Annotated in this window: 384 protein-coding genes, 3 tRNA genes, 1 other RNA gene and 2 riboswitches; of the genes, 188 read left to right on the top strand and 200 right to left on the bottom strand. The window is 66.5% G+C overall.

Annotated elements, in window-relative coordinates:
- The 5 genes from SB751_RS06870 to SB751_RS06850 all read right to left on the bottom strand — a co-directional run.
- Nucleotides 1–185 (bottom strand): transposase (locus SB751_RS06870; RefSeq protein ID WP_410747878.1); only part of this gene is annotated, 185 nt, incomplete at its 3' end.
- A gap of 83 nt (nt 186–268) precedes the next feature.
- Nucleotides 269–1075 carry a GTP cyclohydrolase FolE2 gene (gene folE2, locus SB751_RS06865; RefSeq protein WP_410747877.1) on the bottom strand — a complete coding sequence of 269 codons (807 nt, stop codon included), beginning with the start codon at nt 1073–1075 and terminating at the stop codon, nt 269–271.
- 112 nt (nt 1076–1187) lie between these two features.
- On the bottom strand, nt 1188–3107 hold the full coding sequence (gene dxs, locus SB751_RS06860) for a 1-deoxy-D-xylulose-5-phosphate synthase (RefSeq protein ID WP_144198119.1): 1920 nt from the start codon (nt 3105–3107) through the stop codon (nt 1188–1190).
- A 44-nt stretch (nt 3108–3151) separates the two neighbouring features.
- Nucleotides 3152–4036 carry a polyprenyl synthetase family protein gene (locus SB751_RS06855; RefSeq protein ID WP_144198118.1) on the bottom strand — a complete coding sequence of 295 codons (885 nt, stop codon included), beginning with the start codon at nt 4034–4036 and terminating at the stop codon, nt 3152–3154.
- Entirely contained in the window at nt 4033–4335 is a 303-nt protein-coding gene (locus tag SB751_RS06850; protein WP_144198117.1) for an exodeoxyribonuclease VII small subunit, read from the bottom strand. The genes SB751_RS06855 and SB751_RS06850 overlap by 4 nt, the downstream gene beginning before the upstream one ends.
- Nucleotides 4336–4822: 487 nt before the next feature.
- Here SB751_RS06850 and SB751_RS06845 point away from each other — a divergent pair, with 487 nt between their 5' ends.
- The 7 genes from SB751_RS06845 to SB751_RS06815 all read left to right on the top strand — a co-directional run bounded on the left by SB751_RS06845 (nt 4823) and on the right by SB751_RS06815 (nt 9444).
- Nucleotides 4823–5926 carry an aromatic ring-hydroxylating oxygenase subunit alpha gene (locus tag SB751_RS06845; protein WP_144198116.1) on the top strand — a complete coding sequence of 368 codons (1104 nt, stop codon included), beginning with the start codon at nt 4823–4825 and terminating at the stop codon, nt 5924–5926.
- Nucleotides 5927–6122: 196 nt separating this feature from the next.
- Nucleotides 6123–7043 carry a DMT family transporter gene (locus SB751_RS06840; protein WP_144198115.1) on the top strand — a complete coding sequence of 307 codons (921 nt, stop codon included), beginning with the start codon at nt 6123–6125 and terminating at the stop codon, nt 7041–7043.
- Between the two features lie 97 nt (nt 7044–7140).
- A complete protein-coding gene (locus SB751_RS06835; RefSeq protein WP_211943755.1) occupies nt 7141–7599 on the top strand; it encodes a DUF2778 domain-containing protein in 459 nt (152 codons plus the stop codon).
- The gene (locus SB751_RS06830) at nt 7596–7874 is read left to right on the top strand and encodes a hypothetical protein (RefSeq protein ID WP_149135480.1); all 279 of its coding nucleotides are present in this window, start codon (nt 7596–7598) and stop codon (nt 7872–7874) included. The genes SB751_RS06835 and SB751_RS06830 overlap by 4 nt, the downstream gene beginning before the upstream one ends.
- 114 nt (nt 7875–7988) lie before the next feature.
- Nucleotides 7989–8240: a tlde1 domain-containing protein gene (locus tag SB751_RS06825; RefSeq protein ID WP_211943756.1), complete on the top strand. Its 252-nt coding sequence runs from the start codon at nt 7989–7991 to the stop codon at nt 8238–8240.
- A complete protein-coding gene (locus tag SB751_RS06820) occupies nt 8237–8515 on the top strand; it encodes a hypothetical protein (RefSeq protein ID WP_211943757.1) in 279 nt (92 codons plus the stop codon). The genes SB751_RS06825 and SB751_RS06820 overlap by 4 nt, the downstream gene beginning before the upstream one ends.
- Nucleotides 8516–8568: 53 nt before the next feature.
- The gene (locus SB751_RS06815) at nt 8569–9444 is read left to right on the top strand and encodes a sulfurtransferase (protein WP_144198112.1); all 876 of its coding nucleotides are present in this window, start codon (nt 8569–8571) and stop codon (nt 9442–9444) included.
- Between the two features lie 27 nt (nt 9445–9471).
- Here SB751_RS06815 and SB751_RS06810 read toward each other — a convergent pair whose 3' ends face one another.
- From SB751_RS06810 to polA, 4 genes are all read right to left on the bottom strand, one after another.
- Nucleotides 9472–10281: a ZIP family metal transporter gene (locus tag SB751_RS06810; protein WP_244844936.1), complete on the bottom strand. Its 810-nt coding sequence runs from the start codon at nt 10279–10281 to the stop codon at nt 9472–9474.
- A 182-nt stretch (nt 10282–10463) separates the two neighbouring features.
- On the bottom strand, nt 10464–11339 hold the full coding sequence (locus SB751_RS06805; protein WP_144198110.1) for a dienelactone hydrolase family protein: 876 nt from the start codon (nt 11337–11339) through the stop codon (nt 10464–10466).
- 117 nt (nt 11340–11456) lie between these two features.
- Entirely contained in the window at nt 11457–12905 is a 1449-nt protein-coding gene (locus tag SB751_RS06800; protein WP_410747876.1) for an NAD(P)/FAD-dependent oxidoreductase, read from the bottom strand.
- 204 nt (nt 12906–13109) lie between these two features.
- Nucleotides 13110–15932: a DNA polymerase I gene (polA, locus tag SB751_RS06795; protein ID WP_410747875.1), complete on the bottom strand. Its 2823-nt coding sequence runs from the start codon at nt 15930–15932 to the stop codon at nt 13110–13112.
- Nucleotides 15933–15936: 4 nt separating this feature from the next.
- Here polA and SB751_RS06790 point away from each other — a divergent pair, with 4 nt between their 5' ends.
- From SB751_RS06790 to SB751_RS06775, 4 genes are all read left to right on the top strand, one after another.
- Nucleotides 15937–16884, top strand: coding sequence for a TIGR00730 family Rossman fold protein (locus SB751_RS06790; protein WP_186296840.1), 948 nt, complete (start codon nt 15937–15939; stop codon nt 16882–16884).
- A 196-nt stretch (nt 16885–17080) separates the two neighbouring features.
- Entirely contained in the window at nt 17081–17452 is a 372-nt protein-coding gene (locus SB751_RS06785) for a DUF2782 domain-containing protein (RefSeq protein WP_144198108.1), read from the top strand.
- A 146-nt stretch (nt 17453–17598) separates the two neighbouring features.
- Entirely contained in the window at nt 17599–18585 is a 987-nt protein-coding gene (locus SB751_RS06780; protein WP_410747874.1) for a homoserine kinase, read from the top strand.
- Nucleotides 18586–18591: 6 nt separating this feature from the next.
- On the top strand, nt 18592–19392 hold the full coding sequence (locus tag SB751_RS06775) for a BPSS1780 family membrane protein (RefSeq protein ID WP_144198106.1): 801 nt from the start codon (nt 18592–18594) through the stop codon (nt 19390–19392).
- A 44-nt stretch (nt 19393–19436) separates the two neighbouring features.
- On the opposite strand, the gene SB751_RS06770 is transcribed toward SB751_RS06775, so the two are convergent.
- Nucleotides 19437–21839 (bottom strand): UvrD-helicase domain-containing protein, encoded by a 2403-nt coding sequence (locus SB751_RS06770; RefSeq protein WP_211943760.1) that lies wholly within the window; start codon nt 21837–21839, stop codon nt 19437–19439.
- A gap of 241 nt (nt 21840–22080) precedes the next feature.
- On the opposite strand from SB751_RS06770, the gene SB751_RS06765 reads away from it, so the two are divergent.
- Both SB751_RS06765 and galU read left to right on the top strand, forming a co-directional pair.
- On the top strand, nt 22081–24948 hold the full coding sequence (locus tag SB751_RS06765; RefSeq protein WP_250024700.1) for a valine--tRNA ligase: 2868 nt from the start codon (nt 22081–22083) through the stop codon (nt 24946–24948).
- A gap of 169 nt (nt 24949–25117) precedes the next feature.
- Entirely contained in the window at nt 25118–25987 is an 870-nt protein-coding gene (galU, locus tag SB751_RS06760) for a UTP--glucose-1-phosphate uridylyltransferase GalU (protein WP_144198103.1), read from the top strand.
- Between the two features lie 85 nt (nt 25988–26072).
- On the opposite strand, the gene SB751_RS06755 is transcribed toward galU, so the two are convergent.
- The 6 genes from SB751_RS06755 to SB751_RS06730 form a co-directional block, all read right to left on the bottom strand.
- Nucleotides 26073–26300, bottom strand: coding sequence for a sulfurtransferase TusA family protein (locus tag SB751_RS06755; protein ID WP_092134760.1), 228 nt, complete (start codon nt 26298–26300; stop codon nt 26073–26075).
- 14 nt (nt 26301–26314) lie between these two features.
- Entirely contained in the window at nt 26315–26911 is a 597-nt protein-coding gene (locus SB751_RS06750) for an NUDIX domain-containing protein (protein WP_144198102.1), read from the bottom strand.
- A 19-nt stretch (nt 26912–26930) separates the two neighbouring features.
- Nucleotides 26931–27962: a threonine aldolase family protein gene (locus SB751_RS06745; protein ID WP_144198101.1), complete on the bottom strand. Its 1032-nt coding sequence runs from the start codon at nt 27960–27962 to the stop codon at nt 26931–26933.
- 10 nt (nt 27963–27972) lie between these two features.
- Nucleotides 27973–28161 (bottom strand): 4-oxalocrotonate tautomerase, encoded by a 189-nt coding sequence (locus SB751_RS06740; RefSeq protein ID WP_144198100.1) that lies wholly within the window; start codon nt 28159–28161, stop codon nt 27973–27975.
- A 34-nt stretch (nt 28162–28195) separates the two neighbouring features.
- Nucleotides 28196–28969 (bottom strand): class II aldolase/adducin family protein, encoded by a 774-nt coding sequence (locus tag SB751_RS06735; protein ID WP_410747873.1) that lies wholly within the window; start codon nt 28967–28969, stop codon nt 28196–28198.
- A 101-nt stretch (nt 28970–29070) separates the two neighbouring features.
- Nucleotides 29071–30309 carry a YbfB/YjiJ family MFS transporter gene (locus SB751_RS06730; protein WP_144198098.1) on the bottom strand — a complete coding sequence of 413 codons (1239 nt, stop codon included), beginning with the start codon at nt 30307–30309 and terminating at the stop codon, nt 29071–29073.
- A gap of 125 nt (nt 30310–30434) precedes the next feature.
- Between SB751_RS06730 and SB751_RS06725 the strand changes: the two genes are divergently transcribed.
- From SB751_RS06725 to SB751_RS06715, 3 genes are all read left to right on the top strand, one after another.
- Nucleotides 30435–31313, top strand: coding sequence for a LysR family transcriptional regulator (locus tag SB751_RS06725; protein ID WP_144198097.1), 879 nt, complete (start codon nt 30435–30437; stop codon nt 31311–31313).
- 107 nt (nt 31314–31420) lie between these two features.
- Entirely contained in the window at nt 31421–32848 is a 1428-nt protein-coding gene (locus tag SB751_RS06720) for an NfeD family protein (protein WP_377732541.1), read from the top strand.
- A 1-nt stretch (nt 32849) separates the two neighbouring features.
- Entirely contained in the window at nt 32850–33593 is a 744-nt protein-coding gene (locus SB751_RS06715) for a slipin family protein (protein WP_144198095.1), read from the top strand.
- A 107-nt stretch (nt 33594–33700) separates the two neighbouring features.
- On the opposite strand, the gene alaS is transcribed toward SB751_RS06715, so the two are convergent.
- Nucleotides 33701–36325: an alanine--tRNA ligase gene (gene alaS, locus SB751_RS06710; protein ID WP_144198094.1), complete on the bottom strand. Its 2625-nt coding sequence runs from the start codon at nt 36323–36325 to the stop codon at nt 33701–33703.
- Between the two features lie 251 nt (nt 36326–36576).
- On the opposite strand from alaS, the gene SB751_RS06705 reads away from it, so the two are divergent.
- The 3 genes from SB751_RS06705 (at nt 36577) to SB751_RS06695 (ending at nt 39390) form a co-directional block, all read left to right on the top strand.
- On the top strand, nt 36577–37797 hold the full coding sequence (locus SB751_RS06705) for a CaiB/BaiF CoA transferase family protein (protein ID WP_144198093.1): 1221 nt from the start codon (nt 36577–36579) through the stop codon (nt 37795–37797).
- A 78-nt stretch (nt 37798–37875) separates the two neighbouring features.
- Nucleotides 37876–38331 (top strand): DUF2214 family protein, encoded by a 456-nt coding sequence (locus tag SB751_RS06700; protein WP_149135466.1) that lies wholly within the window; start codon nt 37876–37878, stop codon nt 38329–38331.
- Between the two features lie 30 nt (nt 38332–38361).
- On the top strand, nt 38362–39390 hold the full coding sequence (locus SB751_RS06695; protein ID WP_144198091.1) for a tripartite tricarboxylate transporter substrate binding protein: 1029 nt from the start codon (nt 38362–38364) through the stop codon (nt 39388–39390).
- Nucleotides 39391–39419: 29 nt separating this feature from the next.
- Here SB751_RS06695 and SB751_RS06690 read toward each other — a convergent pair whose 3' ends face one another.
- The 3 genes from SB751_RS06690 to SB751_RS06680 form a co-directional block, all read right to left on the bottom strand.
- Complete coding sequence (locus tag SB751_RS06690) at nt 39420–39680, bottom strand: Txe/YoeB family addiction module toxin (RefSeq protein ID WP_144198090.1); 261 nt, start codon at nt 39678–39680, stop codon at nt 39420–39422.
- Nucleotides 39677–39943 carry a type II toxin-antitoxin system Phd/YefM family antitoxin gene (locus SB751_RS06685; protein ID WP_144198136.1) on the bottom strand — a complete coding sequence of 89 codons (267 nt, stop codon included), beginning with the start codon at nt 39941–39943 and terminating at the stop codon, nt 39677–39679. Before SB751_RS06685 ends, SB751_RS06690 begins: the two co-directional genes overlap by 4 nt.
- 90 nt (nt 39944–40033) lie before the next feature.
- Nucleotides 40034–41806, bottom strand: coding sequence for a potassium/proton antiporter (locus SB751_RS06680; protein ID WP_410747872.1), 1773 nt, complete (start codon nt 41804–41806; stop codon nt 40034–40036).
- Nucleotides 41807–42191: 385 nt separating this feature from the next.
- Here SB751_RS06680 and SB751_RS06675 point away from each other — a divergent pair, with 385 nt between their 5' ends.
- From SB751_RS06675 to SB751_RS06665, 3 genes are all read left to right on the top strand, one after another.
- Complete coding sequence (locus SB751_RS06675) at nt 42192–42653, top strand: tripartite tricarboxylate transporter TctB family protein (RefSeq protein ID WP_144198088.1); 462 nt, start codon at nt 42192–42194, stop codon at nt 42651–42653.
- A 13-nt stretch (nt 42654–42666) separates the two neighbouring features.
- Nucleotides 42667–44169, top strand: a complete 1503-nt coding sequence (locus tag SB751_RS06670; protein WP_144198087.1) for a tripartite tricarboxylate transporter permease — start codon at nt 42667–42669, stop codon at nt 44167–44169.
- A gap of 234 nt (nt 44170–44403) precedes the next feature.
- Nucleotides 44404–46035 (top strand): glycosyltransferase family 39 protein, encoded by a 1632-nt coding sequence (locus SB751_RS06665; protein ID WP_144198086.1) that lies wholly within the window; start codon nt 44404–44406, stop codon nt 46033–46035.
- A gap of 11 nt (nt 46036–46046) precedes the next feature.
- On the opposite strand, the gene SB751_RS06660 is transcribed toward SB751_RS06665, so the two are convergent.
- A complete protein-coding gene (locus SB751_RS06660) occupies nt 46047–46931 on the bottom strand; it encodes a LysR substrate-binding domain-containing protein (protein ID WP_144198085.1) in 885 nt (294 codons plus the stop codon).
- 143 nt (nt 46932–47074) lie between these two features.
- On the opposite strand from SB751_RS06660, the gene SB751_RS06655 reads away from it, so the two are divergent.
- The 5 genes from SB751_RS06655 (at nt 47075) to SB751_RS06635 (ending at nt 52078) form a co-directional block, all read left to right on the top strand.
- On the top strand, nt 47075–48052 hold the full coding sequence (locus SB751_RS06655; protein ID WP_144198084.1) for a Bug family tripartite tricarboxylate transporter substrate binding protein: 978 nt from the start codon (nt 47075–47077) through the stop codon (nt 48050–48052).
- A 13-nt stretch (nt 48053–48065) separates the two neighbouring features.
- Nucleotides 48066–49691, top strand: a complete 1626-nt coding sequence (gene ggt, locus SB751_RS06650; RefSeq protein ID WP_144198083.1) for a gamma-glutamyltransferase — start codon at nt 48066–48068, stop codon at nt 49689–49691.
- A gap of 203 nt (nt 49692–49894) precedes the next feature.
- On the top strand, nt 49895–50755 hold the full coding sequence (locus SB751_RS06645; protein WP_144198082.1) for a PhzF family phenazine biosynthesis protein: 861 nt from the start codon (nt 49895–49897) through the stop codon (nt 50753–50755).
- A gap of 37 nt (nt 50756–50792) precedes the next feature.
- The gene (locus SB751_RS06640; RefSeq protein ID WP_410747871.1) at nt 50793–51410 is read left to right on the top strand and encodes a pyridoxamine 5'-phosphate oxidase family protein; all 618 of its coding nucleotides are present in this window, start codon (nt 50793–50795) and stop codon (nt 51408–51410) included.
- A 44-nt stretch (nt 51411–51454) separates the two neighbouring features.
- Nucleotides 51455–52078 carry an FMN-binding negative transcriptional regulator gene (locus tag SB751_RS06635; RefSeq protein ID WP_144198080.1) on the top strand — a complete coding sequence of 208 codons (624 nt, stop codon included), beginning with the start codon at nt 51455–51457 and terminating at the stop codon, nt 52076–52078.
- 27 nt (nt 52079–52105) lie between these two features.
- On the opposite strand, the gene SB751_RS06630 is transcribed toward SB751_RS06635, so the two are convergent.
- Nucleotides 52106–53584 carry a CoA transferase gene (locus SB751_RS06630; protein WP_250024703.1) on the bottom strand — a complete coding sequence of 493 codons (1479 nt, stop codon included), beginning with the start codon at nt 53582–53584 and terminating at the stop codon, nt 52106–52108.
- 242 nt (nt 53585–53826) lie between these two features.
- On the opposite strand from SB751_RS06630, the gene SB751_RS06625 reads away from it, so the two are divergent.
- From SB751_RS06625 to SB751_RS06595, 7 genes are all read left to right on the top strand, one after another.
- Complete coding sequence (locus SB751_RS06625) at nt 53827–55587, top strand: glutamine--tRNA ligase/YqeY domain fusion protein (protein ID WP_144198078.1); 1761 nt, start codon at nt 53827–53829, stop codon at nt 55585–55587.
- A gap of 2 nt (nt 55588–55589) precedes the next feature.
- Complete coding sequence (locus SB751_RS06620) at nt 55590–55814, top strand: RNA-binding S4 domain-containing protein (protein ID WP_144198077.1); 225 nt, start codon at nt 55590–55592, stop codon at nt 55812–55814.
- A 21-nt stretch (nt 55815–55835) separates the two neighbouring features.
- Entirely contained in the window at nt 55836–56222 is a 387-nt protein-coding gene (locus SB751_RS06615; RefSeq protein ID WP_144198076.1) for an MAPEG family protein, read from the top strand.
- Between the two features lie 26 nt (nt 56223–56248).
- A complete protein-coding gene (locus SB751_RS06610) occupies nt 56249–56824 on the top strand; it encodes a YceI family protein (protein WP_144198075.1) in 576 nt (191 codons plus the stop codon).
- A gap of 177 nt (nt 56825–57001) precedes the next feature.
- Complete coding sequence (locus tag SB751_RS06605) at nt 57002–57310, top strand: hypothetical protein (protein ID WP_144198074.1); 309 nt, start codon at nt 57002–57004, stop codon at nt 57308–57310.
- A 150-nt stretch (nt 57311–57460) separates the two neighbouring features.
- Complete coding sequence (locus SB751_RS06600) at nt 57461–58009, top strand: YaeQ family protein (protein ID WP_144198135.1); 549 nt, start codon at nt 57461–57463, stop codon at nt 58007–58009.
- 56 nt (nt 58010–58065) lie between these two features.
- A complete protein-coding gene (locus SB751_RS06595; protein WP_144198073.1) occupies nt 58066–58413 on the top strand; it encodes an FKBP-type peptidyl-prolyl cis-trans isomerase in 348 nt (115 codons plus the stop codon).
- 88 nt (nt 58414–58501) lie between these two features.
- On the opposite strand, the gene SB751_RS06590 is transcribed toward SB751_RS06595, so the two are convergent.
- Entirely contained in the window at nt 58502–58822 is a 321-nt protein-coding gene (locus tag SB751_RS06590; protein ID WP_092290450.1) for a hypothetical protein, read from the bottom strand.
- A gap of 148 nt (nt 58823–58970) precedes the next feature.
- Between SB751_RS06590 and SB751_RS06585 the strand changes: the two genes are divergently transcribed.
- Together SB751_RS06585 and SB751_RS06580 are read left to right on the top strand one after the other, a co-directional pair.
- Nucleotides 58971–59765 (top strand): gamma-glutamylcyclotransferase, encoded by a 795-nt coding sequence (locus SB751_RS06585; protein ID WP_144198072.1) that lies wholly within the window; start codon nt 58971–58973, stop codon nt 59763–59765.
- Between the two features lie 29 nt (nt 59766–59794).
- Complete coding sequence (locus SB751_RS06580) at nt 59795–60604, top strand: ankyrin repeat domain-containing protein (RefSeq protein WP_211944047.1); 810 nt, start codon at nt 59795–59797, stop codon at nt 60602–60604.
- A 12-nt stretch (nt 60605–60616) separates the two neighbouring features.
- Here the strand turns inward: SB751_RS06580 and SB751_RS06575 are convergent, their stop codons facing one another.
- Nucleotides 60617–62314: a long-chain fatty acid--CoA ligase gene (locus tag SB751_RS06575; RefSeq protein ID WP_144198070.1), complete on the bottom strand. Its 1698-nt coding sequence runs from the start codon at nt 62312–62314 to the stop codon at nt 60617–60619.
- 191 nt (nt 62315–62505) lie between these two features.
- Between SB751_RS06575 and trxA the strand changes: the two genes are divergently transcribed.
- A complete protein-coding gene (trxA, locus tag SB751_RS06570; RefSeq protein ID WP_410747870.1) occupies nt 62506–63351 on the top strand; it encodes a thioredoxin in 846 nt (281 codons plus the stop codon).
- Between the two features lie 24 nt (nt 63352–63375).
- Here the strand turns inward: trxA and SB751_RS06565 are convergent, their stop codons facing one another.
- On the bottom strand, nt 63376–63834 hold the full coding sequence (locus tag SB751_RS06565) for a bacteriohemerythrin (RefSeq protein WP_144198068.1): 459 nt from the start codon (nt 63832–63834) through the stop codon (nt 63376–63378).
- Between the two features lie 155 nt (nt 63835–63989).
- On the opposite strand from SB751_RS06565, the gene SB751_RS06560 reads away from it, so the two are divergent.
- Complete coding sequence (locus tag SB751_RS06560) at nt 63990–64568, top strand: AAA family ATPase (protein WP_144198067.1); 579 nt, start codon at nt 63990–63992, stop codon at nt 64566–64568.
- Between the two features lie 17 nt (nt 64569–64585).
- Here the strand turns inward: SB751_RS06560 and SB751_RS06555 are convergent, their stop codons facing one another.
- Nucleotides 64586–65482: a ThiF family adenylyltransferase gene (locus tag SB751_RS06555; protein ID WP_144198066.1), complete on the bottom strand. Its 897-nt coding sequence runs from the start codon at nt 65480–65482 to the stop codon at nt 64586–64588.
- Nucleotides 65483–65731: 249 nt separating this feature from the next.
- On the opposite strand from SB751_RS06555, the gene SB751_RS06550 reads away from it, so the two are divergent.
- From SB751_RS06550 to SB751_RS06525, 6 genes are all read left to right on the top strand, one after another.
- Nucleotides 65732–68053, top strand: a complete 2322-nt coding sequence (locus SB751_RS06550; protein ID WP_410747869.1) for an AsmA family protein — start codon at nt 65732–65734, stop codon at nt 68051–68053.
- Nucleotides 68054–68383: 330 nt separating this feature from the next.
- Nucleotides 68384–69580: an MFS transporter gene (locus tag SB751_RS06545; RefSeq protein WP_211944049.1), complete on the top strand. Its 1197-nt coding sequence runs from the start codon at nt 68384–68386 to the stop codon at nt 69578–69580.
- Nucleotides 69581–69673: 93 nt separating this feature from the next.
- Nucleotides 69674–70312, top strand: coding sequence for a pyridoxamine 5'-phosphate oxidase (gene pdxH / locus SB751_RS06540; protein WP_144198063.1), 639 nt, complete (start codon nt 69674–69676; stop codon nt 70310–70312).
- A gap of 161 nt (nt 70313–70473) precedes the next feature.
- Complete coding sequence (locus tag SB751_RS06535; RefSeq protein WP_144198062.1) at nt 70474–71715, top strand: SAM-dependent methyltransferase; 1242 nt, start codon at nt 70474–70476, stop codon at nt 71713–71715.
- Nucleotides 71716–71720: 5 nt separating this feature from the next.
- A complete protein-coding gene (locus SB751_RS06530; protein WP_410747868.1) occupies nt 71721–72824 on the top strand; it encodes a DUF72 domain-containing protein in 1104 nt (367 codons plus the stop codon).
- A 228-nt stretch (nt 72825–73052) separates the two neighbouring features.
- Complete coding sequence (locus tag SB751_RS06525) at nt 73053–73616, top strand: flavin reductase family protein (RefSeq protein ID WP_144198060.1); 564 nt, start codon at nt 73053–73055, stop codon at nt 73614–73616.
- An 18-nt stretch (nt 73617–73634) separates the two neighbouring features.
- Here SB751_RS06525 and SB751_RS06520 read toward each other — a convergent pair whose 3' ends face one another.
- A complete protein-coding gene (locus SB751_RS06520; RefSeq protein WP_092290478.1) occupies nt 73635–74123 on the bottom strand; it encodes an Lrp/AsnC family transcriptional regulator in 489 nt (162 codons plus the stop codon).
- Nucleotides 74124–74281: 158 nt separating this feature from the next.
- Between SB751_RS06520 and kynB the strand changes: the two genes are divergently transcribed.
- The 3 genes from kynB to kynA are packed head-to-tail and all read left to right on the top strand — an operon-like array spanning nt 74282 to nt 77119.
- The gene (kynB, locus tag SB751_RS06515; RefSeq protein WP_144198058.1) at nt 74282–74938 is read left to right on the top strand and encodes an arylformamidase; all 657 of its coding nucleotides are present in this window, start codon (nt 74282–74284) and stop codon (nt 74936–74938) included.
- Between the two features lie 30 nt (nt 74939–74968).
- Nucleotides 74969–76222 carry a kynureninase gene (kynU, locus tag SB751_RS06510; RefSeq protein WP_410747867.1) on the top strand — a complete coding sequence of 418 codons (1254 nt, stop codon included), beginning with the start codon at nt 74969–74971 and terminating at the stop codon, nt 76220–76222.
- Nucleotides 76223–76234: 12 nt separating this feature from the next.
- Entirely contained in the window at nt 76235–77119 is an 885-nt protein-coding gene (kynA, locus tag SB751_RS06505; RefSeq protein ID WP_144198056.1) for a tryptophan 2,3-dioxygenase, read from the top strand.
- A gap of 21 nt (nt 77120–77140) precedes the next feature.
- On the opposite strand, the gene SB751_RS06500 is transcribed toward kynA, so the two are convergent.
- Complete coding sequence (locus SB751_RS06500) at nt 77141–77962, bottom strand: IclR family transcriptional regulator (RefSeq protein WP_144198055.1); 822 nt, start codon at nt 77960–77962, stop codon at nt 77141–77143.
- 189 nt (nt 77963–78151) lie between these two features.
- Here SB751_RS06500 and SB751_RS06495 point away from each other — a divergent pair, with 189 nt between their 5' ends.
- Nucleotides 78152–79345: an acyl-CoA dehydrogenase gene (locus tag SB751_RS06495; protein WP_144198054.1), complete on the top strand. Its 1194-nt coding sequence runs from the start codon at nt 78152–78154 to the stop codon at nt 79343–79345.
- Between the two features lie 80 nt (nt 79346–79425).
- On the opposite strand, the gene SB751_RS06490 is transcribed toward SB751_RS06495, so the two are convergent.
- A complete protein-coding gene (locus tag SB751_RS06490) occupies nt 79426–80064 on the bottom strand; it encodes a peroxiredoxin (protein WP_149135436.1) in 639 nt (212 codons plus the stop codon).
- A gap of 199 nt (nt 80065–80263) precedes the next feature.
- Here SB751_RS06490 and SB751_RS06485 point away from each other — a divergent pair, with 199 nt between their 5' ends.
- From SB751_RS06485 to SB751_RS06475, 3 genes are all read left to right on the top strand, one after another.
- Nucleotides 80264–80581 (top strand): YqjD family protein, encoded by a 318-nt coding sequence (locus tag SB751_RS06485; RefSeq protein ID WP_313818631.1) that lies wholly within the window; start codon nt 80264–80266, stop codon nt 80579–80581.
- 145 nt (nt 80582–80726) lie between these two features.
- Entirely contained in the window at nt 80727–81104 is a 378-nt protein-coding gene (locus SB751_RS06480) for a phage holin family protein (RefSeq protein WP_144198052.1), read from the top strand.
- A complete protein-coding gene (locus tag SB751_RS06475) occupies nt 81101–81616 on the top strand; it encodes a DUF3318 domain-containing protein (RefSeq protein WP_144198051.1) in 516 nt (171 codons plus the stop codon). The genes SB751_RS06480 and SB751_RS06475 overlap by 4 nt, the downstream gene beginning before the upstream one ends.
- A 29-nt stretch (nt 81617–81645) precedes the next feature.
- Here SB751_RS06475 and SB751_RS06470 read toward each other — a convergent pair whose 3' ends face one another.
- The 12 genes from SB751_RS06470 to ybgC form a co-directional block, all read right to left on the bottom strand.
- Complete coding sequence (locus SB751_RS06470) at nt 81646–84498, bottom strand: EAL domain-containing protein (RefSeq protein WP_410747866.1); 2853 nt, start codon at nt 84496–84498, stop codon at nt 81646–81648.
- A 137-nt stretch (nt 84499–84635) separates the two neighbouring features.
- Nucleotides 84636–85544, bottom strand: coding sequence for a hypothetical protein (locus SB751_RS06465; RefSeq protein ID WP_144198049.1), 909 nt, complete (start codon nt 85542–85544; stop codon nt 84636–84638).
- Nucleotides 85545–85723: 179 nt separating this feature from the next.
- Nucleotides 85724–85799: transfer RNA gene (locus SB751_RS06460), tRNA-Lys, on the bottom strand.
- A 50-nt stretch (nt 85800–85849) separates the two neighbouring features.
- Nucleotides 85850–86965 (bottom strand): YeeE/YedE family protein, encoded by a 1116-nt coding sequence (locus SB751_RS06455; protein ID WP_144198048.1) that lies wholly within the window; start codon nt 86963–86965, stop codon nt 85850–85852.
- Between the two features lie 51 nt (nt 86966–87016).
- Entirely contained in the window at nt 87017–87700 is a 684-nt protein-coding gene (gene queC / locus SB751_RS06450) for a 7-cyano-7-deazaguanine synthase QueC (protein ID WP_144198047.1), read from the bottom strand.
- A gap of 194 nt (nt 87701–87894) precedes the next feature.
- A complete protein-coding gene (ybgF, locus tag SB751_RS06445; protein ID WP_144198046.1) occupies nt 87895–88650 on the bottom strand; it encodes a tol-pal system protein YbgF in 756 nt (251 codons plus the stop codon).
- A 17-nt stretch (nt 88651–88667) separates the two neighbouring features.
- Nucleotides 88668–89177: a peptidoglycan-associated lipoprotein Pal gene (pal, locus tag SB751_RS06440; RefSeq protein WP_186296839.1), complete on the bottom strand. Its 510-nt coding sequence runs from the start codon at nt 89175–89177 to the stop codon at nt 88668–88670.
- A 36-nt stretch (nt 89178–89213) separates the two neighbouring features.
- Entirely contained in the window at nt 89214–90581 is a 1368-nt protein-coding gene (gene tolB / locus SB751_RS06435) for a Tol-Pal system beta propeller repeat protein TolB (RefSeq protein ID WP_144198045.1), read from the bottom strand.
- A 205-nt stretch (nt 90582–90786) separates the two neighbouring features.
- On the bottom strand, nt 90787–91845 hold the full coding sequence (gene tolA / locus SB751_RS06430; protein ID WP_144198044.1) for a cell envelope integrity protein TolA: 1059 nt from the start codon (nt 91843–91845) through the stop codon (nt 90787–90789).
- 15 nt (nt 91846–91860) lie between these two features.
- Complete coding sequence (gene tolR / locus SB751_RS06425; RefSeq protein ID WP_092290512.1) at nt 91861–92298, bottom strand: protein TolR; 438 nt, start codon at nt 92296–92298, stop codon at nt 91861–91863.
- 33 nt (nt 92299–92331) lie between these two features.
- On the bottom strand, nt 92332–93015 hold the full coding sequence (tolQ, locus tag SB751_RS06420) for a protein TolQ (protein ID WP_186296838.1): 684 nt from the start codon (nt 93013–93015) through the stop codon (nt 92332–92334).
- Nucleotides 93012–93416 carry a tol-pal system-associated acyl-CoA thioesterase gene (gene ybgC, locus SB751_RS06415; protein WP_144198043.1) on the bottom strand — a complete coding sequence of 135 codons (405 nt, stop codon included), beginning with the start codon at nt 93414–93416 and terminating at the stop codon, nt 93012–93014. The genes tolQ and ybgC overlap by 4 nt, the downstream gene beginning before the upstream one ends.
- Nucleotides 93417–93625: 209 nt before the next feature.
- A riboswitch (ZMP/ZTP riboswitch) is annotated at nt 93626–93726 on the top strand.
- A gap of 185 nt (nt 93727–93911) precedes the next feature.
- Between ybgC and glyA the strand changes: the two genes are divergently transcribed.
- The 16 genes from glyA (at nt 93912) to SB751_RS06335 (ending at nt 110566) form a co-directional block, all read left to right on the top strand.
- Entirely contained in the window at nt 93912–95159 is a 1248-nt protein-coding gene (gene glyA / locus SB751_RS06410; protein WP_211943237.1) for a serine hydroxymethyltransferase, read from the top strand.
- Between the two features lie 132 nt (nt 95160–95291).
- Nucleotides 95292–95759 (top strand): transcriptional regulator NrdR, encoded by a 468-nt coding sequence (gene nrdR / locus SB751_RS06405; RefSeq protein WP_092290516.1) that lies wholly within the window; start codon nt 95292–95294, stop codon nt 95757–95759.
- Nucleotides 95760–95996: 237 nt separating this feature from the next.
- Nucleotides 95997–96596 carry a GspH/FimT family pseudopilin gene (locus SB751_RS06400; protein WP_211943236.1) on the top strand — a complete coding sequence of 200 codons (600 nt, stop codon included), beginning with the start codon at nt 95997–95999 and terminating at the stop codon, nt 96594–96596.
- Nucleotides 96597–96600: 4 nt separating this feature from the next.
- Nucleotides 96601–97152 (top strand): type IV pilus modification protein PilV, encoded by a 552-nt coding sequence (gene pilV / locus SB751_RS06395; RefSeq protein ID WP_211943235.1) that lies wholly within the window; start codon nt 96601–96603, stop codon nt 97150–97152.
- Nucleotides 97149–97988 carry a PilW family protein gene (locus SB751_RS06390; protein ID WP_211943246.1) on the top strand — a complete coding sequence of 280 codons (840 nt, stop codon included), beginning with the start codon at nt 97149–97151 and terminating at the stop codon, nt 97986–97988. Before pilV ends, SB751_RS06390 begins: the two co-directional genes overlap by 4 nt.
- Before the next feature lie 6 nt (nt 97989–97994).
- Entirely contained in the window at nt 97995–98579 is a 585-nt protein-coding gene (locus tag SB751_RS06385; protein ID WP_211943234.1) for a PilX N-terminal domain-containing pilus assembly protein, read from the top strand.
- Nucleotides 98580–98625: 46 nt separating this feature from the next.
- Nucleotides 98626–103347, top strand: coding sequence for a pilus assembly protein (locus tag SB751_RS06380; RefSeq protein WP_410747865.1), 4722 nt, complete (start codon nt 98626–98628; stop codon nt 103345–103347).
- 35 nt (nt 103348–103382) lie between these two features.
- On the top strand, nt 103383–103829 hold the full coding sequence (locus tag SB751_RS06375; RefSeq protein ID WP_410747864.1) for a type IV pilin protein: 447 nt from the start codon (nt 103383–103385) through the stop codon (nt 103827–103829).
- A 175-nt stretch (nt 103830–104004) separates the two neighbouring features.
- Nucleotides 104005–104406, top strand: a complete 402-nt coding sequence (locus SB751_RS06370) for a type II secretion system protein (RefSeq protein ID WP_211943231.1) — start codon at nt 104005–104007, stop codon at nt 104404–104406.
- Nucleotides 104403–105335 (top strand): PilW family protein, encoded by a 933-nt coding sequence (locus SB751_RS06365; RefSeq protein ID WP_410747863.1) that lies wholly within the window; start codon nt 104403–104405, stop codon nt 105333–105335. The genes SB751_RS06370 and SB751_RS06365 overlap by 4 nt, the downstream gene beginning before the upstream one ends.
- Nucleotides 105329–105895, top strand: coding sequence for a pilus assembly protein (locus SB751_RS06360; protein WP_211943230.1), 567 nt, complete (start codon nt 105329–105331; stop codon nt 105893–105895). The genes SB751_RS06365 and SB751_RS06360 overlap by 7 nt, the downstream gene beginning before the upstream one ends.
- A complete protein-coding gene (locus SB751_RS06355) occupies nt 105892–107718 on the top strand; it encodes a pilus assembly protein PilY (RefSeq protein ID WP_244844717.1) in 1827 nt (608 codons plus the stop codon). Before SB751_RS06360 ends, SB751_RS06355 begins: the two co-directional genes overlap by 4 nt.
- The gene (locus SB751_RS06350) at nt 107715–108188 is read left to right on the top strand and encodes a type IV pilin protein (RefSeq protein ID WP_410747862.1); all 474 of its coding nucleotides are present in this window, start codon (nt 107715–107717) and stop codon (nt 108186–108188) included. Before SB751_RS06355 ends, SB751_RS06350 begins: the two co-directional genes overlap by 4 nt.
- Before the next feature lies 1 nt (nt 108189).
- On the top strand, nt 108190–108729 hold the full coding sequence (locus SB751_RS06345; protein ID WP_144198033.1) for a GspH/FimT family pseudopilin: 540 nt from the start codon (nt 108190–108192) through the stop codon (nt 108727–108729).
- Nucleotides 108730–108769: 40 nt separating this feature from the next.
- Nucleotides 108770–109891 (top strand): bifunctional diaminohydroxyphosphoribosylaminopyrimidine deaminase/5-amino-6-(5-phosphoribosylamino)uracil reductase RibD, encoded by a 1122-nt coding sequence (gene ribD / locus SB751_RS06340; RefSeq protein WP_144198032.1) that lies wholly within the window; start codon nt 108770–108772, stop codon nt 109889–109891.
- A 42-nt stretch (nt 109892–109933) separates the two neighbouring features.
- Nucleotides 109934–110566, top strand: a complete 633-nt coding sequence (locus tag SB751_RS06335; RefSeq protein ID WP_144198031.1) for a riboflavin synthase — start codon at nt 109934–109936, stop codon at nt 110564–110566.
- Here SB751_RS06335 and SB751_RS06330 read toward each other — a convergent pair.
- Nucleotides 110555–111595, bottom strand: coding sequence for a CaiB/BaiF CoA transferase family protein (locus SB751_RS06330; RefSeq protein ID WP_144198030.1), 1041 nt, complete (start codon nt 111593–111595; stop codon nt 110555–110557). The genes SB751_RS06335 and SB751_RS06330 overlap by 12 nt on opposite strands.
- A gap of 244 nt (nt 111596–111839) precedes the next feature.
- On the opposite strand from SB751_RS06330, the gene ribBA reads away from it, so the two are divergent.
- The 4 genes from ribBA to SB751_RS06310 all read left to right on the top strand — a co-directional run bounded on the left by ribBA (nt 111840) and on the right by SB751_RS06310 (nt 115398).
- Complete coding sequence (ribBA, locus tag SB751_RS06325; RefSeq protein WP_313818627.1) at nt 111840–112955, top strand: bifunctional 3,4-dihydroxy-2-butanone-4-phosphate synthase/GTP cyclohydrolase II; 1116 nt, start codon at nt 111840–111842, stop codon at nt 112953–112955.
- A gap of 88 nt (nt 112956–113043) precedes the next feature.
- Complete coding sequence (ribH, locus tag SB751_RS06320; RefSeq protein WP_144198028.1) at nt 113044–113547, top strand: 6,7-dimethyl-8-ribityllumazine synthase; 504 nt, start codon at nt 113044–113046, stop codon at nt 113545–113547.
- A complete protein-coding gene (gene nusB, locus SB751_RS06315) occupies nt 113547–114053 on the top strand; it encodes a transcription antitermination factor NusB (protein WP_092290545.1) in 507 nt (168 codons plus the stop codon). Before ribH ends, nusB begins: the two co-directional genes overlap by 1 nt.
- 163 nt (nt 114054–114216) lie before the next feature.
- A complete protein-coding gene (locus tag SB751_RS06310; RefSeq protein ID WP_144198027.1) occupies nt 114217–115398 on the top strand; it encodes a pyridoxal phosphate-dependent aminotransferase in 1182 nt (393 codons plus the stop codon).
- Nucleotides 115399–115504: 106 nt separating this feature from the next.
- On the opposite strand, the gene SB751_RS06305 is transcribed toward SB751_RS06310, so the two are convergent.
- Nucleotides 115505–116548 carry a lytic transglycosylase domain-containing protein gene (locus tag SB751_RS06305; RefSeq protein WP_250024716.1) on the bottom strand — a complete coding sequence of 348 codons (1044 nt, stop codon included), beginning with the start codon at nt 116546–116548 and terminating at the stop codon, nt 115505–115507.
- A gap of 644 nt (nt 116549–117192) precedes the next feature.
- Between SB751_RS06305 and ubiD the strand changes: the two genes are divergently transcribed.
- Entirely contained in the window at nt 117193–118743 is a 1551-nt protein-coding gene (ubiD, locus tag SB751_RS06300; protein ID WP_144198025.1) for a 4-hydroxy-3-polyprenylbenzoate decarboxylase, read from the top strand.
- A 119-nt stretch (nt 118744–118862) separates the two neighbouring features.
- Complete coding sequence (locus SB751_RS06295; RefSeq protein WP_410747861.1) at nt 118863–120863, top strand: acetoacetate--CoA ligase; 2001 nt, start codon at nt 118863–118865, stop codon at nt 120861–120863.
- Nucleotides 120864–120887: 24 nt separating this feature from the next.
- On the opposite strand, the gene SB751_RS06290 is transcribed toward SB751_RS06295, so the two are convergent.
- Nucleotides 120888–121544, bottom strand: a complete 657-nt coding sequence (locus tag SB751_RS06290) for a glutathione S-transferase family protein (RefSeq protein ID WP_144198129.1) — start codon at nt 121542–121544, stop codon at nt 120888–120890.
- A gap of 298 nt (nt 121545–121842) precedes the next feature.
- On the opposite strand from SB751_RS06290, the gene SB751_RS06285 reads away from it, so the two are divergent.
- Nucleotides 121843–123057, top strand: coding sequence for a polyhydroxyalkanoate depolymerase (locus SB751_RS06285; protein WP_211943225.1), 1215 nt, complete (start codon nt 121843–121845; stop codon nt 123055–123057).
- Between the two features lie 31 nt (nt 123058–123088).
- On the opposite strand, the gene SB751_RS06280 is transcribed toward SB751_RS06285, so the two are convergent.
- Nucleotides 123089–123586 carry a cupin domain-containing protein gene (locus SB751_RS06280; protein ID WP_144198022.1) on the bottom strand — a complete coding sequence of 166 codons (498 nt, stop codon included), beginning with the start codon at nt 123584–123586 and terminating at the stop codon, nt 123089–123091.
- Nucleotides 123587–123823: 237 nt separating this feature from the next.
- On the opposite strand from SB751_RS06280, the gene SB751_RS06275 reads away from it, so the two are divergent.
- Nucleotides 123824–124717, top strand: a complete 894-nt coding sequence (locus SB751_RS06275; RefSeq protein WP_410747860.1) for an aldose epimerase — start codon at nt 123824–123826, stop codon at nt 124715–124717.
- A 12-nt stretch (nt 124718–124729) separates the two neighbouring features.
- Here the strand turns inward: SB751_RS06275 and SB751_RS06270 are convergent, their stop codons facing one another.
- Complete coding sequence (locus SB751_RS06270) at nt 124730–125119, bottom strand: DUF5594 family protein (RefSeq protein ID WP_144198020.1); 390 nt, start codon at nt 125117–125119, stop codon at nt 124730–124732.
- Nucleotides 125120–125470: 351 nt separating this feature from the next.
- On the opposite strand from SB751_RS06270, the gene SB751_RS06265 reads away from it, so the two are divergent.
- The 4 genes from SB751_RS06265 (at nt 125471) to trmB (ending at nt 128403) form a co-directional block, all read left to right on the top strand.
- Nucleotides 125471–125854: a hypothetical protein gene (locus SB751_RS06265; RefSeq protein ID WP_313818620.1), complete on the top strand. Its 384-nt coding sequence runs from the start codon at nt 125471–125473 to the stop codon at nt 125852–125854.
- A gap of 302 nt (nt 125855–126156) precedes the next feature.
- Nucleotides 126157–127299, top strand: a complete 1143-nt coding sequence (locus SB751_RS06260) for an acyltransferase family protein (RefSeq protein WP_410747859.1) — start codon at nt 126157–126159, stop codon at nt 127297–127299.
- Between the two features lie 186 nt (nt 127300–127485).
- Nucleotides 127486–127560 (top strand) — tRNA-Gly (locus SB751_RS06255).
- Between the two features lie 75 nt (nt 127561–127635).
- Nucleotides 127636–128403 (top strand): tRNA (guanosine(46)-N7)-methyltransferase TrmB, encoded by a 768-nt coding sequence (gene trmB, locus SB751_RS06250; protein ID WP_144198019.1) that lies wholly within the window; start codon nt 127636–127638, stop codon nt 128401–128403.
- Between the two features lie 83 nt (nt 128404–128486).
- On the opposite strand, the gene SB751_RS06245 is transcribed toward trmB, so the two are convergent.
- From SB751_RS06245 to SB751_RS06235, 3 genes are all read right to left on the bottom strand, one after another.
- A complete protein-coding gene (locus SB751_RS06245; RefSeq protein ID WP_250024722.1) occupies nt 128487–129368 on the bottom strand; it encodes an undecaprenyl-diphosphate phosphatase in 882 nt (293 codons plus the stop codon).
- 81 nt (nt 129369–129449) lie between these two features.
- Complete coding sequence (locus tag SB751_RS06240; RefSeq protein WP_144198017.1) at nt 129450–130019, bottom strand: DUF1439 domain-containing protein; 570 nt, start codon at nt 130017–130019, stop codon at nt 129450–129452.
- 39 nt (nt 130020–130058) lie between these two features.
- Nucleotides 130059–130346: a YkgJ family cysteine cluster protein gene (locus tag SB751_RS06235; protein WP_144198016.1), complete on the bottom strand. Its 288-nt coding sequence runs from the start codon at nt 130344–130346 to the stop codon at nt 130059–130061.
- Between the two features lie 245 nt (nt 130347–130591).
- On the opposite strand from SB751_RS06235, the gene SB751_RS06230 reads away from it, so the two are divergent.
- From SB751_RS06230 to SB751_RS06215, 4 genes are all read left to right on the top strand, one after another.
- Nucleotides 130592–131350, top strand: coding sequence for a TetR/AcrR family transcriptional regulator (locus SB751_RS06230; protein WP_244844715.1), 759 nt, complete (start codon nt 130592–130594; stop codon nt 131348–131350).
- 136 nt (nt 131351–131486) lie between these two features.
- Nucleotides 131487–132140 (top strand): protein-L-isoaspartate O-methyltransferase family protein, encoded by a 654-nt coding sequence (locus SB751_RS06225; protein WP_410747858.1) that lies wholly within the window; start codon nt 131487–131489, stop codon nt 132138–132140.
- Between the two features lie 16 nt (nt 132141–132156).
- Nucleotides 132157–132480 carry a rhodanese-like domain-containing protein gene (locus tag SB751_RS06220; protein ID WP_092290575.1) on the top strand — a complete coding sequence of 108 codons (324 nt, stop codon included), beginning with the start codon at nt 132157–132159 and terminating at the stop codon, nt 132478–132480.
- Nucleotides 132481–132610: 130 nt separating this feature from the next.
- Nucleotides 132611–134062 (top strand): TolC family outer membrane protein, encoded by a 1452-nt coding sequence (locus SB751_RS06215; RefSeq protein WP_313818617.1) that lies wholly within the window; start codon nt 132611–132613, stop codon nt 134060–134062.
- Nucleotides 134063–134075: 13 nt separating this feature from the next.
- Here the strand turns inward: SB751_RS06215 and SB751_RS06210 are convergent, their stop codons facing one another.
- The 5 genes from SB751_RS06210 to SB751_RS06190 all read right to left on the bottom strand — a co-directional run bounded on the left by SB751_RS06210 (nt 134076) and on the right by SB751_RS06190 (nt 140137).
- Nucleotides 134076–135383 (bottom strand): O-antigen ligase family protein, encoded by a 1308-nt coding sequence (locus SB751_RS06210; RefSeq protein WP_144198012.1) that lies wholly within the window; start codon nt 135381–135383, stop codon nt 134076–134078.
- Between the two features lie 87 nt (nt 135384–135470).
- Nucleotides 135471–136244, bottom strand: coding sequence for a DUF4377 domain-containing protein (locus SB751_RS06205; RefSeq protein ID WP_410747884.1), 774 nt, complete (start codon nt 136242–136244; stop codon nt 135471–135473).
- A 140-nt stretch (nt 136245–136384) separates the two neighbouring features.
- Nucleotides 136385–137659, bottom strand: coding sequence for a lipid IV(A) 3-deoxy-D-manno-octulosonic acid transferase (waaA, locus tag SB751_RS06200; protein WP_410747857.1), 1275 nt, complete (start codon nt 137657–137659; stop codon nt 136385–136387).
- Nucleotides 137659–138693 (bottom strand): lipopolysaccharide heptosyltransferase I, encoded by a 1035-nt coding sequence (gene waaC, locus SB751_RS06195; protein ID WP_410747883.1) that lies wholly within the window; start codon nt 138691–138693, stop codon nt 137659–137661. Before waaC ends, waaA begins: the two co-directional genes overlap by 1 nt.
- Nucleotides 138694–138751: 58 nt before the next feature.
- Entirely contained in the window at nt 138752–140137 is a 1386-nt protein-coding gene (locus SB751_RS06190; RefSeq protein ID WP_149135394.1) for a phosphomannomutase/phosphoglucomutase, read from the bottom strand.
- 434 nt (nt 140138–140571) lie between these two features.
- On the opposite strand from SB751_RS06190, the gene SB751_RS06185 reads away from it, so the two are divergent.
- The 4 genes from SB751_RS06185 to SB751_RS06170 are packed head-to-tail and all read left to right on the top strand — an operon-like array spanning nt 140572 to nt 145398.
- Nucleotides 140572–141888, top strand: a complete 1317-nt coding sequence (locus SB751_RS06185) for a sugar transferase (protein ID WP_144198007.1) — start codon at nt 140572–140574, stop codon at nt 141886–141888.
- A 38-nt stretch (nt 141889–141926) separates the two neighbouring features.
- Nucleotides 141927–143057, top strand: a complete 1131-nt coding sequence (locus SB751_RS06180) for a glycosyltransferase (protein ID WP_410747856.1) — start codon at nt 141927–141929, stop codon at nt 143055–143057.
- Entirely contained in the window at nt 143042–144280 is a 1239-nt protein-coding gene (locus SB751_RS06175; RefSeq protein ID WP_144198005.1) for a lipopolysaccharide biosynthesis protein, read from the top strand. Before SB751_RS06180 ends, SB751_RS06175 begins: the two co-directional genes overlap by 16 nt.
- Nucleotides 144262–145398, top strand: coding sequence for a glycosyltransferase family 4 protein (locus SB751_RS06170; RefSeq protein ID WP_144198004.1), 1137 nt, complete (start codon nt 144262–144264; stop codon nt 145396–145398). Before SB751_RS06175 ends, SB751_RS06170 begins: the two co-directional genes overlap by 19 nt.
- On the opposite strand, the gene SB751_RS06165 is transcribed toward SB751_RS06170, so the two are convergent.
- Nucleotides 145364–146371, bottom strand: a complete 1008-nt coding sequence (locus SB751_RS06165) for an MraY family glycosyltransferase (protein ID WP_410747855.1) — start codon at nt 146369–146371, stop codon at nt 145364–145366. The two genes, SB751_RS06170 and SB751_RS06165, sit on opposite strands and share 35 nt — an antisense overlap.
- Before the next feature lie 295 nt (nt 146372–146666).
- Here SB751_RS06165 and SB751_RS06160 point away from each other — a divergent pair, with 295 nt between their 5' ends.
- Genes SB751_RS06160 through SB751_RS06135 form a run of 6 tightly spaced genes read left to right on the top strand, consistent with a single transcriptional unit; the run spans nt 146667 to nt 153139 of the window.
- On the top strand, nt 146667–147716 hold the full coding sequence (locus SB751_RS06160) for a glycosyltransferase family 4 protein (RefSeq protein WP_144198002.1): 1050 nt from the start codon (nt 146667–146669) through the stop codon (nt 147714–147716).
- Nucleotides 147713–148867: a glycosyltransferase gene (locus SB751_RS06155; RefSeq protein WP_144198001.1), complete on the top strand. Its 1155-nt coding sequence runs from the start codon at nt 147713–147715 to the stop codon at nt 148865–148867. Before SB751_RS06160 ends, SB751_RS06155 begins: the two co-directional genes overlap by 4 nt.
- Entirely contained in the window at nt 148864–149688 is an 825-nt protein-coding gene (locus SB751_RS06150) for a glycosyltransferase family 2 protein (protein WP_144198000.1), read from the top strand. Before SB751_RS06155 ends, SB751_RS06150 begins: the two co-directional genes overlap by 4 nt.
- Entirely contained in the window at nt 149679–150914 is a 1236-nt protein-coding gene (locus SB751_RS06145; protein WP_313818612.1) for a hypothetical protein, read from the top strand. The genes SB751_RS06150 and SB751_RS06145 overlap by 10 nt, the downstream gene beginning before the upstream one ends.
- Complete coding sequence (gene wzy / locus SB751_RS06140; RefSeq protein ID WP_313818611.1) at nt 150907–152259, top strand: O-antigen polysaccharide polymerase Wzy; 1353 nt, start codon at nt 150907–150909, stop codon at nt 152257–152259. Before SB751_RS06145 ends, wzy begins: the two co-directional genes overlap by 8 nt.
- On the top strand, nt 152240–153139 hold the full coding sequence (locus tag SB751_RS06135) for a glycosyltransferase family 2 protein (RefSeq protein WP_313818610.1): 900 nt from the start codon (nt 152240–152242) through the stop codon (nt 153137–153139). Before wzy ends, SB751_RS06135 begins: the two co-directional genes overlap by 20 nt.
- Nucleotides 153140–153161: 22 nt before the next feature.
- On the opposite strand, the gene SB751_RS06130 is transcribed toward SB751_RS06135, so the two are convergent.
- The 17 genes from SB751_RS06130 to rfbB form a co-directional block, all read right to left on the bottom strand.
- Nucleotides 153162–154037 (bottom strand): glycosyltransferase family 2 protein, encoded by an 876-nt coding sequence (locus SB751_RS06130; RefSeq protein WP_313818609.1) that lies wholly within the window; start codon nt 154035–154037, stop codon nt 153162–153164.
- Between the two features lie 17 nt (nt 154038–154054).
- Nucleotides 154055–154993: an NAD-dependent epimerase/dehydratase family protein gene (locus tag SB751_RS06125; protein WP_313818608.1), complete on the bottom strand. Its 939-nt coding sequence runs from the start codon at nt 154991–154993 to the stop codon at nt 154055–154057.
- A gap of 40 nt (nt 154994–155033) precedes the next feature.
- Nucleotides 155034–156413, bottom strand: coding sequence for a glycosyltransferase family 4 protein (locus SB751_RS06120; protein WP_313818607.1), 1380 nt, complete (start codon nt 156411–156413; stop codon nt 155034–155036).
- Nucleotides 156414–156489: 76 nt separating this feature from the next.
- Complete coding sequence (locus SB751_RS06115; RefSeq protein ID WP_313818606.1) at nt 156490–157482, bottom strand: glycosyltransferase family 2 protein; 993 nt, start codon at nt 157480–157482, stop codon at nt 156490–156492.
- Nucleotides 157479–158363: an alpha-1,2-fucosyltransferase gene (locus SB751_RS06110; RefSeq protein ID WP_313818605.1), complete on the bottom strand. Its 885-nt coding sequence runs from the start codon at nt 158361–158363 to the stop codon at nt 157479–157481. The genes SB751_RS06115 and SB751_RS06110 overlap by 4 nt, the downstream gene beginning before the upstream one ends.
- 20 nt (nt 158364–158383) lie before the next feature.
- The gene (locus SB751_RS06105; RefSeq protein ID WP_410747854.1) at nt 158384–159334 is read right to left on the bottom strand and encodes a class I SAM-dependent methyltransferase; all 951 of its coding nucleotides are present in this window, start codon (nt 159332–159334) and stop codon (nt 158384–158386) included.
- A 43-nt stretch (nt 159335–159377) separates the two neighbouring features.
- Nucleotides 159378–160124: an FkbM family methyltransferase gene (locus SB751_RS06100; protein WP_313818603.1), complete on the bottom strand. Its 747-nt coding sequence runs from the start codon at nt 160122–160124 to the stop codon at nt 159378–159380.
- 44 nt (nt 160125–160168) lie between these two features.
- On the bottom strand, nt 160169–161491 hold the full coding sequence (locus SB751_RS06095) for an ABC transporter ATP-binding protein (RefSeq protein ID WP_410747853.1): 1323 nt from the start codon (nt 161489–161491) through the stop codon (nt 160169–160171).
- 3 nt (nt 161492–161494) lie between these two features.
- Nucleotides 161495–162325: an ABC transporter permease gene (locus SB751_RS06090; RefSeq protein WP_313818601.1), complete on the bottom strand. Its 831-nt coding sequence runs from the start codon at nt 162323–162325 to the stop codon at nt 161495–161497.
- A gap of 54 nt (nt 162326–162379) precedes the next feature.
- A complete protein-coding gene (locus SB751_RS06085) occupies nt 162380–163312 on the bottom strand; it encodes a GDP-L-fucose synthase (RefSeq protein ID WP_313818600.1) in 933 nt (310 codons plus the stop codon).
- Between the two features lie 8 nt (nt 163313–163320).
- Entirely contained in the window at nt 163321–164451 is a 1131-nt protein-coding gene (gene gmd / locus SB751_RS06080) for a GDP-mannose 4,6-dehydratase (protein ID WP_313818599.1), read from the bottom strand.
- Nucleotides 164452–164470: 19 nt separating this feature from the next.
- Entirely contained in the window at nt 164471–165886 is a 1416-nt protein-coding gene (locus tag SB751_RS06075) for a mannose-1-phosphate guanylyltransferase/mannose-6-phosphate isomerase (protein ID WP_313818598.1), read from the bottom strand.
- A 127-nt stretch (nt 165887–166013) separates the two neighbouring features.
- Nucleotides 166014–167159, bottom strand: a complete 1146-nt coding sequence (locus SB751_RS06070) for a glycosyltransferase family 4 protein (RefSeq protein WP_313818597.1) — start codon at nt 167157–167159, stop codon at nt 166014–166016.
- A gap of 57 nt (nt 167160–167216) precedes the next feature.
- Entirely contained in the window at nt 167217–167780 is a 564-nt protein-coding gene (gene rfbC / locus SB751_RS06065) for a dTDP-4-dehydrorhamnose 3,5-epimerase (protein WP_313818596.1), read from the bottom strand.
- The gene (rfbA, locus tag SB751_RS06060) at nt 167777–168655 is read right to left on the bottom strand and encodes a glucose-1-phosphate thymidylyltransferase RfbA (RefSeq protein ID WP_313818595.1); all 879 of its coding nucleotides are present in this window, start codon (nt 168653–168655) and stop codon (nt 167777–167779) included. The genes rfbC and rfbA overlap by 4 nt, the downstream gene beginning before the upstream one ends.
- A gap of 8 nt (nt 168656–168663) precedes the next feature.
- Nucleotides 168664–169581: a dTDP-4-dehydrorhamnose reductase gene (gene rfbD, locus SB751_RS06055; RefSeq protein WP_313818594.1), complete on the bottom strand. Its 918-nt coding sequence runs from the start codon at nt 169579–169581 to the stop codon at nt 168664–168666.
- Nucleotides 169571–170635: a dTDP-glucose 4,6-dehydratase gene (gene rfbB, locus SB751_RS06050; protein WP_313818593.1), complete on the bottom strand. Its 1065-nt coding sequence runs from the start codon at nt 170633–170635 to the stop codon at nt 169571–169573. The genes rfbD and rfbB overlap by 11 nt, the downstream gene beginning before the upstream one ends.
- A gap of 234 nt (nt 170636–170869) precedes the next feature.
- Between rfbB and SB751_RS06045 the strand changes: the two genes are divergently transcribed.
- Entirely contained in the window at nt 170870–171718 is an 849-nt protein-coding gene (locus tag SB751_RS06045) for a symmetrical bis(5'-nucleosyl)-tetraphosphatase (RefSeq protein ID WP_410747852.1), read from the top strand.
- A gap of 37 nt (nt 171719–171755) precedes the next feature.
- Here SB751_RS06045 and SB751_RS06040 read toward each other — a convergent pair whose 3' ends face one another.
- From SB751_RS06040 to SB751_RS06010, 7 genes are all read right to left on the bottom strand, one after another.
- Nucleotides 171756–172571, bottom strand: coding sequence for a lysophospholipid acyltransferase family protein (locus SB751_RS06040; protein ID WP_313818591.1), 816 nt, complete (start codon nt 172569–172571; stop codon nt 171756–171758).
- A 45-nt stretch (nt 172572–172616) separates the two neighbouring features.
- Nucleotides 172617–173891: a dihydroorotase gene (locus tag SB751_RS06035; protein ID WP_144197977.1), complete on the bottom strand. Its 1275-nt coding sequence runs from the start codon at nt 173889–173891 to the stop codon at nt 172617–172619.
- A 40-nt stretch (nt 173892–173931) separates the two neighbouring features.
- Entirely contained in the window at nt 173932–174903 is a 972-nt protein-coding gene (locus SB751_RS06030) for an aspartate carbamoyltransferase catalytic subunit (protein WP_092290639.1), read from the bottom strand.
- Between the two features lie 61 nt (nt 174904–174964).
- A complete protein-coding gene (gene pyrR / locus SB751_RS06025; protein WP_144197976.1) occupies nt 174965–175489 on the bottom strand; it encodes a bifunctional pyr operon transcriptional regulator/uracil phosphoribosyltransferase PyrR in 525 nt (174 codons plus the stop codon).
- Nucleotides 175486–175923, bottom strand: coding sequence for a Holliday junction resolvase RuvX (gene ruvX, locus SB751_RS06020; RefSeq protein ID WP_144197975.1), 438 nt, complete (start codon nt 175921–175923; stop codon nt 175486–175488). Before ruvX ends, pyrR begins: the two co-directional genes overlap by 4 nt.
- A complete protein-coding gene (locus SB751_RS06015; protein ID WP_092290645.1) occupies nt 175916–176488 on the bottom strand; it encodes a YqgE/AlgH family protein in 573 nt (190 codons plus the stop codon). The genes ruvX and SB751_RS06015 overlap by 8 nt, the downstream gene beginning before the upstream one ends.
- Before the next feature lie 91 nt (nt 176489–176579).
- Nucleotides 176580–177287 (bottom strand): pseudouridine synthase, encoded by a 708-nt coding sequence (locus SB751_RS06010; RefSeq protein WP_144197974.1) that lies wholly within the window; start codon nt 177285–177287, stop codon nt 176580–176582.
- A 63-nt stretch (nt 177288–177350) separates the two neighbouring features.
- Here SB751_RS06010 and SB751_RS06005 point away from each other — a divergent pair, with 63 nt between their 5' ends.
- Nucleotides 177351–178931, top strand: coding sequence for a cryptochrome/photolyase family protein (locus SB751_RS06005; RefSeq protein WP_144197973.1), 1581 nt, complete (start codon nt 177351–177353; stop codon nt 178929–178931).
- 46 nt (nt 178932–178977) lie between these two features.
- Here SB751_RS06005 and SB751_RS06000 read toward each other — a convergent pair whose 3' ends face one another.
- From SB751_RS06000 to hemC, 3 genes are read right to left on the bottom strand one after another with little or no spacing between them, the layout of a single operon-like run.
- Nucleotides 178978–180168, bottom strand: a complete 1191-nt coding sequence (locus SB751_RS06000; protein ID WP_144197972.1) for a heme biosynthesis protein HemY — start codon at nt 180166–180168, stop codon at nt 178978–178980.
- A 2-nt stretch (nt 180169–180170) separates the two neighbouring features.
- On the bottom strand, nt 180171–182294 hold the full coding sequence (gene hemDX, locus SB751_RS05995) for a fused uroporphyrinogen-III synthase HemD/membrane protein HemX (protein ID WP_144197971.1): 2124 nt from the start codon (nt 182292–182294) through the stop codon (nt 180171–180173).
- Between the two features lie 10 nt (nt 182295–182304).
- Nucleotides 182305–183300 carry a hydroxymethylbilane synthase gene (gene hemC, locus SB751_RS05990; RefSeq protein WP_144197970.1) on the bottom strand — a complete coding sequence of 332 codons (996 nt, stop codon included), beginning with the start codon at nt 183298–183300 and terminating at the stop codon, nt 182305–182307.
- 133 nt (nt 183301–183433) lie between these two features.
- Between hemC and ppc the strand changes: the two genes are divergently transcribed.
- The 6 genes from ppc (at nt 183434) to SB751_RS05960 (ending at nt 192596) form a co-directional block, all read left to right on the top strand.
- On the top strand, nt 183434–186463 hold the full coding sequence (ppc, locus tag SB751_RS05985) for a phosphoenolpyruvate carboxylase (protein WP_250024757.1): 3030 nt from the start codon (nt 183434–183436) through the stop codon (nt 186461–186463).
- 128 nt (nt 186464–186591) lie between these two features.
- The gene (argH, locus tag SB751_RS05980; RefSeq protein WP_149135361.1) at nt 186592–188007 is read left to right on the top strand and encodes an argininosuccinate lyase; all 1416 of its coding nucleotides are present in this window, start codon (nt 186592–186594) and stop codon (nt 188005–188007) included.
- Between the two features lie 266 nt (nt 188008–188273).
- A complete protein-coding gene (locus SB751_RS05975) occupies nt 188274–188873 on the top strand; it encodes a TRAP transporter small permease subunit (protein ID WP_144197967.1) in 600 nt (199 codons plus the stop codon).
- 12 nt (nt 188874–188885) lie between these two features.
- On the top strand, nt 188886–190613 hold the full coding sequence (locus SB751_RS05970; protein ID WP_410747851.1) for a TRAP transporter large permease: 1728 nt from the start codon (nt 188886–188888) through the stop codon (nt 190611–190613).
- Between the two features lie 182 nt (nt 190614–190795).
- A complete protein-coding gene (locus tag SB751_RS05965; protein ID WP_410747850.1) occupies nt 190796–192049 on the top strand; it encodes a PAAR domain-containing protein in 1254 nt (417 codons plus the stop codon).
- Entirely contained in the window at nt 192030–192596 is a 567-nt protein-coding gene (locus SB751_RS05960) for a hypothetical protein (protein ID WP_410747849.1), read from the top strand. The genes SB751_RS05965 and SB751_RS05960 overlap by 20 nt, the downstream gene beginning before the upstream one ends.
- Before the next feature lie 87 nt (nt 192597–192683).
- On the opposite strand, the gene SB751_RS05955 is transcribed toward SB751_RS05960, so the two are convergent.
- The 14 genes from SB751_RS05955 to apbC form a co-directional block, all read right to left on the bottom strand.
- Nucleotides 192684–194948 (bottom strand): arginine/lysine/ornithine decarboxylase, encoded by a 2265-nt coding sequence (locus SB751_RS05955; protein ID WP_149135359.1) that lies wholly within the window; start codon nt 194946–194948, stop codon nt 192684–192686.
- A 135-nt stretch (nt 194949–195083) separates the two neighbouring features.
- A complete protein-coding gene (gene dcd / locus SB751_RS05950) occupies nt 195084–195650 on the bottom strand; it encodes a dCTP deaminase (RefSeq protein WP_144197960.1) in 567 nt (188 codons plus the stop codon).
- 116 nt (nt 195651–195766) lie between these two features.
- Nucleotides 195767–196600 (bottom strand): formate dehydrogenase accessory sulfurtransferase FdhD, encoded by an 834-nt coding sequence (locus SB751_RS05945; RefSeq protein WP_144197959.1) that lies wholly within the window; start codon nt 196598–196600, stop codon nt 195767–195769.
- A gap of 119 nt (nt 196601–196719) precedes the next feature.
- Nucleotides 196720–197310: a superoxide dismutase family protein gene (locus tag SB751_RS05940; RefSeq protein WP_144197958.1), complete on the bottom strand. Its 591-nt coding sequence runs from the start codon at nt 197308–197310 to the stop codon at nt 196720–196722.
- A gap of 81 nt (nt 197311–197391) precedes the next feature.
- A complete protein-coding gene (locus SB751_RS05935; RefSeq protein ID WP_144197957.1) occupies nt 197392–198588 on the bottom strand; it encodes a formate dehydrogenase subunit gamma in 1197 nt (398 codons plus the stop codon).
- A 14-nt stretch (nt 198589–198602) separates the two neighbouring features.
- Entirely contained in the window at nt 198603–198839 is a 237-nt protein-coding gene (locus SB751_RS05930; protein WP_144197956.1) for a hypothetical protein, read from the bottom strand.
- Entirely contained in the window at nt 198836–199525 is a 690-nt protein-coding gene (fdh3B, locus tag SB751_RS05925) for a formate dehydrogenase FDH3 subunit beta (RefSeq protein WP_250024763.1), read from the bottom strand. Before fdh3B ends, SB751_RS05930 begins: the two co-directional genes overlap by 4 nt.
- A 21-nt stretch (nt 199526–199546) precedes the next feature.
- The gene (locus SB751_RS05920) at nt 199547–202597 is read right to left on the bottom strand and encodes a molybdopterin-dependent oxidoreductase (RefSeq protein ID WP_144197954.1); all 3051 of its coding nucleotides are present in this window, start codon (nt 202595–202597) and stop codon (nt 199547–199549) included.
- Nucleotides 202598–202664: 67 nt separating this feature from the next.
- Entirely contained in the window at nt 202665–202886 is a 222-nt protein-coding gene (locus SB751_RS05915) for a formate dehydrogenase (RefSeq protein ID WP_144197953.1), read from the bottom strand.
- Between the two features lie 174 nt (nt 202887–203060).
- Entirely contained in the window at nt 203061–203702 is a 642-nt protein-coding gene (locus SB751_RS05910; RefSeq protein WP_211944213.1) for a molecular chaperone, read from the bottom strand.
- A 45-nt stretch (nt 203703–203747) separates the two neighbouring features.
- Nucleotides 203748–205889: a 4Fe-4S dicluster domain-containing protein gene (locus tag SB751_RS05905; protein ID WP_410747848.1), complete on the bottom strand. Its 2142-nt coding sequence runs from the start codon at nt 205887–205889 to the stop codon at nt 203748–203750.
- Nucleotides 205890–205993: 104 nt separating this feature from the next.
- Nucleotides 205994–206593 carry a DUF3306 domain-containing protein gene (locus tag SB751_RS05900; RefSeq protein WP_250024765.1) on the bottom strand — a complete coding sequence of 200 codons (600 nt, stop codon included), beginning with the start codon at nt 206591–206593 and terminating at the stop codon, nt 205994–205996.
- An 18-nt stretch (nt 206594–206611) separates the two neighbouring features.
- On the bottom strand, nt 206612–207157 hold the full coding sequence (locus SB751_RS05895; protein ID WP_144197949.1) for a DUF3305 domain-containing protein: 546 nt from the start codon (nt 207155–207157) through the stop codon (nt 206612–206614).
- 14 nt (nt 207158–207171) lie between these two features.
- Complete coding sequence (gene apbC, locus SB751_RS05890) at nt 207172–208260, bottom strand: iron-sulfur cluster carrier protein ApbC (protein WP_250024766.1); 1089 nt, start codon at nt 208258–208260, stop codon at nt 207172–207174.
- Between the two features lie 371 nt (nt 208261–208631).
- On the opposite strand from apbC, the gene SB751_RS05885 reads away from it, so the two are divergent.
- Together SB751_RS05885 and metG are read left to right on the top strand one after the other, a co-directional pair.
- Nucleotides 208632–209267 (top strand): OmpA family protein, encoded by a 636-nt coding sequence (locus SB751_RS05885; protein ID WP_144197947.1) that lies wholly within the window; start codon nt 208632–208634, stop codon nt 209265–209267.
- Nucleotides 209268–209528: 261 nt separating this feature from the next.
- Entirely contained in the window at nt 209529–211610 is a 2082-nt protein-coding gene (gene metG, locus SB751_RS05880) for a methionine--tRNA ligase (RefSeq protein ID WP_144197946.1), read from the top strand.
- A 63-nt stretch (nt 211611–211673) separates the two neighbouring features.
- Here metG and bamE read toward each other — a convergent pair whose 3' ends face one another.
- From bamE to SB751_RS05865, 3 genes are read right to left on the bottom strand one after another with little or no spacing between them, the layout of a single operon-like run.
- The gene (gene bamE, locus SB751_RS05875; protein ID WP_144198128.1) at nt 211674–212222 is read right to left on the bottom strand and encodes an outer membrane protein assembly factor BamE; all 549 of its coding nucleotides are present in this window, start codon (nt 212220–212222) and stop codon (nt 211674–211676) included.
- Nucleotides 212223–212266: 44 nt separating this feature from the next.
- A complete protein-coding gene (locus SB751_RS05870; protein ID WP_410747882.1) occupies nt 212267–216406 on the bottom strand; it encodes a translocation/assembly module TamB domain-containing protein in 4140 nt (1379 codons plus the stop codon).
- A gap of 5 nt (nt 216407–216411) precedes the next feature.
- The gene (locus SB751_RS05865; RefSeq protein WP_377732369.1) at nt 216412–218301 is read right to left on the bottom strand and encodes an autotransporter assembly complex protein TamA; all 1890 of its coding nucleotides are present in this window, start codon (nt 218299–218301) and stop codon (nt 216412–216414) included.
- Between the two features lie 216 nt (nt 218302–218517).
- Between SB751_RS05865 and SB751_RS05860 the strand changes: the two genes are divergently transcribed.
- From SB751_RS05860 to SB751_RS05840, 5 genes are all read left to right on the top strand, one after another.
- Nucleotides 218518–218709 (top strand): DUF3460 family protein, encoded by a 192-nt coding sequence (locus SB751_RS05860; protein WP_144197944.1) that lies wholly within the window; start codon nt 218518–218520, stop codon nt 218707–218709.
- Between the two features lie 62 nt (nt 218710–218771).
- Nucleotides 218772–219665: a segregation and condensation protein A gene (locus SB751_RS05855; RefSeq protein WP_144197943.1), complete on the top strand. Its 894-nt coding sequence runs from the start codon at nt 218772–218774 to the stop codon at nt 219663–219665.
- A 156-nt stretch (nt 219666–219821) separates the two neighbouring features.
- Nucleotides 219822–220664, top strand: a complete 843-nt coding sequence (gene panC / locus SB751_RS05850; protein WP_144197942.1) for a pantoate--beta-alanine ligase — start codon at nt 219822–219824, stop codon at nt 220662–220664.
- Between the two features lie 142 nt (nt 220665–220806).
- On the top strand, nt 220807–221160 hold the full coding sequence (locus SB751_RS05845; RefSeq protein WP_410747847.1) for a type II toxin-antitoxin system PrlF family antitoxin: 354 nt from the start codon (nt 220807–220809) through the stop codon (nt 221158–221160).
- Nucleotides 221160–221678: a type II toxin-antitoxin system YhaV family toxin gene (locus tag SB751_RS05840; protein ID WP_144197940.1), complete on the top strand. Its 519-nt coding sequence runs from the start codon at nt 221160–221162 to the stop codon at nt 221676–221678. The genes SB751_RS05845 and SB751_RS05840 overlap by 1 nt, the downstream gene beginning before the upstream one ends.
- Nucleotides 221679–221688: 10 nt before the next feature.
- Here SB751_RS05840 and SB751_RS05835 read toward each other — a convergent pair whose 3' ends face one another.
- Nucleotides 221689–222885 (bottom strand): PepSY-associated TM helix domain-containing protein, encoded by a 1197-nt coding sequence (locus SB751_RS05835; RefSeq protein WP_144198126.1) that lies wholly within the window; start codon nt 222883–222885, stop codon nt 221689–221691.
- A 208-nt stretch (nt 222886–223093) separates the two neighbouring features.
- On the opposite strand from SB751_RS05835, the gene SB751_RS05830 reads away from it, so the two are divergent.
- A complete protein-coding gene (locus tag SB751_RS05830) occupies nt 223094–223663 on the top strand; it encodes a GNAT family N-acetyltransferase (RefSeq protein WP_144197939.1) in 570 nt (189 codons plus the stop codon).
- Here the strand turns inward: SB751_RS05830 and SB751_RS05825 are convergent.
- Nucleotides 223652–224320: a ParA family protein gene (locus SB751_RS05825; RefSeq protein ID WP_250024769.1), complete on the bottom strand. Its 669-nt coding sequence runs from the start codon at nt 224318–224320 to the stop codon at nt 223652–223654. The two genes, SB751_RS05830 and SB751_RS05825, sit on opposite strands and share 12 nt — an antisense overlap.
- A gap of 91 nt (nt 224321–224411) precedes the next feature.
- Nucleotides 224412–225902 (bottom strand): cobyric acid synthase, encoded by a 1491-nt coding sequence (locus SB751_RS05820; protein ID WP_410747881.1) that lies wholly within the window; start codon nt 225900–225902, stop codon nt 224412–224414.
- 169 nt (nt 225903–226071) lie between these two features.
- Between SB751_RS05820 and cobU the strand changes: the two genes are divergently transcribed.
- The 4 genes from cobU to SB751_RS05800 are packed head-to-tail and all read left to right on the top strand — an operon-like array spanning nt 226072 to nt 229696.
- Nucleotides 226072–226788 carry a bifunctional adenosylcobinamide kinase/adenosylcobinamide-phosphate guanylyltransferase gene (cobU, locus tag SB751_RS05815; RefSeq protein WP_092290717.1) on the top strand — a complete coding sequence of 239 codons (717 nt, stop codon included), beginning with the start codon at nt 226072–226074 and terminating at the stop codon, nt 226786–226788.
- Nucleotides 226789–226798: 10 nt separating this feature from the next.
- The gene (gene cbiB, locus SB751_RS05810; protein ID WP_313819195.1) at nt 226799–227767 is read left to right on the top strand and encodes an adenosylcobinamide-phosphate synthase CbiB; all 969 of its coding nucleotides are present in this window, start codon (nt 226799–226801) and stop codon (nt 227765–227767) included.
- A complete protein-coding gene (gene cobD, locus SB751_RS05805; RefSeq protein WP_313819196.1) occupies nt 227764–228792 on the top strand; it encodes a threonine-phosphate decarboxylase CobD in 1029 nt (342 codons plus the stop codon). Before cbiB ends, cobD begins: the two co-directional genes overlap by 4 nt.
- Before the next feature lies 1 nt (nt 228793).
- Nucleotides 228794–229696, top strand: a complete 903-nt coding sequence (locus SB751_RS05800) for a cobalamin-binding protein (protein WP_410747846.1) — start codon at nt 228794–228796, stop codon at nt 229694–229696.
- 16 nt (nt 229697–229712) lie between these two features.
- Here SB751_RS05800 and SB751_RS05795 read toward each other — a convergent pair whose 3' ends face one another.
- The 7 genes from SB751_RS05795 to SB751_RS05765 are packed head-to-tail and all read right to left on the bottom strand — an operon-like array spanning nt 229713 to nt 236621.
- Entirely contained in the window at nt 229713–230309 is a 597-nt protein-coding gene (locus tag SB751_RS05795) for a histidine phosphatase family protein (protein WP_410747845.1), read from the bottom strand.
- Nucleotides 230294–231070: an adenosylcobinamide-GDP ribazoletransferase gene (locus SB751_RS05790; protein WP_144197932.1), complete on the bottom strand. Its 777-nt coding sequence runs from the start codon at nt 231068–231070 to the stop codon at nt 230294–230296. The genes SB751_RS05795 and SB751_RS05790 overlap by 16 nt, the downstream gene beginning before the upstream one ends.
- A 22-nt stretch (nt 231071–231092) precedes the next feature.
- Nucleotides 231093–232157 (bottom strand): nicotinate-nucleotide--dimethylbenzimidazole phosphoribosyltransferase, encoded by a 1065-nt coding sequence (gene cobT, locus SB751_RS05785; RefSeq protein ID WP_144197931.1) that lies wholly within the window; start codon nt 232155–232157, stop codon nt 231093–231095.
- A 19-nt stretch (nt 232158–232176) separates the two neighbouring features.
- On the bottom strand, nt 232177–232818 hold the full coding sequence (gene cobO, locus SB751_RS05780; RefSeq protein WP_211943665.1) for a cob(I)yrinic acid a,c-diamide adenosyltransferase: 642 nt from the start codon (nt 232816–232818) through the stop codon (nt 232177–232179).
- Nucleotides 232819–233634, bottom strand: a complete 816-nt coding sequence (locus SB751_RS05775) for an ABC transporter ATP-binding protein (protein ID WP_144197929.1) — start codon at nt 233632–233634, stop codon at nt 232819–232821.
- Nucleotides 233631–234638, bottom strand: a complete 1008-nt coding sequence (locus tag SB751_RS05770; RefSeq protein ID WP_144197928.1) for a FecCD family ABC transporter permease — start codon at nt 234636–234638, stop codon at nt 233631–233633. Before SB751_RS05770 ends, SB751_RS05775 begins: the two co-directional genes overlap by 4 nt.
- Before the next feature lie 36 nt (nt 234639–234674).
- Entirely contained in the window at nt 234675–236621 is a 1947-nt protein-coding gene (locus SB751_RS05765; RefSeq protein WP_410747844.1) for a TonB-dependent receptor plug domain-containing protein, read from the bottom strand.
- Nucleotides 236622–236698: 77 nt separating this feature from the next.
- Nucleotides 236699–236962, bottom strand: a riboswitch (cobalamin riboswitch).
- A 202-nt stretch (nt 236963–237164) separates the two neighbouring features.
- Here SB751_RS05765 and SB751_RS05760 point away from each other — a divergent pair.
- From SB751_RS05760 to SB751_RS05735, 6 genes are all read left to right on the top strand, one after another.
- Nucleotides 237165–237500, top strand: a complete 336-nt coding sequence (locus SB751_RS05760; protein ID WP_144197926.1) for a hypothetical protein — start codon at nt 237165–237167, stop codon at nt 237498–237500.
- Complete coding sequence (locus SB751_RS05755; RefSeq protein ID WP_144197925.1) at nt 237497–237835, top strand: cell division protein ZapA; 339 nt, start codon at nt 237497–237499, stop codon at nt 237833–237835. Before SB751_RS05760 ends, SB751_RS05755 begins: the two co-directional genes overlap by 4 nt.
- 324 nt (nt 237836–238159) lie before the next feature.
- Nucleotides 238160–238375, top strand: a non-coding RNA gene (gene ssrS / locus SB751_RS05750) — 6S RNA.
- Between the two features lie 112 nt (nt 238376–238487).
- Nucleotides 238488–238928, top strand: coding sequence for an EVE domain-containing protein (locus SB751_RS05745; protein ID WP_144198124.1), 441 nt, complete (start codon nt 238488–238490; stop codon nt 238926–238928).
- Between the two features lie 10 nt (nt 238929–238938).
- Entirely contained in the window at nt 238939–239751 is an 813-nt protein-coding gene (locus SB751_RS05740) for a sulfite exporter TauE/SafE family protein (protein WP_144197924.1), read from the top strand.
- A 118-nt stretch (nt 239752–239869) separates the two neighbouring features.
- A complete protein-coding gene (locus tag SB751_RS05735) occupies nt 239870–240562 on the top strand; it encodes an SIMPL domain-containing protein (RefSeq protein ID WP_144197923.1) in 693 nt (230 codons plus the stop codon).
- Between the two features lie 54 nt (nt 240563–240616).
- Here the strand turns inward: SB751_RS05735 and SB751_RS05730 are convergent, their stop codons facing one another.
- The 5 genes from SB751_RS05730 to SB751_RS05710 form a co-directional block, all read right to left on the bottom strand.
- Nucleotides 240617–242170, bottom strand: coding sequence for a malonate--CoA ligase (locus SB751_RS05730; protein ID WP_144197922.1), 1554 nt, complete (start codon nt 242168–242170; stop codon nt 240617–240619).
- A 90-nt stretch (nt 242171–242260) separates the two neighbouring features.
- Nucleotides 242261–243043: an enoyl-CoA hydratase/isomerase family protein gene (locus tag SB751_RS05725; RefSeq protein WP_144197921.1), complete on the bottom strand. Its 783-nt coding sequence runs from the start codon at nt 243041–243043 to the stop codon at nt 242261–242263.
- Nucleotides 243043–244053, bottom strand: a complete 1011-nt coding sequence (locus tag SB751_RS05720) for a Bug family tripartite tricarboxylate transporter substrate binding protein (RefSeq protein ID WP_144197920.1) — start codon at nt 244051–244053, stop codon at nt 243043–243045. The genes SB751_RS05725 and SB751_RS05720 overlap by 1 nt, the downstream gene beginning before the upstream one ends.
- A gap of 96 nt (nt 244054–244149) precedes the next feature.
- Nucleotides 244150–245622, bottom strand: a complete 1473-nt coding sequence (locus SB751_RS05715) for a malonyl-CoA decarboxylase domain-containing protein (RefSeq protein ID WP_144197919.1) — start codon at nt 245620–245622, stop codon at nt 244150–244152.
- Complete coding sequence (locus tag SB751_RS05710; protein WP_144197918.1) at nt 245619–246347, bottom strand: GntR family transcriptional regulator; 729 nt, start codon at nt 246345–246347, stop codon at nt 245619–245621. Before SB751_RS05710 ends, SB751_RS05715 begins: the two co-directional genes overlap by 4 nt.
- 85 nt (nt 246348–246432) lie before the next feature.
- On the opposite strand from SB751_RS05710, the gene SB751_RS05705 reads away from it, so the two are divergent.
- From SB751_RS05705 to SB751_RS05695, 3 genes are all read left to right on the top strand, one after another.
- On the top strand, nt 246433–246597 hold the full coding sequence (locus SB751_RS05705; protein ID WP_186296835.1) for a hypothetical protein: 165 nt from the start codon (nt 246433–246435) through the stop codon (nt 246595–246597).
- A 530-nt stretch (nt 246598–247127) separates the two neighbouring features.
- Nucleotides 247128–248216 (top strand): YjgN family protein, encoded by a 1089-nt coding sequence (locus tag SB751_RS05700; protein WP_211943663.1) that lies wholly within the window; start codon nt 247128–247130, stop codon nt 248214–248216.
- Between the two features lie 20 nt (nt 248217–248236).
- Complete coding sequence (locus tag SB751_RS05695) at nt 248237–249256, top strand: M48 family metallopeptidase (protein ID WP_144197916.1); 1020 nt, start codon at nt 248237–248239, stop codon at nt 249254–249256.
- A 6-nt stretch (nt 249257–249262) separates the two neighbouring features.
- Here SB751_RS05695 and lgt read toward each other — a convergent pair whose 3' ends face one another.
- Together lgt and SB751_RS05685 are read right to left on the bottom strand one after the other, a co-directional pair.
- A complete protein-coding gene (lgt, locus tag SB751_RS05690; protein WP_144197915.1) occupies nt 249263–250081 on the bottom strand; it encodes a prolipoprotein diacylglyceryl transferase in 819 nt (272 codons plus the stop codon).
- Nucleotides 250082–250151: 70 nt separating this feature from the next.
- Nucleotides 250152–251129, bottom strand: coding sequence for a LysR family transcriptional regulator (locus SB751_RS05685; RefSeq protein WP_144197914.1), 978 nt, complete (start codon nt 251127–251129; stop codon nt 250152–250154).
- Between the two features lie 165 nt (nt 251130–251294).
- Between SB751_RS05685 and ilvD the strand changes: the two genes are divergently transcribed.
- On the top strand, nt 251295–252968 hold the full coding sequence (gene ilvD, locus SB751_RS05680; protein WP_144197913.1) for a dihydroxy-acid dehydratase: 1674 nt from the start codon (nt 251295–251297) through the stop codon (nt 252966–252968).
- Nucleotides 252969–253051: 83 nt separating this feature from the next.
- Here the strand turns inward: ilvD and SB751_RS05675 are convergent, their stop codons facing one another.
- From SB751_RS05675 to SB751_RS05665, 3 genes are read right to left on the bottom strand one after another with little or no spacing between them, the layout of a single operon-like run.
- A complete protein-coding gene (locus SB751_RS05675) occupies nt 253052–253546 on the bottom strand; it encodes a hypothetical protein (protein WP_144197912.1) in 495 nt (164 codons plus the stop codon).
- On the bottom strand, nt 253543–253980 hold the full coding sequence (locus SB751_RS05670) for a DNA polymerase III subunit chi (RefSeq protein WP_144197911.1): 438 nt from the start codon (nt 253978–253980) through the stop codon (nt 253543–253545). Before SB751_RS05670 ends, SB751_RS05675 begins: the two co-directional genes overlap by 4 nt.
- A 21-nt stretch (nt 253981–254001) precedes the next feature.
- A complete protein-coding gene (locus SB751_RS05665) occupies nt 254002–255531 on the bottom strand; it encodes a leucyl aminopeptidase (protein WP_144197910.1) in 1530 nt (509 codons plus the stop codon).
- A 163-nt stretch (nt 255532–255694) separates the two neighbouring features.
- Between SB751_RS05665 and lptF the strand changes: the two genes are divergently transcribed.
- From lptF to SB751_RS05650, 3 genes are read left to right on the top strand one after another with little or no spacing between them, the layout of a single operon-like run.
- On the top strand, nt 255695–256816 hold the full coding sequence (gene lptF / locus SB751_RS05660; RefSeq protein ID WP_144197909.1) for an LPS export ABC transporter permease LptF: 1122 nt from the start codon (nt 255695–255697) through the stop codon (nt 256814–256816).
- On the top strand, nt 256813–257976 hold the full coding sequence (gene lptG / locus SB751_RS05655) for an LPS export ABC transporter permease LptG (protein ID WP_144197908.1): 1164 nt from the start codon (nt 256813–256815) through the stop codon (nt 257974–257976). Before lptF ends, lptG begins: the two co-directional genes overlap by 4 nt.
- Nucleotides 257977–257981: 5 nt before the next feature.
- Complete coding sequence (locus tag SB751_RS05650) at nt 257982–258389, top strand: sirohydrochlorin chelatase (protein ID WP_144197907.1); 408 nt, start codon at nt 257982–257984, stop codon at nt 258387–258389.
- A gap of 52 nt (nt 258390–258441) precedes the next feature.
- Here the strand turns inward: SB751_RS05650 and cyoD are convergent, their stop codons facing one another.
- From cyoD to cyoA, 4 genes are read right to left on the bottom strand one after another with little or no spacing between them, the layout of a single operon-like run.
- Nucleotides 258442–258798: a cytochrome o ubiquinol oxidase subunit IV gene (gene cyoD / locus SB751_RS05645; RefSeq protein ID WP_144197906.1), complete on the bottom strand. Its 357-nt coding sequence runs from the start codon at nt 258796–258798 to the stop codon at nt 258442–258444.
- On the bottom strand, nt 258798–259463 hold the full coding sequence (cyoC, locus tag SB751_RS05640) for a cytochrome o ubiquinol oxidase subunit III (protein ID WP_144197905.1): 666 nt from the start codon (nt 259461–259463) through the stop codon (nt 258798–258800). The genes cyoD and cyoC overlap by 1 nt, the downstream gene beginning before the upstream one ends.
- A gap of 2 nt (nt 259464–259465) precedes the next feature.
- Nucleotides 259466–261442 carry a cytochrome o ubiquinol oxidase subunit I gene (cyoB, locus tag SB751_RS05635; RefSeq protein ID WP_144197904.1) on the bottom strand — a complete coding sequence of 659 codons (1977 nt, stop codon included), beginning with the start codon at nt 261440–261442 and terminating at the stop codon, nt 259466–259468.
- Between the two features lie 5 nt (nt 261443–261447).
- Nucleotides 261448–262440 carry a ubiquinol oxidase subunit II gene (gene cyoA / locus SB751_RS05630; RefSeq protein ID WP_144197903.1) on the bottom strand — a complete coding sequence of 331 codons (993 nt, stop codon included), beginning with the start codon at nt 262438–262440 and terminating at the stop codon, nt 261448–261450.
- 102 nt (nt 262441–262542) lie between these two features.
- Here cyoA and SB751_RS05625 point away from each other — a divergent pair, with 102 nt between their 5' ends.
- Nucleotides 262543–263943, top strand: coding sequence for a PLP-dependent aminotransferase family protein (locus tag SB751_RS05625; RefSeq protein WP_144197902.1), 1401 nt, complete (start codon nt 262543–262545; stop codon nt 263941–263943).
- Here the strand turns inward: SB751_RS05625 and SB751_RS05620 are convergent.
- From SB751_RS05620 to SB751_RS05585, 8 genes are all read right to left on the bottom strand, one after another.
- Nucleotides 263936–264253, bottom strand: coding sequence for a hypothetical protein (locus SB751_RS05620; protein ID WP_144197901.1), 318 nt, complete (start codon nt 264251–264253; stop codon nt 263936–263938). The two genes, SB751_RS05625 and SB751_RS05620, sit on opposite strands and share 8 nt — an antisense overlap.
- A gap of 187 nt (nt 264254–264440) precedes the next feature.
- Nucleotides 264441–265229, bottom strand: a complete 789-nt coding sequence (cobA, locus tag SB751_RS05615; protein ID WP_211943660.1) for a uroporphyrinogen-III C-methyltransferase — start codon at nt 265227–265229, stop codon at nt 264441–264443.
- A gap of 39 nt (nt 265230–265268) precedes the next feature.
- On the bottom strand, nt 265269–266573 hold the full coding sequence (locus SB751_RS05610) for a sulfate adenylyltransferase subunit 1 (protein ID WP_144197899.1): 1305 nt from the start codon (nt 266571–266573) through the stop codon (nt 265269–265271).
- Between the two features lie 32 nt (nt 266574–266605).
- A complete protein-coding gene (gene cysD / locus SB751_RS05605; RefSeq protein ID WP_144197898.1) occupies nt 266606–267565 on the bottom strand; it encodes a sulfate adenylyltransferase subunit CysD in 960 nt (319 codons plus the stop codon).
- Nucleotides 267566–267591: 26 nt separating this feature from the next.
- A complete protein-coding gene (locus tag SB751_RS05600) occupies nt 267592–268398 on the bottom strand; it encodes a phosphoadenylyl-sulfate reductase (protein ID WP_144197897.1) in 807 nt (268 codons plus the stop codon).
- Complete coding sequence (locus SB751_RS05595) at nt 268395–268970, bottom strand: DUF934 domain-containing protein (RefSeq protein WP_144197896.1); 576 nt, start codon at nt 268968–268970, stop codon at nt 268395–268397. Before SB751_RS05595 ends, SB751_RS05600 begins: the two co-directional genes overlap by 4 nt.
- A gap of 20 nt (nt 268971–268990) precedes the next feature.
- Complete coding sequence (locus SB751_RS05590; RefSeq protein WP_144197895.1) at nt 268991–270673, bottom strand: nitrite/sulfite reductase; 1683 nt, start codon at nt 270671–270673, stop codon at nt 268991–268993.
- A gap of 31 nt (nt 270674–270704) precedes the next feature.
- Nucleotides 270705–271478 (bottom strand): sulfite exporter TauE/SafE family protein, encoded by a 774-nt coding sequence (locus SB751_RS05585; protein ID WP_144197894.1) that lies wholly within the window; start codon nt 271476–271478, stop codon nt 270705–270707.
- 171 nt (nt 271479–271649) lie between these two features.
- Between SB751_RS05585 and SB751_RS05580 the strand changes: the two genes are divergently transcribed.
- From SB751_RS05580 to SB751_RS05565, 4 genes are all read left to right on the top strand, one after another.
- On the top strand, nt 271650–272591 hold the full coding sequence (locus SB751_RS05580; protein ID WP_144197893.1) for a CysB family HTH-type transcriptional regulator: 942 nt from the start codon (nt 271650–271652) through the stop codon (nt 272589–272591).
- 54 nt (nt 272592–272645) lie between these two features.
- Complete coding sequence (locus SB751_RS05575) at nt 272646–273794, top strand: methyltransferase (protein WP_144197892.1); 1149 nt, start codon at nt 272646–272648, stop codon at nt 273792–273794.
- A gap of 114 nt (nt 273795–273908) precedes the next feature.
- On the top strand, nt 273909–275342 hold the full coding sequence (locus tag SB751_RS05570; protein WP_144197891.1) for a DUF1996 domain-containing protein: 1434 nt from the start codon (nt 273909–273911) through the stop codon (nt 275340–275342).
- A gap of 115 nt (nt 275343–275457) precedes the next feature.
- Nucleotides 275458–276342 carry an NAD(P)-dependent oxidoreductase gene (locus SB751_RS05565; RefSeq protein WP_211943658.1) on the top strand — a complete coding sequence of 295 codons (885 nt, stop codon included), beginning with the start codon at nt 275458–275460 and terminating at the stop codon, nt 276340–276342.
- A gap of 11 nt (nt 276343–276353) precedes the next feature.
- On the opposite strand, the gene SB751_RS05560 is transcribed toward SB751_RS05565, so the two are convergent.
- Nucleotides 276354–277271 carry an alpha/beta hydrolase gene (locus SB751_RS05560; protein ID WP_211943657.1) on the bottom strand — a complete coding sequence of 306 codons (918 nt, stop codon included), beginning with the start codon at nt 277269–277271 and terminating at the stop codon, nt 276354–276356.
- Nucleotides 277272–277436: 165 nt separating this feature from the next.
- Here SB751_RS05560 and SB751_RS05555 point away from each other — a divergent pair.
- Nucleotides 277437–277521, top strand: a tRNA-Leu gene (locus SB751_RS05555).
- A gap of 255 nt (nt 277522–277776) precedes the next feature.
- Here SB751_RS05555 and SB751_RS05550 read toward each other — a convergent pair.
- From SB751_RS05550 to SB751_RS05535, 4 genes are all read right to left on the bottom strand, one after another.
- Nucleotides 277777–279477, bottom strand: coding sequence for a chloride channel protein (locus SB751_RS05550; RefSeq protein WP_186296834.1), 1701 nt, complete (start codon nt 279475–279477; stop codon nt 277777–277779).
- Between the two features lie 73 nt (nt 279478–279550).
- Nucleotides 279551–279982, bottom strand: a complete 432-nt coding sequence (locus SB751_RS05545; protein WP_144197887.1) for a YeeE/YedE family protein — start codon at nt 279980–279982, stop codon at nt 279551–279553.
- Nucleotide 279983: 1 nt separating this feature from the next.
- The gene (locus tag SB751_RS05540) at nt 279984–280418 is read right to left on the bottom strand and encodes a YeeE/YedE family protein (protein ID WP_144197886.1); all 435 of its coding nucleotides are present in this window, start codon (nt 280416–280418) and stop codon (nt 279984–279986) included.
- Nucleotides 280419–280425: 7 nt separating this feature from the next.
- Entirely contained in the window at nt 280426–280749 is a 324-nt protein-coding gene (locus tag SB751_RS05535; protein ID WP_144197885.1) for an ArsR/SmtB family transcription factor, read from the bottom strand.
- Nucleotides 280750–280834: 85 nt separating this feature from the next.
- Between SB751_RS05535 and SB751_RS05530 the strand changes: the two genes are divergently transcribed.
- Complete coding sequence (locus SB751_RS05530; protein ID WP_211943655.1) at nt 280835–281695, top strand: MBL fold metallo-hydrolase; 861 nt, start codon at nt 280835–280837, stop codon at nt 281693–281695.
- Nucleotides 281696–281714: 19 nt separating this feature from the next.
- On the opposite strand, the gene aspT (SB751_RS05525) is transcribed toward SB751_RS05530, so the two are convergent.
- The 13 genes from aspT (SB751_RS05525) to SB751_RS05465 form a co-directional block, all read right to left on the bottom strand.
- Complete coding sequence (gene aspT / locus SB751_RS05525) at nt 281715–283403, bottom strand: aspartate-alanine antiporter (protein WP_144197883.1); 1689 nt, start codon at nt 283401–283403, stop codon at nt 281715–281717.
- A 40-nt stretch (nt 283404–283443) separates the two neighbouring features.
- Nucleotides 283444–285099, bottom strand: coding sequence for a bifunctional aspartate transaminase/aspartate 4-decarboxylase (locus SB751_RS05520; protein WP_144197882.1), 1656 nt, complete (start codon nt 285097–285099; stop codon nt 283444–283446).
- A gap of 155 nt (nt 285100–285254) precedes the next feature.
- Nucleotides 285255–285647 carry a hypothetical protein gene (locus SB751_RS05515; RefSeq protein ID WP_144197881.1) on the bottom strand — a complete coding sequence of 131 codons (393 nt, stop codon included), beginning with the start codon at nt 285645–285647 and terminating at the stop codon, nt 285255–285257.
- Nucleotides 285648–285676: 29 nt separating this feature from the next.
- The gene (locus SB751_RS05510; protein WP_144197880.1) at nt 285677–286258 is read right to left on the bottom strand and encodes a DUF1344 domain-containing protein; all 582 of its coding nucleotides are present in this window, start codon (nt 286256–286258) and stop codon (nt 285677–285679) included.
- 4 nt (nt 286259–286262) lie between these two features.
- A complete protein-coding gene (locus tag SB751_RS05505; RefSeq protein WP_410747843.1) occupies nt 286263–287762 on the bottom strand; it encodes an efflux transporter outer membrane subunit in 1500 nt (499 codons plus the stop codon).
- Nucleotides 287759–290974: an efflux RND transporter permease subunit gene (locus SB751_RS05500; RefSeq protein WP_144197878.1), complete on the bottom strand. Its 3216-nt coding sequence runs from the start codon at nt 290972–290974 to the stop codon at nt 287759–287761. The genes SB751_RS05505 and SB751_RS05500 overlap by 4 nt, the downstream gene beginning before the upstream one ends.
- Nucleotides 290971–292161, bottom strand: a complete 1191-nt coding sequence (locus tag SB751_RS05495) for an efflux RND transporter periplasmic adaptor subunit (RefSeq protein ID WP_144197877.1) — start codon at nt 292159–292161, stop codon at nt 290971–290973. The genes SB751_RS05500 and SB751_RS05495 overlap by 4 nt, the downstream gene beginning before the upstream one ends.
- Nucleotides 292162–292270: 109 nt before the next feature.
- A complete protein-coding gene (locus SB751_RS05490) occupies nt 292271–292642 on the bottom strand; it encodes a response regulator transcription factor (protein ID WP_144197876.1) in 372 nt (123 codons plus the stop codon).
- A 240-nt stretch (nt 292643–292882) separates the two neighbouring features.
- A complete protein-coding gene (locus SB751_RS05485) occupies nt 292883–293542 on the bottom strand; it encodes a response regulator transcription factor (RefSeq protein ID WP_144197875.1) in 660 nt (219 codons plus the stop codon).
- Nucleotides 293543–293546: 4 nt separating this feature from the next.
- On the bottom strand, nt 293547–294518 hold the full coding sequence (locus SB751_RS05480) for a sensor histidine kinase (protein ID WP_211944010.1): 972 nt from the start codon (nt 294516–294518) through the stop codon (nt 293547–293549).
- Between the two features lie 22 nt (nt 294519–294540).
- A complete protein-coding gene (locus SB751_RS05475) occupies nt 294541–295113 on the bottom strand; it encodes a YSC84-related protein (protein WP_144197873.1) in 573 nt (190 codons plus the stop codon).
- Nucleotides 295114–295357: 244 nt separating this feature from the next.
- Nucleotides 295358–296239 (bottom strand): DUF2950 domain-containing protein, encoded by an 882-nt coding sequence (locus tag SB751_RS05470; RefSeq protein WP_246118958.1) that lies wholly within the window; start codon nt 296237–296239, stop codon nt 295358–295360.
- Nucleotides 296240–296306: 67 nt separating this feature from the next.
- On the bottom strand, nt 296307–297767 hold the full coding sequence (locus SB751_RS05465; RefSeq protein WP_211944012.1) for a DUF3300 domain-containing protein: 1461 nt from the start codon (nt 297765–297767) through the stop codon (nt 296307–296309).
- Nucleotides 297768–297961: 194 nt separating this feature from the next.
- Between SB751_RS05465 and SB751_RS05460 the strand changes: the two genes are divergently transcribed.
- Nucleotides 297962–299572 (top strand): phospholipase D family protein, encoded by a 1611-nt coding sequence (locus tag SB751_RS05460; protein WP_244845046.1) that lies wholly within the window; start codon nt 297962–297964, stop codon nt 299570–299572.
- 155 nt (nt 299573–299727) lie between these two features.
- Nucleotides 299728–300897 carry a porin gene (locus tag SB751_RS05455; protein ID WP_144197870.1) on the top strand — a complete coding sequence of 390 codons (1170 nt, stop codon included), beginning with the start codon at nt 299728–299730 and terminating at the stop codon, nt 300895–300897.
- A 40-nt stretch (nt 300898–300937) separates the two neighbouring features.
- On the opposite strand, the gene SB751_RS05450 is transcribed toward SB751_RS05455, so the two are convergent.
- Nucleotides 300938–301960 carry an AraC family transcriptional regulator gene (locus SB751_RS05450; protein ID WP_144197869.1) on the bottom strand — a complete coding sequence of 341 codons (1023 nt, stop codon included), beginning with the start codon at nt 301958–301960 and terminating at the stop codon, nt 300938–300940.
- Between the two features lie 160 nt (nt 301961–302120).
- Between SB751_RS05450 and SB751_RS05445 the strand changes: the two genes are divergently transcribed.
- The 3 genes from SB751_RS05445 to SB751_RS05435 are packed head-to-tail and all read left to right on the top strand — an operon-like array spanning nt 302121 to nt 304461.
- A complete protein-coding gene (locus SB751_RS05445; RefSeq protein WP_144197868.1) occupies nt 302121–303176 on the top strand; it encodes a 3-keto-5-aminohexanoate cleavage protein in 1056 nt (351 codons plus the stop codon).
- A gap of 18 nt (nt 303177–303194) precedes the next feature.
- Nucleotides 303195–303440 (top strand): DUF1289 domain-containing protein, encoded by a 246-nt coding sequence (locus tag SB751_RS05440; protein WP_144197867.1) that lies wholly within the window; start codon nt 303195–303197, stop codon nt 303438–303440.
- Between the two features lie 43 nt (nt 303441–303483).
- The gene (locus SB751_RS05435; RefSeq protein ID WP_144197866.1) at nt 303484–304461 is read left to right on the top strand and encodes a Bug family tripartite tricarboxylate transporter substrate binding protein; all 978 of its coding nucleotides are present in this window, start codon (nt 303484–303486) and stop codon (nt 304459–304461) included.
- Between the two features lie 103 nt (nt 304462–304564).
- On the opposite strand, the gene SB751_RS05430 is transcribed toward SB751_RS05435, so the two are convergent.
- From SB751_RS05430 to SB751_RS05420, 3 genes are read right to left on the bottom strand one after another with little or no spacing between them, the layout of a single operon-like run.
- Complete coding sequence (locus tag SB751_RS05430) at nt 304565–306238, bottom strand: fatty acid--CoA ligase (protein ID WP_144197865.1); 1674 nt, start codon at nt 306236–306238, stop codon at nt 304565–304567.
- Between the two features lie 20 nt (nt 306239–306258).
- Nucleotides 306259–307107, bottom strand: coding sequence for a TauD/TfdA dioxygenase family protein (locus SB751_RS05425; protein WP_144197864.1), 849 nt, complete (start codon nt 307105–307107; stop codon nt 306259–306261).
- 11 nt (nt 307108–307118) lie between these two features.
- Nucleotides 307119–308099: a quinone oxidoreductase family protein gene (locus SB751_RS05420; RefSeq protein ID WP_144197863.1), complete on the bottom strand. Its 981-nt coding sequence runs from the start codon at nt 308097–308099 to the stop codon at nt 307119–307121.
- A gap of 181 nt (nt 308100–308280) precedes the next feature.
- On the opposite strand from SB751_RS05420, the gene SB751_RS05415 reads away from it, so the two are divergent.
- Nucleotides 308281–309291 carry an AraC family transcriptional regulator gene (locus SB751_RS05415; RefSeq protein WP_211944015.1) on the top strand — a complete coding sequence of 337 codons (1011 nt, stop codon included), beginning with the start codon at nt 308281–308283 and terminating at the stop codon, nt 309289–309291.
- Nucleotides 309292–309303: 12 nt separating this feature from the next.
- Here SB751_RS05415 and ppk2 read toward each other — a convergent pair whose 3' ends face one another.
- Entirely contained in the window at nt 309304–310071 is a 768-nt protein-coding gene (gene ppk2, locus SB751_RS05410) for a polyphosphate kinase 2 (RefSeq protein WP_410747880.1), read from the bottom strand.
- Between the two features lie 296 nt (nt 310072–310367).
- Here ppk2 and SB751_RS05405 point away from each other — a divergent pair, with 296 nt between their 5' ends.
- From SB751_RS05405 to SB751_RS05390, 4 genes are all read left to right on the top strand, one after another.
- Nucleotides 310368–310622, top strand: a complete 255-nt coding sequence (locus tag SB751_RS05405; RefSeq protein WP_144197860.1) for an RNA-binding protein — start codon at nt 310368–310370, stop codon at nt 310620–310622.
- 134 nt (nt 310623–310756) lie between these two features.
- Nucleotides 310757–311518 carry a M48 family metallopeptidase gene (locus SB751_RS05400; protein WP_144197859.1) on the top strand — a complete coding sequence of 254 codons (762 nt, stop codon included), beginning with the start codon at nt 310757–310759 and terminating at the stop codon, nt 311516–311518.
- A gap of 271 nt (nt 311519–311789) precedes the next feature.
- Nucleotides 311790–313475: an aspartate-alanine antiporter gene (gene aspT / locus SB751_RS05395; RefSeq protein WP_144197858.1), complete on the top strand. Its 1686-nt coding sequence runs from the start codon at nt 311790–311792 to the stop codon at nt 313473–313475.
- 19 nt (nt 313476–313494) lie between these two features.
- Nucleotides 313495–315123, top strand: a complete 1629-nt coding sequence (locus SB751_RS05390; protein WP_211944017.1) for a bifunctional aspartate transaminase/aspartate 4-decarboxylase — start codon at nt 313495–313497, stop codon at nt 315121–315123.
- A 48-nt stretch (nt 315124–315171) separates the two neighbouring features.
- Here the strand turns inward: SB751_RS05390 and SB751_RS05385 are convergent, their stop codons facing one another.
- The 12 genes from SB751_RS05385 to SB751_RS05330 all read right to left on the bottom strand — a co-directional run bounded on the left by SB751_RS05385 (nt 315172) and on the right by SB751_RS05330 (nt 328416).
- Nucleotides 315172–315597 (bottom strand): hypothetical protein, encoded by a 426-nt coding sequence (locus tag SB751_RS05385; RefSeq protein ID WP_410747842.1) that lies wholly within the window; start codon nt 315595–315597, stop codon nt 315172–315174.
- A 531-nt stretch (nt 315598–316128) separates the two neighbouring features.
- Nucleotides 316129–316944, bottom strand: a complete 816-nt coding sequence (gene hutG, locus SB751_RS05380; protein ID WP_144197855.1) for an N-formylglutamate deformylase — start codon at nt 316942–316944, stop codon at nt 316129–316131.
- A gap of 28 nt (nt 316945–316972) precedes the next feature.
- A complete protein-coding gene (locus tag SB751_RS05375; RefSeq protein WP_313818933.1) occupies nt 316973–318379 on the bottom strand; it encodes a formimidoylglutamate deiminase in 1407 nt (468 codons plus the stop codon).
- Nucleotides 318376–319629, bottom strand: a complete 1254-nt coding sequence (hutI, locus tag SB751_RS05370; protein WP_410747841.1) for an imidazolonepropionase — start codon at nt 319627–319629, stop codon at nt 318376–318378. Before hutI ends, SB751_RS05375 begins: the two co-directional genes overlap by 4 nt.
- Nucleotides 319626–320249 (bottom strand): HutD family protein, encoded by a 624-nt coding sequence (locus SB751_RS05365; RefSeq protein ID WP_144197852.1) that lies wholly within the window; start codon nt 320247–320249, stop codon nt 319626–319628. The genes hutI and SB751_RS05365 overlap by 4 nt, the downstream gene beginning before the upstream one ends.
- Before the next feature lie 31 nt (nt 320250–320280).
- Entirely contained in the window at nt 320281–321984 is a 1704-nt protein-coding gene (gene hutU, locus SB751_RS05360) for a urocanate hydratase (protein WP_144197851.1), read from the bottom strand.
- Between the two features lie 58 nt (nt 321985–322042).
- Nucleotides 322043–323620, bottom strand: a complete 1578-nt coding sequence (gene hutH / locus SB751_RS05355) for a histidine ammonia-lyase (RefSeq protein WP_144197850.1) — start codon at nt 323618–323620, stop codon at nt 322043–322045.
- 135 nt (nt 323621–323755) lie between these two features.
- Complete coding sequence (gene hutC / locus SB751_RS05350) at nt 323756–324529, bottom strand: histidine utilization repressor (protein WP_211943639.1); 774 nt, start codon at nt 324527–324529, stop codon at nt 323756–323758.
- 5 nt (nt 324530–324534) lie between these two features.
- A complete protein-coding gene (locus SB751_RS05345; RefSeq protein ID WP_092300909.1) occupies nt 324535–325314 on the bottom strand; it encodes an ABC transporter ATP-binding protein in 780 nt (259 codons plus the stop codon).
- Complete coding sequence (locus SB751_RS05340) at nt 325311–326156, bottom strand: ABC transporter permease (RefSeq protein ID WP_244844888.1); 846 nt, start codon at nt 326154–326156, stop codon at nt 325311–325313. The genes SB751_RS05345 and SB751_RS05340 overlap by 4 nt, the downstream gene beginning before the upstream one ends.
- Nucleotides 326157–326208: 52 nt before the next feature.
- Nucleotides 326209–327171, bottom strand: a complete 963-nt coding sequence (locus tag SB751_RS05335) for an ABC transporter substrate-binding protein (protein ID WP_144197847.1) — start codon at nt 327169–327171, stop codon at nt 326209–326211.
- 216 nt (nt 327172–327387) lie between these two features.
- Nucleotides 327388–328416 carry an NAD-dependent epimerase/dehydratase family protein gene (locus SB751_RS05330; protein WP_144197846.1) on the bottom strand — a complete coding sequence of 343 codons (1029 nt, stop codon included), beginning with the start codon at nt 328414–328416 and terminating at the stop codon, nt 327388–327390.
- 10 nt (nt 328417–328426) lie between these two features.
- On the opposite strand from SB751_RS05330, the gene SB751_RS05325 reads away from it, so the two are divergent.
- On the top strand, nt 328427–329482 hold the full coding sequence (locus tag SB751_RS05325) for a CDP-6-deoxy-delta-3,4-glucoseen reductase (protein ID WP_410747840.1): 1056 nt from the start codon (nt 328427–328429) through the stop codon (nt 329480–329482).
- A 277-nt stretch (nt 329483–329759) separates the two neighbouring features.
- Nucleotides 329760–330947 (top strand): acetylornithine transaminase, encoded by a 1188-nt coding sequence (locus tag SB751_RS05320; RefSeq protein WP_144197844.1) that lies wholly within the window; start codon nt 329760–329762, stop codon nt 330945–330947.
- 80 nt (nt 330948–331027) lie between these two features.
- Here SB751_RS05320 and SB751_RS05315 read toward each other — a convergent pair whose 3' ends face one another.
- From SB751_RS05315 to SB751_RS05285, 7 genes are all read right to left on the bottom strand, one after another.
- A complete protein-coding gene (locus tag SB751_RS05315) occupies nt 331028–331744 on the bottom strand; it encodes an ABC transporter ATP-binding protein (protein WP_092300924.1) in 717 nt (238 codons plus the stop codon).
- A gap of 17 nt (nt 331745–331761) precedes the next feature.
- Nucleotides 331762–332538, bottom strand: coding sequence for an ABC transporter ATP-binding protein (locus SB751_RS05310; protein WP_144197843.1), 777 nt, complete (start codon nt 332536–332538; stop codon nt 331762–331764).
- Nucleotides 332539–332551: 13 nt separating this feature from the next.
- The gene (locus SB751_RS05305; RefSeq protein ID WP_144197842.1) at nt 332552–333706 is read right to left on the bottom strand and encodes an ABC transporter permease subunit; all 1155 of its coding nucleotides are present in this window, start codon (nt 333704–333706) and stop codon (nt 332552–332554) included.
- 13 nt (nt 333707–333719) lie between these two features.
- Nucleotides 333720–334655 carry a branched-chain amino acid ABC transporter permease gene (locus SB751_RS05300; protein ID WP_144197841.1) on the bottom strand — a complete coding sequence of 312 codons (936 nt, stop codon included), beginning with the start codon at nt 334653–334655 and terminating at the stop codon, nt 333720–333722.
- 218 nt (nt 334656–334873) lie between these two features.
- On the bottom strand, nt 334874–336076 hold the full coding sequence (locus tag SB751_RS05295) for a branched-chain amino acid ABC transporter substrate-binding protein (protein WP_410747839.1): 1203 nt from the start codon (nt 336074–336076) through the stop codon (nt 334874–334876).
- 667 nt (nt 336077–336743) lie between these two features.
- On the bottom strand, nt 336744–337709 hold the full coding sequence (ispH, locus tag SB751_RS05290; RefSeq protein ID WP_186296833.1) for a 4-hydroxy-3-methylbut-2-enyl diphosphate reductase: 966 nt from the start codon (nt 337707–337709) through the stop codon (nt 336744–336746).
- 26 nt (nt 337710–337735) lie between these two features.
- Nucleotides 337736–338227, bottom strand: coding sequence for a peptidylprolyl isomerase (locus SB751_RS05285; protein ID WP_144197838.1), 492 nt, complete (start codon nt 338225–338227; stop codon nt 337736–337738).
- A 118-nt stretch (nt 338228–338345) separates the two neighbouring features.
- Between SB751_RS05285 and radC the strand changes: the two genes are divergently transcribed.
- From radC to nadB, 4 genes are all read left to right on the top strand, one after another.
- A complete protein-coding gene (radC, locus tag SB751_RS05280) occupies nt 338346–339038 on the top strand; it encodes a RadC family protein (protein WP_144198122.1) in 693 nt (230 codons plus the stop codon).
- A 204-nt stretch (nt 339039–339242) separates the two neighbouring features.
- Nucleotides 339243–339476, top strand: a complete 234-nt coding sequence (gene rpmB / locus SB751_RS05275; protein WP_006575661.1) for a 50S ribosomal protein L28 — start codon at nt 339243–339245, stop codon at nt 339474–339476.
- 13 nt (nt 339477–339489) lie between these two features.
- Complete coding sequence (gene rpmG / locus SB751_RS05270) at nt 339490–339660, top strand: 50S ribosomal protein L33 (protein WP_008644909.1); 171 nt, start codon at nt 339490–339492, stop codon at nt 339658–339660.
- A 178-nt stretch (nt 339661–339838) separates the two neighbouring features.
- Complete coding sequence (nadB, locus tag SB751_RS05265; protein ID WP_144197837.1) at nt 339839–341458, top strand: L-aspartate oxidase; 1620 nt, start codon at nt 339839–339841, stop codon at nt 341456–341458.
- Nucleotides 341459–341534: 76 nt separating this feature from the next.
- Here nadB and nadC read toward each other — a convergent pair whose 3' ends face one another.
- The 6 genes from nadC to purN form a co-directional block, all read right to left on the bottom strand.
- A complete protein-coding gene (gene nadC, locus SB751_RS05260) occupies nt 341535–342398 on the bottom strand; it encodes a carboxylating nicotinate-nucleotide diphosphorylase (protein ID WP_144202374.1) in 864 nt (287 codons plus the stop codon).
- On the bottom strand, nt 342395–343549 hold the full coding sequence (nadA, locus tag SB751_RS05255; protein WP_144202376.1) for a quinolinate synthase NadA: 1155 nt from the start codon (nt 343547–343549) through the stop codon (nt 342395–342397). The genes nadC and nadA overlap by 4 nt, the downstream gene beginning before the upstream one ends.
- A gap of 139 nt (nt 343550–343688) precedes the next feature.
- Complete coding sequence (locus tag SB751_RS05250; protein ID WP_144202378.1) at nt 343689–344879, bottom strand: acyl-CoA desaturase; 1191 nt, start codon at nt 344877–344879, stop codon at nt 343689–343691.
- A gap of 302 nt (nt 344880–345181) precedes the next feature.
- The gene (locus SB751_RS05245) at nt 345182–346471 is read right to left on the bottom strand and encodes a mechanosensitive ion channel family protein (RefSeq protein ID WP_244844886.1); all 1290 of its coding nucleotides are present in this window, start codon (nt 346469–346471) and stop codon (nt 345182–345184) included.
- Between the two features lie 36 nt (nt 346472–346507).
- The gene (locus tag SB751_RS05240) at nt 346508–347911 is read right to left on the bottom strand and encodes an RsmB/NOP family class I SAM-dependent RNA methyltransferase (protein WP_144202383.1); all 1404 of its coding nucleotides are present in this window, start codon (nt 347909–347911) and stop codon (nt 346508–346510) included.
- Nucleotides 347908–348567 carry a phosphoribosylglycinamide formyltransferase gene (gene purN / locus SB751_RS05235; protein ID WP_144202385.1) on the bottom strand — a complete coding sequence of 220 codons (660 nt, stop codon included), beginning with the start codon at nt 348565–348567 and terminating at the stop codon, nt 347908–347910. The genes SB751_RS05240 and purN overlap by 4 nt, the downstream gene beginning before the upstream one ends.
- 234 nt (nt 348568–348801) lie before the next feature.
- On the opposite strand from purN, the gene SB751_RS05230 reads away from it, so the two are divergent.
- Nucleotides 348802–349461: a response regulator gene (locus SB751_RS05230; RefSeq protein WP_092300966.1), complete on the top strand. Its 660-nt coding sequence runs from the start codon at nt 348802–348804 to the stop codon at nt 349459–349461.
- Nucleotides 349462–349532: 71 nt separating this feature from the next.
- Here SB751_RS05230 and SB751_RS05225 read toward each other — a convergent pair whose 3' ends face one another.
- Entirely contained in the window at nt 349533–351338 is a 1806-nt protein-coding gene (locus tag SB751_RS05225; RefSeq protein ID WP_144202387.1) for a hybrid sensor histidine kinase/response regulator, read from the bottom strand.
- A gap of 201 nt (nt 351339–351539) precedes the next feature.
- Here SB751_RS05225 and SB751_RS05220 point away from each other — a divergent pair, with 201 nt between their 5' ends.
- The 6 genes from SB751_RS05220 (at nt 351540) to dut (ending at nt 358921) form a co-directional block, all read left to right on the top strand.
- Complete coding sequence (locus tag SB751_RS05220) at nt 351540–352538, top strand: bifunctional riboflavin kinase/FAD synthetase (RefSeq protein ID WP_144202389.1); 999 nt, start codon at nt 351540–351542, stop codon at nt 352536–352538.
- Between the two features lie 113 nt (nt 352539–352651).
- Nucleotides 352652–355531 carry an isoleucine--tRNA ligase gene (gene ileS / locus SB751_RS05215; protein WP_144202391.1) on the top strand — a complete coding sequence of 960 codons (2880 nt, stop codon included), beginning with the start codon at nt 352652–352654 and terminating at the stop codon, nt 355529–355531.
- Nucleotides 355531–356073: a signal peptidase II gene (gene lspA, locus SB751_RS05210; RefSeq protein ID WP_092300975.1), complete on the top strand. Its 543-nt coding sequence runs from the start codon at nt 355531–355533 to the stop codon at nt 356071–356073. The genes ileS and lspA overlap by 1 nt, the downstream gene beginning before the upstream one ends.
- A 22-nt stretch (nt 356074–356095) precedes the next feature.
- Nucleotides 356096–357295 carry a bifunctional phosphopantothenoylcysteine decarboxylase/phosphopantothenate--cysteine ligase CoaBC gene (coaBC, locus tag SB751_RS05205; RefSeq protein ID WP_144202393.1) on the top strand — a complete coding sequence of 400 codons (1200 nt, stop codon included), beginning with the start codon at nt 356096–356098 and terminating at the stop codon, nt 357293–357295.
- Between the two features lie 12 nt (nt 357296–357307).
- Nucleotides 357308–358342, top strand: coding sequence for an LLM class flavin-dependent oxidoreductase (locus SB751_RS05200; protein WP_144202395.1), 1035 nt, complete (start codon nt 357308–357310; stop codon nt 358340–358342).
- Between the two features lie 81 nt (nt 358343–358423).
- A complete protein-coding gene (gene dut, locus SB751_RS05195) occupies nt 358424–358921 on the top strand; it encodes a dUTP diphosphatase (RefSeq protein WP_144202397.1) in 498 nt (165 codons plus the stop codon).
- 19 nt (nt 358922–358940) lie between these two features.
- Here the strand turns inward: dut and SB751_RS05190 are convergent, their stop codons facing one another.
- The 4 genes from SB751_RS05190 to clpS all read right to left on the bottom strand — a co-directional run bounded on the left by SB751_RS05190 (nt 358941) and on the right by clpS (nt 363605).
- Nucleotides 358941–359786: a VOC family protein gene (locus SB751_RS05190; RefSeq protein ID WP_144202399.1), complete on the bottom strand. Its 846-nt coding sequence runs from the start codon at nt 359784–359786 to the stop codon at nt 358941–358943.
- A gap of 3 nt (nt 359787–359789) precedes the next feature.
- Nucleotides 359790–360797: a Bug family tripartite tricarboxylate transporter substrate binding protein gene (locus SB751_RS05185; protein ID WP_410747838.1), complete on the bottom strand. Its 1008-nt coding sequence runs from the start codon at nt 360795–360797 to the stop codon at nt 359790–359792.
- 187 nt (nt 360798–360984) lie between these two features.
- On the bottom strand, nt 360985–363282 hold the full coding sequence (clpA, locus tag SB751_RS05180) for an ATP-dependent Clp protease ATP-binding subunit ClpA (RefSeq protein WP_144202404.1): 2298 nt from the start codon (nt 363280–363282) through the stop codon (nt 360985–360987).
- Nucleotides 363279–363605 (bottom strand): ATP-dependent Clp protease adapter ClpS, encoded by a 327-nt coding sequence (gene clpS / locus SB751_RS05175; RefSeq protein ID WP_008644942.1) that lies wholly within the window; start codon nt 363603–363605, stop codon nt 363279–363281. Before clpS ends, clpA begins: the two co-directional genes overlap by 4 nt.
- A gap of 85 nt (nt 363606–363690) precedes the next feature.
- Here clpS and SB751_RS05170 point away from each other — a divergent pair, with 85 nt between their 5' ends.
- Both SB751_RS05170 and SB751_RS05165 read left to right on the top strand, forming a co-directional pair.
- The gene (locus SB751_RS05170; RefSeq protein WP_144202407.1) at nt 363691–364116 is read left to right on the top strand and encodes a hypothetical protein; all 426 of its coding nucleotides are present in this window, start codon (nt 363691–363693) and stop codon (nt 364114–364116) included.
- 27 nt (nt 364117–364143) lie between these two features.
- Entirely contained in the window at nt 364144–364350 is a 207-nt protein-coding gene (locus SB751_RS05165; RefSeq protein WP_144202409.1) for a cold-shock protein, read from the top strand.
- A gap of 206 nt (nt 364351–364556) precedes the next feature.
- Here the strand turns inward: SB751_RS05165 and SB751_RS05160 are convergent, their stop codons facing one another.
- Nucleotides 364557–365021: a VOC family protein gene (locus SB751_RS05160; protein WP_144202411.1), complete on the bottom strand. Its 465-nt coding sequence runs from the start codon at nt 365019–365021 to the stop codon at nt 364557–364559.
- A 214-nt stretch (nt 365022–365235) separates the two neighbouring features.
- A complete protein-coding gene (icd, locus tag SB751_RS05155) occupies nt 365236–366486 on the bottom strand; it encodes an NADP-dependent isocitrate dehydrogenase (protein WP_144202413.1) in 1251 nt (416 codons plus the stop codon).
- 237 nt (nt 366487–366723) lie between these two features.
- Here icd and SB751_RS05150 point away from each other — a divergent pair, with 237 nt between their 5' ends.
- The 3 genes from SB751_RS05150 (at nt 366724) to SB751_RS05140 (ending at nt 368291) form a co-directional block, all read left to right on the top strand.
- Nucleotides 366724–367362 (top strand): pseudouridine synthase, encoded by a 639-nt coding sequence (locus SB751_RS05150; protein ID WP_144202415.1) that lies wholly within the window; start codon nt 366724–366726, stop codon nt 367360–367362.
- Between the two features lie 110 nt (nt 367363–367472).
- Entirely contained in the window at nt 367473–367664 is a 192-nt protein-coding gene (locus tag SB751_RS05145; protein WP_410747837.1) for a hypothetical protein, read from the top strand.
- Between the two features lie 168 nt (nt 367665–367832).
- A complete protein-coding gene (locus SB751_RS05140) occupies nt 367833–368291 on the top strand; it encodes a DUF192 domain-containing protein (protein ID WP_144202419.1) in 459 nt (152 codons plus the stop codon).
- Between the two features lie 67 nt (nt 368292–368358).
- Here the strand turns inward: SB751_RS05140 and SB751_RS05135 are convergent, their stop codons facing one another.
- A complete protein-coding gene (locus tag SB751_RS05135) occupies nt 368359–368844 on the bottom strand; it encodes a YajQ family cyclic di-GMP-binding protein (protein WP_092301017.1) in 486 nt (161 codons plus the stop codon).
- A 78-nt stretch (nt 368845–368922) separates the two neighbouring features.
- Here SB751_RS05135 and murB point away from each other — a divergent pair, with 78 nt between their 5' ends.
- Nucleotides 368923–369933: a UDP-N-acetylmuramate dehydrogenase gene (gene murB, locus SB751_RS05130; RefSeq protein WP_144202421.1), complete on the top strand. Its 1011-nt coding sequence runs from the start codon at nt 368923–368925 to the stop codon at nt 369931–369933.
- 31 nt (nt 369934–369964) lie between these two features.
- On the opposite strand, the gene SB751_RS05125 is transcribed toward murB, so the two are convergent.
- Together SB751_RS05125 and argF are read right to left on the bottom strand one after the other, a co-directional pair.
- Nucleotides 369965–370276, bottom strand: a complete 312-nt coding sequence (locus SB751_RS05125; protein ID WP_144202423.1) for a pyrimidine/purine nucleoside phosphorylase — start codon at nt 370274–370276, stop codon at nt 369965–369967.
- A 122-nt stretch (nt 370277–370398) separates the two neighbouring features.
- Nucleotides 370399–371322, bottom strand: a complete 924-nt coding sequence (argF, locus tag SB751_RS05120) for an ornithine carbamoyltransferase (RefSeq protein ID WP_144202425.1) — start codon at nt 371320–371322, stop codon at nt 370399–370401.
- Nucleotides 371323–371746: 424 nt separating this feature from the next.
- Between argF and SB751_RS05115 the strand changes: the two genes are divergently transcribed.
- Nucleotides 371747–372052, top strand: a complete 306-nt coding sequence (locus SB751_RS05115) for a DUF3579 domain-containing protein (RefSeq protein WP_092301029.1) — start codon at nt 371747–371749, stop codon at nt 372050–372052.
- Between the two features lie 158 nt (nt 372053–372210).
- Here SB751_RS05115 and rpsT read toward each other — a convergent pair whose 3' ends face one another.
- Entirely contained in the window at nt 372211–372477 is a 267-nt protein-coding gene (rpsT, locus tag SB751_RS05110) for a 30S ribosomal protein S20 (RefSeq protein WP_144202427.1), read from the bottom strand.
- A gap of 285 nt (nt 372478–372762) precedes the next feature.
- Here rpsT and murJ point away from each other — a divergent pair, with 285 nt between their 5' ends.
- On the top strand, nt 372763–374313 hold the full coding sequence (gene murJ / locus SB751_RS05105; protein WP_313819246.1) for a murein biosynthesis integral membrane protein MurJ: 1551 nt from the start codon (nt 372763–372765) through the stop codon (nt 374311–374313).
- Between the two features lie 13 nt (nt 374314–374326).
- On the top strand, nt 374327–375175 hold the full coding sequence (locus SB751_RS05100; RefSeq protein ID WP_092301038.1) for a SirB1 family protein: 849 nt from the start codon (nt 374327–374329) through the stop codon (nt 375173–375175).
- Between the two features lie 9 nt (nt 375176–375184).
- On the opposite strand, the gene SB751_RS05095 is transcribed toward SB751_RS05100, so the two are convergent.
- A complete protein-coding gene (locus SB751_RS05095) occupies nt 375185–375850 on the bottom strand; it encodes a DedA family protein (protein WP_144202431.1) in 666 nt (221 codons plus the stop codon).
- A 110-nt stretch (nt 375851–375960) separates the two neighbouring features.
- Here SB751_RS05095 and mutL point away from each other — a divergent pair, with 110 nt between their 5' ends.
- The 3 genes from mutL to SB751_RS05080 are packed head-to-tail and all read left to right on the top strand — an operon-like array spanning nt 375961 to nt 379428.
- Nucleotides 375961–377916 carry a DNA mismatch repair endonuclease MutL gene (gene mutL / locus SB751_RS05090; protein WP_144202433.1) on the top strand — a complete coding sequence of 652 codons (1956 nt, stop codon included), beginning with the start codon at nt 375961–375963 and terminating at the stop codon, nt 377914–377916.
- A gap of 10 nt (nt 377917–377926) precedes the next feature.
- Nucleotides 377927–378886: a tRNA (adenosine(37)-N6)-dimethylallyltransferase MiaA gene (miaA, locus tag SB751_RS05085; RefSeq protein ID WP_144202435.1), complete on the top strand. Its 960-nt coding sequence runs from the start codon at nt 377927–377929 to the stop codon at nt 378884–378886.
- A 44-nt stretch (nt 378887–378930) separates the two neighbouring features.
- On the top strand, nt 378931–379428 hold the full coding sequence (locus SB751_RS05080; protein ID WP_144202437.1) for a GNAT family N-acetyltransferase: 498 nt from the start codon (nt 378931–378933) through the stop codon (nt 379426–379428).
- Between the two features lie 94 nt (nt 379429–379522).
- On the opposite strand, the gene purM is transcribed toward SB751_RS05080, so the two are convergent.
- Entirely contained in the window at nt 379523–380575 is a 1053-nt protein-coding gene (gene purM / locus SB751_RS05075) for a phosphoribosylformylglycinamidine cyclo-ligase (RefSeq protein WP_092298963.1), read from the bottom strand.
- A gap of 184 nt (nt 380576–380759) precedes the next feature.
- Between purM and SB751_RS05070 the strand changes: the two genes are divergently transcribed.
- From SB751_RS05070 to SB751_RS05030, 9 genes are all read left to right on the top strand, one after another.
- On the top strand, nt 380760–381830 hold the full coding sequence (locus SB751_RS05070; protein ID WP_144202439.1) for an AI-2E family transporter: 1071 nt from the start codon (nt 380760–380762) through the stop codon (nt 381828–381830).
- 51 nt (nt 381831–381881) lie between these two features.
- Complete coding sequence (gene hda / locus SB751_RS05065) at nt 381882–382589, top strand: DnaA regulatory inactivator Hda (protein ID WP_092298957.1); 708 nt, start codon at nt 381882–381884, stop codon at nt 382587–382589.
- Between the two features lie 104 nt (nt 382590–382693).
- Nucleotides 382694–383368: an HAD family hydrolase gene (locus SB751_RS05060; RefSeq protein ID WP_144202441.1), complete on the top strand. Its 675-nt coding sequence runs from the start codon at nt 382694–382696 to the stop codon at nt 383366–383368.
- A gap of 1 nt (nt 383369) precedes the next feature.
- Nucleotides 383370–384944 (top strand): polynucleotide adenylyltransferase PcnB, encoded by a 1575-nt coding sequence (gene pcnB / locus SB751_RS05055; protein WP_410747836.1) that lies wholly within the window; start codon nt 383370–383372, stop codon nt 384942–384944.
- Between the two features lies 1 nt (nt 384945).
- Entirely contained in the window at nt 384946–385464 is a 519-nt protein-coding gene (folK, locus tag SB751_RS05050; RefSeq protein ID WP_144202445.1) for a 2-amino-4-hydroxy-6-hydroxymethyldihydropteridine diphosphokinase, read from the top strand.
- 32 nt (nt 385465–385496) lie between these two features.
- Nucleotides 385497–386138 carry a deoxynucleoside kinase gene (locus SB751_RS05045; RefSeq protein WP_144202447.1) on the top strand — a complete coding sequence of 214 codons (642 nt, stop codon included), beginning with the start codon at nt 385497–385499 and terminating at the stop codon, nt 386136–386138.
- Nucleotides 386139–386190: 52 nt separating this feature from the next.
- On the top strand, nt 386191–387012 hold the full coding sequence (gene panB / locus SB751_RS05040; RefSeq protein ID WP_250024784.1) for a 3-methyl-2-oxobutanoate hydroxymethyltransferase: 822 nt from the start codon (nt 386191–386193) through the stop codon (nt 387010–387012).
- Nucleotides 387013–387022: 10 nt separating this feature from the next.
- The gene (locus SB751_RS05035) at nt 387023–387721 is read left to right on the top strand and encodes an ABC transporter permease (RefSeq protein ID WP_144202451.1); all 699 of its coding nucleotides are present in this window, start codon (nt 387023–387025) and stop codon (nt 387719–387721) included.
- Entirely contained in the window at nt 387718–388407 is a 690-nt protein-coding gene (locus tag SB751_RS05030; protein ID WP_144202453.1) for an energy-coupling factor ABC transporter ATP-binding protein, read from the top strand. The genes SB751_RS05035 and SB751_RS05030 overlap by 4 nt, the downstream gene beginning before the upstream one ends.
- A gap of 36 nt (nt 388408–388443) precedes the next feature.
- Here SB751_RS05030 and SB751_RS05025 read toward each other — a convergent pair whose 3' ends face one another.
- The 4 genes from SB751_RS05025 to SB751_RS05010 form a co-directional block, all read right to left on the bottom strand.
- Complete coding sequence (locus SB751_RS05025; protein ID WP_250024785.1) at nt 388444–390315, bottom strand: chorismate-binding protein; 1872 nt, start codon at nt 390313–390315, stop codon at nt 388444–388446.
- Between the two features lie 115 nt (nt 390316–390430).
- Entirely contained in the window at nt 390431–391564 is a 1134-nt protein-coding gene (gene dnaJ, locus SB751_RS05020) for a molecular chaperone DnaJ (protein WP_211943780.1), read from the bottom strand.
- Nucleotides 391565–391736: 172 nt separating this feature from the next.
- Nucleotides 391737–393689 (bottom strand): molecular chaperone DnaK, encoded by a 1953-nt coding sequence (gene dnaK / locus SB751_RS05015; protein WP_144202460.1) that lies wholly within the window; start codon nt 393687–393689, stop codon nt 391737–391739.
- Between the two features lie 192 nt (nt 393690–393881).
- The gene (locus tag SB751_RS05010) at nt 393882–394436 is read right to left on the bottom strand and encodes a cob(I)yrinic acid a,c-diamide adenosyltransferase (RefSeq protein WP_144202462.1); all 555 of its coding nucleotides are present in this window, start codon (nt 394434–394436) and stop codon (nt 393882–393884) included.
- Between the two features lie 152 nt (nt 394437–394588).
- On the opposite strand from SB751_RS05010, the gene SB751_RS05005 reads away from it, so the two are divergent.
- From SB751_RS05005 to SB751_RS04965, 9 genes are all read left to right on the top strand, one after another.
- Nucleotides 394589–396007, top strand: a complete 1419-nt coding sequence (locus SB751_RS05005; RefSeq protein ID WP_144202464.1) for an FAD-binding oxidoreductase — start codon at nt 394589–394591, stop codon at nt 396005–396007.
- A 16-nt stretch (nt 396008–396023) separates the two neighbouring features.
- Nucleotides 396024–396914, top strand: coding sequence for a LysR substrate-binding domain-containing protein (locus SB751_RS05000; protein ID WP_144202466.1), 891 nt, complete (start codon nt 396024–396026; stop codon nt 396912–396914).
- Between the two features lie 196 nt (nt 396915–397110).
- Nucleotides 397111–398619, top strand: coding sequence for an FAD-linked oxidase C-terminal domain-containing protein (locus SB751_RS04995; RefSeq protein ID WP_144202468.1), 1509 nt, complete (start codon nt 397111–397113; stop codon nt 398617–398619).
- A 62-nt stretch (nt 398620–398681) separates the two neighbouring features.
- Nucleotides 398682–399653: an ion transporter gene (locus tag SB751_RS04990; protein WP_144202470.1), complete on the top strand. Its 972-nt coding sequence runs from the start codon at nt 398682–398684 to the stop codon at nt 399651–399653.
- A 35-nt stretch (nt 399654–399688) separates the two neighbouring features.
- Nucleotides 399689–400795: a glycolate oxidase subunit GlcE gene (gene glcE / locus SB751_RS04985; protein WP_410747835.1), complete on the top strand. Its 1107-nt coding sequence runs from the start codon at nt 399689–399691 to the stop codon at nt 400793–400795.
- A 27-nt stretch (nt 400796–400822) separates the two neighbouring features.
- The gene (glcF, locus tag SB751_RS04980) at nt 400823–402073 is read left to right on the top strand and encodes a glycolate oxidase subunit GlcF (protein ID WP_144202474.1); all 1251 of its coding nucleotides are present in this window, start codon (nt 400823–400825) and stop codon (nt 402071–402073) included.
- A gap of 60 nt (nt 402074–402133) precedes the next feature.
- Complete coding sequence (locus tag SB751_RS04975) at nt 402134–402523, top strand: CidA/LrgA family protein (RefSeq protein ID WP_092298902.1); 390 nt, start codon at nt 402134–402136, stop codon at nt 402521–402523.
- Nucleotides 402520–403245 (top strand): LrgB family protein, encoded by a 726-nt coding sequence (locus SB751_RS04970; protein ID WP_144202476.1) that lies wholly within the window; start codon nt 402520–402522, stop codon nt 403243–403245. The genes SB751_RS04975 and SB751_RS04970 overlap by 4 nt, the downstream gene beginning before the upstream one ends.
- Nucleotides 403246–403395: 150 nt before the next feature.
- On the top strand, nt 403396–404088 hold the full coding sequence (locus SB751_RS04965; RefSeq protein ID WP_144202478.1) for a helix-turn-helix transcriptional regulator: 693 nt from the start codon (nt 403396–403398) through the stop codon (nt 404086–404088).
- Between the two features lie 33 nt (nt 404089–404121).
- Here SB751_RS04965 and SB751_RS04960 read toward each other — a convergent pair whose 3' ends face one another.
- From SB751_RS04960 to SB751_RS04950, 3 genes are all read right to left on the bottom strand, one after another.
- Nucleotides 404122–404616, bottom strand: a complete 495-nt coding sequence (locus SB751_RS04960; protein WP_144202480.1) for a glutathione peroxidase — start codon at nt 404614–404616, stop codon at nt 404122–404124.
- A gap of 61 nt (nt 404617–404677) precedes the next feature.
- On the bottom strand, nt 404678–405817 hold the full coding sequence (locus tag SB751_RS04955) for a PilT/PilU family type 4a pilus ATPase (RefSeq protein ID WP_144202482.1): 1140 nt from the start codon (nt 405815–405817) through the stop codon (nt 404678–404680).
- A 15-nt stretch (nt 405818–405832) separates the two neighbouring features.
- Nucleotides 405833–406876: a type IV pilus twitching motility protein PilT gene (locus SB751_RS04950; protein ID WP_144202484.1), complete on the bottom strand. Its 1044-nt coding sequence runs from the start codon at nt 406874–406876 to the stop codon at nt 405833–405835.
- Between the two features lie 65 nt (nt 406877–406941).
- On the opposite strand from SB751_RS04950, the gene SB751_RS04945 reads away from it, so the two are divergent.
- Nucleotides 406942–407631: a YggS family pyridoxal phosphate-dependent enzyme gene (locus tag SB751_RS04945; protein ID WP_144202486.1), complete on the top strand. Its 690-nt coding sequence runs from the start codon at nt 406942–406944 to the stop codon at nt 407629–407631.
- Between the two features lie 79 nt (nt 407632–407710).
- Entirely contained in the window at nt 407711–408541 is an 831-nt protein-coding gene (gene proC, locus SB751_RS04940) for a pyrroline-5-carboxylate reductase (protein WP_144202488.1), read from the top strand.
- Nucleotides 408542–408600: 59 nt separating this feature from the next.
- Here proC and ubiA read toward each other — a convergent pair whose 3' ends face one another.
- Nucleotides 408601–409494, bottom strand: a complete 894-nt coding sequence (gene ubiA / locus SB751_RS04935) for a 4-hydroxybenzoate octaprenyltransferase (protein ID WP_144202490.1) — start codon at nt 409492–409494, stop codon at nt 408601–408603.
- Nucleotides 409495–409559 lie beyond the last annotated feature (65 nt).

Raw genomic sequence — 409559 nt, 5'->3', positions numbered from 1 at the left:
TCAGTGCTGTAGGGATTGCGCTTCTTGCGCAGCCCGTCTTGGCCATGCTGGCGGTAGCTCGCCACCCAACGCTGCACCAGCTTGTGGCCCACTCCATACTGCGCCGCGATCGCCTTGAAGCCATCCGGCCCAGCCAGATACTGCCTTACCAGCTTGAGCTTGAACCGCTCATCGTACTTCGCCATGAAAAACACCCCAAAGGTTGGACGGGTGTCCAACTTTTGGGGTGCAGTTCACGAGGGTGGCTTTTTTCTTTGCGACGACGCGCTCAGGCGGGCTGCCGCTTGTCGTGCTCGATCACGGCGTAGGCGCTGTGATTGTGGATCGACTCGAAATTCTCCGCTTCCAGCGTGTAGGCAACGATCCGCGCATCGGCATTGAGCCGCATTGCGATGTCCCGCACGAGGTCCTCGACGAACTTCGGGTTCTCGTAGGCGCGCTCGGTCACGAACTTCTCGTCGGGGCGCTTGAGCAGGCCCCACAGCTCGCACGACGCCTCTTCCTCGGCCATGCGCACCAGCGCTTCCACGGGCAGGTCGCCGACCAGTTCCACGCGCATCGTGATATGCGAGCGCTGGTTGTGCGCGCCGTACTGCGAGATCTTCTTCGAGCACGGGCACAGGCTGGTCACCGGCACCAGCGCGGTCAGCCACAGGCGCGATTGGCCGTCGCGGACCTCGCCGGTCAGCGTGACCGCGTAGTCCATCAGCGATTCCACGCCGGACACCGGCGCGGTCTTCGAGATGAAGTACGGGAACGTGACCTCGATGCGGCCGGCGTCGGCTTCCAGGCGCACCAGCATGTCGTCCAGCAGCGTGCGGAATGCGGCCAGGTCGAGCGGGGCGCGGTAGTCCTCGAGCAGCGCCACGAAGCGCGACATATGCGTGCCCTTCTGGTCCGCCGGCAGGCGCACATCGAGATCGAAGGTGCCCACGGTGGCCACTACGCCGGCCGGGGTCTTCAGCGTGAGCGGATAGCGTACGCCCTTGACGCCCACGCGCTGGATCACGATCTGGCGGGTATCGACGCTCGACTGCACGTCGGGCATGACGAAGGCGGGATTGATGTCGTTCATCTACGGTTTCCTTTACGGTCGCGGCGGTCATCCCCCGCGCAACGAGTGTGAAAAAAGAAACCGGCGCGGGATGAGCCGCGCCGGCTTTTACTGCCTGGTAATGCCGTGCGGGTCAGGCCACGCGCGGCGTGGCGACCTTGACGGGCGCCTCGGCGATGGCGAAGCGCTCGCGCACAGAACGCTCGATGCCGGCGGCGTCGAGGCCGCACTGCGACAGCAGGAACGCCGGATCGCCATGATCGATGAACTTGTCGGGCAGGCCCAGCACCAGCACCGGAATGTCGATGCCGGCCTCGGCCAGCGCCTCAAGCACCGCGCTGCCGGCACCGCCCATCGTGCTGCCCTCTTCCACGGTCACGAGGTAGTCGTGGTTAGCGGCCAGCGACTTCACCAGCTCCACGTCCAGCGGCTTGACGAAGCGCATGTTGGCCACGGAGGCGTCCAGCGCCTCGGCCGCGCCCAGTGCCGGGTGCAGCATCGAGCCGAACGCCAGGAACGCCACGCGCTGGCCCGCGCGGGCATGGCCCTCGCGGCGCATCTCACCCTTGCCCACCGGCAGCGCGGTCAGTGCGGCCTCGGTGGCCACGCCGGCGCCGGCGCCGCGCGGATAGCGCACGGCGGTCGGGCAATCCTGCTGGAACGCCGTGGTCAGCAACTGGCGGCACTCGTTCTCGTCGGCCGGCGTCATCACCATCATATTGGGGATGCAGCGCAGGTAGGCGATGTCGTAGGCACCGGCGTGCGTGGCGCCATCGGCGCCCACCAGGCCGGCGCGGTCCAGCGCGAACACCACGGGCAGGTTCTGCAGCGCCACGTCGTGGATCAGCTGGTCATAACCGCGCTGCAGGAAGGTGGAGTAGATCGCCACGACGGGCTTCAGGCCCTCGCAGGCCAGGCCGCCGGCGAAGGTCACCGCGTGCTGCTCGGCGATGCCCACGTCGTAGTAGCGGTCCGGGAAGCGCTTCTCGAACTCGACCATGCCCGAGCCCTCGCGCATGGCCGGCGTCACGCCGATCAGGCGCTTGTCGGCGGCGGCCATGTCGCATAGCCATTCGCCGAAAACCTGCGTGTAGGTCTTGCGCGACGGCTTGGCCGACGGACGGATGCCCTCGGCCGGATTGAACTTGCCGGGGCCGTGGTACAGGATCGGGTCGGCTTCGGCCAGCTTGTAGCCCTGGCCCTTCTTGGTCACCACGTGCAGGAACTGCGGGCCGTGGCCTTCCAGCGCGCGCTGGCGGATGTTCTGGAGCGTCGGCACCAGCGAGTCGAGGTCGTGACCGTCGATCGGGCCGATGTAGTCGAAGCCGAACTCCTCGAACAGCGTGGCCGGCACGACCATGCCCTTGGCATGTTCTTCCAGCCGTTTTGCGAATTCCAGCACCGGCGGCGCCACCGACAGCACGCGCTCGATGCCCTTCTTGGTGGCCGCGTAGAACTGGCCGGAGAGCAGGCGCGCGAGGTGGCGGTTCAGCATGCCCACCGGCGGCGAGATCGACATGTCGTTGTCGTTCAGCACCACCAGCAGCGGCAGGTCCTTGTAGACGCCGGCGTTGTTCATGGCCTCGAAGGCCATGCCGGCGGTCATTGCGCCGTCGCCGATCACGGCGATGCCTACGCGCTTCTCGCCCTTGGTGCGGGCGCCCAGGGCCATGCCCAGTGCGGCCGAGATCGAGGTGGACGAGTGCGCGGTACCGAAGGTATCGAACTCGCTCTCCGCGCGGCGCGGGAAGCCCGAGATACCGCCGTACTGGCGCAGCGTGGACATGCGGTCGCGGCGGCCGGTCAGGATCTTGTGGGGGTAGCTCTGGTGGCCCACGTCCCAGACCACGCGGTCGGACGGGGTATCGAACACATAGTGGAGCGCAATGGTCAGCTCCACCGTGCCGAGGTTGGACGACAGGTGCCCGCCGGTCTGGGAGACCGATTCCAGCACATAGGCGCGCAGTTCGTCAGCCAGCGTGTTGAGCTGGCGGCGATCCAGCTTGCGCAGGTCTGCGGGGGCGTCGATTTTGTTGAGCAGCGTGTAGGTCATGATGTCCGTTCGGCCGCCGGATTCTCTATGTCCGGCTTGTCAGTTCAATTGGAGCGCAGCACGATCAGGTCGGCCAGTTCGGCCAGCCGGCCAGCCCGGGTGCCGAATCCCGCCAATGCCTCGTGGGCATCGGTGCGCAACTGGGCGGCCAGCTCGCGCGCGGCATCGAGGCCCATCAGCGACACATAGGTCGGCTTGTCATTGGCGGCGTCCTTGCCGGCGGTCTTGCCGAGGGTCGCCGTATCGGCCGTGACGTCGAGAATATCGTCAACTACCTGGAACGCCAATCCCACGGCGGCCGCATAGCGGTCCAGCGCGGCCAGGCCGGCCGGATCGATGTTTCCACACAACGCCCCCATGCGCACGCTCGCGCGCAGCAGGGCGCCGGTCTTCATCCGGTGCATGGCTTCCAGCGCGTCGCGCGACATCGCCAGGCCCACGTTCTGCAGGTCGATGGCCTGTCCGCCGGCCATGCCGACCGAGCCCGAGGCCACAGCCAGCTCATCCACCAGCTTCAGGCGCGCTTCGGGCGCCAGTGCCGGGGTGCGGGCCAGCAGGATGAACGCCTGGGTCTGCAATGCGTCACCCACCAGCAGCGCGGTAGCCTCGTCATAGGCCTTGTGCACCGTGGGGCGCCCGCGCCGCAGGTCGTCGTCGTCCATGCAGGGCATGTCGTCGTGGACCAGCGAGTAGGCGTGGATCATCTCCACCGCGCAGGCTGCCGCGTCACATGCCTCGGGTGTGGCACCGGCCACTTCGCCGGCCGCATGTACCAGCAGCGGGCGCACCCGCTTGCCACCGCCGAGGACAGCATAGCGCATGGCCTCGTGCAAGGTGTGTGGAATTGTGTCCGTGGACGGCAGTGCCGAGTCCAGGGCGGCCTCGGTCCGGGCGCCCTGCGCCCGCATCCAGGTAGCGAAATCGCTCATTCGAAATCTGTGCCGTTGCTGTTGTTATCAGGACGGGACTCGCCAGCCAGCGGCTTCAGCGCGTCGCCCTCCAGTACTTTGACCTGCTGCGCCACCCGCTCCAGGCTCTGCTGGCAGTAGCGCACCAGTTCGGCACCGCGGCGATACGCGGTGAGAGAGGCCTCGAGGGGCAGTTCGCCGCTTTCCATGCTGGCCACGAGGGTTTCCAGCTCCGCCATGGCGGCCTCGTAAGAGGCTGGCTGCGCGCCGGCTGCGGGCGCGTCGTCAGGCTGGACCTGTGCGGTCGTCGGTTTTGGCATGTCGGGCCTTGTTCAGGGGAATTCGGGATTTTACGCCAATCCCGGACTTGGCCGCAGATACGTATCGCCAACGTGGCGCACGCACACGCGATGTTATGCATGAATCACTCCATTTCACGGAAGTGACTTGTGCGCTATGGTCGTCATTCCGAATGCGCCCCAAAGGGCACCTCCATGACGACCCGGGTCGACTTTTTCGCTAAAAAGGCAAAATAATCAGACCCTTAAGTTTTTGGCTCGGGTACAATTCCGCCCTCGTCAGCGAGATCGGCGGCGCCGTGCCAGGGGTCGCCCGTTGCCAGCTTTTAAGTGCTTTGTGTAACGCAGCTCCCGCCCTGTGCCCGCCTGCACCGAACCTCAAGTTTCGGCCAGTCACGCCGGGGAACCGGACCGCGCCCGGCTCGTCTGACAGGGTTTCCCAAATCGATTTCATATTTCGATGGTTGGGTTGTTCACTGCTTTCGCCTGTTACTAGGGAGTGGGGATAATGTCCAATCTCAGCACCGCGCTCAAGCTGGCGCCGGCTGATTCGCAGTTGCCCGTGGATGTCTACTTTGACGAGGCGCTGCATCAACAAGAACTGGAACTGCTGTTCAGGAAAGGCCCGGGATACGTCGGCCATACGCTGATGGTCCCGGAGACGGGCGATTTCCACACGCTCGCCGCCGAGGACGAGGGCCGCATGCTGGTCCGCAATCCGGACGGCATCGAGCTGCTGTCGAATGTGTGCCGCCACCGTCAGGCCATCATGCTGAACGGCCGCGGCAACGCCAAGAACATCGTCTGCCCGCTCCATCGCTGGACCTACGACCTCAAGGGTGACCTGCTCGGCGCGCCGCATTTCGCGCAGCAGCCGTGCGTCCACCTGAACCGGTCGCCGCTCCAGAACTGGAACGGCCTGCTGTTCGAGGGCGCCCGCGATGTGCGCGCGGACCTCGCTCGCATGGGCGTGGCCGAGGACCTGAACTTCGACGGCTACATGCTCGACCACGTGGAAGTGCACGAGTGCGACTACAACTGGAAGACCTTCATCGAGGTCTATCTGGAGGACTACCACGTCGTGCCGTTCCACCCGGGCCTGGGCAGCTTCGTCTCGTGCGACGACCTGACCTGGGAGTTCGGCGAATGGCACAGTGTGCAGACCGTGGGCCTGCACCAGGGCCTGAAGCGGCCAGGTAGCCCGACTTACCAGAAGTGGCACGACGCAGTGTTGCGCTTCAACAACGGCAAGCTGCCCAAGCACGGCGCGATCTGGCTGACTTACTACCCCAACGTGATGGTGGAGTGGTACCCGAACGTGCTGGTCATCTCGACGCTGCATCCGGTGGGTCCGCGCAAGACCCGCAATGTGGTGGAGTTCTATTACCCCGAGGAAATCGCGCTGTTCGAGCGCGAGTTCGTCGAGGCCGAGCGCGCCGCCTATATGGAGACGTGCATCGAGGACGACGAGATCGCCGAGCGCATGGACGCTGGCCGCCTGGCACTGATGAAGCGCGGCGTCAGCGAGACCGGCCCGTACCAGTCGCCGATGGAAGACGGCATGCAGCACTTCCACGAGTGGTATCGACGGAGCATGCGGTACACCGGCTGAGGCGCCGGCAGGCGTGAGTGGTCGGTTATCGCCCGCTATTCGCCCAACCCCTGTAGCCAGCCCGAAACGGACCGTGAAAACGGTCCGTTTTGCGTTGGAGTGGCCATCTGGCCACTGATAGAATCGGGGTTTTCCCGCGCTGCGCCGGCCGCCACGAAGCCCGGCCGGCTGCCGTTCCACCTCTCTCGCCCCCGCCATGCAATCGCTCTGGATGCTGTTCGCCGCCTTCGCCTTTTCCTTGATGGGGGTGGGCGTCAAGCTGGCATCCGAGTTCTACACCACCGGCGAAATCGTCTTCTATCGCAGCATCATCGGTGTGACGATCATGTGGATCATGCTGCGCTCGCAAGGCATTTCCGTACGCACGCCGCACATGGCCACGCACATCAAGCGCAGCCTGTTCGGCGTGACCGCCCTGCTACTCTGGTTCACCTCGATCACCCTGCTGCCGCTGGCCACGGCCATGACGCTGAACTACATGTCGCCGGTCTGGATCGCGCTGATCCTGGGCGCCAGCGCGGCGCTGGCCGGCACGGCGGGCGGCGCGGACCGCAAGCTGATCGGCGCGATCCTGCTGTCGTTCGCCGGGGTGCTCTGCCTGCTGCAGCCGTCGGTCGGCAAGGACCAGCTGACCGGCGGCCTCATCGGCCTGATCTCCGGCGTGTTCACGGCGCTGGCCTATGTGGAGGTGCGCCAGCTCGGCCAGCTTGGCGAGCCCGAAGGCCGCATCGTCTTCTATTTCTCCGCCGTCGGCATGGTCTGCGGGCTGGTCTGGATGCTCTACTCCGGCGTCAGCCACCATACCTGGCACGGCGCTGGGCTGCTGCTCGCCATCGGCATCCTGGCCACGCTGGGCCAGACCTCGATGACGCGCGCCTACAAGCGCGGCAATACCCTCCTGACCGCCAACCTCCAGTACGCGGGCATCGTGTTCTCCAGCCTCTGGGGCATCCTGGTCTGGGACGACAAGCTCAACTGGATCTCGTGGCTCGGCATGGTGCTGATCATCGCCAGCGGCATCGCCACCACCCTCACCCGCGCCCGCGACACCGACAAGCACCCGACCCCGGCCACGCCTGTGAAGTCGGCGGAGGCGGAAGTGCATCCTGAGGTGTAGCAGAACGCCGAAAGCCTGCTGGGCTTTGATGATGGTCAGATCGGGCTGAGCTTGGCTGAGTAGAGTCTGCCGTCGTACCCAACGACGGAGCTTTGTCATGCAGCAGTGCAGTTTGGTGTTGAACGACCAGCCGATGAGTGCGTTCCGTGCAGGAAGTGCCGAGTTTCCTGCCTTTTCTGGCCTGGCTCCCCACATCAACAAGCGAACGAGCATCTGTATTCCAGACCATGGCCCCATTCCACCGGGCACGTACTACATCGTTGATCGTGAATCTGGCGGACGACTGGGGTGGTTTTACGAATGGTACGAACGCCAAACGGATTGGTTCGCGCTATACGCCGACGATGGCCGCATGGACGACTGGACGTTTTGCAATGAAATTCGTCGAGGCAACTTTAGGTTGCACCCAAAAGGTAGGCGTGGCATCAGCAAGGGCTGCATCACGATCGAGCGCCCTACTGACTTCCACGTCATCCGTCATTTGCTGACGGCCTCGAAGAAATTCCCGATCCCGGGAACACGGCTCCTCGCTTACGGAAAAGTGGTGGTCAGATGAGTCAGCTCCGCAATACAGTCCTGCTGGTGATCTGGCTGGTCGTCGCCACGCATATCTACGGGCTCGTATGGAGCCGCTATCCCGACTATTTCCCTGAATACCCTGAGTCAGTGGGCCGTTTCATCGACTGGCTGACAAGGGACTATCAGCCAAGGGGCATCGAGTCGCTGACGACCTACTACTACCTGATCCTCTCGTTCCCGCCGGTGGCCGTCCTGACGGCACTTGGCCTGTTCCTCCGGCGCAAGCTCCGCCGACGCGCAAAACCGCACTGATCGATCCCGAGGTGTAGCAGAACGCTGAAAGCCCGCCCGGCTTTGATGATGGTCAGATCGGGCTGAGCGTGGCTGGGTAGAGTCCCCCGTCGCACCCAACGACGGAGCTTTGCCATGCAGCAGTGCGGTTTTGTGTTGAATGACCAGCCGATAAGCGCATTTAGCGTTGGCAGCGCTTCATTCCCTGCCTTCTCGGGAAAGACCCCCTATATCAACAAGCGGGCGAACAGCTGCCTGGTAAAGCTCGGCCCCATCCCACCCGGCACGTACTACATCATCGATCGTGAAACAGGCGGAAAGCGCTCCAGAGGAAGTGCTGTCCCAGGCGCTGATTTCCGCGCCTATGGGAAAGTGGTGGTCAAATGAAATGGCTCGCCAATGCCTTGCTACTGGCAATCTGGCTGGTGATCGCCACGTTCCTGTATGCCATGGCCTGGAGCCACTACCCGGACGTCTTCCCTGACTACCCGGAGTGGGTGGCTGATGTCATCGGACGGATGACGACGGATCCGCAGATGGACGATGTCGAGTCTCTCGCCACCAACTACTACCTGATCCTTTCCTTCCTCCCCGTGGCCGCCGCCACGGCTCTCGCCCTTCTCGTCCGGCGCCTGCTCCGCCGACGCGCCAGCCGACGTTGACCCGGCGCGCGGTGTAGCATTGACGGCATTGCTCAACCCGATGCTTAACGCCAATGCCGAACCCACTGATTTCCGCGACGGAACTGGATGCGCTGCTTAGCCAGGGCAGCCACGACGTCGTGCTGTTCGACTGCTCGTTCGATCTCGCCGACCCGGCTGCCGGGCGCGAGGCCTATCACCAGGGCCACCTGCCGGGGGCCTACTACCTCCACCTCGACAACGAACTGTCCGGGCCCAAGACCGGATTCAACGGCCGGCATCCGCTGCCCGATGCGGAGCTGTTCGCCGCGCGGCTGCGGGCGCTTGGCGTGAACGATGGTTCGCTGGTCGTGGCCTATGACGCCCAGGGCGGCATGTTCGCGGCCCGGCTCTGGTGGCTGATGCGCTGGATTGGCCATGGGGCCGTGACGGTGCTCGATGGCGGGAAGAATGCCTGGGTGGCGGCTGGGCTGCCGCTCGAGCGCGGGGCAACCCCAGAGCCCGATACGGACACCGACAACGGCACCGGCGGTGACCTGTCACGCAAGGCGTCGCTGGTGCCGACCGTCGATGCCGAAGCGCTGCTGGCCAATCTCGCCAGCCCGTCCCGGCTGGTGGTGGATGCCCGCGCCGCCGACCGCTTCCGCGGCGAGAACGAGACGCTCGACCCCGTCGGCGGCCATATTCCCGGCGCGGTGAATCGCTTCTTCAAGGACAACCTCGCCCCGGACGGCTATTTCAAGCCGGCGGAGACGCTGCGTGCGGAGTTCGGCCAGGTGTTTGCCGGCAAGGCGCCGGCCGATACGGTGATGCAGTGCGGCTCCGGCGTGACCGCCTGCCACAACCTGCTGGCGATGGAAGTGGCTGGCCTGACCGGCGCGGCGCTCTATCCGGGGTCGTGGAGCGAGTGGTGCGCCGACCCGAAGCGGCCGGTAGCGACCGGCGCCTGAATCCCGGCGCCAATACGCGAGGCGGCGTCAGTGCGACGCCGCCTCCGTCTTCGTCCCACGGTGGTGGTCGTGCTCCTCGCGCACGCCGTTCGTGATGAACACGATCGCCGCGATGCCCGCCGCCACCAGCACCACCTGCACCGCCGACTCCTTGAGGCGCGGCCTGCGCTGCATCTGCGGCATCAGGTCGCTCACGGCGATATAGACAAAGCTGCTCGACGCAATCACGAGCACATACGGAATCCAGCCGCTCAGTTGGTCCAGCAGGAAATATCCCACCACGCCGCCGATCACGGCCGCCAGGCTCGACAGCAGGTTGAACGCGAAGGCACGCGCCTTCGAGAATCCCGCGTTGAGCAGCACGATGAAATCGCCAACTTCCTGCGGAATCTCATGCGCGGCAATCGCCAGCGCCGTCACCACGCCGATCTTGGGATCGGCCAGGAAGGCGGCGGCAATCACGATGCCATCGGCAAAGTTGTGGAAGGTATCCCCGACGAGGATGGTCAGGCCGCTGCGGCCCGCTTCCTCGCGGTCATGGCCGTGATGATGGTGGTGCCCGTCGCCCTCATGGTGGTGCGAGTGGCGCAGCAACGAGATCTTCTCCAGCAGGAAGAAGCCCAGCAGGCCGGCCAGCAATGTGCCGAACAGCGCACGCGGGTCTGCGCCGGACTCGAACGCCTCGGGCAGCGAGTGAAGCAGCGCCGTGGCCAGCAACACCCCTACCGAGAAGCTCACCATGCGCTCGACCACGCGCGAGGCCACGGTCAGCGACAGCAGCGCCGCCCCGAGAATGCTCCCGACGCCCGAAATGGTCGCCGCCAGCAGGATGTACAGAAGCGTGGAATGGATGATGGGCTCCCGGCGCCCGGTATGCGGCTGTCAGGTCCGCCGCATACCGATTAACGCAACAAGGTTGCAAAAACTGGAAAGCCGCATTGTACGTATGTCCGCGCCGACTTTGCAATGTCCGCGATGTCCAACTCGGGGCAGGGTCAATCGCCCCCGCTCGCTCCCGCTCAGGCCACCTTGTTCGCGCGCAGCCAGGCCAGGCAGCGTTGCCAGCCATCCTTGGCGGCAGCTTCCACATAGCTGGACCGGTAATCGGCGTTAAAGGCGTGGCCCGCTTCGGGATAGACCACGAACGTCGAAGCCTTCGCATTGGCATCGGGCGACGCTACCAGCGCGGCCTTCATCTTCGCGACGTGCTCCTGCGTGATGCCGGTGTCCTTGCCGCCGTACAGCCCCAGCACGGGCGCGTGGAGTTGGTTGACGCTCTCCAGTGCGCTGCGCGGCTTGAGCGGCGTCGGCTCGCCTACCAGTTGGCCGTACCAGGCCACGCCGGCCTTCACCCGGGGGCTATGGGCGGTGTAGAGCCAGGTGATGCGTCCGCCCCAGCAGAAGCCGGTGATGCCGAGCCGGTTCAGGTCGCCGCCATGGGCGCCGGCCCAGGTGCTGGCGGCGTCCAGGTCGCCCATGACCTGCGCGTCCGGCACCTTGGCGATGATATTGGTCTGCAATTCCTGGATCGTGCCGAAGCTGCCCGGGTCGCCCTGCCGCGCGAACAGTTCCGGCGCGATGGCCAGGTAGCCGAGCTTGGCGAAGCGTCGGCAAATGTCTGCAATGTGTTCATGCACGCCGAAGATTTCGCTGATCACCAGCACCACGGGCAGGTTGGTCTTGCCTTCGGGCTGGGCGCGGTAGGCGGGCATGTTGAAGCCGCCGGACGGGATGGTCACTTCGCCGGCGGTCAGGCCGTTGAAGTCGGTCTTGATGGTTTCGGCCGCCACCGGCAGGGCCGCCGCCGCGAAGGCGGAGCCCAGCGCGGTCTTGACGAAACGCCGGCGATCGAACGTCTGGCCGGGGACGAGGCTTTCCACTTCGGGCTGCAGCATGGGGCGGGCTCCTTGGGTTCGCTGGCGTGACGCATACGGTGCTCACGCAACGCCAGCGATTCTAAGCGCACTTTGCCGCCCCGTGCCACGCCCCCGCCCCTTCCTCCCCAATGCTCCTCAGTGCAGCTTCACGCGCGGGCTGGTCTTGCTGCGCAGCCAGTGCGTCACCGTATCGAGCCCCATGCCGATGGCACCGTGGAGCGCCAGCACGTGCATCCGGTACAGCGAGGTGTACATGAAGCGCGCCATCAGCCCCTCGATAAACATCGACCCGCCGATCAGCCCGCCCATCAGGCTGCCGACCGCGCTGAAGTGCCCCAGGGACACCAGCGAGCCGAAGTCCTTGAACGCAAACCGCGGCAGCGGCTTGCCGTCCATGCGGGCGCGGATCGCGTCATAGAGAAAGGTGGCCTGCTGGTGCGCCGCCTGCGCGCGCGGCGGCACGGCGGTCTGCTTCTCCGGCCACGGGCAGCTGGCGCAGTCGCCGAACGCGAAGATGTCCGGATCGGCCTCGGTTTGCAGCGTGGGGCCCACCACGATCTGGCCCTGCTTGCTGACTGGCAGGCCGAGCGTGCGGAGGACGCCCGGCGCGGTAATGCCGGCCGCCCAGACCGTCAGGTCGGCGTCGATGCGCTTGTCGCTGGCGGTGAGCACGGCGTCGTCGGTGACCTGCGTCACGCGCTCGGCGGTCAGCACGTCCACGTCGAGCTTGCGCAGCAGCTTGGTGGTTTCGGCGGACACGCGCTCGGACAGCGCCGGCAGGATGCGCGGGCCGGCTTCGATCACGTGGATGCGCACATCGCGGCGCGGGTCCAGCTGGTGCAGGCCGTAGGCGTTGAGCACGTGCGCGGTGTTGCGCAGCTCGGCGGACAGCTCCACGCCCGTGGCGCCGGCGCCGATGATCGCCACGTCCACGCGCGGCCGGCCATCCTCGCCGGTACGGCCCCGCCCATTCTGGGCGCGCACGCACGCGGCAATCAGCTTGCGGCGGAAGCGCTCGGCCTGCTCGACGGTATCGAGCGCAATCGCATACTCGGCCGCGCCGGGCACGTTGAAGAAGTGCGTGACGCAGCCGATGGCCAGGACCAGCGTGTCATAGGGGAGTTCGCGCGCGGGCAGCAGCTCGGTGCCATCCAGATCGACGCACGCGGCCACCTGGATGACCTTGCGCGCCCGATCGACACCGGTCAGCTCGCCCTGCTGGAACTCGAAGTGGTGCCACCGCGCCTGCGCAACGTATTCGAGCTGGTGGGTGTTGGGGTCCATGCTGCCGGCGGCCACTTCGTGGAGCAGCGGCTTCCAGATGTGCGTGGGCGAGCGGTCCACCAGCACCACCTGGGCCTGGCCGCGCTTGCCCAGCTTGTCGCCGAGCCGGGTCACGAGCTCAAGCCCGCCGGCCCCGCCGCCCACGACGATGATGCGATGGGCGGATGCCTGCGTCGCGCGCAGCGTGTCGCGCTGCGCGTTGGGCGATGGTTCGACTTGTGTATCGCCCTGTGTACCGATGTGTACCGCCGTGCCTGCTGCTACCTCGTTACCGGTTGTACTGCCATCCGTGGTGCTCATGGTCTACCCGATCTTCTCTATTTGGAAACCGGTGTCGACCCGCGTCGGCGAGCGTTATGTTGTCGTTGTGGCGCCGCGCGGATCCTGTTCGTTGATGCCAGTTTGCTGCACGGCAATAGAACTGGCAAGCCTCCACGCGATGGTGTCGCGCATTCACCGCAACGCCTCTCCTGTACGCATCCGCATGCAGGAGAGGCGTCACCTTCAATGCGCCTCTTCCCAGTTGCTGCCGCTGCCCACTTCGGCCACCAGCGGCACGCGCAGCGTCGCCACGGAGCACATCAGCTCGGGCAGGCGCGTCTTCACCAGTTCGAGTTCGGCCTGCGGCACTTCGAGCACCAGTTCATCGTGCACCTGCATGATCTGGCGCGTACCGAGGTTGTCACCCTCGAGCCAGTCCTGCACGGCGATCATCGACAGCTTGATGAGATCCGCCGCCGTGCCCTGCATCGGCGCGTTGATGGCGGCGCGCTCGGCGCCCTGGCGGCGCGGGCCATTGCCGCCGTTGATGTCGGGCAGCCAGAGGCGGCGGCCGAACACCGTTTCCACGTAGCCCTGCTCGCGCGCGGTCTGGCGCGTCTCTTCCATGTAGTGGGCCACGCCGGGGTAGCGCATGAAGTAGCGGTCGATGTAGTGCTTGGCCGCCTCGCGCTCGATGCCGAGGTTGCTGGCCAGCCCGAACGCGCTCATGCCATAGATCAGGCCGAAGTTGATGACCTTGGCGTAGCGGCGCTGCTCGCTGGACACCGCCTCGCGCTCCACGCCGAAGATCTCGGCCGCCGTGGCGCGGTGGATGTCCTCGCCGTTGGCGAAGGCGCGCAGCAGGTTCTCGTCGCCCGAGATATGGGCCATGATGCGCAGCTCGATCTGCGAGTAGTCGGCGGAGACGATCACGTTGCCCGGCGCGGCGATGAACGCCTCGCGGATGCGCCGCCCCTCCTCGGTCCGCACCGGGATGTTCTGGAGGTTCGGCTCGGTCGAGGCCAGCCGGCCTGTCACGGCCGTGGCCTGCCCGTAGCTCGTGTGCACGCGCCCGGTCTGCGGATTGACCATCTTCGGCAGCTTGTCCGTGTAGGTGGACTTCAGCTTGGACAAACCCCGATAGTCGAGCAGCAGCTTGGGCAGCGGATAGTCCTCGGCCAGCTTCTGCAGCACCTCTTCGTCCGTGGATGGCGCCCCGCTGGCGGTCTTCTTGACCACCGGCAGCTTCATCTGCGTGAACAGGATCTCGCCGATCTGCTTCGGCGAACCGAGGTTGAACGGCTGCCCGGCGGCCTCGAAGGCGGCGGCCTCCAGCGCCATCATGCGCTGGCCGAGTTCGGCGCTCTGTGCGCCAAGCCGCGCGGCGTCGATCAGCACGCCATTGCGCTCGATCTTCTGGAGCACCACCGAGACCGGAATCTCGATGTTCTCGTACACATACTTGAGCCCGCTGGCCGCTTCCAGCTGCGGATGCATCTTGCGATGGAGACGCAGCGTCACGTCAGCATCCTCGGCCGCGTACTCTGTGGCGCGCTGGAGGTCGATCTGGTCGAAGCCGATCTGGCTCGCGCCCTTGCCGCAGACTTCCTCGTAGGTCAGCGTCTTCAGGTTCAGCAGGCGCTCGGCCAGGCTGTCCATGCCGTGGTTACGGTGCGAGGCCAGCACGTAGCTTTCCAGCATCGTGTCCTGGGCGATGCCGAGCAGCTTGACGCCGTGGTTGGCGAAGACATGGGAGTCGTACTTCAGGTGCTGGCCGAGCTTCGGCCGCGCCGGGTCTTCGAGCCACGGGCGCAGCCGCTCCAGCACGTATTCGCGCGACAGCTGGCCGTGGTTCTCCATGCCGGCCACATCCGGGCCGCGATGGGCGACGGGGATGTAGGCGGCCTCACCCGGCTCCACCGACAGCGACAGGCCCACCAGCTGGGCCTGCATCGGGTCGAGCGAGGTGGTTTCGGTGTCGATGGCAGTCAGCGGCGCATCGATGATCCGGGCGATCCAGGCGTCGAGCGCGGCCTCGGTGGTCACGGTCTCGTAGCGGATCTCGGCGGGGGTGGTGTCGGGCGCGGGGAGGTCGGCCGAGGCATCGGCCGGGCCATCGAACAGCCCGCCCTGCGGCGAAGGTGCCGGCGCCGCACCGGCACGCGACGAGCGGGCGGCGGCGCGGGCGTTCGGCAGGGACTCGCCCGTGGCCTCGCGCAGCCAGGTCTTGAAGCCATAGCGCGAGAAGAAGGCGACCAGCTTCTCGTTGTCCTCGCCCAGCTCGCGCAGCGCGTGGAAGTCCGCCACGGCGTCGCTGAGGTCGCAGTCGGTCTTGACCGTAACCAGCTCCCGCGCGCGCGGCAGCCAGTCGAGCGTGTTGCGCAGGTTCTCGCCCACCACGCCCTTGATGCCGTCGGCGTCGGCCATGATGCTGTCCAGCGTGCCGTACTCGGCCAGCCACTTCACGGCGGTCTTCGGCCCCACCTTGGGCACGCCGGGCACGTTGTCCACCGCATCGCCAATCAGGGAGAGATAATCGACGATCCGCTCCGGCGGCACGCCGAACTTGGCCACCACACCGGGCGGATCGAGCACTTCGCCGCTCATCGTGTTGACCAGCGTGACGTGGTCGTTCACCAGCTGCGCGAGGTCCTTGTCGCCCGTGGATACCACGGTACGCACGCCCTGCGCCGTGGCCTGGCAGGCCAGCGTGCCGATCACGTCATCGGCTTCCACGCCTTCCACCACCACGATCGGCCAGCCCAGCGCGCGCACGGCCTCGTGGATCGGCTCGATCTGTTTGGCCAGATCCTCGGGCATGGACGGGCGATGTTCCTTGTATGCGGGGTATAGCGCATCCCGGAACGTCTTGCCCTTGGCGTCGAACACGCAAGCGATATACTCTGCCGGGAAGTCGTTGCGCAGCTTGCGCAACATGTTGATCATGCCGTAGATTGCCCCTGTAGGCAGCCCTTCGCCATTCCTCAGGTCCGGCAGAGCGTGATACGCGCGATACAAGTAGCTCGATCCATCGACGAGCAAAAGCGTTTTTTGACTATCCGACATTCCCATGGACTCTAAATTGACTGGCGCCCCCGCTGGCGGCGCAGCGACCGGCCCCCTGGCCGATTCGGACGTTTCCGACATCTCCGGCGATACCGTGAACCCGCCGCCCGAAAAAGCCTCGGCGCATGCCGCCGCCATCGCCGCGAAAGCCGATGCCGCGGCGGCGGGCAAATCGCCCGAAGCCCAGGATGCAGCCGCCGCGGCGGCGGCAGCGCGCGCCAACCCGCGCAAGATGATTCCAAGCCTGCGCGCGCTGGCGGATGAAGACCGCGCCACCGCAAAGAAGGCGCGTGCCTCGTGGCAAATGTTCACGATTATGGCAGAGTTCATCGAGGCCACCGAGTACCTCTCGGAGATCCGCCCGGCCGTCTCGATCTACGGCAGCGCACGCCTGCGCGAGGACTCGCCGTACTACCAGAAGACCATCGAGATCGCCCGGCTGTTCTCGGACGCCGGCTTCGCGGTGATCTCCGGCGGCGGCCCCGGCATCATGGAGGCCGCCAACAAGGGCGCGCACGCCGGCAAGTCCGCCAGCGTGGGCCTGAACATCGAGCTTCCGCACGAGCAGCAGGGCAATCCGTACCAGGACATCGCCATGCGCTTCCGCCACTTCTTCACGCGCAAGGTCACCTTCGTGAAGAATTCGGACGCGTTCATCGTCATGCCCGGCGGCTTCGGCACGCTGGACGAGCTGGCCGAGGTGCTCACGCTGGTGCAGACTGGCAAGTCGCGCTCGGTGCCGGTGGTGATGTACGGCAGCCGGTTCTGGAAGGGCCTGCTGGACTGGTTCCGCTTCACGCTGCTGCCGATGGGCCTGATCGCCGAGCACGACCTCGACCTGATGAAGATCGTGGACGAGCCCCAGGAAGTGCTGGAAGCGGTCTATGACTATTACGAGAAGCGCGGCGGCGACCACCCGATCCCGCCGAAGGAAGAAATGTTCTATCTGTAAGGCATTGGCGGCGTCTCCGGTCGGCGAGGAGGCGCAGGACGCACGTGCCGGGGTGCCCCGGGGGTCACGAGAGCGGCCCGTGGGCGGCAGGAATTGCTAGAATGGAAGCCTGTCAGTCTGCCAGGTCCGGCGCCGCCGGGCCGCAGACTCAATCCGCGTGGCGGGGCCTGCCGGCCCGCACGCACAGGAGCCCCAGATGACCTCCCCTTCGCACCCGGCTGCCGTGCTCGCCGCGACCGTGCTGGCACTGACCATGCCGGCCCTGGCCGCCGCACAGGGCAACGCGGAAAGCAGTGCGCTGACACAACAAGAGCTGAACCAGATCAACAACCAGCCGATCGCGCCCGCGTCCAAAAGCCAGCTCAACCAGCCGCGCGAGCCGAGCTTCGTGCTGCACGAGCGCGATGGGACCCAGGTGACCGAGTACCGGAACAAGGGGCAGGCCACCGATATCCAGGTACGCTCGGGCATGGGCACCAAATACGAGATGAGCAAGCCGGAAGACAGCTCGCCCAAGATCCGTGACCATGACGTGAACCGCGTGCCGTCGGTCAACCTGAAATTCTGAGCGTCTCAACGATCCTATTCACCCACGACCCGGCCGGACGGCAACGCCCGACCGGATCGCGCCGGCCCTCCGGCAGTCATGCCGCGGCGGCGGACGGTCTTTGTCCAGAACGGCCTGCCGCGCCCGATTCGCACCAATAAAACAGTATGGCCGTATTCACCACGGTCTCGCAGGACGAGATCGCCCGCTGGCTGCTTGACTACGACCTTGGCGAAGTCCGCGCGCTGCGCGGCATTGCTTCCGGGATCGAGAACAGCAATTTCTTTCTGACCATGGAGCAGGATGGCGTCACGCGCGAGTACGTGCTGACCATCTTCGAGCGGCTGAGCTTCGCGCAGCTGCCGTACTACCTGCACCTGATGGACCATCTGGCCCGGCATGGCATCAGCGTGCCGGCGCCCGTGGCCGCGCGCGACGGGGAGATCCTGCGCGCGCTCAAGGGCAAGCCGGCGACCATCGTCACGCGGCTCTCCGGGGCCTCGCAACTGGCCCCGCAGGCCAGCCACTGCGCCGAGGTGGGCACCATGCTGGCCCGCATGCATCTGGCCGGGCAGGACTATCCGCGCCAGCAGCCCAACCTGCGCAGCCTGGCCTGGTGGCGCCAGACCGAACCCGAGATCCTGCCGTTCCTCGACCCGGCCGAGCGCCAGTTGCTGGCCGGCGAGATCGCCCACCAGACCGCGTTCTTCGGCAGCGCCGACTACGCCGCGCTGGCCGGCGGCCCGTGCCACTGCGACCTGTTCCGTGACAACGTCCTGTTCGACACCGATGCCAGCGGCGCGCCGAAACTCGGCGGTTTCTTCGATTTCTACTTCGCCGGCAACGACAAGTGGCTGTTCGACCTGGCCGTGACCGTGAATGACTGGTGTATCGACCTGCCCACCGGCGCGCTGGACGTTGACCGCGCGCAGGCCATGCTGCGGGCTTATCATGCGGTGAGGCCACTCACGGCCACCGAGGCCGCGCACTGGCAGGACATGCTCCGCGCGGGCGCGCTGCGCTTCTGGGTATCGCGTCTGTGGGACTTTTTCCTGCCGCGCGAGGCCGACATGCTCCAGCCGCACGATCCGACCCACTTCGAACGCATCCTGCGCCAGCGTCTCGACGCCGACGCACCGCTCCCCTGGATCTGATTCGCCATGCAACTACTGGAAGTTCCCGCCAAGGAAGGCTACGTCTGGTTCCGCCAGGGCATCTGGCTGTTCCGCAAGAACCCGCTCGCGTTCCTGATGCTGCTGTTCATCTACCTGATTGCCGCGCAGCTCGCGATCTTCGTGCCGCTGTTCGGCATCATCGCGCTGCTGGTGGTCACGCCGGGCATCAATGTGGGGGTGATGACGGCCTGCCGCGATGTCATCCAGAGCAAGCGCGTGCTCCCCACGGTGCTGCTGGCGGGGTTCCGCAGCAATGGCAAGCAGGCCATGCGGCACCTGTTCGTGCTGGGCGGCATCTATGCGGCGATGGTGTTCCTGCTGAGCCTGATCGCCACGTCGGTGGTCGATATCGGTGCGCTGGCGCAAGTGGTGCTGAAGGGCGAGGAGCCCACGCCGGACGCGATGCGCCAGCTTTACCTGGCCATGCTGACCGGGGCGGCGCTCTACACGCCGATCGCAATGCTGTTCTGGTTCGCGCCGATGCTGACCGCCTGGCACGGCGTGCCGCCGGTGAAGGCGCTGTTCTTCAGCTGGACGGCCTGCTGGCGCAACCGGGGCGCGTTCTTCGCCTACGCCGGGCTGTTCGCCGTCCTGATCGTGGCGCTGCCGCTGTTCCTGGAAGTGATCTTCGCCGCGATCGGCGCGGAGACGGTGCTGTCGTTCCTGGTCACGCCGTACTCGCTGCTGATGCTGGCGATTCTGTACTGCTCGTTCTACGCCACCTATCGCGGCTGCTTCAACATCGTGCCGGCCGAGGCCACCGACGCCCAGAACGTCAATACGTGACGTATTAGGCACCTAGCCGGGGCAACCCCGGCCGGGTGCCGGCTTCAGTCGATGGTGTCGAGCTTGGCCACCGCCAGCGCCAGCCACTTGGCGCCGTGGCGCTTGAAGTTGATATTGGCGCGCGCATCGGCGCCCTCGCCTTCCAGCGCCGTGATCTTGCCTTCCCCGAACTTGTTGTGGAATACGTTCTGGCCGACCCGGAAGCCGGTGTCGGCTGCGCGTTTTTCCTCGGCGTAGGTCTTGCCGGTGTCCATGCCGCCCGTGGGCCGGGTGCCGCTGTAGGGCACGTCCTCGGGCTTCTTGAACCAGTCGCGGCCCCAGCCGCTCTCCCGCTCCCCGCCCTGGCGGTTGCGGCCATAGCCCTCCCGGCCATAACCGCCACCACCGCCACCACTGTACGAACCGTAGGCCTGCGCCGGCGGCGTGATCCACTTCAGCGACGCCTCCGGCAACTCCTCAAAGAACCGCGAGCGGATGTGGTAACGCATCTGGCCATGCAGCACACGGCTCTGGGCGAAGGACATATAGAGCCGCTCGCGCGCGCGGGTGATCGCCACGTACATCAGGCGGCGCTCTTCCTCCAGCCCATCGGCCTCCATCGCGCTGTTCTCGTGCGGGAACAGCCCTTCCTCCAGGCCGGTGATGAACACCACGTTGAATTCGAGGCCCTTGGCCGCGTGCACGGTCATCATCTGCACCGCGTCCTGGCCGGCCTGGGCCTGGTTGTCGCCGGCCTCCAGCGAGGCATGGGTCAGGAACGCCACGAGCGGCGTCATCACCACCGGCAACTGCTCGGGATCGAGCACCTGGAGCACCTGGTCGCCATCGGCCAGCACCGGCGCGGCGTCGCCGATCCGGTTGGCGGGTAGCACGCTGGCCAGTGCGTCGAGCCCGTAGCCCTCTTCCACCACAAAGGCCTGCGCGGCGGTAACCAGTTCCTGCAAGTTCTCGATGCGGTCCTGACCTTCCTTCTCGGTCTGGAAGTGCTGGATCAGGCCGCTGGTGTTGATCACGTACTCCACCGTCTCCGGCAGGGTCATGCGCCGCGTCTCGGCCCGCATCTGCTCGATCAGGCGGATAAACGCGCCCATCGTGCTGCCCGCCTTGCCCGGCACATAGGCCACCGCCTCGGAGAGCGAGACGTTGTACTGGCGCGCGGCGTCCTGGAGCAACTCCAGCGAGCGCGCCCCAATACCGCGCGTGGGGAAGTTGACCACCCGCCCGAACGCCGCGTCGTTGCGCGGGTTCTCGATCAATTGCAGATAAGCGAGCGCATGCTTCACTTCGGCCCGCTCGAAGAAGCGCAGGCCGCCGTACACGCGATAGGCGATGCCGGACGAGAACAGCGCGTGCTCGATCACCCGCGACTGCGCGTTGCTGCGATACAGGATGGCAATCTCGGAGCGCGACATCCCCTGGGCGATCTGGTCGCGGATCTCCTCGACGATCCAGGAGGCCTCCTGCCCGTCCGACCCGGCCTGGAACACCCGCACCAGCTCGCCGTGGCCGGCGTCCGTGCGCAGGTTCTTGCCCAGCCGCCGCGCGTTGTGGGCGATCAGATGGTTGGCCGAATCGAGGATGTGGCCGTGCGAGCGGTAGTTCTGCTCCAGCTTGATCAGGTGGCGTACGCGGAATTCGTTCTCGAAGTCGCGCATATTGCCGACGTTGGCGCCACGAAACGCGTAGATGCTCTGGTCGTCATCGCCCACGGCGAACACCGCCGCCGCGCTGCCCGTGCCATAGCCGGCCAGCAGCTTGAGCCACTGGTACTGGAGCACGTTGGTGTCCTGGAACTCGTCCACCAGCACGTGGCGGAAGCGGTGCTGGTAGTGCTGGCGGATGGCGTCGTTGTAGCGCAGCAGTTCGTAGCAGCGCAGTAGCAATTCGGCGAAATCGACCACGCCTTCGCGCTGGCACTGCTCATCGTAGGCAGCGTACAGATCGACGAAACGGCGGTTGAAATCGTCGTTCGCCTCCACGTCGCGGGGGCGCAGCCCCTGCTCCTTGGCGTTGTTGATGAAGTACTGGAGGTTCTTGGCCGGGTACTTCTCGTCATCGACATTCAGCGACTTCAGCAGCCGCTTGAGCGCGGAAAGCTGGTCCTGGGTGTCCAGGATCGAGAAGGTCTGCGGCAGCCCGGCGTCACGGAAGTGCGCGCGCAGCATCCGGTTGCAGAGCCCGTGGAAGGTGCCGATCCACATGCCGCGCGTGTTGATGGGCAGCATGGATGACAGCCGGGTCTGCATCTCCTTGGCCGCCTTGTTGGTGAAGGTGACGGCCAGCACGCCGGCCGGCGACACCCGGCCGTTCTGGATCAGCCAGGCGATGCGGGTGGTCAGCACGCGGGTCTTGCCACTGCCCGCCCCCGCCAGGATCAGGGCCGGTTCATCGGGCAACGTGACGGCGGCGAGTTGTTCGGCGTTGAGATTGGCAAGCAGGCTGGACATCGGGGAAGGGGCCTTTTGGCCGCGTGGGGCCGGGGAATGGCGGCAATTATACCGGGGGGACCGGGGCCGCCAGCGGTGCCCGGCGGCCGTCGGCGTCGGCAAATGCGCACCGGCACCCCCGCCTCCCCTATAATTTGACGTTTTCCCGGCCCGACGCCGTGGCGCCCCGACTGTTTTCGATGGAATCCGATCAGTCCGCCCAGCGGCCAGCCCCGACCCGCATACCTCGACATCCCCAAGCATGACCGCCCAAGACCAGTCCCTTGCCAAGAGCTTCGAACCCGCCGCCATCGAGGCGAAATGGGGCCCCGAATGGGAGCGCCGCGGCATCGCCCAGCCCACGATGGACGCCAATCGCCCCGATTTCGCCATCCAGCTGCCGCCGCCCAATGTGACCGGCACGCTGCACATGGGCCACGCGTTCAACCAGACCATCATGGACGGCCTGACGCGCCACGCGCGCATGCGCGGCGCCAACACGCTGTGGGTGCCGGGTACCGACCACGCGGGTATCGCCACGCAGATCGTGGTGGAGCGCCAGCTGGAAGCCCAGGGCGTGTCGCGCCATGACCTCGGCCGCGAAAAGTTCGTCGAGAAGGTCTGGGAGTGGAAGGAGGAGTCGGGCTCCACCATCACGCGCCAGGTGCGCCGCATGGGGGCGTCGATCGACTGGACGCGCGAGTACTTCACGATGTCGCCCGAGATGTCGCAGGCCGTGACCGAGGTGTTCGTCCGCCTGTTCGAACAGGGCCTGATCTACCGCGGCAAGCGCCTGGTCAACTGGGACCCGGTGCTGGGCACGGCCGTGTCCGACCTGGAAGTGGACAGCGTGGAAGAGGAAGGCTCGCTCTGGCACATCCACTACCCGCTGGCCGAGCCGGACGCCGTGCACGGCCTGACCCACCTGACCGTGGCCACCACGCGCCCGGAAACCATGCTCGGCGACACCGCCGTGATGGTCCACCCCGAGGACGAGCGCTACGCGCACCTGATCGGCAAGTTCGTGCACCTGCCGCTGACCGACCGCCAGATTCCGGTCATTGCCGATGAATACGTGGACCGCGCGTTCGGCACGGGCGTGGTCAAGGTCACGCCGGGCCATGACTTCAACGACTATGCGGTGGGCCAGCGCCACAACCTGCCGCAGCTGTCCATCCTGACGCTGGACGCCAGGATCGTCGCCGACGCACCGGCCGCCTACGCCGGCATGGACCGCTTCGCGGCGCGCGAGAAGATGGTCGCCGACCTGAAGGAACAGGGCCTGCTGGGCGAGGTCAAGAAGCACAAGCTGATGGTGCCGCGCAGCGAGCGCACCAGCACCGTGATCGAGCCGATGCTGACCGACCAGTGGTTCGTCGCCATGAGCAAGCCGGCTCCCGAGGGCACGTACTATCCGGGCCGCTCGATCGCCGAAGTGGCGCTGGACGCCGTGCAGAGCGGCGAGATCAAGCTGGTGCCCGAGAACTGGAACAGCACCTACAACCAGTGGCTGGCCAACATCCAGGACTGGTGTATCAGCCGCCAGCTCTGGTGGGGCCACCAGATCCCGGCCTGGTACGACGACGCCGGCAACTGCTTTGTCGCCCGTACCGAGGAAGACGCCCGCGCCAAGGCCCAGGCGGCCGGCAGCACCGGCCCGCTGCGCCGCGAGGAAGACGTGCTGGACACGTGGTTCTCGTCCGCGCTCGTGCCGTTCTCGTCACTCGGTTGGCCCGAAAAGACGCCGGAGCTGGAGCACTTCCTGCCATCGTCGGTGCTGGTCACCGGCTACGACATCATCTTTTTCTGGGTGGCGCGCATGGTCATGATGACCAAGCACTTCACCGGCCAGGTGCCGTTCCACACCGTGTATGTACACGGCCTGGTGCGTGACTCCGAAGGCAAGAAGATGAGCAAGTCCGAGGGTAATACCCTGGACCCGGTGGACCTGATCGACGGCATCGAACTCGAACCGCTGCTCAAGAAGCGCACCACCGGCCTGCGCCGCCCGAAAGACGCGCCGCGCATCGAATCCAAGACCAAGAAAGAGTTCCCGGACGGCATTCCCGCGTTCGGCGCGGACGCCCTGCGCTTCACCTTCGCCTCGCTGGCCACGCTGGGCCGCAACATCAACTTCGACACCGGCCGCTGCGAGGGCTACCGCAACTTCTGCAACAAGCTCTGGAACGCCACCCGCTTCGTGCTGATGAACACCGAGGGCCATGACTGCGGCATGGGCCCGTGCAGCAACGACTGCGGCCCGGACGGCTACCTGCACTTCTCGCAGGCGGACCGCTGGATCGTCTCGCTGCTCCAGCGCGTGGAGGGCGAAGTCGAAAAGGGCTTCGACGAATATCGTTTCGACAATATCGCCAGCGCAATCTACAAGTTCGTCTGGGACGAGTACTGCGACTGGTACCTGGAACTCGCCAAGGTGCAGATCCAGACCGGCACCGAGGCCCAGCAACGCGCTACGCGCCGCACGCTGCTGCGCGTGCTGGAGACGGTGCTGCGCCTGGCGCACCCGATCATCCCGTTCATCACCGAGGAACTCTGGCAGAAGGTGGCCCCGCTGGCCGGCCGTGCCAAGGGTGACGGCAGCGAGACCATCGCCCTGCAGGACTACCCGCTGCCGGCCGCCGCCAAGATCGACGAAGCCGCCGAAGCCTGGGTGGCCCAGCTCAAGGCCGTGGTGGATGCCTGCCGCAACCTGCGTGGCGAGATGAACATCTCGCCGGCCCAGCGCATTCCGCTCTACGCCCACGGCGACAGCACATTCCTGAACGCCGCCGCGGCGCAAATCCAGGCACTGGCGAAACTTTCCGAGGTGAAGGTGTTCGAAGACGAGATCGCCCTCCAGAAGGAAGGCGCCGGGGCGCCAGTGGCCATCGTCGGCGGCAATCACCTGCTGCTGAAGATCGAGATCGACGTCGCGGCCGAGCGCGTGCGCCTGGGCAAGGAGATCGACCGGATCAGCAACGAAATCGGCAAATGCCGGGGCAAGCTGACCAACGAAGCCTTCGTGGCCAAGGCGCCGCCCGCGGTTGTGGCGCAGGAAACACAGCGTTTGTCGGATTTCGAACAGACGCTTGCCAAGCTCCAGGATCAACTACAGCGTCTGCCCGCCTGACGGGTCCGCCGCTTCTGCGCCGCCGGCACGGAAGTTGCGACTCGACTGGCATCCGGCCTCGTTCATGTGTAACGGTATGTGACCGTTACGTCAGCGTCGGACGAAGCCGGACAGACGGCGCCCTCCCCGTACGGCACGGTGTTACACCGGATTGAAAAGGAAAGCTGAAATGGAAAACCGCGTCACCAAGGCCGTCTTTCCGGTCGCTGGGCTAGGTACCCGATTCCTCCCTGCGACCAAGGCGAGTCCCAAGGAAATGCTGCCAGTGGTGGACAAACCGCTGATCCAGTACGCCGTGGAGGAAGCCATGGCCGCCGGCATCACGGAAATGATCTTCGTCACGGGCCGCTCCAAGCGCGCCATCGAGGACCATTTCGACAAGGCGTACGAACTGGAAATGGAGCTGGAGGCCAAGAACAAGCAGGCCCTGCTCGATGTGGTGCGTTCGATCAAGCCCTCGCACGTGGAGTGCTACTACGTGCGCCAGCCCGAGGCCCTGGGCCTGGGCCACGCCGTGCTGTGCGCGGCCAAGCTGGTCGGCGACACGCCGTTCGCCGTCATGCTGGCGGACGACTTGCTCGACGGCGAGGTGCCGATCATGAAGCAGATGGTCGACGTCTATAACCACTACAACTGCTCGGTCCTGGGCGTGGAAGAGATCGCGCCGGAGCAAAGCCGCTCCTACGGCGTGGTGGAAGGCCGCGAATGGGACGAGCGCGTGATCAAGATGTCCGGCATCGTCGAGAAGCCGGCCCCCGAAGACGCCCCGTCGAACCTTGGCGTGGTGGGCCGCTACATCCTCACGCCGCGTATCTTCGACCACATCCGCGAACTGAAGCCGGGCGCGGGCGGCGAGTACCAGCTGACCGATGCCATCCAGTCGATGCTCGACCAGGAGCAGGTGCTGGCCTACCGCTACAACGGCGTGCGCTACGACTGCGGCAGCAAGCTCGGCTACCTGAAGGCCACTGTCGAGTTCGCCCTGAAGCACCCGGAAGTGCGCGACGAATTCCGCGCCTATCTGGCCCAGCGCGGATAAGCGCACCGCCCCCGGCATGAAAAAGCCGCCTCGGATCGAGGCGGCTTTTTTTGTGGCCAGATGGGCCCAGATAGGCCAGGCGGTCTTAGCGGCGCTTCATGTAGAACACGAATACCTTGTCCACTTCGGCGTGCGACAGCAGCTCGTTGCCGGTCTGCTTGGCGAAGGCCTGGAAGTCACGCGTGGCGCCCGGGTCGGTGGCCAGCACCTTGAGCACGTCGCCGCTGGCCATGTCCGCCAGCGCCTTCTTGGTCCGCAGGATCGGCAGCGGGCAGTTCAGGCCGCGCGCGTCCACTTCTTTCTGGAAGTCCATTCCTCTCATCCCACTTATTTTTGGTCGATGCCGTATTGTAACGAAGCGGCGACCAGGCTGAAGTCCGTCGGCCGGCGCGGGTCGGGGATGTCCTCGCCCGAGGCGCGGTCGAAGAAGCGCACGGGCAGCCCGCGCCGCTCCAGGAAATCGGCCACGGCAAAGCCGGTGCCGGCGTTCCAGATCCGCACCTTCTCGGGCGCCACGAGCTTGTATTCGGCCAGTTCCTCGGACAGTTCGATGCGCCCCGTCGCCTTCACGTGATAGGCGATGATCAGCTCGTTCTTGCGCATGAACTCGTAGACGCCGATCAGCGACGCGGATTCCGTGTCGAGATTGGTCTCCTCCTTGAGTTCGCGCGCCACGCCCAGCTCCGGCGTCTCGTCCCGCTCCATGAAGCCGGTGACCAGCGCAAACATCCCCTCCGGCCATACCGCGTTGCGCGCCAGCAGCAGCTTGTCCTCGTACTCGACCACCGCCGCCAGCACCGGCAGCGGGTTGTTCCAGTGCACGAAGCCGCAGCCGTCCTGCACGCAGGCATGGCGATAGCGGCCGGACATCGGCAGGTGCTCCAGCGGCGCCCCGCATTGGGGGCAGAAACGGTACGGTTGCATCGGAGGGGGCTCCAGGGGTTCAGAGGGCGCAGGCCCCGCGGATATCGGCGGCGAACGCTTCCACGGTCTCGGGCTGCAGGTCCCACGAGCACATCAGCCGGCAACCGCCCGCGCCGATGAAGGTGTAGAACAGCCAGCCCTTGGCGCGCAGCGCCTCGATGGCCGGCAGCGGCAGTTCGGCGAAGACCGCGTTCGATTCGGTCGGGAACATGATCCGCACGCCGGGAATGTCGACGATGCGCTGGTGCAGCAACTGCGCCATTGCGTTGGCATGCCGGGCGTTGGACAGCCAGACATCGTTCTCGAGCATGCCCAGCCACGGCGCCGAGATAAAGCGCATCTTCGAGGCCAGCTGCCCGGCCTGCTTCACCCGGTAGGCGAAGTCCTCGGCCAGGCGGCGGTCGAAGAACACCACGGCCTCGCCCACCGGCAGGCCGTTCTTGGTGCCGCCGAAGCACAGCACATCCACACCGGCCCGCCAGGTGATCTCGGACGGATGCACGCCGAGCGCCGCCACCGCATTGGCAAAGCGCGCGCCGTCCATGTGCACGCGCAGCTGTCGCCGCTTGGCGATGGCGGCGATGGCGCGCACCTCCTCCACCGTATAGACCGTGCCGACTTCCGTCGACTGGGTGAGCGAGACCACGCGGGGCTTCGGATAGTGGATGTCGGTGCGCCGCGTGACCAGCGCCTCCACCGCATCGGCGGTCAGCTTGCCGTTGACGCCGGGCGCCGTCAGCAGCTTGGAACCGTTCGAGAAGAATTCCGGCCCGCCGCACTCGTCCGTCTCGATGTGCGCCAGCTCGTGGCAGATCACCGAGTGGTACGACTGGCACAGCGACGACAGCGCCAGCGAGTTGGCCGCCGTGCCGTTGAACACGAAGAAGACCTCGCAGTCGGTCTGGAACAGGTTGCGGATGCGGTCGCAGACCTGCTGGGTCCAGGAATCGTCGCCATAGGCCTTCTCGTGGCCGCTGGCGTTGGCCTCCAGGAAGTATTTCAGCGATTCCGGGCAGAAGCCGGCGTAGTTGTCGGAGGCGAAGTGCTGCATGGCCCGGGCTTTACTTCTTGTCGATCCAGAGCTCGCCGCCGGTGGCCCAGTTCTCGCGCTTGATATCGGTGATGATGATGTCCACTGCCGACACCGAGCAGCCCAGCGTCTCGCAGGTGACGCGCGTCACGGCCTCGACAAACTTGCGCTTTTGCTCGACCGTGCGGCCTTCGAACATCTCGACGTGAAACGTGGGCATGCTACTGACTCCATTTTTAGGGATTTTCCGAGACTCAGTCTCGGTAAGAGGGATCGATTCTATCGAGTTTGCGCAGCAGCGAGGGCCATTCCATCTCGCCCTCGACGGCGCCGTTGTCGTACAGCTGCATCGAGGTGCGCTCGGCCACGTCGGCCGGCGGCTGCACCGTGGCGCGGCCCGCCTGCGCCCCAAGCTGGATCTCGCAGGCCTTGATCAGGGTAGCCATCAGCACGTAGGCCTCGGCCACCGTGCGGCCCACCGTCAGCGTGCCGTGGTTGCGCAGCAGCATGGCCGGGTGCTGGCCCAGCGACACCCTAAGCCGGGCCCCTTCGGCCGGAGTGAACGCCAGGCCCTCGTAGTCGTGATAGCCGATGCGGCCGTGGAAGCGCATGGCGTGCTGCGACAGCGGCAGCAGCCCGTCTGCCTGGGCCGAGACCGCGATGCCGGCCGTGTTGTGCAGGTGCATGACGCAGTGCGCATCGGCCCGCGCGGCGTGCACGGCGGCGTGGAGGGCGAAGCCGGTCACATTGACCGGGTGCACGGTCTCGCCGACCACCTCGCCCCGGCCATTGATCTTGACGAGGTCCGACGCGCGGATCTCGTCGAACGCGAAGCCGAACGGGTTGATCAGGAAGTGGTCAGGCTCACCGGGCACGGTGGCGGAGATATGGGTGTAGATCAGGTCGTCCCAGCGCTCCAGCGCAGCCAGCCGGTAGGCGGCGGCGAGGTCGGTGCGCACGCGCGCCTCCCCGGCGCCGACGGGAACAGCCGGGCCCGCGGCACGCGCGGGCTGCAAGGCAAAAGACATGGGGACATTCGCTCCGCGGCCGCCCTGCTGCGAGGCGTGTTCCAGACACGTGCGGGTTCAGTCCCGGTCGAGTGGACGGCGCAGGCGTAACTGTAGCGCAGTCAGCGCGGGGCGGCAGCGTGCCGCACCGGCATGGCGCGGACCATCCAGCCGAGGATGCCCGCCCCCACCATCAGCGCGGCGGCGGCCGTGGCCAGGGAGGCCGCAAAGCCGCCGGTGCGCGCCACCAGCGTGGTGGCCAGCGGCGGGCCGGCAATCTGCCCGAGGGCGTAGGCGGCCGTCATCAGCCCGATCAGCTTCGGCGCGGCGGCGCCCCACAGCCGGCGCGCCTCGCGCATCAGGAACGACACCAGCGCCGTGAACGGCAAGCCGACGAGCAGGCTGCTCAACGCGAAGCCCGGCACGGTCGGCCAGAATGCCGCCACGGCCACGCCAATCGCCTGCACCGTGTACAGGATCATCGCCACGCGGCGATTGTCGTGATGCATGCCTACGCGCGTGGCCAGGAAGGCGCCCACGGCCACGCCGACGCCCAGAATCGGCCAGAACAGGTCCGCCCAGACCGTGCCGGGTATCGCCTGGCGGGCGATCACCGGCAGGAAGGTCGCCGTGATGATGTAACCGAAGCCGGCGAGGCCATAGGCCACGGTCAGGGCCCAGGTTTCGAGATCGAGCCGGGGTGCCGGGGCGGGCGCATCCTTGCTGCCCGCCTGCCCTGCCCGCGCCGGAACGGACGGCGGCGCCGCGCCGAACACGCGCCAGACCGGCACCAGCATCAGCACGCCCAGCACCGTGAAGGCAATCCAGCCCCAGTTCGCCAGCCAGTGCGCGCCCACCATGCCGAACACCGACAGCCCGGTCACGACAATCCCCACGCCCGGGCCGCAGAACATCAGCCCGCCCAGCGTGGGGTGGCCCAGTTCGTCCAGCCGCTGCATGCACCACGCGGTAGCGTAGACCATCACCAGCGCACTGACCACGCCCGCAATCGTGCGCCATGCCAGCCACGCGGGCATGCCGCCCGGCAGCGCCATGGCCAGCGTGAGCACCACGGTGAGCACCAGCGACACGCGCACCATGCGCACGGGATCGGGGCGGATAAAAAGGCACAGCAACGCGCCCAGCAGGTAGCCGATGTAGTTCAGCGTGGCCAGCGCCCCGCCTTCGGCCAGCGTGACGGTGCCGTCGTGCAGCATCATCGGCAGCAGCGGCGTGAAGGCAAAGCGGCCGATGCCCATGGCCAGCGCCACCGACACGAAGCCGGCCAGGGCCACCGCCCACGGTCCGGCGGTTTGGGGGGCGGCCTGGGCGGCGGAGACATCGGTATTCACGAGCGACATGATCGGGGAGGGGGCGGGTTCGGCTGGCGGCCAGCGGGGTTCCTGACTATCCTAGTCGCATTCATCCATCACCTAAAATGAATTATTGAGATAGCATCGATCTCAATTCAAGAAGGAAGTCGATCATGGACCTCGCCGAACTCGAGATTTTCCGCGCCGTGGTGGAGGCCGGTGGCATCACACGCGCCGCCGCGCGGCTGCACCGCGTGCAGTCGAACGTGACCACGCGCATCCGCCAACTGGAGCAGTCGCTCGGTGTGGAGCTGTTCCTGCGCGACGGCAAGCGCATGGTGCTCACCCCGGCCGGGCAGACGCTGTTCGACTATGCGCGGCGCATCCTGCAACTGTCCGACGAGGCCCGCCACGCGGTGCAGCCGGTGCGGCCCCATGGGCGGCTGCGGGTGGCATCGATGGAGAGCACGGCGGCCAGCCGGCTGCCGACGGTGCTGGCGCGCTATCACCAGGCGTGGCCGGACGTCGAACTGGAACTCGTGACGCTGCCGACCCGGCAGGCGCTGGACGCGCTGCGCCGCTTCGAGGTCGATTGCGCCTTCGTGGCCGAGCCGCTCGGCGATGCCGAACTGGTCACCCGGCCCGCTTTCACCGAGGAACTGGTCATCATCGCCAGCGCACAGCATCCGCCGATCCATTCGCCCGCCGACCTGGAGCGCCCCACCCTGCTCGCGTTCGAGGCCGGCTGCAACTACCGCACGCGCTTCGAGCAGTGGTACACCCGCGATGGCCACGCGGCGGGGCGGGTGATCCAGCTGGGCTCCTACCATGCCATCGTCACTTGCGCGGCAGCCGGTATCGGCGTGGCGATCATGCCGCGCTCGGTGCTGGCGCTGTACCGCGACCTGCCAGAGATCAGCATCCACGCGCTTGGCGACGAGGGCGACGTGACCACCGTGCTGGCGTGGCATCCGGCGATGGGCAGCGCAGCGCTGACGGCGCTGGCCGACATGCTGCCGGGTGCCCCGGACGCCACGCAGAAGGCGGCCTGACCCCTTCCGCTGTGTGTCCCTTGCCCGCGCCGTGGCGTGCAAGATGTGGCCGGTCGCCTACACTCGAAGTGGCGCGGCCACGGCATACTCGCGGGCCGCGCCCCGCCATGACATTCGTCTTTGCGTCGCTACGATCTTTGGTTTGCCGAATGGCGATGGGAGTGGCCCTGACCATGCTCCTCGCCCTGCCCACAATGGTCTTCGCCCAGGGCGCCTCCGCCCCGGCCGCCGGGGCCGGCGTGGCCCCCGTCTACGTCATCCCGATCAAGGGGGCCATCGGCCCGGCCAGCGCCAGCTTCGCCACGCGCGGCATGGCACTGGCGCAAAAGCAGAACGCGCAGTTGATTGTGCTGGAGATGGACACGCCCGGCGGGCTCGACGTGGCCATGCGCGACATCATCCAGGCCATCCTCGCCTCCCCCGTGCCGGTAGCGACCTTCGTCTACCCGGGCGGCGCGCGCGCCGCGAGTGCCGGCACCTACATCCTCTATGCCAGCCACATCGCCGCGATGGCGCCCGGGACCAATGTGGGCGCGGCGAGTCCCGTCGCCATCGGGGTGGGCGGCCCGAAGCCGGGCGCCGCCCCCTCCCCCGCCAGCGCACCGGCGGGCGCCCCTAGCAACGAGGACACCATGGCCCGCAAGCAGATGCACGACGCCTCTGCCTACCTGCGCGGGCTGGCCCAGCTCCGCCAGCGCAACGCCGACTGGGCCGAGCGTGCGGTGCGCGAGGCCGTGAGCCTCTCCGCCGATGAAGCGGTGGCCCAGCACGTGGTCGACCTCGTGGCGCCGGACCTGCCGGCGTTGCTGCGGCAGGTGGATGGCAAACGGCTCCAGGCCGCCGGCGTGCCCCGCGTGCTGCACACGGCCGACGCGCCCATCGTCACGGTCACCCCGGACTGGCGCGCGCGGCTGCTGGCCGTTATCACCGAGCCCAGCGTGGCGCTGATCCTGATGATGATCGGCATCTACGCGCTGATGTTCGAATTCTCCACACCAGGCATGATCGTGCCGGGCATCGTCGGCGCCATCTGCCTCCTGCTGGGCCTCTTCGCGCTGCAAATGCTGCCGGTCAACTATGCGGGGCTGGCGCTGATCGCGCTCGGCATCGGCTGCATGGTGGCCGAATTCTTCCTGCCGACGTTCGGCGCGCTCGGGGTGGGCGGCATCATCGCCTTCGCCTTTGGCGCGGTCATGCTGATCGACACCGACGTGCCCGGCTTCGGCGTGCCGCTCACGGTGATCGCCGCGCTGGCCGGGGTCTCGGCGCTGTTCCTGGTCGGCATGTCCGCAATGCTGATGCGCTCGCGCGAGCGCCCCGTGGTCAGCGGCGCGGACACGCTGGTCGGCAGCCTGGCCACCGTCATCGACGATACGCCGGCCGACGGCTGGGCGATGGTGCATGGCGAACAGTGGCGAATTCATGGCGAAGGCCCACTCGCGCGCGGTCAGCGGGTACGCGTGACCGGGCGGCGCGGGCTGGTACTGGAAGTCGTGGCCGACATGGCCGCATCCCTGGAACACAACGGAGCGTGATATGGCATTCGGATTCAGTTTCGGTGGGCTGATCTTCCTGCTGGCATTGCTCGTGGTGGCCGCAATCCGCGTGCTGCGCGAATACGAACGCGGCGTGGTCTTCATGCTCGGGCGATTCTGGCGCGTCAAGGGGCCCGGGCTGGTGCTGCTCATCCCCGGCATCCAGCAGATGGTCCGCGTGGACCTGCGCACGGTTGTCTTCGACGTGCCGCCACAGGACGTGATCTCTCACGACAACGTGTCGGTCAAGGTCAACGCCGTGGTCTATTTCCGGGTCGTGGACCCCGAGCGGGCCATCATCCAGGTGGCCAATTTCCTGGAAGCCACCAGCCAGCTCTCCCAAACCACGCTGCGGTCCGTGCTAGGCAAGCATGAACTGGACGAAATGCTAGCCGAGCGCGAGAAGCTCAATTTCGACATCCAGAAGGTGCTCGACGCCCAGACCGATGCGTGGGGCATCAAGGTGTCCAATGTCGAGATCAAGCATGTGGATTTGAACGAGACCATGATCCGGGCCATCGCCCGGCAGGCAGAGGCCGAGCGGGAACGGCGGGCCAAGATCATCCACGCGGAAGGGGAATTGCAGGCTTCGGTGAAACTGCTGGAAGCGGCGCAGATGCTGGCGCAACAGCCGGAGGCGATGCAGTTGCGGTATCTCCAGACGCTGACGCAGATTGCTGGGGATAAGAGTTCTACGATTGTTTTTCCGTTGCCGATGGATTTGGTTAGGGGGTTGATGAAGTAGAGCGGGTGTTGGCTGTTGAGCCGTTGGGCTCAAAAACCAACACCGTAACAAAACAAAAAGGGCGCCCCAAACCCCAGGGCGCCCTTCTCAAAAAGCTAGTAAAACCTTCAAACCTTACCAGCCACCCACTCCTTCACCCCAGCCAGCGCCGCCGGCAGATTCGCCGGCTCCGTCCCGCCAGCCTGGGCCATATCCGGCCGGCCGCCGCCCTTGCCGCCCACCTGCTGGGCCACAAAGTTGACCAGTTCCCCAGCCTTGACCTTGCCAGTCGCATCGGCGGTCACGCCCGCAATCAGCGAAACCTTCCCGTCGGACACCGCCCCCAGCACGATTGCCGCGCTCTTGAGCTTGTCCTTGAGCTTGTCCATCGTTTCGCGCAGCGTCTTCACGTCGGCGCCGTCGAGCTGGGCGGCCAGCACCTTGAGGCCGTTGATGTCGATGGCCTGCTCTGCGAGTTCGTCGCCTTGCGATGCCGCGAGCTTGCTCTTGAGCTTCTCGAGTTCCTTCTCCAGCGCCCGCACCTGCTCCTGCACCTGGCCGATACGCGGCACCAGTTCGGAAGGCTGCGCGCGCAGCGCGGCGGCGGCTTCGTTCAGGCGGGCGTCGAGCGACTGCAGGTAATGCAGCGCGTTGTCGCCGGTAATCGCCTCCACGCGGCGGATCCCCGCGGCCACACCTGCTTCCACGACGATCTTGAACAGCCCGATGTCCCCGGTGCGCGTCACGTGCGTGCCGCCGCAGAGTTCCTTCGAGGTACCGATCGACAGCACGCGCACGTCATCCGCGTACTTCTCGCCGAACAGCGCCATCGCGCCGCTCTTCACCGCGTCGTCGAACGGCATGATCTCGGCATGGGTCGGCGCGTTGGCCAGGATTTCGGCGTTGACGATTTCCTCGACCTGACGGATCTCCGCGTCGCTCAGCGGCGCGTTGTGCGAGAAGTCGAAACGCGTCTTGTCGGCATCGACCAGCGAGCCCTTCTGCTGCACGTGGGTGCCCAGCACCTCGCGCAGCGCCTTGTGCATCAGGTGGGTGGCCGAATGGTTACGTACAGTGCGTGCACGGCGGATGGCATCGACCTGCGCCGCCACCGTGTCGCCCACCTTCAGCGGACCGTTGGTCAGCGTGCCCTGGTGGCCGAACACATCGGCCTGCACCTTGGTTGTGTCAGCCACGTTGAACACAGCCGCACCCGCCACCAGCGTGCCCTGGTCGCCCGCCTGACCGCCGGACTCCGCATAGAACGGGGTGTGATCCAGCACCACCACGCCGGTCTGGCCCGGCTGCATGGTGTCGACGGACGCGCCGTCGACGTACAGCGCCGTCACGCGGGCGCGCTCGAAACCCAATTCTTCATAGCCGTGGAACACGGTCTTGTCGCCCGTGTACTCCAGGCCGGCAGCCATCTTGAACTTGCCGGCCGCACGGGCCTGCTCGCGCTGGCGGTTCATGGCGGCGTCGAACGCGGGTTCGTCCACCGCAATCTCCTGCTCGCGCGCCACGTCCTGCGTCAGGTCGAGCGGGAAGCCGAAGGTGTCGTGCAGCTTGAACGCCAGTTCGCCGTCCAGCACCTTGCCACCCTTGGCCTTGAGGTCGGCCACGGCGGTGTCGAGGATGGTCATGCCGTTCTCGATGGTCTCGAAGAAGCGCTCTTCCTCGGCCTTGAGCACTTCCACCACGCGCGCCTGCGCGTCGGCCAGCTCCGGATAGGCCTCGCCCATCTGCGCCACCAGGTCCGGCACCAGCTTGTGGAAGAACGGCGTCTTCTGGCCCAGCTTGTAGCCGTGGCGGATCGCGCGGCGCACGATGCGGCGCAGCACGTAGCCGCGGCCTTCATTGCCCGGGATCACGCCATCGACGATCAGGAACGAGCACGCGCGGATATGGTCGGCAATTACCTTGAGCGAGTTCTGGTTCAGGTCGTCCAGATGGGTCTCGCGCGCGGCGGCCTTGATCAGCGCCTGGAACAGGTCGATCTCGTAGTTGCTGTGCACGTGCTGGAGCACGGCGGCAATCCGCTCGAGGCCCATGCCGGTGTCCACGCACGGCTTGGGCAGCGGCGTCATGTTGCCCTGCTCGTCGCGGTTGAACTGCATGAACACGAGGTTCCAGATCTCGATGTAGCGGTCGCCGTCTTCCTCGGGCGATCCCGGGGGGCCGCCCCAGACGTCCGGGCCGTGGTCGTAGAAGATTTCCGAGCACGGGCCGCACGGGCCGGTGTCGGCCATCTGCCAGAAATTGTCCGAGGCGTAGCGCGCGCCCTTGTTGTCGCCGATGCGCACGATGCGCTCGGCCGGCACGCCGACTTCCTTGGCCCAGATGTCGTAGGCTTCGTCGTCTTCGGCGTAGACCGTGACCCAGAGCTTCTCCGCCGGCAGCTGGTAGGTCTTGGTCAGCAGTTCCCAGGCGTACTGGATGGCTTCGCGCTTGAAGTAGTCGCCGAACGAGAAATTGCCCAGCATCTCGAAGAACGTGTGGTGACGTGCCGTATAACCCACATTTTCGAGGTCGTTGTGCTTGCCGCCGGCGCGCACGGAGCGTTGGGACGACGTGGCGCGCGTGTAGGGACGCTTATCGGTGCCCAGGAACACGTCCTTGAACTGCACCATGCCCGAATTGGTGAACAGCAGCGTCGGGTCGTTCGCCGGCACGAGGCTGGACGAGCGGACCACGGAATGGCCCTTCGACTCGAAGTACTGCAGGAACTTGCTGCGAATGTCGGAGACTTTCATGTTGTATCGGGCGCATCCCGCATCGTGGCAGGGCGCAGTCAGTCAGGTTGGATTTGCAAACCGTTGATTATACGGGGCAAGCCCCCTCCCGGGGCATTCTCGCGGCCGGCCGCCCGGCGGCGTGCGCCCGGCGCGCTGGCAATGGCCGAATATCGCCCACCGTTGGCCCGACGCCGCCCCGTACGGGTGCATCGGCGCGGCGGGCCGGTGGTAGAGTGCTCCCCCACTATATCTACCGAGCCGCCACTGCCATGGGAGCCTTGAGCCATCTCCGCGTCCTCGACCTGACCCGCGTCCTCGCCGGGCCATGGTGCGCCCAGAACCTTGCCGATTTCGGCGCCGACGTCATCAAGATCGAGCGCCCCGGCGCAGGTGACGATACGCGCACATGGGGTCCGCCCTGGCTCAAGACCGAGGATGGCCGGGACACCGCCGAAGCCGCCTACTACCTGGCCGCCAACCGCAACAAGCGCTCGGTGACCTGTGACATCAGCACGCCCGAGGGCCAGCAGCTGGTGCGCGACCTGGCCGCCCAGAGCGACGTGGTGCTCGAGAACTACAAGGTCGGCCAACTCAAGAAGTATGGGCTCGACTACGAATCGCTCAAGGCGGTGAAGCCGGACATCATCTATTGCTCGGTCACCGGCTTCGGCCAGACCGGCCCGTACGCCCAGCGCCCCGGCTACGACTTCATCATCCAGGGCATGGGCGGCTTCATGAGCCTGACCGGCGAGCGGGACGACCTGCCCGGCGGCGGCCCGCAGAAGGCCGGCGTGGCCATCTCGGACCTGATGACCGGCCAGTACGCCACCATCGCCGTGCTGGCCGCGCTGGCCCACCGCGACCGGACCGGCGAAGGCCAGTACATCGACATGGCGCTGCTGGACGTGCAGGTGTCGATGCTGGCCAACATGAACACCAACTACCTCGCCAGCGGCGTGGCGCCGCGCCGCTGGGGCAACGCCCACCCGAACATCGTGCCCTACCAGACCTTCCACGCCGCCGACGGCTGGATCATCGTGGCAGTGGGCAACGACGGGCAGTTCCGCAAGTTCGTGACGGCCGGCGGCCGCCCGGAACTGGCCGATGACCCGCGCTTCGCCACCAACCCGCAACGCGTGGCGCACCGCGACGTGCTGGTGCCGATCATCGCCGAGATGGTCCAGCCGCGCACCCGCGAGCAATGGATTCTCGATCTGGAGCGCGCCGGCGTGCCGTGCGGCCCGATCAATACGCTCGACGAGGTCTTCGAGAACGAGCAGGTGCTGGCGCGCGGCCTGCGCGTCGATTTGCCGCACCCGACGGCCGGCGAGGTCAAGCTGGTCGGCAGCCCCATGAAAATGAGCGCCACGCCGCCCGAGGCGCTGCGTCATCCCCCGTTGCTCGGAGAGCACACGGAGGTGGTGCTGGGCGAGACACTCGGCTACAGTGCGGAGCACATCGCCGCACTGCGCGCCAAGGGCGTGGTCTGACCCCGATTCGGTAACAACGCCGGCCGCAGCCGAAGGCGAGATTCTCTGTTTGCGTCCCCTGACGAATGAGGAGCATGCATGCTGACCGATGCCTTCCTGGCGTTTTTCCATTTTCTGGCGATCTTCCTGCTGGTCACGCTGCTGGCCGCCGAGGCGGTGGTATTGCGCCCCGGGATGACGCCCGCCATCGTGCGCCGGCTGTCGCTGTACGACCTGTTCTACTTCCTGTCAGCCATGGTGGTGCTCGCCACCGGGCTGCTGCGGCTGTTCTACGGTGCCAAGGGCGTGGATTTCTACCTGCACAACCCGTGGTTCCACGCCAAGGTGACCGTGTTCGTGCTGATTGCCCTGTGCTCGCTGCCGCCGACGCTGGCCATCGCGCGCTGGCGCAAGCAGGCGCGCAAGCTGCCCGATTTCGTGCCGATGCCGGACGAGATCAAGCGCGCCCGCCGCTGGGTCATGATCGAGGCCCATGTGTTCATCCTGCTGCCGCTCTGCGCCGTGATGATGGCGCGCGGCATCGGCGCGCGCTGACCTTTCATCGATCCGTTGAAGACTCCTGAGATGCTGAAGACCCTGCTGACGGCCACGAAGATGGCCGCCTCCGCCGCCGCGCTGGCGGTGGCCACCCTGGCCACGCCGGCCCACGCCGCTGCCCCGGCCCCGGCCAACTGGCCGACCAAGCCGATCAAGTTCGTGGTGCCCTACCCCGCCGGCGGCCCGCTGGACACCGTGGCGCGCGCCATCGGCGAGCGCCTGCGCGAGAGCCTGGGCCAGCCCATCGTCGTGGAGAACAAACCCGGCGCGGGCGGCAACCTCGGCGCGGACTACGTCGCCAAGCAGCCGGCCGACGGCTACACCATCGTGATGGGCGCCGTGGCCACGCACGCCATCAATCCCACGCTGTTCGCCAAGATGCCTTACGACCCGGTGAAGGACTTCGCGCCGATCACGCTGGTCGCCGACGTGCCGAACGTGCTGGTCATGCACCCCGGCAAGGCCGCCGAGCTGCATATCAATACGGTGCGCGACCTCGTGGAGTACGCGCGCAAGCATCCGGGCAAGCTCGACTACGCCTCTGGCGGCAACGGCAGCGCCGGCCACCTGTCGGGCGAACTGTTCAAGAGCATGGCCCGCGTCAGCATGGTCCATATCCCGTACAACGGGGCGTCGCCGGCGCAGTTGTCGGTGCTGTCGGGCCAGACCGACCTGATCTTCGACAACCTCGCCTCGGCATCGGCCAATATCAAGGCCGGCAAGCTCAAGGCCTTCGCCGTGACCACGCCGGCCCGCGCCGCCGCGTTCCCGGAACTGCCGACCATCGCCGAGGCCGGCAAGGGGCTCGGGCTGGAAGGCTTCGACATCTCGACGTGGTTCGGCGTCCTGGCCCCGGCCGGCACCCCGCGTGAGATCGTCGAGCGCCTCAACCACGACATCGTGGCCATCCTCAAGACCGAAGACATGAAAGCCCGCCTGGCCCGCATCGGCGCCCAGCCGGCCCCCACCACCCCTGAGCAGTTCGGCGCGCTGATCCAGCGCGAACTGAAGAAGTACGGGCAAGTGGTGAAGGTGTCGGGGGCGAAGGTGGATTGAGGGGGTAGGCCCGGTACCGCCGCCGTCAGTCAATAGTGATAGCGGCAAGCCACGATGTTGACCTGGTCTTCCGTGGCTTCATAGACGAGGCGGTTCGCATCATCGATCCGCCTCGACCAGAAGCCGGTGAGGTTGCCGACCAAAGGCTCGGGCTTGCCAATCCCCTCGAACGGCGTGCGTTGCACTTCCTTGATCAACTGATTGATGCGTTTCAGGGTTTTACGATCCTGACCCTGCCAATACACATAGTCTTCCCGTGCATCCGGCGTGAATAAGACCTTGCGGGTCATTCATCGCCCTCGGGCTCATGGAGCGCGCGCTCCTTCGTGTTGCCTCCACGCAATTGCGCAATCGAGCTGGCCAGACGGTCTGCATTGGCACGCGAACGGAGAAGATGCAGGGTTTCGGCGATGCTCTCGTAGAGATCCTGAGACATGAGCACGGCGTTCGGCGCGTCACGGCGCGTAATTAGCGTGACGTCGGCGTCGTCGATGGTCTGATCGATCACTGCCTTCAGATTGTTCCGGGCATCCGAGAAGTGGACGGTGCGCATCATGGCCTCACTTGTTCAAGTACTTGTACAAGTATAGCCGATCGCGCGCAGCCGAAAAAGAAGACGATTCTGAAATTTGAAATTGAACCGTCAAGGCGCCTTGCGCCTTAACTGCCACATCTTGTCCTTGATCGTTTCCTCCGTGGCCGGGCCGCGCGGCAGGAGCAGGCCGACCTGGACGATCCGCGGGCCTTCCATGCGGGTCACGGTCAGGCGCAGGCCGGCGATTTCCAGGGCGTCGCCTTCCACGGGGGGCGATGGGAACACCGCCAGCATCGCCGCTTCCAGGGTCCGCGCCGCCTCGTCAGCGGTCAGGGGGCGGGTGGCGTAGAGGGGGGCCACGTCGCGCAGCAGGGCGTCGCCAGTCAGCAGGAAGTCGTGCGAGAGCTGCGCCCAGGCCGGGGCGCGCGCCGCGCTCTGGAACAGCCGCGACAGCAGCGGCACCGACCCGCCGGGGGCCAGCACCGAGACCGCATCGCCCGCGCGCAGCACCACCTGCTCCAGCGGCACCAGCGCGCCGTCGCGGGCCACGGTCATCAGGCAGCTGCGCGGGGGGAGTTCGAGCTGGTCCGCGCGGAGGTTCTCCACCGGCGCGTCAGCCGCCACCACGAACTGCATCAATTCCAGCGCCGGCGACCGCGTGCCCTGCAGGCGCTCGCGCGAGACCGGATCCTGGTAGGCCGGCCGCAGCACCCGGGCCAGCCGTGCCGCCAGCGCCACCGTGGTGCCCTGGCACAGCAGGCTGAGCAGCACCACGGCGAACGCCACCCGGAACAGCAGCCCCGAATCCTCCATGCCCTTCAGCAGCGGGAACAGCGACAGCACGATCGGCACCGCGCCGCGCAGGCCCATCCACGCCAGGAACCCCTTCTCCCGCCCGTTGAAGCGGAACGGCAGCAGGGCGATCCAGACCGCCACGGGCCGCGCCACCACCATCAGGAACAGCGCCACGGCCCCAGCCGGCAGCGCCACGTCCCAGATCCGGCTCGGCGTGACCAGCAGGCCGAGCAGCAGGAACATCACCGATTGCGCCAGCCACGCCATGCCGTCCATGGCGCGCATGGTGTCGTCGGTCACGGCCCGCTCGCGATTGCCGACGATCATCCCGGTCAGGTAGACCGCCAGGAAGCCGCTGCCGTGCGCCGACTGGACCAGCGCGAAGACCATGCAGCCGGCCGCGCAGACCAGGATGGCCTGGAGGCCCTCGGCCACATGGATGCGCTCCATCACCCGCGCCACGCCCAGGCCCAGCACCACGCCGAGCACCCCACCCACGCCAAACTGCACCACCAGCCGCCACGCCAGCGCGCTGGCAGTCAGGCCGTCCGGGGCGGTGATCCATTCGATCAGCGTCAGGGTCAGGAAGATCGCCATGGGGTCATTGATGCCCGACTCGATCTCCAGCACGCTCGCCACCCGCTCCTTGAGCCGGATGCCGCTGCCGTTGAGCAGCGAGAACACCGCGGCGGCGTCCGTCGAGCCGACGATGGCGCCCAGCAGCAGGCCGAGCTTCCAGTCGATGCCGAGCATCCACGCCGCAAACAGCCCGACCAGCACCGCCGTGATGCCCACCCCCACCGTCGCCAGTGACAGCGATGGCCGCAGCGCCACGCGGAAGGTGGCGAAGCGCGTGCGCAGCCCGCCGTCGAGCAGGATCACGGCCAGCGCGATATTGCCCACCAGGAAGCTGAGCCAGGTGTTGGCGAAGCGGATGCCGCCTGGCCCGTCCACGCCGGCCAGCATGCCGACCGCCAGGAACACCAGCAGGAACGGTATGCCAAAGCGCGCCGAGAACACGCCGAGCAGGATGCCCAGCGTCATCACCACGGCGCCGATCAGGATGGCATGGTCGATACTTTCCAAACGATTCCTTTCGATGCGCCACGCTGCGCCGGGGGGAGTGCGACCGATGATAGCGCACGCCCCTCCGCCGTCCCTTCCGCCGTCCCTTCCTGTACCGGCGGCGACACCTCCACCGGACACCCCTCCGCGCAAATTCCCTTGCCTTGTCAACGACTTACGTTCGGCTTTCGGACAACTTTCGACTGACTTTCAGACGTCTGCGTAGGGAGATACCCTGAAGTTGACCCTGATTGCAGACATATGAAAGGTAGCTGAAAGGATGCGCTTTTAACTTCCACCCTGCTCGTGACGGGGTTGGGGGGAGCTGTCCCTTCGGGACGGTGCGCAACACGCGTACACCAATCACCGCACGCGGATTTCAAGCTTTATATCGAGGAGAATCATTTTGCGCATACGTAGCCAAAAGGACTTTGCCTCCGGCCTGATGTTCATGCTGGTCGGATTCGGCTTTTCCTTCGTCGCCCGTGGCTATTCCATGGGAACGGCCGCCAAGATGGGACCGGGATACTTCCCGTTCTGGCTCGGCATCGTGCTCGCCATACTCGGCGCGCTGGTCCTGTGGGGATCGCTGTCGTCCAAGGGCGAGGAAGACCAGCTGGCCCGCTGGGATATCAAGACGCTGCTGTGGATCCTGGGTGCCGTGGTGCTGTTCGGCCTGCTGCTCAAGCCGCTTGGCATGGTGCTGTCCGTCATCGTGCTCGTCCTGGCCTCCTCGATGGCCAGCCATGAGTTCAGCTGGAAGGGTGCGATCCTGAACGCTGTCATCCTCGTGGTGATCAGCATGGGCGCCTTCGTGTACGGCATCAATCTCCAGATGCCGGTGTGGCCGGCCTTCCTGGCAAACTGAGGAGACGGCCGAAATGGAACTGTTGACCAACCTGGGTCTGGGCTTCTCCACCGCCCTGACCTTCCAGAACCTGGCATACGCCTTTGCGGGCTGTATCCTCGGGACCCTGATCGGCGTGCTGCCGGGCCTCGGGCCCCTGGCCACGATCGCCATGCTGCTGCCGGTGACCTACACGCTGCCCCCGGTGGCGGCGCTGATCATGCTGGCCGGTATTTACTACGGCGCCCAGTACGGCGGCTCCACCACGGCAATTCTGGTGAACCTGCCGGGTGAATCGTCGTCGGTGGTGACTACCATCGATGGCTACCAGATGGCGCGGCGAGGCAGGGCCGGGGTGGCGCTGGCCACAGCGGGTCTCGGCTCGTTCTTCGCCGGCTGCGTGGCCACGCTGATCCTGGCCGCTTTCGCGGCCCCGCTGTCGGAACTGGCGTTCAAGTTCGGCCCCGCCGAGTACTTCTCGCTGATGGTGCTGGGCCTGATCGGTGCCGTGGTGCTGGCTTCGGGCTCGCTGGTGAAGGCCATCTCGATGATCGTACTGGGCCTGTTGCTGGGCCTGGTCGGTACCGACGTGAACTCGGGCGCAGCGCGCTTCTCGTTCGACGTGCCGGAGCTGACCGACGGCCTGAACTTCGTGTCGGTGGCCATGGGTGTGTTCGGCTTCGCGGAAATCATCGCGAACCTGGAGCAGAAGGAGCACCGCGAGACCTTCACGGATCACGTGACCAACCTGTTCCCGACCAAGGCAGACTTCAAGCGCATGATCCCGGCCATCCTGCGTGGCACGATGCTCGGCTCCGCGCTGGGTATCCTGCCGGGCGGCGGCGCCTCGCTGGCATCGTTCGCAGCCTACTCGCTCGAGAAGAAGACCTCGAAGTACGCCAGCGAGTTCGGCAAGGGCGCCATCGAGGGCGTGGCAGGTCCGGAATCGGCCAACAACGCCGCGGCACAGACCTCCTTCATCCCGCTGCTGACGCTGGGCATTCCGCCCAACGCCGTGATGGCGCTGATGGTGGGCGCGATGACCATCCACAACATCCAGCCCGGCCCGCAGGTGATGACCAGCAACCCGGCGCTGTTCTGGGGCCTGATCGCCTCGATGTGGATCGGCAACTTCATCCTGATCATCCTGAACCTGCCGATGATCGGTATCTGGGTCAAGCTGCTCAAGGTGCCGTACCGCTTCCTGTACCCGGCCATCCTGACGTTCTGCTGCATCGGCGTGTACTCGGTCCAGAACACCACGTTCGACGTGTTCCAGACCGCGGCCTTCGGCGTGATCGGCTACCTGTTCATCAAGCTGAAGTGCGAACCGGCGCCGCTGCTGCTCGGCTTCGTGCTGGGGCCGATGATGGAAGAGAACTTCCGCCGCTCGCTGCTGCTGTCGCGTGGTGACTTCACCGTGTTCGTGACGCGCCCGCTGTCGCTGGGGCTGCTGATTGCGGCTGTGATCCTCGTGTTGATCGTGGCAATGCCGTCGATCAAGGCGAAGCGCGAAGAAGCGTTCCAGGAAGAATAAGGCTTACCCTGGCCGGGGGTATCCGGCCACACAACGCAAGCTCAGGGCGCCTTATGGCGCCCTTTTTTTATGCGCTTTCTTCCTGAAATGCCAATGGCCATGCGGCATGCGCCACGGTCATTGTTGGCAGCCATGGCAATGGTGCGATTGGTGTTGAAACGTACATAAGGCACCCCGGCGTCCCGGCAACATGCGCGTGTATTCCCTCAAATACATGCGTCCAGAGGACTTGCCATGATGCGAACCGCAAGCCATCGACCGCACGGGTTCTCCCACGGGTCTGCCACGACGCCCGCCGGGATGGTCACCGCCTTGGTCATTGTGTTCTTCTTCAGCCTCGCCATGCTGCTGTCCAGCGGACGGCTGTCCAGCGGCGACGCAGGCGAGCAGTACCGCTCGGCGCAACTGCTGGCGGCCACGGGCCAGCTCGGAAGCGCGGTGAATCCCCCCCTCGTCACGTACTGGAACAAGGGGCCCGACGGGCTCTACTACGAGCCTCACGACGTTGGCGCGCTGCTGCTGATGATGCCCGGCGCGCTGATCGACGAGGCGCGCGGCGACATCGACCCCTACCGGCTGGTGCGCGACCGCTACGTCGGCCGCACGTATGGCAAGTTGATCACCTCGTTCATCTACGCGGCCTACAACACGCTCGGCGTGGTGTTCATGTTCCTGCTGATGCGCGAGTTCTATTCCACGCGCGCGGCGTTTGGCCTGGCGCTGGTGTTCTATGCCGGCACGACCTTCATGCCCTACGCCAAGACTGCCTGGGACGTGACCCCGGCAGCAGCCAGCCTCTGCGCCTGGCTGTACTTCATGGCGCGCGCGCTGCGGCCGCCGACGTCACTGGCGTACTTTGTGGCCGCCGGCGTGGCGCTGGGGCTGGCCTGCTCGTTCCGATACTCGCTGCTGCCGTTCTTCGGCATGGGCGTGCTCTGGTTGCTGTGGATGGAGCGCGCACGGCACAAGACCGGCTTCGCGTTGATGCTGGTGGCGCTTGGTATCACCATGCTGCCCGCGTTCTACTACAACCACATCCGCACCGGCCTGTTCCTGCGGCCGGCCATCGCCGCCGACCTGCACATCTCGGACAGTCTCGCACTCAACGGCAACCCGGTGACCGGCCTTCTCGGCCTGCTGGCCAGCCCCAACATGGGACTGTTCCTGTTCGCGCCGGTGCTGCTGCTGGCCCTCTTCGTGTACAAGATGCGGCACACGCTGCAGGTGCGCCAGAAGCAACTGCTGTACGCGGCGCTGGCCTCCGGGATCTGCTACCTGTTGATGATCGCGCACATGAAGAACTGGGGACACTTCGGCTGGGGGCCGCGCTACATGGTGCCGCTGCTGCCGGTGCTGTTCTTCGCGGCGGTACCGGGACTGTTGTGGATGTGGCAGCACGCGCGGCGCACGGCGGTGCCGCTGCTGGTCATCTCGGTCCTGCTCAACCTGGGGCCCACGCTGATCAACTGGCATGTGATCGTCGGCGAATTCCCCGGTGCGCGGCCGCAGAACTCCGCCCTGCCCTACCAGCACATCGGCGTCTGGACTGGTATCGAAATGAGCCTGTCCGGCGAGCCGCTGATCTTCCCGAAGACCAACGATCCCCAGACCGCCATGACTGATGCCGCCCGGCGTTTCCCCGACCTCTTCGCGATGCGGCTGGTCGAGCTGTCCCCGGCCGGCAAGGCGGCGGGCATGCTCTGGGCTCTCCTTTGCCTGGGGGGAATGCTGCTGTCGTTGCGGCACATCATGTCCGCCACGTCGCCCACGCACGTGTCCGGGCCGCCCCAGCGCGGGATGGCCACCTTGCATGTGCCGCCTTCAGCACCCCAGGCTTCCCGTCACGTCGGCGCCGATCGACGATAGGCTCAGGCAGCCTAGCTGCCGAACAGCGCCTCGCAGGCTGACCGGATCGCCTCCGTCACATGGGCGCGCCCGTGGTCGCGCCGCTCCAGCATGCCGAGCGTGCGCACCACGGGCTCGCCGCCTGCCTGCAGCGGCAGCAGGCGCAGCGCGTGATCCTCGTGCCAGCGCGCCAGCCGCAGCTGCGGCACCACGGTCACGCCCACCTCCTGCCGCACCAGTTCCACCAGCGCCTCGATCGAATTCAGTTCGAGGAATTCGTTGGTGCGCAGGTGCGCGCGCCGCAGCGCGCGCTCCACCAGGGCGCCGGTGCGCTGGCTCCGGTCGAAGCGCAGGAAGGGATTGGCCGCCAGCGCCTCGCGCGCGGTCTCGCCGGGGCTGCCGCGCGCGGCAATCGCCACCAGCGGCTCCTGGTAGAGCGGCGTCCAGCGCAGCGTGCCGGCGGGCCGGGCCGATCCCTCCACCAGGAACGCAGCGTCCAGTTCGCCACTTTCCACCTGCTCGGCCAGGTCGATGGACTTGGCGCCGACCAGCCGCACGTCCAGCGCCGGATAGGCCCGCTTGAGCCGCGCCACCACGTGCGACAGCCCGCCCATCACCGATACCACCGCCCCCACCGCCACCGCGCCGGCCATGTCCTCGGCGCCCCCCTGCGGCAGGCGCATTTCCTCATACAGCGCCAGCAGCCGGCGCGCCTGCGGCAGCAGTTCGCGGCCGTCCGCGTTCAGCACGGCCACCCGGCCGCTGCGGTCGAACAATTCACGGCGCAGTTCCTGTTCGAGCGAACGCATCTGCAGGCTGACCGCCGCCTGCGTCAGCGCCACCCGGCCGGCAGCGGCGGCAAACGAGCCCTGCTCGGACACGGCGACGAAGGTGCGGAGAAATCGGATGGTACTCATGCAGGTCCAACCACAAGGTTTTCTTGTTGATCACAAAAGGAATATTAGCTTTCATTGTGACCCGGTGCGCGGAATAATGATGGACGAGCCTTGATTTGGCTCGGTTTTTCCTGCCTGCCCGTTTTCCGCATCGGAGAAGAAGAATGACTTCCTGGCTACGCCTGCTCGGCATCGGCCTTACCACGAGCCTGACCCTGGTTGCCGCGCCGTCGCACGCGGATACGTATCCGTCCAAGCCGATCCGGCTGATCGTGCCGTTCCCGGCCAGCGGCGCCACGGACCTGCTGGCGCGCGCCATCGCCCAGAAGGTGGGCGCCAGCATGGGCCAGCAGATCGTGGTGGATAACCGTCCGGGCGCAGGCGGCGCCATCGGCTCCGACATGGCGGCCAAGGCCCCGGCAGATGGCTACACGCTGCTGATCGCCACGACCAGCACGCACTCGATCGGCCCCTATATCAATACCCACCTGCCCTACAACACCGAGACCGACTTCACGCCGATTGGCCAGGTGGCCGTGGCCACCAACGTGCTGGTGGTACCGAACCAGCTGCCGGTGAAGAACGTGAGGGAGCTGATCGACTACGCCAAGAAGCACCCGGGCGAGCTGAACTACGCGTCCAGCGGCAACGGCACCATCGGGCAACTGACGGCCGAAGCGTTCAAGGCCCAGGCCGGCGTGTTCATCACCCATATCCCGTATCGCGGCACGGCGCTGGCGGTGCCGGACCTGATCTCGAACAAGGTGCAGGTGCTGTTCGACAGCATCGTCTCCGGCATGCCGCACGTGAAGGATGGCAAGCTCAAGGCACTGGCCGTGACCAGCGCGAAGCGCTCGCCGCTGGCACCGGACCTGCCCACGGCCAGCGAATCGGGCCTGCCGGGCTTCGAATCGGACACCTGGTTCGGCATCTACGGCCCCAAGGGGCTGCCGGCTGACGTGGTCAACCGGGTCAACGCCGAGTTCAACAAGGCGATCCAGTCGCAGGACGTGCGCGACCGCCTGGCCAAGCTCGGCGCCGAACCGGTCGGCGGCACGCCGGCGCAGTTCGCGGCCATGGTCAAGAAAGACAGCGCCCGCTGGGGCAAGCTGATCAAGGATCGCAAGATTCTGGTGGACTAAAACGAGACAACCCATGAAGAACTTCAACTGGACCAACCCCTACCCCACCGTGCGCATTCCGCTGTTCGCGCGCAACGTGGTCTCCACCTCGCACCCGCTGGCGGCACAAGCCGGCCTGCGCATGCTGCTCAAGGGCGGCAATGCCGTCGATGCAGCCATCGCCGCCGCTGCCGCCATCACGCTGGTGGAGCCGGTGTCGTGCGGCCTGGGTAGCGACGCCTTCGCGATCCTCTGGGACGGCAAGGAACTGCATGGCCTGAACTCGTCGGGCGTGGCCCCGGCCGCCTGGAACCCCGAATACTTCAAGAACAAGTACGGCGTGGACGGCAACGGCCTCGCCAATCGGCCGATCCGCGGCTGGGATGCGGTCACCGTGCCGGGCATGGTGGCCGGCTGGGCCGCGCTGCACGAGAAGTTCGGCAAGCTGCCGTTCGAAGACCTGATGGAGCCGGCGATCGAGATCGCCGAGCGCGGCTACGCCGTGCCGCCCGTGGTGGCGCACAAGTGGGCCGCCGCCGTGCCGGACCTGAAGACCCAGCCCGGCTTCGCCGACACCTTCATGCCGCATGGCCGCTCGCCGAACGTGGGCGAGAAGTTCGTCTTCAAGGCCGCCGCCGACACGCTGCGCAAGATCGGCGCCACCAAGGGCCGCGCCTACTATGAGGGCGAGATCGCCGAGAAGATCGCCGCCTTCAGCAAGGAATGCGGCGCGGCGATGACGCTGGACGACCTGCGCAACTATCGCCCGGACTGGGTCAAGCCGATCAGCCAGTCCTATCGCGGCTACGACGTGCACGAGATTCCGCCCAACGGCCAGGGCATTGCCGCGCTGATCGCGCTGGGCATCCTCGACCAGTTCGACGTCGGCTCGCTGCCGGTGGACTCGGTGGACTCGCAGCATCTGCAGATCGAGGCGATGAAGCTGGCCTTCGCCGACCTCTACCGCTACGTGGCCGACCCGCGCACCATGGAAGTCACGCCCGAGCAGATGCTGGACCCGGCCTACCTGAAGTCCCGCGCGAAGCTGATCGACATGCAGCGCGCCACGGCTTTCACGCCGGGCATGCCGAAGACCGGCGGCACCATCTACCTGACCGCCGCCGACGAGAACGGCATGATGATCTCGTTCATCCAGTCGAACTACATGGGCTTTGGCTCGGGCGTGGTGGTGCCGAATACCGGCATCAGCCTGCAGAACCGTGGCGTGGGTTTCTCGATGGACCCGAAGTCCGCCAACGTGGTGGCTGGCGGCAAGCGCCCGTTCCACACCATCATCCCGGCCTTCCTGACCAAGGATGGCCAGCCGGTAATGAGCTTCGGCGTGATGGGCGGCGACATGCAGCCGCAGGGCCACGTGCAGACCGTGGTGCGCATGCTCGACTACGACCAGCAGCCGCAGGCCGCCTGCTGCGCGCCGCGCTGGAAGGTCAACCGTGACTTCACGCTCGATGTGGAAGGCACGATGGACCCGACCACCGTGGCCGGCCTGAAGGACCGTGGCCACCAGCTCAAGTCCGTGAACGACCCGTACATGGACTTCGGCTCCGGCCAGTTCATCTGGCGCCTGTCCGACGATGCCGAGCAGGGCTACGTGGCCGCCAGCGACAGCCGCCGCGACGGCCAGGCCGTGGGCTTCTGACCGCCCGCTATATATATAGAAGCACCGCAGTACCGCTGTAGCCGTCCTGCAAGGCGCCGAGGGGCAACCCCGGCGCCTTTTTTCATGGCCGGCGGGCGGGCGGCGCGCCAACTGTCCTGTTCGCGGCGCGTGGAACTGTGCATGGTGTGCCGCGCCGCGCGCACTACACTGGCAATTCGTCCAATTTCCTGCCCGCTCCCGCCATGGCCTCCTACGCCTTCCGCATCGTCAACGTCTTTGCCGAGACCACGCTTGGCGGCAATCCCCTGTGCGTGTTCGAGGACGCACGCGGCCTGGACGACGCCACGATGCAGGCGCTGGCGCTGCAATTCAACCTCTCCGAGACCACCTTCGTGCTGCCGTCCGAGCGCGCGGCGGCAGCCGTGCGGATCTTCACCCCGGGCTACGAGATGCGTTTCGCCGGTCACCCAACGCTGGGCACCGCCCATGTGGTGCGCGACCTCGCAAAAACCGGGGATGCGCTGACCCTCGAATTCAAGGCCGGCGTGGTGCCGGTGACCGCCGCCGGCGACCGCTGGACCCTGACCGCGCCGCACGAGGGCGCCCCGCGCACCGCGCCGGCCGGTCTGCCCGATGCCGAGATGGCCTCGCTGCTGGGCCTGTCCGCAGACGACCTGGCCGGCTCGCCGATGTGGGTGGATACCGGCGCCGACCAGCTGCTGGTACCGCTGAAGACGCCCGACGCCGTGCGCCGCGCCGCGCCCGACAGCAGCCGGCTGGACCAGTGGCCGCAAAGCAGCCTGGGCCGCAAGACCGCCTATGTGTTCGCCTTCGACCCCACGCAGCCCGGCAAGGTGCTCGTGCGCTACTTCTTCACCAAGCAGGGCGGCGGCGTGGCCGAAGACCCGGGCACCGGCTCGGCCTGCGCCAATCTCGGCGGCTGGCTGCTGGCCACGGGCCACGCGCTGCCGGCCACGTACGAGGTGGAGCAGGGCGAACAGGTCGATCGCCGCTGCCGGCTGGACCTCGCCGTGACCGCCGACGGCGCGATCCGCGTGGGCGGCCGCGTGGTCGAGATCGGACGTGGCACTATTACGATCTGACACGATCCGATCCCTCGCCTCCCTCCCCCTCCCCGCCATGACCTCACACGACATCGCCGCGCTCGCCGACCTCGAATCGCTGTACGCCGAGCCCGCCGGGGCCTCGCTGGCCAAGGAAGTCGACTACCTGCACCCGCACTACCGCGCCTTCGTGGACGCCTCGCCGTTCTGCCTGCTGTCCACCCGGAACGAGCATGGCGGCGACTGCTCGCCGCGCGGCGACCAGCCCGGCTTCGTGCAGGTACTGGACGACCGCACGCTGCTGCTGCCGGACCGGCGCGGCAACAACCGCATCGACAGCCTGCGCAATATCGTCAACGACCCGCGCGTGGGCCTGCTGTTCCTGGTGCCGGGCGTCAACGAAACGCTGCGCGTGAGCGGCACGGCGAAGATCTCGACCGACCCCGCGCTGATCGCGCGCTGCGTGCATGACGGCAAGGCGCCGACCACGGTACTGGTGATCTCGATCCGCTCGGTGTTCTTCCAGTGCGCCCGCGCCCTCGTGCGCTCGGCGCTGTGGTCGCCCGAAACCCAGATTCCGCGCGACCGCCTGCCAAGCACGGGCACCATCGTCGCCGAACTGAGCAACAACGCGATCGACGGCGTTGCCTACGACCGGGAAATACCCGAGCGCATGCGCAAGACGCTGTACTAGCTGCACTAGCGGCCTGCCCCACCCCACAAGAAGAGAACCCTGCCATGTACATGCCGTCCCACTTCGCCAGCGACGACCCCGACCTGATCGACGAGGTCATGCGCCGCTACGCCTTCGCCACGCTGGTTGGCACCGATGCGGATGACCTGCCCTTCGCCACGCACCTGCCGGTGGTGGCGGAGCGGGCGTCCGAGGGCGGCTGGCGCATCGAGGGGCACGTCGCGCGCGCCAATCCGCACTGGAAATGGTTGGAGCAAACCCCGAAGGCGCTGCTGGTGTTCCAGGGGCCGCATGGCTACGTGTCGCCGTCGCTCTACGACCAGAAGCTGTCCGTGCCGACCTGGAACTACGTGGCGGTGCATGTCTACGCCGAGGTCACCACCATCCACGACGCCGCCGACAAGGACGCCCTGCTCAAGCGGCTGATCGGCCGCAACGAACCGGGCTACGCCCAGCAGTGGCGCGACTTGCCCGAGGATTTCCAGCAGAAGATGCTGGGCGCCATCGTCGGCCTGCGCCTGGTGCCGACGCGGGTGGAAGGCAAGTTCAAGCTGAGCCAGAACCGCCCCGCCACGGACCGCGCCCGGATCCTGGAAGCCCAGCGCGCCGGCTCCGCCATCGAGCAGGACATGGCCGACTGGATGGCACGGCTGACCGGCGCGAACTGAGTCCCACGAACTGAGTCCCATCAAGGCTCACCCGCGCGGCAGCCACTCCGGCACATGGGTGCCGAGCGGCACCGAGGGCAGTGCCCAGTGCGCCGGCGTCTCGGAGAGCCGCGCGGCATGGCGCACCACGGTCAGCTCGCCAAACCCTGACTCCTGCACCTCGAGCAGGTCTGACATCTCGTCGAAATGCGGGTCCGGCACGCGCCAGCCCTCCGGCACGCGGCCCAGGCCGCGCAGCCATTGCCCCACCTGCGCCAGCGACACCCGCACGTGCCAGCTTCCGCCCTCCACCGCGCGCCGGTGCAGCGCGGCCATCGCCCCAAACGCCAGCAGGTAGCCGGCCGCGTGGTCCAGCACCTGGGCCGGCAGCGGCTTGGGCTCGGCACTGCCGGCCGCCCGCGCCTCGTCGTCGTTGAAGCCGGTGGCCGTCTGCACGAGCGAATCGAAGCCGCGCTTGCCCGCCCACGGCCCGACATGCCCGTAGGCCGACAACGACACATAGACGATGCCGGGCCGTGCGCGCGCCGCCGCCTCCGGGCCGGCGCCCAGTTCGGCCAGCCCGCCCGGGCGATAGCCCTGCACCACCACATCGGCGCCATGCAGCAGCTTGTGCAGCGTGCGCTTGTCGTCCGGGTCGCGCAGGTCGAGCTGGCAGGACCGCTTGCCGCGCCCGGTATCGATCACCAGCGGCGCGATAGCCGGCAGGTGCGCCGCCGTCACCAGCAGCACGTCGGCGCCGTGCGCGGCCAGCGTGCGCCCCGCCACCGGGCCGGCGATGATCCGCGTGAAGTCGAGCACGCGCACGCCGGTCAGCGGGCGGGCATCGACATTGATCTCGGCATGGGGCGGCAGCGCCGGCAAGGGCTGCGGCGGCGCCTCGCCGATCTTCTCGATGGTCACCGGCGGCAGCCCGGCAATGGCCTGCGCCTGCGGATGCGCGCGCCAGGTGTCGTAGGGCCGCATGGCGGCCACCACGAGCCCGGCGTCCGAGGCGGCGGACTCGAATGCCTCGGCCTCCCAGCGGCCCAGCGCCGCGCGCACCGCATTCTTGTCATGCGCGCACTGGAGCAGGCGCAGCACGCCGTCGCGGTGATGGGGGAAATTGGTGTGCAGCCGGACCCAGCGCCCGTCGCCGCACGGGTACAGGCCGGCGATCTTGTCCCAGAGCTCGGGGGCGGGCCCGCCGTTCACGCGCAGGTAGCGCTCGCTGCGGAACTCCGCCAGCGCGTGGCGCATGTCCACCGCCACGTCCTGCCAGCGGCCCGTGCGCTGCGCCCAGAGCGCCGCCGCGGCCAGCGCGGACGCCCCGAGGCTGGCCTGCGCCGCCGTGCCCACCGCGAAGCTCGATGGCAGCACCGGGTCCGCGCCGGTCAGCGCCAGGTGGGCCAGCGCCTCGGGCGGCAGGCCGGCGCCGTGCCAGAGGCCGGCCAGGGCGTCCGCCGGCAATGTGGCCGAGGCTGACGAAGTGGCCGAGAGGGACGAATCAGGAGAGGAAGCAGTGTTCATGGGTTGAGTTCCCGCAACATGGCCCAAGCTTTTCATGCCACGATGGCGGCATGCGATGACCTGCCGTGGATTCTGCACCACTTGCGGCCACCGCGCTGTGAGCCGATTCTGAAAATCGCGCCGCACCGCCGGGTTGCCCCGCAGGCACGGTAAAATCCCGCCATTCCATCGAACATGGGGAACCGGGGAGCGTCCCGGTGCCCCACACCAAGCCATACGGCCGCATACGACGCGGCGCCACCATGAGCCAAGACAACAAGCCTACCGACAAGTCCACCGACAACCCGGCCTCCTCGAACTTCCTGCGCAGCATCATCGACCAGGACCTGGCCGCAGGCACCTACGCCGGCCGCGCGGACAGCCAGGGCGCCGCGCTGCCGCCGGTCATCACGCGCTTCCCGCCGGAGCCGAACGGCTACCTGCACATTGGCCACGCCAAGAGCATCTGCGTGAACTTCGGCCTGGCGCGCGACTACGCCGGCCGCTGCCACCTGCGCTTCGACGACACCAATCCGGTCAAGGAAGACACCGAGTATGTCGACTCGATCATCGACGCCGTGCACTGGCTCGGCTTCTCGTGGGACGCCACCCAGCCGGGCGGCCAGCCGCACCTGTACTACGCCAGCGACTACTTCGAGCAACTGTACGCCTTTGCGGAAACGCTGATCGAGCGCGGCGCCGCCTATGTGGACAGCCAGACCGCCGAGCAGATCGCCGCCACGCGCGGCAACTTCTCCGAGCCGGGCAAGCCCTCGCCGTTCCGTGACCGCACGGTGGCGGAAAACCTGGCGCTGTTCCGCGACATGCGCGCCGGCAAGTACGGCGACGGCGAGCACGTGCTGCGCGCCAAGATCGACATGACCGCGCCGAACATCGTGCTGCGCGACCCGGTGCTCTACCGCATCCGCCACGCCCATCACCACCGCACCGGCGATGCGTGGTGCATCTACCCGATGTACGACTTCACGCACTGCATCTCGGACGCGATCGAGAACATCACGCATTCGCTGTGCACGCTGGAGTTCGAGAACAACCGCCCGCTGTACGACTGGGTGCTCCAGCACCTGCGCGAAGCCGGCGTGTTCCGCGACCCGCTGCCGCACCAGTACGAATTCGCGCGCCTGAACCTGACCTACGCCATCACCAGCAAGCGCAAGCTCAAGCAGCTGGTGGACGAAAACCGCGTGGACGGCTGGGACGACCCGCGCATGCCCACCATCGTCGGCATCCGCCGCCGCGGCTATACGCCGGAATCGATCCAGCTGTTCTGCGACCGCGTGGGTGTGTCGAAGGCCGATAGCTGGATCGACATGAGCACGCTCGAAGGCGCCGTGCGCGACGACCTGGACGGACGCGCGCCGCGCAGCGTGGGCGTGCTCGACCCGGTCAAGCTGATCCTGGACAACTACCCGGAAGGCCAGACCGAGGAGTGCTCGGCGCCGGTGCACCCCAAGCAGCCCGAACTGGGCCGCCGCGTGTTCCCGATCTCGCGCGAACTGTGGATCGAACGCGACGACTTCACCGAGACGCCGCCCAAGGGCTACTTCCGCCTGTTCCCGGGCAACAAGGTGCGCCTGCGCTACGGCTACGTGATCGAGTGCACGGGCGTGGACAAGGACGCTGACGGCAACGTGGTGGCCGTGCACGCGAACTACCTGCCGGAAACCAAGAGCGGTACGCCGGGCGCGGACAGCGTCAAGGTCAAGGGCAACATCCACTGGGTCAGCGCGCCGCATGCGGTGGAGGCCGAGGTGCGCCTGTACGACCGGCTGTTCAGCGACCCGAACCCCGACGCGGGCGGCAAGAACTTCCTCGATGCGCTGAACCCCGACTCCAAGAAGGTGGTCAAGGCCTACCTGGAGCCGGGCCTGCGCGACGCCAAGCCGGAAGACCGCTTCCAGTTCGAGCGTCACGGCTACTTCGTGGCGGACCGTACCGATTCGCAGCCGGGCAAGCCCGTCTTCAATCGCACGGTTGGCCTCAAGGACAGCTGGGGCAAGTGACGATGACGACGCAAACCATCACATTTCCGCTCGAGGGCGAGTTCATTGCCCTGAACGACCTGCTGAAGCTGGCCGGCGTCTGTGACAGCGGCGGCGCCGGCAAGGCGCTGGTGGCGGCCGGCGAGGTCTCGGTGGACGGCGCGGCCGAGTCGCGCAAGACCGCCAAGATCCGCGCCGGGCAGGTGGTAACCATGGCCGGCGTGCGCATCAAGGTGGTGGCCGCCTGATTTAGAACCCCGGGGACTGATATGCCGATTGCGTTCTGGTGCGTGCTGGTGGCGGGGTTGCTGCCCGTGCTGACGGTGGCTATCGCCAAGGCGAGTGGGCGTAGCGGCTTCGACAACCACGACCCGCGCGGCTGGCTGGAGAAGCAAAGTGGGCGGGCGCGGCGCGCCGACCTCGCCCACCGCAACCACTTCGAGGCTTTCCCGTTCTTTGCGGCCGGCGTGTTGATTGCCAGTCACCTGAGTGCCCCGCAGGCGCGCATCGACGAACTGGCGGTGGTGTTCGTCGTCGCGCGCATCCTCTATACGGTCTGCTACCTGACCGACCGGGCCACGCTGCGCACGCTGTGCTGGACCATCGGCTTCCTGACCGTGATCGGGCTGTTCCTGCTGCCGGTGTTCGTCCACTAGCCACTAGCCACTAGAAGCCACTAGCCATGCTGCCCCGTCTCCTGATCGCCGCCCTCCTGGGCGCCAGCGCCCCAACCTGGGCGGCGCCCGTGAACTACAACGTCGATCCCACCCATACCGCGGTCTATTTCGGCGCCAGCCATTTCGACCGCACCACGGTGCGCGGCCGCTTCAACAAGCTGGATGGCCGCATCCTCTATGACCCGGCCACCGGGGTGGGATCGATCGACTTCACGGTGGATACCGACTCGGTCGATACCGGCAATCGCAGCCTCGACGGGGTGCTGCGCTCGCCACAATTCTTCGATTCCCAGAATTTTCCGGTCGCGCGTTTCCAGGGCAACCGTTTCGTCGTGGAAGGCGGCAAGCTCGTGGCCGTGGAGGGGCAGGTGTCGCTGCTGGGCGTGACCCACCCCCTGCGGCTGGAGGCGGACCGCTTCAGTTGCGGGCGCGTGGTGCTGTTCGGCGTGGGCCGGGACGTCTGCGGCGGCGATTTCCACGCCAGCCTGCCCAGAAGCGCCTTCGGCATGACACGGTTCCTGCCCGACGTCGGCGATACCGTGACGCTGCACATTTCGGTCGAAGCGACGCCCGCGCAGTAGCCCCGGGGCGGACGGCAGCGCGCCGCCATCCTGAATAGGGGAAATCGATCTCCGATATCGGTCCCGATGACGACCCTGCGTCACCTTTGCCGGGAAAAATTTCAGTAAAATCAGCGCCTTGCCATCCCATCCCTGCCGCGTTCCGCCCACAGCGTACCCGGCGATTCGCGAGTCGAGATGATCACTATTCACGTCGGAGACGTCGTTGCGGCGTCCCTGGCCGCAGCCGGCGCCTGCCTGGCCTGCAGCATCCCTGCCCAAACCGTCCGCAAATTCCCGCTCTGGGCCTACCAGACCTATGGCCGTGGCGCCCTGCTGCTGCCGCTGCTGGCCGTCATGGTCGGCACGCTGCTGGTCAGCGTGGCGCTCGAAGGCCAGATCAACAGCAACGCCGGCCTCGCGCTGGTGGCGGCCGCCGCATTCCTGGCGCTGGTGCTGGTGTCGGCGGTGCTGCGCTTCTGGGTCAGCCACAAGCGCAAGTCCTGAGCGAGCGCCCGCCCGGGCTGCGCGCGCCAACGCACCTTCGGGCGATGGTTTTCCATCGCCTGCCCACGCGGATCACGTATGATGCGGCCTTCGCGCGCCGTGCCGGATGGCATCCCGTGGCCGGCGCGAGCCCGCATTTCCCGTGATTCCATGGCGCTCAAGTCCACCATCTTCAAGGCCGAACTGTCCGTATCGGACATGGATCGGCCCTACTACGGCAGCCATACGCTGACCATCGCCCAGCATCCGTCTGAAAACGACGCGCGGATGATGGTGCGCCTGCTGGCCTTCGCCTGCGAGGCGTCCGAGTCCCTCACCTTCACGCGCGGCCTCGACGAGCCCGACGAACCCGACCTCTGGGACAAGACGCTGACCGGCGAGATCGCCCACTGGGTGGAACTCGGCCAGCCCGACGAAGCCCGGCTGCGGCGCGCCTCGTCCCGCGCGGACCGCGTCACCGTCTATACCTATCAGAGCGCCAGCGCGCGTGAATGGTGGAAGGGCATGGCCGGCAAGGCCAGCAAGCTGCGTAACGTGACCATTTACAATGTGCCCTCGGAAGCCGTGGAGGCACTGGCCGGCATGGCGCAGCGCGCCATGCGCCTGTCCGTGACCATCCAGGACGCCGAGATCTGGGTCAGCGACGACGACCACAACGTGCAGCTGACGCTCGACGTGCTCCAGCGCGCCGCCGGCTGAGGCGGGCCGCCCGAGCCCCAGATAACGCTTCATCAACCAAAAACAGGAAGATTGCGATGCAAACCACTCCCTCCGGCCTGCAATTCGAAGACACCGTTGTCGGCGCTGGCAACGAAGCCACGGCAGGTCAGCACGTGACCGTGCACTACACCGGCTGGCTGTACGAGAACGGCCAGGCTGGCCGCAAGTTCGATTCGAGCAAGGACCGCAACGACCCGTTCGTGTTCCCGCTGGGCGCCGGCCACGTGATTCGTGGCTGGGACGAAGGCGTGCAGGGCATGAAGGTGGGCGGCACGCGCCGCCTGGTGATTCCGGCCGACCTGGGCTACGGTGCCCGCGGCGCCGGTGGCGTGATTCCCCCGAACGCCACGCTGCTGTTCGAAGTGGAACTGCTGTCGGTCTGAGCTTCGGCCGGGCCTGACCCAATGAAAACGGACGCCTCGGCGTCCGTTTTTACATCGTGGAATCTGAAAGCCGGGGCTTCAGAGCCCGTCAGAACCCGATCGCGGCGTTGCCCACGTCCACGCGCACCTTGTCGCGGTCCAGCAGCCGGCCGGCATGCCGCGCGAAGTCCTGCGCCCACTCCGCATTGCCGCTGAAGCGGTTCTCGCCCGAGAACTTGGCCACGTTCAGGATCTTGTCGATGACGAGCACCTTGCCCACCGGGCTCGAGGCCTGGCAGTCCAGTTCGGCATATTCGCGGTCGAACCAGCGCCATGCGGCCTCCTCGGTCACGGCCGCCAGCTCGGCATCGCCAAGCGTGAAATCGAATTCCTTGCCACTGCCGAACACCACGGTAAGCGTACGCGCCATGACCGGTTCTCCAAGAAGTCAGGCCCCCATTGTAGAGACTTGCCGGCCCGGCGGGCGCATTGCAAACCGTTGCCTGTGACACACACCCCGCTCGCCGCATGTGGCTTCCTTGCGACGGATCAATACGCTTTGGATTATCCTTCCATCCATGGCCATCACCAGACAGGACCTCGAAGCGGACAGGCTGCGCGCATCGCTGTGCAGCACACCGGTCGCGTCCTCGCTGCTGCCTGAGGCCGATATCGAGCAATCGCTCCATGCCGCGCTGGCCGCCCGGCCTGATGGCGATGCCCTGCAGGGCGATGTCTGGCTGTTCGGCTACGGCTCGCTGATCTGGAACCCGATGGTGGTCCATACGGACCGGCGCCTGGCCACCGTGCACGGCTACCATCGCGGCTTCTACCTCTATTCCCGTATCAATCGTGGCACCTGGGACAACCCCGGGCTCGTGCTCGGCCTGGACCGGGGCGGCTGCTGCACGGGCATGGTGTTCCGCATCCCGGCCCATGTGATCGAGCAGGAATTCCGCGTGCTCTGGCGCCGCGAGATGCTGACCGGCGCCTATCACCCGCGCTGGCTGCGCGTGAAGCTCGACAATACCCCGGACGCACCGGAAGCCCGCGCGCTGGCTTTTGTGATGAACCGCGAACATCCGGCCTACGCGGGGCGGCTGCCCGACACCCGCGTGGTGGACTGTCTGCGCCACGCCTGCGGCCTGTACGGCCCGGCCCGCGAATATCTCCAGCAGACGTTGCTGGGCCTGGCCACCAACGGGGTGGACGACCCCTACCTGGGCCGCCTCTGGCGCCTGCTCCAGGACAGTGACGGTGCCGATGCCATGCACCCGGCCGGCGACGATCCGCACCGCCACCGGCCGCCCGTCATGCAGGCCGACGGCACGGACGGCATCGCCGCCGCCAACGCGCCGCACGAAACCGTCTGAGCCACCCCAGCGCCTTCGACACCCCCCACATGACGCGCTCCCAGACCCGCCCCCGCCGCCAGGCCATCGCCGAAATGCTCGGGCTGTTGGGGTTGTTGATGGCCGGCGGCCTGCTCGCCGGCCAGGGCGGCCAGACGCTGGCGCGCACCCTGACTGGCATCGGCAACGGCCCCACCCTCGCGCAGGGGCCGCGTGCGCGTCCGGTCGATCCGCCCACCCTGCCACCGCGCAGCGATGGCATGGCCGCGCTGGACCGCAACCTGATCACCGCCGCCAGCATTGGCGACGCGGAACTCGTCAATCGGCTACTCGCTGCCGGGGCGTCGATGCAGGCCGTGGACGAACGCGGCCGCAGCGCGCTGCTGGCCTCGGTCTACAACCGCCGCAACGAGGTGGCGCGGGCGCTGATCCTGGCCGGCGCCGATGTGAATCGCAAGGATGGGGAGTCGAACAGCCCGTTCCTGGTGGCGGCCGCCACGGGGCAGATCGACATCGTGCGGCTGGCGCTGTCCCACGGCGCCGACCCGCGCAGCACGGACCGCTACGACGGCACGGCGCTGATCGCCGCAAGCCAGCACGGCAATGTCGAAATCGTGAAACTGCTACTGAAAGCCGGGCTCAGCGTGGACCACGTGAACCAGCTCGGCTGGACCGCGCTGCTCGAGGCCGTGGTGCTCGGCGACGGCAGCGCACGCTACGAGGAAGTGGTGCAACTGCTGCTGGATGCGGGCGCGGACGCCAACCTCGCCGACCGCGAAGGCGTGACGCCCACGCGCCATGCGCGCGAGCGCGGCTACAAGACCATGGTCAGGATGCTGATGCGCGCCCGCGGGCACTGAGGCCCGCGCACGTCACGCGCCGGTACGCGTGTTCTCGCTCTCCTGCAACTGGCGCCACATCACCTTGCCGGTGCCGGACTTCGGCAATGCATCGACGAACTCGACCACGCGCGGATACTTGTACGCGGCCATGTTCTCCTTCGCCCATTCGATGATCTCTTCCGGCGTGGTATGCCCCTTGGCGGCGGTGCGCAGGACCACCACGGCCTTCACGGTCTCGCCGCGATAGGCGTCGCGCGTGCCGATGATGCACGCCTCCTGCACGGCCGGATGCTTGTAGAGCAGGTTTTCCACCTCGGCCGGCCAGACCTTGAAGCCGGACGCGTTGATCATGCGCTTGAGGCGGTCGGTGATGAAGAAGTAGCCGTCGTCGTCCATGCGGCCCAGGTCGCCGGTGCGGAACCAGGTCCGGCCTTCGAACTCGATGAATGCGTCGCGCGTGGCATCGGGCTTGCCCCAGTAGCCCTTGAAGACCTGCGGGCCGCGTACGATGATCTCGCCCACTTCGTTCGGCGGCAGCTCGGCCAGCGTAACGGGGTCGATCACGCGCGCCTCGGTGTTGAAGGTCGGCACGCCCAGGCATTGCAGCTTGGCGCGGTCGGCCGGGTTGCTGTGCGTCGGCGCCATGGTCTCGGAGAGGCCATAGCCCTCCAGGTAGCTGAGGCCGAACTGTTCCTTGAGCCGCTCGGCCACGGCCTGCGGCATGGCCGCGCCGCCGCCGCCGATGTAGCGCAGGCTGGTCAGGTCGAAACTGGCCAGGTTCGGGCTGCCCAGAAAGTCGATCACCATGGTCGGGATGTTGGTCCAGTGCGTGACCTGGTAGCGCGAGATCAGGCGCCCGGCCACCTCGCGGTCCCAGCGCGGCAGCATGACCACGGTGGCGCCGCTGTAGATCGGCCCGTTCATGCCGTACTGCATGCCGGTGACGTGGAACAGCGGCAGGACCGACAGGATCACCGATTCCGCGCCGCTGCCCGACCACGTGCCGCCGCCGATCACGTTGTGCATGACCGAGCGATGGGTGTGGATGCAGCCCTTGGGGAAGCCCGTGGTGCCCGAGGTGTAGGGCATCACGGCCATGTCGTCCGGGCCGGCCGTGTGCGGGCCAGGCTGCAGGCCGGCGCCGAGCGCCTCGGCCCACGGCGTGGCGCCCGCCGGCAGCGGATGCTCGGCGGTGATCCACGCGGGCGGCGCGTCTTCGGGGTGTTCGTAGGAAGCCGGCAGCGCGTCCGCGTACTGGGTGGCCAGCACGTGCTGGAGCTGCTGGTCGGCCGGCAGTTCGGCGTTGGCCTGGGCCACGCCGGCGGCAAGGTCAGCCGTGCAGATCGCCACGCGCGCCTGGCCATCGGTCACGTAGTGCTTGAACTCCTCGGCCCGGTTCATCGGGTTGACGGGTACCACCACCGCGTCCGCACGCAGGATCGCGTAGTAGCTGACGATGAACTGCGGGCAGTTCTGCATGTACAGCAGCACGCGGTCGCCCTTCTTCACGCCGGCCTTCTGCTGGAGCCAGCCCGCCAGCGCCGTGGCCTGCGCCTCCAGCGCGCGGAACGTGATGGCATTGCCGAAGTAGCGGATCGCCGGCTTCTCGGCGTAGCGGCGCGCGGAGACTTCGAGGTTGAACCAGAGCGAGGTCTCGGGCAGCACGATCTGCGTGGGCAGCCGCTTCGGCCAGAACTGGAAATGCGGACGCGCGGGCGTGGTGGTCATCTTGTCTCCTGGGTCTTTGCGACCGGCTTTTTGGTTTCGTCAACAGAGGGCCAATATAACTGAACGACCGTTCTATTTTCAAGCGGAGGTTTTCCCGGTCGGGGTCGGCCAAAGGTTGCTTTCCGCGGCTTCGCCCTCACAATAGGGAGATCCGGCCGCATGCCGGCCCCCATCATTCCGAAAGGCAGAACATGAGCGACGTCACCCTGCAGAATTTCGAAGCCGACGTGATCGAGATGTCGCGGCAGGTGCCCGTGCTGGTCGATTTCTGGGCGCCCTGGTGTGGCCCATGCCGCACGCTGGGACCGATGCTGGAAAAGCTCGAAGCCGAATCCGGCGGCAAGTGGAAGCTCGCCAAGGTCAATGTGGACGAGAACCAGGAGCTGGCCGCGCATTTCGGCGTGCGCAGCATTCCCCATGTGGTGGCGATTGCCGATGGGCAGGCCGTGGACCAGTTCGTCGGCGTACTGCCGGAGTCGGGCCTGCGTGAATTCCTGGACCGCCTGACCCCGAACCCGGGCGAGCAGGCGCTGCACGAGGCCCGCGAACTGGTGGCCGCCGGCGATGCCGAGGGCGCGCGCGCCGCCTTCCAGGCCGCGCTGGCCCTCGATCCGGGCGCCGATGACGCGCGGCTGGCCTACACCAGCTTCCTGCTCGATCACAACGAGGTCGAGGCCGCCGAGGCCGAGTTCGCCCGGCTATCGCCGCGCGCCCCGCAGGAGGAAGGCTATGCCGCCGTGCAGACCCAGCTGGAAGCGCTACGCAACGTGGACGACCTGCCCGACGCCGCCGCGCTGATCGCCCGCGTGCAGGCCAATCCGGCCGACCTGGGCGCGAAGCTCGACCTGGCGAACGCGCTGATCGCGCGCCGCGAGTACGAGCCCGCCCTGGAACAATTGCTGGAAATCGTGCGCCGCGACCGCGGCTTCGAGGAAGATATCGGACGCAAGACCATGCTGTCGGTGTTCGACCTGCTCGCCGGGCGGCCCGACGTGGTCTCGCGCTGGCGCCGCCAGCTCAGCGCAGCGCTGAACTGAGTGGTGAACTAAGGCCCCCCGGCTTCAGCCCTGGGGGCCTTCCACCAGCGTGAAGCCGTTGGCCTGCATGTGTTCGACCATCATGGTGTCCATCGACTTCACGTGATGGTCGAACCAGCCCGACAGTTCGCCCACGAGCCGCCGCCCCAGGCTCACCACCCCCTCCTCCGCCACCTTGTCGCGCACGGCCTGCGCAACGGCGAGCACCTGCTGGTGCTCGCCCGCATGGCAATGGCGCGGGCCGAAGCCCATCGCCTCCATCCACTGTTCCTCCTGCGCGAAGTGATGCCGCGTGTGGTCGATCCACGCGTCATAGGCGGCCAGGAAGCCGGCATCGTCGGCGCGGGCGGCCGCATCGAGCAGTTGGAGGAATTCGGCGTGGGTGGCGTCGGTCACGGGCTCCCCGAGGCGTAGCGCTTCGGGCAGGCCCTCGGACGACAGTCCTTGATAGGGATCGTGCGTATCGAGTGCGGCGGCGGACATGTGGTGGGCAAGGAGCAGGGTCGGTAACGCGGCAAGGATACCGATTTCCGGCCCCGCCGATCTGATTTTCCGCAAGGCCACGCGTCGTGATCGCTCCGATGCGGGGTATCCTTGCCGTTCGCAACCCTGCTGTGGCCGACGCGCCCCTTCCCGCCATGCCAAGACTGATCTTCTTCTGCGGCCACGCCGGCACCGGCAAGACCACGCTGTCCCACAAGCTGATCGGCCCGTTGATGCAGGCCACCGGCGAGCCGTTCTGCCTGCTCGACAAGGACACGCTCTATGGGCGCTACAGCGCGGCGGCGATGGCTGCCATCACCGGCGACCCGAACGACCGCGACAGCCCGGCCTACCTGGACAACCTGCGCGACCCCGAATACCAGGGCCTGCTGGACACCGCGCGCGAGAACCTGATGCTCGGCATCAGCGTGCTGGTGGTGGGGCCGCTCTCGCGCGAGGTGCGCGCCCACCAATTGACCGACCCGGCGTGGCTGCACATGCCGGCTGGCACGCGCACGCAGGTGGTATGGGTGCACCTGCCCGAGGACGAGGCCCACGCGCGCATTGTCCGGCGCGGCAATCCCAACGATGCCTACAAGCTCACGCACTGGGAGGCGTATCGGACACGCCGCTTCATGCCGGACCCGGCCGAGTATCCCGAACTGATCTTCTTCGACAACCTGGCCCCGGACGCCGCCGCGCTGGACCGCCTGCTGCGCACCCTGGCGAGCTAGCGCCCAGTCCCCAGTCCTCAGTCTTCCTCAGCCGCGTCTTCGGACCCCGCCCGGGCGTCATTGCCGGCCACAATGGCGCCGATTACGGCCGACGCCGCCACGAAGCCAAACACCGCCGTCACCGCCACCGACGAGCCATACCCGGCGCAAGCCAGCCCTTGCGGGGCCTCGCGCGGCGCGGGCGGGGCCTCGTCGATCTCGCAGGCCTGCTGCTCGGGTTCCGGATAGCGCACCGGTTCGTCGGAATACACGGCCAGGATGTTGAACTTCCGCTTCGGGTTGCGCGGAAAGCCAAACTGGCGGCGCAGGTTGCCGCGCACCTTGGCCAGCAGCGGGTCCTGCACCGTCCGGGAAAGATCCTCGAGCCGCACCCGCGTGGGATCCAGTTGCCCACCTGCCCCACCGCACGTGAGGATGCGCGCGCCGCGCCCGGACCCCCGCGTCCAGCCGAGGATCGCGGTCTTGATCTTCGCGGCGTCGATGGCGTCGATCACGTAGTCGAAGCCGCTCAGCAGGTCGGCCACGTTGTCCTCGGTCACGAAATCGTCGATCTGCGAGACGCGGCAGCGCGGGTTGATCGCCACGATGCGCTCGCCCATCGCCTCCACCTTGGCGCGGCCATAGGCGTCGCCGAGCGCATGGATCTGGCGGTTGGTGTTCGATGGCGCGATATGGTCGAGGTCGATCAGCGTAATGCGGCCCACGGCGTTGCGTGCCAGCGCCTCGGCCGCCCAGCTGCCCACGCCGCCAATGCCGATCACGCAGACGCTGGCCGCCTCCAGCCGGGCCATGCCTGCCGCCCCGTACAGCCGCGCCACGCCGCCGAAACGGCGGTGGTAGTCGTCGTCCTCGGGGGTCTCGTGGGTCAGGGGCTCGGGCAGGCCGGGCAGGCCGGGTAGTGCGGCAATGGTCATGGGGGGATAAGCGGGGAAAGCTGGATAAATCGCGAATTTCGCTATTTTATGTCACCCCGGCAGACCCGGCTGGCGCCAAAAATCGGCGGTCCGGCGACCGCAATGTCAGCGCAAGGCCGACAAGCCGGCGCGGCGCCCTCCCCTAAAATTGATTGTGCAGTGGTTGATCCGCCGCATGGCAGGCCGGGCTTACCCACCCCGGCCCGGCCCTGCGCGCCAACAGGAGTCCGCCAACAGGAGTCCGCCCCCATGCCCGCCTCGCGCCGACAGAAGATCATTCTTTGGAGCGTGTTCACCCCGCTCGCCCTGATTGCGATCCTCGTCATCGTCATCCTGACCTTCGACTGGAATCGTCTCAAGCCGTGGCTCAACGACAAGGTGTCGCTGGCCATCGGCCGCCCGTTCGCGATCAATGGCGACCTGATGGTCACCTGGAAGCGCGCGCAGGGCGAGACCGGCTGGCGCACGCTGGTGCCGTGGCCGCGCCTGTCGGCCCGGGACATCACCGTGGGCAACCCGGACTGGGCGAAGGCCCCCAACATGGCCACCGTGCGGGAGGTCATCTTCATACTGCGCCCGCTGCCGCTGCTGGCGCACCAGATCGCCGTGCCGACCATCGTGGTGGACAGCCCCGCCGTCTGGCTCGAGCGGCTGGCGGACAAGCGCAACAACTGGACTTTCGATACCGGGCCCAAGACCGGCAAATCGAGCTGGGAACTCGATATTGGCGAGGTCGTGCTGCAGCGCGGCAATCTGGCGCTGGCCGATGCAGCCGAGAAGATCGACATGCAGGCCACGCTGGACACCGTGGGCGACCAGGCGCTCTACGACAAGGCCCGGGACGGCGCGCTGGTGCCACCGACCGATGCGTCCGCCGTTGACGCCTCCGCGCCGATGGCCAAGGACACCAAGGACACCAAGGACACCAAGGACACCAAGGACGCCAGGGACAGCCGCTACGGCATCCGCTGGAAGGCAGTCGGGCACTACAACCAGGCCACCATCAACGCCAGCGGCAAGGCCGGCACGGTGCTGAGCCTGCGCGACGTCAACACGCCCTACCCCGTGCAGGCCGATGTCCGCGTGGGCGCCACCCGCGCAGTAATCGAAGGCACGCTGACCAACCCGGCCCATCTGGGCGCGCTGGACGTCAACCTGATGCTGTCCGGCGACAACATGGCCAAGCTCTACGCGCTGACCGGCATCGTCCTGCCGTCCACCCCGCCGTATGAAACGCGCGGGCGGCTGGTGGCCACGCTCAAGAAAGGGGCGTCGTCCTATACGTATCGGGATTTCACGGGCAAGGTCGGCGGCAGCGACCTGGGCGGCACGCTCACCTTCGCGCAACGCTCGCCGCGCCCGCTGCTGTCTGGCGAGCTGGTGTCCAGGCAACTGCTGTTCGCCGACCTCGCGCCGCTGATCGGCGCCGATGCCAAGCCGGGGCAGGCGGCCTCCGAGAGCCCGGTCAAGCAGCCGGCCAACAAGGCGCTGCCGGTGGCGCCGTTCCGCACCGAGCGCTGGGACGAGATCGACGCCGACGTCAAATTCACCGGCAAGCGCATCGTCCGCGACGAAGACCTGCCGATCACCGACCTGAAGACTCACCTGAAGCTGACCGATGGCGTGCTGCTGCTCGACCCGCTCAACTTCGGCGTGGCCGGCGGCAACCTCGTCTCCACGATCCGGCTGGACGGCAAGCGCGAGCCGATGGGCGCCATGGTCGATATGACCGCGCGCCACCTGAAGCTCAAGCAGTTGTTCCCGAAGGCTGACTCGATGCGCGCCAGCATCGGTGAGGTGAATGGCAGCGCCAAGCTGTCCGGCACCGGCAATTCCGTGGCCGCGCTGATGGGCTCGTCGAACGGCGAGGCCAAGCTGCTGGTGGAGAACGGCACGGTCAGCAAGTTCATTCTGGAGGCCATCGGCCTGAACGTGGGCAGCGTGGTGGTCTCCAAGCTGTTTGGCGACAAACCCGTGCAGATCAACTGCGGCGTGAGCGACTTCGCGGTCAAGGACGGCATCGCCCGCGCCCGCACCTTTGTACTCGACACCCAGGACGCCGTGATCACCACCGACGGCGCGATCGATTTCGGCGAGGAGCGGCTGGCGCTGACCATCCACCCGGACTCCAAGGGCCTGCGGATCATCTCGCTGCGGTCGCCGCTGTATGTGGGCGGCACGTTCAAGAACCCATCGGTCAGCCCGAACATCGCCGTGCTGGCCCTGCGGGCGGGCGGCGCGCTGGCGCTGGCGCTGACCGCGCCGGTGGCGCTGGTGGTGCCGCTGCTGGACATCTCGCCGGGCGGCGACGAAAGCCAGTGCGCCCGCCTGCTGGCCGAGCTGAAGAAGCGCCCGACCGCCCCACCGCCGGGCAAGACCTATCAGGACCCGGCCACCGGCCGCGCCGGCAAGCAGGCCGCCGGCCCGGCAATTCCCGAGTCGCCATCGAAGTCGGCCGCCGCCCAGGGCCAGCCGGGCCCGGCCCCCACCGAGCCGCGCAAGCCCACGCCATCGGTCCAGCAGAAGCCGATGCAGCCGGCCAACGACGCGCAGCTGTATCAGGGCGGCTAGACGGGTCGCCAGGCAGCCTCGCATCGTCATTCGACGAAATCCGCAACATCCGATCCGTGTCGATTCACGCCAGGTGTTGCGGATTTGCACTTCCCCCCACGCAGGCGTTGTGTCCGGCCCCGGGACGGCCGCATAATTAAACGGCCATTTACAAGCAAAGCACTAAACAGAATGGCATGCATCGGTCGTCGCTGCCGGTTCCAGTCCGGTGACGGCGCCCTTGTGAGGTGCGGCTACGGCCGCACTTATTTTTTTCGCGCACTTTTCGACCCGGACGGAGACCTTGCCGGCGGCGCGATCCACGCAGCACCCCCTACCTGCCCCCGTCCCATGACGTTGCCTCACGCCGCCGTTCCGCCGATCAGCTGGCTGATCGCCCTGACGGTGTGCAACCACGTGGCGTTCAACGCCAGTCGCGTCGTCGTTTCCCTGTTTGCGATTTCGCTCAAGGCCTCCACGGTCACGCTCGGCCTGCTGATGGCGCTCTATGCGTTGCTGCCGATGTTCCTGGCGATCCGCGCCGGGCGCCGCATCGACGAGATCGGCCCGCGCCTGCCGATGACGGCGGGCTCGCTGATGGTGGTGGCCGGCACGCTGCTGCCGGCGATCTGGCCGGACATCGGCGCGCTCTATGCGGCGTGCGCGCTGATCGGGGTTGGCTTCATGCTGGTCCAGGTGGCCATGCAGCTGCTGATCGGGCAGGTCTCCACGCCCGACAAGCGGCTGCGCAACTACACCTACCACGCGCTCGGGCTGTCGGTGTCCGGCACCCTCGGCCCGGTGGTGATGGGCTATGTGATCGAACACGCCGGCTTCCGGCCCGCGTTCTGCGTGCTGGTGGCGGTGGCGCTGCTCGGCCAGGCCGGGCTCCAGTACGTGCGGCCGCGCCTGCCGGCCACGGGCGGCAACGCCGGCCGGATCGCGGTGGAAGACGGCAGCCGCCGCTCCACGCTGGACCTGCTCCAGCATCCCGAACTGCGCGCGGTGTTCATCGCCAGCGCAGTGCTCTCGGCCGCCTGGGACCTGCACGCGTTCCTGATCCCGATCCAGGGTTCGCGCATCGGCCTGTCGCCGTCGTCCATCGGCTGGGTGCTCGGCGCGTTCGCCATCGCCACGCTGGCCATCCGCATCGCCATGCCGCTGGTGTCGCGCCATCTGTCTGAATGGAAGATCATTCGGTGCGCGCTGATGGTGGGCGCCATGGCCTACCTCGTCTACCCGTTCGTCGCCGAGTTCTGGCTGATGTGCGGGCTGGCCTTCGTGCTTGGCCTCGCGCTCGGCAGCGCGCAGCCCAATGTGATGAACATCCTCCATACCGCCTCGCCCTCGGGCCGCGCCGGGGAGGCGCTCGGGCTGCGCTCGGCCGTGCTCAACACGAGCCAGGTGGTGTGGCCGCTGACCTTCGGCGTGGTCGGCACGGCGCTCGGCATGCTGCCGATCTTCCTCTCGATGGCCGGCGCGATGGGCATGGCGGGTTACTACTCCCGCAACCAGTCCCGCAAGCCCCGGGTGGCGGAAATCGAATAAAACTTAAAACGGGCGCGGCAGTTTGCGGCACCGCAAATGCGCTGCGCGGCGCATTCGCTATACTCGAAGTGCATCTATCTTCGTGATCGCGACATGACCCAACTAGCCGACCTGCGCCGCAACTACATGCTGAGCGCGCTTTCCGAATCCGACGTGGCCGCCGACCCGATCCGCCAGTTCCAGACCTGGTTCGACGAGGCGCTCCAGGCCAAGCTGCCCGAGCCGAATGCGATGACGCTGGCCACAGTGGCCGCCAATGGCCAGCCATCGGCCCGCATCGTGCTGTTGAAGGGCATGGACGCCAACGGCTTCACGTTCTTCACCAACTACGAGAGCCGCAAGGGGCTCGACCTCCAGGCCAACCCGCGCGCGGCGCTGCTGTTCCACTGGGTGCAGCTCGAGCGGCAGGTGCGCGTGGAAGGCATCGTGGAGAAGGTGGATGAGGCCGAGAGCGATGCGTACTACGCCTCGCGCCCGCTCGGCTCCCGGCTGGGCGCATGGGCGTCCGAGCAAAGCCGCGAGGTGCCCGGCCGCGACGTCCTCGAGGCCCGCGAGGCCGACTTCCGCAGCAAGTTTGGCGAGAACCCGCCGCGCCCCGCGCACTGGGGCGGCTATCGCGTGGCGCCCACCTGGATCGAATTCTGGCAGGGCCGCCCGTCCCGCCTGCACGACCGCATCGGCTATCGCAAACAGGATGATGGCAGCTGGGATATCGTGCGGCTGTCGCCCTGACTGTCGCCCTGAGGCCCCGCGCCACGTACTTGTCTGCCTGTTCAGACAAGTACGTGGCAGCAGGCGGAGTCCGGGGACCCGCACTGCACAATTCAAAGTTTTGGCGTAAAGTTTTAGGGTCGTACGAGAGGTGTGCCGCAACCAATTCGGGAGGAAGCCGCATGTTTTTCAAACAAGCCCTGGACAAGCAGCTCGACAGCTGGATCGCCGACGTGCGCGAGCACGCCAACCTGCCGGTGAAGCTCCGGCTCTGGAATGGCAAGGAGTACCCGCTCGGCCATTTCGAGAAGCCCGACGTCACCCTGACGGTACGCGAGGCCACCGCCCTGCCGCTGCTGCTGGTACCCAGCCTGGACAACCTCGGCGAGGCGTATGTCCAGGAGAAGATCGACCTCGAAGGCCGCCTGGCCGACATCATCAACGTCGCCTTCGGCTTCTCCGCCGCAGCCGCGCGCAGTGCCGGCGGCGCCCTCGCCCGCGTGGCCCAGCACTTCACCCATACCAAGCAGGAAGACCAGGCGTCGATCCAGTATCACTACGACGTCTCGAACGACTTCTACCGGCTCTGGCTCGATCCGAACATGGTCTACTCGTGCGCGTACTTCGAGCACGGCAATGAAGACCTCGCCACCGCACAGTTGAAGAAGATCGACCACATCCTGACCAAGATCCGGCTCCAGCCGGGCCACACGCTGCTCGACATCGGCTGCGGCTGGGGTGCGCTGGTGCTGCGCGCCGCGCAGAAGTTCGGCGCGCGCTGCGTGGGCATCACGCTCTCGCAGAACCAGTTCGACCTCGCCACGGAGCGCGTGCGCGCCGCCGGGCTGACGGACCGCATCGAGATCCGCCTCCAGGACTACCGCGATACCGCCGGCCAGTTCGACCGCATTACCAGCGTCGGCATGTTCGAGCACGTGGGCAAGGCCAACCTGCCGGCCTATTTCGGCCGGATTCGCGACCTGCTGACGGACGACGGCGTGGCCATGAACCACGGCATCACCTCCACCGACCCGCAGAGCGGCGAGGTGCCGATGGACGGCTCGGGCTTCATGGACCGCTACGTGTTCCCGCAGGGCGAGCTGCCGCACATCGGCATGGTGCTGCAGACCCTGCAGCAGGGCGGGCTCGAAGGCTTCGACGTGGAACTGCTGCGCCGGCACTACGCCCAGACGCTGTTCCACTGGGCCAACAACTTCGAGGCCAACGGCGAGACGATCCGGAAGATGGTCGGCGAGAAGAAATACCGCATCTGGCGCATCTACCTGGCCGGTACCGCCCACGCGTTCACGACCGACCAGATGTCGATCTACCAGGTGGTGTGCCACAAGGCGCGCCGCCCAGCCGACACCCTGCCGTGGTCGCGACGCTATATCTATGACGCCACGATCGGCAATACCGTCTGAATCGATTGAACGATACGCTTGACCTCTTTGGCGATGATGGCGCTGGCGGCGCTGGCGGCGATGCGCCCGCAGCGCCGCTCCCCGCCCCCTCCGACACCGCGTCAGCCGCCGATCCTGCGGCTGGCGCGCCCCCCAGGAAAAAGCCCGCCGGCAAGGTCGTCGCGCCGTGGACGCCCGACGCCGCGCTGGTGGCGCTCGGCCAGCGGCTGCCGCCCAACCTCCATTTCGGCACCTCGTCGTGGTCGTATCCGGGCTGGCACGGGCTGGTCTACGATGGCCAGTACACCGAGAGCCTGCTCTCGCGCAAGGGGCTGCGCGCCTGCGGCCAGCATCCGTTGCTGCGCGCGGCGGGGATCGACCGGGGTTTCTACGGGCCGATTCCGCTGACCGACTATATGCAGTATGCGGCACAGGTACCCGAGGGCTTCCGCTTCCTCGTCAAGGCGCCGGCCAGTGTCTGCGATGCACGGCTGCGCGGACCCGATGGCGCCGGGCGGCTGCCGAACGCGGCGTTCCTGAACCCCGAGATCGCGATCCGGGACTGCATCGTGCCGGCCACGGGCGGGCTCGGCCTGCATTGCGGACCGCTGCTGTTCCAGCTGTCGCCGCTGGCGGGTGTGGGCGACGACGGCCCGGCCTTCCTCGCCCGGCTGGACGCCTTCCTGGCCGCGCTCCCGCCGCTGGACCCCACGCTGACGCCGCACGCCTGCTACGCGGTGGAAATCCGCGACCCGGCCCTGCTCACGCCGCGCTACATCCGCCTGCTGCGGGACCGTGGCGTGCGCTTCTGCCTGGCCGCGCGCGACCGCCTGCCGCCCGTGGCCCGCCAGGCCGCGGCGCAGGCGCTGATGGACGACGGCGCGCCCGGCCCGCTGGTGCTGCGCTGGATGCTGCGCGAGGGCCGCTCCTACGCGATGGCCGAGAAAGCGTACGGCCCGTTCGACAAGATCGTCGAGCCCGACCCGGAGACGCGCGACGCCATCGCCGACGTGGTGGCACGCACGCTGCGCACGGGCCAGCCGGCCTACGTGATCGTCAGCAATAACGCCGAGGGCTGCGCGCCGCTGAGCATCGCGCGGCTGGCCGAGGCCATCGCAGACCGGCTCTGAACGCGGGCCCCGGGCCAGCCGGCGCGAAAGACCCTACCGTCAGGGCAAATGTCCGGACTCCGCTACAATCGGGGGACGATCGGCGCCGGGCTTCCGGCGCCGCGATTCCGGCCCGTTTTGTACGAAATCCCACCGACGCGCCCGCGCGTGCGGCGCAAGGTGACATCCGTACAAGGCGTACCGGCTGACGATGCAATGAAAATCATGGATTTGTGTGGAGCCCGCGACATGGGCATGCCTGCCGAGGACGACGACCCCATCACGGGCCGCAAGGCCGCCTCGCCCGACTTCGATACGCAGCATTTCAAGCGGACGCTGTCGCAGTTCGCCACGGGCGTGACCGTCATCACCACGCGCGCGGCGGGGCATCCCTATGCCAACGGTGCGCCGTTCGTCGGCATCACGGCCAGCTCGTTCAACTCGGTCTCGCTGGACCCGCCGCTGGTGCTCTGGAGCATGGCCAACCGCGCCAACAGCCTGCCGATGTTCCGCGATGGCACGCACTACATCATCAATGTGCTCTGTGCGTCGCAAATGGACCTGTGCCAGCGCTTCGCCTCGCTCAAGGGCGACCGCTTCGCGGGCGTGGACTACCGCCTCTCCGAGACCGGCCTGCCGATCCTCGCCAACGCGCTGGCCTGGTTCGAATGCCATAACCGCAGCCGCTACGACGAAGGCGACCACGTGATCTTCGTCGGTGAAGTGGAGCGCTGCGGCTTGCAGGACTGCGGCGGCCAGCCGCTGGTGTTCCAGGGTGGCCAGTTCTCCACCGTCTCCCCGCTGGACCGCTAAGCCTGCCCTCTCCCCTCCCTATGCTTTCCCGCCCTGGTCGGCATGCAGCGCCGCCAGCGGCGAGCCATCGGTCTTGATCCGCTGGAGCACGATGTTCGAGCGGATATCCATCACCCCCGGCGTGCGGTAAAGCCGGTTGACGATGAAATCCGAGTAGTGTTTCAGGTTGCGCGCCTGCACGCGCAGGATGTAATTGCTGTCGCCGGTAATCACATAGGCGGTCAGCACTTCCGGCCACGCCTGCACGGCGGCGTTGAAGGTGTCGTGCCAGCCTTCGAGGTCGTGGCGCATCGACACCTGCACGATCGCCTCGATCTCCAGCCCCAGCCGCTCGGCATCGAACCACGCGCGATAGCCGCCAATCACCCCCTGCTCCTCCAGCAAGCGCACGCGCCGCAGGCACGCGGAGGGCGATAACGCCACTTTATCGGCGAGATCCTGATTGCTGATGCGGCCGTTCTCCTGCAGGCAGGTAAGGATGCGCAAATCGATGGGGTCGAGGGTCATATCCGTGTTTCTCGCAGAATCTGCGAATCTTTGGCCGATCCACACAATTCTATGCGAAACATGCCCATCAGGACGGGGCATTTCGCAAGCCTCTTCTGGGCGCTTTTGACTATGATGCGGTCATCGACGCGACGATCTTCACGATCCCTGCCGCCCCCATGCCCCACGCCCCCGATTTTCACGATGCCCGCCGTATTTGGGACATCACCCCGCCCGTCTCACCGACCACGCCGGTGTGGCCCGGTGACACCCCGTTCCAGCACGACCCGGCCTGGGTCATGGATGGCCAGTGTCCGGTCAATGTCGGCCGGATGACGATGTCACCCCATACGGGCGCCCATGCGGATGCCCCGCTCCACTATGTGGCGGATGGCGCGCCGATTGGCGCGGTACCGCTCGATGCCTACCTCGGCCCGTGCCGCGTGATCGACTGCATCGGCGCCGGCCCGCACGTGTTGCCGCGCCACGTGGAGGCCGCGCTGGCCGGCACGCCGCCGCGCGTGCTGCTGCGTACCTACGCCACGGCGCCGCAGGGCACGTGGGATGCAGGCTTCTGCGCGGTGGCCGCCGAGACCATCGCGCTGCTGGCGCGCCACGGCGTGAAGCTGGTCGGCATCGACACCCCTTCGCTAGACCCCCAGGACTCGAAGACGATGGACGCGCACCACGCCGTGCGCGACCACCGGCTTGCCATTCTCGAAGGCATCGTGCTGGACGACGTACCGGCGGGCGATTACGAACTGATCGCCCTGCCACTACGCCTTGCCACGCTCGATGCCAGCCCGGTACGCGCCATCCTGCGCGCCCTCGCCTGACCTTTTTCAGAATCGTCTGATTTCCAGCCCATGAATTTGACCCGTGAATATTGCGTCGCGCTCGACCGTGACGACCCGCTGCGCGGCCTGCGCGAGCAGTTTGCGCTGCCTGCCGGCGTGATCTATCTCGATGGCAACTCGCTCGGCGCCCGCCCCCGTGCCGCCGCCGCGCGCGCCGCCGAAGTGGTGTCCGCCGAATGGGGCGAGGGCCTGATCCGCAGCTGGAATTCGGCGGGCTGGTTCGATCTGCCGCGCCGGCTGGGCAACCGGCTGGCCCCGCTGATCGGCGCCGGCCATGACGAAGTGGTGGTCACCGACACGACATCGATCAACCTGTTCAAGGTGCTCGCCGCCGCGCTGCGCGTGCAGCAGCAGCGCGACCCGGCGCGCCGCGTGATCGTCTCCGAGGCCAGCAATTTCCCGACCGACCTTTATATCGCCCAGGGCCTGGCCGACCTGCTCCAGCAAGGCTATTCGGTGCGCCTGGTGGACAGCCCGGAAGAGATCGACGCCGCCGTAGGCGCCGATACCGCCGTGCTGATGCTGACGCACGTCAACTACAAGACCGGCGAGATGCTCGACATGGCCGGCCTGACGGAGCTGGCCCATGCGCGCGGCGCGCTGACGGTGTGGGACCTCGCCCACTCGGCCGGCGCGGTGCCCGTGAACCTGACCGCAGCCGGCGCCGACTACGCCATCGGCTGCACCTACAAGTACCTGAACGGCGGCCCCGGCTCGCCGGCCTTCGTCTGGGTGGCGCCCGCGCTGCGCGATGCGTTCTGGCAGCCACTGTCCGGCTGGTGGGGCCATCAGGCGCCGTTCGCGATGTCCCCGCAGTACCGCCCCACCGAGGGCATCGGCCGCTTCCTGTGCGGGACGCAGCCGGTGACCTCGCTGGCGATGGTCGAATGCGGGCTGGACATCTTCGCCCAGACCAGCATGACCGCGCTGCGCGCGAAGTCCCTGAAGCTGACGGATGCGTTTATCGCGCTGGTGGAGGCACGTTGCGCCGAACATCCGCTGACGCTGGTCACGCCGCGCGAGCACGCCCGGCGCGGCAGCCAGGTCAGCTTTGCCCATCCGGACGGCTACGCGCTGGTCGCGGCACTGATCGAACGTGGCGTGATTGGCGACTATCGCGAGCCCGGCATCGCCCGTTTCGGCTTCACGCCGCTCTACACGAGCTTCACCGAAGTGTGGGACGCCGTGGAGATTCTGCGAGACGTACTCGACAGCGGCACCTATCGCGATGCGCGCTTTGCCGTGCGGACGGCAGTGACCTGAGCGGAGCCCACCATGAGCGAATTCAAGGGATGTCCGATGGGACACGGCGCATCGGCCAACACCGGCGATGCGGAGGGCGACAAGTGGCACGGCGCGCAGATGGACTTCGCGCAGGACATGAGCTACGGCGACTACCTGGGCCTGGACCAGATCCTGAGCGCCCAGCATCCGCGCTCGCCGGACCATAACGAAATGCTGTTCATCGTCCAGCACCAGACCACGGAACTGTGGATGAAGCTGATGCTGCACGAGCTGCGCGCCGCACGCGACGGCGTGCGCAACGACGAACTGCGCCCGGCCTTCAAGATGCTGGCGCGCGTGTCGCGCATCATGGACCAGCTGGTGCAGGCGTGGAACGTGCTGGCGACGATGACGCCGCCCGAGTATTCGGCGATGCGGCCTTATCTCGGCGCGTCGTCGGGGTTCCAGTCGTACCAGTATCGCGAGATCGAGTTCATCCTCGGCAACAAGAACGCGGCGCTGCTGCGCCCGCACGCGCACCGGCCCGAGCATCTGGCGCTGGTGGAGGCCGCGCTGCACACGCCGTCGATGTACGACGAGGCGATCCGCCTGATGGCGCGGCGCGGGTTCCAGATCGACGCCGATGTGGTGGACCGCGACTGGACCCAACCGACGACCTACAACGCGTCGGTGGAGACGGCGTGGCTCGAGGTGTATCGCAATCCGTCCAAATACTGGGAGCTTTACGAGCTGGGCGAGAAGTTCGTCGACCTGGAGGATGCGTTCCGGCAATGGCGTTTCCGCCATGTGACCACGGTGGAGCGCGTGATCGGCTTCAAGCGCGGCACGGGCGGCACCGAGGGCGTCGGCTACCTGCGCAAGATGCTCGACGTGGTGCTGTTCCCGGAACTGTGGAAGCTGCGCACGGACCTTTGATGGCGGAGACCGGCGGGCCGCTCAGCGCGCGCCGGGGTCGGACAGCCGCAGGGCCAGCGCCTGCAGCGCCGGGGCCAGGGTCTCGTGGAATACCTGCTCGGCCACCGTGCCGTACGACGCGCTGCAGCTGATCATGTGCAGGTCCTTCTCCCCCACCGGCCGAAACGCCACGGCGCAGGCGTGGATGGCGGGATGCCAGTCCCGGAACGAGGCCGAGTAGCCCAGGCGCTCGGCCTCGGCCAGTGCGGCGCGCATCGGCGCCTCCTGCTGCTTCCACTGCTCGGGGTAGGCGAGCGCGAATTCGGCCAGCACGCGCTCGCGTCGCGCGGCCGGCAGCGCGGCCAGATAGGCGCGCCCCATCGAACTCGACATCAGCGAGAGCCGCGACCCCACGCCGAGGCCGAGCATCACGCCGGCGTCGTTTCGTATCGATTCGAGATAAATCACCTCCATCCGCTCGCGCTTGCCGAGCGACACCGACACGCCATACGCCTGCGCGAACGCCAGCATGTGCGGACGCGCCAGTGACACCACGTCCGAGGCGGATAAATACGAGAAACCGAGCGCCAGCACGCCCGCATCGAGTGCGTACTTGCCCAGGCTGTCGTCATAGCGCAGGTAGCCAAGCTGTACCAGCGTGCCAGCCAGCCGGCTCACCGTGGCCTTCGGAAAGCCCGTGCGGCGCACGAAATCCTGGTTGCCGAGCATCGCTTCGCCGGTGCGGAAACAGCGCAGCAGTTCCAGGCCGCGCGCCAGCGCCGTCACGAAGTTCGGATCGCTCTCCCGCGCGGGACGCTCGGTATCGGCGGTGGTCGCCGGGGCGGGCAATGAGGAAGTGGCCAAGGCGTGGCTCCATGAGAAGGATGATCCACCTGGCGTGCGGCAGGGCGGGATCGGGTCCACCCCCTGTTGCGCTGCGGATCGGTTCGGCTATACTAGCTCATCGGAACAAGGTTCCGCAATGCGGAACTTCACTACATTTGTTCGAGGGTGCCCCCGCCCCTCGGCGCGCCACCAAAGAAGGAGACCTCCATGGCTGCCAATGCCGAATTCAACTGGATCGACCCCCTGCTGCTGGATCAGCAACTCACCGACGAAGAACGCATGGTGCGCGACGCCGCCGCCGCGTACTCGCAGGACAAGCTGATGCCGCGCGTGCTCCAGTCCTTCCGCAACGAGAAGACCGACATCGAGATCTTCCGCGAGATGGGCGAGCTGGGCCTGCTGGGGCCGACCATTCCCGAGCAGTACGGCGGCCCGGGCCTGAACTACGTCAGCTACGGCCTGATCGCCCGGGAAGTGGAGCGTGTGGATTCCGGCTACCGCTCGATGATGAGCGTGCAGTCGTCGCTGGTAATGGTGCCGATCTATGAATTCGGCACGGAAGCGCAGAAGCAGAAGTACCTGCCCAAGCTGGCCACCGGCGAATGGATCGGCTGCTTCGGCCTGACCGAGCCGAACCACGGCTCCGACCCGGGCTCGATGGTCACCCGCGCCAAGAAGGTGGACGGCGGCTACGAGCTGTCCGGCGCCAAGATGTGGATCACCAACTCGCCGATCGCCGATGTCTTCGTGGTCTGGGCCAAGCTGGTGGGCGACGACGGCAAGGAAGCCATCCGCGGCTTTATCCTCGAAAAAGGCTGGAAGGGCCTGTCCGCGCCGGCCATCCACGGCAAGGTGGGCCTGCGCACGTCGATCACGGGCGAGATCGTGCTCGACCAGGTCTTCGTGCCGGAAGAGAACCTGATGCCGGGCGTGAGCGGCCTCAAGGGTCCGTTCACCTGCCTGAATTCGGCCCGCTACGGCATTGCCTGGGGCGCGCTCGGCGCCGCCGAGTTCTGCTGGCATACCGCCCGCCAGTACACGCTGGACCGCAAGCAGTTCGGCCGCCCGCTGGCCGCCACGCAGCTGGTGCAGAAGAAGCTGGCCGACATGCAGACCGAGATCACGCTCGGCCTGCAAGGCTGCCTGCGTCTGGGCCGCATGAAGGACGAAGGCACGGCCGCCGTGGAAATCACGTCGATCATGAAGCGGAATTCGTGCGGCAAGTCGCTCGATATCGCCCGCGTGGCCCGCGACATGCTCGGCGGCAACGGCATCTCGGACGAATTCGGCGTGATCCGCCATGTGGTCAACCTCGAAGTGGTCAACACCTACGAAGGCACCCACGACATCCACGCGCTGATCCTGGGCCGCGCCCAGACCGGCCTGCAGGCGTTCTTCTGATCGCGGTTTTTCAGCGAACGACGATGTAAAAAAGCCCGGCCGAGCCGGGCTTTTTTGCGTCTGCCTGCCTGCCGGCCGGCTTACTTGTTCGGCTGCGGCGTCAGGCGCAGGTAGGGGCGAACCGCCTTGTAGCCCTTCGGGAATTTCTGGCGGATGACTTCCTCGTCCTTCAGCGACGGCACGATCACCACGTCGTCACCATCCTGCCAGTTGCCCGGCGTGGCCACGCTGTGGTGGTCGGTCAGCTGCAGGGAATCGATGACGCGCAGGATTTCGTTGAAATTTCTACCGGTACTGGCCGGGTAGGTAATGATCAGTCTTACCTTCTTCTTCGGATCAATCACGAACAGCGAACGCACGGTCAGGGTCTCGTTGGCGTTCGGGTGAATCATGTCGTAAAGCTCAGACACTTTACGGTCTGCATCGGCCAGAATCGGGAAATTCACCGAGGTCGACTGGGTGTCGTTGATATCGCCAATCCAGCCTTTATGGGACTCCACGCTGTCCACGGACAGGGCGATGGCCTTGACATTGCGGCGCTCGAACTCGCCCTTCAGCTTGGCCGTCAGGCCCAGTTCGGTGGTGCAGACCGGGGTGTAGTCCGCCGGGTGTGAAAACAGCACGCCCCAGCCGTCGCCCAGCCAATCGTGGAAGCGGATGCGGCCCTCGCTCGATTCTTGCTCGAAGTCCGGTGCGATGTCGCCAAGACGCAGTGCCATTGTGAAAATCTCCAGGGGAAGGTTGAAGGAACCAGCTTAGTTGGATTGCGATCCAACCGAAACGAATATAAAGTCACTATAAAATCACTCGAAGTCATAAAGACGCTCGGGTGAACGGCTTGCCTTGAAACGATGGGCAACCGCCACATATCCTAAGTGGAAGACAGAAAGCGCCACAAGCGAGAGCGAGCAAGGCAAAATGTCACCATTCGAACCAACCGCCCGCAAACAGGAGAAACTGATGAGCGATGTGAAGACCGTTCTGTCCGATGCCGAAGAACTGCTTAAGCAAGCGGCCTCGACCACCGGCGAGAAGGCTGCCGAGTTGCGCGAGCGCGGCATGGGCCTGCTGAAGCAGGCCAAGGAAAAAGCCCAGGATCTGCAGGACGCCGTGGTCACCAAGAGCAAGGCCGCCGCACGCGCCACCGATGACTACGTGCATGACCACCCGTGGAAGGCCGTGGGCGTGGCGGCCGGCGTGGGCCTGCTCATCGGCCTGCTGCTAAACCGCAAGTAAGACAGGCGCAAGCCGGCCGGCATACGGGCTCAGCGCCCGCGCCGGCCCGCGCCGAAGGCCCGGGAGGCGCGGCGCCATGCCGCCACCCGGTCCGCTCATCGAGGATGCCGCCAATGCCGGCGCATCGATTCTTCGCCGGAGCCGCATGAGCGAATCCCCATCCCCCAAGTTCCTGGAATCCCTCCGCAACCTGACCAGTTCGATGGTGTCGATGGTCCAGACGCGCCTGGAGCTTGCCAGCGTGGAGCTGGCCGAGGAACGCACCCGGCTGATGAAAGTCGCCCTGCTGGCCTGCTTCGGGCTGGTGTTTTTCGGCATGGCGCTGATGACCTTCACGATCCTCGTCGCCATCCTGTTCTGGGAAACCTACCGCTGGCAGGCCATCGGCGCGATCGTCGTGATTTATCTCGTCTGCATGGCCGCCTGCCTGCTTACCGCGCGCCGCATGGTGCGCAACGCCCCGCCGCTGTTCGCGGACACACTCGCCGAACTCGACAAAGACCGGGAGATGCTGCGCCGATGACCACGCCCGACGACGACTCCATGGACGAACGCCGCGCCGACCATCCGCGCCCGGTACGATTCTCGCGCGAGGTGAAACTCCCGCTGGCCGTGCGCAAGGAACTGCTGATCACCCGCGCGGCGCTGGAACGCTACGACGCCGTGCAGGCGCTGCGCCAGGTGCGCGGCGGCGCGCGCCGCATGACCAATGTGGGCGCCTGGCTGCCCCGGCTGACGCGGCCCTCGGGCTGGCTCAAGATGCTGGGCGTGACGCGCGATTACCCGATGCTGAGCACCGCCATCACCCTGGCGATGCCGCTGCTGCGCCGGACCGCCATTGGCCGCGTGGCCTGGAAGCTGTCGAAATACGGCATGGTCGCCGGCGCCGGATACTGGGCCTACAAGACCTGGCAGGATACAAGGACCCCGGCCAGCGCGGCCGAGGTCGTCGCCGCCAAGGCATTCGATACCGGCTTCCGGGACCCGCTCGTGCCCTCCCCCACGCCGAACGCACCGCCGCCGGCCCAGCCCTGAACCTGGACTGAACCTGGCCTGAAGCTACCTCAGAGGGTGACGGCGAACCGCTCGGCGCCGTCCACCACCACGGCGTTGCCGCGTGCGAAGGGCGCCGGCGCGCCGATCAACTGGCCCTGGGCGTAGTCCACGCCCAACGCCCGCAGCCGCTCCCGCATCGCCTCCGACTCGACGAACTCGGCGATGGTCTTCTTGCCCATCGCGTGCCCGATCCGCTGGATCACCTCCACCATCACCGCGTTGACCGGGTCATCGAGCATCTCGCGCACGAAGCTGCCGTCGATCTTCAGGTAAGCCGCCGGCAGGTGTTTCAAATAGGCGAATGACGACATGCCCGCGCCGAAGTCGTCGAGCGCAAACACGCAGCCCATGCCCTGCAGTTGCTCAATGAAGGCCGCCGCCTGCGCCAGGTTGTTGATCGCCGCCGTTTCCGTGATTTCGAAACAGATGCCGGACAAAGCGATGTCATGGCGGACAGCCTGCTGCCGCACGAAGCCTGGGAAGTGTGCATCGGCCAGCGAAGCGCCGGACATGTTGATCGAGCACATGCCGATCTCGCCGGGCTGCTCGGCATGCATCCGCGCCAGCGCCGCGAACGCAGTTTCCACCACCCATCGGTCGATCATCGGCATCAGGTTGTAGCGCTCGCACGCCGGCACGAAGGCCATTGGCGGCACCAGTTGACCCTGCTCGTCCACCAGGCGCAGCAGCAGCTCGATATGCCGGCCCGCCCCGCCAGCCGAACCCGCCGTGCCCGGTTCTGACGCCTGCAGCGGCACGATGTCCTGCGCGTAGAGGCAGAAACGTCCCGCGCTCAGCGCCGCGTGCACCCGGCTGACCCACTCCATCTCGCCGTGCCGGGCGCGTACCACGCTGTCGTTCGGCAGATACACCTGCACGCGGTTGCGGCCACCCTCCTTCGCCATGTAGCAGGCCGCATCGGCAGCACTCAGCGCCTCCTCGACCTTGCCGGTACCGGCATCGATTCGGACCAGTCCGATGCTGACCCCCAATGAGAAGATTCGCTGTCGATGCGCGTAGCGGAACGTGGCAATGGCACGCCGCAGGGCCTCGGCCACGCGTTCGCCATCGCCCGCCTCGCAATGTTCCAGCAGCACGCCGAATTCATCGCCGCCAAGCCGCGCCAGCGTATCGCCCTTGCGCAGCTGCTGGCGCATGACGGCGGCCATCTGGCGGATCAGCTCGTCGCCGGCGGCATGGCCGCAGGTGTCATTGACCACCTTGAACTGGTCCAGATCGAGGTACATCAACGTGTGCGCGGCGCCCTCCTGCCGCACGCGGGCGATGGCGGCCGCCACGCGGCGCTCGAATTCGACGCGGTTGACCAGCCCGGTCAGCGCATCGTGGCTGGCCTCGTGCGCCAGTTGGGCAGCGTGGGCGCGCTCCATGCTCACGTCGTGCAGCACCAACACCACGCCGATGGCGTGCCCGCCCTTGTCGCGCATCAGCGCCACCGAAGGCTTGACCACCACCGGGCCGCTCCCGGCGCGCCCCGCCAGCAGCATCACGCACTGGCTCGGCCAGCGGTCTTCCAGCGCGCGCGGCACCAGGTCGGTCACCGGCATGCTGGTCGATTCGTCCAGCAGCGGGCAAACCTGGGCCAGGAAACAGCCGGCCGCCTCGGCCTCGGACCAGCCGGTCAGGCGCTCGGCGGCCGGGTTCATCGAATCGATGCGCCCCCAGACATCGGTCGTCACCACCGCCTCACCGATAGCGCGCAGCGTGACCTGGGCACGCTCCTTCTCGGCGAACAGCTGCGCCTCGAAGCGCTTGCGGTCGGAAATATCGCTCAGGGAGCCCGCCATCCGCACCGCCTTGCCCACCGGGCTGCGCACCATGCGGCCGCGCGCGCGGACCCACAGGTAGCCGCCCGGCTTGCGGCGCAGGCGGATCTCCACATCGTAGGGCGTGCCCTCCCGCACGTGGCGGGCCAGTTGGCGGTCGAACTCGGCCACATCGGCCGGATGCATCAGCGCCAGCAGGGTTTCGCGTGCGTGCGGCAGCTCGTCGGCGCCAAAGCCGAGCATCTCGGCGCAGCGCGGCGAGAAATAGAGTTCGCCATGGTGGGGATGCCAGTCCCAGAGGCCATCGTTGCTGCCCGCCACGGCCAGTTGCAGCCGCTGCTCGCTCTTGGCCAGCGCGGCGCGCAGCTGGCGCTCCTTGCGCTGGGTGCGCATCGACAGCCACGAGGCACAGCCCAGCAGCAGGATCGTCAGCAGCACGGTGCCGGACAGCAGCACACCCCGCACGCGCCGCGATGCCTGGCCCAGCGCGGCCGAGAACGCCATCGCCATTGGCCCGAGCCGCGCGTCCAGTTCGGCAATCTCGCGTTGGAGCGGGGGCAGGCAGGCCGGTTCCGCCGGCGTGCCGACACATTCGCGCAAGTGGTTCGCCACCACCGTCAGGTGGGCGATGTCCACGTCGGCGGCGGCCCAGACGGCAATCGCCCGGTCGATTTCCGTCACATTCCGGAAATAGCGGTACAGCCGGATCATCCCGGGGATGTCGTCGTGGTGATTACCGCCGATGAGCAGCCCTTCCACGGCCACCTGGCGATTGAAATCGGGACGTTTTTCGAGTTCGAGACGGGCCTGCCTGTCCCCGAGGGGCACGGCGATGGCGGCCCGGTAGGCGTCGAAGTCGGCAGGGTCGCGCGCATCCGCATAGCGCAGCAGGTGCATCACCGCGTCCTTCTGCCCCTTCGACCACAGGCTCTCGCCAGCCACGAAACCGCGCGCGGCGGACAACATGTCGACGCTGGCCAGACAGAACAATGCGAGCGCCAGCACCACGGGCAGGAACGGCCAGATGATGCGCAGAACATGCTCATTGGCCGGGAGGGCGGTACCGCCTTGCTGCATAGAGACATCCCGCGCCGGCGTGCGGCGCTGACCCAGTGGACGAATGAAGCGATGGCCACGCCGGGGTGCGGCGTGCCAAGTGCATTTTCGATGACCGGGAACGGCGCTGTCTCTAACTCAGACTGGTTAATTGGCCCCTAGCGGCTGACGAACACCGCCAGCAGCAGAATCGCGTTCAGCGCCAGCAGCGTGCCGAGCACGATGGCCACGCGGGGGATGGCCGGACGATGGCGGACCTCGCTGGCGGCGCCGGCCGCTTCCGGCTGGCCCTCGGCCCGGGATGGCCGTTCGCGGCGCTTCAGCACCCAGTCCAGCCCGACGCTCGCCACCAGCAGCAGCCCGAGCCACAGCAGCCAGGCCCAGGCCATCGCATGCCGGGTGGAGAAGTTCGCGAAGGCGCCACCGACCTCCTCCTTGGGCAGTGGCGGCCGGGTATCGTGCACCGAGGAGAGCAGCGACGACTGCGGGAGGGCGTCAGGCGGCGCCGCCATCGTCAGCGCCAGCACGGGGGCCGCGTCGGGCAATGCAGGCGTCGATTCGGCGGTGGGCGGCGAGACGGGAACGAGGGTCGCGGGCGGTACCTCCGGGCGGGTCGCCGCGGAGAATTCCGGCGCCGGCCGCGCCTGCACCGGCCTGGACGGCGGCTGCGCGGGCGGCCTGCCGGCAGTCAGCCGGTCGCCACGGTGGCGCCACCATTCGGCGAACACGGCATCGAGGCACGGCACGGAGGTACAGGCATCGCGCTTGCGGCGCCACGCCTGCAAGTCGCCCATGCGCAGCGTGCCGGCACGCAACTGGCGGCGCTGGTCGTCGTCGATCCGCAGGTAGCCCATGTGGAGCATCGCGTATTCGCAGATCATGCGCTGGGCCACGGGGCGGCGGTCCGGCGGGCTGCCGCAGCGCTGGCCGGGCGACACCGGATCGTCACAGCGCGCCGTGGCGGACTGCGGCGCTGGCTGGCAGGCGATGTCAGACGCCTGCGCGGCGCCTACAGCGACCAGCCCCCACGCCAGCAGCGCGGCCAGGCGAGCCAGAAGGCTGTTCATCGTGTCGTCTCATCGCATCCGAAATGAGGGGTTCGCGCGCCGGCAGAGGCGCACGGGATGAACCATGGATTTTGGACGCACGGCGCAGGAGTTCTGTGCGGCGGCACACGCCGGGGGCGGAAAGGCCAAACAAAAACAAAAAGGGCCTGTGACTTGCGCCACAGGCCCTTCTGCAATGCTGGTGGGTCGTGCGTGACTCGAACACGCGACCAACGGATTAAAAGTCCGCTGCTCTACCGACTGAGCTAACGACCCGCAAAAATCGAATCCGCGATTATAGAGAGGTACCTGTCAGGCGTCAACCCTCAGGCCATGCGCTCCAGTCGCCATATCTGGTACTTGAAGGCCAGCCACGCGCCGATCACGATGCCCGCGAGCGCGATGAAGGACCCCACGGCCAGCGTCGAGACGCCCGAGAGCCCCTGCCCGATGGTGCAGCCCAGTGCCGTCACGCCGCCCGCGCCCATCAGCATGCCGCCCACCATGTGGTTGGCCACGTCCTCGGCATTGCCAAAGCCTTCCCAGCGGAACGAGCGCGTGGCCAGCGCGTACACCGCTGCGCCGGCAATCACGCCGATCACGCTGACGATGCCGATGGTCAGCACCTTGCTCTTGTCGCTGAACATCATCAGCCAGTCCAGCGTGTAGGCGTACGGCGCCACGAAGCTCAGGCTTTCCATGCGGCCGCTGTTCGTGCCGACGAACAGTTCCTCGAGCGTGTTCGGGTCTTCCGACACATAGCCGAGATGGCCGGACACGTACCACATGCCAACGATGATCAGCCCCACGCCTAGGCCCCCGAGCACGTTGTCGAAGGTCCGGAATCCGCGTCCCGCCAGCGCCCACAGCACCAGCGCCGCACCGATCGCGCCGCCCAGCGCCAGTTGCAGCGTGCCGCGCGCCATGCCACTGCCCTGCGCCACCAGCGACGGCAGGTCCTGCGTGGCCGGCAGCGCCACGGACACTGCATCGACCGTGTTCACGCGCACCACGCCAAACAGGCCGCGCAGCGTCATATAGGCGGAGAGCCCCAGGAACACGAACACCACCAGCGACTTCAGGTTGCCCGCGCCGATGCGCACTAGCGTCTTGCTGCCGCAGCCGGAGGCCAGCACCATGCCAAAGCCGAACATCAGCCCGCCCACCGCCGCCGACAGCCAGGCCAGCTTCGCCGAGGTGTAGATCGTCTTGGTCGGGTCGATCAGGCCGGCCCAGGCCAGCGCGCCGGTGCCGATCATCGCCACGCCGATGGCCATGACCCACATGCGCATGCGGCTCCAGTCGCCGATGTTCACGATGTCCGAGATGGCGCCCATCGTGCAGAAATGCGTGCGCTGGAGAATGGCGCCGAACAGGAAGGTCAGGGCAAACGTGCTCCACAGCACGGTGTGGGTGAGCGCGGGAATGTCGATGTCAGGCATGGTGGACCGGGGGTGACTCGTATTTTTATGATGTGCTGGTGCAGGAATCAATCAGGCAGCGGCCTGGTAGCGCGTGGGGTCGGGCACGCCCGCCGTCTCGAAGCCGGCGCGGCGGATGCGGCAGGAGTCGCACACGCCACAGGCGCGGCCTGCGTCGTCGGCCTTGTAGCAGGAGACGGTCAGGCCGTAGTCCACGCCCAGCTTCACGCCCGCGCGGATGATCTCGGCCTTGGTCATGTCGATGATGGGCGCGTGCACGCGGAAGCGGTCGCCCTCCACGCCGGCCTTGGTGGCGAGGTTGGCGAGCGCCTCGTAGGCGGACACGTACTCGGGGCGGCAGTCAGGATAGCCAGAGTAGTCCACGGCGTTGGCGCCGAAGAACAGGTCGCGGCCGCCGATCGCCTCGGCCCAGCCCAGGGCCAGCGACAGCATGATCGTGTTGCGGGCCGGCACGTAGGTAATCGGAATGCCGCCGGTGGCGCCGTCGGTCGGCACGTCGAGGGTGTCGTCGGTCAGCGCGGAGCCGCCGAAGCGGCGCAGGTCGAGGTCGATGATCTCGTGGCGCTTCGCGCCCAGCGCCGCCGCCACCAGCTTCGCGGCCTCCAGCTCGGACGAATGCCGCTGGCCGTAGCGCATGGACAGCGCGTAGGTTTCAAACCCGGCGGCGTTGGCCATGGCGAGGACGGTGGCGGAGTCAAGTCCGCCAGAAAGCAGGACGATGGCGCGTTTGGTCATGATCAGGGGGCGCGGACGGCGCGGAATGGGGGTCGCTGACTGCGAAAGCGCGTATTTTAGCGCGCCGGCGGGCCGCCCCCAATCAGGCCGGGCTGATGGTGCCCATCGCCGGGTCCTCCCATCGTTCCAAAAGAAAAAGCCCGCCAGAATCTCCAGCGGGCTTCCTCCTGCAACGGTACTGCCAGGCAGGCCGGTTACTTCAGGGTCTTGAGCCGGTTGCTCGCGGCCTGGGCCCCTTCGGTGCCCGGATACTTGGCCACCACCGTCTCCAGCGTCTTCTTCGCCGCGGCCTTCTGGCCGGACTCGAGCTGGTTGTTGGCGATGGCGATCATGGCGTCCGGCACCTTCGGATGCGTCGGGTTGGCCGACACCATGCTCTGCAGGACCGTCGTCGAGCCCTTGTAGTCACGCTGCGCGTAGAGCGAATTGCCGAGCCAGAACTGCGCCAGCGGCAGGTAGGGGCTTTGCGGATACTTCTTGGCAAACGCCGAGAACGCATTGCCCGCACCCTTGAAGTCGCCCGACTGGAACTGCTTCAGCGCCGCGTCGTACTCGGGCTTCTCGGTCGGTTGGGCCAGGCCCTCGCGGCCGTCCACGGTCACCTGTTGCGGCTCGAACTTCTTGAGCCGCGCGTCCAGGTCAGCGTAGTAGTCCTTCTGCTGCTTCTGCAGCGTATCCACCGCGTTCTGGAGCACCTCGTTCTGACCGCGCAGGCGGGCCACCTCTTGCCGCAGACCTTCGAGCTGGTTCTGCATGTCGAGCTGGGCCTTGCTGTTCTGGTCGATGCGCTGGGAAGCCGTTGCCTGGAAACCGTTGAACTGGTCCCGCAACGTGATCACGGCGCGGCGCGCCTCGTCGTCGTCGAAGACGCCGGCGTGCGCGGACGTGGCTGCCAGCAAGCCGCCTGAGACGGCCGCCAGCCACAACAGGGTGGATGCGCGAGCATTCATGAAGACTTATCCGTAGATCAGTAGGCGATGTCGGCGCGACGGTTCTCGGCCCACGACGCTTCGTCGTGACCGGTGGCCTTCGGCTTTTCCTTGCCCAGGCTCACGGCTTCCATCTGCGACTCGGGCACGCCGAGCGACGACAGCGAACGGCGCACGGCCTCGGCACGCTTCTGGCCCAGGGCGAGGTTGTACTCGCTGGTGCCGCGTTCGTCGGTGTTGCCCTGGATCAGGATCTTGCGACCCTTGTTGGCGCCCAGGTACTGCGAGTGGGCCTGCAGCATGCTCTGGTAGTCGGACTTCACGCTGTAGCTGTCGAAGTCGAAGTACACGCTGCGCTTGGCCAGCGGGCTGTTCGGATCGTTCAGCGGGTCACGCGAGACGTCAACCGGCGCCACGGCGCGCGGGTCGGTGGTCGGCGTAGCGCCGGCACCCGACTTGGCGGTGTCATCCAGCTTCACGCCGGAGCTGCAGGCGCCCAGTGCGAGCAGGGCGGCGAGGGCGAGCGACTTGGTCATCATTTGGGACATGGCAATAACTCCTCTTTTTTCTATTGCACTATTGCACTATTGCATGAAAGGACCCCAGGACGGCTCGCGAACTTCGCCGGACTGGAGAGACAGCACCTGCTTCGTACGGCCATCCGTGGACACCGCCGCCAGCACCGAGCGGCCGCCCACGCGGGTGGCGTAAAGAATGTACTTGCCGTTGGCGGCGAAGCTCGGGGCTTCGTCATTGGACGTATCGGTGAGGGACGTCACGTCACCGTTGGAGAGGTCCTGCAGCTGTAGCTTGAAGCCGCCCGAACGCGAGATGAAGGCCAGGTACTTGCCGTCCGGCGAGAGGCGCGGACTGACGTTGTAGTTGCCCTTGAACGTCACGCGTTGCGCCGCGCCGCCCTCTTCGCCCGAGGCCGGCATGCGGTAGATCTGCGGCGCACCGCCGCGATCGCTCGTGAAGTAGATGCTCCGGCCGTCCGGCGAGAACTGCGGCTCGGTGTCGATGGCGCTGCTGCGCGAGATGCGGCGCAGGCCCGAACCATCGGCGTTGACCAGGTACACCTGCGTATTGCCGTCACGCGAGAGCGCCAGCGCCAGGCGCTGGCCGTCCGGCGACCACGACGGCGCGCTGTTGTTGCCCTTCTGGTTCGACACCAGCGTGCGCTTGCCCGTGGCCAGGTCGTGCACGTAGACCACCGGCTTGCGCGCCTCGAACGAGACGTAGGCCACGCGGCGGCCGTCAGGCGACCACGACGGCGAGATGATCGGCTCGGTGCTGGTCAGCGCGATCTGCGCGTTCTGGCCGTCCGAATCGGAGATCAGCAGCTGGTAGCGGTTGCCCACCTTCGACACGTACGACAGGCGCGTGGCAAACACGCCGCGCTCGCCGAGCAGCTTCTCGTAGATATAGTCGGCGATCTTGTGCGCGGTCACGCGCAGCTGGTTCTGGCCGACCGTGAAGGCCAGGCCGCCCAGGCTCTGGCCCTTGACCGTGTCGTACAGGCGGAAACGCACCTCGTACTGGCCGTTGCCGGCGGGGGTGACGCTGCCAGCCACGAAGGCATCGGCGCCGCGCGACTTCCAGCTGCCCAGGTCCACCTGGGCCGATTCGGCCACGGTGGCGCCGCCCGGATCCACGTTGCGGAAGCGGCCGCTGTTGACCAGGTCGCTGCGGATGATGGCGGTCAGGTTCTGCGGGGCCTGCGCCTCGCCCTGGAAGTTGGCGGTGGCCACCGGAAACTGGTTCGAACCCACCCCGGTGATTTCCACATTCAGTTGCGCGTGTGCCACGCCGGCAGACATCAGCGCGGCCGCCAGCCATGCCATCAGCGCGTAGCGGCTTTGCTCGCGCGTGGGCTGGGTGGCGGGCGACGATGTGGATTGAGCGTTGTGCCGCCTTGCGGACAGCCAGTTGGGGGCCCAAAGCTTTCGCATGCTGCTCCTCAGTCGATATCAGGATTCATCGGTACGGCGGGCACAGCAACTACAGCAGGACGGGCAACGCGCCGCTTGGCGCATGGCCCGTTCTGCGCGCAATTGCACGCTGCCGGCCGCGTCAGGCAACCGTTCATGGTAGCAATGCGACCCAGCGCCATCGATGAAGGTTGCATTATGTTGCAAAACATGGCAGATGAGGCGCCTAGTCCTTGGGCTTGAACGTGATCGTGAAGCTCGAAGGCGCCTTGCCGTTCTCGTCAACCGGCAGCGGGTCGGAGCGCTGTACCGCACGCAGCACGGCGTTGTCCCAGTCCGCGTTGCCGCTGGACTTGCTCAGGCGGGCGGACAGCAGCGAGCCATCCGGCGCCAGCGAGACCGACACCACGGCGGCCGGATTCCCGTCCACATCGCCACCGAAGTTGATGTTCGGCTTCACCTTGCGGCGCACGCGGTCGGCGTAGCCCGGCGACGCCTTGCCGCCCGAGCCCGCGCCGGAGCCGGCCGCATTGCCCACGCCGCCGCCGCTGGAGGTGGCGCTGCCGCCGGCCATCGCCTGCAGGCGCGCCAGCTCGCTCTTGCGCTGGGCGTTGGCGGCGGCTTCGCGCTTGGCCTTCGCATCGGCGTCCGCCTTCGCACGGGCCTTCTGCTCGGCATCGGCGGCCTTCGCCTTCTGCTCCGCGTCAGCGCGGGCCTTGGCGTCAGCCTTCGCCTTCGCGTCGGCCGCTTCCTTGCGGTCGCGCTCGGCCTGCTCCTTGCGATCCTGCTCAGCCTTCTTCCTGGCGTCTTCCTTGCGCTGCGCCTCTTCGCGCTGCTGTTGCTGGCGCAGGTCTTCCTTGCGCTGCTCTTCCTTGCGCTGGGCGTCGCGTTTTTCCTGTTCCTTGCGGGCGGCCTCGCGCTCGGCGGCCTCCTCGGCCTGCTTGCGCTTCTGGCGTTCCAGGGCGATGTCCGCGTCTTCCTCGGCCTTGCTGCGTACGGCTGGCTCGGGCTGCGGCGTCGGGCGCGGCTGCTCTACCGGGCGCGGCGGCGGGGCCGGCGTGGTGTCGGGAATCTCGTCCCACAGCTCGGCTTCAGCGCCCACCGGCGTGCTGCTCTGCCAGCGCACGCCGTAGTAGAGCACCAGCCCGAGCAGCAGGTGCATGAACAGGGCCATCAGGAACGAGCGCGTGGTGCCGCGCTCCTTCACCGGCTGGTAGGGGTAGGCGGCGGCCTGTGCCCGGCGCTGCGGCCGGGCTTGCGGATGACGTGACGAGAGACTGGCCACTGGATGTCGCGGGGCTTACTTGGACTTGACCATCAGGCCCACGCGCTTCACGCCGTCGGCCTTCAGTACGGACATCACGTCGAGCACCGCCTCGTACTTCACGGCACGGTCGGCGGCGATCACCACGGGCTGGTCAGGGTTCTCATTCTGGCGCTGGTGGACGAAATCCAGCAGGCCGCGCTTGTCGAGCTTGCGCTCGAAGGCGTTGCCGGCATTGTCCTTGCCGCTCGCGGTCAGCGTGCCGTCCTCATGCACGGACACGACGATGGGCGGCGCCTTCTGCTGCGGCGTGGCCTGGGCCACGGAAGGCAGGTCGACCACGGCCGGGTTCACGATGGGGGCCGCCACCATGAAGATGACGAGCAGCACGAGCATCACGTCGATGTACGGCACGACGTTGATGTCGGCGCTGGCCCGGCGGCGCGAGCCGCCGCGACGCTGGATGGCTGCCATGGCTGGTGCTCCGAATGCGATGAATGAGGTGGGTTAGCGGGTCTGGCGCTGGAGAATGTTCAGGAACTCTTCCATGAAACTCTCGAAACGGATGGCCAGACGGTCGATCTCCGTTGCATATCGGTTGTAGGCGATCACGGCCGGAATCGCTGCAAACAGGCCGATGGCCGTGGCCACGAGGGCTTCGGCGATACCGGGCGCAACCGATGCAAGCGTCGCTTGCTGCACATTCGACAGGCCGCGGAACGCGTTCATGATCCCCCACACCGTGCCGAACAGGCCGATGTACGGGCTCACCGAGCCCACCGATGCCAGGAACGGCAGGTGCGACTCGAGCACATCCATCTCACGCTGGTAGGCGGCGCGCATGGCGCGGCGGGCGGCATCGAGCAGCGCGCCGGCGTCGCTGCTGCGCTCGCGGGCCTTCAGGAACTCGCCCATGCCGGACTCGAAGATGCGCTCGAGCGCGCCGGTGTTATGGCGATTGTTGACGGCGCTGTTATAGAGCGCCTGGAGATCGCCGCCGGCCCAGAAGTCGCGCTCGAAGATTTCCGTCTGGCTGCGCGCGGCGCGCAGCGCCAGGTGCTTGCGGAAAATATAGGTCCACGAGAAGAGGGACATCACCAGCAGCAGCGCCATGACGGCCTGTGCCAGCAGGCTGGCGTGCAGCACCAGCGAGATAATCGACAGGTCTTGCGTGACGGTCACCGGATTCATCGAGCGTTTCTTATAGTTGCGAGAACAGGAGCAGGAATCGGGGCCGGACGAAATGTGCTTTTATCGACACATCCCACCCGGATCTTGCCGCTGGCCAGCTGGAGGTCGTCGCGCCACGCTTCTTGGGCGAATTGGACCGATGCCGGCCCCACCCGTTCAATCACGGTGCGGATTTCCAACTGGTCGTCCAGCCGGGCGGGCGCATTGTATTCCACAGCAGTACTGCGTACCACGAAGACCACGTTCGACGTATCGGCAAGATCCTGCTGGCCGATTCCGAGCGAGCGCAGCCATTCGGTCCGGGCCCGTTCAAAGAATTTCAGGTAGTTGGCGTAGAACACCACGCCGCCGGCATCCGTGTCTTCCCAGTACACGCGCAGCGGCCAGACAAAGTTCGGCATGGCCGGCATTGTAACGGACCGCAACGGCCCGCCACAGGTAAACCCGCAGGAGAAATGCAACAGCAAGTTGCGAGCCAGGCGCCGCGCGGCTTGGCGGGAAGCTGGCCCGATGCACGACCGCCACACTCCGCACCGCCCTGCCCCGCCCTTGCCCCCGGGGCACCGCCTTGCGGCGCGGCGCGGCCTCGCGTAAACTCTGCGGCAACCATTCCACCTTGCGCGACTGGCGAAGTCAGTGGGTACTACCACGAGGAAGCGCAAGTTCACTGGCGTGAATCACAAACGCCTGCCGCTCGCCTGGGCAGCGAATGGGAAGCAGGGTGCGCCCTGCACCGGACGACATCTATATATATAGGGGTCACTGGTGCCGGACGCCGATGCCTTCCCCGCGCGCCCTAATCGCGAAGTTCCGCGAAACCCCCGAGATGTATACCGATTGCCTGTTCGCCATCCGAAAAGTGCATCGGCATCCCTTTTTTACAGACGAGTCACGCCATGTTTGAACGCAGCCGTTTCACCATCGAGCAGATCGACCCCGAAGTCTTTGCCGCGATCCAGAAGGAAAACCAGCGCCAGGAAGACCATATCGAGCTGATCGCGTCCGAAAACTACACCTCGCCGGCCGTGATGGCCGCCCAGGGCTCGCAGCTGACCAACAAGTACGCCGAAGGCTATCCCGGCAAGCGCTACTACGGTGGCTGCGAGTACGTGGACGTGGTGGAGCAGCTGGCCATCGACCGCGTGAAGCAGCTCTTCGGCGCCGAAGCCGCCAACGTGCAGCCGAACTCGGGCTCGCAGGCCAACCAGGGCGTGTTCTTCGCCATGCTCAAGCCGGGCGACACCATCATGGGCATGAGCCTGGCCGAAGGCGGTCACCTGACCCACGGCATGGCCCTGAACATGAGCGGCAAGTGGTTCAACGTCGTCAGCTACGGTCTGAACGCCCAGGAAGACATCGACTACGATGCGCTGGAGAAGCTGGCCCACGAGAAGAAGCCGAAGATGATCATCGCCGGCGCTTCGGCCTTCGCCCTGCGCATCGACTTCGAGCGGATCGCCAAGGTGGCCAAGGATGTTGGCGCCTACTTCATGGTGGACATGGCCCACTACGCCGGCCTGATCGCCGCGGGCGTGTACCCGAACCCGGTGCCGCACGCCGACTTCGTGACCACGACCACCCACAAGAGCCTGCGCGGCCCGCGTGGTGGCGTGATCCTGATGAAGGCCGAGCACGAGCGCGCCATCAACTCGGCCATCTTCCCGGGCATCCAGGGCGGCCCGCTGATGCACGTGATCGCCGGCAAGGCCGTCGCCTTCAAGGAAGCGCTGACGCCGGAGTTCAAGTCCTACCAGCAACAGGTGGTGAAGAACGCCGCGGCCATGGCCGAGACGCTGATCGCGCGCGGCCTGCGCATCGTGTCCGGCAAGACCGAGAGCCACGTGATGCTGGTGGACCTGCGCGCCAAGCAGATCACCGGCAAGGAAGCCGAGAAGATCCTCGGCGACGCCCATATCACGGTGAACAAGAACGCCATCCCGAACGATCCGGAAAAGCCGTTCGTGACCTCGGGCGTGCGCCTGGGCTCGCCGGCCATGACCACGCGCGGCTTTAAGGAAGACGAGGCGCGCCAGGTGGCCAACCTGATCGCCGACGTGCTGGACAACCCGCACGACGAAGCCAATATCGCCAAGGTGCGCGAGCAGGTGTCCGCCCTGACCCGCCGCTTCCCGGTCTACGGCTGATTTCCGGCCGTAACCGGCACCGCGCCTATATATAGTGCGTGTGACCAACGGCGCTGCCCCGGCAGCGCCGTTTTACCTTTTGCACACCGCGAGCGATAATGCGGCCCGGCATATATCTTCAGGTGGTCCGGCATGAAATGCCCCTTCTGCGGTCATTCCAACACCCAGGTGCTTGACAGTCGTGTCTCCGAAGACGGTGACACGGTGCGCCGCCGCCGGCGTTGCGAAGCCTGCGACCGCCGCTTCACCACCTACGAGCGCATCGAGCTCTTCTTCCCCGCCATCGTCAAGAAAAACGGCTCACGCGTGGACTACACGCGCGGCAAGCTCAAGGACTCGATGCGGCTGGCCCTGCGCAAGCGGCCGGTGTCCGCCGAGGCCATCGACCAGGCCATCACCCGGATCGAGGAAAAACTGCTGGCGCTGGGCGAGAAAGAGATCGCCAGCAGCCAGGTAGGCGAGCTGGTCATGCGCGAATTGCGCAAACTCGACAAAATTGCCTATATCCGCTTTGCTTCCGTTTATCGCAGTTTTGAAGATGTGTCGGAATTCCGCGACGTACTCGACGAATTTTCCCCGCCTACCCCACGAAAGGGGTAGCTACTTCGTAAAAAAAGCTGTCTAATCTGCACTGACCTCCTTCGGGTAAGGGGGCCGGATGGCGAACGCGTGCACGGCGTAAACGGAGCCCAACAGAGGCTCCGGCGCAGCAAAACTCCAACGCGCCGCCCATAGAAAAGCAAAAGAACAGTTCGATTTTTTGGACGGGAGTCACAAATGGGTCAGTCTTTCTGCCTTTGGGCAGTGGGCTTGCTGACGCCTGCTCGGCCTGCGTCCATGCCCGCTGGCATGGGGTCGCCGCGGCATGCCAGCCAGCCGCACAGCCGCGCCCGCATCGGGCGTCTCCACCGCTCTCAGACGCGCATCATCGGCGGGTTCACGCTGATCGAGCTGCTGACTGCCGTGACGATCCTCGGCATCCTCGCGGCAGCGGCTATCCCCAACTTCCGCTCCTTCCTGCATAACAGCCGCATCGCGACGGAATCGTCGAAGTTCTTCACCGAAATCGAAGCGGCCCGCAGCGAGGCAGCACGGCGCAACGGCACCGTCACGATCTGCCCCGTGGGCACCGGCAGCGCCTGCTCCGCCGACTGGAACCAGCGGCGCGTGATCTTCGCCGATCTCAACGCCGACGGCGTGGTCGATCCCACAGACGACGTGCTGCGTTACAGCGACGACCCGACCCCGACCCTGACCCTGGAAGCCAGCAACCTGGGCGCCACGTCCGACCTGGTGCGATTCCGGTCCTCGGGCGCCTCCACCTCCCCCACGGCCACCTGGAAGTTCTGCGAACGCAATTCCGAACTGCCCGGCCAGACCGTCAGCATGACCGGCAGCGGCCGCCCCCAAACCCAGCAGCAGACGCCCTGCATCTGACGCCATGTCGCCCTCCCAACAGAACGGCCTACCGAGACGTGCCCGCCCGGTTCGACTGCGCACGCCCGCGCGCGCGCGCCATGACGGGTTCACGCTGATTGAGTCACTGATCACGATTGTCGTGCTCGCCATCGGCGTCCTGGCGCTGGCCATGCTGCAGCTCCGCACGCTGGTCGATACCCGCACGGCGTCCATGCGCAACGTGGCCACCACCATGGCCTACAACCTGGCAGACCAGATGCGCAGCAACGAGGTCGCGCTGACGGCTGGCGCGTTCGACAAGCCGAATAGCGTGCCCAATGCCGATTGCTATGCGGCCAAGGGCTGCACGCCGGCCGCCATGGCCGGGGCCAGCTTCGCGGCCTGGCTGGACGATTTGAAGGAAGCGCTGCCCGCCGCCAGCGGAATGGTCTGCATCGATGCGTCCCCCAATGACGGCGACGCCGCGGACCCGCAGTGCCAGAACGTCAACGGCGCACCCTACGTCATCAAGATCTGGTGGCGCGAAGACGGCCAGGACACCCCTCAACGATTCGTGACCGCCTTCGTGCCATGACTACGTCCATCCGCAAGCCGAGGCGCCGCGCGCAGGGTTTCACCCTGGTCGAACTCATGGTCGGCATGGTGATCAGCATGCTGCTGGTCATCGTGGTGATCTCGCTCTACCTGGCGCAGCAGCGCTCGTACAACACACAGGGCGATCTCGCCGAAGTGCAGGAGAACTCGCGCGCCATTGCGCAGTTGCTGCAACGGCAGGGCCGCCAGGCCGGATACTCCGACTTCACCTTCCTGGACAACAGCTTCGGTGTCAACGAGACGCTCGAAGCCACCAACGATACCGGTGTCAATACCAGCGACACACTGACCGTGCGCTATTTCGGCTCGTCGCCGCCGGGGGCAGACCCCGCAGCGGTACCGGGCACGCCCACGGCCCCGACGCCGGACGGCACCATGGTCGACTGCGCCGGCAACGATGTGAACGGTAACATCCTGGTGACCGAGGTGTTCTCGATCGTCAACGACGCGGCCGGCGTGCCCTGGCTCCAGTGCACGGTCAACGGGGCCGCCACGCCGCTGTTCCCCAATGTCGAGGCCTTCCAGATCCTGCTGGGCGAGGATACCGACGGCGACCAGACCGTCAACCGCTTCGTCCCGCCCGGCGCGGCAAACATGGCCAACGTGCGCGCCCTGCGCGTCTCGCTGGTGCTGCGCGGCAAGAGCACCACGAACGCCGCGCCGACCTCGCTGGTCATGAACCACTTCGGCAAGGTGTATGCGCAGAACGACGTCGCCCCGGCCGGTGATGCCGGCAGCGTCATGAACATGGCCAACGACGGCCGCCTGCGCAAGCACGCCACGTTCTTCATCGCCCTCCGCAACCGCCTGAACTGACACGACATGACGCGAATCCCTCCCCGTCCGCGCGCCCGCCTGCATCGACGCCAGGGGCAGCGCGGCATCTCGCTGGTGCTGGTGCTGCTGTTCCTGATCATCCTGACGCTGGTCGGGCTGGCCGCGAGCATGTCCAGCCTGTCATCCGAGCGCATGGCCCGCAACACGCGCGACCAGAACATCGCGCTCCAGGCCGCCGAGGCGGCGCTGCGAGATGCCCGCAACGACATCCGCAACATCCGCTTCATCTCCGGCGTCACCGGCGCCGCGCTGACCTGCGACGTCGCCGGCTTCAAGGGCTTTTGCCTGCCCGCCGTGACGGGCAAGCCGGCGTGGGACCTGTACCTCGAAGATCCTGCCCGGTCCGTGGAACTTGGCGAAATAACGCTGCTGACCGCCGACCAGAAGATGCCGACCGGGGGCGCCAACGGCGTCTCGAAGCAGCCGCGCTACCTGATCGAATCGATCCCGGACATCAACGAAGGCAGCCTCGAGGCCGGCAACATCAAGTACGTCTTCCGCGTCAGCGCCATCGGCTACGGGGCCAACCCGAGCACGAAGGTGATGATCCAGGAAGTCGTGCGTTTGTGATTCTTCCCGAACCGTGTCGCGCAACCCTCCAACCGCTGGGCGCACCATGAAACCGTTCCTCCCGCATCGACCCGCGAGCCGCCTGCAAGCCGTACTGCTTGCGGCATCGTTCCTGCTCGCCGTAGCCTCCGCCTCGGCGGCGCAGCTCAACCTGTCCACCAAGCCCCTCTATGCAGGCGGCGGCGTTTCGCCGATGGTGATGATCGATCTCTCCAAGGATCATTCGCTCCACCAGAAGGCGTACAACGACTACTCCGACCTGGACGGCGACGGCATCCTGGATTCGACCTATAGGTCGACCATCAGCTACGCGGGCTATTTCGATTCGGCTAAATGCTACAGCTATGACAGCAGCAGCATCCAGGGCTTCGTGCCTGCCGCGATGGCTGACAGCGCAAAGTACTGCGACGGCACCAAGTGGAGCGGCAACTTCCTGAACTGGGTGTCGATGAGCCGCATCGACGAAGTACGCAAGATCCTCTACGGCGGCACTCGGTCGACCGATAACGCCACCACCACGGTGCTGGAACGCGCCTTCCTGCCGATGGACGCCCACGCCTGGGCCAAGTACTACGGTGGCGCCGACCTGCGCAAACTGGTGCCTGTAGACCTGGAGCTGCCTTCCGAGGTGGAGACCCAGACGTCGGCCACCCAGATCACACTGCGCGCCGACGTGGTGACGCTGACGGTGAGCGACAACTCCAAGATGCAGATCGGCGACCAGATTCGGCTGGTTCCGCGCGGCAGCGCTCCGGCCGGCACATCGCTGACCGGTTGGATCAGCAGTATTGGCAACAGCAACGCCATCACGATGGCGATCTACGCGGACAGCGTCTCCAAGCCGGCCGGCGCAAGCAACAGCTATTCGTCGTGGACCGTGACCAATCTCACGCGCGGCGGGCTGACGATCTGCAACGTCACCCCGAAAGACAGCAGTAATATCAACTCACAGGCCAACACGCAGGCCCCGCAATTACGCGTGGTCAAAGGCAACTATGCCACCTGGGGCGCCAGCGAGAAATGGCAGTGCAACTGGTACAGCGAGGCCAGCAACACCCAAAGCAGCTTTCTGCCGCAGACCAACGGCAAGACTGTCTCTGGTTCCTCGAACGGCAACCGCGCCGCAACATCGGGCATCAACGCGTCGGCAGAAAACCCATCGCAGTCGGTGCGGGGCACCGGCACGGGGCAGGCGAAGGGCACGTTCAACGCGCGTGTGCAGGCCTGCGTAACGGGCCTGATCGGCGGCGAATCGTGCAAACAGTACGGCAATGCCTACAAGCCGTACGGGTTGCTGCAGAAGTACGGCGAGACCGGCCAGATGCTGTTCGGGCTGATGACGGGCACCTACGACAAGAACATCTCAGGTGGTGTGCTTCGGCAGAACGTGACGAACTTCTCCACCGAGATCAACCCCGATACCGGCGTCTTTACCTATCGCGCTGCCACGCCCGTGAAAGGCATTGTCTGGAACATCGACAAGCTGCGCCCATACGGCTACAGCTATAGCGATGGGGGCTACACCAGTGCAGACAGCTGCAACTATCAGCAAACCGCCATTCAACCGAGCGGCGGCCAGAACGCCCAGAACAAGCCGGCCAACGAGGGAAATTGCTCCACGTGGGGCAATCCGATCTCGGAAATTTATGTCGAGACGCTCCGCTACTTCGCCGGCAAGACGGCCAACGCCGACTTCGCACCCAAGACCAATGGCAAGGATGTGGCCCTCGGCCTGACGACCGCGACGTGGGCCAACCCGATGAACCTGCCGGCGTCGAACCCCAAGCGGGCACCCTACTGCTCGCCGCTCAATGCGCTGGTGTTCAACTCGAGCGTTTCCTCCTACGACAACGACCAATTGGGCGGCCTGAGCGATCTGGCCGGCTCGCCGGCAATCAGCGACTGGACCAACAAGGTTGGCGCCGGTGAAGGCATCGACAACGGCAACTGGTTCGCGGGCGGGGTCAGCGGTGGCATCATCGACAATGTCTGCTCGGCCAAGAAGGTCGGCTCGCTCAGCAACGTGCTCGGGATCTGCCCGGAAGGACCGTCCCAGAAGGGCACGTTCCAGATCGCGGGCGCGGCGCTGTTCGCGCACATGAACCGCATCCGGACGGACATCGACGTCACTTCCGCCGATGAAACCACCCGCAACGCCGCGCTGAAGGTCTCCACCTACGCCGTGCAGCTGGCGACCAACACGCCCAAGATCAACGTGAATGTCGGTGGCAAGACCGTGACGATCATGCCGTCCTACCAGTTGCACCCGACTAACGTCGACCCGAGCACCGGCACGCTGGTCGACTTCAAGGTGATTTCGCAGGACGCCAGCAGCGGTCGCTTCTACGTCAGCTGGGAAGATTCGGTGGCCGGCGGCGACTACGACCAGGACGTCTGGGGCATCCTGAGCTACTCCGTCACCGGCGGCAACATCACGGTGTCGACGAAGGTGGTGTCCGGCTCCTCCAGCAATGGCCAGGGCTTCGGCTACGTGGTATCCGGCACCGACAAGGACGGCCCGCACTTCCACTCCGGCATCTACGGTTTTAACTACACCGACCCGACCGGCGTGAAGGGCTGCAGCAACTGCATTCTGGGCGATGCAGAAACGAGCGTCACCTACAGCGTAACCGGCAACTCGGGCTCGCAGTTCCTCGACCCGCTGCAGTACGCCGCCAAGTGGGGCGGCTTCAAGGACGGCGACGGCGACAAGACCCCGAACAAGCAGACTGAATGGGACGTCCGCCTGTCCAATGGCGACGGCGGCTCCGATGGCCTGCCCGACAACTACTTCTACGCCACCAACCCGGGCGCGCTGAGCGCGGCGCTGGAGCGCGCCTTTATCTCGATCCTGGCCACCTCGTCGTCCTCCTCCGTCGCGGCAAGCTCATCCCGACTGGACATCAACACACGGTCCTATCAGGCGCGCTTCAACGGCTCCGACTGGTCAGGCCAGCTATTCAACTTTGCATTGGATACCAAGGGCGAGACCGTCCTCCCCGCCATCTGGGACGCCGGCCAGACGCTCCGCAGCATCGCCCCCACCAACCGCGCGATCCTCACGTACAACAGCGTAGATGCCGATGGCACTGGCATTCCGTTCCGCTACAACAGCCTGCCCACCGACTTCCAGACCATCATGACGACGGGCGGCGCGGACGGCACGAAGCGCGTCAACTGGCTGCGCGGGGACCAGAGCAACGAGGGCGACGCCTCCGGCAAGTTCCGCACCCGCCCCACCACCATCCTGGGCGACATCGTCAACTCCAGCCCGCAGTACGTGGGCCCGCCCAACGCCGGCTACGCCGGTAACGACTACGCCGAGTTCGTGCTGAGCAAGCGGTCCCGCAAGCCGGTGCTCTACGTGGGCGCGAACGACGGCATGATGCACGCGTTCTCCGCCAAGGATGAAGACGGCGGCAAGGAGTTGTTCGCCTACGTGCCGTCGCTGGTGTACAGCAAGCTGCCCACCCTGACGAACCTCGACTACGTCCACACCTACACGGTCGACGGCACACCTGCCGTCAAGGATGCGAAGATCAACAGCGCCTGGCGCACCGTGCTGGTCAGCGGCCTCGGCCTGGGCGGCCGTGGCGTGTTCGCGCTCGACGTCACCGATCCGGAATCCATCAGCGAGAGCACCGCCGCCAGCACCGTGCTGTGGGAGTTCCCAAGCTCGGCCGACGCCGATCTCGGCCACGTCGTGGGCCAGCCAAAAATCGTCAAGATGTCCAACGGCAAGTGGGTGGCGATCTTCGGTAACGGCTTCAACAGCACGGCGGGCCGTGGCTCCATCTTCATCGTCTACCTGGACCGCGTGCGGGGCTCCAAGCGCTGGACACTCGGCACGGACTACCTCAAGCTGACGCTCGACGACGCCACTGCAACGGCATCCAACGGGATTGCCTCGGTGCTCCCGGCCGACGTCAACGGCGACGGTACCGTGGACTTCCTCTACGCCGGCGACCTGCTCGGCAACCTCTGGAAGTTCGATGTCACCGACAAGACCGATTCGAAGTGGCAGTCCACGCGCAAGCTAATGTTCACGGCCAAGGACGGCGCGGGCAACCGTCAGCCGATCACCGGCCAGCCGGACGTGGCACGCAACCCCACCGGCGGCTACATGGTGGTGTTCGGCACAGGCCGGTACGTCGACAACAGCGACCCCTCGAACTTCTCGACCCAGTCGCTGTACGGCATCTGGGACCAGAACATCACCGCGCAGGGCACAATCACGCGCAGCATGCTGCAGGAACAGAGAACCCTGTCGGCTGGAGTCGCCTACGGCCAGCCCTACCGGATCACAACCGACACGAAGGTGCAGTTGACCGCCGGCGGCATCCAGGGCTGGTACATGGACCTGCTGATCGGCCCTACCTACGCCCAACTCGGCGAGCGCATGGTGACGGACGCCCTGATCCGTGGCAAACGCGTCGTGTTGATCACCATGACGCCATCCACCGAGGTCTGCGACAGCGGCGGCTCGAGCTTCATCTATGAAGTCGGCACGTTCAGCGGCGCGCGCCTGGACGAATCGCCGGTGGACCTCAACGGCGACGGCAAGATCGACCAGAACGATACGGTCAACGGCGTGGTGGTGAGCGGCATCGGCTCGACGGTGGGTATCACGCCGAAGCCCCCGATCATCGACTGCGGCCCGGGCAAGGAGTGCAAGCTGATGTCCGGTTCGAGCGGTGGCACGCAGACCATCACGGAAAGCGCGGACAAGCCGAGCGGCCGCCTGTCGTGGCGCGAGATCCTGCACTGATGGTGGCGCAACATGAAACAAGACGGAGAACGGCAATGACCCGGACAGGACTGCGTCAGCATGCGCAAGGCTTCACGCTGATCGAACTGATGATCACGGTCATGGTGCTCGGCATCCTGGCCGCCATCGCCTACCCGCAGTACGGGCAGTACGTGACCAAGGCGCGCCGCACCGAAGCCAAGGCCGCCCTGGCGCGCGTGCAGGGCGCCCAGGAGAGGTATTTCACGGTGAACAACAAGTATTCGTCGAACCCTGCCGATCTCAAGGTGCTGGCATGCGCCGCCCAGACCACGGGGTCCGGGGATACCTGCGACCAAGGCAGCCATGTGATCACCATCGCCGTGACCGGCGGCGGCGACGCCACCGGCTACACCCTCACCGCCACGCCCAAGCTGGCCGATGCGCTGTGTGGAGACCTTGGCATCAACAATCTCAATAACAAAACCGAGACAGGCACCGGAAGCCAGGCGGATTGCTGGTAGCGGCTTGCATGGCCCGCGCATGACCTGTGCGCGGGCCGAAGCCGGCTACTCCTGGCCTGGGTGTGTTCCGAGCCGACCTCGGACACAAACTTCCACAAAACCTCCACATCCGGACACGTTTTAGGGCCTCGCCCGAGGCTATCGTGGCCATCTGTTCTCTTCGAACCGATGCGCCATGTCCCTTGCTCCGCCCTCCACTCCCAGCCGCCCTCGGCAACGCTCTCGCGGCTACATCCTCCTTGAATCGCTGATCTGTCTTGCCGTCATCGGCATTGGCGCCATGCCGCTGGCGGTGCTCGGCCCCTTGTGGCTCCGGCTGGCGGGCGAGCAGGAGAGCCTGGCGCAGACCACCCAGTGGGCGTCGGAATTTGCCGAGACGGCCGGTGCCGGTTCGACGGTGCCGCCCGGCGCCCGCCACGCGCAGTTGTGCGGCGCGCTCAGCGCAGGGTCCGGACCTCAGCCGGTCTGCGCGCCCGGCGTGCGCATCGTGCTGGCTGGCCCGGTCCGCATCTCGCCTGACGCCTCTCCCGGGATGGCGGTGCCTCCCGCCCACGTGGCGCTTTGGGTGGCGCCATGAAGCGCCGCCATCGCCAGCGCGGATTCACGGTCACCGGGATGATGGTGGGGATGGTGCTCGGGTTGCTGGCATCCGTGCTGGCCATCACCACGTTCCAAGTGGTGCGGCAGGCGTACGCCAACGTCGCGGACAGCGTGATGATGGCGGAGCGCGGCCATCGGGCGCTGGGCATCGTCGCCCAACTGGTGCGTCAGGCGGGCTGGATTCCCGGCCAGGCCGCGCTTGCCCCCGGGCATCCGGCGCCCACCGCGCCGCTCGAGGGTCACGACGACTGCGGCCAGCCCGCCATCGATCTTTCGGCCCCGTGCGGCGCCCGGGGCCGGCATTACAGCGACGCGCTGCGCCTGCGCTTCTCCGGCAGCAGCAGCGGCGAGACGACCACACGGCCGGACGGCACCATGACCGACTGTGGCGGGCATGCGCTGGCGGCAACGGCCCAACCGGTCGATGGCGTGCCCGCTTCGCATCACGCCGCGATGAATCTGCTGTACATCGGCCTCGGCAGTGATGGCGTGCCGCAGTTGCTGTGCCGCTATCCGCGCCGGCAGGGGCGCCAGATGCAAGCCGTCACTTACACCTCGGGCACGCTCGTCCGTGGCGTGGAGACCATGCAGCTGCGCTATGGCGTCGATCAGGACGGCGACGGTGAGGCGGATACTTACCTGCGCGCCCGCGACATCCGCGCGCAGGGCGATGCCGGCTGGCATCGCGTGCGTACCGTGCAGATCGGGCTGGTGATTCGGGGCGACCGCGCTACCGGGCAGACGACGCGACCGGAGCCGCTGACCCTGCTGCCTGCGCTGACCCATGGCGACGCCGACGAAGACTTGTCGTTCCCCCCTGCCACCCGGCATGCGGTCCGCCGGCGCGCCTTCACCGCCACCTTCCGCCTGCGCAACCCTTCGCCCTGCCTGGAGGCCCTATGTTGAGCCGCCGTGCGCAAGAAGGTATCGCCGTCCTCGCCTTCGTCACGACGATGCTGGTGCTCACGGCCAGCGTTTGCGCCGCCGCGATGCACTTCCTCCACGCCGGCCGTCAACTGGCAGGATTGCAACTGGACCGCGAGATCGCGTTCCGCGCGGCAGAGGCGGCCTTGCTCGATGCGGAGGCGGATCTGCTCGCGGCCGCCGCGTCGCCGCATGCTCGGCTGGCATCGTGGCCGGGCGCGGGCCATTGTGGTGACGAGGCCCAGCGCGGCATCTGTCGAACGGGCACCGGCCAGCCGGCCTGGTGGCCGTGGATCGAAGGCAGCCCGGCCGAGCGCGTTCCGGCCCTGTCGATTGGCGCGCTCACCGGGGTGCGCCTCCCCGATCTGCCCGAAGGCGTTGCCGGGGCGACGCATCCGCCGCGCTACCTCATCGAAGTCCTCGACCACCCTCTCCACACACTGGCCGGCGCCGCGCAGTGGCCGCGCTTCCGCATTACCGCACTCGGCCTTGGCCGCGATCCGTCCGTGCGCGTGCTGCTCCAGGCGGAGTTCCAGCCATGATCCGCTTAGTCATCGGTTGCATGGCACTGGCGCTAGGGCTTTGCGGCGGCGCCAGCGCCGTTGCCAATGAGGCGGGCCATCTGCCGATGGGCTACCGTGTGGCGCCTGCCGCCTACGCTTGGACAGGCCGTCTCCATGCCATCGGCTTCCGCACTACCGCCGACGCCAACCGGCGTGGGGTACTGCACCTCTGGGAAGCGGGCGATTTACTCGACCAACGCGCCACGGACACGCGCCGCCTCTATCTGGGCGGAGCACGGCTGACACCTTTGCGGTGGCCGGCCATCGATACCGAGGCCAAGCACCGCCTCAATATCGATCCCGCCACCAACCAGCCCGACACCCATGGCGCGGACCGGCTCTCCTGGCTTCGCGGCAATCAACCCGCCCTGCTGCGCCCACGCGACACCCGGCTTGCCAGCGCCACTGGCGCGCGCGTGCACGTGGTGTCGCCGCCAGCCTGGCAGCCTATGCAGCCGGGCCACACTGCCTTCCGCAATGCACACGCGCTGCGGCCAACTACCGTCTGGCTGGGCACGCGCGATGGCATCCTGCACGGTTTCCACGCGATCACGGGACAGGAACTCACCGGCTACCTGCCGCTCGCCGCGCTGGCCGAAGCCGCCGCGCTGACTGCCGTAGGCACGCGGATGCCGGCACCATCGTGCCCACGGCCCACTAGCGTAGATGCTGACCCAAACGGCCGCTGGCGCACCCTTCTCCTGTGCACCACCCCCGCCAAGGCGCGCACGCCCGGCACCGCATTCGTTCTCGACGTATCCACCCTGGGCGCCGACACGCCCATCCAACTGATCTGGGAAGTGACGGCAAACGATGCCCTGCCGCTGACCGGCAGCGGCCCACTACGCGCCGCCATGTACACAGTCGATAACGAACGCCGCTGGTTCGCGGTCGGCATCCTCGCGCCGGGCACGCCGGCAGGCGCACGAGCAGGCCTGGCGCTGCTTCCACTGGACCGGCCGTCAGGCGCGTGGGCGACCACCGGCCGTGTTCCGCGACTGCCGTTGCCGGAGCAAGGCTGCGACAGCAAGACGGCCACCACGCAACTGCTGGCCGTCACGGTGCGGAGCGACGCCAGTGGCGCCGCCCGCGCCGCGTACGTCATCGACGATGTGGGCCGTCTCTGGCGATTCCCCTTCGACACCCTGGGTTCCAATACGCCACCCCAGGCGGCAACGTGCCTGCATCGCCAGTCCGCCAGCACACGCGGCAGTGTCGAACCACCGGTGATCACGTACACCGGCGCCACCCCGCTCGTCGTCTACGGCACCGGCGACGCCATTTCCGCCATCCCGGACCGCACCGGCAAACGCGCCAATCCCCGCCAGATCCATGCCATCCCAAGCGGCAATGGCGTGGTGCTGCGTGCCGCGCCCTCGTCAGACCCGCCCGGCACGACAGGATGGACGCTGGCGCTTCCCCATCCCGGCGAACGGATCGAGACACTGCACGCGGCCAGCCCCGCCCATCTTGCCTTCACCACGCTGGGACCCGATGGCCGCGCGCGGAGCTACCTGATCGACGCCGCCACCGGGGAGTCCGTCACCGTTCTGCTGGCCGATGGCAAGCCGGGCGCCGCCATCACGGGATTGCCGTTCGATCCGGCCTTCGGCGGTCCGATCGTCGGCCTCTCGCCAGTCATCGAAGGCGCCGCCGTCGCTCCCGGCACCAGCCGGCGGGATGTCCATTCCCTCGCCCTGTGGCAGGTCCATGGCGACGGCGCCCACCTGCAACAGCACGCCTACGTGACACGCCGGCGCGGCCGGCTCGGCTGGCGCGAACTGATCCGGACACCGCTATGACCACCGCCGTGCCGCACCGATCCTGCCTGCCGCGCACCCAACAGGGATTCAGCCTCGTCGAGTTGATGGTCACCCTGATGATCGTCACGATCCTCGCTGCCATGGCGCTACCGGCATGGCAGCAGCATTTCCACCGGGCATGGCGCATGCAGGCACGTGCCGAAGCGGTCACCGCGATGCTGGCGCTCGAGCGGCACGCACTCAACGCGTCGACCTTTGCGAGCGCCCGCGACGCAACCGTGCCGGCCGGCCATTGGCCCCGCCCTGTGCCCGCGCCGCCCGCCCCGGTCCGGCACTGGCTAACGGCCACCAGTTGCGCCGGACTCGACCTGTCCCGTTGCGTCGAAGTCCGCGCCACACCCACTTTTGTCGATACGCGCTGCGGCACCCTCGTGCTGCGGAGCACCGGCGAGTGGCTTTCCCTGCTCACCACGGAAAGTCCGCCCGCTCGACCACCCGAAGGATGCTGAAATGCAACAGACCGCCATCGCGCACGTCCGCCAACACAGCGGCATGACGCTGACCGAACTCCTCGTCTCGCTGGCCGTGGCCGCCATCCTCGCGGCCATCGCCCTGCCCGCCCTGCGCCACATGCTGGCCGAGCACACCGTGACCTATGCCGCAGACCGGCTGGCGGCATCGCTGGCCATGGCACGCACCACGGCGGCCAACCGGCGCGTCGAAATCCGGCTGGGGCCCTTGCCGGGCGCCACCACGCTGGATGGCGGATGGCAGCTCGCGCCGGTGGTGCCCTTGGCGCCCCCCGGGCCGCCCATCGCCGTCACCGCGCTGGACGCCGCCTGCCTGCGCGTGACCCTGCGTGGCACCGATGGCGCCAAGGGGCCGCCTGCGCTCCGCTTGACACCTGTGGGATACTCTCGATCGGAACGCGGCGGTTTCTACGCGGCCACGTTCCATGTGCGATGCCGCGGTGCGCAGCGGCAGGTCAGGCTCGGCGCCCAGGGGCGCATCCGGATCTGCGGCGCCGGCCCCGATGCCGACTGCGACTGACCGCCCTGCTTTCTCACCTAACGGCACAGCCTGCCCCGCCATGTTTTCCGACTCCGACCATACCGCCATGGAACTGGCCCTCGCGCTCGCCGCGCGGGGCATGTTCACCACCACGCCCAACCCGCGCGTTGGCTGCGTGCTGATGAAGCATGGCGAGATCATCGGGCAGGGCTATACCCAGCCGGCGGGCCAGGACCACGCCGAGATCCAGGCGATGAAAGATGCCCTCTCGCGCGGCCACGATCCCTCCGGCTCCACCGCCTACGTCACGCTGGAACCATGCAGCCACTTCGGCCGCACGCCGCCGTGCGCGGAGGCGCTGGTGCGCGCGGGCATCGCCCGCGTGGTGGCCGCCATGGAAGACCCCAACCCCGCGGTGTCCGGGCGCGGCCTGCAACGACTGCGCGATGCCGGCATCGACGTACGCTGCGGCCTGCTGGAAAAGGAAGCGCGCGACCTCAACATCGGCTTCGTCTCGCGCATGACGCGCGGCCTGCCATGGGTGCGCGTGAAAGTGGCCGCTTCCCTCGATGGCGGCACGGCGCTGCATGACGGCACCAGCCAGTGGATCACCGGCAAACCCGCGCGCGACGATGGTCATGCCTGGCGCGCCCGGGCCTGCGCCATCCTGACCGGCATCGGCACCGTGCGGGACGACAACCCCGCGCTGACCGTGCGGGCGATTCCCACGCCGCGCCAGCCGCAGCGCGTGCTGGTGGACTCCCGCCTCGAGGTATCGCTAGACGCGCAGATCCTGAACCGCGACTCCGGGGATTTCGCCAAGCCCGTGCTGGTCTTCTGCGCCGTGGAAGACGCCGCACGGCAGCGTGCATTGGAGGCACGCGGCGCCGAGGTGGTGGTGCTGCCCAATCCGCACGGCAAGGTCGAACTTCGCCGAATGTTGCAGGAACTGGGCAAGCGCGGCATCAATGAATTGCATGTGGAAGCCGGCTTCAAGCTCAACGGGTCCCTGATCCGCGAGGGCTGTGCCGACGAGCTGCTGATCTATCTGGCGCCCCGGCTGCTGGGCGACGCGCAGGGCATGTTCAACCTGCCCCCGCTGGCCAGGCTCGAAGACGCCGCCGCCTTCCATTGGCACGAGGTGCGCCAGATCGGCGACGACCTCCGGCTGATTGCCCGACGTGGCGACAGCAAGCACTGACATCCCCCTGAACAGACAGACCCTACGTATTCCGAGGCAAGCATGTTTACTGGCATTGTGGCGGCCGTTGGCCGCATCGACACCGTCTCCCCGCTGGGCAACGCCGACGCTGGCGTGCGCCTGCGCATCGCCGCCGGCGAGCTGGACCTGACCGATGTGATCATCGGCGACAGTATCGCCATCCAGGGCGCCTGCATGACCGTCGTGGCCCTGCAGGACGGCCAGTTCGACGTAGACGTTTCCCGAGAATCGCTCGACAAGACCGTTGGCCTCGACAAGCCGGGCCGCGTCAATCTCGAGAAGGCGCTGCGGCTGGCAGACCGGCTGGGCGGTCATCTCGTGTCCGGTCACGTCGATGGGCTTGGCGACGTCGTGCGCTTTGCCCCGGTTGGCGAATCGCACGAGCTGCGCATCCGCGCCCCGCGCGAGCTGGGCCGCTACCTGGCCTACAAGGGCTCGGTTGTGGTCAACGGCGTCTCGCTGACCGTGAACAGCGTCAGCGATGTGGCCGAAGGCTGCGAGTTCTCGATCAACCTGATCCCGCACACCGTGGAAGTGACCACGCTGAACGAACTGAAGGCTGGCGCGCGCGTCAACCTCGAGATCGACCTGATCGCGCGGTACGTGGAGCGGATGCTGTCCGCCTCGCAGGGCGAGTCCGTCTCACTGCTCTGAGGGCGACAGGTCCGAGAACCGCGGCGCCCCGGCCACGTCGAGCGTGCCGTCCGGGCGTTCGATGAAAATGCCGCGCGCCACGTTGTGCGGATGCCTGGCGGCCTCCGCCACGCTCAGCACGGGCGCGTAGCAGACATCGGTGCCACCGAGCAGCGCGTCCCAGTGGGCACGCGGCTGGCTGCGGAACACATCAGCGAATCGCGATTTCAACGCCGGCCATGTCGCGTGGTCGTACTGCGTGGCGGGGTCCACATCGGTCATGCCGAGTTTGTCGAGCAGCAGCGCGTAGAACTGCGGTTCCAGCGCGCCGATGGTGATATGCCCACCGTCCTCACAGGCGTAAACATCGTAAAACGGCGATTGATGGAAGGGGCTCGGCGTGGGGCCGTCGATCTGGCCGTTGTTGCGTACCCAGAGCGCGATACCGCCGAGCATGGCCACCATGTCGACGATGGCGCCGTCCACCACGCGCCCCCGGCCGCTGGCGCGCGCATCGACCAGCGCGCAGGCGATGCCGAAGGCGAGGCCCAGCGCCCCGCCGGCGTCGCCCAGCACGGTTGGTGGGATGGCCGGCGTCTCGCCGGGCCGCGCGGACAGTGACAGCATGCCAGTGAGCGCCACGTAGTTGAGATCATGACCGGCCGACTGGGCCAGCGGTCCGGCCTGCCCCCAACCAGTCATGCGGCCATAGACCAGGCGCGGGTTGCGCGCCGCGCAGTCGGCGGGGCCGAGTCCCAGCCGCTCCATCACCCCGGGCCGGTTGCCCTCGATCAATGCATCAGCGCCAGCCACCAGCGCCAGCGCTTCCGCCAACCCCGCCGGGTCCTTCAGGTCGAGCGGCACGATGGTCTTGCCGCGCCGCAGCGGACTGTCCTTGTCGCCGCCAAGCTGCGCCGCCACGGCCACCTTCTGCCTGCGCGCAATGACGATGACCTCCGCCCCCATGTCGGCCAGCATCCGGCCCGCCAGCGGGCCGGGGCCAATCCCTTCAAACTCAACGACGCGAATTCCGTTCAGCGGCAAGGTCATGCGGCAGGCTCCTGATTCGTATGCTGTGGGTGACATGGTAAGCGGTCAGCCGCACCCGTACCTGTCGTCCGTCACACCATGACGCATAAGTGCCTGATGCGACATATTTGAGTCAGCCCGGGGCAGGCCCGAACCCCGCCGCTTGGCGTACAATAGCGGGCTTGATTTCGCCGGCTTTGTTGCCCCTGCCTCCGGCCCTGCCCGCCTACTGCCACCCGCCGTATTCCCTGACGTTGCCCCAGCCATGACTATCGCCCGTACCGAAGACATCATTGCCGACATTCGCGCCGGCCGCATGGTCATCCTCGTTGACGAGGAAGATCGCGAAAATGAAGGCGACCTGGTCCTGGCGGCCGACTTCGTCACGCCGGAAGCCATCAACTTCATGGCCAAGTACGGGCGCGGCCTGATCTGCCTGACGCTGACCGCCGAACGCTGCCGCCAGTTGGAGCTGTATCCGATGGTGTCGCGCAACGGCACGGTGCACGGCACGAATTTCACGGTGTCGATCGAGGCCGCCGAGGGCGTGACCACCGGCATCTCCGCCGCCGACCGCTCGCGCACCGTGCAGGCTGCCGTGGCAAAAGACGCCAAGGCGAGCGATCTGGTGCAGCCCGGCCACATCTTCCCGCTGACGGCGCAGCCCGGCGGCGTGCTGATCCGCGCCGGCCATACCGAAGCCGGTTGCGACCTCGGCGCCCTGGCCGGCCTGACGCCGGCGGCCGTGATCTGCGAGATCATGAAGGACGACGGCACCATGGCGCGCCTGCCGGATCTGGTCGAGTTTGCGCGCGAGCACGATCTCAAGATCGGCACCATCGCCGACCTGATCCACTACCGCAGCCGCACCGAAAGCATCATCGAACGGGCGGGCGAGCGCACCATGCAGACGCCGTGGGGCAGCTTCCAGGGCGTGATCTACCGTGACAAGCCCACGGGCCGCGCCCACCTGGCGCTGGTCAAGGGCCAGCCGCGCCCGGACACGGAAACGCTGGTGCGCGTGCACGAGCCGCTGTCGGTACTCGACCTGCTGGAATCGGCCCGCACCACGCACTCGTGGAGCCTGCCGGCCGCGCTCGAGGTACTGCACGGCGCCGAGCAAGGCGTGATGGTGCTGCTGAACGTGGGCGATTCGCCCGAGCAGCTGTTTTCGCAGTTCGCCGCGCTGGACGCCCCGCAAGACCGTCCGCGCCGCAAGCCGGACCTGCGCACCTACGGCATGGGCGCCCAGATCCTGCGCGACCTCGGCGTGGGCAAGATGCGCGTGCTGGGCTCGCCCCAGAAGATGCCGAGCATGACCGGCTACGACCTCGAAGTGACCGGCTGCCAGCCGATGCACGGCGAAGCCAACTGCGACTAAAACCAACGAACATTCACGAACATCGATGGCAGCCAGCGCCCATCCGGCGCGGCCAGCCACCCTTCCCCGAACAATTGGAGAACTGACAATGGATCACGGCTTCTACCCCAGCAACCTCGAAGGTGAAGGCCTGCGCATCGGCATCGTGCAGGGTCGCTTCAACGAGCCCGTCTGCGACGAGCTGCGCGAGGCCTGCGTGGCCGAACTCGAAAAACTCGGCGTGGAAGGCGAAGACACGCTGGTCGTGACGGTGCCCGGCGCGCTGGAAATTCCGCTGGCGCTGCAGAAGATGGCCGAAAGCGGCCAGTTCGACGCGCTGATCGCGCTCGGCGCCGTGGTGCGCGGCGAGACCTACCACTTCGAGCTGGTCTCGAACGAGTCCGGCGCCGGCATCACGCGCGTGGGCCTGGATTTCAACGTGCCCATCGCCAACGGCATCCTGACCGTGGATACCGATGCGCAGGCACACGCCCGCACGCGCGAGAAGGGCCGCGACTGCGCCCGCGCCGCCGTGGAAATGGCCAACCTGGTGGTCGCGCTGGACTCCCTGCGCAGCGGCCAGAACGACGAAGACGAAGACGAGGAAGCATGATGAGTGACGCCACCGACACCGGCGACGCCGGCAAGCCGGGCGGCGCCAAGCCGGCCCGCACCGAGCCCAAGGCCCCGCCGAAGAGCGCGCGCCGCCGGTCGCGCGAGCTGGCGCTGCAGGGCCTCTACCAATGGCTGCTGAATCGTAACGATATTGGTGCGATTCAGGCCCACCTGCATGACGCACAAGGCTTCAACAAGGCCGACAGCGAGCACTTCGACGCCCTGCTCAATGGCGCCGTGCGCGAGGAAGCGCGCCTGACGGCCGCGTTCGAGCCGTTCCTGGACCGCCCCGTGGCCGAACTGTCGCCCGTGGAACGCGCCGCGCTGCTGGTTGGCAGCTTCGAGCTCGTGCATTGTCTGGACATTCCCTACAAGGTCGTCATCAACGAGGCCGTGGAGCTGACCAAGACCTTCGGCGGCGTGGAAGGCTACAAGTACGTCAACGGCGTGCTGGACAAGCTCGCCGCCCAGGTTCGCGCGCCGGAAGTTGCCGCGCGCCGCTAAGCCTGCCGTCACTGCTGGTTGACACTAGCCCAGAGCACCCGCCCCGGCGGGTGTTTTTGTTTCAGCGCGATATTTCCGCGCATCGCTTGATCCTTTGGGATCCGCGCCGCGCTGCCTACCCTTACCCTCAACCCTCCCGAGCCCTCCGCCCATCCTGACCGCCATGGACCACCAGCGCCTTGCCACTGCCTCCCGCCTCGCCAATATCGACGCCTTCCACGTCATGGAATTGGCCAAGCAGGCCGCCGAACTCGAACGGGCCGGGCGCCACATCATCCACATGGGGATTGGCGAGCCAGACTTCACTGCCGCCGCGCCGGTCGTGCATGCCGCCGAGGCGGCCATGCGCCGGGGCGTGACGCAATACACCGGGGCGCTGGGCATCCACGCGCTGCGCGAGGCCATCGCCGGCTACTACAAGACCGCCTACGGTATCGACATCCCCGAGCGCCGCGTGATCGTGACCGCTGGCGCCTCCGGCGCCCTGCTGCTGGCCTGCGCGGTGCTGGTGGAGATTGGCGCCGAGGTGCTGATGCCCGATCCGAGCTACCCCTGCAACCGCCATTTCGTGGCCGCCTTCGACGGCCGGGCGCGCATGGTGCCGAGCGGGCCGGCCGAGCGCTTCCAGCTCACCGCCGCCCAGGTGGCCGCCAACTGGGGGCCGGACACGCGCGGGGTGCTGCTGGCGTCGCCGAGCAATCCCACCGGTACGTCGATCCTGCCGGACGAGCTGCGCGGCATCCTCGCCGAAGTCCGCCGCCGCAACGGCTTCGCCATCCTCGACGAGATCTACCAGGGTCTGTCGTACGATGCCCCGCCGGTCTCCGCGCTGTCGCTGGACGACAACGTCATCACCGTCAACAGCTTCTCGAAGTATTTCAATATGACGGGATGGCGCCTGGGCTGGCTGGTGGTGCCGGACGAACTGGTGCCTGCCTTCGAGAAAGTGGCGCAGAACCTGTTCATCTGCGCGTCGGCGATCTCGCAGCACGCGGCGCTGGCCTGCTTCACGCCCGAGGCGCTGGCCATCTACGACGAGCGCAAGGCCGAATTCCGCCGCCGCCGTGATGCCATCGTGCCGGCGCTGGAGGCGCTGGGGCTGCGGGTGCCGGTAAAGCCGGACGGCGCCTTCTATGTCTACGCCGACTGCCGCCACGTGAACCACCCCCATGCGGGCGATGCCGACAAGCTGACGCAGGCCATCCTGCATGACGCCGGCGTGGTAATGGTGCCTGGCACGGACTTCGGCCCGCACACCGCGCGCGACTACATCCGCATCTCGTACGCAACGGCCATGGAGAACATCGAGGAAGCGATGCAGCGGCTCCATCATTTCCTGCGCTGATGCGCTAAGGGCCGGGTCGGCACCGCTATCTATATAGATAGCAGCGCAAATGAAAAGAGCACCCCGAGGGGTGCTCTTTTTCATGCCGTGCCCAGCTGGGCGGCGATCAGGCCGCCTGGGCCGTGGCCGTGGCCGCTTCCAGCTTCTCGGCCGTCGTCGGCTTGGCGTCGACCGGCTTCGCGTCGTTGGCGGGCAGGCCCAGCAACTGACGCAGGCGGGCGCGCTCGGCCAGCACCTTGGCGCCGTAGCCACCATCGGTGTTGGTCGTGGCGGCACCCACGTAGTACTTCAGGCCGCCTTCCAGCGAACCGGCACGGGCGATGCAATCCTTCAGCACCAGCGCGCCAATCTTGATGTTGGCGTACGGGTTCAGCGCGGCAGACACGCCGCCCACGGCTTCGTACTTGTCCTGGTGGACCTTGGTCATGACCTGCATCAGGCCCTGCGCGCCCACGCCACTTTCGGCGTACGGGTTGAAGCTGGACTCGATGGCGATCACGCCGAGGATCAGCAGCGGGTCGATGCCGACCTCGCGGCCAGTCATGTACGCGGCCTTCACCAGTTGGCCGGTGGCCTGCGCCGCCACGCGGTACTTGCGGGCGATGTAGTCCGCCACGGCGGCCTGCTCACGTGCGGAGCCGAGCGCCGTGGTGTTGCGGGCGTCCAGCGCCACGCGCTGCACCGGGATCTGCGCGGCCAGGTGCGCCACCGACGGGACCTTGCCCGCGGCCGACACGCTCCACTCGTCCACGCCGGATACCGTCGGCAGGCCGTTGGTGGCATGCGCCAGGCGCGCGGCGGCCACGTCCGCCGAGACCGGCGGCACGCCAGTGCTGGCATGGGCCGTCGTGGCCGGCAGGGCCGCGCCGAGCAGCACCGAGGGCGCTTCCTTGCCCGCCAGCGCGCCGGCGAGCGACGTCCGCCATTGCTGGCTGACGGTCAGGGTGACCGCTGCGGCCACGGAAAGCACGCCCAGACTGTTCAGGGTGTACTTCAAGGTTGTCCGGCTGCCGCGCAGCAAGGCGCGACCCGCCACCGGGTGGGCCAGGCGCATTTGCAGCGCACGGTTCACACCGGGAACCGGTTGTCTGAAGCGGACCTGCAACGCCCGCCCGACACCGGGAAGATGAAGGGTTTTCCAACCGCTCATACTTACCTCCATCCGCTGCCCGCGGCGCGCGTGCGAACTGCCACGCGTGCCCGATCTCAACGTACTCAAGTAAGGATGCTGCGCCACCTAGCAGGGGTGTCCAGCACCTGTTGGCGGGCGCTCCCCATGCGCCCAACGAGAAACAGGGTACGCTCTTGGGGAAACGCACCCTGCCACTAAAGACTCTTTACGCCCCGGCATCCCGCCGGAGGACCCCGCCGCGCACGCTTGCTACACGTACCGCGATCACGGTCTTAGGAGGTGTGGTCACGCTGGCCTTTTTAAAGAGTGCCTCTTGACAGAAGCCTCAAAGCCATGTTGCGGCGCAACACCCCACAGAGCAGACCGGATTGTAGGAACCCTTTTATAACCCGTCAAGCATAACGATTCAACATGTCACTACTTTTGGAAATATGTAACGACGTTATTTAAGCGGCGGCTACATCACCCGGAAGCTCGGAATCGTAGGACTGGCCTAGGGTTACCCTTCCTTTGAGGACCTGCCCAGGCCGCCAAAAATTTACATTTCTCGTACGCTTCCGACACGATTTTTTTGCACCGCCGAACGCTGATGTGTATCGTCACACACCTCGCCAGGGCACGCCATGGATTGGCGCAGCGCGGCAACCTTCACAGATTTCACTATGCAATACAAAGACTTGCGCGATTTCATCGGCCAACTGGAACAGCTTGGCGAGCTGAAACGGATCGCCACGCCGGTCTCGCCCAACCTCGAAATGACGGAGATTTGCGACCGCCTGCTGCGCGCGGAAGGTCCCGCCGTGCTCTTCGAGAAGCCGAGCGTGCAATCTCGGAACGATGCCGGCGCGGGCCATGACGCTATCTATAAGGTGCCAGTGCTCGCCAATCTGTTCGGCACGACACGCAGGGTGGCGATGGGCATGGGCGCCAACTCGCTCGAAGACCTGCGCGACATCGGCCGGGTGCTCTCCGCGCTCAAGGAACCTGAGCCGCCGCGCGGCCTGCGTGAGGCCGGCAAGCTATTCACGCTGGCCAAGTCAGTGTGGGACATGGCGCCCAAGCGCGTGAGCAGCCCGGCTTGCCAGGAGATCGTCTGGGAAGGCAACGACGTTGACCTGGGCCGCCTGCCGATCCAGACCTGCTGGCCCGGCGATGCCGCCCCGCTGATCACCTGGGGCCTGGTAGTCACCAAGGGCCCGCACAAGAAGCGCCAGAACCTGGGCATCTACCGCCAGCAGGTCATCAGCCGCAACCAGGTGATCATGCGCTGGCTGGCGCATCGCGGCGGCGCGCTGGACTTCCGCGAGCACGCGCTCGCCAACCCCGGCAAGCCCTTCCCGATCGCCGTCGCGCTGGGCGCGGACCCAGCCACCATCCTCGGCGCCGTGACCCCGGTGCCCGACACGCTCTCCGAATACCAGTTCGCCGGCCTGCTGCGCGGCAGCCGCACCGCGCTGGCCGGCTGCCTGACGCCGACCTTGTCCGAATTGTCCGTGCCGGCCTCGGCCGAGATCATCCTCGAAGGCCACATCCAGCCCGACCCGGCCCATCCGTCCGGCTACCAGCATGCACTGGAGGGCCCCTACGGCGACCACACCGGCTATTACAACGAGCAGGACTGGTTCCCGGTCTTCACGATCGACCGCATCACCATGCGGCGCGACCCCATCTACCACTCCACCTACACCGGCAAGCCGCCCGACGAGCCCGCCGTGCTGGGCGTGGCGCTGAACGAGGTCTTCGTGCCGCTGCTCCAGAAGCAGTTCCCGGAAATCACCGATTTCTACCTGCCGCCCGAGGGGTGCAGCTACCGCATGGCGCTGGTGCGGATGAAAAAGCAGTACGCCGGCCACGCCAAACGGGTGATGTTCGGCGTCTGGAGCTTCCTGCGCCAGTTCATGTATACGAAGTTCATCGTCGTGGTGGATGACGATGTGGACGTGCGCGACTGGAAGGAGGTCATCTGGGCGATCACCACCCGGGTGGACCCGAGCCGCGACACGGTGATGGTCGACAACACGCCCATCGACTACCTCGACTTCGCCTCGCCGGTCTCGGGCCTGGGCTCGAAGATGGGCATCGACGCCACCGACAAGTGGCCCGGCGAGACCACCCGCGAATGGGGCCGGACGATCTCGATGGACCCGGCCGTCAAGGCACGGGTGGACGCCATGTGGGGCACGCTGTTCGAATCGGGCGGCGCCGCCAGGTGACGCCGGAGACGGTTATGATGTGACCACGCATCGCGCCGCGCCGCTGCTGTCAACGCACCAGCGACAAACCAGCGGCGCACCCCAAACCCCCGCGCAGACGGGAAGAGGAGGAGACAGGCATGACCGTGGCATCCGGAAAGCTGATGTGGACGCCGTCCGCCAACTTTGCCGAGAGCAGCCAGCTGGCCGCTTTCATCACATGGCTGCGCCGCGAGCGCGGCCTCGCCTTCGATGACTACGACAGCCTCTGGCGCTGGTCGGTCACCGACATCGAGGCGTTCTGGGACGCCATCCGCGTCTACTTCGACCTCCACTTCGACACCCCCGCCCGGCGCGTGCTGGACCGCCGCACCATGCCCGGTGCGCGCTGGTTCGAAGGCGCCACGCTCAATTACGTCCAGCAGGTCTTCCGCCACGCCGGCACCGGGGAGGCACGCCAGCGCCCGGCCATCCGCCATGCCGGCGAGGCCCAGCCGCTGGCCGACGTGAGCTGGGATGCCCTGGAAGCCCAGGTCGCCTCCCTCGCCCATGCCCTGCGCGCGATGGGCGTGACGCCGGGTGACCGCGTGGCCGGCTACCTGCCCAACGTGCCGGCCACGATCGTCGCCTTCCTGGCCACGGCCAGCCTGGGCGCGGTCTGGTCCGGCTGCGCGCCGGACATGGGCCAGGTGGCCGTGATCGACCGCTTTCGGCAGATTGCGCCCAAGGTGCTGATTGCCGTCGACGGCTACCGCTACGGCGGCAAGACCTACGACCGCGCGCCGGTGATCGCCGATCTCGTCGCCGCCCTGCCCTCGCTGACCGACCTCGTGCTGATTCCGGCCATCGGCAGCGAAGTCGACGTAGCCGGCCCGGTCCGCCGCCACGACTGGGCGGAGGTGCTGGCGCATGACGAGCCGCTGCGCATCGAGCCGGTACCGTTCGACCATCCGCTCTGGATCGTCTACTCGTCCGGCACCACCGGCATGCCCAAGCCGATCGTCCATGGCCACGGCGGCATCGTCATCGAGCAGCTCAAGCTGCTGGCGTTCCACAACAACCTCGGCCCGGACGACGTCTTCCACTGGTACAGCAGCAGCGGCTGGATCATGTGGAACGCGCAGGTGGCCGGCCTGCTGCTCGGCACCACGGTGGCGCTCTACGACGGCAATCCCGCCTGGCCGGACGCCGGCGTGCTGTGGCGCTTTGTCGATGCCGCGCGCGTGACGATGTTCGGCGCCGGCGCCGCGTTCTTCACCCATTGCATGAAGGCCGGGCTGGAGCCCGCTGCCTTTGCCGACGTGTCCCGGCTGCGCGGGCTCGGCTCCACCGGATCGCCCCTGCCTGAGGAAGCGTACGCGTGGATCTATCGCCACGTACGCAGCGACATCTGGCTTGCGCCGATGTCCGGCGGCACCGACTTCGCCGGCTCGTTCGTGGCCGGCTGCCCGCTGCTGCCGGTGTACGCGGGCGAAATGCAGTGCCGCTGCCTGGGCGCCAAGGTGGAAGCCTTCGACGAACAGGGCCGGCCGATGATCGACGCGGTGGGCGAACTGGTCTGCACCGAGCCGATGCCGTCGATGCCGCTCTACCTCTGGGGCGACGCCGACGGCAAGCGCTACCGCGACAGCTACTTCGACACCTATCCGAACGCCTGGCGCCACGGCGACTGGATTCGCATCACGCCGCGCGGCGGTGCCATCATCTACGGGCGCTCGGACGCCACGATCAACCGGCATGGCATCCGCATGGGCACCAGCGAGCTGTATCGCGTGGTGGAAGAGCTTCCCGACGTGCTCGACAGCATGGTGGTCGATCTCGAATACCTGGGCCGCGAGTCGTACATGCCGCTCTTCGTCGTGCTGCGCGAGGGGAATGTGCTCGATGAGGCGCTACGCGACACGCTGCGGGCGCGGATTCGCGCCGGGCTGTCATCGCGCCATGTGCCGAATGACATCGTGCAGGTGCCCGGCGTGCCGCGCACGCTGTCCGGCAAGAAGATGGAGGTGCCGATCAAGAAGCTGCTGCTCGGCCATCCGCCGGAACAGATCGCCAACCGCGACGCAATGGCCAATCCGGACTGCCTGGACTGGTACTTTGCCTACGCGGCCACCTATCTGGCGAGGACGGCGGCCGCCTAGGGCCGGGAGAAGGATCGGAAAGGATCAGAATTCGACGTCGAGTTCGCTGATCTCGTCGGGCTCCTCGCGCGCGGCGCTGATCCACTCCTGCATCTCGGGCATGGCGAGGATGGCCTTGCAGTAGGCCACCGGCTCCGGGTCGAGCATCACGCCATAGGTGACGAAGCGCGTGACCACGGGCGCGTACATCGCGTCCGCCATGGTGCGGCGCTCGCCGAACAGGTACGGGCCGCCGTAGCGGGTCAGGCACTCGGTCCAGATCGTGACGATGCGGTCGATGTCGGCCTGGGCGCGCGACCAGACCTTAAGCCCGGGAAAATGTCCCTTGAGATTCATCGGCAAGGCGGCGCGCATCGCCGCGAAGCCGGAATGCATCTCGCCGCAGATAGCCCGGCAGTGGGCGCGCGCGACCAGGTCGTCGGGCAGCAGTCCCGCCTTGGGACGAATCTCATTGAGGTATTCGGCGATCGCCAGCGTGTCCCACACCGTCACGCCCTGATGGCGCAGGCAGGGCACGAGGATCGACGGCGACAGCAGCAGGATTTCGGCACGCGCCGCCGGATCTTCGGGCGACACCAGCACTTCCTCGAACTCCAGGCCCGCGAACCGGGCCAGCAACCAGCCGCGCAGCGACCAGGACGAATAGGTCTTGCTGCTGATGGTCAGCGTGGTCTTCGCCATCATGCCTCCTCGGCCCCCCGGGCCAGTGCGCGATGCATCGTTTGCAGTATCGGTGGCGGATGCCGCATCGCCAAGCACCCGTGCGGTGCGCGGCGCGGCACCAGTCCGAGGCCACATCACGCCACCGGAAGTGGCGCATGGCCTGTGGAAGCGCCCCTTGCCGCACTCCCTCTGCCCTGCTTGTCATGCCACTCGCCACGCGCAAGCGGCGTGCCAAGTTCAATTATCGGTGGCATATATATTGCGGCGCACTACGATTACATGAGGCGAGGCGCCATGCCGCGGAGGAAATCGAGCAATGCTCTATCAGGCCTACCAGACCTACGCGGACATGATGCAGCCGGCCTGCTCCCTGGCCGATATCGCCGCCACGCTGATCGCCGGCTATCCCGGCGCCGACGAATGCGAACCGTTGAGATCCGTCCGCGCCGCCTGCGAGGTGCTGGCGCTGGCCCGCCTGACCCACTACCGGCCGCCGTTCGCCATTCATAGCGTGCGCGTGAATGGCGACGAGGTATCGGTCGTCGAGGAAATCGTCACACGCACGCCGTTCTGCACCCTGCTGCGCTTCCGCCGCGAAGGCGCGCCCGCGCAGCCGCGCGTGCTGCTGGTGGCGCCGATGTCCGGCCACTTCGCCACGCTGCTGCGCGGCACGGTGGAAACCATGCTCCGCGACCATGACGTCTACATTACGGACTGGCACAACCCGCGCGACGTCCCGGTGCTGTACGGACGGTTTGGCTTCGATGAATACGTGCAGCACCTGATCACCTTCCTGCACGCGCTGGGCGGCCATACCCACCTGATGGCCGTGTGCCAGCCCACCGTGGCAGCGCTGGCGGCGGTGGCGCTGATGGCCGAGGACGGCGACCCGGCGCAGCCGCCGAGCCTGACGCTGATGGCTGGCCCGATCGACGCACGCGTGAATCCGACCAAGGTCAACGAGCTGGCCATGAGCCGGCCCATCGAGTGGTTCGAATCGACACTGATCGGCTACGTGCCGTGGCGCTTTCCGGGCGCCACGCGTCGCGTGTATCCGGGCTTCGTGCAGTTGATCGCGTTCATGAGCATGAACCGGGAGCGCCACGAGCAAGCCCTGCGCGACCTCTACGACCTGCGCGCACGCGGCGAGCACGACAAGGCCGATGCCATCCAGACCTTCTACGCCGAGTACTTCGCCACCATGGATCTCACCGCCGAGTTCTACCTCGAGACCGTGAGCCTCGTATTCCAGCGATTTCTGCTCGCGCAGGGCCTGCTCGACGTAGCCGGCCGCCGCGTGGCCACGCAGGCCATCCGCCGCACGGCGCTGCTCACCGTGGAGGGCGAGCGCGACGACATCTGCGCCATCGGCCAGACCATGGCGGCGCAGGACCTGTGTACGAACGTGCGCCCCTACATGCGCATGCATCACATCCAGACCGGTGTGGGGCACTACGGCGTGTTCAACGGCAGGCACTGGGAGGCGCAGGTATATCCGCTGGTGCGCGAAACGATCTACATGGCCGAATAGCGAGAATTACGGATGGCCGGTCGCGCGCGGTTCAGACCGGCACGTCGCGCCAGGATTCGGTACCGGACGACGCCCAGGGTGTGACAGCGGGCACGGGGCACGGCGCGGGCGCATCGATGGTCTTGAAATCGGCGGGGCCGACGATCTCCAGGTATTCCATGTCCGGCGAATAGTCGAACAGGTAGTGCGTAATGCCGGGCCGCTGGTGCACGCAGTCGCCGGCGGCGACCAGCGTCTCCTTGTCCTCGTACATGAAGCGCGCCCAGCCCTTGAGCATGAGCACGATGTGGAAATCCGCCACGTGCCGGTGCCAGCCGGTGCCCTGCTGCGGCGGCAGGTTGGCCTTCACCAGTTGCACGAGCACCTTGCCGTGCGTGGCATCGGCAATGCCGAGATCGCGGTAGAGGAAGAAATCTCTCAAACCCTGGTCGACAAAAGCCGTGTCGCGCGGCCGTACATGAGAAAAGTCTGTGGGGGATTGGGCCGGCGACAGCAGTGCGGTCGTCTGGCTCGGGGGGAGCTGTGACATGGTGACCTCCTGATCAGCGAAGCATGGCGGCAAGGCCCTCTTGCGCTGCAACATTCGCGCCGGGCGAGAATGGGGCGAATGTGGCGGGCAGGGATCCTGGCGCGCGGGTCCTGCGGTGGCCTGCACCGACGCTGATCGGCGATGCGCGCCGAAACGAGGCGGGCCGCCCCAAAGGCGTACCGAGCGGGAAGTTGCGATACCCTCGTGGTTTTCCGAATTTCTGCGGGAGGCAGGCGCATGACTTCGGTCATCATCGAACGGTTTCAAGGGCAGGAGCTGGCGCGCATCGGCGCGGGTGACAACTACCTGCTGCTGGCGCCGGCGCATGGCGGCCGACTGGTGCGATGGGTCCATCGCGGCCAGGACATCCTTTACTGGCCGGACGATGCCGACTGGTCCCGCGTGGCCAAGGTGCGCGGCGGCAACCCGCTGCTGTTCCCGTTTATCGGCCGGCATTTCGTCGACGGCGAACCGGGGAAATGGCGCGATGCCGACGGCCTGGTACGCGAGCTTCCCCAGCACGGCTTTGCCCGCGACATGGCGTTCGCGGTATCGGATTTCTCCGAGTCTGCGGTGAGCATGACGCTGGCTTCGTCCGATGCGACACCGGCGGGCTATCCGTTCGACTTCGTCTTCACGGTTAGCTACCGGCTCGTGCCCGAAGGGCTGGAGGCAGAACTGGAGGTCAGGAACACAGGCTCGGCGCCGCTGCCGTGGTACGCCGGCCATCATTTCTACTTCGCGCTGCCTCACGCGGAGCGGTCGGCAAGCCGACTGTCCCTGCCGCCGGCAGACCGCGTGCGGCAAACCCCGGACGGCGGCCTGACCGGCGCCGAACCGGGCGAGCGCACCTACCGACTGGATGACGCCCGGCTGCAGGACACCTTCCACGTCCTGCGCGGGCCGGGCACGTTGCGGCTGCAGATGCCCGCGCGAGAGATCGACTTCGTCCTCAATGTCCCGGGGCGTGCGCCATGGCACGCGATCACGACGTGGTCCGAGCGAGAAGATTCTGATTTCTACTGCGTGGAGCCGTGGCTGGGGCTGCCCAACGCGATCGGGAATGGAGAAGGACTGCGGTGGCTGGCACCGGGCAAGACGGAAGCGGCGGTCTGCCGGCTGGTGATCTGAGCCGCCGCGCGGCTATCGCAGCAGATGCTCGAAATCGAGCCCGCCGATCAACACCGCCGGATCGGCCTGGGTCCGCGTGTTCAGATCGAGCTGGCGGGCGTCCTGCCAGGCATCGAGCTTGGCCGGCAGCGCTTCCAGATAGGCGGCAAAGCGCGATTCGCCGCCCGCCTCGAACAGGCGCTCCACCTCGTAGCCATCCCAGGACAGCGTGATATCGAGCGGATGCGCATAGCGCCCGCCTCCGGTGCGGGCTGCGGCGGAGACCCGCAGGCAGGCGGGCAAATGCGGGCGGTCGGCGGGCCGCACCTCGGTCTGAAGCGTGCCGTGAGACAGCGCGTGAATGCGCGCGATAATGCGCGGCAGGAATTCGGCATTGAAGCGCTGGGCGGGGGCGAGGTGCACGGCGAAGCCAGGGACGTAGAAGTGGAGCTATTGTGCATCGGATTTGCGGCCGGTGGCGGCGGCGTCAGTAGCACGGCCGATAAAGTGCAGCCACAGTGATTGATTCCTCGTTCCGGCACTTCCGGCGTTTCGGCGGTGTCTTCACATCGCCCGGATTTGCCCGCGATTCTCGCCCCATCGACGTTGCACTCCGGGTCACCGTTTGGCTTTGCGGTATGCTCGCCGCTCAGGCTAGAACTTGCGTACTCTTTTTCCTCCATAGCAATGGAGGCAGTACAGGCTTTTCTGGACGGCGTGAGGGTCTAGATAGCAAAGCCAACGAACAGTTGCAGCAAAGGGGAGATGTACAGGATGGGCGTCATCGCCATGGCGGGAGCCGTTTTCTACTTTTGGAAATTTGTAAGCCAACGGGCAGCAGTCATGCTGATGGCATTTCTCGCCTTTGGCTTTCTAGCATACTGGAACAATGATAGTGGCAGGCGCTGCGACGGCAAGACCTGGTTCTGCGACCTGGTTCCCGACAGTGTCAAGGCAGTAGCGGTACCCCTCGAAAAACCCGAGCCTTGCCCTGAAGAAGAGCCAATCACCGCCCGAGTATTTCAAAGTGATGCCGCTAATGCTGAACTCCAACGCCTGATTCAGGCTGGCGTTTGTCAGCAGAATGCAATAGGCCGAATTGCGAGAGGCTGGCGGGCGCCATACGACTCAGAATACGAATCATTGATTCGCAAGTGACTTTTCTGACGGGCCTGATGAGCGGCGGTGGCATGCCATTTCCCCCTCACTCCGTTTCTGGAGTTGGGGTTCACAATTCCACTTCCCTGGGGTGTGAGGCAGACCAATTCTCTGCGGATACTTGGGCGGGAGGGAATCGTTGCAAGCGCGCTGATCGGCGCGCCCGCGCGAGGCAAGGTTGCCGGGCTGCCAAGCGCGGAGGCCAGGCCAAAAACGAAACCTGGCAAGGCGACCGCACATCTGTAGCAGGTTCGTATTTGCTTTGACATATAATCCGGGTTCAAGAAAAACGGAGTTACGGGATGGGTTTTTTCCGTCTACTACTCGCCATCGCTGTAGTTGTCGCGCATTCTTCGCCACTTTTCGGACTGGAATTTACCGGAGGCGTTGTTGCGGTCCAAGCGTTTTATATCGTCTCCGGTTTCTACATTTCGCTTATCCTGAATGAGAAATACGGGCCCGGATTGGCCGGCACAAAGCTTTTCTATTCAAATCGGTTCCTAAGAATCTATCCGATTTATTGGACAATCCTTGCGGCCTCGATCGCACTCTCGATCCTCGAACTGTCGCATCCCAACGTCCATACAATCGGAACCCTTCGTAATTTCACCCACTATTTCGATGACCTCGGTTTCGGCAGCAAGCTTTACTTGCTGATCACTAATATTTCGCTGATCGGAATGGACTGGGGTTTCTTCCTGAGACTCGATGGTCCGCAGATTGAGGCCACTACTAGTTTCCTGAGCTTTCACCCGCGAGCCTTCGAGCTTGCTTTCGTTCCACAGGCATGGACGCTTGGCATTGAGATCGCCGTCTACCTGATTGCGCCCTTCATTTTCAGGCGCAAACTTGCTGTCCTCGTTGCAATGGCGGCGGCGAGTACTGCTGCCAGGGCGTACGCCTTCAGCATTGGGCTCACAGAAGACCCCTGGAGCTATCGATTCCTGCCCTTTGAGCTAGGCCTCTTTATCCTCGGCGCCATTGCCTACCGCGCGTACAAGGAGGTCAGCTTCCTGAGCCGAAAATCGGTCGGGTGGCTGTGCCTAACTACCGTGCTGACCTTAACCGTCTACTATCCTCATCTTTCGACGGCGCCCTCAGTTATTCCGGGCTTCTATACTGGCCAGCTACTTTTTCTGCTCGCCGTGTTTATCAGCATTCCGGCGATGTTCCATCTATCGAAATCGAGCAGAGTGGACCGATGGATCGGAGAATTGTCTTACCCGGTATATTTGAGCCAAATGATGGTCATACCGTTGTTCAGTGGAGCTTTCGGACCAGGTAATATCTACCCCGTAATTGGCTCCCTTGCGATCTCAGGGCTGGTCGTTTTGGTCATTGATAGGCCAATCGAGAAATTCCGCCAGGCAAGGGTCAAAAATGCTGGGAGCGCAACCAAGGAGAGCCAACCAGGCCTGCGGAGACCTCAGCAGGTTCACAACTGACCCCGTTCGATCAGATGGGAGCCGCATTCGCCGCACGTCTGCAGATTGGGGCGGGCCACGTTGTGACCAACTTGCGATGGCGCCCGGCGCAATCTCCGAGCGCGCCAGAGAGCATGCGGTGACCATGCGGGGAGCCTTTTGATGCTGCACCGAGAACCGTGCTAGAATCCGGCCCCTGTAGCCATAGCGGGCGTCGTATAATGGCCATTACCTTAGCTTCCCAAGCTAAAGACGTGGGTTCGATTCCCATCGCCCGCTCCACCTCTGATTGAACAAGCCGCCTCTGGCACCGGTCGATCCCCCGATCGGCACTCCGCCCGGCGGCTTTTTGTTGCCATGCTCCCCCAAGACGCCAGTACCGAACCGAAGCCGGCAGACGACGCCGAGGCCGCGTCAGACGCCCCTCGCCAGCCCGGCGAAGACGTTGCGCATCCGCGCCGCATCCGCTCGTTCGTGCGGCGCGCCGGGCGCACCTCGACCGGGCAGCAGCGCGCCATCGACGACCTTGGCCCGCGCTTCATCGTGCCCTATGCGCCCACCCCGCTCGACTGGACGGCCACCTTCGGCCGCCCGGGCCCGGCCATCCTGGAGATCGGCTTTGGCATGGGCGAGACCACGGCGCATATCGCCCAACTACGTCCGCAGGACAACTTCCTGGGCTGCGAGGTGCACGAGCCCGGCGTTGGCGCCCTGCTGAAGCTGGCCGGTGAGCGTGGCATTGAGAATGTTCGCATCATGCAGCACGATGCCGTCGAGGTCATCGCGCACATGCTGACTGAGAATTGTCTCGATGGCGTGCATATCTTCTTCCCCGACCCCTGGCACAAAAAGAAGCACAACAAGCGCCGGCTGGTGCAGCCGCCGCTGGTCAAGCTCCTGGCTAGCCGCCTGAAGCCCGGTGGTTATCTCCACTGCGCTACGGACTGGGAGGAATATGCCTACCAGATGGTGGAAGTGCTGTCGGGCGAACCGGCGCTGGAAAATACCTCGCAGGCGGAGGGCGGTTTTGCCGAGCGGCCGGATTACCGGCCCGTGACAAAATTCGAGAAACGCGGCGTCCGGCTCGGACACGGCGTCTGGGACGTGGTGTTCCGCAAGCGTTGATCGCCGAGGTACCGGCAGAAACAGGAAAGGCGTGGCCGATAACAGCCACGCCTTTTTTTATCGCCTCACTCGGCGCGCTACCCTCAAGCGTGCCAGGACACCATCCCGGTCCACGCCGTGGCCAGCACGATAATCCCGAAGGCAATCCGGTACCACGCAAACGGCTTGAAATCGTGCGTGGCGACGAAGCGCAATAGCCAGCGCACGCACAGGAACGCCGACAGGAACGCGAAGACAAAGCCGATGCCGAAAATACCGAGGTCGTCGGCGGAGAGCAGCGCGCGCGCCTTGTACAGCTCGTAGACGGTCGCGCCGAAAATCACCGGAATGGCCAGGAAGAACGAGAATTCGGTCGCCACCTGACGCGACAGGCCAAACAGCATGCCGCCGATAATCGTGGCGCCGGAGCGGGACGTTCCCGGCACCAGCGCGCAGCATTGCGCCAGGCCAACCTTCAGCGCGTCGCGCCAGTTCAGGTCATCCACCGATTCGATGCGCGGCGCCCCGGCCTTGGCCGCCTCCAGCAAGGCATTGCCCTGCGGATGCGAAACCGTGCCCCGGCGCGCATCGCGCCATTCGGCGAGCAGAATCACCACGCCGCCGACGATAAACGCCATGGCCACGCTCATCGGATTGAACAGATGGGCCTTGATCCACTTGCCGAAGATAAAGGCCAGCACAATGGCCGGCACGCTGGCCACGATGACGTTAATGGCGAACCGCTGGGCTTTCGGATCGGACCCGAGACCACTGACCACCGCACCAATCCTGCGCCGGAATTCCCAGCACACCGCCAGAATCGCACCGAACTGAATCACGATCTCGAAGATCTTGCCCTTCTCGTCGTTGAAATCGAGTAACTGGCCGGCAAGGATCAGGTGGCCGGTACTGGAGATGGGCAGAAACTCGGTCAGTCCTTCGACGATGCCGAGGATCACGGCTTTCAGGGCGAGTGCGATATCCATGCGGATTCAGGAGAGGGTCAGGCGCGGTCCGGTCCGCGCGGTAACACGCGAACCCTCGGCATTATTATTGGAAAACCGTGTTTACGGACGATTGATCTTGACGTTGATGCCGTCCGGCAGGACCGTGATTGTACCGGGCTCCGCCGGCGCGCCAGCCAGCCGCAACTGCTCCGGCTTGAAGGTATACAGCGGATAGCCCTGCAACAGCTGCTCGGACAGGATACCGCCCAGCGCATTGAGTTGACGCGAGAACTGTGCCGGCATGCCCTGCACGTCGAACTGGCGCACCTCGGGGTCTTGCAGCACCAGCGAGTGCGAGGGCGGGTCGTAGCGCAGCGCGCTGTCCAGCGCGAAACGGCCAGTCAGCGGCTGGCGGAAGAAGAGCCGGTTGTCGATGGTGGCGTCGAACTGCACGGTCACGCGGTTGCGCGCGGGGTCGAGCGCCAACTGCGGGTTGGCGAGCTGGATATCGAACAACTCCATATAGCGCTTGTTGAACGGGAACTTGCGCTCGAGCGCCGACTGGAGCTGGCTTTGCGAGAACGTGTATTCGTTCATGAACCCACCGCAAGCCGCCAGCCATGCGGTGGCGGCGGCGGCCGTGGCGATGCCTGCGGCCGCCAGCCAGCGCCGGCGTGTCATCGCGATCATCGTAGAACCTCCAAAAGACGGGCTGCGGCCTGATGCCGATCAGGCCGCAACGGTGGATGGCGCGGTCAGCACCTCAAGCCGGGTCAGCCAGTGCAGCGCCGCGTCGCGGGAGTTGCCACACATCTCAGCCGAAGGACGCAGCCCGCCGCAGAACGCGGGCCGCCCGGGCTGGCCGAACACCGCGCAGCGCATGTCGGGTAGCAACTGGGCGCAGGGCTGCCCCGCCGGCTTGCCGTGCGGCATGCCCGGCAAAGGCGAGGTAATGGACGGCGCGATGCAGCAGGCGCCGCAACCATCGCGGCAGGAAAGTTCAGACTGGCAGGCCATGCTCAAGGTTCAGGCGCAAATGTCGTCATGCAAGACATCGGAAAAGGCACGCGAAAGGCGTCATTCTGCCTGAGAGGCCCCGTCGAACCTGCAACAAAGCGCAACCTGCGCCGGATGCGTCACAATGCGGAATGGCGCTGGCTTGACCGCTCAAGACCGCTCCTCTACATTACTGACCCACAAGTTATTTAATTTCGATGCGGTGCCACGCGGACGCGCGCCGGCCGCCTCGCGTTCCCTGCCCTGTGACCGAACTCTCGCCCAAGAAAGATCCCGACGCGCGCCGGTGGCACCGGCGCAAGGCCGCCCGTCCGCAGGAACTGGTGGCGGCCGCGCTGGAATTGTTCGTGGAGCGCGGCTACGCCGCGACCCGGCTCGAGGACGTTGCCGCCGCAGCAGGTGTCTCGAAAGGCACTGTTTACCTGTATTTCGCGAACAAGGAAGAGCTGTTCAAGACCGTCGTGCGCGAGAACATGGTGCCGGCGCTGGCCCGGGGGGGCGATCTGGTCGAGACCTACGAGGGGTCCACGCCCGAACTGTTGCGCGAGTTGCTGCTGGGCTGGTGGGGCCTGATCGGCGCCACGCGCGCCGCCGGGCTGACCAAGCTGATCATGGCTGAATCGGGCAATTTCCCGGACATCGCCCAGTTCTACCAGGACGAGGTGATGGGCCCCGGGGACGAGCTGTTCGCCCGTGTGCTGGCCCGTGGCGTGGCGCGCGGCGAGTTCCGCGAGACGCCGGCAAACCCCACCACCACGCTGATCTGCGCCCCGCTGGTCTTCCTGATGCTGTGGCAGCGCGCGTTCAGCCAGGTGGCGGTGCACGAGATCGATCCGGTGGCGTTCGTGGACCAGTTGATCCAGATGCTGCTGTTCGGCCTGACCACGGGCCCGGCCCGGGACACGCCGCTGCCGGCGAAGTCCGGCCCCTGGGTCTGGGAGCAGATCCGGGACGAAATGCTGGCCGCCCAGGCGGCCGAGCCGGCGGGCGGCGAGGACGGCTGAGCGCCGGCGCTGTGCCAACGCGCAACAACTGGCCCCGTGCAAGTCGTTGCCAATAATCTGTAAACATCCTGCGGCAGTCCGCAGGGGTAAAATGGCGGGCTCTCCGCAAGCACTGGAATTGGAAGGAAAAGGCAAGATGGATCTCGAAAAAGCCCGCTTCAACATGATCGAACAGCAAATTCGTCCGTGGGACGTGCTGGACCAGGAAATCCTGGACCTGCTGGCCGTGGTCAAGCGCGAGCAGTTCGTGCCGCAGGCATACGCCGCGCTGGCTTTCGTCGACATGGAGATCCCACTGCCGGCCGGTCAGAACATGCTGGCCCCGCGCGTGGAAGCCCGCCTGCTGCAGGACCTGAACGTGCGTAAGCATGAGAATGTTCTGGAAATCGGCGCCGGCTCCGGCTACATGGCCGCCCTGCTGGCCAACCGCGCCCGCCATGTGCTGACCGTGGAAATCGTGCCCGAACTGGCCGAACTGGCCCGCCAGAACCTGGCCGCCGCCGGCGTGAGCAACGCCGAAGTGGCCGACGGCAATGGCGCCGAGGGCTGGGCTGTCGCCGCACCGTACGATGTGATCTGCGTGTCGGGCTCGGTGCCGGAGATTCCGCAGTCGCTGCTGTCGCAGGTCAAGGTGGGCGGCCGCATCGCGGTCATCGTCGGCACCGCGCCGGTGATGGAAGCGCGCATCATCACCCGCACCTCGGAAGCCGGCTACCAGTCGGTGAACCTGTTCGAGACGCTGGTCAAGCCGCTGCAAGGCGCCGCCCAGCCGTCGCGCTTCCAGTTCTGAGCCGCCGGGAGCCACCATGCAGGTCATTACCGCCCCCGAACTCGCGCAATGGCTGGCTGACGCCGGCCGCGCCAAGCCGGTGCTGCTCGATGTGCGCGAGGATCTCGAGATCCGCACCGCCGCGATGCCCGGCATCACCCACATCCCGATGGGCCAGATTCCGGCCCGCCTCGGCGAACTCGACGACGAAGCGCAAATCGTCTGCATCTGCCACCACGGTGCGCGCAGCATGCAGGTAGCCAGCTTCCTCGAGCGCCAGGGCTACGCCAACGTCTACAACCTGACCGGCGGCATCCACGCGTGGTCCACGCAGGTGGACCCGTCCGTTCCGCAGTATTGAGGGAGGCGGTCCGGGCGTTTGTCCGGACCCCGCTGTCACGCCGCCCCTCGCAAATCGCTCGCCTCTGCAGTAGCACCCGTAGACCAACAAGAACGATGGCCGCGCGCCCGCTGGCCGAGCTGGAGATGTCATGAGTTTCGCGCTTCTCGCCGTGCCCGGTGCAGCCAGGAAACCCCTGGCGCTGGCCGTGTCCCTGCTGGCCCTGCTCCATGTTCCGGCCGCTGCAGGGGCGGACCTGCTCCAGGTCTACCGCGATGCGCAAGCCAATGACGCCCAGTTCGCGAGCGCCCGCTCACAACTGCTGGCCACGCGCGAGCGCCTGCCCCAGGCACGCGCCGGCCTGCTACCGCAGGTGCTCGGCACGGCGGGCGTGCAGCGCACCATGGCCGACTACAGCTCGCCCGTGGACGTCACGCGCTACTTCAATGCCAACACCTGGGCGCTGCAACTGACGCAGCCGCTGTTCCGCTGGGATCGCTGGGAGACGTACAAGCAGGGCGAACTGGCCACGCTGGCCGGTGAAGTCACGTTCCAGCAGGCGCAGCTCGACCTGATCACGCGGGCCTCCCAGGCGTATTTCGACGTGCTGGCCGCGCAGGACAACCTGTACCTGGCCGGCGCCCAGAAGAAGGCCATCGGCGAGCAACTCGAGCAGGCCAAACGCAATTTCGAGGTGGGCACGGCCACTATTACCGATGCCAACGACGCCCAGGCCCGGTACGACCTGGCCACGGCCACCGAGATTTCGGCCCGGAGCGCGCTCGAAGTAGCGCGCGCGTCATTGCAGCAGATCACCGGCAAACCGGTCGACGAACTGATGGGCTTGCGCCCCGAGGCCGCCATTCCGGGCCCGATGCCCGCCGACGTGAACGCCTGGGCCGCGCAGGCCGAGCAGACCAACCTCCAGGTGGGCGTGGCCGGCTACAACCTCGAGACCGCCCAGCGGGAATCGAACAAGGCCCGGGCCGGCCACCTGCCGTCCGTCGACCTCGTCGCGTCGTACGGCTATACCAACGCGCAAGGCACGGCCACCCAGCTCAGCAACGTCGGCAGCCGCTACAACTCGGGCGTGGTCGGCGTGCAGCTGAGCATTCCGATCTACGCTGGCGGGCAGATCCAGTCGCGCGTGCGCGAGACGCTGGCGCTGGCCGACAAGGCCGCCAGCGACCTCGAATTCGCGCGCCGCACGGCTGCGCAGACTGCGCGGCAGACGTACTCGGGGGTGTCCAACGGGCTGGCCCAGGTCAAGGCGCTGGAAGCGGCCGAACGCTCGGCGCAGAGCGCGGTGGAATCGAACCAGCTGGGCTACGAGGTGGGTGTGCGCATCAATATCGATGTGCTGAATGCCGAGGCGCAGCTGTTCTCGACCCGCCGCGACCTGGCCAAGGCCCGCTACGACACAATCATGAACGGGCTGCGCCTGAAGGCATCGACGGCGGTGCTGAGCGAGGAAGACGTCGTGCAGATCAATACGCTGCTGACGTCGGTGCCGGGGGCGATGTACAAGCTGCCGGAGAAGGCGCGGGTGGGGTCGGCGCCGGTTCCCGCTTCAATGCGTCGCGGCGGCCGGAACCCTTCCTGAAGATCAGAGCGGGTCAGACACTGCTGGCACTCATCCGACGCGTGCCCGTTAATGGCATAGGCTCCGGCGCGCTATGGGCCGGAAGGATTCGGGTGGCGTAGGCTTCACGTCCAGCCAACCCCAGCAGCAGGCCGATCAGCCCGGTATAGAAGACCACGTTGGCCTGGTGTGCCATCGTCACCTGGGTCAGCCCCGAGATCATCGAAGCCATCACCACTCCAAGGCAGGCGCACGCCAGACTCACCCCCTGGTCGTTCTGATTGGCGCGGCAGCGTCGCAGCGTCCAGACCGCAATCGCCGCCGGAACGAGCAAGAGCCCGAGGAACGTCACGAGCCCGGGGACGCCCATCGTCGACGCCGCTTCGACCATATCATTGTGTGCATGTTCGAGCACACAGACCATGGAGGGCTTGCTGCGGCCCTCGCAGTAAGGGGACGCTCGCAGGACACGCGCAAACTGGCCTATGCCGATACCGGTCCACGGATGGTCCTCGAAATAGGCGAGGCCGATTTCCCACATTTTGAGCCGCGCCCCAACCGACGACTCGGCGTTGCCCTGCTCGAACTTGTGTATTTCGACGAACGCCTGATCCACGCGCGTCGCCACGGGGCTGTGCGGCATCAGGTACGAACCGGCCACCAGTCCCCCGATCACCAATGTGGCGACGAGGAACATCCGCGCGCTAAAGCGCTGGTAGCGCACCAGCAACAGGGGAAACAGCGTCACGAGCATCGCGATCATCGCCCCGCGCGTGCCGTTCATCATGAGGATGGACACCGCGCAGAACACGTTGAACCACGCGGCGGCATGGTCGCGCCGGCTGCCTCCGGGCCGCGCGAAACCCACCAGCGCAAGTGCGGCGACCATGTTGGCGAATGCGATCGGCTGCACCCACGCCGAGGGGCGGGAGTCGGCCAGCCAGAAGTACTGGTACGTGATAATGAGCAGCGCCAGGAAGAGCGCCACGGAAATGCCCTGCCAGAGCCGATTCGGATTCGGCGCCACGCGGACGACGACCCAGCAGGTCAGCACCACGAGCAGCGCGCGCGAGGGGTTGTCGATCACGTTCCACGGCGTATCGTGATAGATTTTCGAGGCGACGCATACTGCCAAGAACGCCAGCACAGCCATGGCCAGCGGCCGCAGCACGAAAACGTGGTCGCGCCAGGCACGGCCCATCTCCCGCCATCCAGCAAGCGCCAGCAGGCAGATACCCCCCAGAAATACCCCGGCCCCGTGTGAAACGCACAGGATCAGGATAGGAAAGGCGAAGAGTAGGACGTCGGCCAGCGTGGATAGCCGATTCTTGCGATCAAGCATAAAAAACCCTGCAATACGAGTCACCCGAGGTGGCTTGCGGGTCAGTCGCCCCCAAGTCCAGCCCGGCATTCTAAACGATCGACCAGGTCAACCCCCGCGCTTGCGCTCCTCCACGCTCAACAGCTGCCAGCGGATGGCCGAGGCATCGGCGGGCGGATTCGGCACCTGGTACTCGCGCACACGCAGCTTGTAGCTCACGCCGGATTCGAAGTCCAGGCCCTCGATTGGCCCGTACCAGAGTTGCCACGGGGCATCGGGCGATTCGCGCCAGCGGTAGCACTGCATGCGGCCCGCGCCCGAGCACTCCACGCGCTGGGAGTCGATATAGACGATCTTCTCGTGCCCCGCTGCGGCGTCCGCCTTGGCGCCGCGCCGGCCCACGCCTTCTCGTTCAACAAATTGCAGCAGATCGCCGTCGGCGGTCTTCCAGATGATCTGGCGCCCCGTGGCGCCGGCGGATGGCTGCGTGCCGACCGTCGTGAATGGCGATTGCATCGCCTTCAACAGCGCGCCCTCCACCTCCATCCGCATGCCCGGGCAGGCCATCCGGGTGCCGGCGATGCGGTCGAAGCGGATGCCGGAGCTGGTCTTGCCATACCCGCCGGTGAAGCGGTTGCAGCCGCTGGTGCCGCTCACCGTGCCTTGCGAGGCGTCGATGCCGTCATTGAATTCGAAGATGACCGGCTGGCCGTTGTCGCCATGCGGAATGTCACGGACGGTGCCATCGGCGTTCTGCCAGCGGATCAATTCCCAGCGGCTCGGACCGCCGGCGCGGGTTTCGTTGAGGCTGGCGTTGGCCGATGCCTGGTCGGGTGCCGGGCCGGTGGCGCAGCCGGCCACCGCCGCCACGGCACCGAGCATCAATGTTGCGAAAACACTACGCAGGGAGAAGGAATGTTGCATCGATCGGGCTCCTGATTGCGCATGCCGCGATAAAGCGGCGCATGTCGCACTTTTCCTCACTATGCAAATAGTGTAGACGCCTCCGTGGCGCCTGTATGTCAGCGCAACACTGGCGCGACGGCTGCCAGGGTGCGCTGCGTGGCACCCCGATGCAGGCCGGCGAACGTCAGCGCGTGGGCGCGCATGTCGGCCAGACGCGCTTCATCGGCCAGCACGGCCGAGGCGGCGGCCATCAGGGCGTCGGCATCGGCCACGCGCAGGCAGGCGCCGGCGGCGATGGCATCCTCGGTGGCCTGGGCAAAGTTGAAGGTGTGCGGGCCCATCAGCACAGGCGTGCCGACGGCGCAGGCCTCGATCAAATTCTGTCCACCGAGCGGGATCAGGCTGCCGCCGATATAGGCGATATCCGAGGCGGCGTAGTACATCGCCATCTCGCCCATGGAGTCGCCGAGCACGATGTCGGCCGTGATCGGGGCGTCGAGGGCGTCCACATCCAGCTGGCTGCGGCGCTGCACGCTGAAGCCGGCACGCTTGGCCAGCGCAGCTACCTCGTCAAACCGCTGCGGATGGCGCGGCACCAGCAGCAGCGCGGGACGCGCCGCGCCGGGCCAGCGCGCGAAGGCGTCCAGGATCAGGGGCTCCTCCCCTTCTCGCGTGCTCGCGGCGGCCAGCACGTGGCGGGCGCCGAACGCGCGGCGCAGGGTATGGCCGCGCGCGATGCCGGCTTCCGGCGGCTGCATGTCGAACTTGAGGTTGCCGGTCACCTGCACGGCCTTCACGCCGAGCGCGCGATAGCGCTCGGCATCGCCAGCCGTCTGGGCCAGCACCGCCGTGAAATCGTTATACAACGAGGCCGCCGCGCCGCCGAAGCGCGCTGTCCGCCGATAACTGCGCGGCGACAGCCGGGCATTGACCAGGAACAGCGGCACGCCCACCCGGCGCGTGACGTGGACCAGGTTGGGCCAGACCTCGGTCTCCATGATCAGCCCCGCCTCGGGCCGGAAGTAGGCCAGGAAGCGGCGCACCAACGCCGGCACGTCGTACGGCAGGTAGCACTGCTGCACGCGCGGGTTGTCGCCATAGAGCTGCTGACCGGTCTGGCGGCCGGTCGGCGTCATGTGGGTCAACAAAATACGATGACGGGGATACGCAGCCAGCAGCGCGTCGAGCAGCGGCTGCGCGGCGCGCGTCTCGCCGACGGACACCGCATGAACCCAGAGCCACGGCCCGCTGGCCGACAACCCGCCATATCGGCCAAGCCGCTCCCCGATGTGGCGGCGATAGCCGGGTTCCTTGCGCGACCGCCAGACCAGGCGCAGCAGCGCCAGTGGGAGGATCACCCCCCACAACAACGTGTAAACCAGACGAAGCATCAGGCAGGCACTCCGCGTACCCGCACGGCGGCGGCGTAGACCTCATCGACGGACGGCACGATGCCGTCGTCGCCCACATTGGCGATGCGGTCGGACCAGTAGCCTTCGGTCTTCCAGCGCCAGGTGGCAGTGTAGATCTCGACGGTGGGCCGGCACAGCGCTGCGGCGATGTGCACGAGGCCGGTATCCACGCCGATGACCACCTCGGCCCGGTTGATCAGGCCAAAGCCCTGCATGACCGAGAAGCGCGGCAGCACCTGCGCGCCGGGCATGCCGGTGGCCAGCGCCTCGGCATCGCGGCGTTCCGACTCGCTGCCCCAGGGCAGCAGCACGGTCAGGCCCTCGGCGTGCAGCTTCTGGCCCAGCGCGTGCCAGTTCGCCACCGGCCAGCGCTTCTTCGCGCCGGCCGTGGCATGGAAACAGACCGCGTACCGGGCCGGCAGCCCGGCCCAGAGCAGATCGTCGACATGCAACGAGGTCGCCGCCGGACCGAAGAAGCGCGGCGGCTCCGGCGGCGTGCCGCCCGTCAGCGCGGCCCCAAGCAGGCGCGAGCGCCGCACCGAATGGGTCTGACGCGGCACCTTGACCGGCGCGGTATAGAACAGGCGCGACGCCGGCTCGTAGCCGGAGCCCTGCGTGGCATTGCCAAGCCCGATCACGGGCGCGCCAGCCGTGCGCGCGGCGGTGCGCGCCACGATGGCGGTCTTCAGCAGGCCCTGGGTCTCGAGCACCGCGTCATAGGGCCGCGCGCGGATCGCATCGCGCAGCGCGCCGACTTCGGCCCAGGTATCGCCCTGCCAGAACCGCTTGCGCCAGCGGCGCAGCGCGAACGGAATCACGCGGTGGACGTCCGGCAGCAGCCGCACCAGGTCGACATAGCCCTCTTCCACCACCCAGTCGATCTCGGCATCGGGCCAACGCGCGCGCAAGTCGTGGATGAGGGGCATGTTGTGCACCACATCGCCCAGCGACGACACCTTGACGACCAGGATGCGCGGCCGGGCCGGCAACGCGAACGGCGAGCTCACGACCATCGGCGCCGCAAGCGGCGCGGTTGGGTTCGACGTTGCGGCGCCGGCCGGCTGCCCCACCTCAGAACGGGAGCTTTGCATCCGGCTTCTCGGCCAGGATCACGCGCTTGAACTCGGCCTGGATGCGCGCCAGCGCGGCATCGTTATCGGCTTCGAAACGCATGACGACCACCGGCGTGGTGTTGGACGGACGCGCCAGGCCGAAGCCATCGGGGTACTCCACACGCACGCCGTCGATCGTGATGACTTCGCGCGCACCGTCGAACTTCGCGTTGGCGCGGATCTTGTCGAGCAGCGTGAACGCCTCCCCTTCGGCACACTTCAGTTGCAATTCAGGCGTGCAGTTGGAGTTCGGCAGCGCGTTCAGCACGGCGCTCGGGTCGGCGTGGCGCGACAGGATCTCCAGCAGGCGCGCGCCCGTGTAGAGGCCATCGTCAAAGCCGTACCAGCGGTCCTTGAAGAACACGTGGCCGCTCATTTCCCCGGCGATCGGCGCGCCGGTTTCCTTGAGCTTGGCCTTGACCAGCGAATGGCCGGTTTTCCACATCAGCGGCTCGCCGCCGTGGTCGCGGATCCACGGCGCCAGCTTGCCGGTGCACTTGACGTCGTAGATGACCTGCGCGCCCGGGTTGCGCGAGAGGATTTCCTCGGCGAACAGCATCAGCTGGCGGTCCGGGAAGATGACCTCGCCGTCCTTGGTGACCACGCCCAGGCGGTCGCCGTCGCCATCGAAGGCCAGGCCCAGCTCGCAGTCGGTGTCGCGCAGGCACTGCATCAGGTCCTGCAGGTTCTCGACGTGGGCCGGGTCCGGATGGTGGTTCGGGAAATGGCCGTCGACATCGCAAAACAGCTCGACGACCTCGCAGCCAAGCCCCCGGAACAGGTCGCCGACGAAGGCGCCAGCCACGCCGTTTCCGGCGTCCAGGGCGATTTTCATCGGACGGGCCAACTTGACGTCGCCGACGATACGGTCGAGGTACTGTTGTCGGATATCGACTAGCTTGTATCCGCCACTGCCCTGCGTGAACTTGCCGGCCTCGATGCGCTGGTGCAGCGCCTGGATCTGGTCGCCGTAGATGGCCTTGCCACCGAGCACCATCTTGAAACCGTTGTAGTCAGGCGGATTGTGGCTGCCGGTGACCATGATGCCAGACCCGGCACGGCGGCCGTCCAGCTCGATATTGGTGCCGAAGTAGACCATCGGGGTGGCGACCATGCCGAGGTCGATCACATCGACACCGGCCGCGCGCAGCCCTTCCACGAGTCCGCCGAGCAGATCCGGGCCCGACAGGCGCCCGTCACGGCCCACGACGACGGTTTTCTCGCCAAGTTCGACCGCGGCGGAGCCAAAGGCCAGGCCGATCTGGCGGGCGACCTCGGGGGTCAGCGTCTTGCCGACGATGCCGCGGATGTCATACGCCTTGAAGATTGAGGGGTCAGTTTGCATGAGCGTTTCGATGGTTGAATGGGGAATTCTCTACGCGTCTCGGGATCGCTGACACGATGTCAAGGCAGCATTGTGCCGGATTGCGGCGGCGCGGCAACGGGCTTCCAGAAACTTTAGGGGACCCCCCACGCGATACCCATGTACGGCAGGCCACACTGACGATGCATTTTGATGCACTCCGGGCGGCATCGCGCATCGTCCCAGTTATAATCGTGCGCCTCCGTTGAGGAATCCGACGGTGTACGCTTGCCCGCGCGGCTCCGGCGCGGCGCAACCGGCACCAACTTGTGTACGTTCGTCCACTCGACAGCGCATCATAACGCGTTGCCGCAGCATGCTTCCAGCATCGACATGCATCGCTGCCGGGACAAGCCGAGGCATTCCGATAGCTAACGCAAAATGCCATGCGAGCGGACGTATGGCCAAAACGACGAATGACGAAAATCAACAGCGTGTCCCGCTCCAACGAAGTTGTGCGCGCCCGAGGATCCGAAACCATGCGGCGCGCCAGCCGTATGATGGGCTGGGCGCTCCTGGGCCTTTTTCTGCTCGGGCTCGCCATCCTGGCCGTGGAGCCGCTTCGGCAGACCGGGATAGTTACCGTATTGTTTACCCGCACGCTGATATGGTCGGGGGTGGCATACCTGTGCGCGTTCGCCCTGATGCTGCGGTCGTTACATCTGCCGGCCGTCGAAGGTAGCAGTCTGGTCGGCCTGTCCGTGACACTTGCCTTCGTGATCCTGCTGGCCGGTTTTGCCATACTGCGGGTGGAATACTCGCGCGTGGCGCTGGTGATCAGCTACTTCGCCACCTTGATCTGGACGTGGTACGGCTACCGGCTGTTCGTCAGAAACTATGTGCCGGTCTTCGGTTATTCCGACGAGGCGACGCTCGCCCAGTTGGAAAAGATCCTGAACATGCCTGGTGCGGCGCCGCCCAGCGCAAGCCGGTTCGAGCACATCCGCTCCCTGTTCGAGGCCACACGCTGCGACGCCCTGATGGTGGACCGCAATGCCACGGCCGACCCGGAACGGACCCGCCTGCTGTCACAACTCAAGCTTTCCCACGTCCGAATGTATTCGGTGGAACGCATCGGCGAAATGCTGACCGGGCGCGTCGGGCTGGCGCATATCGATGAGAACTTCCTTGATGACTATGCGAAGCACTACTTCTATGGCTTCTTCAAGCGGCTGCTCGACATCGTTGCCGTGATTGTCCTTTCTCCGCTGGCCTTGCCGCTTAGCGTGCTGGTAGGCCTGGCGGTACGGCTCGAATCGAAAGGCCCGGCGATATTCCGCCAGACCCGTGTGGGCGTGTTCGGCCGCGCGTTCGTGATGCTGAAATTCCGCAGCATGACCACCGACGACGATGCGCCGGCGCAGTTCGCCAAGCGGCAGGACCCGCGTGTGACGCGCGTGGGCCGGGTTATCCGGAAGTACCGGCTCGACGAGATTCCGCAACTCTGGAACGTATTGAAGGGGGACATGAGCCTGATCGGTCCGCGGCCCGAACAGGTACCGATGGTGGAACAGTTCTCACAAAGTATTCCGTACTACCCGTATCGCCATCTGGTGCGCCCAGGGCTATCCGGCTGGGCACAGGTGCAGCAGGGTTACGTCGGCACGCACGAGGAAACGGTCACCAAGCTCAGCTACGACCTTTTTTACGTCAAGCACTGCTCGTTCGCACTGGATTTCCTGATCGCGCTCAAGACCTTGCGGACGCTGCTAACCGGGTACGGTGCACGTTGAATCGCGAGGCGCCCGCTCCAGCCCATCCGCCTCGGGCCATGCGCATTCTGCTAGTCACTACCGGCCTGCGCATGGGCGGCGCGGAACAGCAGGTTGCCGCGCTGGCTCGGGAATTCCTCGCCCGGGGGCACCAAGTGGGGCTGATCAGCCTGACGCCCGATTGCGAAGTGCCGATGCCCGATGCAGTAGAGCGGCTGATGCTCGACCTCCACAAGAACCCGCTCTCGCTGATCCAGGCCCTGCGCGCCGCGCGGCGCTTTGCCATGCATTGGCGGCCGGACGTCGTCAGCGCGCACATGTTCCACGCCAACCTGTTCGCGCGTCTGCTATCGCGAATCGCCCGGATACCGCCGCTGGTCTGCGCGGCGCACAGCTTTTCCGAGGGCGGACGGCTGCGTATGCGGCTCTATCGGCTGACCAGCCGGTGGTGCACGCTGACCACCCAGGTCAGCGAAGCCAGCCGCGCGGAAATGATCCGCTCGGGCGCAGTCAGCGCCGACCGCGTACGTGTGATGTACAACGGCATCGACACCGACAAGTTCCGGCCGGACCCCGCTCTGCGTGCCAGCACGCGCGCCCAGCTCGGTCTCGACGCGCAGACGCGGCTGATCCTGACGATCGGGCGCCTGGCCGCCGAGAAGGCGCAGGTCATGTTGATCGACGCCTTCGCGCGCATGGACCACACCACACCGGCACGGCTGCTGATCGCTGGCGACGGCCCGCAGCGCCCGGCGCTGGCCGCCCGCATCGCCAGGCACGGCCTCGGTGACACTGCCACGCTGCTGGGCACGCGCCGTGACATCCCCGCCCTGCTCAATGCCGCCGACCTGTTCGTGCTGTCTTCGCGCGTGGAGGGTATGCCGCTCGTCATTGGCGAGGCCATGGCGTGCGGGCGACCGGTCGTCGCCACCGCCGCGCCGGGCGTGGCGGAACTGATGGGCGACATCGACACCATCGTACCGATCGACGATACCGACGCACTGGCTGCCGCCATGCACGCCGCGCTCGACCAGAACAGCACAAGTGATGCCGCCGCCACCCGCCGCGAACGCATAGTCACGCATTTCGGCATCGGGTCAGCCACCGACCGCTGGCTGGCCCTGTTTGAGCAGTTGTGCCCACAGGCCGGCACCCGCCCCGGGCCGGTTCGCCCATGCGCCGACGCATAGCGGGGAACGTCAGCCTGATGCTGCTCGACCGCGGCGCGCAGGTCCTGGTCGGACTGGGTGTCGTAGCAATCCTCGCGCGCGCGCTGGGCACGGAGGACTTCGCCGCCTTCCAGTACGCGCAGTCGATTGTCTTCATCGGGGCGTCCGTGGCGCTGATCTGCGGCGGCGAGGTCGTGGTGCCGCGGCTCGTGGCGCTGGCGGACGCGGCGGCCCAGCACCGGCTACTCGCCCATGTATTCAGGCTGCGCTGGCTAGCGGCCTGCGGCGGCTACCTGCTGGTCGGCGCGTTCCTGGCGGCCTCCCCCCATGCGGGGCCGAGCTGGGGCCCTGCGCTGATCCTCGGGCTTGGCATTCTGCTGCGCGAGCCGTCGGGCGCAGTCATCGCATGGATGCAGGCCCATACGCACAACCGTCCCGGGGTGTACGTCAACCTGGCCTCGCTGGCGCTCAAGGCCGCCGCCGTGGGCGCGCTGGCGTGGGCCGGCATCCACGCGGCCAGCGCCTATGCCGTGGCGGTGGTGGCCGAACCGGTGCTGGCGGCGCTGCTGCTGGCGCTGTATTACCGCCGACGCATGCCGTACGGACGGGTGCAGCATGACCCTGCGCTAACGCGCCAGTTGTTTCACGATGGATCGCTGTTCTGGATCAGCTTTATGCTGATGATGGGAGCGCGGCGCGTGGACCAGTTGCTGCTCCGCCCCCACGTCCCCACTGCCGAATTCGCGTCCTATGCGGCCACGATGCAGATCGTAGACAACTTCACCACCGTTGCCACGATCCTGGCCAGCGGTATTGCCCCCCTCTATATCTATACGCGCGGCGAGTGCCGCGCCGCCATCCGCAACGTCCTGAAACTGGCGCTGCTCCTGACGGCGCTGGGCATCCTCGGCGCTGGCGCGCTGATCGGGCTGGCGCCGTGGATCGTGCACTGGCTCTACGGCGCGGCGTTCGCGGAGGCTGCCTCGCTGCTGCGGCTGGCGCTGATGGTATCGCCGTTGGTCTTTGCCGATGTGGGCCTGACGGTGCTCGCCGCCCATCTGCGCCGGCCGCGCTGGATCGCCATCAAATGGGGCGTTGCCTGCGCCGCCACCATCGCGGTGGACTGGATCGCCATTCCGCGCTATGGCGCCGAGGGCGCAATCCTCGGGTACGCCGTTGCCAGTGCGATCACCACACTGGTCGGGCTGGGCATGTGGTACCACGCATGGCGGACGGCGCGGTGACGCGCCGTCCGGTGATCTGCTTTCTAACCGGCACGCTCAACGCGCTTGCCGGGGCGGAACGCGTGACGGCGAGCATCGCGAGCGCGCTGGCCGCGCGCGGATATCGAATCCACGTGCTGAGCCTGTGGGATGAGGCGAGCGCCTTCCCGCTACATCCGGCTGTCACCCACCGCGCCCTCTTCCCGGTGCGCCCGTCGTTCAAACGCCAGTACGCGGCTACTGTGTGGCGCATTAGGCGCTTTATGCTCACACATGACATCGATGTGCTCGTGGAGGTAGACCCAATGCTCACGCTGTTCACGCTGCCAGCGCTGTTTGGCAGCCGCGTCCGCCGGGTAGCCTGGGAGCATTGCCACTTCGATGAGGATCTCGGCAAGCCGGCACGGCGCGTGGCGCGGCGGCTGGCAGCCCGGACGGCTGCGGCGGTAGTGGTGCTGACCGATGCCGACCGCCTGCGGTGGCGGGCAGCCATTCGCCATCCGTTCCAGATTGCCGTGATCGCAAATCCGCTGCCATTCGACCTTCCGCCGCGGATGGAAGCCCCGATGCAGGCGAAGAGGGTACTGGCGGTCGGCCGCCTGGTGGAAGCCAAGGGCTTCGATATCCTGCTGGAGGCATGGGCGCTGGTGGTCAGGGAGGCGCCGGACTGGCGGCTGGAGATCGTCGGCGAGGGGCCGGCACGCCCGGCACTCGAGGCGCTGGCCGCGCAGTACGGCGTTTCCAAGACAGTGTCGATGCCCGGAGAGCGCACCGACATCGCCTCGGCCTACCGGCAGGCAGGCGTGTTCTGCCTGAGTTCACGCTATGAGGGTTTCGGCCTGGTGCTGCTCGAGGCGATGGCGTTCGGCCTGCCGGTGGTGGCGAGCGCCTGCGAGGCGGGGCCGAAGGCACTGCTCGTGGAGGGGGGCAACGCGGTGATGGTGCCGCCGGAAGACGGGCCAGCGCTGGCCCGGGCGCTGCTGCGCGTGATCGGCGACCCCGATCTCCGGTGGCAGCTCGCCAAAGGCGGCAGGCTCACTGCGGCAGCCCATACGGTCGACCGACTGGTCGACCAAGAATGGGAGGCGCTGCTTCGGGGAGTGGTTACCGGGAACGGAGGCGCCGCACCCAGCGAATGACGACCCACGCCCGCTGCATGATCAGCAGGTGGATACCGGTGAACACCAGGAAAGTGGCGAAGATGATCGACTCCGGCACGCCCTGCTTCCAGGCCGTGACACCGATCAGGCCGAGCAGGAAATTGCCGACCAGCAGGAACCAGACCGCCTGTCTGCTGTTCAGGCCCATCCGCAGCAACAGGTGATGCAGGTGGGTCCGGTCCGCCGCCAGCGGGTTCTTGCCCTGGATCGCGCGGCGCAGGACCACGGCCAGCAGGTCCACCAGGATCAGCCCGACCACCCACAGCATGACCGCAGGTGGCACGGGGCCGCCAGGGTTGTACTCCTTCTGCGACAGCTCCACCGCGAACCAACTGATGCCATAGCCGAGCAACAAGCTGCCGGCATCGCCGAGGAAGACCAGCCGCCGGCGCAGGGGACTCGGCATGTTGAACAACAGGAAGCCGAGGATGGCGCCGCAGATCAGCAGGCAGATCCGATAGGCGCCCGGGTTGCCGATCTCGTGGGCGAGCCATGCGAACCACCCGAATACGATCAGCGACAAACCGCCGGCCAACCCATCCATGCCATCGGTCATATTGATGGCGTTGACCACAGATAGGATCGCCAGCAGGGTCAGCGGAATGCCCCAGGCATAGAGAATGACGTCACGCTTGTTGAGGAGGTCGCCGAGCGAGTGCAGGTAGACCTCGCCCCAGGACGTCATCAGGATCGCGGCAGTGAACTGGAAGGCCAGCTTGCTTAGCGGCGGGATACCGTTCAGATCATCGAACAATCCGACCAACGCCAGCAAAGTCAGGCCGACAAACAGCGCATTGTAGTGATCATAGCCACGCACGAACATCGCGGTGCCCACCCAGATCGCTATCAGGATGGCAATGCCGCCCACGAGCGGCGTCGAACCCTCGTGGCGCTTGCGGCCACCAGGGTGGTCCAGCAGGCCGCCGCGCGTGGCAAGTGGGCGAAGAATCAAAACAGCGCCTGCACTCAGCATCGCCGAAATCGCAGGAAGCCAGAAAAGTTCGAACATGGGGACTCAAAAATTGATCGGGGCAAGGGATCGACCGGCGGTTCGCGTAGAATGTGGCGCGCCCGCAGCGCTGACCTGGCCATCCTGGAATCACGCTGCTTCGCATTCCAGCCGTTGCCGGACATGCATGCTTCAGTCCGCCGGCAAGCCGTTATTAGACTTCACGTAATGACGCTCCGATAGTGGGGCCAGCCCTTGACGTTGTGCAAAACGCAAATGCACGACGCCGGTACCGTTCATGCTCTTGCCTATCTATCTCGTATCGCGTAATGGGGTCCAAAACACCGGCGGCGTGGAACGCGTCGTGTCACTGCTCCAGAATGACCTGGCCCAGCATGGGGCCGTCGTTACGCTCGTCGACGAAACTCTGGTTTTACCACAATTTCTGCGCGCCAAGCGCCTGACGCAGTTTATCTTTCCGGTCGCCGCGTCGCTCTGGTTATGGATAAAACGATTATGCGGCAACGGTTTTCTTACGATCTCGAATTCATCTTATACGCCATTCTTTCCCGCTGACGTGGTCATCGTCCACGGCTCAGCGGCCGGTTATATCCGGGCGCTGGCGGCATCGGGAAGCCGGTTCCTGGGCATGAGATTGCTCGCGCGACTCGAGGCTATGACCATGCGGCGTGCACGTCGGGTCGCGTGCGTGTCGGAAGCGGTGCGCGACCTATGTGTGGACTTGCAGGGAATTCCGGCCAATAAGTGCGTAATAATTCACAACGGTATCGACGCCTCGGTGTTCCACGCCCGGCCCAAGTTCGCCGACGGGGTGGTCCGCCTCGGCTTTGCCGGCCGGCTCGAATACGGCAAGGGGCTACCCTACCTGATCGACATCGCGCGCTGGGTCGGCGGCCAGGCCGACATGCAGCTCGTCATCGCGACGATGAGCGACATTCCACCCGAATTACGCGATCTGCCGAATGTCACAATCGTCCCCGGCCTGGCGCCGGATCGAATGTCGGCGTTCTACGACAATATCGACGTATTCGTCTTTCCGTCGCTGTTTGAAGGCTTCGAGCTGGTCACGCTCGAGGCGCTGGCATCCGGCGTCAGCGTGCTGGGCACCCGCGTCGGCGCCTGCGACGTGTTCCTGCGCCGGAACGTACCGTGGGTCGGCGAACTGCCGACAGACAGCGCTACGTTCTTCGGGCAAGCTTCTGCGATTTTTGCCCGGCTGCGCGCGCAGAACGATCCCCTGGCCATGCACGCGTTCATCGCCGACTCCTTTTCCACCCAGCGCTTCTGCGCCCAGATACGCGCGCTGCTCAACGCCACACACTTGTGAAAGTATTGCTGATATCCCCCAACGGATTGCAGGAGCTTTCCGGCGGCGGACTCTATTTGCGCTCGCTCGCGGAAGCGGTCTGCGCCGTGCGCGGCGTGACCGAGGTCACCATCGTTAGCAAGGACATGGGCCCCGAGATGGCCTTCGTGCCGCCCGCCCATTGCCGCACCGTCTATCTCCGAAAGAACAAGGTGCGCGACGTGTTGGCCCGCGCCCGGCTGTATCCGACTTATCTGATCACATACCTGTCCCGACTGGTCCAGCATGCCCAGGAGGCAGACGTCGTGCTGTTCCACAACTCGCGGTGCGGGCTGCTGATGGATATCATCCGGCGCCGTGTGCCGGGAAAGACCTACGCGATCCTAAGCGACAATGTGGAGGCTGAGCTACAGCGCCAGCACCGTGGCGGAAATGTGTTACGGCAAGTAAGTCAGGCCGTAGATTTGTGGCTCATTCGCCGTGCTGAGGCGCCGTGCCGTTCGGCCGACTTCATGACATTCATCACTGAAGCGGACCGTGCGCTGTTCGCCAGCCACTTCGGCCACCCCGCGCGCACCGGCGTGCTACCGATCTCGCTGTCTGCCGGCGACACGTCCGCACGGGCTGCATCGGGCGACGTGCCGCAGATCCTGTTTACCGCCCACTTCGGCTTCGCGCCAAACCAAACAGCGCTGCGTCACTTTGCCGGCGTCGCGGCACGCTACGGCGAGATCGGCGCTCGCCCGGCCATATTCGTGGCCGCCGGGGCCCGCGCCGCCGAAATGGCGGCGCCCTATCCACAGTTACACGTCGTGGACACGCCCGCGCCCGGCACCATGGCGGCCACGTTTGCCAGAGCGACCCTCTACGCCGCACCGGTTAGCTGGGGCAGCGGCATGAAGACCAAGGTGGCGGAAGCATTGTCATTCGGCATCCCCGTGGTCTGCCTGCCCAACGCAGCTGTCGGCTATGAAGCGGCGTTGTCAGACGAAAGATATCGCGAGGCCATTTTCGTCGTCGAAACCGAGCAGGAAATGGCGGAGGCCCTTCACAGAATTTTACAAACCCAGGATCTTGCGTCACTTCGTGATATCGCTTTGTCAGCATTCGATGCCTTATACTCGCAGGCATCGCAGACTCGGCGGCTGGAATTGCTACTATTCGCACAATGATTACATCGAGCGCGAAACCCCTGGTCAGTATCATTACACCAGTACATAACGACGGGAGATATATTGGCGCTACTGCCAATTCGATCCTGCAACAAAGTCTCGGCGATTATGAATGGATTTTGATCGACGATGGTTCGAACGGCGAGACCGCTGAGGTACTGGCCCGCCTTGCCGCGTCCGATGCGCGCATTCGGATTATCACAAATCCCGTTGCGTATGGTCCCGCGAAGGCTCGCAATATCGGTATCGCCGCGGCACGGGGCGATTTCGTCGCATTTCTGGATGCCGACGACATCTGGGATGCCACCAAGCTGGAGCAGCAGGTTGAATTCATGCGCGACCATGCGCTCGATTTCAGCTATCACGACTATATTCCGTTCGAGGACGGCAGCGGCCGCCCTCTCTCCAAGATCTGCGGGCCGGACCGGCTGACCCTGTTTACCCATAATGCCCGGCGCGGCGTGGGCTGCCTGGCGGTAATGCTCAAGCGCAGTATCGCTGGCGACGGCGTGTTCCCGGCAATGCCGCCCGGCCTGGTGGCCGAGGATTTCGCGGCGTGGGCGATCCTGATCAAGGGCGGACGGCGTGGCGAGCGATTGCCCAAGGCGCTCGCCTGGTATCGTGTGCGCAAGCGCTCGTTCTCGTCGAACAAGGTGCGTTCGGCGAAGTCGGTATGGTTCATCATGCGGACGATGGAAGGCTTCGGCAAGATCAAGTCGTCGTTCTTTTTGGCGAGCTTCTTCTGCACCACCGTGGCGTCGCGCCTCGCCGCCCGCGTATCCGGCCCGAACCAGACGCTGACGTCGCCTCCATGGCATTGAGCGCACTCATATCGGGTCTAGGCGTATTCCTGAAGCTGATCTGCGGCCTGGCTGCCAACAAGATTCTGTCCACCCAGCTAGGCCCGGCGGCCTTTGGCGCGTGGGGCAATGTGTTCAGCCTGGCCACGCTCTACACCACGTTCTCGAACGGCGGCATCAGCCAGGGGCTGATCGCCAAATTGTCCACGCCCGGACAGACCGATCGCGCACGCGCCACTTGGCTGTGGGGCGGAATGCTGTTCGTCTTGGGCATGCCGGTCCTGATTGCGGTCTGGCATGCCGGGTTCCGCGAACTGGACATCGTCAGTGGCGCGGTGTGGATGACGCCGCTCGCTGCGCTGGTGTTGGCGGCGCTAGCCGGCCTGGCGCTGCATGTCCAGGCGACGTTGCTGTCCCAGGGCCGCTCACGCCTCAATGCCATGGTAGTGGCGCTCTCCGGTCTGTTAACGCTTGCGTGCTACTGGATGTTCGTGCAGGCCGGCTCCGTGCTGAGCGCTGTGCATGCGCTGATGGCTGGCTTCGGTGCCACGCTGGCAGCCTGGCTGCTCGTGGCCGCCGCTACCAACACACGCTGGTTGGGCGGCCTGCGGCCGAGCCGCGAAGCGTTGGGGGCGGCCCGGGAACTGGCGCCGTACGTGGCGATTGCACTGGCGCCGGCCGTGATAGGCACCGCATCGGTCATCGCCGTTCGAGAAACCATCGCCATGCAACTCGGCTTGGACGCGGCCGGACTATGGCAAGGCATGTTCCGGATATCCGATGCCGTGATGGCTATGGCGCAGGCAGTGGTGGGGTTTGTCCTCCTTCCGGAGGTGTTTCGCAGTGAATCGCCACACCGTACACTCAGGGGCCGCCTGCCCGCCTATACCTTGCTGGTCGTAGCTGCCGGCGGGCTCGGACTGTTGATTCTGGCGTTTGGCTCCGACCGAATCGTCAGGCTGCTGTACTCCGAACAGTTCGCCAGTATCGCACCGCTGCTGTGGATCGAATTGCTTGGCGACGCCATCAAAAGCTTGGCCATGCCATTTGTCGCGTTTTTTATTTATCAACGAAATTTGCGTTATTCGTGGATTCTTGAACTGATGTTCTCGATCTGCTTCGTACTGGCCGCCTATGTGCTCACCGGTGTTGCAGGTCTGGCTGGCGCCCCGATCGCCTATGTACTCGCCAACCTGATCCTGCTAATTGCCGCTTTTGCCATGTTCTGGAGGGCACAAGATGCCTGATATGCTTCTGATTGCCACGCTGACGATGGCCGTTGCCAATCTGGTCAGCGGCGCATTTGGCATTCTGGAGGTACAGGCGCCGATTACAGCACTGTCGCTTCTCGTCTGTATCACCCGGGCCAGTCGGGCTTCATCAAACCGGATCAATCCAACTAGCCTGCTTTGCCTCACGACGACCCTGTTCCTGCTGAGCCGGTTTGTCATTACTTACTTCTTTGGCTGGGCGGATTATCGATATGGCGACTGGTTCCTAATGGGCCCGATGGACGAAGCCATGTTGGCGCAGGCATTGTCCGCAATCTCCCTCTTCTTATGCGGCATTGCGCTGGCGGCAGGCAAGTTGGGAGATTTTCAGTTGCGACACGACGCGGCGCTTGGCCGCTTCGCGCTCGGTGCCGGGCTGCTGTTGTTCCCTTTCGCCACGTACCGGCTGTATGTCAATCTGAACACCTGGAAAAGCGGTGACTACCTGTCCATGTACAAGTATGGGGGCCCGGGCGGCCTGCTGTACGCACTGGGCGGCTGGATGATCCTCTGCGCGTTCGCCTACCTTGCCTCGCAGCCGACTCGGCGCCAGGCGCTCATCGCCTACAGCCTCGGCCTGCTGCTGTGCGTGATGGAAATGTTCAAGGGGGCGCGCGGGATTCCCATGGCGCAGATCCTTTGCCTGACCTGGCTGCTGACTTCCACGCAGAGTATCCGCGTCTCAGTGTGGAAGACTGCGGCCGCCGGCGTCGGCCTAGTCATGCTCGCCGATATAGTCGGGCGCGTCCGCATCGGCATGCCGATCGGGACAGTCTTCTCCGCCGACCCCTTCGAAACGCTTTTCGGCTTCTTCTACGGCCAGGGCGTGTCGCTGATCTTCGTCGTGTCCACAATCAAGCACCTCGGGCAGTTCACGCCAGTGCTCGATGGTCTGAATTCGACTTTTGCTCTGTTCATCGATGGCTACCATCGCTTTTTCGGCGACATGGCCGTAGTCCAGAGCATCGACTTCGCCCATCACACCGCCAGTCTCGCGCACCGGATCTCGTTCATCGTCGATGCGGAGATGTACCTGAACGGCAAGGGCATGGGCGGGTCCGCCGTCGCCGAGTCCATGCTTTACTCGAAATTGTTCGGCCCGTTGATTGCCGGCCTGTTCACGGGCGGCTGCCTGCGATTTCTCTACCGGGAGGCTAAAAGCTCACCTCGCGGATTGTTCGTATTTGCCGCCACGCTACCCTTTTTTCTACTGCTACCGCGCGAGAATCAACTTTTCTTCCTGGTCCCGCTGTTGAAGGCCATGCTGTTCGCCGGACTCGTACTCATCATTGCAAAGGTCCATGCCAGAGAACCCGCCTAAAGTCACCGTTGTCATTCCGACCTACAAGCGCTCGCATTTGCTAGCTGAGACAATCCCGACGTATCTGCAGGCCGAAGTGGCGCAACTGGTGCTCGTGGATGACTGCTCGCCCGATGATACGCCGGAAGTGGCGCGTGAACTGATGCAGCGCTACCCACGGATCACCTATCTGCGTAACGAAGTGAATGGCAAGCAGACAACCTCAAAGAATCGGGGCAAGGCGCTGGCTACTACCGAGTTCGTCTACTTTGGCGACGATGACTCTTGCCTCAGACCCGGAGCACTTGCGATTCTCCTGAGCACGGCAAAAGAGACGTCAAGCGATATCGTCGGCGCCTCCGCGCTGTATCTGCGTGATGACCAGGATAGCGAAAGCGCGGTCATCGCACGCCGAACTATTGCGACAGAGGTAGACGATGTGGTGAACCTCAGCAGACTGCAGTTCGACTTTGCAGCGAACGCCACGCGTCCGCTGCAAGTACCTGTGTGCCACGCATCGTTCCTGATTCGCACAGATGCAGCCAAGGCCCTGGACTTCGATACGGGCTACATCGGCAACTGCTATCGTGAAGAAACAGACTTCCTGGTGCGCTGCCGAGCGCGCGGGCTGACCATCACCTATGAACCGCGCGCCCTACAAATTAACTTGCCCCCGTCCCAAGCAACAGGCGGCGCACGCGGCCGCGGCCGGTTGTCATATGAGGCCTATGCGCTCTATAACACCGCGCGGTTTCTCGGGAAGAATCGGGAAGCACTGAAACATGCAGATGCTCGCTGCAATCCGCTACTGATGCTGGGCTGGTACATCGGCGGGCGCACAACTGCCGCGCTTGCACGATCGTATGGCGCGGTAATCCGGAAGCTGCGTAGACACGCCTGAGTACAGGCGCACACCGTAGAGTCTATTGCTTGCCGCCGGGCGCCGCACATCGCTCCAGGCTGCTGCGAAGCGCGGCGACCACTTCCAATGGCGCATGTTCGGACATGCGCATGAAATAGAGACGGCCCGCAAACGGCAATGCAGCCACCAGATCTACCGCAACACGCGCGCCAGTTAGTGCTAGCGCGCCTGCAGCGTAAAAGATCTGCCGTTGCCGCAAGAAATATCTCAGTTGCGCCCACAGCAACGACCGACGGGCCAATAGCGTCTTGTGTAAATTGAAGTAGCCTTGGCGGTAGCCAAGTAATACGTCTTCGAGACAAGCAAAACGGCTCTCGCGATGACTGCGCAGCAGCAATTCCTGGTCCTCGGCGCGCATGACCTCTGGCAGCCCGTAGCGAAAGCGCGTAAACCACTCGCGACGACCCATCCAGCCGGGATGCGGTAAGGGAATGCCTCGCCACGGCCGCACACACATTGCCTCATGCGTGCCCGCGAACGGCAGAAGGCCAAGCACCTCGCCATCTGTGCGGAAAACTACCGCCCGGCAACCCACTAGGTCGATGTGGGGATGTGCTTCGAGAAAAGCCACCTGCCGCGCCAGCCGCTCCGGAAAACTCACGTCATCGGCGTCCATCCGCGCGATATATCGCCCTCGCGCCAATTCAATCCCCATGTTCAAGCGGCGTGCCAGGCCCAGCCTGCGCCTGTCTTGAATGACACGTACTCGCGGATCGGAGATGGACTGCGCAATATCAACCGTATCATCGTCCGAGCCGTCATCGAGCAACAGGATCTCGAAATCGGAAAACGTTTGCCCGCATAGCGAGCGCAGTGCCAGGCCCAGCGTTTGCCCGGCGTTAAAGGCGGGCAGAAGGATGGATATCGTTGGTCCCATGGCTCAGTTCCACTCTCTCATTGCCGCCGTGCCATGTCGCTGGAAATAGCGTCCCACATTGTTGACAGGCCTTGCTGGAAGTCAACGTTTGGCGCCCATCCAGAACACGCCTGTAGCTTGCTGCTATCCAGCACATTTGCCAGTACATCGAACTGCCGCGCCGGTTCATGACGAATCCGCATCGGCAAGTTGCTGGCCGCGGCCAACAGCTCGATCCCTTGCATTACCTCAATGTTGTTTCTACCCACACCCGACCCAAGATTGTAGATCTCGCCGACGGTACCATTGTCGAGCACGGCCATGATGCCGCGTGCAACATCCGCAACGTGGATATAGTCGCGTATCGAGCCACACTCGCCAAATATGGTGACATCCTGCTGGCTCAAAATCGCGCCCATTGCTGTCGCAATGAATCCCTGCCCCATGAACGGCTGCTGTCCCACTCCATAAGCGTTCGCGGGTCGCACGATGCTAATTGGAACGCCATGCAGTCGATAGAACATTAGCGAGTACTTTTCCTGAGTAAGCTTCGTAATACCGTACGGCGAGACTGGGTTGGTCAGGCTGGTTTCCACGATAGGAAGCGTGGACGCGTGCCCATAAACTGTCCCGCCGGAAGACACCATGACCATCTTGCGCAACGGCAACTGCCGCGCGGCATCCAACATACCTACTGTAGGGGGAAGATTGGCAAGGATGTCGAAGACAGGATCCGCATAACTTGTTTTCGGCACAGTCGCATACGCAAGATCGATGACTTCGTCGGCGCCAGCGAGTCGGGCGCGCCAGTCCACCTCTCCCGGCCCAACCGATACATAGCTAGCCGCGTCGGGCAGATGAGCAGGCCGCATTTCGCGTCGGCCGAGTACGCTCACCTCACGGCCTGACGCCAAGAGTTCGCGGACGAGCCACGTGCCGATAAAACCGGCCCCACCAATCACACAGCAACGCATCATCGATTTACCTTCGCTATTTTCACCAGGACAACCGCGTTCTCTACGTCACAGACCGCTCAACAGAGTCATCCGCCCGATACACGGCTTCAGATCCACGCAAGATGGACTCGTAGCGGTCCGCGATGCGGGCCCATGTGAACTGCTGCATCCATCGTTCGCGCGCAAGGCGGCCAACTTCTGACAACTCCTCGGGCGCGTCCATCAATCGCTTCATCTCCGCCGCGAACTGCCGGGGATTGGCGCGCGTATATCCGCGCTCGTCCTTTGGCGCGGGGCAGATGACACCTCCACCGGTCCAGCGCGCGATCTCTTCCGCATTCCCCACCGGTACTGAAAGGAACGGTGTACCGCCTGCGGCGGCTTCGAATAACACCAGCGGCGAGTACTCGATATTCGAGGCGAACACGAACAGATCTGCGTTCATGTACGCCTGAACCAGTTCCTGGCGCCCAAGGTCAACCTTGAGCACGTACTTGTTCGCCTGCCCGCCGGCACGCTCGGTCCAGTAGCGGATAGGATCGGCCGATTTGCGCCAGTTTCGCGGTATCCAATTCAAACGCCCAATGTCTTCCAGTTGTGCCACAGCCAATGCGGAGAAGCGCGACCTTACACCGGGCAAGCCTTCCCGCCTCAGAACACTGACAGACCGCCAAGCCAGTCCCGACACCCGCCGAATACGCCGCCCCATGAAGCCGAATGCGCGCCCGATGCCCTGGCTCTCCCCGGGGCGCGCTCCGCCAGAACATCCTTCCGTGATCACCACAGCAGGAGCAGGTGGGGGATTGCCGTTCAGGATCAGCGTGACATGTCTGCGATCGGTGCAGAGCCGTGCAAACGCTTCGGCAACTTCTTTGTGGCCTTTTACTCCCGTCATGCTACCGACTGTAAGGAACACAAAACTGTCCTCCGGAATGCCGTGGCGCCGGCGGAAGTCCAGGTCTTTCGGCACAAGAAACTCGATCTCGCTCGCCCCGTTGGGCAGGATGGTGTAGGGCGCGAGATGATGTTCACGTGCAAAATCAATGTCGCGATATCGCTCAGCGTAGAAGATCAGATGGTCGAACTGCCTCAGCACGTCGGGCAGCGCCTTGAAGTACTCGGCATAGGACGGCTCATAAAGACCCGAGAAGCCGCAGGGAATAAATACCTTGCGCACACGAATCTGATCCAGTACTGGCCAGAGCGCATCAAAGGTCCACTGCTGGGCGGCCTTAATCATGATCGCATCACCGTCGAAGGCGGTCACGAACTCGAGATAACGATCCACCTCGCCATGAATGCCGCGTACCGTGTTGCCAGTGATGCCGAACTCCACGATCTTGACGCCGTTGTGCGCCGAGAAGTTGCGTTCCGCCAAGCGCGTCGTGGCGACCGTGACGTCATGCCCCTGTACGACAAGCCGTTCAGCAATCTGGCGCATGACCTCCTGCACCCCGCCCACACTCGGAAAATAGAACTCGCAACAGAACAGTAGCCGCATTCCTCGCCCCTCCCGCTCAGCGCGGCAAAATGCCAAGTTGCCGTCCGAAATCGCGCAGCCTGCGCGCAATCGGTCGAACCCAATGCATGTTGTGCTTTTGAATCAAGTATTGGTGGCGCAAGCTCTCAATGCGCGACGCGACGCGTCGCGGTACGTCGGAATTGGGCGATTCAGTCGCCAGCTTTTCCCCGGCGGCTCGCACTGCCTGGCACATACGTTCGATATCAGGGTGCGGGGACAACCGATGCAGTGCGGAATGCGTGAGGGCAGCCACGTCCAGAACCTCCACCGGTGGTTCTTTGTAACCCAGCACGGCAGCCAGATTCTCTGCGCAGATCAGCACCAGGCGCTCGAGAAACGGATTCGGTCCCGTGCGCGACATGCTCGCTGGTACTTCGCGATAGACCAGCAGCCGCTCCCGCAGATTTGCCACGCGTGTGTGCCGCGCCATGCGCGACCAAAGCTCATAATCTTCCGGGGGTTGCCGGGCGGGATCGGTGGTATATCCACCCTCCGCCTCGATCACCGACTTGCGCAACATAACCGAACTGTGCACGAACGGATTGTTGAACAGAAGTTCAAAGCTCAGTGCGCCATGGTCCGTCGGATGATCGTGCGTGCGATCTGTAGGCGTGTCGCCAATCCAGATCTCCGCTGCCGAACCTAGCAGGCCATGGTCTGGATGGCGTTCGAGGAAATCCACCTGCTGGGCAAAGCGTTCAGGGTGCGAAAGATCGTCCTGGTCCTGCCTCGCGACATAACGACCACGTGCCAACCCGATGCCCCGGTTCAATGTGCGGGCCAGTCCCATGTTGTCCTGATGAAACAGGCGAATCCGCGGATCGCGCAACGATTCCAGCACCTCAGCCGAGTTGTCCTTCGAGCCATCGTTGATCAGGATAAGCTCAAAGTCGTCGCACGTTTGAGTCAGGATACTGTGGACGGCTTTCTCAACGTCCGCCGCCCCATTGTAGACGGGCAAAACCACGCTGATAAGTGGTGTCCTCATAGTCGACTCCAAGAATTCGGAATCAGATCGCGCGTGTCATGGGCAGCCCCGCTGAACCAGCGTTCGGGCGCCACGACGATTTTCTCCGCATGGGGATTGAGCCACGCGGCCCACCAACTGAATGAGCTGTTGGCGATGATGTGATGACGGCATGCTTTCATCAGCGCCATGTCCCAGACGCCATGGTCGGCATCGTTCACATCGACAAGCGTCGCGGCATGGTCGAGCCGGAAGTTCTGACTGACCCACGCATGGTCGTCGGAGAATACAAAGAAATGCGGTGCACCGATGCATTCGGCCACGTGATTGACCGCGGCCCGGTAATAGTCGAGCGAGCAGACGCCATGATACTGGGCAGTTTGCGCATTGCTGACATAGTCACCGCGACGGATATGCAAGGACACCGCATTACCGCCTGCCGCACCGATTTGCTGCGCCAGCGCCAAATTGGCGTCATTCACGGGGGCTTTCAGCGTGAACTCCTGTCGCAGCAGATCGGCAATACCGCTGAAATATCGCTCGCTCTGCCAGTAGCCATCCAGATACGCTGGCGCGCCCGCGTGCGCCAGACGTCCATCATATGCAAACGAGGCTTCGCGTATCACGTTGGCCGGCCGCCGCACCCCGAGGAGTTTCATCGCCCGGTCAGCCAGGGAATTCGACTGCGATGTCACGCCCGCTTGCGCGAGTTCTTCCTCGGTGGCGACCGTGGCCCTGACGGCCAACTCGCCGAGCTCATAGCGCCGCAGGTCATAGTGTTCGAACCCCGAGGCATCGAGCAAAAGCGGCACGTCCAGCCGATGGGCGAGTGCACGCCCCGTTGCATACTGGAACATCTGGTTGCCGAGGCCACCAATGAGTTTGGTAATGATTTTCGACATTGCAATGAACTGGAATCCGACTAAGCGATGGGAAGCTTTCGCGCCTCGACCATGTAACCGACCGTAAACTGCTCGATTAGGCAATTACTCTCTGTTTGGCTCAGCAGCCTAGGCAGCCAGTCCATCAACACATAGGCCCGCGCGGGTGTCATCCCGTTCTTCATCTCGGTCATTGACCGTCCCGCACGGTGAACCTCTTGGGCCACGTGACGCAGCAATCCGCCAAGGGGCTTCATCTCGACGATCTCGCAACCGAATTCGGCCAGGTACCGTTCGTAGAAATAAGGCGAGAACCCACCATAGAAATGATAGGGCTCCTGATGGATGCCGCTGCCCAGCGGGGCTGTCAATAGGAGGCGCCCGCCGGGAGTCGTGACCCTCACAAGCTCACGTAATGCACGGATTGGATCCGGTACATGTTCCAGCACCTCGGTACATAGCACTACATCGAACACCCCGGTCTCAACCGGGATGTTCGTGATATCGCAGACGTAGTCGATGGCGCCGTAGTTCCATGTTTCCGGCAGTGGGCCATCCACGCTACCTTCGTACTGCGCAAAGTCTTGCGCTTTGTACGCCGTATGCGCGAGCAACCGCTTGTAGCGGCATTGGCCAGCTCCGGCGTCCAGCACGCGCGCGCCTACCGGCACTTCAGCAGCTTTCTTCGCGACCCAATCGTCGCGCCAGTACGCCGAAAAATTGATGACTTGATCGATGTCCTCTGGTGCAGCCGTTCGGTTGCCAGGATCGCCGAGCACGCCTTGTAACAGGCCTTGCGCTTGACCGGCCCCATCGGAAGCGAGTTGCTGGCCCAACGACACGGCGATGGCCGGCTGAACCTTCATCAAGTTCGTCAGGAGCGGCACAACATCTTCCGGCCGAGCCCGGACACCGCGCTCCGCGGAATATGTGAGTACCTTCAACAGCAATCGCTGCACAGATGCAGCCATTTTTGCCTTCATTATCTTCATTTTCCTTCACCCTGACGTCGATGCATCGAATAATCAATGGCAATCAATTGCCCTGCCACCGCGCCCGATCGACAAACAGCGTGTTGATATAGGTATCTGCGTAAGCGAAGTAGCCATATGCGGCAAGATAATCACCAATCTCAGGAATCTTCTCTTCTTCGCGGGTTTCACTGAAGGTCAATGTCTCCACGCAGATCACGGCCGGCCTGAATCGCCTCAGGTCAAGACTCTTGATTATCTCAACGTCCAGACCTTCCACGTCGACCGACAAAAAGTCGGGGGATACGTTGCCGAAATGTGTCTCGATGACCGTATTGATACTGACAACCGGCACCTCGATAATCCTCTCGACGCGGTGCAAGCCGGTGTCCTCGTACCTAGCTGCTTCGGTACTTGAAAACGTGTTCAGCGTTCGCGTTGACATTACATGAAACGGCAACACCGACACGTTCCCCTCACCAATCCCGACATTGAGATTAATGTCCCCAGAACGCTCCGCAAGGAATGCGCCGAACAAATCGGGATCCGGCTCCACATTCACGCCACGGCAGCCCTGGGTGTAAAAGAAATGTGTATTGCTGAGCCGCGTGGGATGGTGAGCACCGATATCAAGATATGTCGGCTTGGCGACGCCTATGGCACGAAAGACAAAGTCGGCAATCATGTCCTCGCCGGCTTGCGCAAAGGAGTATCGCCCCTCTCGGGCGATATCGCCGCATGCTTCGCCCGAGCGCGCGGGGTTCGTATTCGACTCTTTGCCGCGCAGGGTTCCGAGGATTTTTTTAAACATGCGTGCAATATTCAATAAATAAATTTGGCACCAGCCTCGCGCCCTCAAAGCCTGCGACAATCCCACTTCAAACGCGGACGGGAAACGCCCGGCAGTCCGCCGGTCCAGCCATGCCGACGTGGATCGACCAAACCCTGCTCATATACCTCGAAGCGCAACGCGTTTTCCAAAGCGAAATGGAGCGGATTCTCAAGCTCATAGCTGCTCAGGGCGGGCATGAGATTGAAGCGGCCGGTATTGAACTGATAGGGATCGATATGACAGACCACTTCATACTCACCAGCTACATCTGGTGCCGTGTTTTCCGGGAATGCGATAAACACGCGTCCTCCCCCTTCATCGTAGAAATGAAAGTTCGGTACAACCCGGTACGGCACATCCTTGTTGACGCGATAGCGCAATGCAATACTGAATGGCTTGTCGATGTCGAGGTGACCGGTCTCCTTACCGTCGTGATCCCGAATGCTGCCGCCCAGGCACGTTACGTAGTCCCCACAGTCGATCTGCACATTGACTTCCGGATCCGGCAACTGGAATTGCGCCTTATGCCACGCCCCTGACTCCGACTCATCGGTGAGGGTCCGCACGTAGGCCGTGGCGGCATCCTCAACGGGAGAAAACGAAACCACTTCCCCCTTCTTCAGATACAACGCCTTCTCGCACATCGACTTCACCGCGGCCATGCTATGACTGACAAACAGCACAGTACGGCCCGATCCGGTCAGTTCCCGCATCCGATCCATGCACCGCTTCTGGAAAGCCTGGTCGCCCACCGACAAGACCTCGTCAACGATCAAGATGTCCGGGTCCAGCCACGCGGATACCGAAAACGCGAGCCGGACATACATGCCGCTCGAGTAGTACTTCACTGGCGTATCGATGAATTTCTCGACACCCGAGAAACTCACAATTTCGTCGAACTTACGCAGAATCTCAGACCGAGGCATCCCAAGGATGGCGCCATTCAGAAAGATATTCTCCCTGCCAGTCAATTCCGGGTGGAATCCTGTACCAACCTCAAGCAGACTGGAAACCTTGCCCCGAATGGCGACCTGCCCCCGAGTCGGCTCGGTGATGCGGCTCAGGATCTTCAGCAGTGTAGATTTGCCCGCACCATTGCCGCCGATCACGGCAATGCGCTCGCCCTCCTTAATTTCGAAGGAGACGTCGCGGAGCGCCCAGAATTCTTCTGTGGTTGTCACTTCGCCTTCATCCATCACGGCATTACGCGAATGCCCTGCGCCGAATGGAAGCACCCTTGCAAGCTTGCGACCCAAGGCTTCCCGAATCGAGCGCGGCTGACTGCCGACCAGGTGGTTAATCAGATACTTCTTTGAAAGGTCTTCAACCTTGATTGCAGCTGTCATGATTTAGATCACATCCGCAAAACTGGCTTCCGATTTTCGAAAATAGCGAATCCCGGAAAAAATCAATAACAGGCCGGCGAACGCAGAAATCGCAACGCTCGGCCAGTAAAGCTGCGTCTCCCCGCCGAGAATACACCAGCGGAAGCCTGCAATGATTCCCACCATCGGATTGAACGAATAAAGCAGACGCCACTTCTCGGGAATCAGTTCCGCGGCATACCCCACCGGAGAGACATAAATGCCGAGTTGCAGGAAAAAAGGAATAAGGTGACGGAAATCCCGATACCGCACATTCAAGGCTGCCGCCCAAAGCCCCAGCCCCAACGAGAATGTGGCAGCCAAGACAACGAAGAATGGCAGGAACAGCATATGCCAGTCGGGCCAATGTCCGAACCAGAGCATCAGCCCAACAAGCAAAACCCCGGAAATCGTGAAGTCAACCAGACTGACCAGCATCGTACTGAACGGCACAATCAGACGTGGAAAATAGACCTTCGACAACAATTGGGCGTTGGTTACCAGACTATTACTACAATCCGTCAGGGAACTTGAAAAGAAATACCACGGCAGCATGCCCGCGAACACCACGAGTGAGTAGGGAATCGACCCCGACGACAAACCCGCGATCTTGCCAAAGACCACCGTAAATACCAGCATCGTCAGCAACGGGCGAATTAATACCCACCCTGCACCGATGAGCGTTTGCTTGTAGCGGACCAGAATGTCGCGCCACGCGAGGAAGTAAAGCAACTCGCGATGCATGAAGAAATCCGTCCAATAGTCTTTTGCAGACCGGCCATTGGCCAGAACGGTTATGTTGTCGCTCGCACTCATCCAATTTCCCACAAACTGCAGTCCATCCCTTTGGCGCTAGGATGCGCCGAAGGGCTATTTGTTGTAGTGATCCAGGAACCACCGATAGGTGTCTGCTACCCCGTCCTTCAGTTCAATACGCGCACTCCAGCCCAACGAACTGAGACGATCCGTATTCATCAGCTTGCGCGGTGTGCCATCAGGCTTGCCGAGGTCCTGAACGATACGCCCCTTGAAACCTGTGACATTGCCGATGATTTCGCCCAACTCGCGAATTGTCACATCGGTCCCGACCCCTACGTTGACGATGCCCTCGTCCGAGTAATGCTGCATCAGGAATGTCAGTGCATCGCCCAGGTCGTCGGCGTGCATGAACTCGCGGCGAGGCGTGCCCGTCCCCCACATCACCACCTCTTCGTCTCCGGCTTCCTTCGCTTCGTGGAACTTGCGCAGCAGCGCAGGAAGCACGTGAGAGTTCTGCAGATCAAAGTTGTCGCCGGGCCCGTAAAGATTCGTCGGCATCGCCGAGATTGCATCGAACCCGTACTGGCGCCGATAGGCTTGGCACATCTTGATGCCGGCAATCTTGGCAACTGCGTACCACTCGTTGGTCGGCTCCAGCTCACCGGTCAGCAGACAGCTCTCCGGCATTGGCTGCGGCGCGAACTTCGGGTAGATGCAAGACGAGCCGAGAAACAGCAGTTTGGTGGCGCCGTGTTGCCAAGCTGAATGGATGACGTTGGTCTGGATGGCGAGGTTGTCGCGAATGAACTCGGCTGGATAGGCGTTGTTGGCATGAATGCCGCCCACCTTGGCCGCGGCCAGAAACACATACTGTGGACGTTCCGCAACGAAGAAGGCTTCGACGGCAGCCTGATCGGTCAGGTCGAGTTCGGCATGGGTACGGAACAGCAGATTGTCGTAGCCCGAGGCACGCAGGCGCCGCACAATGGCCGAGCCCGCCAGGCCGCGATGGCCGGCAACGTAGATCTTGTCGTGAGTTTGCATTGCCGCCCTCACTCGTGATAGTTGAACGCTTTGAAGCCGGCTTCCTTGACGAGGCTATCGCGCCGGGCAAGGTCGAAATCTGCGGCCACCATTTCGCTGACCAGTTCGGCGAATGTGGTGCGCGGCGTCCAGCCGAGCTTTTGGCGCGCCTTGGTCGGGTCACCAAGCAGCGTTTCAACTTCCGCCGGGCGGAAGTAGCGGGGGTCCACGCGCACGACAGTCTCACCGGCCGCGACCTTGATCCCGGCGGCAGTCGCCTTTTGCGCGTCCACGCTGTCCACGATACCGACTTCGTCCACGCCCTCGCCCTCGAAGCGCAAGACGATGCCGAGCTCCGCGGCAGCCACCCGAACGAAGTCGCGCACCGAATACTGCACGCCGGTGGCGATGACGAAGTCCTCGGGATTCTCCTGCTGCAGCATCATCCACTGCATTTCCACGTAGTCGCGTGCGTGGCCCCAGTCACGAAGACTGTTCATGTTGCCAAGGTAGAGGCAGTCCTGCAGCCCAAGCGCGATGCGGCTAATTGCGCGCGTGATCTTGCGCGTGACGAACGTTTCGCCGCGCAGTGGCGACTCATGATTGAACAGGATGCCGTTGCAGGCGTACATGCCGTACGACTCGCGGTAATTCACCGTAATCCAGTAGCCATAGAGCTTGGCCACGGCATATGGCGAGCGCGGGTAGAACGGCGTGGTTTCCTTCTGAGGTATCTCCTGCACCAGGCCGTAGAGTTCCGACGTAGAAGCCTGATAGAAACGCGTCTTCTTCTCCAGACCCAGAATCCGGATGGCTTCCAGCAGGCGCAGGGTCCCGAGCGCATCGCTGTTGGCGGTGTACTCCGGGCTATCGAAGGATACGGCCACGTGCGACTGCGCGCCAAGGTTGTACAGTTCGTCCGGCTGTACTTGTTGAATGATGCGGATCAGGTTCGTGGAGTCCGTCAGATCGCCGTAGTGGAGAATGAAATTCCGCTGATCGATGTGCGGGTCCTGATACAGATGATCGATGCGGTCGGTATTAAACAACGAGGCACGGCGCTTAATGCCATGCACCTCGTAGCCTTTCTCGAGCAGCAGTTCAGCGAGGTAGGCGCCGTCCTGACCGGTGATGCCTGTAATAAGGGCGACCTTCTTCATTGCGTATCCTGTATTGTCTTTAAGCGCGGCCGTAAGAATCCTCGAAGCGGACGATGTCGTCCTCCTCCAGGTAGTCCCCGCACTGAACTTCAATCATGACGAGCGGCAGTTTGCCGGGATTCTCGAGCCGATGGCGGTTGCCGGCCGGAATATAGGTGGATTCATTGGTGTTGACCAGCAATTCTCGTTCACCGTTGATCACCTTGGCCATGCCGCTCACGATGATCCAGTGCTCGCTGCGGTGATAGTGCATCTGTAGCGACAGCGAAGCACCGGGTTTCACCTCGATCCGCTTGATCTTGAAACGGGACCCGCCTTCGAGCACGGTATAGGTACCCCACGGGCGGTGCACCTTACGGTGGATACGGCTGGCGGCGTGACCCTGGGAATTGAGTTTCCGGACGATTTCCTTGACGTCCTGCGCACGCGTCTTGTCAACGATCAGCAAGGCGTCGGCAGTGTCCACGACGATTAAGTCGGTGGCGCCCACCAGGCTGACCAGGCGGTCCTCGCTGCGAACATAGCAGTTCGACGAATCATGCAGCAGCGCCTCTCCCTCCACGCGGTTGCCGCAGCCGTCGGCGCTGGAAAGGTCGCTGATGGCGCTCCACGAGCCCACGTCGCTCCACCCAATCTCGCACGGCACGACGGCCACGGACGAAGATTTCTCCATCAGCGCGTAGTCGATCGAAATGTTCGGCACCTGTTCGAACGCCGCGGCGTCTAACGTTCGCTGGATCAAGTGTTCGCCGCGCAGCTGCTTCGACCGGCTCATGCATTCGCGCACCGCGTGCAGGACATCCGGCGCATGGGCTTCCAACTCCTTCAGCGCGGTACCAGCGGTAAAGCAAAAAATGCCGGCGTTCCAGAAATAGTGGCCGCTGGCGCAATATTCCACGGCCTTCTCGTGCGATGGCTTTTCTACGAAACGGCGCACGGCAGACCCATCGGCCTCGATATAGCCATAGCCGGTTTCAGGCCCGTCGGGATGGATGCCGAGCGTGACGAGTGCACCGTTCGCGGCAAGTGCACGCGCGCTGGCAATCGCCTGGCCGAACGCGTCCTGGTCGCGAATAACATGGTCGGCGGCCAGGATTAGCAGGATTGCATCGTCGCCATGGCGCTCCGCCACATCGAGAGCCGCGGCAGCGATTGCCGCCGCCGTGTTGCGTCCGAACGGCTCAAGAATGTAGGACGTCGCCACGCCCTGCGCGTTGACCTCGCGGTACTCGTCCTCCGTCTTGAAGAACAGGTCGCGGTTCGTTACCGTGAGAACCTCGGCGACGTCCGGTAATGCCGTGGCCCGCAGAAATGTCTTCTGCAGTAGGCTCTGCGCGTCCGAAAGCCGGATAAACGGCTTGGGATGCAGCTCGCGCGATACCGGCCAGAGTCGTGTGCCGGCTCCGCCCGAAAGAATCACAGGAACAAATGTCATAGCAATCGCCGACGTGGGCTTCCCGATAATATGAAATTTTAACATAATGGACGCGCCGCGAAATTCGCTTCATGCATGAAGCAAGTCTGCTGCACAGGGCGCGCCTTCTCCGCTGCGCCGCCGCCCGCTAAACCAGTGCGCGGATGACCTTCCGATAATGTGCGATGACATACCGCTCGTCGAAGCTCGATGCCATCTTGGCCCGCCCCGCGTCGCCCATGCGGCGCCAAGCGGCAAGGTCCTGTTGCTCCATCTCTTCCATCTTGGCCTCCAGATCCGCGGCATCGCGGGCGCGGCACAGCAGGCCGGTCTCGCCATCATCCACGACATCCTTGCAACCGGGCACCGCCGTGGCAATCACCGGGCGGCCCATCGCGGCCGCCTCGAGCAGGGCCCGGGGAATCCCCTCCCGGTACGACGGCAACACCACGCAGTGCGCCGCGCCGATCACGGGACGGATATCGCGTGCGACGCCAAGATACTCGATCACACCCTCCGCCACCCAGGCATCGATCTGCCGCTGAGCGATCGCGCTCGGGTTCTCGCCCCCGGGCGGCCCCACCAGCAGGAAGCGCATGTGCGCATGGCGCACCTTCAATGCGCGCGCCGCCTCCACGTATTCGCCGATTCCCTTATCCCATAGCATCCGGGCGATCAACAGGAATCGGAACTGGTCCGATGTCGGCTCGTCGGGCTGTGTCGGCGGCGCGAAAAAGTCCAGGTCGATACCCTCGCCCGGCAGAACCGTGCACTTCCTTCCATCCACCAGCCCGGCTGACTCGAACGCCATGCGGTCCTCCTGATTCAGGAACCACACCTGCCCCGAGAACCGCAGGGCAAGCCGGTACAACAGCTTGCTCACCACGGATACGATTCCGCGGTTGATGAACACATAGCCCAGCCCGGTGGTCACCGCAATTGAGCGGATACCGGCGAGCCGCGCCGCCATCGAGCCGTAGATGTTCGGCTTGATGGTGTAATGAAATATCAATGCCGGCCGTACCCGCCGATACAGCGCCAGCAGCGCCGCAACGAGGCGGAGGTCCTGGATCGGGTTGCGTCCCTGAGCCGACATCTCCATCGGGTGAAAACGGCAGCCCATGGCGCGCAGCGCGGGCACCTCGCTATCTTCCGGTGCCACCACATGCACTTCGTAGCCGTCGCGGATCAGGTCTTCCAGCAGACCATATCGGAAGCGGACCATCGACCAAGCCGTGTTGGCGCAGAAGAGCAGGACGCGCCGGCCCGGCAACGCATGGCTCTCGTCCCTCACGAGTGCGTCATGGCAATCACCATGCTGTCGCAGGCACTCTTCTGTCACGGCTTTCCCTCAGAACGGATTCTCGGCATCCCGCAGCAGCGGCGCGGCCGCATCGCGGGCATGCAGGATCGGGGCTTCCGTGCCCGGCCAGTCGATGCCAATGTCGGCATCGTTCCAGGCAATCGCGGCCTCGAACCGCGGATCGTAGTAATCCGTCATCTTGTAATGCACGTCGGCATACTCCGACATCACGATGAAGCCATGGGCAAAGCCCTCCGGCACCCAGAGTTGGAGGAAATTGTCCGCGGACAGGATCACCCCGACCCACTGCCGGAACGTTGGCGACTCGCGGCGCAGGTCCACTGCCACGTCGAACACCTCGCCGGCAGTCACCCGCACCAGCTTGCCCTGCGGCCGGCGAGTCTGATAGTGCAGGCCCCGCAATACGTGCCTGAAGGAGCGCGCCGCATTGTCCTGCACGAACTCGCGCTGGATGCCCGTCACCTGCTCGAACACCCTCGCGTTAAAGCTCTCCAGGAAATGCCCGCGCGCGTCCCGGAACACCCGCGGCGCCAAAATCAGGACATCCGGAATCGAGGTCGGCGTGGCCAGGAGGGCCGGTTGCTCACTCATCGGGATTTTTCCGAAATCAACCCGCGGAGATACGCGCCGTACGAGTTCTTCGCCAGGGCACTTGCCATCTGCTCGACAGCCTCCGCGCCGATCCACTTGTTGCGGAATGCGATCTCCTCCGGACACGCCACCATGAGCCCCTGGCGCTTCTGCACCGTGGCGATGAAGCTGGCGGCCTCGAGCAGCGAATCATACGTGCCGGTATCGAGCCACGCATAGCCCCGGCCCAGCACTTCGACCTCGAGCTGCGACATCTCCAAATATCGCTTGTTGATATCTGTGATTTCCAGTTCGCCGCGGGGCGACGGACGGATCTCGGCCGCGATATCGCAGACTTGGTTGTCGTAGAAGTACAACCCGGTCACAGCATAGTTTGAGCGCGGGTTGGCAGGCTTCTCCTCAAGCGACAATGCGCGAAACTGGTCATCGAACTCGACCACGCCGTAGCGCTCCGGATCGTGAACGTGATAGGCGAACACGGTTGCACCGCGCTCCCGAGCGGTCACGTCCTTGAGTTGCCGGATCAGCGCGTGCCCGTGGAAGATGTTGTCGCCGAGAATCAGTGTCGATGGATTATTACCGACGAAGTCACGGCCGATCAGGAACGCCTGCGCAAGCCCATCCGGCGACGGCTGCACCGCATACTGAAGGTTCAAACCCCATTTGCTGCCATCGCCCAACATCTCTGCAAAACGCGGCGTATCTTCGGGCGTCGAGATTATCAGGATGTCCCGGATCCCCGCCAGCATCAGCGTGGAGAGCGGATAATAGATCATCGGCTTGTCGAAGACGGGCAGCAACTGCTTCGACACCGACAACGTAATCGGGTAGAGCCGCGTGCCGGAGCCGCCGGCCAGAATTATGCCTTTGCGCATGGTCCAGTTCAGGAAAGAATCTGATCGATCAGGTAGTGGACGCCGTGCTGCCACTCCGGAAGATGAATGTCAAACGTCTCGCGCAACTTATCGGTGTTTAACCGGCTGTTGGCCGGGCGCCGCGCCCGCTGCGGCCAAGCCGAGGCTGGGATTGCGGCAATACCTTCGGGTTTCAACTTCAACGCCGCGCCCCGCGCCAGCGCATAGCGGACCACCTCGGTGGCGTAGCCGTGCCACGACGTCTCGCCTGCAGCCGCCAGGTGCCACACACCATCGGGGGCGACCTCAGCCCCGCCCTGCCCCCAAAGCCGCGCCACCACATGCGCGGTCGCATCCGCCACGAGCGCTGCAGTGGTCGGTGCGCCGAAACAGTCGGCTATCACTTCCATCCGATCCCGCTCGGCCGCCGCTTTCAAGATGCTCCTGGTGAAATTCGTGCCATGCGCGCCCGCCACCCACGAGGTCCGTAGCACAATGGCTGGTGCGCCAGACTCGGCGACGGCCTGTTCGCCGGCTAGCTTGCTGCGGCCATAGGCCGACAGTGGATTTGGCGCGTCCGACTCGACATAGGGCCGGTCCGCGGCGCCATCGAAGACATAGTCGGTAGAGTAATGCACGAACAGACTGCCAAGCGCCTTCGCTTGCATCGCCAGTACGCCCGGGGCCTCGGCGTTCACGGCGAAGGCTCGCGCCTCGTCCGTCTCGGCATCGTCGACTGCGGTATAGGCGGCGGCGTTCACGATCACGTCCGGACGCACCGTGCGCACAAGCGCGCGCAGCGCATCGGAATCGGCTAGATCGCAGGCAGCACGATCCACCGCTATCACACGGCCAAGCACCGCCATGCTTCGGCGCAATTCGAAACCGACCTGCCCGTTGCTTCCTGTTACAAGAACGACCCGAGCACGATGTGCCTTACGTGGCATATTGCATCGCCACCCATGATCGATACTCACCCGACATCACGTCCTGCGCCCAGTCTTGATGGTCGAGATACCAGCGTACAGTCTTGCGCAATCCGCTCTCGAAGGTCTCTGCCGGTTTCCAGCCCAACTCGCGCTCCAGTTTACGCGCGTCGATCGCATAACGCCGGTCATGGCCGGGCCGGTCTTTCACGAATGCAATCTGGTCGCGATATGAACCGCTCGCGCGCGGCTTCAGTTCATCCAGCAGATCGCAAATCGTATGGACGACTTCCAGATTGGTTTTCTCGTTCCAGCCGCCTACGTTATAGGTTTCGCCAAGCCGGCCCCGCGCCAGCACCTGGCGGATCGCCGCGCAGTGGTCGCGCACGTAGAGCCAGTCTCGGACATTCTGGCCATCGCCATATACCGGCAGAGCCTTGCCCGCCAGAGCATTGGCGATTATCAGCGGAATTAGCTTCTCCGGAAAATGGTAAGGGCCGTAGTTATTCGAACAATTGGTGGTCAGCACCGGCAGGCCGTACGTATGGTGATACGCGCGCACCAGATGGTCCGACGCGGCCTTGGAGGCCGAATAAGGACTGTTCGGCGCATAGGCCGTAGTTTCGGAGAACTGGGGATCGCCGGGGCCAAGCGAGCCAAAAACTTCATCCGTGGAGACGTGCAGGAAGCGGAACCCCGCCCGGGCCTCGACATCAAGTCCGGACCAGTAAGCCCTCACCGCCTCGAGCAATGTAAATGTGCCGACGATATTCGTCTGGACAAAATCGGCCGGTCCGTGAATGGAGCGGTCCACGTGGCTTTCCGCAGCAAAATGCAAGACCGCGCGGGGGCGATACTCGGCCAACAGGACGTCGAGTGCAGCGCGGTCGCAGATGTCCGTCCGCGAAAAAATATGACGCGAATCGTCGGCCAGCGAAGCGAGGGACTTCAGATTGCCGGCGTATGTCAGCTTGTCGACGTTGACAATACTGTCTGCAGCAGGCTCACTGAGCCAGTCGAGGACAAAATTGGCGCCGATAAACCCTGCCCCGCCCGTAACCATTATGTGCGACAAAACCCTGCTCCCTGCCTATCGATATTTTTCGAGTGTCCGGCAACAGCCGGGGCGCCGCCTCATCCCTTTCAGGATGGCGGATTGCTTATTCCTTGTGGAGGTGACGGTATTCTATCTGAGCAACCTGCCCCGCTCTGGCCCGACCCTCAACTTTTTGTAGCCTCTTGTAACCTTCGGCGAAAACGATTACGCGGAAATGCAGACATGCCTCTATTTCCGTGACACCCTTCACAGATGCTCAAAAATCCCGCTCCAACGTCTATCCCGTTTGCCATCGGCGACCTCCAGGGCTGCGCGCCGTCCCTGACGCCTCTCCTCGCCCAGCTTCCGTCCACCGCGCCGCTGCGCTTCGTCGGCGACCTCGTGAACCGGGGCCCGGCTTCGCTGGAGACGCTTCGCATGGTCAAGGACATGGTCCCGCGCGCCCGGACCGTCCTCGGCAACCACGACATCCACCTGCTTGCCGTCGCCGCCGGCGTACGCAAGAAGAGCAAGTCCGACACGCTAGACGACATCCTCGCCGCGCCCGATTGTGATGACTTACTCACCTGGCTGCGCAATCAGCCCTTGGCGATCCTGGAAGATAACTTCCTGATCGTCCACGCCGGCGTGCTGCCGCAATGGACCGCCCGCCAGGTCGTCGACTTGGCCAGCGAGGTCGAAGCCGAGCTCCAAGGCCCCAACTGGCAAGACTTCCTCGGCAATGTCTTCGGCAACGCCGCGGACCGCTGGCAAGACGACCTGACCGGCATCCACCGCCATCGCGTGGTCGTGAACGCCCTCACCCGTCTCCGCTTCTGTTCCGCGGACGGGGTCATGGATCTCAAAACCAAGGAAAGTCCGGGCGGCGCGCCAAACGGCGTCATGCCCTGGTTCGATGTGCCCGGCCGCCGTACCGCCGATGTCACCGTGGTCTGCGGCCACTGGTCCACGCTCGGACTGGTGACGCGGCCCAACCTCATGGCGCTCGATACCGGTTGCGTCTGGGGTGGCAAGCTGACGGCTGTCCGCCTCGCCTCCGCTCCGGCGGACCGGACCATCGTCCAGGTCGATTGCCCGCAGTATTCTGATCCGCTCGCCTGAGGCCGTCAGCCCCGCGCCAGCGGGGAAGCCCTGAGCCTCAGTTCATGGCAGCGGTTACCGGCGCCAGCGCCAGCGCCGGCTGGTGAAGCCGGTCGGCCACGGCGATGGCGGCCTCCGGCGTCCCCTGCGCGAGGTGAACCACCACTTCCCGCGCAGACTCCGCCAGCTCCCGCCGACTCGCCGACTGCGCCATCAGCTGCGGCCCAAGCGTCAGCCGCGCCTTGATCGGCGGCGACCGCAATATCATGTCGAGCGAATCCAGCAACGACAAATCGCCGATATACGCCGGCGCCGCCGTCGGCTCGCCGGTGGCCGCGTCCAGATACCGCAGCCCCACAGGCTGCACCGGCAACCCGCCCGAAACCGGCGCCTGCATCAAATTCGCATGGAACGGCAGCACCTCCGTCCCATCCGTCGTCGTCCCCTCCGGGAACACGCACACCAAGTCACCATCGCGCATCACCTCGGTGATGTGATGGAGCACCCGGTGCGCGTCGCGTTTGCGTCCACGCTCGATGAAGATCGTGCCGGTCTTCTCGCATAGCCAGCCAACGACCGGCCAGCTCCGGATCTCGGACTTCGCCACGAAGCGCGCCGGATGCCAGCTATGAATCACATAAATATCGAGCCAGGAAATGTGATTCGCCACCATCATCGCGCCACGCGGCGCGGCCTGGCCGGGCGCCAGGCCCTGCACTTCCACCTCCACGCCGCACAGCTTCAGCAGCTTGCGCGACCAGTTGCGGATCAGCCGCTCGCGCATCGCCACGCTGGCCCACGGGAACACCGTGGCGCAGATCAGCATGCCGCGCAGCATCAGCAGGATCAGCCGCGTCTTGCGTAACCAGATCATCGCAGGGGCTCTCAGATGATAGTGATCGACGAAGATCCGCGCAGATCAGCGCGCTTCGTGCACGATCTGGCCACCAACCAGTGTCATGCGCACGCGCCCTTCCATCTCGTAGCCGAGCCACGGCGAGTTCTTGCCCTGGCTCTTCAGCGCGCTACGCTCCACCTTCCACACCTGTTTCGGGTCGAACACGCAGACATCGGCCGCGCTGCCGGTGGCCAGCGTGCCGGCACCAAGGCCGATCACGCGGGCCGGCTCGCTCGTGATGCGCGCCAGCGCCTTCACCAGCGGCACCTTGTGCTCGTTGGCCCAGCGCAGCGTCAGCGGCAGCAGCAGTTCCAGGCCGGTGGCACCGGGCGAAGCCTCGTCGAATGGCAGCAGCTTCTCGTCGTCGTCCACCGGGGTGTGATCCGAGCACAGCGCGTCGATGGTGCCATCGGCCAGCGCGGCGATGATGGCATCCCGGTCCCGCGCGCTGCGCAGCGGCGGCGAGAAGCGCATCTGGCTATTGAAGAAGCCGATGTCCATGTCGGTCAGCGCCACATGATGCATGTTGACGTCGCACGACACCCTCAGCCCTTCCTTGCGCGCCTGCCGCACCAGTTCCAGGCCGGCAGCCGACGACAGCCGGCACAGGTGCACGCGCGCGCCCGTGGTGCGCATCAGTTCGAAGATCGTATGCAGGCGCACGGTCTCGGCGATCACCGACACGCCCGAGAGGCCCAGCCGCGACGCCACCGCGCCACTCGCCGCCACCCCGCCGCCGAGGAACGGGTCCTCGGGACGCAGCCACACCGTGTAGCCGAAGGTCTGCGCGTACTGCATCGCGCGCAGCAGCACCTGGGTGTTGCGGATCGGCATCTCGGCCTGGCTGAAGCCGACGCAGCCCGCCTCGGTCAACTGGCCCATCTCGGTCAGGATCTCGCCCTTGAGGCCCAGCGTCAGCGCGCCCAGCGGGTAGACGTGGGTCTGGTTGAGCGTGCGGGCGCGGAACTTCAGCATTTCCACCAGGCCGGGCTCGTCCAGCACCGGGTCGGTGTCGGGCGGGCAGACCAGGCTCGTCACGCCGCCGGCGGTGGCGGCGGCCACTTCGGACTCCAGCGTCGCCTTGTATTCATAACCGGGCTCGCGCAGCCGCGCAGAGAGGTCCACCAGCCCCGGGCAGACGATCAACCCGCGGGCGTCGATGGTCTTGTTGGCGTTGAAGTCGGCCGGCGCGCGGCCTACGCCGACGACCTTGCCGGCGGCGATAAACAGGTCCTGCTCGGCGTCGAGGTTCGCGGCCGGGTCGATCAGGCGGCCACCCTGGATGTGAATCTTCATGTTCTGTCGCTTGGCGTTCGGTTGTTCTGGGAGGCGCGTCTTAGTCGTTGTTACCGGCGACGATGCCCATGACGGCCATGCGCACGGCGATGCCGAAAGTCACCTGGTTCAGGATCACCGATTGGGAGCCATCGGCCACGGCGGAGTCGATCTCCACGCCGCGGTTCATCGGTCCCGGGTGCATGACGATGGCATCGGGCTTGGCCAGCGCCAGCCGCTCCGGCGTCAGCCCGTACGCCTTGAAGTATTCCTGCGCGGACGGCAGCAGCGCGCCGCTCATCCGCTCGTTCTGCAGGCGCAGCATGATCACCACGTCCACGCCCTTCAGGCCCTCTTCCATATTGTGGAAGACGCGCACGCCCATCTGCTCCAGCCCGGACGGCAGCAACGTGCGCGGCCCGATCGCGCGCACTTCCGGCACGCCGAGCGTGGTCAGCGCGTGGATGTCCGAGCGCGCCACCCGCGAATGCAGGATGTCGCCGATGATCGCCACCGTCAGGTTGGTGAAATCCTTCTTGAAGTGCCGAATCGTGTACATATCCAGCAAACCCTGCGTCGGGTGTGCGTGGCGGCCGTCGCCGGCGTTGATCACGTGGACGTGCGGCGCCACGTGCTCGGCGATCAAGTACGGCGCGCCCGAGCTGGCGTGGCGCACGACGAACATGTCGGCGGACATCGCCGAGAGGTTGTTGATCGTGTCCAGCAGCGATTCGCCCTTGCTGGTGGATGACGCGTTGATGTTCAGGTTCAGCACGTCGGCGGAGAGCCGCTTGGCGGCAATCTCGAACGTGGTGCGCGTCCGCGTGGAGTTCTCGAAGAACAGGTTGAACACGCTCTTGCCGCGCAGCAGCGGCACCTTCTTCACGTCGCGGTCCGAGTCGGAGAGCGAGACGAACTGGCTGGCGGTGTCGAGGATGTGCGTGATCATGTCACGCGACAGCCCCTCGATCGACAACAGGTGCTTCAGTTCGCCATTCTTGGTCAGCTGCGGGTTGCGGAACATCTTGGTCATGGCAGGTCGGGCGCGGGCAGGGTCGGTCTGGGTGGCTTGCGGCGTATCGGGTCGGGGCCGGTCAGGCACGGGCTTCGGTGGCGAAGGCGAAGCGCGTGGCGGCACCCTCGCCCTGGCGGGACAGCACCAGGGTCTTGTCTTGGGGCAGTTCGATGGTGGCCGCGGCAAAGTCGGCGGCAATCGGCAGGTTGCGGCCGCCACGGTCCGCCAGCACCGCCAGCGCCACGCGCCCCGGGCGGCCGTAGTCGAACAATTCGTTCACGGCGGCGCGGATCGTGCGGCCCGTGGCCAGCACATCGTCAATCAGCAGGATGTTGCGGTCCTGCACGTCGAAGGGCAGCGTGGTCGGCTGGGCCTGGCTGTGCAGGCCCTTCTTGGCGTAGTCGTCGCGGTGGAAGGCCACGTTGATCACGCCGTGGCTGTCGAGCTTCAGGTCCGCTGCCAGGCGCTCGGCAATCCAGGCGCCGCCGGAGTAGATGCCGGCCACGGACCACTTGGCGCGCTCGGCCGCCGGCATCAGCGCCTGGGCCTGGTCGCGCAGCGCGTGGTAGAGCGCCTCGGCGTCGGGAGTGGAGGTCTGGGTCATAGCGGAAGCTCGTCGAAATACTGTTGCAGGATGATGCGGGCGGCCTCGGCGTCCAGCGCGCCGCGCTTCGCCCCAGCCATGGCGGCCGCGCGGGAGCTGTAGCGCTCATCCACAAAGGCCACCGGCAGGTCGAAACGGCCGTTCAACTGGTTGCCAAAGCGGCGTGCAAGTCGCATGGAAGCTTGTTCGGCGTCGTCGGGGCCGGCTTCGGGGTTGACCGGCATGCCCACCACGAACTGCACCGGGGTCCAGTCGCGCACCAGCGCGCCCACGGCCTCGAAGCGGCCTTCCACGGTCACATTGGGAAGAATGGTCAGCGCGCGAGCCTGCCGGGTGATGAAATTGCCAAGCGCCACGCCGATTTTTTTCTCGCCATAGTCGAAGGCGAGGACGGTGCCGTCCGGGGGCGTCGCGCGCCCCGCCTGGTCAGGCATGCCCCGCCTCGCCCGAGAGCATCGTGAAATCTATGCCCAGCAGGCGCACTGCGGCGGCGAACCGCTCTTCGGGCGGCACACTGAAAATGATCTCGGGATCGGCCTGGACGGTCAGCCAGCCGTTACGGCTCAGTTCTTCCTCCAACTGCCCGGCGCCCCAGCCGGCATAGCCCAGCGTGAGCAGGAAGCGGTGCGGCCCGCTGCCGTTGGCCACGGCTTCGAGCACGTCCTTGGAGGTAGTCATCTCGAGCCCACCCGGCACCGCCAGCGACGACACATAGACACCAACCGGATCGTGCAGCACGAAGCCGCGCTCGGTCTGCACCGGGCCGCCGAAGTAGACCGGCTGATGGGCCACGGGCTGGATTTCGAGCTTGAGATCGATCTTGTCGAACAGCGTGGCCATGTCGATATCGATCGGCCGGTTGATGACCAGGCCGAGCGCGCCACGTTCGTTGTGCTCGCAAAGGTAGACCACGGAACCCGAAAAAGTCGGGTCGGCCATGCCGGGCATGGCAATCAGGAACTGATTCGTGAGATTGATTGGAGCTTCGGGCGTCGCCATGGCTGCATTTTATCAAATCGCCGCCGGTCGGCCCGAAACTTTCTGCCGGCCTGCGCAGCATCCGTCACCGGAGGTTCGTCGATACGGCCCGTCAGTCGGCCGGCTTCAGCGCGGCAAGGTCTTCCGCCGTGAGCCAGCGCCATTCGCCCGGCGCCAGTGCCGGGTCGAGCTGCAGGCGGCCGATGGCGCTCCGGTGCAGCCCGCTCACGTGGTTGCCGGCGGCGGCCACCATGCGTTTCACCTGATGGTACTTGCCCTGGATCAGGGTCAGTCGCAGGCTGCGTTCGCCGGTGATTTCGCAGCCTTCGGCGGCGATCGGGGCCGGTTCGTCGTCGAGTTTCACGCCGGTGCGCAGTGCCTCGGCCTGCGCCTCGGTTACCGGCTCGGCCGTGGTCACCTCGTAGAACTTCGGCACCTTGCGCTTGGGCGAGGTCTGGGCGTGGATGAACTGGCCGTCGTCCGTCAGCAACAGCAGGCCCGTGGTGTCGTGATCGAGCCGGCCCACGGCCTGCACTTCGCGCTGGCGCAGCGGTACCGGCAGCAGGTTGTAGACGCTCTCGTGGTGGCGCGGCCGCTGCGAGCACTCATAGCCGGCGGGCTTGTGGAGCATCAGGTAGGCCTTGGTGCAGGCCAGCCACGCCTCGCCGTCCACGGTGAGCTGCAGGCCATCCACCTCGAAGCGTGCGCCGGGGTCTTCGCATAGCTCGCCGTTGACCTCGACCAGCCCGGCGGCCACGAGGTCGCCACAATAACGGCGCGTGCCGAAGCCTTGGGATTGCAGAATTCGATCGAGTGTCATGGCCATGGGAATGCTCTGAAATGCGGATGTGATGCCGGGGTATCCATATGTTAGGGTACGACGATGCCAAGATCGTCCCAGCCCCAATCAGCGGATGCCGCCGGCCGCGCGCCGTATCGTGTCGACCAACGCTTCGAACGCGGCCTGGTCTGGTTCCGGCGCGACCTGCGCGCCGACGACCACGCGGCGCTGCATTATGCCCTTAAGCACTGCCGACAGGTATGGTGCGTGTTTGTCTTCGACCGCGAGATCCTCGATTCCCTGCTGGAACGGGGCCTCCAGGCGGACCGGCGCGTCGACTTCATCCTGCGCTCGCTGGCCCCGCTGCACGCGGCGTTGAGCCAATGGGGCGGCGGTCTGATCGTGCTCGATGCCATGGCGCGCGAGGCGATCCCGCAACTCGCGGCCGCCCTGGAAGCCGAGGCGGTGTTCGCCAACCACGACTACGAACCGTCCGCCAACGCCCGCGATGCCGCCGTGCGCGACGCGCTGGCCGCCGACGCCCGCCTCCTGTTCACCTTCAAGGATCAGGTCATCTTCGAGGCCGACGAGGTCCTGAACGGCCAGGGCGCGCCATTCGCCGTGTTCACGCCCTACAAGAACGCGTGGCTGCGCACGGTGCAGCCGTTCGACCTGCGCCCCTACCCTGTGGATAAGTACCGCCGCGCGCTGGCCCCGGTGCCGGCACGGTATGCCCGGGACCTGCCCACGCTGGCCGAACTCGGCTTCGCGCCCAGCAACCTCGCCGAGATCGCCATGCCGACCGGCTCGGACGGCGCCCATGCGCTGTTCGACGAATTCCTGGCCCGGATCGGCGACTACGGCCAGCGCCGCGACTTCCCTGCGCTGCGCGGGCCGAGCTACCTGTCCGTGCACCTGCGCTTCGGCACGATCTCGATCCGCACCCTGGCCCGCGCCGCCCACGAAACCGTGCTGCGCGGCGGCGCCGCCAGCGCCGGGGCGGCGGTATGGCTATCGGAACTGATCTGGCGCGACTTCTACTTCATGATCCTGCATCACCACCCGCGCGTGGCCGACGGCAAGTCGTTCCACCCCGAGTACGACGGCCTGCGCTGGGTCGCCCCGCAGACCGGCGAGGGCTACTTCCAGGCATGGTGCGATGCCGCCACCGGCTATCCGCTGGTGGACGCGGCGATGCGCCAGATCCGCCAGAGCGGCTATATGCACAACCGGCTGCGGATGGTGACGGCAAGCTTCCTGGTCAAGGATCTGGGTGTGGACTGGCGGCGCGGCGAGCAGTATTTCGCCGACCAGCTCAACGATTTCGACTTCGCAGCCAACAACGGCGGCTGGCAGTGGGCGGCCTCCACGGGCTGCGATGCGCAGCCCTACTTCCGGATCTTCAACCCGGTCACGCAATCGGAAAAGTTCGATCCGGACGGGAAGTTCATCCGCAAGTACCTGCCGCAACTGGCCAGCCTGCCGGACAAGTACCTCCACGCGCCGTGGACCGCGCCAGACGATGTGCTGGCGGCGGCGGGCGTGAAGCTGGGTGAGAATTATCCGAGGCCGATCGTGCAGCACGACATCGCCCGGCAAGAGACGCTGGCGCGCTACGCGGTGGTCAAGACGCCGAAGGCGAAGGCGGCCGCCCGGGCAAAGCTGGCCGAAGAAGAGAACTGAGAGAGAACTGAGAGAGACCGGCGAGAGAACTGGGTGGGTTGGCGGCTCAGGCCGCCAACATCGCACTTTCCCGATAATGCCGTTGGGCATCCTCGGGGCGTTCGGTTTCCTCGAACAGCCGGGCCAGCGCCAGGTGGGTGCGCACGCGCAGGCGGCGTTGCGATTCGGGATCGGCGTACTTCAACGCGCGCTCGAAGTTCGACTGGGCCTTGCCCCAGAGCTGCTCGCCCAGGCACAGCACGCCCAGCGTGTAGTACAAATCCGCATCGACCGGATGTTCGGTCAGCCATTTCTCGGCCTGCTGGATCTGCGGCAGGGCCTTGCCGCGCTCGGCGCATTCGGCGTAGCGCTGCACGAGGCGGCTGTCCCAGTTGACCCGGAGCGCTTCCTCGACAATGCGCCGCGCCTCGTTCTGGCGGCCCAGCGCCGAAAAGTAGCGCGCCGCCGGCTCGGCGATGCGCACCGCGTGCCGCTCATCGGGCGACAGCGAGCGCCAGAAGTGGTACAGCCCTTCCGCGTCATGGCGACGCTCGTCGAGCATCGCCTCCACGGCAAGCTGCTTGAGCCGCAGCGCCAGCACCGGGTGCAGCGCGTTGCGCTTCTCCAGCGAGCGCGCCAGCCGCAGGACCTCCGTCCAGTTCTTCAGATGCTGGTGCGCACGCAGCGCAATCCGTTGCACGTGGATCTGCCGCCCACCCTGTGACTGCAATTGGGCGATGGTTTCCAGCGCGCCCTCGGCGTCACGGGCATCGACCAGCAGTTCGGCCATGGAAACCAGCCGCGCCTGGGCGCGCTCGGGGTCCGTGACCTGCGCCATCCACGCGTCGCGGCGTTCCGATTCCTGCATCCGGTGCGCGGCCCGCGCGCCCACCAGGGCGGCGGTCTGCGCCTGTTCCGGCCAGGCCTGGGCGTCGCGCGCGGCGCGCTCGGCCCGGGCGAAACGTCCGGCAAACAGGTTTTCGATCGACTCGCGCAGCGCGGCCTGCGCCTTGCTCATGCGGCTGCGTTCGCGGTAAGCGGCGGCGCGGCGCGGCATTTCGGAGAGGTGGCGGAACGTGGTCAGGATCGTCCACACCACGAAGAACAGCAGCAACAGCAGCGCCAGCGTGAGATTCAGCGACATTTCCACCCGGTACGGCGGGTAGAAGAGCACCACGTTGCTGTGGTTGAACTGCGTGAACAGCGCCAGCCCGACGGCGCCGGCGAACAGGACCGCTACCCAGAACAGAAGTCGCATGGCTACTCCTTCTTCAGGGCACGCAGCGCGCCAAGGCTCTCGGCCATGGTCGGCAGCGACACCGAGACCGCGCTGGCCTGCGCCTGCTTGAGCAGGGTCAGCACGCCCTGCACGCGGCGCGAGCGGGTATCGAAATATCTTGAAATCAGCGCCTGGGCGGCGGCGAGGTCATTGCGGAATACCGGCTCGTTGCGCGACAGCAGCGCCAGCCGCGCGTTGAGCAGCCGCAGCTTCACGTTCTCGCGCAGGAACCAGCCCTGGTCGCCGGAGAGCAGCAGCGCGTTGGCGTCGTCCACCTTGCGGATGCGGATCACCTGCCCCATCTCGCCCAGCACGTAGTGCCAGAGGCGGGTGAAGGCGTTGCCGGCTTCGGGCGCCGGCTGGGCATTTTGTGATGCTTGCGCCGCACTGGCCGGCTTGCCACTCTCGCCCGGCGTGCGGTCGAGCATGCGCTCACCGGACAGCAGGGGCAGCACGTCGATCTGGTTGATTGATTCATCGAGCTTGATCGCGGCGCCGGTCAGGTCGGTATCCGGCACGGCCTTCATGCGGGCGATGTCGCGCGCGAGGGCCCGGCGCAGCTGGTTGTACTGCGGCTTGTCGGCGCGCGCGAGCCGGGCGTCGGCACTTTGCAGCGCAGCCAGCGCCACCTGCACGTTGCCGCTGAGCTGAAGCTGCTGGCCGGCGTTGGTCAGCAACTGCTGGATCTCGGCGATCTCCCAGTCGTCACGGTTGCGCATCAGGTCCTGGTAGACCTGTTCGAGCGCCACCTGCTTGTCGCGGGTCTCGACCACCTGGCCGTCCAGCGCGCCGACCTTGGCCTGGAGTTCCTTAACCGTTTCCTGCGCGTTGCGCGACAGCACCCGGGTCTCCTGGACCAGCGCGTCGTTGTTCTGCTGGCGCCGCGCCAGCTCCTGGGTCAGGTGTTCCACGCGCAGTTGCAGCCACCAGAAGCCCGCCGCGGTGGCCAGCACGATCACGGCGGCGACGATCCACCACGGGTTCATGCGGCGCGGTGCGCTGAAGGCGGGGGCAGCGGAGCCAGCGGGAGCACTGGCGGCAGCGCCTGTGGGCGGCGCAACGTGCGGCGGCGGGGCCGATGCCGCGGCGGCTGCGGAGGCTGATGAGGAGGAGGACGTAGTGTCTGGCGTCACGCGATCAACCTTCGTTGACGGGGAATCTGGAACCGGCGCGCGCGGGGCTGGCGTCGGGGCGACGGCCACCACCGGGGTGTCGGATGTATCTGGGCGGGCCAGCGCCTCCGCCGGCCCCGCGTGGGCATCGGCCCACTGCGTGCAGGCGGCCAGCAGGCCGGCGTCGCCGGGCGCGGCGGGCAGCACATGGGCGAAGCCCAGCGCGTTCGCCTGCGCGGCAATTCTCGCATGCGGCGCAATGCACTGCATCTGCTTCAGACGCTCGTGTTCCTGCGGCGACAGATGCAAGCGGGCCAGCGCGTCGAGGTTGCGCACGGCTTCGGAACTGGTCAACAGCCATGCGCAGGGCGGCGCGCCCGGTTTCAGGTTGTCGCGCACGGCCTGCCATTGCATGGCCGTGGGTTCCGGCAGCGTGCGGCTGTAAGCCTCCACGGCATCGACGGTGGCGCCGGCATCGCGCAGGCGGTCGCCGAGCCAGTCGCGCCCGCCGTTCCCCCGTACGATCAGCACGCGCTGGCCCGAGAACGCGCCGGGTGTGGTGTCGAGTTCGGACCAGAGCGCCTCGGAATCGAAGCGCGCCGGTTCGTTGTGGATTTCGGCGTTGCCATGCGCCCCGGCCGGGGCAATCACACGATAGGCGGGCGCGGCAATGCCGCGTTCGGCCAGCGCGGCCACGCTCGACGGCCCCACCACGGCCACTGGCACCTCGGCCGGCCATTGCGGCAGCGCCGGCGCGTTCTGCACGTGCGCCAGCGCATCGAGCGCGAACGACACCGCATTGGGGCTGACGAAGACCACCAGCGCATAGTCGGCGAGCCGGGCCAGCGCCGCACGCAGCGCGGCGTCGTCGGCAGGCGGGCCGATGGCGAGCAGGGGGAAGCCGAGCACGTCCAGTCCGGCGGACTGGAGCGCCTCGGTCAGTTGCCGGGACTGCCCGGCAGGTCGCGTAACTACGACGGTCGGGCGGGGCATCGCGCGCGCCTCAGGTCGGACCCGCCGCAGCAAGCGCCGCCAGCACGTCTTCGGCGCCGCGCGCGAGCAGGTCGCCGGCCACCGCCGCGCCGAGCTGCTCGGCTGCGTCCAGGGTGTCCACCGCGAGGGCTGCGTGCGCACGCACGTCGCGGCTGCCGTCCGGCAGCGCCACGAAGGCATCGAGTTGCAGGGCATCGCCACGCCAGCGGGCATGGGCGCCCAGCGGCACCTGGCAGCTGCCGCCCAGCCGGCGCGACACGGCGCGCTCGGCCGACACCGCCAGCAGCGTCGGGGTATGGTTCAGCGGCGCCAGCCACGCGGCCAGTTCGGGGCGATCGGAACGGATCTCGATGCCCAGCGCGCCCTGTCCGGCCGCAGGCAGCGAGGCCTCCGGCTCGATCAGCGCGCGGATTCGCTCGCCCAGCCCCAGCCGCTTCAGCCCGGCCGCAGCCAGGATGATCGCGCCGAATTCACCGGCGTCCAGCTTGCGCAGGCGAGTGTCGAGGTTGCCACGCAGCGGCTTGATGACCAGATGGGGATAGCGGGTGCGCAGGGCGGCCTCGCGGCGCAGGCTCGACGTGCCAACCACGGTGCCGGGCGGCATCACGTCCAGCGAGGCGAACTGCGACGAGACCAGCGCGTCGCGCGGGTCTTCGCGTTCCATCACGGCGGTGAGCGCGAAGCCGGCGGGCAGCTCCATCGGCACATCCTTGAGAGAATGCACGGCAAGGTCGGCGCGGCCCTCGGCCATCGCCACCTCCAGTTCCTTCACGAAGAGCCCCTTGCCGCCTACCTTGGACAGGGACTTGTCGAGAATTTGATCACCCCTTGTCGTCATGCCGAGAATAGACACATCGCACGAGGGATAGTATTGTTGCAACGCAGCACGTACATGTTCAGCCTGCCACATCGCCAGCCGGCTTTCGCGCGAGGCGATCACGAGCTTGTGCGGCATGCTGCGGGATACGGCAGCGGACGAAGAAGACGGAGACGCAGGTGCTTGCATGCGCGCATGTTAGCACGCACCCCGGCGGCCTCAGGCCCCGGAATGCGCCAGAAATCGCTTCGCTGTGCATCGGACATGACCAGGGCGCCTTCAAGGCGACCGGCACCCTATAAAAGACAGAGGAGATGACTGCATGACCCAGCCCGTCGCGCGCCCATCGGGCCGCACCCGTACCACCCCTGCCCGCAAGTCCACCAAGTCAAACCCCGTTCCGCGTGAAGCGAAAGGCACTTCCGCCGCCCCGGCGAAGCCGCGCGCCGCCCGTTCCAAGCTGGCCGTGGTGGCCGCCAATGGCGCGACGGTCGCCGATGCGGCCATCGCCGCCGTGGCCTCGCCCGCGCGCCGTACCGCCGACAAGGACCTGCCGCTGCGCGAGGACATCCGCTTCCTGGGCCGCCTGCTGGGCGACTGCGTGCGCGAGCAGGAAGGCGAGGCCGCGTTCGATCTGGTTGAGACGATTCGCCAGACCGCCGTGCGCTTCCGCCGCGAGAACGACCGCGCCGCCGGCGCCGAGCTGGACCGCCTGCTCAAGCGGCTGTCGCGCGACCAGACCAATCAGGTGGTGCGCGCCTTCAGCTATTTCTCGCACCTGGCCAATATCGCCGAGGACCAGCACCACAATCGCCGCCGCCGCGTGCATGCGCTGGCCGGCTCGCCGCCGCAGCCGGGCAGCCTGGCCCGCGCGCTGGAAGCCATCGACGCCGCCGGCGTCACCGGCAAGCAGCTGCGCAAGTTCCTCGACGAAGCGCTGATCGTGCCCGTGCTGACCGCCCACCCGACCGAGGTGCAGCGCAAGAGCATTCTCGACGCCGAACGCGAAATCGCCCGCCTGCTGGCCGAGCGCGACCTGCCGATGACCGCCCGCGAGCGCGACCACAACACGGCGCAACTGCGCGCCCGCGTGACCACGCTCTGGCAGACCCGCATGCTGCGCAACAACCGCCTGATGGTGGTGGACGAGATCGAGAACGCCCTCTCCTATTACCGCACCACCTTCCTGCACGGCATTCCGCGCCTGATGGCCGAGATGGAGGAAGACATCGCCGCCGTGTTCCCGACCAGCAAGAAGGGCAAGGCCGGCACCGCGCCGGCACCGCTCGCCCCGTTCCTGCAGATGGGCTCGTGGATTGGCGGCGACCGTGACGGCAACCCGAATGTGACTTCAGAGACGCTTCAGCACGCCGCGCGCGAGCAATCGCAGCTGATCATGGGGTGGTATCTCGACGAACTGCACGCGCTGGGCGCGGAGTTGTCGATGTCGTCGCTGATGGTGGATGTCAGCCCCGAGCTGATCGCGCTGGCCGATGCCTCGCCGGACCATTCCGACCACCGTTCCGACGAGCCGTACCGCCGCGCACTGATCGGCATGTACGCACGGCTGGCCGCCACCTCGCAGAAGCTCACCGGCCACGAGGCCCAGCGCCACCCGGTGGCAGACGTGGCGCCGTACGACAACGCCGAGGCATTCGCCGCCGATGTGCAGGTCGTGATGGATTCCCTGCGCACCCACCACGGCGTGGCGCTGGCCCAGGCGCGCATCGACGCACTCCAGCGCGCCATCGCCATCTTCGGCTTCCACCTGGCCTCGGTGGACATGCGCCAGGTGTCCGACGTCCACGAGGCCGTGATCGCCGAACTGTTCGCCGCCGCCGGCGTGGAGCGCGACTATGCCGCGCTGCCCGAGGCCCGCAAGCGCGAACTGCTGCTGGCCGAGCTGCGCCAGCCGCGCCTGCTGACCATGCCGTGGCACGAGTATTCCGAGCAGACGCGCAGCGAGCTGGCGATCTTCGCCATGGCGCGCGACCTGCGCGCCCGCTACGGCAAGCGCGTGGCCCGCAACTACATCATTTCGCATACCGAAACGCTGTCTGACCTGATCGAGGTCATGCTGCTCCAGAAAGAGTCCGGCATGCTGCGCGGCACGCTCGGCAGCAAGACCGATCCGGCGCGCATGGAGCTGATGGTCATCCCGCTGTTCGAAACCATCGAGGACTTGCGCAACGCGGCCGGCATCATGCAGTCGCTGCTGGACCTGCCCGGCTTCGACTCGGTCATCGCCCACCATGGCGTGGAACAGGAGGTGATGCTCGGCTATTCGGATTCGAACAAGGACGGCGGCTTCCTGACTTCGAACTGGGAGCTGTACAAGGCCGAACTGGCGCTGGTGAAGCTGTTCGAGGCCCGCCGCGTGAAGCTGCGGCTGTTCCATGGCCGCGGCGGCACCGTGGGGCGCGGGGGCGGGCCGACCTACCAGGCCATCCTGTCGCAGCCGCCCGGCACCGTGAACGGCCAGATCCGGCTGACCGAGCAGGGCGAGATCATCAACAGCAAGTTCGCCAATGCCGAAATCGGCCGGCGCAACCTGGAAACCGTGGTGGCGGCCACGCTGGAGGCCTCGCTGCTGCCCACGCAGAACGCGCCGAAGGACCTGGAGTCGTTCGAGGGCGTGATGCAGCAGCTGTCCGACCGTGCCTTCACCGCCTACCGCGCCCTGGTCTACGAGACCCCGGGCTTCAAGGATTACTTCTTCGCCACCACGCCGATCACCGAGATCGCCGACCTGAACCTGGGTTCGCGGCCGGCCTCGCGCAAGCTGATGGACAAGAAGAACCGCAAGATCGAGGATCTCCGCGCGATTCCCTGGGGCTTCTCCTGGGGCCAGTGCCGGCTGCTGCTCCCGGGCTGGTTCGGCTTCGGCAGCGCGGTCAAGGCGCTGGTGGACGAGGCGCCGGACGAGAAATCGCGCAAGGCCACGGTGGCCACGCTGCGCCGCATGGTCAAGAGCTGGCCGTTCTTCTCGACGCTGCTCTCGAACATGGACATGGTGCTGGCCAAGACCGACCTCGCCGTGGCCTCCCGCTACGCGCAGCTGTGCGAGGACACCGCGCTGCGCAAGAGCGTGTTCGCGCGCATCAGCGCCGAGTGGCACCTGACCAGCGACATGCTCGCGCTGATCACCGGCCGCCACGAACGGCTGGCCGACAACCCGCTGCTGGCGCGCTCGATCAAGAACCGCTTTGCCTACCTGGACCCGCTGAACCACTTGCAGGTGGAACTGCTCAAGCGCTACCGGGCCGGCAAGGACGGTGACGACGTGCGCGTGCGGCGCGGCATCCACCTGACCATCAACGGCGTGGCGGCCGGGCTGCGCAACAGCGGCTGACCGAATGTGATGTATACGCCGGTTGCCTCCCCGTGCCTTCCTGGCAGGGGGAGGTACCGACAAGCCGGTTTCGCCCGCATCAAGGCGATATAATCGCGGTTTCCGATTTTCCGCCTGCCCCACCTGCCATGACCTCCCAACTTGCCAAGAAAGGCGAAGCCTGGTCCGCCCGCTTCTCCGAACCGATGTCCGACCTGGTGAAGCGCTACACCGCATCGGTCTTCTTCGACAAGCGCCTGGCGCTGTTCGACATCGCGGGGTCGCTGGCCCATGCGGCCATGCTGGCCAAGCAAGGCATCATCGCCGAGGCGGACCGCGCCGAGATCGAGCGTGGCATGACGCAGATCCGTGGCGAGATCGAGTCCGGCGCGTTCGAGTGGAAGCTCGACCTCGAGGACGTCCACCTGAATATCGAAGCCCGCCTGACCGCGCTGGTTGGCGACGCCGGCAAGCGCCTGCACACGGGCCGCTCGCGCAATGACCAGGTGGCCACCGATATCCGCCTGTGGCTGCGCAGCGAGATCGACAACATCATCGGCCTGCTGGGCGCCCTGCGCGGCGCGCTGCTGGACCTGGCCGAACAGAACGCCGACACCATCCTGCCCGGCTTCACCCACCTCCAGGTGGCCCAGCCGGTCACCTTCGGCCACCATCTGCTGGCCTATGTGGAAATGTTCACGCGCGACACCGAGCGCATGGCCGATTGCCGAAAACGCGTCAACCGCCTGCCGCTGGGCGCCGCCGCGCTGGCCGGCACGAGCTACCCGATCGACCGGGAGTTCGTGGCGTCCCAGCTCGGTTTCGACGGCGTTTGCCGCAATTCGCTCGATGCCGTGTCCGATCGCGACTTCGCCATCGAATTCTGCGCCGCCGCCGCGCTGGTGATGACGCACGTCTCGCGTTTTTCCGAAGAACTGGTGCTGTGGATGAGCCCGCGCGTCGGCTTCATCGACATTGCCGACCGCTTCTGCACGGGCAGCTCGATCATGCCGCAGAAGAAGAACCCGGACGTGCCCGAACTCGCCCGTGGCAAGACCGGCCGCGTGAACGGCCACCTGATCGGCCTGCTGACGCTGATGAAGGGCCAGCCGCTGGCGTACAACAAGGACAACCAGGAAGACAAGGAACCGCTGTTCGACACGGTGGACACCGTGGTGGACACGCTGCGCATCTTTGCCGACATGGTGCCGGGCATCACCGTGAAGCCGGAGGCCATGCGCGCCGCCGCGCTGCAGGGCTACGCCACGGCCACCGACCTGGCCGACTACCTGGTCAAGCGCGGCCTGCCGTTCCGTGACGCCCACGAGGCCGTGGCCCACGCCGTGCGCGCCTGCGACGACCGCCGCTGCGACCTGGCCGACCTCACCGTGGCCGAGCTGCGCGAGGTCTCGGGCCTGGGCGACAAGTCCAGCCTGATCGGCGACGACGTACACGCCGTGCTGACGCTGGAAGGCTCCGTGGCCGCCCGCGATCACATCGGCGGCACGGCGCCGGCCCAGGTGCGCGCTGCCATCAAGGCCGCCCGCGCTGCGCTGCAAAGCTGATCGGTCCGCCCCGGACCTGACGAAGTTCGTAGCACCGGGGCGGCTGTCCTGCCGCCCCAACCCTCGCCCTCCCCCGCTTTCTCCCTCCCGCAGGCCCCGCGCACACCATTTTGGGGATTCGCGCAATGCGCCCTGCCTCAAATCGCGGCAAAAATGTGACGAACTGGGGATTCACCCTAGCGAAGCCGTGCATCGAAGGACGTAGACTAACGCGCCACCCCCGTATCCCCGTTAGTAGCCCCCTTAGTACCCATTAGGACGATCACATGTCTTTCCTCATGAAAATCTCGCGGCTTATCGATGCCGTGAACGATTTCATCGGGCAGTGGGCGAAATGGCTGATCCTGGTCGCAGTGCTGATCTGCGCCGGGAACGCCATCATTCGCTACAGCTTCAGTGTCAGTTCCAACGCCTGGCTCGAAATGCAGTGGTACCTGTTCGCGGGGGTCTTCCTGCTCGGGGCGCCCTACACCCTGCGTCGCGACGAGCACGTGCGCATCGACGTGGTGGCAGGCCACCTGTCCGAGCGCAAGCAGGTCTGGATCGACATCTTCGGCGTGCTGTTCTTCCTGCTGCCTATCTGCTGCATCATCCTCTGGCTGGCGATTCCGTACTTCTGGCTGTCGTATGCCGGGCACGAGATGTCAGGTAACGCCGGCGGCCTGATCCGCTGGCCCGCCAAGTTCCTGATCGTGGCGGGCTTCTTCCTGATGATCCTGCAAGGGATTTCCGAGCTGATCAAGCGCATCGCCTACCTGAAGGGCCTGCTGCCGTTCTCGGCGTTCCGCAAGCATGCGACCGATCCGGCCGAGGAAATCGCCGCCATCGCGCAGGCCGCATCGACCGGCCGGTCGGAAAAACAATAAGAGGTCGCCACGATGACGCATTTCCTTGCCGCGAACATCGCGCCGATCATGTTCGCCAGCCTGGTCGTATTCCTGCTGTCCGGGTTCCCGATTGCCTTCGCACTGGCCGCCAACGGGCTGCTGTTCGCGTTCGTCGGCATCGAGCTGGGCATGCTGCCGCCCTCGCTGCTCCAGGCGCTGCCGAGCCGGCTGTTCGGGATCATCGAGAATGACACCCTGCTCGCCATCCCGTTCTTCACCTTCATGGGGCTGATTCTGGAGCGGTCAGGCATGGCCGAAGACCTGCTCGATACCATCGGCCAGCTGTTCGGGCCGATCCGGGGCGGGCTGGCCTACGCGGTGATCTTCGTCGGGGCGCTGCTGGCGGCCACCACGGGCGTGGTGGCGGCGTCGGTGATCTCGATGGGGCTGATCTCGCTGCCGCTGATGCTGAAGTACAAGTACGACAAGCGGCTGGCCTCGGGCGTGATCGCGGCGTCCGGCACGCTGGCGCAGATCATCCCGCCGTCGCTGGTGCTGATCGTGCTGGCCGACCAGCTCGGCCGCTCGGTGGGCGACATGTACAAGGGCGCGTTCGTGCCCGGCCTGGTGCTGACCGGCCTGTACATGCTTTACGTGCTGATGGTGACGCTGATCCGCCCGGCCGCCGCGCCGGCGCTGCCGATCGAGGCGCGCACCTTCCGCGAGTCCAGCGGGGCCACCGGCTCGCGCTCGGTGCTGGTGCTGACCGTGCTGTCCATCGCCGTGGGCGTGGCGGTCGACAAGCTCTACAAGCCCGAGGCGCCGCTGGATGAACGCCTGGTGATTTCGGTGGGCGCGGCCATCCTGTTCGCCTTCGTCGTGGCGGTAATCAACAGGACGCTGAACCTGAAGCTGCTGTCGAACATGGCGGAAAAGGTCACGTTTGTGCTGATTCCGCCACTCGCGCTGATCTTCCTGGTGCTCGGCACAATCTTCCTCGGCATTGCCACCCCCACCGAGGGCGGCGGCATGGGCGCACTCGGCGCGCTGGTGCTGGCGATGATCAAGGGACGCCTGAACCTGAGCCTGACCAAGCAGGCGATGGAGTCCACGCTGAAGCTGTCGGCCTTCGTGATCTTCATCCTGATCGGTGCCCGGGTGTTCTCGCTGACGTTCTATGGCGTGGACGGCCACCTCTGGGTGGAACACCTGCTGACGGCGCTGCCGGGCGGCCAGACCGGCTTCCTGATCGCGGTGAACGTGCTGTTCTTCCTGCTGGCGTTCTTCCTGGACTTCTTCGAGCTGGCGTTCATCCTGGTGCCGCTGGTGGGCCCGGTGGCGGACAAGCTCGGCATCGACCTGATCTGGTTCGGCGTGCTGCTGGCAGTGAACATGCAGACCTCGTTCATGCACCCGCCGTTCGGCTTCTCGCTGTTCTACCTGCGCTCGGTGGCGCCGCGCGAGGTCAAGACCACGGACATCTACTGGGGCGCGGTGCCATTCGTCGTGATCCAGCTGGTCATGGTGGCGCTGATCATCGTGTTCCCGGGGCTGGTCAGCACCGGCAAGGTGGTCCAGCAGGACCGCAGCATCACGCGTGACCTGAGTATCGACCTGGAATCCCGCCAGCCTGCGGCGCCATCGGCACCGGCCTCCCCGGCCCCGGGGGCACCAGCGCCGGGTGCCTCGGGCAGTGGGCAGTTGGAGTTGCCAGCACCGTCGCAGGACAGCGAACCGGCCGCGCCGCAGTTCGAGTTCGAGTTCGAGAAGAAAAAGTAGCGGTGCGCAGCTGACGCGTGTGCCTCGCCTTCACGAGGTCGCGGCGCACTGACGAACCCCACACTTTCCGGAGTGTGGGGTTTTGTTTTTGGTGCGGAGCAAGTTGAGCAAAAGCAATAGTTGGCATGCGTGGATTCGGTAGTGTCGATGCTCTCCGTCGAACTGCCAACGAGGAAACATGCATGCTCCCTGTCGCTCGACTGGGCGATATGCATCTCTGCCCAATTCATGGCACTTCAGCCATAACATCCGCTTCCGCCGATTCCAACGTCAATCATTTTGGCGCCGCGCGCGTTGGCGACGCCTGCGCCTGCGGTGCAGTCCTGACTGCAGGCTTTCCGTCCATCACCGTCGGCAATTTGCCGTTGGCCTATTCGGGCAGCCCGACCACTCACGGCGGGACCATCACCTCAGGCAGCTTCGATACGGCCGGAGGCTTCCTTTGGGGCGGTACGGCTAGCCATGTCGTCGTCGACTTTGCCAAGATGGGCGCCGTGCACCCGGGTGGGTTGGTGAATCGATCGCTGATGGCCGCGCTATTGGCCGATCCGCATCTGGAGCAGCGTGCCGCAATGGCGGGGGCATTGTTGATGCGCCCCGGGAATATCGCCGCTTCATCGACGCCCGAATGGATCGCGGTCGCCGGGAGCCAGCACGACCGGGGTTCAGGTAACAAGATGATGTTTATCGGTCAGGCCGTGCGCGAGCTGGCCGAATTCAGGCGCCACAAGGCCGCATCGACAAGGACGCTGGTGTTGTTCACGCCGGCGTATAGCGAAGCCATGCTAGAAGCTGCGGCGAAGTCGGCCGATGCCTATGGGGCGGCTCTTGTTCGCGTAACGAGCGCCGATGCGCTGATTCAATATCTGAACCATGGCAAGGACCGGAAGCAGTCGCCGATCGAGCGCCTGTCCTTGTTCAGTCATGGCGTGCCTCAACGCATCGCTTTCGGTTATCAGCTCGGCGACGATGCGCGAATGTCTCTCGATGTGCTGAACTGCCAGAAGATTTCCCAGTCGGCGTTCTCCAGCTCGGCACGGGTCGACAGCTATGCCTGCCGGACCGGTATGGGCAATCGCCCGGATTACCCGATCGAGGAAGGTGTCCAATTCTTTCCGCAAACCAATGAAAGCCTGGCGCAATTGCTGGCTAACCATTTGCGAGTGAAGGTGCGCGCCTATATTCGCAGGTCGGATTACAAGAACACCTGGGGGACGTTCGAAGAGCGCCAGTTAGGCAGGTTGTGCAAGAGCAGCGATAACGCCTTGCCTGCGGAAGAATGGTGCAGGAAGTGGGTTGCACTAGACGTGGAGCGGAAAGAATCCAACGAGAAACAGAAGTTTACCTATCAGATCATTGGCGCAACTTACCCCGTAGTCTCTGGCGAAACACCCTTTGGCGTACCAGGAGGTCAATTTGAGTTTCTTCCGAAGTAAGATCTTCTGGATTGCAGCAGCCATTTTAGTGGCTATTGGATACAACGGATTAAAAATGGTAATGAGCGTATACAAGACGGATTTTGGTAACGGTGTCGTGGTCTATGCTGACGATTATGTGAAGACTGGTCGCTGGGTATTTGATTGCGAATACTCCCGACTGGTCAGCCGCGAACCTTTGCCAGTTCCATTCTCCGATTTTGAGCACACCCAGGAATTCAACATTTGGGGCGGATACTTAAAGAAAGCGGATGAACAACCCGCCAAGGAGGCGCTAGCGGCCATTACAAGCGTTCCCCATTGGTATAAGAATCTGCGCTATCTCTACTCTGGACTTGATGATCACAGCGACTTGAGTGCTCACATATTCGACCTGATAGCCGAACATGCTGGCCGGTCATGGGGCGTGAGAGTTCGCCAATCTCTCAGCTATTACGGCAAGACTCAGGGCTTTACCTTGTCTATCGAACCCTACGACCCCGAAACCTACGTGGACTACGACAAGGCGTTTCAAGCCGCCATCAAAAGTTGCCCTGCGCCGCAATGAACCCACAAAAAGTGAAGTGATACGGACGCCAACAAAAAAACGCCTCGCAATCGCGAGGCGTCTTTCTTGGTTCGAGTGAGGCCCGGCTTACTGCTTCACGCAATCCACAAAATAAGCCTTCTGGCCATCCACGTCGTCTTCCACCAGACCGTGGATGTCTGTCTCGAAGCCCGGGAACAGCTTGTTGAACTCGCGCGCGAACTTCAGGTACTGGACGATGGTCCGGTTGAAGCGCTCGCCCGGAATCAGCAGCGGAATGCCCGGCGGGTACGGCGTCAGCAGGATGGCGGTGACGCGGCCTTCCAGTTCGTCCACAGGCACGCGCTCGATCTCGCGGTGGGCCATCATCGCCCAGGCGTCGGACGGCTTCATGGCCGGCTCCATGTCCGACAGGTACATCTCCGTCGTCACACGCGCCACGTCGTTGGCCTTGTAGACGCTGTGGATCGCGTCGCAGAGATCACGCAGGCCCATGCGCTCGTACTGCGGGTACTTGCCGACGAACTCCGGCAGCACGCGCCAGAGCGGCTGGTTCTGGTCGTAATCGTCCTTGAATTGTTGCAATTCAGTGACCAGCGAGTTCCAGCGGCCCTTGGTGATGCCGATGGTGAACATGATGAAGAACGAGTACAGGCCCGTCTTCTCGATGATGATGCCGTGCTCGGCCAGGTACTTGGTGACGATGGCCGCCGGGATGCCGCGCTCGCTGAACTCGCCGTCCACGTCCAGCCCCGGGGTGATCAGGGTGGCCTTGATCGGGTCGAGCAGGTTGAAGCCGTCGGCCAGGTCGCCAAAGCCGTGCCAGCGCTCGTTGGCCTGCAGGATCCAGGCCTCGCGGTCACCGATGCCGTCTTCGATCAGCGCGTCCGGGCCCCAGACCTTGAACCACCAGTCGCCGTTGTTGCCGGCCTCGTAGTCGCCCTCCACCTTGCGCATGGCACGGCGGAAGTCCATCGCCTCCTGGATGCTTTCCTCGACCAGCGCGGTGCCGCCGGGGGCTTCCATCATCGCCGCCGCCACATCGCACGAGGCGATGATCGAGTACTGCGGGCTCGTCGAGGTATGCATCAGGTAGGCCTCGTTGAACCGGTAGCGGTCCAGCTTGCGGGTCTCGGAGTCCTGCACCAGAATCTGGGACGCCTGCGACAGCCCTGCCAGCAGCTTGTGGGTGGACTGTGTGGCGAACACCAGCGCGTCCTTGCTGCGCGGGCGGTCGCGGCCAATCGCGTGCATGTTGCGGTAGAAGTCGTGGAAGGCGGCGTGCGGCAGCCAGGCTTCGTCGAAATGCAGCGTGTCGATCTCGCTCGCCAGCATCTCCTTGATCTGCTCGGCGTTGTACAGCACGCCGTCGTAGGTGCCCTGGGTGATCGTCAGGATACGCGGCTTCTGGTTCTTGGCCTTGCTGGCGAACGGGTGGTTGGCGATCTTGCGGCGGATCGTCTCCGGGTCGAACTCGCTCTTCGGAATCGGGCCGATGATGCCGTAGTGGTTGCGCGTCGGCATCAGGAACACCGGAATCGCGCCAGTCATCATGATCGCGTGCAGGATCGACTTGTGGCAGTTGCGGTCCACCACCACGATGTCCCCCGGGGCCACGTTGGCGTGCCAGACCATCTTGTTCGAGGTCGACGTGCCGTTGGTCACGAAGTACATGTGGTCCGAGTTGAAGATCCGCGCGGCATTGCGCTCGGACGCCGCCACCGGGCCGGTGTGGTCCAGCAGCTGGCCCAGTTCGTCCACGGCGTTGCAGACGTCGGCGCGCAGCATGTTCTCGCCGAAGAACTGGTGGAACACCTGCCCCACCGGGCTCTTCAGGAACGCCACGCCGCCCGAGTGTCCCGGGCAGTGCCACGAGTACGAGCTGTCCTGCGCGTAGGCGATCAGGGCCTTGAAGAACGGCGGCGCCAGGGTGTCCAGGTAGACGCGGGCTTCGCGGATGATGTGACGCGCCACGAACTCGGGCGTGTCCTCGAACATGTGGATGAAGCCGTGCAGCTCGCGCAGGATATCGTTGGGGATATGGCGCGAGGTGCGCGTCTCGCCGTACAGGAAGATCGGCAGGTCCGAATTACGGCGGCGCACTTCGTTCACGAACGCGCGAAGTTTCTCGATGGCGGCGGCTTCGGGCTGGTCGTCGGCGCGCACGAACTCGTCGTCGTCGATCGAGACGATGAACGACGATGCCCGGCTGGACTGCTGGGCGAACGACGTCAGGTCGCCGTAGCTGGTCAAGCCCATCACTTCCATGCCTTCGCGCTCGATGGCCTCTGCCAGCGCGCGGATGCCCGAGCCGGAAATGTTCTCGGAGCGGAAGTCTTCATCGATGATGATGACGGGGAAGCGGAATTTCATCGGGCAATCCTTGATGAGAAGGCTTTGGAAAGACTTGAGCCACATGGCCGCCGGAAGGTTCTTCCAGGCGGCGTCATGTGGCTCTTTCGTCAAATAGTGGCGGCCGTCGGTCCGGACGCCGGCATTGTAATGCGGTCAGGTCTTGGGCAATGTGACACCGTGCTGGCCCTGGTACTTGCCGCCGCGGTCAGCGTACGAGGTCTCGCAGATTTCGTCGCTCTCGAAGAACAGCACCTGGGCGCAGCCCTCGCCGGCGTAGATCTTGGCGGGTAGCGGGGTGGTGTTCGAGAACTCCAGCGTCACGTAGCCTTCCCACTCCGGCTCAAACGGGGTCACGTTGACGATAATGCCGCAGCGCGCGTACGTGCTCTTGCCCAGGCAGATGGTCAGCACGCTGCGCGGAATGCGGAAGTACTCCATCGTGCGGGCCAGCGCGAACGAGTTCGGCGGGATGATGCAGACATCGCCCTTGAAGTCCACGAAGGACTTCTCGTCGAAGTTCTTCGGATCGACGATGGTGCTGTTGATATTGGTGAAGATCTTGAACTCGTCCGCGCAGCGAATATCGTAGCCGTAGCTCGACGTGCCGTAGGAGACGATCTTGCGGCCGTCCTGCTCCCGCACCTGGCCGGGCGCGAACGGCTCGATCATGGCGTGCTGTTCCGCCATGCGGCGGATCCACTTGTCGGATTTGATGCTCATATAGGCTGGCGGAATGGACAATGGGCAGCGCCCGGCCGGGCCGGTGCCGCTGGAATGGGCCGCATTGTACAACCAATCCGGCTGCCAACCGCCTCCGGCGGCCCCCCGGCGCGCCTTCAGGCCGGCGCGGCCGCCTCGGGCTGGCTGTGGCGGAAGCGCTCCCGCCCGGTATACAACAGGAAATGCTTGCCGGTGCAGCGCGCGAACAGGCTCAGGTTGACCCGCTGGGCCATCTGGTAGCCCATCTGGGTGACCCCGGAGCGGGACAGCAGGAATGGAATGCCCATCTGCGCACCCTTGATCACCATCTCGGAGGTCAGCCGGCCCGTGGTGTAGAAGACCTTGTCCTCGCCCGTCATGCCTTCCAGCCACATCCTGCCGGCGATGGCATCCACCGCGTTGTGCCGGCCTACGTCCTCCACGAACATCAGCAGCTCGCTCCCCCGGAACAGCGCGCAGCCGTGCACCGACCCGGCCTGCTTGTAGACCGACTGCTGCAGGCGGATGGTGTCGATGATCGCGTAGAGGGTTTCCTGGGTGAGCGTGGCGTCGCCGGGCAGGCGGATGTTGTCCACCTCGTCCAGCAGCGAGCCGAACACCGTGCCCTGCCCGCATCCCGTGGTCACCACGCGGCGCGCGGTGCGTTCCTCGATGCGGTCCACGCCGGTGCGGGTGGTCACGGCGGCCGATTCGGTCTCCCAGTCCACCTGGATCGCGGCGATATCCTCGATGGATTCCACCAGCCGCTGGTTGCGCAGGTAGCCCAGCACCAGGTGCTCGGGCGAACCGCCCAGCGTCATCAGGGTCACCAGTTCGCGTTTGTCGAGGTAGACCGTCAGCGGCCGCTCGCCCGGCAGCCAGGCCGGCCGCACGCGGCCTTGTTCGTCAACGACCTCCACCTCCTCGATCAGCGGCACGGCGGCATGGGTCAACTCGGGGCGCAGGGACATGGGGCTGGGGGGCGGGGGCGGGATAGGTGCCGGCCCGTGGCGGGTTGCCGCCATCGGGCCGGTTTCAGGGGGCGTTTCGTACCGCGGAACGACTGGCTATAGCGAGATACGGTGAACGATCAGGAGGCGGCGATCACGCCACACGCGATCCGGCCACCGGAATTGCCGGTCGGCTGGGTGCGATAGTCGTCCGGGTCCTTGTGGACCACCACGGCCTTGCCGATCACGCTGTTCGGGCCCGCGCCGACAGTGACGTCCGGCATCAGGAACTGCACGCGCGCGTTGCCGCTGGCGTCGGCGGTCAGGTTGTTCATGTCGCCGGCATGGTGCTCAGGCATGGTCATCTGGCCGTGCGGTTTGCCGGACGGGTTGAAATGGCCGCCGGCGCTCATCGCGTCAGGGGCCGAGCAATCGCCCTTCTCGTGGACATGGAAACCATGCGAGGTGCCCGGAGGCAGGCCCGTGACCGCCACCACCACCATCACGCCGGCCGCCTGCTGGTCGAACGTGACACGGCCCGCGGTATTGGTGCCGCTCTTGGACTGCAACGGTGCCGCCGCCTTGGCGCCCACCGTCACCCGTGCCGCTGCCGGCGCGGCAGCCGGGGCCGCGCTGGCGCTGGCCGCTTCGCTGCTGGTGCCCGAGGTTCCACAACCCGCCATCATTGCCACGGCGGTGCCCACTGCCAAACCGCAAAGTACACGTTTCATGCCAAACCCTCCTCTAGAGATGACTGCCGTGGCGATTGTAACGCCGCCTCGGCCGGGTGCATGGTGCGCTGCGGAAATCCGTCACACTTCGCCGGGACGCGGCCGCGCGCGCGGCGTGTCGTCCCGGGGCGTGGAGCGCTGGGCGGGAATCTTGCCGGACTGGATGTCGTCGTACCAGATCTGATGGTGCTCCCGGGCCCAGGCCTCGTCCACGTAGCCATCGCGCATGGCACGGTAGGCGCCCTCCATGCCGATGGTGCCCATATAGATATGGCCGCACGCCAGCACGATCATCACCACGGCCGAGACCCCATGGATCACGTGGGCGATCTGCATCGTGGCGCGGTAGTAGTCCAGGCCCGGGACGATCATGTCGAGCACCCAGCCGGAGGCCGAGAGGACCAGCCCGAGCAGCACCATCCCGCCCCAGAACCACATCTTCTCGCCGGCGTTGAAGCGCGCGCTGGGCACGTGGGCGCCCGAGACGAGCCCGCCGAGCTTGCGCACCCAGACCACATCCCCGCGGTTCGGCACGTTGTCACGCACGAACACCACGAAGGTGGCGATGATCGACAGCGTGAACACCGGCCCGGTCAGGTTGTGCAGGTTCTTGAGAATGTAGGTGAGCCAGCCGAACAGCGTGTGGCCCATGATCGGCAGCAGGAAGTGCTTGCCGAACAGGATCACGATGCCCGAGATCGCCAGGATCACGAAGGAGATGGCCACGGCCCAGTGCACGAAGCGCTCGGTGGGCGTAAAGCGCTCGATCATCCGGCCCGTGCGCGGGGACTTCAGCGGAATGGTGCGGCGCCAGGCGAAGAAGGCCAGGATGGCCGCCGGCGCCAGGATCAGGATCCAGCCGCCCCAGACCGTCAGCACGCCATTGCGGAACAGCCGCCATTGCTGGCCGGTGCGCTGGATCAGGACGCCGGCTTCCTTGTCGGGCAGGCTGCTGTAGTGGTGCTGGTCGGAGTTGACTTCGCGCCAGACCGGCGCGTTGTTGCCCGGCTGGGTCACCGAGCGCTCCTGCTGCGAGCGGGCCTCGGCGGCCACGTCGCGCCGGGGGATGTTGAAGATGTTCTCGCTGGCCACGCCCGCGAACGGCTGCACCGGGTGCGTGGCGGGATTGTTGGCGTCCGCCTCGGCCTGCGCCGAGGGTTGCGCCGAGGTTGGCGCAGAAGGCGGCGAGGCCGGCGTCTGGGCCAGCGCCGCGCCCGCGACACCGGCGGCAAGGACCACCCCGGCCAGCAGGGTGTTGAGGGTCTGGATGAGGGTCATGGCGCCTCCCCCGCTCATTGGGTGCGGTTGTACTCGTTCTGGTACTGGTTGCGCTGATGGATCTGACGCTGCCAGCTGTCCTTGTCGCCCGCCGTCCAGCCCTTGGCCACGAACGGGTCGCCGGGGGCGCCCTGCCAGGCGACGGAATCCGACTTCTTGTGCGTGGACGAGACGGTCTGCGGCTTCTCGCTGCACGCGGCCAGCAGCGCGGCGGCGGCCAGCATCGATACGATGAGCGCGGCGCGGGTCATGACGGCTGCCCTCCGCCGGCCGGGGTGCCGGGCGCGGCGCCCTGCGGGGTGCCGGGGGCCGCCGGCGATCCGGGATTGGCGGGATTGGCCGGCGCCTGCGGCTTGCCGTAGGCCGTGCCCCAGCCGAACACATCGCCGCCCGTGCCGCGCTTGATCACGCGGTTGCGCAGGATGTCGGCAATCACGTCGCCATCGCCGCCCAGCAGGGCCTTGGTCGAGCACATTTCCGCGCAGAGCGGCAGCTTGCCCTCGGCCAGCCGGTTGCGGCCGTACTTCTCGAATTCTTCCTCGCTGCCGTTCTTCTCCGGGCCGCCGGCGCAGAACGTGCACTTGTCCATCTTGCCGCGCACGCCGAAGGTGCCCTCGCTGGGGAACTGCGGGGCGCCAAAGGGGCAGGCGTAGGAGCAGTAGCCGCAGCCGATGCAGACGTCCTTGTCGTGCAGCACCACGCCGTCGTCGGTGCGGTAGAAGCAGTCCACCGGGCAGACGGCCATGCAGGGCGCGTCCGAGCAGTGCATGCAGGCCACCGAGATGGACTTCTCGGCGTTGACCACGCCATCGTTGATCGTCACCACGCGGCGTCGGTTGACGCCCCAGGGCACCTCGTGCTCGTTCTTGCAGGCGGTGACGCAGCTGTTGCATTCGATGCAGCGCTCGGCGTCACAGATGAATTTCATGCGTGCCATGTGTCTCTCCGTCTCTCAGGCTCAGGCAAACCGCTCGATCTGGCAAACGGTGGTCTTGGTTTCCTGCATCATCGTCACCGAGTCGTAGCCGTAGGTGGTGGCCGTGTTCACCGCCTCCCCCCGGACGATCGGGTACGCGCCGTCGGGATAGAACTCCTTGAGATCGCGTCCTTCCCACCAGCCCGAGAAGTGGAACGGGATGAACGCCGTGTCCACGCCCACGCGTTCCGTCACCAGCGCGCGCACCTTGAGGCGGGCGCCGGTAGGCGTGCGCACCCAGCAGTAGTCGCCGTTGCGGATACCCCGCGCGGACGCCGCCTGCGGGTTGATCTCGACAAAGTTCTCCTGCTGCAGCTCGGCCAGCCACGGGTTGGAGCGGGTTTCCTCGCCGCCGCCCTCGTACTCCACCAGCCGGCCCGAGGTCAGGATGATCGGGAACTTCTCGTAGATCTTGTTCTCGATGTTGCGCTGCTGCACCGACTTGTACAGCGTGGGCAGGCGCCAGAACGCCATCTTGTCGTCGTGGGTCGGGTACTTGGCGACCATGTCCGGCCGCGTGGAGTACAGCGGCTCGCGGTGCTGCGGGATCGGGTCAGGGAAGTTCCAGACCACGGCGCGCGCCTTGGCGTTGCCGAACGGATGGCAACCGTGGTTCTTCATGACCACGCGCTGGATCCCGCCCGAAAGGTCGGTCTTCCAGTTCTTGCCCTCGGCGGCCTTTTTCTCGGCGTCGGTCAGGTCATCCCACCAGCCCAGTTTCTTGAGCAGCACGTGGTCGAACTCGGGGTAGCCGGTGGTGATCTCCGCCCCGGCCGAGAAGGAGCCATCCTCGGCCAGCAGGCTCACCCCATCGCGCTCCACGCCGAAGTTGGCGCGGAAGTTGCCGCCGCCGTCCATGACGTGCTTCGAGGTGTCATACAGATTCGGCGATCCCGGGTGCTTGAGTTCGGGCGTGCCGTAGCACGGCCACGGCAGGCCGAAGTAATCGCCGGTGAGGTCGTAGCCGGTGACCGGGTCCTTGCCGCTCTTGCAGCGCAGCGTGCGCACATCGAACATCTGCATGTTGCGCATATGGGACTTGAGCCGCTCCGGCGACTGGCCCGTATAGCCGATGGTCCAGTTGCTGGCGTTGATCTCGCGCAAGATCGATTCCGTCTCGGGCTCCTGCCAGGTGCGGCCGGCGCGCTTGACCTCGATCATCTTGTAGTGCTTCGACAGCTCCTTGCCAAAGCCGAGCTTATCGGCGAAGGCCTGCATGATGGTGTGGTCGGGCATCGACTCGAACAGCGGCTCGATGACCTTCTCGCGCCATTGCAGCGAGCGGTTGGAGGCCGTGCACGAGCCCGAGGTCTCGAACTGGGTGGCCGCCGGCAGCAGGTAGACGGCGCGGTTCGGGTTGATCTTGTCGCCCTCGGCCGGCGTCATGTTGGCCATGGCGGCCGTGGCGGAGGGGTATGGGTCCACCACCACCAGCAGGTCGAGCTTGTCCAGCGCGCGCTTCATCTCCAGGCCGCGCGTCTGCGAGTTCGGGGCGTGGCCCCAGAAGAACACGCCGCGTACGTTGTTGTCCTGGTCGATCAGGTCGCTCTTCTCGGTCACGATGTCGATCCAGCGGGACACCGTGGTGCCGGACTTCTCCATCATCGTCTGCGAGACGAACTGCTTCTTGATCCATTCGTAGTCCACGCCCCACACCGCCGCGTAGTGCTTCCACGCGCCGGTGGCCAGGCCGTAGTAGCCCGGCAGGGAGTCGGGGTTCGGGCCCACGTCGGTGGCACCCTGCACGTTGTCGTGGCCACGGAAGATGTTGGCGCCGCCGCCCGACACGCCGATATTGCCCAGCGCCAGCTGCACGATGCAGGAAGCGCGCACGATGGCGTTGCCGATGGTGTGCTGGGTCTGGCCCATGCACCAGACCAGCGTGGACGGGCGGTTCTTCGCCATGGTCTCGGCCACCAGCTTCACCTGGGCCTCGGGCACGCCGCAGACTTCCTCCACCTTGTCCGGGGTCCACTTGGCCAGCACCTCGGCCTTGACCTTGTCCATGCCGTAGACACGGTCGTTCAGGTACTTGGGATCTTCCCAGCCATTCTGGAAGATGTGGTACAGCACGCCGAACAGGAAGGCGATGTCGGTGCCCGAGCGGATGCGCACGTAGTGCTGCGCCTTGGCCGCCGTGCGGGTGTAGCGCGGGTCCACCACGATCACCTTGCAGCCGTTCTCCTTGGCGTGCAGCAGGTGCAGCATCGACACCGGGTGCGCCTCCGCCGCGTTGGAGCCGATATACAGCGCCGCTTTCGCGTTCTGCATATCGTTGTACGAGTTGGTCATCGCCCCGTAGCCCCAGGTGTTCGCCACGCCCGCCACGGTGGTGGAATGGCAGATGCGCGCCTGGTGGTCGGTATTGTTGGTGCCGAAGAACGACACCCACTTGCGCAGCAGGTACGCCTGCTCGTTGCTGTGCTTGGAGGAGCCGACGAAGAACATCGAATCGGGGCCGGTCTCCTGGCGGATGGCCTTCATCTTCGCCGTGATCTCGTCCAGCGCCTGGTCCCAGCTGATCTTCTGGTACTTGCCGTTGACCAGCTTCATCGGGTACTTGAGCCGGTACTCGCCGTGGCCGTGCTCGCGCAGCGCGGCGCCCTTGGCGCAGTGCGCGCCCATGTTGATCGGCGAGTCGAAGACCGGTTCCTGGCGCACCCAGACGCCGTTCTGCACCACGGCATCCACCGCGCAGCCCACCGAGCAGTGGCCGCACACGGTGCGCCGCACCACGATCTCGCCCTTGCCAGCCCCGGCGCCGGCCTTGCCGTCATCGGCATCGGCCTTGCGGATCAGGGTCAGTTGCGTGGCAGCCAGCCCGGCGCCCACGCCGATGCCCGACCGCTTGAGGAAGCTGCGCCGATCCATCGTCGGCATCGCTCCGGCCAGCCCGGCGGCCAGGCGGGACGCCAGGCGCCCGTTGGCATTGGCATTGCTGGCGGAATGGGCCTGCGGAGCAGTCGGGTCGGCGAGCCGGTTTGCAACCCGGTCGGTCTGGCCTTGGTCCGCGCGCTTGCGGGTCAGGATCATGTCTTGCCTCGGCGAAAGAGGGGGACGACAGACAGGGCGCGCCACCTGGCACGCCGTGAGCGTGCGTCTAGATCAGCGTGGTGCGGTAGTACTTGCGGATATGGGCGGAGACCCGGTAGCCCTGGCTGTCGGGCGCGGGATCGGCCGCATCGGCGGCGGTGGGCGGCGCGATGGCATCGGCCAGCGCCGACTGCCCACGTGTGGCCACGGCGGCCGCACCGGCAGCGGCAACCACGCCCGCCCCTGCCAGGAAGGTGCGGCGTGCGACCCGGGATTGCTTGTCTTTCATGGGGGCTCCTGTCGGTTCTGCGGTACCGATGGATGATCTATTTATGCCTTGTCTTGCATATTCTAGATTGAAGCTAACTGAAAGACCACACTGTCAATCGGAAAATCCTCAAACCGAGGATAAACCCGATGCTCGCGTTGGCCTTTCACACGGCTTTCACAAAATCGCCCTGCCTCAGTGCATCTCCAGCGCCACCGCCTCCACGCCGGTGAACGCGCGCAGCAGCTCTGCCGCACTGCGGTAGAACTGCGCCTGCGGGTGCGCGGCCAGCGCGTCGCAGAGTCGCTCCATCCACGGCTGCATATGGCGGGCAAAGAAGCGCTGCTGCTCGCCGGGGTTGCAGATCGCCACATCGTCCCCCGCCACCAGGAAGCGCATGACCTCACACAGCGTGGCGATGTGGTCCTCGGTCTCGCTGATGCCCTCGTGCCGGGTCAGCCCGTAGCGGGCCAGGTCGTCGCGCAGCGCCACCAGCGGGCGCTCGTTCAGGAAGCCGGCCAGGTAGTAGGAGCCGTACAGGAAGACCTCCTGCTTGCCCACGCCGATGAACAGGCGCGCGTACTCGTCGGCGGCCTCCTCGGCGGTGGTCGTCGATGCTGCGTCGCACAATGCGTTCCAGGCCTGGCCCAGCACCGTACGGGCGTCCTCGTCGCTGGCGCGGTTGGCGGCGATATGGTGGAGCAGCGCGGCATCGGGCGCCTGGAAGAACAGCGTGGCCAGCAGGCCGTAGAGGTCTGCACGGGCCATCTCCTCGGCGGCGGGCTCGTCGGGGGCCGGCGCGGGCGGGATCAGCTGAATCGGCTGGAAATCGGTCATGTCTTGATAGGTATGGTCGGCCGCACCCTGCTGGGGCGATTGGCGCTACTGGAGCGTGGCCCCGCGCGTCGCGCCGGTGTCTTTTTCGATCATGTCCACCACGCGGCAGTCGGCACACATCTTCAGCCGGTCCGCGTTGGCGCCCGCAAAGGCCGGATGGCCGGCCAGCCGCACCAGCATCGACTGCACCATCTGGGCGGTGCCGAACGGCTTGGCGCAGCGGATGCAGTGGAACGGCTGGGTCTCGTTCAGCGTCACCGTGCGGCGGGCGCGCTCGCCTGTCAGCAGACGCGGCACCAGCGCGATGGCGTCCTCCGGGCAGGTGGTCTCGCACAGCCCGCACTGCACGCAGTTGCGTTCGATAAAGGCCAGCAGCGGGCGCTCGGCGTTGTCGCGCAGCGCGTTGGACGGGCACGCCCCCACGCAGGCCATGCACAGCGTGCAGCGGCCCGTATCCACGGTAATGGCGCCCAGCGGCGCGCCGGCGGGCAGCGGCACCACTTCGGCAGGCACCGGAGCATGGCGGGCAAAGTGGTCGATGGCGAAGTCGAGCGTCTCGCGCTTGGCCAGCGCGGCGCGGAAGCTGGCCGGCGGCGGCGCCGTCACGCGCGCCGGCGGGCTGGCGAGCGCGGCCAGGCCGGCATCCAGCCCAGCCACATCGCCCGCTTCCACCAGCGTCAGGCGCAATCCGCGATAGCCCAGACCTTCGACAATGGCGCGCGCCACGCCCATCTGCTCGACCAGCGCGGCGCGGTACTGCGGGGCCTCGTCGCCCGTCAGCAACACGGCCACGCCGCCCGCGCCCCAACTCAGCGCCGCCAGCCACAGTTCGATGCCGGTGGCAGCCGGGTGGAACAGCGGTACGGGGATCACGTTGGGCGGCACGCCGCGCGCCTGCCCGGCCCGGGCCGCGCGGCCCAGCGCCAGGATGGCCGGGGTGCCATGCTCCTCGCCGTGCAGCAGCAGCACGGCATCGCGGCCGCCGGCGGCGTTGTAGGTGGTGACCAGCGTACGCAGCCGCTCGCCGAGCGTCTCCGGGCCGGGGTAACCGTAGCTGATGGCGCCGGTCGGGCAGACCGTGGTGCACGCGCCGCAGCCCATGCAGAGGTTGGGCGTGACCTCGATGGAACCCTTGCCATCGCGCCAGCGCGAGCCAATCGCCTGGGTCGAGCAAATGTCGATACATGCGGTGCAGCCCGTGGTCTGGTTACGGCCGTGGGCGCACAGGCTTTCCTTGTAGCGGAAGAACTTGGGCTTCTCGAACTCGCCCACCATCTGCTGCAGCTGCAGCGCGTGGGCGTGCTGGCGCGCCACGTCGGCGCCCGCATGCAGGTAGCCCTGCGGGGGCTGGTGCATGGCGAAGGCCGGGGCGTCGTTGAGGTCGAAAACGAGGTCGAAGCGCGCCTCGGCGGTGGCAGCGGGCCGGTCGAAGTCGATCGCCGCCGCCGCGCCGCAGGCCTTCACGCAGTCGCGATGGTCGCGGCAGCGGTCCAGGTCGATCTGGTAGCTGAAGTCGATCGCCCCTTCCGGGCAGGCATCCACGCAGGCGTTGCAGCGCGTGCAGAGGTCGAGGTCGATCGGGTTGCTCTGGCCGGCGCCGGTCTGCCAGCTGGCCGTGAAGTTGCCGAGCCAGCCGGTCAGGCTGGCCAGCGTGCCGCTGTGGACGGGCCAGGCGCGGCTGGCGGGCGGCGTCACATCGCTGATCGATGCGCCGGTCAGCAGCACGGTGACTTCGAGGCCGGCCTCGGTGAGCCGGCCCGCCCAGGGCAGCGCCCGCGCGGCCGGGCCCAGTACCAGCACGGCGCCGTTCGAGCGGTAGTCCACCACCGCCACCGGGTCGGGCTCGGGGAGCGCCGCGGCGGCCAACAGGGCGGCGATCTTGGCGTTGGCGGTGGCCGGGTCGCGGCGCGCGCCCTGCGACCACCCGCCGGTCTCGCGGATATTGACGAAGCGCACCGGCGCGGTGACCACACCGCCCTCGCGCGCGGCGCCGGCCACCTCGGTGAACAGCGGACTTTCCTGGGTGCAGGCCACGATGACGTCTTCCGCGCCATCGAGCGCCTGGCGGAAATCGCCGATTTCACGCCGGCACAGCAGGCGGTGGACCTTCAGGGAACCAGAGGCATCGGACAGTGCCGCCCCGTCAAGCGGCATGGTGTCGTTGCAATTGCAGATCAGCGTCGGCATGGGGCAAGACTGCTTGCCGGCCTGGCGCCCTCTTCGTTGCGGAGGGTCTTCCGGCCGGCGGATTTGTAGGGGTGGCCCATTCTAGGCCCACACGCGGCGAAGAGCTACGCGCGTTTATCCGCAGGGAGGGGTGGAATGGGGGTGTCGTCGGCGGGAGCGTCAGGCTGAGGCTGGGCTTGCGCGACTTCGGCTTCCGGAGATGGCGGAGATGGCGGGGCCTCCAGCGCCTTGGGATCGGCCGCTACCTCGCCCTCCTCCTCCTTTTCCCCTTCCCGTTCTTCTTCCTCGATCGGGTCGAACAGCCCGAGCGTCTCCGACTGGGTCAGCCGGCGCAGCACATCGAGCGGAATCGGGTCTGGCTTGCCGTAGTCGTCGATATAGGTGTCCAGCCCGTCCATCACATTGAAGTGCGGATCGGCGAACAGGGTCTTCAGCGCGGCGCGCTTGACCGTCTCGTCCACGCCACGCGCCACGAAGCGGGCGATGTTGTCGCCCGGTTGCAGCAGCGCCACATCGGCCAGGGTGGGCAGCAGCGCGGCTTCCTGAGGGTCGGCGGGCGGCGCAGTGGGGACTTTTGCGACCGTGACCGCCACCGGGGCGGCATCGGGCGCCAGCACGGGCTCGGCCGGCACCGGCTGGCCCTCGCGCACGGCGGCCTTGCGGCGCGACCAGCGCGAGAGGAAGGAGGAATCGGCGTCGCTCATGGCGGGGTCCGGGGCCGGTCAGTACCGCGCGCGGTCTTCCGGCGCCTTGAAGGACTCCGGACGGCGCCGTTTCTTGGGCTCGGGGCGATAGTTTTCCTGCGTGAACGCTTCGAGCCACTCGCGCTGCGCGGGCTCCAGCGGCACGTTTTCCACACTCTCGCCAGCATCGAGCCAGCGCCCGGCCTCGTTATAGGAGAGCGTCACCGTCACCGGCACGGCGCGGGTCTCGCCATCGGCATCCGCCTCCTCGGCCATGCGCCACAGCACGAACCAGCACGGCGTGGTCGAGGTCAGGTTGAGGTAGTAACCCTCGCCCTCGTCGCGATACAGCGTCACGGGATGGCCCGGATAGAGCCAGCGCGCGCCGTGGCTGTCGGCATCGAGCCGCAGCGGCGCGGCGCCATACTCGCCCAGGTCCGGCAGCACCGCGTCCAACTCCCACTTCCAGGGCTGCCAGCGGTTGGCCAGCGGCACCTTGCGCATCACCACGGCCATGGTCACCGCCGGACGGCCGGCGGGCGGGGTCTCTGGGGAGACCGGCGAGGCAGGAAGCGGTTCGTCCATGGCAGCGGCGGGCCTCAGGTGTTCTGCACCACGATGCTTGGGAACTTGTTCGTCATGTCGCGTGCCTTATCAGCCACTTTGATGGCAACCTTGCGCGCCACTTCGCGGTAGATCCCGGCAATCGGGCTGTCCGGCTCGGCCACCACGGTGGGGCGGCCCGAATCGGCCTGTTCACGGATCGACAGGTTCAGCGGCAGGCTGCCGAGCAGGTCCACGCCATATTCGCTGCTCATCTTGTCGCCGCCGCCTTCGCCGAAGATATGTTCGACATGGCCGCAGTTCGGGCAGCAGTAGACCGCCATGTTCTCGACGATGCCGAGGATCGGAATGCCGACCTTCTCGAACATCTTGAGCCCCTTGCGGGCGTCCAGCAGCGCGATGTCCTGCGGCGTGGTCACGATCACGGCGCCGGTCACAGGCACCTTCTGCGACAGCGTCAGCTGGATGTCGCCGGTGCCCGGCGGCATGTCGACGATCAGGTAGTCCAGGTCGTGCCAGTTGGTCTGGCGCAGCAGTTGTTCCAGGGCGGACGTGACCATCGGGCCGCGCCATACCATTGGATTGTCCTGCTCGATCAGGAAGCCGATCGAGTTGGCCTGCAGGCCGTGGCCCTCCAGCGGCTCCATGGTCTGGCCGTCGGCCGACTCGGGGCGGCCGTCGATGCCCAGCATCATCGGCAGGCTCGGGCCGTAGATATCGGCGTCGAGCATGCCCACGCGGGCACCCTCGGCGGCCAGCGCCAGCGCCAGGTTCACGGCCGTGGTGGACTTGCCCACCCCGCCCTTGCCCGAGGCCACCGCAATCACGTTCTTCACGCCCGGCAGCAGCTTCACGCCGCGCTGCACCGCGTGGGCGACGATCTTCATGGTCACGGCCACGCTGACGTTGGTCACGCCCGGCAGGCTGCGCAGCGCGCCAATCACGAGCTTGCGGATCGGCTCGAACTGGCTCTTGCCCGGATAGCCCAGTTCCACTTCCACCGAGACATCGCCGCCGTCCACCCGCACGTTGCGGGCGGAGCGCGTGGATACCAGGTCGCGGCCCGTGTTGGGATCGATCACGGTGCGCAGGGCATCGGTTACCTGTTCAATGGTGAGGCTCAAGGCAGACTCCGCTTCTTTATATATGGGTCGGTGGGGATCAGGCGCGTAATGTATCAAAGTATGAAGGAGCAGCCAGGGGCGCGATAGCGCGGGGCGAGATCCCCTCCATCGAGTGTGGAATTACAGACATTTACATCTCTGACACGTTTGCCCTTGTGCGGGTGCTGCCATGTCCCTATTGTAGTGCGCCAGTGCCCGGCCTCCCGCCCAACGCCGGCAAGGCGCCCGGCCCCGCCGTCCTGCTTGTTTTCAAACGCATGATGAAACTTGTGGGCGCTCGCTACGTCAATCCGGCGGATGCAGTTACCATGCGGTATGCAGTTGACCGAACATTAGTGAAATATCCCAGCATGTCATCAGAAGGAGAAAGCATGAGATTCAAGCTTGTCACCGTCTCGCTCGCCGTTGCCGCGGCCCTGGCCGGTTGCGCCACGGAGCAGCAGACCCATACCGCGGTCGGCACTGGCGTGGGCGCGGCCGTGGGTGCCGGCCTGGGCAACCTGATCGGCGGCAACACCACTGGCACGCTCGTGGGCGCGGCGGTGGGCGGCGCCGTGGGCGGGGCCACCGGCTACAACTGGAATGCCATCCGCGGCAAGCTGAACAAGGACACGGCGGGCACAGGCACCCAGATCACCGAGCAGCCGGACGGCTCGCTCAAGGTGAATATCCCGAGCCAGGTGACGTTCGATACGGACAGCGCGAGCATCAAGCCATCGTTCCGCTCGGTGCTCGACCAGGTGGCGCAGACCCTGGGCCAGCACCAGGACGTGGTTGCCAACGTGGTAGGCCACACGGACAGCACCGGCAACCCGAACTACAACATGCAGCTCTCGCAGCGCCGCGCCCAGAGCGTGGCGTCGTACCTGGGTGACCGAGGCGTCGCCCGGAACCGCCTGAGCGCCGAGGGCCGTGGCCAGAGCCAGCCCGTGGCGGACAACGCCACCGAGGCCGGCCGCGCCCAAAATCGACGAGTCGAAATTTTCTTGAAACCAATTCAGGGGTGAGCCGGTCATACCGTTCAGATACCGCTTGCCACCGTTGCTGGCTCGCGATGGGTGGCTGACCTCCCGGGCGGTATCTGATTTCTCCTCCTTTTCCGTTGTGGAAAGCTGCGCCGGTACCAACCGGCGCTTTTTTTTGGTCGAACAGTTTGCCACGCCGATTCCGGACGCGCCGGCGCCCCGCTTGCTAAAATAGCCGCTTTCCGTCCTCGCGCCCGCCTCCGGCGGCCCGCCGGACCTCATCATCATTCCCCGGCCTCCTTCATGACCGCACGTCGCATCCTCGTCACATCCGCCCTGCCGTACGCCAACGGCCAGATCCACATCGGCCACCTGGTGGAGTACATCCAGACCGACATCTGGGTCCGGTTCCAGCGCATGATGGGCAACGAGGTCTATTACGTGGGCGCCGACGACACCCACGGCACGCCGGTCATGCTGCGCGCCGAGAAGGAAGGCATCAGCCCGAAACAGCTGATCGACCGCGTCTGGACCGAGCACAAGCGCGATTTCGACAGCTTCCTGGTTTCGTTCGACAACTACTACAGCACCGACGCCGACGAAAACCGCCAACTCTGCGAGAAGATCTACCTGGCCCTGAAGGCCGAGGACCTGATCGCCGAGCGCGAGGTGGAGCAGTTCTACGACCCCGTCAAGAACATGTTCCTGCCGGACCGCTTCATCAAGGGCGAGTGCCCGAAGTGCGGCGCCAAGGACCAATACGGCGATTCATGTGAAGTATGCGGCACAACTTACGTGCCGACGGACCTGAAGAACCCGTATTCGGTGGTCTCGGGCGCCACGCCGGTGCGCAAGTCGTCCACGCATTTCTTCTTCAAGCTGTCCGATGCGCGCTGCGAGTCGTTCCTGCGCGAATGGGTGGCCGACCTGGCCCAGCCGGAAGCCGCCAACAAGATGCAGGAATGGCTGGGCAGCGAAGGCGAGGCCTCCACGCTGAGCGACTGGGACATCTCGCGTGACGCCCCCTACTTTGGCTTCGAGATCCCGGGCGCCCCGGGCAAGTACTTCTACGTCTGGCTGGACGCCCCGATCGGCTACTACGCCAGCTTCAAGAACCTGGCGGAAAAGAAGGGCATCGACTTCGACGCCTGGGTCGGTCCGCACTCCACCGCCGAGCAGTACCACTTCATCGGCAAGGACATCCTGTACTTCCACACGCTGTTCTGGCCGGCCATGCTGCGTTTCTCCGGCTACCGCACGCCGACCAACGTCTTCGCGCACGGCTTCCTGACCGTGGATGGCGCCAAGATGAGCAAGTCGCGCGGCACCTTCATCACGGCGCAGAGCTATATCGACACCGGCATGAACCCGGAATGGCTGCGCTACTACTTCGCCGCCAAGCTCAACGCGAGCATGGAAGACCTGGACCTGAACCTGGACGACTTCGTCGCCCGCGTGAACAGCGACCTGATCGGCAAGTACGTGAACATCGCCAGCCGCGCGGCGGGCTTCCTGGTCAAGCGCTTCGATGGCAAGGTCAACGAGGCCGCGCTCGGCAACCCGCTGCTGGTGCAGCTGCGCCAGGCCGCGCCGCAACTGGCCGCCTTCTACGAGGGCCGCGAGTACAGCAAGGCACTGCGCCTGGTGATGGAGCTGACCGATGCCGTGAACGGCTTCGTGGACGCCAACAAGCCGTGGGAGCTGGCCAAGGACGAGGCGAAGCGCGATGCCCTGCACGCGGCCTGCTCGGTCTCGCTGGAAGCCTTCCGCCTGCTGACGATCTACCTGAAGCCGGTGGTGCCGGCCATGGCCGCGGGCGTGGAGCGCTTCCTGAACATCGAGCCGCTGGACTGGCGCGCCATCGACAAGCAACTGTCGGCCGACCGCCCGGTGCAGCCGTACGCCCACCTGATGACCCGCGTCGATACCAAGCAGATCGAGGCGCTGGTGGCCGCCAACCGCGACTCGCTCCAGGCCACCGCGGCTCCGGCTGGCGAGGCTCAGGGCGCCCAGGGCGCCCCGGCCGGCATCGAGCCGATTGGCGACACCATCACGATCGATGATTTCGCGAAGATCGACCTGCGCGTGGCGAAGATCGTCGCCTGCGAGAAGGTGGAAGGCTCCAGCAAGCTGCTGCAACTGACGCTGGACGTCGGCGAAGGCAAGACCCGCAACGTGTTCTCGGGCATCCAGTCGGCCTACACGCCGGAGCAGCTGGTGGGCAAGCTGACCGTGGTGGTGGCCAACCTGGCGCCGCGCAAGATGAAGTTCGGCATGTCCGAAGGCATGGTGCTGGCAGCCTCGGCGGCCGACGAGAAGGCCAATCCGGGCCTGTACATCCTGGAACCGCACAGCGGCGCGGTACCGGGCATGCGGATCGGCTAAGTTCGCCTACCGTTTGTTCGCTCCCTCTCCCGCTTGCGGGAGAGGGAGCCACCCCTCAAGCCTTCATCCCCCCTGCCGCCGCGACGGGTCGTCGCTACGTGACGTGGTCGTCACCACGCCCTGGCTGTTGAAGTGGACGTTGAAGAACGCCCGGTCCGTGGGCGATTCGAGCCAGCGGTAGCCCCACACCTCCTCCTGCTTCAGCGCGAACGCCTCCACCTTGGTCGGCTTGCCGAGCAGGCGCCGGATGCCGTCCTGGCTCATGCCGGGGCGCACGCGCTGGAAGTTCTCGGCCGTCAGCACCTGTTCGATGGTGCGCACGGTGCCGTCCGGCGCGGTGGTCACCATCCACGTGGTCACGCCCTCGGGCCCGCGCGGGTACTCTAGCCGCTTGCCGCCATCGGCCTCCTCCCACACGATCTCGGGCTTGCCGGCCTGGCGGCGCACGTCATCCTCGGTCGATTTGCCGATCTCGATGCCCTTGAATAGCTGGCTGTCCGGCTTCACGCTGTTCCACGTGTTGCGGGCCACGTTGCCGGCCTTTTTCATCGCTTCGTCCACTTTCTGCTGGTCGCAGCCGACCAGCGCAAGCAAGGAGGCAATCAGTCCCATGGTGGCAAGGCGTCTGCGCGACGCGTCAGTGAAGGTCATGGTGGTTATCGCTTGATGGCTTCCACGGGGTCGCCGGCCGGCTCGCTGGCCGACGCGGTGCCGGCGCCGCCTGCCGTGGATCGGCGCGACGGTTCGGCGGCAAACAGGCTACTCCAGTTATTGAAGCGGCGGTTGAACAGCACCGACAGCCCGTTGATCGAGCCGCCCTTGGCAATCAGCGACCAGCGGCGCGAGAACGCCCAGGTGAGCTTCACCACGTTCGACGCCGACGTCAGGCTCTGCTCGTAACCCACCGAGATCTGGTCAGTCACGGCCTTGCCGACGCTGACCACCTGCTGGTCGTTCAGGCCCGCCGTGGACGGCCCGATCGAGAATTCGTCGATGCCGAGGTGCGAGACGATGCCCTTGCCCGCCCGGCCACCGATCATGCCCAGCGCCGCGCCGCCGAGCGCGCCGCCGCTCAGCTGGCGCTGCTGGCCCGCCCCGGCGCTCTCCGCGCCGTAGCCAAACATCAGCCACGACAGCTTGTCTTCCTCCGGCACGTTCGGCTCCGACACCAGCCGCACGCGCGGAATCCGCACCGTGCCGGTGACCTCCACGCCGGCCTCCACCTCCTGGTTGCGGCGCATGGCGCGGATATTGATGTTCGGATTGTCGATCGGCCCGTTGAAGTTGATGATGCCGCGCTCGATGTTGAGCTTGCGGCCGAACGCCTCGTACGTGCCATCCACCACGCGCACCGTGCCCGTGGCGCGCATCGGCGCCAGCGGCTCGCTCTTCACGGCGAGCTGGCCCGCGAGCTTGATGTCCGCCCCGGCGCCGCGGAAGCGGAAGTCGTCGCCCAGATCCACGGTGACGTCGATCACCGGGCTGAAGCGGCTCGCCGGCTGGGACTCGGGCACCACCGGCGTGGCCGCGGTCTTGAGTTCGCGCTGGTCGCGGCGGCGCACCACCACCACGTCGTCGCCGAGCACCGGTGCGCTGGACTTGGGCAGGTCGAACAGGCCACGATCGACGCGGAACTTGCCGCGAATCGCAATCTGCTTGTTTTCGTTGGCGATGCCGGCCTCGCCCGAGACGATCAGCGTGCGCTCGGGGCTGGCAAACAGCTGGAGCTTGTCGGCCACGATCTTGGCGGTCAGGTTCGGGTCGGTCTCGCCCAGCTTGACGTTGCCGGTGGCCACCAGCGTCCCGTCGCCGCCCCGGAATCGCACTTCCTTCATTTCCACCGTGTTCTGGTCCAGCACGATATGGACCACGCCGTCGGTCAGGCGAATGCCCTGGTCGTAGAGCGTGACGGCGATATCGCTGCCATCCACGGTGCCGGTCAGCAGCGGATTGCCGACCGTGCCACCCAGCCGCATCGCGGCAGCCAGCTTGCCCTCGAACGCGTACTGCGGACCGGTCAGGGATTCGAGCGATTTCAGCCGGGGGATGTCCGCCGACACCGTGCCGGCCAGCGTGGAGGCCGGCCCCACGGTCAGCAGCCCCTGTTCCTGAACCAGCCCTGCCGACGCATCGACATCGATCTTGCCGATCCGCGCCGCCGTGGTGCCGCCGCGCAGCGTGACCCGGTTGCCGGCGAACTCGGCGCGCAGCGCGGTTTCGCCCAGGCCCAGCGTGGTCCAGCCGCGTCCGGCGTTGATCGAGGCGTCGCCGCTACGCCGGCGGATCTCGGCAAACCCGGTCGCGGTCTCGGCCAGGTTCAGGTTCCAGCGGCCATCCAGCACAAGATCCGAGCGCAGCGGCGGCGGCTCCCCGGTCAAGGTTTGCATCAGCTTCAGGACATTGGCCACCTCGACGCCATCGAGATTGCCCTGCGTGCGGATGCGGCCATGGTCGAACTCGAATCCGTCGATATTGGCCGTGGCACGCTCGAACAGCAGCCGCGCGGACCCGAGCCGGATATGCTGGTCCGCCACCAGCAGCTGCGTCGGCGCCGCCAGGCGCACGGTGGTCGTGCCGCGCAAGTCGAGCGTGCGGATGGTGCCGTTCCAGCCCTTGTCGCCCTGCCACGCGCCCTGCCCGGCCAGCGTCAGCTGCATCGGCTGGCGGTTCAGCGTGCCGGCCGCCTTGGCGTCGAAGGTGTGATTGCCCTGCGTGCCGCTGAGGTTGGCGTCCAGCGTGCGGATGGTGGCCTGCGGCCCCTGATAGTCGCGCGCGGCGAGTTGCACGGCCACCGTGCCGTCCAGCCCGCCGCGCAGTTCGGCATGCCCGCTGGCGCTGGCCACCTTGTGCGGGCCGATCACCAGCGCCTGCGCGCTGTAGTCGCCCACCACCTCGGGACGCTTGAGCGTGCCGGTGACCTCGGCGTCCAGCTTGGCACGCCCAGCCACGCCGAACTTGAGCCGCTCCAGCTGCGGGGCATCGACATTGACCTTGAGCCGGTCCCCGCGCGCGCCGAAGCTGCCGCGCAGGTTGACCTGATTGCCAGCCATCAGCAGGGACGCCTCGCTGGGCAGCAGGCGCTCGCCCTCAAGCCGGATCTTGCCGGTGCCCGTCATCGGCAGCCCGGCGTACTCGCTCTCGTGCAGGCCAAAATCGAGCGCCACCCGGAGTACCTTGGCCAGCGAGCCCGTGGTCGAGAAATCCGCGTTGATGCGGCCCGGCGCCACCTTGGCCAGCCGCGCCGGATCGAAATTGGCCAGCTTGCCCTTGAAGCTGAACGGCTGGGTGTCCTTGAGGCCGAGCTTGCCCTCGGCGGTCAGCGTGCCGGCGCCCAGCCCGGCGCGCAGGGCGGACACCGTTACGGCGTCTTCGTCCACGCGTGCATCGGCGAACAGCTTCAGCTCGCCCCCGGCCAGGTCCAGCGCCACGCTCTGCCGGCCCGGCTCCAGCCGCAGGATCACCGGCCCGGAGAGGTTGGTCGGCACCAGCGTTGTATAGAGATCGGCCGCGTTGAGCCGGTGCACGTCGAGGTCGAAGCCGCCGCGCCCCTCACGCAGCGCGCCCTGCCCGACGATCTCGGCCTTGCCCGGCAGCGCAATGCGCAGGTCGCGCAGCGTCTGGGCCATCTCGCTGACCTCCACGCGCGCCCGCACGCTGTGCACCGGCAGCCGTTCCTTGTCGATGGGGCCTGGATCGAGGTTGCGCACGGTGACCTCGCCGGCCACGGCCAGCGGATTGCGCGTGGGCGGCGCCGGCTGCGGCACCGGCGCGGAGGCGGATGCCGCCGAAGCCGCCGCCACCGCGCTGGCCGTGGACTGCCCCGGCGCCGGCCGGGCGATCTGCGGCGGCGGCGCCACCGCTTCCACGGGGCGCAGCTCGGCGTGCACGGTCAGGTTGGCCTGCGGCGCCGTCGGGCTGAACAGGCGCGGATTGATGCGGTCCCCATCGATCAGCAGATGGGTGAACGGCACCTTGCCGAAAGGCGTCAGGTCGATGCCGGCCCGCGCGCGGATGCGGTCTCCGGTGGCTTCGGCCTCGGCGCGCAGGGCGTCCAGCGCGCCGCTGGCGGTGGCCGACACCGCGAACGATTCCTCCTGCCAGCGGCCCTCCAGCAGTGCCTCGGCGGACAGCGCGAACGGCGCCTGCCCGGCAATCTGCGCATTGGCCTGCAGCGTGCCGTACGGCGTGACGAGCTTGTCCACCACCACGCGGTGGCGCATGCCATCGGAATGGAGCGCGCCGGAAAGATCGGAAAACACCTGCGGCGTGGCCGTCGCGGGCGGGCCCTGCAGCAGCGACAGTTCGGCAATCGTCAGCGTGTCGACGTCGATGGCCAGCGGCAGTTCCAGCGACTTCGGCATCTGTGCCGGCCCGGTGTCCGGCGTGGGCGCGGACGGCGGCAGGCGCACGTCGATCTTGCCCAGGCGCAGCCATTCCACATGCAGCCGCGCCGGGGACCACGTCGCGCTCCATCGGCTGTCGATCCTGTCGATGCTGACGCGCGTGTCGCCGCTGGCGTAGACCACGTCACGCAGCCGCAGGCCGCTGGCGACCGTACCGCCCTCGAAGGTGCCGGCCAGCAGGCCGGCCGAGAAGCGCGTGGCCAGCGTCCAGAGCTGGCGCGTGCCGGCCTCGGTGCGCAGCGCCACCACGGCGGTGGCGATGGCGGCGATCAGCAGCGCCAGCAGCACGGCCAGCGTCCAGCCAATCACCCGCCAGACGCGACGTATTGGTCGAGGGGGGCGAGGCGCGCGCGGTTCGTCCTCGTTGCGGCGGGGCACGGGTGGCATGTCCATATGCATCAGAACGCCACCCCCAGCGAAATATGCGGCCGGAACTGGTTCTGCTGGATGCCATAGGCGATGTCCAGTTGCACCGGGCCCACCGGGCTGCGCCAGCGCGCGCCCACGCCCACGCCGTGATAGAGCTTCACGCCGTGCAGGTCATTGGTGGCCGTGCCCATGTCCCAGAACGCCGCCACGCCCCATTCGGGCTTGAACCAGTACTGGTACTCCAGGCTGCCGGTGCCGAGGAAGCGCGCCGGCAGCACGCTGGCGCCGTTGGGCGTGCCGATCGACTGGTAGCTGTAGCCGCGGATGGAATCGGTACCGCCCGCGCGGAAGCGCAGCGAGGCCGGAATCAGCGCCGGATCGGCCGAGGTCATGTTGGCGCCCAGCTCCAGCCGGGCGATGAACAGGTCGCGGTTGCCCACTGGCACGTACTGGCGAATCCGGCCATACATGCGCAGGAAGGTGGCATCGCTCAGGATATTCTTGGCCGCCACCCCGATCTGCGTGCTGATGACGTTGCCCCGGCGCGGGAACACGGGGTTGTCCACGTCGCGGCGGGTCCAGGCGAAGGCTGGCACGAGCGCCTTCGAGATCTGCTCGGGCTGGCCGAACGGCACGAGGTTGTCGTAATAGAAATCGAGCGACACCGTGGTGTCGTACTTCTCGCGCGAGCGGGAGCGCTTGAGGCCGGCCCGCCAGCTGGTCAGGTCGGTGCTCTCGACGTCGATCGTGCGCTCGTAGCTGGTGTAGATGCTGTTGCGGTAGGTGTGCGAGTCCGGCGGCATGGCCGCCTCGATAAAGCCGTACTGGCGCTTCTGCTCGATACGCGCCTGGGTGTCGAGCACCCACGCGCGGTTGAACAGGTTGTAGTACGAGTAGCGGCCTTCCACCTGCGCGCCGGTATCGGTGGTGAAGCCGACGCCGGACGAGACGCGGTGCGTTGGATATTCCCGCACGCGCACCTTTACGGGTGCCACCACGGTCTCGTCCTTGGCGGCGGCGTCGGCCGATTCGGCCGGCGTGGGCTCGGCCAGGTCCACCTGCACGTTGGAGAAGTACGGCTGGTTCTGGATCGCGCGCTGCAACTCGAGCAGGCGCTCCACGCGGTACGGCTCGCCCTCCCGGAGCGGGTTCACATTGCGGACGATCTGCTCGGGATAGCGGCGCGTGCCCTCCACCTCGAGCGCCCCGAGCACATAGGCCGGCCCGCTCTCGAAGCGCGCCGACAAATCGGCGGCATGCTCGTCCGGCTCCACCCGGGCGCGCGATGCCGTCTGCTTCGCGCCATAGTAGGTATGGCTTTGCAGGGCAACCAGCGCGTCTTCCTTGGCCTTGTCCCAATCTGCCTGGCGGAACGGGTCGCCGACCGGCAGGCCCCATTTGGCGCGCATCTCGTTCACCTGCTGCGGGTTCTGCGTGGCGGCCGGGCCGGTCACCTCCAGGTCCACACGCCGGATCAGCGTGCGCGCGCCGGGGTCCACGCTGATATGGACCACGCGACTGTCGCCCTCGCCGGTCACGGTGGCCTTGGTTTCAGGATCGAACCAGCCCTCCGTGGAGGCGAACTGGCGCACCTGCTCGCCCACGGTTTCCACCATGTAGGCGAACTGGTCTTCGGAAATATCGGTGCGGGTGGCGTAGCGGGCGAGGTCGAGGTGTTCCTCGAGGATGTCCTTGAGGACCTTGGGTGCCTCGATCTCCACCTTGTAGGCAGCGCGGGCGGCCAGCGCCTCGGACGCCAGCATCTGGATCAACAGCCCGGCCAGCCCGAGCACCAGGGCCAGGCCCGCCCGGCGCAGGCGCGCGCGGCAACCGTCCCCGGCTTGGGGGGGCTGTGGGGGGCATTGCAACGCCCGGCTTGCAGCGCTCCTTGTGGCCACGTGACCCAAGTCGATCCTCATCCGTCCGTGTCGATCCGGCAAAGTCGCTATTTGACCACACCCGGCGCCGCGTCCGACGCCGGAATCGCGTCAAATTACACCGGAAACCGGCGCCCGGGGCCGGTTTCCAGCCTGCTTCCCGGGCATTGCCCGCCGATTCCTCCTTGCCCAGTCGCCGATACGGTAAAATCGTGCCCCACTATTCCCCCACTCCGCCACCGGGCGGCGAGTTTCATCATGGCCATGTACGAATCGGATATCACCCAGTTCATCAAGTCGCTCAAGCAGGAACGTCCTGCCCTGGAAGCCGAGCAGCGCGAAGGCCGCGCCCTGCTGTGGGACAAGACCCCGATCGACCTCGAGGAACGCGCCCGCGCCAACGACTCGCGCGTGGCCCAGAAGCCGTACGTGTACTCGTCGGGCAACTGAGCCCGCTTGAGCCAGCTTGAGCCCGATCCCGGCCCGCCCGACCCCGAACCCGACCTGACCGGATGCATCCGAGCGAGAAAGACGCGCAGGACAAGCTGACGCTGCCCGTGGAGCTGCCAACCGTGGCGCCCGCCGGCGGCGCGGCCCCCGGCGACATGGTCGACGGCATGGCCTTCGCGCGCCTGTACGGCGAGCCGCTGTTCAAGCTGCCGCAGGACCTCTACATCCCGCCGGACGCGCTCGAGATCTTCCTGGAAGCGTTTGAAGGGCCGCTGGACCTCTTGCTGTACCTGATCCGCAGGCAGAACTTCAACGTGCTGGACATTCCGATGTCCCAGGTGACGCGTCAGTATCTTCTGTATATCGAGCAGATCCGCAAGACCAACCTCGAGCTGGCTGCCGAATACCTGCTGATGGCCGCGATGCTGATCGAGATCAAGTCGCGCATGCTGCTGCCGGTGAAGAAGGCCGACAGCGACGAGGAAGCCGAGGACCCCCGCGCCGAACTGGTGCGCCGCCTGCTGGAGTACGAGCAGATGAAGCTGGCCGCGCAGCGGCTGGACACCGTCCCGCAACTCGGCCGCGACTTCCTGCGCTCGCAGGTCTATATCGAGCAGAGCCTGTCGCCGCGTTTCCCGGACGTGGAAACGATCGACCTCCAGTCCGCCTGGGCCGACGTGCTCCGGCGCGCCAAGCTCAACCAGCACCACAAGATCTCGCGCGAGGAGCTGTCCGTGCGCGAGCACATGAGCCAGATCCTGCGGCGCTTGCAGCACTCGCGGTTCATGGAGTTCACCGAACTGTTCGACGATGCCATCCGCTCGGGCAAGGGCGTGCCGGTGGTGGTGGTGAACTTCATCGCCATGCTGGAACTGTCCCGCGAGGCCCTCGTCGAGATCACGCAGGCCGAGCCGTTCGCACCAATTTATGTGCGATTGACGTACACGCCGACCTGATTCCCGCAGGTCGGGCCGCCACGGCGGCATTTCGAATGGCGCGGATGCTCTACAATCCGCCGACAACCGGCCATCCCCCGTTTCAGCGATATTAAGAGCCGGTGCACCCCGGGCACGCACCCGGGCGCTCTCCTACCACGACAGCACACCACGTACATGAAAGTCATTTCCTCTATCCAAGAGCTGCGGGACCAGTTGCGCGGGCAGAATCGCGCGGCGTTTGTCCCCACCATGGGCAACCTGCATGAAGGCCACCTGTCGCTGATGCGGCTGGCCCGCCAGCATGGCGACCCGGTGGTGGCGTCGATCTTCGTCAACCGGCTGCAGTTCGGCCCGAACGAGGACTTCGACAAGTACCCGCGCACGCTGCAGGACGACATCGAGAAGCTGCAGAGGGAAGGCGTCTACGTGCTGTTTGCGCCCACCGAGCGCGACATGTACCCGGAGCCGCAGGAATACCGCGTGGAGCCACCGCACGACCTGGGCGACATCCTCGAAGGCGAATTCCGCCCCGGCTTCTTCAAGGGCGTGTGCACGGTGGTGATGAAGCTGTTCTCGTGCGCCCAGCCGCGCGTGGCCGTGTTCGGCAAGAAGGATTACCAGCAGCTGATGATCGTGCGCCGCATGGTCAAGCAGTTTGCGCTGCCCATCGACATCATCCCGGCGGAGACCATCCGCGCCGAGGACGGCCTCGCGCTGTCGTCGCGCAACCGCTACCTGACCGAGACCGAGCGCGCCGAGGCGCCAATGCTCTACAAGTCACTCCATGAAGTGCGCGACACGGTACTCGCCGGTGACAAGGTCGACCTGCTCCAGGTGGAAGCCGACGCCGTGGCCAAGCTGGCCGCGCGGGGATGGAAGCCCGACTACGTGTCCATCCGCAAGCGCGAGAACCTGCAAGCCCCCACCCGCGAGGAATTCGCCGCCGGCGAACCGCTGGTGGTGCTGACCGCCGCCAAACTGGGCGCCACGCGGTTGATCGATAACCTCGAAATCTGAGTTTCCCGACTCCGCTGCCGACTCCGCTACCGAATGAGCCCGCCACTGCGCGGGCTTATTTTCGCCTTATCAGCAATGCAACTGCATTGCCTAAGTAATGCGGATGCATTACCATCGTGGCATTGTGCTGAGGAGTTCCACCATGCCGCTCGTGTTCCACGCCCCTGATGAGGCCATTGTCGAGGCGGAGTCAACCCTGACCGACCGCTTCCAGACCACCGTGCCGGACGTCGTCCGGCGCGCGTTGAAGCTGGAGCGGCGCGACAAGATCCGTTACGTAGTGCGGCCAAGTGGCGAAGTCGTCATGCAACGCGCGACGGGCGTGGTGGTATCCCATGACCCGGCGCTCGAACCCTTCCTGGACCTGCTGGAACGCGACATCGCGCAGCATCCGGAACGCCTGCGTGCATTGAGGGTGGAACTGCTGGCCCGGATCGACAAGCTGACGAATCGAATCGAGATCGACCTCGACGCCCCGCTGCCGGACGAAGACTGATGGCAGCGCCGCAAACCGAAACCCCGGTCGTCAACGGGTGGCGGTTGTACGCCCATCCGTTGTTCATCGATCAACTGACGTCGCTGGCCAACGCCGTCGAGGCGCTGGCAAGGAAAGATCCGGAAGGCTATCGGCAGAAGAACGCCACGAAGCGGCTCGTGGCGATCTTCGAATTGATGATGAACAGGATTCCGTCCGACCCGGCGAACGCCGATTACCGGCTCGGGGGCACGCTGGGCGACACACACAAGCACTGGTGCCGCGCGCGCTTCTTCCAGCAGTACCGGCTTTTCTACCGCTTCAACGCGCAGCAGAAGGTCATCGTCTTTGGCTGGGTCAACGACGAGACCACCATGCGCGCCTACGAAAGCAAGACCGACGCATACCGTGTGTTCGCGAAGATGCTGGCGAACGGCAATCCACCCGACGACTGGGACAGCCTGCTGGCCGCGGCGCGGCTGGCCGAGCGAGACCTCGCCGGCATCGTCACGCCGCTCCGCAGTGTCTCCATGAACTGAGGCCGCCCGCTCACCCCGCCCGCCGCAGCCGCTCCCGTTCCCGCGCCAGATGGCGGCGGTGGCCGCTGCGGCGCTTCCACCAGATCAGTACGCCGGTGATGGCGAAGATCAGCGGGGTCAGGCCGAATGCGGTGATGAAGGCGCGCCCCGGCGTGCCGAAGGCTTCGCCAGTGTGCAGCGGGAACAGCCAGTTGATGAGGGTATCGCCGGACGGCGCGTCCTTGGCCAGCGGGTCGCGGGCGCCGAGACGCTGGCCCGTATAGGCATCCAGCCAGAGCCGCGTGGCGCCGCTGTCGCCACGGATCTCGCCGGACTGGCGCAGGCGGATCTCGTAGACATCGCCCGGCTTGCGGGGCAGCCCGATGCGCGTGACCAGCGCGCCCGGATACTCGCGCTGGGCAGCGGTCATGGCCTGGGCCGGGGTGATCGCGTGCACGCCCTCGGGCGGCGCGGCCGAGTGGGGTTTCTCGGTGGCGCTCACCGTCATCACGCTGCTGATGATCGGCGTGACCCACTTCGGCAGGTTCAGGTACCAGCCCGAGAACGCGATGGTGGCCAGCACCGGCGCCGCGAAGAGGCCGCCCGCCCGGTGCAGCGTGTAGGTGAAGCGCGACCACGAGCCGCCGTGCGCGATGCGCACCGACTGCTTCAGCGCCCGCGCCGTCAGCTTCGGCAGCCAGAGCACGATCCCCACCAGCACCAGGAACAGCAGCATCATGCCGGCCACGCCGGTGATGGTCTTGCCGGTATCGCCGCTCAGCAGGTAGCGGTGGAGGTGGAACAGCGTCGGCATCAGTTGCTGGCGCGACAGCCCCGGCACGCCCCAGAACCGTTCCCCCTTCACGGCCAGCGTGATCGGGTCGATCATCACCTGCCGCGAGCGCCCCGGCCCGGCCTCGGGCCCCTTGAGCGGGTAATAGGCGATGAACACGCCGTGCTCATGCATCGGCAGCATCAGCAGGTTCGGCTTGCCGTAGTGCGGGTCGGCCATCAGCTTGGCGGTGACCGACTCCACCGTGGCCGCCCCCACCGGAATCCGCGCGGCGGAGGACGCCTCGAGCAAATCCGGGTTGAGCCAGGTGTCCAGTTCCTCGCGCCAGGCGATCATGGTGCCAGTCAGGCCCATTAGCACGAACAGCAGGCCGAAGGTCAGGCCGATATAGCGATGCAGCTTGAGGAAGACGGTACGAAGACGGCCGGAGACCATGGTGTCAGGGGCGGATTGGGGGGATTGCCAGGGTGCCGTATCGGTCACTCAAAGACATGCCGATGCACCACACGGGGGCGATCGCTTGGCATCTGTGGGCCAGCCCGCAAATGCAAATGCGAAGAATTCGCGATTCTAACAGTGGCAAGTTAAGATCGGTGGCCGTGCGGTGGCGTTGCCGTCGTGCGCCGCCCACACCTGCCCTGCCATGTCCGATATCGAACTCGCCCCTGCCACAGCCGCTGACGCGGACCTGCTGGCCGCGCTGCACACCGACAGTTGGCGCCACGCCTATGCCGGCCTGATTCCCGCCGAATACCTCGAAAACCACGCGCCGGCCGAACGGCTGGCCACCTGGCGCGCCCGTATGCTGGAGGACGCCGAGGCGCCGCTGCTCGTGACCATCCTGCGGGTGGACGGCAAGCCGGCCGGCTTCAGTTGCCTGATGCCGCTGGCTGAACCGGGCTACGGCATCTACCTCGACAACCTCCATGTGATGGCCGGCTACCAGGGCTTCGGCCTCGGCAAGCGGCTGATGACCCACTGCGCCGCGCGGGTGGCCTACGAATGGCCCGGCAAGCCGCTGTTTCTCTATGTGCTCGACGGCAACACCCAGGCGCGGGCGTTCTACCGGGCGCTGGGCGGCGAGGAATCGGCGTGTTTCGACGATCCGTTTCCCGGCACCGACCTGATGATGCCGATCCGCCGGGTGACGTGGGTCGATGTAGACGCGCTGCTGCGGCGCCTCACAGGCAGCTCAGGCAGCTCAGGCGGCTGAGGGGGAGGACGGCGCAGCAGGCTGCGTCGCTGCCTCGCCATCGAGCCAGTGCAGGATGGGCTGCCACTGCTCCCAGTCGCGCGCCACGCGCGACGGCGCCACGTCCCACAGCGTCAGCCCGTGCGCGGCCAGTTGCACGTAGTTCTGCGTATCGCGCAGGTAGCCGAGCACCGGCAGGCCCAGACCTTCGACAAATCGTTGCAATTGCTCGGCCGCGCGCGTGCGCATGTCCACGCGCATGCCGATCACGCCGACGGCCACCTCGCCGTGGCGCACACGCTTCTCGTCGGCCAGTCTGGTGAGGAAGTCCTGGGTGGCGAGGATGTCGAACATCGAGGGCTGCAGCGGCACCACCACGCGGTGCGCCAGCTTCATGACATCGGCAAAGCGCCAGCCGTGCAGGCCGGCCGGGGTGTCCAGCACCACGTGGGTGGTGCCCTTGGGCGGCCGGGCGATGTGGTCGCCGTTGATCTCCCAGGTGCGGATGGGCGGCGCCGCGGCCGGACGCAGCCCCAGCCAGGCGCGCGAGGACTGCTGGCGATCCGTGTCGCCCAGCATCACCGCATGGCCGTGGCGGGCGAAATAGCCCGCCAGATTGGTGGCCAGCGTGGTTTTGCCCACGCCGCCCTTGGGATTCGCGATCACGACTACCGGCATGAAAAGCTCCAGGAACCGATGGCTGCGATAGTCTACCGGCTCGGCGCCCCGGACTGAACGGTCAGGAGGGATCAGGAGGGATCAGGAGGGATCAGGAGGGATCAGGACTAGGGGGCGAAAGCGGTCCGAGCAACGCAGCGAGGTTGAGATGGGCGGCCATGGTGTCGGCCAGCCGGTCGATCGATGCCTCGCGCAGCGCGTCGAGGTCCACCCCCTCCGCGTGCCGCAAACCGGCCCAGCGCAACAGCGCGCCGCACGCGGCGGGGTCGTCGAACAGGCCGTGGACGTAGGTGGCCAGCACCTGATCGTCATCCGAACGGGCGCCATCGGGCCGCTGGGCGCCATCGCCCGAAATGTTGTCTTCCAGCCACAAAGCAGGCCGATCCAGCGCCGGCCCCTCGGTCACGCCGAGGTGGATCTCGTAGCCGCGTACCGGCGCCGCGTCGTCGCCCGCCAACCGGCCGCCGACCTGCCGCAACTGCTTTTCCGGGGCCAGCGTGGTGTCGAAGTCGAGCCAGCCGAGGCCATCGCTGCTGCCGGCCGGGCCTTCACGGCCGTCCGGGTCATGAATCCGCCGGCCCAGCATCTGCATGCCGCCGCAGATGCCGATCAGCTTGCCGCCATAGCGCAGATGCCGCGCCAGCGCATGGTCCCAGCCGTTGGCGCGCAGGAAGGCCAGGTCCGCGCGCACGCTCTTGCTGCCGGGCAGGATCACAAGGTCCGCCGGCGGCACCGGCATGCCCGGGCCGATAAAGCGCAGGTCCACGCCGGGATGCGCGCGCAGGGCATCGAAATCCGTATGGTTCGAGATGCGCGGCAGCACCGGCACGATCACGCGCAGCACCTCGCCGCCCTCGCCATCCCGGGCGGGCTGGGCGTCGATGATCGCGTCCTCGGCATCGAGGTGCAGCCCGTGCAGGTAAGGCAGCACGCCGAACACCGGCTTGCCGGTGCGCGCGGTAAGCCAGTCAAGCCCCGGCTCCAGCAGGCGGATGTCCCCACGGAAACGGTTGATGATGAAACCGGTCACGCGCGCGCGCTCGGTCTCGGACAGGCAATCGAGCGTACCCACCAGATGGGCAAACACGCCGCCCCGGTCGATATCGGCCACCAGCACCACCGGGCAGTCCACCCGCTCGGCAAACCCCATGTTGGCGATGTCCCGGTCGCGCAGGTTGATTTCGGCGGGGCTGCCGGCGCCCTCCACCAGCACCACTTCGTACGCCTGTTTCAGGCGGTCGTGGCTCTCCAGCACGGCGGCCATCGCCTGCGGCTTGTAGGCGTGATAGGCGCGGGCGTCCAGGTCCATGCGCGCGCGGCCGTGGATGATGACCTGCGCGCCGATGTCGCTGCTCGGCTTGAGCAGCACCGGGTTCATGTCGGTATGCGGGGCGAGCCCTGCCGCCTGCGCCTGCAGCGCCTGCGCGCGGCCGATCTCGCCGCCATCGACGGTCACCGCGCTGTTCAGCGCCATGTTCTGCGGCTTGAACGGCACCACCGGCACGCCGGCACGCGCCAGCACGCGGCACAGGCCGGCGACGATGGTGCTCTTGCCCGCATCGGAGGTGGTGCCCTGGACCATCAGGGTGCCGCGCAGGGCACGCCCGCCGGGCAGCGGCGCGCCGCTGGAAACAGTTTTCGATTGCATGGCGCGATTATCGCAGCGTCGTTGCCCGGCCGGTGCGCCACGCGCGGTGGCCCTGCAAGTTCCATGCGTGCGGGCACCGCATGCCGCCGCTACAATACGCGGGATGGAAACCAAGGCCATCGCCAAGTCACTCGGCATCACCGGACCCGCCGACCCCGCGTCGGCCGGCGCCGCCGTTGCCAGCACGCCCGAGACGGAGACCGCGCCGCAGCCGCAGGCCGGTACGGCGGTCCCGCGCATGCTCACGCTGGTGCTGGGCGGGGCGCGCTCGGGCAAGAGCCATTTCGCCGAACAGCTCGCCACGGACCACGCCACGCTGACGTGCGGCCCGGTGACCTACATCGCCACCGCGCGCCATGACGCCGAGCCGGCCGACGAGGAAATGGAGCTGCGCATCGCGCTGCACCGCGCCCGCCGCCCGGCCGACTGGGCGCTGGTGGAGGAGCCGGTACACCTAGCGGACGCCCTTTACGCGCACGCGCGCCATGACGGCTGCATCCTCGTCGATTGCGTCACGCTCTGGCTCAACAACCTGATCTTCGACGAGAACCGCGCCTACCCCGAGTACGGCGTCATCACCCCGCCGCCCGCCTTCACCGAGGAAATCGACGCGCTGCTCACCGCGCTGCCGATGCTGCCGGGCCACGTGATCCTGGTCTCCAACGAGATCGGCTTCGGCGTGGTGCCCACGGGCGCCATCACCCGTTTCTACGTGGACGAACTGGGCCGCCTGAACCAGAAGCTGGCCGCCGCCGCGGACCGCGTGCGCCTGCTCGTGGCCGGCATTCCGGTCGCGGTCAAGGGCGCCGACCCCGCGTGATCTTCCCACCATGTTGATGATGTCCTGGGCGGCCTGCGTGGCCGCCGCGCTGGCCGGCGTGCTGCTGGACCGCTGGCTTGGCGAACCGCGCCGCTGGCATCCGCTGGTCGGCTTCGGCCGCCTGGCCGCCGCGCTGGAAGCGCGTCTTAATCGCCCCGCATGTTCCTCACTACGCCAACGCACCGCCGGACTGCTGGCCTGGGCGACGATGGTGCTCGTGCCTGCCGCGCTGGCCTGGGGGCTGGTCGCGCTCGCGCAGCGCGCGCACCCCGCGCTGGCGTGGGCCCTGCACGCGGCGGCGCTCTACGCGGCGCTGGGCGCGTGCAGCCTGGCCCAGCACATCGCGCCGATTGCCGCCGCGCTGGCGCGCAACGACCTTGCCGATGCCCGCCGGCTGACCGCGCGCATCGTCTCCCGCGACACCACCGATGCCGACGCCGAGGCGCTGGCCCGCGCCGCCTGCGAATCGGCGCTCGAGAACGGCAACGATGCCATCTTCGGCGCGCTGTTCTGGTTCTTCATCGGCGGCGCGCCGGCGGTGATCGTATTCCGGCTCGCCAATACGCTCGACGCGATGTGGGGCTATCGCACGCCGCGCCTGCTGCATTTCGGCTGGGCCGCCGCGCGGCTCGACGACGGCCTCAACCTGATCCCCGCGCGGCTGACCGCGCTGACCTACGCGCTGCTCGGCGCCACGGGGCAGGCGCTGCGCTGCTGGCGCACGCAGGCGCCCGCGTGGTCCAGCCCCAACGCGGGTCCGGTGATGGCGGCCGGCGCCGGCGCGGTGGGCGTGGCGCTCGGTGGCGGCGCGCGCTATCACGGCGAGTGGGAGGAGCGCCCGCCCCTCGGCGTGGGCGAGCGGCCCGGCGCGGCCCATGTCGATGCCTGCCTGCGGCTGGTGCAGCGCACGCTGTGGCTCTGGCTCGGGCTGGCGATGCTGAGCGTGCCGCTGGCGATGGGGCTGGAGGTGGCCGCATGAGCGCCCTCGCCCCGATCCGCCATGGCGGCAACCTGCTCGCCGCCGCGCGCCGTTATGGCCGGCCCGTGGCCGAATGGCTCGACCTGTCCACGGGCATCAATCCCGATGGCTACCCGGTGCCGCCGCTGCCCGCCGAGGTCTGGCAACGGTTGCCGCAGGACGATGACGCCCTGGCGGACATCGCCGCGCGCGCCTACGGCGGTGCGCACGCGTTGCCGGTCGCCGGCTCGCAGGCGGCCATCCGCACGCTACCGCGCCTGCTGCGGCCCGGGCGGGTGGGCATTGCCGCGCTCGGGTACAGCGAGTACGCCCCGGCGTTCGCGCTGGCCGGGCACACGGTCGTGCCGCTCGATGAAGCCGATTTCGCCCGGGTCGATCTGGCCGATGACCTCGACCATCTGGTGGTCGTGAATCCGAACAACCCCACCGCGCGGCTGCTGCCGGCGCAGACGCTGCGCCACTGGCATCGGCAAGTGGCGCGCCGGCACGGCACGCTGGTCGTGGACGAGGCCTTCATGGATGCACTGGCCGCGCCGTCGCTGGTGGCAGACGCCGCCGCGCCGGGCCTGGTCGTGCTGCGCTCGCTCGGCAAGTTCTATGGGCTGGCGGGCGTGCGCTGCGGATTCGTGTTCGCCGCGCCGGACCTGCTCGCGGCTCTCGGCGATCAACTCGGCCACTGGACCGTCTCCGGCCCGGCGCGCGCCGTCGCCCAGCATGCCCTTGCCGATACCGACTGGCAGCACGCCACGCGCGCCAGGCTGGCCGCCGCCGGCCAGCGGCTGGCCATGCTGCTGCGCGAACACGGGCTGTCCCCGGTGTCGCAGCCGCTGTTCAGCTGGATCCCCGATGCCCGCGCGCCGGCCCTGCACGCGGCGCTGGCGCAGCAAGGCGTGTGGACCCGGCTGTTCGATGCGGCCGGCGGCTGCCCCGCCAGCCTGCGCCTGGGCCTGCCGCCCGATAACGAACCCTGCTGGCGCCGGCTGGACCGCGCGCTGGCCGACGCCACCTCCTCTCTCGCCCCCTGACATGACGAAGTCCATCGCCGCGCTGACCACCCTGGTTGCCGCGCTACTGACCTGCCCCGCCCACGCGGCCATCTCCGTGATCGACGATGCCGGCAACACCGTGACGCTGGCCCAGCCCGCGCGCCGCATCGTCTCGCTGGCCCCGCATGTGACGGAGCTGCTCTACGCAGCCGGCGGCGGCGACCGCATCGTCGGCACGGTCTCGTACAGCGACTACCCCCCGCAGGCGCGCGACCTGCCGCGCGTGGGCGACAACAAGGCGCTGGACCTCGAACGAATTGCCGCGCTGAAGCCGGACCTGATCGTGGTCTGGCGCCACGGCAACGCGCAGAAGCAGACCGACCGCCTGCGCGCGCTCGGCCTGCCGCTGTTCTACAGCGAGCCGCGCAAGCTCGAATCGATCCCGGAAAACCTTGAGAAGCTGGGCAAGCTGATGGATACCGGCCCGGTGGCCACGCGCGCCGCCGCGGACTTCCGCCAGCAGGTGGAGACGCTGCGCAAGACCTACGCCAACCGGCCGCCGGTGACGGTCTTCTATCAGGTCTGGCAGCAGCCGCTGATGACGCTGAACGGCCAGCACATGGTCAGCGACATGCTGGCGCTGTGCGGCGGGCGCAACCTGTTCGGGAACGAGCCGCCGCTGGTGCCGACCGTGTCCGTGGAAGCGGTGGTGGCCGGCAACCCCGAGGCGATGATGACGGCGGGCATCGGCGCCACGCGGCCGGACAAGCCGCTGGCGGATTTCTCGATGTGGGAAAAATGGAAGTCGGTGACGGCGGTGGCGCGCAACAACCTGTTCATCATCGACGGTGACCTGGTCAACCGCGCCGGCCCGCGCGTGGTGCAGGGCGCGGCGGAGATCTGCAAGGATCTCGATATCGCGCGCTCGCGCCGGCCGTCCTGATCCTCGTTGATTCGAACTAGTTCGACAGCCGGTTCCACCAGCTAAGCCGGGCGCCCATGCCATCCGCACCCTCCAGATGGAAGCGGCACGTGGCGCCAAAGCCCAGTTCCCACGCCAGCGTGCGCGCCAGCGGCAGGCCCAGCCAGTGCGCGGCCAGCATGCGGATGGGGCCGGCGTGGGTCACCACCCACAGGCAGCCGCCGGCGTCGGCCGGCAGCGAACCGGCCCAGTCCACCACACGCGCCATGACCTGCGCGGCGCTCTCGCCGCCGTGGGGGCGCGCCGCCATCAGGTTCGCTGCCCAGTGGTCGAGATCGGCGCGGTCGATGGTCGCCCACTCCCGCCCTTCCCACTGGCCGAAGTCCAGCTCGCGCAGGCGCGGTTCGATTTCCAGGTCGATGCGGGTGTCGATGCCGTGGGACAAGGCTGTCGCCGTGTCGCGCGCGCGGGCCGCCGGGCTGGTCAGGATGCGGTCCGGCCGCAGGCCGTCCAGCGTGGCGACGATCCGCTCGGCGGGCGGCGAGACGGGCAGCGCCAGCGCGAGGTCCAGCGCGCCGTAGCAGATGCCCGGCGCCACTTCCGGCCGGGCGTGGCGGATCAGGACCACGTCCATGCGGCCGCCACGAGGTAGATCGACAGTTCGCCGCATTGCTGCGCCATGCCGAGGCAATCGCCGGTGTAGCCGCCCAGCCGGCGCACGAAGTACGCGCCCAGCGCGGCGCGCACCCCTACCAGCACGACGATGGCCACGCCCGCGAACATCGGCCCGAGCAGCACCAGCGGCGCCACGCCGCAGACCAGCGCGAACAGCAGGCCGGCCCCGGCCAGCCGCTGTGCCACCGGCTTGGCCTTGCCTTCGGCGCGCACATAGTCGTGCGTGGCGAGGAAGGAGATCGCCATCGCCCGGCTCGCGCCATGGCCGGCTACCAGCACCGCCAGCAGCACGGCCAGCCCGCCCGCGTCGCCCGTGGCCAGCAGCAGCTGCCACTTGAGCAGCAGCGCCATGACGATGGCGATGGCCCCGAACGCGCCCACGCGCGAGTCGTGCATGATGGCCAGCACGTCCTCGCGCCGGTAGCCGCCGCCGAAGGCATCCACGCAATCGGCCAGGCCATCCTCATGGAACGCACCGGTCAGCAGCAGCGTGGCGATCATGCCCAGCGCCACGGCCACGGGGGCGCTCCACAAGGCCAGCGCGCCCCAGGTGACCAGCGCGCCGGCCACGCCCACCAGCAGCCCCACCAGCGGAAAGTAGCGCGCCGCCGCGTTGAGGAAGTGCGGCTGGAAACCGACCCAGCCGGCCAGCCGCTGCGGCAGCGGCACGCGCGTGAAGTAGCCGAGGGCGGTCAGGAAGAAGCGCAGTTCGTCGGCCATGGTCGGGTTTTCCGGGGTCCGATCAGGCCGCGCCGGGGCTCACGCCGGCACCGCTGAACGTCGCCATTTCCTTGAGAAACGCCGCCGCCGAAGCCACCAGCGGCCATGCCAGCGCCGCGCCGGTGCCTTCGCCCAGGCGCAGGTTCAGGGCCAGCAGCGGCTCGGCGCCGAATTCGGCCAGCAGGGCCTTGTGGCCGCGCTCATCGGAACAATGCGAGAACACGCAGTACTGGAGCACGGTCGGGTCGATCCGCGCCGCCACCAGCAGCGCGGCGGAGGCGATGAAGCCATCGACCAGAATCACCATGCGGCAGGCGGCGGCAGCCAGGTAGGCGCCCGTCATCGCCGCGATCTCGTAGCCGCCGAAGGTGGCCAGCACGTCCAGCGGCGCGGTGACTTCGGCATGGCGGGCCAGCGCGCGCTCGAGGATCTCGCGCTTGCGGGCCACGCCGGCCTCGTCCAGCCCGGTGCCGCGCCCGGCGCAGTCGGCCAGCGGCAGGCCGGTCAGCCGGCTCATCAGGCAGGCGGCGGCGGAGGTGTTGGCGATCCCCATCTCGCCGAAGCCGATCACATTGGTGCCCTGCTCCGCATGGCGCAGCACGCGCGCCATGCCGGCCTGGATGGCCGCGCCCGCCTGCGCCGGCGTCATCGCGGCTTCCTCGACGAAATTGCGCGTGCCATCGGCCACACGGCAGTTGACCAGCCCCGGCGCGGCCGGCAGCGGCGCGCGCACGCCGGCATCCACCACTTCCAGCACCATGCCGTGCTGGCGCGTGAAGACGTTGATCGCCGCGCCGCCGCCGAGGAAGTTCAGCACCATCTGGGCCGTGACTTCAGGCGGGAAGGCGCTCACGCCGGCATCGGCCACGCCATGGTCGCCGGCAAACACGATGATGGTCGGGCGGGTCAGCACCGGCTGGGTCTCGCCCCGGATCAGGCCGATCTGCATCGCCAGCGACTCCAGCCGGCCCAGCGAGCCGGGCGGCTTGGTCTTGTCGTCGATGGCGGCCTGGAGCGCGGCGCGCAGCGAGTCATCGAGCGGGGCGATCGGGGGGCGTTGCAGGGGGGTGTCGGTGAAGGTGGACATCGATATTTCCGCAGTGTCTTTACATTTCCACGCCGCGCTGGGCCTTGATGCCCTGCTGGAACGCGTGCTTGACCGGGGTCATCTCGGTCACGGTGTCGGCGGCCTCGACCAGCGCGGGCGGCGCGCCGCGGCCGGTGATGACCACGTGCTGCATCGGCGGACGGGCGCGCAGGTCGGCGATGACCTGCTCCACGTCGAGGTAATGCAGCTTCAGCGCGATATTCAGTTCGTCGAACAGGACCAACCCGATGGCGGGATCCCGCAGCATGCGCCGGGCGATGTCCCAGGCGGCCTCGGCCTTGGCCACGTCGCGTGCGCGGTCCTGGGTCTCCCAGGTGTAGCCCTCGCCCATCACGTGGAACTCACATTCTTCCGAAAAACGCTGGAGGAACATCTCCTCGCCGCTCGGGATGGCGCCCTTGATGAACTGGACCACGCCCGTACGCATGCCGTGCCCCATCGCGCGCACGACCATGCCGAAACCCGAGCTGGACTTGCCCTTGCCGTTGCCGGTGGTGATCACGATCACGCCGCGCTCGGTCTGCGCGGCGGAGATCTTGGCATCCACCACCTCCTTCTTGCGCGCCATGCGGGCCTTGTGGCGGGCGTCACGGCCATCGTCTTCCGAGGTGTCCGGCGTGTTGTTGTCGATATCGCTCATTTACGAATTTCCAGTCGTCCCATTCGGAATCAGCGCGGTATAGAGGCCGTCGCTGACGCTGACAATGGGGGTGCGCAGCGCCCGGGAGCACTGCGCGGGGGTGAGGACATCCGGCGCGGGGCCATGCAGCGCCTGGCCGTCTTCGGACATCAGCAGCGCATGCGTGGCGTAGCGGCGCGCCAGGTTGAGATCGTGCAGGATCACGATGGCCGCGTGGCGGCCCGCCGTGGTCAGGCGGCGCAGCAGTTCCAGCACGAGGATCTGGTGGCGCAGGTCGAGGTGAGCCACCGGTTCGTCCAGCAGCAGCAGCGGCGCCTGCTGGGCCATGGCGGCAGCCAGCGACACGCGCTGGCGCTCGCCGCCGGAGAGCGTGAGGACGTCGCGCGTGGTCAGGGCGTCGAGGTCGAGTTCGGTCATGACGTCGCGCACCACGCGGTCGTCATCGCCCTGGCCCCAGCCCCAGCCGCTCATGTGCGGATGGCGTCCCACGCGCACGGCGTCCTGCACGGCCATCGAGAAGGTGTCATGCACGGCCTGCGGCAGGTAGGCCCGCTGGCGCGCGAGCGCGGCCGGCGCGGCGCGGGTGACCGGGGTGCCGTCGATGCGGACCTCGCCGCCATCGGGCGCGCGCAGGCCGGCGAGCACGCCCATCAGCGTGGACTTGCCCACGCCATTCGGGCCGACCACGCACCAGAACTCGCCCGGCGCGATGGCCATCGACAGATGCTCCACCAGCACGCGCGACCCGGTGCGCAGGGCGACGTCGCGCAGGTGCAGGCTGGGACAGGGCGCAAGCGGCGTAGACCAGTGGTTCATCGCGGCCTCCGCAGCAGCAGGTAGAGGAAGGTCGGCACGCCGAGCAGCGCGGTAATCACACCCACCGGCAGTTGGGTCGGGGCGATCACGGTACGGGCGATCAGATCCGCCGCCATCAGCAATGTGCCGCCCAGCAGCACCGACGCCGGCAGCAGCAGCCGCTGGTCGTTGCCCCAGGCCAGCCGCACCATGTGCGGTACAACCAGGCCGACAAAGCCGATCGACCCGGCGGTGGTGATCGCCGCCGCAATGGCGAACGAGGCGATCAGGAACGTGGCCAGCCGCACCCGGCCCACCTGCACGCCCAGCGATTGCGCCACGGTCTCGCCGAGCAGCATCACGTTGAGCGAGCGCGCCATCGGCATGGCCAGCGCCAGCGCCACGGCCAGCGTGGCCAGCGCGGCGCCGTAGCTGGCGGTGCCGCCGAGGTCGCCGGTCAGCCAGAACAGCATGCCGCGCAGCCGCGACTCCGGCGCGATGGCCAGGATCAGCGTGATCAGCGCGCCCCAGCCGGCGGCCAGGATCACGCCGGTCAGCAGCAGGCGGGCGCCCGCCTCGTGGTGGCCGCCCTGCACGCGCGGGTGGAGCAGGTCCCGGCGCGCCAGCGAGGCCACCAGCACCATCGACAGCAGCGCCCCGCCGGCGGCGCCCGCCTGCACGGTCCACAGCGGCAGCATCAGCAGCATCGCCAGCAACGCGCCGGTGGCGGCGCCGCCCGAGACGCCTAGTACATAGGGCTCGGCCAGCGGGTTGCGCAGCAGCACCTGCATCAGCGCGCCGGAGAGCGCCAGCAGGCCACCGCACGCGAACGCGGCGACGGCGCGGGGGAGTCGTAATTCCCTGACAATGGCGCCGGCCATGCCGGCATCGGTGGCGCTCAGGGCCTGCCAGAGCTGCGCGGCATCGAGCGACACGCTGCCCAGCGCCAGCGACAGCCCGAACACGGCCAGCCCCGCCAGGGCGAGGACCAGCCAGACGGCCAGCGCGCGGCGCGCCTCAGCCATGGCGGGCACCGTCCCCGCGCGGCGCCTTGCCGGGCCTCATTTCTGGCGCCATCCCAGCGTGACGAACCCCGCCCGGCCCTGCGTGGCGTACGGATAGGCGAGCTGGTAGTTCTTGTCGAACAGGTTTTCCACGCGGGCGGCGACGAACCATTGCTTGTCGATGTTGTAGCGGGCGGTGAGGTTCAAGATACCGTATCCGCCCAGCCGGCGCGAGCCATTGTCCATCCGCGACGACGACACCAGCCACTCGCCCCCGAATCGGAAATCGCCGAAATTCCGGCCGACATCGACCGACGCATGGCGGCGCGCGCGGCGCAGCAGCTGGGTGCCGTTGGTTTCATCGACCGGATTCTGGAAGGTCACGCTGGCGCCGACATCCGTGCCGAGCAGGTTGGCGCGCCAGGACGCCTCCACCCCCTGCACCTTGGCCTTGTTGACGTTCTGCGCCAGGAACAACCCGCTGGCCTGCTGCGTGGAGACGATCAGGTCGTTGTAGCGGGTCTCGAACGCGGTCACGCGCAGCAGCCCGGTGGCGGCGGTTTCCACCTGCACGCCCAGTTCGGCCGACTTGGCGCGCTCGGGCTGGAGGTTCGGCTGGCCGAAGTTCGGGTAATAGAGTTCGTTGAAGGTCGGCGCCCGGAAAGCGTTGCTGACGTTGGCGATCAGCTTGACCGCCTGGGTCAGGTGGAAGCCATAGCCGGCGAAGAAGCTGCCCTGGTTGCCGAAGTCCGAATAATGGTCGTTGCGCGCGTTCAGCTGCAGCTGGTGGCGGCCGATCTTGCCTTCGTAGCCGCCGTAGACCGAGAACACATTGCGCGTGGGGGCGTTGTAGGCGCTGGACGACAGTTCCTGCTGGAGGTAGTCGGTGCCGAACAGCAGCGTGTGGTCAGGCGTCAGCGCGTACTCGTTCTGCCAGTTGAACTGGCGGGAACGGGTGCTGAACAGGCTGTCGAACAGGCCGTTCTTGCTGGTTTCGGCGCGGTCCTCGCTCTGGGCGACCTTGAAATGGGTGCGCCAGTCGGGCAGCAGCCTGCCGTTGACGAAGGCGGACAGCGTGTACAGCTCGCTATCCATGCGCAGGTCGTCGGTCGGCTTGCCGCTGGCGCTGTCGTACGAGAGCTGGCTGTTGGCGTAGTACGCGGCCACGCCGGCGTCCCAGTCCTGGCTGAACTTGTGCTTCACCTGGCCGGAGACGCTCTTGTTCTCGTACGGGTTGTCGGCCGGGTTCGGGCCGATGCCCTGCCGGGCGCGCGTGGGGTTGTCGCGATTCCATGCCGCGGCGTCGATCGACGAATAGCCGTCGGTCTTGAAGATCGAACCGGTGACGTTGAACGAGGTATCGCCCACCTGCCCGCCATAGCCGACGGTGCCCTGGCGCGTGTTGTTGCTGCCGTACCCCACCGAAGCATTGGCCGCCGGGGCCTGGCCGGCGCCGCTCTTGGTGAAGATCTGCACCACGCCGCCGATGGCGTCGGAGCCATACAGGGCCGAGACGTTGCCGCGCACCACCTCGATATGGTCGATCTGGTCCGGCAGGATATTGGCGAGCTGCGCGGTGCCGCCGCTGGCGCCGGCAATGCGCACGCCATCCACCAGGATCAGCACCTGGTTGGAATTGGCGCCGCGCATGAACAGCGTGGTGTTGGCGCCCATGCCGCCCGTGGTGGCAAATTCCACGCCCGCCTGGCCGCGCAGCAGCGAGCGCAGGTCCGGCGCCTGGGCATTGACGATGTCTTCCTGGGTGACCACCGTGGTGTGCGGCAGCGCCTCGGTCACGGCCTGCGCGGTGCGCGAGGCGGTGACGACGACCGGGGCGAGCGTCTGGCCGGGGGCGGTGTCGCTGGCCTCCGGCGCGGTTTGCGCGTGGACCATGGCGGGCAGGGAAACGGACGAGAAAACAGCGATGGCCGCCAGGATGGCGGGCACGAGCGGGCGGACCGGCGGCTGTGTCGCGGCGGTCGGCCTGTGGAGCGAGGAACGCATGTTGCTGGATGGATGGAAGCACGGCCGGGCCCGTTCCCCCGCGGGCCATATGGCGAAGTGGCGCGCCGCCGTGTGGAGCGGTGCGCCCGCGTTCAGGCCGGTATCCGGGCTGACGACATCAGGCCGGCCGCCTTCCCGATCGGTGGATCCCCGTCACATGGCGGGGTGGATCAGTGGCATGCTGGCAGGCCCTTGCGCGGCGCATGGCGCGTGCGCGGTCGCTTACCGTTGCGGGGGCAGCACAGGTTGGCCCAGCGCGCGGCGCGCCCCGGACTCCCTGTTTCCCGTTGAACTGCGGCCCTGTGGGCAGGGTCGCGAGCACCTGGAACGTGCGCGAGTGTAGGCAGTTTCACCGGGGCCGTCAATCTGGCGGACGTGGTGCGGAACCGTCCACTCCGGGGCCGGTTACCCGCATGTTGCGTGACGATCGATGCAACTTCCTGGCGACGCTGCAGTCAGAAACGTCTCGTTGACAACGTGGCCGATCCGGCATCGGCTAGAATCCCGAAACCTGACCCACAATCCATCGGACAGACAGGCACTATGCTCAACGAACTCGAACAACTGGCCGCCAAGATCGGGCGCGTGCTGCATCATGCAGACACCCTGGCGGCGGAAAACCAGCGGCTGCGCGCGGAGATCGACCGCCTGCGGGCCGAGGCGAGCCAGTTGCGCACGGACCGCGAAGCCATGGCGGCCGACCGCGAACTGCTCAATATCAAGATCGAGGAAGCCCAGCTGCGCATCCAGTCGATCCTGGACAAGCTGCCCACGGCCAGCGATGCGCGCCAGCTCGATTTGCTGGGTGAAGGCGCCCCGGCCACCGGCACCGACCCCGATGCCAGCGGCGCGCACCCCGCCCCCGGAGAACACGCATGAGCAACAAGCAAGTCGAAGTGAACATCGCGGGGCAGCCCTACCGCTTCGCCATCGCGCCGGACAATGAAGCCGCGCTGCTGGAAGCCGTGGCGCTGGTGGACAACCAGATGAACAAGCTCAAGGGCAACGTCTCCGCCAAGGGCGTGGAGCGCGTGGCCGTGATGGCCGCCATCAGCATTGCCTCGGACCTGCTGGCCATGCGCCGCAAGCAGGAAGAGGACGGGCAGATTCCCGTGGACGCCGTGCGGGCCCGCATCCGCGAGCTGAACGAGCGCGCCGACGAGGCACTGCGGCAGTACGCGCACGTGGGCACCGACCCCCGCGCGCAGGGCTGACATCGACATCGGCCGAATCTGGCCGGACTTGAAATCACACCGCATCGGCCGCACATGACAGGCATGTGAAGCCGATGGCGCAATGTCGGATCTGGCCGATGTCCGGTGTTGAAAATGTAACGATGCAACATGCCGAACTTGGTATGCCTGACGACGCGGTGTATAGTGTAGCCAGACTGCACAAACGCCTTACCGGTGCAGCATACAGGTCAGGTTATCGCGCCCGACCGCCGTTTTCATCCCATCCTGTTTCGAAACGGCAAACGTCTGACATCACCCCAGCTGCTCGCAGCATAAGGTGAATATAAAGTCAGACGTTTGACAGTTTCCCTGCCTGGTTCGTGAGGGTCATAACTCCTTGAACCGATATGCATTGCATGGTGCGGGATTATGTCGTGTGGGCGAGCGCGTCACCGCATTCATAGTCTGGGTTCGCCTGGACTCCCTGAGTGGGTGATGTACCCAAAATACGACTTCCGCAGCCACTCTGAACCTCACTTGGGTTCAGGATGCCGACCCAGCGGCCGAGGCGGGGACCCCTCAGAAGGCGGTGGTTTTCAGAACCACCGCCTTTTTTTATTGACCGACGGACACTGGTACCGTGACGCCACCCGCCGCCAAACCGGGCCAACGCGCCCCGCAGTACTGGCTGATGAAGTCCGAGCCGGACGAAGCCAGCATCGACGATCTTGCCAAGCGCGGCACGCTGCCGTGGACCGGCGTGCGCAACTACCAGGCGCGCAACTTCATGCGCGACCAGATGCGCATCGGCGATGGTGTGCTGTTCTACCACTCCTCCTGCCCCGAGCCCGGCATCGCCGGACTGGCCGAGGTCTGCTCCCAGCCCTACCCCGATCCCACGCAGTTCGATCCCAAGAGCGATTACTACGACAAGGCCTCGAAGCCCGAGGAACCGCGCTGGTCGCTCGTGGATGTGCGTTTCGTGCGCAAGAGCGCGTTGATTCCGCTGCCCGCACTGCGCGAGCACGAGGCGCTGGCGGACATGGTGGTGCTCCGGCGCGGCAACCGCCTCTCCATCACGCCGGTCACGCCGGCGGAATGGCGCTATATCACCGAACGGCTGATGAAGTGACGGACCTGCCATGAGTCCTGTCCTGATTCCCGGGCTGCTGATCCTCGGCGCCTTCACCGGCTTCTGCGCCGGGCTGCTCGGCGTGGGCGGCGGCATGCTGATGGTGCCGTTCCTGACGCTGTTCTACACGGCCATGCAGGTCTCCGACAGCCACATCGTCCACATGGCCATCGCCACGTCGATGGCGACCATCCTGTTCACCTCGCTCTCGTCCGTGCGCGCCCACCACAAGCGCGGCGCGGTGCGCTGGGGCATTGTGCTGGCGCTGGCGCCGGGCATCCTGCTGGGTGGCCTGATCGGCGGCGGCAAGATCTTCAGCGTGCTCAAGACCGGCTGGCTGTCGCTGCTGTTCGCGGTCTTCGTGGGCTTCTCGGCGCTCCAGATGCTGCGCAGCCGCCGGCCACCCGCCGCGCGCCGGCTCCCGGGCACCCCGGGCATGGTCGGCGTGGGCTCGGTCATCGGCCTGATCTCGAGCCTGGTCGGCGCCGGGGGTGGCTTCATCTCCGTGCCGTTCATGACCTGGTGCAACGTGCCGATCCACAACGCCGTGGCCACCTCGGCCGCGCTCGGCTTTCCGATTGCGCTCGCCAGCGTGGTCGGCTACGTCTGGGGCGGCTGGAATGTGGGCGGGCTGCCGGCGGGCTCGCTCGGCTATGTGTACCTGCCGGCGCTGGGCATCATCGCCATCACCAGCGTGCTGACCGCGCCGCTGGGCGCCCGGGCGGCCCACAGCATGGACGTGAACGCGCTGCGGCGCGTGTTCGCCGCGCTGCTGGCCTGCCTGGCCTCGTACATGCTCTGGAAGGCGTGGCAGACGTTCTGACTGCCCTGCCCCCCGTATTACACGGCGAAACACCCGGATACAGTCATGGGAAGCGCGCGCGGAACGAAGTGCACGGAAAGGCGTCTGAAAGCCATCACTTTGATCGGGAGAACAAAACATGAAGCATCTGCTTGCGGCCTCTCTGCTGACTACCACGGCTGCCGTGGCATCGGCCCAGACCCTGCCGCCGCCCGCCGGCGTGCTGTCGCTGTCCGCCGAGGCGGTCACCGAGGTACCCACCGACGTGGTGCAACTGACGCTGGCCGCGGAACAGGAAGGCGCCGAGCCGTCGGCCATCTCGTCGGCGCTGTCGGCGCGCACGCAGGCCGTGCTGGCGCAGGCCAAGCGCACTTCGGGCGTGGAGGCCCAGTCGGGCGGCTTCACCATCCATCCGAGCACGGACCGCAACGGCCGCATCAGCACGTGGCGCGGGCGCTCGGAAGTGATCCTGAAGTCGAAGGATTTCGCGGCGGTGTCGAAGCTGGCCGGAGAACTGGCCAACCAGATGCAGGTGCAGAACGTTGCCTTCTCGCTCTCGCGCGAGGCACGCCAGGCCACCGAGGCCAAGCTGGCCGAGCAAGCCGTGTCGGCATTCCGCGACAAGGCCCAGGTCAGCACCAAGCTGTTCGGTTATAGCGGTTATACGATTCGAGAAGTGTCGATGAACGACAGCGGCGGCGTGGTGCCGCCGACGCCGCGCATGTATGCCGCCAAGGCGATGTCCGCCGATGCCGGCGCGCCGATCCCGATGGAAGGCGGCAAGGCCCATGTGACCGTGTCGGTCAATGGGTCGGTGCAGATGGTGAAGTAACCAGCCAGTCTGGCTTCCCCCTCCCCCGTTTCCACAGGGCGAGGGGGAAATCCATCACAGCGCGGCGAACTGCTCCCGCAGCACGTTCTTCTGCACCTTGCCCATCGTGTTACGCGGCAGCTCGTCCACCACGTGCACGCGCTTGGGCACCTTGAAGTTGGCGATGCGCCCACGCAGCGTGCCGATCATCCCCGCCTCGTCGATCTCCGCCCCCGGCTTGCGCACCACCACGGCCACCACGGCCTCGCCGAAATCGGCATGCGGCACGCCGATCACGGCCGATTCCACCACGCCCGGCAGTTCGTCGATAAAGCTCTCGATTTCCTTCGGATAGACGTTGTAGCCGCCCGAGATGATCAGGTCCTTGCTGCGGCCCACGATCGTCAGATAGTTGTCCGGCACCTTGCGCTCGCCCGCCTGGCTGACGATGGCACCGCCGAAGCGGCCCACGTCGCCGGTCTTGAACCAGCCGTCGGCGGTGAATTCCTCGGCGGTCTTCTCCGGCATGCGCCAGTAGCCCTTGAACACGTTCGGGCCCTTGACCTCCACATTGCCGATGGCGCCCGGCGTGCAGGGGTTGCCTTCGCCGTCCATCACGCGCACCGACACGCCCGGCAGCGGCATGCCCACCGTGCCGCCAATGCGCTCGCCGAGCTTGGGATCGTACGGGTTCGAGACCAGCATCACGGTCTCGCTCATGCCGTAGCGCTCCAGGATGGTGTGGCCGGTGCGCTCGCGGAAGCCGTCGAACGTCTCCAGCAGCAGCGGCGCCGAGCCCGACACGAACAGCCGCATGTTGCGGCACACCTCGCGGTTGAAGCGCGGCTCCTGCAGCATGCGCACGTAGTAGGTCGGCACGCCCATCATCACCGTCGCGCGCGGCAGGAAGGCAAGAATCTGCGCCATGTCGAGCTTGGGCGCCCAGATCATCTTGGCCCCGGCCAGCAGCGCGCCGTGGGAGGCCACGAACAGCCCGTGCACGTGGAAGATGGGCAGCATATGCAGCAGCACGTCGTCGCTGCGCCAGCCCCAGTATTCGTGCAGCGTCTGGGCGTTGGAGGCCAGGTTGCGGTGCGTCAGCATCGCGCCCTTGCTGCGGCCCGTGGTGCCGGAGGTATAGAGGATGGCCGCGAGGTCATCGTCGCCCTTCGTCACGGTCTGGAAGGTATCCGGCTGGGCGGCCGCGCGGGCCAGCAGCGAGCCGTTGCGGTCCTCATCCAGCGTGAATACGTGCGCGGTGTTGTGGCGGAACGCCACCTTCGACACCCAGCCGAAGTTCTTGCTGCCGCAGACCACCACGGCGGGCTCGGCATTGCCCACGAAATAGTCGATTTCCGATTCCTGGTACGCGGTGTTCAGCGGCAGGTACACGTAGCCCGCGCGCAGCGTGGCCAGGTACAGGAACAGCGCCTCGGGCGACTTCTCCACCTGCACGGCCACGCGCGCGCCGGCCGGCAGCTTCAGCGCGGCAAGCAGGTTGGCGATCTTGGCGGTGGCGCGGTCCAGGTCATCCCAGCTGTAGTACAGCCCGTCATGGGTCTCGATGCAGCACGCGCTGCGGTCGACGGGAAAGCGGGATTCGAACAGGGCGAACAGATTGGCGTTCATGGTACGGAATCGAAGGAAATAGGATGCCGGCGAATAAGACGGGATTACGGTGGCGAAACCGGCACGCGGACGTGCCGGCCGGCCGCCATCTTACTCCCCGGTGAACTCGGGCCGCCGGTGCGCCAGGAAGGCGGCCACGCCTTCGGCGTGATCGCGGCTGCCGGCGTAGGCGAAATGCGCGTCGATCTCGGCCGCCGTAAGCGGCGCGGGATCGGACGACAGGCGACGGATCGTCGCCTTGTTGATCCGGGCGGCCAGCGGCGCGCCGGCGCAGAGGCGCTGCACCGTGGCGGCCACCTCGTCGTGGAGCGCGGACTCGGCCACCACGCGCGTGAGCAGGCCCTTGCGCTCGGCCTCGGCCGCATCGAACACGCGGCCTTCCAGCAGGATTTCCAGCGTGACGGCGCGCCCGGCCAGCGCCAGGAGCCCGCCCAGTTCTCCGGGCGCCATCGGGAAACCCAGCCGGTTGATCGGCACGCCGAAGCGGCTGCCCGCCGCGGCAATGCGCAAATCACAGTGGCAGGCAATTTCCAGCCCGCCGCCCACGCAGACACCCTCGATCATCGCCAGCGTCGGATGCGGGCACGTGGCGATGGCCGCCAGCGCCGGGGCGAGGATCTCCGTGTGGTAGCGGCGCACCGACGCCTCGTCGCCCCGCACGACCGGAAACTCGGCGATGTCGGCGCCGGCGGCAAAATTGCCCTCGGCGCCCCGCACCACCACGCAGCGCAGCGACGTATCCGCCGCCAGCTCCGCGAAGCCCGTGGCCAGCGCCTGCCACATGCTGGTCGAGATCGCGTTGAGCTTGCCCGGATGCGACAGCGTGACCGTGGCCACGGCGCCGTCCCGCGCGAACGTGACGGTGCCGCCCATCAGTCGATCTTGGCGCCGGAGCGCTGCACCACCTCGGCCCAGCGCTTGATCTCGGCATGCTGGAACGTGGCGAACTGTTCAGGCGTGAACGCCGGCGTCTCCGAGCCATTCTGGAGCCAGACCTGCTTCATTTCCGGCGAGTTTAGCGCCTTGGTGGTCTCGGTGTAGAGCCGGTCGATCACTTCCTTCGGCGTGCCCTTCGGCGCCCAGAGCGCGTACCACGTGGAAACCTCGTAGTTCGGCACGCCCGCCTCGGCCGCCGTCGGCACGTTCGGGAAGGCCGGCGAGCGCTTGTTCGACGCCACCGCCAGCGCCTTGATGCGGCCCGCGCGGATGTGTTGCGCCGACGAACCCAGGCCGTCGAACAGCATGTCCACCTGGCCAGCGATCAGGTCCGACAGCGCCGGGCCGGCCCCCTTGTAGGGGATGTGCGTGATGAAGGTCTGCGTCTGCAGCTTGAACAGCTCGCCCGCCAGGTGGTGCGAGGAGCCATTGCCCGCAGAGCCGTAGTTCAGCTTGCCCGGATTGGCCTTGGCGTAGGCGATCAGCTCCTTGAGCGTGTTGGCCTGCACCTTGGTCGGATTCACCACCACCACCTGCGGCGGCTGGGCAATCACGGTGACGGGGATGAAATCCTTCTCGATGTCGTAATCGAGCTTCTTGTAGAACGACGGGGCGATGGCATGGTGCGCGCCGCCGATGAAGATGGTGTAGCCATCCGGCGCGGCCTTGGCGGCGATGCTGGCGCCCACGGTGCCGCCCGCGCCGCCACGGTTGTCGATCACGAACTGCTTGCCGAGCTGCTTGGACAACTGGGCGGTCAGCGGACGCGCGAAGGCGTCGGTGCCGCCGCCGGCGGGGAACGGCACGATCACGGTGACCGGCTTGCTCGGCCACGTATCGGCCAGGGCGGCCGGCGCATACATCGACCCTGCCGACGCGGCGGCAACACCCGCCACAACCGCGAACGCGCGCGCGCACGCGGTCAGATGGAACTGACGACGATTCATGTACTGTCTCCTCTCTCTACTTGCTGCGGAAAGTCAATCGAAGTACTACATTCACCCGACAAGATTGCCCGGCGCCATCCGTGCCCGACCCAGGGGTCACAGCAGCTTGCCCACCGCACGGCTCATGCGGGGATTGCCATCGCCAAGGCGTGCCAGATTGTCATCCAGCGCCTCCGGCACGTAAAGATAATTCACCATCATGCCGCACGACTGGGCGCGGCCTTTTCGCGACAGGTCGGCAGCCCAGTTCAGCCGCTCCACGCAGGCGCCATTGCCCAGGTGGAAGCGCGCCACGGGGTCCGCCGGCTGCCCCGGCGCGCCCTCGCGCACGAGGTAATGCGCGGCCAGCGTCAGCGCGGTATCACGCACTACGGGGTCCGGCGCATCGGCGGGCAGCGCGGCCAGCCAGCCGGCGCCATCCGTGGGCGGCGTGCCGTGGCGCTCGGTCCAGCGCGCCAGGCGCTTCTCGCCCAGAATCGTCGCGATCGCGTCGCCGTGCTGCTTGCGCAGCCAATCGGCAAACCCGGGCAGCGGAGACAGCGTGGCGAACTGCTTCAGCTTGGGGAACTCGCGCTGCAATTCCTCGATGACACGCTTCAAGAGGAAATTGCCGAAGCTCACGCCGCGCAGCCCGGCCTGCGTGTTCGAGATCGAATAGAAGATGGCCCACTTGACCCGCCGCAGGTCTTCCAGCGGCGCGGCTTCGTCGAGCAGCGCCTGCACATTGGCCGCCATCTCGGGCACGAAGGCTACCTCGACGAAGATCAGCGGCTCGCGCGGCATGCGCGGGTGGAAGAACGCGTAGCAGCGGCGGTCCGAGTCGAGCCGGTTGCGCAGGTCGGTCCACGAGGCAATCTCGTGCACGGCCTCGTAGCGGATCAGCTTTTCCAGCAGCGAGGCGGGCGAGTCCCAGGTGATGGGTTGCAACTCGAGCAGGCCCACATCGAACCAGTTCGAGAACAGCGCCTCCAGGTCTTCGTCGAGCACGCGCAGGCCCGGCACGCGCTTGTGCCAGCGGAGCATGTCCGCGCGCAGCTGGATCAGGAAGTGCAGGCCGCACGCGCTGTTGTCGCTCTTGCCGTGGTGCGCGGCCAACCGCTTGAAGAAGCGGATGCGCGCGTTGGACAGCGCCTGCGACAGCCCGGACGCCGCGCCCGAATGTGATCCCGAATGTGATCCGGAATGTGATCCGGAATGTGATCCTGCCTTCGCACCGGGGCCATCGGCGCCGGCCGCCACTTCGGCCAGCACGGTCAGCATCGCCTGGCGCACGGGCTCCGAGGCGGCTTCGTATTCCGCCTGCCACGCCTGCGCGGCAGCGTTGGCGGCGCCATCGGTCAGCCGGGCATCGAAACAGGGGCGAAGCTGCTCGCGCTGGCGCTTCATCGCGCGCGTGGACAGCGCCGGGGTGTCGCCCTCCTCCACCTTGGGCCGCTTGGCCGGGGCCGCTTCAGCGTCGCCCTTGCGGCTCCACCAGCGGCCGAAGCGCGACAGCAAGGTATCGCCGACCGGTTCCGTGGCTTCCAGCGGGGCGCTGACTTTCTGTTCGGCGGGATCGAGGGCGCTCATGAGACTCCTGCAGCGAGAACGTTGCGAAGAACGGGGGCGTCGGCGGTGTCAGCTGACCCGGCCGGCTCCGGGGCCGGATCGGCGCGATCCAGTGCCCGCAGCGCGCCGCGCTGGCGCAGCACGTGGGTCTTCATCAGCGCCTCCGCCCCTTCCGGGTCGTGCGCCTTGAGCGCGGAAAACACCGACATGTGCTCGGCGCACGATTCGTGAATCCGGCCCGGCAGCTTCAGGCTCTTGTGGCGCGACAGGCGCAGCACCTTGCGCAGGTCGCTGACCACGCCGGACAGCCAGCGGTTGCCGGCCAGGCGCTGGAGCGCCTCGTGAATCTGGTAGTTGGTTTCGTAATAGGCGTCGATGTCGCCGGCCTGGGCGTAGCGCGCGAGGTCGGCGTGCAGGCCCTCCAGCGCGTCGAGATCGTCCTGGGTGACGTTGCGCGCGGCCTCGTAGGCACAGCGGCCTTCGAGCAGCGCCATCAGCGGAAAGATCTCATCGAGATCCTGCTCGGTCAGTGCGTTGACGAAGCAGCCGCGCCGGGGCTCCAGCCGCACCAGCCCTTCGGCCGCGAGCACCTTGAGCGCCTCACGCAGCGGCGTGCGCGAGGTGCCGAGCGAGGCGGCCAGCGCCACTTCGTCAATCCATGCGCCGGGCATCAGCGTGTGATCGTCGATCATCGCCCGCAAACGGTCTGCCACTTCGAGGTACAGCGCCTGCCGGATGATTCGCACGATGCCTCCGGTCCCGGATGCCGGGAAGACTGCTCACGCGGCGTATGCGCCGCAATAATTCATAATTATGGAGAGCGCCGGCAGCGTGGCAAGCGGTTTCGATGCTGCATTGCGGAAAGCGGCAGAAGGCGTGGCGCGCAAGCCTCGCCAGGCGTTTTTGCAGAAAAAATTGCAGGCATTCGGGGAGCACAAAGAGGTGCGGCGGACGATCTCCCCAGGCCTCCCTGCCGGGGAAATCGTCCGCGCCTGAAAGAACCGCCGTCGGACATCTCATCGCTTGCCGGCATTCATGCCGACGTGCGTGGACCAGAATTGCTACCTGGCGCTGGCCCGCGCCTGCCCCCGCTGAAGCGCCCCGTTGGGACGCGGACTTTCCCGTTGCTTTTCTGCTGCGTGGCGTGTCATCCGGTCGATGTCCTCCCTCGGTCCATCGCCGCGGGCAGCTTCGCCATGCCGCCCGTCTTCTTGTAACAAGTCATGAAGCGAATACCGTGCCATCCACGCCAAGTCATTGATTTTATTGAGGTGGACGATTGGCGACTTGTTACATTTCATGGAGCATGTAACAGGATGTTTCTTCGTCGTTACGAGAGCCGTTGGCGAACCCACAGTCTCTGACGCGTCTATTCCCACGTTTTGTGATGGAAAGCGTTCACCGCAGTGCCACAATGTGCCGCCTGGCGCACGAAAGGCCTGGGCAAATCGGTTGCAAATATGAAACGAGGGCGGTGGGCGCCATAATGCCGATCCACAACGCCCCGACGACCAGGGAGGTCAAACATGGCATGGGATCACAAGGGCGAGCACTTCATCGGTGCGGGATCATCGGATCTGGGGCATACCCCCCCGCCGCCGACACCGCTGCGGCTCTCGTTCACCGGATCGGGCTCGGAATACTTCCGTATCTGGATCGTCAACGCGCTGCTCACGGTGCTCACGCTCGGCATCTACTCCGCCTGGGCCAAGGTCCGCACGCTCCAGTATTTCTACCGCAACACGCGGCTCGATGACGCCGCGTTCGACTACCACGGCAAGCCGGGTGCGATCCTCAAGGGCCGCGCCATCGTGCTGGTGCTGGCCATGGTGGTCCAGTTCAGCGGCGCGGTGAGCCCGGCGCTGCCGCTGGTGTTCGCCGTGGTCTTTGGCGCAGTGTGGCCGTTTCTGCTGGTGCGCTCGCTGCGCTTCCGCATGGCGAATTCGAGCTATCGTGGACTGCGCTTCGCCTTCACCGGCGGCGACAGGGAAGCCTACAAGGTGTTCCTGCTGTGGCCGATCCTGTCGATGCTGACGCTCGGCCTGCTGGCGCCGCTGGCGCACCAGCGCTTCAAGCACTACCAGCACAATCACACGCGCTTTGGCACGGCACCGTTCGCGTTCGATGCAACGTCCAGTCACTTCTATGGCGTGTACCTGCGTACCGGCATGGTGACGGCGCTGTTCATGATCGTGGGCGCCGTGCTCAGCGCTATCGCCATCCCGGCCGGCGCCGGTACGAAAGGCGGCGTGGCAATCGTGCTCGGCGGAACGGTCGCGTTCACCTACTTCGGCCTCATGCTGACCGGCCCCTACTTCACGGCCAAGCTCCAGAACCTGGTCTGGAGCCACACCACACTGGCCCCGCACCGCTTCGAGAGCCGCGTGGGCGCGGGCCGCATGATCTTCATCACCCTCACGAACTGGATCGCCATCGCCCTCACCTGCGGCCTGTTCCTGCCTTTCGCGAAAGTCCGCTCCACCCGCTACCGCGTGGAATCGGTGACGATGTTCGCCGCCGGGCCGCTGGACGCCTTCGTGGCCGGTGAAGCCGAGCAGGTCAGCGCGCTGGGCGACGCCGCCGTGGACTGGTACGACATCGACATCGCGCTCTGAGCGCCGCCCGGAGCAATGCCATGGTAGCGGCCCGGTATTTCGACACGCGCTCGTCGCGCGCCCATCCCGTCGTGCTGATCGTGCAGGGCGGGCAGGCCATCCTGCACGATGCCGCGGGCGAGGAGGTGCGCCGCGCGCCGCTGGCCTCGCTGCGGGTGTCCGAGCGCAACAAGCGGGCGCCGCGCCTGGTGACCTTCGATGACGGCGCGTACTGCGAGGTGGCCGACCACGCCACCTTCGAGGCCATGCTGGCCAGCACCGGCCACCGCGAGGGCTGGGTGTCGCGCGCGCAGAACAGCTGGCGGCTCACGGGGCTCGCGCTGCTGGGGATAGTAGCCTTCGTGCTGGCCGCCTATTTCTACCTGCTGCCGTGGAGCGCCGGCCTGCTGGCGGCAACCGTGCCGGCGTCCATCGAGGCGCAACTGGGCCAGGCCACGCTCGACAGCCTCGACCACGGCCTCGTGACACCAAGCCAGCTGCCCGCCGCCGACCAGCAGCGGATTCGCGACAACTTCGCCGCGCTACGCCGCCCCGACGATCCGGACCACGCCTACCAACTGCTGTTCCGCCATGGCGGCCGGCTCGGCGCGAACGCGCTGGCCCTGCCGGGCGGCACCATCGTGGTCACGGACGAACTGGTGGCCCTGATCGGCACCGGCGCCGGCATGATGGGCGTGCTGGCGCACGAGGCCGGCCACGTGGCGCAGCGCCACGGCCTGCAGCAGGTGATCCAGGCATCGGCCGTGGGCGCGCTGGCGGCGTACTTCTTCGGGGATTTTTCGACGGTGCTCGCCACGGTGCCGGCCGCGATGCTGACCATGCGCTATTCCCGTGACCATGAGCGCGAGGCGGACGCCTACGCGGTGGAGGTGATGCGGCGGAACCGCTTGCCGGTCTCCGCCCTTGCCGATGTGCTGGCCAGGCTGGAAGGCGCCCATGGTGGCAAGCCTTCGGACAAGTCCGAGGACGATGCCAGCTTCTTCTCGACCCACCCGCTCACGCGCGAGCGGATCGAGGCCATCCGGGGCGCCGGGAACTGACGGCGATCAGCGCGCCGCGCCGGCCGCGGCGCCGTTGCCCTGGCGCCGGTAGGCCCAGACCATCATCAGCACGCCAGCCAGCACCATCGGCAGGCTCAGCCACTGGCCCATCGAGAAATTCAGCGCCAGCAGGCCGAGGAAGGTGTCGGGCTCGCGCGCGAACTCGGCCAGGAAGCGGAAGCCGCCGTAGCCGATCAGGAACGCGCCGGACACCGCCCCCATCGGGCGCGGCTTGCGCGAGAACAGCCACAGGATGATGAACAGCGCCACGCCTTCCAGGGCGAACTGGTAAAGCTGCGACGGATGGCGCGGGATGTTGTCGCCGGCCTGCGGGAAGATCATCCCCCACGGCAGGTCAGTCGGACGGCCCCAGAGTTCGCCATTGATGAAGTTGCCGATGCGGCCGGCGGCCAGCCCGCACGGGATCATCGGCGCGATGAAATCGGTCACTTCCAGCCAGTGCCGGCGCCGTACCTTGCCGAACACCCACATCGCCACGACCACGCCGAGGAAGCCGCCGTGGAACGCCATGCCGCCCTCCCAGACCTTGAAGATCTCGAGCGGATGCGTGAGGTAGTAGGTGGGCTTGTAGAACAGCACATAGCCCAGACGCCCGCCCAGGATCACACCGAGCACGCCGTAGAACAGCATGTCGTCGAGGTCGCGCGTGGCCCAGCCGCGCGCAGCGATATGCGGCTGGCGCACGCGCAGGCGGCCGAACCACAGGAACATGATGAAGCCGGCCAGGTACATCAGGCCGTACCAGCGGATGGCCAGCGGGCCCAGGTGAATCGCGACCGGGTCGAATTGCGGATGAACGAGCATGGCGGAGGAGAGGGTATTTATATAGTGTGCGGATGCGCGGCGCGCCGGTTCTGGGGTAATGCCGTCTGGGTCATGCTGCCTTGATACCATCGTCCTGCGACAGGCCGATGGCGGTGGCCAGCCCGGCTGCGATGTCGATGAACGACCGCAGCACCGGCGCCATCCCCGATTGCCCGGCCGAGGGCCCGGCGGCGCCTTCGCGCCAGACCAGGCCGGTCTCGATCAGCGGGCCGGCATCGCGCAGCGTCAGGTAGGACACGCCCGTGCGCCGCAGGTTGCACAGCGATGCGGGCACCAGCGCCACGCCCATCCCTGCTGACACCAGGCTCACGATGGTCTGCATCTGGATAGCCTCCTGGGCAATCGCCGGCGTCAGGCCGTCCCGCGCATAGTAGCCCGTAATGATGTCATAAAACGCCGGCGCGCTACGACGCGGGAAGATGATCAGCGGCTCGTGCGCGGCGTCGCGCAGGGCGATTTCGGTCGGCGCGGGGGCATCGGCGGCGAGGCTGGCGGGCCGCCAGCCATCGGGCACGGCCAGCACCAGCGGCTCGCGCACCAGCGGCAGGTATGAGAGCCCGTGCGGCATCACGGCCAGTTGCGGACGGATGACGAGGCCCGCGTCGATGCCACCCTCGGCCAGCGCCTCCAGCTGGACGTCGCTGGTGGCTTCGCGCAGTTGCAGTTGCACCTCGGGGTGCCGTGCGCGGAAATGCCGCAGCAGCTCGGGCAGGATGCCGTAGTCGGCCGTGCTGACGAAGGCCAGCGCCAGCGAGCCCACCTCGCCCCGCGCCAGCCGCTGGGCCAGCCCCGGCAGCGCGGCGGCATCGGCCAGCACGCGACGCACCTCGGGCAGCCACTGCTGGCCGGTGGGCGTCAGCATCACGGACCGGCGCGTGCGCGCGAACAACTGCACGCCGATCTCCTCCTCCAGCGCCTGGATCTGTTGCGAGAGCGGCGGCTGGGTCATGGCCAGCCGCCGTGCCGCGCGGCCGAAATGTAGCTCTTCCGCCACTGTCACGAAGTACCGCAGTTGCCGCAGGTCCACGCACGCTCCCGTTCGTCGCTGTGATATGTTTTTCGACTCAATACAGGTCAAATAATATATTTGACATGATACTACGCAGGCGGCATCCTTCAGGCCACAAACACGGCAGGCCGTGGCATGGCCCACGTCCGAGCCCGCCGCAAACTCCCCGGAGAGACCCCCACCATGGCATTCAACAAACGCTCGAAGCACATCACGCAAGGCGTGGCGCGCTCCCCCAATCGTTCGATGTACTACGCGCTCGGCTACCAGAAGGAAGACTTCGACAAGCCGATGGTGGGCATCGCCAATGGCCATTCGACCATCACCCCCTGCAACGCCGGCCTGCAGCGCCTGGCCGATGCGGCCGTGGAAGCCATCAAGGCGTCCGACGCCAACCCGCAGATCTTCGGCACGCCGACCATCTCGGACGGCATGTCGATGGGCACCGAGGGCATGAAGTACTCGCTGATCTCGCGCGAAGTGATCGCTGACTGTATCGAGACCGCGGCCCAGGGCCAATGGATGGACGGCGTGGTGGTGATTGGCGGCTGCGACAAGAACATGCCGGGCGGCATGATCGCGCTGGCGCGCACCAACGTGCCGGGCATCTACGTCTACGGCGGCACCATCAAGCCGGGCAACTGGAAGGGCAAGGACCTGACCATCGTGTCGTCGTTCGAGGCCGTGGGCGAGTTCACCGCCGGCCGCATGAGCCAGGAAGACTTCGAGGGCGTGGAGAAGAACGCCTGCCCGTCCACGGGTTCGTGCGGCGGCATGTACACGGCCAACACCATGAGCTCGTCGTTCGAGGCGCTGGGCATGTCCCTGCTGTACTCGTCGACGATGGCCAACCCGGACCAGGAAAAGGTGGACAGCGCCGCGGAATCGGCGCGCGTGCTGGTAGAGGCGATCAAGAAGGACATCAAGCCGCGCGACATCATCACGCGCAAGTCGATCGAGAACGCCGTGACGCTGATCATGGCCACGGGCGGCTCGACCAACGCGGTGCTGCACTACCTGGCCATCGCGCACTCGGCCGAGGTGGAGTGGACCATCGACGACTTCGAGCGCATCCGCCGCCGCGTGCCGGTGATCTGCAACCTGAAGCCGTCGGGCCAGTACGTGGCCACCGACCTGCACCGCGCGGGCGGCATTCCGCAGGTCATGAAGCTGCTGCTGAACGCCGGCCTGCTGCATGGCGACTGCCTGACCATCACCGGCCGCACGCTGGCCGAGGAACTGGAAGGCGTGCCCGACCAGCCGCGCGCAGACCAGGACGTGATCCTGCCGCTCGACAAGGCGCTGTACGAGCAGGGCCACCTGGCCATCCTGAAGGGCAACCTGGCCGAAGAAGGCGCGGTGGCCAAGATCACCGGCCTGAAGAACCCGGTCATCACCGGCCCGGCGCGCGTGTTCGAGGACGAGCAGAGCGCGATGGACGCCATCCTGGCCGACAAGATCAACGCCGGCGACATCCTGGTGCTGCGCTACCTGGGCCCGAAGGGCGGCCCGGGCATGCCGGAAATGCTGGCGCCGACCTCGGCCATCATCGGCAAGGGGCTGGGCGAGTCGGTGGGCTTCATTACCGACGGCCGGTTCTCGGGCGGTACCTGGGGCATGGTGGTGGGTCACGTGGCGCCCGAGGCGTTCGTGGGCGGCACCATCGCACTGGTGAAGGAAGGCGATTCGATCACGATCGACGCGCACCAGCTGAAGCTGCAACTGAACGTGTCCGATGAGGAACTGGCCAAGCGCCGCGCCACGTGGCAGCAGCCGGCGCCGCGCTACACGCGTGGCGTGCTGGCGAAGTTCTCGAAACTGGCCTCGACGGCCAGCAAGGGCGCCGTGACGGACTGACCCTGTTTGGGGTCTCCGACTCCCCTCTCCCCTCTGCCGCCTGCGGGAGAGGGGAAAATTCCCTGCTTTCTCTGCTTTCGCTGCTACATCCCGCCCGGATCGCGCTCGATCTCCTCGAGCGTCGCATCCAGCCATTCCACCAGCCTCGCCTCCAGCGCCTGCGTCAGCTCGCTGGCCAGTTGCGCGGTCAGCGGCGCCAGCCGCGATTGCAGCGTGGCTTCGGTATGGGCTTCCACCACCTGCGGCCACTCGGTGCGGAAACGCATCATCACGCGCGTCAGCAATTCCGAGCGCACCGCGCGCAGGTCATCCTCGCCTGGCAGGAAGGGCACCGGGTCGATCATCGGCGCTTCCGGATCGTCCTCCACCCCACCCTCGGTATCCCCCACTGACGACACCAGCCCCGACTCGGGCATGTTTGCCGTGTCGATGACCGTGCCGACGCCTGCCGAGGCGGGCCCCGGCGGCGCGAAGGCGGTCTCCGGCAGGTCGGGCAGGTCCACGACTTCCGTCAGCAACGGCACGCTGTCGTTCGGGCCCAGCCGCGGAATCACCCGCGAGGTGGTACGTTCACTCATGCGGATTCTCCCTTGGCGGACTGGCCAATGTCGTGGTGCGTGAGCGGATAGCCGCGCTCACGGTAGAAACGGTAACGGTCGCGCCCGGCGGCGCGTTCGGCCTCGCCGGCCCCCACTACCTCGATCAGCCGCTCGAAGCTGGCGAACTGCGCCGGCGCCTCGGGTGACAGGTTGACGAGGATCTGGTGATGCGGCACGCCCTCGAGCGTGGCGGCCAGGATGATCGGCGTCACCGCCACGTTGGGGCTGTCCAGCCCGCAATGCGGCAGGAAGTCGAGCGGCGAGAACGTCCACAGTCGCGCATCGAGCTGCGTCAGCTGATGCGCCGTGCCGTATACCACCACCTTCTGGCCCGCCCCGTACGCCTTGCGAACCAGGCGGCAGACGTAGGCCAGCGAGTCCGGCACGTTGCTGTGGAAGTCGATGCGCGTCATCCCGGCTACCTTTTTCGTCGATTACGACGCGCGATCCATCAGGAACTGCGTCAGCAGCGGTACCGGACGACCGGTGGCGCCCTTGGCCGCCCCGCTCTTCCAGGCCGTGCCGGCGATGTCCAGGTGGGCCCAGTCGTACTTTTCCGTGTAGCGCGCCAGGAAGCAGGCCGCCGTGACGCTGCCCGCCGGGCGGCCGCCGATATTGGCCATGTCGGCGAAGTTCGACTTGAGCTGGTCCTGGTAGTCATCGTCCAGCGGCATGCGCCAGGCGGTGTCCATGGCCTTGCGGCCGGCGTCGAGCAGCTGGTCGGCCAGCAGGTCGTTACGGGCGTAGAGGCCGCTGTTCACGTGGCCGAGCGCGATGATGCAGGCGCCGGTCAGCGTGGCCACGTCCACCACGGCGGCGGGCTTGAAGCGTTCCACGTAGGTCAGCGCATCGCACAGGATCAGGCGGCCTTCGGCGTCCGTGTTCAGGATCTCGATCGTCTGGCCGGACATGCTGGTCACCACGTCGCCCGGCTTGGTGGCGATGCCGCTGGGCATGTTCTCGCAGCTCGGCACCACGGCCACGACGTTGATCTTCAGGCCCATTTCGGCCACGGCCTGGATCGTGCCGAGCACCGAGGCGGCGCCGCACATGTCGTACTTCATCTCGTCCATGCCCTCGCCCGGCTTCAGCGAGATGCCGCCGGTATCGAAGGTGATGCCCTTGCCCACCAGCACCACCGGGGCCTGCTTGGCGGCGGCGCCGTCGTAGCGCAGCACGATGAACTGCGGCGGCTCGACGCTGCCCTTGGTCACGGCCAGGAAGGCGCCCATGTTCAGGGCCTCGATCTGCTTGCGGCCCAGGATCTCCGCCTTGAGCTTGTGGCGCTTGGCCATGGCCCGGGCGGTATTGGCCAGGTAGGTCGGGGTGCAGATGTTGGACGGCAGGTTGCCGAGGTCGCGGGTCAGCTCCATGCCGTTGGCGATGGCGGTGCCGCGCACCACGGCCTGGGTGGCCTGCTTGGCGTCGGCGGCGTCCACGGCCAGCACGATCTTGCGCAGCGACGGCTTGTCGGCGCCCACGCCCTTGGGCGGGCGCTTGAGTTCCGGATGGCGCTCCAGCAGGCGGTAGCCGGCGTCACGTACCAGTGTGATGGTGGTGATCACGGCCCAGGCCACGTCGCGCTGGGCCGGCGGCTGCTGGGCCAGGCACCAGAGGGCGGACGCGGCACGCGTGCCGGACAGCGCACGCACGGCGGTACGCACGGCCTCCACGAAGGCCTTGTCCGAGAACTCGGCTTCCTTGCCCAGGCCCACCAGCAGCACGCGGGCGGCGCCAATCCCGGCCACTTCGTGCAGCATCAGCTGGGTGCCGCGCTTGCCTTCGAAGTCGCCCTGCTTGACCAGACGCGCCACCAGCCCCTTGGTGGCGACATCCAGGGCCTTGGCCACGCCCGCCAGGCTCTGGCCCTCGAACAGGCCAACCACCAGGCAGTCGGTCTTCGTGGCCAGGAAACCATTTTGGCCGGCTTTGCTCCAATCCAGGGCTTTTGTGCTAAATTCCATCGCGCTTCCTTCAGGGGCTCGTCGAAAAGAAAGGCCCCATTATCCGCGATTTTCATCCGCGATCTGCCGCCGCCGATCCGCCACGCTGACAGCCCGCGGTCCTGCCAGTCCCTCGGCCCCCGGTACATCGCCCGCTCCGGCCGGCAGCCGGAAGCGATTCCGCATGATCTTTCAACAAGCCCTGCGACGCGAGCTCGCCTACACCGCCGGCGCGGTGTTCCTGGTGATGCTGACTTTCATGCTCACGTCGCTCGTGATCCGCATCCTGGGGATGGCCGCCAATGGCAAGGCCAGCCCCAACGACGTGCTGATGCTAATCGGCCTGGCCACGATCGGCTACCTCTCGATCCTGCTGTCGGCCACGCTGTTCATCTCCACGCTGATCGTCCTGACCCGCTGGTACAAGGACTCCGAGATGGTGGTGTGGTTCTCGGCCGGTATCTCCCTGCGCGACCTGATCAAGCCGGTGCTCCAGTTCGCCGCGCCGTTCTTTGTCATGGCGCTGCTGCTGGGCATGTTCGCGTGGCCGTGGGCCAACCAGCAGAGCAGCCTGTTCCGCGACCGCTTCCAGCAGCGCGGCGTGCTGTCGATGATCGCCTCGGGCCGTTTCATCGAGCCGGCCAACGGCAACTACGTACTGTTCATCGAGGGTATCGACGCGGACATGAAGTACGCGCGCAACGTCTTCGTGGCCAATGCCGAGGCAGGCAAGATCGGCGTGGCGCTGTCCCACCAGGGCCAGTTCCAGACCATGCCGAACGGCGACCGTCTGGTGGTGATGGAACACGGCCGGCGCTACGCCGGCACGCCGGGCCAGCTCGACTACCGCATCCTGGAATTCGACCGCTACGCCGTCAAGGTGGACAACAAGCCGCCCGAGAACGAGAGCGACGTGCCGCCCAAGGCCCGCAACACGCTGGACCTGATCCGCAATCCCACCCGTGACAACCTGGGCGAACTGCTCTGGCGTGTCTCGCTGCCGATCCTCGCCTTCAATTTCGTGATGATCGCCATCCCGCTTGCGTACGTGAACCCGCGCCTGGGCCGCTATACGCCGCTCGTCTTCGCCGTGCTGATCTACCTGACCTACAGCAACATGATCAACCTGGCGCAGGCCTGGGTGCGCTCGGGGACACTTTCGTTCTGGATGGCGATCTGGCCGATCCACCTGGCGGCCTTCCTCGGTGCCGTGGGCATGTTCCGATACCGGCAGAACCGCAGCCTGGGCGGCTGGCGCGCCGTCTTCGGTCTGCGCCGCAAGGACACCAAGGGGAGCCAGGCATGAGGGTCCTCCAGGTCTACGAGCGGTATTTCGGCCGCCTGATCTATGGCGTGTTCGCGTTCATCCTGTTCGCGGTGCTCTCGCTGTTCGTGTTCTTCGACTTGCTCAATGAACTGGAGAGCGTGCAGGGCGGCTACACCTCGCTGGTGGCGTTCTTCCACGTCATGCTGGAAGCGCCCACCCGGGTGTACGAGGTGCTGCCGATCGCGGTGCTGATCAGCGCGATCTACGTCTTCTCGCAGCTGGCCAGCCAGTCGGAATACACGATCTTCCGCGTGGCCGGCCTGAACACGCGCCAGGCGCTGTTCTCGCTGTTCAAGCTGGCCGTGCCGCTGGCCATCGTCACCTTCATCTTCGGCGAATTCATCGGCCCGGCGGCCGAGCAGTACGCCCAGAAGGTGAAGCTGGAGGCGATTGGCGCCACGGTGTCGGCGGGCTTCCGCTCCGGTGTCTGGGTCAAGGATCGCGACAAGGACACCACGCCCGAGGGCGCGGGCGGCGAAGTCACCCGCTTCGTCAACGTGCAGGGGCTGAAGCCGGACCAGAGCATCAACGGCATCACCATCTACGAATTCGACCAGCAATACCGCCTGCGCGTGATCCGCGTCGCCAAGGAAGGCCGCTATCAGGGCGGCCAGGCGTGGCAGCTCAATGACGTCAACGAGACCCGTTTCATCGAACTGCCCCACCCTGACGGCGCCCAGCGCGACGCCCTGGCACCGGACTTCCGTGCCGAGCAGGCCAAGTTCCCGAACATGGTGATGCATTCGGAGCTGACGCCGCAGATCCTGTCAGTGCTGCTGGTCACGCCGGAGCGGATGTCCACGCTCGACCTGTTCCGCTATATCCGCCATCTGCGCGACAACAAGCAGGACACGCAGCGCTACGAGATCGCCTTCTGGAAGAAGGTGGTCTATCCGCTGACGCTGTTCGTGATGGTGGCGCTGGCGCTGCCGTTCGCGTACCTGCATGCGCGTGCCGGTGCGGTGGGCGTGAAGGTGTTCGGCGGCATCATGCTGGGGCTGTCGTTCCACCTGTCGAACACGCTGTTCTCGCACGTCGGCCTGCTGCACACCTGGCCGCCGATCGTCTCGGCGCTCGTTCCCGGCACGCTCTACCTGGCACTGGCGCTGAGCGCCCTGCGCTGGGTGGACCGGCATTGACCGCCATGGCCGCCACCACCGGCCTGGTCCTCTTCGCCCACGGCGCGCGCGACGCGCGCTGGCGCGAACCGTTCGACCGCCTGCAGGCCAAGCTGACCGCCGTGCTGCCGGACACCGCCGTGCGGCTGGCGTTCCTGGAACTGATGGAGCCGTCGCTGCCCGTGGCGCTGGGCGAACTGGCCAGCGCGAGCGTGGAGGAAGTCACCGTCGTACCGGTGTTCTTCGGCCAGGGCGGCCACATCCGCCGCGATTTGCCGGCGCTGATCGACCAATGCCGGGCGCAATATCCGGCGATGCGGATTGGCTGCGCCGCGGCGGTGGGCGAGGCCGAGAGCGTGCTGGACGCGATTGCGGCGTACTGCGTGGGGGCGGTGGCAACAACACCATCGCGGCAGTCGCCAATAGGGGAATGATCTGAAGACACGTCCATCCGCTTCACCGATGGACGTGTCAGATGCCTGCAATCTATCGATTGCTGCCAACAGGCACCGACTGCATCGGCATCATGTTCAGGTTGGCGTTGTGCATGACCCACAACGACCCCGCTACGACAATGGCGATCAGGAACACGGTACACGCAAAGATAGCCGTGTTGCCACGTTGGCCCTTGCGCGGGCCAAGGTGCAGGAAGAACACCAGCTGCACCAGCAACTGGACGATACACAGCGTCACGATCATCAGCAGCCCGGCGCGCGGCGGCAACAGCTTGCCCATGACCGCACCGAACGAGATGAACGTCAGCACCAGCGAGAGTACGTAGCCGGTCAGGTGGCTGCGCAGGCTGCCATGGTCATCCTCATGCGCATGTGGTTGGTTGGCCATCACAGGAACTCCCGCAGGTAGACAATGGTAAAAACGCCAATCCAGACCAGGTCCAGGAAGTGCCAGAACAGGCTCAGGCAGGCCAGGCGGCGACGCACGATGCCATCGAGACCGAACACCTGCACCTGGTTGACCATCACGATGATCCAGAGCAGCCCGGCGCTGACGTGCAGGCCGTGCGTGCCCACGAGCATGAAGAACGCCGACAGATAGGCGCTGCGATTCGGGCCTGCGCCCTCGTGCAGCAGTTCGTGAAACTCGAAGATCTCCATGCCGACGAAGGCGGCACCGAGCGCGAATGTCAGCACCATCCAGCGGATGACTTCGTTGGGGTTGCCCTTGCCGTTCCGTACCTTCAGCATCGCCACGCCGAAGGTCAGGCTGCTGGTCAGCAGCAGCATCGTTTCGCCGAGTACAAAGCGCAGATCGAACAGCTCGCGTCCAGTCGGGCCCCCGGCTGTGCCATTGACGAGCACGCCAAACGTCGCGAACAGCGAGGCGAAGATCAGGCAGTCACTCATCAGGTACAGCCAGAAGCCAAGCTTGAGGCTGGTTTGCGCCTGTTCGGCGTGATGCGCGTGGTCGTCGTCATGCGCATGCGCGGCGTGGGTCTCGTGATGCGGTGCCTGCGCGGCCTCGGCGCGCAGTTTCAAGGTCGTCGTCATGATCAGTTGGCCCCTTTCAGTTGCGCAAAGCGGGCGCGCTCGATGCGCTCCACTTCGGCGGCAGGGACGTAGTAGTCCACGTCACGGTCATAGGCGCGGGCGATGAACGTGCAGATCATCGCGGCCAGGCCAAAGCCCGCCATCCACCAGATGTGCCAGACCAGGCCAAAGCACAGCACCAGCCCGAACACCGATACGATGAAGCCCGCCGACGTATTGCGCGGCATATGGATGTCTTCGTACGCGGCAGGCGCCACGTAGGCGCGGCCCGCTTCCTTGTCATCCCAATGCTGTTCCAGCGACGTGATGTGCGGTACGTGCGCGAAGTTGTAGAACGGCGCCGGCGAGGCGGTAGCCCACTCCAGACTCCGGCCATCCCATGGATCGCCGGTCAGGTCGCGGTTCTCGTTCCGGTCGCGCACGCTGACGAACAGCTGCCACAGGATCGCCAGGATGCCGCAGCCGATGACCACCGCGCCCACCAGTGCAACGATCAGGTACGGCTGCCATTCGGGGTTGTTGTAGTGGTTCATGCGGCGCGTCATGCCTTGCAGGCCCAGCGCGTACAGCGGCATGAACGCCAGGTAGAAGCCGATCAGCCAGCACCAGAACGCGACCTTGCCCCAGAACTCGTTCAGCGTGAAGCCGAACACTTTCGGGAACCAGAACGTCATCGCGGCCAGGCAGCCAAACACCACGCCGCCGATGATCACGTTATGGAAGTGGGCAATCAGGAACAGGCTGTTGTGCAGCACGAAGTCCGCGCCCGGCACAGCCAGCAGCACGCCGGTCATGCCGCCCACGGCAAACGTCACCATGAAGCCAATTGTCCACAGCGTCGACGAATGGAAGCGGATGCGTCCGCGGTACATCGTGAACAGCCAGTTGAACAGCTTCACGCCGGTCGGAATCGAGATGATCGAGGTCATGATGCCGAAGAAGGCATTGACGCTGGCGCCCGAGCCCATCGTGAAGAAGTGGTGCAGCCAGACGAAGAACGACAGGACACCGATCGACGATGTGGCGTACACCATCGACGAGTAACCAAACAGCGGCTTGCGCGAGAACGTGGCGATGATCTCCGAGAACGCGCCAAAGCACGGCAGGATCAGCACGTAGACCTCCGGGTGGCCCCAGATCCAGATCAGGTTCACGTACATCATCGCGTTGCCGCCAAGCTCGCTGGTAAAGAAGTGCATGTCCAGGTAGCGGTCGGCGGCCAGCAGCGCCAGCGTGGCGGTCAGCACCGGGAAGATGGCGACAATCAGGATGTTGGTGATCAGCGCGGTCCACGTGAACACCGGCATCTTCATGAGGTTCAGGCCCGGTGCGCGCATGCGCAGGATCGTGACGATGAAGTTGATGCCGGTCAGCGTGGTGCCTAGCCCCGATATCTGCAGTGACCAGATGTAGTAGTCGACGCCCACCGTGGGGCTGTAGCCGAGCCCGCTCAAGGGCGGATAGGCGACCCACCCCGTGGCCGCAAAATCGCCGACGAACATCGACATCATGACCAGCACCGCGCCCATCGCCGACATCCAGAAACTCAGCGAGTTGACGAACGGGAACGCCACGTCGCGCGCGCCGAGTTGCAGCGGCACAATCACGTTCATCAAACCGAGGATGAACGGCGTAGCCACGAAGAAGATCATGATCACGCCATGCGCGGTAAAGATCTGGTCGTAGTGATGCGGGGGCAGGTAGCCGGTTGCCTCACCCACGGCGATGGCCTGCTGGGTGCGCATCATGATGGCATCCGCAAAGCCGCGCAGCAGCATGACCAGCGCCAGGATGATGTACATCACGCCGATGCGCTTGTGGTCGACGGAGCAGATCCACTCTTTCCAGAGGTAGGACCATTTGTTGTAGTACGTGATGGCGCCTAACAGCGCGGCGCCGCCCAGCAGCACCACCACCAGCGTGCCCATGATGATGGGCTCGTGCAGGGGGATGGCGTCGAGAGAGAGTTTTCCAAGCATGATGATTAGCGCTCCAGGGTCTGCTGCTGCGCCGGGAGCGGCGGCATGTTGGCGCCGGCAATGGCGCTGATGGTCACCGGGCTGTCAGCGCGGCAGATTTCGCCATTGCTGGCCATGTACTGGTCCACCACGCCCTGGAACAGACGCGGGTCCACCTTGGCGTAGAGCGTGACGGGGTCCTTGCTGCTCGGTTGCTCCAGCTTGCGGTAGGTCTGTTCGTCAAGCGTGTGGCCCGATGCCCGGGCACGCTCGATCCATGCATCGAATTCGGCACGCGACGTGGCCACTGTGCGGAAATGCATGTCCGAGAAGCCGGAGCCGCTATACGCGGCAGAGCGGCCATCGAACACGCCAGGCTCGTCGGCAATCAGATGCAGCTTTGTCTGCATGCCGGCCATGGCGTAGACCATGCTGCCCAGGCGCGGGATGAACAGCGCGTTCATGGTCGATTCGGCCGTGATGCGGAAGTTGATCGGCGTCCCCACCGGCACGGGCAGTTCGTTCAGTGACGCCACGCCGTATTGCGGATAGATGAACAGCCACTTCCAGTCGAGCGCCACCACATCCACTTCCAGCGGCGCCACCTTCGATTCGATCGGGCGGAACGGGTCGAGCTTGTGCGTGGTGTCCCAGATGATGATGCCGAGCAGCGCCACAATCACGCACGGGATACCCCACACCACCACTTCAATTCGGGTCGAATGCGACCAGCGCGGCGCGTACTCGGCCTTGGTATTGCCCTCGCGATACCGCCACGCAAACACCAGCGTAAGGATGATCACGGGGATCACCACCATCAGCATCAGCGCCGTGGCCAGCACGATCAGGTTTCGCGTTTGCACGCCGATGGACCCGCTGGGATTGAGCAGTTCCCACGAACAACCGGCCAGACTTAGCGGGAGGGCGGCGAGGATCAGCCAACGCCAGAGAACAGGAGAAAGGATACGGGGGGACTTTCGCCGACGGACGCGCCGCGTATCGGCCACACACACATGCATAACAACCACCTTCGCAAGAAAAACGGGTTATCCGGTGTTGTATGGATTTACCCGAACCGCGAGGCATGCTAATGTAAGACAACACCCATACAAGAGATTTTAATGTCGAAACAACACCCGAGCGAGGCACCCGCCCGGCCCGACTGGGCCCGGCCACTTCGGGAAGGAGGCGGTTCGCGATACCTGCAGATCGCCGACCTGATCGAGGTGGCGATGCGAGACGGCAGCCTTGCCCCAGGAGACCGCCTGCCCTCGCAGAGACAGCTCGCGTCCCTGTTCCAGGTCGACCTGACGACGGTGACCCGTGGCCTGAACGAGGCGGCCCGGCGCGGCCTTACCGTCGCCCGCGGCTCTCAAGGGACGTTCGTCGCGCTACCGGCTTACGAGTTGTCCCAGGCCGTGGATCTCAGCATGAACGTGCCGCCGCCGGCGCCCGGCATCGATGTCGGCGAGATGCTGCGACGGGGGATCGGGCAACTCACCCTGCGCGCGGATCCTGCACTGTTGATGACCTACCACCTGGGTGGCGGCACCACAACCGACCGGTCCGCCGGCGCGCGTTGGCTTGCGCCGATGCTGGGGTCGGTAGCCGAAGACGACGTCGTGGCATGCCCCGGCGCCCAGACGGCTTTGGCAGCCCTGATCATGGCGGGCACGGAACACGGCGGCGCCATTGCCGCCGAGCCCTTGATCTATCCCGGGGTACGGGCCGCCGCATCGCAACTTGGAAGGCGAATCGTCACGATTGCGGTCGATGGCGACGGCATGCGCCCAGACAGCCTTGAAGCGGCATGCCAGACGGAAGGGGTTCGGCTGGTCTACCTCAATCCAACGCTACAGAACCCCACGACGCATACGATGCCCGAGACACGGCGTCGAGACATCGCCCGTATCGCTGAGCGGCAGGGCATCCTGATTATCGAAGACGACCCCTACTGGCTGCTCACGCCCGACGCGCCCCCACCCATCGCGACACTGGCTCCGCAGCAGACCGCCTATGTATCGACACTATCGAAGTGTCTGAGCCCAGGGTTGCGAACCGCCTATGTTGTCGTGAAGGATCCGGCGGTTCAGAACGCGATGCTGACCGCACTCCGGGCCATCACGCTGATGGCGTCGCCGCTGGCGACGGCACTCGCCACGCAGTGGATCCTCGATGGTGCCGCGAAGACGCTCCTTGATGGCATTCGGGCGGAGGCTGACGCGCGGCAGCAGATCGCCAGACAATGGTTGGCGGGCTTCGATGCCAATCCGGCCCTGGGGATTCACATCTGGCATCCATTGCCGAGCTATTGGACATCAGCAGACTTCACCCGGACCGCGCGCGCAGAAGATCTCCGCGTGACGGGCGCCGACGCCTTTGCGGACGGCACGTCCACGCCAGGTGCCATCCGGATTTCACTCGGGGGGGTCGCCGAACGCGGGCAGTTGTCGCTTGCGCTCAAGAAGCTGTCAGGGCTTCTCGCGCGAAGGCCGGCGCGCGACGCGTTTCAGGTCATTTGAGACGCCGGCTCAGCCCGCTCAATCCGTTCCAGCCTCCGAACGTGAGGGGATGGAGTCTGTCGATCAGCCGATGCGCCTCCCCTACCGTCCGCAGGGCCAGCGCGCCCTGTAGTTCGTTCTGGTCCAGGCGCGCAGTTTCCACGTAAATGGCGACGGCGATGATGATTGCCGCCTTCGCCTGCGGATCCAATTCCGAGTCTTCTGGCTTGTCGAAGAACCTTTGGTTTGCGATCCATCTACCGCAGGAATAGTCCGCCTGGCTAAGCGCCTGACGCACAAATGTTTCATCCTTCGTACCACGGTACAACACGTCATCACTCCAGTTTGATGGCTGAGCCCGCCTGAATCCATACAACATATCATCTTGTATGCATTCAAGATATCGATATCCGTATACTATGCGTCGATGTACGGATTTGCAAACTGGGTTCGTGATCGGCGATGAGCAAAAAAAGGCCAGAGCATCGCTCTGGCCTTTTTCATCCGCCCCCGCCAATTCAGGCGGCGCGTTCGTGATGATGTCCGTCCGGCCCAGCCTCTTCCACCGCCTCCGTCGCCCGGTCCGCCAGGGCCTCGCCGATCATCAGCAGGCTCGGCTGCACCGGGTCCATCCACGCTGCGGCCTCCCCAGCGGCCATCTGGCGTAGCGTGAACTGGTGGCTGCGCTGTTTCGCGGTGGTGGCCGCTTCCACCACCCACGCGGGCGTCGAAGCCGGCTTGCCGTGGGCAATCAGCTGGGCAGCGATGTTGGCCGCCTGGTCGCGGCCCATGTAATAGACGATGGTGTCGGCGCGGACGTCAGCTTCCACGTCCACCGCATCGGCCGCCTTGGCCTGGGTGGCGAAGGCCACGCTGCGCGAGACGCCGCGCTTGGTCAGCGGCTTGCGGATGGCCGAAGCCGCCGCCAGCGCCGCCGTGATGCCCGGCACCACCTCATACTCGATGCCCGCCGCTTCCAGCGCCTGCAGTTCCTCGTCGGCGCGGCCGAACAGCATCGGGTCGCCGCCCTTGAGCCGGACCACGCGCTCGTACTTGGTGGCCAGGTCCACGATCTGGCGATTGATGAACAGCTGCGCGGTGCTGCGCTGGCCGCAGCGCTTGCCCACCTCCACGAGTTGCGCCTGGGGGCACCAGGCCAGCATCTCGGGCGACACCAGCGCGTCGTGCAGCACCACCTGGGCCTCGCCCAGCAGGCGTGCGCCACGCACCGTAATGAGGTCGGCCGCACCGGGGCCTGCACCAATCAGGGTCACGCGTCCGGTCCGTTTGTCTTGATGCGGGGTCATCTCGCTCACTGTTCTACTTGCCGTCTGACGATATCGATGTCAGCTATACGCACGGATCATGCCCGCCGCCACCGTGTGGTTGGTCGCCTCGTCGATCAGCACGAACGCGCCCGTCGCAGGATTATCGCCGTAGACGTCGCACACGATCGGCTTCTGCAGCGACAGCTGCACCGAGCCGATGTCGTTCAGGCGGATGTCGTGGCGGCCGGTCTCGTGCGACAGCGTGTGCACGTCCAGCACGCGATCCACCGCCGACACGCGCGCGAACACGCTGGCCGTGGTGTGCTTGAGCACGTACTTGCGGGCCGGGTTCAGCGATTCGTCGTCGAACCAGCACAGGTCGGCCTGCAACTTCTTGGCCGAGACCGAGGCAGCATCGGCAGCCACGAACATGTCACCGCGTGATACATCGACGTCTTCCGACAGGCGCACCGTCACGGTGTCGCCCGCGTTGGCCGAGTCCGCCGCGCCGTTCGGCGTCAGCACCTCGGCCACCACGGCGTCGCGGTTGGCCGGCAGCACGCGCAGCTTCTGGCCCACGCGCACGGTGCCCGCTTCCACGCGGCCTGCGTAGCCCCGGAAATCGTCCGACTGGGCGCCGTCCTGGCGGATCACCAGCTGCACCGGGAAGCGCAGCGCGGCATCGCCCTCGGGGGCCGGGTCCTCCACGGGGAGGGCCTCGAGCAGCGGCAGCAGCGGCTCGCCCTGATACCACGGCATGGCGTCGCTGGCGTGGACGATGTTGTCGCCACGGAGCGCCGATACCGGCACATATCGCACATCCTTCAGGCCCAGTTGGGCGGCCAGTTCGGTGTAGGCGGTGCGGATCTCGTTGAAGCGCTGCTCGCTGAACTCGACCAGATCCATCTTGTTGATGGCCACGATCACGTGCTGGATCTCCAGCAGCTTCAGGATGGCCGAGTGGCGCTTGGTCTGCGCCAGCAGTTCGGCCCGGCCGTCCTGCACGGTCACGCGCGTGGCGTCCACCAGCACGATGGCGGCGTGCGCCGTGCTGGCGCCGGTCACCATGTTGCGGGTGTACTGCTCGTGGCCCGGCGTGTCGGCGATGATGAACTTGCGGCGCGCGGTGGAGAAGTAGCGGTAGGCCACGTCGATGGTGATGCCCTGCTCGCGCTCGGCTTCCAGGCCGTCGGTCAGCAGCGAGAAGTCGATCTGTTCGCCGGCGGTGCGCTTGTTCTTGGCGTTGGCCAGCGCGGTCAGCTGGTCGGAGAGCACGGCCTTGCTGTCATACAGCAGGCGGCCGATCAGCGTGCTCTTGCCGTCGTCCACGGAACCCGCGGTGATAAAGCGCAGCAGGCCCTGGTGCAATGCTTGTTGAGTCATGATATTTGGTCCCTCTGGTCCTTGGCTGCGGCTTAGAAGTAGCCTTCCTTCTTGCGGCGCTCCATCGACGCCTCGCTGGTCTGGTCGTCCATCCGGGTGGCGCCGCGCTCGGTGATCTCGGTCACCGCGGTCTCGGCGATGATGTCCACCGGGTTGGCGGCCGTGCTGGCCACCGGGCAGGTGCAGGAGATGTCGCCCACGGTCCGGAAGCGTACCGACAGCACCTCGCTCACATCGCCATCCTGCTTGGGCGTGATCGGCGTCACCGGCACCAGCAGGCCGTTCTTGCGCACCACTTCGCGCTGGTGCGCGTAGTAGATCGGCGGCAGGGCCAGGTTTTCCCGGGCGATGTATTGCCACACGTCCAGCTCGGTCCAGTTCGAGATCGGGAACACGCGCATCTGCTCGCCTGCCGCCATGCGGGCGTTGTACAGGCTCCACAGCTCGGGGCGCTGGGCCTTGGGGTCCCACTGGCCGAACTCGTCGCGGAACGAGAAAATCCGTTCCTTGGCGCGGGCCTTCTCTTCGTCGCGGCGGGCGCCGCCCATCAGGGCGTCGTACTTGTGGGCCTCGATGGTTTCCAGCAGCGTCACGGCCTGCGCCGCGTTGCGCGAGTCGGTTTCCTTGCGCAGGCGCACCGTGCCGCGCTTGATCGAATCCTCGACGTGGCCCACCACCAGGCGCGCGCCCAATTCCGCCACGCGCTGGTCGCGGAAGGCGATCACTTCCGGATAGTTGTGGCCGGTGTCGATGTGCACCAGCGGGAACGGCAGTTCCACCTTGCGGTCGCCCAGGCGGAAAGCCTTCAGCGCCAGGTGCAGCATGACGATCGAGTCCTTGCCGCCGGAGAACAGCAGCGCCGGGTTGCGGCACTCGGCCACCACTTCACGGATGATGTAGATCGACTCGGCTTCCAGCCGGTCGAGGTGGTCGTTCTGGACCTGGAGCAGGTGTTCAACCCCTGCTTCTGCGATGTCGTTCATGATGCCCATGTCGTTCTCGGCCTCGATTCAATACTTCAATGCTTGATGTTCTGCTCGTGGAGCCCGCACTCTTTCGAGTCCTTGCTCTCCCACCACCAACGTCCTGCGCGGACGTCTTCGCCAGCCTTCACGGCGCGTGTACACGGCTCGCAGCCGATGCTGGGGTAGCCCTTGGCATGCAGCGCGTTCACCGGCACGTTGTGGCGCACCAGGTAGGCCCAGACCTCGGCCTCGGTCCAGTCGGCCAGCGGATTGAATTTCGGGATGCCGCGCGCTTCGTCCAGCTCCTCGAAGGGCAGCTCGGCGCGCGTGACGGCCTGCTCGCGGCGCTGGCCGGTCATCCACGCATCGGCGTGGGACAGCGCGCGGTTCAGCGGCTCCACCTTGCGGATGCCGCAGCAGCTCTTGCGCAGGTCCACGCTGTCGTAGAACGCGTTCAGGCCGTGGTTCTTCAGGTAGTTCTCCACCGCGTCCTGATCCGGCGTGAACTGCTCGATGGCGTAGCCGTAGTGCGCATGCACCTGGTCCAGCACGGCCAGCGTCTCGGCGTGCAGGCGGCCGGTGTTCAGCGTGAACACGCGGATGCCGGCGCGCACGGCGTCGCCGCCGCGCAGGATGGCATCGGTCAGGACCATGTCCTCGGCGGCCAGGCTGGTGGCAAAGCGGGCGCGGAAGAAGCGGCCCGCGATACCGGCCAGCCGCTCGGCCAGCGCGCGTTCCTTGGCTTCCAGCGCCTCCACGGTGCCCGTGTAGACCGGCTGGGTCCACAGCGCGGGCGGGCGCAGGCCGGACACCGGCGCACCCATCTCCACCACTGGGATGTCGGAGATCACCGTGCTCATGCAGCGCCCCGGGCGGTCACTTCCGCGCGGTTGCGGCGGAACAGCGGCAGCGGCTCGTCCACCGAGGCCTGGTAGGCCACCGTGAACTCGGTAAAGCCCTTGATGGCGTCGTCGATGTTCTTGTCGGCGCGCACCGCGAAGGCGTCGAAACCGCAGCGCTTCATGAAGTTGAGCTGGTCGCGCAGCACATCGCCGATGGCGCGGAGCTGGCCGTCCCAGTGGTAGCGGGTGCGCAGCAGGTAGGCCGACGAGAAACCGCGGCCATCGCGGAACACCGGGAAATCCACGGCCACCAGCGACACGCGGCCGAAAAACGCCTCGGCATCGCCCGGCTCGTCTTCGGGCGCCAGCCACACGCCGGTGATGGCCTTGTCGCGGCCGGCCAGCAGCGCTTCGTGCGCCTTCCACACCGACAGCGGGAACAGCACGGCGCCCGTGCCCTGCGCGGCGGCGGCCACGCGGGCCTCGTCCAGCGGCTCGGTCTCGGTGGCGCGCAGCACGGTCCAGTTGTCCTCGACGATCACGGGGCGGAGGTCGGCGGCGTCGCGTTGCAGTTGAATGATCTTTGCCATGTTCAGTCTCTCCGGGGTCGTCAGGCTTCGGCGCGCTCTTCACGCTGCTTGTCGGCGTACACACGTTCCTTGAACGGGGCGATGCCGATACGGGCGAACGTGTCGATGAAGCGCTCGTCCTCCACGCGGTGCGCGACAAAGGTCTCGATGATGCGGCTCACCACTTCGGGCATTTCCTCGGCGCTGAACGACGGGCCGATGACCTTGCCCAGCGCGGTGTTGTTGCCCTGGGCGCCGCCGAGCGTCACCTGGTACCACTCGGAACCGTCCTTGTCCACGCCCAGCACGCCGATGTTGCCCACGTGGTGGTGGCCGCACGCGTTAATGCAGCCGGAGATGTTCAGCGAGATCTCGCCCAGGTCGTGCACGAAGTCGAGGTTGTCGAAGCGCTCCTGGATACCCAGCGCGATCGGGATCGACTTGGCATTCGCCAGCGAGCAGAAATCGCCGCCCGGGCAGGCGATGATGTCGGTCAGCAGGCCGATATTGGCCGTCGCCAGGCCGGCCTGCTTCGCTTCCTGCCAGAGGGCGAACAGGTCGTGCTTCTTCACGTCCGGCAGCACCAGGTTCTGCTCGTGCGCCACGCGCAGCTCGCCAAACCCGTAGCGGTCGGCCAGGTCTGCCACGGCTTCCATCTGCTTGTCCGTGGCATCGCCCGGGGGCGAGACCGGACCCGGCTTGGTGGAGAGCGTCACGGCGGCGTAGCCCGGCACCTTGTGGGCGTGCACGCTGCGGCTGACCCAGCGCGCGAACGCCTTGTCCTCGAGCAGGTGCTTCTCATAGCCGGCGTCGGTGTCGGCCAGCTTCTCGTAGGCCGGCGGGGCGAAGTACTGCGCCACACGGTCGAATTCGTCCTGCGTGATGGTGCCCGGGCCGTCCTTGCTGTGCTGCCACTCTTCCTCGACCTCGGCGGCGAACTTCTCGGCGCCGATGGCCTTCACGAGGATCTTGATGCGTGCCTTGTACTTGTTGTCGCGGCGGCCGTAGCGGTTGTACACGCGAATTGCCGACTCCACGTAGGTCAGCAGGTGCTGCCACGGCAGGTCGTCCTTGATGATCGTGCCCAGGATCGGCGTGCGGCCCAGGCCGCCACCGGCCAGGATGCGCAGGCGCGTCTCGCCAGCGGCGTTCCGGTAGGCGTAGATGCCGATGTCGTGCATCTGCACCACGGCGCGGTCGTTGGCGGAGGCCGAGATCGCAATCTTGAACTTGCGCGGCAGGAAGGCGAATTCGGGCTGGAAGGTGCTCCACTGGCGCAGCAGTTCGGCCAGCACGCGCGGGTCCACGGTCTCGTCCGGCGTCACGCCGGCGAAGTGGTCGGTGGTGATGTTGCGCACGCAGTTGCCCGAAGTCTGGATGCCGTGCATCTCCACGCTGGCAAGGTCGGCCAGCACGTCCGGCACGCGCTCGAGGTCCATCCAGTTGTACTGGATGTTCTGGCGCGTGGAGAAGTGGCCGTAGCCGCGGTCGTACTCGCGCGCGATGTGCGCCAGCATGCGCATCTGCTTCGACGACAGCAGGCCGTACGGAATGGCCACGCGCAGCATGTAGGCATGGCGCTGCATGTACAGGCCATTCTGCAGCCGCAGCGGCAGGAATTCCTCTTCGGTCAGTTCGTCGGCAAGGCGGCGGCGCACCTGGTCACGGAACTGGGCAACGCGCTCCTGGACGATGCGCTGGTCGTATTGATCGTACTGATACATGGTGTGGGTCCGTTCAGTATTCGTTGAATGCTTAGGAAACGAGCTTGATGGCGACCAGCGTGAGCGTGGTAGCCAGGGCGGCGCGCACGAGCCGCTCGGGCAGCGCCCGGGACAGTTGCGCGCCCAGCCAGATGCCGGGGATCGAGCCCACCAGCAGCGCCAGCAGCAAATTCCAGTCGACGGTGCCGAGCCACACGTGGCCCAGCCCAGCCACCGCCGTGAGGGGCACGGCGTAGGCGATATCGGTGCCGGCCACCTCGGCCGGCTTCATATGGGGGTACAGCAGCAGGATCAGCGTGGCGCCAACCGCGCCGGCGCCGATCGACGACACCGTGACCAGCACGCCGATCACGGCGCCCACCACCACGGTGGCCACCATCTGGCGGCGGCCTTCCAGCTGGAAGCGCGGGTTGCGTTCGAGCCAGGCCAGCATCTGCTTGCGGAACAGCAGCGACAATACGGTCAGCAGCACCGACACGCCGATCATCAGCCGAATGCCATGCAGCCAGCGCGCGTCCAGCTCCCCGGCGCTCTTGAGCACGAGGATGGCGACCAGCGCGGCAGGCAGGCTGCCGATGCAGAGACGGCGCACCACCTGCCACTGCACGTGGCCATGGGCGCGGTGCGCGATGGTGCCGAAGCCCTTGGTGATGGAGGCAAACGCGAGGTCGGTACCCACCGCCGTGGCCGGCGAGAAGCCGAACAGCAGGGTCAGCAGCGGGGTCATGAGCGAGCCCCCGCCTACCCCGGTCAGGCCGACCAGGATACCTACCATCAGACCGGAAGCGGTGTACGCAAGGGACATTCGGGGGGTCTCGACAATGCCTTTCCCATCACTTTCACGCTTCGCCGGGGGTCAGGCTGGGCGCGGACGCAATACGGACAGGCCGTTATTTAACAAAGTTCGAAAATCGTAATAAACTGGCCTCATATCTCAAACTAATAAGAAGTTGTTTGTTTATACGCACCGAGTTATATGAACCTGCACCAGTTCCGCTTCGTGCGCGAGGCCGTCCGTCAGAACTACAACCTGACCGAGGCCGCTAAAGCGCTTTATACGTCACAACCTGGCGTCTCCAAGGCCATCATCGAGCTGGAGGAAGAGCTGGGCGTCGATATCTTTACGCGGCACGGCAAGCGCATCCGCAGCCTGACCGAGCCGGGGCGCCGCATCCTGACCTCGGTGGAGAAGATCCTTCAGGAGGTGGAGAGCCTGAAGCGCGTGGGCAAGGACTACGCGGCGCAGGACCAGGGCAACTTCACCATCGCCACCACGCACACCCAGGCGCGCTACGCGCTGCCGCGCGTGATTGGCGAGTTCACCAAGCGCTACCCCAAGGTGCGGCTGTCGATCCAGCAGGGCAACCCCGCGCAGATCGCGGACATGATCCTGCACGATCAGGCCGACATCGGCATCGCCACCGAGGGCATCTCGGGCGACAAGGGCCTGGTCTCCCTGCCGGGCTACCAGTGGTCGCACACGGTCATCACGCCGCCCGACCATCCGCTGCTGGAAAAGAAGCACATCGCGCTCGAGGATCTCGCAAGTTATCCATTGATCACTTACGATCCGAACTTCGCGGGCCGCCCCAAGATCGACAAGGCGTTCGCCTTGCGCCAGCTGCAGCCGGACATCATCCTCGAGGCCATCGACGCCGACGTGATCAAGACCTATGTCGAGATCGGCCTGGGCATCGGCATCGTGGCCGGCGTGGCGTTCGACGCCGAGCGCGACCGCAACCTGCGCGGCATCCCGGTCGGCCATCTGTTTGGCACCAATGTGACCCACCTGGCCGTCAAACAGGGCGCGTATCTGCGCAGCTTCGTCTATACCTTCATCGAATTGTTCTCGCCCACCCTGAACCGCAAGCTCGTGGAACAGGCGATGTCGGGCGATCACGAGGCCTATGAGCTGTAATCGGCACATTTAAGATTGCCTGCCGATGTGGCGCACGCCTCCCTCTATATAAATATGTCTGACTCCTCCTCCCTCCCGACCATCCACTGGACCGAAGACGGCGCCGAGCGCAGCGCGCTGTGGCGCTCCGAGGCTGGCCTGCCGCCGCCGAAGCGCGTGGTGATCGCCGATGACCAGACGCCCGCCGACACGGCGTTCCGGCTGGCCAGCGAAGGCGTGGCCCTGCTCTGGCGCGGCGACTTCCAGAACGCGCGCCAGCTGCTCCAGGCCATGGCCCGCCGCACGGACCGCAAGCCCAAGCGCGCGCCCAAGCCGCCGGCCAATATGACCGAGGCATTCCACAAGCACCGGCTGGCGCAGTCGCAGCGCGCGCGCACGCTGGGCATGCTGCTGCTGCCATTCGACGCCGGCCACGTGGTGCCGCTGCGCCGCGCGCCCGAGGTGACCGAGGCCTGCACGCAGGTTTACGGCCCGGCCACGGCGCCCTATGTGGCGTCGATGCGCGAACTGCTCGGCTTGATCGGCGCCTACGAGTGGCGCAAGAAGGGCGTCGAGATCCCGGCCCTGGGCGAACGGATTCACCCGTGGTACGGCGTCTTCTCGCCGGTGCGCGGCGAATACCTCGACCTCGTCGCCAAGGAAGCGCTGCCTTCGGACAAGCTCGCCTTCGACATCGGCACGGGCACCGGCGTGCTGGCGGCGCTGCTGGCCCAGCGCGGCGTGCGCCGCGTGGTGGCCACGGACCAGGACCCGCGCGCGCTGGCATGCGCCCGCGACAACCTCGGGCGGCTGGGTCTGACAAATCAGGTGGAAGTGGTCGAGGCCGACCTCTTCCCGGCTGGCCGCGCCCCGCTGGTGGTCTGCAACCCGCCATGGGTGCCCGCGCGACCGAGTTCGCCGGTCGAGCATGCCGTGTTCGACCCGGAAAGCCGCATGCTGCGCGGCTTCCTCGCCGGCCTGGCCGACCATCTGGAGCCGGCCGGCCAGGGCTGGCTGCTGCTCTCCGATTTCGCCGAGCACCTGGGCCTGCGCACGCGCGAGGAACTGCTGGGCTGGATCGAAGACGCGGGGCTGAAGGTGCTGGGCCGCTCCGATATCCGCCCGCGCCATCCCAAGGCGAGTGATCCGGATGACCCGCTGCACCAGGCTCGCAAGGCCGAAGTGACGTCGCTGTGGCGACTCGCAGCATCGCAGAATCGTTGAATCTCAAAACCGCAACAATACGAGGGATATTGAGATAATTTATTGCGTTTATCGTCGCTAGAATCAACTGCGCCTGTTCCTGTCAGGCGGCCCCTTTCGCAAAGACGACGACCGATGAACGCTTCCTGTTTCAAAACCCTTGTGCTGGTGGGCGGTCTGGCCGCCAGCTTCTCCGCAATGGCGCAGGGCACCCTGCGCGATGGCCGTGCCAATGCGCTCTGCCTGTACTCGCACACGCTGGCGGACGACCCCATCGTCCACCCGCAGCGCCCAGGCACGGCAATGCGGCATGACTTCTTCGGCAACACGGCGGCAAACGCCTACACTACGGGCGCCGACCTGCTGGCGCAGCCCGGCACCACCTGCGAGAACGCCGCGGACACCAGCTCGTACTGGGCCCCCTCGCTGAAGCTGGCGGACGGCACGATCGTGCCGCCCATCTACAAGAAGACCTACTACTCGAACGTGGCGGTGCCGAGTTCCAACCGCTATCCGGTCAGCCCCATGCCCCCCGGCCTGCAGATGCTGGCCGGCAACCACGCCGGCACGCAGCCCAACCCGCGCATCTCGTTCCTGTGTACCGGCAGCCGCCGGGGCTACACCAACACCATTCCGACCGACTGCGTACCCGATCCGGTGAAGGGCACGCAACTCAACATCGGCATCAGCTTCCCCACTTGCTGGGACGGCATCAACCTGAATCCGACGCTGCGCTCCCACCACGGCGGCTACAACAACATGGCCTATGCCGACCGCAGCGGCGCCTGCCCGGTCGGCTATCCGGTGCGCGTGCCGCACCTGAGCATCAACCTCGCCTATGCGCTGGGCCAGGTGCGCGATCTCACGCATGCGCAGCTCTCGAAGGATCCGAGCCTGAACGCCCATGGCAAGGTGTCCCAGGAGAACTGGGGTCCCCTCTATTCCGGGCATGCCGACTTCTTCAATGGCTGGCAGCCCAAGGCCATGCGTTATCTGACCGAAGAGTGCCTGAACAAGGAGCGCGCCTGCGCGCGGGAGATTCCGTACGACTACAACGCGCCTGAGGCTGACGCGATGGTCAGCGGCGGCGATGACGTCCACACGAAGTTCGGCCGCGACGTGAAACTGGCCACGCAGGCGGCGCAAGGCGCCACGCCGCCGCTGAGCTTCTACATGAAGTTCCAGATCCCTGAAGGCGCGCAGGCCCTGCCCGCCCGCTTCAGGCCCGAGTACCGGATCATGCTCCATGGCGGCAACGTCACCGGCACGGCGGCCGATATCCTGCAGGTGTTCGTGACCGACACGGCGTGGAACGAAGACACCCTGACCATGGCCAACGCCCCAGCGTGTGGCGGCCGGTTCGTGGCACGGCTTTACCTCAACCATGTGCAGCAATATCGGCAAATCGACGTCAGCGCGGCGGTGGCGAACGCGCTCTCGGCTGGCCAGAAGACGATCTCGTTCTGCGTGAAGGCCGTGCGCCCCGGCAATGCGTTCGCCTTCAGCAGCAAGGAAGGCCGCAACAGCCCCCTGCTGATCCTGCGCGCCATCCAGCCGCTGCCGTTCTGAGCCCGGCCCGCACAGGTGCCTGCGTGGCGCCTGGCGGCGTCCTCGGCTATCCTCGCCATGTGTCGCCCAAGCCGGCGGCACATGGCTTTTTTACGATGGGGATAAGGAACCGCAGATGACCACCCTTGCATTTATTGGCCTCGGCGCGATGGGCGCGCCGATGGTCGGCCACCTGATTGCCGGCGGCCACACGGTACGGGCCTTCGTGCGCCGCCCGGAGGCCGCCGAGGCGGCCCGCCAGCTCGGCGCGGAGCCGTGCTTCACGCCCGCCGACGCCGCACGCGGGGCGGCCGTGGTGTTCACCAACGTCACCTCGTCGGAAGACGTGCGCGCAGTGCTGCTCGGCAAGGATGGCGTGATCGAGGGCGCCGCGCCCGGCACCATCTGCGTCGATCACAGCACGATCTCGCCGATCGTCACGCGCGAGATTGCCCAGGCGCTGGCGGCACGCGGCATCCACGCGCTCGACTGCCCGGTGTCGGGCGGCACGACCGGCGCACAGGCGGCCACGCTGACCATCATGGTCGGCGGCAAGGCGGAGCACCTGGAGGCCGTGCGGCCGCTGCTGAACCTGCTCGGCAAGTCGATCACGCATATCGGGGATCACGGCGCGGGCCAGGTCGCCAAGCTGTGCAACCAGATCGCCCAGGTGGTCAATATCGAGGGTATCGCCGAGGCCATGCGCTTTGCCGCCGCGCAGAACGTGGACACCGGCAAGGTGTTCCAGGCGCTCTCCACGGGCTTTGCCGGCAGCCGCATGCTCGACCTGATGGGGCCCAAGATGGTCGCGCGCGACTTCGCCGCCGGCATCGAGTCGCGGCTCCACGCCAAGGATTTCGGGCTGGCGCAGGACATCGCCGACCAGATCGGGCTGGACCTGCCCGCGATGCGCGTCACCTCGGCCCAGCTCGACCAGATGATGGCGAACGGCTGGGGACGCGACGACACCTCGTCGCTGCTGCGCCTGCTCGAGCAGGCGCCGAACTCGGACGCGTCCTAAAACCCTCCCGCCTACACCCCGCCAATCATCGCCAGCAGCGCGCGCAGCATCGGGCTGCCGTCGCGCGCCAGGTCGTCCATCACGTTGAAATGATGGCGGCCCGGCAGCGGGATGTCCTCACGCACGTTGTCCGGCCAGGCGGCGCGGATCAGCGCGTTCTGGCGGTGATATTCGCTCGATTCGATCTCGCCCACCGCCGTCAGCAGCGGCGCGCGCGTGGCCGGCGGCAGGAAGGCCGGCGAGAGGCGCACCACATCTGACTCGGTCAGACGCAGGTCTACCTGGAGGAAGTCGGCGCGGCGCAGCGGTTCGAGATCGTAGAGGCCGCTGATCGACAGCCCGCCCCGGATCAGGCCCACCGGCAGGTCCACACCCACCTGCGGCCACAGCGCCGTCATCAGCATCGCCACCAGATGGCCGCCCACCGAGTGCCCGGCCGCGAAGATGCGGTCGCGGTCATGGCCGAGGGCATCGCCCTGCCGGTACAGCCACGCCACGCTCTGCACCACCTGCCGCACGATGGTTTCCACGGTGACCGCCGGGCACAGCGAGTAGTTGATGATCGCCACCGACACGCCGCGCCGGGGCAGCACGCCGGCTACGAAGCTATGGTCGCGCTTGTCGAGCGCCCGGAAGTAGCCGCCGTGGACGAACACCAGCAGCGGCGGACGGGTGCCGGCGGGCACCCCCGTGGCGGGGAAGTAGTCGAGGCGCTCGTCGTCGGCATGGGGCGACGCCGGATCGCCATAGGGCAGGTTCTCGAGGTAAGACGCCGCGGCGGCACGCACCAGCGCCGAATCGGCGGCCCAGCGGGCCATGTGCGTGGCGTTGTCCGGCACGCGGGCGCGGTTGTTGTAGGCGTGCGCGTAGAACGCGGGATCTTGGGATGGCAACTCGGCAAGGCTGGCCAGGGACGGCTGGTCTGACATGTCACGGTGCTCCGATGGAGACGCCGCGACGAGGACGGGGGCTGAAGCGGGCGGCGCTGCGCGCTATGCTACCGCAAGCCCGGGGCGGTTGTTCGGCGGGGGGATTTCCGGCATAATCCGCGGTTCATCGCCGTGCGATGCCCGTCCGGGTATCGCCGCCCAAATGCCCGGGTGGTGAAACAGGTAGACGCAGGGGACTCAAAATCCCCCGCCGCAAGGCGTGTCGGTTCGAGTCCGACCCCGGGCACCAGCAAGACCCCGACCTTTCCACAAGGTCCGCCAAACCCCGCCAATCATAGGATTGCGGGGTTTTTTGTTTCCCGGCCGGTCTGTAACAGGCGGCCCCGCCAGCCAAGCGGGATGCGTCCCGGGCAACCACACCCGCAGGGTTGCGTAACCGCCGCAAAATCGTCGCTGCCGGCGAACCAGCCGTGACTTCATGCCAGGGCATCCTGCCCTGGCGCATGCGTTGGAACGTGGCGCCCTGGAAAGACGCGGATGCGCTTCAGCCCAGCAACTCTCGTGCGTGCTCGAGCACGACGCTCTTGTGTAAAACGCCTACCACCCGCCTTGTCGTCGGGTCGGCGAGAACTGGAATCCGCTCCGCAGGGGATGCCACCACCGTTTCCCAAACGTCCCGAAGCCGCTCATGTGCGCACACCGTCGGGAAGTCACGGGAAACTAGCGCCGCTATCGAGGTCTCCGCCGTGCCCGTATTTCTGACGGCCATCAGATCGTGCATCCAGACGGCGCCGACAAAGGCATGATGTTGATCCAGGACGAATACGAACCGATTCTTCTCCGCGAGCCCTTGATTTCTCGCTTCCTCCACGGACGCACTCTCGAGGACAAAGCGCGCCAGTGGCCGCATGACCTTGTCGACCGAGATCTCCATCAAGCGACTGCGACTGGCAAACCGCTCGCGGTGTCGCCCTACTACGGCATAGGTTCCTGTCTGCCCAAGGATGCTGGTTGTGCCGTAGCCAACGACGGTAGCGAGCATGATCGGAAAAATCAGCAGCGGTTCGCGCGTCATCTCAAAGACCATGAGCGTCGACATAAGCGGGGCCTGGGTGGTCGCCGCGAGTGCGGCCGCCATACCCACCACGCCGAACAGAATGGGGTTCTGCGCAATGGGCAGCACATCGTTGACCAACGATACGCACCCCATTCCTGTCAGCGCGCCAATCAGCAGCGATGGTGTGAACAACCCGCCGACGGCGCCTGATCCGACAGTTGCCGCGGTCGCCAGTATCTTCAGCACCAGCAACGCGAACAATGCGGCCGACACGGGTTCATCGCGCAACAGTTGGGAAATCGGCGCGAAGCCATTCCCCGCGACTTCCGGGGCGATCACGATAAGACCGCCGACGAGCAGCCCGCCCAATGCCATCCGCATCACAAGGCCACCCGGCACTTTGGCGAAGCCAATCTTCGCGAATCGAATCGCCGTGAGCAGCAGGGAGCCAGTCAGGCCGCAGGAAACCCCTACGAACATGACGACAAGCAGCGCAGCGGTATCGAGCTTGAACTCATGCACCGGCAAGAGGTATGGCTGGCTGAATTGCCCCAGCAGCATGGTCAGCCAGGTTGCCGCGACCGCCGCGGCGAAGAGTAGCGCCAGGCGTCGAAATTCAATGCCGCCGAAGGCAATCTCGGCAATAAAGATCGCCGCGGCGAGCGGCGTGTGATAGACCGCCGCCAGCCCGCCCGTCGCAGCAGTCGCAATGGCCAACTGGAAGCGATCGCCGTGCAGGCCGCCGATCCAGCGCGAACAGATGGACCCGATGGTGGCCGATAGCTGCACCATCGCCCCTTCCTTGCCCACTGAGCCGCCAGACAGGATGGAGAAAAAGGACGACAGGCAGCGCAATAGCGAAGGTGCCGTCGGAATGGATGACATGCGCCCGTCGATGACTTCCAGGTAATCACCGCTGGTACCGCTACGCTTCTCGTAGCGCAACGCTGCGAGCAGGATGACGCCCGCGAGCACCCCGCCGGCAATCGGAACGGCGAGTTTCCAATGCCAGCCCAAATGCGCAAGCACGACCGAGACATCGTCCTCGCTCCTGAATAGACTCGCACTGGCCCGCTCCAGCGCCCAGCGGAACGCGTGGGCAGCGCATGCCCCAACGGCGCCAAACACGATGGCAAACGCCAGGCCTTGCAGGTAAAGCCACGCCAACTGGGGTTGAAAGGCAGGCATGTTTTTTCTTAGCATTCGCCGTGTCCTGTTGCGTCAATCCGGTCTACTGTCCGCCAAGCCTGCGCGGCGCGGCTTAAGCGCGTTGCATGCCCGATTTCATCCGCTCAATCAGCTCGAAGACGACCATGCCCGCCACCATGGCGGCAACGAAGCCCACGGCCTTCGGATAACCCGCACCCATGGCAACCAGCGCCGGGCCCGGGCAGAAGCCGGCCAGGCCCCAGCCAATGCCGAACGCGATGCTGCCCAGAACGAGCCTCGGCGTTACCTCGGTGCTGGCCGGGAGTTGGATGGGCAGTCCCAGTAACGAGCGTTTGCGACGTCTGGCAATGAAGAATGCGAGCGAGCCAATGCCTATCGCCCCAAGCATGACAAAGGCCAGCGATGGATCCCAGCGTCCCGCCAGATCAAGAAAGCCCAGCACTTTTGCCGGGTTGGCCATGCCGGAAACCATCAAGCCGACGCCGAAAAGCAGGCCGGCCAACAATGCAGCGAATGCCATCATGTCAACCTCCGATCATGTGCCGTTGTACGAGGACGGTCAGGAATCCCGCAGTCATGAATGCCATGGTCGCGACCAGCGAGCGGACGGACCCGCGCGAGATGCCGCAGACGCCGTGACCGCTTGTGCAGCCGCTGGCGTAGCGGGTACCGAGGCCGACCAGGAAGCCGGCGACCAGAATCTCGCCCCAGCTCGCCTGAATATCGGGCGTTGCCGGGTGACCGAGGAGGCTGCCCAGGACAGGGGCGCTGACCAACCCGACGAGGAAGGCCACGCGCCAAGTCATGTCATGGCGCGGCAAGCTGAGCAGGCCCCCAAGGATGCCGCTGATGCCTGCAATCCGGCCGTTGAACAGGACGAGCACGGCAGCGGCTGCGCCAATGATGAGCCCTCCGGCCAGCGACAAACCGGGGGTGAAGTTAGCTAGGTCAATCAACATATCGCCTCTACTTTGTGTTGGCGCAAAATTGCTCATACAGCACAGCCATCACGGCAAGCGCCTCCTGGCTGGCAATGGAATAGAAGATGCTCTTCCCTTCGCGGCGCGTTGTCACCAGACCGTTCTCGCGCAGCACGCCCAACTGCTGGGAGAGCGTAGGCTGCCGTATGCCCAATTGTGTTTCCAGGTCACTTACGCATCGCTCGCCCTGAGAGAGCTGGCACATCAGCAGCAGCCGGTCTTGGTTTGCAAGCAGCTTGAGCAGCGCGCAGGCCTGCACTGCAGCAGCCTGCATGGCGCCCAGGTCGATAGCGGGATGGGTCTCGCTCATGGATGAGCCTTCAATTTCGATACTTACATTATATTGAATAATATAATGTTTGTGAATAGAATGTGTTGCACCCAAGGAGGCCCGCATGCAACCCACCATTCAGCCATTCTTCGACCCCGCGACCTGGACCGTGACCTACGTGGTCTATCAGGCGGGGCGCCCCGAGTGCGCCATCATCGACTCTGTCCTGGACTATGACCCCAAAGCGGGGCGGACCTCGACGGCAAGTGCCGACAAGGTCGTCGCCTTCGTGCGGGAGCATGCGCTGCAGGTCGAGTGGATTATGGAAACGCATGCGCACGCTGACCACTTGTCAGCCGCGCCGTATCTCCGGAGTCAGGTGGGTGGCAAGATTGCCATTGGCCAACACATCCGCAGTGTGCAGGGCGTCTTCAAGAAGCTGTTCAACCTGGAGCCCGAGTTTCAGCTCGACGGTTCACAGTTCGACCACCTGTTCGATGAGAACGAGGAATTCGTCATTGGCGGCCTGAAGGGCAAGGCGCTCCATGTGCCCGGCCATACACCCGCTGACATGGCATACCAGATTGGGGATGCAGTCTTCGTCGGCGACACGCTGTTCATGCCTGACGTTGGCACGGCCCGTTGCGACTTTCCCGGTGGGAATGCCCATGCGCTATACCGTTCCATCAGCACGCTGCTGAACCTGCCCGCGGATACCCGCCTCTTCATGTGCCACGACTATCCACCCGAATCCCGTGGGCCCGCGTGGGAAACAACTGTCCGAGCCCAACGTGAAGGCAACATCCACGTGCACGATGGCGTGAGCGAGGAACAGTTCGTTGCCATGCGCCAGGCGCGCGATGCGACGCTGGCCATGCCGACACTGATACTGCCGGCGGTGCAAGTCAATATCCGCGCGGGGGAGCTGCCGCCCGCCGAAGCGAACGGCATTCGGTACCTGAAGATTCCGCTCAACACGGTCTGAGCGGCCGCCACGCCACCCCTCACGCCAGAATCATGATCACCACCATCCCCCAGATCGTCAGCAGCGTGTTGCCGACCGCGTAGGTCACCGTATAGCCGAGCCCCGGCACCTGGCTCTTGGCCGATTCGCAGATCATGCCGAGCGCCGCCGTGGTGGTGCGCGCGCCGGCGCAGACGCCCAGCAGCAGCGCCGGGTGGAAGTGGAACACGTACTTGGCGATGAACATGCCGATGAACAGCGGCACCGCCGTGGCGAAGATGCCCCACAGGAACAGGCTGATGCCGAGCTTCTGGAGGCCGGCGACGAAGCCGGGGCCGGCGGAGATGCCCACCACCGCGATGAACACGTTCAGGCCCACCGAGTTCATGAACCAGACCGTCGGCTCCGGAATGCGGCCGAAGGTCGGGTGGATGGCGCGATACCAGCCGAAGATGATGCCCGCGATCAGCGCGCCGCCGGCCGTGGACAGCGTCAGCGGAATGCCGGACACGTTCAGCACGATGGCCCCGATCAGGGCACCCGCGGTGATCGCCAGCGACATGAAGGCCACGTCGGTCACCGTGGTGGGCCGGTCCACATAGCCGAGTGTCTTGGCCGTGGCGTTGATGTCGCGCGTGCGGCCCACCAGCGTGACCACATCGCCGCGATACAGCTTGGTCTTCGGCAGCACCGGAATCACGGTCTCGGTCGGACCACGCTTGATCTTCCTCAAGAACACCCCGCGCGCGCTGGGGTCGCGCGCCAGGTCCTCCAGCGTCCGGTCATCCACGGCCTTGTTGGTGATGTAGATGTCCACGCCCTCGGTGGGCGTGTCCAGCAGCTCGCGGTCCTCCACCTCCGCGCCGCGCGGGCCGAGGAACTCGATCAGCTGGTTGCGCTTGCCGCCAATCGCCACCACATCGCCCGCCTGCAGGACCGTGGAGGGGTCTGTCTCGATGATCTTGCCGTCGCGCCGGATGCGCTCGATGAACGCACGGAAGCCCGCCTGCGTGTGGGACTCCACATCGCCCACGGTCCTGCCGATGTATGGCGCGTCAGCTGCCAGCTTGTAGGCGCGCAGCTCGAAGTTGTGCCACTGCATGCCGGCGTCTTCGCCCTCGCTGGCGCCCAGCAGGTGCTCATACTCCTTGCAGGCGGCCACCAGGTCGATGCCCAGCAGCTTCGGCCCGATCTGCGCGAGGATGATGGCCGAGCCGACCGTGCCGAAGATATACGTCACCGCGTAGGCAATCGGCATGCCGTCCAGCAGCACCTTGGTTTCCTCTGGCGAGCGGCCGAGCCGGTTGATGGCGTCCGTCGCCAGCCCCATCGACGCCGAAATGGTCTGCGAGCCGGCGAACAGCCCCGCGGCCGAGCCGAGGTCGTAGCCGGCGATCATCGCCGCCGCCACCGACGCCGCCAGCGACAGCACCGCCAGCACCACGGCAAAGATCGCCTGCGGCACGCCGTCCTTGGCGATGCCCCGCACGAACTGCGGCCCCACGCCATACCCCACCGCGAACAGGAACATCAGGAAGAAGACCGACTTCACGTTCGGCGAGATCTTGACGCCGAGGATGCCGATCACGATCGCGACCAGCAGCGTCGACGTCACCGCCCCGAGACTGAAGCCCTTGTAGCTCTTCCCCCCCACCCAGTACCCGATACCCAGCGCCAGGAAAATCGAGATCTCGGGATAGGCCTTCAGGGTCGTCACGAACCAGTTCATGGGGCACCTCCTTCAGATTGTTCTTGTGGAGGACGGGCGGCTACTTGCCTGACTTGCCGTTGCCCGCCTTGCCGGCCTTGCCTGCCTTATCCGCTTTGCTGGTCTTGCCGCCCTGCGCGAGATATCTCTCCAGGTACTCGTCGCGCAGCTTGCGCACCGAGCGGCCAATCTTCACGTAGTCCTCTTCGTTGAGATTGGCCAGCGAGACCCGCCCGGACGGATGCTGGGTACCGAATCCCCCCCCTGGCAGCAGCACCACGCCGGCCTCCTCGGCCAGCCGGAACAGCAGCTCGTGCGGCTGGATCGAGGCCAGCAGCCATTTCACGAACTCTGGCCCCACCTCGCGGCTCTCGCGCTCCACATCGAGCAGCGTGTAGTAATCCACCACGTTCTCGTCCACCGGATCCGCCTTGGCCCCCATGCCGCGGTACAGCGCGGCCTTGCGGCTGCGGATCAGCCGCTTCACGGTGTCCTTGTAGGTGTCCGCCGTATCCATGAGCGAGAACAGCGAGAACAGCACCATCTGCACCTGCTGCGGCGTGGAAAGCCCTGCCGTGTGGTTCAGCGCCACGGTGCGGCTGTCCGCCACGATGCGGTCGATGAACGGCAGCTTGGCCGGCTCGGTGGTGATGGACGAATAGCGCTCGTTCAGCGCCTTCTTTTCGGCATCGGGCAGCGCGGCGATCTGCGCATCGAACAGGTTCGATTTATGCGTGGCGATGACCCCCAGCCGCCAGCCCGTGGCGCCGAAGTACTTCGAGTACGAGTACACCAGGATGGTGTTGTGCGGGCACATGGCAAACAGCGAGACGAAGTTGTCGGCGAAGGTGCCGTACACGTCGTCGGTCAGGATGATCAGGTCGGGGCGTTCCTTGACGATGCCCGCCAGATACTCCAGGCTGGCGTCGCTCACCCGCACCGAGGGCGGGTTGCTCGGATTCACCAGGAAGAACGCCTTGACCTTGGGGTCGCGCAGCTTGTCGAGTTCCTTGTCCGGGTATTGCCAGCCGGCCGCCGGGTCGGCGTTGATATTCACCTCGTGGAGGCTGTACTCCTTCAGTTCGGGAATCTCGATATACGGCGTGAAGATCGGCATGCCCAGCGCGATGGTGTCGCCCGCTTTCAGCAGCCCGTTCACGCGCATCGAGTTGAACAGGTAGGTCATGGCCGCCGTGCCGCCTTCCACGGCATAGAGGTCGAAGTCCCCATCGAATGGATGCGTGCCGATCATCTCGCGGCGGATGTACTGCTTGACGATCTTTTCGCTGAGCCGCAGCATCCGGTCCGGCACCGGGTAGTTGCAGGCCATGAAGCCCTCGCACATCTCATAGAGGAAGTCGCCACCGTCCAGCCCGAGCTGGTCGCGCACATACGAGACCGCGCCGGTCAGGAAGCTCACGCCGGGCACGCCCTGGTGCTGGCGCGTGAACTGGTCGAAGCGCTCCTCGATCCCGGCCCGGCGCGGAAACCCGCCCACGCCCACCGGCAGGTACGAGAACGCGCGCTCCGACTCGATCATGGCAAAGTGCCCTAGCTGCAGAAAGCCATGGCGCGGCACGGTGGCCAGGAAATTGGGGTTGCCCCGCCCCGCGTTGAGCATCAGCCGGTTGGACACGCTCCCGGCCAGCTTGATCAGTTCATCCTTGAGTTCGAAGGGCGAAAGGCTCGCCAGCTTCGACGTATCGTGTCGGCTCATGGTGCAATGCCTCGCAAGGGGGTGACGATGGTCAAAGCGTCCGCGCCAGACGCGGACGCTGCCTCTTGAACAAGATATTCAACCGGGGCGCGGGTCGGTATTGGACCATGGTCCACCATGCGGTGCGCGCATCACCCAAGTGAGGGGCGGCCCGGCTACTCCTTCATCTGCGTGCGCCGCCAGTCGCCATCGCCCTTGCGGCAGTACCAGCCCGTCCACTTCTCGGTCTTGCCCGCCTGCCGGAACTCTGACTTCACCTGCCGGCACCGCTGGTCACCCTTTTGGGTGGTCTTGACCAGCGTCATACTGCCCTCGGCGGCCTTCGCATCCTTGTCCGCTTCCAGCTGGAACGGCGTGGTGCTGCCATCGTCCTTCTCGGACAGCGCCGTGCGGTAGATGGCGGCCAGCGTCTCCGTCTGCGGGCGGCTCAGGCGGCCGACGATGGTGTTGTTCAGGAAATGATCGAAATACGCCTGGGCCGGCCAGGCCACGGCACACATGGCGAGGCAGACGCAGGCGCGGACGTTGACAGCAAGGCGGCGCGACATGGCGATGGGGGGCGATGGATGCGATAAGGCTACTTCGTCGCCGCCTGCACGTTCACAGCCACGGCCTGCGTGTAGACGGCCTTGATGCGGTCGCCCTTCTTCACATCGGCCAGTTGGGCGGGGTCCTCCACCATCAGGTCCATGACATTGCCCTTGGGCCCCTTCACCGTCACGGTGTGCTTGGACGGGCTGACCGCCACCACATCGGCCACCACGGTCACCTCCTGGCCAATCACGCCGCCCGGCTTGGCACCCGCCGCCGAACGCTCCTCGATGGGCTTGGTTTCCATCGACAGCGGCCCGCTGCCCTTCTCCAGCTTCAGTGTCAGCGCCTCGCGGTATTCCACCGCTACCTTGTCGCCCACCTTGAGCTGGTCGAAATTACGCGCCTCGGGGCCCACGGCCAGGTCCACGACCTTGCCCGTCTGGGTCTTCAGCGTCACCGTGCGCGTGGGCGCGTCGATCTTCGTGATCGTCGCATTCACCTTGGCGGTGCCCGTCATCGTGGCCGTCCCCTGCCCCCGCGTGACATCCACCTTGGTATCCGGCTGGGCCTGGGCCGCGCCTGCCATGACCAACATCGCCACCATCACCAATACTCGCTTTTTCATGTCATCACTCCGTTGTGGATACCTGATCCCGGCGCCCGGCTTGCGGGTTGCCGGCCGCACGCAGCGGCCAGCCGGCGCCGAGCGCCTTGTAAAGCTGCGCGATCTGTCCGAACTCGGTGCCACGCAGGCTCGACTGGTCGATCTGGGCCGAGAACAGCGCGCGCTCCGAGTCGAGCACCTCCAGGTAGCTGGTATAGCCGCCCTCGTAGCGGTCGCGCGCGAGCGCGGCATAGCGCGCCAGCGCATCGACCTGCGCGGTCTTGGCCGCGAGCTGGTCCCGCGTGCGCTGCACGCCCACCAGCGCGTCCGCCACCTCACGGAACGCGGTCTGGATGGCCTGCTGGTAGCCTTGCAGCGCCTGCCGCTGGCGCGCCTCGGCCTGGCGGACATCGCCGGCAATGCGCCCCGCGCTGAAAATCGGCATCGCCACCGATGCGCCATACGACCACGTCTGCGCCGCGCCCACCCAGAGCCCGGAGAGCGCCGTGCTGGCTGCGCCGAACAGCCCGGTCAGCGTGATGGTCGGGAAGTACTCCGCCCGTGCCGCGCCGATCTCGGCGTTGGCGGCCACCAGTTGCTGTTCGGCCTGCAACAGGTCCGGGCGCTGCTCCAGCAGGTCGGACGGCAGGCCGGACGGAATCGTCGGCGGGCGCAACTCGCCAATCGGCAGGCCGCGCGGCATGGCGCGCGGGTTCTCCCCAATCAGCACGGACAGCAGGTTCTCCTGCTGCGACACCAGCTGGTCGTAGAGCGCCACCGAGGTCTGCGCCGATGCGTACTCGGACTGCGCCTGCGCCACCTCCACCTCGGACACCACCCCGCCCTCGAAGCGCTGCCGGAACAGCTCCAGCGCCCCGGCCCGGCTGTCCAGCGTGTCGCCGGCCACCAGCCGGCGGTTGTCCAGGTCGCGCAGCGTGACGTAGCCAGAGGCCACGGCCGCCACCACGCTGATCTCCACGGCGCGGCGCGCCTCGTCGGACGCCGCCCACTGCGCGCGCGCCGACTCGGTCAGGCGCCGCAGCCGGCCGAACAGGTCGATCTCCCACGAGGCGAACACATCGGCCTGCACCTGGTTGAACGGATTGCCCACCGGCGACAGCGTGCCGCCGCTGTTGCTCAGGCGCTGCCGGCTCGCGGCAGCCTCCACGCCCACCTGCGGGAACATCAGGCCGCGCGTGGACATCACGCGCCCGTAGTATTCGTCCACCCGGGCCGCGGCGATCAGGATGTCGCGGTTGCGTTCCAGCGCCTGGGCGATCATCGCGTCGAGCACCGGGTCGCCGAACTGGCCCCACCATTGCGGGTCGATGGCTGGCGGCGCGGGCGTGGCGGGCGTAACCGTAACCGTAGCCGGCGGGGGCTCCGCGAAGCGGTAGGTCTCGGGCACGTCCACGGCGGGCCGCTCGTAGTCCGGCCCCACCGCGCAGCCGCCGGCCATCAGGGCACCCACCAGGGGGCCCACCGAGACGCCGGCCAGCGCCCGCCAGCGCAGGCCGCTGCTCATGGCGGGTCTCCCCGGCGCACCGGTGCGGCCGGCGCATCGGCGGGCGGCTCCAGCCCCGGCTCCGGCGGATGGCCCGACGGCGGATGGCCCGGCGCCGGCTGGTCCGGCACCTTGCCGGCGGTGCGGCGCTCCAGCGCCCAGAAGAACATCGGGATAAAGAACACGGCGATCACCGTGGCGCCGAGCATGCCGCCAATCACGCCCGTGCCCAGCGACTGCCGGCTCGCCGCCGAGGCCCCGCTCGCGATGGCCAGCGGAATACAGCCCAGGATGAAGGCCAGCGAGGTCATGATGATCGGCCGCAGCCGCAGCTTGGACGCCTTGACCGCCGCGTCGTAGGCGCTCAGCCCCTCCTTGATGCGCATCTCCACCGCGAACTCGAAGATCAGGATGGCGTTCTTGGCCGCCAGCGCGATCAGCACCGTCAGGCCGATCTGGAAGTAGACGTCGTTCTGCATGCCGCGTATCAGGATGGCAACCAGCGCGCCGAACAGCGCGAACGGCACAGCCAGCAGCACGCCGATCGGCAGCGACCATTTTTCGTACTGCGCGGCCAGGATCAGGAACACCATCAGCAGCGCGAAGGCGAACACCAAGGCGGCCGTCGAGCCGGCCTTCTTCTCCTCGTACGCCTGCCCGCTCCACGCGTAGCTGTAGCCCTCGCCCAGCACCTCGGCAGCCACTTCCTCCATGGCCGCGAGGGCCTGCCCGGAGCTGTAGCCCGGCGCGGCGTCGCCGGTGATCTTGGCGGCCGGGAAGTTGTTGAAGCGGGTGACAAGGTCCGCCCCGGCCACATAGCGCGAGGTGGTCACGGCCTTGATCGGCACCATGTCGCCATGGGTGTTGCGCACGTAGACCTTGTCGAGGTCTTCCGGGCGCGAGCGGAACTGCGGCTCGGCCTGCAGGATGACCTGGAACAGCCGGCTGTTCTTCGGGAACTGGCTCACGTAGAGCGAGCCGAACATGGTCTGCAGGGCCGAGTAGACCTGATCCACCGGTACGCCCTGCGTCTCGGAGCGCTCGCGGTCCAGGTCCACCAGCAGCTGGCGCGAGCGCGTGTTGATTGTCGTGCTCACGCTGCGCAGCTCGGGCCGCTGGCGCGCCTTGGCGATGAAGGCCCGCGCGCGCGCCTCCAGCTGCTGGTAGGTGCCGTCGCCGGTGCTTTGCAGCCAGAACTCGAAGCCGCCCGTGGTGCCCAGGCCGGGGATGGACGGCGGATTGACCGGAATCACCAGCCCCTCGCGCCAGGTGGAGAACTCGCGGTTGGCCTTGGTGATCAGGTCCTCGGCGCTCTCGCCCTTGCCGCGTTCGTGGAAGCTCTTCAGCGTGATGAACAGCGTGCCGGCGTTGGACTTGTTCTGGGAGTCGATCAGGCTGTAGCCGTCCGGCGTAGCCACCGACTTCACGCCCGGCTGCGCCGCGAACCACTGCTCGGCCCGCTTGGACAGGTCGCCGGTACGGTCCAGGCTCGCCGCGTCCGGCAGCACCACCGCGCCGAACAGGTAGCCCTGGTCCTCCACGGGCAGGAACGACGACGGAATGCGCATGAACAGCAGCACGCTCGCCACGATCAGCGCCAGCACCAGCGCCACGGAGATGAACACGCGCCGGATCACCAGCTGGATGCTGCTGCCGTAGCCTTCCACCATGCGGTCGAAGCTGCGGTTGAACCACTGGAAGAAGCGGTTCTTCTTGTGCGTGCCGGGCTTGAGGAGGATGGCCGCCAGCGCCGGTGACAGCGTCAGCGCCACGATGCCCGACAGGAACACCGACACCGCCAGCGTGATGGCGAACTGCTTGTACAGCTGTCCGGTGATACCGGAGAGGAAGGCCACCGGGATGAACACGGCCAGCAGCACCAGCACGATGGCCACCACCGGCCCGCCCACCTCGTCCATGGCGTGCTTGGCGGCGATCTTGGGCGGCATGTGGAACTCCACCATGTTCCGCTCCACGTTCTCGATCACCACAATGGCGTCATCCACCACAATGCCGATGGCCAGCACCATCCCGAACAGCGTCAGCATGTTCACCGAGAAGCCGAACGCCGACATCGCCATGAAGGTGCCGATGATCGACACCGGCACGGCCAGGATCGGCACCAGCGTGGCGCGGAAACTCTGCAGGAACAGGTAGACCACCAGGATCACCAGGATCACGGCGTCACGCAGCGTGTGCACCACCTCGTTGATCGACTCCCGCACGAACTCGGTGGTGTCCAGCGCCACCTCGTACTCCAGCCCCGGCGGGAACGACTTCTTCATGGTCTCCAGCGTGGTGCGTACCTGCTGGGCCACGTCCAGCGCGTTGGCGCCCGGCTGCTGGTAGACGGCCATCAGCGTGGCGGTCTTGCCCTTGAAGCGGCTGCGCAGCGAGTAGTCCTTCGAGCCAAGCTCGGCCCGGCCGATGTCCTTGAGCCGCACGATGGCCGCGTCGCCGGAGGCGGCGCGCAGGATGATGTTCTCGAACTCGGCCGGCTCGGTCATGCGGCCCTTGGTGGCCACCGGGAAGGTCTGCTTGACCGGCCCGTCAGTCGGCGAGGAGCCGATGCGCCCGGCCGAGAACTGCTCGTTCTGCGCCGCCACCGCGCTCTTCACGTCCTCCACGGTAATGCCGAGCCGCGCCATGCGGTCCGGCCGTAGCCAGATGCGCATGGCGTAGTCCGGCGTGCCGAAGATCGCCGCCTGGTTGGCGCCGGGAATCCGCTTCAGCGCGTCAAGGATGTAGATGTTGGTGTAGTTGTCGACGAAGGTCTGCGGATAACTGTTGTCCGGCGAGTAGACCGCGATGACCATCATGAACGCCGACGACCGCTTCTGGACCGACACCCCCTGCTTGGTCACCGCGTCCGGCAGCGTGGGCAGCGCCAGGTTCACGCGGTTCTGCACGTCCACCTGGGCCAGCGACGGATCGGTACCGATCTCGAAGTACACCGTCAGCGTCATGTTGCCCGTGGACGAGCTGGTGGACGACATATAGAGCATGTTGTCCGCGCCGTTCACCTGCTGCTCGATCGGCGCGGCCACGTTCTGCGCCACCACCTCCGAACTCGCCCCGGGGTAGGTGGTGGTCACCGTGATGCTCGGCGGCGTGATGTCGGGGAACTGCGCCACCGGCAGGTTGAACATCGCCACCAGCCCGCCCACCACAATGATGATGGACAGCACCGATGCAAAGATCGGCCGGTCGATGAAGAAGTGCGACAGCGTCATGGCGCGGCCTTCCCGCCGGGCCCGGGCTGGGCTGCCGGCGCCGAGGCCGAGGCCGGCTTCGCCGCGGCCGGCGTGGGCCGCACCGGCGCGCCGGGCGCGAGCCGTACCGTGCCGTCCACGATCACCACGTCGCCCTCACGCAGGCCGGAGCGCACCACCCAGTTGCCCTCGGTCCACTCGGCCACCTCGATGGCGCGCGACTGCGCCTTGTTGTCCTTGTCCACGGTCCAGACCGATTCGCCGCGCTGGCCCTGGATCACCGCCTCCTGCGGCACCGTGATGGCGCGCGTGCGCTGGGCGCCGATCACCCTCACCCGCACGAACTGGCCCGGGCGCAGCTCGCCCTCGCGGTTGGCTACCTCGGCCCGCACGAGGTAGGTGCCGGTCTCGGCACTGAACGAAGCGTCCGCGAACGCGATGCGGCCCCGGCTCGGGTAGATGCTGCCGTCGGCCATCACCACCTCCACCTCCAGCGCGCCGCGTTCGGGCATGCGCAGCGCGCCCGATGCCTGCTGGGAGCGCGTTTGCAGCACTTCGTTCTCGGAGAGGCTGAAGTTGACCCACATCGGGTCCAGCTTGGCCACGTAGGTCAGCAGGCTGTTGGTCGGATCGATATAGGAGCCCACCTGCTTCTTGGCGAAGCTGGACAGCCCGTTCACGGGCGAGGTGATGGTGGTATAGCCGAGGTTCAGCTTCGCGTTGACGACGTTGGCCTTGGCCTGCTCGACCGCCGCCGCCGCGGCCTGTTCCTGGCCCACGGAGTCGTCCAGGTCCTTCTGGCTCAAGGCGTTCTTGGCGGCCAGCGGCCGCACGCGGTTCAGGTTGGCGCGCGCCGTGGTCAGCCGCGCCTGCTGTTGCGCCAGCTCCGCGTTGGCGGCGGACAGCGCGGCCTGGAATGGCTTCTGGTCCATACGGAACAGCACGTCGCCGGCCTTGACCAGCGAGCCCTCGGTATAGGTGCGCTGCTCCAGGAAGCCGTTCACGCGGGCCCGGATCTCCACCTGCTGCGAACTCTGCGTCTCGCCCACGAACTCGAAGTTCAGCGGCACGTCTCGCAGCGTCACGGTGATCACGCCCACGTCGGTCACCGGTGGCGCCGCGGCCTTGCGCTCCTCCTTGCCGCAGCCCGCGGCCAGCACCAGCGCCGCCAGCAGCGTCACTCCCCCTCGGCTGATCCTGCTGCGCATCGCGGTCTCCCATCCACACATGCCACGCCCACGCCATGCAGTGGGCGCTTCTCGACCTAGCTTGTGCCGCGCCGCAATCATTGGCAATTGGACCAAGGGCCACCCCGCCTCAGGGCCGGCGGGGCGGGATCAGGGCGAGCAGCTGGGACGCGATGAACGGCTTGCGCAGGTAGCCCAGCGCGCCATTGGCCAGCGCGCGGGTGCGGGCCTCGGGGACGTCGTAGGCGGTGATGAAGAGCACGGGCAGGCCGATGGGCATCAGCCGCTGCTGCACTTCCAGGCCGTCAATATCGGACATGCAGACATCGAGGATGACGCAGTCGGGGCGGTAGCCGGGGTCGGCCTGGAGCCGCTCCAGCAGCGTCAGACCGCTGGCGTAGGTGTCCACGACGACGCCGGCGGCGCGCAGCAGCCGCGCAATCGCGCGGGCTACGGCGTCGTCGTCATCGACAATGACGACAAAGCTCTCGGTAGGCCCCATAGATTGACCACAGGTTGACCATCGGCAGGATCGGCAATCGCGCAAGCATCGCTCCTGCTCGTAGCCTACGAGATGCCCCGCCCCCGCGATATTGGGCCATGGTCCCGCCCATGCGGCGCAGCATGCCACGGGGGAGCGCCCCGCCCACGCCTGCCTTCACCCGTATGCGTGGGGAGCGATCAGGTTCAGCTCGGGCTCGGGTCAGGCTCGGGTCAGGCTCGGCTCAGATTCAGGTCAGGTTCAGGCCCCGGCGCCCGCACCGGCGCGGTGCGGTGTCCGCGCGGCGGCCACGGCGGGCAGGCCGAGCTTGTCGGCCATGCGCACCAGTTCGGCCAGCGAGCCGACCTCGAGCTTGCGCATGACGCTGGCGCGATGGGCCTTGATGGTCTTCTCCACCGTGCCCAGTTCGCTGGCCACCTGCTTGTTCAGGCGGCCGGTGACCACCCAGGCCATCACCTCGCGCTCGCGCGGGGTCAGGCGCTCCAGCCGCTCGCGCAGGCCGGCCATTTCCTCATGCTCCAGGTGGCGCGCCACGGCGCAGCGGCAGGCCCGTTCGAGCGACGCCAGCAGCGCGTCTTCCTGTACCGGCTTGAGCAGGAAATCCGTGGCGCCGGCGAGCATGGCCAGGATCGTGGACGGGACATCGGCATGACCCGTGACGAAGATGACCGGCAGCTCGCCGTCGAGCCGGCGCTGGAGCGCGATGCCGTCCATGCCCGGCATCTGGAGATCCAGCATCACGCAGGCCGGGCCCGGGTCCGCCGCGCGGGCGTCGAGGAAGGCCCAGGCATCGCCAAAGCCCACCGCCTGGTAGCCGTGCGCCTTGACCAGCCGCACCAGCGCGCGCACGACGCCCGGGTCATCGTCGACGATATACACCGTGGGAACGTGTTCGCTCATGGCGCTACCCTTTGAAAGACGATTCGGCCATGGCATGCCCGCGCGGCATGCGCACGCCGCGCCGTGTGGGCATGCCCTCCTGGGGCAGTGAAAACTGGAATGTCATGCCACGGTCCGCGTTGTTCCACGCTTCCAGCGTGCCGCCGTGGCGCGCCGCGATGGCGCGGCTGATCGACAGCCCAAGGCCCATGCCCTGCGGCTTCGAGGTGACGAATGGTTCGAAGATGTGCTCGAGGTCGCCGGGGTCCACGCCGGCGCCGCTGTCGCGCACCGCGATCTGCACCATGCCATCCGCCACGCGCGCGATCACCGTGACCTCGCGCGGGGTGCCGCTGCCGGGCACGCCCCGGTCCACGGCATCGCAGGCGTTGAGCAGCACGTTGAGCAGCAGTTGCTGGATCTGCACCGCATCGCCATTGACACGCGGCAGGGGTGACGCCACCTGCCGGGTCAGCACGATGCCGCGCCCGAGCGCGTTGCCGCGCACCAGTGCCACGGCCTCGTCGATGGCGGTGCCGATGTCCAGCGGCCCCAGCACGCGGGACTCGCCCTTGATCAGCGCGCGAATCTGCCGCACCGTGGCACTGGCGCGGCACGCTTCGTCGTTCACGTCCTTGAGAATCTCGCGCACCTCGTCCAGGTCGATGACGTCGGACGCCAGGTACTGGCGCGCCGCCTGCGCATTGCTGACGATGGCGGTCAGCGGCTGGTCGAGTTCATGGGCCAGCGAGCCGGCCAGCTCGCCCATGCTGGAGAGCCGGGACGAGCGCATCAGCGAGGCATAGTCGGCATCGGGGCTGTTCTCGCCGCGCCGCCGCAGCCGGCCGGGGCGCTGCGCCGGCGGGTGCGCACGCGGCGCGGTGCGCCTGTGCGGCAGCACGCGCCACAGCGCGTCCGCCACCAGGCAGCCAGCGGCCACGCTGGCCAGCGCCAGCAGCCAGGTCGGACCATGCGGCAACCGGGGGGATCGGCTCATGCGGTCTCTCCGCGTGGCTCGGCTAGATGTCGAGCTTGCCGATCTTGGTTCCTTCCAGCGAGAGATTCGCCATCAGGCCGGCGTTCGTCATCACGAAGGCGATGATCGGTGCGCGTGCCGTGTTGGTGTCGATCTGCCCGTTGGCGCCGATCTTCGCCAGCGCGACCGAGCCGTCCACCCCGGCCGTCCAGCCCTTGCTTTGCTGGAAGCCCTGCAAGGCTTCCGGCGTCATGAACATCATCACCAGCATCTTGGATTGCGCGCCGGCAATCAGCCCGAACGCCGCGGTGGAGGTGCGGTAGTAGCCCGCCGGCTGGCCGGCAACGCGCAGCACCCCCTCGCCGTACTCGCCGCCGACACCGAGCCCGGCGGCGATGATCTTGGGAAAGACGAGAATCCCGCTGGCCTTGCTGGCCAGTGACTGCGCGCCGTTGACCGAGCCATAGAGCCGATTCAGCGCGCCATCGGCGCCGGTGTCGATTTCCTTGCGCTTGCTGGCGTTATCCGACGCGGAACCGGATGTGGTGGTGCAGGCGGCGTTGAGACCGGCCAGCGCGGCCACGCCGAGCAGGCCAGTGAACGAGCGACGATTCATGGCAATTACCCCCTGGAGCCTGTGCGTCCATGTTTTGCTGATTGCGCGGTGTGCGCGTACTGCGCCCGGATATACGTTGCGCTGCACCCCGGTAACGGCCAGGAATCGTCAAGAAAGACGACAAAGCGAATTCGCCAGATTCGTGATCTATGTATGGTTCGGCTTTCACATTAGTGGGCAGCTTACGCAATTGCAAACCTTACCTGCACTTGGGCGGCGCCGGTGGGGGGCGGCGCCGGGGTGCTCAAGGTGACGCCTTCACCCATCCCGGGCCCGGATCGAAGCGGGTCATGGCCTGCGCGCGCGCCGCGCTGTTGGGGCCGAGGTCGGCTTCGTACACCTGCCCCTCGTGGTTGACCATGAAGCTCTTGATGCCGGTGTCGCCATATCGCACGGGCCACGCCACGATGGCAAAGCCGCCGAACAGCCGGCCGTTGACCACGTAGTCGTACGCACCGCCGGGCGCCGCCGGTCCTTGCGCCGTCAACAATTTATAGCGATAGCCGTGGTACCCGTCCTGCGTGGTGTTGCCCTTGCCGGCGGCCAGGAAGGCCGGCCCCAGCGGGCTCGGCGGCTCGCCGCCGCGCGCGGGCCAGTACAGGCCGTCGCGCTTGCCCGGCGAGCTGGAGAGCTTGCCGGCATAGACCAGCACGCCGTCGCCGTCATGATCGACGCTCGCGTAGTCGCGCTGGGCGTCGCAGATGGCCAGCATGGTCTGCATCACGGCCAGCTCATTGCGCCCGATGCGGCGCACGCGTATCTCCTGCACGCCGGCCGGCACGTTGAAGTACCAGCCCTGGGCCGACTTCACCAGTGGCACCGGCAAGGTCCAGCCATCGTCGCCCACCGCCACGTGGGCGCGGTCGGCGCCCTCGGGAAGTATCTTGTGCGACACACTCCAGGCGCTCAGGAACCGGTAGCGCGCGTCCGCGCCAACGGGCGGGATCAGGCGCCGGTAGTCGGCACCTAGCAGGGTGCCCAGCGCGGCGTCGTCGCTGGTGGCCACGGCGTCGCCAAACGCCAGCATGGCGGCTTCGGGCGATGGGAAATGCCGCTGGCTGGCGGCCCACGCCGGGCCCGCCCATGGCCATGTCAAGGCCATCGCGATGGCTGTCATGGCCGCCATCCGGCGGGCCCTTCCGGCAAGCCGCCCCTGGCGGCGCGTTGATCGCGCGGTCATCGTCTCCCCTTTTTCAGCGCCTGCCGCCGCCACCACGGCCACCCCCACCGCCGCCACGGCCGCCGCCGCCGCTGAAGCCGCCGCCTCCCCCGCCGCCACGGCTGCCCGCGTAATTGCCACCGCCACCGCCACGGCTGCTCGCCTGCCCGCCGCCAAAGCTCGATTGCTGCGCGCTGGCGCGGCCACGGTCCATATCGCGCTGTGCGCTTTGCCCGCCGCCCACGCCCTGGAAGGCGTTGTCCCGGCCTGCCCCGCTGCCCGAGCCCATGTCGCCCCGGCTGCGGTCCGTGCTGAGGCTGCGGTCGCTGGCCTGGCGATTGCCGGCCTGCGCGCGGTCACCGGCACCGCCCTGGCGGTCGCCCCGATTCGCTGACCGATCAGACGCTGTTGCCCGATCGCCGCCGACGCCATCGCGTCCACCCTCGCGTCCACCCTCGCGGCCACCCTCGCGTCCACCCTCGCGTCCACCCTCGCGTCCGCCCTCCCTGCCGCGATAGTCGTTGCGGCGGTCCGCCCCGCCCGAATTCTTGCCGTACTTCTCGCGCGAGGCGTTGTCCCGGTACGCCACGCCCTGCCGGTGGCTGGCGTCGTGCTGCCACTTGCCGCCGCCCTGCACCTTGGTGCGGTCGAAGTTGCGGTCGATATTGGTGGCGCGGTTGACGTCGATATTCACATCGCCGCCGCCCCAGTTGCAGCCGCCGAAGATCGCGCCCGCCGCCGCCAGCCCCACGCCCCAGGCAAAGCCGGTGGCCAGCGCCGCGCCCGGGTAATAGGCCGGATAAGGCGGCCAGTAATACGGCGGATAGCTCGGATAGCCCCACGAGCCGTAGACCACGGTGGGGTTGTAAGCCGGCACATAAATGACCTGCGGATTGGCCGGCTCGACGCGGATGATGGTCTCGGAAATCGGCGGCGGCTGGCCCTGCACCGGCGCCGGCGCCGGCTCCACCATCACCTTCTGCTGTTCGTTGGTCTTGAGGTTGCCGGAGTCCCGGGCGCGGGCGCGCAGGCGCTGCACCGCCGCCAGCACGTCGCGCTCCTGGGCCAGGAACGCGTCGCCCAGCTTCTGCGTCCAGTCCAGCTTGTCGCTCATCGGCTCCAGCACCTGCGGGAAGGCCACCAGCGACTTCACGCTGACATCCCACGTCTGGTTCTCCACGGCCTTGACCGCGGCGTCGCCCTTTACGTTGGGATTGGCCTTGACCCAGCGCGCGGCATGCACGATCTCCAGCGGATACGTGGACGCCATCAGCACCTGGGAGAGCACGGAATCGGGATAGAGCGCGATGGGCGCGACGAGGGACTCGAGTTCCTCGGGCTTGAAGGTGGGCGCGGCGGGCGCGCCGGATGCGGGCGGCGCGGCGGGTGCAGGGGTCTGCGCCGCCGTGACGCCGGGTGCGGCGAACATGGCAAGCCACGCAACGGCGACCAGCACGCGCACGCAGGACATCAGTCGCTCGAGCCAACGAGCCATGGCTGCCTCCTCTCTCCGGGAAGCGGTTTGCAATCTCCGCGATGCCGGACTATGTTCTTAGCACCACTTTGCGTAGCCGTGACGCTTGCTTTTCCCGGGGCAAGCATTCCCATTTTCGGTTTCGCCGGCGCCATTTTGTATTGGCCTTTGGACTTGGCCGGCGCCGGCGGCCTGTCCTTTCCCGGGAGACCTGCATGACCGCTGCCGCGCGCGCGCTGGCCCGGGTAGCAATGGTCGCGATGGCGGCAGCCGCCCTGCTGTCCGCCTGCGCCAGCCTGCCCCCGGCAGACGGCGAACCGAGCCACGCGATGACAGACACCGCTCAGACCACGCTCGGCCGCCTTGCCGCGCAGCGTCGCCCTGACCCGCCAGACCAGAGCGCCTTCCACCTGCTGGCGGACAACGTCGACGCGCTGATCGCCCGGGTGCTGCTGACGGAAAAGGCCGAGCGCTCGCTCGACCTCCAGTACTACATCTGGCACGACGACGCCACCGGCCGATCCCTGGCCCACGCCGTGCTGCGCGCGGCAGACCGGGGCGTGCGTGTGCGGGTGCTGCTGGACGACATCGGCGTGGGCGCCGACGACAACCTGCTGCTGGCCGTGGACGCCCATCCAGCCATCGAGGTGCGCATCTTCAACCCGGTGGCCAGCCGCGCCTTCCGGCGTGCCGGCGCGCTGCTGGAGTTCTCGCGCGTGAACCGGCGCATGCACAACAAGGCGCTGATTGCCGATAACCAGGCCGCCATCGTCGGCGGGCGCAATATCGGCGACGAGTACTTCGGCGCCTCGCCCAACGTCAGCTTCGGCGATCTGGACGTGCTGACGCACGGCCCCATCGTGCGCGAGGTCTCCGGCGCGTTCGACGCCTACTGGAACAGCGCGGCGGCCTATCCGGTGGGCACGCTGACCGGCCGCAGCGCCGACCCGGAGGCCGTGGCCACCTTGCGCGCGCGGCTGGACGCGCTGGCGGCGGCGCAACAGGACCACCCCTACGCCGTGCACGCGCGCGAGCGGCTCCGGCAGGTACTCGCCGAGCCGCCCGCCGCCGCCACGTGGGGCCGCGCCGCGCTGCTCTATGACGATCCCGGCAAGATCACGCGCGCCGCCGACGACACGGCGGGGCATCTGGTGCCCCAGCTACGCGCGCTGAACATGCAGCCGCAGCAGACGCTGCTGATCGTCTCGCCCTACTTCGTACCGGGCGAGGCTGGCGTGGCGTGGTTGCGGGCGCTGCGCGAGCGCGGCGTGGCCGTGACGGTGCTGACCAACTCGCTCGCGGCTACCGATGTGGCCGCCGTGCACGCCGGCTACAAGCGCTACCGCGAGACCCTGCTGCGCATGGGCGTGACGCTGTACGAGGTCAAGCCGATGCGCGACCCGGACACGCTGCCGGGAACCTCGGGAACGTCGGCCAAATCGGCCAAATCGGCCAGCACCAGGCTGTCGGCGTTCGGCAGCTCGCGCGCGTCGCTGCACGCCAAGACCTTCGTCGCCGACGACAGTACGGTCTTTATCGGCTCGATGAACCTGGACCCGCGCTCGGTGCAGCTCAACACGGAGCTGGGCGTGGTCTGCGTGAGCCCCGCGCTGGCCGCGCAGGTGGCCGGCGCGATCCTGCCGAACCTGGGGCGTATCGCGTGGCGGCTCGCGGAGGAAAACGACCCGGAACGGGGCCGCCAACTGATCTGGATCGACGAAGCGAACCCGGACGCCGCCCCGCTGACCACCGAGCCCGAGTCCTCGGTGCTGCGGCGCGTTGGCGTGTGGTTCATGGGGCTGTTTCCGATCGAATCGCAGTTGTGAAGCGGGCGCTGCGTCCGTCCTGCAGGGCAGATTCGTGTTTTCCCGATCTGTCCCGAAATGAAAAAGGATTGTCCCCCACGGTCAAATCGGCGGCGCCCGTTCCGCCAATACTCCGACCCGGTTGCACATAACTCGAACCGAGACACGGAGACAACATGAAGGCCAGGAATATTGCCGCAGCGGCGCTGATGACCGCTGCGGGAACGGGTGCAGTACAAGCACAATCGACGGTCACCCTGTATGGGGTGGCCGACGTGAACGTCGAATACGCGAATCACGTGGGCGCGGTGCCGGTCGCCACGAACCAGTTCAACCGCGGGCAGGGTCACGACGTGGTGCGCATGAATTCGGGCGGCCTTGCCGGCTCCCGCTGGGGTATTCGCGGCACCGAGGACCTGGGCGGCGGCGCGAAGGCCATGTTCGTGCTGGAATCTGGCTTCAGCCTCGACTCGGGCACGTTGCAGCAGTCGGGCCGGATGTTCGGGCGCCAGGCATTTGTCGGCCTGCAGCGCGCGGGGCTCGGGCAGCTGACCTTCGGGCGCCAGTACACATCGATGTTCGAAGCACTGGCCAACTTCTCGCCCACCGCCTACGCCACCCAGTACGAGCCGGTGGTGCTGCAGTCCGGCGCCAATTTCCGCGAGGACAACACCATCAAGTACACGGGCCAGTTCGGCCCGGTCACGGCGCTGGCGCACTGGTCGTTCGGCACCGGCCTGGCGCTGCCGGCCACGGTGGGCGTGGCCACGCCGATCGGCGGCAACGGCGAGGTGCCGGGCTCGTTCCGGCGTGACACCGCCTACGGCGCGGCCGTGGCCTACGCGGCGGGCCCGTTCGGCCTGACCGTCGGCTACGACCAGTGGAACCCCACCATCGGCACCAGCAGCGGCACGCTGCGCAAGGCGGCCATCGGCGGCAGCTACGGCTTTGGCAATGCCAAGATCATGGCTGGCTACCGCTGGGGCCAGAACAAGAACGCGGGCGGCACGGTGATCCAGCGCGACGACCTGTACTGGATCGGCGCGCTCTACCAGCTCACGCCGGCCGTCGGCCTGACGCTCGAATATCACTATGACGATCTCAAGAGCCTGGCCGGCGCGACACAGCTCGCCAATCCGTGGCAGATCGGCTTCGTGGCCAACTACGCGTTCTCCAAGCGCACGGACGTGTACCTGACCACGGCCTACGCCAAGAACGCCGGCCTGATGCTCGAGTCGCTGGCCACGGTCTACGCCAACAGCCTCTCGCTCGGCAACAGCTACGCGCTGGGCAATGGCGAACGGTCGATGATCGGCGCCGCCGTGGGCATCCGCCACCGCTTCTGAGCCCCGTGCTCAAACCGCCGCCGGCCCCTCGGTTACCCCCTCAGCCGGCGGCGGTCGTTTTTGCCCCCGCCTTGCCCATGCGCCACGCCGTGACGCTACAGCCGAAGCGGCCGGTGAACCAGCGCGAGAATGCACTGAGCGATGAAAACCCAAGCAGCGTGGCCACTTCCGAGAGTGGCCGCGTGGCGTTTTCGATATACCGCAGCACGAGGTCCGCGCGCGCCGTATCGAGCACATCGGAATAGGTCGTCTTTTCCTGCGCCAGCCGCCGGTGCACGGTGCGCCGGTCCACGCTGAGATGCTGGGCCACGCGGTCCACCGAGCACAGGCCGGTGGGCAGCAGCGCGTAGACCAGCTTGCGCACCTGGTCCTGCATCGTCGCGGACGACTGCGCCAGCAGCGTGCCGAGGTATTGCTTCACCTGCCGCGCCATCACCGGGTCGTAGGACGGCAGCGGCGCCTGCAAATCCGCCGCCTGGCAGACGATGCCATCGAAATCCTGCCCGTAGTCCGCCGCCATGCCGAACAGTTGCAGCGACGTGGCCGTGCTGGCCGGCGCCGCGTGCGTGAAGCTGATGCTGCGCGGCCGCCACCCGGTGCCGAGGAACAGCCGCAGCATGCGGAACATCACCCCCACCGCCAGGTCGGTGGCCTGGCGCATCGTGCCGGGCCGCTCGCTCAGGATCTGGAGCCGGATCACCACCAGCGGCCCCGCCTCTTCCACCCACATCCCCAGCGCCTCGTTCTGCAGCCCCATGTAGCGGACCATCGACGCCAGCGCCTCGCGCAGCGTGGGCGCCTCACGCACCACGAAGGCCAGCGGGCCGAGGTTCGAGAACTCGCGCAGCGCCGCCATGCGCAGGCCGAAGTCGTCCACGCCAGCCGCCTCTGCCGAGGCATCGAGCAGCCCGCCCACCAGTTCGGCCCGGATGCGCAGGTCGGGGTCGAGCAGCGCGGCGCGGGCGATGCGCGCCGCACGCAGCTGCTGGTAGGGGTCGAGCCCGACGGCCCGCGCCACATCCACGTAATGGGTCAGGCTGGCGCCGCGCAACGTATAGGACATAGGCACATAGAAGGATGGATGCGTGCTTTCCCGGGGTGTCCCCACAGGTTAATTCAATGTCCCGTCATGTCAAACCGCGTATACCCGCTGGCCGATACTTCGGACACCGGCGCCCCGCGCGCCGTCCGCACAATCCCACCGCACCGAGCGAGGAGACAACATGCAGTTTCTTGACGATTCCCTTCACCCCGAGAACATGGACAAAGTGGTCATCACCGTGGCGCCGTACGGCCCCGAGTGGATGCCCGAGGACTTCCCGGAAGACATCCCCGTCACCATGGACGCCCAGATCCAGAAGGCGGTGGACTGCTACGAGGCCGGCGCCACCGTGCTGCACCTGCACGTGCGCGAACTCGACGGCAAGGGCTCCAAGCGCCTGTCCAAGTTCAACGAGCTGATTGCCGGCGTGCGCAAGGCCGTGCCGGACATGATCATCCAGGTGGGTGGGTCGATCTCGTTCGCGCCGGAAGACGAAGGCGAGGCCGCCAAATGGCTTTCGGACGACACGCGCCACATGCTGGCCGAACTCACGCCGAAGCCCGACCAGGTGACCGTGGCCATCAACACCACGCAGATGAACATCATGGAGCTGCTGTACCCCGAGTACGTGGCGGGCACCTCGCTCGAGAACCCGGCGTACCAGGCGGCCTACAGCGAGATGACGGTACCGGCCGGCCCGGCCTGGGTGGCCGAGCACCTGCGCCGCCTGCAACGCGCCGGCGTGCAGCCGCACTTCCAGCTGACCGGCATGCACGCGCTGGAGACGCTCGAGCGCCTGGTGCGCGCCGGGGTCTACATGGGTCCGCTGAACCTGACGTGGATCGGCATCGGCGGCGGCTTCGACGGCCCCAACCCGTTCAACTTCTTCAACTTCATCCACCGCGCGCCCGATGGCTGCACGCTGACGGCCGAGTCGTTGCTCAAGAACGTGCTGCCGTTCAACATGATGGCCATGGCGATGGGCCTGCACCCGCGCTGCGGCATCGAGGACACCATCATCGACCAGCACGGCCGGCGCATGAGCTCGGTACAGCAGATCCAGCAGTGCGTGCGCGTGGCCAATGAACTGGGCCGCGAGATCGCCACCGGCAAGGAAGCCCGCGAGATCTACCGCATCGGCACCTGGTACGACAGCGCCGAAGAGACGCTGCGCGCGCACGGCATGGCCCCGAACCGCCGGGCCGGCGAGCGCAACCTGCCGCGCCGCCCTGCCTGATATGCGCTGGCGCACGACATGGACGCACTGACCGATCCCTGCATCAATATCTGCCGCATGGACCTGTCCGGCCAGTTTTGCCAGGGGTGTCGCCGCACACCCCTGGAGATCGGCCGCTGGCCCCGCATGACGCTGCTGGAGCGCACCGCCACGCTGGCGGCCATCGCCCAGCGCCGCAATCCCGGCAGCAATCCCGGCAGCGATGCCGGCACCCCCTGCACCCCCTGCAGCCCGTGCAATGCGGGAACAGGGCACGCCGCCTGAGCGTGCCTGCCCTACTATTCCAATACATCGAACGGAGACCCGCATGGCCCAACGCCTTGCCCACCTGATACCGCGGCGCACCGCCGTGGCTGTCCTGCTCGCGCTGGCCATGCCAGCCGCGTTTGCCTGGACCAACAAGCCGGTACGCATGCTCGTGCCGGCCCCTGCCGGCGGCACCATGGACGTGGTCGCCCGCCTGCTGGCGGAACAGCTTTCCGCCGATCTCGGCCAACCGGTCGTGGTGGACAACAAGCCCGGCGCGGGTGGCGGCATCGCCATCCACACGCTGATCGCCGCACCGGCCGATGGCCAGACCATCATGGTCACGGCCAGCAATGTGCTGACCGAGGTACCGCACGTGCTGAAGAGCGCCTTCGATCCACTCAAGGACATCCGCCCCGTGGCCGCCATTGCGCGTTCGCGGCTGCTGATGGTTGGCGCGCCGCAGCTGCCGGCCAAGGACTTCAAGAGCCTGGTCAGCTACGCCAAGGCGCATCCGGGCAAGCTCGGCTTTGCCTCGTACAGCGCCGGCACGGCCTCTCACTACGCGGGGATGATCGTCAACCAGAAGGCCGGCATCGACCTCCAGCACGTGCCGTTCGCGGGCTCGGGCCCGGCGCTGACGCAGGTCATGGGCGGCCAGATCGCCGTGATGTACGACGGCATGGTCACCTCGCTGCCGCTGATCAAGGCCGGCAAGCTCCAGCCCTACGCATTGGCCGCCAAGACGCGCTCGCCGCTGCTGCCGGAGGTGCCGACGTTCACGGAACTCGGCTATCCGGACGTCGATTTCAGCAACTGGATCGGCGTGGTGGCCTCGGGCCAGATGCCGGAAGACCTGGCGCGCAAGATCCAGGCCGCCGTGGACAAGGCCGCGCAGACGCCCAAGGTCCGCGCCCGCATGGAAGCGCTCGGCTACGAGCCCATTGCCGAACTGCCGCTGCCGCAGCTGGCCCAGTCCGTACGCGCCGAGTTCGACCGCAACGCGGGCATCGTCAAGACGTTCAATATCCAGCCCTGATCCGGTCCGGCCCAGTCCGGTCCAGTCCGACCCAGTCCGGTCCGGCAACGAGAAAGGCCAGCCTCGCGGCTGGCCTTTTCCATTCTCCTTCCCCGGGCGGGGCTCAGCCGAGCAAGGACTCGCGCAGATGCTTCTTGTTGATCTTGCCGACGCTGGTCTTGGGGATCTCCGCCACGAAGACGATGCGATCCGCCTCCGGCACGGCGAACTTGCTGAGACGGTTGCCGGCCACATGGTCCAGCAGGCGCTGGCGGATACCGGCTGCATCCACCGCGTGGCCGGGCTGGCTGACCACGAAGGCCATCGGCCGCTCGCCCCAGCGCGCGTCCTGCACGCCGATCACCGCGCACTCGCGCACGCCGGGCACCTGCGCCACCAGGCCCTCCACCTCAAGCGAAGACACCCACTCGCCGCCGGTCTTGATCACGTCCTTGATGCGGTCGACGATGCGGACGCTGCCATCCGCGCCCATCACGGCGATGTCCTGCGTATGCAGGTAGCCGCCGGCCCACAATGCCTCGGAGGCCTCCGGCTTGCCGTGGTACGCCTCGGTCAGGTACGGCGCACGCAGCACGATCTCGCCCTGGTGGCGGCCGTCGTGCGGCACGTCGCGCATCTGCTCGTCCACGATGCGGAAGTCCACCATCGCCACCGGGCGGCCGGTGGCGCAGCGCATGGCGATCTCGGCCTCGCGGCTGGCCGGCCGGGCGCCGGGCGCCAGCTGGGCCAGCGCAACGATCGGCCCGGTCTCGGACATGCCGTAGCCCGAGAACACGTCGATGCCGGCATCGAGCGCCGCCGCGCACAGCGCCGGCTGCAGGGCCGAGCCGCCGATGATGACGCGCCAGTCGGACAGGTCCTGCCCGGTCTCGCCGGCGGTCTGGAGCAGCATCTGGAGGATGGTCGGCACGCAGTGCGAGAACGTCACGCCCTCGGACGCGCGCAGCGCCAGCAGCTGCGCCGGCACGTAGCGGCCCGGCAGCACGGTCTTCAGCCCGAGCAGGATGGCCACGTACGGGATGCCCCACGCCAGCACGTGGAACATCGGCGTGATCGGCATGTACACGTCCTCGCGGTGCAGGCGCTGGCCCGTGCGCGGCGAGCACAGCGTGGTGGCCGTGGTCAGCGCGTGCAGCACGATATGGCGATGGCTGTACGACACGCCCTTGGGGTCGCCCGTGGTGCCGGTGGTGTAGAACATCGCCGCGCGGGTGTTCTCGTCGAAGTCCGCGAACGGGTAGTCCGGCGAGGCCGCCGCGAGCAGCGCCTCGTACTCGCCGGCGAGCGGCAGCGTGGTGGCCGGCGCCGGCTCGCCATCGGCCATCAGCACGAAGCGCTTGACGCCAGGCAGCTGGTCGCGGATTTCCTCCAGCAGCGGCAGGAAGTCCCGGTGTACGAGCACGATCTCGGCCTGAGAGTCATTGAGCGTGTACAGGATCTGCGCCGGCGAGAGCCGCACGTTCACGGTGAACAGCGTGGCGCCCATCATCGGCACACCGAAATAGCATTCGAGGTAGCGATGGCTGTCCCAGTCCATCACGGCCACGGTGCTGCCGTGCCGGGCGCCCAGCGCGCCCAGCGCCGAGGCCAGCTGGCCGATGCGGCCGCGGAACGCGCGGTAGGTGTAGCGCGTGGTGCCCTGCGTGGTGCCCTGGTAGGTGATCTCCTGCTCCGGGCTCAGGCTCAGCGCGTTGACCAGCAACTGGCTGACCAGCAGCGGATAGGCGTAGGCCGAGGGCGTGGAGACGATGCGGGCATCGGTCTTGGAATCTGTCATGTCAAAAATCTCGCGGTCAGTCAGTAAGGCACGTCACCGATGATGCCGGCGCGCTCCATCTTGCGCACCGTGGGCGCGTAGTCCTGCACGGCGTAGTGCTGCGTGCAGCGGTTGTCCCAGATCGCCACGCTGTTGCGCGTCCAGCGCCAGCGCACCTGGAATTCCGGAATCTCGGCCTGCGCGCACAGGTAGTGCAGCAGGTCGCCCGCGCCGGGCATGAAGTCCTTGCCGAAGCGGATGGTGTCGCCCCGGTGGTAGTTGGCGAAGTGCGAGGTGAAGGCGTTGACGAACAGGATCTGCTCGCCGGTTTCGGGGTGGATGCGCACCACCGGGTGCTCCGCCATCGGGAACTGGGCCGCCAGCGCGGCGCGCTTCTCCGGCGGCATGTTGGCGCCGAAGGTGTGCTCGATGCTGTGCTTGGCGCGCAGGCCGTGGATGCGGACCTTGATGTCGTCGGGCAGCCGGCGGTACGCCTCGGCCATGTTCACCCAGATCGTGTCGCCGCCCACGGGCGGGGTTTCCACGCAGCGCAGCACGCAGCCCATCGGCGGCGCGGCGCGCCAGGTGGCGTCGCAGTGGAAGGCGTTCTCGTAGTGCTCCACCTTGCTGTCGGGCGACTTGTAGATGCGCACCAGCCCGGGGTGTTCCGGGTCGCTGCCGACTACCGGGTGGTCCTCCAGCTCGCCAAAGCGGCGCGCGAAGGCCACATGCTCGGCCCGGGTGATGTCCTGGTCGCGCAGAAACAGCACCTTGTGCTGGAGCAGCGCCGACTTGATTTCGGCAAACAGGCCGGCGTCACGCGACGCCTCGCCCAGGTTGACGCCGGACAGTTCGGCGCCGATATGGCAGGTCAGGGGTTCCACGCGCATGGCGGTCTCCTTCAAATCACGAAAATCGACGAACCCGTGGTGCGGCGCGACTCCAGGTCGCGGTGCGCCTGCACGGCATCTTCGAGGGCATAGGTCTGGTGGATCTCGATGCCGATGCGGCCGGCGCCCACGTGGTCGAACAGCTCGCCCGCCAGTTCCGCCTTCTCGGCCGGATCGGCGATGTAGTCCGCCAGCGCCGGGCGCGTGAGGAACAGCGAGCCCTTCATCGCCAGCAGCACGGGGTCGAACGGCGGCACCGGGCCGGAAGCCGTGCCCACGCAGACCAGCGTGCCGCGCCGGCGCAGCGAATCGAGCGAGGACATGAAGGTGGTCTTGCCGACGCTGTCGAACACCACGTCCACGCCCTGCCCGTCGGTCAGCTCGCGCACGCGCTGGGCCACGTCCTCGTGGCTGTAGTTGATGGTGTAGTCGCAGCCATGCGCGGCGGCGATGGCGGCCTTGGCGTCGGTGGACACCGTGCCGATCACCGTCAGGCCGAGCAGCTTGGCCCACTGGGAGACGATCAGCCCCACGCCACCGGCGGCCGCGTGCAGCAGGATGGTGTTGCCGGGCCGGAACGCGTGGATGCGGCGCAGCAGGTAGGCGGCGGTCAGGCCGCGCATGGTCATCGCGGCGGCCGTCTCGAAGCCGATCGACTCGGGCAGCCGGATCAGCGGCGCCGCCGGCATGATGCGCTCGCTGCTGTACGCGCCGAGCGTGTTCAGGAAGCCGGTGTAGGTCACGCGGTCGCCCACGGCAACGTTGCGCACGCCCTCGCCCACGGCCTGGATCACGCCGGCCGCTTCCACGCCGATGCCGGACGGCAGCGGTACCGGATACGTGCCGTTGCGGAAGTAGGTGTCGGCGTAGTTCAGGCCGACAGCCACGTGCCGGATGCGGACCTGGCCCGGGCCGGGATCACCCACCTCCACCTTTTCCAGCCGCAGTACCTCGGGGCCACCGGTCTCCATCATGCGTACGATTCTTGCCATGCCAACTCTCCTGTCAGGCGGAGCGGCACACCTTGCGCCGCGTCGAACCCAATGTAGGCCCGGGGGGTCGCGGCGCGCGTGACAATTCCTTCCATCGACTTTGCAATTCGCGCCACGCGCGCCTATCATCGGCGCACGGATGCCCGGGATCACACCGGGCACGCAGCCCCGGGGAGACGGCTTGGAAACACGGATACGCGCCGCGGCGCTCACCAATTTCTTCGAAGTGGCGCAGGCGCGCGGGCTCAATGTGCAGCCCCTGCTGCGCAAGGTCGGCCTGAAGCGCAGCCTGCTGGCCGATCCGGACTTCCGCGTGCCGCTGGCAGCCTGCGTGACCCTGCTGGAAGACGCGGCGGCGGAAAGCGGTTGCGACAACTTCGCGCTGCGCATGGCCGAGTCGCGCCAGCTGGCGGACTTCGGCGTCATCAGCCTGCTGATCGCCCACCAGCCCAACCTGCGCGCGGCGCTGGCCACCATCATCCGCTACCGCCACCTCGTCAACGAATCCGTGGCGATGTTGCTCGAGGAGGCCGGCAGCTCGGTCATCATCCGCGTGGAAGTGGTGGGCGAGGCGCCCTCGCGCCAGGCCGGCGAACTGGCGATGGGCGTGGTCTTCCGCCTGTGCGGCGCGCTGCTGGGCGCGCGCTGGCAGCCGCTGCGCGTGTGCTTCACGCACCCGGCGCCCGCCGACGAAAGCGTGCACCGGCGGCTGTTCCGCTGCGGGCTGGCTTTCAACGACGAATACAACGGCATCGTCTGCCGCGCCGCCGACCTCGACGTGCCGAACCCCGCCGCCGATCCGGCCATGGCGCGCCACGCGCAGCGCGTGGTGGACGCGCTGCCCCGGCCCGCCGCGCCGTCCGTCGCCCATGAGGTGCGCGGCGCCATCGCCCTGCTGCTGCCGATGGGACGCGCCACCGGTGCTTCCGTGGCGCAGGGGCTCGGCATGAGCCTGCGCACCATGCAGCGCGCGCTCGGCGACGAAGGCGCGAGCTTCCACGACATCCTGCACGCGGTACGGCGCGAGCAGGCTCCGCGCCATGTGGAGAACCCCCGGGTGCCGCTCGCGCAGGTGGCGGTGCTGCTCGGCTACGGCTCGCCGAGCACGTTCACGCGCTGGTTCTCGGGGGAATTCGGCATGGCGCCGTCGGCATGGCGCGCGCAGGCCGCCGCGCGCACCGGGGCGGCCTGACCGCCAACATCGTCAGAACCGCGCGGCGATATGGCGGAACGGGTGGTCAGACTCCCGGTAGCCGCCGCGCTTCTGGCGCGCGGGCAGCTTGGGCGCCTTGCGCGCCGGCGCCTGGTACGGAATCTTGTCCAGCAGGTCGCTGATGATGTTCAGGCGCGTGCGCCGCTTGTCGTTCGAGTCGGCCACATACCAGGGCGTGTCGGGGGTGTCCGTGGCGGCGAACATGGCGTCGCGCGCACGCGAATAGTCGTACCAGCGGCTGTAGGACTTCAGGTCCATGCCGGTCAGCTTCCAGATCTTGCGGCCATCGTGGATGCGCGCCTGGAGCCGCCGGGTCTGCTCGGCCTGGCTGACCTCCAGCCAGTACTTGATCAGGATCACGCCGGAGGCGACGATGGCGCGCTCCACCAGCGGCACCGAGCGCAGGAAGGTATCCACCTCTTCCGGCGTGCAGAAGCCCATCACGCGCTCCACGCCGGCGCGGTTGTACCAGCTGCGGTCGAAGATGACGACCTCGCCGGCGGCCGGCAGGTGCGGCAGGTAGCGCTGCAGATACATCTGGCTTTTCTCGCGCTCGGTCGGGGCGGGCAGCGCCACCACGCGGAAGATGCGCGGGCTTACGCGCTCGGTCAGCGCCTTGATCGTGCCGCCCTTGCCGGCGCCGTCGCGCCCCTCGAAGACGATGCAGATCTTGCTGCCGCTGTGCACCACCCACTGCTGGAGCTTGACCAGCTCCACATGGAGTTCGCGCAGCGCCGCGAGATAGTCCTTGTTCGACATGCGCGCGCCATCCGCCTGCGGCGGCGGCGGGGCGTCCGGCGTGGGCTCCGGGGTGTCGTGCAGCGCTTCATCGCGCTTGCCCTTCTTCGATGACTTGCTCATGCGCGGCCCTCCTGTGGCAGGGGAGAAACAGGGAGCATTCCACTTACAGTGTGGTGGCTATGCCGGGCGGAGGCAATCGGAAACAGATTGGCCTTTGGGCCCGCCCCGGTTGCCGCGCGCGGCGCGTGGGGCTAAGGTTCGAGTGCGGGCGCCGCCGACCCGCCATTCACCCGGTTCCGCCAGGAGGCGCGATCATGGCCCTATTCATGCTGACCAACGTGCCGGACGGCACCTCGGACGAAGAACTGCTCGCCTTCCTCGCCAAGTACGGCATTCCGGCGCCGGACGAGATCGAGCATATCGAGGGCGACGGCTCGCGCCCCTCGGTCATGCTGACCTTCCACGCGGTGGATGCGGACGCGCTCCAGCTGCTGCGCCCGCGCATCCACGACATGTACTGGAAGAACAAGCGGCTCTCCGTGATGGTGCTGCACGAGCGGTATACCTGAGGCGCCCGCGCCGCCTGCCATGTCGGACGAACTCCACTAGCCAGCCCCCCGCCGGCTTGCCTATCCTTTCCCTGCGCCGCATCCCCCGCGGATGTTGTCTGCAAGACATGACATTTGACGAATCAGGGAAGACTATGAACCGCTTCACCGCCCCCGCCACTGCGGCCAGCGCGGCCCTTGGCTGCGCGCTGCTGCTCGCCGGCTGTGCCGGCGCCAACATGGACAGCCTGACGCAGGCCGGCGGCAGCCTGTTCACCGCCGCCACGCTCTCCGACATGAGCGTCAAGCAGCTCTCCGACCAGTCCTGCGCCGAGATGGACAAGAAGAACACGCTCGCCCCGCCGGACAGCCCGTACACCAAGCGGCTCGCCACCGTGATGAGCGGCCTGCAGAACACCGGCCTGCCGCTGGACGCCAAGGTCTACGTGACCAAGGACGTCAACGCCTGGGCCATGGCCAACGGCTGCGTGCGCGTCTACAGCGGGCTGATGGACATGATGACCGACGACGAGGTCCGCGGCGTGCTCGGCCACGAGGTGGGCCACGTGGCGCTCGGCCACACCAAGTCGGCCATGCAGGTGGCCTACACCACCGCCGCCGCGCGCGGGCTGCTCGGCGCTACCGGCAACGCCACGCTGACCGCGCTGTCCTCGTCGCAACTGGCCGCCATCGGCGAGCAGTTCGTCAACGCGCAGTTCTCGCAGCGCCAGGAAAGCGCCGCCGACGACTACTCGTTCGACCTGCTGACCAAGAATGGCGCCAATCGCCAGGCCCTGGTCACCGCGTTCCAGAAGATGGCCACGCTCGATGGCGGGCAGTCCAGCATGCTGAGTTCGCACCCGGGCTCGGCCCAGCGCGCCCAGCATATCCAGGAGCGGCTCGCCAGCGGCAAGTAATGATTGCGGCGCCGGCGCCACCCCCCGGCGCGGCGTCCGATTCGTCACATCCCCCCAATGCGTTTAATACGCATTCAAAACAATTCAGTACAGGCTGAATAGGGCCAAGCGGATAATCCTCCACGTCTGCCGCCCCCGGCAGGCGTCCGACGAGGAGCCCCCGCCGCGCCATGGATTTCCCCCGCCCTCCCGGTTCGCCTCCCGCGCGCCGCACACCTCCCCTGTCGTTCCCCGTCAACTCTTGACCCTGTGTCGCGTTTCAGGAGGCCCCATGGATTGGTTGCACACCATCTTCCAGAAATCACCCGAGTCGGCGCTGTTCCTGTCGCTGGCGGTCGGGTACGCCATCGGCAAGATCACATTCGGCAAGTTCCAGCTGGGTGGCGTGGCCGGCTCATTGCTGGCGGCCGTGGTCATCAGCCAGGTGGGCGTGGAGATCGACAACGGCGTGAAGGCCGTGATGTTCGCGGTCTTCATCTACGCGGTGGGCTATGAAAGCGGCCCGCAGTTCTTCAACTCGCTCAACCGCAGTTCGCTGCGCGAGATTGCCATGGCGGTGTTCATGGCCGTGGCGGGGCTGGTCACGGTGGTGGTGCTGGCCAAGATCTTCCACCTCGACAAGGGCATCGCGGCGGGGCTGGCGGCGGGCGGCATGACCCAGTCCGCCATCATCGGCACGGCCGGGGACGCCATTACCAAGCTCGGTCTGCCGCCGGACCAGGTGAAGATCATGCAGGCCAACGTCGCCATCGGCTACGCGGTGACCTATGTGTTCGGCTCGCTCGGCGCGATCATCGTCTGCGTGAATATCCTGCCGCGCTTCATGGGCAGCGACCTGAAGACCGACTCCAGGAAGGTGGAGGCGGCCATGCACGGCGGCCTGCCACAGTTCGGGCCGGGCCAGGCGGGCGCGCTGCCGCGGCTGGTGGGCCGGCTGTTCCGCGTGGCCGGGGCGGCAGGCCAGACCGTGGCCCAGATCGAGATGAGCGGCGAGGATCTTGTCACGGTGGAGAAGATCCAGCGTGGCGGCAAGGCGCTCGAGTTCAGGCAGGACACCGTGCTGCACGAGGGCGACATCGTGCTGCTGGTGGGCCGGCGCGACGCCATGGTGCCCACGGCGCTCCAGATCGGCGAGGAAATTGCCGACGCGGAAGGCATGGGCATGGTCATGCAGACCCGCCGCGCGGTGTTCACGGCCAAGGGCATGAACAACAAGCCGCTGGGCGAGATCGTGGCCGGCGTGGAGCGCGAGATGCGGCACGGCGTGTACCTGGAGCGCATCGAGCGCTACGACCACACGCTGCCAATCCTGCCGGACCTGAAGCTCCAGCACGGCGACATCATCACCTTCTACGGCACCCCGGCGGACACCAAGCGCGCCGCCGAGCGCGCCGGCTACGAGCTGGTGCCGAGCGAGAAAACCGATTTCGTCTACTTCGGCGCCGGCGTGCTGGTGGGGCTGCTGATCGGCCTGCTGGTGGTGCGGATCGGCGATATCCCGCTCACGCTGGGCTCGGGCGGCGGCGCGCTGCTGTCCGGCCTGGTGTTCGGCTGGGCGCGGTCCAAACATCCGATGTACGGCGCCATGCCGACTGCCGCGTGCCAGCTGCTGAAGGACTTCGGCCTGGCCGCCTTCGTGGCCATCGTCGGCATCAACTCGGGCCTCCAGGCGGTGCACACATTGCGCGACAGCGGGCTGACCATCTTCCTGCTCGGCGCCGTGGTTACCCTGCTGCCGCTGTTCCTGACCATGCTGTTCGGCCGCTATGTGCTGCGCTACGACAACGCCGCGCTGCTGGCTGGCGCGCTGTCCGGCTCGCGCAGCGCCAACCCGGCCTTCGGCGGCATTCTGGACAAGGCGGAAAGCCCGGTGCCCACCGTGCCGTTCGCCATCACCTACGCGCTGGCCAACGTGCTGCTGACCCTGCTGGGTCCGCTCGTGGTCGGACTGGTCTGATTTCCTGAAGGAGCGATTGATGAGCAAACCGGATCTTGCAAAACTCTCCAGCCTCTCGCCGTTCGAACTCAAGGACGAACTGATCCAGCTGGCCAGCGGCGACGCCAACCGCCTGATGCTCAACGCAGGGCGCGGCAATCCGAACTTCCTGGCCACCGTGCCGCGCCATGGCTTCTGGCAGCTTGGGCTGTTTGCCATGCGCGAGTCGGAGCGGTCGTTCTCGTACATGCCCGAGGGCGTGGGCGGCTTTCCGCGGCGGGCCGGCATCGAGGAACGCTTCGACCTGTTCGCGCGCGAATTCGAGGATGTGCCCGGGGTGAAGTTCCTGGCCGGCGCGGTGTCCTACGTGCGCGACCAGCTCGGCCTCAATGCCGGGGATTTCCTGTACGAGATGTGCGAAGGCATCCTGGCCTGCAACTACCCCGTGCCGGACCGCATGCTGAAGCTGTCCGAGGTCGTCGTCGGCCAGTACATCCGCAAGGAGATGATCGGCAGCCATCCGTTCATCGGCGAGTTCGACCTGTTCGCGGTGGAAGGCGGCACGGCCGCCATGACCTACCTGTTCAACTCGTTCCGCGAGAACCACTTGATCAAGGCCGGCGACACCATCGCGCTGGGCATGCCGATCTTCACGCCGTACATCGAGATCCCCGAGCTGAACGACTACCAGCTGGTGGAGTTGATGGTCGATGCCGACCCGAAAGCGGGCTGGCAGTACTCCAAGCAGGAGTTGGACAAGCTGCGCGACCCCAAGGTCAAGGCGTTCTTCCTGGTCAACCCGAGCAACCCGCCGTCCGTGCGGATGAGCGACGAAAGCCTGGAGTACCTGGCCTCCATCGTCGAGTCCCGCCCGGACCTGATCATCCTCACCGATGACGTGTACGGCACCTTTGCCGATAACTTCGTCTCGCTGTTCGCGCTCTGCCCGCGCAACACCATCCTGGTGTACTCGTTCTCGAAGTATTTCGGCGCCACAGGCTGGCGGCTGGGCGTGATTGCCACGCACCGCGAGAACATCTTCGACGAGCAGCTGGCCAAGCTGCCGGAGGCGCAGCGCAAGGCACTGCACAAGCGCTACAACTCCATCACCACCACACCGGACCAGCTCAAGTTCATCGACCGCATCGTGGCGGACAGCCGCACCGTGGCGCTGAACCACACGGCGGGGCTCTCCACGCCGCAGCAGGTGCAGATGGTGCTGTTCTCGCTGTTCTCGCTGATGGACACGCCGGACGCCTACAAGCAGGCCATGAAGCGGCTGATCCGCAACCGCAAGGCCGCCCTGTTCCGCGAGATCGGCATCGCGCCGGAGAACGCCGACGATCCGAATGCGGTGGATTACTACACGCTGCTCGACATCGAACAGCTCGGCGGCAAGGCCATCGGGCCCGAGTTCGTGAAGTGGGTGCTGGACTCGGCCGAGCCCGTGGAACTGCTGTTCCGCCTGGCGGAGGAAGCTGGCGTGGTGCTGCTGCCGGGCCGGGGCTTCGGCACGCGCCACCCGTCTGGCCGGGTGTCGCTGGCGAACCTGAACGAATCGGACTACGTGAAGATCGGCCGCTCGATCCGGAAACTGTTCGAGGAATACGTCAAACGGTACAACGAGGCGACCGGCAACAAGGCCGATGCGAAGGTGACGAAGAAGTAGAGGGAATGGGCGGGGGATTGCCCCGCCCATTCCCTCCGGCGAAGCGCCCTACTCGCTCTTCGCTTTGCAGCATCGATTCGGGCACCCCGGCCCAAATTCTATGGCTACCGACGAATCGGTGGCACCGCTGTAGTCCCGCCCTGTCGGATTCAGGCGCACCGTCGCCCCGCCGTAGACGATGGTCTTCGGCTCCTCGCCCATGCTGACAAGGAAATCCTTTATCCAGTCGGCGCGCCGCTCCGCAATGGCCTCGGATGCTCCCCGTTCCTTTACATAGCTCACCAGGATGAACAGATCGCGTTTTGGGTAGCTGCGCTGCATCTCCGCAACCCAGGCACCTAGCCTGCCAGCCTCCGCACCGGCTAACTGATCGGCCTCGGTGAAAAACCTCGCGTTGAACTGCTCGCCCGGCTTGCATGCCAATGCGATGGCGCTACCGCATACCAACGCCAAAGCTATCAGGGATCGGGCCATGCACGACAACATACCCCGCCACGTTGTCTGCGTTCGTGATGCATGCGGGATGCCTGGCGCGCGCAAGCGCGAGGGAGCTTCATTGGTCATGTTCGGGCCGATCAGCGTGACATGATCTGCCGACGCCGTCGCGGTGTCCCTATGGTCGGCCTTGTGCTGGCCTTGTGCTGGCCTTGTGCTGGCTTGACGTCGACCGATGTCAAGGTGAGGGCGTTACCAGGACGCCCGTGATACGTCTCGTCGATGGCTTCGCAGGAGGCCCGGACGAAGTCCGGTTGACAGTGCTGCGGGCAGTACGTGACGAACACGTAGAGAGGTGGATCCGTATGCAGGATGTGCCTGCATGGCCTTGCATTCGGCGCGTCGTTTTGCTTCACCTTACGTCTCCCTTTCTGGCAGAAGCCAAAAGGCTGACGTAATGCGATCACCAACGTCTATAGCAATTCTCTTGAATGCGACCGAACCAATGGAATCGCTCGGGGCGACTTCCTCATTGCAATGGGAATGCAAACCTCCCCGAGCGATAGTGGCTTAACGCGCCTCCACAAACCCCAGCACGGTCTCCAGCATCTGCCGGATGGCTGGCTGGATGGCGCCCGCCTTGGACGGGTCGTAGGCAAACGGGTAGACCTCTTCCATGTACGACGACTGCGTCAGCTCAAGCTGGATCGCGTGCACGCCGTTGGCCGGGTCGCCGTACTGGCGCGTGATGTAGCCACCCTTGAAGCGGCCATTGAGCACGGCGGTGTGCGCCGGCACCGCGCTGGCAATCGCCAGCACATCGGCCGCCAGGCCCTTGTCGCAGCTGGCGCCGTCCGCCGAACCGAGGTTGAAGTCGGTCAGCTTGCCTTCGAAGAAGCGCGGCAGCACCGAGCGGATCGAGTGGGCGTCCCACAGGGCGATGGTGCCGTGCTCGGTCTTCAGGCGCTTCAGTTCGTCCTGCAGGGCAGCGTGGTACGGATGCCAGATCGCGTCGCGGCGCTGGGCGATCTCGGCGTCGTCGGGGCCGTTCGAGCCATCGGCGTAGACCGGCGTCTTGTCGAAGGTGTCGACCGGGCACAGGCCCGTGGTGTCCTGGCCCGGGTACAGGTTGGCGTTATCGGGCGGGCGGTTCAGGTCCACCACGTAGCGCGAATGGGTGGCCATCAGCACGGAAGCGCCCAGCTCGCGCGCGAATGCGTAGAGCCGGTCCATGTGCCAGTCGGTATCGGGCACGGTGCGCGCCTCGGCCGTGAGGCGGGCGGCCAGCGGCGCGGGCAGGTACGTGCCGACGTGCGGCATCGACACCAGCAGCGGGCGCGTGCCGCGATGCAGGGTGAAGGCGGGGGTATCGGTGGAGAAAGACATCGTGATCCAGGGGGGCTGCTTCAGGGAATCAGTCGGCCAGCAGGCCGGCGCGCGTGGCGGCGAACAACCGGGCTGCCTCCGCCTGTTGCGGATGCGACCCATGCTGCACCCGGCGGATGCCGGCGGTGCGGACCTCCGCTAGTGTCTCATGCCCGTGACTGGCGAACACGTGGGTCGCCAGCGCGCGTGGGCCGTCCAGCCCCGCCAGCGTGGCGTGGGCACCGTCCAGCACAAGGAAATCGGCCTGCTGGCCCACTGCCAGCCCGGCCACGGCGCGCGCCGCCGCGCGGGCGCCGCCTGCCACGGCTTCGAGCCAGAGCCGGTCCGCCACCTGGGCATGCTGCGCGGAAGCCAGCACATTGCGCCGTTGCAGCCCCAACCGCTGGCCGTATTCGAAGGTTCGTAGTTCTTCCGCCACGCTTACGCTCGCGTGGCTGTCCGAGCCGATGCCCCACGCGCCCTGCTGGGCGAGGTAAGGCGCGGCGTCGAACACGCCATCGCCCAGATTGGCCTCGGTAGTCGGGCAGATGCCGGCCACCGCGCCGCTGTGGGCCAGCCGCCGGCGCTCGTCCCAATCCATATGCGTGGCGTGGATCAGGCACCAGCGCGCATCGACCGGCGCGTGGTCGAGCAGCCACTCCACCGGCCGCACGCCGCACCAGGCCAGGCAGTCATCCACCTCCTTCTGCTGTTCGGCGATGTGGATATGCACCGGCGCGGTGGCGTCCATCGCGTGCAGCCCGGCCACGGCGCGGGCCAGGCTCTCCGGCGGCACCGCGCGCAGCGAATGCGGCGCCAGCCCGAGCCGCGCGCCGTGCTCGGCGCAGGCCGGGGCAAGGTCGCCAAGCAGCGCCAGCATGGCATCCGTCCCGTGCAGGAAGCGCCGCTGGTCCGCCTGCGCCGGCTTGCCGCCGAAGCCGGCGGTCTGGTACAGCACCGGCAGCAGCGTCATGCCGATGCCGGCCCGGCGCGCCGCGCGCAGCAGCCGCAGCGACATCTCGGCGGGCGTGGCGTACGGCTGGCCCGCCGGGTCATGATGGACGTAATGAAATTCGCAGACGCTGGTATAGCCGGCGCGCAGCATCTCTATATAGAGCTGGGTGGCGATGGCCTCCAGCGCGTCCGGCGAAAGCCGCAGCGCGAAGCGGTACATCAGCGCGCGCCAGCTCCAGAACGAGTCCCCGCCGGCCGGGTCTTCGTCTGCCGCGATGCTGCGGTACTCGGTCAGCCCGGCAAAGCCGCGCTGGAACGCGTGCGAGTGAAGGTTGGGCATGCCCGGCAGCACCGGGCCGGCCGCGTGCTCGTCTCCCGGGGCGGCGGCAGCGTCGGGCGTGACCTCGGTCAGCCGGCCCTGCGCATCCCAGCCCAGGCGGACGTTAAGCGCCCAGCCTTCGGGCAGGAGGGCCGATGGCGCGAAGAGGTGACCGGCGCTCATGCCTTAGCTCCCGCGCCGGTTTCGGTCGGATAAATCCGCCCCTGCCGCACCACTGCCGCGCAGGGATTGCGGCCGAACCAGTACGCCAGCTCGGCCGGCGTGGCCACCTGCCACAGCACGAAGTCCGCCACGCGCCCGGCGGCGAGCGTGCCGTGCCGGTCCGCCGCGCCCAGCGCGTGCGCCGCGTGGGTGGTCACCCCGGCCAGCACCTCGGGCACGGTCATGCGGAACAGCGTGCAGGCCATGTTCATCATCAGCAGCAGCGAGGTGGTTGGCGAGGTGCCCGGGTTATGGTCGGTCGCCAGCGCAATCCGCACGCCGTGCTCGCGCAGCAGCGCCAGCGGCGGCAGGTGGGTATCGCGCAGGAAGTAATAGGCGCCCGGCAGCAGCACGGCCACGGTGCCGGCGGCGGCCATGGCGCGCACGCCGGCCTCGTCCAGATGTTCGAGATGGTCGGCGGACAACGCGTGGTGGCTCGCCGCCAGCGCCGCGCCGCCGAGGTTGCTCAACTGTTCGGCATGGAGCTTCACGGGCAGGCCATGGCGCGCGGCGGCCTCGAACACGCGCCTGGTCTGCGCGGGCGAGAAGCCGATGCCCTCGCAGAACGCATCCACGGCATCGACCAGCCCTTCCCCGGCCAGCGCCGGCAGCATGGTGTCGCAGACCAGATCGATATAGTCGTCCGCCTGGCCCAAGTACTCGGGTGGCAGCGCGTGCGCGCCCAGGAAGGTGGTGTGGACGGTGACGCCGAAGGCCGTGCCAAGCCGGCGCGCCACGCGCAACTGCTTGCGCTCGGCGTCCAGCGAGAGCCCGTAGCCGGATTTGATCTCGATGGCGGTCACGCCTTCGGCCAAAAGCGGCCGCAGCCGCCCGGCGGCCTGGGCGAACAGCGTGTCCTCGTCGGCCTCGCGCGTGGCGCGTACCGTGGAGACGATGCCGCCGCCGGCCCGGGCGATCTCCTCGTAGCTGGCGCCGGCCAGCCGCATGGCGAACTCGTCGGCACGCTGGCCGCCATAGACCAGATGGGTATGGCAATCGACCAGGCCGGGGGTGATCCACGCCCCGCCGGCGTCGTGGCGCGGCAGGTGGCGATAGGTGTCCGGCAGCGCCGCGTGGGTGCCGAGCCAGACGATGCGGCCATCGGCCACGACGATGGCGCCATCGCGCAGCGCCGTGTCCTGCCCGGGCTCGGGCAGCAGGTGGCAGTGGTGCCAGACGCCATCGGCGGATGGCGCGTGGGAAATCGTCATTGAGCAGGCTCCATTTGCAGCAATACGCGCAGGCACAGCGCGGAGATTTCAGCGGGCGCCAGCGCCAGCCGGCCCGACGCGCCGCCAGCCCCGGCGGACACCAGCAGGCCCTCGCCGTCCCGCAGCGACAGGCCATCGGCACTGCGCCATTCGCCCCGGATCACGAACACCATCACGGCATCGTTGCCGGTTTCCACCTCGAACGGCTGGCGCTGCAGGGCCACGTCGGCGTGGCACACCCCGCGCCGCGCCATCACGTTGAAATCGCGCGTGGGGCCCTCCACCAGCGTGGCGTGCACGGCCGTATCGCCGGCAAACCCGAATGGCTCGCCGATGGCCGTGAGCTTGTGGCAGAACGAATCGTCGTGGGCCTGCAGATGCACGCCGGCGCCTTCCAGCAGCGCGATCTGGCGGTCGATGCCGGGAAAGGCCGAGAACGGCCCATCGGCAACGATGTCCGCCACGCTCACGCGCCACGCGAAGGCGTCCATGCCCGCGCCCGGCGGCCACACGGCAATTTCGCGCGTGGTGCCGCCGCCGTTCTTCCACGGCGTGGGGGCGATGGCGTCGAGGGCAAACCGCGTCACACCCGGTGCCACTCCCGGCTCCAGTTCCTTCATGCTCGCTTCAACCTTTCAAGCGTTCAACCCTTCAACCTTTTACCATCGGCAGGTCCAGGCCCTTCTCCCGGGCGCAGGCGATGGCGCTCTCGTAACCGGCATCGGCATGACGCATGACACCCGTGGCCGGATCATTCCAGAGTACACGTTCGATGCGCTTCGCGGCGGCGTCCGTGCCATCGCAGACGATCACCACGCCGGCATGCTGCGAGAAGCCCATGCCCACCCCGCCGCCATGGTGCAGGCTGACCCAGGTGGCGCCGCCGGCAGTGTTCAGCAGCGCGTTGAGCAGCGGCCAGTCTGACACGGCGTCGGAACCGTCGCGCATGGCCTCAGTCTCGCGGTTCGGCGAGGCCACCGAGCCGCAGTCGAGGTGATCGCGCCCAATCACGATGGGCGCCTTGAGTTCGCCCGACTTCACCATCTCGTTGAACGCCAGCCCGGCGCGATGGCGCTCGTCCAAACCCACCCAGCAGATCCGCGCCGGCAGGCCCTGGAAGGCGATGCGGTCACGCGCCATGTCCAGCCAGCGGTGCAGGTGCTTGTCCTCGGGGAACAGCTCCTTCATCTTGGCGTCGGTCTTGTAGATGTCTTCCGGGTCGCCCGACAGCGCCACCCAGCGGAACGGCCCCTTGCCACGGCAGAACAGCGGGCGGATATAGGCCGGCACGAAGCCCGGGAAATCGAACGCGTTCTTCACGCCCTCGTCGAAAGCCACCTGGCGGATGTTGTTGCCGTAGTCCAGCGTCGGCACGCCCATCTCCTTGAAGGCCAGCATCGCCTTCACATGCTTGACGATGGACGCGCGCGCGGCGGCTTCCACCGCCTTCGGGTCGCGCTGGCGCAGGTCTTCCCACTGCGCCACGGTCCAGCCTTCGGGCAGGTAGCCGTTGACGAGGTCATGCGCCGAAGTCTGGTCGGTGACGATGTCCGGGCGCATGCCGCCGGCCTGGGCGCGGCGCGCCAGCTCCGGCACGATCTCTGCCGCGTTGCCGAGCAGGCCCACCGAGATGGCCTCCTTCTTCGCGGTGGCGTCGGCGATCATGGCCAGCGCCTCGTCCAGCGTGGTGGCCTTCTTGTCCACATAGCGCGTGCGCAGGCGGAAGTCGATGCGCGACTCCTGGCACTCGATGGCCAGCACGCAGGCCCCGGCCAGCACGCCAGCCAGCGGCTGCGCGCCGCCCATGCCACCCAGCCCGGCCGTCAGGATCCACTTGCCGGCGAGGTCGCCACCGAAGTGCTGGTTGCCGGCCTCGACGAAGGTCTCGAAGGTGCCCTGCACGATGCCCTGCGTGCCGATATAGATCCACGAGCCGGCGGTCATCTGGCCGTACATCATCAGTCCGGCGCGGTCCAGCTCATTGAACTTGTCCCAGTTGGCCCAGTGCGGCACGAGGTTGGAGTTGGCGATCAGCACGCGCGGCGCGTCAGCGTGCGTGCGGAAAATGCCCACCGGCTTGCCTGACTGCACCAGCAGCGATTCGTCCTCGCCCAGGCGGCGCAGGCTGTCCAGGATGGCGTCGAAGCATTCCCAGTTGCGCGCGGCCTTGCCGATGCCGCCGTAGACCACCAGGTCCTGCGGGCGCTCGGCCACGTCGGGGTCGAGGTTGTTCTGGATCATCCGGTAGGCGGCCTCGATCAGCCAGTTCTTGCAATGCAGCTGGCTGCCGTGCGGTGCGCGGATTTCGCGCTGGCCGCGCTGGGGAGTGTCGAATTGGCGTTCGTTAGCGTTCATGGTCGGGGGCTCCGTGCTGGGAGATTCGAATTTGTCAGATAGGGATCGACGGCTGGTATCAGCTGGCATTGGTCGGCAGGATCGCGCGCACGGCCTCGGGCCAGCCGGCCCCGGCATCGCCCTGCACAACCCATTGCTTCATGGCCTCGATGTCGGGCGCGAGGTAGCGGTCGCCCTCGACAAAGTCCACGCGGGCGCGGATGCGCGCCAGTTCCTGCTCCACCAGCGGCGACGACTTCAGCGGCCGGTGGAACTCGATGCCCTGCGCGGCGGCCATCGCCTCGATGCCGACGATCACCGCCGTGTTGGCCGCCATCTCGCCAAGCCGGCGCGCGCCGTAGGTGGCCATCGACACATGGTCTTCCTGGTTGGCGGAGGTGGGCAGGCTGTCCACGCTGGACGGATGCGAGAGCGACTTGTTCTCTGAAGCGAGTGCCGCCGCCGTCACCTGCGCGATCATGAAACCGGAGTGCAGGCCGCCATCGCGCACCAGGAACGGCGGCAGGCCGGACAGCCCGGTATCGAGCAGCAGCGCCAGCCGGCGTTCGGAAATCGCGCCAATCTCGGCGATAGCCAGCGCGAGGATGTCGGCGGCGAAGGCCACCGGCTCGGCGTGGAAGTTGCCGCCCGAGACCACGTCGCCCTGCTCGGGGAAGACCAGCGGGTTGTCCGACGCCGCGTTGGCCTCGATGCGCAGGATGCGCGCGGCATGGGTCAGGTTGTCCAGGCAGGCGCCCATCACCTGCGGCTGGCAGCGGATCGAGTACGGGTCCTGCACGCGGCCGCAGCCCTTGTGGGAATCGACGATCTCGCTGCCGTCGAGCATCGCCCGCACCGCGCCGGCCACCTCGATCTGGCCGACCTGGCCGCGCGCGGCGTGGATGCGCGCATCGAATGGCTTGACCGACCCCTTGATGGCCTCGAGCGAAAGCGCTCCGGCCACCAGCCCGGCCGCGAAGGCGTCTTCGGCGGCGAACAGGCCGGCCAGCGCCAGCGCCGTGGACACCTGCGTGCCGTTCAGCAGCGCCAGCCCTTCCTTGGGACCGAGCGCGAAGGTCTCCAGCCCGGCGTGGGCCAGCCCCTGCGCGGCCGGCACGCGGCGGCTATCTATATAGACATCGCCCACGCCGATCAGCGTGCACGACATATGCGCCAGCGGGGCGAGGTCGCCGCTGGCGCCCACCGAGCCCTTGGCCGGGATGCACGGCGTGACGCCGTGGTTGGCCAGCGCCAGCAGCGCCTCGATCACGGCCGGGCGCACGCCCGAATGACCGCGCGCGAGGCTGATGGCCTTCATCGCCAGGATCAGGCGCACGGTGTCCGCCGCGAGGTCCGGGCCGGTGCCCACGCTGTGGGAGAGCACGAGGTTGCGTTGCAGCTCGGCCAGCTTGTCATGCGGAATGCGCGACTGGGCCAGCTTGCCGAAGCCGGTGTTGATGCCGTAGACCACGGCGTCGGCGTCGATGATGTCCTGCACGGTGGCCTGCGCCGCGCGCACGCCGGCCCAGGCCGCGTCCGCCATCGCCAGGCGCACTTCGCCCCGATAGATGCGGCGCAGGTCGGCCAGGGAGACGTGGCCGGGGTCCAGCGTCAGTACGGGGCGGGAATCGAGGCGGGAATCAGAAATGGCTGTCATGTGCTGCATCGTCCTGTTGGATCTTTTGAGAATCGGCTCAACCGCGTTCTAAAATCAGTTGTATGAACCTGTCTATACAGGTTAGTCGAAAATGGGGGCCGAAGGCCAGTACTAACTAGCCCCAGCTACTCAGTTTTAGCCGAAGGCCGGATTGCCGTCGGCGCGGAAGCGGCTGCCGAGGCGATAGCGGTTGCCCGGATGCAGGCAGCGCACGAACGTGACCGGCACGCCACTCGTCCACGTGCGCCGCGTGAGCAGCAGGCACGGCTGGGTCGGCGGCATTTCCAGTTGCGCGGCCTGCTCGGGGGTGGCGGCAATCGCATCGACCACGTGTTCCACCTGGTCGTAAGGCACGTTGCGCAGCAGGTATTCACCGGGCTGCGTATCGCGGAAGTCCTGTGTGATGAAGTCCGGCGCCACGCGCGGATTGACGTAGCGGTCTTCCAGCTGCACCGGCACGCCGTCCTCGCGATGCACGCAGACCGAGTGATAGACCGACTCGCCGGTGCGCAGCTCGAGCGCCGCCGCCACCTCGATCGACGCCGAGACGCGCTCCACCAGGATCACATCGCACGCATAGTCGTGGCCGCGCATGCGGATCTCGTCCTGCAGGTTGACCACCGACAGCAGGGTCGATTGCGGCTTGTGCTCGGCCACGAAGGTGCCGACGCCGGCCACGCGCACCACCCTGCCCTGCTCCGACAGCTCGCGCAGCGCCCGGTTGACGGTCATGCGCGAGACCGAGAAGCGGGTCACCAGTTCCTGCTCCGACGGCACGCGGTCTCCCGGCTGCCACGCGCCGCTCTGGATCTGGCGGGCGATGTACTCCTTCACCTGCTGGTAGAGCGCGGAAGGGGCCGAAGGCGTGGAGGGGTTGGCGGGGGTGGAGCCGGCAGCGGGGTGATTCATGGCGGTCAGTGCTCGGCCGCGGCCATGGCCTCGGCACGAATTTCCTCGGTCAGCCGCGCCTTCAGCGCGGAGAACTCGGGCGAAGTCTTGATCGTGTAATGGCGCGGATGGGGGAAATCCACCGCGATCTCGCTCTTGATCCGACCCGGCCTGGCGGAAAACACCGCCACGCGGTTGGCCATGAAGATGGCCTCGTCGATATCGTGCGTGACGAATAATACCGTTTTGCGCGCCGACTCCCAGATGCCCAGCAGCAGCTCCTGCATCAGCACGCGGGTCTGGTTGTCCAGCGCGCCGAACGGCTCATCGAGCAGCAGGATCTTGGGGTCGTTGGCCAGCGCCCGCGCAATCGCCGTGCGCTGCTGCATGCCGCCCGAGAGCTGCTTCGGATAGTGATGCTCGAAGCCGCGCAGCCCCACGCGGGCCATGAAATAGTCGCTGCGTTCCTTCTGGTCCGCCGCGCTCATGCCGCGCTCGCGCAGGCCAAAGCGCACGTTCTGCTCGATGGTCAGCCACGGAAAGAGCGTGTACGACTGGAACACCATGCCGCGATCGGCGCCCGGGCCGGCCACCGGCTGGCCGTCGAGCAGCACGCGCCCGCCCGAAGGCGTGTCCAGCCCCGCCACGATGCGCAGCAGCGTGGACTTGCCGCAGCCCGAGGGGCCGAGGATGGTCACGAAGTCGTTGTCGCGCACGTCGAAGTCCACCGGCAGCAGCGCCTGCGTGACGCCACCGCGCGGATTCGAAAACGTACGAGAAACCTGCTGGATCGACAGCGCGCTCATTTGATCGAACTCCACGGAAACAGGCGCTGGTTGGCCAGCTTGAAGACGAGGTCGGACACCAGCCCGATGCAGCCGATGACGATGATCCCGAAGATGATCTGCCCGGTGTTGAGCAGCGCCTGGCTGTCCGTGATCATGTGGCCGATGCCGGACGACGAGCCGATCAGCTCGGCCACGATCACATAGGTCCAGGCCCAGCCCAGCACCAGCCGCAGGATCTCGGCGATCTCCGGCGCCGCGCCCGGAATCAGCACGCGCCGCACGATGCCGCGCGGCGTGGCGCCGAGCGTGTAGGCCGCCTCCACCAGATCCTTGCGGGCCCCGCCCACCGTCACCGCCACCATCAGCACAATCTGAAAGAACGAGCCGATGAAGATGACCAGCAGCTTCTGCGTCTCGCCGATGCCGGCCCAGAGGATCAGCAGCGGGATAAAGGCCGAGGCCGGCAGGTAGCGGCAAAACGAGACGAAGGGCTCGAAGAACGCCTCCGCCGCCTTGTACGCGCCCATGAAGATGCCGAGCGGCACGGCCAGCACGGCGGCCAGCACGAAGCCGCCCACCACGCGCCACACCGTCATGCCGATGTCGCCGAGGAAGTTGTATTGCGTGAACAGGGTCACGCCTTCGCGCGCCATGGTCAGCGGATCGGCCAGGAAGGTACGCGGCACGAAGCCGCCCAGCGTGACCGCCGCCCACAGCGCGAAGAAGACGGCGAAGAACGACAGGCCGAGCAGCCAGCGCGCGTGGCCGCCCACCGGCACCAGCGGCGACAGCCACGGATGGCGGCGGCGCGGGGCGCTGTCGTCGCCGGCGCCGCTTGCACTGGCGGCCGGCGCGGGCATGCGGCCGGCGGGCGTGGAAACCTGCGTCACCTGGGTCATGGCGGCCTCCGGCTTACTTGAGGAATCGGGCGTCATAGAGCGTGGTCACGTCCGGCGTCTGCCGGATCACGCCAATATCGAGCAGCACGGCCGCGGCCTCCTTGCTGAAGCTGGCCAGCTCGCCCGCGAAGAAGGTGCGATTGGCCGCCTTGTCCTGCCAGCGCAGGTAGGCCGACGACTTGGCGAACTGCTCGCCGGTCTGCTTGACCGCGGCGCCCATGATCTCGTTCGACTTGGCCGGGTCCTTGCGAATCATCTCAAGGGCCTCGAAGTAGCTGTCCACCAGCGCCTGGGCAGCCTTCGGGTTGTCCTTGAGCCATTTCGGCGCGCAGCCGAGGGTGTCGGTCACCATCGGGTAGTCGAGCGTGGTGGCGAGGATCTTGCCCTTGTCCGGATTGGCACGCACCGTCGACAGATACGGCTCGTAGGTCATCGCACCATCGTTCTGGCCGGCCACGAAGGCCTGCGCGGCGGCCTGCGGGGACAGCGTGGTCAGCTTCACGTCCTTGAGCGTCATGCCGTTCTTTTTGAGCATCCACGCCAGCCCGAAATACGGCGCGGTGCCCGGCGCATCCACGCCGATGGTCTTGCCCTTGAGGTCCGCGAACGACTTCACATCCCCGCGCACCGCCAGGCCGTCCGCGCCATAGGATTTGTCCAATTGCACGATCTGCGTGATCGGCACGCCGTTGGCGTTCCACGCCACGTGGGTCTCCACCGTGGTGGCCGCGCACTGGATCGCGCCCGAGGCCAGCGCCAGGTGGCGGTCCTTCTGCGGAATCATCTTGATATCCACGTCCACGCCGTTCTTCTTGAAGATGCCGGCCTTGTCAGCGAGCGTGAGCGGGGCGAAGCCGGTCCAGCCGCTCATGCCGAGCGTCACGGGCGTGTTCTGCGCGTGGGCCGGGGCGGCGAGCGTGGTGACGAGGGATGCGAGGGCGATGGCGGCGAGCGTTGCGCGGCGGTGCAGGGTCATGCTGTCGGCTCCTTTGTGGTCGGGCAAATGGTGCTATGCCTGTCTATACAAGTCAACGCGGGGTTTGCACTAGGCGAGGCCCCGAAAAAGCGCCGGATACGCCTTGTTTCGCACCGATATGGGGTGCTTGTGCACAATCCTGTATAGACAGCAGCACCGCGGCGACATGGATCGCAAGCGGTGTGCCAGGGGAGCCTCAAACCCAGTCAGGCCGGGTCAGGCGTCAAAGAAGTCCGTGACGGTGGGATAGCGAAGCCGCAGCCGCAGTTCGCGCTTGAGGCGGCCGTTGTCGAGCCGGCGCGATTCGCTCATGAAGCTCAGCAGTGCCGGTTCGATCACCTCATGCGCCTGCTGGCGGGTGATGCGCGGCGGCCGGGGCAGGCCCCGGCGGTCCGCCACGAGGTCGAAGTAATCGGCCATGCGCAGCTCGGTGTCGTCGCTGGCGTGCACCACGCGCTGGGGCCGGCCGCGCCAGAGCGCCGCGATCATGGTGCGAGCGAGGTCGTCGGCATGGATATGGCTGGTGTAGACGTCGTCCTGCGGCGCCAGCGCCGGCGTGCCCTTGTGCAGCCGGGCCACGGGCAGGCGGTCCGCCGCGTAGATGCCGGGAATGCGGACGATGCTGGCGCGCCAGCCCGCATCGCGCCCGAAATGGCGCACGGCGGACTCGGCCGCCACGCGCCGGCGCGCCCGGGGCGTCTGCGGACGCACGGTGTCGAATTCCTGAACGCGGGCGCCGCCCCGGTCGCCGTAGACGCCGGTCGTGCTGGCATAGACGAAAACGCCGGCAGACTGGTGCCGGGCCGCCGCCTCAAACGCGCGGTGCCAGCCCCGCTCGGGTAGAATGGCGGCCTCGCTGGCGGCGTGGGCAGCCATGCGCCCGGACCGGGCGCGGCGCCATGCCGTGCGGCGCAACGCAGCCAGCAAGGCACGTGTGCGCGGATCGCCGCTCCCCTGTGCGGGCGGCGGGGCCAGGTCGATGACCCGGTCCGCCAGTCCGCGCAGCCGTGCCAGCGTGGCCGGCCGGTCCAGATCGGCCACCAGCGGCACCGCGCCCGCGGCGCGCAACTCGGCCCGCCGGGCCGGCTGCGACGTCACGGCGAACACGCGCATGCGTGCCGCCAGCAGGCGCAGCACACGCGAACCGACATCACCGCAGCCCACGATCAGCAGGCGCGGACGGCCCAGGCGGCGACCCGCCCGGGAGTAAGACAATGCCGCATGCGGCGACAGAATTTGGCTCATAGACCTGATTATGGCTTATCAAGTAACCGTCATGCCCAGCGGCCACAAGTTCGAGGTGGCTGCCGATGAAACCATCCTCGGCGCGGCCCTGCGCCACAGCATCGGCCTGCCCTACGGCTGCAAGAACGGCGCCTGCGGCTCCTGCAAGGGCCGTGTGGTCGAAGGCAGCTTCGTCCAGGGCGACCATGCCGCCTCGGCGCTGACGGCGCAGGAAAAGACCGAAGGCCGCGCGCTGTTCTGCTGCGCCAACGCCACCTCGGACATCACCATCGAGTGCCGGGAAGTGCACGGCGCCGGCGACATCCCCATCAGGAAGATTCCCTGCCGCGTGAGCACGCTGGAGCGCCTGGCGGACGACGTCATCGCCATCCGCCTGCAACTGCCCGCCACCGAGCGCATGCAGTACCTGGCCGGCCAGTACGTGGAATTCCTGCTGCGTGACGGCAAGCGCCGCAGCTACTCCATCGCCACGCCGCCCCACGAGGAAGGCCCGATCGAGCTGCACATCCGCCATATGCCCGGCGGCGCATTCACCGACTACGTGTTCGGCGCCAAGGAAGGCGCCCCGGCCATGAAGGAGCGCGACATCCTGCGCTTCGAAGGCCCGCTGGGCAGCTTCTTCCTGCGCGAGGACTCCGACAAGCCGATCATCCTGCTGGCCTCCGGCACCGGCTTCGCGCCGATCAAGGCCATCGTCGAGCATGCCGCCTATACCGGCATCGACCGCAAGATGACGCTGTACTGGGGCGGCCGCCGCCCGGCCGACCTGTACATGCACGCGCTGTGCGAGCAGTGGGCGCGCGACCTGCCGAACTTCCAGTACGTGCCGGTGATCTCCAACGCCCAGGCCGAGGACAACTGGGCCGGCCGTACCGGCTTCGTGCACCAGGCCGTGATCGACGATCATCCGGACCTGTCCGGCCACGAGGTCTACGCCTGCGGCGCCCCGGTGATGGTCAACGCGGCCCGCACGGACTTCGCCGCCCAGTGCCAGCTGCACGAGGACGCGTTCTTCGCCGATTCGTTCACGTCCGAGGCCGACATGCACCCGGCCGGGGCCGCCTGACCACCCCCCGCCGTTCCGTCGACACAACAATGCCACCCGGGTCTGCCAGACTTTCCGCAATTGGTTTTGACACCCGGGTGCATGCGCCTTATATTGGCCGACATGAACACGATCATGCTCCGACGCCGCGCACGTACGTCGCTCCCTCCCAGGGTGCCTCGCGGCTGACCGTCCATCGCATCTGTTCAGGTCGACAAGCCACGGGCAACCCCCGTGGCTTTTTGTTTTTGCCGGTCTGATCCTCTCACCCCTTACTCGCCGAACCCAGGAGTCCGCCATGGCATTTGCCGATTTTCCCGTCCAATCCCTGATGTACATCACCAACCGCCCCGAGCTGGTCTTCACCGAAGGCAAGGGTTCCTGGCTGACGGACCATAACGGCAAGCGATACCTGGATTTCGTGCAGGGCTGGGCAGTGAACAGCCTGGGCCATTCGAACGAAGGCATGATCGAGGCGCTGGAGAAGCAGGCCCGCAAGCTGCTGAACCCGAGCCCCGCCTTCTACAACGAGCCGATGCTGGTGCTATCCAAGCAGCTCACCGACAACAGCTGCTTCGACAAGGTCTTCTTCGCCAACAGCGGCGCCGAGGCCAACGAAGGCGCCATCAAGCTGGCCCGCAAATGGGGGCGCAAGCACAAGAACGGCGCGTACGAGATCATCACCATGGACCACAGCTTCCATGGCCGCACGCTGGCCACCATGAGCGCGTCGGGCAAGGCCGGCTGGGACACCATCTTCGCGCCGCAGGTGCCGGGCTTCCCGAAGGCGGAGCTGAACAACCTGGCCTCGGTGGAGGCCCTGATCACCGACAAGACCGTCGGCATCATGCTGGAGCCGGTGCAGGGCGAAGGCGGCGTGATTCCCGCCACGCGCGAGTTCATGCAGGGCCTGCGCGCGCTGGCGGACAAGCACAAGCTGCTGTTCATCGTCGATGAAGTGCAGACCGGCTGCGGCCGCTGCGGCACGCTGTTCGCCTACGAGCTGTCGGGCGTGGAGCCGGACATCATGACGCTGGGCAAGGGCATCGGCGGCGGCGTGCCGCTCTCCGCCCTGCTCTGCAAGGCCGAGGTGGCCAGCTTCGAGGCCGGCGACCAGGGCGGCACCTACAACGGCAACCCCCTGATGACGGCCGTGGGCAGCAGCGTGATTGCCCAGCTGACCGCGCCGGGCTTCCTGGACGACGTGAAGGCGAAGGGACAGTACCTGCGCGAGCAGCTGCTGGCCCTGTCGGACGAGTTCGGCCTGGGCGGCGAGCGTGGCGAGGGCCTGCTGCGCGCCCTGGTGCTGAACAAGGAGATCGGTGCGCAGATCGTGGAAGAAGCGCGCGAAATGGCGCCGGAAGGGCTGCTGCTGAACGCCCCGCGTCCGGGCCTGCTGCGCTTCATGCCGGCGCTGAACGTGACGCGCGCCGAGATCGACCAGATGATCGGCATGCTGCGCACGCTGTTGAAGAAACTGGCCTGATTTGAAGTTTCTACGATGAAAAAAAGCCTCGCGATGCGAATCGCGAGGCTTTTTTTACTTGCCGGGAACCTGTCGGGCGCTTACTCGCCCAGGTAGGCCGCCCGCACCTTGGGGTCGTCCAGCATCTGCTTGGCGTCGCCGCTCATGGTGATCAGGCCGGACTCCATCACGTAGCCGCGGTGGGCAGCCTGCAGCGCCAGGCGCGCGTTCTGCTCCACCAGCAGCACGGTCACGCCCTGCGCGGACACCGTGCGCACCACCTCGAAGATCTTTTCGACCATGATCGGCGAGAGACCCATCGACGGCTCGTCCAGCAGCAGCAGCTTGGGCTGGCTCATCAGCGCGCGCGCCATGGCCAGCATCTGCTGCTCGCCGCCGGACATCGTGCCGGCCAGCTGGTCCGCCCGCTCCTTCAGGCGCGGGAAGGTCTCGAACATGCGGTCGATGTCGCGCTTGATACCCGCGTCATCGTTGCGCGTGTACGCGCCCATCTGCAGGTTCTCGGTGATGGTCATGCGCGCGAACACGCCGCGGCCTTCCGGCACCATCGCCAGACCCTGCTTCAGCAGCGTGTAGCTGGGCACGCCCTTGATGGACTTGCCCATGTACTCCACGTCGCCGCCGGCCCAGCCCTGCAGGCCGGTGATGGCCTTCATGGTGGTGGTCTTGCCCGCGCCGTTGGCGCCGATCAGGGTTACCAGCTCGCCGTCGTGGATGTCCAGATCCACGCCCTTGACGGCCTGGATGCCGCCATAGGCCACCTTCAGGCCGGAAATCTTCAGTACTGTCTGTTTCATTGCGCGTCTCTCCCGCCTTAGTGTGCCGATGCGCCGAGGTAAGCCTCGATCACCGCGGGATTGTTCTGCACGTCTTGCGGCAGGCCCTGGGCGATGACCTTGCCGTAGTCCAGCACGGTCATCTGGTTGCACAGGCCCATCACCAGCTTCACATCGTGCTCGATCAGCAGGATGGTGCGGCCGTCGTTGCGGATCTTGTCGAGCAGGCCGCGCAACTCCACCTTCTCGGTGGCGTTCATGCCGGCCGCGGGCTCGTCCAGCGCCAGCAGCTTGGGCTCGGTGGCCAGCGCGCGGGCAATCTCCAGGCGGCGCTGGTGGCCGTAGGAGAGGTTACGCGCGGTGAAGTTGGCGTACTTGCCGATGCCGACGTAGTCCAGCAGGTCGTGGGCCATGTCCTCGATGCCCTCTTCCTCGCGCCGCACCGAAGGCGGACGGAAGATCGCACCGAACACGCCAGCCTTGGTCCGCACGTGGCGGCCTACCATCACGTTCTCCAGCGCGGTCATCTCGCCGAACAGGCGGATGTTCTGGAACGTGCGGGCGATGCCAGTCCTGGCCACCTCATGCACGGCAGTGGGCTGGTAGGCGCTGCCGCCGAGCATGAACTCGCCCGAATCGGGCGTGTACAGGCCGGTGATGACGTTGAAGAACGTGGTCTTGCCGGCGCCGTTGGGGCCGATCAGGCCGTAGATCTCGCCCTTGCGGATCTGCAGGCCCACGTCGGACAGGGCCTGCAGGCCGCCGAAGCGCTTGTTGACCCCCTGTACGGACAGGAGGATTTCGTTGTTGCTCATGATGTCCTCCTGGTCAGAAACGGCCAACGCTGCCCGCCCGGCGCACCACCGGACGGTCTTCCTTGCGCGGCGACGGCCACAGGCCGGCCGGGCGATACAGCATCACCCCCACCAGTGCCAGACCGAACATCAGCTGGCGCAGCACCTCGGCATCGACGATGACATGGCCGAACAGGCCGGTCTGCATCGGCTCCGCCACCACGCGCAGCAGTTCCTGGAAGCCCACCAGCAGGATGCCGCCCAGGATCACGCCCGGGATATGGCCCATGCCGCCCAGCACCACGATGGCCAGGATGTAGATCGATTCCCACAGCGTGAACGACTCGGGCGAGACAAAGCCCTGAAATGCGCCGAATACGGCACCCGACACACCGCCAAACGAGGCGCCCATGGCAAAGGCCAGCAGCTTCACGTTGCGGGTGTTGATGCCCATCGCCTTGGCGGCGATCTCGTCTTCACGAATCGCCACCCATGCGCGACCGATACGCGAGTTCTGCAGGCGCAGGCAGACGAACACGATCACGATGACCAGGAACACCAGCAGGTAGTAGTACATGAACACCGGCGTGAACTTCAGCCCGAAGATCTCGTGGGATTTCGAGAAATCGAAGCCAAAGATGTGTACCGGGTCTACCGCCGTGATGCCCTTGGGGCCGTTGGTGATGTTGATCGGACGGTCCAGGTTGTTCATGAAGATACGAACGATCTCGCCGAAGCCCAGCGTCACGATGGCCAGGTAGTCGCCGCGTAGCTTGAGGGTTGGCGCGCCCAGCATGACGCCGAACAGCGCCGCCACCCCAAGTGCAATAGGCAGCACAAACCACATCGACAAATGCAGCCCGTTCGGGAACAGCTGCTGGATCCATTCGAACTGGTTGGCCAGGTGCGGCGAACCGAGCAGCGCCATCAGGTAGGCGCCCACCGCGTAGAACGCGATGTAGCCCAGGTCCAGCAGGCCGGCAAAGCCGACCACGATGTTCAGGCCCAGCGCCAGCATGATGTAGAGCAGCGCGAAGTCGAGCACGCGCACCCAGTAGTTGCCGCCGAAGGTCTGGACGAAGAATGGCGCGCACAGCGCCACGACGAGGAAGCCCAGCAGGGCCGCCAGCGTCTTGGCCGGCACGCGGGACGGTGCCGCGACGGCCGTGGATGGAATCGGGGTATTCATGGATTCGCTCTCCTCAGGCGCGGTCGGCCACGCGTTCGCCCATGATGCCGGACGGACGGAACACAAGTACGGTAATCAGCACGATGAACGCGAACACGTCCTGGTAATTCGAGCCGAACACCCCGTTGGTCAGGTCGCCGATGTAGCCGGCGCCCAGTGCCTCGATCAGGCCCAGCAGCATGCCGCCGACCATTGCGCCGGCCAGGTTGCCGATGCCGCCCAGCACTGCGGCGGTGAACGCCTTCAGCCCGGGGATGAAGCCCATGTAGAAGTGCGCGTTGCCGTAGTTGGTGGCCATCATCACGCCCGCCAGCGCCGCCAGGGCGGCGCCGATCATGAACGTGGCCGAAATCACGAAGTTGGGGTTCACGCCCATCAGGCCCGCCACCTTCTGGTTCTCGGCGGTGGCGCGCATGGCGCGGCCGAGCTTGGTGCGGTTGACCAGGGCCAGCAGGCCAGCCATCACCATCACGGCCATGCCGATGATGACGATTTCCTTGCCAGTGATGGTGGCGCCCGTGGAACCGATGTCGATCGGGCTCGAGGGCAGTAGCTGCGGGAAGGTCAGCGGGTTGCGCGACCAGATCAGCATGCCCATCGTCTGGAGGATGATGGAGACGCCGATGGCGGTGATCAGCGGGGCCAGGCGCGGCGCGTTGCGCAATGGCCGGTAGGCAATCCGCTCGATCGAAAAGGACAGTACTGCACAGACCGGCATGGCGATCAGCGTGGCGATCACCAGCGTCAGCCACTCGGGCAGGCCGGGGGCGAACTTCTGCAGCCCCATGATGGCTGACAACGCGGTCAGCGCGCCAATCATCAGCACGTCGCCGTGCGCGAAATTGATGATGCCCAGAATGCCGTAGACCATGGTGTAGCCCAGTGCGATCAGCGCATAGATGCTGCCGAGCACCAGACCGTTCACGATCTGCTGGATAAAGATATCCATGAAAACTCCTGCTTCAGCCCCGCGCCGCGCGGCATGGTGTGGATGCCGTGGGTGGGACGGTAATGTTGGATGGTTCGGGTAGAGAGGTGATGAGTTGCTGGTGTGCTGCCCGCCCTGTTCCATCCATGGTAAGGATGCTGTCAACCGTTGGCGAGACTAAAAAGAACGGCACCGCAAAATACTCACGGTGCCGTTCGGATGGGCCGGTAAGCCCGGAATTACATCTTCACGACGTCGAGGACGGACTTCTTCTTGTCCTTGTACTCGTACAGCGTGATGGTGCCTTCCTTCATGTCGCCCTTCTCGTCGAAGGCGATGTTGCCGATCACGCCCTTGTAGTTCGTCTTGGGCATTTCGGCCAGGATGGCGGCCGGCTCGGACGAGTTGGCGCGCTTCATGGCATCGACAACGACCATCACGGCGTCATACGTGAACGGTGCGTAGATCTGCACCGGGGCGTTGAAACGGGCCTGGTAGCGCTTCTGGAAGTCGTCGCCGGCTTCCATCTTGGACAGGGCCAGACCAGCTTCCGAGCAGATGATGTTGGTCACGGCATCGCCGGCCAGCTCAGCCACCTTGTCGGTACACACGCCGTCGCCGCCCACGATCTTCGAGGCGATGCCCAGTTCCTTGGCCTGCTTGGCGAACGGACCGCCGGTGGCATCCATGCCGCCGTACATGATCACGTCCGGCTTCTTGCCCTTGATCTTGGTCAGAATGGCCTTGAAGTCCGTGGCCTTGTCGTTGGTGGCTTCACGTGCCACCACGTTCACGCCCGAAGCCTTGGCAGTCTTCTCGAACTCGTCGGCCAGGCCCTTGCCGTAGGCGGTGGCATCGTCGACGATGGCCACGCTCTTGGCGCCCAGGCTCTTGGCGGCGTAGTTGGCCAGTGCCGGACCCTGCTGGGCGTCGGTGGCCACCACGCGGTACGTGGTCTTGAAGCCTTGCTTGGTGTAGTCGGGATTGGTCGACGACGGCGAGATCTGCACGATGCCCGCATCGCTGTAGATCTTCGAGGCCGGGATCGACACGCCCGAGTTCAGGTGACCCACCACGGCGACGACCTTGGCGTCCACCAGCTTCTGGGCCACGGCGGTGCCGGTCTTCGGATCGGCGGCGTCATCTTCACCCACCAGCTCCAGCTTGATCTTCTTGCCGCCGATTTCCAGACCGGTCTTGTTGACTTCTTCCACGGCCAGGCGGGCGCCGTTTTCGTTGTCCTTGCCAAGGTGGGCAATGCCGCCCGTCAGCGGAGCCGCGTGACCGATCTTGACGATGGTTTCACCGCCACCTGCAGCCTGCGCCGCCGCGGCAGGTGCCGATGCTGCCGCATCAGCCGGCTTTTCTTCTTTCTTGCCACATGCAGCGACCAGCGCCACAGCGGCCGCGATCGGCAGAATCTTGGCAAACGTGAATTGCATGAGTGATCTCCTAGGATTCACAAAAACAGGGAAATACTACGCCTCCCGGACGTATTCCCTGGACCGCCCTTTGTTTAGTTTCAATTTGAAACGCGCGCATTGTATCCCCTTTCTTCGCGGATGCAATACGCGACGCAACAACCTGAACCATTTACCCACCAATTGCGCTAGGGAATTTCCCCAATGCACAGATTGGGGCAATCTCCGCCCATTTGGCAGACCAGTCCCCCGTGCTTACAAGAATCGTGCCCGAGTCTCTCCGGAGGCGCTTGCGCCACGTCATAAGCCTGTGCCGCGCCACATATAATGGGCAGGTATTAATTAGGTATTTCATTTCAAATATCGAGCGGCCACTCTAATGTGCAGAATGTAGCGTCGCACCATAATAGGGAAAACCCCATCATCGGGGATTACCCTGATATTGTCTGGGTGTTAAGACACGTATTGCGGCATTATGGCGCGGGGCGTGGGTTTGCAAACCCTTGAATGTCTACAATAGTGCGGCAGCGCACGTCGGGACGAAAATGGCGGGCGCACAGAGACGCACCAGCGCGGTGCGATGGCAGAGCATCGAACAACGGGGAAGGAAAAAAGGCGGGGGGACGGCAGGCGCGGACACCGACCCGCTTCAGGTCGATGTCCGGCAATCAGGCGGAAACAGGCAGGATCAGGACTGCACGGACACGCTGGCGAGGCCGCGCGGCAGCGGGAAGGACATGTTCTCCTCCACGCCTTCCAGCGCACGCACATTGCGCACGCCGAACGTGCGCAGGCGCTCGACAATGGCCTGGGCCAGTGCTTCGGGCGCCGAGGCCCCCGCGGTCAGGCCGATCCGGCGCTTGCCCGCCACCCATTCCGGCTTGAGCTGGTCAGGATCGTCGACCATGTAGGCCGGCACGCCGAGGCGGTCCGCCAGTTCGCGCAGGCGGTTCGAGTTGGAGCTGTTCGGGCTGCCCACCACGATCACCACCTCCACCTGCGGCGCCATGAACTTCACGGCGTCCTGGCGGTTCTGCGTGGCATAGCAGATGTCCTGCTTCTTGGGTTCGCGGATATCCGGGAAGCGCGCCTTCAGCGCCGCCACGATCTCGGCGGTCTCGTCCACCGACAGCGTGGTCTGCGTGACGTAGGCCAGCTGCGACGGATCGGACACGGCCAGGCGGTTGACGTCCTCGACCGACTCCACCAGCAGCATGCCTCGCTCGGCCTGGCCCATCGTGCCTTCCACCTCGGGATGCCCCTTGTGGCCAATCATGATGATCTCGCAGCCTTCGGCGCGCATCTTGCCCACTTCGACGTGCACCTTGGTCACCAGCGGGCAGGTGGCGTCGAACACGGTGAGGCCACGCGCGGTGGCGTCCGCGCGCACTTCCTTCGACACGCCGTGGGCGCTGAAGATCACGGTGGAACCGGGTGGCACTTCGTCCAGTTCGTCGACGAACACCGCGCCCTTGTTGCGCAGATCGGCCACCACGTAGGCGTTGTGGACAATCTCGTGGCGCACGTAGATCGGCGCGCCGAACAGCGCCAGCGCGCGTTCGACGATCTCGATCGCGCGGTCCACGCCAGCGCAGAAGCCGCGCGGCTGCGCCATCAGGATCTCGGCGTCGATGGGGAGAGTGAGCTCGGGCATGCTGGGGTCCGTCACAACGGCTGACATCAGAGAATTCCGATCAATTGGACATCGAACAGGATGGTCTGTCCGGCCAGCGGGTGGTTGAAGTCGAACAGCGCGGCGGTCTCGCCGAATTCCTTCAGCACACCGGCGTACTTGCCGCCGTTCGGTGCATTGAATTCCACGAGGTCGCCGGGCGAATAGTCTTCCTCGAACGAGCTGTTCTCGCGCAGCGTGGCCAGCGAGACCCATTGCAGCAGTTCGGGGTTGCGCGGGCCGAAGGCATGCTCCGGCGCCAGGCGGTAAGTCATGCGCTGGCCCTCGGGCATGCCGAGCAGCGCCGCCTCGAGATTGGGCGCGAGCTGGCCCTGGCCAAGCAGCAGCGTGGCGGGTTTTTCCTCGAACGTGCTCACGACTTCGGTGCCGTTATCGAGGGAGATACTGTAGTGGAGGGTCAGGAAGGAGTCCGCCAGGACTGTCTTGCGGGCGGCCGCGCCGCCGCCTTCCGCTTCCGACGCAAAAGTTTGCAAATTCATGGGTGATCAACCGGTCAACAACCCGTATTGTATTCGACTGGCCCATCCGGCGCCGGCCTCCGTCGCAGCCGGCATGACTGACAGTGTGGCAATTTCTGGAGACGATTCGATGTCGATGATGCCAATTCCCCGCTGGCCCGCCCAGGAGCGACCCCGCGAAAAGCTGGCCCTGGGCGGCCCGGGAGCATTGTCCGACGCTGAATTACTCGCTGTTTTCCTGCGCGTGGGAAGCCCCGGCAAGAGCGCCGTGGACCTCGCCCGGGAGCTGCTGGTGCGCTTTGGCTCGCTGACGCGGCTGTTCGCCGCCGATACCGATGCCCTCGCCACCATCAAGGGCATGGGCGCCGCCAAGCAGGCCCAGCTGCGCGTGGTGCCGGAGCTGACCCGGCGCGCGCTGGCCGAGACGCTCAAGGCCCCGCGCAGCCTGGATTCCGAGCGCGCCGTCCGCGCCTACCTGCGGCTGACGCTGTCACGCCTGCCGCACGAGGTCTTCATCGCCCTCTATCTGGATAGTGCGTACCGCCTGCTCGCCAATGTGGAGCTCGGGCGCGGATCACTGGGCGGCGTCACGGTCTACCCGCGAGAAGTGGCGCGCGAAGCGCTTTCTTACAACGCCGCCTATATCATCGTCGCGCACAACCACCCACACGGCCCCCCGGAACCCAGCCTCGCTGACCTTTCCACCACACGACATCTCGCGCGGGCGCTCGCCGTGCTGGACATCGGGCTGCTGGACCATTACATTGTGGCCGGCAGCGAAATCTACTCGTTCGCCGAACATGACCGGCTGCCTGCCGTCCCGCCCACGTGAGCGCGTCCACGTGATCCCGGCAGCACGGCAAACCTGCGGCACAACACTTAGTCTTCCCCTCAGCGCGGAAGGCGTTGATTCGCCAGTCGTTTCCGGTCTATAATGTTCGTTTTGCTGAAGTCTCAATCCGCTGCAGTCCGGGCCCGCGCGCCTTTTGTTGATCTGTTGCGAACATTGTCCACGAATAAGATTTAGGAGTGCTTCATGGCACGCGTCTGTCAAGTGACCGGGAAAGCGCCGATGGTCGGCAACAACGTTTCCCACGCAAACAACAAGACCAAGCGCCGTTTTCTGCCCAACCTGCAGAACCGCCGCTTCTTCGTTGAATCGGAAAACCGCTGGGTGAGCCTGCGCGTCTCGAACGCCGGCCTGCGCCTGATCGACAAGAAAGGCATCGACTCCGTGCTCGCCGACCTGCGCGCACGCGGCGAAGTCTAAATAGGAGTACAACATGGCCAGCAAAGGCGGACGCGACAAGATCAAGCTGGAATCGACCGCAGGTACGGGTCATTTCTACACGACCACGAAGAACAAGCGCACCATGCCGGAAAAGATGGAGATCTCGAAGTTCGATCCCGTCGCCCGTAAGCACGTGCCTTACAAGGAAACCAAGATCAAGTAATTGATCCGGTCTCCGATGAAGAACCCCGCCGAGCACCTCGCTTCGCGGGGTTTTTTGTTGCCCACTTTTATGGGCCGCAAACCCTTGCGCCATAAGGGCTGCGACGTCCGCGAACCCGTATGCGGGTGTACACTTTCCCGCTTTCCCTGACGCGCATTCGCTCCGCGCGACCTGCACCATGAACTTCGACGTCGCGATCGTCGGCAGCGGGCTGGCCGGCCTCACCGTCGCGCTGGAACTGGCCGATAGCCACCGGGTTGTTATTCTCAGCAAGCGCGCCATGACCCAGGGCGCCAGCGACTGGGCCCAGGGCGGCATCGCCGCAGTGCTCGACTCCGGCGACAGCCACGACGAGCACACGCAGGACACGCTGGTTGCCGGCGCCGGCCTGTGCGATGAAGGGGCAACGCGCTTCATCGTGGAGCACGGGCGCGAAGCCATCCAGTGGCTCATCGACCGGGGCGTGCCCTTCACGCGCGACGCGCAGGCCGAACTGGGCTTCCACCTGACGCGCGAAGGCGGCCACAGCCGCCGCCGCATCATCCACGCGGCGGACGCCACGGGCCACGCCGTGGTCACCACGCTGACCGAGCAGGCGCGACAGCACCCGAACATCACGATCATCGAAGATCATTTTGCGATCGACCTGATCACGGCCGCCAAGCTCGGCCTGCCGGGCAACCGCTGCTACGGCCTCTACGTGCTCGACGACACCACGGGCGCCGTGCGCACGATCACGGCCACCCACACGGTGCTGGCCGCCGGCGGTGCGGGCAAGGTCTATCTCTATACGACCAACCCGGACACCGCGACCGGCGACGGCATTGCCATGGCGTGGCGCGCCGGCTGCCGGGTGTCGAACATGGAATTCATCCAGTTCCATCCGACCTGCCTCTACCACCCCTACGCCAAGTCGTTCCTGATTTCCGAGGCGGTGCGTGGCGAAGGCGGCCTGCTGAAGCTGCCCGACGGCACCCGCTTCATGCCCGACCATGACCCGCGCGCCGAACTGGCGCCGCGCGACGTGGTAGCACGGGCCATCGACTTCGAGATGAAGAAGCGCGGCCTCGACTGCGTCTACCTCGATATCACGCACCAGCCGGAAGCGTTCCTGAAAGAACATTTCCCGACGATCTACGCACGTTGCCTGGAGTTGGGCATCGATATCACCCGGGAGCCGATTCCCGTGGTGCCGGCCGCCCACTATACGTGCGGCGGCGTGGTGACTGACACAGCGGGCCGCACGGACCTGTCGAACCTGTACGCCGTGGGCGAGACCGCCTGCACCGGCCTGCACGGCGCGAACCGGTTGGCCTCCAATTCGCTGCTCGAATGCATGGTGATCGGGCGCGCGGCCGCCGAGGACATCGCCCGGCAGGACAAGGCCGGTGCACCGGACATCCGGCTGCCAGCCTGGGACGCCAGCCGCGTGGCCGATGCGGACGAGGAAGTGGTGGTGTCCCACAACTGGGACGAACTGCGCCGCATGATGTGGAATTACGTGGGCATCGTCCGCACGGACAAGCGCCTGGAGCGCGCCCAGCACCGGATTGGCCTGTTGCGCGAGGAAATTTCCGAGTATTACGCCAACTTCCGCGTGACGCGCGACCTGCTGGAACTGCGCAATCTGGTAGAAGTGGCCTCGCTGATCGTCGACAGCGCGTACTCGCGTCACGAAAGCCGGGGCCTCCACTTCAGCCGCGACTATCCCGATACCCTGCCCAAGGCGCTGCCGACCGTGCTCCAGCCGCTGCTGGGCCGCGCGGCGCAGCATCGACGCCACAAGGAAAAGTCGTAAAGCACACGTGAAAAAGGGGCCGATACGGCCCCTTCCCTTGCTTCCTCGCTGCACGCTTTGCCGATCTTGGCAGGCGTTATCCGACGATCCGCAGCGAATAGTCGGTCGCGCGCACATCCTTGGTCAGCGCGCCCACCGAGATCCGGTCCACGCCCGTCTCGGCGAATTCCCGGATCGACTCGGCATTGACGCCACCCGACACCTCCAGCAGGGCCCGCCCACGGTTGATTTCCACCGCTTCGCGCATCATCGGCACCGTAAAGTTGTCGATCAGCACCGATTTGGCGCCGGCAGCCAGCGCTTCTTCCAGTTCGGCGATCGATTCCACCTCGATCTGCACCGAAGCGTCCGTGCCCAGCGCCAGCGCGGCCTGCATGGCCGCCGTGATGCTGCCCGCCGCCGCGATATGGTTTTCCTTGATCAGGATGCCGTCATAGAGCGCGAGCCGCTGGTTCTCGCCGCCGCCGATGCGCACCGCGTACTTCTGCGCCAGGCGCAGGCCCGGCAGCGTCTTGCGGGTGTCGAGCACACGGGCCCGCGTGCCGGCAATCAGATCCGCATAGCGCCGGGTGGCCGTGGCCACGCCGGACAGCAGTTGCAGGAAGTTCAGCGATGGGCGCTCCGCCGTCAGCAGCGCGCGCGCCGGACCGGCGATCTCGCACACCACGTCATCGGGCGCCATCCGCGCGCCTTCCTCCTTGAGCCAACGCACCTGAAGCCGCGCGTCGACGGCCGCCATGCATGCGTCGAACCAGGGCTGGCCGCACAGCACCGCACTCTCGCGCACGATCACGCGCGCCCGCACGGGCTTGTCGGCCGGAATCAGCAGACCCGTCAGGTCGCCGGTGCCCACATCCTCGGCAATTGCCGCCTGTACGTTGGCCGCCAGCGCCGCTTGCAGCGCCGGGCCGTAACTCTCGAACACGGAATTCAGGGTCATGCCGGGCCCACTCCCTGGAACAGCGCGCCCGCCTGGGCCAGATCGCTGGCCGGGCGCACATTGGCCTTCTGCTGTGCGGCGAAGTCGAGCATCCGCTCGATGCAGGTAACAGCGCGCTGGCCGATGATGGGGTCCACATGGATCTCGTTGCGCCCCGTTTCCAGCACTTCGGCCAGATTCGTCAGTGCATTCATGGCCATCCACGGGCAATGCGCGCAGCTCTTGCAGGTGGCGCTGTTGCCGGCCGTGGGGGCCTCAATGAAATGCTTGCCCGGCGCGGCCATCCGCATCTTGTGCAGGATGCCGTTGTCAGTGGCCACGATGAATTCGTTGGCGTCGAGGTGCTGGGCTGCCGCAATCAGCTGGCTCGTGGAACCCACCACGTCTGCCTGCGCCACCACATTGGCCGGCGATTCGGGGTGCACCAGGATCTTGGCGTTTGGATAGTCCTTGCGCAGCAGGTCCAGTTCGATGCCCTTGAACTCGTCATGCACCAGGCAGGAGCCCTGCCACAGCAGCATGTCGGCACCGGTTTCCTTCTGGATGTAGCTGCCGAGGTGCTTGTCCGGCGCCCAGAGAATCTTTTCGCCGCGCGCGTGTAGATGTTCGACGATTTTCAGGCCGATGCTGGACGTCACCATCCAGTCCGCACGGGCCTTCACGGCCGCACTGGTATTGGCGTAGACCACCACCGTGCGATCCGGGTGGGCATCGCAGAATGCCGAGAATTCGTCCGCCGGGCAGCCGAGGTCCAGCGAGCACGTAGCGTCGAGGTCCGGCATCAGGATGGTCTTCTCGGGGCTCAGGATCTTGGCGGTCTCGCCCATGAAGCGCACGCCGGCCACGACCAGCGTCTGGGCGGCATGATCGCGGCCGAAGCGCGCCATTTCCAGCGAATCCGACACGCAGCCGCCGGTTTCCTCGGCTAGGTCCTGCAGGTCGGCATCGACGTAATAGTGCGCCACGAGCACCGCGTTGCGCTCCTTGAGCAGCTTGCGGATGCGGGCCTTGAGCCCCTGGCGCTCGTCGGGGGTCAGCGCGGGCGGCACTTTGGCCCAGGCATGAGCCACGCAACTGCCGCCGGCTGCGCTTTCGGTATCCGTCAGGTTCGGTTTCTCGAACTCGACGGCCTTGATCGTTTGTGGGGTCATCTCAGCAGTACTCCTCGGGGCACCCGTGGGCCGCCGCGCTTGGAAGCACGCGGTCTGACCTGGACATGGGGGAGTGTAGCGAAAAGAAAAGCCCCGCCAGGGGCGGGGCTTTTACCATGCGGGCGCGACGCGAATTGTATCAGGCGTACCGGCGCAGGCGCAGCGAAAACTCTTGCAGGGCCTGGATACCGCTGGCTTCGGCGCGATGGCACCACGCCTGCAGTTGCTGGAGCAGCTGTTCGCGCGTGAGGCTCGAACGGCCCCAGATCGCGGCGAGCTCGCGGCGCATTTCCACGAAGGTATGCAGCGCCTTGTTCTGCTCGACGATGCTGGCCAGTTGCTGGCGCTGCGGCGCGGCCAGCTTGCCTTCCTCGCGATGGAACCACTTGCGGGCAAGCTCGAAGTGGCTGTAGTCGGCCGCGCGGCCTTCCTTCAGCTTCTCCAGTTCCTCGTTGTACGCGCTCTTCACGGCCTTGGCGTAGCGCGCCATGACGTCGTAGCGGTTGGCGATGATCGCTTCCAGCGTGTTGTGGTCCACCGGGCGGGCATCCACCAGACGGGCCTTGGGCGGGGTCTTCTTGACCTTGGCCAGCCCCACGGCCTGCATCGCGCGGATGTACCACCAGCCCACATCGATCTCGTACCACTTGATCGAGAACTTGGCTGACGTCGGGTACGTGTGGTGGTTGTTGTGCAGCTCTTCGCCGCCAATGATGAAGCCCCACGGCGACACGTTGGTCGAAGCATCCTCGCAATCGTAGTTGCGATAGCCCCACCAGTGGCCCAGGCCGTTGATGATGCCGGCCGCGTGGATCGGGATCCAGAGCATCTGTACGGCCCAGACCGACAGGCCGATCACGCCGAACAGCGCCACGTCGATGATCAGCATCAGGCCAACGCCCTGCCAGGCGAAGCGCGAGTACACGTTACGCTCGACCCAGTCGTCAGGCGTGCCATGGCCGAACTTGGCGATGGTTTCCTTGTTCTTGGCTTCCTCGCGATACAGCTCCGCGCCTTCCAGCAGCACCTTGCGGATGCCGCGGGTCTGCGGGCTGTGCGGATCGTCCTCGGTCTCGCACTTGGCGTGGTGCTTGCGGTGGATGGCGGTCCATTCCTTGGTCACCATGCCCGTCGTCAGCCACAGCCAGAAGCGGAAGAAGTGCTGCGCAATAGGGTGCAGATCCAGCGACCGGTGCGCCATGCAGCGGTGCAGGAAAATGGTCACGCCGGCGATCGTGATGTGCGTCACCACGAGGGTGTAGATCACGATCTCCCACCAGGACCAGTTGGCAAGGCCGTTGGCGGCCCAGTCAAGAATTGAGTCGAACAAACTGTTCTCCGTCTGTGAATCGAAGGTCTTGCAGCGCGGCACGATGGTGCGGCGCGGCGAACGCGCAGAAAAAAGACTGCGAAATCAGGCGATTGCGATTATTACTGGCGCCTGGCGCAACCTGTCGAGACAGTATGGGAGCCGGGCGAAGGCACGAGCCGCTGCAATCTGGCGGCTGTCTGATGTGGGGCTGCGGCTTGCTCTGCAGGCGCGCGTCAACCCGGTATTCTACCGGATCGGCGCGACTCGAACATCCGCTTTTTCCCCGACTTTGAGTAGCCCCCGTGGCTTTCGTTCCCCTTTCATGCAAGGGGTGGCGCGGACGCCGCATCCGCCGCCAGGACACGCATTTCCCGCTGCGGATACGGAATCGAGATGCCATGCTCGCGGAAAGTGCGCCAAATGGCACGATTCATCGCCGATTGCACGCCGAGCTTGCCGTTTTGCGGGTCGGCGATATTGACCGCCACCTCGTATTCGATGCCGCTGTCCGCGAACATGACGAGAAAGGCAGCCGGGGCCGGCTCGGGCAGCACGCGCGGCAGGCCGCGCACGCAATCCTGCAGCAAGGTGATCACGGTTTCGGGGTCGGCGGCGTAGTCGGCCTGCACGCGTGTCGCCACGCGCACATTGGTGCCCGAAAACGAATGGTTCTGCACCGATTGGGCAACAAGTTGCTCATTCGGCACAAGCGTCTCGCCATCGCCATTGCGGACCACGGTGTAGCGGGTGCGGATCTGCGAGACGATTCCGGTGTACTTGTCCACCGTGATCTGGTCGCCGAGCTTGACCGAGCGGTCCAGCAGGATGATGAAGCCCGAGATGTAGTTGCTGGCGATCTTCTGCAGACCCAGGCCGAGGCCCACGCCCAGCGCGCCGCCGAAGACCGACAGCACGGTCAGGTCAATGCCGACCAGCGACAGGCTCAGCAGCAGCGACACCAGCAGCAGCAGCGCCTTGGCGATGCGCGTGAGCACCACCTTGAGGTTCGAGTCCAGGCTCGGCGCGCGCATCAGCCGCTCCTCGAGCCAGGAGCCGAACCACATCGCCGCGAGCACGGTCAGCAGAATCCAGACCACGCCCATCAGTGTGCTGGCCAGGCTGACGTCGTGCTTGCCGCCGATCGAGAAGCGCACCGCATGCATCCACGCCATCACATCGGACAGCACGCCCAGCACATACAGCGCCATGCCGAGCCAGACCACCGTGGTGAGCACCTTCTCCACCAGCACCAGCATGCCGTGCAACTGCCCGTTGCCCGACAATACGCGCCGCAGGATGTAGAAGCCGACATAAAGCGAGCTGATACCGAACAGCGGCACCAGCGCCAGCCGCAGCACGCTGATTGACAGGAAGGGCGCCAGCGCGAAGCGCGCCGTCAGGACCAGCAACCAGCCAATCAGCGGAAACATCGCCCGCTCAAGGCTGACGGCGGCCAGCCTGAGCGAGAAACTCGACGATTCGTAGCGCGCTTCCAGCCGTCCGGTCACATGGCGCGCAAGCGGCCATGCCACCAGCAGGCAGGCAGCCAGGACCCCCAGCTGCCAGAAGAAGCCCGGCCCGCCCGCATCGCGGAGCAGGTCGTCAAGCATCTTGCCAAATCCGGAATGCTCCATGGATGCCGGGGCTTATCGGGTACGTTCCAGCACCGCCGCAAAGAAGCCATCGGTCTGATGGATGTGCGGATACAGCGCCAACATGCCGCCTTCTGCCGGCAATTCCGGCACTTCGATCTTCTGCTCGGCCAGCACCTCGGCCACGGGCACCAGACGGAAATTCTCGTGGGTTGCCAGGAAATCGCGGATGATCGCCTCGTTTTCGGCTTCCAGCACGCTGCACGTGGCGTACACAACACGTCCGCCACCCTTCACCAGCCGGGCAGCCGAATCAAGGATGGCCGACTGCTTGGCGGTCAATTCGAGCACCGACTCCGGTGACTGGCGCCACTTCAGGTCGGGGTTGCGGCGCAGGGTGCCCAGGCCGCTGCAAGGCGCGTCCACCAGCACGCGGTCAATCTTGCCGGCCAGACGCTTGATCTTGGCGTCGCGTTCGGAATCGATCAGCACCGGATGCACGTTCGACAGCCCGCTGCGCGCCAGACGCGGCTTCAGGTTGGCCAGCCGCTTCTCGGACACGTCGAAGGCGTAGAGCCGGCCGGTCGAGCGCATGGCGGCGCCCAGCGAGAGCGTCTTGCCGCCGGCGCCCGCGCAGAAGTCCACGACCATCTCGCCACGCTTGGGCGCCACGAGGTGGCACAGCAACTGGCTGCCTTCGTCCTGCACCTCCACGCCGCCGTTGATAAACAGCGGCAACTGGTTCAGCGCGGGCTTGCCCTTGAGGCGGATGCCGGCGGGGGACATCGGGGCGACTTCGGCGGCGATACCAGCCGTTTCCAGCTCGGCCAGGGCCTCTTCGCGGGAGATCTTCGCCGTATTCACACGCAGGTCAAGCGGCGCGGGGCGCAGCCAGGCATCGCCGAGGGCGGTGGTGAAGGCTTCGCCATGGCGCGCGACGAGGTCGTCGTAGAGCCATTCCGGCAGGTTGGCGCGCACGCGCGGCGAGAGGCTGGAGCGCTCGATCGTCGTCAGCCGGTCCAGCCACTCGGCTTCGTCCGGGTAGAGGAACGGGCTCAGGACATCGCGGCCCAGCGTTGCGGCGAGGCCGAGCAGGCCCAGCCGGCGGGTGGCCGCACCGGTGCCGCTTTCGGCGAATTGGCCGAATTCGACGCGTCGGCGCAACACTGCGTAGATCGCCTCGGCGATGATGCCGCGATCCCGATGGCCGAGCTTCGCGTTCTCGCGGAAGTAATAGCTGACCACGGCGTCGGCCGGGCGCGCGAACAGCAGCACCTTGCCCAGCAGCCGCTCGATGTGTTGCAGGTGGAACGCCTGCAGGCCGCTCCCCGAGCGCCCATATGCGCCATCCACCCCTTGCGGGCGCGGCGTGGCGGCCTTGCGGATGGGGCTGCCCTTGCCTTTGCTGCTGCGCGAACGCTGGCGGTTGTCCTGAGGTGTTGCGGGATTACGACTCATTGAGAGATGCCTGCCGCCGGAGCGGAGAGGGCCAGCAACCACTGGGGTTCGGCCGGTTGAACTTGAACCACGCCGTCGCGTACCTGCAGACGGTCTTCCACAAACCAGCGGACGGCGCGGGGATACATCACATGCTCGCAGTCGAGCAAACGCGTGGCGAGCGACTCCGGAGTGTCGCCAGGCAGAACATCGAGTGCTGCTTGCAGCACGATCGGACCATGATCGAGCTCCGGAGTGACGAAATGGACCGTCGCCCCGTGAAACTTGACGCCGGCCTCGAGGGCCTGGCGATGGGTATGGAGTCCCGGGAAACTGGGCAGCAGCGACGGGTGGATATTCAGCATGCGGCCCGCGTAATGCTCCACGAACTCGGGCGTCAGAATGCGCATGAAGCCCGCCAGCACAACGAGATCGGGCTGGTGCGCGTCGATGGCATTGCGCATCGCCGCATCAAAACCGGCACGATCGGGGTACTGCTTGTGGTCCACCACGCCCGTGGCAATGCCGTGTTCCGCCGCAAACGCCAGACCGCTGGCGTCGGGACGGTTCGACAGCACCGCCGCCACGCGCCCCGGCCACTGCTCGGCGGCACAGGCCCGGACGATGGCTTCCATGTTGCTGCCACGCCCGGAAATCAGGATCACAATATTTTTCATCGGCGCGATTCTACCAAGCTGTCGTCCAAACGCTTGCAAAGCGAGCACATTAGGTACTTAATTCACGCGAAACCGACCTCCGGCGCGGGCGCGCGGTGCCCAGTACGATGCATATACCCCTGTGTGATGGATTGTGACGCCTTCCCCGCTCTGATAGAGTGGTCACTACGTCCACGCGCCACTGTGCAAGTAGGTGACAACAAGGACGAGACGGGAAATTAGACGGGAATACGCATGTCGAACGCTGCACCGACTTTGTTGGTGGTCGATGATCATCCTATGGCCCTCTCAGGCACCACCGCATTTCTCGCGGAGGTGATGCCCGATGTCGCCGTCCATGCGGCGGGCAGTGCCAAGGAAGCTCTCCACTCGCTGAACCAGGGATTGCGCCCCGATATCGTGCTGCTCGATATCTGGCTGAACGACGGTACCGGCTTCGATGCCATGCTGGCATTCAAGACCGTGATCCCGAGCGCGCGCTTCATCTTCATGTCCGCCGAGGCCACACCAGAGATTGTGGGCCGCGCGCGGGCGCTCTCCGCCTGCGGCTTCGTGGGCAAGCACCTCGACGCCAACGCCTTCACGGCCGCCGTGCGCAAGGTGCTGGCCGGCGATACCAGCTTCCCCACCGACGAGGCGCTCTCCGGCCGCTCCCAGTCCTTCGGCCCCGCCCATGGCATTCCCGTGACGCCGGCCGAGCTGGGCCTGACGCCGCGCCAAGGCTCGGTGCTCGCACTGGTGCTGGAAGGACTGCCGAACAAGGTCATCGCCCGCAAGCTGGGGCTCACCGAGAATACGGTCAAGGAGCACGTCTCCGCCATCCTGCAACGGCTGGGCGTGCGCACGCGGATGCAGGTCATGTCGCGCATGGAACGGTTCCGGCTTCGCCAGTAATCCATCGTAGGATCTTCAAGCCATAACGCCACCCCGAGCGGTGGCGTTATGGCTTGCAGCACGAACGATGGTCAGGCCGGATGGAGCCAGCGCCGCAGCAGCATGCGCAGATTACTCGGGTCCACCGGCTTGGGCAGCACGAAGTAGCCCGCCTCCTCGGCGGCCTGGAGCGCCGCCGACTTCAGGTCGCCAGTCAGCAGCGCGCTGCGCGCCTGGGGCTGCGTGGTCTGCCAGCGCTCGAGCAGGTCCAGGCCGTTTTCGCTGCCGGGCAGGCGCAGGTCGCAGAAGATGATGTCCGGCTTCAGCCCCTTGGCGAACAGCGCGTCGGCCTCGGCGCCATGGGCGGCGCAGGCCACGCGGATGCCCCACGCCTCCATCAGCGCGATCCACGCCTTGCGGATCTGGCTGTCGTCGTCCACCACCAGCACCGTGCCGCGCAGCCGCTCGGGCTTGGCCTCCTGCGCCTGGATGTTGGCGCGCATGGCGCGCACGGCCTCCACGGTCTCAGCCGGCACCGGCGCCAGCGCGAACCAGAACACCGAGCCCTTGCCCGGCACCGAGCGCACGCCATAGGTGCCGCGCATCAGGCGCACGCATTCCTTGAAGATCGCCAGCCCCAGCCCCAGGCCCTGCGAGGGGTCGCGCTGCGGGTTATGGACCTGGTAATACGGCGAGAAAATGTCCGGGAGGTGCTCGGGCGTGATACCGGCGCCGGTGTCCCAGACTTCGAGCCGGATATGCTTGCGCCGCTGCCGCGCCGTCACCAGCACGCCGCCGCGCTTGGTATAGCGCAGCGCGTTCTGCACCAGATTGAACAGCGCGCGGCGCAGCAGCACCGGCTCGGCCATCGCATACAGCTCGCTCGGCACGCGCGGGCTCAGGGTCAGGCCGCTGTCGCGCGCATCGGCGGCAAACTGGCTCATGACATCGTTGATCAGCGAACTCAGCTCGCACGGCTCCAGCGTCGGCAGCACCTTGCGGCCTTCGAGCTTGGAGAGGTCGAGCAAGGACCGGAACAGCAGGTCGATGGTCTGCGTGCCGGCCGCGACCTGCTCCACCAGCGGATGGAGCGAACTCGACTGGTTGCGCGCACGCAACGCTTCCACGAGCATGACCAGCGCATGCACGGGCTGGCGCAGGTCGTGGCTGGCGGCGGCCAGGAAGCGGGATTTCTCCTCGCTGGCGTGGAGCGCGCGCTCCTTTTCCTCCTGGAACTGCTTGGCCAGCCGGCGGCTTTCGCTCTCCAGCTGGATGGCGCGCACCAGCGTCTGCTGCAGGTTCAGCGCGTGGCGCGCCAGCATCAGCGCGTACAGGGCGAGCAGCACCTGCACGTAGCCGCCGTGGTTCGGGAAGGCGAAATCGGCCAGCAATACGTTCGGCACGAGGATCGGCACGCCCGCGAAGACAAGGTTCGACGGGATGGGCGATTGCGAGGTAGCGCCGCCCGCCAGCACGCCGAGCGTGAGCAGGTACAGCACGCTCGAGAACACCACGGAGCTGGAATACAGGTGCAGCAGCGCAGAGCTGCCCCAGGTCAGGCCGGTGAGGAAGGCGATGGCGCGCATGTGGTTCCACCACTTGCGCGTGTGCGCTGAACGGCTCATTTTTCCAGCGTCGCGCTGGTAGCCAAGATAGAACCAGGTGCCACTGGCGGTCAGCACGGCCATGATCGCGCACCAGGCCAGCAGGGCAATGTGGTTGGCCTCGCTCCAGAAGGCGGCGGCGGTCAGCCACGGCAGCAGGACCGACGCGGCGATGCCGGTGGGCGAGACGCGGTGCACCGTGGCAAGCAGCTTGGCCCGTGTCTCGGTATCCAGTTGTGGCCCGGGCGGGGGCAATATCTTGTTGAGCAGCGCGTTCAAAGAGGGCTCTGGCATGTCCGAGTCGCGCATATCATGCCGGCTTTTGCCTGAGGGCGCCACGCCCGGCGGGCCGGATGACGCACAAAATCAACGCTTGCGGGCAAGGCGCCGCCCTGCCCGGCCCCCGGCTGGCCCGGTCCACCCCCAAAGCGGGGCAAGCCGCCCCATTCGCCTTATAATGCCCCCTTTCCCCAAAACGCTAAGTCCGCCGTCCTCGTGAAAGTCTTCCGCGGCCTGCCCAACGCCGAAAGCCGGGCGCCCTGCGCGCTCACCATCGGCAATTTCGACGGTGTGCATCGCGGCCACCAGTCGTTGCTCGCCCGCGCCCGCGCTGCCGCGGATGCCCGTGGCCTGCCGCTCTGTGTGATGACGTTCGAGCCGCATCCGCGCGAATTCTTCACCCCCGAGCACGCGCCCACGCGCATCGCGCTGTTGCGCGACAAGCTCGACGCCCTGCGCCGCAACGGGGTGGACCGCGTGGTCGTGGAACACTTCAACGCCCATTTCGCCGCCCAGTCCCCGCAGGCATTCGTCGAGAACGTGCTCTGGCACGGACTGCACGCGCGCTGGGTGCTGGTGGGCGATGACTTCCGCTTTGGCGCCCGCCGCGCCGGCGACTTTGCCTATCTCCAGGAAGCGGGCCGCCAGTTCGGGTTCGACGTCGAGCAGATGGGCTCCGTCTCCGAAGGCGGCATCCGCATCTCCAGTTCGGCCGTGCGCCAGGCGCTGGCCGACGGCGACCTCGAGCACGCCCGGCGCCTGCTCGGCCATGGCTATGCCATCAGCGGGCACGTGATCCACGGCCGCAAGCTCGGCCGTGACCTCGGTTTCCCGACGCTGAACCTCAAGATCTCGCACAAGCGGCCCGCCGTGAACGGCATCTTCGTGGTGCAGGTGCACGGGCTGGCCGAACATCCGTTGCCCGGCGTGGCCAGCATCGGCGTCCGGCCCACCGTCGAGGATGCCGGCCGCGTGCTGCTGGAAGTGCATCTGTTCGACTTCAACGAGAACCTGTACGGCAAGCTGGTCCGCGTGGAATTCATGAAGAAGCTGCGCGACGAAGCGCGCTTCGACACGCTCGAGGCCCTGACGGCCGCCATCGCCCAGGACACCCTCGACGCCCGCGCCTTCTTCGGCCTGGCCGCCCCCGGCGGCACCGAGGCCGGCCCGGGCCGGCGCGACTTCGCCACCTCCGCCACCGACCGAATTAGCTAGCGGCCGGCCGCTGCCAGAGGTTGCAGCAGCCGGGACCCGCCCCGCCGTAGCCCATGACCAGCGCGCCGGCCATCCACCCGCCGCGCCCAACCGAATTGCCCCGAGAATCGAACATGTCCGACGAGAAACGCGCCAAGCCCGAGAAAAGCAAGTATCCGGTGAACCTGCTGGATACCCCCTTCCCCATGCGTGGCGACCTGCCCAAGCGCGAGCCGCAATGGGTGAAGCAGTGGCAGGACAAGCAGCTGTACAGGAAGATCCGCGCCGCGCGCAAGGGCGCGAAGAAGTTCGTGCTGCACGACGGCCCCCCGTATGCCAACGGCGACATCCACATCGGCCACGCCGTGAACAAGGTCCTCAAGGACATGATCATCAAGGCGCGCGGGCTGACCGGCCTGGACGCCGTGTACGTGCCGGGCTGGGACTGCCACGGCATGCCGATCGAGATCCAGATCGAGAAGAAGTTCGGCAAGGGCCTGCCGGTGCAGGAAGTGCAGGCCAAGGCACGTGCCTACGCCACCGAGCAGATCGCCCGCCAGAAGGTGGACTTCGAGCGCCTGGGCGTGCTGGGCGACTGGGACCACCCCTACCTGACCATGAACTTCAGCAACGAGGCCGATGAGCTGCGGGCGCTGGGCAAGATCATGGAGAAGGGGTACGTGTTCCGCGGCCTGAAGCCCGTGAACTGGTGTTTCGACTGCGGTTCGGCGCTGGCCGAGGCCGAGGTCGAGTACAAGGACAAGACCGACCTGTCGATCGACGTGGGCTTCCCGTTCGCGGAGCCTGAGAAGCTCGCGCACGCCTTCCAAGTGCCGGTGGCGCAGCTCGCCGGCAAGCCCGGCTGGGTGGTGATCTGGACCACCACTCCGTGGACCATCCCGAGCAACCAGGCGCTGAACATGCACCCGGAAGTGGAATACGCGCTGGTGGACACGCCGCGCGGCTTCCTGATCCTGGCCAAGGATCGCGTCGAGGAACAACTCAAGACCTATGCGCTGGAAGGTAGCGTGGTGGCCACTGCGCGCGGCGACGCGCTGTCGGAAATCCGCTTCCACCACCCGCTGGCCAAGGTCGATGCCGGCTACGCGCGCACCTCGCCGGTCTACCTCGGCGACTACGTGACCACCGACACCGGCACCGGCATCGTCCACTCGGCGCCGGCCTATGGCGTGGAAGATTTCCAGTCCTGCAAGGCGCACGGCATGCCCGACGCGGACATCATCAGCCCGGTGATGGGCGATGGCGTCTACGCCAGCACGCTGCCGCTGTTCGGCGGGCTCTCGATCTGGGCCGCGAATCCCAAGATCGTGGAGGTGCTGCGCGAGTCCGGCAACCTGTTCAATTCGCATAAGTACGAGCACAGCTACATGCACTGCTGGCGTCACAAGACGCCGATCATCTACCGCGCCACCTCGCAGTGGTTCGCGGGGATGGACGTGGACCCGGTCGACAACGGCCCCACGCTGCGCGCGACCGCGCTGGCCGGTATCGAGGCCACCGAGTTCTACCCCGCCTGGGGCAAGCAGCGGCTGCACAACATGATCGCCAACCGCCCGGACTGGACGCTCTCGCGCCAGCGCCAATGGGGCGTGCCGATGGCGTTCTTCGTCCACAAGGAAACGGGCGCCCTGCATCCGCGCACGCCGGAGCTGCTGGAGCAGATTGCCCAGCGCGTGGAGGCGCACGGCATCGAGGCCTGGCAGGCGCTCGATCCGAAGGAATTGCTAGGCGATGAGGCCGCCGTCTACGAGAAGAACCGCGACACGCTCGACGTCTGGTTCGACTCCGGCACCACGCACTGGACCGTGATCCGGGGCTCGCACCGCGATGACCTCTACGATCCGGCTGCCGATACCCCTGATGGCCGCCTGGCGGACCTCTACCTCGAAGGCTCGGACCAGCATCGCGGCTGGTTCCACTCGTCGCTGCTGACCGCCTCGATGCTGTACGGCAAGCCACCGTACAAGGCGCTGCTGACCCACGGCTTCACCGTGGACGGCGAAGGTCGCAAGATGTCCAAATCGGTCGGCAACACCGTGTCGCCGCAGGACATCTCCAACAAGATGGGCGCCGAGATCATCCGCCTCTGGGTGGCTTCCACGGACTACTCCGGCGAACTGTCGATCTCGGACGAAATCCTGAAGCGCGTGGTGGAAGGCTATCGCCGGATTCGTAATACGCTGCGATTCCTGCTGTCGAACCTGACCGACTACGACCACGCCAAGCATGCGCTGCCGGCCTCCGAATGGCTCGAGATCGACCGCTACGCCGTAGCGCTGACAGACCGCCTGCAGAAGGAAGTGCTGTCGCACTACCAGGCGTACGAGTTCCACCCGGTGGTGGCCAAGCTCCAGACCTTCTGCTCGGAAGACCTGGGCGGCTTTTACCTCGACGTGCTCAAGGACCGCCTGTACACCACGGCGCCCGATTCGCAGGCCCGCCGCGCCGCCCAGAACGCGCTGTATCACATCACCCAGGCCATGCTGCACTGGATGGCGCCGTTCCTGTCGTTCACGGCCGAGGAAGCGTGGCAGGTCTTCGCCCACGGCACCGAGCACACGGACACCATCTTCACGAGCACGTACTACGCGGTGCCCGCCGTCGACAACGCCGACGATCTCCTGCAAAAATGGCACGAAATCCGCGCCGTGCGCGCGGAGGTGACCAAGCAGCTGGAGTCGGTGCGTGTGGAAGGCGAGATCGGTTCGTCGCTGCAGGCCGAAGTCACGATCGCGGCCGGCGGCCCGGTGCTGGAGGCCCTGCAGAGCCTGCACGACGACCTGCGCTTCGTGCTGCTGACCTCTGCGGCCAAGGTCACGGCCGCGCCGGAAGGCGGCGACCTGCTCGTCACGGTCACGCCGTCGGCGCACGCGAAGTGCGAACGTTGCTGGCATTACCGCGCCGATGTGGGCCATAACCCCGAACATCCGACTCTTTGCGGCCGCTGCGACAGCAACCTGTTCGGCGCCGGTGAACACAGGAGCCACGCCTGATGGCATCGTCCTCCACCCGATCGACGCGCGCCACGCCGGCTCGTAAAACTTCCAAGAGCCGTGGCAGTGCCAATGTCACGCCCTGGCTCTGGATGGCCTTCGCGCTGCTGGTGGTCCTGATCGACCAGTTCTTCAAGATCCTGATCACGCGTTCGTTCCAGTACGGCGAGTCGCGCCCGGTCACGCGCTTCTTCAACCTCGTGCTGGTCTATAACAAGGGCGCGGCGTTCAGCTTCCTGGCCGACGCCGGCGGCTGGCAGCGTTGGTTCTTCACGCTGCTGGGCGTGGTGGTAGGCGGCTTCATCGTCTGGCTGCTGTACCGCCATACGGGACAGAAGCTGTTCTGCCTGGCGGTGTCCCTGATCCTGGGCGGCGCCATCGGCAACGTCGTGGATCGCGTGCTGTACGGCCATGTGATCGACTTCCTCGACTTCCACTGGCGCAACATGCATTTCCCGGCGTTCAACGTGGCCGATTGCGCCATCACGGTCGGCGCGGTGCTGCTGATTCTGGACGAACTGCGACGCGTTCGTCGTCACTGACTGGAACCCTGAGAGCCTACCCATGGATCTGCGAGGCAAGCACATCGTCCTTGGCCTGACCGGCGGCATCGCCTGCTACAAGTCGGCCGAGCTGGTCCGGCTGCTGACCAAGGCCGGGGCCACCGTGCAGGTGGCGATGACCGAGGCGGCAACGCATTTCATCACGCCCGTGACCATGCAGGCGCTGTCGGGGCGGCCCGTGTTCCTGTCGCAGTGGGACGCGCGCATCGACAACAACATGGCCCACATCGACCTCTCGCGCGAGGCCGATGCCATCCTGATCGCCCCGGCCTCCACCGATTTCCTGGCCAAGCTGGCCAACGGCCTGTGCGACGATCTGCTGACAACGCTCTGCATCGCGCGCGAATGCCCGCTGCTTGTGGCGCCAGCGATGAACCGCCAGATGTGGGCAGCCGCGCCCACCCAGCGCAACGCCGCGCAACTGCGCGCGGACGGCGTGGCGATTCTCGGCCCGGGCACCGGCGACCAGGCCTGCGGCGAGATCGGCGATGGCCGGATGCTGGAACCGGCGGAGATCGTCGAGGATCTCGTCGCCTTCTTCCAGCCCAAGCCGCTCGCCGGCAAGCGCGTGCTGATCACGGCCGGGCCGACCTTCGAGGCGATCGACCCCGTGCGCGGCATCACCAACCTGTCGTCGGGCAAGATGGGCTTCTCGATTGCCCGCGCCGCGCGCGAGGCCGGCGCCGACGTGCTGCTGGTGGCCGGCCCCACCGCGCTGCCCACGCCGCGCGGGGTGGTGCGCACCGACGTACGCAGCGCCCAGCAGATGCACGACACGGTGATGGCGCAACTGCGCGATGTCGACGTCTTCGTCGCCGTGGCGGCCGTGGCCGATTGGCGCCCTGCCGAGGTGTCCCGGCAGAAGCTCAAGAAGGCCAACGACACCGACACGCCTACGCTGCAGTTCGTCCAGAATCCGGACATCCTGGCCGCCGTGGCGGCGCGCGCCGATGCGCCCTATTGCGTGGGGTTCGCCGCCGAAAGCGAGAACCTGGAGCAGTACGGCGAGCAGAAGCGCCAGCGCAAGGGCGTGCCGCTGCTGGTGGGCAATATCGGCCACCACACCTTCGGCATGGACGACAACGAGATCGTGCTGTTCGATGCAGGCGGCATGACGCGGCTGCCGCGCGCCGACAAACTCTCGCTCGCACGCGACCTCGTGGCCGCTATCGGCCAGCGCCTGCCGCGCAAACCCGTCTGAGCCTCCGACCGCATGACTGCTGAGAATCGTCCCAAATTGCGCCTGTCGGTGCTCGACCAGAGCCCGGTGATTGCCGGCCACACCGCGCGCGACGCGCTGGCCGCCACCATCGAACTGGCCCAACTGGCCGACGACCTGGGCTACACGCGCTATTGGTGCGCCGAGCACCATGGCCTGCAGGGCGTGTGCAACCCGGCGCCCGAGGTCATGCTGGCGCGGCTCGGCAGTGTGACAAACCGTATCAGGCTCGGCTCGGGCGGCGTGATGCTGCCCTACTACAGCCCCTTCAAGGTGGCCGAGCAGTTCCGCATGCTCGAGGGCCTGTTTCCCAACCGGATCGATCTTGGCGTGGGCCGCGCGCCCGGCGGCGACATGCGCACGGCACAGGCCGTGGCGATGGGCCAGTACAACCGGGGCGACCAGTTTCCGCAGCAGGTGCAGGACCTGGTTTGGCTGTTGCGCGGCGAGGTGCCGCCCGGCCACGTGGCCGAAGGCGTGCTGCTGCAACCCGCCATCGACACCCGGCCGGAACTCTGGGTGCTCGGCTCGAGCGATTTCGGCGGCGCGCTGGCCGCGAAACTGGGCCTCCGCTTTGCGTTCGCCCACTTCATCAATGCCCATGGCGGACACGCCGTGGCCCAGCAGTACCGGGCCGGATTCGAGCCCGGCTACGAGGATGCCCCCTACAGCGCGGCCGCCGTCTTCGTGATCTGCGCCGATACCGAGGCGGAAGCGGCCGAACTGGAACGCGCCGTGGACATCCGTCGCCTGCAGATGGCGTATGGCGTCAACGCGCCGATTCCTTCGCTGGCCCAGGCGGCCGATTTCACGCCGAACGAGCGCGATCGCATGATTATCGAGCGCGAACGTCCGCGAACCATCTGCGGCACGCCCGAGGTGGTGGCCGAGCGCATGCTGGCGCTGCGCGAGCGCTTCGCGGCCGACGAACTGGTGGTGCTGAGCGTGACGGCGTCGTACGCGGCGCGGCTGCGCACCTACCAGCTGCTCGCCGAGGCGTTCGACCTCTCCGGCGAAGCGGCCGGCTGAGTCCCGCGCGCAGTTATCATCCCACCCTGCCTTCTTCAGATTTTTCCTGGCCCTTTGCAGGCCATTTACCCGGATTCGCACATGACCGCACCCCTGAACCCCGCCGTCGAAATCAAGGTCCTGGACGCCCGCCTCAATGACTGGGGCCTGCCGGCGTACCAGAGCGACATGGCCGCCGCCATCGACCTGCACGCCTGCGTGGACGGCCCGGTCAGCATCGCCCCCGGCACCGCCGCGCAACTGGTGCCGGCCGGCATCGCCGTGCACATGGGCAACCCCTACATGGCCGCCACCATCGTGCCGCGCTCGGGCCTGGGCCATAAGAAAGGTCTCGTACTCGGCAATTCGATCGGGGTGATCGACGCCGATTACCAGGGCCAAATCATGGTGAGTGTGTGGAATCGCAACGCGCCCGGTACCGAGCCGATCGTGATCCAGCCCGGCGAGCGCATCGCCCAGATGATGTTCGTACCGGTGCTGCGACCCGTGTTCACGACCGTGACCGAGTTTTCGGCGGACACCGCCCGCGGCGCGGGCGGCTTCGGCTCGACCGGCGTGCATCACGCCAAGGCCGGCTGAGCGACGTTTTAAGGCTCGATCAGGCCTGCGCGAAGACCAGCGCCACGCCGTTGGCGCTGGCCGCCGGGACCAGCGTGGCCTGCTGGCCAAGGTCCACCGTGGCAACCGACTGCGTGCCCCAGTGAGTGCGCGCTTTTGCCAGATCCGACGTGCTAAGCCGAATTGCGGCGTATCCCGTCGTCTTCGCGGTGATGTGTAGCGTACCCGTCACCTCAGCCAGCGCATCGGCCGTCGAGATGACCAGTTCGGCGCCATCCACCGCGATGCGCGCGACGCGATCATCGGCAGCAATCGGCGTGCCGGCGGTCATCTCCGCATAGGCGGCTGCCGCCGCCCTCACCTGCCCCGCTTCCACGACCAGATAGGCCACTTCGATGGCGGTGGCGCCGTTCGCGTGCGTCATCCATTCCGGACGCCACAGCAATTCCGGCGTGCGGTGCTCGCAGACGAAGTAACGCGCGCCGGGGGCCTCGTCGAGGGCCGTCACGCGGAAGGTAGCCGGGTGCTCCGAGCCGTCGTCCAGGCGCACTGGCCGGGAGAACTCGATCGGATCGGATGTCTGGTAGCCCGCCGCGCGCAGCCGTGCCGCCGTGGCGAAGGCATCGCGGCTCTTGCAGGACATCGCCGCGCAACCGTCGCCGCGCTGCTGGGCGTCCCAGTAGTACTGGCGGCTCGGGCTCGGCGCGGTCACGTGGAGCAGCTCGAGATAATCGCGCGCCAGCATGATGCAGTGGTTCTGCGAACCGAGCGTGTGATAGCCGCGCGGCGTCAATGTGAAGCCAAGGGCACGCCAATTGGCGGCGGCAGTATCGAGATCGCCGCAGACCACCACGGCGTGGTCAAACGGTTCGGAGACAGCCGTCATCGCTTATTCGAACTGGATATTGGCCTTGCGGGCCACGGCTTGCCACTTGTCGTGCTCGTGCCGCACCAGGTTGCCGAGGTCCGTCGGCGTACCCACGGCGATCTCGAAACCCTGGGCCGACAACGCCTCGACCACCTTGGGCTGGCGGATCGATTCCGCCAGCGCGTCATGCAGCCGCGTCACCGTGGCGGACTGCATGCCGGCCGGGCCGAACACGCCGATCCACGAATACGCCTCGAAGCCCTTGAAGCCCTGCTCGGCCACGGTCGGCACCTGCGGCAACTGGCGGATGCGGCTCGTGCCGGTCACGCCAAGCACCTTGATGGTCTTGGCCGCCACGTGCGCCTGCACCGCCGCGAAGCTGCTGAAGAACACGTCCACCTCGCCCGCCAGCACGGCCTGCACAGCCGGGCCGCCGCCCTTGTAGGGCACGTGGAGGAACTGCACGCCGGCCTCGGTGGCCAGTGCCTCGGCGGCCAGCTGGTTCAGGCTGCCAATGCCCGACGAGGCATAGCGAATGCCGCCCGGCTTGCCCTTGGCCAGTTCGATCAATTCCTTGACGTTCGATGCGCCGAGTGCCGGATTTGCGGCAATGACCAGCGGAAAGCGCACCAGCTGGGTAATCGGCGTGAAGTCGTTGAAGGTGTCGTACGGCAGGTTCTTGTACGCAAATGGGTTGATCGCGTGCGTATCGAACGCCATCAGCAGCGTCGTGCCGTCCGGCTTGGCGCGCGCCACGGTGCTGCTGGCGATCAGGCCGCCTGCGCCGGGCTTGTTGTCGACCACCACGGTCTGGCCGAGGCCAGTCTTCAGCCCCGGTTGCAACTGGCGCGCCACGATGTCCACGCTGCCACCCGGCGGGAACGGCAACACCATCGCAATCGGCCGGTTCCCGGCACCGGTTTCGGCATGGGTCACGGCGGCGAAGGACGCCAGGGACGTGGGCAGGGCCCCCATCGGCAGCGTCTTGAGCAGCAGGCGGCGAAGCCGCGCGCGTTCGGGAGAAGACATCGATAACTCAGGCTGGGCGGTCAACCGACCGCGTACAAAAAAAGAAAGGGCGGCACGCCGCCGCCCACTATTTTGCCCGATGATCGCCCACGTTGCTGGCGCGGGCGTCGTTGATCGCCCAGAAATGGAACAATCCACGAACAAACGGGCCGGCACTGAGGCCGGCCCGCCAAGCCCGGTGAGAGATTCAGGCCTCGGCGCGCTGTTCGCTTTCCGGTGCTTCCGGCGGTTCCGGATCAGCCTCGGAGAACGTCAGCTTGATCTGATCGCCCTCGTCCAGGTCCACGACCACCTTGCCGCCGGTCACAAGCTTGCCGAACAGCAGCTCGTCGGCAAGTGCCTTGCGGATCATGTCCTGGATCAGGCGCTGCATCGGCCGCGCACCCATCAGCGGATCGAAGCCCTTCTTGGCCAGGAACTTGCGCAGCTTCTCGGTGAAGCTCGCTTCCACCTTCTTCTCATGCAGCTGCTCTTCCAGCTGCATCAGGAACTTGTCCACCACGCGCAGGATGATCTCCTCATCCAGCGAGCGGAAGCTGATGGTCGCGTCCAGGCGGTTGCGGAACTCCGGCGTGAACATGCGCTTGATGTCAGCCATCTCGTCGCCCTGCTCGCGCGCACTCGTGAAGCCGATCGTGGCGCGGTTCATGGTTTCCGCCCCCGCGTTCGTGGTCATGATGATGATCACGTTGCGGAAGTCAGCGCGCCGGCCGTTGTTGTCGGTCAGCGCACCATGGTCCATCACCTGCAGCAGGATATTGAAGATATCCGGATGTGCCTTTTCGATCTCATCGAGCAGCAGCACGCAGTGCGGCTTCTTCGTCACAGCTTCAGTCAGCAAACCACCCTGATCAAAGCCGACATAGCCCGGAGGCGCGCCAATCAGCCGGCTGACCGCGTGGCGTTCCATGTATTCGGACATGTCGAAGCGCAGCAGCTCGATGCCCATGATGAACGCGAGTTGCTTGGCGACTTCGGTCTTGCCGACGCCGGTCGGGCCGGAGAACAGGAACGAGCCGATCGGCTTGTCCGTCTTGCCCAGGCCAGCCCGCGACATCTTGATGGCCGACGACAGCGCCTCGATGGCCGGATCCTGCCCGAACACCACCGACTTCAGGTCACGATCCAGCGTCTGCAGCTTGCTGCGGTCGTCCTGGTTCACGCTCTGCGGCGGGATGCGCGCGATGCGCGAGACGATGTCCTCGATCTCGCCCTTGCCAATGGTCTTCTTCTGCTTCGACTTCGGCAGGATACGCTGCGCAGCGCCTGCCTCATCGATCACATCGATGGCCTTGTCCGGCAGATGACGGTCGGTGATGAAGCGCGCCGACAACTCGGCGGCCGCAGTCAGCGCCGCCGCCGCGTACTTGACGCCGTGGTGCTCCTCGAAGCGCGACTTCAGGCCGCGCAGAATCTGCACGGTCTGGTCCACGGAGGGCTCGACCACGTCAATCTTCTGGAAACGACGCGACAACGCCGCATCTTTCTCGAAAATGCCGCGATATTCGGTGAACGTGGTCGCACCAACGCACTTGAGCGCCCCCGACGACAGCGCCGGCTTGAGCAGGTTGCTGGCGTCCAGCGTGCCGCCCGATGCGGCACCCGCGCCAATCAGCGTATGGATTTCGTCGATGAACAGGATCGCGTTCGGATTGTCCTTGAGCGACTTCAGCACACCCTTCAGGCGTTGCTCGAAATCGCCCCGGTACTTGGTGCCGGCCAGCAGCGCGCCCATGTCGAGCGAGTACACGACTGCCTTTTCCAGGATGTCGGGTACTTCGTTCTTGGTGATGCGCCACGCCAGGCCCTCGGCGATGGCGGTCTTGCCCACGCCAGCCTCGCCCACCAGCAGCGGGTTGTTCTTGCGTCGGCGGCACAGCACCTGCACCACGCGCTCCACCTCGGAATCCCGGCCGATCAGCGGATCGATCTTGCCGGCCTTGGCCAGGGCGTTCAGGTTCTGGGTGTATTGCTCGAGCGGGCTTTCCTTGCCGTCACCGCCCTCGCCCTCGGCATTGCCCTCGCCGTGCTTGGCCGGCTCGGACTGGTCCTTGCGGATGCCGTGGCTGATGAAATTGACGACATCGAGGCGCGTTACCCCCTGCTGTTGCAGGTAGTAGACCGCATGTGAGTCCTTTTCGCCGAAGATAGCCACCAGAACATTCGCGCCGGTGACTTCCTTCTTGCCGTTGGACGTGGACTGCACGTGCATGATGGCGCGCTGGATCACACGCTGGAAGCCCAGCGTGGGTTGCGTGTCCACCTCGTCCGACCCCGGTACGACCGGGGTGTTATCGGCAATGAAGTTCTTCAGGCTGGTGCGCAAGTCCTCGATGTTGGCTGCGCACGCGCGCAGCACTTCGGCTGCCGTCGGGTTGTCGAGCAACGCCAGCAGCAGGTGTTCCACGGTAATGAACTCGTGGCGCGCCTGGCGGGCTTCGACAAAAGCCATGTGCAGGCTTACTTCCAATTCTTGCGCAATCATGCTTCCTCCATCACGCACTGCAACGGGTGGCCCGCCTGCCGCGCATGGGTTGATACAAGCTCGACCTTGGTCGCTGCGATATCCCGCGTGTAGATACCGCAAACGCCCTTGCCTTCCCGGTGGACGGTGAGCATGATCTGCGTCGCCGTTTCCCGGTCCCTGCTGAAATACTGCTGCAGGATCATCACGACGAACTCCATCGGTGTGTAGTCGTCGTTGAGCAGGACCACCTTGTACATCGCCGGGGGTTTGAGCTGTTGCTCCTTCCGTTCGATGACGGTGCCTGTCTCGCGTTGTGGGGTATTCGCCAGCCGTGTCGCCATGGCTTTATTCTAACCCTTACTCACAAGTCTGCAATTTGGGGAAATGGCCACGTATTCAAGGGCCACACCTTCGGAAAGTTCCAACGTGTCCGAACGCACGGAAATGCCGCAAACGACTTACGCCGCACGTCCGTGGTGCACGGCGCGCCCGGCCTTCGGGCGGGCTGCACGCCTCCTCAAAGGTACCATTCCGGGCCGTTTCAATCCCGCCACACCCTACGCCGAGTGGGGAATCTGCCAGCTTGACAGTATGGTGGTTTGCCAGAAAAATCGGTCGCACATCCAGGCCCGGCCGGCGAGCCAAACGTACAAGGCCGGCCCGGATGATTCCGTGAGCAGGGAGGCCCACGACCGGCGTCGGCATGACGTGTTCCACCTGATTATCAGGCGGATCGCAATGTCTTGCCACGCGCTCCACAAGACCTGGCGATTCCCACCGGCCGCATCCGACAAGGACCGGCCCGGCGGGCGTGCCGGCGTCATGCGGCTGGCCACAGGTTTCCCCGCTTGAAAATCTGTTTTTTCGTTGGGGGAGTTTATGGCTAGCGGTATCGTCAAATGGTTCAATGACGCCAAGGGTTTCGGTTTTATCAAGCCGGACGATGGCGAGGAAGAACTGTTTGCGCACTTTTCGGCGATCCAGATGGCGGGTTTCAAGACGCTGAAGGAAGGCCAGCGCGTGGTGTTCGAGGTGGTGCAGGGCCCTAAGGGCAAGCAGGCCACGAATATCCAGGACGCACAGTAAAAGTCGCGCCGCGACCGCACGGGCCCCAGAGCCGCGGCGGTCAAACGGATGCGGGGGGACGCGCTCCCCCGGAACGGGATCCTGTGCCACGCTGGCCCGCCAGCGCGGCACGCTGCAGTAGCGGTTCACAAGCGATACGCCACGCATCCAACAAGACGCCCGGTGAGAGCCGGGCGTCTTGCTTTGTACGGTCGGCGTGGCTTGCGTCAGCCGGTCCACCCCTCTATGTTCAGCCCGCTGGCCAGCTCGGCCGCCTCGCGGCTGACCTTGCGCACCGACTGCCCGAAACTCCAGACATGCCCTTCCGGGTCGCGCGCCGAATAGACGCGGTCGCCGTAGAACTGGTCTTCCGGCTCCCGTACGATCACCGCACCGGCGGCACGCGCCCGCTCGCAATGCTCGTCAAGCCCATCCGGCATGTGCACATGCACCGCCTGCGTGTTCTTGCCGCCGACCGACGCCGGGCTGGCCGTGTAGTCGGCCCACTCGCTGCCCACCATCAGGTAGCTGTCGCGATAGCGCATTTCCGAATGCACGAGATGGCCTTCCTTGTCGGTAATCACCATCACGCGCTCGAAGCCAAACGCGCGTTCGAGCCAGTCGAGCGCGGTCAGCGGATCCTTGTAGAACAGCGCGGCACCAAGCGCCGTGCGGCGAAACGGGTCATCCATGACGATCTCCTCGTAAAACACCGAATTCTGATGTTGTAGCGGATGGCGAGGTCAACCGCCAGAAGGGGCCATGCCGTCTACACCGGCAGCCTGACCACGCCACCATACAGCGAGGGCGTGCTGTGGCACTCCCCCAAGCCAACAAAAAACCCCGGTCGCCTGTCAGCCACCGGGGTTCTTTGCTTGGAATCGGCCGATGAGGCCCGAAACATCCTTACATATTGTCAATCATCACCTGCCCGAACCCCGAGCAGGATACCTGCGTGGCGCCTTCCAGCAGCCGTGCGAAGTCGTAGGTCACCTTTTTCGACTGGATCGATTTTTCCATCGACGCGATGATCAGGTCGGCTGCTTCGGTCCAGCCCATGTGGCGCAGCATCATTTCCGCCGAGAGGATCTCCGAGCCCGGATTCACATAGTCCTTGCCGGCATATTTCGGCGCGGTGCCGTGGGTAGCCTCGAACATGGCCACCGTGTCGGACATATTCGCGCCCGGCGCAATGCCGATGCCGCCCACCTGGGCCGCCAGCGCGTCGGAGACATAATCGCCATTCAGGTTGAGCGTGGCGATGACCGAGTACTCGGCCGGACGCAGCAGGATCTGCTGCAGGAAGGCATCGGCAATGGCGTCCTTGATGACGATGTCCCGGCCCGTCTTCGGGTTCTTCAGCTTGCACCACGGACCGCCATCGACCAGTTCCGCGCCGAATTCCTGCAGCGCCAGTTCGTAGCCCCAGTCACGGAAGCCACCCTCGGTGAACTTCATGATGTTGCCCTTGTGCACCAGCGTGACCGACGGCTTGTCGTTGTCGATGGCATACTGGATTGCCTTGCGCACCAGCCGCTGGGTGCCCTCGCGCGACACAGGCTTCACGCCGATGCCCGATGTCTCCGGGAATCGGATTTTCTTGACGCCCATCTCGTCCTGCAGGAACTTGATCAGCTTCTTCGCGCCTTCGCTGCCCGCTTCCCATTCGATACCGGCATAGATATCTTCCGAATTCTCTCGGAAGATCACCATGTCGATCTTCTCCGGCTCGCGCACCGGCGAGGGCACACCCTTGAAGTAGCGCACCGGGCGCAGGCAGACGTAGAGGTCGAGTTGCTGGCGCAGCGCCACGTTCAGGGAGCGGATGCCACCACCCACCGGGGTGGTCAGCGGGCCCTTGATCGACACCACGTAGTCCTTCACCACCTGCAGGGTCTCGTCCGGCAGCCACACGTCCGGGCCATAGAGGCGCGTGGACTTCTCGCCGGCGTAGATCTCCATCCAGGCCAGCTTGCGCTTGCCGCCGTAGGCCTTTGCCACGGCGGCGTCCACCACCTTGAGCATCACCGGGGTGATATCCACACCCGTGCCGTCGCCCTCGATGTACGGAATGATGGGATTGTCCGGCACGTTGAGCGAGGAATCGGCGTTGACCGTGATCTTCTCGCCTGCCGGGACCTTGATGTGCTGGTACATGAACGTCTCCACTTGCGGGTTGTGTCGCTGCCCGGCCAGTGCCCGGCAGTGCCAATGCGTGACTGATGCGAAGCATTGTAGAGGGGAACCCCGCCGCGCCGCTCGGTCAGCATGGATATTGTCAAATGAGTCTTATATAAGACATAAGACTAGTCTCATTATTATGCAACATGGATTTGGGATTCGCCAAATCGGGCCGCTGCCGCTGCAGGCCGGCGGCTGGCATACTTCGCGCCCATGACCCTGATTGCCCTGAACAAGCCGTTCAACACGATGAGCCAGTTCTCCGCGCATCCTACGCGGCCAACGCTGGCGGACTGCGTGCGCGTGCCCGGCGTCTATCCGGCCGGCCGGCTGGACGCCGACAGCGAGGGCCTGCTGCTGCTGACCGATGATGGCGCGCTCCAGGCCCGCATCGCGGACCCGCACCACAAGCTGGCCAAGACCTATCTGGCCCAGGTCGAGGGGGTGCCCGATGCCACCGCGCTGGCCGCGCTGCGCGCCGGCGTCGATCTAGGCGATTTCCGTACGCTGCCGGCTTCGGCGCGCATCATCGACGAACCCCACTGGCTCTGGACGCGCGATCCGCCGATCCGCTTCCGTGCGGCCATTCCCGCCACCTGGGTGGAATTGCAGATCCGCGAAGGCAAGAACCGCCAGGTCAGGCGGATGACCGCCGCCGTGGGGTTTCCCACGCTGCGGCTGGTGCGCGTGGGCATCGGCGCGCTGGCCTTGCCCGAGCTGGGACTGGCGCCGGGCGCCTGGTGCGAGATCGATCCGGCCATGCTCGGGCTGCCGCAGCCGTCGCCGAAGCCGTCCCCTCGCCTGCAAACACGCCCGCAAGCCCGGCCACCGGTAAGGCGCCGTTACAAATAGTGACAAGCACAACGTCAACGGCACGATTGCGCACGCCGTTTCAGTGGGCAGACGGGCCAGGCACCGCCCCGTCGAATCCCTTACGCAGAACCCACTTTGAGGTACTCGCAATGAAAAAACTGATCGCTGCCCTGGTTGTCGGACTGTTCGCCACTGGCGCGTTTGCCCAGGCTCCGGCCGCTCCCGCCACGGACACCGCACCGGCCGCCAAGGAAGCCGCCAAGCCCGCGAAGACCAGCAAGAAGAAGCACGCGAAGCACGCCTCCACCAAGAAGGCACCTTCGGCAACTACCACCCAATAAGGGCGGTGCTGCGGCGGCCCGGCGCAAGCCCGGCGTGCCGCCCATCGGAAAGGCAGGCGCGCATCGGCGGCCTGCCTTTTTTCATGCGCCGGTGCGTCCGCGCAAGCGCGGGGGCGCCGGGCTGCGCTATGCTCTCGGCGGTCGAACTTCCAAATCCCCTCCCAAGCCATGCAACTCGTGCCCAAGATTCTGCTGGCCGCCGGCGCCGCCGCGCTGACGTCCCTCGCCAGCCTCGCCCAGGCCCAGGCCGCGCTGCCCGTGATTTCGCTGACGGCCGGCATGTATGCCATCCAGGCCGAGGTGGCCGCCTCGCCCGAGGCGCGCGAGCGCGGCCTGATGTATCGCAAGACCATGCCCGCCAACGCCGGCATGCTATTCGTTTTCGATGAAAAAGCCGGTCACTGCTTCTGGATGAAGAACACGAACCTGCCGCTCTCGATTGCCTTCCTGGCCGACGACGGCAGCATCGTGAACATCGAGGACATGGCCCCGCAGAGCGAGGACAACCACTGCCCGCGCGCGGCGGTGCGCTATGCGCTCGAGATGAACAAGGGGTGGTTCGCGCAGAAGGGCATCAAGCCGGGCGCGAAGATCGGCGGTCTGCCGCAGGCGCGGCAGACGCAATAAGATGGCGCAATAAGCCGGCGCAATCACACGTTCCCGGGCGCGGCGCAGACGCCGCGCCGGCGGGCGCTTAGTCGCGGAAGTTGTTGAAGTCCAGCGGCGCGTCCGAAACATCCTTGCGCAGCAGCGCGATCACCGACTGCAGGTCGTCGCGCTTGGTGCCGGAGACGCGCACGGCGTCGCCCTGGATGCTGGCCTGCACCTTGATCTTGCTGTCCTTGATCATGCGGACGATCTTCTTGGCCAGATCGCCAGTCACGCCCTTCTTGATCGTGATGACCTGCTTGAGCTTGTCGCCGCTCATCTTCTCGGTCTTGCCGTAGTCGAGGAAGCGCACGTCCACGTTGCGCTTGGCCATCTTGTTGATGAGCACGTCCTTGACCTGGCCGAGCTTGAAGTCATCATCGGCAAACGCGGTCAACTCGCCTTCTTTCTGTTCCACACGGGCGTCGGAGCCCTTGAAGTCGAAGCGCGTGGAAATTTCCTTGTTGGACTGCTCCACGGCGTTCTTCACTTCCACCATATTGGCTTCACACACTACGTCGAACGACGGCATTTTCGATTCTCCTACGTATAATCGGGCCTACCCCGCAGTCCGGGTCGCCCGCCGCGGCGGCCGCAAACCCTTCCCTTGATGGCAGATTTCCACGAATTCTATCCCCTGCGCCGGCACAATACATTCGGTTTCGATGTCCGGGCGCGCCTCGCGGCCCACATTCGCACCGAAGCCGACCTGCTGGCCGCGCTGGCCGACCCGCGCGCGCAGGGCTTGCCGCTGGTGGTGCTGGGCGGCGGCAGCAATGTGGTGCTGACCGGCGACCTCGACGCGCTGGTGCTGCTGATGGAAATCCCCGGCTACGCGGTGGTGGATGACGGCGACGGCTGGCTGGTCACCGCCGGTGCCGGCGAGAACTGGCACGGGCTGGTAGGCCGCACCATCGCGGACGGCCTGCCCGGGCTGGAAAACCTCGCCCTGATCCCCGGCACGGCCGGCGCGGCGCCGATCCAGAACATCGGCGCCTATGGCGTGGAGCTGCGCGAGCGCTTCGCCAGCCTGCGCGCCCATGATCGCCAGACTGGCGCCTTCGTCACTCTGGACCGCGAACAATGCGCCTTCGGCTACCGGGACAGCCTTTTCAAGCGCAACGGGCGCGACCGCTACCTGATCACGGCCGTCACCCTGCGCCTGCCGAAGGCGTGGGCGCCGGTGCTCAACTATGGCGAACTGGCGCGGGAACTGGAGTCGGTGGCCACGCCCGATGCGGCCCAGGTCCGCGACGCCGTGGTGGCCATCCGCTCGCGCAAACTGCCGGACCCCGCCCAGATCGGCAATGCTGGTAGTTTCTTCAAGAATCCCGTGGTCGATGCCGCGCTGCGCAACGCGCTGCTGGCCGCGCACCCGTCGCTGGTCAGTTATCCACAGCCCGACGGCGGGTACAAGCTCGCGGCGGGCTGGCTGATCGATCAATGCGGGTTCAAGGGGTTCGATGACGGCCCGGTGGGCGTCTACGGCAAGCAGGCGCTGGTGCTGGTGCACCACGGCGGCGGCACGGGTGCCGCGCTGCTCAAGCTGGCGGACCGCATCGCCGATACGGTCCAGGCGCGTTTCGGCGTGCGGATCGAGCCGGAGCCGGTGATCCTCTGAGGCCGCCGCGCGGCCCCCTCACCCCGGCAAATCAGCCAAAGTGGCAGACGTAGTCCAGCGTCTCGGTCACTTCGATATCGAAATTGCTGTTGCCCGGCACGTCGAACTGCTGGCCCGCGCCATAGGTCTTCCATTCTTCCGAGCCAGCCAGACGCACGCGGCAGCTGCCGCCGTTGATCTCCATGATCTCCGGCGCGCCCGTGTTGAAGTTCAGCGTGGCCGGGAAGATCACGCCCAGCGTCTTGCGCGTGCCATCGGGAAACACCACCGTGTGGCTCACGCACTTGCCGTCAAAGTACAGGTTGGCCTTCTTGACCACGGAAACATTGTCGAACTGACTCATTTGTTCACTCTCCTCAGGGATTTGGACGGATATCGATTGACTTGACCGGAATTTGGCCGAATGACGGCGGACGTAAAAACGGGGCCCTTGCAGGCCCCATTTCGTCGGGTGTGGCGCGGTGTTCAGTAACGGCCGCAGAGCAGGAATTCCATCAGCGCCTTCTGCACGTGGAGGCGGTTCTCGGCTTCCTCCCAGACCACGCTGCGCGGGCCGTCGATGACCGCCGCTTCCACTTCCTCGCCACGGTGGGCGGGCAGGCAGTGCATGAACAGCGCGTCATCGGTGGCGCGGTCCATCATCGCCGTGGTCACCATCCAGTCCTGGAACGCGCGCTTGCGCACGTCGTTCTCGGCCTCGAAGCCCATGCTGGTCCAGACATCGGTGGTCACCAGGTGCGCGCCCTGGCAGGCATCGAGCGGATTATCGAACACCTTGACCAGGTGCGCGGCCGTGGCCGGCACCATGGCCGGCTCGAGCTGATACCCCGGCGGGGCCGAGAAATGGAACGTGAAACCCAGACGCTCGGCGGCCTGGATCCAGGTGTACGCCATGTTATTGGCATCGCCGATCCACGCCACGGTCTTGCCCGCAATGCTGCCGCGCTGCTCGATGTAGGTGAAGATATCGGCCAGCACCTGGCACGGATGGTATTCGTTGGTAAGCCCGTTGATGACCGGCACGCGCGAATGCGCGGCAAAGCGCTCCAGGATCTCCTGGCCGAACGTGCGGATCATGATGATGTCCACCATGCGCGAGATCACCTGGGCGGCGTCCTCGATCGGCTCGCCACGGCCCAGCTGGGAGTCACGCGTGTTCAGGAACACCGCATGGCCGCCAAGCTGGTGGATGCCGGCTTCGAACGACAGGCGCGTGCGCGTGGAATTCTTCTCGAAGATCATGGCCAGCGTGCGGTCGTGCAGCGGGTGCCATGTCTCGTAGTTCTTGAACTTGGCCTTGAGGATCCGCGCGCGGTCCAGCAGGTATTCGTACTCTTCGGGTCCGAAATCGCTGAACTGGAGGTAATGCTTGATCGGGGTTGGGCTCATAAAACAAAGAAGGCGGCTCGATCAGGACACGCAACCCGGAAGCCGGAACTGGCTGTCCCTGAGGGTCGGAGCGTGTCGCGGAGCCGCCTTTCGCGTCGCTTACGCAATGTAATTGCAAGAATCATAAGGGATTATTTCAGCTTTGGCGAGCCCGGGCAGACCCGCCCGCATGCGCCCGCTGACAGCTTCCCGACAGGATTCGCCCCTATGCGCAGGTCTTATATAAGATATAATACTGGCTGATTCACGCGGGGCCCCGGCATACCCATGCCACCGCCCGCCGTCGGCATCAAAAGTGCCCCCGCAGACAAAGCGCCCCGCTCTCCCATCCGGATGCGTGCGAACCAATCGCCAGCCGGACACGTCAAACGGGCGCCCGTCCAGCGGGTTTACCGTCGAGTCACCGTCTTATCCCCGCAGTCCCATGACCACCCCCAACGTTCGCGAATACTTCATCCAAGGCGTCACCAAGGAAGGCAAGACCTTTCGACCGAGCGATTGGGCGGAGCGGCTATGCGGCGTGATGGCGCAATTTCGCCCAGAGGGCGACACCGGCGACCCCCGCCTGACCTACTCGCCCTATGTGCGGCCCGTGATCGTCGCCGGCGTGAAAAACGTCGTGGTCGATACCCGCCTGCGCGACATCGAACCGAAGGCGCTCGACTTCGTCCTCAACTTCGCCCGTGACAACAACCTCCAGGTGGTGGAAGCCTGCTTCCTGAACGACTGAAGGTCCCTGGCCGGCCCGGACACCCGGGCCAGGCTGGCGCCAGAACGCAAAAAAGCTCGTCGCGATGACGAGCTTTTTTCATACCGGACCGATGCCGATCCGGCGCACTGCGTACTCCTTGGACTGCAACAGGACCGCCGGAGCGGCCCATGCGGCAATCAGGCAGCCATCGACTTGATAGCAGCCGACAGGCGCGACTTGTGACGTGCAGCCTTGTTCTTGTGCACGATCTTCTTGTCGGCGATGCTGTCGATCACGGTCTGCGACTGCTTGAAGATCTCGGCAGCGGCGGCCTTGTCACCAGCGTCGATTGCCTTGCGAACGGCCTTGACGGCGGTGCGCAGGCGCGAACGCAGGCTGGAGTTGTGAGCGTTCTGGGTGACGGCCTGGCGCGCGCGCTTGCGGGCTTGTGCGGAATTTGCCATGTAATTTCTTCCTGAATTCAGAATGCGCGCCCGGGGCGACGCAATGATTTGGGACGCAACAATTAAGTCACATCGTGCGACCCGGGATGCTCTGACACACGAATCCGGAACGCGACTGTCCTTTGCGAATCGGCGATTATACACACATGCCGGCGCGGTGGGCAAGACCGATACGCACCTGCCGCATCCTGGCCTTGCCGCGCGGCCCGATCCGTATAATAGCCGCCACATTCCCAGCCGGCCCCCGCCTCATACGTGGCGCCGCAGCAACTTTCACGGCCCATCTTGAACCTGCTCAAAGCGCTCGCCACCATCAGCAGCCTGACCATGCTCTCCCGCGTCACAGGGCTGGTGCGCGAAATCCTGATTGCCCGGGCCTTCGGTGCCTCGGACATGACCGACGCCTTCAATGTGGCGTTCCGTATACCCAACCTGCTGCGCCGGGTCTTTGCCGAGGGCGCATTCTCGCAGGCTTTCGTGCCGATCCTGAATGAATACCACGGCAAGCGCGGGCCGGACGAGACCCGCCACCTGATCGACGCGGTGGCCACGGTGATGTCCTGGGTACTCGTAGCGGTGTCCGTGCTGGGCGTGATCGGCGCCCCGGTCGTGATGACGGTGGTAGCAACCGGCTTCCGGGGCGATTCCGAGACCTACAACGCGGCCGTGTTCATGACGCGCGTCATGTTTCCCTACATCGGCCTGATCTCGATGGTGGCGCTGGCGTCGGGCATCCTCAATACCTGGCGCAACTTCGCCGTGCCGGCCTTCACGCCGGTGCTGCTGAACCTGTGCCTGATCGTGGCGGCGCTGTTCGTCGGCCCGCACATGAGCCAGCCGATCTATGCCCAGGCCTGGGGCGTGCTGGCGGGCGGCGTGCTCCAGCTGGTCATCCAGGTACCGGCGTTGCGCCGGCTTGGCGTGATGCCGCGGCTCTCGTTCAACCTGCGCGCGGCCTGGTCGGATGCCGGCGTGCGGCGTGTGATCCGCCAGATGCTGCCGGCGCTGCTGGCCGTGTCGGTGGCGCAGATCAGCCTGATCATCAACACGAATATCGCCTCGCACCTGGCCGCCGGCAGCGTCTCGTACCTGACCTATGCGGACCGCCTGATGGAATTCCCGACCGCGCTGCTGGGCGTGGCGCTGGGCACCATCCTGCTGCCGAGCCTCTCGCGCGCCAGCGCCACGGACGACCGCGAGGAGTACTCGGGCCTGCTCGACTGGGGCCTGCGCCTGACCTTCCTGCTGGCCGTGCCCGCCGCCGTGGGCCTGTTTGTGTTCGGCACGCCGCTGACGGCCGTGCTGTTCCACTATGGCAAGTTCGACGCCCACGCGGTGGAAATGACGCGCCAGGCGCTGGTGTCGTACGGCGCCGGCCTGGTGGCGCTGATCCTGATCAAGATCCTGACGCCGGGCTTCTACGCGCGGCAGGACATCCGCACGCCGGTCAAGATCGCGCTGCTGGTGCTGGTCATCACGCAGGCTTCGAACTATGTCTTCGTGCCGCTGCTGGGCCACGCCGGGCTGGCGCTGTCGATCAGCTTCGGCGCCACGGTCAACGCCCTGCTGCTGTTCTTCGGCCTGCGCCGGCGCGGTTTCTACCGGCCGGCCCCGGGCTGGGGCCTGTTCCTCGCCCGGCTGCTCGCGGCGGTGCTGATCCTGGCGGGCATGCTGCTGTGGTTTGCCCGGAACTTCGACTGGGTGGCCATGGGCGCCACGCCGCTTGCGCGCATCGCGCTGATGGCATCGTGCCTGGTACTTGCGGCGGTGGTCTACTTCGGTACACTGTGGATCATGGGGCTGCGTTACGCCGCCTTCCGGCGCCGCGCCGGCTAGTCAGGAACCCGCAATGACATCCACGAAAGTCCTGGATTACTTCGCCAGCCTCGTGGCCGACGAAAACGGCATCCCGCTGACGGAAACCGCGCTCTCCATCGCCCAGGACGCGTACCCGGACCTCGACCTCCAAGCCGAACTGGCCTCGCTCGACGTACTGGCGCTGCGGCTCAAGCGGCGGATCGCCGAGGGCACGCCCGCCATCCAGCGCCTGCGCCTGCTCAATCATTTCTTCTACCGCGATCTCGGTTTCGGCGCCAACGCCAACGACTACTACGATCCGGACAATTCCTACCTGAACGTGGTGCTGCGCCAGCGGCGCGGCATTCCGATCACGCTGGCCGTGCTCTATATGGAGCTGGGGCAGCAGATCGGGCTGCCGCTCAAGGGCGTGTCGTTCCCGAATCATTTCCTCGTGCGCATGACCATCCCCGCCGGCGAGGTGGTGCTGGACCCGCTCACCGGGGAGACGCTGTCGAAGGAGCAACTGCAGGAGATGCTGGACCCCTACCTCGAACGGGAGGGGATTTCGGACCCGAACCAGGTGCCGCTGGGGCTGTTCCTGCAGGTGGCGAGCCACCGCGAGATCGTCGCCCGCCTGCTGCGCAACCTGAAGGCGATCTACCTGCAGGAGTCGCGCTGGCAACGGCTGCTGGCGGTGCAGAACCGCCTGGTGATCCTGTTGCCGAATTCGATCGAGGAAGTGCGCGACCGGGGGCTGGCCTATGCCAACCTGGAGTGCTTCCGGCCGGCGCTGGAGGACCTGGAAGCCTACGTCCAGGCCCGCCCCGATGCGGCCGACACCACTCAGATCCGCGACCGCATGCCGGCGCTGCGGATGATGAGCCGCAGCCTCAGTTAAATTCCGGGATCAGTCCTTGAGATCCGCGCGGGCGCGCGGCTTGCCGCGCACCAGCTTCCACAGCCCGCCCAGCACCAGCGGCACCACCGCCGCGCCAATGCCCGCCAGCACGATCAGGTTCAGGTACTGCTTGATAAAGGGCAGATTGCCGAAGAAGTAGCCGGCGAACACCAGCCCGCAGACCCAGGCCACCGCGCCAAGCACGTTGAACATCTGGAAGCGCGCGAACGTCATCTGCGACACCCCCGCCACGAACGGCGCGAAGGTCCGTACGATCGGGATGAAGCGCGCCATCACCAGGGTCTTGCCGCCGTGCCGCTCATAGAAGTCATGCGTCTTGCGCAGCGCCTTCTGGTCCAGGAAGCGCCATTGGTGGTCGAACACCTTCGGCCCGATCCAGCTCCCCACGAAGTAGTTGACCGTATTGCCCGTGATCGCGGCCACCAGCAGCAGCCCGCAGAGCACCCACTCGTTCATCGCGCCGGTGGCGCACATCGCGCCGGCAATGAACAGCAGCGAGTCGCCGGGCAGGAACGGCAGCACCACCAGGCCGGTCTCGGCAAAGACGATGGCGAACAGGATGCCGTACACCCAGACGCCATAGTCCTGAACGAACTGGCCGAGGAATTTGTCGATGTGCAGGACCATGTCCAGCAGTTGCAATACGGTGTCCAAACTGATCCCCTAGAAGAAGGTCCCCATGATACAAGAGCCGCCGGGCGAGTCCGTCACCCGGCGGGCCGAAGTGTGCCGAAAAGGTGTCCGGCCGCACGTATAATCGCCGCATGCCTGCCGACGCCCTCCGCACCACCCAGCCCAGCCGCCCCATCCGCGCCCTGCCGGACCAGTTGATCAGCCAGATCGCCGCCGGCGAAGTGGTGGAACGGCCCGCCTCGGTGGTCAAGGAACTGCTCGAAAATGCACTCGATGCCGGCGCCACGCAGCTGGCCATCCGGCTCGAGGAGGGCGGCGTGCGGCGCATGGTCATCACGGACAACGGCTGCGGCATTCCGGCCAACGAACTGCCCGTGGCCCTCACGCGCCACGCCACCAGCAAGATCGCCTCGCTCGACGAACTGGAATCCGTGCTCACGCTCGGCTTCCGGGGCGAGGCGCTCGCGTCCATCGCGTCGGTCTCGCACCTCGTGCTGACCAGCCGCACCGCCGATGCCGCCCATGCCACCCAGGTCAGCGCCGACACCGGCCACCTCCAGCCCGCCTCGGGCGGGGTCGGCACGATGGTCGATGTGCAGCACCTGTACTTCAACACGCCAGCGCGCCGAAAGTTCCTCAAAACGGAACAAACCGAGCTGGGACACTGCCTGGAGATGATCCGGCGGGCGGCGCTGGCGCGGCCCGATGTCACGATTTCGGTCCATCACAACGGCAAGCCGCTCGAGCACTGGAACGGCGGCGACGTGGCCACGCGCACCGCGCAGGTGCTGGGCACCGACTTCGCACGCGCCCGGCTGGCGCTGGACGAGGAAGCCGGCACGCTGCACCTGTATGGCTTCGCGGGGCTGCCCACGGCGTCCCGGGGGCGGCCGGACCAGCAGTATTTCTTCGTCAACGGCCGGTTTGTGCGCGACAAGCTGCTCAACCACGCCGTGCGCAGCGCCTATCAGGACGTCCTGCATGGCGACCGTTTCCCGTCGTACGTGCTGTGCCTGGACCTGCCGCCGGAAATGGTCGATGTGAACGTGCATCCGTCGAAGATCGAGGTGCGCTTCCGCGAATCCCGCGCGGTGCACCAGTTCGTCTACCACGCCGTGCAGCGCTGCCTGGCGCGGCAGGCCGGCGAACAGGGCGACAGCCTGCATACCGACGCGGTGGACAGCGCCGCGATGCCGACCGCCCGCCCGATGGGCAGCGGCGGCGTGCCCGGCGCCGCACCGCAGTGGGTCAATTACTCCGCAGGCCGCCAGACCGAACTCGGCATTGCCCAGCCGCGCCAGGCCTACCTCGGCATGGTGCGCGAGGCCACCGGCGATGGCGCCGGCCGCGCCTGGCAGCCATCCACGCAGCCGCCCGCCTGGCTGGCCGATGCCCAGGCTGCCCGCGCCGACGAACCGCCCAGCCTGCTAGACCGCCTGCCGATGGGCGCTACATCGCCCTTCGTCCAGCACGACGCGGACGGCGCCGAAGCCGACGAGGCCAATCATCCGCTCGGCTACGCGGTGGCCCAGCTCCACGGCATCTACGTGCTGGCGCAGAATGCGCGCGGGCTGGTGCTGGTGGACATGCATGCCGCGCACGAGCGCATCCTGTACGAGCAGATCAAGACCGCGCTCGAAGCGCGCGAACTGGCCGTGCAGCCGCTGCTGATCCCGGTCACGCTGCCGGCCAACCCGGTCGAGATTGGCGCAGCCGAGGAACATCAGGAGACGCTGACCCTGCTCGGCTTCGACATCGCCCCGGTCTCCCCGACCACGCTGGCCGTGCGGGCCATTCCCGCGCTGCTCAAGCAGGCCGATGCCGAGGCGCTCGCGCGCGATGTACTGCGCGACCTGCAGTCCTACGGCGGCTCGCGCGTGCTGGCCGAGCGCCAGAACGAGCTGCTCGCCACGCTGGCCTGCCACAGCGCCGTGCGCGCCAATCGCAAGCTCACGCTGGAAGAGATGAACGCGCTGCTGCGCCAGATGGAGCAGACCGAGCGCGCCGACCAATGCAACCACGGCCGCCCCACCTGGGTGCAGCTCACCGTGGCCGAGCTGGACCGGCTGTTCCTGCGTGGCCAGTAACGGTTCGTCGATGTCTGCCTTGCCTTCTGGCCATCCGCCCGTCGTCTGCCTGCTCGGCCCCACCGCTTCCGGCAAGACCGCCGCCGCGCTGGCACTGGCTGCGCGCACGCCGGTGGAGATCATCAGCCTCGATTCCGCGCTGGTCTATCGCGAGATGGACATCGGCACCGCCAAGCCCACGCGCGACGAACTGGCCAGCGTGCCGCACCACCTGATCGACATCATCGATCCGGCCGATAGCTACTCCGCTGCGCAGTTCGTCACCGATGCCGAGCGGCTGATCGGCGAAATCCGCGCGCGCGGCCGGGCGCCGCTGATCGTGGGCGGGACCATGCTCTATTACAAGGCGCTGACGCAGGGACTCAATGACCTGCCGCAGGCCGACGCCACGCTCCGGGCCGAACTCGACGCGCTGGCGGCCGAACGCGGCTGGCCGGCGCTGCACGCGATGCTGGCCGAGGTGGACCCGGTCACCGCCGCCCGGCTGGCGCCCAACGATGCGCAGCGCATCCAGCGCGCGCTGGAGATTTTCCGATTGAGCGGGCAGCCGATGTCCGCGCTGCTGGCCCGGCAGGCCGACGCCCGCACCTTCACCGGCGCGGCCGATGCGCGCTACCGTGTGATCGCGCTGGAACCGTCGGATCGCGCGGTGCTGCACGCACGGATCTCGGAAAGATTCGATGCGATGCTGGCCGGCGGCCTGATCGACGAGGTGCAGCGGCTACGCGCGCGCGGCGACCTGCATCTCGGCCTGCCGTCGATGCGCTGTGTGGGCTACCGGCAGGTGTGGGAGTACCTCGACGGCGCCTGCGACGCCGCCGCCATGCGCGAGCGCGGCATCGCCGCCACGCGCCAGCTCTGCAAGCGCCAGCTCACCTGGCTGCGCAGCACGCCAGAGCGTGTGAGCGTGGACTGCCTCGCCCCGGACTACGTGGCCCAGGTGGCCCGGCTGGCGGGGATGTTGGGGTAGGATTGCCGCTTTCCTTCGCACCATTGCTGCCCACTACCGCTCCCATGACTGCCTTCGCCATCCGCCCTGCCGCGCCCGCGGACAGCGCCACACTGTTCCGCCTGATCGCCGCGCTGGCCGAGTACGAAAAGCTGACCCATCTGGTCGAAGCCACGCCGGAAAAAATCCAGAACGCGCTGTTCGGCGACCGCCCGCACGCCGAGGCAGTGCTGGTGGAGGTGGAGACGGCGGCTGGCCGGCAGGCGGTCGGCTTCGCGCTGTTCTTTCACAATTTCTCCACCTTCCTGGCCAAGCCGGGCCTGTACCTCGAAGACCTGTTCGTGGAGCCGGCATGGCGCGGCCACGGGCTGGGCAAGGCGCTGCTGCGCCATCTGGCCGGCATTGCCCTGGCGCGCGGCTGCGGCCGCTTCGAATGGTCGGTGCTGGACTGGAACCAGCCATCGATCGATTTCTATCAGGCGATGGGGGCCGACGTGATGCCGGACTGGCGCATCTGCCGCGTGACCGGGGATGCGCTAACCAAGCTCGGCGGCCAGCCCTGAGGCGCTGCGCCCCTGCATCGAGCAAGGCCCAAAAACAAAAACGCCCGATGTTGCCATCGGGCGTTTTGCCATCCTGCGAAGGATCGGACCGCGCTCAGACCACCACGGTCTGGGCCTGGCCTTCCTCGCGTTCGCGGATTTCGCCGATCTGCCACACGGCTTCGCCAGCCGCCTGGAGGTGACGGATGGCGCGTTCGGCGTCTTCCTTCGCCACGATCACGACCATGCCGATGCCGCAGTTGAACACGCGGTGCATTTCCGCATCGGCCACGCGGCCCTGCTCCTGGAGCCACTGGAACAGCGGCGGCAGGGTCCAGGCATCCTTCTGGATCACGGCGGTGACGTTGTCGGCCAGCACGCGCGGCACGTTCTCGGTCAGGCCGCCACCGGTGATGTGGGCCATGCCCTTGACCGGCAGCGTCTCGATCAGCGAGAGCAGCGGCTTCACGTAGATGCGCGTCGGCGCCATGATGGCGTCCTGCAGGCGCTGGCCGTGGAAGTCGGCGTTCAGGTCCGGCTTCGCCACGTCGATGATCTTGCGCACCAGCGAGTAACCGTTCGAATGCGCGCCCGACGAGGCCAGGCCCAGCACCACGTCGCCCGGGATGATCGTGCTGCCGTCGATGATCTTGCGCTTTTCCACGGCGCCCACCGCGAAGCCGGCCAGGTCGTACTCGCCGTCCGGGTACATGCTCGGCATCTCGGCGGTCTCGCCGCCGATCAGCGCGCAGCCGGCCAGTTCGCAGCCGTGGGCGATACCCTGGATCACAGTGGCAGCCGTGTCCACGTCCAGCTTGCCGCAGGCGAAGTAGTCGAGGAAGAACAGCGGCTCGGCGCCCTGCACCAGGATGTCGTTGACGCTCATCGCCACCAGATCCTGGCCCACGGTGTCGTGGCGGTTCAGCTGGAATGCCAGCTTGAGCTTGGTGCCCACGCCGTCCGTGCCGGATACCAGCACCGGCTCCTGGAACTTCTTCGAGAGTTCGAACAGCGCGCCGAATCCGCCGATACCGGCCATCACGCCTTCACGCATGGTGCGCTTGGCGAACGGCTTGATGCGGTCTACCAGCGCGTCGCCGGCGTCGATGTCAACACCGGCATCGCGGTAGGAAAGGCCTGCCTGGCCGGCGTTCTGGGATGCGCTCATGAGATCCTGCTTGTCTTTGACGAGGTAAAGTGTGGATTACGGCGCCCGGCGCCACGGAGGGCGGGCGCGAGTCCGTTAGAATCGCGATTTTAACGGATACAGGCTCCCGGCTACCAGTTTCGCGGCGACACCCGGTCACCAGACCGGCCAAAGTTGCCCGCCCGGCGGTTTCCGGACCCTTTCGATGAACGCTCCCCTGCTCTCGCCAGACTCCAAACGTATCCTGATCTGGGTGGTCGTGGCCGCCGGCCTGTTCGCCGCCATCGTGGCGCTGGCGCCGGTGCTCACGCCCTTCCTGTTCGCGTTCATTTTTGCGTACATTCTCACGCCGGGCGTGGACTGGCTCCAGCGCCGCCGCGTGCCGCGCTTTATCGGCGTGACGCTGATGATCGGCCTGCTGACGATCATCGTGGTGCTGCTGGTGCTGTTGCTGATTGCCGTGCTCCAGCGCGAGATCCCGCAGATCCGCGAGCAGGTGCCGATGCTGTTGCAAAAGCTCAACAATGTGGTGGCACCCCGCCTGGCAGAACTGGGGGTGCGCGTGCGCTTTGACTTCCCCGGCCTGCGCAATATGCTGCAGGACCGCTTCGCGGCCAGCCCGGAAGACCTGTTCCAGGTGCTGCTGAATTATGCGAAGGTGTCCGGCTCGGCCCTGATCAGCGTGGCTGGCATGCTGTTCATCATCCCCATCGTCATGTATTACCTGATGATGGACTGGCATATGGTCATGCGGCGGATCGAGCGGCTGGTGCCGCGCCGCTGGGTGCCGAAGGTGCGCGAGCTGTCGAATGAGACTGATGCGCTACTTTCCCAGTACCTGCGCGGGCAGATTATCGTTATGGTGATCCTTGCTGCACTTTATTCGATCGGGCTGACCATCGCCGGATTCGAGGTGGGCGTGCCGGTGGGCGTGTTCACCGGGCTGGCGGTGTTCATCCCGTACATTGGTTTCGGGCTGGGGCTGGCGCTGGCGATCGTGGCGGCGCTGCTGCAATTCGGCAACTGGTACGGGCTGGGCGCCGTGGCCGTGGTATACGGCATCGGGCAGTTCGTGGAAAGCTTTTACCTGACGCCGCGGCTGGTGGGCGAGCGCATCGGGCTGCACCCGCTGGTGGTGATCTTCGCGCTGCTGGCATTTGGCCAGTTGTTTGGCTTCTTCGGCGTGCTGCTGGCCCTGCCGACCTGTGCGGTGCTGCTGGTCGGCGCGCGGCAGATCCGGCGCGTTTATATGGCTAGCGAGCTGTACCGCAACTGATCGAAGCCCACAGAAACTGATGGAACCGAGGTAGGAAGTTACGAAAACGTCATGTCTTCGCGTCATAAGCAGCTTTCGCTCGAGCTCGGCAGCCCCCCGCCGTCCACGTTCGAGAACTTTTTCGTGGCTTCGAACCGCGAGCCGGTGCAGCGCCTGCGCGAGCTGCCGGCCGCTATCGCCCAGGAACACGCCAACGACCGGCTGATCTACCTGTGGGGCGAGGTCGGCTCGGGGCGCACCCACCTGCTGCACGCGGTGTGCGACGCGGCGCTCCATACCGGCCTGAACTGCCGCTACCTGAGCCCGCACCACGCGCTGGCCGACTTCAATTTCGACCCGTCCTGCCGGCTCTACACCGTCGATGACGTGGAATTGCTCGACGAAGCGCGACAGATCGCCGTGTTTTCGCTGTATAACGAGGTGCGCGCCCACGTGCGCACCGCGCTGGTGGTGGCGGGCGGCCTGGCGCCGCGTGCCATGCCGGTACGTGAAGACCTGCGCACCCGGCTTGGCTGGGGGCTGGTCTACCAGGTGGCGTCGCTGTCCGATGACGACAAGATGGCCGCCCTGCTGCAGGCCGCGCGCGAGCGTGGGTTGCAGTTGTCGCCGGAAATCCCCCACTGGCTGGTGACGCGGCATTACCGCGACATGCCCAGCCTGATGGCCCTGCTGGACGCGCTGGACACCTATTCGCTCGAGCGCAAGCGCGCGGTCACCCTGCCGCTGCTGCGCGAGATGTTTGCGGAATTCCGCGAATAAACCGCGAATCCGCGCCGAAGCTGGCACGAAATCCGCTCCAAATTGGTCCTGGCGCGCCACGGCGCGCCGACCGCCATGCGTACCTTAATGTAAAATCGCCGCCCATGAATCTGGCACTGTTTGACCTCGACCACACCCTGATCCCCACCGACAGCGACCACGAATGGGGCCGCTTCCTGGTCCGCATGGGCGTTGTCGACGAGGAATCCTATCGTCGCAAGAACGACGAGTTCTATGGGCAATACAAGGCGGGCACCCTGGATATCCAGGCGTTCCTGCGCTTCGCGCTGGCCCCGCTGGCCGCCAATCCGCGCGACCGGCTGGACGCCTGGCGCCAGCGCTTCATGCGCGAGGTGATCGACCCCGTCATCACCCCGCAGGCCAAGGCGCTGGTCTACAAGCACCTGGAGGCGGGCGACCTGTGCGCGGTGGTGACGGCTACCAACAGCTTCGTGACCGCGCCGATCGCCCAGGCCTTCGGCATCAAGCATCTGATCGCGACCGAGCCGGCCACGTCCGACGGCAAGCCGGACAGCGCGTTCACCGGCGAGGTCTTCGGCGTGCCGAGTTTCCGCGAGGGCAAGATCGCCCGCGTGGAGCAGTGGCTCAAGGGCCTCGGCACCCAGTGGGAAGACTTCGGCACCACGACGTTCTACAGCGATTCCGCCAACGACCTGCCCCTGCTGGAAAAGGTCAGCGAGCCGATCGCCGCCAATCCCGACGACCGCCTGCGCCACCATGCGGCCGCGGCCGGCTGGCGCATCATGGACCTGTTCTGACGTGATCAAGAAGCTCATCAACCGGCTGCTCGGCAAGCCTGGCCCCAAGCTGCGCCGCACCGGGCGCGCCCATACGCAGCGCATCGTCAATGTGGACGAACACCAGATCGATCCCACGCTGATTTCGCGCAACGCCGTCAAGGTCACCACCACCCTCCAGCAGGCCGGTTTCCAGGCCTTCATCGTGGGCGGCGCCGTGCGTGACGTGCTGCTCGGCATCAAGCCGAAGGACTTCGATGTGGCCACCAACGCCACGCCCGACGAGGTGCAGGCGCTGTTCCGCCGCTCGCGCATCATCGGCCGGCGCTTCCAGATCGTGCACGTGACGTTCTACGGCGGCCGCGAGCAGGAGATCATCGAGGTCTCGACCTTCCGCGCGCTGGTGGACGCGATTGCCAGCGAGACGCTGCCCGAAGGCCGCCGCCTGAAGCGCGCCGAGCTGGACAGCAAGACGCACGCGATCGACGCCAGCGGCCGCGTACTGCGCGACAACGTCTGGGGCTCCCAGGCCGAGGACGCCGAGCGCCGCGACTTCACGATCAACGCGATGTACTACGACCCGGCCGCCCAGACCGTGCATGACTACCATCACGGCATGGAAGACATCCGCGCGCGCACGCTGCGGATGATCGGCGACCCGGTCACGCGCTACCGCGAAGACCCGGTGCGCATGCTGCGCGTGGTGCGCTTCGCGGCCAAGACCGGTTTTTCGATCGACGAGGCCACGCGCGAGCCGATCGCCGAACTGGCCCCGCTGATCCACAACGTGCCGAGCGCGCGCCTGTTCGACGAAATGCTGAAGCTGCTGATGTCCGGGCACGCCTGGGCCTCGCTGCAGGAGCTGCGCGAGGCCGGCCTGCACAAGGGCCTGCTGCCGCTGCTGGACGTGGCGCTGGAGCAGCCGATGGGCCAGCGCTTCGTGCAGCTGGCGCTCGACAACACCGACCGCCGCGTGCAGGCCGGCAAGCCGGTGTCGCCCGGCTTTCTGTTCGCCGCGCTGCTGTGGCACCACGTGCTGCAACGCTGGAACAAGCTGCGCGACGAGGGCGAGCACGCGATTGCTGCGCTCAACACGGCCATGGACATGGTGCTGGAGAAGCAGACCGGCCAACTGGCCATCCAGCGCCGCTTTGTCACCGACATGCGCGACATCTGGGGCATGCAGCCGCGCTTCGAGAAGCGCGTGGGCCGCATGCCGTTCCGCCTGCTGGAATCGCCGCGCTTCCGCGCCGGCTATGACTTCCTGCAACTGCGCTGCGAATCGGGCGAACAGCCGGCCGAAATCGGCCAGTGGTGGACCGACTTCCAGAACGCGCCGCCCGATGCCCGCGAGGACATGATCGAGGCCGCCCGCCCGAAGCGTGGCAAGGGTAGCGCGGGCGCCGCCGGTGGCGGCAGCCAGGGTCCCGACGACAGCGAGGGCTTCGCGGGGGTCGATGGCGAGGGCCCGGTGCGCAAGAAGCGTCGTCGGCGCGGTCCGCGGAAATCGGATAAAGTTTCTTCGCGGGGCGACACGGACGCGGCGGAGGGGGGTCAGGCCGCATCAGAGTCCGGCCGCGCCCAGCCGGAGGAATAACATGACACTTGCCTTTATCGGCATCGGCGCCAATCTCGGCGATGCCCGCCAGGCATTGAAGGACGCGATCGTGTGCCTGGCCCAGCAGGTCGGCATCACGGTATTGGCCAAGTCCTCGTTCTACCGCACCGCACCCGTCGACGCCAGCGGCGACGACTACTTCAACGCCGTGGTGAAGGTGGAGACGTCCTTCACCGCGCCGCAGCTGTTGCGCATCTGCCACCACATCGAGGACCAGTTCGGCCGCGAGCGCCCGTTTCACAACGCGCCGCGCACGCTGGACCTCGACCTGCTGCTGTTCGGCGCCGACCGGATCGACTCCGAGGCGCTGACCGTGCCGCATCCGCGTATCACCGAGCGCGCCTTCGTGCTGGTGCCGCTGGTGGAGCTGGATGGCGAGGTCGTCATCCCGGGCCGGGGCCGCGCGGCGGACTTCCTGCCCGGCGTACGCGACCAGCGCATCGAGAAGTTTTCCTCATGCAAATGCCCCCGCCTGCAGGAAGGCGGCACGCAGGCGTGATCCACGCCTGATCCATCGGCACCCCACGAGCCATGCTCGACCATCTGCGCCGCATCGTCGTCGAAGGGCCCGTCGGCTCCGGCAAGACCTCGCTGGCGCAGCGCCTGGCCCGCACGCTCCAGGCCGGCGAACTGCCTGACGGCGCCCGCCAGAACCCCTTCCTCGAACGCTTCTACCGCGAGCCGCAGCGCTATGCCCTGCCGATGCAGCTGCACTGCCTGGACCAGCGCGCCACCCAGAGCCAGCAATGGCAGGCCGCGCTGCTCGCCGGCCAGCGCATGATCGGCAATTTCCTCTATGCACGTGACCGCCTCTATGCGGCCCTGACGCTCGAAGCCGACGAACTCGCGCTCTACGACGCGCTGGCCGCCCGGCTCCAGGTGCCGGCCCAGCGCGTGGACCTGGTCATCGTGCTCCAGGCCACGCCGTCGCTGCTGCGCGAGCGGATTGCGCGGCGCGGGCTGCCGGGCGAGTCCGGCATCGACGAAACCTACCTCCAGCGGCTGACCGACGCCTATGGCGAGCTGTTCCACCGCTACGACGAGGCGCCGGTCCTGATCGTGGACACCGCGCGCTTCAATCCGGTGGACAACGACGGCGATTTCCGTACACTACTGTCGCGCATCGAGAACATGCGGGGCCGCAAGGCCTTCCTGAATCTCGCGGCCCCCTGACCGCCCTGCCCGCCTCAGGCCCAGGCAGCCACACACCCCCACGGGCACTGCCATGAGTTACCTCCTCGACCCCTCCCGCAAGACCGTCACCATTCCCAAGCTCCAGGCCATGCGCGCCGCAGATGACAAGATCGTCATGCTGACCGCCTACGACTCGAGCTTCGCCGCGCTGCTCGATTTCTGCGGCGTGGAAGTGATCCTCGTCGGCGATTCGCTCGGCAACGTGATGCAGGGCCAGCAGACCACGCTGCCCGTCACGCTGCCGCACATGGTCTATCACACGGAATGCGTGGCGCGCGGCAACCAGACCGCGCTGCTGGTCTCGGACCTGCCGTTCGGCACCTACGGCACGCCCACGCAGGCCTTCGAGAGCGCCGCCGCGCTGATGCGCGCAGGCGCGCAGATGGTGAAGCTGGAAGGCGGCGACTGGCTCGCCCCCACCGTGAAATTCCTGGTCGAGCGCAGCATTCCGGTGTGCGCCCACATCGGCCTGACCCCGCAGTCGGTGCACGCGCTGGGCGGCTTCAAGGTGCAGGGCAAGACCGATGCCGGCGCCGCGCAGCTCAAGCGTGACGCGCTGGCGCTGCAGGCCGCCGGTGCGCAGCTGATCGTCATGGAAGCCGTGCCGGCCGCGCTGGCTGGCGAGGTCACGGCACAGCTGACGATTCCGACCATCGGCATCGGCGCCGGCGTGGACTGTTCCGGCCAGGTGCTGGTGCTGCAGGACATGCTCAATATCTATCCGGGCCGCAAGGCCAAGTTCGTGCGCAACTTCATGGACGGCCAGACCTCGATCGAGGCCGCCGTGCGCGCTTTCGTCGCCGCCGTGAAGGATGGCAGCTTCCCGGCCGTCGAGCACACGTTCTCCGCCTGAGCGCGCCCACGTGGAGATCGGCACGGCCACGCTGGACGCTTTCCGCCTGCTGGGCAGCGGGGACGGCGCGCTATGGTTCATCGTCTGGACCTCGCTGATGGTGGCGGTGCTCGGCCTGGCGCTGGCCACCGTGCCGGCCATCGGCGCCGCCTACCTGATCGCCACCCATGCCTTTCCCGGCCGGCGCGTGGTGGTGGTGCTGGCGCAGGCCTTCCTGTCCTTCCCGACGGTGCTGGTCGGCCTGGTGCTCTATCTGCTGTTCACGCGGCAGGGGCCGCTGGGTAGCTTCTCCCTGCTGTTCACCCCGTCCGGCATGGTTTTCGGGCAGGCCGTGATCGGCTTTCCCGTGGTGCTGGCGTTCTCGCTCGCGGCCATGCAGGCGGCGGACCCACGCCTGCGCGAGACCGCCTGGGTGCTCGGCGCCGGCCGTTGGCGCACCTTCTTCACCGTGCTGCGCGAACTCCGCTTCGGCCTGATGGCGGCCGTGGTGGCCGGCTTCGGGCGCGTGATTGCCGAAGTGGGCTCGGCGCTGATGATCGGCGGCAATATCGAAGGCTCCACGCGCACCATCACCACGGCCATCGCGCTGGAGACCAGCAAGGGCGAGTTCGCGCAGGGCATCGCGCTCGGCATCGTGCTGGTGGCGCTGGCGCTGGCTGTCAACGTCATGCTCGCCTGGCTGCAAGGCGCGGGAGGGTTCCGGCGATGACCACCCCTGCCTTGTCGCCACTGCTGACGGTGCGGGGCCTGGTGCGCCGCGTCGGGTCTCGCCAGCTGTTCGCCATCCCCGAACTGGTGTTCCCGCGCGCCACCGCCGTAGCGCTGACCGGCGTCAACGGCGCGGGCAAGTCCACCCTGCTGCGGATGGTGGCCGGGCTGGAGCCGGCGCCGGGCGCCACCGTGGCGTGGGAGGACGAAGGCGGCACGCGCCGCGAGGCGCCGCTGACGCCGCTGCCGCCCGCGCTGCGCCAGCGCGTGGCCTACATGCACCAGCATCCCTACCTGTTCCGCACCTCGGTGCGCGACAACATCGCCTATGGCCTGCGCGCCCGGGGCGTGGCGCACGACGAGATCGAGCGGCGCGTGGGCGCGGCGCTGGGCTGGGCCGGCATCGTCCATGTGCAGGACACCGCGCCGGAGAAGCTGTCCGGCGGCGAAGTCCAGCGCGTGGCGCTGGCGCGGGCCAAGGTGCTGGAGCCGGAACTGCTGCTGCTCGACGAACCCACCTCCAATCTCGACGGCCACGCGCGCGAGCAGGTGATTGCGCTGATCGGGGAACTGGCGGCGGAGGGCCGCTCCGTGGTGATGGTCTGCCACGACCGGGAACTGATCAACCTGCCCGGGGTGGTCAGGTGGAAGCTGGGAGACGGGCAGTTGGATACCAGGCATCGATAGCGGGTGAAATGCCTGCCCTCTAGAAACCCCAGCCGCTCAGCGCAGCCGCGCCCGCATCGTCCCGCGCAGCGCGTTGGCGATGACGATGGCCTCGGCGCGCCGCACCATGTCATGCGTGACCACGGCCTGTTCGATCGGGCCGTCGATCAGCGCATCGCCCCCTTCGAGTACCACCGCCCGCATCACGCCCGGCAGGATGTCCGCCGACAGCGGCGGCGTCAGCCAGCGCCCGCCCACCTTCACGAACACCGAACTGCGCCCGCCTTCGAGCAACTCGTCACGCGTGTTGAAGAACAGCGCGTCGAAGCCGCCCTCGCGCTCGGCCGCCTGCCAGCCGGCATCGAACGCGGCGCGGGCACTGGACTTGTAGCGGCGCATCGGGTCGGCTACCGGCAGGCGCGTGGGCGACAGGTCGAGCAGCGCCACCGGCTCGGCGCGCGGCGCCAGCGGACCGCTCGCGAAGACCAGCGCGCCAGCCTTGTCGACGGCCATGCGCAGCCGCCAGTCGCCGTCGCCCAGCCGTCCCGCCTCGGCCTGCATGGCCGCCCGCGCCGCCGGTTGGTCGAATGCGAAGCCAAACACTGCCGTGGATTGCGCCAACCGCGCCAGATGGCGCTCGCGGTGCAGCACCACGCCATCGCGCGCGTGCATGGTCTCGAACAGCGTGAAGCCGGGATCGTGCGCGGTCAGGAAGCGCGCCTTCCAGCCGCATTCCGCGAACTCGTCGGCGGCCACGCTGTCATGGACGATGCCGCCGCCCACCCCCATCTCCCCCCGGCGCAGGCCGTCGTCGCCCTGCGGCCCCAGCACCAGCGTGCGGATCGCCACGGACATGCCGAAAGCGCCGCAGGGTTGGTCGTCTGCCGGCGCATCGAGCCAGCCGATGGCGCCCGTGTAGAGGCCGCGCGGCGTGGTTTCCAGTTCGGCGATGATCTGCATGGTCCGCCGCTTGGGCGCGCCCGTGATCGAGCCGCACGGGAACAGCGCCGCCATCAACGCGCCGAAGGCGGTGCCGGGCCGCGCCGTGGCGGTCACGGTGGAAGTCATCTGGAGCACCCGCCCGAACGGCTGCACCACGAAGCGGTCGGGCACGGCCACGCTGCCGGGCTGGGCGATGCGGCCCAGGTCGTTGCGCAGCAGGTCGACGATCATCACGTTCTCGGCCCGGTTCTTGGCGTCGGCGGCCAGCCGGCGCGCGGCGCGGGCGTCCTGCCCGGCGTCCCCGCTGCGCGGCGCGGTGCCCTTCATCGGCCGGGTCACCAGATGCCCGGCGCCGTCATGCTCGACAAACAGCTCGGGCGACAGCGACAGCACCCAGCCGTCGCCGGGCAGCCAGGCCAGCACGCCGAACGGCACCGGCTGCGCGGCCCGCAGCGCGGCGTAGAACGTTACCGGGTCGCCGAAGGCGGAGAAACGGAGCCGCTGCGTGAAATTCACCTGATAGGTATCGCCGGCCTCGATATAGGCGTGGATGCGTGCGATGGCGTCTGCGTAGGCGGCGTGCGGCGGCTCGGCGCGCACGTCCATCGCGCCGGCCGGGGCGGATTCTGCTCGGGCGGCCAGCCATGCTCCTACGGCGTCGCCGTCGAGCCGGGCCATGTCCCGGAACCAGAGCAGGTGCAGCGCGCCGTCATGGAACGGCAGCGCATTGCCGCAATGGACCGGCGCCCCGACAAGCGCCCCGCCGAACTCGTACGGTGCGAACAGCGTGGCCTGCAGCCCGTGGCGCCAGCCGGCGGCCAGCAGCGCGTCCAGCGTGGCGGGATCGGTGCCGGCGGGCAGCACATCGGCCCGGACAAACCCCGTATAGAGGCGCGACGCCGCCACGCCGGGTGCGGCGGCGGCATCGTCAAGCAGGACGAAGGGGTCGAAACTGGCGCTGGAGGGGGCGGGGGACGGCGGAACCACGGCAACTCGGCAGGGTGCATCAATGCCGCATTATCGCCGCGCCGGGCATGAAAAAACCGGCCACGCTGGTCACGTGGCCGGTTTCATCGTCCTGCCTGCCGGGCAATCCGGCGATTTAGCTGAAGAAGCTCTTCACCTTGTCCAGCCAGGACTGCTCCTGCGGGCTGTGGCGCGAGCCGCCCTCGTGCACCGAGCGGTCGAACTCGCGCAACATGTCCTTCTGGGCCTCGGTCAGCTTGACCGGCGTTTCCACGTTCACATGGACGTAGAGGTCGCCGGGATAGCCCGAGCGCACGCCCTTGATGCCCTTGCCGCGCAGCCGGAACGTCTTGCCGCCCTGCGTGCCCTCGGGCACCGGGAAGCTGGCGCGGCCGCCCAGCGTCGGCACTTCCAGTTCGCCGCCCAGCGCCGCCGTGGCGAAGGAGATCGGCATCTGGCAGTGCAGGTCATCGCCGTCACGCTCGAATACCTCGTGTGCCTTGATGTGCACTTCCACATATAGGTCGCCCGGGGGGCCGCCGTTGATGCCCGGCTCGCCATTGCCCGACGAGCGGATGCGCATGCCTTCGTCGATACCGGCCGGAATCTTCACTTCCAGCGTCTTCTGCGACTTCAGCTTGCCTTGGCCATGGCACTTCACGCACGGCTTGGGGATGAACTTGCCGCTGCCGTGGCACTTCGGGCAGGTCTGCTGCATGGTGAAGAAGCCTTGCGACACACGCACCTGGCCCACGCCGTTACAGGTCGGGCAGGTTTCCACCGACGATCCCGGCTCGGCGCCGTTGCCGTGGCAGTGCTCGCAGTCTTCCCAGTGGGGCACGCGGATCTGCGCCTCGTGGCCATGGGCCGCCTGCTCCAGCGAGATTTCCATGCTGTAGCGCAGGTCGGCGCCCCGGTAGGCTTGCGGGCCGTTGCCGCGCCGCTGTCCGCCCTGCTGGCCGAAGATGTCGCCGAAGATGTCGCCGAAGGCCTCGGCAAACCCGCCGTAGCCCTGGCCGCCGCCGAAGCCGCCGGCCATATTGGGGTCCACGCCGGCGTGGCCATACTGGTCGTAGGCGGCCTTCTTCTCGGGGTCGGAAAGCATCTCGTACGCTTCCTTGCCCTCCTTGAACTTATCTTCCGCTTCCTTGCTGTCCGGATTGCGGTCCGGGTGGTACTTCATCGCGAGCTTGCGATAAGCCTTCTTGATCTCGTCGTCGCTCGCGTTCTTGCCTACCCCGAGCACTTCGTAATAGTCACGTTTTGCCATGGTGGCTCTTACCTGATTGGCCTGTCCGGCATGAAATCACCGGCTGGGCGAATAGCAAAAAAGCCGAGCGAGGTGTTCGACCATGGTTTCTCACCCTGTGTCTGAACACCAACGCCCGGCGTCGGGGCGGGAGTGGCGCCAACTGCACCTGCGCCACTCCCGCTGGTCCCGCTTACTTCTTGTCGTTCACTTCCTTGAACTCGGCGTCCACGACGTTATCGTCCTGCGGCTGCGCCTGGGACTGCTGCTGGCCGCCTGCGGCACCGGCCGCACCGCCGGCGCCGGCTTCACCGGCCTTGGCCTGCATGTCGGCGTAGACCTTCTCGCCCAGCTTCTGGCTCGCTTCGGACAGCGCGTTGATCTTGGACTCGATCTCGGCCTTGTCGCCGCCGCGTGCGGCGTCTTCCAGTTCCTTGACCGCGACTTCGATCTTTTCCTTCTCGCCGGCTTCCAGCTTGTCGCCATGCTCGGCCACGGCCTTGCGCGTCGAGTGGATCAGCGCATCAGCCTGGTTGCGGGCATCGGCCAGCTCACGGGCGCGCTTGTCTTCCTCGGCGTTGGCCTCGGCGTCCTTCACCATGCGCTGGATCTCGTCTTCCGACAGACCCGAGTTCGCCTTGATGGTGATGCGGTTTTCCTTGCCGGTGGCCTTGTCCTTGGCGCCCACGTGCAGGATGCCGTTGGCGTCGATGTCGAACGAGACCTCGATCTGCGGCGTGCCACGCGGCGACGGCGGAATGCCTTCCAGGTTGAACTCGCCCAGCAGCTTGTTGCCGCTGGCCATCTCGCGCTCGCCCTGGAACACCTTGATCGTCACCGCCGGCTGGTTGTCGTCAGCCGTCGAGAAGACCTGTGCGTGCTTGGTCGGGATGGTCGTGTTCTTGCTGATCATCTTGGTCATCACGCCGCCCAGCGTCTCGATGCCCAGCGACAGCGGCGTCACGTCCAGCAGCAGCACGTCGGTACGGTCGCCCGACAGCACCGAGCCCTGGATCGCGGCACCCACGGCCACGGCTTCGTCCGGGTTCACGTCCTTGCGGGCTTCCTTGCCGAAGAACTCGCGCACCTGCTCCTGCACCTTGGGCATGCGGGTCATGCCGCCGACCAGGATCACGTCGTCGATGTCGCCCACCTTGACGCCCGCATCCTTGATGGCGGTGCGGCACGGGTCGATCGTGCGCTTGATCAGGTCTTCCACCAGCGCTTCCAGCTTGGCGCGCGTGATCTTCAGGTTCAAGTGCTTCGGGCCCGAGGCATCCGCCGTGATGTACGGCAGGTTGATCTCGGTCTGCTGCGAGCTGGACAGCTCGATCTTGGCCTTTTCAGCGGCTTCCTTCAGGCGTTGCAGCGCCAGCACGTCCTTGGACAGGTCGACGCCCTGGTCCTTCTTGAACTCGCCGATGATGTAGTCGATGATGCGCTGGTCGAAGTCCTCGCCACCGAGGAAGGTGTCGCCGTTGGTCGACAGCACTTCGAACTGCTTCTCGCCGTCCACGTCCGCGATCTCGATGATCGAGATGTCGAACGTGCCGCCGCCGAGGTCATACACGGCGATCTTGCGGTCGCCCTTCTCGTTCTTGTCCATGCCGAACGCCAGCGCGGCGGCGGTCGGCTCGTTGATGATGCGCTTGACGTCCAGGCCCGCGATGCGGCCGGCGTCCTTGGTCGCCTGGCGCTGCGAGTCGTTGAAGTAAGCCGGCACGGTGATCACGGCTTCGGTCACCGGCTCGCCCAGGTAGTCCTCGGCGGTCTTCTTCATCTTGCGCAGCACTTCGGCGGACACCTGCGGCGGGGCCAGCTTCTGGTCGCGCGCGCCCACCCATGCGTCGCCGTTGTCGGCCTTGACGATGGCGTAGGGCATCAGGCCGATGTCCTTCTGCACTTCCTTTTCTTCGAACTTGCGGCCGATCAGGCGCTTCACGGCGTACAGCGTGTTGCGCGGGTTCGTGACAGCCTGGCGCTTGGCCGGCGCGCCGACCAGGATCTCGCCATCTTCCATGTAGGCGATGATCGACGGGGTGGTACGCGTGCCTTCGGCGTTCTCGATGACCTTCGGCGTGTTGCCTTCCAGGATCGCTACGCAGCTATTGGTGGTACCCAAGTCGATACCAATGATCTTACCCATTTGTGTTCTCTCCTATTGAGCCCTGCTTTGGCGCAGCGGCTGCAATTCAACCTGAGTGCGAAATGTGGCCGTCCGGGGGCATTTCAAGGGCAGAACTGGCAATTCCGAGTAATTTTCTCGGTTTTGCCGGTGCGTGCCGTGCCAGCCTCGGGAGCGGCCTTAAAGTGCATTATTGTTATCTTTTTGAGGATTTCAGGACTGGCGCTCGCGCTGCCAGAGCACGTCGGTGCCGCCCCCGGCCCGGTTCAGCACCCGGGCGAGCACGAACAGCAGGTCCGAGAGCCGGTTCAGGTACTGGCGCGGCGCCTCGTTGAGGGCCTCGGTGGCGCCCAGCGCCACCAGCGCCCGCTCCGCCCGGCGGCAGACCGTGCGGCAGACGTGGGCCTGGGCGGCGGCGCGGCTGCCGCCTGGCAGAATGAACTCCGCCAGCCGGGGCAGGCTGGCGTTGTAGTGCGCCAGCCAGTCGTCCAGCTGGATCACCTGCGCTTCCTTTAGCAGCGTGTAGCCCGGAATCGACAGTTCGCCGCCCAGGTCGAACAGGTCGTGCTGGATATGGAGCAGCGCGCCTCGCACATCATCCGGCAGGTCCGGCTCGGTCAGCAGCAGGCCGATGTGGGAATTCAGTTCGTCCACGTCGCCAATGGCGGCGATGCGCTCGCTGTTCTTGCCGGTGCGGCTGCCGTCGCCCAGCCCGGTGGTGCCGGCGTCACCGGTGCGGGTGGCGATCTTGGACAGGCGGTTACCCATGCCGGTCTCCCTCGTCTTGGTTTGAAGTGGCGCAATTATGGCCCCGAACCCGGGCTTCGGGGCGGGTTCCGGGGCAGGTTCCGGGCACTGCGATGCGGTCCGCCGCGTGACGCGGACGGCGTAGAATGGCGGGATTCGCCGGAGACAAAAGCATGAACCACCCCACGCCCGCCGCCGCCCTGGCGCGCCGTCCCCTTCCCGTTGCCCTGGCCGAGACACTGGCCGCCCGCTTCGGCGAACGGTTTTCCACCTCGGCAGGCGTCTGCGCCCACCATGGCCGCGACGAATCCCCGTTCCCGCCCGCCGCCCCGGACGCCGTGGTCTTCGCCCACACCACCGAGGAAATCGCCGAACTGGCCAGCCTCTGCAACCAGCATGGCGTGCCGCTGATTCCCTACGGCGCCGGTTCGTCGCTCGAAGGCCACCTGCTGGCCGTGGCCGGGGGCATCAGCCTGGACCTCTCCCAGATGAACCGCGTGCTGGCGGTGCATCCCGAGGACCTTTCCGTGACGGTGGAGCCGGGCGTGACCCGCAAGCAGCTGAACCAGGAGATCAAGGATACCGGGCTGTTCTTCCCGATCGATCCGGGCGCCGATGCCTCGCTGGGCGGGATGTGCGCGACGCGCGCCTCCGGCACCAACGCGGTCCGCTACGGCACGATGCGCGAGAACGTGCTCGCCCTGACCGTGGTCACGGCGGACGGCCGGGTGATCCGCACCGGCACCCAGGCGCGCAAGTCGTCGGCCGGTTATGACCTGACCCGGCTGTTTGTCGGCAGCGAAGGCACGCTCGGCATCATCACCGAGGTCACCGTGCGGCTCTACCCGCAGCCGGAGGCGATCTCGGCCGCCGTGTGCGCGTTCCCGAGCATGGGCGATGCCGTGCGCGCCACGATCCAGACCATCCAGCTTGGCGTGCCGGTGGCCCGCGTGGAGTTCGTCGATGCGCTGGCCATCCGCGCGATCAACCGCCACGACAACCTGACGCTGCCGGAAACCCCGCACCTGTTCTTCGAATTCCACGGCACCGAGGCCGGCGTGCGCGAGCAGGCCGAAACCGTGCAGCAGATTGCCGACGAGCACGGCGGCCAGGGCTTCGAATGGGCCACGCGCCCCGAGGACCGCAGCCGGCTCTGGAATGCGCGCCATACGGCCTACTTCGCCATGCTGCAGCTCAAGCCCGGCTGCAAGTCCGTGACGACCGACGTCTGCGTGCCGATTTCCCGCCTGGCCGACTGCGTGACCGAGACCGAGCGCGACCTGAACGCCTCGCAGCTGCCCTGCCCCATCGTCGGCCATGTCGGCGACGGCAACTTCCACGTGGCGATCCTGGTCGACCCGGACAAGCCCGAGGAAATGGCCGAGGCGGAGGACATCAACCGCCGCATCGTCGAACGAGCGCTGGCCATGGGCGGCACCTGCACCGGCGAGCACGGCGTGGGGCTGCACAAGATGGGGTTCCTCGTGCAGGAGCACGGCGAGGACGCACTGGACCTGATGCGGGCGATCAAGGCGGCGCTCGATCCCAATCAGATTCTGAATCCGGGCAAGATCTTCAGCGCGGCGCGCTGACCGGGGGCCCGTCGCCATGGCATCGGTGTTCCACCGCGTCCCGCCCCTGCACCTGCTGATCGCGTTCGAGGCCGCCGCGCGGCTTGGCAGCTTCGCGCGCGCGGCGGAAGAACTGTCGGTCACGCCCAGCGCGGTCTCGCACCGCATCAAGAATCTGGAGGAATTGTGGGGCGACGACCTGTTCGTGCGCTCCAACGCCGCGCTGCGGCTCACCGCCGCCGGCACGCGCTACCAGCGCAATGTGCAGGACGCGCTGAAGTCCCTCAACGAGCTCGCCCGCCCCGAGTACAACAAGCTGCGTACGCGGCTGCGGGTAGCCATTCCGCCCACGTTCGGCCGGCAGCACCTGGTGCCGCGCCTGCCCGAGTTCGGGGCGCTCTACCCCCATATCGACCTGGAACTGCACCTGTCCGTGCCCTTCCTCGATGTGAAAGCCGAGGACACCGACGTCGAGATCCGCTATGGCACGGGGCGCTATCCGGACCTGAAAACCACGAAACTGCTAGTCGAACCGGTGTTTCCGGCGTGCGGGCGGGAGTACTACGAGCGGGTCAACGGGCGCGCCATCGCTCGCCCGGACGACCTGCACAATCTGGTACTGCTGCGCAGCCCGCTAGAGCCGTGGCGGCCGTGGTTCGAGACCGCCGGGCTGGACTGGCCGGAGCCCCTGACCGGCCCGCAATTCAACGATATCGGCCTGATGCTGGAAGCCATCGTCTCGAACCAGGGCGTGGGACTGGTGCGCCAGCGCATGGCACGCCAGTGGCTGGCCGCCGGGCAGATGGTCAAGCTGCTCGATGTGGAATCGGTCTCGCCGCACGGCTACTACATCGTCGAGCGCGAGCAGGCGCCGCTCCAGCCGGAGGCGCGCTACTTCGTGGACTGGCTGCTCGGGCTGGACTGGTAGCGTCCGGGCCACTAGGCTGGATATATATAAAGCGCGCCAGCCGGGCCGGGGCGCATGGCATGAGCAGTTTTGATCGGCCTGCCATGCCGAATTCACGTGGGCGAAGGCTCCCGTGGCAGGGGGCCTGCGCTATAGTCTGCCGTCCCGGCCGGGTGCGTGAAGTGATGCGCGGCGGCCGGCTCGTCAAGGAGTTGCCATGAACGCCCCGCAAGACGCCCACACCCTGGCCGGCGCCCCCACGCAGGCCGACGGCCCCCGCGCCGCACTGCTGGCCGGCCTGGCCCGTATCCTGCCGCCCGCCGCCGTGCTCTGGAAGGCCGAGGACACCGTGCCGTACGAGTGCGACGGCCTGGCCGCCTACCGCCAGGTGCCCGAGGCCGTAGTGCTGCCCGACACCGAGGAGCAAGTCTGCGCCATCCTGCGCCTGTGCCACGAACTCGGGGTGCCGGTGGTGCCGCGCGGCTCCGGCACGAGCCTCTCGGGCGGGGCGATGCCCATCGCCGGCGGGCTGGTGCTGTCGCTGGCCAAGTTCAAGCGCATCCTCTCGGTCGATGCCTATTCGCGCACCGCCGTGGTCCAGCCCGGCGTGCGCAACCTGGCCATCTCCGAGGCCGCCGCGCCGCACAATCTCTATTACGCACCCGACCCGTCCTCGCAGATCGCCTGCTCCATCGGCGGCAACGTGGCCGAGAACTCGGGCGGCGTGCACTGCCTCAAGTACGGCCTCACCGTGCACAACGTGCTGCGCGTGCGCGCCGTGACGATGGAGGGCGATGTGGTGGTCTTCGGCTCCGAGGCACCCGACGCCCCGGGCCTGGACCTGCTGGCCACGCTGATCGGCTCCGAGGGCATGCTGGCCGTCGCCACCGAGATCACCGTCCGGCTGATTCCCAAGCCGCAGCTCGCGCAGGTCATCATGGCCAGCTTCGACGATGTGGAAAAAGGCGGCAACGCCGTGGCCGACGTGATTGCCGCCGGCATCATCCCGGCCGGCCTGGAAATGATGGACAAGCCCGCCACGGCCGCCGTGGAGGAGTTCGTCAAGGCTGGCTACGACCTCGACGCCGCCGCCATCCTGCTGTGCGAATCGGACGGCACGCCCGAGGAAGTGGCCGAGGAGATCGAGCGGATGAGCGAGGTGCTGCGCCGCTCGGGCGCCACGCGGATCACGGTGTCCCAGAGCGAGGCCGAACGGCTGCGCTTCTGGAGCGGGCGCAAGAACGCCTTCCCGGCCGCCGGGCGGATCTCGCCCGACTATTACTGCATGGACGGCACGATTCCGCGCAAGCACATCGGCACGCTGCTCAAGCGGATCGAGGCGATGGAACAGAAGTACGCCTTGCGCTGCATCAACGTCTTCCATGCCGGCGATGGCAACATGCACCCGCTGATCCTGTTCAACGGCGAGGACCTCGACGAATGGCATCGCGCCGAGCTGTTCGGCGCCGACATCCTGGAGTCCTGCGTGGAACTGGGCGGCACCGTCACCGGCGAGCACGGCGTGGGCGTGGAGAAGCTGAATTCGATGTGCGTGCAGTTCTCGCCGGCCGAGCGCGATGCGTTCTTCGGCGTGAAGGCCGCCTTCGACCCGGCCCGGCTGCTGAACCCGGACAAGGCCATCCCGACGCTGGCGCGCTGCGCCGAGTACGGCAAGATGCACGTCAGGCGCGGCCTGCTGCCGCATCCGGACCTGCCGCGCTTCTGAGCGCGGGCGGGTACCGGGCGGGCCACGCGCCCCACCGACACCCGCTCACCATCGCCACCCCCATGCCCAACCCGAACACCCGCCAACAGCACGCCCAGGACGCCCGCCAGGAGCGCTTCCTCAACGCGCGCCTCCGGCAGCGCCTGGGCCAGCCCGAAGCCGGCTGGCGCCAGCGCTGGTACACGATCATCTTCGAGGCCGACACGCGCCAGGGGCGCCTGTTCGACATCGTGCTGCTGATCGCCATCGTGACCAGCGTGGCCATCGTGATGCTGGACAGCGTGCCGTCGATCAACGCGCGCGCGGGCCGGACGTTCACGCTGCTGGAGTGGATGTTCACGCTGCTGTTCACGGCCGAGTACGTGATGCGGCTGCTGGTGGTGCGGCGGCCGCTGCGCTACGCGTTCAGCTTCTTCGGCATCATCGACTTCATCTCGATCATCCCGACCTGGGCCGCGTTCTTCGTGCCGGAACTGGCCTTCCTGATCGACGTGCGGCTGCTGCGGCTGCTGCGCGTGTTCCGGATCCTCAAGCTCACGGTCTATTTCGAGGAAGCCCAGATCCTGGCCATGGCGCTGTCCAACAGCCGCCGCAAGATCTTCGTGTTCCTGGGTACCGTGTTCATCATCACGATCATCCTCGGCACCATCATGTACGTGGTGGAAGGCCCGCAGCACGGCTTCACCAGCATCCCGGTGAGCATGTACTGGGCCATCGTCACGCTGACCACGACGGGCTTCGGGGACATCGTGCCGCGCACGCCCATCGGGCAGTTCATCACCTCGCTGACCATCCTGCTCGGCTACGGGATCATCGCCTTCCCGACCGGCATCGTCGGCGCGGAACTGGCGGCCAGCCTCATCCGGCGGCCGCTGACCACGCGCACGTGCGAGCACTGCCTGACCGAGGGGCACGAGCCCGACGCGGGCTTCTGCAAGCATTGCGGCACTGTCCTGCCGGCGTACCAGGTCGAGGACCGTGCCGGGCTGGACGAGCCCGGCGGCCCCGGCCGGGCGCCGCCAAACCGGCCCTGAGCCGCCCTCCAACAAAAAACGCCAAGGGTCCCCAAATGGAAGCCACACTCGACGCCTTTCGCGATGCCATCCGCCAGGCCGGCGACAGCCGCGCCCCGCTGCGCCTGCGCGGCGGCGGCAGCAAGGACTTCTACGGCCAGGCGCTGGTCGGCACCGTGCTCGACACGCGCCGGCACGCCGGCATCGTCGACTATGACCCGGCGGAGCTGGTGGTCACGGCGCGCTGCGGCACGCCGCTGGCCGAAATCGAGGCGGCGCTGGCCGAACGACGCCAGATGCTGGCCTTCGAGCCGCCGCATTTCGCCCCGTCCGGCACGGCCACGCTTGGCGGCGCCGTGGCGGCCGGGTTGTCCGGTCCGCGCCGGCAATCGGTGGGCGCGCTGCGTGATTTCGTGCTCGGTGTGCAGCTGATGGACGGGCGCGGCGAGGTGCTGCACTTCGGCGGGCAGGTCATGAAGAACGTGGCCGGCTATGACGTCTCGCGGCTGCTGACCGGCTCGCTCGGCACGCTCGGCCTGATCCTGGAGGTCTCGCTGAAGGTGCTGCCGATGCCGTTCGACGACGCCACGCTGCGTTTTGCGCTGCCGCAGGCCGAAGCCATCGAGCGCCTGAACCGCTGGGGCGGTCAGCCGCTGCCGATCGCGGCGTCGGCGTGGCAGGACGGCGTGCTCGACGTACGGCTCTCGGGCGCCACGGCGGCCGTGCGCGCCGCGTGCGAGAAGCTGGGCGGCGATCGCGTCGAGCCCGGCGAGGCACGCGCGCTCTGGGCCGCGCTGCGCGAACAGTCGCACCCCTTCTTCGCCCCGGCCCACGCCAAAGACCATGGCCGCGCGCTGTGGCGCATTGCCGTGCCGACCATCGCCCCGCCGCTGGACCTGCCCGGCGCGCAGCTTGTGGAATGGGGCGGCGGCCAGCGGTGGTGGCTGGCGCCAGAAGGCGACCCGGCCTCGGTCTCGGCCGAATCGGTGCGCGCCATTGCCCAGGCCGCCGGCGGCCACGCCACGCTGTTCCGCAATGGCGACAAGGCGGTCGGCGTGTTCACGCCGCTGTCGGCCCCGCTGGCCGCCATCCACAAGCGGCTCAAGACCACCTTCGACCCCGCCGGCATCTTCAATCCGCAGCGCCTGTACACCGGCCTCTGAGCCGTCTACCGTCTACGCCCCCGAACCATGCAAACCACACTGGCCGAATTCCTGCGCAACACGCCCGAAGGCGAAGAAGCCAAGTCCATCGTCGGCAAGTGCGTGCACTGCGGTTTCTGCACCGCCACCTGCCCCACTTACCAGTTGCTCGGCGATGAGCTGGACGGCCCGCGCGGCCGCATCTATCTGATGAAGCAGATGCTTGAAGGCCAGCCCGTGACGGAAAGCACGCGGCTGCACCTGGACCGCTGCCTGACCTGCCGCAACTGCGAATCCACCTGCCCGTCCGGCGTGAAGTACGGGCGGCTGGTCGATATCGGACGGAAGGTGGTGGATGAGCGGCTCGAGGCCGCGGGTATCCACCGCCCCGCGAAGGAGCGGATGGCGCGCTGGCTGCTGCGCGAGGGGCTGACCCGGCCCAAGCTGTTCGGCCCGGCGCTGAAGCTCGGCCAGATGGTGCGCCCGATGCTGCCGGTGGCGCTGCGCAACAAGGTACCGGCCATCACCCCGCCCACCGGGCCGTGGCCGCGCACCACCCACACCCGCAAGATGCTGCTGCTGGACGGCTGCGTGCAGCCGGCGATGTCGCCCAATATCAACGTGGCCACCGCGCGCGTGCTGGACAAGCTCGGCGTGCAGCTGGTGGTGGCGAGCGAGGCCGGCTGCTGCGGCGCGATCCGCTTCCATACCGGCGACCACGACGGCGGGCTGGACAATATGCGCGCCAACATCGACGCCTGGTGGCCGTATATCGAATCCGGCGCGGAGGCCATCGTCATGACGGCCTCCGGCTGCGGCGTGATGGTGAAGGACTACGGCCACCTGCTGCGCCACGACCGCGCCTACGCGGAGCGGGCGGCACGGGTGTCGGCGATGACGCGCGACCTCTCCGAGATCCTGCCCGACTTCGCCGACGACCTGCACCGGCTGGCCGGCGCCGTGCCGCGCGACGGCCGGCGCGTGGCCTGGCATCCGCCCTGTACGCTGCAGCACGGGCAGCAGATCCGGGGCAAGGTGGAGGCGCTGCTGACCGGACTGGGCATCGAGGTGCGGCTCTGCGCCGACAGCCACCTGTGCTGCGGCTCGGCGGGCACGTACTCGGTGTTGCAGCCGGAGCTGTCCTATCCGCTGCGCGACGACAAGCTCGCCAAGCTCCAGGCCACGGAGCCCGATGCCATCGTCTCGGCCAATATCGGCTGTATCACGCACCTGCAAAGCGGCACCGAGACGCCGGTGATGCACTGGGTGGAGCTGGTGGAGCGCATGGTCTGCGCCTGAACTGCGCGGGAGGGCGGCTCGGAGTACCATGTCGGCACATTTCGACCCTGATGCGCCCCCATGCTCCAGACGTTTGCCATCCTGCTGGTCTTCCAGACCGTGGGCGAGGTGATCAGCTACGCGCTGCGCCTGCCCGTGCCCGGTCCTGTGATCGGCATGCTCCTGCTGTTCGGCTGGCTGGTCTTCGACAACCGCCTGCTCCCTATCATCCAGAACACCACCAGCGAGCTGCTCAAGCACCTGTCGCTGCTGTTCGTGCCGGCCGGCGTTGGCATCATGGTCCACGCCAACCGGATTGGCGGTGAGTGGATGCCGATTGTCGTCGCGCTGGTCATCTCCACCTGGCTGGCGATCGTCGTGACCGCGCTGGTCACCCGGGCGCTGATGCGCAAGCCGGCACCGCCCCAGGCCGAAGCTGCCGAAGCGGCAGATAGCGGAGCGCAGCCATGATGTCGCCGCGTCTGAACGAGATCTGGGTCTACCTGGCGGCCAGCCCGCTGATCGGGCTCACCGCCACGCTGATCGCCTACGTCTTCGCCTTCCGGATCTACGAGCGCGCGCGGTACTCGCCGCTGGCCAACCCGGTGATGATCTCGGTGGCCATCCTCGTCACCGTGCTGACGGTGACCGGCACGCCGTACAAGACCTACTTCGACGGGGCGCAGTTCGTCCACTTCCTGCTCGGGCCGGCCACGGTGGCGCTGGCGGTGCCGCTCTACACCCAGTTGCCGAAGCTCCGCGCGCACGCCTTCCCGCTGCTTTGCGGGCTGGTGGCGGGGTCGCTGGTGGCGGTGGTGTCGGCGGTGGGCATCGGCTACGCGCTGGGGGCATCGCCCGAGGTGGTGCGCTCGCTGGCGCCCAAGTCGGTCACGATCCCGATCGCCATGGGGGTGTCCGAGAAGATCGGCGGCCTGCCCTCGCTGACCGCCGTGCTGGTGATGGCCACCGGCATCATCGGCGCGGTCAGCGCCACCGGCCTGCTCAATATGCTGCGCGTGCGGGACTACGTGATTCGTGGCTTCGCCACCGGCGTGGCGGCCCACGGCATCGGCACGGCGCGCGCGTTCCAGGTCAACCAGGAGGCGGGCGCCTTCGCCGCACTGGGCATGGGCCTGAACGGCGTGCTGACCGCCATCGTGGTGCCCGTGCTGGCGGCATGGATGCCCCACTGACCGGGGCACGTTCCCATGCCAGCCCTGCCACCCCTGACACCCCTGACACCCTCCTGACAGTACGCTGTCAGGAGCCGGCGGGCATGATGCGCCCATCCGGCACCCCCGCCCCTCCATCCTTCCCCTCCCGCCCCTGCCAATGAGCCGCCCATGAGCCGCCGTGCCGACCGCCTCTTCCAGATCGTGCAGGTCCTGCGCGGCCGCCGGCTGACCACGGCGGCGTTGCTGGCGCAGCGGCTGGGCGTGTCCGAGCGCACGGTCTACCGTGACATCCAGGCGCTGTCTCTGTCGGGGGTGCCGGTGGAGGGCGAGGCCGGCATCGGCTACCGGCTGCGGCCGGACTACGACGTGCCGCCGCTGATGTTCACCGCGATGGAAGTGGAGGCGATGGTCGCCGGCCTGCGCCTGCTCAAGGCCTGGGGCGGCGGCGCGCTGGCCGCGGCGGCGGACCCGGCGCTCGAGAAGCTGATGGCCGCCCTGCCGCCCCCGCGCCGCGTGGCAGCGCAGCAGAGCCGGATCTTCGCGCCCGAGTACCTCAACCACCCGGCCGTGCGCGAGGCCTTCGACACCGTGCATGGCGCCATCGGCGCGCAACGGCTGCTGCGGCTCGACTATATCGATGCCCAGCAGCGCGTCACCGAGCGCGTGGTGCAGCCGCTGGGGCTGTTCTTCTGGGGTAATGTCTGGCTGCTGGCGGCATGGTGCACGGCGCGGTCCGACTATCGCAGCTTCCGGCTGGACCGCTGCCGCACCATCGAGATCCTCGACGAGCAATTCCACGAGACGCCGGACCGCTCGCTCAACGGCTTCCTGCGCGCGGTGCAGCCCGATATGCCGGGCTGACGTCGCTCAGGCCCCTCGGGCCCCTCAAACCCCTCAGGCCGCCGGGTCGCTCAGGAGCGTCTCGATGTCCGCGCGGATGTCCTCGGGCTTGGTCGTCGGCGCGTAGCGCTTGAAGACCGTGCCGTCGCGGCGCAGCAGGAACTTGGTGAAGTTCCACTTGATGCCCTGGGTGCCGAGCACGCCGGGCTTTTCCGAGGTCAGCCACTTGTAGAGCGGATGCGCGCCGGCGCCGTTGACCTCGATCTTCTCGAACATCGGAAACTTGACCTGGAAGCGCGTCTCGCAAAACTGGCCGATCTGCGCGGCGTCACCCGGCTCCTGCTTGCCGAACTGGTTGCAGGGGAAGCCGAGCACCGCCAGGCCGCGCGGCTCGTAGGCCTCGTGCAGCGCCTCCAGCCCGGCGTACTGGGGCGTGAACCCGCACTCGCTGGCCGTGTTGACGATCAGCAGCACCTTGCCGCGGAAATCGGCCAGCGGCACCGGCTGGCCGGACAGGGACTTCGCTTCGAACTGGTAGACGTTGCTCATGGCGGCTCCGGAGAATGCATTGCAGACAACCGCGAGCATACCGCGCCCGCCCGTCGTCCGATCAAATGACGTTCAGGTGCTCGGTGCCGGCGCCCAGGTCGGCGTCGCGGTGGCGGGCGCTGTGGAGCTTGATCATCAGGCGCAGGTCGTTCAGCGAGTCGGCGTTCTTGAGCGCGTCCTCGTAGGCGATCTTCTCTTCCTCGTACAGCTCGAACAGCGCCTGGTCGAAGGAGATCATGCCCTGCTCGCGGGACTTCTTGATGACTTCCTTGAGCTCGTGGATCTCGCCCTTGAAGATCAGGTCGGCCACCAGCGGCGTACCCACCATAATCTCCACGGCCGGCACACGGCCCTTGCGGCCGGCGCGCGGCAGCAGCCGCTGCGAGATCATCGCCTTGAGGTTCAGCGACAGGTCGATCAGCAGTTGCTGGCGCTTCTCCTCGGGGAAGAAGTTGATGATCCGGTCGATGGCCTGGTTGGCGTTGTTGGCGTGCAGCGTGGCCAGGCACAGGTGGCCCGTCTCGGCGTACTGCATCGCGTATTCCATGGTGTCGCGGTCGCGGATTTCGCCGATCAGGATCACGTCCGGCGCCTGGCGCAGCGTGTTCTTCAGCGCCACGTGCCACGACTCGGTGTCGATGCCGACCTCGCGCTGCGTGACGATGCAGTTCTGGTGCGCGTGCACGTACTCGATCGGGTCCTCGATCGTGATGATGTGGCCGTACGAGTGCGCGTTGCGGTGGTCGAGCATGGCCGCCAGCGAGGTGGACTTGCCCGAGCCCGTGGCGCCGGTCACGATCACCAGCCCGCGCTTGGCCATGACGATCTCATGCAGCGACGTGGGCAGGTCCAGGTCTTCCACCGACGGGATGCGCGTGTTGATCGTCCGCACCACCATGCCGGCCTTGCCCTGCTGGATGAAGGCCGAGACGCGGAAGCGCCCGGCGTTCGGCGCGGTGATGGCGAAGTTGCACTCGCGGCTTTCGTCGAATTCCTTGACCTGGCGCTCGTTCATGATCGAGCGGACCAGGCCCAGCGCCTGCGCCGGGTTGAGCGGCTGCTGCGAGACGGGCGTGATCTTGCCGTCCACCTTGATGGCCGGCGGGAATTCGGACGTGATGAACAGGTCCGAGCCGCGGTTGTTGACCATCAGCTCCAGCAGGTCGTTGATGTACTTCGCGGCGGATTCGCGGTCGAGCATGGCGTCGGCCTCCCCTTAGCCCATGAAGGCGTCGGGATTCTTGGCAATCGCCCGCGCGTCGTTGTAGTTGATCATGCCGCGCTTGATCAGATCGCTCAGGCACTGGTCAAGCGTCTGCATGCCCATGCCGCTCGAGGTCTGCATCATCGAATACATCTGCGCGATCTTGTTCTCGCGGATCAGGTGGCGGATGGCGGGCGTGGCGATCATGATCTCGTGCGCCGCGGTCCGGCCGTTGCCGTCGCGCGTCTTGAGCAGCGTCTGGGAGATCACGGCCTCGAGCGATTCCGACAGCATGGTCCGCACCATGTCCTTTTCCTCGGGGGGGAACACGTCCACCACCCGGTCGATGGTCTTGGCGGCGGAACTCGTGTGCAGCGTGGCGAAGACCAGGTGGCCGGTTTCGGCGGCGGTCAACGCCAGCCGGATGGTTTCCAGGTCACGCAATTCGCCCACCAGGATCACGTCCGGATCCTCACGCAGCGCCGAGCGCAGCGCGTTCGCGAACGAATGCGTGTGCGGGCCCAGTTCGCGCTGGTTGATCAGGCTTTTCTTGGAGTTGTGGACGAATTCGATCGGGTCTTCCACCGTGAGGATGTGACCCATGTCCTCGTCGTTGCGGTGATCGACCATGGCCGCCAGCGTGGTCGACTTGCCCGAGCCGGTCGGGCCGGTCACGAGCACGAGGCCGCGTGGCTTCATGCAGAGGTCCGCGAACACGGCCGGTGCATGGAGGTCATCGAGCGTCAGGACTTTCGACGGAATGGTCCGGAACACAGCGGCAGAACCGCGCTGCGTGGTGTAGGCATTGACCCGGAACCGTGACAGGCCGGCAATCTCGAACGAGAAGTCGACCTCGAGGCGTTCTTCGTAGCTCTTGCGCTGAACGTCGCTCATGATGTCGTACACCATGGCGTGGACGTCCTTGTGGCCCATGGCCGCCACGTTGATCCGACGCATATCCCCGTGAATACGCACCATCGGCGGCATGTCTGCCGAGAGGTGGAGATCGGATGCCTTGTTCTTGACCGCAAAAGCCAATAGCTGCGCGATGTCCATCTATAATGACCCCACCCTAATATACGACTTGTTGTTGTGTACTTCTTTGGTATGTCCGCTGGATTATGTCTGTAATCGCCGCCAACTTGCAAGCCGTGCTAAATGACATCGCGGCGGCTGCACAACAAGCCGGCAGGGACCCGTCCGGGGTCACCCTGCTGGCCGTCTCCAAGACCGTCGCGCCGGCCATTGTGCGGGCGGCTTTCCAGGCCGGGCAGGCCGCTTTCGGGGAAAACTACGTCCAGGAGGGCCTCGACAAGATCGCCGCCCTGGCCGACCTGCGCGACCGGATTACCTGGCATTTCATCGGTCCGCTGCAAAGTAACAAGACCCGGCCGGTGGCCGAGCATTTCGACTGGGTCCACGCCATCGACCGGCTGAAGATCGCCGAGCGGCTGTCGGCCCAGCGGCCGGCGGGCATGGCGCCGCTCCAGGTCTGCATCCAGGTCAATATCAGCGACGAGGCCAGCAAGAGCGGCGTGGCGCCGGCGGAGGTGCTGCCGCTGGCGCAGGCCATCGCCGCCCTGCCGAACCTGCGGCTGCGCGGGCTGATGGCAATTCCGGCGCCGGCGGACGACCCCGACGCGCAGCGCCGGCCGTTCGCGGCGCTGCGCGGGTTGCTTGATCAACTGCGGCAATCCGGGCTACACGTAGACACGCTCTCGATGGGCATGTCCGCGGACATGGGCGCGGCCATCGCCGAGGGTGCCACACTGGTGCGCATCGGCACCGCGATTTTCGGCGCGCGCGCCTGACGGCGCCCGCCACCCCCACCCACAAGAACGCCGGGCGACACGCATCGACCCGGCAACATCGGAAAAGACAAGGAAAGACATGCTCGATACGCTCACCTTCGGCTTCCTCGGCGGCGGCAACATGGCGTCCGCCCTGATCGGCGGCCTGGTGGCCCGCGGCGTGCCCGCGCGCGCCATTTGCGTCATCGATCCGTCGGACGATGCGCGCCAGCGGCTGGAACGGACGCTCGGCGTACGGACCCAGGCCGCGCCGGACGCCCGGTTCGGCGCCAGCCACGTCATCGTGCTGGCCGTCAAGCCGCAGCAGTTCCGCGACGCCGTGGCACCGCTCGTGCCCCATCTGGCGGCGGGCCAGGGCAACCTGATCATCAGCGTGGCGGCCGGCATCCGGCTCCAGGACATGGGCCGCTGGCTGAACACGTCGCGCCTGGTGCGGGCGATGCCGAACACGCCGGCGCTGGCTGGCATGGGCATGACCGGCCTGGCCGCCGCGCCGGGCCTGAGCGGAGCGGACCGCGCCATCGCCACGGCCGTGGCGCAAGCCGTGGGCCAGTGCGTCTGGGTCGATGACGACAACCAGATCGACGCCGTGACGGCCCTCTCGGGCAGCGGCCCGGCCTACGTGTTCTATTTCATCGAAGCCATGGAGCGCGCGGCGAAGGAAATGGGCCTGACCGCCGAACAGGGCCGCCAGCTGGGCGTGGAGACCTTCCGGGGCGCGGCCGCGCTGGCCGCCGGGTCGCCGGAGCCGGTGTCCCTGCTACGCGAGCGCGTGACGTCCAAGGGCGGCACGACCTACGCGGCGCTGACGTCGATGGACGCGGACAAGATGCAGGACGCCTTCGTCCGCGCCATGCACGCGGCGGCGGCCCGGGGCCGCGAGATGGGCGCCGAATTCGGCAAGGACTAAGCGGAAAGGACTGAGCGGCAAGGACTGAGAAACGTCCGGGCGGGCCTTGGGACGGCCGCCTACTTCAGCCAGTAGGCGATTGCCGTGCCCGCGAACACTACCCCGCCCAGCCAGTTGTTGTGCCGGAACGCCGCGAAGCACTTCATGCGGTCGCGGTCGCGGATCAGCGTGTAGTGGTAGCCGGCCAGCCCGGCCGCCCCCACCAGCCCGGCGTAGTACGGCCAGCCCAGTCCCAGCAGCGCGCCAGCCCAGGCCATCAGGCCCAGGAAGCCGGCGTAGCAGAGCATGATCGCCGCCACGTCGAAGCGGCCGAAGGTAATCGCCGAGGTCTTGATGCCGATCAGCAGGTCGTCGTCACGGTCGACCATCGCATAGGCGGTGTCGTAGGCCACGGACCAGAAGACGTTGGCCAGCAGCATCAGCCACGCCACGGGGGGAACCTGCCCCTGCACCGCCGCGAACGCCATCGGAATCCCAAACCCGAAGGCAATGCCGAGGTAGGCCTGCGGAATCGCGAAGAACCGCTTGAAGAACGGATAGGTACCGGCCACCACGGCCGCCACCACGGCCAGCGCCTTGGTCAGCCCGTTCAGCGGCAGGATCAGCGCGAACGCCGCCAGCGCCAGCACGGCGGCCACCACCAATGCCTCCCAGCCGGCGATGTAGCCGGCGGTCAGCGGCCGCTCCCTGGTGCGCTTCACGTGCTTGTCGAAGTCGCGGTCGGCCCAGTCGTTCATGGCGCAGCCCGAGGAGCGCATCAGGAACGTGCCGACGAAGAAAATCCAGAAAATGCCCCAGGCGGGCGGGCCCTCGGCGGCCATCCACAGCGCCCACAGCGTGGGCCACAGCAGCAGCAAGGTGCCGATGGGCTTGTCGATCCGCACCAGCCGCGCGTAGAGCGCGAGGCGGCCGGGACGGCGGGGGTGCGGCGGGGCGGCGGAATGTTCGGACATGGGGACTGCGTTCACTTCTGGCGAGACAAAACAAAAAACGCGTCGCGGCGTGGAAAGCCGTGACG

Origin of the sequence: Cupriavidus sp. SIMBA_020 (assembly GCF_046535395.1) — a bacterium.
GTDB lineage: Bacteria > Pseudomonadota > Gammaproteobacteria > Burkholderiales > Burkholderiaceae > Cupriavidus > Cupriavidus campinensis.
This window is presented reverse-complemented; position numbering and strand designations above follow the sequence as displayed.

Coding starts and splice junctions, on each gene's coding strand:
- folE2 (WP_410747877.1), bottom strand. CDS start 1,075: ATGAACGACATCAATCCCGCCTTCGTCATGCCCGACGTGCAGTCGAGC.
- dxs (WP_144198119.1), bottom strand. CDS start 3,107: ATGACCTACACGCTGCTCAACAAAATCGACGCCCCCGCAGACCTGCGC.
- SB751_RS06855 (WP_144198118.1), bottom strand. CDS start 4,036: ATGAGCGATTTCGCTACCTGGATGCGGGCGCAGGGCGCCCGGACCGAG.
- SB751_RS06850 (WP_144198117.1), bottom strand. CDS start 4,335: ATGCCAAAACCGACGACCGCACAGGTCCAGCCTGACGACGCGCCCGCA.
- SB751_RS06845 (WP_144198116.1), top strand. CDS start 4,823: ATGTCCAATCTCAGCACCGCGCTCAAGCTGGCGCCGGCTGATTCGCAG.
- SB751_RS06840 (WP_144198115.1), top strand. CDS start 6,123: ATGCAATCGCTCTGGATGCTGTTCGCCGCCTTCGCCTTTTCCTTGATG.
- SB751_RS06835 (WP_211943755.1), top strand. CDS start 7,141: ATGCAGCAGTGCAGTTTGGTGTTGAACGACCAGCCGATGAGTGCGTTC.
- SB751_RS06830 (WP_149135480.1), top strand. CDS start 7,596: ATGAGTCAGCTCCGCAATACAGTCCTGCTGGTGATCTGGCTGGTCGTC.
- SB751_RS06825 (WP_211943756.1), top strand. CDS start 7,989: ATGCAGCAGTGCGGTTTTGTGTTGAATGACCAGCCGATAAGCGCATTT.
- SB751_RS06820 (WP_211943757.1), top strand. CDS start 8,237: ATGAAATGGCTCGCCAATGCCTTGCTACTGGCAATCTGGCTGGTGATC.
- SB751_RS06815 (WP_144198112.1), top strand. CDS start 8,569: ATGCCGAACCCACTGATTTCCGCGACGGAACTGGATGCGCTGCTTAGC.
- SB751_RS06805 (WP_144198110.1), bottom strand. CDS start 11,339: ATGCTGCAGCCCGAAGTGGAAAGCCTCGTCCCCGGCCAGACGTTCGAT.
- SB751_RS06800 (WP_410747876.1), bottom strand. CDS start 12,905: ATGAGCACCACGGATGGCAGTACAACCGGTAACGAGGTAGCAGCAGGC.
- polA (WP_410747875.1), bottom strand. CDS start 15,932: ATGTCGGATAGTCAAAAAACGCTTTTGCTCGTCGATGGATCGAGCTAC.
- SB751_RS06790 (WP_186296840.1), top strand. CDS start 15,937: ATGGACTCTAAATTGACTGGCGCCCCCGCTGGCGGCGCAGCGACCGGC.
- SB751_RS06785 (WP_144198108.1), top strand. CDS start 17,081: ATGACCTCCCCTTCGCACCCGGCTGCCGTGCTCGCCGCGACCGTGCTG.
- SB751_RS06780 (WP_410747874.1), top strand. CDS start 17,599: ATGGCCGTATTCACCACGGTCTCGCAGGACGAGATCGCCCGCTGGCTG.
- SB751_RS06775 (WP_144198106.1), top strand. CDS start 18,592: ATGCAACTACTGGAAGTTCCCGCCAAGGAAGGCTACGTCTGGTTCCGC.
- SB751_RS06770 (WP_211943760.1), bottom strand. CDS start 21,839: ATGTCCAGCCTGCTTGCCAATCTCAACGCCGAACAACTCGCCGCCGTC.
- SB751_RS06765 (WP_250024700.1), top strand. CDS start 22,081: ATGACCGCCCAAGACCAGTCCCTTGCCAAGAGCTTCGAACCCGCCGCC.
- galU (WP_144198103.1), top strand. CDS start 25,118: ATGGAAAACCGCGTCACCAAGGCCGTCTTTCCGGTCGCTGGGCTAGGT.
- SB751_RS06755 (WP_092134760.1), bottom strand. CDS start 26,300: ATGGACTTCCAGAAAGAAGTGGACGCGCGCGGCCTGAACTGCCCGCTG.
- SB751_RS06750 (WP_144198102.1), bottom strand. CDS start 26,911: ATGCAACCGTACCGTTTCTGCCCCCAATGCGGGGCGCCGCTGGAGCAC.
- SB751_RS06745 (WP_144198101.1), bottom strand. CDS start 27,962: ATGCAGCACTTCGCCTCCGACAACTACGCCGGCTTCTGCCCGGAATCG.
- SB751_RS06740 (WP_144198100.1), bottom strand. CDS start 28,161: ATGCCCACGTTTCACGTCGAGATGTTCGAAGGCCGCACGGTCGAGCAA.
- SB751_RS06735 (WP_410747873.1), bottom strand. CDS start 28,969: ATGTCTTTTGCCTTGCAGCCCGCGCGTGCCGCGGGCCCGGCTGTTCCC.
- SB751_RS06730 (WP_144198098.1), bottom strand. CDS start 30,309: ATGTCGCTCGTGAATACCGATGTCTCCGCCGCCCAGGCCGCCCCCCAA.
- SB751_RS06725 (WP_144198097.1), top strand. CDS start 30,435: ATGGACCTCGCCGAACTCGAGATTTTCCGCGCCGTGGTGGAGGCCGGT.
- SB751_RS06720 (WP_377732541.1), top strand. CDS start 31,421: ATGACATTCGTCTTTGCGTCGCTACGATCTTTGGTTTGCCGAATGGCG.
- SB751_RS06715 (WP_144198095.1), top strand. CDS start 32,850: ATGGCATTCGGATTCAGTTTCGGTGGGCTGATCTTCCTGCTGGCATTG.
- alaS (WP_144198094.1), bottom strand. CDS start 36,325: ATGAAAGTCTCCGACATTCGCAGCAAGTTCCTGCAGTACTTCGAGTCG.
- SB751_RS06705 (WP_144198093.1), top strand. CDS start 36,577: ATGGGAGCCTTGAGCCATCTCCGCGTCCTCGACCTGACCCGCGTCCTC.
- SB751_RS06700 (WP_149135466.1), top strand. CDS start 37,876: ATGCTGACCGATGCCTTCCTGGCGTTTTTCCATTTTCTGGCGATCTTC.
- SB751_RS06695 (WP_144198091.1), top strand. CDS start 38,362: ATGCTGAAGACCCTGCTGACGGCCACGAAGATGGCCGCCTCCGCCGCC.
- SB751_RS06690 (WP_144198090.1), bottom strand. CDS start 39,680: ATGACCCGCAAGGTCTTATTCACGCCGGATGCACGGGAAGACTATGTG.
- SB751_RS06685 (WP_144198136.1), bottom strand. CDS start 39,943: ATGCGCACCGTCCACTTCTCGGATGCCCGGAACAATCTGAAGGCAGTG.
- SB751_RS06670 (WP_144198087.1), top strand. CDS start 42,667: ATGGAACTGTTGACCAACCTGGGTCTGGGCTTCTCCACCGCCCTGACC.
- SB751_RS06665 (WP_144198086.1), top strand. CDS start 44,404: ATGATGCGAACCGCAAGCCATCGACCGCACGGGTTCTCCCACGGGTCT.
- SB751_RS06660 (WP_144198085.1), bottom strand. CDS start 46,931: ATGAGTACCATCCGATTTCTCCGCACCTTCGTCGCCGTGTCCGAGCAG.
- SB751_RS06655 (WP_144198084.1), top strand. CDS start 47,075: ATGACTTCCTGGCTACGCCTGCTCGGCATCGGCCTTACCACGAGCCTG.
- ggt (WP_144198083.1), top strand. CDS start 48,066: ATGAAGAACTTCAACTGGACCAACCCCTACCCCACCGTGCGCATTCCG.
- SB751_RS06645 (WP_144198082.1), top strand. CDS start 49,895: ATGGCCTCCTACGCCTTCCGCATCGTCAACGTCTTTGCCGAGACCACG.
- SB751_RS06640 (WP_410747871.1), top strand. CDS start 50,793: ATGACCTCACACGACATCGCCGCGCTCGCCGACCTCGAATCGCTGTAC.
- SB751_RS06635 (WP_144198080.1), top strand. CDS start 51,455: ATGTACATGCCGTCCCACTTCGCCAGCGACGACCCCGACCTGATCGAC.
- SB751_RS06630 (WP_250024703.1), bottom strand. CDS start 53,584: ATGAACACTGCTTCCTCTCCTGATTCGTCCCTCTCGGCCACTTCGTCA.
- SB751_RS06625 (WP_144198078.1), top strand. CDS start 53,827: ATGAGCCAAGACAACAAGCCTACCGACAAGTCCACCGACAACCCGGCC.
- SB751_RS06620 (WP_144198077.1), top strand. CDS start 55,590: ATGACGACGCAAACCATCACATTTCCGCTCGAGGGCGAGTTCATTGCC.
- SB751_RS06615 (WP_144198076.1), top strand. CDS start 55,836: ATGCCGATTGCGTTCTGGTGCGTGCTGGTGGCGGGGTTGCTGCCCGTG.
- SB751_RS06610 (WP_144198075.1), top strand. CDS start 56,249: ATGCTGCCCCGTCTCCTGATCGCCGCCCTCCTGGGCGCCAGCGCCCCA.
- SB751_RS06605 (WP_144198074.1), top strand. CDS start 57,002: ATGATCACTATTCACGTCGGAGACGTCGTTGCGGCGTCCCTGGCCGCA.
- SB751_RS06600 (WP_144198135.1), top strand. CDS start 57,461: ATGGCGCTCAAGTCCACCATCTTCAAGGCCGAACTGTCCGTATCGGAC.
- SB751_RS06595 (WP_144198073.1), top strand. CDS start 58,066: ATGCAAACCACTCCCTCCGGCCTGCAATTCGAAGACACCGTTGTCGGC.
- SB751_RS06590 (WP_092290450.1), bottom strand. CDS start 58,822: ATGGCGCGTACGCTTACCGTGGTGTTCGGCAGTGGCAAGGAATTCGAT.
- SB751_RS06585 (WP_144198072.1), top strand. CDS start 58,971: ATGGCCATCACCAGACAGGACCTCGAAGCGGACAGGCTGCGCGCATCG.
- SB751_RS06580 (WP_211944047.1), top strand. CDS start 59,795: ATGACGCGCTCCCAGACCCGCCCCCGCCGCCAGGCCATCGCCGAAATG.
- SB751_RS06575 (WP_144198070.1), bottom strand. CDS start 62,314: ATGACCACCACGCCCGCGCGTCCGCATTTCCAGTTCTGGCCGAAGCGG.
- trxA (WP_410747870.1), top strand. CDS start 62,506: ATGAGCGACGTCACCCTGCAGAATTTCGAAGCCGACGTGATCGAGATG.
- SB751_RS06565 (WP_144198068.1), bottom strand. CDS start 63,834: ATGTCCGCCGCCGCACTCGATACGCACGATCCCTATCAAGGACTGTCG.
- SB751_RS06560 (WP_144198067.1), top strand. CDS start 63,990: ATGCCAAGACTGATCTTCTTCTGCGGCCACGCCGGCACCGGCAAGACC.
- SB751_RS06555 (WP_144198066.1), bottom strand. CDS start 65,482: ATGACCATTGCCGCACTACCCGGCCTGCCCGGCCTGCCCGAGCCCCTG.
- SB751_RS06550 (WP_410747869.1), top strand. CDS start 65,732: ATGCCCGCCTCGCGCCGACAGAAGATCATTCTTTGGAGCGTGTTCACC.
- SB751_RS06545 (WP_211944049.1), top strand. CDS start 68,384: ATGACGTTGCCTCACGCCGCCGTTCCGCCGATCAGCTGGCTGATCGCC.
- pdxH (WP_144198063.1), top strand. CDS start 69,674: ATGACCCAACTAGCCGACCTGCGCCGCAACTACATGCTGAGCGCGCTT.
- SB751_RS06535 (WP_144198062.1), top strand. CDS start 70,474: ATGTTTTTCAAACAAGCCCTGGACAAGCAGCTCGACAGCTGGATCGCC.
- SB751_RS06525 (WP_144198060.1), top strand. CDS start 73,053: ATGGGCATGCCTGCCGAGGACGACGACCCCATCACGGGCCGCAAGGCC.
- SB751_RS06520 (WP_092290478.1), bottom strand. CDS start 74,123: ATGACCCTCGACCCCATCGATTTGCGCATCCTTACCTGCCTGCAGGAG.
- kynB (WP_144198058.1), top strand. CDS start 74,282: ATGCCCCACGCCCCCGATTTTCACGATGCCCGCCGTATTTGGGACATC.
- kynU (WP_410747867.1), top strand. CDS start 74,969: ATGAATTTGACCCGTGAATATTGCGTCGCGCTCGACCGTGACGACCCG.
- kynA (WP_144198056.1), top strand. CDS start 76,235: ATGAGCGAATTCAAGGGATGTCCGATGGGACACGGCGCATCGGCCAAC.
- SB751_RS06495 (WP_144198054.1), top strand. CDS start 78,152: ATGGCTGCCAATGCCGAATTCAACTGGATCGACCCCCTGCTGCTGGAT.
- SB751_RS06490 (WP_149135436.1), bottom strand. CDS start 80,064: ATGGCACTGCGTCTTGGCGACATCGCACCGGACTTCGAGCAAGAATCG.
- SB751_RS06485 (WP_313818631.1), top strand. CDS start 80,264: ATGTCACCATTCGAACCAACCGCCCGCAAACAGGAGAAACTGATGAGC.
- SB751_RS06480 (WP_144198052.1), top strand. CDS start 80,727: ATGAGCGAATCCCCATCCCCCAAGTTCCTGGAATCCCTCCGCAACCTG.
- SB751_RS06475 (WP_144198051.1), top strand. CDS start 81,101: ATGACCACGCCCGACGACGACTCCATGGACGAACGCCGCGCCGACCAT.
- SB751_RS06470 (WP_410747866.1), bottom strand. CDS start 84,498: ATGCAGCAAGGCGGTACCGCCCTCCCGGCCAATGAGCATGTTCTGCGC.
- SB751_RS06465 (WP_144198049.1), bottom strand. CDS start 85,544: ATGAACAGCCTTCTGGCTCGCCTGGCCGCGCTGCTGGCGTGGGGGCTG.
- SB751_RS06455 (WP_144198048.1), bottom strand. CDS start 86,965: ATGCCTGACATCGACATTCCCGCGCTCACCCACACCGTGCTGTGGAGC.
- queC (WP_144198047.1), bottom strand. CDS start 87,700: ATGACCAAACGCGCCATCGTCCTGCTTTCTGGCGGACTTGACTCCGCC.
- ybgF (WP_144198046.1), bottom strand. CDS start 88,650: ATGAATGCTCGCGCATCCACCCTGTTGTGGCTGGCGGCCGTCTCAGGC.
- pal (WP_186296839.1), bottom strand. CDS start 89,177: ATGTCCCAAATGATGACCAAGTCGCTCGCCCTCGCCGCCCTGCTCGCA.
- tolB (WP_144198045.1), bottom strand. CDS start 90,581: ATGCGAAAGCTTTGGGCCCCCAACTGGCTGTCCGCAAGGCGGCACAAC.
- tolR (WP_092290512.1), bottom strand. CDS start 92,298: ATGGCAGCCATCCAGCGTCGCGGCGGCTCGCGCCGCCGGGCCAGCGCC.
- tolQ (WP_186296838.1), bottom strand. CDS start 93,015: ATGAATCCGGTGACCGTCACGCAAGACCTGTCGATTATCTCGCTGGTG.
- ybgC (WP_144198043.1), bottom strand. CDS start 93,416: ATGCCGAACTTTGTCTGGCCGCTGCGCGTGTACTGGGAAGACACGGAT.
- glyA (WP_211943237.1), top strand. CDS start 93,912: ATGTTTGAACGCAGCCGTTTCACCATCGAGCAGATCGACCCCGAAGTC.
- nrdR (WP_092290516.1), top strand. CDS start 95,292: ATGAAATGCCCCTTCTGCGGTCATTCCAACACCCAGGTGCTTGACAGT.
- SB751_RS06400 (WP_211943236.1), top strand. CDS start 95,997: ATGCCCGCTGGCATGGGGTCGCCGCGGCATGCCAGCCAGCCGCACAGC.
- pilV (WP_211943235.1), top strand. CDS start 96,601: ATGTCGCCCTCCCAACAGAACGGCCTACCGAGACGTGCCCGCCCGGTT.
- SB751_RS06390 (WP_211943246.1), top strand. CDS start 97,149: ATGACTACGTCCATCCGCAAGCCGAGGCGCCGCGCGCAGGGTTTCACC.
- SB751_RS06385 (WP_211943234.1), top strand. CDS start 97,995: ATGACGCGAATCCCTCCCCGTCCGCGCGCCCGCCTGCATCGACGCCAG.
- SB751_RS06380 (WP_410747865.1), top strand. CDS start 98,626: ATGAAACCGTTCCTCCCGCATCGACCCGCGAGCCGCCTGCAAGCCGTA.
- SB751_RS06375 (WP_410747864.1), top strand. CDS start 103,383: ATGACCCGGACAGGACTGCGTCAGCATGCGCAAGGCTTCACGCTGATC.
- SB751_RS06370 (WP_211943231.1), top strand. CDS start 104,005: ATGTCCCTTGCTCCGCCCTCCACTCCCAGCCGCCCTCGGCAACGCTCT.
- SB751_RS06365 (WP_410747863.1), top strand. CDS start 104,403: ATGAAGCGCCGCCATCGCCAGCGCGGATTCACGGTCACCGGGATGATG.
- SB751_RS06360 (WP_211943230.1), top strand. CDS start 105,329: ATGTTGAGCCGCCGTGCGCAAGAAGGTATCGCCGTCCTCGCCTTCGTC.
- SB751_RS06355 (WP_244844717.1), top strand. CDS start 105,892: ATGATCCGCTTAGTCATCGGTTGCATGGCACTGGCGCTAGGGCTTTGC.
- SB751_RS06350 (WP_410747862.1), top strand. CDS start 107,715: ATGACCACCGCCGTGCCGCACCGATCCTGCCTGCCGCGCACCCAACAG.
- SB751_RS06345 (WP_144198033.1), top strand. CDS start 108,190: ATGCAACAGACCGCCATCGCGCACGTCCGCCAACACAGCGGCATGACG.
- ribD (WP_144198032.1), top strand. CDS start 108,770: ATGTTTTCCGACTCCGACCATACCGCCATGGAACTGGCCCTCGCGCTC.
- SB751_RS06335 (WP_144198031.1), top strand. CDS start 109,934: ATGTTTACTGGCATTGTGGCGGCCGTTGGCCGCATCGACACCGTCTCC.
- SB751_RS06330 (WP_144198030.1), bottom strand. CDS start 111,595: ATGACCTTGCCGCTGAACGGAATTCGCGTCGTTGAGTTTGAAGGGATT.
- ribBA (WP_313818627.1), top strand. CDS start 111,840: ATGACTATCGCCCGTACCGAAGACATCATTGCCGACATTCGCGCCGGC.
- ribH (WP_144198028.1), top strand. CDS start 113,044: ATGGATCACGGCTTCTACCCCAGCAACCTCGAAGGTGAAGGCCTGCGC.
- nusB (WP_092290545.1), top strand. CDS start 113,547: ATGAGTGACGCCACCGACACCGGCGACGCCGGCAAGCCGGGCGGCGCC.
- SB751_RS06310 (WP_144198027.1), top strand. CDS start 114,217: ATGGACCACCAGCGCCTTGCCACTGCCTCCCGCCTCGCCAATATCGAC.
- SB751_RS06305 (WP_250024716.1), bottom strand. CDS start 116,548: ATGAGCGGTTGGAAAACCCTTCATCTTCCCGGTGTCGGGCGGGCGTTG.
- ubiD (WP_144198025.1), top strand. CDS start 117,193: ATGCAATACAAAGACTTGCGCGATTTCATCGGCCAACTGGAACAGCTT.
- SB751_RS06295 (WP_410747861.1), top strand. CDS start 118,863: ATGACCGTGGCATCCGGAAAGCTGATGTGGACGCCGTCCGCCAACTTT.
- SB751_RS06290 (WP_144198129.1), bottom strand. CDS start 121,544: ATGGCGAAGACCACGCTGACCATCAGCAGCAAGACCTATTCGTCCTGG.
- SB751_RS06285 (WP_211943225.1), top strand. CDS start 121,843: ATGCTCTATCAGGCCTACCAGACCTACGCGGACATGATGCAGCCGGCC.
- SB751_RS06280 (WP_144198022.1), bottom strand. CDS start 123,586: ATGTCACAGCTCCCCCCGAGCCAGACGACCGCACTGCTGTCGCCGGCC.
- SB751_RS06275 (WP_410747860.1), top strand. CDS start 123,824: ATGACTTCGGTCATCATCGAACGGTTTCAAGGGCAGGAGCTGGCGCGC.
- SB751_RS06265 (WP_313818620.1), top strand. CDS start 125,471: ATGGGCGTCATCGCCATGGCGGGAGCCGTTTTCTACTTTTGGAAATTT.
- SB751_RS06260 (WP_410747859.1), top strand. CDS start 126,157: ATGGGTTTTTTCCGTCTACTACTCGCCATCGCTGTAGTTGTCGCGCAT.
- trmB (WP_144198019.1), top strand. CDS start 127,636: ATGCTCCCCCAAGACGCCAGTACCGAACCGAAGCCGGCAGACGACGCC.
- SB751_RS06245 (WP_250024722.1), bottom strand. CDS start 129,368: ATGGATATCGCACTCGCCCTGAAAGCCGTGATCCTCGGCATCGTCGAA.
- SB751_RS06240 (WP_144198017.1), bottom strand. CDS start 130,019: ATGATCGCGATGACACGCCGGCGCTGGCTGGCGGCCGCAGGCATCGCC.
- SB751_RS06235 (WP_144198016.1), bottom strand. CDS start 130,346: ATGGCCTGCCAGTCTGAACTTTCCTGCCGCGATGGTTGCGGCGCCTGC.
- SB751_RS06225 (WP_410747858.1), top strand. CDS start 131,487: ATGGATCTCGAAAAAGCCCGCTTCAACATGATCGAACAGCAAATTCGT.
- SB751_RS06220 (WP_092290575.1), top strand. CDS start 132,157: ATGCAGGTCATTACCGCCCCCGAACTCGCGCAATGGCTGGCTGACGCC.
- SB751_RS06215 (WP_313818617.1), top strand. CDS start 132,611: ATGAGTTTCGCGCTTCTCGCCGTGCCCGGTGCAGCCAGGAAACCCCTG.
- SB751_RS06210 (WP_144198012.1), bottom strand. CDS start 135,383: ATGCTTGATCGCAAGAATCGGCTATCCACGCTGGCCGACGTCCTACTC.
- SB751_RS06205 (WP_410747884.1), bottom strand. CDS start 136,244: ATGCTCGGTGCCGTGGCGGCGGTGGCCGGCTGCGCCACCGGCCCGGCA.
- waaA (WP_410747857.1), bottom strand. CDS start 137,659: ATGCTTCGTCTGGTTTACACGTTGTTGTGGGGGGTGATCCTCCCACTG.
- waaC (WP_410747883.1), bottom strand. CDS start 138,693: ATGGTCGTGAGCTCGCCGTTCGCGTTGCCGGCCCGGCCGCGCATCCTG.
- SB751_RS06190 (WP_149135394.1), bottom strand. CDS start 140,137: ATGCAAACTGACCCCTCAATCTTCAAGGCGTATGACATCCGCGGCATC.
- SB751_RS06185 (WP_144198007.1), top strand. CDS start 140,572: ATGACGAAAATCAACAGCGTGTCCCGCTCCAACGAAGTTGTGCGCGCC.
- SB751_RS06180 (WP_410747856.1), top strand. CDS start 141,927: ATGCGCATTCTGCTAGTCACTACCGGCCTGCGCATGGGCGGCGCGGAA.
- SB751_RS06175 (WP_144198005.1), top strand. CDS start 143,042: ATGCGCCGACGCATAGCGGGGAACGTCAGCCTGATGCTGCTCGACCGC.
- SB751_RS06170 (WP_144198004.1), top strand. CDS start 144,262: ATGGCGGACGGCGCGGTGACGCGCCGTCCGGTGATCTGCTTTCTAACC.
- SB751_RS06160 (WP_144198002.1), top strand. CDS start 146,667: ATGCTCTTGCCTATCTATCTCGTATCGCGTAATGGGGTCCAAAACACC.
- SB751_RS06150 (WP_144198000.1), top strand. CDS start 148,864: ATGATTACATCGAGCGCGAAACCCCTGGTCAGTATCATTACACCAGTA.
- SB751_RS06145 (WP_313818612.1), top strand. CDS start 149,679: ATGGCATTGAGCGCACTCATATCGGGTCTAGGCGTATTCCTGAAGCTG.
- wzy (WP_313818611.1), top strand. CDS start 150,907: ATGCCTGATATGCTTCTGATTGCCACGCTGACGATGGCCGTTGCCAAT.
- SB751_RS06135 (WP_313818610.1), top strand. CDS start 152,240: ATGCCAGAGAACCCGCCTAAAGTCACCGTTGTCATTCCGACCTACAAG.
- SB751_RS06130 (WP_313818609.1), bottom strand. CDS start 154,037: ATGGGACCAACGATATCCATCCTTCTGCCCGCCTTTAACGCCGGGCAA.
- SB751_RS06125 (WP_313818608.1), bottom strand. CDS start 154,993: ATGATGCGTTGCTGTGTGATTGGTGGGGCCGGTTTTATCGGCACGTGG.
- SB751_RS06120 (WP_313818607.1), bottom strand. CDS start 156,413: ATGCGCCAGATTGCTGAACGGCTTGTCGTACAGGGGCATGACGTCACG.
- SB751_RS06115 (WP_313818606.1), bottom strand. CDS start 157,482: ATGAGGACACCACTTATCAGCGTGGTTTTGCCCGTCTACAATGGGGCG.
- SB751_RS06110 (WP_313818605.1), bottom strand. CDS start 158,363: ATGTCGAAAATCATTACCAAACTCATTGGTGGCCTCGGCAACCAGATG.
- SB751_RS06105 (WP_410747854.1), bottom strand. CDS start 159,334: ATGAAGATAATGAAGGCAAAAATGGCTGCATCTGTGCAGCGATTGCTG.
- SB751_RS06100 (WP_313818603.1), bottom strand. CDS start 160,124: ATGTTTAAAAAAATCCTCGGAACCCTGCGCGGCAAAGAGTCGAATACG.
- SB751_RS06095 (WP_410747853.1), bottom strand. CDS start 161,491: ATGACAGCTGCAATCAAGGTTGAAGACCTTTCAAAGAAGTATCTGATT.
- SB751_RS06090 (WP_313818601.1), bottom strand. CDS start 162,325: ATGAGTGCGAGCGACAACATAACCGTTCTGGCCAATGGCCGGTCTGCA.
- SB751_RS06085 (WP_313818600.1), bottom strand. CDS start 163,312: ATGCAAACTCACGACAAGATCTACGTTGCCGGCCATCGCGGCCTGGCG.
- gmd (WP_313818599.1), bottom strand. CDS start 164,451: ATGAAGAAGGTCGCCCTTATTACAGGCATCACCGGTCAGGACGGCGCC.
- SB751_RS06075 (WP_313818598.1), bottom strand. CDS start 165,886: ATGACATTTGTTCCTGTGATTCTTTCGGGCGGAGCCGGCACACGACTC.
- rfbC (WP_313818596.1), bottom strand. CDS start 167,780: ATGAGTGAGCAACCGGCCCTCCTGGCCACGCCGACCTCGATTCCGGAT.
- rfbA (WP_313818595.1), bottom strand. CDS start 168,655: ATGCGCAAAGGCATAATTCTGGCCGGCGGCTCCGGCACGCGGCTCTAC.
- rfbD (WP_313818594.1), bottom strand. CDS start 169,581: ATGCCACGTAAGGCACATCGTGCTCGGGTCGTTCTTGTAACAGGAAGC.
- SB751_RS06045 (WP_410747852.1), top strand. CDS start 170,870: ATGCTCAAAAATCCCGCTCCAACGTCTATCCCGTTTGCCATCGGCGAC.
- SB751_RS06040 (WP_313818591.1), bottom strand. CDS start 172,571: ATGATCTGGTTACGCAAGACGCGGCTGATCCTGCTGATGCTGCGCGGC.
- SB751_RS06035 (WP_144197977.1), bottom strand. CDS start 173,891: ATGAAGATTCACATCCAGGGTGGCCGCCTGATCGACCCGGCCGCGAAC.
- SB751_RS06030 (WP_092290639.1), bottom strand. CDS start 174,903: ATGACCAAGATGTTCCGCAACCCGCAGCTGACCAAGAATGGCGAACTG.
- pyrR (WP_144197976.1), bottom strand. CDS start 175,489: ATGACCCAGACCTCCACTCCCGACGCCGAGGCGCTCTACCACGCGCTG.
- ruvX (WP_144197975.1), bottom strand. CDS start 175,923: ATGCCTGACCAGGCGGGGCGCGCGACGCCCCCGGACGGCACCGTCCTC.
- SB751_RS06015 (WP_092290645.1), bottom strand. CDS start 176,488: ATGGCGACGCCCGAAGCTCCAATCAATCTCACGAATCAGTTCCTGATT.
- SB751_RS06010 (WP_144197974.1), bottom strand. CDS start 177,287: ATGACACTCGATCGAATTCTGCAATCCCAAGGCTTCGGCACGCGCCGT.
- SB751_RS06005 (WP_144197973.1), top strand. CDS start 177,351: ATGCCAAGATCGTCCCAGCCCCAATCAGCGGATGCCGCCGGCCGCGCG.
- SB751_RS06000 (WP_144197972.1), bottom strand. CDS start 180,168: ATGCGACTTCTGTTCTGGGTAGCGGTCCTGTTCGCCGGCGCCGTCGGG.
- hemDX (WP_144197971.1), bottom strand. CDS start 182,294: ATGCCCCGCCCGACCGTCGTAGTTACGCGACCTGCCGGGCAGTCCCGG.
- hemC (WP_144197970.1), bottom strand. CDS start 183,300: ATGCAAGCACCTGCGTCTCCGTCTTCTTCGTCCGCTGCCGTATCCCGC.
- ppc (WP_250024757.1), top strand. CDS start 183,434: ATGACCCAGCCCGTCGCGCGCCCATCGGGCCGCACCCGTACCACCCCT.
- argH (WP_149135361.1), top strand. CDS start 186,592: ATGACCTCCCAACTTGCCAAGAAAGGCGAAGCCTGGTCCGCCCGCTTC.
- SB751_RS05975 (WP_144197967.1), top strand. CDS start 188,274: ATGTCTTTCCTCATGAAAATCTCGCGGCTTATCGATGCCGTGAACGAT.
- SB751_RS05970 (WP_410747851.1), top strand. CDS start 188,886: ATGACGCATTTCCTTGCCGCGAACATCGCGCCGATCATGTTCGCCAGC.
- SB751_RS05965 (WP_410747850.1), top strand. CDS start 190,796: ATGCTCCCTGTCGCTCGACTGGGCGATATGCATCTCTGCCCAATTCAT.
- SB751_RS05955 (WP_149135359.1), bottom strand. CDS start 194,948: ATGAAATTCCGCTTCCCCGTCATCATCATCGATGAAGACTTCCGCTCC.
- dcd (WP_144197960.1), bottom strand. CDS start 195,650: ATGAGCATCAAATCCGACAAGTGGATCCGCCGCATGGCGGAACAGCAC.
- SB751_RS05945 (WP_144197959.1), bottom strand. CDS start 196,600: ATGTCCCTGCGCCCCGAGTTGACCCATGCCGCCGTGCCGCTGATCGAG.
- SB751_RS05940 (WP_144197958.1), bottom strand. CDS start 197,310: ATGAAACGTGTACTTTGCGGTTTGGCAGTGGGCACCGCCGTGGCAATG.
- SB751_RS05935 (WP_144197957.1), bottom strand. CDS start 198,588: ATGACCCTCATCCAGACCCTCAACACCCTGCTGGCCGGGGTGGTCCTT.
- SB751_RS05930 (WP_144197956.1), bottom strand. CDS start 198,839: ATGACCCGCGCCGCGCTCATCGTATCGATGCTGGCCGCCGCCGCGCTG.
- fdh3B (WP_250024763.1), bottom strand. CDS start 199,525: ATGGCACGCATGAAATTCATCTGTGACGCCGAGCGCTGCATCGAATGC.
- SB751_RS05920 (WP_144197954.1), bottom strand. CDS start 202,597: ATGATCCTGACCCGCAAGCGCGCGGACCAAGGCCAGACCGACCGGGTT.
- SB751_RS05915 (WP_144197953.1), bottom strand. CDS start 202,886: ATGAAAGACAAGCAATCCCGGGTCGCACGCCGCACCTTCCTGGCAGGG.
- SB751_RS05910 (WP_211944213.1), bottom strand. CDS start 203,702: ATGACCGATTTCCAGCCGATTCAGCTGATCCCGCCCGCGCCGGCCCCC.
- SB751_RS05905 (WP_410747848.1), bottom strand. CDS start 205,889: ATGCCGACGCTGATCTGCAATTGCAACGACACCATGCCGCTTGACGGG.
- SB751_RS05900 (WP_250024765.1), bottom strand. CDS start 206,593: ATGAGCGACGCCGATTCCTCCTTCCTCTCGCGCTGGTCGCGCCGCAAG.
- SB751_RS05895 (WP_144197949.1), bottom strand. CDS start 207,157: ATGGACGAACCGCTTCCTGCCTCGCCGGTCTCCCCAGAGACCCCGCCC.
- SB751_RS05885 (WP_144197947.1), top strand. CDS start 208,632: ATGAGATTCAAGCTTGTCACCGTCTCGCTCGCCGTTGCCGCGGCCCTG.
- metG (WP_144197946.1), top strand. CDS start 209,529: ATGACCGCACGTCGCATCCTCGTCACATCCGCCCTGCCGTACGCCAAC.
- bamE (WP_144198128.1), bottom strand. CDS start 212,222: ATGGGACTGATTGCCTCCTTGCTTGCGCTGGTCGGCTGCGACCAGCAG.
- SB751_RS05870 (WP_410747882.1), bottom strand. CDS start 216,406: ATGGACATGCCACCCGTGCCCCGCCGCAACGAGGACGAACCGCGCGCG.
- SB751_RS05865 (WP_377732369.1), bottom strand. CDS start 218,301: ATGAGGATCGACTTGGGTCACGTGGCCACAAGGAGCGCTGCAAGCCGG.
- SB751_RS05860 (WP_144197944.1), top strand. CDS start 218,518: ATGGCCATGTACGAATCGGATATCACCCAGTTCATCAAGTCGCTCAAG.
- SB751_RS05855 (WP_144197943.1), top strand. CDS start 218,772: ATGCATCCGAGCGAGAAAGACGCGCAGGACAAGCTGACGCTGCCCGTG.
- panC (WP_144197942.1), top strand. CDS start 219,822: ATGAAAGTCATTTCCTCTATCCAAGAGCTGCGGGACCAGTTGCGCGGG.
- SB751_RS05845 (WP_410747847.1), top strand. CDS start 220,807: ATGCCGCTCGTGTTCCACGCCCCTGATGAGGCCATTGTCGAGGCGGAG.
- SB751_RS05840 (WP_144197940.1), top strand. CDS start 221,160: ATGGCAGCGCCGCAAACCGAAACCCCGGTCGTCAACGGGTGGCGGTTG.
- SB751_RS05835 (WP_144198126.1), bottom strand. CDS start 222,885: ATGGTCTCCGGCCGTCTTCGTACCGTCTTCCTCAAGCTGCATCGCTAT.
- SB751_RS05830 (WP_144197939.1), top strand. CDS start 223,094: ATGTCCGATATCGAACTCGCCCCTGCCACAGCCGCTGACGCGGACCTG.
- SB751_RS05825 (WP_250024769.1), bottom strand. CDS start 224,320: ATGCCGGTAGTCGTGATCGCGAATCCCAAGGGCGGCGTGGGCAAAACC.
- SB751_RS05820 (WP_410747881.1), bottom strand. CDS start 225,902: ATGGTCCAGGGCACCACCTCCGATGCGGGCAAGAGCACCATCGTCGCC.
- cobU (WP_092290717.1), top strand. CDS start 226,072: ATGGAAACCAAGGCCATCGCCAAGTCACTCGGCATCACCGGACCCGCC.
- cbiB (WP_313819195.1), top strand. CDS start 226,799: ATGTTGATGATGTCCTGGGCGGCCTGCGTGGCCGCCGCGCTGGCCGGC.
- cobD (WP_313819196.1), top strand. CDS start 227,764: ATGAGCGCCCTCGCCCCGATCCGCCATGGCGGCAACCTGCTCGCCGCC.
- SB751_RS05800 (WP_410747846.1), top strand. CDS start 228,794: ATGACGAAGTCCATCGCCGCGCTGACCACCCTGGTTGCCGCGCTACTG.
- SB751_RS05795 (WP_410747845.1), bottom strand. CDS start 230,309: ATGGACGTGGTCCTGATCCGCCACGCCCGGCCGGAAGTGGCGCCGGGC.
- SB751_RS05790 (WP_144197932.1), bottom strand. CDS start 231,070: ATGGCCGACGAACTGCGCTTCTTCCTGACCGCCCTCGGCTACTTCACG.
- cobT (WP_144197931.1), bottom strand. CDS start 232,157: ATGTCCACCTTCACCGACACCCCCCTGCAACGCCCCCCGATCGCCCCG.
- cobO (WP_211943665.1), bottom strand. CDS start 232,818: ATGAGCGATATCGACAACAACACGCCGGACACCTCGGAAGACGATGGC.
- SB751_RS05775 (WP_144197929.1), bottom strand. CDS start 233,634: ATGAACCACTGGTCTACGCCGCTTGCGCCCTGTCCCAGCCTGCACCTG.
- SB751_RS05770 (WP_144197928.1), bottom strand. CDS start 234,638: ATGGCTGAGGCGCGCCGCGCGCTGGCCGTCTGGCTGGTCCTCGCCCTG.
- SB751_RS05765 (WP_410747844.1), bottom strand. CDS start 236,621: ATGCGTTCCTCGCTCCACAGGCCGACCGCCGCGACACAGCCGCCGGTC.
- SB751_RS05760 (WP_144197926.1), top strand. CDS start 237,165: ATGCTCAACGAACTCGAACAACTGGCCGCCAAGATCGGGCGCGTGCTG.
- SB751_RS05755 (WP_144197925.1), top strand. CDS start 237,497: ATGAGCAACAAGCAAGTCGAAGTGAACATCGCGGGGCAGCCCTACCGC.
- SB751_RS05745 (WP_144198124.1), top strand. CDS start 238,488: ATGAAGTCCGAGCCGGACGAAGCCAGCATCGACGATCTTGCCAAGCGC.
- SB751_RS05740 (WP_144197924.1), top strand. CDS start 238,939: ATGAGTCCTGTCCTGATTCCCGGGCTGCTGATCCTCGGCGCCTTCACC.
- SB751_RS05735 (WP_144197923.1), top strand. CDS start 239,870: ATGAAGCATCTGCTTGCGGCCTCTCTGCTGACTACCACGGCTGCCGTG.
- SB751_RS05730 (WP_144197922.1), bottom strand. CDS start 242,170: ATGAACGCCAATCTGTTCGCCCTGTTCGAATCCCGCTTTCCCGTCGAC.
- SB751_RS05725 (WP_144197921.1), bottom strand. CDS start 243,043: ATGGGCGGCACCGTCACGTTCGCGCGGGACGGCGCCGTGGCCACGGTC.
- SB751_RS05720 (WP_144197920.1), bottom strand. CDS start 244,053: ATGAATCGTCGTCAGTTCCATCTGACCGCGTGCGCGCGCGCGTTCGCG.
- SB751_RS05715 (WP_144197919.1), bottom strand. CDS start 245,622: ATGAGCGCCCTCGATCCCGCCGAACAGAAAGTCAGCGCCCCGCTGGAA.
- SB751_RS05700 (WP_211943663.1), top strand. CDS start 247,128: ATGGCATGGGATCACAAGGGCGAGCACTTCATCGGTGCGGGATCATCG.
- SB751_RS05695 (WP_144197916.1), top strand. CDS start 248,237: ATGGTAGCGGCCCGGTATTTCGACACGCGCTCGTCGCGCGCCCATCCC.
- lgt (WP_144197915.1), bottom strand. CDS start 250,081: ATGCTCGTTCATCCGCAATTCGACCCGGTCGCGATTCACCTGGGCCCG.
- ilvD (WP_144197913.1), top strand. CDS start 251,295: ATGGCATTCAACAAACGCTCGAAGCACATCACGCAAGGCGTGGCGCGC.
- SB751_RS05675 (WP_144197912.1), bottom strand. CDS start 253,546: ATGAGTGAACGTACCACCTCGCGGGTGATTCCGCGGCTGGGCCCGAAC.
- SB751_RS05670 (WP_144197911.1), bottom strand. CDS start 253,980: ATGACGCGCATCGACTTCCACAGCAACGTGCCGGACTCGCTGGCCTAC.
- SB751_RS05665 (WP_144197910.1), bottom strand. CDS start 255,531: ATGGAATTTAGCACAAAAGCCCTGGATTGGAGCAAAGCCGGCCAAAAT.
- lptF (WP_144197909.1), top strand. CDS start 255,695: ATGATCTTTCAACAAGCCCTGCGACGCGAGCTCGCCTACACCGCCGGC.
- lptG (WP_144197908.1), top strand. CDS start 256,813: ATGAGGGTCCTCCAGGTCTACGAGCGGTATTTCGGCCGCCTGATCTAT.
- SB751_RS05650 (WP_144197907.1), top strand. CDS start 257,982: ATGGCCGCCACCACCGGCCTGGTCCTCTTCGCCCACGGCGCGCGCGAC.
- cyoD (WP_144197906.1), bottom strand. CDS start 258,798: ATGGCCAACCAACCACATGCGCATGAGGATGACCATGGCAGCCTGCGC.
- cyoC (WP_144197905.1), bottom strand. CDS start 259,463: ATGACGACGACCTTGAAACTGCGCGCCGAGGCCGCGCAGGCACCGCAT.
- cyoB (WP_144197904.1), bottom strand. CDS start 261,442: ATGCTTGGAAAACTCTCTCTCGACGCCATCCCCCTGCACGAGCCCATC.
- cyoA (WP_144197903.1), bottom strand. CDS start 262,440: ATGCATGTGTGTGTGGCCGATACGCGGCGCGTCCGTCGGCGAAAGTCC.
- SB751_RS05625 (WP_144197902.1), top strand. CDS start 262,543: ATGTCGAAACAACACCCGAGCGAGGCACCCGCCCGGCCCGACTGGGCC.
- cobA (WP_211943660.1), bottom strand. CDS start 265,229: ATGACCCCGCATCAAGACAAACGGACCGGACGCGTGACCCTGATTGGT.
- SB751_RS05610 (WP_144197899.1), bottom strand. CDS start 266,573: ATGACTCAACAAGCATTGCACCAGGGCCTGCTGCGCTTTATCACCGCG.
- cysD (WP_144197898.1), bottom strand. CDS start 267,565: ATGGGCATCATGAACGACATCGCAGAAGCAGGGGTTGAACACCTGCTC.
- SB751_RS05600 (WP_144197897.1), bottom strand. CDS start 268,398: ATGAGCACGGTGATCTCCGACATCCCAGTGGTGGAGATGGGTGCGCCG.
- SB751_RS05595 (WP_144197896.1), bottom strand. CDS start 268,970: ATGGCAAAGATCATTCAACTGCAACGCGACGCCGCCGACCTCCGCCCC.
- SB751_RS05590 (WP_144197895.1), bottom strand. CDS start 270,673: ATGTATCAGTACGATCAATACGACCAGCGCATCGTCCAGGAGCGCGTT.
- SB751_RS05585 (WP_144197894.1), bottom strand. CDS start 271,478: ATGTCCCTTGCGTACACCGCTTCCGGTCTGATGGTAGGTATCCTGGTC.
- SB751_RS05580 (WP_144197893.1), top strand. CDS start 271,650: ATGAACCTGCACCAGTTCCGCTTCGTGCGCGAGGCCGTCCGTCAGAAC.
- SB751_RS05575 (WP_144197892.1), top strand. CDS start 272,646: ATGTCTGACTCCTCCTCCCTCCCGACCATCCACTGGACCGAAGACGGC.
- SB751_RS05570 (WP_144197891.1), top strand. CDS start 273,909: ATGAACGCTTCCTGTTTCAAAACCCTTGTGCTGGTGGGCGGTCTGGCC.
- SB751_RS05565 (WP_211943658.1), top strand. CDS start 275,458: ATGACCACCCTTGCATTTATTGGCCTCGGCGCGATGGGCGCGCCGATG.
- SB751_RS05560 (WP_211943657.1), bottom strand. CDS start 277,271: ATGTCAGACCAGCCGTCCCTGGCCAGCCTTGCCGAGTTGCCATCCCAA.
- SB751_RS05550 (WP_186296834.1), bottom strand. CDS start 279,477: ATGCCTGCCTTTCAACCCCAGTTGGCGTGGCTTTACCTGCAAGGCCTG.
- SB751_RS05545 (WP_144197887.1), bottom strand. CDS start 279,982: ATGATGGCATTCGCTGCATTGTTGGCCGGCCTGCTTTTCGGCGTCGGC.
- SB751_RS05540 (WP_144197886.1), bottom strand. CDS start 280,418: ATGTTGATTGACCTAGCTAACTTCACCCCCGGTTTGTCGCTGGCCGGA.
- SB751_RS05535 (WP_144197885.1), bottom strand. CDS start 280,749: ATGAGCGAGACCCATCCCGCTATCGACCTGGGCGCCATGCAGGCTGCT.
- SB751_RS05530 (WP_211943655.1), top strand. CDS start 280,835: ATGCAACCCACCATTCAGCCATTCTTCGACCCCGCGACCTGGACCGTG.
- aspT (WP_144197883.1), bottom strand. CDS start 283,403: ATGAACTGGTTCGTGACGACCCTGAAGGCCTATCCCGAGATCTCGATT.
- SB751_RS05520 (WP_144197882.1), bottom strand. CDS start 285,099: ATGAGCCGACACGATACGTCGAAGCTGGCGAGCCTTTCGCCCTTCGAA.
- SB751_RS05515 (WP_144197881.1), bottom strand. CDS start 285,647: ATGTCGCGCCGCCTTGCTGTCAACGTCCGCGCCTGCGTCTGCCTCGCC.
- SB751_RS05510 (WP_144197880.1), bottom strand. CDS start 286,258: ATGAAAAAGCGAGTATTGGTGATGGTGGCGATGTTGGTCATGGCAGGC.
- SB751_RS05505 (WP_410747843.1), bottom strand. CDS start 287,762: ATGAGCAGCGGCCTGCGCTGGCGGGCGCTGGCCGGCGTCTCGGTGGGC.
- SB751_RS05500 (WP_144197878.1), bottom strand. CDS start 290,974: ATGACGCTGTCGCACTTCTTCATCGACCGGCCGATCTTTGCATCGGTG.
- SB751_RS05495 (WP_144197877.1), bottom strand. CDS start 292,161: ATGCGCAGCAGGATCAGCCGAGGGGGAGTGACGCTGCTGGCGGCGCTG.
- SB751_RS05490 (WP_144197876.1), bottom strand. CDS start 292,642: ATGGGGCCTACCGAGAGCTTTGTCGTCATTGTCGATGACGACGACGCC.
- SB751_RS05485 (WP_144197875.1), bottom strand. CDS start 293,542: ATGAGCGAACACGTTCCCACGGTGTATATCGTCGACGATGACCCGGGC.
- SB751_RS05480 (WP_211944010.1), bottom strand. CDS start 294,518: ATGAGCCGATCCCCCCGGTTGCCGCATGGTCCGACCTGGCTGCTGGCG.
- SB751_RS05475 (WP_144197873.1), bottom strand. CDS start 295,113: ATGAATCGTCGCTCGTTCACTGGCCTGCTCGGCGTGGCCGCGCTGGCC.
- SB751_RS05470 (WP_246118958.1), bottom strand. CDS start 296,239: ATGGCGGCCATGACAGCCATCGCGATGGCCTTGACATGGCCATGGGCG.
- SB751_RS05465 (WP_211944012.1), bottom strand. CDS start 297,767: ATGGCTCGTTGGCTCGAGCGACTGATGTCCTGCGTGCGCGTGCTGGTC.
- SB751_RS05460 (WP_244845046.1), top strand. CDS start 297,962: ATGACCGCTGCCGCGCGCGCGCTGGCCCGGGTAGCAATGGTCGCGATG.
- SB751_RS05455 (WP_144197870.1), top strand. CDS start 299,728: ATGAAGGCCAGGAATATTGCCGCAGCGGCGCTGATGACCGCTGCGGGA.
- SB751_RS05450 (WP_144197869.1), bottom strand. CDS start 301,960: ATGTCCTATACGTTGCGCGGCGCCAGCCTGACCCATTACGTGGATGTG.
- SB751_RS05445 (WP_144197868.1), top strand. CDS start 302,121: ATGCAGTTTCTTGACGATTCCCTTCACCCCGAGAACATGGACAAAGTG.
- SB751_RS05440 (WP_144197867.1), top strand. CDS start 303,195: ATGGACGCACTGACCGATCCCTGCATCAATATCTGCCGCATGGACCTG.
- SB751_RS05435 (WP_144197866.1), top strand. CDS start 303,484: ATGGCCCAACGCCTTGCCCACCTGATACCGCGGCGCACCGCCGTGGCT.
- SB751_RS05430 (WP_144197865.1), bottom strand. CDS start 306,238: ATGACAGATTCCAAGACCGATGCCCGCATCGTCTCCACGCCCTCGGCC.
- SB751_RS05425 (WP_144197864.1), bottom strand. CDS start 307,107: ATGCGCGTGGAACCCCTGACCTGCCATATCGGCGCCGAACTGTCCGGC.
- SB751_RS05420 (WP_144197863.1), bottom strand. CDS start 308,099: ATGGCAAGAATCGTACGCATGATGGAGACCGGTGGCCCCGAGGTACTG.
- ppk2 (WP_410747880.1), bottom strand. CDS start 310,071: ATGTCGAACAAGGACTATCTCGCGGCGCTGCGCGAACTCCATGTGGAG.
- SB751_RS05405 (WP_144197860.1), top strand. CDS start 310,368: ATGGCCCTATTCATGCTGACCAACGTGCCGGACGGCACCTCGGACGAA.
- SB751_RS05400 (WP_144197859.1), top strand. CDS start 310,757: ATGAACCGCTTCACCGCCCCCGCCACTGCGGCCAGCGCGGCCCTTGGC.
- aspT (WP_144197858.1), top strand. CDS start 311,790: ATGGATTGGTTGCACACCATCTTCCAGAAATCACCCGAGTCGGCGCTG.
- SB751_RS05390 (WP_211944017.1), top strand. CDS start 313,495: ATGAGCAAACCGGATCTTGCAAAACTCTCCAGCCTCTCGCCGTTCGAA.
- SB751_RS05385 (WP_410747842.1), bottom strand. CDS start 315,597: ATGGCCCGATCCCTGATAGCTTTGGCGTTGGTATGCGGTAGCGCCATC.
- hutG (WP_144197855.1), bottom strand. CDS start 316,944: ATGTCTTTCTCCACCGATACCCCCGCCTTCACCCTGCATCGCGGCACG.
- SB751_RS05375 (WP_313818933.1), bottom strand. CDS start 318,379: ATGAGCGCCGGTCACCTCTTCGCGCCATCGGCCCTCCTGCCCGAAGGC.
- hutI (WP_410747841.1), bottom strand. CDS start 319,629: ATGACGATTTCCCACGCGCCATCCGCCGATGGCGTCTGGCACCACTGC.
- SB751_RS05365 (WP_144197852.1), bottom strand. CDS start 320,249: ATGAAGGAACTGGAGCCGGGAGTGGCACCGGGTGTGACGCGGTTTGCC.
- hutU (WP_144197851.1), bottom strand. CDS start 321,984: ATGAACGCTAACGAACGCCAATTCGACACTCCCCAGCGCGGCCAGCGC.
- hutH (WP_144197850.1), bottom strand. CDS start 323,620: ATGACAGCCATTTCTGATTCCCGCCTCGATTCCCGCCCCGTACTGACG.
- hutC (WP_211943639.1), bottom strand. CDS start 324,529: ATGAATCACCCCGCTGCCGGCTCCACCCCCGCCAACCCCTCCACGCCT.
- SB751_RS05345 (WP_092300909.1), bottom strand. CDS start 325,314: ATGAGCGCGCTGTCGATCCAGCAGGTTTCTCGTACGTTTTCGAATCCG.
- SB751_RS05340 (WP_244844888.1), bottom strand. CDS start 326,156: ATGCCCGCGCCGGCCGCCAGTGCAAGCGGCGCCGGCGACGACAGCGCC.
- SB751_RS05335 (WP_144197847.1), bottom strand. CDS start 327,171: ATGACCCTGCACCGCCGCGCAACGCTCGCCGCCATCGCCCTCGCATCC.
- SB751_RS05330 (WP_144197846.1), bottom strand. CDS start 328,416: ATGAGCCAAATTCTGTCGCCGCATGCGGCATTGTCTTACTCCCGGGCG.
- SB751_RS05325 (WP_410747840.1), top strand. CDS start 328,427: ATGGCTTATCAAGTAACCGTCATGCCCAGCGGCCACAAGTTCGAGGTG.
- SB751_RS05320 (WP_144197844.1), top strand. CDS start 329,760: ATGGCATTTGCCGATTTTCCCGTCCAATCCCTGATGTACATCACCAAC.
- SB751_RS05315 (WP_092300924.1), bottom strand. CDS start 331,744: ATGAAACAGACAGTACTGAAGATTTCCGGCCTGAAGGTGGCCTATGGC.
- SB751_RS05310 (WP_144197843.1), bottom strand. CDS start 332,538: ATGAGCAACAACGAAATCCTCCTGTCCGTACAGGGGGTCAACAAGCGC.
- SB751_RS05305 (WP_144197842.1), bottom strand. CDS start 333,706: ATGAATACCCCGATTCCATCCACGGCCGTCGCGGCACCGTCCCGCGTG.
- SB751_RS05300 (WP_144197841.1), bottom strand. CDS start 334,655: ATGGATATCTTTATCCAGCAGATCGTGAACGGTCTGGTGCTCGGCAGC.
- SB751_RS05295 (WP_410747839.1), bottom strand. CDS start 336,076: ATGCAATTCACGTTTGCCAAGATTCTGCCGATCGCGGCCGCTGTGGCG.
- ispH (WP_186296833.1), bottom strand. CDS start 337,709: ATGCCCGAGCTCACTCTCCCCATCGACGCCGAGATCCTGATGGCGCAG.
- SB751_RS05285 (WP_144197838.1), bottom strand. CDS start 338,227: ATGAATTTGCAAACTTTTGCGTCGGAAGCGGAAGGCGGCGGCGCGGCC.
- radC (WP_144198122.1), top strand. CDS start 338,346: ATGCCAATTCCCCGCTGGCCCGCCCAGGAGCGACCCCGCGAAAAGCTG.
- rpmB (WP_006575661.1), top strand. CDS start 339,243: ATGGCACGCGTCTGTCAAGTGACCGGGAAAGCGCCGATGGTCGGCAAC.
- rpmG (WP_008644909.1), top strand. CDS start 339,490: ATGGCCAGCAAAGGCGGACGCGACAAGATCAAGCTGGAATCGACCGCA.
- nadB (WP_144197837.1), top strand. CDS start 339,839: ATGAACTTCGACGTCGCGATCGTCGGCAGCGGGCTGGCCGGCCTCACC.
- nadC (WP_144202374.1), bottom strand. CDS start 342,398: ATGACCCTGAATTCCGTGTTCGAGAGTTACGGCCCGGCGCTGCAAGCG.
- nadA (WP_144202376.1), bottom strand. CDS start 343,549: ATGACCCCACAAACGATCAAGGCCGTCGAGTTCGAGAAACCGAACCTG.
- SB751_RS05245 (WP_244844886.1), bottom strand. CDS start 346,471: ATGCTTGACGACCTGCTCCGCGATGCGGGCGGGCCGGGCTTCTTCTGG.
- SB751_RS05240 (WP_144202383.1), bottom strand. CDS start 347,911: ATGAGTCGTAATCCCGCAACACCTCAGGACAACCGCCAGCGTTCGCGC.
- purN (WP_144202385.1), bottom strand. CDS start 348,567: ATGAAAAATATTGTGATCCTGATTTCCGGGCGTGGCAGCAACATGGAA.
- SB751_RS05230 (WP_092300966.1), top strand. CDS start 348,802: ATGTCGAACGCTGCACCGACTTTGTTGGTGGTCGATGATCATCCTATG.
- SB751_RS05225 (WP_144202387.1), bottom strand. CDS start 351,338: ATGCCAGAGCCCTCTTTGAACGCGCTGCTCAACAAGATATTGCCCCCG.
- ileS (WP_144202391.1), top strand. CDS start 352,652: ATGTCCGACGAGAAACGCGCCAAGCCCGAGAAAAGCAAGTATCCGGTG.
- lspA (WP_092300975.1), top strand. CDS start 355,531: ATGGCATCGTCCTCCACCCGATCGACGCGCGCCACGCCGGCTCGTAAA.
- coaBC (WP_144202393.1), top strand. CDS start 356,096: ATGGATCTGCGAGGCAAGCACATCGTCCTTGGCCTGACCGGCGGCATC.
- SB751_RS05200 (WP_144202395.1), top strand. CDS start 357,308: ATGACTGCTGAGAATCGTCCCAAATTGCGCCTGTCGGTGCTCGACCAG.
- dut (WP_144202397.1), top strand. CDS start 358,424: ATGACCGCACCCCTGAACCCCGCCGTCGAAATCAAGGTCCTGGACGCC.
- SB751_RS05190 (WP_144202399.1), bottom strand. CDS start 359,786: ATGACGGCTGTCTCCGAACCGTTTGACCACGCCGTGGTGGTCTGCGGC.
- SB751_RS05185 (WP_410747838.1), bottom strand. CDS start 360,797: ATGTCTTCTCCCGAACGCGCGCGGCTTCGCCGCCTGCTGCTCAAGACG.
- clpA (WP_144202404.1), bottom strand. CDS start 363,282: ATGATTGCGCAAGAATTGGAAGTAAGCCTGCACATGGCTTTTGTCGAA.
- clpS (WP_008644942.1), bottom strand. CDS start 363,605: ATGGCGACACGGCTGGCGAATACCCCACAACGCGAGACAGGCACCGTC.
- SB751_RS05165 (WP_144202409.1), top strand. CDS start 364,144: ATGGCTAGCGGTATCGTCAAATGGTTCAATGACGCCAAGGGTTTCGGT.
- SB751_RS05160 (WP_144202411.1), bottom strand. CDS start 365,021: ATGGATGACCCGTTTCGCCGCACGGCGCTTGGTGCCGCGCTGTTCTAC.
- icd (WP_144202413.1), bottom strand. CDS start 366,486: ATGTACCAGCACATCAAGGTCCCGGCAGGCGAGAAGATCACGGTCAAC.
- SB751_RS05150 (WP_144202415.1), top strand. CDS start 366,724: ATGACCCTGATTGCCCTGAACAAGCCGTTCAACACGATGAGCCAGTTC.
- SB751_RS05145 (WP_410747837.1), top strand. CDS start 367,473: ATGAAAAAACTGATCGCTGCCCTGGTTGTCGGACTGTTCGCCACTGGC.
- SB751_RS05140 (WP_144202419.1), top strand. CDS start 367,833: ATGCAACTCGTGCCCAAGATTCTGCTGGCCGCCGGCGCCGCCGCGCTG.
- SB751_RS05135 (WP_092301017.1), bottom strand. CDS start 368,844: ATGCCGTCGTTCGACGTAGTGTGTGAAGCCAATATGGTGGAAGTGAAG.
- murB (WP_144202421.1), top strand. CDS start 368,923: ATGGCAGATTTCCACGAATTCTATCCCCTGCGCCGGCACAATACATTC.
- SB751_RS05125 (WP_144202423.1), bottom strand. CDS start 370,276: ATGAGTCAGTTCGACAATGTTTCCGTGGTCAAGAAGGCCAACCTGTAC.
- argF (WP_144202425.1), bottom strand. CDS start 371,322: ATGAGCCCAACCCCGATCAAGCATTACCTCCAGTTCAGCGATTTCGGA.
- SB751_RS05115 (WP_092301029.1), top strand. CDS start 371,747: ATGACCACCCCCAACGTTCGCGAATACTTCATCCAAGGCGTCACCAAG.
- rpsT (WP_144202427.1), bottom strand. CDS start 372,477: ATGGCAAATTCCGCACAAGCCCGCAAGCGCGCGCGCCAGGCCGTCACC.
- SB751_RS05100 (WP_092301038.1), top strand. CDS start 374,327: ATGACATCCACGAAAGTCCTGGATTACTTCGCCAGCCTCGTGGCCGAC.
- mutL (WP_144202433.1), top strand. CDS start 375,961: ATGCCTGCCGACGCCCTCCGCACCACCCAGCCCAGCCGCCCCATCCGC.
- miaA (WP_144202435.1), top strand. CDS start 377,927: ATGTCTGCCTTGCCTTCTGGCCATCCGCCCGTCGTCTGCCTGCTCGGC.
- SB751_RS05080 (WP_144202437.1), top strand. CDS start 378,931: ATGACTGCCTTCGCCATCCGCCCTGCCGCGCCCGCGGACAGCGCCACA.
- purM (WP_092298963.1), bottom strand. CDS start 380,575: ATGAGCGCATCCCAGAACGCCGGCCAGGCAGGCCTTTCCTACCGCGAT.
- SB751_RS05070 (WP_144202439.1), top strand. CDS start 380,760: ATGAACGCTCCCCTGCTCTCGCCAGACTCCAAACGTATCCTGATCTGG.
- hda (WP_092298957.1), top strand. CDS start 381,882: ATGTCTTCGCGTCATAAGCAGCTTTCGCTCGAGCTCGGCAGCCCCCCG.
- SB751_RS05060 (WP_144202441.1), top strand. CDS start 382,694: ATGAATCTGGCACTGTTTGACCTCGACCACACCCTGATCCCCACCGAC.
- folK (WP_144202445.1), top strand. CDS start 384,946: ATGACACTTGCCTTTATCGGCATCGGCGCCAATCTCGGCGATGCCCGC.
- SB751_RS05045 (WP_144202447.1), top strand. CDS start 385,497: ATGCTCGACCATCTGCGCCGCATCGTCGTCGAAGGGCCCGTCGGCTCC.
- panB (WP_250024784.1), top strand. CDS start 386,191: ATGAGTTACCTCCTCGACCCCTCCCGCAAGACCGTCACCATTCCCAAG.
- SB751_RS05030 (WP_144202453.1), top strand. CDS start 387,718: ATGACCACCCCTGCCTTGTCGCCACTGCTGACGGTGCGGGGCCTGGTG.
- dnaJ (WP_211943780.1), bottom strand. CDS start 391,564: ATGGCAAAACGTGACTATTACGAAGTGCTCGGGGTAGGCAAGAACGCG.
- dnaK (WP_144202460.1), bottom strand. CDS start 393,689: ATGGGTAAGATCATTGGTATCGACTTGGGTACCACCAATAGCTGCGTA.
- SB751_RS05010 (WP_144202462.1), bottom strand. CDS start 394,436: ATGGGTAACCGCCTGTCCAAGATCGCCACCCGCACCGGTGACGCCGGC.
- SB751_RS05005 (WP_144202464.1), top strand. CDS start 394,589: ATGAACCACCCCACGCCCGCCGCCGCCCTGGCGCGCCGTCCCCTTCCC.
- SB751_RS05000 (WP_144202466.1), top strand. CDS start 396,024: ATGGCATCGGTGTTCCACCGCGTCCCGCCCCTGCACCTGCTGATCGCG.
- SB751_RS04995 (WP_144202468.1), top strand. CDS start 397,111: ATGAACGCCCCGCAAGACGCCCACACCCTGGCCGGCGCCCCCACGCAG.
- SB751_RS04990 (WP_144202470.1), top strand. CDS start 398,682: ATGCCCAACCCGAACACCCGCCAACAGCACGCCCAGGACGCCCGCCAG.
- glcE (WP_410747835.1), top strand. CDS start 399,689: ATGGAAGCCACACTCGACGCCTTTCGCGATGCCATCCGCCAGGCCGGC.
- glcF (WP_144202474.1), top strand. CDS start 400,823: ATGCAAACCACACTGGCCGAATTCCTGCGCAACACGCCCGAAGGCGAA.
- SB751_RS04975 (WP_092298902.1), top strand. CDS start 402,134: ATGCTCCAGACGTTTGCCATCCTGCTGGTCTTCCAGACCGTGGGCGAG.
- SB751_RS04970 (WP_144202476.1), top strand. CDS start 402,520: ATGATGTCGCCGCGTCTGAACGAGATCTGGGTCTACCTGGCGGCCAGC.
- SB751_RS04965 (WP_144202478.1), top strand. CDS start 403,396: ATGAGCCGCCGTGCCGACCGCCTCTTCCAGATCGTGCAGGTCCTGCGC.
- SB751_RS04960 (WP_144202480.1), bottom strand. CDS start 404,616: ATGAGCAACGTCTACCAGTTCGAAGCGAAGTCCCTGTCCGGCCAGCCG.
- SB751_RS04955 (WP_144202482.1), bottom strand. CDS start 405,817: ATGCTCGACCGCGAATCCGCCGCGAAGTACATCAACGACCTGCTGGAG.
- SB751_RS04950 (WP_144202484.1), bottom strand. CDS start 406,876: ATGGACATCGCGCAGCTATTGGCTTTTGCGGTCAAGAACAAGGCATCC.
- SB751_RS04945 (WP_144202486.1), top strand. CDS start 406,942: ATGTCTGTAATCGCCGCCAACTTGCAAGCCGTGCTAAATGACATCGCG.
- proC (WP_144202488.1), top strand. CDS start 407,711: ATGCTCGATACGCTCACCTTCGGCTTCCTCGGCGGCGGCAACATGGCG.
- ubiA (WP_144202490.1), bottom strand. CDS start 409,494: ATGTCCGAACATTCCGCCGCCCCGCCGCACCCCCGCCGTCCCGGCCGC.